Annotated in this window: 309 protein-coding genes, 3 tRNA genes, 1 other RNA gene, 2 pseudogenes and 1 riboswitch; of the genes and pseudogenes, 168 read left to right on the top strand and 147 right to left on the bottom strand. The window is 61.0% G+C overall.

What is annotated here, in order from left to right; genetic code table 11:
- Positions 1 to 845: 845 nt before the first annotated feature.
- From IP85_RS09885 to IP85_RS09865, 5 genes are all read right to left on the bottom strand, one after another.
- Entirely contained in the window at positions 846 to 2,483 is a 1,638-nt protein-coding gene (locus tag IP85_RS09885) for a CRTAC1 family protein (RefSeq protein ID WP_054149488.1), read from the bottom strand.
- Positions 2,480 to 3,793: a vanadium-dependent haloperoxidase gene (locus tag IP85_RS09880; protein WP_054149487.1), complete on the bottom strand. Its 1,314-nt coding sequence runs from the start codon at positions 3,791 to 3,793 to the stop codon at positions 2,480 to 2,482. The genes IP85_RS09885 and IP85_RS09880 overlap by 4 nt, the downstream gene beginning before the upstream one ends.
- Before the next feature lie 98 nt (positions 3,794 to 3,891).
- Positions 3,892 to 4,485, bottom strand: coding sequence for a hypothetical protein (locus tag IP85_RS09875; RefSeq protein ID WP_054149486.1), 594 nt, complete (start codon positions 4,483 to 4,485; stop codon positions 3,892 to 3,894).
- A gap of 104 nt (positions 4,486 to 4,589) precedes the next feature.
- Positions 4,590 to 5,294: a type 1 glutamine amidotransferase gene (locus IP85_RS09870; RefSeq protein ID WP_054149485.1), complete on the bottom strand. Its 705-nt coding sequence runs from the start codon at positions 5,292 to 5,294 to the stop codon at positions 4,590 to 4,592.
- Positions 5,295 to 5,392: 98 nt separating this feature from the next.
- Positions 5,393 to 5,833: a DoxX family protein gene (locus IP85_RS09865; protein WP_054149484.1), complete on the bottom strand. Its 441-nt coding sequence runs from the start codon at positions 5,831 to 5,833 to the stop codon at positions 5,393 to 5,395.
- Positions 5,834 to 5,957: 124 nt separating this feature from the next.
- Here IP85_RS09865 and IP85_RS09860 point away from each other — a divergent pair, with 124 nt between their 5' ends.
- On the top strand, positions 5,958 to 6,260 hold the full coding sequence (locus IP85_RS09860; RefSeq protein WP_054149483.1) for a SelT/SelW/SelH family protein: 303 nt from the start codon (positions 5,958 to 5,960) through the stop codon (positions 6,258 to 6,260).
- A 47-nt stretch (positions 6,261 to 6,307) separates the two neighbouring features.
- Here IP85_RS09860 and IP85_RS09855 read toward each other — a convergent pair whose 3' ends face one another.
- Positions 6,308 to 6,772 carry a BA14K family protein gene (locus IP85_RS09855; protein ID WP_054149482.1) on the bottom strand — a complete coding sequence of 155 codons (465 nt, stop codon included), beginning with the start codon at positions 6,770 to 6,772 and terminating at the stop codon, positions 6,308 to 6,310.
- A gap of 242 nt (positions 6,773 to 7,014) precedes the next feature.
- On the opposite strand from IP85_RS09855, the gene IP85_RS09850 reads away from it, so the two are divergent.
- Positions 7,015 to 7,101: transfer RNA gene (locus IP85_RS09850), tRNA-Leu, on the top strand.
- A 171-nt stretch (positions 7,102 to 7,272) separates the two neighbouring features.
- Positions 7,273 to 7,494 (top strand): hypothetical protein, encoded by a 222-nt coding sequence (locus IP85_RS09845; protein WP_054149481.1) that lies wholly within the window; start codon positions 7,273 to 7,275, stop codon positions 7,492 to 7,494.
- A gap of 69 nt (positions 7,495 to 7,563) precedes the next feature.
- On the opposite strand, the gene IP85_RS09840 is transcribed toward IP85_RS09845, so the two are convergent.
- The 5 genes from IP85_RS09840 to IP85_RS09820 all read right to left on the bottom strand — a co-directional run bounded on the left by IP85_RS09840 (position 7,564) and on the right by IP85_RS09820 (position 12,137).
- On the bottom strand, positions 7,564 to 8,790 hold the full coding sequence (locus IP85_RS09840) for a TadE/TadG family type IV pilus assembly protein (RefSeq protein ID WP_054149480.1): 1,227 nt from the start codon (positions 8,788 to 8,790) through the stop codon (positions 7,564 to 7,566).
- A gap of 193 nt (positions 8,791 to 8,983) precedes the next feature.
- Positions 8,984 to 9,364 (bottom strand): hypothetical protein, encoded by a 381-nt coding sequence (locus IP85_RS09835; RefSeq protein WP_054149479.1) that lies wholly within the window; start codon positions 9,362 to 9,364, stop codon positions 8,984 to 8,986.
- Positions 9,365 to 9,435: 71 nt separating this feature from the next.
- Positions 9,436 to 10,290 (bottom strand): NlpC/P60 family protein, encoded by an 855-nt coding sequence (locus tag IP85_RS09830; protein ID WP_054149478.1) that lies wholly within the window; start codon positions 10,288 to 10,290, stop codon positions 9,436 to 9,438.
- Between the two features lie 13 nt (positions 10,291 to 10,303).
- Positions 10,304 to 10,651, bottom strand: coding sequence for a MarR family transcriptional regulator (locus tag IP85_RS09825; RefSeq protein WP_054149477.1), 348 nt, complete (start codon positions 10,649 to 10,651; stop codon positions 10,304 to 10,306).
- Positions 10,652 to 10,745: 94 nt separating this feature from the next.
- A complete protein-coding gene (locus IP85_RS09820) occupies positions 10,746 to 12,137 on the bottom strand; it encodes a M17 family metallopeptidase (RefSeq protein ID WP_054149476.1) in 1,392 nt (463 codons plus the stop codon).
- Between the two features lie 195 nt (positions 12,138 to 12,332).
- Here IP85_RS09820 and IP85_RS09815 point away from each other — a divergent pair, with 195 nt between their 5' ends.
- Complete coding sequence (locus IP85_RS09815; protein ID WP_236759373.1) at positions 12,333 to 13,106, top strand: tetratricopeptide repeat protein; 774 nt, start codon at positions 12,333 to 12,335, stop codon at positions 13,104 to 13,106.
- Positions 13,107 to 13,110: 4 nt separating this feature from the next.
- On the opposite strand, the gene IP85_RS09810 is transcribed toward IP85_RS09815, so the two are convergent.
- On the bottom strand, positions 13,111 to 13,698 hold the full coding sequence (locus IP85_RS09810; protein ID WP_054149475.1) for a YigZ family protein: 588 nt from the start codon (positions 13,696 to 13,698) through the stop codon (positions 13,111 to 13,113).
- A gap of 11 nt (positions 13,699 to 13,709) precedes the next feature.
- On the bottom strand, positions 13,710 to 14,102 hold the full coding sequence (locus IP85_RS09805; RefSeq protein ID WP_054149474.1) for a hypothetical protein: 393 nt from the start codon (positions 14,100 to 14,102) through the stop codon (positions 13,710 to 13,712).
- A 254-nt stretch (positions 14,103 to 14,356) separates the two neighbouring features.
- On the opposite strand from IP85_RS09805, the gene IP85_RS09800 reads away from it, so the two are divergent.
- Together IP85_RS09800 and IP85_RS09795 are read left to right on the top strand one after the other, a co-directional pair.
- Positions 14,357 to 17,428, top strand: a complete 3,072-nt coding sequence (locus IP85_RS09800; RefSeq protein ID WP_054149473.1) for a DNA translocase FtsK — start codon at positions 14,357 to 14,359, stop codon at positions 17,426 to 17,428.
- A 161-nt stretch (positions 17,429 to 17,589) separates the two neighbouring features.
- On the top strand, positions 17,590 to 18,099 hold the full coding sequence (locus tag IP85_RS09795; protein ID WP_054149472.1) for a ferritin-like domain-containing protein: 510 nt from the start codon (positions 17,590 to 17,592) through the stop codon (positions 18,097 to 18,099).
- Between the two features lie 85 nt (positions 18,100 to 18,184).
- Here the strand turns inward: IP85_RS09795 and IP85_RS09790 are convergent, their stop codons facing one another.
- Entirely contained in the window at positions 18,185 to 18,640 is a 456-nt protein-coding gene (locus IP85_RS09790; RefSeq protein WP_054149471.1) for a hypothetical protein, read from the bottom strand.
- Positions 18,641 to 18,770: 130 nt separating this feature from the next.
- On the opposite strand from IP85_RS09790, the gene IP85_RS09785 reads away from it, so the two are divergent.
- Positions 18,771 to 19,763: a YihY/virulence factor BrkB family protein gene (locus IP85_RS09785; RefSeq protein ID WP_054149521.1), complete on the top strand. Its 993-nt coding sequence runs from the start codon at positions 18,771 to 18,773 to the stop codon at positions 19,761 to 19,763.
- A gap of 80 nt (positions 19,764 to 19,843) precedes the next feature.
- On the opposite strand, the gene ngg is transcribed toward IP85_RS09785, so the two are convergent.
- Positions 19,844 to 21,649: an N-acetylglutaminylglutamine synthetase gene (ngg, locus tag IP85_RS09780; protein ID WP_054149470.1), complete on the bottom strand. Its 1,806-nt coding sequence runs from the start codon at positions 21,647 to 21,649 to the stop codon at positions 19,844 to 19,846.
- Between the two features lies 1 nt (position 21,650).
- Positions 21,651 to 23,426: an N-acetylglutaminylglutamine amidotransferase gene (locus IP85_RS09775; RefSeq protein WP_054149469.1), complete on the bottom strand. Its 1,776-nt coding sequence runs from the start codon at positions 23,424 to 23,426 to the stop codon at positions 21,651 to 21,653.
- On the opposite strand from IP85_RS09775, the gene IP85_RS22390 reads away from it, so the two are divergent.
- A complete protein-coding gene (locus IP85_RS22390; protein ID WP_194842845.1) occupies positions 23,359 to 23,559 on the top strand; it encodes a hypothetical protein in 201 nt (66 codons plus the stop codon). The two genes, IP85_RS09775 and IP85_RS22390, sit on opposite strands and share 68 nt — an antisense overlap.
- Before the next feature lie 41 nt (positions 23,560 to 23,600).
- Here the strand turns inward: IP85_RS22390 and IP85_RS09770 are convergent, their stop codons facing one another.
- The 6 genes from IP85_RS09770 to IP85_RS09745 all read right to left on the bottom strand — a co-directional run bounded on the left by IP85_RS09770 (position 23,601) and on the right by IP85_RS09745 (position 29,459).
- A complete protein-coding gene (locus tag IP85_RS09770; RefSeq protein ID WP_054149468.1) occupies positions 23,601 to 25,013 on the bottom strand; it encodes a PepSY domain-containing protein in 1,413 nt (470 codons plus the stop codon).
- Between the two features lie 28 nt (positions 25,014 to 25,041).
- Positions 25,042 to 25,722 (bottom strand): helix-turn-helix domain-containing protein, encoded by a 681-nt coding sequence (locus IP85_RS09765; protein ID WP_197278000.1) that lies wholly within the window; start codon positions 25,720 to 25,722, stop codon positions 25,042 to 25,044.
- A 97-nt stretch (positions 25,723 to 25,819) separates the two neighbouring features.
- Positions 25,820 to 26,212 (bottom strand): hypothetical protein, encoded by a 393-nt coding sequence (locus IP85_RS09760; protein ID WP_054149466.1) that lies wholly within the window; start codon positions 26,210 to 26,212, stop codon positions 25,820 to 25,822.
- 136 nt (positions 26,213 to 26,348) lie between these two features.
- Complete coding sequence (locus IP85_RS09755) at positions 26,349 to 27,335, bottom strand: GlxA family transcriptional regulator (protein ID WP_054149465.1); 987 nt, start codon at positions 27,333 to 27,335, stop codon at positions 26,349 to 26,351.
- A gap of 171 nt (positions 27,336 to 27,506) precedes the next feature.
- Entirely contained in the window at positions 27,507 to 28,664 is a 1,158-nt protein-coding gene (locus IP85_RS09750) for an osmoprotectant NAGGN system M42 family peptidase (protein WP_054149464.1), read from the bottom strand.
- 96 nt (positions 28,665 to 28,760) lie between these two features.
- On the bottom strand, positions 28,761 to 29,459 hold the full coding sequence (locus tag IP85_RS09745; RefSeq protein ID WP_054149463.1) for an FCD domain-containing protein: 699 nt from the start codon (positions 29,457 to 29,459) through the stop codon (positions 28,761 to 28,763).
- 154 nt (positions 29,460 to 29,613) lie between these two features.
- On the opposite strand from IP85_RS09745, the gene IP85_RS09740 reads away from it, so the two are divergent.
- From IP85_RS09740 to hydA, 5 genes are all read left to right on the top strand, one after another.
- On the top strand, positions 29,614 to 30,408 hold the full coding sequence (locus IP85_RS09740) for an ABC transporter substrate-binding protein (RefSeq protein WP_054149462.1): 795 nt from the start codon (positions 29,614 to 29,616) through the stop codon (positions 30,406 to 30,408).
- A 63-nt stretch (positions 30,409 to 30,471) separates the two neighbouring features.
- The gene (locus IP85_RS09735; protein WP_054149461.1) at positions 30,472 to 31,143 is read left to right on the top strand and encodes an amino acid ABC transporter permease; all 672 of its coding nucleotides are present in this window, start codon (positions 30,472 to 30,474) and stop codon (positions 31,141 to 31,143) included.
- Positions 31,143 to 31,892, top strand: coding sequence for an amino acid ABC transporter ATP-binding protein (locus tag IP85_RS09730; RefSeq protein ID WP_054149460.1), 750 nt, complete (start codon positions 31,143 to 31,145; stop codon positions 31,890 to 31,892). The genes IP85_RS09735 and IP85_RS09730 overlap by 1 nt, the downstream gene beginning before the upstream one ends.
- Positions 31,893 to 31,920: 28 nt before the next feature.
- Positions 31,921 to 33,192 (top strand): cysteine desulfurase-like protein, encoded by a 1,272-nt coding sequence (locus IP85_RS09725; RefSeq protein ID WP_054149459.1) that lies wholly within the window; start codon positions 31,921 to 31,923, stop codon positions 33,190 to 33,192.
- A 25-nt stretch (positions 33,193 to 33,217) separates the two neighbouring features.
- Positions 33,218 to 34,627, top strand: a complete 1,410-nt coding sequence (gene hydA / locus IP85_RS09720; protein WP_054149458.1) for a dihydropyrimidinase — start codon at positions 33,218 to 33,220, stop codon at positions 34,625 to 34,627.
- Positions 34,628 to 34,646: 19 nt separating this feature from the next.
- Here the strand turns inward: hydA and IP85_RS09715 are convergent, their stop codons facing one another.
- The 4 genes from IP85_RS09715 to dctP all read right to left on the bottom strand — a co-directional run bounded on the left by IP85_RS09715 (position 34,647) and on the right by dctP (position 38,559).
- Positions 34,647 to 35,576, bottom strand: a complete 930-nt coding sequence (locus tag IP85_RS09715; protein ID WP_054149457.1) for a dihydrodipicolinate synthase family protein — start codon at positions 35,574 to 35,576, stop codon at positions 34,647 to 34,649.
- Between the two features lie 32 nt (positions 35,577 to 35,608).
- Positions 35,609 to 36,904, bottom strand: a complete 1,296-nt coding sequence (locus IP85_RS09710; protein ID WP_054149456.1) for a TRAP transporter large permease — start codon at positions 36,902 to 36,904, stop codon at positions 35,609 to 35,611.
- Entirely contained in the window at positions 36,901 to 37,464 is a 564-nt protein-coding gene (locus IP85_RS09705; RefSeq protein ID WP_054149455.1) for a TRAP transporter small permease subunit, read from the bottom strand. Before IP85_RS09705 ends, IP85_RS09710 begins: the two co-directional genes overlap by 4 nt.
- 78 nt (positions 37,465 to 37,542) lie before the next feature.
- Positions 37,543 to 38,559: a TRAP transporter substrate-binding protein DctP gene (gene dctP / locus IP85_RS09700; protein WP_054149454.1), complete on the bottom strand. Its 1,017-nt coding sequence runs from the start codon at positions 38,557 to 38,559 to the stop codon at positions 37,543 to 37,545.
- A gap of 205 nt (positions 38,560 to 38,764) precedes the next feature.
- Between dctP and IP85_RS09695 the strand changes: the two genes are divergently transcribed.
- On the top strand, positions 38,765 to 39,442 hold the full coding sequence (locus IP85_RS09695) for a GntR family transcriptional regulator (protein WP_054149453.1): 678 nt from the start codon (positions 38,765 to 38,767) through the stop codon (positions 39,440 to 39,442).
- 35 nt (positions 39,443 to 39,477) lie between these two features.
- On the opposite strand, the gene IP85_RS09690 is transcribed toward IP85_RS09695, so the two are convergent.
- Both IP85_RS09690 and IP85_RS09685 read right to left on the bottom strand, forming a co-directional pair.
- Entirely contained in the window at positions 39,478 to 41,367 is a 1,890-nt protein-coding gene (locus IP85_RS09690; protein WP_054149452.1) for a sugar phosphate isomerase/epimerase and 4-hydroxyphenylpyruvate domain-containing protein, read from the bottom strand.
- Between the two features lie 213 nt (positions 41,368 to 41,580).
- The gene (locus tag IP85_RS09685; RefSeq protein ID WP_054149451.1) at positions 41,581 to 42,468 is read right to left on the bottom strand and encodes a shikimate dehydrogenase; all 888 of its coding nucleotides are present in this window, start codon (positions 42,466 to 42,468) and stop codon (positions 41,581 to 41,583) included.
- Between the two features lie 185 nt (positions 42,469 to 42,653).
- On the opposite strand from IP85_RS09685, the gene IP85_RS09680 reads away from it, so the two are divergent.
- Together IP85_RS09680 and ppsA are read left to right on the top strand one after the other, a co-directional pair.
- On the top strand, positions 42,654 to 43,301 hold the full coding sequence (locus tag IP85_RS09680; RefSeq protein WP_054149450.1) for a TetR family transcriptional regulator: 648 nt from the start codon (positions 42,654 to 42,656) through the stop codon (positions 43,299 to 43,301).
- Between the two features lie 193 nt (positions 43,302 to 43,494).
- Positions 43,495 to 45,897, top strand: coding sequence for a phosphoenolpyruvate synthase (gene ppsA / locus IP85_RS09675; protein WP_054149449.1), 2,403 nt, complete (start codon positions 43,495 to 43,497; stop codon positions 45,895 to 45,897).
- Between the two features lie 41 nt (positions 45,898 to 45,938).
- On the opposite strand, the gene IP85_RS09670 is transcribed toward ppsA, so the two are convergent.
- Positions 45,939 to 46,028: transfer RNA gene (locus tag IP85_RS09670), tRNA-Ser, on the bottom strand.
- A gap of 171 nt (positions 46,029 to 46,199) precedes the next feature.
- Here IP85_RS09670 and IP85_RS09665 point away from each other — a divergent pair.
- From IP85_RS09665 to deoA, 10 genes are all read left to right on the top strand, one after another.
- Positions 46,200 to 46,520, top strand: a complete 321-nt coding sequence (locus tag IP85_RS09665; protein WP_054149448.1) for a hypothetical protein — start codon at positions 46,200 to 46,202, stop codon at positions 46,518 to 46,520.
- A 175-nt stretch (positions 46,521 to 46,695) separates the two neighbouring features.
- Positions 46,696 to 47,355, top strand: a complete 660-nt coding sequence (gene msrA, locus IP85_RS09660) for a peptide-methionine (S)-S-oxide reductase MsrA (protein WP_054149447.1) — start codon at positions 46,696 to 46,698, stop codon at positions 47,353 to 47,355.
- Between the two features lie 255 nt (positions 47,356 to 47,610).
- The gene (locus tag IP85_RS09655; protein ID WP_054149446.1) at positions 47,611 to 48,603 is read left to right on the top strand and encodes a BMP family ABC transporter substrate-binding protein; all 993 of its coding nucleotides are present in this window, start codon (positions 47,611 to 47,613) and stop codon (positions 48,601 to 48,603) included.
- Positions 48,604 to 48,671: 68 nt separating this feature from the next.
- Positions 48,672 to 50,192: an ABC transporter ATP-binding protein gene (locus tag IP85_RS09650; protein ID WP_054149445.1), complete on the top strand. Its 1,521-nt coding sequence runs from the start codon at positions 48,672 to 48,674 to the stop codon at positions 50,190 to 50,192.
- Between the two features lie 7 nt (positions 50,193 to 50,199).
- Positions 50,200 to 51,303: an ABC transporter permease gene (locus tag IP85_RS09645; protein WP_054149444.1), complete on the top strand. Its 1,104-nt coding sequence runs from the start codon at positions 50,200 to 50,202 to the stop codon at positions 51,301 to 51,303.
- A gap of 10 nt (positions 51,304 to 51,313) precedes the next feature.
- Complete coding sequence (locus IP85_RS09640; RefSeq protein ID WP_054149443.1) at positions 51,314 to 52,285, top strand: ABC transporter permease; 972 nt, start codon at positions 51,314 to 51,316, stop codon at positions 52,283 to 52,285.
- 2 nt (positions 52,286 to 52,287) lie between these two features.
- A complete protein-coding gene (locus IP85_RS09635; RefSeq protein ID WP_054149442.1) occupies positions 52,288 to 52,680 on the top strand; it encodes a cytidine deaminase in 393 nt (130 codons plus the stop codon).
- Positions 52,677 to 53,483, top strand: coding sequence for a purine-nucleoside phosphorylase (locus tag IP85_RS09630; RefSeq protein WP_054149441.1), 807 nt, complete (start codon positions 52,677 to 52,679; stop codon positions 53,481 to 53,483). The genes IP85_RS09635 and IP85_RS09630 overlap by 4 nt, the downstream gene beginning before the upstream one ends.
- A complete protein-coding gene (gene deoC / locus IP85_RS09625) occupies positions 53,476 to 54,246 on the top strand; it encodes a deoxyribose-phosphate aldolase (RefSeq protein ID WP_054149440.1) in 771 nt (256 codons plus the stop codon). The genes IP85_RS09630 and deoC overlap by 8 nt, the downstream gene beginning before the upstream one ends.
- A gap of 3 nt (positions 54,247 to 54,249) precedes the next feature.
- On the top strand, positions 54,250 to 55,566 hold the full coding sequence (deoA, locus tag IP85_RS09620) for a thymidine phosphorylase (RefSeq protein WP_054149439.1): 1,317 nt from the start codon (positions 54,250 to 54,252) through the stop codon (positions 55,564 to 55,566).
- A gap of 12 nt (positions 55,567 to 55,578) precedes the next feature.
- On the opposite strand, the gene IP85_RS09615 is transcribed toward deoA, so the two are convergent.
- The 7 genes from IP85_RS09615 to IP85_RS09585 all read right to left on the bottom strand — a co-directional run bounded on the left by IP85_RS09615 (position 55,579) and on the right by IP85_RS09585 (position 60,975).
- On the bottom strand, positions 55,579 to 56,100 hold the full coding sequence (locus IP85_RS09615; RefSeq protein ID WP_054149438.1) for a TIGR02281 family clan AA aspartic protease: 522 nt from the start codon (positions 56,098 to 56,100) through the stop codon (positions 55,579 to 55,581).
- A gap of 123 nt (positions 56,101 to 56,223) precedes the next feature.
- Positions 56,224 to 56,853 carry a uracil phosphoribosyltransferase gene (gene upp, locus IP85_RS09610; RefSeq protein ID WP_006725188.1) on the bottom strand — a complete coding sequence of 210 codons (630 nt, stop codon included), beginning with the start codon at positions 56,851 to 56,853 and terminating at the stop codon, positions 56,224 to 56,226.
- 106 nt (positions 56,854 to 56,959) lie between these two features.
- On the bottom strand, positions 56,960 to 57,928 hold the full coding sequence (locus IP85_RS09605) for an adenosine deaminase (protein WP_054149437.1): 969 nt from the start codon (positions 57,926 to 57,928) through the stop codon (positions 56,960 to 56,962).
- Positions 57,925 to 59,145, bottom strand: a complete 1,221-nt coding sequence (locus tag IP85_RS09600) for a phosphopentomutase (protein WP_054149436.1) — start codon at positions 59,143 to 59,145, stop codon at positions 57,925 to 57,927. Before IP85_RS09600 ends, IP85_RS09605 begins: the two co-directional genes overlap by 4 nt.
- Positions 59,146 to 59,235: 90 nt before the next feature.
- Positions 59,236 to 59,859: a TadE/TadG family type IV pilus assembly protein gene (locus IP85_RS09595; RefSeq protein WP_245280843.1), complete on the bottom strand. Its 624-nt coding sequence runs from the start codon at positions 59,857 to 59,859 to the stop codon at positions 59,236 to 59,238.
- On the bottom strand, positions 59,856 to 60,494 hold the full coding sequence (locus IP85_RS09590; RefSeq protein WP_054149435.1) for a TadE/TadG family type IV pilus assembly protein: 639 nt from the start codon (positions 60,492 to 60,494) through the stop codon (positions 59,856 to 59,858). Before IP85_RS09590 ends, IP85_RS09595 begins: the two co-directional genes overlap by 4 nt.
- Positions 60,495 to 60,603: 109 nt before the next feature.
- A complete protein-coding gene (locus tag IP85_RS09585) occupies positions 60,604 to 60,975 on the bottom strand; it encodes a pilus assembly protein N-terminal domain-containing protein (RefSeq protein WP_245280847.1) in 372 nt (123 codons plus the stop codon).
- A 502-nt stretch (positions 60,976 to 61,477) separates the two neighbouring features.
- Here IP85_RS09585 and IP85_RS09575 point away from each other — a divergent pair.
- The 9 genes from IP85_RS09575 (at position 61,478) to IP85_RS09535 (ending at position 70,434) form a co-directional block, all read left to right on the top strand.
- Entirely contained in the window at positions 61,478 to 61,675 is a 198-nt protein-coding gene (locus IP85_RS09575) for a Flp family type IVb pilin (RefSeq protein WP_054149432.1), read from the top strand.
- Positions 61,676 to 61,829: 154 nt separating this feature from the next.
- Positions 61,830 to 62,342, top strand: coding sequence for a prepilin peptidase (locus tag IP85_RS09570; RefSeq protein ID WP_054149431.1), 513 nt, complete (start codon positions 61,830 to 61,832; stop codon positions 62,340 to 62,342).
- A gap of 116 nt (positions 62,343 to 62,458) precedes the next feature.
- Positions 62,459 to 63,271, top strand: a complete 813-nt coding sequence (gene cpaB / locus IP85_RS09565; protein WP_054149430.1) for a Flp pilus assembly protein CpaB — start codon at positions 62,459 to 62,461, stop codon at positions 63,269 to 63,271.
- Positions 63,272 to 63,341: 70 nt separating this feature from the next.
- Complete coding sequence (locus IP85_RS09560; protein WP_054149519.1) at positions 63,342 to 64,844, top strand: type II and III secretion system protein family protein; 1,503 nt, start codon at positions 63,342 to 63,344, stop codon at positions 64,842 to 64,844.
- Positions 64,845 to 64,903: 59 nt separating this feature from the next.
- Positions 64,904 to 65,581 carry a CpaD family pilus assembly protein gene (locus IP85_RS09555; RefSeq protein WP_054149429.1) on the top strand — a complete coding sequence of 226 codons (678 nt, stop codon included), beginning with the start codon at positions 64,904 to 64,906 and terminating at the stop codon, positions 65,579 to 65,581.
- A 33-nt stretch (positions 65,582 to 65,614) separates the two neighbouring features.
- On the top strand, positions 65,615 to 66,904 hold the full coding sequence (locus IP85_RS09550) for a CpaE family protein (protein WP_054149428.1): 1,290 nt from the start codon (positions 65,615 to 65,617) through the stop codon (positions 66,902 to 66,904).
- Between the two features lie 26 nt (positions 66,905 to 66,930).
- Positions 66,931 to 68,415, top strand: a complete 1,485-nt coding sequence (locus tag IP85_RS09545; protein ID WP_054149427.1) for a CpaF family protein — start codon at positions 66,931 to 66,933, stop codon at positions 68,413 to 68,415.
- A 5-nt stretch (positions 68,416 to 68,420) separates the two neighbouring features.
- The gene (locus IP85_RS09540) at positions 68,421 to 69,437 is read left to right on the top strand and encodes a type II secretion system F family protein (RefSeq protein WP_054149426.1); all 1,017 of its coding nucleotides are present in this window, start codon (positions 68,421 to 68,423) and stop codon (positions 69,435 to 69,437) included.
- Positions 69,438 to 69,447: 10 nt separating this feature from the next.
- Complete coding sequence (locus IP85_RS09535) at positions 69,448 to 70,434, top strand: type II secretion system F family protein (RefSeq protein WP_054149425.1); 987 nt, start codon at positions 69,448 to 69,450, stop codon at positions 70,432 to 70,434.
- Positions 70,435 to 70,452: 18 nt separating this feature from the next.
- Here IP85_RS09535 and IP85_RS22385 read toward each other — a convergent pair whose 3' ends face one another.
- From IP85_RS22385 to IP85_RS09485, 11 genes are all read right to left on the bottom strand, one after another.
- Positions 70,453 to 70,608, bottom strand: coding sequence for a hypothetical protein (locus IP85_RS22385; protein WP_167494934.1), 156 nt, complete (start codon positions 70,606 to 70,608; stop codon positions 70,453 to 70,455).
- Between the two features lie 92 nt (positions 70,609 to 70,700).
- Complete coding sequence (locus tag IP85_RS09530; RefSeq protein WP_054149424.1) at positions 70,701 to 71,162, bottom strand: carbon monoxide dehydrogenase subunit G; 462 nt, start codon at positions 71,160 to 71,162, stop codon at positions 70,701 to 70,703.
- Positions 71,163 to 71,265: 103 nt separating this feature from the next.
- Entirely contained in the window at positions 71,266 to 72,570 is a 1,305-nt protein-coding gene (gene pncB / locus IP85_RS09525) for a nicotinate phosphoribosyltransferase (RefSeq protein WP_054149518.1), read from the bottom strand.
- Between the two features lie 139 nt (positions 72,571 to 72,709).
- Positions 72,710 to 73,006, bottom strand: coding sequence for a hypothetical protein (locus IP85_RS09520; protein WP_054149423.1), 297 nt, complete (start codon positions 73,004 to 73,006; stop codon positions 72,710 to 72,712).
- Positions 73,007 to 73,098: 92 nt separating this feature from the next.
- The gene (locus IP85_RS09515; RefSeq protein ID WP_054149422.1) at positions 73,099 to 74,061 is read right to left on the bottom strand and encodes a glyoxylate/hydroxypyruvate reductase A; all 963 of its coding nucleotides are present in this window, start codon (positions 74,059 to 74,061) and stop codon (positions 73,099 to 73,101) included.
- 12 nt (positions 74,062 to 74,073) lie between these two features.
- On the bottom strand, positions 74,074 to 75,702 hold the full coding sequence (locus IP85_RS09510) for an ABC transporter ATP-binding protein (RefSeq protein WP_054149421.1): 1,629 nt from the start codon (positions 75,700 to 75,702) through the stop codon (positions 74,074 to 74,076).
- Positions 75,699 to 76,178: a PIN domain-containing protein gene (locus IP85_RS09505; RefSeq protein WP_054149420.1), complete on the bottom strand. Its 480-nt coding sequence runs from the start codon at positions 76,176 to 76,178 to the stop codon at positions 75,699 to 75,701. Before IP85_RS09505 ends, IP85_RS09510 begins: the two co-directional genes overlap by 4 nt.
- Positions 76,178 to 76,426, bottom strand: a complete 249-nt coding sequence (locus tag IP85_RS09500) for a hypothetical protein (protein WP_054149419.1) — start codon at positions 76,424 to 76,426, stop codon at positions 76,178 to 76,180. The genes IP85_RS09505 and IP85_RS09500 overlap by 1 nt, the downstream gene beginning before the upstream one ends.
- 67 nt (positions 76,427 to 76,493) lie before the next feature.
- A complete protein-coding gene (locus IP85_RS09495) occupies positions 76,494 to 77,630 on the bottom strand; it encodes an ABC transporter permease (protein ID WP_054149418.1) in 1,137 nt (378 codons plus the stop codon).
- Positions 77,630 to 78,724: a microcin C ABC transporter permease YejB gene (locus IP85_RS09490; protein ID WP_054149417.1), complete on the bottom strand. Its 1,095-nt coding sequence runs from the start codon at positions 78,722 to 78,724 to the stop codon at positions 77,630 to 77,632. Before IP85_RS09490 ends, IP85_RS09495 begins: the two co-directional genes overlap by 1 nt.
- Positions 78,725 to 78,866: 142 nt before the next feature.
- Positions 78,867 to 80,666: an extracellular solute-binding protein gene (locus tag IP85_RS09485; protein WP_054149517.1), complete on the bottom strand. Its 1,800-nt coding sequence runs from the start codon at positions 80,664 to 80,666 to the stop codon at positions 78,867 to 78,869.
- Between the two features lie 268 nt (positions 80,667 to 80,934).
- Between IP85_RS09485 and mepA the strand changes: the two genes are divergently transcribed.
- From mepA to IP85_RS09455, 6 genes are all read left to right on the top strand, one after another.
- Positions 80,935 to 81,966, top strand: a complete 1,032-nt coding sequence (mepA, locus tag IP85_RS09480) for a penicillin-insensitive murein endopeptidase (RefSeq protein ID WP_082347640.1) — start codon at positions 80,935 to 80,937, stop codon at positions 81,964 to 81,966.
- A gap of 88 nt (positions 81,967 to 82,054) precedes the next feature.
- Positions 82,055 to 82,435, top strand: a complete 381-nt coding sequence (locus IP85_RS09475; RefSeq protein ID WP_054149416.1) for a methylglyoxal synthase — start codon at positions 82,055 to 82,057, stop codon at positions 82,433 to 82,435.
- 27 nt (positions 82,436 to 82,462) lie between these two features.
- Positions 82,463 to 83,503, top strand: a complete 1,041-nt coding sequence (locus IP85_RS09470; RefSeq protein ID WP_054149415.1) for a glucokinase — start codon at positions 82,463 to 82,465, stop codon at positions 83,501 to 83,503.
- A gap of 95 nt (positions 83,504 to 83,598) precedes the next feature.
- Positions 83,599 to 85,398 carry an ABC transporter ATP-binding protein gene (locus IP85_RS09465; protein WP_054149414.1) on the top strand — a complete coding sequence of 600 codons (1,800 nt, stop codon included), beginning with the start codon at positions 83,599 to 83,601 and terminating at the stop codon, positions 85,396 to 85,398.
- Between the two features lie 6 nt (positions 85,399 to 85,404).
- Positions 85,405 to 86,229 carry a 4-hydroxy-tetrahydrodipicolinate reductase gene (dapB, locus tag IP85_RS09460; protein WP_156322807.1) on the top strand — a complete coding sequence of 275 codons (825 nt, stop codon included), beginning with the start codon at positions 85,405 to 85,407 and terminating at the stop codon, positions 86,227 to 86,229.
- A 21-nt stretch (positions 86,230 to 86,250) separates the two neighbouring features.
- Positions 86,251 to 86,886, top strand: coding sequence for a 2,3-bisphosphoglycerate-dependent phosphoglycerate mutase (locus IP85_RS09455; protein WP_054149413.1), 636 nt, complete (start codon positions 86,251 to 86,253; stop codon positions 86,884 to 86,886).
- A 70-nt stretch (positions 86,887 to 86,956) separates the two neighbouring features.
- Here IP85_RS09455 and pcaD read toward each other — a convergent pair whose 3' ends face one another.
- Together pcaD and polA are read right to left on the bottom strand one after the other, a co-directional pair.
- Positions 86,957 to 87,751, bottom strand: a complete 795-nt coding sequence (gene pcaD, locus IP85_RS09450) for a 3-oxoadipate enol-lactonase (RefSeq protein WP_054149412.1) — start codon at positions 87,749 to 87,751, stop codon at positions 86,957 to 86,959.
- A gap of 62 nt (positions 87,752 to 87,813) precedes the next feature.
- Entirely contained in the window at positions 87,814 to 90,798 is a 2,985-nt protein-coding gene (polA, locus tag IP85_RS09445) for a DNA polymerase I (protein WP_054149411.1), read from the bottom strand.
- Between the two features lie 440 nt (positions 90,799 to 91,238).
- Between polA and IP85_RS09440 the strand changes: the two genes are divergently transcribed.
- The 7 genes from IP85_RS09440 (at position 91,239) to dnaJ (ending at position 100,199) form a co-directional block, all read left to right on the top strand.
- On the top strand, positions 91,239 to 91,685 hold the full coding sequence (locus tag IP85_RS09440; RefSeq protein ID WP_054149410.1) for a MarR family winged helix-turn-helix transcriptional regulator: 447 nt from the start codon (positions 91,239 to 91,241) through the stop codon (positions 91,683 to 91,685).
- Between the two features lie 106 nt (positions 91,686 to 91,791).
- Positions 91,792 to 93,180, top strand: a complete 1,389-nt coding sequence (locus IP85_RS09435; protein WP_054149514.1) for a dipeptidase — start codon at positions 91,792 to 91,794, stop codon at positions 93,178 to 93,180.
- Positions 93,181 to 93,496: 316 nt separating this feature from the next.
- Complete coding sequence (locus tag IP85_RS09430) at positions 93,497 to 93,955, top strand: YbaK/EbsC family protein (protein ID WP_054149409.1); 459 nt, start codon at positions 93,497 to 93,499, stop codon at positions 93,953 to 93,955.
- A gap of 185 nt (positions 93,956 to 94,140) precedes the next feature.
- Positions 94,141 to 96,366 (top strand): transglycosylase domain-containing protein, encoded by a 2,226-nt coding sequence (locus IP85_RS09425; RefSeq protein ID WP_054149408.1) that lies wholly within the window; start codon positions 94,141 to 94,143, stop codon positions 96,364 to 96,366.
- A gap of 290 nt (positions 96,367 to 96,656) precedes the next feature.
- Positions 96,657 to 98,570, top strand: a complete 1,914-nt coding sequence (dnaK, locus tag IP85_RS09420; protein WP_054149407.1) for a molecular chaperone DnaK — start codon at positions 96,657 to 96,659, stop codon at positions 98,568 to 98,570.
- The gene (locus IP85_RS09415; RefSeq protein WP_054149406.1) at positions 98,570 to 99,040 is read left to right on the top strand and encodes a hypothetical protein; all 471 of its coding nucleotides are present in this window, start codon (positions 98,570 to 98,572) and stop codon (positions 99,038 to 99,040) included. Before dnaK ends, IP85_RS09415 begins: the two co-directional genes overlap by 1 nt.
- 4 nt (positions 99,041 to 99,044) lie before the next feature.
- A complete protein-coding gene (dnaJ, locus tag IP85_RS09410; RefSeq protein ID WP_054149405.1) occupies positions 99,045 to 100,199 on the top strand; it encodes a molecular chaperone DnaJ in 1,155 nt (384 codons plus the stop codon).
- A gap of 68 nt (positions 100,200 to 100,267) precedes the next feature.
- On the opposite strand, the gene IP85_RS09405 is transcribed toward dnaJ, so the two are convergent.
- Positions 100,268 to 100,519 carry a hypothetical protein gene (locus tag IP85_RS09405; protein WP_245280842.1) on the bottom strand — a complete coding sequence of 84 codons (252 nt, stop codon included), beginning with the start codon at positions 100,517 to 100,519 and terminating at the stop codon, positions 100,268 to 100,270.
- Positions 100,520 to 100,617: 98 nt separating this feature from the next.
- On the opposite strand from IP85_RS09405, the gene IP85_RS09400 reads away from it, so the two are divergent.
- Positions 100,618 to 101,232 carry a TetR/AcrR family transcriptional regulator gene (locus IP85_RS09400; protein WP_054149403.1) on the top strand — a complete coding sequence of 205 codons (615 nt, stop codon included), beginning with the start codon at positions 100,618 to 100,620 and terminating at the stop codon, positions 101,230 to 101,232.
- Here the strand turns inward: IP85_RS09400 and IP85_RS09395 are convergent.
- The gene (locus tag IP85_RS09395) at positions 101,226 to 101,435 is read right to left on the bottom strand and encodes a SlyX family protein (protein ID WP_054149513.1); all 210 of its coding nucleotides are present in this window, start codon (positions 101,433 to 101,435) and stop codon (positions 101,226 to 101,228) included. The two genes, IP85_RS09400 and IP85_RS09395, sit on opposite strands and share 7 nt — an antisense overlap.
- A gap of 79 nt (positions 101,436 to 101,514) precedes the next feature.
- Entirely contained in the window at positions 101,515 to 101,802 is a 288-nt protein-coding gene (locus IP85_RS09390; protein ID WP_054149402.1) for a hypothetical protein, read from the bottom strand.
- A 161-nt stretch (positions 101,803 to 101,963) separates the two neighbouring features.
- On the opposite strand from IP85_RS09390, the gene recF reads away from it, so the two are divergent.
- From recF to IP85_RS09375, 3 genes are read left to right on the top strand one after another with little or no spacing between them, the layout of a single operon-like run.
- On the top strand, positions 101,964 to 103,091 hold the full coding sequence (gene recF / locus IP85_RS09385) for a DNA replication/repair protein RecF (protein WP_054149401.1): 1,128 nt from the start codon (positions 101,964 to 101,966) through the stop codon (positions 103,089 to 103,091).
- 42 nt (positions 103,092 to 103,133) lie between these two features.
- Positions 103,134 to 103,892, top strand: coding sequence for a molybdopterin-synthase adenylyltransferase MoeB (locus IP85_RS09380; protein WP_054149400.1), 759 nt, complete (start codon positions 103,134 to 103,136; stop codon positions 103,890 to 103,892).
- Positions 103,889 to 104,365: a GNAT family N-acetyltransferase gene (locus IP85_RS09375; protein ID WP_054149399.1), complete on the top strand. Its 477-nt coding sequence runs from the start codon at positions 103,889 to 103,891 to the stop codon at positions 104,363 to 104,365. Before IP85_RS09380 ends, IP85_RS09375 begins: the two co-directional genes overlap by 4 nt.
- A gap of 6 nt (positions 104,366 to 104,371) precedes the next feature.
- Here IP85_RS09375 and IP85_RS09370 read toward each other — a convergent pair whose 3' ends face one another.
- Positions 104,372 to 105,376, bottom strand: coding sequence for a D-glycerate dehydrogenase (locus IP85_RS09370; RefSeq protein ID WP_054149512.1), 1,005 nt, complete (start codon positions 105,374 to 105,376; stop codon positions 104,372 to 104,374).
- 200 nt (positions 105,377 to 105,576) lie between these two features.
- Between IP85_RS09370 and IP85_RS09365 the strand changes: the two genes are divergently transcribed.
- Positions 105,577 to 106,119 (top strand): SH3 domain-containing protein, encoded by a 543-nt coding sequence (locus tag IP85_RS09365; protein WP_150127470.1) that lies wholly within the window; start codon positions 105,577 to 105,579, stop codon positions 106,117 to 106,119.
- On the opposite strand, the gene IP85_RS09360 is transcribed toward IP85_RS09365, so the two are convergent.
- A complete protein-coding gene (locus IP85_RS09360; RefSeq protein ID WP_054149397.1) occupies positions 106,112 to 107,104 on the bottom strand; it encodes an adenosine kinase in 993 nt (330 codons plus the stop codon). The two genes, IP85_RS09365 and IP85_RS09360, sit on opposite strands and share 8 nt — an antisense overlap.
- Before the next feature lie 321 nt (positions 107,105 to 107,425).
- Here IP85_RS09360 and IP85_RS09355 point away from each other — a divergent pair, with 321 nt between their 5' ends.
- On the top strand, positions 107,426 to 108,370 hold the full coding sequence (locus IP85_RS09355; RefSeq protein WP_054149396.1) for an AEC family transporter: 945 nt from the start codon (positions 107,426 to 107,428) through the stop codon (positions 108,368 to 108,370).
- Positions 108,371 to 108,447: 77 nt separating this feature from the next.
- Here the strand turns inward: IP85_RS09355 and IP85_RS09350 are convergent, their stop codons facing one another.
- Positions 108,448 to 109,173: a cytochrome c family protein gene (locus IP85_RS09350; protein ID WP_054149395.1), complete on the bottom strand. Its 726-nt coding sequence runs from the start codon at positions 109,171 to 109,173 to the stop codon at positions 108,448 to 108,450.
- Between the two features lie 155 nt (positions 109,174 to 109,328).
- On the opposite strand from IP85_RS09350, the gene IP85_RS09345 reads away from it, so the two are divergent.
- Together IP85_RS09345 and IP85_RS09340 are read left to right on the top strand one after the other, a co-directional pair.
- Positions 109,329 to 110,096, top strand: a complete 768-nt coding sequence (locus tag IP85_RS09345; RefSeq protein WP_054149511.1) for a 3-deoxy-manno-octulosonate cytidylyltransferase — start codon at positions 109,329 to 109,331, stop codon at positions 110,094 to 110,096.
- 4 nt (positions 110,097 to 110,100) lie between these two features.
- A complete protein-coding gene (locus tag IP85_RS09340) occupies positions 110,101 to 110,952 on the top strand; it encodes a prephenate dehydratase (protein ID WP_082347635.1) in 852 nt (283 codons plus the stop codon).
- 112 nt (positions 110,953 to 111,064) lie between these two features.
- Here the strand turns inward: IP85_RS09340 and nudC are convergent, their stop codons facing one another.
- Complete coding sequence (gene nudC / locus IP85_RS09335) at positions 111,065 to 112,024, bottom strand: NAD(+) diphosphatase (protein ID WP_054149394.1); 960 nt, start codon at positions 112,022 to 112,024, stop codon at positions 111,065 to 111,067.
- Positions 112,021 to 112,428, bottom strand: coding sequence for an HIT family protein (locus IP85_RS09330; RefSeq protein WP_054149509.1), 408 nt, complete (start codon positions 112,426 to 112,428; stop codon positions 112,021 to 112,023). The genes nudC and IP85_RS09330 overlap by 4 nt, the downstream gene beginning before the upstream one ends.
- A gap of 170 nt (positions 112,429 to 112,598) precedes the next feature.
- Between IP85_RS09330 and ffs the strand changes: the two genes are divergently transcribed.
- The 3 genes from ffs to IP85_RS09320 all read left to right on the top strand — a co-directional run bounded on the left by ffs (position 112,599) and on the right by IP85_RS09320 (position 115,028).
- Positions 112,599 to 112,695, top strand: an RNA gene (gene ffs, locus IP85_RS21925) — signal recognition particle sRNA small type.
- A gap of 80 nt (positions 112,696 to 112,775) precedes the next feature.
- Positions 112,776 to 114,656 (top strand): DNA polymerase III subunit gamma/tau, encoded by a 1,881-nt coding sequence (locus tag IP85_RS09325; protein WP_054149393.1) that lies wholly within the window; start codon positions 112,776 to 112,778, stop codon positions 114,654 to 114,656.
- A gap of 48 nt (positions 114,657 to 114,704) precedes the next feature.
- A complete protein-coding gene (locus tag IP85_RS09320; RefSeq protein ID WP_054149392.1) occupies positions 114,705 to 115,028 on the top strand; it encodes a YbaB/EbfC family nucleoid-associated protein in 324 nt (107 codons plus the stop codon).
- Between the two features lie 40 nt (positions 115,029 to 115,068).
- Here the strand turns inward: IP85_RS09320 and IP85_RS09315 are convergent, their stop codons facing one another.
- The gene (locus IP85_RS09315) at positions 115,069 to 115,959 is read right to left on the bottom strand and encodes an alpha/beta fold hydrolase (protein WP_054149391.1); all 891 of its coding nucleotides are present in this window, start codon (positions 115,957 to 115,959) and stop codon (positions 115,069 to 115,071) included.
- Positions 115,960 to 116,039: 80 nt separating this feature from the next.
- Complete coding sequence (locus IP85_RS09310; RefSeq protein WP_054149390.1) at positions 116,040 to 116,660, bottom strand: MOSC domain-containing protein; 621 nt, start codon at positions 116,658 to 116,660, stop codon at positions 116,040 to 116,042.
- 56 nt (positions 116,661 to 116,716) lie between these two features.
- Between IP85_RS09310 and recR the strand changes: the two genes are divergently transcribed.
- Both recR and IP85_RS09300 read left to right on the top strand, forming a co-directional pair.
- Complete coding sequence (gene recR / locus IP85_RS09305) at positions 116,717 to 117,322, top strand: recombination mediator RecR (protein ID WP_054149389.1); 606 nt, start codon at positions 116,717 to 116,719, stop codon at positions 117,320 to 117,322.
- Positions 117,323 to 117,374: 52 nt separating this feature from the next.
- Positions 117,375 to 118,607: a lytic murein transglycosylase gene (locus IP85_RS09300; RefSeq protein ID WP_054149508.1), complete on the top strand. Its 1,233-nt coding sequence runs from the start codon at positions 117,375 to 117,377 to the stop codon at positions 118,605 to 118,607.
- Positions 118,608 to 118,616: 9 nt separating this feature from the next.
- On the opposite strand, the gene IP85_RS09295 is transcribed toward IP85_RS09300, so the two are convergent.
- Complete coding sequence (locus tag IP85_RS09295) at positions 118,617 to 120,251, bottom strand: MFS transporter (RefSeq protein WP_156322805.1); 1,635 nt, start codon at positions 120,249 to 120,251, stop codon at positions 118,617 to 118,619.
- A 242-nt stretch (positions 120,252 to 120,493) separates the two neighbouring features.
- On the opposite strand from IP85_RS09295, the gene rimP reads away from it, so the two are divergent.
- The 11 genes from rimP to IP85_RS09240 all read left to right on the top strand — a co-directional run bounded on the left by rimP (position 120,494) and on the right by IP85_RS09240 (position 133,340).
- On the top strand, positions 120,494 to 121,090 hold the full coding sequence (gene rimP / locus IP85_RS09290) for a ribosome maturation factor RimP (RefSeq protein WP_054149506.1): 597 nt from the start codon (positions 120,494 to 120,496) through the stop codon (positions 121,088 to 121,090).
- 56 nt (positions 121,091 to 121,146) lie between these two features.
- Positions 121,147 to 122,760 (top strand): transcription termination factor NusA, encoded by a 1,614-nt coding sequence (gene nusA, locus IP85_RS09285; protein WP_054149388.1) that lies wholly within the window; start codon positions 121,147 to 121,149, stop codon positions 122,758 to 122,760.
- Positions 122,760 to 123,440 carry an RNA-binding protein gene (locus IP85_RS09280; protein ID WP_054149387.1) on the top strand — a complete coding sequence of 227 codons (681 nt, stop codon included), beginning with the start codon at positions 122,760 to 122,762 and terminating at the stop codon, positions 123,438 to 123,440. The genes nusA and IP85_RS09280 overlap by 1 nt, the downstream gene beginning before the upstream one ends.
- A gap of 101 nt (positions 123,441 to 123,541) precedes the next feature.
- Positions 123,542 to 126,253, top strand: a complete 2,712-nt coding sequence (gene infB, locus IP85_RS09275) for a translation initiation factor IF-2 (RefSeq protein ID WP_054149386.1) — start codon at positions 123,542 to 123,544, stop codon at positions 126,251 to 126,253.
- Between the two features lie 155 nt (positions 126,254 to 126,408).
- Positions 126,409 to 126,813, top strand: coding sequence for a 30S ribosome-binding factor RbfA (rbfA, locus tag IP85_RS09270; protein ID WP_054149385.1), 405 nt, complete (start codon positions 126,409 to 126,411; stop codon positions 126,811 to 126,813).
- A gap of 12 nt (positions 126,814 to 126,825) precedes the next feature.
- A complete protein-coding gene (gene truB, locus IP85_RS09265; protein ID WP_006725259.1) occupies positions 126,826 to 127,755 on the top strand; it encodes a tRNA pseudouridine(55) synthase TruB in 930 nt (309 codons plus the stop codon).
- A gap of 150 nt (positions 127,756 to 127,905) precedes the next feature.
- The gene (gene rpsO / locus IP85_RS09260) at positions 127,906 to 128,175 is read left to right on the top strand and encodes a 30S ribosomal protein S15 (RefSeq protein WP_006725260.1); all 270 of its coding nucleotides are present in this window, start codon (positions 127,906 to 127,908) and stop codon (positions 128,173 to 128,175) included.
- 316 nt (positions 128,176 to 128,491) lie between these two features.
- Positions 128,492 to 130,636 (top strand): polyribonucleotide nucleotidyltransferase, encoded by a 2,145-nt coding sequence (gene pnp, locus IP85_RS09255; RefSeq protein ID WP_054149384.1) that lies wholly within the window; start codon positions 128,492 to 128,494, stop codon positions 130,634 to 130,636.
- 76 nt (positions 130,637 to 130,712) lie between these two features.
- Positions 130,713 to 131,729: a class I SAM-dependent methyltransferase gene (locus IP85_RS09250; protein WP_054149505.1), complete on the top strand. Its 1,017-nt coding sequence runs from the start codon at positions 130,713 to 130,715 to the stop codon at positions 131,727 to 131,729.
- Positions 131,730 to 131,845: 116 nt separating this feature from the next.
- Positions 131,846 to 132,868, top strand: coding sequence for an AraC family transcriptional regulator (locus IP85_RS09245; RefSeq protein ID WP_054149383.1), 1,023 nt, complete (start codon positions 131,846 to 131,848; stop codon positions 132,866 to 132,868).
- A gap of 208 nt (positions 132,869 to 133,076) precedes the next feature.
- The gene (locus tag IP85_RS09240; RefSeq protein WP_054149382.1) at positions 133,077 to 133,340 is read left to right on the top strand and encodes a LuxR C-terminal-related transcriptional regulator; all 264 of its coding nucleotides are present in this window, start codon (positions 133,077 to 133,079) and stop codon (positions 133,338 to 133,340) included.
- An 87-nt stretch (positions 133,341 to 133,427) separates the two neighbouring features.
- Here IP85_RS09240 and fabB read toward each other — a convergent pair whose 3' ends face one another.
- Together fabB and fabA are read right to left on the bottom strand one after the other, a co-directional pair.
- Complete coding sequence (gene fabB, locus IP85_RS09235; RefSeq protein ID WP_054149381.1) at positions 133,428 to 134,651, bottom strand: beta-ketoacyl-ACP synthase I; 1,224 nt, start codon at positions 134,649 to 134,651, stop codon at positions 133,428 to 133,430.
- 44 nt (positions 134,652 to 134,695) lie between these two features.
- Positions 134,696 to 135,211, bottom strand: a complete 516-nt coding sequence (gene fabA / locus IP85_RS09230; protein ID WP_054149380.1) for a 3-hydroxyacyl-[acyl-carrier-protein] dehydratase FabA — start codon at positions 135,209 to 135,211, stop codon at positions 134,696 to 134,698.
- Positions 135,212 to 135,515: 304 nt separating this feature from the next.
- Here fabA and irrA point away from each other — a divergent pair, with 304 nt between their 5' ends.
- Positions 135,516 to 135,932 (top strand): iron response transcriptional regulator IrrA, encoded by a 417-nt coding sequence (gene irrA, locus IP85_RS09225; RefSeq protein ID WP_006725267.1) that lies wholly within the window; start codon positions 135,516 to 135,518, stop codon positions 135,930 to 135,932.
- Between the two features lie 13 nt (positions 135,933 to 135,945).
- Here irrA and IP85_RS09220 read toward each other — a convergent pair whose 3' ends face one another.
- A complete protein-coding gene (locus IP85_RS09220) occupies positions 135,946 to 136,581 on the bottom strand; it encodes a trimeric intracellular cation channel family protein (protein ID WP_054149379.1) in 636 nt (211 codons plus the stop codon).
- A 167-nt stretch (positions 136,582 to 136,748) separates the two neighbouring features.
- On the opposite strand from IP85_RS09220, the gene IP85_RS09215 reads away from it, so the two are divergent.
- Positions 136,749 to 137,180, top strand: a complete 432-nt coding sequence (locus IP85_RS09215) for a hypothetical protein (protein WP_236759377.1) — start codon at positions 136,749 to 136,751, stop codon at positions 137,178 to 137,180.
- Positions 137,181 to 137,183: 3 nt separating this feature from the next.
- Here the strand turns inward: IP85_RS09215 and IP85_RS09210 are convergent, their stop codons facing one another.
- Positions 137,184 to 137,975: a YdcF family protein gene (locus IP85_RS09210; protein ID WP_054149377.1), complete on the bottom strand. Its 792-nt coding sequence runs from the start codon at positions 137,973 to 137,975 to the stop codon at positions 137,184 to 137,186.
- Positions 137,976 to 138,115: 140 nt separating this feature from the next.
- Between IP85_RS09210 and IP85_RS09205 the strand changes: the two genes are divergently transcribed.
- On the top strand, positions 138,116 to 138,313 hold the full coding sequence (locus IP85_RS09205) for a hypothetical protein (protein ID WP_054149376.1): 198 nt from the start codon (positions 138,116 to 138,118) through the stop codon (positions 138,311 to 138,313).
- Between the two features lie 100 nt (positions 138,314 to 138,413).
- On the opposite strand, the gene IP85_RS09200 is transcribed toward IP85_RS09205, so the two are convergent.
- A tRNA-Ala gene (locus IP85_RS09200) sits at positions 138,414 to 138,489 on the bottom strand.
- Between the two features lie 155 nt (positions 138,490 to 138,644).
- A complete protein-coding gene (locus IP85_RS09195) occupies positions 138,645 to 139,031 on the bottom strand; it encodes a TIGR02300 family protein (RefSeq protein WP_054149375.1) in 387 nt (128 codons plus the stop codon).
- Between the two features lie 220 nt (positions 139,032 to 139,251).
- Between IP85_RS09195 and cmk the strand changes: the two genes are divergently transcribed.
- Complete coding sequence (gene cmk / locus IP85_RS09190) at positions 139,252 to 139,878, top strand: (d)CMP kinase (protein ID WP_156322803.1); 627 nt, start codon at positions 139,252 to 139,254, stop codon at positions 139,876 to 139,878.
- Positions 139,879 to 140,030: 152 nt separating this feature from the next.
- Positions 140,031 to 141,734 carry a 30S ribosomal protein S1 gene (gene rpsA, locus IP85_RS09185; RefSeq protein ID WP_054149374.1) on the top strand — a complete coding sequence of 568 codons (1,704 nt, stop codon included), beginning with the start codon at positions 140,031 to 140,033 and terminating at the stop codon, positions 141,732 to 141,734.
- A 71-nt stretch (positions 141,735 to 141,805) separates the two neighbouring features.
- Here rpsA and IP85_RS09180 read toward each other — a convergent pair whose 3' ends face one another.
- Entirely contained in the window at positions 141,806 to 143,335 is a 1,530-nt protein-coding gene (locus IP85_RS09180) for a hypothetical protein (RefSeq protein WP_156322801.1), read from the bottom strand.
- Positions 143,336 to 143,357: 22 nt separating this feature from the next.
- On the opposite strand from IP85_RS09180, the gene IP85_RS22640 reads away from it, so the two are divergent.
- The gene (locus tag IP85_RS22640) at positions 143,358 to 143,489 is read left to right on the top strand and encodes a hypothetical protein (RefSeq protein ID WP_280949603.1); all 132 of its coding nucleotides are present in this window, start codon (positions 143,358 to 143,360) and stop codon (positions 143,487 to 143,489) included.
- A gap of 245 nt (positions 143,490 to 143,734) precedes the next feature.
- Entirely contained in the window at positions 143,735 to 145,132 is a 1,398-nt protein-coding gene (locus tag IP85_RS09175; RefSeq protein ID WP_054149372.1) for a nicotinate phosphoribosyltransferase, read from the top strand.
- 1 nt (position 145,133) lies between these two features.
- On the opposite strand, the gene IP85_RS22175 is transcribed toward IP85_RS09175, so the two are convergent.
- The gene (locus IP85_RS22175) at positions 145,134 to 145,385 is read right to left on the bottom strand and encodes a hypothetical protein (protein WP_156322798.1); all 252 of its coding nucleotides are present in this window, start codon (positions 145,383 to 145,385) and stop codon (positions 145,134 to 145,136) included.
- 154 nt (positions 145,386 to 145,539) lie between these two features.
- Between IP85_RS22175 and IP85_RS09170 the strand changes: the two genes are divergently transcribed.
- A complete protein-coding gene (locus IP85_RS09170; RefSeq protein ID WP_054149371.1) occupies positions 145,540 to 145,863 on the top strand; it encodes a DUF6665 family protein in 324 nt (107 codons plus the stop codon).
- Positions 145,864 to 145,877: 14 nt separating this feature from the next.
- Here IP85_RS09170 and IP85_RS09165 read toward each other — a convergent pair whose 3' ends face one another.
- Together IP85_RS09165 and IP85_RS22380 are read right to left on the bottom strand one after the other, a co-directional pair.
- Entirely contained in the window at positions 145,878 to 146,501 is a 624-nt protein-coding gene (locus IP85_RS09165) for a ribonuclease D (RefSeq protein ID WP_054149370.1), read from the bottom strand.
- A 175-nt stretch (positions 146,502 to 146,676) separates the two neighbouring features.
- On the bottom strand, positions 146,677 to 146,847 hold the full coding sequence (locus IP85_RS22380) for a hypothetical protein (RefSeq protein WP_171901535.1): 171 nt from the start codon (positions 146,845 to 146,847) through the stop codon (positions 146,677 to 146,679).
- 226 nt (positions 146,848 to 147,073) lie between these two features.
- Here IP85_RS22380 and IP85_RS09155 point away from each other — a divergent pair, with 226 nt between their 5' ends.
- Together IP85_RS09155 and IP85_RS09150 are read left to right on the top strand one after the other, a co-directional pair.
- Positions 147,074 to 148,498, top strand: a complete 1,425-nt coding sequence (locus tag IP85_RS09155; protein ID WP_054149368.1) for a phosphomannomutase — start codon at positions 147,074 to 147,076, stop codon at positions 148,496 to 148,498.
- A gap of 52 nt (positions 148,499 to 148,550) precedes the next feature.
- Entirely contained in the window at positions 148,551 to 149,306 is a 756-nt protein-coding gene (locus IP85_RS09150) for an SDR family NAD(P)-dependent oxidoreductase (RefSeq protein WP_054149367.1), read from the top strand.
- A gap of 36 nt (positions 149,307 to 149,342) precedes the next feature.
- Here IP85_RS09150 and IP85_RS09145 read toward each other — a convergent pair whose 3' ends face one another.
- Genes IP85_RS09145 through IP85_RS09135 form a run of 3 tightly spaced genes read right to left on the bottom strand, consistent with a single transcriptional unit; the run spans position 149,343 to position 152,694 of the window.
- The gene (locus tag IP85_RS09145) at positions 149,343 to 150,560 is read right to left on the bottom strand and encodes a cyclopropane-fatty-acyl-phospholipid synthase family protein (RefSeq protein WP_054149366.1); all 1,218 of its coding nucleotides are present in this window, start codon (positions 150,558 to 150,560) and stop codon (positions 149,343 to 149,345) included.
- Positions 150,557 to 151,351, bottom strand: coding sequence for a DUF1365 domain-containing protein (locus IP85_RS09140; protein ID WP_054149365.1), 795 nt, complete (start codon positions 151,349 to 151,351; stop codon positions 150,557 to 150,559). The genes IP85_RS09145 and IP85_RS09140 overlap by 4 nt, the downstream gene beginning before the upstream one ends.
- A complete protein-coding gene (locus IP85_RS09135) occupies positions 151,348 to 152,694 on the bottom strand; it encodes an FAD-dependent oxidoreductase (protein ID WP_054149364.1) in 1,347 nt (448 codons plus the stop codon). Before IP85_RS09135 ends, IP85_RS09140 begins: the two co-directional genes overlap by 4 nt.
- A 253-nt stretch (positions 152,695 to 152,947) precedes the next feature.
- Between IP85_RS09135 and IP85_RS09130 the strand changes: the two genes are divergently transcribed.
- The 5 genes from IP85_RS09130 to IP85_RS09110 are packed head-to-tail and all read left to right on the top strand — an operon-like array spanning position 152,948 to position 157,303.
- Entirely contained in the window at positions 152,948 to 153,517 is a 570-nt protein-coding gene (locus IP85_RS09130) for a sigma-70 family RNA polymerase sigma factor (protein WP_006725285.1), read from the top strand.
- On the top strand, positions 153,514 to 154,191 hold the full coding sequence (locus IP85_RS09125; protein ID WP_054149363.1) for a ChrR family anti-sigma-E factor: 678 nt from the start codon (positions 153,514 to 153,516) through the stop codon (positions 154,189 to 154,191). The genes IP85_RS09130 and IP85_RS09125 overlap by 4 nt, the downstream gene beginning before the upstream one ends.
- A gap of 39 nt (positions 154,192 to 154,230) precedes the next feature.
- Positions 154,231 to 154,632, top strand: a complete 402-nt coding sequence (locus tag IP85_RS09120) for a DUF2177 family protein (RefSeq protein ID WP_054149362.1) — start codon at positions 154,231 to 154,233, stop codon at positions 154,630 to 154,632.
- A gap of 39 nt (positions 154,633 to 154,671) precedes the next feature.
- Entirely contained in the window at positions 154,672 to 155,685 is a 1,014-nt protein-coding gene (locus IP85_RS09115; protein WP_082347633.1) for a ligase-associated DNA damage response exonuclease, read from the top strand.
- 1 nt (position 155,686) lies between these two features.
- Positions 155,687 to 157,303, top strand: coding sequence for a cisplatin damage response ATP-dependent DNA ligase (locus IP85_RS09110; RefSeq protein WP_054149361.1), 1,617 nt, complete (start codon positions 155,687 to 155,689; stop codon positions 157,301 to 157,303).
- Between the two features lie 4 nt (positions 157,304 to 157,307).
- On the opposite strand, the gene glpK is transcribed toward IP85_RS09110, so the two are convergent.
- The 13 genes from glpK to IP85_RS09045 form a co-directional block, all read right to left on the bottom strand.
- A complete protein-coding gene (glpK, locus tag IP85_RS09105; protein WP_054149360.1) occupies positions 157,308 to 158,801 on the bottom strand; it encodes a glycerol kinase GlpK in 1,494 nt (497 codons plus the stop codon).
- An 81-nt stretch (positions 158,802 to 158,882) separates the two neighbouring features.
- Positions 158,883 to 160,601, bottom strand: a complete 1,719-nt coding sequence (locus IP85_RS09100) for an ABC transporter substrate-binding protein (RefSeq protein WP_054149359.1) — start codon at positions 160,599 to 160,601, stop codon at positions 158,883 to 158,885.
- Between the two features lie 83 nt (positions 160,602 to 160,684).
- Positions 160,685 to 160,966: a DUF2160 domain-containing protein gene (locus IP85_RS09095; RefSeq protein WP_054149358.1), complete on the bottom strand. Its 282-nt coding sequence runs from the start codon at positions 160,964 to 160,966 to the stop codon at positions 160,685 to 160,687.
- Positions 160,967 to 160,976: 10 nt separating this feature from the next.
- A complete protein-coding gene (locus IP85_RS09090) occupies positions 160,977 to 161,795 on the bottom strand; it encodes a carbohydrate ABC transporter permease (protein WP_054149357.1) in 819 nt (272 codons plus the stop codon).
- A gap of 11 nt (positions 161,796 to 161,806) precedes the next feature.
- Positions 161,807 to 162,673 carry a sugar ABC transporter permease gene (locus IP85_RS09085; RefSeq protein WP_054149356.1) on the bottom strand — a complete coding sequence of 289 codons (867 nt, stop codon included), beginning with the start codon at positions 162,671 to 162,673 and terminating at the stop codon, positions 161,807 to 161,809.
- A gap of 3 nt (positions 162,674 to 162,676) precedes the next feature.
- Entirely contained in the window at positions 162,677 to 163,747 is a 1,071-nt protein-coding gene (locus IP85_RS09080) for an ABC transporter ATP-binding protein (RefSeq protein ID WP_054149355.1), read from the bottom strand.
- An 11-nt stretch (positions 163,748 to 163,758) separates the two neighbouring features.
- Complete coding sequence (locus IP85_RS09075) at positions 163,759 to 164,838, bottom strand: ABC transporter ATP-binding protein (RefSeq protein WP_054149354.1); 1,080 nt, start codon at positions 164,836 to 164,838, stop codon at positions 163,759 to 163,761.
- Between the two features lie 51 nt (positions 164,839 to 164,889).
- Positions 164,890 to 166,401: a glycerol-3-phosphate dehydrogenase gene (gene glpD / locus IP85_RS09070; protein WP_054149353.1), complete on the bottom strand. Its 1,512-nt coding sequence runs from the start codon at positions 166,399 to 166,401 to the stop codon at positions 164,890 to 164,892.
- Between the two features lie 91 nt (positions 166,402 to 166,492).
- Complete coding sequence (locus IP85_RS09065; RefSeq protein ID WP_054149352.1) at positions 166,493 to 167,281, bottom strand: DeoR/GlpR family DNA-binding transcription regulator; 789 nt, start codon at positions 167,279 to 167,281, stop codon at positions 166,493 to 166,495.
- Positions 167,282 to 167,355: 74 nt separating this feature from the next.
- Positions 167,356 to 168,339: an iron ABC transporter permease gene (locus IP85_RS09060; protein ID WP_245280841.1), complete on the bottom strand. Its 984-nt coding sequence runs from the start codon at positions 168,337 to 168,339 to the stop codon at positions 167,356 to 167,358.
- Positions 168,340 to 168,419: 80 nt separating this feature from the next.
- Entirely contained in the window at positions 168,420 to 169,376 is a 957-nt protein-coding gene (locus IP85_RS09055; RefSeq protein WP_054149350.1) for an ABC transporter substrate-binding protein, read from the bottom strand.
- 20 nt (positions 169,377 to 169,396) lie between these two features.
- Complete coding sequence (locus tag IP85_RS09050) at positions 169,397 to 170,191, bottom strand: ABC transporter ATP-binding protein (RefSeq protein WP_054149349.1); 795 nt, start codon at positions 170,189 to 170,191, stop codon at positions 169,397 to 169,399.
- Positions 170,192 to 170,392: 201 nt separating this feature from the next.
- A riboswitch (cobalamin riboswitch) is annotated at positions 170,393 to 170,624 on the bottom strand.
- 122 nt (positions 170,625 to 170,746) lie between these two features.
- Positions 170,747 to 172,030, bottom strand: a complete 1,284-nt coding sequence (locus IP85_RS09045; RefSeq protein WP_054149348.1) for an NAD(P)/FAD-dependent oxidoreductase — start codon at positions 172,028 to 172,030, stop codon at positions 170,747 to 170,749.
- A 121-nt stretch (positions 172,031 to 172,151) separates the two neighbouring features.
- On the opposite strand from IP85_RS09045, the gene IP85_RS09040 reads away from it, so the two are divergent.
- Positions 172,152 to 172,355 carry a hypothetical protein gene (locus IP85_RS09040; RefSeq protein WP_054149347.1) on the top strand — a complete coding sequence of 68 codons (204 nt, stop codon included), beginning with the start codon at positions 172,152 to 172,154 and terminating at the stop codon, positions 172,353 to 172,355.
- Between the two features lie 81 nt (positions 172,356 to 172,436).
- Positions 172,437 to 173,261, top strand: a complete 825-nt coding sequence (locus IP85_RS09035; protein WP_054149346.1) for a manganese catalase family protein — start codon at positions 172,437 to 172,439, stop codon at positions 173,259 to 173,261.
- A gap of 435 nt (positions 173,262 to 173,696) precedes the next feature.
- Here IP85_RS09035 and IP85_RS09030 read toward each other — a convergent pair whose 3' ends face one another.
- Both IP85_RS09030 and IP85_RS09025 read right to left on the bottom strand, forming a co-directional pair.
- Positions 173,697 to 173,876, bottom strand: a complete 180-nt coding sequence (locus IP85_RS09030) for a hypothetical protein (RefSeq protein ID WP_054149345.1) — start codon at positions 173,874 to 173,876, stop codon at positions 173,697 to 173,699.
- A gap of 13 nt (positions 173,877 to 173,889) precedes the next feature.
- Positions 173,890 to 174,435 carry a DUF4142 domain-containing protein gene (locus IP85_RS09025; protein WP_054149344.1) on the bottom strand — a complete coding sequence of 182 codons (546 nt, stop codon included), beginning with the start codon at positions 174,433 to 174,435 and terminating at the stop codon, positions 173,890 to 173,892.
- 141 nt (positions 174,436 to 174,576) lie between these two features.
- On the opposite strand from IP85_RS09025, the gene IP85_RS09020 reads away from it, so the two are divergent.
- The 17 genes from IP85_RS09020 to hutC all read left to right on the top strand — a co-directional run bounded on the left by IP85_RS09020 (position 174,577) and on the right by hutC (position 194,240).
- Positions 174,577 to 175,530: a sugar-binding transcriptional regulator gene (locus IP85_RS09020; protein WP_054149343.1), complete on the top strand. Its 954-nt coding sequence runs from the start codon at positions 174,577 to 174,579 to the stop codon at positions 175,528 to 175,530.
- Between the two features lie 147 nt (positions 175,531 to 175,677).
- Positions 175,678 to 176,991 (top strand): sugar ABC transporter substrate-binding protein, encoded by a 1,314-nt coding sequence (locus tag IP85_RS09015; protein ID WP_054149342.1) that lies wholly within the window; start codon positions 175,678 to 175,680, stop codon positions 176,989 to 176,991.
- A gap of 144 nt (positions 176,992 to 177,135) precedes the next feature.
- Positions 177,136 to 178,008, top strand: a complete 873-nt coding sequence (locus IP85_RS09010; protein WP_054149502.1) for a sugar ABC transporter permease — start codon at positions 177,136 to 177,138, stop codon at positions 178,006 to 178,008.
- Positions 178,009 to 178,018: 10 nt separating this feature from the next.
- Complete coding sequence (locus IP85_RS09005; protein WP_054149341.1) at positions 178,019 to 178,843, top strand: carbohydrate ABC transporter permease; 825 nt, start codon at positions 178,019 to 178,021, stop codon at positions 178,841 to 178,843.
- A gap of 12 nt (positions 178,844 to 178,855) precedes the next feature.
- Positions 178,856 to 179,854, top strand: a complete 999-nt coding sequence (locus tag IP85_RS09000) for an ABC transporter ATP-binding protein (RefSeq protein WP_054149340.1) — start codon at positions 178,856 to 178,858, stop codon at positions 179,852 to 179,854.
- Positions 179,851 to 180,630, top strand: coding sequence for an L-iditol 2-dehydrogenase (locus IP85_RS08995; protein ID WP_054149339.1), 780 nt, complete (start codon positions 179,851 to 179,853; stop codon positions 180,628 to 180,630). Before IP85_RS09000 ends, IP85_RS08995 begins: the two co-directional genes overlap by 4 nt.
- Before the next feature lie 34 nt (positions 180,631 to 180,664).
- A complete protein-coding gene (locus IP85_RS08990; RefSeq protein WP_054149338.1) occupies positions 180,665 to 182,149 on the top strand; it encodes a mannitol dehydrogenase family protein in 1,485 nt (494 codons plus the stop codon).
- Positions 182,150 to 182,155: 6 nt separating this feature from the next.
- Positions 182,156 to 182,863 (top strand): HAD family hydrolase, encoded by a 708-nt coding sequence (locus tag IP85_RS08985; protein WP_054149337.1) that lies wholly within the window; start codon positions 182,156 to 182,158, stop codon positions 182,861 to 182,863.
- Positions 182,856 to 184,481 carry an FGGY family pentulose kinase gene (locus IP85_RS08980; RefSeq protein ID WP_054149336.1) on the top strand — a complete coding sequence of 542 codons (1,626 nt, stop codon included), beginning with the start codon at positions 182,856 to 182,858 and terminating at the stop codon, positions 184,479 to 184,481. Before IP85_RS08985 ends, IP85_RS08980 begins: the two co-directional genes overlap by 8 nt.
- A 136-nt stretch (positions 184,482 to 184,617) precedes the next feature.
- Positions 184,618 to 185,991, top strand: coding sequence for a formimidoylglutamate deiminase (gene hutF, locus IP85_RS08975; protein ID WP_054149335.1), 1,374 nt, complete (start codon positions 184,618 to 184,620; stop codon positions 185,989 to 185,991).
- A 43-nt stretch (positions 185,992 to 186,034) separates the two neighbouring features.
- A complete protein-coding gene (gene hutH / locus IP85_RS08970) occupies positions 186,035 to 187,543 on the top strand; it encodes a histidine ammonia-lyase (RefSeq protein WP_054149501.1) in 1,509 nt (502 codons plus the stop codon).
- Positions 187,540 to 188,760 carry an imidazolonepropionase gene (hutI, locus tag IP85_RS08965; RefSeq protein ID WP_054149334.1) on the top strand — a complete coding sequence of 407 codons (1,221 nt, stop codon included), beginning with the start codon at positions 187,540 to 187,542 and terminating at the stop codon, positions 188,758 to 188,760. The genes hutH (IP85_RS08970) and hutI overlap by 4 nt, the downstream gene beginning before the upstream one ends.
- The gene (hutH, locus tag IP85_RS08960) at positions 188,757 to 190,292 is read left to right on the top strand and encodes a histidine ammonia-lyase (RefSeq protein ID WP_054149333.1); all 1,536 of its coding nucleotides are present in this window, start codon (positions 188,757 to 188,759) and stop codon (positions 190,290 to 190,292) included. The genes hutI and hutH (IP85_RS08960) overlap by 4 nt, the downstream gene beginning before the upstream one ends.
- 1 nt (position 190,293) lies before the next feature.
- Positions 190,294 to 191,094, top strand: a complete 801-nt coding sequence (gene hutG, locus IP85_RS08955) for an N-formylglutamate deformylase (RefSeq protein ID WP_054149332.1) — start codon at positions 190,294 to 190,296, stop codon at positions 191,092 to 191,094.
- A gap of 12 nt (positions 191,095 to 191,106) precedes the next feature.
- Positions 191,107 to 192,780, top strand: coding sequence for a urocanate hydratase (gene hutU, locus IP85_RS08950; RefSeq protein ID WP_054149331.1), 1,674 nt, complete (start codon positions 191,107 to 191,109; stop codon positions 192,778 to 192,780).
- A gap of 17 nt (positions 192,781 to 192,797) precedes the next feature.
- Positions 192,798 to 193,415 carry a HutD family protein gene (locus IP85_RS08945; RefSeq protein WP_054149330.1) on the top strand — a complete coding sequence of 206 codons (618 nt, stop codon included), beginning with the start codon at positions 192,798 to 192,800 and terminating at the stop codon, positions 193,413 to 193,415.
- An 87-nt stretch (positions 193,416 to 193,502) separates the two neighbouring features.
- Positions 193,503 to 194,240 carry a histidine utilization repressor gene (gene hutC, locus IP85_RS08940; RefSeq protein WP_054149329.1) on the top strand — a complete coding sequence of 246 codons (738 nt, stop codon included), beginning with the start codon at positions 193,503 to 193,505 and terminating at the stop codon, positions 194,238 to 194,240.
- Between the two features lie 58 nt (positions 194,241 to 194,298).
- Here hutC and IP85_RS08935 read toward each other — a convergent pair whose 3' ends face one another.
- Genes IP85_RS08935 through IP85_RS08925 form a run of 3 tightly spaced genes read right to left on the bottom strand, consistent with a single transcriptional unit; the run spans position 194,299 to position 199,555 of the window.
- Entirely contained in the window at positions 194,299 to 197,352 is a 3,054-nt protein-coding gene (locus IP85_RS08935; protein WP_054149328.1) for an efflux RND transporter permease subunit, read from the bottom strand.
- Positions 197,349 to 198,431: an efflux RND transporter periplasmic adaptor subunit gene (locus IP85_RS08930; protein WP_054149327.1), complete on the bottom strand. Its 1,083-nt coding sequence runs from the start codon at positions 198,429 to 198,431 to the stop codon at positions 197,349 to 197,351. The genes IP85_RS08935 and IP85_RS08930 overlap by 4 nt, the downstream gene beginning before the upstream one ends.
- The gene (locus tag IP85_RS08925) at positions 198,428 to 199,555 is read right to left on the bottom strand and encodes an efflux RND transporter periplasmic adaptor subunit (RefSeq protein ID WP_197277999.1); all 1,128 of its coding nucleotides are present in this window, start codon (positions 199,553 to 199,555) and stop codon (positions 198,428 to 198,430) included. Before IP85_RS08925 ends, IP85_RS08930 begins: the two co-directional genes overlap by 4 nt.
- Before the next feature lie 58 nt (positions 199,556 to 199,613).
- On the opposite strand from IP85_RS08925, the gene IP85_RS08920 reads away from it, so the two are divergent.
- Positions 199,614 to 200,354 carry a TetR/AcrR family transcriptional regulator gene (locus IP85_RS08920; protein ID WP_082347638.1) on the top strand — a complete coding sequence of 247 codons (741 nt, stop codon included), beginning with the start codon at positions 199,614 to 199,616 and terminating at the stop codon, positions 200,352 to 200,354.
- A 21-nt stretch (positions 200,355 to 200,375) separates the two neighbouring features.
- On the opposite strand, the gene IP85_RS08915 is transcribed toward IP85_RS08920, so the two are convergent.
- The 5 genes from IP85_RS08915 to cyoA are packed head-to-tail and all read right to left on the bottom strand — an operon-like array spanning position 200,376 to position 205,340.
- On the bottom strand, positions 200,376 to 201,080 hold the full coding sequence (locus tag IP85_RS08915; protein WP_054149324.1) for an SURF1 family protein: 705 nt from the start codon (positions 201,078 to 201,080) through the stop codon (positions 200,376 to 200,378).
- Between the two features lie 14 nt (positions 201,081 to 201,094).
- On the bottom strand, positions 201,095 to 201,493 hold the full coding sequence (gene cyoD / locus IP85_RS08910) for a cytochrome o ubiquinol oxidase subunit IV (RefSeq protein WP_054149323.1): 399 nt from the start codon (positions 201,491 to 201,493) through the stop codon (positions 201,095 to 201,097).
- Entirely contained in the window at positions 201,493 to 202,113 is a 621-nt protein-coding gene (gene cyoC, locus IP85_RS08905; RefSeq protein ID WP_054149322.1) for a cytochrome o ubiquinol oxidase subunit III, read from the bottom strand. Before cyoC ends, cyoD begins: the two co-directional genes overlap by 1 nt.
- On the bottom strand, positions 202,110 to 204,122 hold the full coding sequence (cyoB, locus tag IP85_RS08900; RefSeq protein WP_054149321.1) for a cytochrome o ubiquinol oxidase subunit I: 2,013 nt from the start codon (positions 204,120 to 204,122) through the stop codon (positions 202,110 to 202,112). Before cyoB ends, cyoC begins: the two co-directional genes overlap by 4 nt.
- Before the next feature lie 12 nt (positions 204,123 to 204,134).
- Complete coding sequence (gene cyoA / locus IP85_RS08895; protein WP_054149320.1) at positions 204,135 to 205,340, bottom strand: ubiquinol oxidase subunit II; 1,206 nt, start codon at positions 205,338 to 205,340, stop codon at positions 204,135 to 204,137.
- 237 nt (positions 205,341 to 205,577) lie between these two features.
- Between cyoA and IP85_RS08890 the strand changes: the two genes are divergently transcribed.
- Positions 205,578 to 206,912, top strand: a complete 1,335-nt coding sequence (locus IP85_RS08890) for an MFS transporter (protein WP_054149319.1) — start codon at positions 205,578 to 205,580, stop codon at positions 206,910 to 206,912.
- Positions 206,913 to 207,160: 248 nt separating this feature from the next.
- Positions 207,161 to 207,334: pseudogene (locus tag IP85_RS22540) on the top strand (two-component system response regulator); the annotation flags it as partial.
- 420 nt (positions 207,335 to 207,754) lie between these two features.
- Here IP85_RS22540 and IP85_RS08880 read toward each other — a convergent pair.
- On the bottom strand, positions 207,755 to 208,150 hold the full coding sequence (locus tag IP85_RS08880) for a nuclear transport factor 2 family protein (protein WP_054149500.1): 396 nt from the start codon (positions 208,148 to 208,150) through the stop codon (positions 207,755 to 207,757).
- Between the two features lie 30 nt (positions 208,151 to 208,180).
- Complete coding sequence (locus tag IP85_RS08875; RefSeq protein ID WP_054149317.1) at positions 208,181 to 208,807, bottom strand: TetR/AcrR family transcriptional regulator; 627 nt, start codon at positions 208,805 to 208,807, stop codon at positions 208,181 to 208,183.
- Between the two features lie 142 nt (positions 208,808 to 208,949).
- Between IP85_RS08875 and IP85_RS08870 the strand changes: the two genes are divergently transcribed.
- The 6 genes from IP85_RS08870 to IP85_RS08845 all read left to right on the top strand — a co-directional run bounded on the left by IP85_RS08870 (position 208,950) and on the right by IP85_RS08845 (position 215,184).
- Positions 208,950 to 210,023, top strand: coding sequence for a spermidine/putrescine ABC transporter substrate-binding protein (locus tag IP85_RS08870; RefSeq protein WP_054149316.1), 1,074 nt, complete (start codon positions 208,950 to 208,952; stop codon positions 210,021 to 210,023).
- Between the two features lie 229 nt (positions 210,024 to 210,252).
- The gene (locus IP85_RS08865; RefSeq protein ID WP_054149315.1) at positions 210,253 to 211,116 is read left to right on the top strand and encodes an ABC transporter permease; all 864 of its coding nucleotides are present in this window, start codon (positions 210,253 to 210,255) and stop codon (positions 211,114 to 211,116) included.
- Between the two features lie 2 nt (positions 211,117 to 211,118).
- Entirely contained in the window at positions 211,119 to 211,907 is a 789-nt protein-coding gene (locus tag IP85_RS08860; protein WP_054149314.1) for an ABC transporter permease, read from the top strand.
- Entirely contained in the window at positions 211,904 to 212,989 is a 1,086-nt protein-coding gene (locus IP85_RS22670; RefSeq protein ID WP_054149313.1) for an ABC transporter ATP-binding protein, read from the top strand. Before IP85_RS08860 ends, IP85_RS22670 begins: the two co-directional genes overlap by 4 nt.
- Before the next feature lie 10 nt (positions 212,990 to 212,999).
- Positions 213,000 to 213,737 carry an MBL fold metallo-hydrolase gene (locus tag IP85_RS08850; protein ID WP_054149312.1) on the top strand — a complete coding sequence of 246 codons (738 nt, stop codon included), beginning with the start codon at positions 213,000 to 213,002 and terminating at the stop codon, positions 213,735 to 213,737.
- 13 nt (positions 213,738 to 213,750) lie between these two features.
- Positions 213,751 to 215,184, top strand: coding sequence for an aldehyde dehydrogenase family protein (locus tag IP85_RS08845; RefSeq protein WP_054149311.1), 1,434 nt, complete (start codon positions 213,751 to 213,753; stop codon positions 215,182 to 215,184).
- A 64-nt stretch (positions 215,185 to 215,248) separates the two neighbouring features.
- Here IP85_RS08845 and IP85_RS08840 read toward each other — a convergent pair whose 3' ends face one another.
- The 6 genes from IP85_RS08840 to IP85_RS08815 all read right to left on the bottom strand — a co-directional run bounded on the left by IP85_RS08840 (position 215,249) and on the right by IP85_RS08815 (position 222,100).
- The gene (locus tag IP85_RS08840; RefSeq protein WP_054149310.1) at positions 215,249 to 216,142 is read right to left on the bottom strand and encodes a dihydrodipicolinate synthase family protein; all 894 of its coding nucleotides are present in this window, start codon (positions 216,140 to 216,142) and stop codon (positions 215,249 to 215,251) included.
- A gap of 26 nt (positions 216,143 to 216,168) precedes the next feature.
- A complete protein-coding gene (locus IP85_RS08835) occupies positions 216,169 to 217,788 on the bottom strand; it encodes an ABC transporter ATP-binding protein (RefSeq protein ID WP_054149309.1) in 1,620 nt (539 codons plus the stop codon).
- Positions 217,781 to 218,698 carry an ABC transporter permease gene (locus IP85_RS08830; protein ID WP_054149308.1) on the bottom strand — a complete coding sequence of 306 codons (918 nt, stop codon included), beginning with the start codon at positions 218,696 to 218,698 and terminating at the stop codon, positions 217,781 to 217,783. Before IP85_RS08830 ends, IP85_RS08835 begins: the two co-directional genes overlap by 8 nt.
- Positions 218,699 to 218,707: 9 nt before the next feature.
- The gene (locus IP85_RS08825; protein ID WP_054149307.1) at positions 218,708 to 219,622 is read right to left on the bottom strand and encodes an ABC transporter permease; all 915 of its coding nucleotides are present in this window, start codon (positions 219,620 to 219,622) and stop codon (positions 218,708 to 218,710) included.
- 79 nt (positions 219,623 to 219,701) lie between these two features.
- Entirely contained in the window at positions 219,702 to 221,201 is a 1,500-nt protein-coding gene (locus IP85_RS08820) for an ABC transporter substrate-binding protein (protein ID WP_054149306.1), read from the bottom strand.
- Between the two features lie 23 nt (positions 221,202 to 221,224).
- A complete protein-coding gene (locus IP85_RS08815) occupies positions 221,225 to 222,100 on the bottom strand; it encodes a DMT family transporter (protein ID WP_054149305.1) in 876 nt (291 codons plus the stop codon).
- A gap of 232 nt (positions 222,101 to 222,332) precedes the next feature.
- Between IP85_RS08815 and IP85_RS08810 the strand changes: the two genes are divergently transcribed.
- Genes IP85_RS08810 through IP85_RS08800 form a run of 3 tightly spaced genes read left to right on the top strand, consistent with a single transcriptional unit; the run spans position 222,333 to position 225,599 of the window.
- Positions 222,333 to 223,523 carry an exo-alpha-sialidase gene (locus IP85_RS08810; protein ID WP_054149499.1) on the top strand — a complete coding sequence of 397 codons (1,191 nt, stop codon included), beginning with the start codon at positions 222,333 to 222,335 and terminating at the stop codon, positions 223,521 to 223,523.
- A gap of 1 nt (position 223,524) precedes the next feature.
- Complete coding sequence (gene pdxA, locus IP85_RS08805; RefSeq protein WP_054149304.1) at positions 223,525 to 224,481, top strand: 4-hydroxythreonine-4-phosphate dehydrogenase PdxA; 957 nt, start codon at positions 223,525 to 223,527, stop codon at positions 224,479 to 224,481.
- Positions 224,478 to 225,599 (top strand): iron-containing alcohol dehydrogenase, encoded by a 1,122-nt coding sequence (locus tag IP85_RS08800; protein WP_054149303.1) that lies wholly within the window; start codon positions 224,478 to 224,480, stop codon positions 225,597 to 225,599. Before pdxA ends, IP85_RS08800 begins: the two co-directional genes overlap by 4 nt.
- Before the next feature lie 76 nt (positions 225,600 to 225,675).
- Here the strand turns inward: IP85_RS08800 and IP85_RS08795 are convergent, their stop codons facing one another.
- On the bottom strand, positions 225,676 to 226,401 hold the full coding sequence (locus IP85_RS08795) for a FadR/GntR family transcriptional regulator (protein ID WP_054149302.1): 726 nt from the start codon (positions 226,399 to 226,401) through the stop codon (positions 225,676 to 225,678).
- Positions 226,402 to 226,403: 2 nt separating this feature from the next.
- Positions 226,404 to 227,432 carry a four-carbon acid sugar kinase family protein gene (locus IP85_RS08790; protein ID WP_054149498.1) on the bottom strand — a complete coding sequence of 343 codons (1,029 nt, stop codon included), beginning with the start codon at positions 227,430 to 227,432 and terminating at the stop codon, positions 226,404 to 226,406.
- A gap of 321 nt (positions 227,433 to 227,753) precedes the next feature.
- On the opposite strand from IP85_RS08790, the gene IP85_RS08785 reads away from it, so the two are divergent.
- The 7 genes from IP85_RS08785 to IP85_RS08755 all read left to right on the top strand — a co-directional run bounded on the left by IP85_RS08785 (position 227,754) and on the right by IP85_RS08755 (position 235,280).
- A complete protein-coding gene (locus IP85_RS08785; protein WP_054149301.1) occupies positions 227,754 to 228,467 on the top strand; it encodes a FadR/GntR family transcriptional regulator in 714 nt (237 codons plus the stop codon).
- A gap of 58 nt (positions 228,468 to 228,525) precedes the next feature.
- On the top strand, positions 228,526 to 229,500 hold the full coding sequence (locus tag IP85_RS08780; protein ID WP_054149300.1) for a sialic acid TRAP transporter substrate-binding protein SiaP: 975 nt from the start codon (positions 228,526 to 228,528) through the stop codon (positions 229,498 to 229,500).
- A 68-nt stretch (positions 229,501 to 229,568) separates the two neighbouring features.
- Positions 229,569 to 230,144, top strand: a complete 576-nt coding sequence (locus IP85_RS08775; RefSeq protein ID WP_054149299.1) for a TRAP transporter small permease — start codon at positions 229,569 to 229,571, stop codon at positions 230,142 to 230,144.
- Positions 230,145 to 230,147: 3 nt separating this feature from the next.
- Positions 230,148 to 231,554 (top strand): TRAP transporter large permease, encoded by a 1,407-nt coding sequence (locus IP85_RS08770; RefSeq protein ID WP_054149298.1) that lies wholly within the window; start codon positions 230,148 to 230,150, stop codon positions 231,552 to 231,554.
- A 56-nt stretch (positions 231,555 to 231,610) separates the two neighbouring features.
- Entirely contained in the window at positions 231,611 to 232,681 is a 1,071-nt protein-coding gene (locus IP85_RS08765) for an L-idonate 5-dehydrogenase (protein WP_054149297.1), read from the top strand.
- The gene (uxuA, locus tag IP85_RS08760) at positions 232,678 to 233,877 is read left to right on the top strand and encodes a mannonate dehydratase (protein WP_054149296.1); all 1,200 of its coding nucleotides are present in this window, start codon (positions 232,678 to 232,680) and stop codon (positions 233,875 to 233,877) included. Before IP85_RS08765 ends, uxuA begins: the two co-directional genes overlap by 4 nt.
- Positions 233,878 to 233,879: 2 nt before the next feature.
- A complete protein-coding gene (locus tag IP85_RS08755; RefSeq protein WP_236759256.1) occupies positions 233,880 to 235,280 on the top strand; it encodes a mannitol dehydrogenase family protein in 1,401 nt (466 codons plus the stop codon).
- Positions 235,281 to 235,367: 87 nt separating this feature from the next.
- Here IP85_RS08755 and otnC read toward each other — a convergent pair whose 3' ends face one another.
- From otnC to IP85_RS08740, 3 genes are read right to left on the bottom strand one after another with little or no spacing between them, the layout of a single operon-like run.
- Positions 235,368 to 236,009 carry a 3-oxo-tetronate 4-phosphate decarboxylase gene (otnC, locus tag IP85_RS08750; protein ID WP_054149294.1) on the bottom strand — a complete coding sequence of 214 codons (642 nt, stop codon included), beginning with the start codon at positions 236,007 to 236,009 and terminating at the stop codon, positions 235,368 to 235,370.
- On the bottom strand, positions 236,006 to 237,271 hold the full coding sequence (otnK, locus tag IP85_RS08745) for a 3-oxo-tetronate kinase (RefSeq protein ID WP_054149293.1): 1,266 nt from the start codon (positions 237,269 to 237,271) through the stop codon (positions 236,006 to 236,008). Before otnK ends, otnC begins: the two co-directional genes overlap by 4 nt.
- A gap of 27 nt (positions 237,272 to 237,298) precedes the next feature.
- Positions 237,299 to 238,300 (bottom strand): LacI family DNA-binding transcriptional regulator, encoded by a 1,002-nt coding sequence (locus IP85_RS08740; protein ID WP_054149292.1) that lies wholly within the window; start codon positions 238,298 to 238,300, stop codon positions 237,299 to 237,301.
- A gap of 198 nt (positions 238,301 to 238,498) precedes the next feature.
- On the opposite strand from IP85_RS08740, the gene IP85_RS08735 reads away from it, so the two are divergent.
- From IP85_RS08735 to IP85_RS08705, 7 genes are all read left to right on the top strand, one after another.
- A complete protein-coding gene (locus IP85_RS08735; protein WP_054149291.1) occupies positions 238,499 to 239,617 on the top strand; it encodes a sugar ABC transporter substrate-binding protein in 1,119 nt (372 codons plus the stop codon).
- A gap of 71 nt (positions 239,618 to 239,688) precedes the next feature.
- On the top strand, positions 239,689 to 241,209 hold the full coding sequence (locus IP85_RS08730) for a sugar ABC transporter ATP-binding protein (protein WP_054149290.1): 1,521 nt from the start codon (positions 239,689 to 239,691) through the stop codon (positions 241,207 to 241,209).
- The gene (locus IP85_RS08725; RefSeq protein ID WP_054149289.1) at positions 241,206 to 242,174 is read left to right on the top strand and encodes an ABC transporter permease; all 969 of its coding nucleotides are present in this window, start codon (positions 241,206 to 241,208) and stop codon (positions 242,172 to 242,174) included. Before IP85_RS08730 ends, IP85_RS08725 begins: the two co-directional genes overlap by 4 nt.
- Entirely contained in the window at positions 242,171 to 243,145 is a 975-nt protein-coding gene (locus IP85_RS08720) for an ABC transporter permease (RefSeq protein WP_054149288.1), read from the top strand. Before IP85_RS08725 ends, IP85_RS08720 begins: the two co-directional genes overlap by 4 nt.
- A complete protein-coding gene (gene ltnD, locus IP85_RS08715) occupies positions 243,145 to 244,059 on the top strand; it encodes an L-threonate dehydrogenase (RefSeq protein ID WP_054149287.1) in 915 nt (304 codons plus the stop codon). The genes IP85_RS08720 and ltnD overlap by 1 nt, the downstream gene beginning before the upstream one ends.
- A 1-nt stretch (position 244,060) precedes the next feature.
- A complete protein-coding gene (gene otnI, locus IP85_RS08710) occupies positions 244,061 to 244,828 on the top strand; it encodes a 2-oxo-tetronate isomerase (RefSeq protein WP_054149286.1) in 768 nt (255 codons plus the stop codon).
- A gap of 85 nt (positions 244,829 to 244,913) precedes the next feature.
- Entirely contained in the window at positions 244,914 to 245,738 is an 825-nt protein-coding gene (locus IP85_RS08705; protein ID WP_245280840.1) for an SMP-30/gluconolactonase/LRE family protein, read from the top strand.
- Between the two features lie 342 nt (positions 245,739 to 246,080).
- Here IP85_RS08705 and IP85_RS08700 read toward each other — a convergent pair whose 3' ends face one another.
- From IP85_RS08700 to IP85_RS08670, 7 genes are read right to left on the bottom strand one after another with little or no spacing between them, the layout of a single operon-like run.
- Positions 246,081 to 246,992 carry an FAD:protein FMN transferase gene (locus IP85_RS08700; protein ID WP_054149284.1) on the bottom strand — a complete coding sequence of 304 codons (912 nt, stop codon included), beginning with the start codon at positions 246,990 to 246,992 and terminating at the stop codon, positions 246,081 to 246,083.
- Between the two features lie 3 nt (positions 246,993 to 246,995).
- The gene (locus tag IP85_RS08695; protein ID WP_197277998.1) at positions 246,996 to 247,595 is read right to left on the bottom strand and encodes a nitrous oxide reductase accessory protein NosL; all 600 of its coding nucleotides are present in this window, start codon (positions 247,593 to 247,595) and stop codon (positions 246,996 to 246,998) included.
- Entirely contained in the window at positions 247,592 to 248,413 is an 822-nt protein-coding gene (locus tag IP85_RS08690) for an ABC transporter permease subunit (RefSeq protein WP_054149282.1), read from the bottom strand. Before IP85_RS08690 ends, IP85_RS08695 begins: the two co-directional genes overlap by 4 nt.
- Positions 248,410 to 249,309 (bottom strand): ABC transporter ATP-binding protein, encoded by a 900-nt coding sequence (locus IP85_RS08685; RefSeq protein WP_054149281.1) that lies wholly within the window; start codon positions 249,307 to 249,309, stop codon positions 248,410 to 248,412. Before IP85_RS08685 ends, IP85_RS08690 begins: the two co-directional genes overlap by 4 nt.
- Positions 249,275 to 250,603, bottom strand: coding sequence for a nitrous oxide reductase family maturation protein NosD (locus tag IP85_RS08680; RefSeq protein ID WP_054149280.1), 1,329 nt, complete (start codon positions 250,601 to 250,603; stop codon positions 249,275 to 249,277). Before IP85_RS08680 ends, IP85_RS08685 begins: the two co-directional genes overlap by 35 nt.
- Positions 250,604 to 250,606: 3 nt before the next feature.
- Positions 250,607 to 252,535, bottom strand: a complete 1,929-nt coding sequence (gene nosZ / locus IP85_RS08675) for a TAT-dependent nitrous-oxide reductase (protein WP_054149279.1) — start codon at positions 252,533 to 252,535, stop codon at positions 250,607 to 250,609.
- A gap of 19 nt (positions 252,536 to 252,554) precedes the next feature.
- Positions 252,555 to 254,726: a NosR/NirI family protein gene (locus IP85_RS08670; protein ID WP_054149278.1), complete on the bottom strand. Its 2,172-nt coding sequence runs from the start codon at positions 254,724 to 254,726 to the stop codon at positions 252,555 to 252,557.
- A 265-nt stretch (positions 254,727 to 254,991) separates the two neighbouring features.
- On the opposite strand from IP85_RS08670, the gene IP85_RS08665 reads away from it, so the two are divergent.
- On the top strand, positions 254,992 to 255,915 hold the full coding sequence (locus tag IP85_RS08665) for a DMT family transporter (protein WP_054149277.1): 924 nt from the start codon (positions 254,992 to 254,994) through the stop codon (positions 255,913 to 255,915).
- On the opposite strand, the gene IP85_RS08660 is transcribed toward IP85_RS08665, so the two are convergent.
- The 5 genes and pseudogenes from IP85_RS08660 to IP85_RS08635 form a co-directional block, all read right to left on the bottom strand.
- Entirely contained in the window at positions 255,905 to 256,693 is a 789-nt protein-coding gene (locus IP85_RS08660) for an ABC transporter ATP-binding protein (RefSeq protein WP_054149276.1), read from the bottom strand. The genes IP85_RS08665 and IP85_RS08660 overlap by 11 nt on opposite strands.
- Positions 256,690 to 257,608: pseudogene (locus tag IP85_RS08655) on the bottom strand (iron ABC transporter permease). Before IP85_RS08655 ends, IP85_RS08660 begins: the two are co-directional and overlap by 4 nt.
- Before the next feature lie 137 nt (positions 257,609 to 257,745).
- Positions 257,746 to 258,846, bottom strand: coding sequence for an ABC transporter substrate-binding protein (locus IP85_RS08650; protein WP_054149275.1), 1,101 nt, complete (start codon positions 258,844 to 258,846; stop codon positions 257,746 to 257,748).
- Between the two features lie 78 nt (positions 258,847 to 258,924).
- Positions 258,925 to 259,593 (bottom strand): Crp/Fnr family transcriptional regulator, encoded by a 669-nt coding sequence (locus tag IP85_RS21915; protein WP_197277996.1) that lies wholly within the window; start codon positions 259,591 to 259,593, stop codon positions 258,925 to 258,927.
- Between the two features lie 95 nt (positions 259,594 to 259,688).
- On the bottom strand, positions 259,689 to 259,973 hold the full coding sequence (locus IP85_RS08635) for a hypothetical protein (protein ID WP_141402161.1): 285 nt from the start codon (positions 259,971 to 259,973) through the stop codon (positions 259,689 to 259,691).
- Between the two features lie 709 nt (positions 259,974 to 260,682).
- Between IP85_RS08635 and IP85_RS08630 the strand changes: the two genes are divergently transcribed.
- The 10 genes from IP85_RS08630 to IP85_RS08590 all read left to right on the top strand — a co-directional run bounded on the left by IP85_RS08630 (position 260,683) and on the right by IP85_RS08590 (position 268,648).
- The gene (locus IP85_RS08630; RefSeq protein ID WP_245280845.1) at positions 260,683 to 262,059 is read left to right on the top strand and encodes a PAS domain S-box protein; all 1,377 of its coding nucleotides are present in this window, start codon (positions 260,683 to 260,685) and stop codon (positions 262,057 to 262,059) included.
- Positions 262,049 to 262,660 (top strand): response regulator FixJ, encoded by a 612-nt coding sequence (gene fixJ, locus IP85_RS08625; RefSeq protein WP_054149271.1) that lies wholly within the window; start codon positions 262,049 to 262,051, stop codon positions 262,658 to 262,660. Before IP85_RS08630 ends, fixJ begins: the two co-directional genes overlap by 11 nt.
- A gap of 112 nt (positions 262,661 to 262,772) precedes the next feature.
- The gene (locus IP85_RS08620) at positions 262,773 to 263,120 is read left to right on the top strand and encodes a hypothetical protein (protein WP_156322794.1); all 348 of its coding nucleotides are present in this window, start codon (positions 262,773 to 262,775) and stop codon (positions 263,118 to 263,120) included.
- 67 nt (positions 263,121 to 263,187) lie between these two features.
- Complete coding sequence (locus tag IP85_RS08615; protein ID WP_082347637.1) at positions 263,188 to 263,823, top strand: helix-turn-helix domain-containing protein; 636 nt, start codon at positions 263,188 to 263,190, stop codon at positions 263,821 to 263,823.
- A gap of 242 nt (positions 263,824 to 264,065) precedes the next feature.
- Positions 264,066 to 264,209, top strand: a complete 144-nt coding sequence (gene napE / locus IP85_RS08610; RefSeq protein WP_054149496.1) for a periplasmic nitrate reductase, NapE protein — start codon at positions 264,066 to 264,068, stop codon at positions 264,207 to 264,209.
- Positions 264,210 to 264,220: 11 nt separating this feature from the next.
- On the top strand, positions 264,221 to 264,721 hold the full coding sequence (locus IP85_RS21910) for a ferredoxin-type protein NapF (RefSeq protein ID WP_082347629.1): 501 nt from the start codon (positions 264,221 to 264,223) through the stop codon (positions 264,719 to 264,721).
- Entirely contained in the window at positions 264,702 to 264,995 is a 294-nt protein-coding gene (locus IP85_RS08605; protein ID WP_054149268.1) for a chaperone NapD, read from the top strand. Before IP85_RS21910 ends, IP85_RS08605 begins: the two co-directional genes overlap by 20 nt.
- A complete protein-coding gene (gene napA, locus IP85_RS08600) occupies positions 264,970 to 267,474 on the top strand; it encodes a periplasmic nitrate reductase subunit alpha (RefSeq protein WP_054149267.1) in 2,505 nt (834 codons plus the stop codon). Before IP85_RS08605 ends, napA begins: the two co-directional genes overlap by 26 nt.
- Positions 267,444 to 267,935 carry a nitrate reductase cytochrome c-type subunit gene (locus IP85_RS08595; RefSeq protein WP_054149266.1) on the top strand — a complete coding sequence of 164 codons (492 nt, stop codon included), beginning with the start codon at positions 267,444 to 267,446 and terminating at the stop codon, positions 267,933 to 267,935. Before napA ends, IP85_RS08595 begins: the two co-directional genes overlap by 31 nt.
- Before the next feature lie 2 nt (positions 267,936 to 267,937).
- Positions 267,938 to 268,648 carry a NapC/NirT family cytochrome c gene (locus IP85_RS08590; protein WP_054149265.1) on the top strand — a complete coding sequence of 237 codons (711 nt, stop codon included), beginning with the start codon at positions 267,938 to 267,940 and terminating at the stop codon, positions 268,646 to 268,648.
- 101 nt (positions 268,649 to 268,749) lie between these two features.
- Here the strand turns inward: IP85_RS08590 and IP85_RS08585 are convergent, their stop codons facing one another.
- From IP85_RS08585 to nirK, 4 genes are all read right to left on the bottom strand, one after another.
- Entirely contained in the window at positions 268,750 to 269,196 is a 447-nt protein-coding gene (locus IP85_RS08585) for a pseudoazurin (RefSeq protein WP_054149495.1), read from the bottom strand.
- A 98-nt stretch (positions 269,197 to 269,294) separates the two neighbouring features.
- Positions 269,295 to 269,996, bottom strand: a complete 702-nt coding sequence (locus IP85_RS08580) for a Crp/Fnr family transcriptional regulator (protein ID WP_054149264.1) — start codon at positions 269,994 to 269,996, stop codon at positions 269,295 to 269,297.
- Positions 269,997 to 270,093: 97 nt separating this feature from the next.
- Positions 270,094 to 270,990, bottom strand: a complete 897-nt coding sequence (locus IP85_RS08575) for an SUMF1/EgtB/PvdO family nonheme iron enzyme (RefSeq protein WP_054149494.1) — start codon at positions 270,988 to 270,990, stop codon at positions 270,094 to 270,096.
- Between the two features lie 69 nt (positions 270,991 to 271,059).
- Positions 271,060 to 272,199, bottom strand: a complete 1,140-nt coding sequence (nirK, locus tag IP85_RS08570) for a copper-containing nitrite reductase (RefSeq protein ID WP_054149263.1) — start codon at positions 272,197 to 272,199, stop codon at positions 271,060 to 271,062.
- A 229-nt stretch (positions 272,200 to 272,428) separates the two neighbouring features.
- Between nirK and IP85_RS08565 the strand changes: the two genes are divergently transcribed.
- On the top strand, positions 272,429 to 273,673 hold the full coding sequence (locus IP85_RS08565) for an NnrS family protein (protein ID WP_054149262.1): 1,245 nt from the start codon (positions 272,429 to 272,431) through the stop codon (positions 273,671 to 273,673).
- On the opposite strand, the gene IP85_RS08560 is transcribed toward IP85_RS08565, so the two are convergent.
- Positions 273,637 to 274,161: a DUF2249 domain-containing protein gene (locus tag IP85_RS08560; RefSeq protein ID WP_054149261.1), complete on the bottom strand. Its 525-nt coding sequence runs from the start codon at positions 274,159 to 274,161 to the stop codon at positions 273,637 to 273,639. The genes IP85_RS08565 and IP85_RS08560 overlap by 37 nt on opposite strands.
- 86 nt (positions 274,162 to 274,247) lie before the next feature.
- Positions 274,248 to 274,601, bottom strand: coding sequence for a DUF2249 domain-containing protein (locus IP85_RS08555; RefSeq protein WP_348625556.1), 354 nt, complete (start codon positions 274,599 to 274,601; stop codon positions 274,248 to 274,250).
- 123 nt (positions 274,602 to 274,724) lie between these two features.
- On the opposite strand from IP85_RS08555, the gene hemN reads away from it, so the two are divergent.
- Complete coding sequence (gene hemN / locus IP85_RS08550; protein WP_054149259.1) at positions 274,725 to 276,077, top strand: oxygen-independent coproporphyrinogen III oxidase; 1,353 nt, start codon at positions 274,725 to 274,727, stop codon at positions 276,075 to 276,077.
- A 73-nt stretch (positions 276,078 to 276,150) separates the two neighbouring features.
- Here the strand turns inward: hemN and IP85_RS08545 are convergent, their stop codons facing one another.
- The 6 genes from IP85_RS08545 to IP85_RS08520 form a co-directional block, all read right to left on the bottom strand.
- Positions 276,151 to 278,049 (bottom strand): VWA domain-containing protein, encoded by a 1,899-nt coding sequence (locus tag IP85_RS08545; protein ID WP_054149258.1) that lies wholly within the window; start codon positions 278,047 to 278,049, stop codon positions 276,151 to 276,153.
- Between the two features lie 9 nt (positions 278,050 to 278,058).
- On the bottom strand, positions 278,059 to 278,862 hold the full coding sequence (locus IP85_RS08540; protein ID WP_054149257.1) for a CbbQ/NirQ/NorQ/GpvN family protein: 804 nt from the start codon (positions 278,860 to 278,862) through the stop codon (positions 278,059 to 278,061).
- A 61-nt stretch (positions 278,863 to 278,923) separates the two neighbouring features.
- Positions 278,924 to 280,270 carry a nitric-oxide reductase large subunit gene (locus tag IP85_RS08535; protein ID WP_054149256.1) on the bottom strand — a complete coding sequence of 449 codons (1,347 nt, stop codon included), beginning with the start codon at positions 280,268 to 280,270 and terminating at the stop codon, positions 278,924 to 278,926.
- A 27-nt stretch (positions 280,271 to 280,297) separates the two neighbouring features.
- Positions 280,298 to 280,750: a cytochrome c gene (locus IP85_RS08530; RefSeq protein WP_054149255.1), complete on the bottom strand. Its 453-nt coding sequence runs from the start codon at positions 280,748 to 280,750 to the stop codon at positions 280,298 to 280,300.
- Positions 280,751 to 280,905: 155 nt separating this feature from the next.
- Positions 280,906 to 281,181, bottom strand: coding sequence for a cytochrome C oxidase subunit IV family protein (locus tag IP85_RS08525; RefSeq protein ID WP_054149254.1), 276 nt, complete (start codon positions 281,179 to 281,181; stop codon positions 280,906 to 280,908).
- Between the two features lie 8 nt (positions 281,182 to 281,189).
- Positions 281,190 to 281,735, bottom strand: a complete 546-nt coding sequence (locus tag IP85_RS08520; RefSeq protein WP_054149253.1) for a cytochrome c oxidase subunit 3 — start codon at positions 281,733 to 281,735, stop codon at positions 281,190 to 281,192.
- Between the two features lie 124 nt (positions 281,736 to 281,859).
- Between IP85_RS08520 and IP85_RS22375 the strand changes: the two genes are divergently transcribed.
- The 8 genes from IP85_RS22375 (at position 281,860) to IP85_RS08485 (ending at position 288,296) form a co-directional block, all read left to right on the top strand.
- Positions 281,860 to 282,015, top strand: coding sequence for a hypothetical protein (locus tag IP85_RS22375; protein ID WP_165222442.1), 156 nt, complete (start codon positions 281,860 to 281,862; stop codon positions 282,013 to 282,015).
- Positions 282,016 to 282,025: 10 nt separating this feature from the next.
- A complete protein-coding gene (locus IP85_RS08515) occupies positions 282,026 to 282,502 on the top strand; it encodes a hemerythrin domain-containing protein (RefSeq protein WP_054149252.1) in 477 nt (158 codons plus the stop codon).
- Positions 282,499 to 283,182: an NnrU family protein gene (locus tag IP85_RS08510; protein ID WP_054149251.1), complete on the top strand. Its 684-nt coding sequence runs from the start codon at positions 282,499 to 282,501 to the stop codon at positions 283,180 to 283,182. The genes IP85_RS08515 and IP85_RS08510 overlap by 4 nt, the downstream gene beginning before the upstream one ends.
- A 103-nt stretch (positions 283,183 to 283,285) precedes the next feature.
- Positions 283,286 to 284,323 (top strand): ABC transporter substrate-binding protein, encoded by a 1,038-nt coding sequence (locus tag IP85_RS08505; protein WP_082347628.1) that lies wholly within the window; start codon positions 283,286 to 283,288, stop codon positions 284,321 to 284,323.
- An 11-nt stretch (positions 284,324 to 284,334) separates the two neighbouring features.
- On the top strand, positions 284,335 to 285,141 hold the full coding sequence (locus IP85_RS08500) for an ABC transporter permease subunit (RefSeq protein WP_054149250.1): 807 nt from the start codon (positions 284,335 to 284,337) through the stop codon (positions 285,139 to 285,141).
- Positions 285,138 to 285,887 (top strand): ATP-binding cassette domain-containing protein, encoded by a 750-nt coding sequence (locus tag IP85_RS08495; RefSeq protein ID WP_054149249.1) that lies wholly within the window; start codon positions 285,138 to 285,140, stop codon positions 285,885 to 285,887. The genes IP85_RS08500 and IP85_RS08495 overlap by 4 nt, the downstream gene beginning before the upstream one ends.
- Complete coding sequence (locus IP85_RS08490) at positions 285,884 to 287,104, top strand: NnrS family protein (RefSeq protein ID WP_054149248.1); 1,221 nt, start codon at positions 285,884 to 285,886, stop codon at positions 287,102 to 287,104. Before IP85_RS08495 ends, IP85_RS08490 begins: the two co-directional genes overlap by 4 nt.
- 1 nt (position 287,105) lies before the next feature.
- Entirely contained in the window at positions 287,106 to 288,296 is a 1,191-nt protein-coding gene (locus tag IP85_RS08485; RefSeq protein ID WP_054149247.1) for an NnrS family protein, read from the top strand.
- A 19-nt stretch (positions 288,297 to 288,315) separates the two neighbouring features.
- Here IP85_RS08485 and IP85_RS08480 read toward each other — a convergent pair whose 3' ends face one another.
- Together IP85_RS08480 and IP85_RS08475 are read right to left on the bottom strand one after the other, a co-directional pair.
- Complete coding sequence (locus IP85_RS08480) at positions 288,316 to 288,885, bottom strand: UbiX family flavin prenyltransferase (RefSeq protein WP_156322792.1); 570 nt, start codon at positions 288,883 to 288,885, stop codon at positions 288,316 to 288,318.
- Complete coding sequence (locus tag IP85_RS08475; RefSeq protein ID WP_054149491.1) at positions 288,882 to 290,405, bottom strand: UbiD family decarboxylase; 1,524 nt, start codon at positions 290,403 to 290,405, stop codon at positions 288,882 to 288,884. The genes IP85_RS08480 and IP85_RS08475 overlap by 4 nt, the downstream gene beginning before the upstream one ends.
- Before the next feature lie 108 nt (positions 290,406 to 290,513).
- Between IP85_RS08475 and IP85_RS08470 the strand changes: the two genes are divergently transcribed.
- The 5 genes from IP85_RS08470 (at position 290,514) to IP85_RS22370 (ending at position 296,379) form a co-directional block, all read left to right on the top strand.
- Positions 290,514 to 291,017, top strand: coding sequence for an SCP2 sterol-binding domain-containing protein (locus IP85_RS08470; protein WP_054149246.1), 504 nt, complete (start codon positions 290,514 to 290,516; stop codon positions 291,015 to 291,017).
- Entirely contained in the window at positions 291,017 to 291,994 is a 978-nt protein-coding gene (locus IP85_RS08465) for a peptidase U32 family protein (RefSeq protein ID WP_054149245.1), read from the top strand. The genes IP85_RS08470 and IP85_RS08465 overlap by 1 nt, the downstream gene beginning before the upstream one ends.
- A complete protein-coding gene (locus tag IP85_RS08460; protein ID WP_054149244.1) occupies positions 291,991 to 292,914 on the top strand; it encodes a U32 family peptidase in 924 nt (307 codons plus the stop codon). The genes IP85_RS08465 and IP85_RS08460 overlap by 4 nt, the downstream gene beginning before the upstream one ends.
- Positions 292,915 to 293,031: 117 nt before the next feature.
- Positions 293,032 to 293,694, top strand: a complete 663-nt coding sequence (gene ric, locus IP85_RS08455; RefSeq protein WP_054149243.1) for an iron-sulfur cluster repair di-iron protein — start codon at positions 293,032 to 293,034, stop codon at positions 293,692 to 293,694.
- Positions 293,695 to 294,186: 492 nt separating this feature from the next.
- Positions 294,187 to 296,379 (top strand): methyl-accepting chemotaxis protein, encoded by a 2,193-nt coding sequence (locus IP85_RS22370; RefSeq protein WP_054149242.1) that lies wholly within the window; start codon positions 294,187 to 294,189, stop codon positions 296,377 to 296,379.
- Between the two features lie 107 nt (positions 296,380 to 296,486).
- On the opposite strand, the gene IP85_RS08445 is transcribed toward IP85_RS22370, so the two are convergent.
- The 7 genes from IP85_RS08445 to IP85_RS08415 all read right to left on the bottom strand — a co-directional run bounded on the left by IP85_RS08445 (position 296,487) and on the right by IP85_RS08415 (position 304,850).
- On the bottom strand, positions 296,487 to 297,665 hold the full coding sequence (locus IP85_RS08445; protein WP_245280839.1) for an HPP family protein: 1,179 nt from the start codon (positions 297,663 to 297,665) through the stop codon (positions 296,487 to 296,489).
- A 325-nt stretch (positions 297,666 to 297,990) separates the two neighbouring features.
- The gene (locus IP85_RS08440) at positions 297,991 to 298,704 is read right to left on the bottom strand and encodes an ATP-binding cassette domain-containing protein (RefSeq protein ID WP_054149241.1); all 714 of its coding nucleotides are present in this window, start codon (positions 298,702 to 298,704) and stop codon (positions 297,991 to 297,993) included.
- Positions 298,705 to 298,713: 9 nt separating this feature from the next.
- Positions 298,714 to 299,886: an FtsX-like permease family protein gene (locus tag IP85_RS08435; RefSeq protein ID WP_054149240.1), complete on the bottom strand. Its 1,173-nt coding sequence runs from the start codon at positions 299,884 to 299,886 to the stop codon at positions 298,714 to 298,716.
- Complete coding sequence (locus IP85_RS08430; protein WP_054149239.1) at positions 299,883 to 301,097, bottom strand: HlyD family efflux transporter periplasmic adaptor subunit; 1,215 nt, start codon at positions 301,095 to 301,097, stop codon at positions 299,883 to 299,885. The genes IP85_RS08435 and IP85_RS08430 overlap by 4 nt, the downstream gene beginning before the upstream one ends.
- A gap of 701 nt (positions 301,098 to 301,798) precedes the next feature.
- Positions 301,799 to 302,347 (bottom strand): class I SAM-dependent methyltransferase, encoded by a 549-nt coding sequence (locus tag IP85_RS08425; protein WP_348625555.1) that lies wholly within the window; start codon positions 302,345 to 302,347, stop codon positions 301,799 to 301,801.
- A gap of 516 nt (positions 302,348 to 302,863) precedes the next feature.
- On the bottom strand, positions 302,864 to 304,084 hold the full coding sequence (locus IP85_RS08420) for an ATP-binding protein (RefSeq protein ID WP_156322790.1): 1,221 nt from the start codon (positions 304,082 to 304,084) through the stop codon (positions 302,864 to 302,866).
- Between the two features lie 58 nt (positions 304,085 to 304,142).
- Complete coding sequence (locus IP85_RS08415; RefSeq protein ID WP_054149237.1) at positions 304,143 to 304,850, bottom strand: response regulator; 708 nt, start codon at positions 304,848 to 304,850, stop codon at positions 304,143 to 304,145.
- Positions 304,851 to 305,035: 185 nt separating this feature from the next.
- Between IP85_RS08415 and IP85_RS08410 the strand changes: the two genes are divergently transcribed.
- The 6 genes from IP85_RS08410 (at position 305,036) to IP85_RS08385 (ending at position 311,171) form a co-directional block, all read left to right on the top strand.
- Positions 305,036 to 305,713, top strand: a complete 678-nt coding sequence (locus IP85_RS08410; protein WP_054149236.1) for an SH3 domain-containing protein — start codon at positions 305,036 to 305,038, stop codon at positions 305,711 to 305,713.
- Positions 305,714 to 305,873: 160 nt separating this feature from the next.
- Positions 305,874 to 306,188, top strand: a complete 315-nt coding sequence (locus IP85_RS08405) for an EF-hand domain-containing protein (protein WP_197277995.1) — start codon at positions 305,874 to 305,876, stop codon at positions 306,186 to 306,188.
- Positions 306,185 to 307,444, top strand: a complete 1,260-nt coding sequence (locus IP85_RS08400; RefSeq protein WP_054149234.1) for an efflux RND transporter periplasmic adaptor subunit — start codon at positions 306,185 to 306,187, stop codon at positions 307,442 to 307,444. The genes IP85_RS08405 and IP85_RS08400 overlap by 4 nt, the downstream gene beginning before the upstream one ends.
- Entirely contained in the window at positions 307,441 to 308,619 is a 1,179-nt protein-coding gene (locus tag IP85_RS08395) for an FtsX-like permease family protein (protein ID WP_054149233.1), read from the top strand. The genes IP85_RS08400 and IP85_RS08395 overlap by 4 nt, the downstream gene beginning before the upstream one ends.
- Before the next feature lie 6 nt (positions 308,620 to 308,625).
- On the top strand, positions 308,626 to 309,324 hold the full coding sequence (locus IP85_RS08390; RefSeq protein ID WP_054149232.1) for an ATP-binding cassette domain-containing protein: 699 nt from the start codon (positions 308,626 to 308,628) through the stop codon (positions 309,322 to 309,324).
- Positions 309,325 to 309,662: 338 nt separating this feature from the next.
- Positions 309,663 to 311,171 (top strand): bifunctional diguanylate cyclase/phosphodiesterase, encoded by a 1,509-nt coding sequence (locus IP85_RS08385; RefSeq protein WP_054149231.1) that lies wholly within the window; start codon positions 309,663 to 309,665, stop codon positions 311,169 to 311,171.
- Positions 311,172 to 311,194: 23 nt separating this feature from the next.
- On the opposite strand, the gene IP85_RS08380 is transcribed toward IP85_RS08385, so the two are convergent.
- The 5 genes from IP85_RS08380 to IP85_RS08355 all read right to left on the bottom strand — a co-directional run bounded on the left by IP85_RS08380 (position 311,195) and on the right by IP85_RS08355 (position 317,749).
- Positions 311,195 to 311,521: a hypothetical protein gene (locus IP85_RS08380; RefSeq protein WP_054149230.1), complete on the bottom strand. Its 327-nt coding sequence runs from the start codon at positions 311,519 to 311,521 to the stop codon at positions 311,195 to 311,197.
- A gap of 456 nt (positions 311,522 to 311,977) precedes the next feature.
- The gene (locus IP85_RS08375) at positions 311,978 to 312,724 is read right to left on the bottom strand and encodes an ATP-dependent Zn protease (protein ID WP_054149229.1); all 747 of its coding nucleotides are present in this window, start codon (positions 312,722 to 312,724) and stop codon (positions 311,978 to 311,980) included.
- A complete protein-coding gene (locus IP85_RS08370; protein ID WP_245280838.1) occupies positions 312,721 to 314,853 on the bottom strand; it encodes an ATP-binding protein in 2,133 nt (710 codons plus the stop codon). The genes IP85_RS08375 and IP85_RS08370 overlap by 4 nt, the downstream gene beginning before the upstream one ends.
- 396 nt (positions 314,854 to 315,249) lie before the next feature.
- Positions 315,250 to 316,365, bottom strand: a complete 1,116-nt coding sequence (locus IP85_RS08360; protein ID WP_054149226.1) for a hypothetical protein — start codon at positions 316,363 to 316,365, stop codon at positions 315,250 to 315,252.
- A gap of 334 nt (positions 316,366 to 316,699) precedes the next feature.
- A complete protein-coding gene (locus IP85_RS08355; protein WP_054149225.1) occupies positions 316,700 to 317,749 on the bottom strand; it encodes a hypothetical protein in 1,050 nt (349 codons plus the stop codon).
- A 730-nt stretch (positions 317,750 to 318,479) separates the two neighbouring features.
- On the opposite strand from IP85_RS08355, the gene IP85_RS08345 reads away from it, so the two are divergent.
- The 4 genes from IP85_RS08345 to IP85_RS08330 all read left to right on the top strand — a co-directional run bounded on the left by IP85_RS08345 (position 318,480) and on the right by IP85_RS08330 (position 323,023).
- Positions 318,480 to 319,304, top strand: a complete 825-nt coding sequence (locus IP85_RS08345; protein ID WP_054149223.1) for a hypothetical protein — start codon at positions 318,480 to 318,482, stop codon at positions 319,302 to 319,304.
- A 335-nt stretch (positions 319,305 to 319,639) separates the two neighbouring features.
- Entirely contained in the window at positions 319,640 to 319,975 is a 336-nt protein-coding gene (locus IP85_RS08340; RefSeq protein ID WP_054149222.1) for a hypothetical protein, read from the top strand.
- A 593-nt stretch (positions 319,976 to 320,568) separates the two neighbouring features.
- A complete protein-coding gene (locus IP85_RS08335; RefSeq protein ID WP_054149221.1) occupies positions 320,569 to 321,060 on the top strand; it encodes a hypothetical protein in 492 nt (163 codons plus the stop codon).
- A 112-nt stretch (positions 321,061 to 321,172) separates the two neighbouring features.
- Positions 321,173 to 323,023: a recombinase family protein gene (locus IP85_RS08330; protein WP_054149220.1), complete on the top strand. Its 1,851-nt coding sequence runs from the start codon at positions 321,173 to 321,175 to the stop codon at positions 323,021 to 323,023.
- The last annotated feature ends 20 nt before the right edge of the window (positions 323,024 to 323,043 follow it).

Genomic DNA, 323,043 nt, shown 5'->3' with positions numbered 1-323,043 from the left:
CCCGTCCCGCCCTCGGATACACCTGACGATGCGATGTCAGGCGAGGCGGGGCCGGCGCCGGGGTGGAGCACTGTCGCAGGTGTGAGTTCCCGGCCCGCTGCAACGGTCTCCCTCCGGACGAGGGGCTGGTAACGAAGGTGACGAGGTCGGATGCTCTCGTCACCGGATACCCCGATCGGAAGGACGTGCCTCAGAGGCACACAGACAAGGCGCTCACGCCGTCGCGAACATCCAGACAGCGGGGCGAATAAAACGGCGGGGATGAGCGCCGGGCCGCGAATGGCCGGACGATCATCCCCCGGGCGAGGGTCCCGGTCGGAATGGTGCACCATCCGGCGGGAACCTCCCGGGCCACCGGCCAGGCTCTGGCAGACATTCCCTTGGGAGGGCTCTGTCAAAGCCGGACCCTACGCCCGGTCATCCTCGGGCCTGACCCGAGGACCGTCGCCGGCCTTGCCAGAGAGACGCATGCAGCGGGAATAGACGCCGAACGGGGCGCCGGAAGGAGCCACATAAAACTACTTAGACAGGTTGCTTCTGGCGCCTCGTCCGAGACAGATTTCAGGCGACCCGGAGGGAGCAATCCCGACCGGTGGCGAAGCTTGGGGTTTTTGACATTGATAGATCACCCTCACCCTGAGGTGCCAGGCTTGCCCGGCCTCGAAGGGCGAGGCCACCCCGCCACCCCTCATGCTGAGGTGGCACCGAAGCGACCCTCGAAGCACGAGGCCACCAGAGCGGGATGCTTCGAGGCCCTCGCCTTGCGAGGGCACCTCAGCATGAGGGCCTAGCGGAATGCGCGGAGCCCATCTCCCCCGCAAGGGGGGAGATGGGGTCGTGCCCCTTCACATCCCCTCGCCCGGATTCCACAGCCTTGGCCCCGTGCCACGCCCAACGAGGTAAAACCCATCAGCCGCCACCGTCTGCCACTCCCCAACCTCGCCATCCGGCCAAAGCACGCGGATCTCGGTTTCTGCCTGTTCCCCCAGACCAAAATGATGCCAGCCGGTCTTGCCGCTGACATGGCCGCCGCCGATGGTGAGTTCGCGGCGCTGCACGACATCGCCGGTTTTCACCTCGATCCAGGCGCCGACCGCATCGCGGTTCGGACCGTCCTGGCGCAGCGCCAGTTGCAGGAAGTGGCCAGCGCCTTCCGTCGTATTGCGCCAGATCTCCACCGGAGACCCCTGGTTGACGACGAGGAGGTCGATCTTTCCATCGAGATTGAAGTCTGCCAGCGCCCCGCCCCGGCCCTTGGCCATAGAGGCGATGCCGGCCTTGTCGCCCATTTCGACGAATTTGCCGTCCTCGCCCTGCACGAGCAGGTTGTTGGGGTCCTTTTCGGCGAAATCGGGCATCTCGGCAACATTGCCCTTGGCGACGAAAAGGTCGGTGCGGCCGTCATTGTTGACGTCCTCGATTTCCGTATGCCAGGCGGTCGAAGGGCGGATCTCGCCGCCGGTATAGGGCCGGTGAGCGGTCGCACCCTTGGCAAACGCAACATCGGCATAGGAGGGTTTCGGCTTGCCGTCGGCGGGGATTTCGGCGAGCCTCTGCAGCTTGTTATCGGCCATGCTGGTGAGGAAATATTCCGGATAGCCGTCGAAATCGAGGTCATAAGAGGCGATGCCCATGCCCCAGATGCGCAGGTATTTCCAGCCTTCCTCCTGGGTGTAGAGCCGCGGGGCCTTGCCCGGCTCAACATGCCACATCTGCTCCTGGCCGCCCTTGTAATATTCGCGGTCGTTGGAGACGCGCAGCGAGGGCGTGCCGGAGCGGTTCCAGTCGGTGAAGAGGATCGACAGCGGGCAATAGGAGGGATTGAGCGCGAGCGGCGGGGCGAAGCGACGCTCGGCAGCGGACAACGGGCGATGCAGCCAGTTGTCGGTGCAGGAGCCCCAGGGCTCGAAGTCCTCGAAGCGGTCGATGTAATTGCCTACGGCAAGCGTCGGCCAGGAGTTGCCGCGCTCCCAGGTGGCGGAAAAGGCCGTCGACCAGGCGTCGCCGCCGTCGAAGCCCCAAGCCTCGTTGGCGCGTTCGAAGCGGCATTCGCCCAAGCCGCGCATCACGACATTCTCGCCGGAGCGCAAGAGCACGACATCCTGCAGCCCGTCGCCATCGACATCCAGCGGATAGGCGCCGATCACCTTGTCGAGTTCGAGGCCGGACACCTGTTCGTCGAACTTGAGAGCGCCGCCATCCTCGCTGCGGTTGAGGTAGAATTTCGCCTTGTCCTCGCCGCCCGCAAGGACGAGATCGGGGAAGCCATCGGTATTGCAGTCGAAACTACCGGCACCGCCGCCGACCATATATTCCCAATCGCCGCGATAGGTGCTGACGATACCGCTGGAGGCGGTTTCGTCGGTGAAGCGGGGCACGAGGGGGCCGCCATTGGCAAGCGCTGTGCCGGCCTGGAGCGCGGCGAACAGGGCGGCCGCAAGGGCGGTTCGGCGATGGTGCGAGGCGATGGCTTCGGCCGTCATCCGCGGGTCCTCAAGGCGACCGCCTTTTCGCCAATGCAACGCCCCTGGTCGAGGCCACGATCGATCGCGGCGCGGAAATGAATGCCGCCATAGAGACGCGAGATGCCGGCTTCTTCAGCCGCATCCCAGAAGCTCTTGAAGCTGCGGTTCGGCAGCTTGTCCTTTTCATGGGTGTTGTCGGTGAAGGCGAAGTTTTCGCCGAAAAAGGCCGTCAGCACCGTGGCTGCCGCACCCGACTGGGTGGAATGGCCGGAAGGATATTCCGGGAAGGGCGGCGTGATCAGGATCGGCTCCCATTTGGGATCGATGACCCGCTTGATATAGGTGACCGGGCGAAGCAGGTCGTATTCGAATTTCGAATGCCAGCAGCCGATGAAGGCATCGGCGAGCGAAATCCCGAGCCGGGCGAGCAGATCGGCATGTTCGGCAGCACCGGCCTCCTGCTCGTCGAGGACCTTCAGGGCAATCACGATCCAGTGGCCGGGCGGGGTCGGCGAGAGCATAGGATCATCCGACCAGAAGCGGGCGATGGCGCGCTGCTCATCGGTCACGCTGTTCACCGCCTCATAGACCTCCATCGCTTCCTTGTAGAAGTCGGAATCCTTGTCCTCGCTGTAGACAGGCGGCGCCGGCAGCGGGCAGGCATTGCCGGTCTGCAGGGCGAAGGGACGGTTCTCGCCCCACTGGGGAAGAAGGGGCATTTGCTGCTGATTGATCAGACTGGTCGGCACCCAGCTGTCCTTGTTGCTCCCCAGCGCGAATTCCAGGGGGAAGCCCATGTTTTCGACCTTGGCGCCGCCGTCGTCCAGCGACCAGGCAAGGATATGTGCCGTTATGCTCTCGCCATAGGCCTGGCTGCGGGCGACGAGATCGGGGGCAAGTCCGACGGACACTTCGGACGAGAGCTTTTCGGTCATGCGCTTCAGGGCGCGCTGACCGGTCGGGCCGGTATTGCCGAAGAATTCGCGCGCGGCTGATGACAGGGCGGCCTGCATGACGACGGCCTCGTCATAGGCGAGGCCCGCTTCACGCCGAGGTACTGGGGTGAGGCCGTTCAACTGACCGGCAAGCGAGGTCATGGTCGTGTCGCCGGCCGCCAGCGCCTCATAGGCGGTGACCCCGAGATAGGCGAAGGCGCGGCTTGCCACGGGGGGCGAATAGGTCGGCGTATGACGGACAAGTTCGAGAATGAGGCGATACCAGTCGCGCATGACCGTGTCGGCGCCCACAGGGGATGCCTGGGCCGGCTGGAAGGCCAGCCCGATGATGATGAAGCAGAGCGCAACCAAGCGCTTACCCACTGCCTTCATGTCCCCCTCCCACAGGTTTCTGAAGCGATCTCAATCGATTGAAGTTCGATTAAGCACGGGGGCGGATGGCTCGCAAGAGGGAGGTCGGGGACACCAGATCAAATCCAGCCGATGGCGCGGCCGGCAAGACTCAAGGCAAAGACCGCGAGGCAGCTTGCGGCGACCCGCCCGAACAGCAAGGGGTTGGTGGTTGCCAGCCGCCGGAGGATGGCGGCACCGGCGCTCAGCCAGCAGGTGGCGACGATGACGACAAGCAGCGAAAACACGGCGAGATAGGAGAGCGGCCGGAGCAGTGCTTCCAGCGAACCCGTTCCGGCGGCGGGAATGAGGGCAAGCCCGATGATCAGGGCCTTGGGGTTGAGCACCGTGGTGGCGTAGACGGCAACCACCGTCGTTCCGGCCTGCGCATTGGCCGAAGGCGGCCGGATCCAGAGCCGGGCGGCGAGCAGCAAGACCCAGAGGGTCGAGGCGAGCTTGATGCCAAGCGCTGCAGCCGGCTGGTCGATGAGCAGTGGCGCTGCCAAAAAGACAAGCGGGACGATGGCCGTGAGATAGCCGGCGCATTCGGCCCCGATCAGCGGCAGCGAGGCCTTGAGGCCGCGGGTGGCGCCTGAAACGGCAAGCAAGGTGTTCGTCGGCCCCGGTGTCAGCAGGAGGAGCAGGACGGCAAAGGCAAAGGCGGACAGGGACAAGGCAGAACTCCGATCAGTGAGGTCGGAGATAACAGGTCGGGTGCTGCGGCGGCTTGATGTCGGTCAAACCCGGCGAAGGGATCCGGTTGACGCGGGAGATGCGCTCAAGACGGGCGGATCTGCCGGACCCAGGCACGAGCCAGCGCCAGCCCGGCTTCATCGGAAAGCTGCCCGTCGGTCGGTTCGATCTCAGGATGGCGGTTGAGCCAGCCGGGTTCCTTGCGCTCGATAATCTCTGGGAAATGCGTCATCCAGTTGCGCACAACCTCGCGGTTGGCCTCGAAATGGAACTGGAAGCCATAGGCGGCGCGGCCGATGCGGAAGGCCTGGTGGCGAGCCGCTTCGTTTTCCGCGAGGTGAGCAGAACCTTGCGGCAGCGTGAAGGTGTCGTCGTGCCACTGGAAGGAGAGGAATCGGTCGGGCATGGCCGAGAGCACCGGATCCCGTCTGCCGGCTTCGGTGCGGCCAATGCTGCGCCAGCCGAATTCGGGGGCGGCACCGATCAGGTTTTCGCTGCCATAGGCGCGGGCAAGAAGCTGGCTACCGAGACAGATGCCGAGCACGGCTTTCGCGCTGTCGCCGAAGCGACGCATCAGGCTTGCGAGTTCCGGGAGATAGGGATGCTTCTCGTCGTCGCGGGCATTCTGCTCACCACCGAACACCACCAGAGCGTCGAAGGCATCGAGGTCCGGCAGTGGTTCGCCGGCATAGGCTCGGATGGTGGCAGTTTTCGCGCCCGCCTCGGCCAGAGCAATGCCAACCTGACCGACTTCGGTGACGCGGGTGTTTTCGACGATGGCAACACGCATGGGGAATCGGATCTCGTGGATGGTTGCCCCCAGAGAAAGCATGCGGATGCGAATGTCGCAAGACGGAGGGGCGCCGCAAGCAGCGCCCTTCCGGGACCTCAGAAGGTTTTCTTCAGACGGGCGTCGACAGAGTGGCGGTTGCCGCCACGGATGACGAAATAGAACGTCATTGCCGCCCACAGCAGCGATTTTTCCGCGCCGGAGAAGCCCTGATCCAGCTGGATCCAGTGGAAATAGACCGTGACCAGCAGGACGATCGTGGCTGCAAAGGCCGCCGGCCGAGTGAGGAGACCGATCGCGAGCAAGATGCCACCGAAGAATTCGGTGATCGCCAGAAGCGGCGACCAGAAGACGCCGGGATAGAAGCCGAGGCCCTCGACCATCTGGACGGCGCCGAAGGGATCAACGATCTTGCTGGCGCCATGGATGACGAGGAAGCCACCGGCCACCAGACGCAGCAGGGTTTCGACCCCGTCGTGACCGGAGCGATAGACGGGGGCAAGGGCCGGAACAAAAAGACGGTTCGGTTCAATGGACATGAACAAACTCCAAAAAAGACAATAACCTGCGCGTCATGGCCGAAGCTTAGCTGCGTGGCAATTGGACGCACGCAGAAAAGTTGATTAATTGGGTTAACTTATCCGTGAAGTGAGGAATACCCCGATGGAAAAACCCCGGATTTCGATCACCTACTGCACCCAATGCAACTGGCTTCTGCGGTCAGGCTGGATGGCGCAGGAACTGCTGCACACCTTTGCTGACGATCTGGGCGAAGTGGCACTTATCCCTGGTACGGGCGGGATTTTCGAGATCAAGCTGAACGACGACCTGATCTGGGAACGCAAGCGTGATGGCGGCTTTCCAGGCCCGAAGGAGCTGAAGCAGAAGGTGCGTGATGCCATCGATCCCGAGCGCGATCTCGGCCATGTGGACAGTGTGAGCCGCAATGAAGGGCTCGACAGCTGAAACAGGGGCGAAGGCGGCCGCAGAACCGCCTTCGAAGATCGCTCGTCTCAATAGAAGGGCGATTGGCAGACCTTGTAGTAGCCGCTCGTCGAGAGGAACTGGTTGGTGCGGGGATTGTAGGACCGGTAGCGGTTCAGGCACCAGTCGACATGCCGCTCCCAGGACCGACGTGGCGGACGATAACCCGGATCCTCGTAAACTGGCGGGCGCGGCCGTGGACGGTAGCCGGGTTCGACATAGACGGGCGGACGCGGCCGTGGGCGATAGACCGGCGGCTCGTCATAGACGGACGGCGGATAATATTCCGGTGGCAGGGGGCGTGGACGGCGCGGCGGCGGGCGGTCCCAGGTCTCGTAGCAACCGGAGAAGTCGCAGACGATATCGATCTCTTCGACATCGGAGCCCGGCTGCGAAATCAATGGCATCGGTTTCGTCATCGCAGCATCCGCCACGGAGGTGAAAAGCTGGGCGCCGGCGAGCGCCACGGCCACAAAAGCGGATCGAATCGTCATATAGTCATCCCGTCGTTCATCCCGGCGGCGGGCAAACCGCCTCGCCGACGGCAAGATAGAGCGTTTCGATCACGGCTTTTTCACGGCCGCGTTATCCGTGGCAGACTGTGCAAAAGGCCTGTGTCCCAACGCATCTGCGAATCCGCTTCCGGCATTCAGGCAGACGCCTTCATCGCGCCGACATGAAAACTTCAAAAAGCCGGTTGACAGGTCGGAGCAGTCCCTTTACACGGCTCCTCGTCGCCCAGATGGCGGAATTGGTAGACGCGCCAGCTTCAGGTGCTGGTACTCGAAAGGGTGTGGAGGTTCGAGTCCTCTTCTGGGCACCAAATTCCGATTTGAGATCAGCAGTTTATGCGATCCTCAAACACTTTAAAAAGCCCGGCTTGCCGGGCTTTTTTCTTGTCTGAAAATTGAGTTTCCGGTGCTGTCGCACTGTCGTTTTCAGTGCGATTTTTCACGCATTCCCGAGCACCCCAAGACCGCCACAAGGACAGACCATGGACGAGACCGTCGCCATCGAAAGCCGCAGCGAATTTGCCCTCTGGGCTATCGAACGTGCCAAGGAAATCGTTGCCCAAGAGGGCACGGCGCTGGCGCTTGCGGCGCGCGATATGGACGAGGAAGGTTTGCGCGAGGCAGGCCACAAGCTCGGCGGCGCGATCAGCGAAGCGCTGATCGAAGTGTTCGACGGTTTGCTCGGCCAGGACGATCAGGCTTGAGAAAAGGGCACTTAACGGACGCCCCTTCCAAGATCTGAATTCCTTCGACCAGCATCAGCGCAGCCAGCATCAGCGCAGAATGCGAGGATTGGCGAGACCGCTCGTCGGCGTCGAACCGCCACCCGACAGGGGCTCGATCTTCCAGTTGGCCGAATTCATGATGATGGTATTCACCACCAGCGTGATGTTGTTCGTCTGGTTCGTGGTCGAATTGTAGGTCACGTCGCGATTGGGCAGGTGGATGATCCCCTTGAGGATCTCGCCCTTGCTGCCGTTGAAGACATATTGCTGCGGGTTGCGGTTGTTGCTGGCGTCGCTGGTTTTCTCGAACATCAGGATGTCCTTGTAGGTCCCTGATGTCGGCGCCGTCGCCGTGAAGGTCAGGCCGCCATTGGCGCGGATCTCGCTGTTGACGTCGGGGAAGTAGAAGGTGACACCTTCCGCCTTCACCGTTGCGCCGGAATTGATGATCATCCGGCCGGAAATGATGTGCAGACCCGGTTTGAACGTGACGGTGGGCGAACCGTTGAACGTGGTTCCGCAGTGCTTGCCCGGCTGCAGCGTGATGGACTGACCGTCCATCGTGCCTGATGTGGTGCAGTTTGCAGGGACCTTAGGCTCCGGCATCTTGCCGGCGAAGGGATCCGCTTCCGCCGCGCATTTCGTCTGAAGATTGCTGAGCGTGCCGCCGTTCTTGATATAGTTCGCGCCCTTGACGCAGAATTTCGCCGTATCGATCGTTGCCCCGGCATTCATGATGAAGGCGGGATTGCTGGTCGAATGGACGTGGACCTCGCATTTCGTCGATTTGACATTGGCACCGGAGTTGATGAGCACGGCCTGGCTCTTGTTGCCGAGGGCATAGATGCAGCCATTGCCGCCAGCCGCCTCTTCCGCCCCGGCAGCGACGGTGGTGCTGACGCCAAGGGTGAAGCTGCTCAGGCCGACAATACCGAGAAACCTGTTGTCGACATCCTGCTCGTAGCCGCCGGTGAGCGAACCGTCGGCATTGACCGTCAGCGTGAAGCCGGCGCTTTCATTCAATTCGTCCTGCTCGGCGTCGAGACCTAGAAAATTACCGGCTTCAAGCTCCTGGGCGCTTTTGCCACTCTTGCGGGCAGCGGCGAGCATGGCGGCGTCGAGCTCAGGCTGCATCTCGATGCGCGTATTGTAGGCCGAAGCGACGTCCAGGGCACCACCTGCGGACACGAGAACGATCGGTGCGAGCAATGCGGAAATGATCCCGAAGTTGCCCGACCGATCCTGCCAACAGTGACTGATCTTCTCCAGAAGCATGATGTGTCCTCATTGTTTGAAACGACAATGGATCCGGACCACGCTGGATGGACGGATGCCGTCTATTGAGGACAACCTAAGAACGAAATACTACTTTCGCGTTTTCATCTTACGTAAAATCTTGCAAAGCCCGACAAAGGCCAGTTGATCGCGTAACTTCCTGCCTCGAACGACTGAACCGAGACCGACGAGATCAGTCGATAACCCTTGGGTTGACGCCGGGATACCACATGCGGCCGGACCGCGGCGGCTCGGTGCCTTCATAGACGATGCCGTTCTTTTCGCAGCGATAGACCGTGTAGGGCAGGCTGTCGCGCAGATCACGGCGACCGAAGTGATGGCGGTTGGGGACAACCGTCCGCGTTTCACAGCTGACGTTTTCACCGAACTGGTTGACAGGATCCTGCGGCTTGACGCCAGGCAGGTCCTTGAAACTCTCCTGTCCGGCTGCGCCCCAGGCGATGCCTTCTGAGGCTGAGGCGGGGGCGACAGCTGCGAAGACGGCCAGCGACGCCAGCACCAGAGCAGTGCTGATCTTCGTGGACGTGTTGTTCTTTCGGCAGGCCGGCAGCATGGGCAATCTTCTCGTCAGCTCTCATGGTGCCGATATAGGCACTCGACGCGGCGGCACCAAGACCGGAATCATCACGTTTCGGCGACGGGGCGGCGGTAGCCGGTCGGGGTGCCGTAGAGCCAGCCGATGCGTTCGATGGCGACCTCAAGCGTCTCGCGGGCCACGGACATGGTGTTGCCGTTGGCGTGGATCATGGTCGTTTCGTCTTCCATGATCGCCACATGGCCCTTCCAGAAGACAAGATCGCCGCGCCTGAGCTCGGCACGCTCCACGGGTACGCCGAGGCCTGATGCCTGCATGTCGCTGTCGCGCGGGGCCTTCTGGCCTGCCATGCGCATGACCAGCTGCACAAGGCCCGAGCAATCAATGCCGAAGCCAGACTTGCCGCCCCAAAGATAGGGCGTTTCGAGGAACAGCGCTGCAACGGCGACGTAATCCGGTGCAGGAGGTTCGGCGATCGGGCGAATGTGGCGGGAAACAAGGGCTCCGCCGTCCGGCATCAGCAGATAGCGGGTGCCGCGGGTTTCCGCCTCCCCCTCGATCGTTAGCCGGCTTCCCATCGACAAGGCCATCCGCGTCGGGAAGCGCAGATCGGGGCCCGAATAGACGAAGGTGCGCGGCACAGTGACGAGATGGGTTGCTACGGCAACAGCGCCGAGCGTTTCTTCCAGCAGGTAGCCGACATAACCATCGTCCACCGCCTGCACCCACGCCCAGCCATTCTTGCGCTCGAAAACACGGACTTCTTCACCCATCAGGAGTTCGGTATCGATTCCCATGGAAAGATCGGGTTTCGGGCGAAGCGGCACGACCGGCTGGGTGATCATCGCCGGTTCCGGGGTGACAAACCTGTCCGCTTCGACTTGCCCCTTCAGGGCGATATCGGCGAGATCGGGCCGGAAGGCGTTGAGGCGCCGGTCGAGCATAATCAAGTCTCCGTCAGCCAAGCGAGCGGCCCCGGGCGATGATGTTATCGCCGAATTTTTCGAGAAAGAGCGCACCGCCGACGGTGCGCTTGACGATGACGCTGCGGCGGTCGAGCTCGTCCCTGATACGGTCAACGAGGCCCAGCTCCCCGAGCGTATCCAGGGCGCGGGTGATGACCGGCTTTGTGACATTGAGGGTTGCGGCAAGGCCGCGCACCGTATGGGGCGGCGGCACAAGATAAATCTCGAGAAGCACGGCGAGCTGACGCATGGTGAGGTCGTGGCCGTCTTTCTGGACCTGATCCAGGGTCACCCTGTGCCACAGGCAAAGCGCCTGGGTCGCCGTCATTTCGAGGCCCATGGCCCCTCCCCCTCGTTCTGATCCGGGCCAGCAGCCCCTCGCGAGTATCATTCCGGTAAAGGAACGATCTGGCAAGGGGCTGGTGGATTCAGGCTCAGTCGGCGCCGGACTGCAGGTAGCGGTAAAGCGCGCGGATCGCCTGAGCCTCGCCGCCGACAGGCGAATGGGCCCGCTCCGTCGGCGACCAGCCGAAAATGTCGAAATGCGCCCAGCGGCGGCCCGGCGAGACGAAGCGCTTGAGGAAGAGGGCGGCCGTGATGGCGCCCGCCATACCGCCCGAGGGGGCATTCGTCACGTCGGCGATCTGGGCCTTCAGCATGCGCTCGTATCCCTTGTAGAGCGGCATGCGCCAGAGCGGATCGTCGACCGCGAGGCTCGCATCGGCGATGCCATGGGCAAGGTCTTCGTCATCGGTGAAGAAGGGCGGCAGATCCGGGCCGAGCGCGACACGGGCGGCCCCCGTCAGGGTGGCCATGTCGATCAGCAGATCCGGTTCCTCGGCGTCGGCATAGGCCAGAGCATCGGCAAGGATCAGGCGTCCTTCGGCATCGGTGTTGTCGATCTGGACGGTCAGACCCTTGCGGCTCTTGTAGACGTCACCGGGGCGGAAGGCATTGCCGGCGATGGCGTTCTCGACGGCGGGAATGACGACGTGCAGGTCGACCTTGAGCTTGGCGTCCATGATCATCAGCGCGAGGCCGAGAACATTGGCGGCGCCACCCATGTCCTTCTTCATCAGGAGCATCGAGGAGGCCGGCTTGATGTCGAGGCCGCCGGTGTCGAAGCTCACGCCCTTGCCGACAAGGGTGACCTTGCGATGGCCCTTCTTGCCCCAGCGCATTTCGATCAAGCGCGGGGCCACCGTCGAGGCGCGGCCGACGGCGTGGACGAGCGGGAAGTTCTTCTCGACGAGTTCGTCGCCGGTGATGACGGAGACTTCGGCCTTGTAGTGTTCGGCCAAGCGACGGACAGCGGCTTCGATATCGGCCGGGCTCATGTCGTTGGCCGGGGTGTTGATCAGGTCACGGGCGAGATAGACGCCCGCCAACTGGCGCTTGATGTCGGCGGCATCGGCATCCTGCGGGATCAGCAGGCGCGGTTCCGTGACCCGCTCGGAGCGATAACGGTCGAAGCTGTAGGCGCCGAGGCCATAGCCGAGCAGCAGGCGGTTGGCGGTGAGCGGGGCGGTTTCGATGTGCCATTCGCCGGCCGGCAGCGCACGGGCGAGCTTGCCAGTCAGATAGGGATTTTCGGAAGGGTTGGCGCCGAGCCCGAACAGCGCGCCACCCACATGGCCGTCGGCGGTGGGGATCAGCAGCACCGAGCCGGCCTCGGCCTTGAAGCCGGCCTTCTTGGCCCAGTCGAGGGCGAGTGGTTCCAGCGTGCCGGTCTCGACATGGGCCGGGGTGACGGCGAAGACCGGGAGCGTCTTGCCGCCCTTGGTGCTGAAGGGGGACGGTCTTTCGATATACTGGAACGGGGCCATGGCGAGACGCTTTCTGGAGATTCGGCTGAAGAATCGTTGGGGGCTCGATTAACACTCCGTTAGGGTTAACAGATTATTGCTTGAGTGGAGGTTGCGCCGCCCGGACGAGGCGCGGCGGCGGGGACTAGCTAACTCGGGACGATCACCATGCGCATGCGAATTCCAGGCTCGGCAAACCATCTGCGGATCGTGGCCATGACAGGTCTGGTGATGGCGGCGATGACGCTCACCGGCTGCGGCTCGGCGAAGAAGGAGCTGACGACGGGCTCGATCCCCAAGGCAAGCCAGCAACTCGATTCGCTCAGCGGTCCGCAACTGAGCCGCGCCGTGGAAGGCATCGGCCAGGCCTATGACCGCAACCCGAAGGACCGGAATATCGGCCTCTCCTATGCCAATGGACTGATGATGACAGGCCGCAACACGCAGGCGCTTGCTGTCATGCAGCAGGTGGCGATTGCCCATCCGAACGATCGCGAGGTGCTCTCCTCACTCGGCAAGGCGCAGGCTGCGGCGGGGCAGCTGGAAAAGGCACTCGGCACCATTCAGCGGGCGCAGACACCGGACCGACCCGACTGGCGACTTTATTCGGCGGAAGGGGCCGTGCTCGACCAGCTCGGCCGTTCCAGCGAGGCGCGCTCGCGCTATCGCATGGCGCTGCAGATGCAGCCGAACGATCCAAGCGTGTTGTCGAACATGGGCATGTCCTTCGTGCTTTCGGGCGACCTGAAGACGGCCGAGGACTATCTGCGCCAGGCGTCGCAGCAACCCCGTGCCGACAGCCGGGTCCGTCAGAACCTCGCGCTGGTGGTCGGCCTGCAGGGCCGGTTCCAGGAGGCAGAACAGCTGGCGGCCCAGGAGCTCGATCCGCAGCAGGCGGCGGCCAATCTGCAATATCTGCGCGGCATGCTTGCCCAGCAGAATTCCTGGAAGCAGCTTTCCAGCCAGGACATGCCGAAAAAGAAGAGCTGAGCGCTCAGTCCGGAAAGACGAGGCTTGACCGGCCGCTGGTGAGATCGCGCACCAGCCGGATCGCCTGATCCTCATCGCCCTGCCTCAGCGTGACCGCGAGATCGACACCCTCTGCCGTGAAGCTTTCGACGAAGGTGAGATGCGGGATTGCGGCGAGCCGCGACTTCACGAGGGCGAGGTCCGAGAAGCTGACCGATGATTCGCCCGTTACCATCGGGATGATCTCCCGCTTGTCGGCCGATCGGAGCATCTGGGCAGCCGTTCCGCCATAGGCACGCATCAAACCGCCACTGCCGAGCAGGATGCCGCCAAAGAAGCGGGTCACGACCACGACGATACCGTCGAGTTCCTGGCCATCGATCGCCTGGAGGATCGGCTTGCCAGCCGTGCCCGAGGGCTCGCCGTCGTCGGAGAAACGGTAGGCCTGACCGATGCGCCAGGCCCAGCAATTGTGATTGGCGGCGGGATCGGAGACCGAGGCGAGGAAGGCCTTGGCTTCCTCTTCGCTGGCAATCGGTGCCGCTTGCGCGATGAAGCGGCTTTTCTTGATGTCCTGAACGAACTCAACCGGCGCGACGAGGGTGAACGGCATAGTGTGCTGCCTCAGCCGTCTGCTTCGTGTGCGAGAAGCCACTCGGCAAGTGCCGCGATCACGGAGAGGCGCAAGGCCGCTTTCATGGCGAGCGCGCGGGTGAGCGAGGCGTCGCGGCTGGAGAAGCCGAGTTCGGCCATGACACCGGAGGGCGAGAGTTTTCGAGCGCGCATGACCGCTTCGACCCGCTCGATCGTCGATGGCAGCAGATACCGGCCATTGGCGATGAGGGCCGCGGCGTCGTCTGGAATCGGTTCGGCACCGGACAGATCGGGGGCGGCCGATGCGCGGGCCCGCACTTCTGCCGAGACCAGATCCAGAAAGGCCTGGCGATCCTCGGGCCCCGCTGATGTCCAGGCCTTCAGGAGCTTTTTCAGGGGACTGGGCTTCTCTTTCTTCGACATGACCGGCTTTCTGTTCGTCACCGTCCATAGCCCGAGCGGAGACACGGTGCGAGAAAAAAACTTGGGGGCCAGCATCTTCCAGCGAGGGGCGAAATTCGGCTTTGGCAACAGCGATATCGGGGACGAAAGGGCCCGATTCAGACCCTTCGTGCATTAGAAATTTCTGCCGGACAGAAAGCGGTCGTTAACCTTTATTTTCTACTCAGATAGCTCAGTTTTCGCGTTCTTGTATCCCGCCAGCGTTCAGGTTTCCGATGCACCCTCCCCGTTCAAATTCCGCGTATCAGGTCAATCATTTAGGGGACAACAAGGGTGAAGGCGCCGATCAGTCGGCAGCCGACCAGATCGAGGGGCGTGAGGAAACGCCCGTCTGGCAGAAGGCCTTCGTGTTAGGTCCCAATGTGCGTTTCACCCGCACGCCCGACCGCGTGCCGGGCAAGGCCGAGCCAACGCCTGCGCCTGTCGCCCAGCCGAGCGCACCGCCTGCACGGACGGTCGCACAACAGCCGGCGATGCCTCAGGCGCCCACACGACAAGCCTATCAGCCGACAGCTCAGCCGGTGGCGCCTGCCCCGGCAAGGCCTGCCTCGTCAGCGGCGAGTAGCGTACCCTATGCCGGATTGCCGCGCACAGGCGCACCCGCGCCGGCACCGAAAGCCGAAGTGCCGCGCATGCCTGCTTCCGTGACCTTGCCGCAGCCGCCGGATGCCGTGGGCGCGCGCGCGCTCACCTACAAGCTTCGCCGGGAACTCGCCCGCCAGCAGGCCGAACAGGCCGCCTGGGAAGCATCGATGGCAGATGGCGCATCGCCGCAGGAGATCGGCCCTGCCCCACAGCCCGTTCAACCGGCACCCCTGGTTCAGGGCATGCGCAGCGTGCTTGCCAGCACCCGGGCCGCGACCGTCGGGGCAAATGTTCGACCGACGACCGAGGCTCATGTGCCGCCGCACTTGCAGCGGTCGCTCGCCCAGCAGGCAGAAGCCTTGCGGCTTGCTGCCCAGCAGGCGGCCCCCGCAGCGCGTGCGCCGATGGTGCGCAATGCGTTTCTGCGGACACCGCCTGCAGCGGCTGCGCCTGAGCCGGTTGCGGCTCCTGTGTTTGCTCGGCCATCCGTCCAGCCTATTGTCACGGCTCCGGCCGTCACGGCATCTGTTACATCAGGCTTTGCCGCGTGGACGCAGATGACCAATCCGTCACCGACGCAGCCCGAGGCAGTGACTGCGGTCGCGCACGAAGCGCAGGTTGAGCGTCTGCCGATCGCAGCGCTGCTGTCGGACCACATCTTCTTCGAGGCGATGATCGCGCCGGTGGATGCTCCATTGGAGATCGAAATGGCGCGGACCCCGATTGCGCAACCTGTTTCACAGGCTTGCCAGCCGGCGGCTCCGCAAAGGGCTCAGCACACCGCACCGCAGCCGGTTCGCAGCATTCCAGCACCTGCACCTCAGGCTGTTTCAACGGTGCGCGCCGAAGTCGTGCGCTATCGCCCAGAAGGGGTTTCGGCCACCGCACATCCGGTGACCGTTGCGGCGCGCAAGCCCGTGTTCGACGCAACCCCGGGCTCGGTCGTCGCGCTGTATCGGGAAGTCGCATATCGGGAGGTGTCAGCGGCGTCCTACGCGTTACAGCAGGCGCAGGCAGCGGCGACCGAGACGGTTGCCCCCCTTGAGGCCGTTGTTCCGGCGCCGCTCCAGGCGAACCATTCGTCGATTGCTCCGATGTCTGCCGCCCTGCCACGGCAGCCGCTGTTCAAAGCGCAGGAAGCGCTGGGCGAAGGCGAATACGAGCTTCCCTACCTCGATTTCCTGCAGATGCCGCCGGTTCAGACCGGCGTGACGATGACGGCAGAGGCGCTCGAGCAGAGCGCCGGGCTTCTGGAAAGCGTGCTCGAAGATTTCGGCATCAAGGGCGAAGTGATCGACGTGCGCCCGGGCCCCGTCGTGACGCTCTACGAATTCGAACCGGCACCGGGAGTCAAGTCCTCGCGCGTCATCGGCCTCTCCGACGATATCGCCCGGTCAATGTCGGCGCTGTCTGCCCGTGTCGCCGTGGTGCCCGGCCGCAATGTGATCGGCATCGAACTGCCGAACCCGGTGCGCGAGACGGTCTATCTGCGCGAGCTGATCGAGACGCCCGATTATGCCGAGACGCGCTACAAGCTTCCGGTCTGCCTCGGCAAGACCATCGGTGGCGAGCCCGTGATCGCGGAACTCGCAAAGATGCCGCATCTGCTCGTTGCCGGTACCACCGGTTCGGGCAAGTCGGTCGCAATCAACACGATGATCCTGTCGCTGCTTTACCGGTTCCGGCCGGACGAATGCCGGTTGATCATGGTCGATCCGAAGATGCTGGAGCTTTCCGTCTATGACGGCATCCCGCATCTCTTGACCCCTGTCGTTACCGATCCGAAGAAGGCCGTGATGGCGCTGAAGTGGGCGGTCCGCGAGATGGAGGATCGCTATCGCAAGATGAGCCGCCTCGGCGTTCGCAATATCGACGGCTACAATGCCCGCGCGGCCCAGGCGCGCGAGAAGGGCGAGACGATCACCGTGAGCGTGCAGACCGGCTTCGACCGGCAGAGCGGCGAGATTGTCTACGAGGAGCAGGAGCTCGATCTCTCGCCGATGCCTTACATCGTCGTCGTGGTCGACGAGATGGCCGACCTGATGATGGTTGCCGGCAAGGAAATCGAAGGTGCGATCCAGCGACTGGCGCAGATGGCGCGTGCCGCCGGCATCCACCTGATCATGGCGACGCAGCGCCCGTCCGTCGATGTCATCACCGGCACGATCAAGGCAAATTTCCCGACGCGCGTCTCCTTCCAGGTGACGTCGAAGATCGACAGCCGCACCATTCTGGGTGAGCCGGGTGCCGAACATCTGCTCGGCCAGGGCGACATGCTGCACATGGTCGGTGGCGGACGCATAGCCCGCGTGCACGGTCCCTTCGTTTCCGACGAGGAAGTCGAGAAGGTGGTCGCGCATCTGAAGATGCAGGGCCGTCCGGACTATCTGGGCACCGTGACCGAGGATGCGGACGAAGCCGAAGAAGAGCCGGAAGAGGACGTGGCCGTTTTCGACAAGAGCGCGATGGCGGAAGAGGACGGCAACGACCTCTACGACAAGGCGGTCAAGGTTGTGCTGCGCGACAAGAAGTGCTCGACCTCCTACATCCAGCGCCGGCTATCCATCGGCTACAACAAGGCGGCTTCGCTTGTGGAGCGGATGGAGCAGGAAGGCATCGTCGGTGCTGCCAACCATGTCGGCAAACGAGCGATCATCGTCGGCGGGCGCGAGGTGAATGCCGAGGGCGACTTCGAAGGCTGATCCGGATCGCCGAAAGGTCCAGCGCGGGCAACAGACCAGTCTTCAATAAGGCACGCCAGGCTGCGGCGTGCCTTTTCCATGATCCACCCGGCATCTTGGCCACTGGGAACCCTTCAGGGGACTCGCGGTTCGGAGACGGTCAGATCAAGGAGACAGAGACAATGGCAGAAGACAGACGTTCGCTTTTCGTTACCGGCCTGCGCAATGCGCATGCGATGGAAAACCAGGCAATCTCGATCATCAAGCCACAGCTTTCCCGAATCGAAAATTATCCTCAGGTGGCACGGCGACTGGAACAGCATCTGCAGGAGACCGAAGTGCAGTTGAAGCGGCTCGAGGACATCCTCGCGAGCCTCGACGAGGATCACTCGACCATCAAGGACTGGATGCTCTCGGCAGGCGGCAGCATGGCTGCAATCAGCCACGCCATGGCGGGTGACGAGATCCTGAAGAACTCATTCGCCAACCAGGCTTTCGAGAATTACGAGATCGCCGCCTATAACTCGCTGATGGTCATGGCGGAAATGGGTGGGTTCCAAGGCGCGGCCAGCGGCCTGCAGCAGAACCTCGCGGAAGAAGAGAACATGGCCCAATGGCTGAAGGACAATCTACGTGAGGTGACGATGGAATTCGTTTCACGGCAAGAGGCTGGGGAAAGCGCCAAGGTCTGAGGCCCGAGCTACTTCGAAAACGGCAAAAGCGGAAGCGGGTGTGGCCCGCTTCCCTCAGTCCGGCATCATGACAGCCACGCTTCGATCAGATCTGGACGGGTCTGATCGTGTCTACGCCGATCTCGCCTTCGATGAGGCCGCGGGTGAGACCCTGCCTGTCACGCGCGATCTCGGTGACCGTGTAGAGTTTCTCCGAGCGGAAGGCACTTGCCATTCCGGTCGTCACGTCCTCGGCAGGTTTGGCGTCGATTTCCATATAGTCCAGCTCCTGCGAGGCCGCGACGAGGCGGGCATCGCCCGTAGAGCGGGCGGCTACCGTCACCACACCATGGCCAGGGGCATTGTCCCAACGCGGATCGTCCGGCGCGGCTATGGGCTCCAGCCGGTAGATGCTGAGCAGTTCATCGCCCCTCGACATGCCATGTTCCACGGCGGCTGCATCCGACCGGCGCGCGGCGGCTTCTAAGGGCTGCGCCAGATGCGGATCGACCTCCTCCCGCTGATGGCCGGTCGATAGTTGGTGCTTGGTATTGTCGGACATGGTCTTCTCCCTGTGAAGCATTTGGGAGCCCAACCGACCTCGGCCGGCTACGGTTCCGCCCGGCTTCTCTCGTCTCGGCAGGGAACATGGCGGCATGTGGACCAGTTTCCCTGACAACAAGGAGCCCGACATGCCGCCAGTGACACCTTCATCCACGCCCCTCACTGCCTCCCAAGTCCGCGATGAACGAGGGCGAGACGCGTGCAGCCCCAGCGACATTCCGGTGCGTGGCCTGTGGGACGTTTCGCTCAGGGTCCTGTCGCGGCTGACATCCGACCGGGTCACGCTCGCTGCAGCAGGCGTGTCCTTCTACGTGATGCTGTCGCTGTTTCCCGGTCTTGCAGCGCTGGTGTCGCTTTATGGCCTGATTGCCGATCCGACCACGATCGCCGGACGGCTGGATTTCCTCTCCGAACTGCTGCCTGCCGATGGGGTCACGATGATCCTGGGGCAACTGCAGGCGCTGGCCGACGAAAACAACAGCACCTTGAGCACGGGTTTTCTGGTCGGTCTTGGCGTGTCGCTGTTCAGTGCCCGCAACGGGATGCTGGCGCTCTTCGAGGCCATGAACATTGCCTATGAGGAACAGGAGAAACGCGGCTTCGTCCATACTACGCTTCTGGCCGTCGCATTTACACTTGGCGCCATGGCCGTTCTCGCCGTCGTCGTCACGGCACTCGCAATTCTGCCGCTGATCATGTCGGTCGTCTTCATTTCCGCGCGGGCCGAAATGATCGTCGGGTTTATCCGCTGGCCGATCCTGATCGGCGTGATCTGGCTGGGGTCCGCGATGATCTATCGTTATGGGCCGAGCCGCGAGAACGCCCAACTGCGATGGCTGACCTGGGGCACTTTGCTGAGTTCGCTCGTCTGGATGATCATGTCGCTCGGCTTCTCCTTCTATCTGGAGAATTTCGCCGACTACAACGCGACCTATGGCGCGCTCGGCACATTTATCGCCTTCATGTTCTGGACCTGGCTGTCGGTGGTGATCCTGATTGTCGGGGCCATGCTGAATGCGGAGCTCGAACATCAGACGGCAGTGGACACGACGACTGGACCGGCAGAGCCGATGGGACGTCGGGGCGCGCATATGGCGGACACGATCGGAGAGTCGCAATAGCCATGATGAGGGCTCCAAAGAAGAAAGGCGGCACCGGAATGCCGCCCTTCTTCTTCGGGTCTTTTCGATCACGCCTGTCGTCAGGCGTTGCGGCGCTCGCGGGCGCGGCTGCCTGGAAACAGCAGCTGGATGAAACATTCGGCCGTTGGCTGCGGCTCGTGATTGGCAAGCCCGGGCCGCTCATTGGCTTCAATGAAGATATAGTCCGGTTTTGCCGGGTCATGGACCATGAAATCGATACCGACAACCGGGATCTTGATGGCCTTGGCGATCCGGCAGGCGGCATCGACGAGGTCAGGATGGACAGTCGCGGTGACGTCGTGGATCGTGCCGCCGGTGTGGAGATTGGCAGCCTTGCGGACCGTGATTTCGCGGCCCTCTTCGAGCACGCTGTCGAGATCGAGGTCCTGCTCGGCGAGGCATCGCTTCGTCTCGGCATCAACAGGAATCCGGCTTTCGCCACCGGTTGCGGCAGCGCGACGACGGGACTGCTGTTCGATCAGCCTGCGGATCGGCGAGCGGCCATCACCAATCACGCGGGGCGGGCGACGCACGGCGGCGGCGACGAGCTTGTAGTCGATGACGACGAGGCGGAGGTCTTCCCCTTCGAAACAGGCTTCCAGAAGCACACGGTCGCAGACCTGGCGGGCCTGGCGGATGGCGGCCTGCAGGGCGTCCATCGAGGAAATGCCGACCGAAATGCCCCGGCCCTGTTCGCCGCGGGCGGGCTTCACCACCAGCTTGCCGTGTTTTTCGAGGAAGGCCTGCTTTTCGTCCTCGGGGGCGTCTGCGGAGAGCTGTTCGGGGACTCTGAGACCCGCCGTCTGGGCAAAGCGGCGGGTGACTGCCTTGTCGTCGCAGATCGACATCGCGACCGATGAGGTGAGGTCCGAGAGGCTTTCGCGGCAGTGGATGCTGCGCCCGCCATGGCTCAGACGGAAGAAGCCGCCTTCGGGATCGGTCACCTCGACATGGATGCCGCGGCGGAGCGCCTCGTCAACGATCAGACGGGCATAGGGGTTGAGCGCCTCGTAGCCCTCGACCGGCTGGGCGAAGAACTTCTCGTTGATGGCATTCTTGCGCTTGACGGCAAAGAGCGGCACCCGGCGGAAGCCGAGCTTCTCGTAGAGGCCGATCGCCTTATCGTTGTCATGCAGGACGGAGAGATCGAGATAGGCGAGGCCCCGCGCCTGGAAATGTTCGGCGAGGATACGCACCAGGCCCTCGCCGATGCCCGGCTGGCGGGCTTGCGGGTGGACGGCGAGGCACCAGAGCGAGGCGCCGCGCTCCGGGTCGTCGAACATGCGGTGATGGTCGATGCCGGTGACGGTTCCGACGATCTCGCCGGTCAGATCGTCCTGCGCGACGAAATAGGTGACCGGCCTGTTGTCACGCTCGCCGGTGAAGAAGTCCTCGCGCACCTGGACCATGCCGCAGCTGGCATAGACCGCATTGATACCCGCCGCATCGCTTTCCGAGGAGAAACGCCTGATAGTGACGCCCTTGGGGCGGCGGCCTCCGGCGCGATAGGTGGAGAGATCGAGCCTAAAGGTGTGGGACGGATCGAGGAAGATCTCCTGCGGTGCCTGGGCGAGCAGGACATGGGGATCGCCGACGTGAAAGGCGATGTCGCGCGTGTCGGGGGCTTCTTCGCGGAGCGCTTCGAGGAGGTCGGTATAGGCCTCGAAGGTCGGTGTGAAAAGAAGCCGACCCCAGCCGCAATCGAGGGCGACGTTGCGGTTGCGTGCATCCGGTTCACAAGTACGGCTGGCTGCCCCCTGGCCACTGCCGCCAGGGGTTCTGAGGCGCGTCAGCCGATGCGATAGCGCGTTGCCGCGACGCGCCTTGCGCGGCTGGGTGGCGGGCTTCTTCTCTGCCTTGCTCACGTCAGTTCTCCTGAGCCTGCAACCACATTTCGAGAAGGCCGATCTGCCAGAGTTCGGAGCCCTGCAGCGGCGTGATATGCGCGGCGGGATCGGCCACCAGACGATCGATGTAATCCTGGCGGAAGAGGCCGCGCTCGCGTGCAGCCTGTGACGACAGGGCGTCGCGGAGCATGTCGAGATAGGGACCGGCGATGTATTTCAGCTGGGGTACCGGGAAGTAGCCCTTCTTGCGGTCGATGACCTCGGAGGGGATGACCTTGCGGGCGACATCCTTGAGGATGCCTTTGCCGCCGTCGCGGAGCTTTTCCTCCGGGGGAATGCGGGCGGCGAGTTCGACCAGTTCGTGATCGAGGAAGGGCACGCGCGCTTCCAGGCCCCAGGCCATGGTCATGTTGTCGACGCGCTTGACCGGGTCGTCGACGAGCATGACATTGCTGTCGAGGCGGAGTGCCTGATCGACCGGGCTGTCTGCACCGGCGCGCAGGAGATGTTCGCGGAGCAGGTCGCCGCTGACATCGCGCTCAGTGATCCAGCGGTCCCGGAGCTGGGTTGTCAGCGTTTCATGCGAGCGATCGCGGAAGGCGCGGCCGTAGTCGCCGACGACATCGGTGGAGCCGACCAGCGGCGGATACCAGTGATAGCCGCCGAAGACCTCGTCGGCGCCCTGGCCTGACTGCACGACCTTGATGTGTTTCGAGACTTCCTTCGACAGAAGGTAGAAACCGACATTGTCATAGGAGACCATGGGCTCGGACATGGCAGCGATGGTGCCGGGAAGCGCGCCCATCAGATCGGCCGAGGGCACGAAGATCTTGTGGTGGTCGGTGCCGAAGTGCTTGGCGATCAGGTCGGAATAGACGAATTCATCGCCCTTTTCGCCATTGGCTTCCTCGAAGCCGACGGAGAAGCTCATCAGGCCCGTCTGACCTGCTTCCGCGAGCAGACCGACGATCAGGCTGGAATCGACGCCGCCTGACAGAAGGACGCCAACGGGGACATCGGCAATCATCCGGCGCTTGACGGCGAGACGAAGCGCATCGAGCAATTGCTCCTGCCAGTCCTCGCGGCTCATGCCTGCGTCTTCGGCCCGGCGCGTATAGGCGGGGTCCCAATAGCGTTTGTCCTTGAAGCTGCCATCAGGCTGGTAGACCCTGATCGTTGCCGGGGGAAGCTTGCGCACGCCCTTGTAGATCGTGCGGGGCGGCGGCACGACGGCGTGGAAGGTCATGTAGTGATGAAGCGCCGTGACATCGATCGCGGTGTCGACGCCACCCGCCTTGACGATGGCGGGAAGCGAGGAGGCGAAGCGCAGACCACCGGAGACTTCGGCCAGATAGAGCGGCTTGATGCCGAAGCGGTCGCGCGCCATGGCCACGCGACCGGTGTCGCGCTCATGGATGACGAAGGCGAACATGCCGTGGAAGCGCGATACGCAGTCCGTGCCCCAGGCATGCCAGGCCTTCAGGATGACTTCGGTGTCGCCATCGGAGAAGAAGCGGTAGCCCTTGGCTTCCAGTTCGCTGCGCAGCTCACGGAAGTTGTAGATACAACCGTTGAAGACGAGCGAAAGGCCGAGATCGGGATCGACCATCGGCTGCTGCGATTTGTCGGAAAGATCGAGGATGCGCAATCGTCGATGGCCGAGCCCGACATTGCCCCTGACCATCACGCCGGCCGAATCCGGCCCTCGTGGGGCCAAGACGTCCGCCATGATCGAAACTGCTGCTACCGACGGCGATGCGCCATCGAATCTCACTTCTCCGCAAATGCCACACATGAACCGGGCTGAAACCTCCGTTGAAAGACCAAACGAAAAGGTGCCGGCAAACCGTTCCTCGGTTTACCGGACACATGATTTGCAAATGGCCGAGAGGTTCCATTGTTCCATTCTTTTTTCAGAAGATGGATGACGGCGACTCGGCGCGCCGCTTTTGGGGGCGCCGATATTCAATCAGCTCAAGGCCTTTTTCAGCGGCCTGATGTGGCGAAGGACGAGGAGGTCAAGGAGAAGCACCGCCAGGAGGACGGCGCCTGAGAGCGGGAAGAGCAAAGCCGTTCCCAGCATCACCAGTGCTCCGGTCTTCCAGAGGGGGCCGGGCTCGCCAACGTTGGGGGCCATAAGACGACCGGCACCTTTGGGGCGGCGCTTCCACCACATGACGAAACCGCTGACCGAGAGGAAGATGATCGACAGACAGACGATATTGACCAGCACCAGGTTCCAGAGACCCATATCGCCCTCGTGGAAGGCGATACCGGCGGCCATGGCCTTGCCGGCTGGACCGTAATCACTGAAGCCGACATCGGCGAGGATGCGGCCGGTATACTGGTCGACATGAACGGTGCGATCCATCAAGGGATTGGCACTGTCATTACTCATGGTATCGCGCGAGATGGTCCAGACGGCCGTCTCGTCACCCGGGAACGCCAGCTGGAAGCGCTGCTCGAAGCCGAGCGTGCGGGCGAGCATGACGATGGCATCGAGCGAAACGGGCTCACCTGCCGGTGTGCCGGTGACACCGGCATCCGAGCCGGAAGCGGGCATCGGGGTCTGTTGCAGCGTCCACGGCACCTCCTTGACGCCGCCATGGTTCATGCTGGCATGGGTCTTGTCCGACAGGGGCACATTGTCCCATTTTTCGGCCGGGAATGTGCTCCAGGCCTGGGTGAACTTCTCGCCCCAGATCCCCGCCCAGGTCAGGCCGGACAGCAGGAAGACGACGAGGAAGAGCGAGGCATAGAAACCGATCGTCAGATGCAACGACTTCCAGAACTGACGCCCCCTGGCGGAAAGCTGCGGAAGCAGCACCGAGCCGAAACCGCGGCCATCGCGTGGCCACCAGAGATAGAGGCCGGTGATCACCAGAACGATCCCGAAGCCGGCGGCGATCTCGATCAGACGGTCTCCGAGAGTGCCGATCAGCAGCGTGCCATGGATGTTGTCGGCGAGATCGTAGAGCCCGGTACGCCGATCCCAGTGGCCGAGGACTTCGGCACGGTAAGGATCGACCGCCACCATATAGGAGGCGTCACCCTGGTTGATGCGAAAGAGGGCGGCCTGTTCGGGCGTGCGCGGGGCGATGTACTGGAGGATCTGGCCGGGGATTTCGAGGGTCGCGGCTCCTGCCTGATCCGAGACGGAGGAAACCGCAGCCTGCGGCTCGACCGTATAGGTCTTCTCGCCATCGCGGCCGAACAAGGTCGCCGTCCACAGCATCATCAGGCCGGTGACGGCGAGCATGATCATGAAGGGCGCGACATAGAGGCCGGCATAGAAATGCCAGCGCCACGCGGTGATGTAGAAGCGGCGTGACAGATCCTTGCCTGTCGCCTGGGCGGGGGTGAGGTCGGAAACGATGGTCATCCTAATTCTCTGTTGGTTATGGGAAAATTTAATTGGCGAGCGCACGAGCGCCGGCAGCAACGCCTGAGAGCTGTTCCGGATCGAGCACGGTGACGAGATCTCCGTGCTTGATCTCGATGAGCCCTGCCTTCTTCAGACGGGTGAGGCAGCGGCTGACGGTCTCGATGGTGAGGCCGAGCCAGTCGGCGAGATCGCCGCGTGTCGGGTAAAGATGGAAGGTGACGGACCTCCGCTTCCTGTCACGCGCGGCGCGGCCAAATTGCTCCGCAAGATCGATGAGGGCGGAGGCGACACGCTCCGGTGCGGTCTTGCGACCGAGCAACATGACCAGGCTTTGCGAGCGGGCCAGCATTTCGCTCAGCGCCAGATCACGCTCGCCCTGGGCCAGGCTTTCAGACACGGCCTCCAGCCGGGTGAAACCCAGCGTTTCCGCGGAATAGCGGTTCTGATCGCCAAAACCGAGGCCGATCAGGCGTCCGGGGCCGACGAGATCGATGATCTGGCGCCGACCATCGACCAATGTCTGGGCGGTGGCGACACAGCCATCGACGACGCGGTATTGCGGGGAGCGGGCCAGACCTTCGAGAAAGACGACGGTGCGCGGTGGCAGAAGCGGACCGGCGAGCGACATCGCACGTTGCGGCGACAAGGTTGAAGAAACAGGCGGGAACGCAGGCGGCGCCCCGCAATCGGCAAACATTTGCAGCATGACAGACATCCGATTTCGACCGGAGCTGCGACTGCTAGCTCACCGGCCTGACGACACGGACAGCCGGGCGCAGACATGCGCCGGCCATGGCTTTCGATCAGACGGTGATAGGGGGCGCGCGGGGATGGCTGTCGGGCGGGAAAAGCTGGCGATAGTGAGCCTCTGCCGGCTGCGGCAAGGTCACTGCTGCGATGAGCGGCATGCGGAAGCCGACCGAATCGGCCGGGGCAGGCAACAGGGCTGATGCCGCGATGCGGCAAGCTTCACAATCGGACGAGACGGCGTGGCCCTTGGCCTTGCCGTTCTCTGTGGGCAGGCAGAGCTCAGGCAGGCTGCCATCCGGCAGGGTAAGGGCTGCGATTTCCTGCGGGGAAAGCTGCGGTGTGGGTGGAACGGCAGGGCGATGCGCGAGGCCGAGCAGCACAAGCGCGACAACGCAGATCATGCGTATCGCCCGGTCAAAGCTCAAATCAACGCCCCGTTCGGCCATTCTATCCCCCGACAGATGTCCGCTGGATAGCACCGGCCGAGTCGGCTCACAAGCGGGCGGCCGGGGCCTTTGCGTCGCAGGCAACAGACCTAAAAAAGGCACTCCTAACGCAGCTGATGCGCGAGCCCGATCGCGGTCAAACCGTCGGATGGCTGCGCATCTGGCCTGGTGTCCGGCCATAGGTGCCCTTGAAGACGCGGGTGAAATGCGAGGTGTTCTGGAAGCCGACCTGAAGGGCGATATCGATCAGCGAAGCATTGGTTTGGGTGACCAGCATCTTGGCGCGTTCCATCCTGAGCTTCGTATAGATGCGGGCGGGCGAGACATCGATCTTCTGGGCGAACAGGCGTTCGAGCTGGCGGCGCGAAAGGCCGACCGAGCGGGCAAGCTGATCGATGGTCAATTCGTTTTCGAGGCTCTGCTCCATCAGGATCAGAACCGCTTTCACCCGGGGATCGTCGCATTCGATGGTGAGCGGGCGACGGACCTGGATGTCCCTGTTGGTGCGGGCCTTCTCGATCTGCAGGACTTCCAGCGCGTTTCGCTCGGCATCGTGGCCGAGATACTGTCGGACGATGAAGGCAGCGAGGTCGGCGGAGCTGCTGCCGCCGGCACAGGAGCCGCGGCGGCGATCGAGATTGAACAGACGGTCGGAGCGGACCTCATGATCGGGAAAACGGTCCCGGAACTGCTGGTAGTGGAGCCAACTGACGCAGGTCTGGTGGTTCTTCATCAGACCCGCGTCCGCGAGGATAAAGGTTCCCGTGCAAAGGCCGATCAGCGGCACCTTCTGGGCATCGGCCCTTTTCAGGAAGGCGATGGTCTGATCGTCCACGGCGGCCTGGCGCCCGAGAAGGCCGCCGACCACGACGATGTAATCAAAGCGGCTCGGATCGACGAAGTCGCTGGTCGGTGCGACCTGCACACCGCAGCTCGAACTGATCAGGTGGCGCGTGCTGCCGAGCACCTGCCAATCGGCGAGCACGCGGCCCGAGCGATCATATTCGTCGCTGGCAAGCCGGATTGTATCAATGAAGAGGGCAAAGGCGGACAGAGTGAAGGAGCGCGACAGCACGAAGCCGATCTTCAGCCGCGGCCTTTTCGTTGCCTCGTCGCCCGACATTGTCTCACTCTCCGCAGGTTCGGCGCATCCGCCATTCCGAACGCTAGCAGGGGGAAACAACCGCCGCAATCGGATGTCAAGCCATGCGCGAAACTTCGCAGCAATCGCGCCTCAAAAGCGGCTTCAACTGTGGCGATCCGCGACGTGGGCGGATGGTTCGAAGTGCCAGAATTATGGTTCGTCGGGTTCGTTTGCTCGAAGCACCTGCTCGGCTGGCGCCACCTTCTGACGGGTGAAGCCGCGCAGACCGGAAACCTCCTCGGAATCGCGTTCGATCCGGACTTCGCTGGCGGCGTAATGGACCACCAGCTTGGCGACCGAGATCAGTGCATGGAGATGGATGCGCTCATAGCCATGCGAGGCATCGACGCCGAAGGCCAAAAGTGCGGTGCGCACGTCATGACCGGCCTCGACCGCCGAAGCGGCATCGGAGCGATAGTAGCGAAAGACATCCTTCTGAACGCGGATGCCATGTTCGCCGCACAGTTCGAAGAGCTTCTTGGACAGGTGATAGTCGAAGGGCCCGGTCTGGTCGGCCATGGCAAGCGTTACGCCGAATTCGTCGGAAGCCTGACCGGGTGCTGTGGTGCCATTGTCGATGGCGACCAGGGAGGCGATTTCCGGCACGAGCGCGGCTGAGGCGCCGACGCCGACTTCTTCGCCGATGGTGAACAGCCAATAGGTATCGACCGGTGTTTCGATTTCTTGCCGCTGCATCGCCTCGAGCGCGGCCAGCATGATCGCGACGCCGGCCTTGTCGTCGAGATGACGCGAGACGATGAAGCCGTTTTCGAGAAACTCCGGCTGCGGATCGATCGCAACGATGTCGCCGATATCGATGCCCAGCTGCACGATGTCCTTGCGGTCGCGCGCCAGAGCGTCGATGCGCATTTCAATGTGCCGCCAGCCGGTCGGCTGTGTGTCGACCTCGTCGTTGAAAGTATGCCCGGATGCCTTCAATGGCAGGATGGAGCCGCGGTAGATGCCCTTGGTCGAAAAGATCGAGGCACGAGCGCCCTCGGCAAAGCGCGCCGACCAATGGCCGATCGAGACCAGCTCCAGGCGTCCATTGTCTTTCAGCGCCTTCACCTGGGCGCCGAGGGTGTCGAGGTGGGAGACGATGCCCCGGGCGGGTCTGTCGGCGGCTCCCGGTCGACGGGCGCGGATCGCACCCCTGCGGGTCAGCTTGACCTCGAGTCCGAGACGCTCGAGTTCGCGAGCGGTGTGCCGGACGGCTTCGTCTGTGAAGCCTGTAGGGCTCGGAATGGCGAGCAATGCCTTCAGCCGAGACCTGAGATAATCCGGGTCGATATCGATCGGTGTATGCATGCGTGCCTTGTCGCAGTCATTGGCCAGTGGGTCAACACCGGTACGGACTTGCCGATCCAGGGCCGGGCCGCCTCTGCATGGGAGGAGGTCTGTCGCTTACGGCTCGAGGCCGGCGCAACGCGCGGTGTTGCGGATATGGGTTTCCATCTCGAGCTTGGCGCCTGCGCCGTCATTGGAGCGCAGGGCGAGAATGATCCTGCGGTGTTCGGCGATGGATTCCCGCATGCGTTCTGGATCGGTGATCGGGATCGGCTGGCGCTGCGTTTCCGTCACAAGATCGCGGACGGTCTGGTAAAGGGCCTTCAGCATGGCATTCGAGCAGGCCGAGACAATCAGCCCGTGAAACTCGAGGTCTGCCTCGACATTGGCGAGGAGATCCTGATTGGCCCAGCACTCTTCCATTGTTCGCGTCGCCTGCTCCATCTTGTCGAGCTGCAGCTGCGTCAGGCGGCCAGCCGCCAACCGGGCAATCTCGCCTTCAAGCAGGATGCGGGTCTGGAAGACATCGAAGACCGAATGGCTGTCGGAATAGCGCCAGGGGGCCATGTGACCGGTGGCAGCAGAGGCCGGCGTGGCAGGACTTGCGACGAAGGTGCCCCTGCCCGCCTCCGTCTTCAACAGACCGAGTGTTTCCAGCGTCAGCAGCGCTTCGCGCAGGGAGGCGCGGCTGATACCGAACTTCTGGGAAAACTCCCGCTGCGAAGGGATCTTTTCACCGGGCTTCAGCTGCCCGGACTGGATCATGCCCTGGATCTCGCGTGCCACCGATTGTGGCACGAGCGTCTTGTTGAACATGCGGTCCCTTCCCCGGCGGCGTGCTTCGGCACCTAATCTATTTTTTTCGGCATCCCCTTGCCAAGCGGAAAGCCGCATGCTTGTTTGGCCTGACTGGTCTGACCAGTTAGACCAATGTAGATTGAGTCATGTTCAAAAAACAAGGGGAACTCTCATGACACGTTCAACCACATTTAAAGCTTCCATCTTCGCGGGCCTGCTTGCCGCATTCGGCACGTCCGCCCATGCAGCAGATCTGACCGTCGGCGCCAATATTGGCAACGTACCCTGGGAATTCGAAGACGCCAGCGGCAAGGTTACCGGCTTCGAGGTCGATCTCGTCAACGAGATCGCCAAGCGCCTCGGGAAAACGGTAGAATTCGTCAACACGCCGTTCAACGGCCTCTTCCCGGCCGTGCAATCGGGCCGTATCAACATGGCGATCTCCTCAATCACGATCACCGAAAAGCGCCTGGAATCGGTGTCCTTCGCGCAGCCCTATTACGACAGCGACCAGTCGCTGACCGTGACTGCCGCCTCCGGCATCATGGGTCTGAAGGACATGGGCGAGAAGGTCGTCGGCGTCGACACCGGCTCGACCGGCGACATGTGGTCCGAGGCCAACAAGGGCGAATACAAACTCGGCGAAATCCGCCGCTTTGAAGGCCTGCAGCCCGCGATGCTCGACCTGGTTGCCGGTCGCATCGATGGCTATATCTCCGACATCCCGGCGCTTCTCTATTACGCGAAGGACAAGCCGGAACTGAAGGTGGTCGAGCGCATCCCGACCGGCGAGAAGTATTCGATCATGTTCAACAAGGACGATCCGCTCGCAACGGAGGTCAATGCCGTGATCACCACGCTCAAGCAGGAAGGCTTCATTGCCCAGCTGCATGAGACCTGGTTCGGCGCAAAGGCCGAAGACACGACTTCGACGGTCACCGTACTCGACATGCCGAAAGGCATGTAACGCTCAAAACGCGATCGGCGGGACGCTCTTGTCCCGCCGACGTGCCAAGGGAGCCGATGCGGCATGACACTCCTCAATACCTTCTTCAATCTGCAGGTCCTGGCTGACAGCATGCCGGCCCTCCTATGGGGTCTGGTGGTGACCTTGCAGATCGGCGTGACCAGCATTCTGGTCGGTCTTGCCGGCGGACTTTTTCTGGCCGTCGCCCGCCTTTACGCGCCGACTTTCTTCAAGCTTTTGATCCGCGTCTACATCGACATCTTCCGCTCCATCCCGCTTCTGGTCCTGCTGATCGTCGTCTACTACGCGCTGCCATTCGTCGGCATACGGCTATCGCCATTTCTGTCTGCGGTCACGGCGCTCTCCCTGGTGTCCGCAGCCTACACCGCCGAGATCTTCCGCGCCGGTATCGAGGCGATCCCGCATGGCCAGTTCGAGGCATCGGCTGCACTCGGTCTTTCCAATCGCCACACCATGATCGACGTGATCCTGCCGCAGGCGATCCGCATCGTCATTCCGCCGCTGACCAACAACTGCATCAACGTGATGAAGGATACGGCACTCGCCTCCGTCGTCGCCATGCCAGATCTTCTGAAACAGGCGACCCAAGCGCAGGCGCTCGCTGCCAATCCGTCACCGCTGATCGGGGCGGCTTTGATCTATATCGCCCTGCTCTGGCCGATGGTTGCCATCGTCTCGCGTCTCGAGAAACATTTCAGCCGGGGGAAACGCTGATGACCGGAACCACAGCCCCGCTCATTTCGATCCGCGGGCTCACCAAGGCCTATGGCACCTTCACCGTGTTGCACGACATTGACCTCGATATTGCCGAAGGCGAAGTCGTCTGCGTCATCGGACCCTCGGGTTCGGGCAAGTCGACGCTGATCCGCTGCATCAATCATCTTGAAGCCTTTGCGCCGGAAAGCCGGATCACCGTCGACGGCATCCGCGTCGAGCCGGGCCCGGCGCTTGCCAAGGTGCGCGCCGAGGTCGGCATGGTCTTCCAGTCCTTCAATCTCTTCCCGCACATGACCGTGCTCAAGAATGTCATGCTCGCACCGATGCGGGTGCGCGGCACCTCGGTGGCGGAAGCAGAACGCAAGGCGCGCGAACTGCTCGCCCGCGTCGGGATCTCGGAGCAGGCGGAGAAATTTCCCGGGCAACTGTCGGGCGGCCAGCAGCAGCGCGTGGCGATTGCCAGAGCGCTCGCCATGGAACCCAGGGTGCTGCTCTTCGACGAGCCGACATCGGCGCTCGATCCGGAAATGGTCGGCGAGGTGCTCGACGTGATGCGCAAGCTTGCAGGCTCCGGCGTCACCATGATCGTGGTGACACACGAGATGGGCTTTGCCCGCCAGGTGGCCGATCGGGTGATCTTCATGGATGGCGGTCGCCTCGTGGAAAGCGGTGCGCCCGAGGATATCTTCGACACGCCCAAACACGAACGGACGCGTGGTTTCCTGCGCGCCGTCCTCAACCACTGAACAAAAAAAGACCGGAGGACACCCTGCCATGGCAACCCCAACCCCAAAGGCGCTCGATCTCGATTATGTGCGGAGCCAGTTTCCGGGCCTCGCCCGCGGTTGGACCTTCTTCGACAATGCGGGCGGCTCGCAGATCCTCAAAGGCGCTGTCGAGCGCATCAACACCTTCCTTCTTGAGAAGAACGTTCAAATCGGCGGCTCCTACGAGGTCTCGCAGGCTGCAGCCGCGGCACTCTTCGAGGCGCGCACTGCGGCCATGCATCTGGTCAATGCCGGCCGGCCGGAAGAGATTGTCTTCGGCAACTCGACGACCGCGCTGTTGCAGAACCTCGCACGGGCCATGCACAGCCAACTAGCGGCAGGCGACGAGATCATCATCACGATTGCTGACCACGAATCCAATATCGGACCCTGGGACCGGCTGCAGGAGCGCGGCGTGGTGTTGAAGATCTGGCCGCTGAACAAGGACACGATGACGCTCGACCTTGCCGATCTCGCACCGCTGATGACAGAGCGGACGAAGCTCGTCTGCGTCACCCATTGCTCGAACCTGCTCGGCTCGATCAACCCGATCCGCGAGATCGCCGACTTCGTGCATGCCCGTGGCGCCAAGATATGCGTCGATGCCGTTGCCTATGCCCCGCATCGCGCGGTCGACGTGCAAGCCTTCGACGTCGATTATTATGTCTTCAGCCTCTACAAGACCTATGGTCCGCATTACGCGCTGATGTATGGCAAATACGACCTGCTTCTCGAGCTCGACCCGATCTACCACTACTTTTACGGCAAGGATAAAGTGCCGGGCAAACTGGAGCCGGGCAATCCCAACTACGAGCTCGCCTATTCCACATGCGGTATCGTCGACTATCTGGTGAGCCTTGGCGAACAGGCGGGCGAACCCGGCAGCGTGCGCCAGAAGATCGAGGCCGCCTATGCGGCGATCACGGCGCAGGAGGACGCGCTGACCGAGCGTCTGCTCACCTATCTGCGCTCGCGCAACGACTGCATGATCGTCGGGCAGTCAGCCAATCACGAGAGCCGCCGGGTGCCGACCATCGCCTTTCGTTTCGACGGTCGCGAGGCCGGCGAGATGTGCAGGGCGATGGACGCAGAAAAGATCGCGATGCGCTTCGGCGACTTTCACTCGCGCCGGCTCGCCGAATATCTCGGCCTGACGGATCATGGCGGTATGCTGCGCGTCTCGATGGTGCATTACAACACCCTGGAGGAAGTGGACCGTTTCACGGCAGCGCTTGACCGGATCCTGGCCGGACAGGCCGGGCTCGCCAAGGCGAGCTGAACCGCAACAGAGAAGGACGAGCCCCATGCATTTCGACACGGTGATCCGCAACGGAACGGTGGTGACCGCAAGCGACAGCTTCGTCAGCGATGTCGGCATCAAGGATGGCCGGATCGTGGCGCTGGCAACCGATCTGAGGGATGCCGACGAGGTCATCGATGCAACGGGGCTCTTCGTCCTGCCGGGCGGGATCGACAGCCACGTGCATCTCGACCAGCCCTCCGGCGAGGGCATCGTCATGGCCGACGATTTCGACAGCGGCACGCGCTCGGCTGCGATCGGCGGCAACAGCAGCGTGCTCGCATTCTGCATGCAGGAAAAGGGTCAGTCACTGCGCGAGGCGCTCAAGGTCTATCACGGCAAGGCCGAGGGGAAATGTCATATCGACGTGTCCTTCCACCTCGTCGTGACTGACCCGACGGCCGAAGTTCTCGGCCAGGAACTGCCGGCACTTGTCGAAGATGGCTACACCTCGATCAAGGTCTTCATGACCTATGAGGGCCTGCGTCTGCGTGACGACGAGATTCTGGCCACGCTGGATACGGCAAGGCGCACCGGTGCGCTGGTCATGGTCCACTGCGAGAATGAGGATGCGATCCGCTACCTGATCGGCCGGCATGAAGAAGAGGGCAAGTTCGCCCCGAAATACCATGCAACAACCCGCCCGGTGGCGGCCGAGCGCGAAGCGACCCACAGAGCGCTGTCGCTCGCCGAAATAGTCGACGTACCGATCGTGATTGTGCATGTCTCCAACCGCGAGGCGATGGAGGAAATCCGCCGCGCCCGCCAGCGCGGACAGAAGATCGCCGGCGAGACCTGCCCGCAGTATCTGATGCTGACGGCGGATAATCTCGATCTCGAAGGCCTGGACGGCGCAAAATTCGTCTGCTCGCCACCACCGCGCGACAAGGCGAGCCAGGACGCCTGCTGGGAAGGTCTCGAACAGGGTGTCTTCGACCTCTTCTCGTCCGATCACTGCCCGTTTCGTTTTGACGATCCGGAGGGCAAGCTGAACGAGAAAGGCAAGCGGCATTTCCGCTGGATCCCGAACGGGATACCGGGCGTGGCAACGCGCCTTCCCATCCTGTTTTCCGAAGGGGTGATGAAGGGGCGGATCGATATCAACCGCTTCGTTGCGGTGACGTCGACCAACCACGCCAAGCTCTACGGCATGTATCCGCAGAAGGGCACGATCGCGATCGGCTCAGATGCCGACATCGCGCTGTGGGACCCGAAGAAGCAGCTCACCCTGACCAATGAGATGCTCCAGCACGGGGCAGATTACACACCCTATGAAGGGCTTGCGGTGACGGGGTGGCCGGTGCGCCTGCTGGTCCGCGGCAAGACTGTGATGGATCAGGGATCCATCGTTCGTGCGGCAGAGGGACGTTACCTCAGTCGCAAACGATCGGCCTTGAGCACCGCACCGGCCTAAGTTGGGCGAAAGCCTTGGCTCAGGCTCTCGCGATTTTCGAGCGGAAACGGTCCGCACCCGTCACGATATGATCCAGAATGGTCTCCACGGCCCAGTGGCGTTCCGCTATGTCATGCGGCACGGCGCGGCTGTGAACATTTGCGAATGTGCCGATGCGGCGATGGAAATGCTTTGCAAGCTTCGGATAGCCGTAGCTCTCCGACATGGCCGACAGTACGAGGAAGGTGTCGAGTTCGGCGGCAAGTTCAGGATGGGCTTTGCCGTGATCGTAAAGCCAGCGATAGAGATCCGGGTGGAAGTTGTTCATGACACCGGAAAAACCGTGGCCACCGGCCTCAAGGAAAGACCAGGCGATCGCTGCATTGGCATTGTTGATCGCAAGCGGCGTGTTTTCGACCAGAGCAAGCCGGCGGCGGATGTGGTCGAGATCGCAGGAGACATCCTTCAGGAAGGCGAAGCGACCGCTCTCGGCGCACCAGCGGACCTCATCATCGGTCAGCAATCTGCGATAGGGTGCGGGGCATTCGTAGAGCCCGAGCGTCATGTCTGCCGGGATCGCGCCGAGCAGGTCCTGCATGCGCGAGCGGAAGACGGTGGCATCTTCGTCGGCAGCCGCCAGGCGGTTTGTCACCAGCACGACGGCATCGACGCCCGTCTCAGCCATGGCCCGAAGTTCTGCCTTCTGGTCGTCCATGCTCTGAGAGATATGCCCGGAAGCGACGACCGGGACGCGGCCCTTGACTTGGCGGACCGTGAATGAGGCGAGCGCGGTGCGCTCCTCGAGCGTCAGAAACAGCATTTCCGAGGACTGGCACACGGCGAACAGGCCATGGGAGCCATTGTCGATGTACCATTCGATCAGCCTGGCATAGCCGTCCCAGTCGATCCCGTTGTTGTCGGTAAAGGGCGTGATCATCACCGGGACGATCCCGTGGAAGTTATGCGTCATGGAAGCGGTCCTCGAAACAGGGGCAGTTGCGGTCAGCCGGCATAACCGAGGGCACGCGGCAGCATCAGGGTGATGTCAGGAATGAGGATCAGCAGCAGCAGGGCAACCATCAGGGCCGCCAGGAAGAGCCAGATCTCTCGGATGATTTCCGCGAGCGGTATGCGCGTCACGGCATTGATGACGAAGAGCAGAATGCCATAGGGCGGCGTGATCAGGCCGATCATGCAGTTGACCACGGCCACCACACCGAAATGCACGAGGTCGATGCCGAGCGCACGGCATGTCGGAATGAACAAGGGAATGATGACCAGGATGATCGTCGAGGCATCGAGGAAGCAGCCGAGCACGAGCAACAGAAGGTTGACGGCGAGCAGGAAGACCAGCGGGTGCACATCGAGGTCGACCAGGGCGTTGGCGACGACGGTCGGAATGTTCTCCGAGGCGACGATGTAGTTCAGGATCAGCGCGCCGCCAATGATCAGGCCGACGGCAGCGGAGGAACGTGCGCTGGTGACCAGGATCTCGTAGAAATGCTTGAAGCTGAGCGACCTGTAGAAGATCGTCGCCAGGATCAGCGCATAGAAGGCCGCCACAGCCGCCGCCTCGGTCGGCGTCGTGACGCCGCCATAGATGCCGTAGAGCAGGATCGCCGGCATCATCAATGCAGGGCCGGCATTGATCGTCAGGGCCGGGAATTCCCGCAGCGGCACGGGCTCATGCTTGGCAAAGCCACGCCTGTGCGAAATCCAGGCATTCATGGCCATCAACATGGCACCCATCATCAGGCCGGGGACGATACCGCCGAGGAAGAGGAAGCCGATGGAGGTGTTGGAAACGAGGGCATAGAGCACCATCGGGATCGACGGCGGGATGATCGGGCCGATGGTGGCGGAAGCGGCCGTGATCGCGGCGGCGTAGCCGCGCGTGTAGTGGCCGGACTTCACCATCATGTCGATAATCATCTTGCCGATGCCGGCGGCATCGGCAATCGCCGAGCCGGACATGCCGGAGAACACCAAAGAAGACAGGATGTTGACATGGCCGAGGCCGCCGCGGAAGCGGCCAACCAGGGCGACGCAGAACTGCAGCAGCCGGTCGGAGACCGAGCCGGCATTCATGATGTTGGCCGCGATGATGAACAGCGGCACGGCGAGCAAAATGAAGCTCTGGTAAAGGCCATCAAGCAGGATCTTGCCGCTGATGCCAATGCTCTGGCCGCTGGCGGCGAGATAGGCGAATGAGGCGACGAGGATCGCATAGGCGATGGGCGTACCCATCACGGCGAGGCCAAGCAAAATGACGATGCAAAGGAGGAAGGCGATGCTCATGCCTGGCCTCCCGTCTGTCCGGTATCACCAGAGCCGCTGAGGCTCTCGCGCAACGCCTGCCAGACCTGCCACAGATAGCGGCCGGCGACAGCGACGAGGAAGACGATATAGATCATGTAGACATCCCGCATGCGGATCCAGTCGCCGAAGAGATCACCGAGAGTGGCCGTCTTTTTCAGGCGAAGAATGGCGAGGCGATCCCAGGTGGGCGCTACCGACAAGAGAAGCGCGATGGCGACCGCAAGGCCGGTGACGATGGTGAAGATCCGCCGGACACGCGGGGAGACGGAAACATAGAGGACGTCGAAGGTAACGTGATCCTCGACCCTGACGACGAAACTGTTGCCCCAGAAAATCAGCCAGACCCAGATGGCGAGACAGAATTCCAGCGTCCAGCCAAAGTTGGTCGGCAGGAGAAAGGGCATGTTCTCGGCGACCCAGGGCAGACGCGCCGTGTAGCGAACGAGGACCTGCAGAATGAAGGTCGCAAACATGGCGGCCATCAGCGCGGCAGCCACGGCCTCCGCCGAAGTCCGAAACAGTCTGATTAGAGAAGACACACCATCACCTTCGACAGGACATCATGTTCGACGAGGGGCCGGAGATCACTCTCCGGCCCGGTTCAGGTCAGATCGGGATCAGTCGGCGAGCGCATTGACCTTTTCGAGAACACCTTCCGGCCAGGCCTTGGCGAAGTCGGAGCCGACATACTGTGCCTGGACATGGGTACGGAACGCGTTCAGATCGGGCTCATAAACATCGAGGCCCTGTTCCTTGAGGAAGGCGACGAGTTCGTCTTCCTTCTTCAGCTGGCCTTCCCGGCCCGATTGCGCCGCGTCTTCGGCGGCCTTCTGGACCGTTGCCTGCTGCTCAGGCGTCAGCTTGTCCCAAACAGCCTTGGAGAAGGCGATGTAGTTCAGGTCGACGAGGTGGGCGGTCAGGCTCACCTGCTTGGTGACTTCGTAGAACTTCGCATCGACAACCGTCGGCAGCGGATTGTCCTGACCATCGACCGAGCCGGTCTGCAGGCCGGTGTAGATTTCGGTGAAGGCCACCGGTGTCGGGTTTGCGCCGAGCGCGCGGCCGAGGAACTGCCAGGCGTCGCTGCCCGGCATGCGCAGGTTGACGCCGGCCAGGTCGGCGGGAGTCATGACGTTCTTTTCGGAACGCGGGAAGCGCAGGTTCACATGGCGCTTGCCGAGATACATGACGGCAAGCAGCTTCACGCCGAGTTCGCTTTCGACCATGTCCTTGAACGGCTGCATCAGCGGGTCGTTGAAGACGTTGACCTGATGCTGGGCGCTGCGATGAACATAACCGGTGGCGAAGATCGAGAATTCCGGCAGGAAGTTTGCCAGTTCCTGGGCCGAGGTGATCGACATTTCCAGATCGCCGGCTGCAATGGCCTCGAGTTCCGAGCCCTGCGGCACGAGGGAGGCATTGTAATGCGGCTGGTAGGTGGCGAACTCGCCGATCGCCGGGCCGAAGACGGTTGCCAGCGCAACGGATCGCTGATCGGTCTCGGAGGCCGGTGTGGACATGCGGATCACCGGCTTGTCCTGAGCGACGACGGTTGCGAGCGGGCCGCTCGCGGCGAGTGCCGTGAAGGTGATGGCGGACGCCATCAGGAAGCGGCGGGTCAGTGTGAGTTTCATTGCGTAGTCTCCTCCCGTTTGACTATGAACTTCTGGTTGTTTTTCCGCCCCAGCACGCTTCCGGTCCTCCAAACCTGTGAAAACGCGCTGCTGGCAGAGATCCTGCCTTACTGATATCGAACTAACATGTTAGTGTGCTGTTATCAATCCCGAACAACGACAGTGTGACCCCATGAGAGACAAACCGAGCGCCCGGCAGGCAGTTATGTCGACGACAGGTGAAAGCTCCCTCAGGCAGCTCGCCTATAGTCGAATTGAAGAACTTCTGAATTGGGGCCGGCTGAAGCCGGGCCAGGTCATCTCCCAGCGCGCGCTGGTCGAGACGACGGGTCTGACGCTCAGCGCCATCCGCGAAGCCATCCCGCGGCTCGAGGCTGAAGGCCTTTTGCAGACGCTGCCGCAACGCGGGCTGATGGTGCCGAGCCTCGACGTGACCTTCGTGCGGGAAGCGTATCAGATGCGCCGCATCATCGAACTCAGCGCCATTCCGGACATGATTCAGCGCCTCGACCGCGCCGTGATCGCGAACTGGCTCGACTGGCATATCCAGGCGCGCGAGCGGCTCGGCGGCGACGACATCACCGACCTTCCGGCCTTCCTGCGCGAATTGCAGGTCTATGACTGGCAGATGCATGCCGACATGGTCGATGCCATGGAGAACAGCCTGATCGCCAATGTCTACCGTGTCACGGCGATCAAGATCCGGATGACGGCGCAAACCAGAGTGCGCGTGACCCGCGACAATGCCAAACGGGTTATCTCCGAGCATCTGGCCTTCCTCAACCCGCTGCTGGAGGGGTCTTCGGAGCTGGCTGCCGCAGCTCTGTCGCGTCACATCGACCAGTCGCTGACGATTGCACTCGGCGGCACGGTGGCGAACTGAACGGCTGAGACCGGCTGCGTGGATAATCCGGGCGCTCATTTCGGCATTCCCTTCGGACGCAGATGGCGCTTGAGGGCAGCGATGCGGAAGATCGCATTCGGCGCTCCATAGCCACGATAGCCCCGACGCTCGACGATTTCGAAGAAGAAACCCTCGCCATAGGTTGGCGAGTAAAGCTGGAAATACTCCCCCGCTTCATCCTGATCATAGAGGATGTTCGCCGATTTCATCCGCTCGACGAGATCGGGATCGAGACCGAATCGGGCTTCGATGTCGTCATAATAATTGGGCGAGATCACGAGGGATCGGAAACCCTTGGCGGCAAGTGCCTCGGCCGTGGCGAAGATATCGTCGGTCTCGAAGGCGATGTGCTGGATACCCGAGCCGAAGGTTTCGGCGATGAAGCGGCCGGCCAGCGTGTTGCGGTTTTCAGCGCCGTTCAGGGTGATTCGCAGGCGCCCGTCCGGGGTCTCGACCACCTGGCTTCTGACGAGGCCGGCCGGATCGATGATGTCGACCATCGGCGTCTTCCGGGCATCGAGCTGCGATGTGTAGAAGAGCAGCCAGGTGAGCATTTCCTCATAGCGCGTTGTCTGGGCGATGTGGTCGACCCGGGTCAGGCCGATGTCGACGCTGCTCTCCGGCGTTTCATCGAGAGGCGTGAACTCGACGTCGAATATCCGCGCGAGTTCACTCTTTTGGTCGAGGAAGTAGACGAGCCCTCCGCCGACGCCGCGGATCGCCGGGACCTGCAGCTCGCCTGGACCGACGGACTGGCGGAAATCCTCGGCACCGAGCTGAAGCGCGCGCCTGTGGGCCTCTGCCGCGTCATCGACCATGAGCCCGAAGGCATAGGCATTGGCCCCATGGACGAGATAGGAGGCGTTGGCGAAACCCTTCTCTTCCCTGTTGATGACGAGGTTGATGTCGCCCTGGCGATAGAGGGTCACGGCCTTGGAGCGATGCCGGGCAGTGGGCACGAAGCCGAGAAGCGTGAAGAGGGCTTCGAGTTCGCGCTCCTCGTCCTCGCCGGCGGCAAATTCGATGAAGGCGATGCCGGATACTTTGGCGGGATCGGGCATGGCCGGCACCGGTATGCGGATCTTCGGTTCAGCCCGGGCCACCTGATCCATGAGGTTGACCAGCGAGCGACGCCCGTCCCGCGAGATCGCATCGGGTGAGCCGCCACGAAACTGGTCGTTGAAGATTTCCAGCGACAGATAGCCGTTGTACCCGGTGGCCGCGACGGCCTGCATGAAGGCGGTGACGGCCAAGTCACCTTCGCCCGGCATGTTGCGGAAATGGCGCGACCAATAGAGGAGATCCATCTCGATCAGCGGCGCATCCGCGAGCTGGACAATGAAGATGCGATCGCCTGGGATCGACCGGATCGAATTCAGCTCGATCTTGCGAGACAAGGTGTGGAAGCTGTCGAGGATCAGGCCAATGCTGGGGTGGTCGGCGCGGCGCACGATCTCCCAGGCGTCGCGGTGGTCGTTGATATGCCGACCCCAGGCGAGCGCCTCGTAACCTACCCGCAAGCCGCGGCGCGCGGCACGTTCGCCAAGCGCATGGAAATCCTCGGCGGCGCGATCGATCCCGCCCAGCGCGACCGGTGAGGCGTTCGAGCAGATCAGCATCAGATCCGTGCCGAGCTCGGCCATCAGATCGAATTTGCGCTCGGCGCGATCGAAATTGCGAGACCGGAACGGCTCGGGCATGCCTTCGAAGTCGCGAAACGGCTGAAAAAGCGATACGGCAAGCCCGTGATCACGAACCATCTGTCCGACCTCTGCCGGCGAACGGTCAAAGGCGAGGAAGTCGTTCTCGAAGATCTCGACGGCATCGAAGCCGGCGCGCGCGATGGCGGCGAGCTTTTCCTCGAACTCACCGCTGATGGAGACTGTCGCAATCGAGGTCTTCATGCGAGCCTCCTCGCACAAGCGGGAACTGCCAGCACAGCGGATCGTATGCCAGGAGTTGGACCATGGGACAGCGACAGGTGGCGCACAGCCCGGGAGTACAGGATGTCGATGATGCCGGACATGTCTTCCTCCTCCCTGCCCTTTCGGGCCACCAGTTTCAATCCAGACAGGCTGCCAGCGCCTGACGCCCGCACTCCAAATGCACTCTCCGCCTCAAGCCGTCTGAGGCTGGCGCGTGACACCACCCTCCGTCAGCACTTCAAAATGGCGAAGCACGCGACCGACCTCCGGCTGGAGGCCCGTGAACAACGAGAATGCGCCGACGGCCTGGAAGACGGCCATGCCGCCTCCGTTGGCCACACGACATCCGCGCTGGCGGGCGGCCTGCAGTAGCGCCGTCTCCAAGGGGAAGTAGACCACCTCGGCGACCCAGAGGCCCGGGTGCAACAGTTCTGCGGGCACGGGCATGCCGGGATGCTTGTCCATTCCGATCGGCGTGGCATGGACGAGCCCGGTTGCGCCGCCAATGGCAGCCTGCAGATCGGAGGCCACGCTGACCGACGCTTCCGGGAAATGTCTCGCCATGAGGGACGCGAGTTCCGATGCCTTGTCCTGATCGATATCGAAGACTGCAAGTGACCGCGCGCCCATTTCGAGCACGGCATAGGCCGTCGCCGCGCCGGCACCGCCAGCACCGATCTGAACCACAGACGACAAGTCTGCGTCAGGCAGCTGCCGGCTAAGCCCTTGGGCAAACCCCCACCAGTCGGTGTTGTGGCCGATGCGCTTTCCGTTTCGCAAGATCACGGTATTGACCGCGCCGAGCTTGCGCGCGTCCTCGGAGATGTCGGTCAGCAAGGGCAGGATCTTTTGCTTGCAGGGATAGGTGATGTTGAGGCCGCAGAAGCCGCGTTGCTCAGCCTCGGCGACAAGCGCATCGAGGTCATCGGGGCCGAGCTTACGCTCATTGAGGTCGATGAGTTCGTACTGATAATCGACGCCATGGGCCGCGCCTTCGCGCATGTGCATGGCAGGGGTCAGCGAGCGCTGAATGCCGAACCCGATCAGTCCGGCGCGCAAGATATCGCGCTTTTGCGTCATAGCCGCCTCCCAATGTCGAAGCCCGGATCTTGTCCACGCTTCCGGCCTCCCAACCTGACAGGAACGATAATGTACTAACTAGTTAGTGTCAACACTGGCCGGCTTGAAGCGTGAGGCCGAGATCACTATGAACTGAAGGCGCGCTGCGTCGGCAACGGCCGCAATCGCGATCGGGGATGGAAACTATGGCGAAAACGGCGAGGGAAACGCGCAGGAACGACCCTGAGCGGACGCGGGAAGACATCCTGGATGTCGCAACGGAGGAGTTCGCCGAATTCGGCCTGTCGGGCGCGCGGGTGGATCAGATCGCCGAGAAGACGCGCACCTCCAAGCGGATGATCTACTACTACTACGGCAGCAAGGAAGGGCTTTACCTCGCGGTGCTGGAAAAGGCCTATCGCAAGATCCGATCGCTCGAAGCGGATCTGCAGCTGTCGGAACTGGAGCCCGACGAAGCTCTGCGCCGGTTGATCAGCACGACCTTCGACCATGACGAACACAATCCCGATTTCGTGCGGCTCGTCAGTATCGAAAACATTCATCACGCGATGCACATGAAGCGATCGAGTGAAATCGCTGATCTCAACATCTCCGTCATTCGCACGCTGCAGGACATCATCGACCGTGGCCTGAAGAGCGGCCTGTTCCAGCGAAGGGTCGACGCGATCGATCTGCACATGCTGATCAGCGCCTTCTGCTTCTTTCGCGTCTCGAACCGCTACACCTTCGGCACGATCTTCAAGCGTGACCTTTCCGAACCTGACCTCTACGACCGTCACAAGTCGATGATCGCCGACGCCGTGCTCGGATATCTGCGCAGCACCGACCCTTAAGCGTCCAGCATTCAGCGGCATGTTGCAACAGACCGGACAGCCAAGTGCTGACCGCCTCGGAGTTGCATGACGAAAACCGGAGGATCCGGGCCGAGGCGAACTCTCCTTGATGTGTATCAACCGCAAGTCGGCGATTTGCCGATAGCCTTCTCTCGGGTTCGCTTGAAACAACCCGTCCTTGGAGGAGGTAGGCATGCATCAGGTAACCGCTCATGTTGTTTGGTTTGATGACCTCAAACGCTCGGATGTCGCCAAGGTCGGGGGCAAGAATTCCTCGCTCGGAGAAATGATCCAGGAGCTGGGTCTCCAGGGCGTCGATGTTCCGCCGGGCTTTGCGACCACGTCTGATGCCTACTGGCATTTCGTCGACGAAAACCAGATCCGCGAATCGATCGGCAAATCGATCGCCGACTGGACAGCCGGCAAGGCAAGCCTTTCCGAGACGGGGGCAGCCATCCGCCAGCTGTTCCTCAGGGCTGACTGGCCGGCCGCCACGGCCGCTGCCATCGTCGAGGCCTATCGCGGCCTGGCAGACAGAGCCGGTCAACCTGAGGTCAGCGTCGCCGTCCGCTCCAGCGCCACGGCCGAGGACCTTCCGGATGCGAGCTTTGCCGGACAGCAGGAGACCTTCCTCAATATCGTCGGGGAGACGGAACTCTTGCAGGCCTGCAAGCGCTGCTTTGCCTCGCTGTTTACCGACCGGGCGATCTCCTATCGCCAGACGAAAGGCTTCGACCATATGAAGGTCGCGCTGTCTGTCGGGATCCAGCAAATGGTGCGTTCCGACATTGGCGGGTCCGGCGTCATGTTCTCGATCGACACGGAAACGGGTTTCGACAAGGTCGTCCTGATCGATGCCGCCTGGGGGCTCGGCGAAAATGTCGTTCAGGGCGCCGTCGACCCGGACGAATATCAGGTCTTCAAACCGCTCCTGGACGATCCGACGCTCAGCCCGATCATTTCAAAGAAGTGCGGCAGCAAGACCATCAAGATGATCTATGGCTCTGCCGAGCCGACGCGCAACGTGCCGACATCGAAAGCGGAGCGCGCCGCCTTCGTGCTTTCAGACGCCGAGATCCTGACACTTTCGCGCTGGGCCACGACCATCGAACGCCATTACGGCTGCGCCATGGATATGGAATGGGCCCGGGACGGGCATTCCGGGCGCCTCTACATCGTCCAGGCCCGACCAGAAACGGTCCAGTCGAACCGCGAAACCGCAGTGTTCAGCTCCTACGAGATCAAGAGCAAGGGCAAGACACTGCTCAAGGGCCTGTCGATCGGCGACGCCGTCGTCTCCGGCCAGGTCTGCCTGATCGAGAACGCCCGCGATATCGGGCAATTCGTCGACGGATCGATCCTGGTCACGTCCACGACCGACCCCGACTGGGTTCCGATCATGAAGCGGGCAGTTGCGATCGTGACCGACCATGGCGGCCGCACCTCGCATGCTGCCATTGTCAGCCGGGAACTGGGGCTGCCCGCCATTGTCGGGACAGGGACAGCCACCCAGGTCCTGCATTCCGGCCAGGAAATTACCGTGTCCTGCGCCGAAGGCGACGAGGCGTCGATCTATGAGGGCCGCGCCGACTACGAGGTCCAGACACTGGACATGGAGGATATTCCGGCGACAAAGACCAAGGTGATGCTGAACCTCGCCAATCCGGGTGCCGCATTCCGCTGGTGGCGACTGCCGGCGGACGGCGTTGGCCTGGCGCGCATGGAATTCGTCATCAGCAACGCCATTCGTATCCATCCCATGGCACTGGTGAATTTCGACAGCCTGACCGATCAGAGTGCCAAGGCCGAAATCGCCGAACTGACGGCGGGCTATGCCGACAAGTCCGCCTATTTCGTCGACAAGCTCGCCGAAGGGCTGGCGAGGATCGCAGCAGCCTTCTACCCGCAGCCTGTCATAGTGCGGATGAGCGATTTCAAGACCAATGAATATGCGGGGCTTCTTGGTGGTGCCGCGTTCGAGCCGACCGAGGAAAACCCGATGATCGGTTTTCGCGGCGCCTCGCGATACTATTCGTCGCGATACCGGGACGGATTTGCTCTCGAATGCAGGGCAATTCGAAAGCTGCGCAACGAACTCGGCTTCAAGAATGTCGTGGTGATGATCCCCTTCTGCCGTTCCGTTGCGGAGGCTGAAAAGGTACTTGGCGTGATGGCCGAAAACGGACTGAAGCGCGGGGAGAGCGACCTGCAGGTCTTCGTCATGTGCGAGATCCCCTCGAACGTCATCCTTGCCAAGCAGTTCGCCCAGCATTTCGATGGGTTCTCCATCGGATCAAACGACCTGACCCAACTGACACTCGGGGTCGACCGCGATTCCGGCGAGCTGGCCGATCTCTTCGACGAGCAGGACGATGCAGTCAAATGGATGATCCGCAGCGTGATCAGCGAAGCCAAGGCTGCAGGGGCCAAGATCGGCATTTGCGGCCAGGCACCGAGCGACCATCCGGAATTTGCGAAGTTCCTCGTGGAGTGCGGCATCGACAGCATCTCGGTCACGCCGGACAGCTTTATCGCGGTCAAGCAGAGCGTTTCGGAAGCCGAGAATGCAGGGGGAACCGCCAACACTGTGCCATAGGGGTGAATGGCATCATCTAGCCGAACGGAGATGGGGAAGAATGGCGGACAGGGTGGGATTCGAACCCACGGTACGCTTTCACGCACACACGCGTTCCAGGCGTGCGCCTTAAACCACTCGGCCACCTGTCCAGGGGGAACGCGGGGAAAACCACCGCGGTTGGTCGGGCGGGATATATACCGAGGAATTTCGGCGGATCAACCGAAATCTATCAGAATTTTGACATCGGCCGACAATTCCCTATCTATATGCTCAGTGCGGCAGGCCCTAAAGGCCGTGCCGGGCTTCAGCCGGAGACATTGGTGGTGCGCTTCCTGTTCAGGGTCTTGAGTTTGCTTGCGCTTTGCGTCGGCGTCGTATTCGGCGTGATCGATGCAATTGCCTCGGTGTCTGCATCGCAGGTCATCATGACCCCGATTTCGGAAGCCTGGATCGAGACGCATCCGGGCTCTCTGATGACACTCGAGGAGCTTGTCGTCGGGCGCCTCGGCGACGGCGCCTGGCTCGCGCTTCGCGATGTTGTCCTGCCGCAGCCGGCATTTGCCGCCATGCTGGTGCTGTCGCTCGCCTTCTGGATGATCGGCTACAAGAGGCCTTCGCTGGCCGGACGATTTGCGGCTTGAACCAGGCCTTCGGCGCGCCAAAGGCTGGATAGTGCCCGGCAGATTGCAAGTTTCGGTGAGTGCCGACGACCAACGAAACAAGATCGCAGCCGGTTGATGCGGCGGGCGGTGATCTGCCGCAGAGGCAGAACAAAGTGGAAAAACAGGCCGAGAAACGGCCTCAGGAGGTTTCAAGATGTTCCTGATCGACATGTTCAACAAGAAAACCGTCATGCCGACGGCAGAAAACGCCCTGCCCGGCCGATCCGAGCCGATCCCGACCGCATCGACGCATTTCATCTCCGGCCTGCCGCTGAAGGGCCCAGTGCCCGAGGGCATGAAGACCATCTATCTCGGCATGGGCTGCTTCTGGGGCGCCGAGCGTCTGCTCTGGCAAACGCCGGGCGTTCATCTCACCGTCTCCGGCTACCAGGGTGGCATCACGCCCAATCCGACCTATCAGGAGACCGTCACGGGTCTCACAGGGCATACCGAAGTGGTGAAGGTCGTCTACGACCCCGCGAAAATCTCGCTGGAAGGGCTGCTTAAGATCTTCTTCGAGGCGCATGATCCGACCCAGGGCATGCGCCAGGGCAATGATATCGGCACCACCTATCGCTCCGCGATCTATGTCGAGGATGACGAGGACATGGCGCTTGCCATCGCTGTTCGCGATCGCTTCCAGGAGGCGCTGGTGAAGGCTGGACGCAGCAGCCGGGTGACGACGGAGATCGCCCATGCCGGACCGTTCTACTTTGCCGAGGAGTATCACCAGCAGTATCTGGCGAAGAATCCGAATGGTTACTGCGGCCTGCGCGGTACGGGCGTTTCCTGCCCGATCTCGCCCGCAGCCTGAGGGCGAATGCTCAAAGACGCAGCATAAATCCTATTGATCTGACTGATTTTTCAGCGTCCTGCGCTGAAAAATCAGCAGGCTTGTGAATCTTTACCAGATGAAAAAAATCTGGTGAATTTTGAAGCGAGCCATGCAAGGATGAAAGCCAGCCAGGACCTCCGGAAAAGGGGGCGGCGGTTCCGCAGACATGTCTTTCTCATGAGGAAGGCTTGCGGGAGGACCCAACAAGATCAATAGCAACAACAGGGCTGCACCATGAAGAAAACCCTCCTCAGTCTCTTTGCCTTGGCCGCGATGTCGGCGACCGCGCTTGCGGCCGATATCAAGCCGGCGCTGGTCTACGGCACGGGCGGCAAGTTCGACAAATCCTTCAACGAAGCCGCTTACGGTGGCGCCGAGAAGTTCAAGGCCGAAACCGGCATCGACTACCGCGACTTCGAGCCGACCAGCGACACGCAGGGCGAACAGGCAATCCGCAACTTCGCTTCGCGCGGCTTCAACCCGGTTGTCGCCGTTTCCTTCGCCTGGACCTCGGCCATCGAAAAGGTTGCCGCTGAATTCCCGGATACCCAGTTCGTGATCGTCGATTCCGTCGTCGACAAGCCGAATGTCCGTTCGGTCGTCTACAAGGAAGAGGAAGGCTCTTACCTCGTTGGCCTGCTCGCCGGCATGGCTTCCACCACCGGCAAGGTCGGCTTCGTCGGCGGCATGGACATTCCGCTGATCCGCAAGTTCGCCTGCGGCTACGAGCAGGGCGCACGCGCTGCCAAGGCCGACATCCAGGTCTTCCAGAACATGACCGGCACCACGGGCGCTGCCTGGAACGACCCGGTTCGCGGCGGTGAGCTCACCAAGAACCAGATCGACCAGGGTGCGGATGTCGTTTACGCGGCAGCCGGTGCAACCGGTCTCGGCGTTCTGCAGACCGCTGCCGACAACGGCAAGCTGTCGATCGGCGTCGACTCCAACCAGAACCACCTGCATCCGGGTTCGGTTCTGACCTCGATGGTCAAACGCGTCGACCTCGCCGTCTACAACGCTTACGCAGATTCGAAGAACGACAAGTTCACGCCCGGTCTGCAGGTTCTCGGCGTCGCACAGGAAGGTGTCGCCTACGCTCTGGACGACAACAACGCCAAGCTGATCACCGATGAGATGAAGGCTGCCGTCGAGAAGGCCAAGGCCGACATCGCCGCCGGCACCATCAAGGTCCACGACTACATGTCGGACAATTCCTGCCCGAAGTGATCTAGAATCCGGGCGCAGGACGGCGACATCGTCGTTCTGCGCCCTTTTTGTATGTCTGGGGGACCGGAATGAACGCAACGAACCAGGCACCCGCGATCGAATTGATCGGCATCGACAAGAAGTTCGGTGCGGTGCATGCCAACAAGAATATCAATCTGACGGTCGCCAAGGGCTCCATCCACGGCATCATCGGTGAAAACGGCGCCGGCAAGTCAACGCTGATGTCGATCCTCTACGGCTTCTATCAGGCCGATCAGGGTTCCATTCAGATCGACGGAAAGCCGATCACGATCAAGGACAGTCAGGCCGCCATCAGTTCCGGAATCGGAATGGTGCACCAGCACTTCATGCTGGTCGAGAATTTCTCAGTGCTCGAGAACCTGATGCTCGGTGCCGAAGGCGGCGCCTTGCTCGGCAAGGGCACGGATGCCGCACGCGCGGCGCTCAAGAAGCTGGAAGAAGACTACGAGCTGGACGTGGATCCCGACGCGATCGTCGAGGAACTGCCTGTTGGTCTGCAGCAGCGCGTCGAAATTCTGAAAGCGCTCTATCGCGGTGCCGAGATCCTGATCCTCGACGAGCCGACGGGCGTGCTGACACCGGCTGAAGCCGACCATTTGTTCAAGATCCTCGGCGTGCTGCGCGACCAGGGCAAGACGGTCATCCTGATCACCCACAAGCTGCGCGAGATCATGGCGATTACCGATACCGTGTCCGTCATGCGCCGCGGCGAAATGGTTGCGACCCGCAAGACGGCCGAAACCACGGTCGAAGAACTCGCCGAGCTAATGGTCGGCCGCCGGGTGCTGCTGCATGTGGAGAAGAAGCCGGCCAATGCCGGCGAGATTTTCCTCTCGGTGCGCAATCTGACCGTCAAGGACAACAGGGGCGTCGTCATGGTCGACAACGTCTCCTTCGACGTGCGCTCCGGCGAGATCGTCGGTATTGCCGGCGTCGCCGGCAATGGTCAGAGCGAGCTTCTCGAAGCCATCACCGGGATTCGCAAGCCGACCTCGGGCGAAATCTGGATCAACGGACAGAACGTTGCCGGCCTCGACCCGGCCGAACTGCGCGGCATTGGCGTGGCGCATATCCCCGAAGACCGCCACCATATGGGCCTCGTGCTTCCCTTCGAGGAAAGCCAGAATGCCATTCTCGGCTACCATCGCGACGAACGCTATGGAAAGGGTCCGTTCCTCAATCCAGACCTGATGCGCAAGGCGGCGGTCGAGGAAATCGAGAAATACGATATCCGTCCGCCGAACCCCAGACTGAAGACCGCCAATTTCTCGGGCGGCAACCAGCAGAAGATCGTCGTTGCCCGCGAAATCGAGCGTGATCCAAAGCTGTTGATCGTTGGCCAGCCGACGCGCGGCGTCGACATCGGCGCGATCGAGTTCATTCACAAGCGGATCGTCGAGACGCGCGACGCTGGCAAGGCCGTGTTGCTCGTCTCCGTCGAGCTCGACGAGATCCGCTCGCTCTCCGACCGCATTCTGGTGATGTTCGCCGGCAAGGTCGTCGGCGAAAAGACGCCTGATACAGGCGAACAGACACTCGGCCTGATGATGGCCGGCATTGCCGCTTGAGGATTTGATGAGCACTGCATCCGTACCCCTGCCGAACTGGATCAATTATGCGCTGCTGCCGCTGATCAACCTCACGCTTGCCTTTCTCGTGTCCGGCCTCGTGGTGTGGATCATCGGGGAGAACCCGTGGGAGGCGCTGAAGCTGATGCTGGAAGGCGCGCTTGGCAGCGGCGAAGGCATCGGCTTCACGCTGTTTTATGCGACGAACTTCATCTTCACCGGGCTCTCCGTCGCGGTCGCCTATCACGCCGGCTTGTTCAACATCGGCTCGGAAGGCCAGGCCTATCTCGGTGGACTGGGTGCCGCACTCGCAGCGCTTGCGCTCGACCATTACGTACCGTGGTATGTCACCATGCCGTTTGCGATCATGGCGGCCGCCCTTTTCGGCGCGGCCTGGGCCTTCATCCCGGCCTGGCTGCAGGCCAAGCGTGGCAGCCATATCGTCATCACGACGATCATGTTCAACTTCATCGGCGCAGCGCTGATGGTCTATCTGCTGGTCAACGTGCTGATCGTGCCGGGCAAAATGGCGCCGGAAACCCGCACCTTCCTCGAAGGCGGCCAGCTGCCCAAGCTCGACTGGCTGATCGCGATGTTCGGCGGCACGCTCGGACCTGCCCCGTTCAACGTCTCCTTCCTGATCGCGCTCGTCATGTGCGTGCTGGTCTGGATCTTGATCTGGCGCACCAAGCTCGGCTTCGAGATGCGCACGCTCGGCATCAGCCGTTCGGCCGCCGCCTATGCTGGCATTCCCTATGTGAAGATCGTCATGATCACGATGCTGATCTCCGGCGGCCTTGCCGGCATGATGGCGCTCAACCCGGTGCTCGGCGCGTCTGCCCGTCTGCAGGTGGAATTCGTCGCAGGCGCGGGCTTTGTCGGGATCGCGGTGTCGCTGATGGGGCGCAACCATCCGCTCGGCATCGTGCTTGCCGCCATCCTGTTCGGCATTCTCTATCAGGGTGGAGCCTGGCTCTCCTTCGACATGCCGAACATCACCCGCGAGATGATCGTGGTCATTCAGGGTCTTGTGATCCTGTTTGCCGGCGCGCTGGAATTCATGTGCCGCCCGATGATCGTGCGGATCTACCAGACAATGACAAAGGCCTGAGGACGCGACCATGGAATCCTTTGACATGCTCATCAGCATCCTCGGCTCGACGATCCGACTGTCGATCCCGCTGATCCTGGCAGCCCTTGCCGGCCTCTATTCCGAACGGGCCGGCGTCTTCGACATCGGGCTTGAAGGCAAGATGCTGGCAGCGGCCTTTGCCGCGGCCTGTGTCGCCTATCTCACCGGTTCGGCCTGGCTCGGGCTCTTCTCCGGCATCGCCGTCTCGCTGGTGTTCTCGCTGATCCACGGCTTTGCCTCGATCACCAATCGGGGCAATCAGATCGTTTCGGGCGTGGCGCTGAACTTCGTCGCGGCTGGCCTCACCGTGGTGCTCGGCCAGGCATGGTTCGGCCAGGGCGGCCGTACGCCGCAGGTCTCCGGCGACGGTCGTTTCTCCCCCATCATCCTGCCGGGTGCCGACATGATGCGCGACGTGCCCTTCATCGGGCCGATCTATTCGAACGTGATCTCCGGCAACAACATGCTCACCTATATCGCGTTCCTCGCCGTTCCGATCTCCTGGTGGGTGCTCTATCGCACGCGCTTCGGCCTTCGCCTGCGCGCCGTGGGCGAGAACCCGGGTGCGGTCGATACCGCCGGCATTTCGGTCACCTTCCTGCGCTACCGCGCGGTGCTGATGGCCGGTCTGCTCTGCGGCATCGCCGGCACCTACCTCGCAATCGCCCAGTCGGCTGCCTTCATCAAGGACATGTCGGCCGGCAAGGGCTTCATCGCGCTTGCAGCGCTGATTTTCGCCAAGTGGAAGCCGGTGCCGGTCATGTTCGCCTGCCTGCTCTTCGGTTTCCTCGATGCCCTCGCCAACTTCATGCAGGGCAAGGAGATACCGCTCATCGGGGAAGTGCCGGTGCAGCTCTTCCAGGCCCTGCCCTATATCCTCACCTGCATTCTGCTTGCGGGCTTCATCGGCTCTGCCAACCCGCCGAAGGCCGGTGGCGTCGCATACTCCAAGGAGCGTTGATCATGGCGCATGATCTTTTCGAAGCCGCGCGGGACGCGATGAAATTCGCGCATGCGCCCTATTCGAAGTTCCCCGTGGGGGCTGCGATCCGGGCCGACGACGGTCGCATCTATACCGGCGCCAATATCGAGAACCTCTCTTTCCCTCAAGGGTGGTGTGCCGAGCCGACGGCGATCGGCTGCATGATCATGGGTGGCGGCAAGAAGATCGTCGAGATGGCCGTGATTGCCGAGAAGCTGGCGCTCTGCCCGCCCTGCGGCGGCTGCCGCCAGAAGATCTCGGAATTCGCGTCTGCCGATACCAAGATCTATCTCTGTGACGAAGTGGGTGTGCAGAAGATCATGACGATGGACGAGCTTCTGCCGCTCAGCTTCAAAACGGACATCCTCGGATGAAGGCGGCCGTGGATCTGCTTGTCGAGCGCCTGAACGGCCTCATGCCGCGCTTCGGCATCGTTCTCGGATCGGGCTTGGGATCGCTGGTCAACGAGGTTCGTGATGCCGTCCGCATCCCCTACTCCGATCTGCCCGGTTTTCCCTTAAGCGGTGTGTCCGGCCATGCCGGCGAGATCGTTGCGGGCTATCTCGGGCGCACGCCGGTCATCATGCTGGCCGGCCGCATGCATTATTACGAACACGGCGATGCGAATGCGATGCGCAAGCCGATCGAGGTTCTCATGGGGCTCGGCGTGAAGTCGCTGATCCTCACCAACGCAGCGGGATCGCTGCGCGAGGACATGCCGCCTGGTTCTGTCATGCAGATCACCGATCACATCAACTTCTCCGGCAAGAACCCGCTGATCGGCGAGCCGAGCGACGGGCGCTTCGTCGGCATGACCTCGGCTTATGATGCCGAGCTGCAGGCCGCGATGCGGGCAGCTGCTGAAGCAGAAGATGTGCCGCTCGCGCAGGGTGTCTATATGTGGTTCTCGGGCCCGAGCTTCGAGACGCCGGCGGAGATCCGCATGGCGCGTATTCTGGGTGCAGATGCCGTGGGCATGTCGACCGTGCCGGAAGTCATTCTAGCCCGTTTCTATGGCCTGAGGGTTGCAGCCGCCTCGGTGATCACCAATTATGGGGCAGGCATGACCGGTGGCGAACTCAGCCACGAAGAAACCAAGGACATGGCGCCGATCGGCGGCAAACGTCTGGCCACCATCCTGAAACGGATGGTCGGCGGAGGAAATGACATTGGATAATCAAGAACTGCGCGCTGTCGCATCGCGGGCGCTTTCGCTGCTCGACCTCACCAACCTGAAAGACGACTGCACGCCCGACCAGATCGTGACGCTGTGCGGTCGCGCCCAGAGCGCCTTTGGTCCGACGGCTGCGATCTGCATCTGGCCGCGCTTCGTCATGCAGGCACGCACGCTGCTCGGCCCCGACAGCCCGATCCGCATCGCAACGGTGGTCAACTTCCCTTCGGGCGAGATGAAGGCGGAAGACGTGCTGGCCGAGACGCGCGATGCGGTTGCTGATGGCGCCGACGACATTGACCTCGTCATCCCCTACCGGGCGCTGGCGGCCGGTGACGACAAGGCCGTGACGAACATGGTTTCGGCGGTCAAAGACGCCTGTGGCCCAGCGATCCTGAAGACGATCCTGGAAACGGGTGAGCTCAAGGACATTTCCCTGATCCGACGTGCATCGGATCTTTCGATCGCCGCCGGGGCAGACTTCATCAAGACCTCGACCGGCAAGGTTGGCGTCAATGCGACGCTCGAAGCGGCCGACATCATGCTGCAGGCAATCCGCGATAGCCGCAAGAAGGTCGGCTTCAAGCCGGCCGGCGGCATTGCGACGGTAATGGACGCTGGCCATTATCTAAAGCTCGCCGACACCATCATGGGCGAGGACTGGGTGATGCCATCGACCTTCCGCTTCGGCGCTTCCGGCCTGCTCGACGATATCATCGCTGTACTCTCGGGCGAGCGCTCGACGGCGGCGGCATCGGGGTATTGAGACATGCTTCCCCAGGAGATCATTCGACGCAAGCGTGATGGCGGGACCTTGAGCGCGCAGGAGATCGCCGGCTTTATCGAGGGCCTGTCGAAGGAAACGATCTCCGAGGGGCAGGTAGCGGCCTTTGCCATGGCCGTCTTCTTCAAGGGCATGACGCCGGATGAAATCGTGGCGCTCACGCTTGCCATGCGGGATTCCGGCGACGTGCTTTCCTGGGCAGGCGTCGGCAAGCCCGTGGCCGACAAACATTCGACGGGTGGCGTCGGCGACAATGTCTCGCTGATGCTGGCTCCGATCGTGGCGGCCTGCGGACTGGCCGTGCCGATGATATCAGGACGCGGGCTTGGCCATACCGGGGGCACGCTCGACAAGCTGCAGTCGATCCCCGGCTATGATGTGATGCCGGATAATCTAACCTTCCGACGGACGGTGGACCGTGCGGGCTGCGCGATCATCGGCCAGACAGGTGATCTGGCCCCGGCCGACAAGCGGCTCTATGCGATCCGCGACGTGACGGCGACGGTCGAATCCATTCCGCTGATCACGGCCTCCATTCTGTCGAAGAAACTCGCGGCCGGGCTGGAAAGCCTGGTTCTCGACGTCAAGGTCGGCAATGGCGCCTTCATGGCGAAAGCTGAGGATGCGGAGGCCTTGGCGCGCTCGCTGGTGCGTGTCGCCAATGGCGCCGGCGTGAAGACCACGGCGCTTTTGACCGACATGAACGAGCCACTTGCCGACTGCGCCGGCAATGCGATCGAAGTGCTGAACGCCGTCGATTTTCTGAAGGGCTTGAAGAGCGGTACGCGACTCGAAGAGGTGACGCTGGCGCTCGGTGCCGAGATGCTGGTCAATGCCGGTGTCGAGAGCGATCAGGCGGCCGCGCTTGCCCGCTGCGCAAAGGTGCTCGCTTCCGGCAAGGCAGCAGAGATCTTCGGGCAGATGGTCAGCGAACTCGGCGGTCCCGCCGATTTCATGGAGAAGGCAGAAACGTATCTCCCACGGGCCAAGGTTGAGGTCGCCGTTCTTGCCGAGCAAGACGGTTATCTAAGCAGTTGCGACACGCGTGGCCTTGGGCTTGCCGTTGTCGCGCTTGGTGGTGGTCGCCAGCGTCCTAGCGACAAGATCGATCACGGCGTGGGCATCTCCGGCTTCAAGCCGCTGGGCACAAAGGTCGAAAAAGGCGAGCCGATCGCCTTTGTTCAGGCGAATGACGAGGCTACTGCCACTCAAGCCGCCAGGACGGTGGCGGAATGCTATCGCATTTCGGGAACGAAGCCGACGGCAGCACCGGTCATCGGGCTCAGGATCGCTGCCGAGTAACGGGCGCAAACCTCACTGGATCATCCGCAGCGTGCGCTTCTCCGCCGTATAGGACCTGAGTTTTGTCATGAAGCTCATGCCGACAAGCGTGGAAGAGAGCGCCTCGTCACCCAGAACGACAGCTTCGACGTTACGCACCCGGATACTGCCGATCTCGACCCGGTCAAGCGTCACGTGTGCGGCCTTGGTGACGCCGTTTGCGGTTCGCACCTGGTAACGGAAATCGAGCGCTGCCGGGCTGAAACCGAGGCGGCGCGCGGTCGAGACATTGATCGCCACCCTGGAGGCTCCGGTATCGACCATGGCGTCAACGGGCTTGCCGTTCATCTTGAACGTTCCCGAATAGTGGCCATGGCGACCCATCGTGAGAACCGTCTGGCCGGATGGAACCGCTGCGGCAGGCTTTGCCACGACGGCAGCGGGTTCGGTCGTCTCGCGCTCGTCCAGCATGGCCTGAACCTTCTCCGCGATCGTCGGCCATTGGCTGGCGGACAAGGCGAGCATCATGACTGTGAACAGCGTGCGAGCGAACATCTGTTATCCCCGTGAGCGACGCCGGATCGTAGCAGCGGATCCGAAGAAGTTGGATAACGCAGGACGCAAAACGGCCCGAAACCGGGGTTTCGGGCCGTCAAAGCTTGCGATCTGGTTAAGAAATCACTTCGTTCCGTACATCCGGTCGCCAGCATCGCCGAGGCCGGGCATGATGTAGCCCTTCTCGTTCAGATGGCTGTCGATCGATGCGGTGAAGATCGGCACGTCAGGATGGGCTGCGTGGAAATTCTTGATGCCTTCGGGGGCAGCCAAGAGGCAGAGGAAGCGAATGTTCTTCGCGCCGCGCTCCTTGAGCTTTTCGATCGCGGCGATCGACGAGTTGCCCGTGGCGAGCATGGGGTCGACGACGATGATCAGTCGTTCCGACAGGGCGTCGGGTGCCTTGAAGTAGTATTCGACGGCTTGCAGCGTCTCGTGGTCGCGGTAAACGCCGACATGGGCGACGCGGGCGGCGGGCACAAGTTCCAGCATGCCTTCGAGCAAACCATTGCCGGCACGCAGGATCGAGGCGAAGACCAGCTTCTTGCCTTCGAGGATCGGCGACTGCATCTCGGTGAGCGGCGTCTCGATCGTCTCCATGGTCAATTCGAGATCGCGGGTCACTTCATAGCAGAGGAGAGTCGAGATTTCGCGCAGCAGCCGACGGAAGCTCGAGGTCGACGTTTCCTTGCGGCGCATGATCGTCAGCTTGTGCTGCACGAGGGGGTGATCGATGACTGTTACGCCGTCCATGGTCGAGCCTTCTTTTCTTGTTTTCTGAGGTGCTTCTATTTTCACGTTCTCTTGGACGCCCGCAAGAGCGATGCCGGAATTTAGCCGGTCTTCAACAGGCGTAGCATCAAAGACGGGCGAGAAGCCGCGCTCGCGTCTCCTCGTCGACGAAAGCGGCCTCGATGGCTGTGCGCGTCATGCCGTCGATCTCGGCATCGGTAAAGCCGAATTCGCTCGACGCCCAGTCGTATTCCTGGGCAAGTGATGTACCGAAGAAGGGTGGATCGTCGGAACTAATGCAGACCTTCACACCGGCCTCGTGGAACTTCTTGAGCGGATGGCTGGCGAAATCGGGGAAGACCTTGAGCGCAATGTTGGAGCCCGGGCAGACTTCCAGCACGGTGCCGAGATCAACGAGGCGGCGGACGAGTTCCGGATCCTCGATGGCGCGGACGCCGTGGCCGATACGAGCGGGTTTGACGAGGTCGAGGGCATCGGTGACGCTGAAGGCGCCGCAGACCTCACCGGCATGGATGGTGAGGCCGAGGCCAGCCTCGCGGGCGATGTCGAAGGCGCGGGCGTAATCCGCCACGCGGCCCATGCGCTCCTCGCCGGCCATGTTGAAACCCGTGACCAGCGGATTGTCGCTGCGGGCGGCATATTCGGCAGCGGCAATGACGCTTTCCGGGCCGAAATGGCGCTCGCCGGTGACGATGATGCGGGCCTCGATGCCAGTCGCAGCCTTGGCGGCCTCAATGCCGGCGGTGATGCCGGAGAGATAGGTGTCGGCGCCGAGACCGATGCGATCGCCATGGTCAGGCGAGACGATGATCTCGCTGTAGATCGTATCGACGGCTGCAAGCTCGCGCAGATAGGTCTCGGTCAGGAGGGCATAGTCCTCTTCCGTACGGAAGAGAGCCGCCACACGGTCATAGGCCTTGATGAACTCGGCGAAATCGCTCCAGGCATAGGTGCCGTCGCGCATGAAGGTCGTGGGATCAACGCCGTATTTCTCGGCCTGGGCAAGCGCCAGCGCCGGCGGCGCCGCACCCTCGATATGACAGTGCAGTTCAGCCTTCTTCATTCGTTTCGTCACAGGAAGCTCCGTCCGTGGCGGCCGGGGGCGATCCCCAGATGCGCCGCGATGGTTTCGCCGATATCGGCATAGGTATTGCGCACACCGATGTTGCGCGAGCGCACGCCGGGGCCGAAGCACATGATCGGTACGCGCTCGCGGGTGTGGTCGGTGCCGCGCCAGGTGGGATCGCAGCCGTGGTCCGCGGTCATGAGAACCATGTCTCCCGGCTTCAGCTTGCGATGGACCTCCGGCAGGCGGCGGTCGAATGCTTCGAGCGCTGCGGCGTAACCCGGCACGTCGCGCCGATGGCCGAAGAGCATGTCGAAATCGACGAAATTGGTGAAGACGAGATCGCCGTCTTCGGCCTCGTCCATGACCTTCAGCGTCGCGTCCATCAGCGCCATGTTGCCATTGGCTTTGATGATGCGGGACACACCCTGGTGGGCGAAGATATCGCCGATCTTGCCGACGGCATGCACCTTGCGACCGGCCTCGACGAGGCGGTCGAGCAGGGTCGGCTCCGGCGGAAGTACGGAATAGTCGCGGCGATTGCCGGTGCGTTCGAAGGTCTGAACCGTTTCGCCGATGAAGGGCCGCGCGATGACGCGGCCGATGTTCAAGGGATCAAGAAGCTTTCGCACGATCTGGCAGAGTTCGAGCAGGCGTTCGAGACCGAAATGGGTTTCATGGGCGGCGATCTGGAAGACGGAATCGCTTGAGGTGTAGCAGATCGGCTGGCCGGTGCGGATATGCTCCTCGCCAAAGCGGGCGATGACCTCGGTGCCAGATGCATGGCAATTGCCGAGGATGCCCGGCAGGTTCGCTTCGCGGCAGATCGCTTCCACCAGATCTGCCGGGAAGGCTTCCTCGCCGTCCGGAAAATAGCCCCAGTCGAACATCACGGGCGTGCCGGCGATTTCCCAGTGACCAGAGGGCGTGTCCTTGCCGTGCGAGACTTCGCTTGCCGCACCATGCAGGCCGAAGACCCGCTCGGGGACGGCCATGCCGTCGGGCGCCTTGCCGGTGGCGAGCCTGGCGGCCTCGATGAGGCCGAGTGCCGACATGTTCGGCACGACCAGCGGCCCATGCCGCAGCCCCTTGCGATTGCCGGCGCCGGCAGCACAGAACTCGGCGATATGGCCGAGTGTATCGGAGCCATGATCACCATAGGCGGGCGCATCGGGCGCGCCACCGATGCCAAAGGAATCGAGAACGAAAAGGAAAGCACGTGCCATGTGAACACCACGGCCGGGTCTGGTTTGTTGTTCTGCCGGCCTTCGATCGCATCCTTAACGCCTGCGCGAAGGCTTGGCAAACGCCTCAGATCAGCAGCCTTGGCATTTGATTTCGGTGCCGAGGCGCTGGCGGAAGTAGTATTCCCGCGCAATGGTCAAGTTCTTGGCTTCGCTGCCTGACAGGCCCGGCAGATACATCATCAGTTCGTGGCTGACGCTGAGTTCGCTGCGGACCAGAAATGTATCGGCAACGAGCATGTCAGCGGGCACGGGTGCATCCGTGCCGGCGGCATAGGGGGCGACGCCTGTGGTCGACCAGGACCACAAGACTTTCGCCGCTTTCGACGAATCGATCTTTATCGCGCTGACGTTGATCAGCAGATCTTTCGACGGATAGGGCACGAAGATCGCGCCGGAGACATCCGCCATGCCCGCAAGGAATGTCTTGTCGACTGCCTCTTCGCGCGAAACGAGGTCTGCAATCGTGCTGCTTGCCATCGACGCCTTCTTGGCAACGCTCAAGCCCATGGTGAGCTCGAATGCCATCAGATAGAGCACGATCAGCATCGGCGCGACGAGTGCAAACTCGACCCCACCGACGCCCTGCCTATCGCCCATCAGGCGCTTCAAATTGCAGACAACGCCGAAGCAACCCTGGCGAAGGCTGGCGATGCTTCGTTTCAGCGCGGACATATCTCTGCCGTTCGCGGTCATGGATATTTCTCGTTCTGGAAGGCGGTGGTGGCGACGATGAGGAAGTCTGACGGCAGGGACCCATCTGCGGGTCTGATGGTCGTGATGTAGGGGCGGACGAGATCGGTGATCACCTGCCAGCGATAATAGGCACGCAGCATGTTGACCGTGTCGGGCCCTCCGGGCGTGAACTTGAAGCTCGTCGGGTCGATGTCGGCGAAATTGGCCGTCGAGACACGCGGGATGGTTTGCGGAATGTCTGCAAACTTGGGGAAGGTTCGGGCGTCGATATAGAGTTTGCTCGGCGTGGCGATTTCCGCCTCCGAGCACTGAATCATGATGTCTATCTCGTCACAAAACGCCTCCCGGAATTTGGTGACATCCATGTCCGTGGCAGGGCGGTTCATCTGATAGGTGATCTGTCCGGTGCGTATCTGCCGGCCCAGCGTGTTGACCGCATTGGTCACCAGCTGCTCGGCAGCGAAAGCGACGAAGGTTTCGATGATCGCGAAGATGATGAGGAAATAGGGTACAGCGAGAATCGCGAATTCTATCGCTGCGGCGCCGTCTTTCGATCGCGCAAGCTTGCGCCACAGCCGGAAGCGTGGTCTGCGGCGCTCAATGTGATGATCTCGATCGATATCCTGGCTGGTCATAGCCTTCTTCATCCTCAAAGCTCAGGAGAAGCTACGAGCCAAATATTGATTTTCCGTTTCCCGAATATTTACACTTTGCCACGCCGTCTGAAAGCGAAACTCAAGAGTATTACGGCGTAGCGCCGGTCTTTGCGTGTTCTTCGCAGTTCGGCGTGCAGGAGAGAACGGTGCGCGCGGTGGACTTAAACACCCGCACGGTGCTGGCCTCGTCGATGGATACTAGGATGCGTTCGTCCACGATGGCATTGCCGTCGGCATCCAGCAGGACAAGGTTCGTCGTGCCGTATGAACGGCCGGTCAGGACAATCGTGCGTGCGTCGGCGACGGTTGCATCGGCAACCTCGGCATTGCCGACGATCACCTTGCTCACCGGGCGATCCAGCTTCAGCACCCGTGCGCTGTTCATATAGACGCGCAGGATGCCCTCATCTTGCGCATGCACAACGGTTGCTGACGAAAGCGTGGCCAGGACCATGGCCATGGCGGCGGCTGCAGCAAGAAGACGATCGGACATGAACGTGCCTTTGAATACGCGCGTGGGGATGTTGCGGGAAGCATGCCGGCTTTTGGTGAACGAAGGGTTAAATGCATTTTTGCAGCGCCAGACAGAGCACTCGATCGGCTCGGCTATCAATTTTCGCCTGCGGCTCGAGAGACGGATTGGTCGAATGTGTGCCATTCGGGCGCAGCCGGGCGAGGAGATGCGTTAACATTTGCTCTCAAGGGGAAAGACCTTGGAACGCCGCACCCGTCATGAGGATGGAAAAGCCCCCGACAATGCGCCGTTTTGGCTGAGATCTGCGGCATCTTATCGGTCGATGCCAACATTCATTTACCACGCCGGAGGCTTGCGCCGTTTCACGATCTGGTAACCGTTTTTCTTAAGCCGATGGCAATAGGCCGCCGCTTAGGTTGGCGACATCCGAGCAACGGCAAACAGTTGCCGGCAGTGCTGATCAACCTCGCGGAGTAGGAGAAATAACATGACCAAGCTTTTCGCACGTTTCGTCAAGGACGAGTCCGGCGCAACCGCAATCGAATACGGCCTTATCGCCGCCCTCATCTCGGTCGCCCTGATCACCGGCGCCACGACCCTCGGCGGCGCCCTGAACAACACCTTCCAGAGCATTGGCAGCGAAATGAACGCCGCCAAGACCGCAGCTGGTGCCGCCGGCAACTAATGTCCTGATGCAAGCGGCGCCAAAATCGCCGCACTGAAAGGCCGCCTTCAAAGGCGGCCTTTCTGCTTTACACCACCCTCACGAGCCGAGATCAAAGCTCGTTTGCGAAATCTCAATAGAAGTTGGGTAGGCATGCTGACGAGGAGTAGCGGCCATGTATTCAGCGATCGTCTTTATCGTGCTTCCAGCCTGTCTGGTTATGGCAGCGCTCACCGATTTCCTGGAGATGACGATCCCGAACTGGATCTCGCTCCTGCTCATCGGCGCCTTCGTCCTCATTGCCCCCTTCAGCGGATTATCCGCCATCGAACTCGGCTGGCATCTGGCGGCGGGTCTGCTGGTATTCATTGGATGTTTCAGCCTTTTTGCGCTCAATGTCATGGGCGGCGGCGATGCGAAGCTGCTGACGGCTGCGGCGCTCTGGTTCGGTTTCAACACCTCTCTCTTCGAGTTCCTCGTCTATACGGGATATCTCGGCGGTGTGCTGACCATCTTGGTCATGCTCCTGCGTGCCAACTGGGACAAGCTCGCGACTGTCGGCGTCCGACTTCCACAAACCTTGATGGTCGCCAACAAGATCCCTTACGCCATTGCCATTGGCGCAGCAGGTCTACTGGCCTATCCGAGTTCACCGCTTGTAGTCTCAGCCATTCAGAAAGCGCTCTGACGAGGACTGAAGAAACCTTCCGTTAACTACAAATGTAAGCGGGTCATTAACCATAAGTACACCAATTCCTGATCAACCTTGCCGGTAGAACCTATTGCGTCGCCCGAGGATCGATCATGAAACCCGCCCGCCTCATCATACTCGCCGTCGCCGTCGTGGCTGCCGGTATGGCCGGTCTGCTTGCCATGCGGCTAAGCGGCAACCAGACCGTGATCGTGCAGGATGCCGTCATCGAGAAGGAGCCGACCGTAGAGGTGCTCGTCTCAGCGGCGAACCTTCCGGTCGGTGCCCGCCTCGATGAAAACTCCATGCGCTGGATGGCCTGGCCGGAAGGCAGCGTGGTGGATGGCTTCATAACATCATCGACGCGGCCGGATGCCATCGCCGAGCTCTCCGGCGTCGTCGTTCGCCTGCCCGTCTTCGAAGGCGAGCCGCTGCGGCGTGAGAAGATTGCCGATTCCTCTTCCCGTATCCTCTCGGCGCTCTTGCCATCCGGCAAGCGGGCCGTCTCGACCGAGATTTCGGTGGCCACCGGCGCCGGCGGTTTCATCCTGCCGAACGACCGCGTCGACGTGATCATGGTCCGCAAAGGTGAGGAAGACAATTTCCTGACGGAGACCATTCTTTCCAATGTTCGTGTGCTGGCGATCGACCAGCAGATCGCGGAAGCCCCTGATGGCTCCAAATCCGTCATCGGCACGACGGCAACCCTCGAACTGACGCCGGACCAGACCAAGGTCATCGCTGTTGCGCAGCAGATGGCAGATCGTCTCTCGCTCGCACTGCGTTCGGTCGCCGACGCGCAGGAAGAAGACACGTCGGCTGCCGACCATCTGCTCAGCGGTGGAGACGGCCAGCCGATCATCCAGGTCATCAAGTCTGGCGAGGTGGTCAAGTCGACCTCATCGACCGCCAATTCCATGCAATGAGTGGAGACCCATCGTGGCCAGTCTGACACACAAACTCAAGGTATCGCTGACCGCAAGCATCGCCTTTGCCATGGCGATCACTGGCGCTCCGAGCTCCTTTCTTGACCACGGAACTATTGTACCTGCAGCAGAGGCTGCTCAGCAGACGGTCTTGCGCATCACCAATTCCGGTCCGGGCGCTCGCCGGTCTTTGAAGCTTGGCCTGAACAAAGCGCTGGTTGTCGACCTGCCCGCAGATGCTCACGACATTCTGGTGGCAGATCCGGTCATGGCCGATGCCGTGACGCGCTCGTCGCGCCGCATCTATCTGTTCGGCAAGATGGTCGGCCAGACCAACATCTTCATCTTCGGCGCCAATGGCGAGGAGATCGTCAGCCTGGACATCCAGATCGAGCGCGATATCTCGGGTCTTGAAACCAATCTGCGCCGCTTCATTCCTGAATCCGACATCAAGGTCGAAATCGTCTCCGACAACATCGTCCTGACAGGCAGCGTGCGTACCCCGCAGGACGCCGCCCGTGCAGCCAGCCTTGCGGAGGCTTTCCTCAAGGGCGGTGAAGCAACGACGCGCAATACGACTGCCACCAGCGAGAGCAGCGGCGACGGCGCTGTGGCGATCTATGCCGAGCAGAGACAGACGTCGCAGATCGTCAATCTCCTGACCATCGAGGGCGAGGACCAGGTGACGCTGAAGGTCACTGTGGCAGAAGTCAGCCGGCAGGTGCTGAAGCAGCTCGGTTTCTCGGGCAGTATCTCCGACGGATCGACCGGCATCAGCTATGCCAATCCGTCGAACCTCGGCAATGCCATCGATCCGACAGGGACGGCTGTGATTTCTGCTGGTATCGGCGGCCTCGGGCTCAATACCTACATCAATGCCATGGAGCAGGCCGGCGTGATGCGCACGCTGGCCGAACCGAGCCTGACCGCAATCTCGGGCGAGCCCGCGAAGTTCTATGTCGGCGGCGAATTCCGACTTGCCGGACCGCAGGAAGTGTCGAGCGACGAAGAAGACGGCATTTCCATCGAACGCACGACGCAGAGCATCGACTACGGCATCGAGTTGAACTTCCGCCCGGTCGTTCTCGCACCTGGTCGTATCAGCCTGCAGATCGAGACCAATGTCTCCGAGCCGACCTGGGAATCCTCGCAGGTCACGGGTAACGTTCTCAACCAGGTCCCGGGCTCGACCTTCCTGTCGATCCGCAAGCGCGAGGCCTCGACCACCGTCGAATTGCCGTCCGGTGGCTCGATCGTGATTGCAGGTCTCGTTCAGGACAATATTCGCCAGGCGATGTCCGGTCTGCCGGGTCTCTCCAAGGTGCCTGTGCTCGGCACGCTGTTCCGCAGCAAGGACTTCCAGCGCAACGAGACAGAACTCGTGATCATCGCGACACCCTATCTGGTGCGCCCCGTTGCACGCGGCGCCCTGTCGCGACCGGATGACAATTTCAACCCGGAAAACGACGGCGCGACCTTCTTCCTGAACAAGGTGAACAAGGTCTATGGCCGCCGCGAGAACAACCAACCGACCGGCCAGTACCATGGCGCTGTCGGCTTCATCTACAAGTGAACGGCGTGAGGATCGAAATGAAACATTCGGCACGTCAAGTCAGGGAAAGTCGGCCAGCCATGGCATCAGTGGGTCATTCATTCCAGCGTATCCTCCTCGCCGGCCTCGTTCTCGGAACAGCCGTCGCACTTTCGGGTTGCGGCAGCACGAAGGACCGGATGACGACGTCCGCCATCCCCGACGACTACCGCACGCGACATCCCATCATGCTAAGCGAAGTGGAACATACACTCGATGTTCCGATCGCATCCGGCGACCGCAGACTGACGGTTGGCGTGCAGGATTCGATCGCCGGTTTTGCCGCAGACTATCTGTCGGCGTCGACGGGCACGATCCAGGTCATGGTGCCGCACGGCTCGCCGAACTCTGGCGCGGCGTCGGCCATGCGCAAGCAGATCCGCCAGGTTCTGACCACCCGGGGCGTTGCGGCCAACAAGATCATCGAAACGTCTTACCAGGCAGAAGCCAACAGCAATGCGGCCCCTGTCAGGATCAGCTATGTCGCGATCACCGCGATGACAAATCCCTGCGGCGAATGGCCGGAGGACCTGCAGAACAACACCTTCAGCAACAAGAACTATCACAATTTCGGCTGCGCGACGCAGAGCAACCTCGCCGCACAAATCGCCAATCCGATGGATCTCGTCACCCCCCGCGACATGGCTCCGATCGACGCCACCAGGCGCTCGACCGTGATCGGACTTTATCGCCGGGGCGCCGACACCTCCACGAATTGATGCGACTGCGGTCCAAGAGGACAGGATGAGAGCATGAACGCGATCGACTATGACATCGGCGAATCCACTGAGGGATATCGGAGCGCTTCCGAGAGCGTGATCGCAGGCGACGTCGAGAACCTGCGTCCGCTGCCGCGCATCTCGATCCATGCCTTCTGCATCAGCGAAGGCGTGCATCGGACGATGGAGCAATGCGCCGGCGACCGACGCATGGCGCGTGTCAGCATGCGCATCACGCATGGCAATATCGCCGCTGCCGCGAACATGTTCTCCTCGACGCCGACGCCGAACCTCATCATTCTGGAAACCGACGCCGGACCGCGCGACCTGATGACGGAGCTGGCACCGCTGGCCGAAGTCTGCGATCCGAGCTCGCGGGTGATCCTCGTCGGCCGGCACAACGATATCGCGCTCTACCGCGAACTGATCCGCAGCGGCATTTCCGAATACATCGTGGCGCCCTTCACCATGGCCGACATGATGAGTTCCATCGCCTCGATCTTCGTCGACCCGGAGGCCGAGCCGCTCGGCCGCAGCATCGCATTCATCGGCGCCAAGGGCGGCGTGGGTTCCTCGACCATCGCGCATAACTGCGCCTTCGGCATTTCGTCGCTGTTTTCGACGGAGACCGTGCTTGCCGACCTCGATCTGCCTTTCGGGACCGCGAATATCGACTTCGACCAGGATCCGGCCCAGGGCATGGCAGAAGCCGTATTTTCGCCGGAGCGTCTCGACGAGGTCTTTCTCGACCGACTGCTGACGAAATGCGGCCAGAACCTCTCCCTGCTCGCAGCCCCGTCGATGCTCGACCGCGGTTACGACTACGAGCGCGGCGCCTTCCAGCCGATCCTCGACGTTTTGCAGCGGAGCGCTCCCGTGACGGTGCTCGACCTGCCGCATACCTGGGCCGACTGGACCCGTGCTGTGCTCTCCGACGTCGACGAGATCGTCATCACCTGCGCACCGGACCTCGCCAATTTGCGCAACATGAAGAACATGATCGACGCCTTGAAGAAGCTGAGGCCGCAGGACAAGCCGCCGCATCTGATCCTCAATCAGGTGGGCATGCCGAAGCGGCCGGAAATCGCGCCATCCGACTTCTTCGAACCGCTCGAGCTCGATCCGGTCGCAATCATCCCGTTCGACGCCCAGCTTTTCGGCACCGCTGCCAATAGCGGCCGGATGATCAGCGAGATGGACGGGAAATCTCCGACGGCGGAGACATTCTCGCAGCTCGCACATCTCGTGACGGGCCGGGCCACGATCAAGAAACCCAAGAAGGCGGGTCTCGGCTCGTTCATCGAAAAGCTGCGCAAGAAGTAGACCGCTAACAGGAACAGGTAGAGCTCATGTTTGGCAAACGCGGAAACGACGGTTTCGGCAAGGGCGGGGCGGGCGTCGGCACGATCCCGACACAGCCGGCTGCTGCTGCGCCCGCGGCACGCTCCAGCACGCTCATCGAACCCGGCAGCCCGGAGGTCAGCACGCGTCAGCAGGTGACGCCGCCGTCGATGCAGACGCCCGGCCGCAAGAAACCGCCGCGGACAGAAGACTATTACGACACCAAGAGCCAGGTGTTCTCCGCGCTCATCGACACTATCGATCTGTCGCAGCTCGCCAAGCTCGACGGCGAAAGCGCGCGTGAAGAAATCCGCGACATCGTCAACGACATCATCACGATCAAGAATTTCGCGATGTCGATCTCCGAGCAGGAAGAGCTGCTCGAGGATATCTGCAACGACGTTCTGGGTTACGGCCCGCTCGAGCCGCTGCTGGCCCGCGACGACATCGCCGACATCATGGTCAACGGTGCCGGGCAGACCTTCATCGAAGTCGGCGGCAAGACGATCGAATCGGAAATCCGCTTCCGCGACAATTCGCAGCTCCTCTCGATCTGCCAGCGCATCGTCAGCCAGGTCGGTCGTCGCGTGGACGAATCGAGCCCGATCTGCGACGCCCGTCTGCCCGACGGCAGCCGTGTCAACGTCATCGCCCCGCCGCTGGCCATCGACGGTCCGGCGCTTACCATTCGTAAGTTCAAGAAGGACAAGCTGAACCTCGCCCAGCTGGTCAAGTTCGGCGCGATCACGCCGGAAGGCGCAGAAGTGTTGCAGATCATCGGCCGCGTCCGCTGCAACGTGGTCATATCGGGCGGTACCGGCTCGGGTAAGACGACGCTTCTGAACTGCCTGACGGGCTTCATCGACACCGACGAGCGTATCATCACCTGCGAAGACACGGCCGAACTGCAGCTGCAGCAGCCGCATGTCGTACGTCTGGAAACGCGCCCGCCGAACATTGAAGGCGAAGGCGAAATCACCATGCGTGACCTCGTCAAGAACTGCCTGCGTATGCGCCCAGAACGCATCATCGTCGGTGAAGTGCGCGGACCTGAGGTTTTCGACCTTCTTCAGGCGATGAACACAGGTCACGACGGATCAATGGGCACCATCCACGCCAACACACCGCGCGAATGCCTCAGCCGTATGGAATCGATGATTGCCATGGGCGGCTTCTCGCTGCCAGCCAAAACCGTGCGCGAAATCATCTCCGGCTCTATCGACGTCATCATCCAGGCAGCACGTCTGCGTGATGGTTCGCGCCGCATCACCCACATCACCGAGGTAATCGGGATGGAAGGCGACGTGATCATCACCCAGGACCTGATGCGCTACGAGATGGACGGCGAGGACGCCAACGGCAAGATCATCGGCCGGCACATGTCGACCGGTATCGGCAAGCCGCATTTCTGGGATCGTGCGCGTTATTACAACGAAGATCGTCGCCTGGCGGCAGCACTCGACGCGATGGAACAGAAGTCCAAGGGGATCTGACCAGCATGTTCGGCATCGATCCTACCATTCTGGCCATTGTCCTCCTCGCGGCCGTCTCGACAGGCGCGATCGCCTATGGTGTGCTCTATTCGAAGATCGAGACCGAGAAAAAGACGGCAACCCGCATCAACCGCGTGCGGTCTGCCGAAACCGACACCAACCAGATGAAGGCTGCCCGCGACCGCGTGCAGGAGATTTCCAAGCGACGCAAATCGGTGCAGGACTCGCTCAAGGAACTCGAGAAGAAACAACAGCAGGACAAGACCAAGAAGGCCAATGCCGCCAGCCTGAAGGCGAAGCTGGTGCAATCGGGCCTGGCGATTTCCCTGTCCCAGTTCTATATGGTGAGCGTCCTGATAGGACTGGTCGTACTGGCGGTGACGTTCCTTGCGGGCATGGGACCGCTGGTGATCGCAGGTGCTACATTCGTCGCCGCTTTCGGCCTACCCCGCTGGTTCGTCGGGTTTCTCGTTGGCCGTCGCCAGAAGAAGTTTCTCGAAGAATTCCCCAATTCGCTCGACGTCATGACACGTTCCATCCGCTCGGGCCTTCCGCTCAATGACGCAATCCGGATGATTGCGTCGGATGGTCAGGACCCGGTCAAAACGGAGTTTCGGCGCATCGTCGAGTCCCAGCAACTCGGCCTGAGCGTGCCCGATTCCGTGGCCCGCATGCATCAGACCATGCCGCTGAGCGAAGTCAGCTTCTTTGCCATCGTCGTCGCGATCCAGGGCCAGGCGGGCGGCAACCTCTCCGAAGCGCTCTCCAACCTCTCGCGCGTGTTGCGCGACCGCAAGAAGATGAAGGCCAAGGTCAACGCTCTGTCGATGGAAGCGAAGGCATCGGCCGCAATCATTGGCGCACTGCCCTTTATCGTGGCCCTGCTCGTCTACCTGACGTCGCCGGACTACATCATGATCCTGTTCACGGATTCCCGCGGACACCTGATCCTCGGCGTCTCGGCTGTCTGGATGAGCATCGGCCTTCTGGTCATGCGCAACATGATCAACTTCGAGATCTGAGGAGCGGGCGATGACGGAAGACTGGGCCGCACAACTGACAGATCCGACGCTGCTGATCGCCGTTCTCGTGGGGCTCGCGGTGTTCGGCACGTTCTACACCTTCGCCATGCCCTATCTGGAACGTGGCGATCTGAACAAGCGCATGCGTGCTGTCTCGACCGAGCGCGACCTGATCCGCGCACGGGAGCGGGCAAAACTTAACGCCGAAGTTGCCCAGAGCCGGGCATCACTCAGAGCGACGAACAACAAGTCGGTGCGGCATATCGTTGAACGGTTCAACCTGCGCAAGGCGCTGGTGGACGACAACACGGTCGACAAGCTGAAGGCTGCAGGCCTGAGATCACAAAACGCGTTGAACATGTTCCTCGTGGCGCGTTTCCTATTGCCGTTCGGAACACTCGCTCTTACGGCTTTCTGGATCTTCGTGCTCGGCAATCTGGCCGAAAAGGCGCTGCCGATTCGACTCTTCGTCACCATTCTTGGCGGCTATCTCGGCTTCTACCTGCCGAACATCTACGTTTCGAACCGCATCACAAAACGCCAGCAGTCAATCAAGCGCGCCTGGCCGGATGCGCTGGATCTCATGCTGATCTGCGTGGAATCGGGTATCTCGCTGGAGGCTGCAATGCGGCGCGTATCGGACGAGATCGGTGAGCAGTCGCCCGAACTCGCCGAGGAAATGGTGCTGACCACGGCCGAACTTTCATTTCTTCCCGACCGCCGCCAGGCGCTCGAAAATCTTGGCACACGCACGCAGCTCGACGGCGTCAAGAACGTGGTTCAGGCGCTCATTCAGGCCGACCGATACGGTACACCTGTCGCGCAAGCTCTGCGCGTGCTTGCGCAAGAGGGACGCGACGAACGCATGAACGAAGCGGAGAAAAAGGCAGCAGCCCTTCCGCCGAAGCTCACCGTTCCGATGATCCTGTTCTTTCTGCCGGTGCTGATCGCCGTCATTCTGGGCCCCGCAGGGATCCAGGTCTCCGACAGGTTCTGATCGACCGACTGGTCTCTATCAGTGGACGGTCGCGAGTTCTTCCTCGAGGAGCTTCAGCGCATCCTGCAGCGCTTCAACCAGGATGTCCGTCAGTTCGTCGGATTTGTTCTCGAGAAGCATCAGCTTGACCGCCATGTCCTGCTGCTCGAAATACTGGTCAGGTCCTTCGTTCATCATCATGTCCCCTTAAGGCCGAATCATCTCGGCTGGTTCCACGATGCCGCCGCTTCCTTGTGCCGGGCTTTCACCCGATCCTGCGTCATCCGTCAAGCGTCAGTCTCGACCCCACCGGTCACTGCGGAATTGAAGTTCGAGAAAAACTCGCCGGCTAGCTTCTTCGAGGTCGATTCGATCAGACGGCTACCCAGCTGGGCGATCTTGCCGCCGACCTCGGCCTTTACCGTGTATGTGAGCAAGGTCGCTCCGTCCTCTTCCTCTGTCAGGGTCACATCTGCACCACCCTTGGCAAAACCGGCAAGGCCACCCTTGCCTTCGCCTGAAATCGTGTAGGAATGCGGCGGATTGAGATTGTGCAGCTCGACGGCCCCTTCGAACTTCGCCTTGATCGGCCCGATCTTCAGAACAACCTTGGCGGCCATCTGACTGTCAGAGGTCTTTTCCAGGCTTTCGCAGCCTGGAATGGACTGCTTGAGGATTTCGGGATCGTTCAGCGCACGCCAGACGGTTTCCACCGGCGCCTCGATGCGCTCGCTGCCTTGCATGTCCATCCGGTCGTCCTCCCTTGCAGATCGCGGGCTCCCTCCCGCAGTCCCAGACTGCATGGCGAAGGCGGCGGATGCAAGACTGCTAAAGCATCAGTGCAACCGACCGTCAGACGAGAACAGCCTGCTCGACGCGGTCCTGAGAGCCGAAGAAGCGGAGGTAACGCTCGACTTCCTGCGGATCCCCGGTCGCCTTGCGCGGGTTGTCGGAAAGCTTGACCGCCGGGCGACCGTTGGCTTCCGAGACCTTGCAGACAATGGAAATCGGCTTTAGGCCAGCGATCTCCACCGGCGCGCAGCCGGCGAAATCATTGGTGAGATTGGTACCCCAGCCGAAGGACATGCGAACGCGGCCGGCGAAATGGCGGTAGGTGTCGATGATCGCGTCGACGTCCAGACCGTCCGAGAAGATCAGGAGCTTCTTGCGCGGATCGCGGCCCATCTTCTTCCACCATTCGATGATCTTCTCGCCGCCTTCGATCGGGGGCGCGCTATCCGGTCGGAAACCGGTCCAGTCGGCGACCCATTCCGGTGCATGCTGGAGAAAGGACGTGGTGCCGTAAGCATCAGGCAAAACAATCAGCAGATTGCCGCCGTAGAGGCGATTCCAGTCTTTCAACACCTGATAAGGGGCTGCGGCCAGTTGCTCATCGGTCTTTGCCAGTGCTGCAACGACCATCGGCAATTCATGCGCATTGGTACCGACGGCTTCGAGATCGGAATCCATGGCAAGCAGCACATTGCTCGTGCCGGTGAAGGCCGGGCCGATACCTTCCTTCAAGGCTTCCACGCACCAGCGCTGCCAGAGGAAGCTGTGCCGGCGGCGGGTGCCGAAGTCGGAAATGCGCAGACCCGGCAATTCGCCTAGGCGCTCGACCTTCGACCACATCTTGGCCTTGGCACGCGCATAGAGCACGTCGAGAGTGAAATAGCCGAGCGAGCGCATGGCGGCCCGCGAGCGCAGCTCGTTTATGATGGCAAGCGCCGGAATTTCCCACAGCGTGGTTTCCATCCAGGAACCGTGGAAGGTCAATTCGTATTGGCCATCGCGCTTGGAAAGTTCGTATTCAGGGAGCTGGAGATTGCCGAGCCAGGCGAGGAATTCAGGCTCGAAGATCTGAGCGCGACCGTAAAACGTGTTACCGGCCAGCCAGATCATTTCCTTTTTTGTCAACCGCAGCGAACGAACATGATCGAGCTGGTCGCGCAACTCCTGCTCGTCGATCTCGTCGGCGAGCCTGACCGAGGTCGTGCGATTGATGAGCGTGAAGGTCGCGTTCACCTGCGGATAGAGCTTCCAGATCATCTGGAGCATCAGCAGTTTGTAGAAGTCCGTATCGATCAGGCTGCGGATGATGGGATCGAGCTTCCAGGCATGATTGTAAACCCTGGTCGCGATATCTGTCTTGGTCATGATCGATTGCCTTGCCATCCGCAGGGGGACTGCGGGGGACGGCCGAAACGCTTCGGCCGTTTCCGCTGCAGTTATCGGCAATCACCGGAGGAATGTCCAGAGAGCGCCATTACGCCGCTCTCCGCAAGATTTAACCGTATTACTGGCTGGGTGTCGGGCTGGACTCCGGCACGATCTGACCCTGGCCGTTGTTCTCGCTCGGCGACGGGGCCGTCTGCTCGACCGGCTGATTTGCTGGCTCACTCGGTGCAATCGAATTGCCCCACCATTCGGCCGGGATCCAGACGAGCATGGCGAGGATCAGCCCGCCGAGCAGCACGATGAGGACCGGTTTGCCTTTAGAGCCCTGACGCGCATCCGTCGGCGTCATCGGTTCCGGCTTCAGGCCCCGCGTTCGGCGGTCGGTCGTGTCTGGAAGATCGGTTCGGCTGCTCATGTCGTTGCTCCCTGTGTCCTGAGGCGCGCAAAGCGCGAATTCTCAGGGGAAACGGGAGCTCCAGCGGGTTTGTTCCCGCAATTCTCGGGCGGCTAGTAACCAGCTGTCCGGTCGACAACGAATTCAAGGGGCTTGCCAGCCTCGAACAGGCCGATCTGCGCTTCGACATGGCAGAAGAGCGCACGAACATCGGAGGCGGCTGCGGCGTGGGGCGTCACGATCACGTTCGGCATCGACCAAAGCGGGCTGTCGGAATCGAGCGGCTCCTTTTCGAACACATCGAGGGACGCCGCCTTCAGCGTGCCGTCCTTGAGGCATTCGACCAGCTCTGCTTCCTTCTGGCTCCCGCCGCGACCGGCATTGAGAAAGATTGGACCGCCCAGGGGGCCGGAGCGACGCAGCCTGGAAAACAGAGCGCGGTCGTAGATGCCGCGTGTATCGTCCGTCAGCGGCAGCAGGCCGACCAGGATATCGGTGCGGCCGAGGAAGGCGTCGAGCCCGTTTGCATCGAAGGTTTCGACGCCATCGATCTCTTTTTCGCGACGAGACCAGCCTATGACATTAAAGCCGATGATCTTGAGCTTGTGAACGGCATCTGCGCCCAAGACCCCGAGGCCCATCACGCCGACCGTGACATCCCGGGCTTCCGGTTGATCGGCAATCTCATGCCAGACGCGATGCTGCTGCTGGCCAGCATAGGCAATACCGTTGCGCAGATGATGGAGGCATTGCCAGACGACCCATTCGCTCATGCGGTCCGTCAGGCTGCGATCGACGAAGCGAACAATGGGGAGGTCCGGTAGCTCGTAGGCCGAGAGGATGTGATCGACACCGGCACCGCCGGAGAAGATGGCCTTGAGCCCGGTCGCACGACGAAAGAGGGCCGGATCCGGTTTCCAGACCACGGCGAATTCGGCATCCGATAGGTCTCGGTCCGCATGCGCCGGGTCACCCATGTCGATAACCGGACGATCGGGGAAGGCCGAGTGAAGAGCATTGACGACGCTTTCGCGCGCAAAGCGGAGATCGACGACGACGGGGCGTTTTTCGGACATTGCAGACTCACATTATTGGCGGATGCCGCCGGCTTCGACGGCTTCGAGATTGAAGGCGGCGGCCATCAGGGCGCGGGTGTAGTCGGCCTTGGGGGCGGCGAAGACCTCTGCGGCCGGACCTGTCTCCACCACCTTGCCGCCGCGCATGACGATCAGCTCATTGGCCAGCGCCTTCACGACCTTCAGGTCATGACTGATGAAGAGATAGGCGAGGTCGTGTTTGGCCTGAAGATCACGAAGGAGATCGACCACCTGGGCCTGGACGGTCATGTCGAGGGCGGAGGTGGGTTCATCGAGCATGACGAAACGGGGTTTCAGCACCATGGCGCGGGCGATCGCGATGCGTTGGCGTTGGCCGCCGGAGAATTCATGTGGGTAGCGCCAGCGGGTGGCGGGGTCGAGGCCGACTTCCTCCAGCGCCCATGCAACGCGGCTGTCGCGCTCTTCTGCCGTCAGCTGCCTTTCGTGAACCTTCAGACCTTCCGCGATGATCTCGCCGACGGACATGCGCGGGCTGAGCGAACCGAAGGGGTCCTGAAAGACGATCTGCAGGCGATCGCGCAGCGGCCGCATCTCGCTGTAGGAGAAGGCATCGATGTCCTTGCCGATGAAGCTGATGCGCCCCTTCGAGGAGATGAGGCGTGAAAGGGCAAGACCGAGCGTCGTCTTGCCGGAGCCGGATTCGCCGACCACGCCGAGCGTCTGGCCGGCGCGGAGCGTGAGATCCACGCCATCGACGGCCTTCACGTGATCGACTGTGCGGCGCAGGAAGCCGGCCTTGATCGGGAACCAGACACGGATGTCTTCGCCCTGCATGACAACAGGCTTTGTCTCGTCCAGGACCGGCGGTTCGCCGCGCGGCTCCGAGGCGAGCAGTTTCTTCGTATAGGCATGCTGGGGCCGCTCGAAGATATCCTCGACGGGACCTGCCTCGACGATCTTGCCCTTGGTCATGACGCAGACGCGATCGGCGAACTTGCGGACGATGCCGAGATCATGGGTAATGAACAGCATCGACATGCCGTGCTCGGACTTGAGGCGGCCCAAGAGTTCGAGGATCTGGGCCTGGACTGTGACGTCGAGGGCTGTGGTCGGCTCATCGGCGATGAGAAGCTTCGGCCTGTTGGCAAGTGCCATGGCGATCATCACGCGCTGGCGCTGGCCGCCCGAGAGTTCATGCGGGAAGGCGGTCAGCCGCTTCTCCGGCTCGCGGATGCCAACCTGGTGCAGAAGTTCGAGCACGCGGGCGCGGGCGGATGCGCCTTGCAATCCCTGGTGAAGTGCGAGGATTTCGCTGATCTGCCGCTCGATCGAGTGAAGCGGATTGAGCGAGGTCATCGGCTCCTGGAAGATCATGGTGATGTCGTTGCCGCGCACTGCGCGGAGCTCGGGCTCGCTGGCGGTCATCAGATCGCGTCCGTCGAACAGGATCTGACCGGATGGGTGGCTCGCTGCCGGATAGGGCAGGAGCTTCAGCACCGAGGCGGCGGAGACCGATTTGCCGGAGCCGGATTCGCCAACCAAAGCAACGATCTCGCCGCGCTGGATGTCGAACGAGACACGGTCGACCGCCAGGCTCTCGCGGCCACCCTGGTGGAAGGCGACGGAAAGATCGCGCACGGAGAGCAAGGGTTCGGTCATGCGGTGAGGCTTTCGATCAGGGAGGTTAGAGAGCGGGCGTCCAAGCGGCAAACTTCAAACAAGTCAGGCTCTTTTGAGGACGAATTTGTCACAGAGTTGGAGATGCCTTGATCATCGGTCAAGAAATGCGTGGTGGCGACAGCGAGAGCTGATGCGACATGGATGGCATCTGGCAGTTTCAGGCTGTTCCGGCGCGCCCGCAATTGTGCGGCGGTATCCAGAATGCTGCTCGCTACGGGAACGATCTGCAGACCCGAGCCCCAAGCCCTGTAGACTTCAACGAGCCTCATATCGCCATCGCGCAATGGCTTCACCAGCAGTTCCGAGATGGTCAACGCACTCGTAGACAAGATCGTGCTCGGTCGAGATGATGCCTTGCTGGTCAAGTTTCGCATCAAGTCACGTAGAGGGCCATCACCCTCAACGAGCAAGATCGCAGCATTCGTGTCGAGGTGGATTTGGTGCCGTTGCGGCATCAGTCGTCCCATTCGTCGCGAAGTTCCCGAATACGCGCCACAGCTTCAGCGGCCGTAACGCGGCGGTCGTCCTGGCGACGGTAGGCCTCTACTTTTTTCATGAACTCTTCAAAGCTCGTTTTGGCCGGGCTCGGGGCGTTGCCTTGCATCTCCAGCACGACGCGCACTGTGCCGCCCGCTTCCAACCCCTCCCTCAGGTCGGCAGGCAGATTCTCAACCGGATAATGCTCTCTGACGATCTTGTTCATCGCATCACGCTCCTGATCAGGCCTGCGCCCATCATGCCACAGATGCTGTCTTTTGACGAACCCGCGCTCATCGGAAGGTTTTCCTGGGATCAAACGCATCGCGGACGGCTTCGCCGACGAAAATCAGGAGCGAGAGCATGATCGACATGGTGAAGAAGGCGGTGAGGCCGAGCCAGGGGGCCTGGAGGTTGCGTTTGCCTTGCGCGATCAGTTCACCGAGCGATGGCGAGCCGGGCGGCATGCCGAAGCCGAGGAAGTCGAGCGAGGTGAGCGTGGTGATCGAACCCGAAAGGATGAAAGGCAGGAAGGTGAGCGTTGCGACCATGGCGTTCGGCAGGAGATGGCGGAACATGATCGTCCAATTGCCAACGCCGAGCGCCCGGGCCGCATTCACATACTCGAAATTTCGCGCGCGCAGGAATTCGGCGCGCACGATGCCGACGAAGCCGACCCAGGAGAAAAGCAGCATGATGCCGAGCAGGACGAAGAAGCCGGGCGGCAGGATGGCCGCGATGATCAGCAGGATGTAGAGAACCGGCATGGACGACCAGATCTCGATGAAGCGCTGCATCAGGAGATCGGTCCAGCCGCCGAAATAGCCCTGCACGGCACCAGCCGTGACGCCGATCGCAGCGGAGGCAAGCGTAAGCACTAGGCCAAAGAGGATCGAGATGCGGAAGCCGTAGATCATGCGCGCCATGACGTCGCGGGCCTGATCATCCGTGCCGAGCCAGTTCATGTTGCCGAGCACGCAGTTCGGATCCTCGGCCTTCAGCGGATAGGCGGCGCAGCGGGTCTCCTTGTCCATCAGCCAGAAGGGCGCTGTTGGTGCCGAATGCGGGACCTCGGAATTGACCGTGCGGTAGGAATAGCGGATCGGCGGCCAGACCATCCAGCCATTGGCGTTGATCTCGTCGGATATGAAGGGCGAGCGATAATCGGTGACGGCAAGGAAGCCGCCGAACTTCTCTTCCGGGTAGTCGACGATGACGGGGAAGAGGATTTCGCCCTTGTAGGAGGCGATAACAGGTTTGTCGTTGGCGATGAACTCGGCAAACAGGCTGAGCACGAACAGAACCATGAAGATCCAGAAGGACCAGAAGCCACGGCGGTTCGCCTTGAAGTTCTCGAGCCTTCGGCGGTTCGTTGGATTCAGCCAGCCCTTCTTCGGCGGGGCAATGATGGTGGTTTCGACGGCGGACATCAGACATCCCTCCGGTCGAAATCGATGCGCGGATCGATCCAGGTGTAGATCAGGTCGGAAATCAGGCCTATCACGAGGCCCATCAACGAGAAGATGTAGAGCGTGGCAAAGACGATCGGATAGTCGCGGTTGACGATCGCGAGATAGCCGAGGCGGCCGAGGCCATCGAGCGAGAAGATGTTTTCGATCAGCAGCGAGCCGGTGAAGAAGGCGGAGATGAAGGCACCCGGCAGGCCGGCGATGACGATCAGCATGGCGTTGCGAAAGACATGGCCATAGAGCACCTGGCGCTCGCCAAGGCCCTTTGCCCGGGCCGTGACGACATATTGCTTCTTGATCTCGTCGATGAAGGAGTTCTTCGTCAGCAGCGTGGTCGTAGCAAAGGCCGAGAGCAGGAGTGCTGTGAGCGGCAGAGCGAGATGCCAGAAGTAGTCGAGGATCTTCTGCCACCAGGAGAGTTGGTCGAAATTGTCGGAGGTGAGGCCGCGGAGCGGGAACCAGTCGAAGAAGGATCCGCCGGCGAAAAGCACGATCAGAAGGATGCCGAAGAGGAAGCCGGGAACGGCGTAGCCGACGACGATGATGCCTGATGTCCAGACATCGAAGCGGGAGCCGTCGGCGACCGCCTTGCGGATGCCGAGCGGGATCGAAATCGCGTAGGAGATCAGGAGCACCCAGAGGCCAAGCGAAATGGACACCGGCAGCTTTTCGATGATCAGGTCAATAACCGAGGTGTTGCGGAAGAAGCTCTCGCCGAAATCGAAGCGGATATAGTTCCACATCATCTCGAGAAAACGCTCGAGCGGCGGCTTGTCGAAACCGAATTGCTTTTCGAGCTTGGCGATCAGTTCCGGATCGAGGCCCTGGGCGCCGCGATAGCGGGAGCCCCCCTCCTCTGCACCGGCGGACTGGCCCAGCATGTCCCCACCGCCTGACAGGCGCGCATCCGCGCCATCAGCCTGGCCGCTGAGCTGTGCAATGACCTGCTCGACGGGGCCGCCAGGGGCGAACTGGATAACGATGAAGGAGATGCCCATGATACCGATCATTGTGGGTATCATCAGCAGCAGACGCCGGAGAATATAAGCGGTCATGCGCGGCGCCCCCGTTCAGGATCACATCTGCCCACGATGTCCAGGCTCGTTTGGTCAGACAATATCAGCCGCTCCGTTTTCCAGCGATTCGTTCCCTCCATTCCTAGAGTCTCACACAAGAGGCGCAAGCCCCGAGCCGGAATCACGGAGCCTTGGCCCACCAGATAGAGGGGAAGCCGGTGCTGTAAGTCGGGAGCTCGGCGGGGTGCTCGAACTTGTCCCAGAAGGCGTAGCGTGCCGTACCGCCGTAATAGAGCGGAATGACGTAGTCATGGGCTAGCAGAACACGGTCCATGGCCTTGGTTGCGGCGACCTGCTCCGCGCGGTCGGCCGGGAAGATGATCTTCTCGATCAGGGCGTCCACAGCCGGATCGGCAATGCCGGCATAATTCTGCGAGCCTTCACGATTGACGGATGTCGACCCCCAGTAGTCGCGCTGCTCGTTGCCGGGGTTGAGCGTCTGAGCCCATACGGTCCAGGTCATGTCGTAATCGAAGCTTCGAGTTCGATTGGTATATTGCGAGGGATCGACCGTGCGGACCGACATTTCCACCCCAATCTTGCGCAATTGCTGTTGGTAGGGGACCGCGACCACCTCAAGCTGGGGGCTGGACAACAGGAGCTCGAAGCGGAAGGGCTGGCCGGTCTGCGCGTTGACCATGGCATTGCCACGAAGTTCATAGCCTGCCTGTTTGAAGAGCTCGACGGCCTTGCGCAAATTGTCGCGAGACGCCTGCGGTGAACCGCCGACGGGGTTCGTGTAGGGCGTATCGAAGACCGAAGCGGGAACCTTCTCCTTAAGAGCGGTCAGCAGTTCGAGTTCCTGGCCTTGAGGCAGCCCGCTGGAAGCAAGTTCGGTTCCGTTGAAAAAGCTGCTGACGCGGAAATAGGCATTGTAAAAGACGGTGCGGTTCAATTCCTCGAAGTCGAGCGCGTAGTTGAGCGCCTTGCGGACCCGCTGGTCCTTGAACATCTCGCGCCGCATGTTCGGCACCAGCGCCTGCATCACGCCCGTCGCACGGAAGGGATTTTCATATTCCTCCTTCTTGACGCGGCCATCCTGTGCGGCCGGAAAATCGAAGCCAGTCGCCCAGCGCGCGGCCCGCGTCTCCTGCCAGAAGTCTGTGTTGCCGGAACGGAAGGCCTCGAACTCGACGTCTCGATCGCCGAACATCGTGTAGGTGATGTTCTTGAAGTTGTTGTAGCCCAGATTGACGTTGAGATCCTTGCCCCAGTAGTCGTCCCGCAATTCGTAGCGGATGGTCGAGCCAGCCGTGAACTCGGCGATCTTGTAGGGCCCCGACCCCATCACCGGCTCCAGCGTGGTCCGTCCAATATCCCGAGACTGTCCATCAGCCCCGCTTGCCTCCCACCAGTGCTTCGGGACAACCGGGAACTGGCCAAGGATCATCGGCAGTTCCCGGTTGTTCTTCTGGTCGAAGCGGAATGTGACGTCACGATCGCCCGTCTTCTCAGCTGCAACCACATGGCTGTAATAGCTCATGTAGAGCGGGTTCAATTCCTTGAGCTTCTCAAAGCTGAAAATGACGTCTTCCGGCTTGACGGGCTCACCGTCAGCGAAGCGGGCCTCGGCGCGGAGACGGAAGGTTGCGCTCGATATGTCTTTGGGGAATGAGACGCCTTCTGCGAGCAACCCGTAGCCGGTGGAAATCTCGTCACTCGTGTCTTTCAGAAGCGTATCGAAGACGTTGATCAGGCCGGGTGCTGCTTCGCCCCTGTCGAGCACCGGGTTGAAGCTGTCGAAGGTTCCGGTCGACGACATGCGCAAGGTGCCGCCCTTCGGCGCTTGCGGATTGACGTAATCGAAATGGGCAAAGCCGGGCGCATATTTGAGCTCGCCCAGAAGCGAGACGCCATGGCGGAACGGCTCTGCGTTTTCCTGCGCCATCGCATGAGACGGCGCAAACGCCAAGACTGCCATAAAGCCCCAGATTGCGAAGCTCGACTTGTTGCGATCCATCCGCCTATTTCCCCGTATCTGCTTTTGTTGCGAAGCAGGATAGGGCAAAACCAGGCAAAAAACAGGGGACTGACAGAGATGTGAGCGCCGGGCCTTCCGCAGATTCACCCCAATTCCGTTTCAGGCTAGAGTGACCTGTGATTCACCCGGCCATCCGGCGGGGAGCGAATCCGGACCGACCGGGGACATGCACACGATGAACAAAACCAGGGGCGCACGCCCGCTCGCCATGGCACTGACGTTTGCCTGCGCATTCGCGACCGTCGTCAGCGATACGGCATCCGCCGAAGGACGTCCGGCCAAGGAGCTCTTCGGCGGCATGGCGCTGCCGGCCAAGGCTGCCCCCTCCCCTTATGGCTCCTATGCCAAGGGGTGCATTGCCGGCGCCGTCGCCATTCCAACCGATGGACCAACCTGGCAGGCGATGCGCCTGTCGCGCAATCGTCGCTGGGGTCATCCCGAGATGATCACGCTCCTCGAGCGTTTCTCAAAAGATGCAGTGCAGCTCGGCTGGGGCTCGGGCATCCTGATCGGCGACATCTCGCAACCGCGCGGCGGGCCGATGCTTTCAGGCCATGCCTCGCATCAGATAGGGCTTGATGCCGATATCTGGTTCACGCCGAAGCCCGCCAATGCGCTTTCCCCGCAGCAGCGCGAGGATCTGCCGTTCACCTCCATGCTGGAGAAGGACAAGTTCCTGACCGTCGACAAGCGGCTCTGGACCAATACCCACGCACGCCTCGTCGTGCAGGCCGCGAGCTATCCGCAGGTCGAGCGCATCTTCGTCAATCCGGCGATCAAGAAGAAGCTCTGCGACACCTGGACGGGTGACCGCGCCGTTCTCGGCAAGATCCGGCCGATCTATGGCCATGACGCGCATTTTCATATCCGCATGCGCTGCCCCGATGGGGCAAGTGGCTGCAAGCCGCAGGCGGCCGTGCCGCCCGGCGACGGCTGCGACAAGTCGCTGGCCTGGTGGTTCACCAAGGAGCCTTGGGCAGCACCGAAGAAAGACCCCAACGCAAAGCCAGCGCCGAAGCCCCGAGCCATGCAGGTCGCCGATCTCCCCAAGGCCTGCGCCCTGGTTCTCGACGCGCGTGGACCGTCGAGCGAGTACGAGGTGACCTATCAGGCAGCGGGTGGGTCGATGCCCGGCAGCGCTGCGTCGGCGTTCGCGGCACCGCCGGTCGCGACGATGGCTGAGCCTTTCGAATTGCCCACCATCGTTCCGGTTCCCCCCGCTCGGCCGGCCGGTTGGTGAAGGCGAGGTTCCGCAGGGTGCTTTTCAAGTGATCCTGGCTGCGCTAGATGGGTCTATCAAATCGATTTAAATCAGCTGGGGTCCCCTTGTGAGCCGCACCCGTTGCATCGCCCTGATCGCGCATGACCAGAAGAAGGACGACATGGCGGATTTCGCCCGGCGTCACCAGGCAAAGCTCATGGGATGGCGGATCGTGGCGACCGGCACGACGGGCGGACGGATCAAGGATGCTGTACCGGAGCTCGATGTGACGCGGCTGAAAAGCGGTCCGCTCGGCGGAGACCAGCAGATCGGCGCATTGATCTCGACAGGTGAAGTGGACATGCTCGTCTTCTTCGTCGACCCCTTGACTCCCATGCCCCATGATGTGGATGTCAAAGCGCTAATGCGGCTGGCGACCGTCTATGACATTCCGATGGCGCTGAACCTCGCAACCGCCGACATCCTGATGCAGACCCTGACTGCCTGAGCAGCAGGGCCCAAGACCGGACAGACCATGGCCCAGACACATCGCAACGACACCCTCCCCTTTCCGATCCTGATCGGTGACATCGGCGGCACCAATGCGCGCTTCTGGATCCTGCTTGACGAAAGCGGCGAGAAGATCAGCTTCCCCAATGTGGTGAACAAGGATTTCGCCACAATCGACGATGCTATCCGCTCGAGTGTTCTGGAGACGACCAGCCACAAGCCTCGGTCGCTGATCCTGGCGCTGGCTGGCCCGATCAAGGGCGACGAAGTGCCGCTCACCAACTGCCCCTGGGTGGTGCGCCCCAAGGTGCTGATGGCTGATCTCGGCTTCGCCGAAGTGCTGCTGCTCAATGATTTCGAGGCTCAGGCGCTGGCTGCGGCGACCCTCGGCGTCGACGACCGGCAGCATCTCGGTTCGCTCAGCGAGGCCCCGCTCGGCTCACGCGTCGTGCTCGGCCCCGGCACAGGGCTCGGCGTTGCCGGTCTGGTCCGGGCGCGCGACATGTGGTTTCCGGTTCCAGGCGAAGGCGGGCATGTCGATGTCGGCCCGCGCACCCTCCGCGATCATCAGATCTGGCCGCATCTCACTCCTGTGCGCGACCCCAACGCATCGCTTGGCCGCATCTCGGCGGAAGAACTGCTCTCCGGGCGCGGCCTGATGAATGTCTACCGTGCGCTTTGCAAGGCGGAGGGGAACCTGACGCCGCGTTACGAGGATCCGGCACAGGTTTCGTCTGCCGGTATTGCCGGGGCAGATGCGCTGGCGGGCGAGGCGCTCAGCCTGTTTGCAACCTATCTCGGTCGGGTTGCCGGCGATCTAGCCCTGATCTTCATGGCCAAGGGCGGCGTGTTCCTCGCCGGCGGCATATCGCCGAAAATCCTGCCGGCGCTGCAGAGCGGCGAATTCCGCGCCGCCTTCGAGGACAAGGCGCCGCATCAGGCTCTGCTGCACAGCATTCCGACCTTTGTCGTGACCCATCCGCAGGCGGCCCTGCATGGCCTTGCCGCCTTTGCGACGGCACCTTCGGATTTCGGGCTTGCGACCGAGGGGCGCCACTGGCGCTGAGCGGACCTGCCCCGCTATGGTCAAAGGCGCTGCGACTGGCTATAGAGCGGCGGCGCCTGCCGAGGCGTGACAGGTAATAGGACAGGACACTCTTTTTGGACGCTCACGATAGCCAGACCCGCCAGCCAGACATGGACAGCGTCTCCGCCGTCCTGAAGCGCGTCATCGCCGAGAACGGGCGGCAGCATGTGGGCGGTTATGCCTTTGCCATCGTCTGCCTGCTCACGGTTGCCCTGACGACCGCATTTACCGCCTGGATCATGGAAGCCGTGATCAACGAGGCCTTTGCCAACCGGCGCGCCGATCTCGTCTGGATCATCTGCGGCTCGATCTTTGCGGCTTTCGTGCTTCGCGGCTTTGCCGGATACGGTCAGGCCGTGACGCTCTCCAGGATCGGCAACAACATCGTGGCGCGCTACCAGCTGCGCCTGTTTTCACATCTGATGTCGCTCTCCATCGGCTATTTCAGTGAAGCCCGGTCCGCACGGCTCGCAGCGCAGATCAACGAGAACATCAACGGGATCCGTGACGTCCTCAACATGACGATCACGTCGCTCGCCCGCGACCTCGTGACACTGATCGCGCTGCTGGGCGTGATGTTCTATCAGGACATTGTCCTGTCATTGATCGTGTTCACCGTAGCGCCGCCGCTTTTCCTCGGCCTTCGCTACATTTCCCGTCGCCTGCGCAGCGCGACGAAGGAATCGGTGATTCTGAATTCGCATGTGCTGGGGGCCATCCAGGAAGCGGTGCAGGGGATTGCGATCGTCAAGGCCTTCACGATGGAAAGCCAGCTGGAGAACAAGATCCAGTCGACGATCGATGCCGCAGAAGGACGCGCCAACAGGATTGCCCGCCTCAGCGAACGCAACGGACCGCTGACCGAAAGCCTGGCGGGCCTATCGATTGCCGGTGTCATGGCCTATGCCGCCTATCAATCGATCTATGGCGGCGTGCTGCCAGGGGCCTTCTTCTCCTTCGTCACGGCCCTGCTGCTCGCCTACGAGCCCGCCAAGCGTCTGGCGCGCCTGCAGGTGTTCATGGAACGCGCCGCCGTCAATGCGCGGATGATCTACGAGATCCTCGACACGGAGCCGAACCAGCGGGACAAGGACGGCGCCAAGCAGATTTCGGTGTCCGAGGCGAAGATCGAGTTCCGCGACGTGACCTTTGCCTATGGCTCGAACGAGCCTGTCTTGCGCAAACTCAATTTCACCGCACAGGGCGGCAAGACAACCGCGCTTGTGGGTCCGTCAGGCGCCGGCAAGTCCACGGTTATCACACTTGTTCCGCGCTTCTATGACCCGGCCGAAGGCGAAATCCTGATCGACGGGCAGAATATTGCCGACATCACGAAATCGTCGCTGCGCCGGCAGCTCGCCTATGTGTCGCAGCAACCCTACCTCTTCGAAGGCACGATTCGCGACAACATCCGCTACGGACGCCCGGAGGCGACCGATGCCGAGATCGAGGATGCGGCACGGCTTGCAAACGCCCATGACTTCATCCTCGCCCAAGCGCAGGGATACGACACACCCGTCGGCGAAAACGGCATCACGCTTTCCGGTGGCCAGCGGCAGCGGCTCTCGATCGCCCGCGCGCTGGTGCGCAACGCACCGATCCTGCTCCTCGATGAGGCAACATCCTCGCTGGACACGGAATCGGAAGCGGCCGTGCAACAGGCACTCGATGCGGCCATGGCCGGTCGCACCGTGATCGTCATCGCGCACCGCCTCTCGACTGTCGTCAATGCCGACAAGATCATTGTCATGCAGGACGGCGAGGTGGTGGAAGAAGGCACGCATGAGAGCCTTGCACAGCGACAGGGCGGTCTTTACGCTCGCCTCAACAATCTGCAGGCCGCTCCGAACGGCCAGTTCATCAGCCAGGAATAGACCCGCATGAATACGCCCATGAAGCTCGTCGTCGTCGGTGCCGCCGGTCGCATGGGCAAGACGCTGATCAAGCTGATCAGCGAGACAGAGGGCCTTGTGCTGCATGCGGCGGTCGAACGGGCCGGCTCGGCCGTGCTGGGCCAAGATGCAGGCGAACTGGCAGGCGTGCCGAAGCTCGGCGTTGCCGTGACCGACGATCCGCTGGCAGCCTTCCTGCATGCCGATGGCGTTATCGATTTCACCACGCCGGCTTCGACCGTCGAATTCGCGGCGCTGGCGGCCCAGGCGCGCATCGTGCATGTGATCGGCACCACCGGCTGCCTGCCGGAGCACGAAGAGAAGATCGATGCGGCCGCACGGCATGCGCGGGTCGTGAAGTCGGGCAATATGAGCCTCGGCGTCAATCTGCTCTCGGTTCTGATCAAGCAGGCGGCCCAGGCGCTCGACGCAGCCGGCTGGGATATTGAGGTGCTCGAGATGCACCACAAGCACAAGGTTGACGCGCCTTCCGGCACGGCGCTTTTGCTCGGCGAGGCAGCGGCCGAGGGCCGTGGCATTTCGCTTGCTGATCATTCCGTTCGGGTGCGCGACGGCCATACCGGACCGCGCGAAGAGGGTTCGATCGGCTTTGCCACGCTGCGCGGCGGCTCCGTCATCGGCGAACACTCCGTGCTGTTTGCCAGCGAAGGCGAGATGGTCACGCTGTCTCACAGTGCGACCGACCGTTCGCTGTTTGCTCGTGGTGCGCTAAAGGCCGCCATCTGGGCCCGGGACAAGAAGCCCGGCCGCTATACCATGCTCGACGTGCTCGGGCTCAACTCCACCCCCTGATCGTCAAGAGAGGAATTGTCGATGACCGGTACCCTCGTGCTCGTGCGCCATGGCCAGAGCGACTGGAACCTGAAGAACCTGTTTACCGGCTGGCGTGATCCGGACCTGACTGAACTCGGTGTGCAGGAAGCCAATGCCGGCGGCAAGGCGCTGGCCGACTACGGCATTAAGTTCGATATCGCGTTCACGTCCGTCCTGACGCGCGCGCAGAAAACCTGCGACATCATCCTCGAAAACGTCGGCCAGACCGGTCTTGAGACGATCAAGGACGAGGCGCTGAACGAGCGCGACTACGGTGATCTCTCCGGCCTCAACAAGGATGATGCGCGCGCCAAGTGGGGCGAGGAGCAGGTGCACATCTGGCGCCGTTCCTACGACATCCCGCCGCCGGGTGGCGAAAGCCTACGCGACACTGGTGCCCGCGTGTGGCCTTATTACATGACCGAAATCCTGCCGCGCGTGCTGCGGGGCGAGAAGGTGCTGGTCGCAGCCCACGGCAATTCGCTGCGCTCGCTGGTGATGGTGCTCGACAAGCTGACCAAGGAGCAGATCCTCGGCGTCAATCTCGCGACGGGCGTTCCCATGGTCTACAAGCTGAACGCGGATTCGACGGTGGCTTCCAAGGAAGTGCTGGGCGACATGTCCGCCGCGCATTGAGCGTCACCACCCTCCCCGAAATGAAAGAAGCCGCCCATGAGGCGGCTTCTCTCATTTTCAGTGACTATTCTCAGTTCGCCTGCTTGCGCATGAAGCCCTGGATCAGCTCGGCGAGCGCTTCCGGCTGCTCGACCGAGGGGATATGGGCGCAATCGTCGATCACCTCGAAACGCGCGTCAGGCACCAGCTGGGAGCCGGCCTCGACAGTGGCGGGCGGCGTCGAGCCGTCCTGGTCGCCGACGACGAAGAGCGTGGGAACCGTGATGGTCGGCAGGACGTCGGAGAAATCCGTGTCGCGCAGGGCGGCACAGGTCGAGAGATAGCCGGCCTTTGACTGGCGGGTCATCATCAGGCGGTAACCGGCCAGTTCGTCGGCACGGTCGTCATGGAAGGCCGGCGTGAACCAGCGCGCCATGGCGCTGTCGGCAGCACTTTCGATCCCGTCTTTCTCGATGCCTGCGATGCGCTCGGCCCAGATCTCGGCAGAACCGATGCGGGGGGCGGTGTCGCAGAGGATGAGCTTGCGGAACAGATCCGGCCGTTCCTGCCAGAGACCCTGGCAGACGAGACCGCCGACGGAGAGGCCACAGAAGGTGGCCTTGCGGATGCCGAGTTCGTCGCAGAGGGTCGCGAGATCCGAGACCAGATCGGCCATGCCGAAGGGCTTGTCGGCACCGCCGGACAGGCCGTGACCGCGGCTGTCGTAAAACAGGACCGAGACGTCATCGCCGAGTTCATCGAAGAGCGGCAGCCAGATGCGGAAGTCGGTGCCGAGCCCGTTGGAGAAAACGATCAGGTTCTTGGCTTTCGCCTCTCCGATCAGTTCGTAATGGACGACATTGCCGTTGATGGTGGTGAAGGCCAAGGTTCATACTCCTGTGGGTCGAAACGACCCCTTGTTTCAATGCCGGCCGAAGCCGGGAATTCTCAGTGCGCCTCGTCCCAATTGTGGGCGGCGCGGGCGTCGACCTTGAGCGGCACGCGCATGGAGACGGCGGGCATTGCCGCATTCTCCATGATGTCGACGATGACAAGCATGGCGGTATCGACCGCCTCGTCCTCGACCTCGAAGATCAGTTCGTCATGCACCTGCAGCAGCATGCGGCAGCGTTCGGCAAGACCGGCAGCCACGAGTGCGGGTTCGATCTGGATCATGGCGCGGCGGATCACGTCGGCGGCCGAGCCCTGGATCGGGGCATTGATGGCGGCGCGTTCGTTGAAGGCGCGCATCGAGGGGTTGGACGACTTGATCTCCGGGTAATGGGCGCGGCGGCCGAAGATGGTTTCCACATAGCCGTGCTCGCGGGCGAAGGCTTTGGTGCTCTCCATGTAGTCCTTGATGCCGGGGAAGCGCTCGAAATACTTCTTGATGTAATCGCCGGCTTCCGAGCGCTCGATGCTCAGCTGATTGGCGAGGCCGAAGGCGGAGATGCCGTAAATGATGCCGAAGTTGATCGCCTTGGCGCGGCGGCGGACTTCCGACGGCATGCCCTCGACCGGCACGCCGAACATTTCCGACGCGGTCATGGCATGGATATCGATGCCGTCGGCGAAGGCCTGACGCAGCTGCGGGATCTCGGCGACGTGGGCGAGCACGCGCAATTCGATCTGGCTGTAGTCGGCCGAGAGCAGCTTGTGGCCCGGCGTCGAGATGAAGGCGGTGCGGATCTTGCGGCCTTCGGCGGTGCGAACCGGGATGTTCTGCAGATTCGGTTCCGACGATGACAGGCGGCCCGTCGTCGTCGAGGCGAGCGAATAGCCCGTGTGGACGCGCTTGGTCTGCGGATGGATATAGCCGGGAAGCGCGTCGGTATAGGTGGACTTCAGCTTGGTGAGCTGGCGCCAGTCGACGATCTTGCGCGGCAGCGGCGCGCCCTCGGCGGCGAGATCTTCCAGCACCTGGGCTGAGGTGGACCACTGGCCGGTCTTGGTCTTGGAGCCGCCGGGCAGGCCCATGCGGCCAAACAGGATATCGCCGAGCTGTTTCGGCGAGCCGATGTTGAAGCGCTCGCCGGCGAGTTCGTAAACCTCGTCCTCGGTGGCGGCGGCCTTCTGGGCAAGCTCGCCCGACAGGCGGGAGAGGATCTGGCGATCGACGGTGATGCCGCGCTCTTCCATATGGGCGAGCACCGGCACCAACGGGCGCTCCAGACGCTCGTAGATACGGGTGAGGCCTTCGGCTGCCAGACGGGGTTTCAACACCAGCCAGAGACGTAGCGTCACGTCGGCATCTTCGGCCGCATAGGCGGTGGCGCGATCGATGTCGACGAGATCAAAGGTGACGGAGGATTTGCCGGAACCGGCGACGTCCTTGTAGGGGATCGGGGTATGGCCGAGCCACTTCTCCGACAGGCCGTCCATGCCGTGATTGCCCTTGCCGGCGTCGAGCACGTAGGACATCAGCATGGTGTCGTCGAAGGACTGGAGCGTAACGCCGTGGCGCTTCATCACCAGGTAGTCGTATTTGAGGTTCTGCGCGACCTTCAGGACCGACGGATCTTCGAGCAGGCCCTTCAATGCGGCAAGCGCATCCTTCATCGGGATCTGGCCTTCGGCATGACCGCCGCCGAGGAGATCGCCGACACCGGTTTTGTGGGTGAGCGGAATGTAGGCCGCGCGGATGTCCGGCGAGCCGGGTGACAGGACGTTGTCCTGGATGGCGAGCGAGACGCCGACGAGTTCGGCCTGCATGGGATCGAGCGAGGTGGTCTCGGTGTCGAAGGCGACGAGGCCGGTTTCCCGGGCAGCAGCAATCCAGAGCTCGAGGGTCTCGATATCGCGGATCATCACGTATGCGCTTCTGTCGATCGGCTTGCCGGCGAATGCATTGGCGCGGCTTGCGGCGAGATCGGCGGGTGTCTTGCCGTCGGGGCTTGCTGCCGGAGCCGAAGACGATGCGGCTGACAGCGCCGAGGTCGGCGTCCCGGACGAGGCGGGAACGTCGCCGGCGTCGAGATCGGGACCGCGGGCGGCGTCACCCCATTCGACCGAAACAACAGCGGCGTCGATGGCACCCGCATCACAATCGCAGACCTCCGCGACGCGCCGGGTCAGGGTGGTGAATTCCATCGCCTTGAGGAAGCCGATCAGCTTTGGTCCGTCCTGCGGCTCCAGCACCAGGTCTTCGAGCTTCATGTCGATCGGCACGTCGGTGCGCAGTTCGACCAACTGGCGGGAGACCCGGGCGAGCTCGGCATTGGCGATGATGTTTTCGCGGCGCTTGACCTGCTTGATTTCGCCGGCCCGGGACAGCAGAGTTTCGAGATCGCCGAACTCTTCGAGAAGCTGGGCGGCGGTCTTCGGACCGATGCCGGGGATGCCAGGCACGTTGTCGGTCGAATCGCCGGTCATCGCCTGCAGGTCGATCATCTTTTCCGGCGGCACGCCCCATTTCTCGATGACGTCGGGAATGCCGATCTGCTTGTCCTTCATCGCGTCGTACATGTGCACGTTCGCGGTCAGGAGCTGCATCAGGTCCTTGTCGGAGGAGACGATGGTGACATCGGCGCCGACGGCCTCGGCCTGGCGGGCATAGGTGGCGATGATGTCATCGGCCTCGAAGCCTTCGGTCTCGATGCAGGGCAGGTTGAAGGCGCGCGTCGCATGACGGATCAGGCCGAATTGCGGGATCAGATCTTCCGGCGGGGCCGAGCGATTTGCCTTGTAGAGTGGATAGATTTCCTTGCGGAATGTCGTCGAGGAGTAGTCGAAGATAACAGCGAGATGGGTCGGCGTGACCCCGACATCTGTATTGCGCGCATCGCGCAGCAGCTTCCACAGCATGTTGCAGAAGCCGGAAACCGCATTGACGGGCAGGCCGTCCGATTTGCGGTTGAGGGCCGGGATGGCGTGGAAGGCGCGGAAGATGAAACCCGAGCCGTCGACGAGGAAGAGATGATCGCCTTTTTTCATGTCGGCATGGATAGCGCGGGGCGGCTGAAACGTCCATGACGGTTTGGGTCGAATGCGGCGAAATCGCTCGCCTTAGCAGGCAGCCCTTTATCGTTGGATCACCGACGGATCACGGGTAAACCATCACGAAAAGCTTACCGATTTGTAATCCCGTCTTCCCTTGAAAAACCACATTCCAGATCACAAATCCTAGTCATCGGCGCCTGATCACGCCGTAGTCTGAAAGAGGCTCGTCCCCCGCCGCTTCAGACTCGGGCAAAGGCCTTATCCCCCTCTCCGGGCCTTTGTCCCCATATTCCGGAGCCGTCGTGGCAGTCCCCCCGCCTAACGCCACGGCGGCTTCCGTTCCCCTCGCATGAAAATCCAAAATTAGTCAGCCTCGGAAATGGATCGCATGCGATCATTCCCTAACGACGAACCACGACGACGTGTCGAGCGCCATGGCCAATGACCGTACGATCCCCGACCGCTCCGAGTCCGCCACTTGGCTGGCGAGCCAGCTTGCGCGCGGGTTCACACGGGCGCTGCAGGCACGGGCGGCCAAGCTCGGCTTCTCCCCGGGACAATTCCCGATTCTGCTCGAGCTCTGGGAAGAAGAAGGGTTGACGCAGCGGCAGCTGCTCGACCGGGTCGATGTCGAACAGGCGACGATCGCCAATACGCTCGCCCGGATGGAGCGCGACGGGCTGATCGAGCGACGCGTTCACCCCAAGGACAGACGCGCGCAGCAGATCTTCCTGACCGACAAGGCGCGGGACATGCGCGAGGAAGCAATGGCTGCCGCCGAAGCGGCGGAGCAGGCTATCTTCCAGGGTTTCCGGCGTTTCGAGAAGGAATTGCTGAAGGAATACATCCGCTGGGCGATCGCGAATGCCCGCAAGCTGTGAGCAGATATTGATGCGCAGTTGAGAAAAATTCGCGGTCAGAACGCCTCGAAACATCAGGAGCTTTGGTCTATCGTCCGCCGCACTTTCAAATTTGCAGGACATGACCATGACCGATCTCTCCCCCATCCTCGCCAAGGCCGACGAGGCCCTGCCGCAGAGCCTCGAACGGCTGTTCGATCTCGTGCGCATTCCCTCGATTTCGACGGATCCGGCCTACAAGGCCGATTGCCGCAAGGCCGGCGAGTGGCTGGTATCCGTGCTCACCGAGCTCGGCTTCGATGCCTCGCTGCGTGATACGCCCGGCCATCCGATGGTGGTCGCCCATCACGCAGCTGAAACGGCCGACGCGCCGCATGTGCTGTTTTACGGTCATTACGATGTACAGCCGGTCGATCCGCTCGACCTCTGGGAAGACGATCCCTTTGCGCCGGCGATCAAGGAGAAGGATGGCCGCAAGGTCATCACCGGTCGCGGCACATCCGACGACAAGGGTCAGCTTTTGACGTTTGTTGAAGCCTGCCGCGCCTATAAGGCGGTGAAGGGTTCGCTGCCGGTCAAGATCACCATCCTATTTGAGGGCGAAGAAGAATCCGGCTCGCCGTCGCTCAAGCCCTTCCTCGCTGCGAATGCCGATGAGCTGAAGGCCGACTTCGCGCTGGTCTGCGATACCAGCATGTGGGATCGCGAGACGCCGGCGATTGCTGCGGCCCTGCGTGGCCTCGTCGGCGAAGAAGTCACCATCATCGCCGCCGACCGCGACCTGCATTCGGGTCTCTTCGGCGGTGCAGCGGCCAACCCCGTTCATATCCTGACGAAGATCCTTGCCGATCTGCATGACGAAACCGGCAAGGTCACCCTTCCGGGCTTCTACGAAGGTGTCGAGGAGACCCCCGCCAACATCAAGGCATCCTGGGAGAGCCTGGGGCGGACGGCGGAAAGCTTCCTCGGCGAGGTGGGCCTGTCTGTCCCGGCGGGTGAAAAGGGCCGTTCCGTGCTGGAGCTCACCTGGGCGCGGCCGACGGCGGAAGTGAACGGCATCATCGGCGGCTATACCGGCGAAGGCTTCAAGACCGTGATTGCTGCCAAGGCCTCTGCGAAGATTTCCTTCCGCCTCGTCGGCACCCAGGATCCGGCCAAAGTGCGCGAAAGCTTCCGCGCCTTTGTACAGGCCCGCATTCCCGCCGACTGCAAGGTCGAGTTCCACGAGCATGGCGGCTCGCCGGCCATCCAGCTCTCCTATGATTCGCCTGAACTGACCAAGGCGAAGAACGCACTGTCGGATGAATGGCCGAAGCCGGCCGTGATCATCGGCATGGGCGGCTCGATCCCGATCGTCGGCGATTTCCAGAAGATGCTGGGCATGGATTCGCTGCTGGTCGGTTTCGGCCTGACCGACGACCGCATCCACTCTCCAAACGAGAAGTATGACCTCAACTCGTTCCACAAGGGCATCCGCTCGTGGATCCGTATTCTTGACGCGCTCGCAAACGGCTGAGGCCAGAAAAGCAAAAAGGCCGGTCAAAAACCGGCCTTTCCTTTACGCTTCTACGCTTGCCTGCCAGTACATCCGTGGTCAGGGACGGAAACGTGCCATTCGATGTCTCGGATGTTGGCCCACCTTCGTGAACCGCATCCCGGATCTAGATGATCGCTCTGGATGCTTAACAACCGGTTAAGCGTTTTGAAGTTCCTGAAACAGGATCTCCGCAAACGCTCCATCGCATGGTGATCCAGAGATGGGGATGCTCGATCCGGCTTTCAAGATGCAAGGGCGCTTGAAAAGCGGATGTGGCTGCGGATAGAGTTTCATCATGAGCCTCGAATCCGTCCGACAGTTCTTCCGGGAAAACGGACCCGACATCTCCGTCATCGTCACCGAAGCAAGCTCCGCCACCGTGGCGCTTGCGGCCGAAGCGCATGGCGTCGAGCCGGACCAGATCGCCAAGACGATATGCTTGAGGATCGGCGAAGACGTGGTGCTCGTGGTCACCGCGGGCACGAAGCGTCTGGACAATCGCAAGTTCAAGGATCGTTTCGGCGTGAAGCCGCGCATGCTCGATGCCGAAGCCGTGGTCGAGGCGACGAGCCATCCTGTCGGCGGAGTATGCCCCTTCGGCCTGCCCTCGCCTCTCAAGGTCTATTGTGATCTCTCGCTCCGGGCCTTCGACGAGGTGGTTCCGGCCGCAGGTGCGACGAATGCTGCGGTGAAGATTGCGCCGGAGCGCATGAGGTCACTGGTCGATGGCGTCTGGGCAGATCTCTGCCAGTAGCTTCACGCCTCGTTCAGAGCTTGTTTACCGGACTTTAACCACCCCTTAAATCGCCGCAATTACTGTGCAATTGCGCGATCATCGGCTCGACGAGAGTAGATGATCGTCCGAGATTTCTTGAAGCCATTTCCGCGCCTGTCTTCCTTAGGCAGCGCATAACGAGCATCTGGAGCAAGATCACCGCAATGGTGAGCAGAGGCAAATCCCGCGACCGTATTGAACCGAGCTTCGGCGACGAGCGCGAGGACGAGGATTTCCGTCTGGATGCAGATGATCGTGTCATCGGTGGCCGGCCGGTACGCGCCGGTGGCAAGAAGACGGCGGGTTCGGCGAAGCGCGGCAAGTCCGGCAACCAGAAGAGCCGGAAAGCGAAAAACAGTGGCGGCGGATTTGGGCTTGGAAAGCTGATCTACTGGGGTTTCGTGCTGTCTATCTGGTGTGGCATCGGTGTGGTGGGTCTGGTCGCCTACTATGGCTCGCAGATGCCGAGCGCCAGCAGCTGGTCGATCCCCGAGCGTCCGCCGAACATGAAGATCGTGTCCGTCGAAGGCACCGTGATTGCAAACCGCGGCGCGACCGGCGGCGAAGCGCTGCCGCTTGAGGAAATGTCGCCCTTCATTCCGCAGGCGGTGATGGCGATCGAAGATCGGCGCTTCTATTCGCACTTCGGCGTGGATCCTCTCGGCCTCGCCCGCGCGATCGTCACCAATGTGACGAATGGGCGGGCGGTGCAAGGTGGCTCGACGCTGACGCAGCAGCTGGCCAAGAACCTTTTCCTGTCTCCGGAGCGCACCATCGAGCGCAAGGTGCAGGAAGTGCTGCTCGCCTTCTGGCTGGAGCAGAAATACACCAAGGACCAGATCATGGCGATGTATCTGAACCGGGTGTTTTTCGGCTCGAACGCCTATGGCGTCGAAGCGGCATCGCGGCGTTATTTCAACAAGTCGGCCCGCGACGTGAACCTCGGCGAGGCCGCACTCCTGGCAGGGTTGCTGAAGGCACCGTCCCGGCTCTCGCCGGCGCGCGACCCGGAGGCGGCCGAAGCGCGTGCCCAGGTCGTTCTCCAGGCAATGCTCGAAGAGGGTTATATTACGGCCGACGAAATCAAGACGGCGATGTCGCAACCGCCGACCAAGGCGAAGCGCTACTGGAGCGGTGCAGGCCAGTATGTCGCCGATCTGGTGCGCGACGAGGTGACATTGCTGATCGGCAAGGTGACCGAAGACATCGTGGTCGAGACGACGATCGACATGACGCTGGAGAAGAAGGCCGAGGCCGCACTGACGGAATCGCTTGAGGCTGAGGGCGATAAGGTCAATGCCTCGCAGGCAGCCCTCGTTTCCATCGACGGGACCGGTGCTATCCGGGCCCTTGTCGGCGGGCGGGACTATGCCGAAAGCCAGTTCAACCGGGCGGTCAAGGCAAAGCGCCAGCCCGGTTCGGCGTTCAAACCCTTTGTCTATGCCGCTGCGGTGGAGAATGGCTTGCGTCCGACTTCGGTGCGCAACGATGCACCGATCCGCATCGGCTCCTGGACGCCTGAGAATTATGACCAGAAGTATCGGGGACAAGTGACCGCGACTCAGGCACTTGCCGAATCGCTGAACACGATAGCCGCCCAGTTGGTCATGGAAGTCGGACCCGATCAGGTGATCAAGGTCGCGCACCGGATGGGTATTGAATCGGAGTTGCAAAAGAATGCTTCCATCGCGCTCGGCACCTCGGAAGTCTCGCTCCTCGAACTGACGGCCGCCTATGCGCCCTTCATGAATGGCGGCTACAAAGCGACGCCGCATATCGTACGGCGGATCTCCAAGGCCGATGGCACACTGCTCTACGAGAACAATTATCTCGAGCCGCCGAAGGTGCTCAACGACGGAGTGGTCGCTGCGATGAATGCGATGATGCGCGATGTCATCGATCATGGCACGGGAAAGAATGCACGGCTAGCCGGATGGGAAGCGGCGGGCAAGACGGGCACGACGCAGTCCTTCCGCGACGCGCTGTTCGTTGGCTATACGAGCAATCTGACCACGGGCATCTGGTTCGGCAATGACGATGGACAGTCGATGAAGAAGGTGACCGGCGGAGGGCTTCCTGCCAAGGCCTGGCATGATTTCATGACAGCGGCGCATCAGGGGCTTGCGCCGGCCCCGCTGCCGGGTGGTGACTTCATCGAGCCGGCGCCGGCGGAAGATCCGATGACAATCGGCACGATCATATCAGACGTCTTCCAGGGTGGCGGTGAAGAGCGGTATTCCGGCGATCCCGTCTATGCCGAAGACTATCCCGCAGGTGCTGCTCCCTCGCAGGATGTGACTGGTTCGGCAGGCCCCATACCGCCGGCCGAGGTCGGCGGAGGGCAAGGCACGCGCAGAACCACTCTGCTCGACTTGATCCTGGGACAATAAGGGCCACATGAGGACGGCGAGATGCCGTCGGCCTGACGCAAGGCCGCGACTCTAGTATAGCCGGTCTGTCAAGGACCGAGGGGTGCGGCAAAGCCCATGAAAACGCTGCACCAATCTGTTCTTTTTTACGGGTTTCCAGCGGATTTCCAGCCTTGCAGTCAGAAATTCCGCTTCTTATATACGCGACATAACCGCAGCGGCGCTGCAGTGTATCCCAGACCATCCACGTCGAGGGGCTGTCAGGAATGCCTGATTGGGGTTCCGACGGCCTGCTTCAAGGAGAATATGACATGGCAAAAGTAATCGGTATCGACCTTGGAACGACCAATTCCTGCGTCGCCGTCATGGACGGCAAAGATGCAAAGGTCATCGAGAATTCGGAAGGCGCACGCACCACGCCGTCCATGGTGGCGTTTTCGGACGATGGCGAACGCCTCGTCGGCCAGCCGGCCAAGCGCCAGGCGGTCACCAACCCGACCAACACCCTGTTCGCCGTCAAGCGTCTGATCGGTCGTCGCTACGAAGATCCGACCGTCGAGAAGGACAAGGGCCTCGTGCCGTTCCAGATCGTCAAGGGTGACAATGGCGACGCCTGGGTCGAAGCACAGGGCAAGGGTTATTCCCCGTCGCAGATCTCTGCCATGATCCTGCAGAAGATGAAGGAAACGGCAGAAGCCTATCTCGGCGAAAAGGTCGAAAAGGCCGTCATCACCGTTCCCGCATACTTCAACGACGCGCAGCGCCAGGCCACCAAGGATGCCGGCCGCATTGCCGGCCTTGAAGTTCTGCGCATCATCAACGAGCCGACGGCTGCAGCACTTGCCTATGGCCTCGACAAGACGGAAGGCAAGACCATCGCCGTCTACGACCTCGGTGGGGGTACCTTCGATATCTCGGTTCTAGAAATCGGCGACGGCGTCTTCGAAGTGAAGTCGACCAATGGCGACACCTTCCTCGGCGGTGAAGACTTCGACATGCGCCTCGTCGAATATCTCGCAGCCGAGTTCAAGAAGGACCAGGGCATCGACCTGAAGGGCGACAAGCTGGCCCTGCAGCGCCTGAAGGAAGCCGCCGAAAAGGCCAAGATCGAGCTGTCGTCCTCGCAGCAGACCGAAATCAACCTGCCCTTCATCACCGCAGACGCTTCCGGTCCTAAGCACCTGACGATGAAGCTGACCCGCGCCAAGTTCGAAAGCCTGGTCGACGACCTCGTCCAGCGTACGATTGCACCGTGCAAGGCAGCCCTCAAGGATGCCGGCGTCTCTGCAGCCGATATCGACGAAGTCGTTCTCGTCGGCGGCATGAGCCGCATGCCAAAGGTCCAGGAAGTCGTGAAGCAGCTGTTCGGCAAGGAGCCGCACAAGGGCGTCAACCCGGATGAAGTGGTTGCTCTTGGCGCCGCCATCCAGGCCGGCGTTCTGCAGGGCGACGTCAAGGACGTGCTGCTGCTCGACGTAACCCCGCTGTCGCTCGGCATCGAAACGCTCGGTGGCGTCTTCACCCGTCTGATCGATCGCAACACGACGATCCCGACGAAGAAGAGCCAGACCTTCTCGACCGCCGAAGACAACCAGCAGGCCGTCACCATCCGCGTATCGCAGGGCGAGCGCGAAATGGCGCAGGACAACAAGCTGCTGGGCCAGTTCGACCTGGTCGGCCTGCCGCCGTCGCCGCGTGGCGTTCCGCAGATCGAAGTCACCTTCGATATCGACGCCAACGGCATCGTCCAGGTTTCGGCCAAGGACAAGGGCACCGGCAAGGAACAGCAGATCCGCATCCAGGCCTCCGGTGGTCTCTCCGACGCCGACATCGAGAAGATGGTGAAGGACGCCGAAGCCAATGCCGAGGCCGACAAGAAGCGTCGCGCCGTCGTCGAAGCCAAGAACCAGGCTGAAAGCCTCATTCACTCCACCGAAAAGTCGGTCAGCGAGTATGGCGACAAGGTTTCGGAAACGGATCGCAAGGCGATCGAGGATGCGATTGCGGCCCTCAAGGGCGCCATCGAAGCCTCCGAGCCTGATGCAGACGACATCCAGGCCAAGACCCAGACCCTCATGGAAGTTTCCATGAAGCTAGGCCAGGCCATCTACGAGTCCCAGCAGGCCGATGGCGGTGCAGGCGACGCAGATGGTGGCAAGGACGACAACGTCGTTGACGCCGACTACGAAGAAGTGAAGGACGAAGACGCGAAGAAGTCGGCTTGATGCAGGGCCACTTCGGACGCCGTTCCAAGACTTGGCTGGCCTTCGGGCCAGCCGCATTTTCGTTGATTCTGGCGACTGGTGCCGTGGCACAGGACAGGGGACAGGTCAGCGCCGTTCACCGCCAGGTGAGCGCCGCCGAGGCCAAGGTGGCCAAGGCGATTTCCGCGAAGGACAGCAATTCCCTTTCCCGCATCGGCAACGATCTCGGCAAGATCATCGAATCGGCGCTTCAAAGGCGTGAGAACGGTGGCGAAGTCTCGTCCTGCGACATGGCTGCGCATTCGCTGGCCTTTGCGGCGGTGACGTCCGCAGACGGACTGATTAGCAATGGCGAAGCACGCACGCTTCTGATGCAGGATGCGATCTTGGCTGCGTCCGACTTCCAGAAAGACATGCAGGCCTGTGACAAGCAGGCCGGCAAGGCGACGGGCAGCCACACGAGCGTTGGGAAAGCTTTGAGAGCTTTGTAAAACCATGGCAAAAGCAGATTTCTACGAGACCCTCGGGGTTGGCCGGACGGCGGACGAGAAGGAGCTGAAGGGCGCCTTCCGCAAGCTGGCCATGAAATACCACCCGGACAAGAACCCGGGTGACGATGAGGCGGAAAAGAAGTTCAAGGAACTCAACGAGGCCTATGAAACTCTGAAGGATCCGCAGAAGCGTGCGGCCTATGACCGCTTCGGCCACGCCGCCTTCGAACAGGGCGGCATGGGCGGTGGCGGCTTTGGCGGCGGCGGCGGCGGATTTGCCGGTGGCGGCTTCTCCGACATATTCGAGGACATCTTCGGCGAGATGATGGGTGGCGGCCGCGGCGGGCGTGCCCGATCGACCGGCGGTCGCGAACGTGGTGCAGACCTGCGCTACAACATGGAAATCAGTCTCGAAGAGGCCTTTACCGGCAAGACTGCGCAGATCCGGGTTCCGACCTCTATCACCTGCGATGTCTGCACGGGTTCGGGCGCCAAGCCCGGAACGCAGCCGAAGACCTGCACGACCTGTCAGGGCTCTGGTCGCGTACGTGCGGCCCAGGGCTTCTTCTCGATCGAGCGCACCTGCCCGACCTGTCACGGTCGTGGCCAGACGATCTCAGACCCCTGCGGCAAGTGCCACGGCCAGGGCCGCATCACCGAAGAGCGTTCGCTTTCGGTCAGCATTCCCTCTGGTATCGAGGACGGCACGCGCATCCGCCTGCAGGGCGAAGGCGAAGCCGGACTTCGCGGTGGCCCTTCGGGCGATCTCTACATCTTCCTGTCGGTGAAACCGCACGAGTTCTTCCAGCGTGACGGGGCGGATCTCTATTGCTCCGTGCCGATCTCGATGACGACGGCGGCACTGGGCGGAACCTTCGACGTGGTGACGCTGGATGGGACGAAGTCGCGTGTGACGGTTCCGGAGGGCACCCAGCCCGGCAGGCAGTTCCGCCTCAAGGGCAAGGGCATGCCGGTTCTGCGCTCGACGCAGGTCGGTGATCTCTACATTCAGATCCAGATCGAGACGCCGCAGAAGCTGACCAAGCGTCAGCGCGAGTTGCTGCAGGAGTTCGAACAGCTGTCGTCGAAGGAAAACAACCCGGAATCGACGGGCTTCTTTGCCCGGATGAAGGATTTCTTCGATACGCTCAGCGACTGAGCGAGCGATCGTCAGAGACAAGATTTGCAAGGGGCGGTCCGAAAGGGGGCCGCCCCTTTTGCATGAGGTCAGGCCAGGAGACGCGGCTGGCGCAAGATGAACCAGGCAAAGTGCCTGTGGATCGCCGGAGCGATACCATAGACGATCGACAGCACCATGATCGGCGCCAGAAGTGCCGTGCGAGCCCAGATCGGCCAACCTTCGGTCAAGGGCATCAGGACGTAGAGAATGGCGGTGACGAAGGGATAGATGACGAGCAGCATCAGCAGGGCAAGGCGATGCTTGGACGGTGTTGGGCGGGATGCTGTTGGGTTGGACATGGGAGGCTCCATAAGAACGGTACGTTCCGTTTATATTGAAACGGGCCGTTTCGTTCAATAGATTTTTCTGCTAGGGGAATAGCAGAGGAGTACAGACTGTGACGACAACTGCACCTGACATCACAAAGCGTACATCGATCGGTGCACAGCGGAACCCGGCCAGCGAGGACGCCATCCTGACGGCAGCGGCCGAGATCCTGCGCGAGGGCGGGTTGTCAGCCTTCTCGATCGAAGCAGTGGCACGACGGGCCAAGGCCGGAAAGCCGACGATCTATCGCTGGTGGCCTTCGAAGGCAGCGCTGCTTCTCGATGTGTACCACCGGCAGAAGGGCGAGACCTTCTATCCTGATACCGGAAACGCACGCGGCGACCTGATCGCCTTTCTCGAGACGTTGCTCGGCTTCTGGCAGAGGAGTGGCGGCGAGGTCTTCCGCTCGATCATCGCCGAGGCACAGAGCGATCCGGCGGCTCTGGAGGCGCTGCGCGACTACGCATTGACGCGCTGCCGGGCAAGCGGCGTGATCCTGGAGAGGGGCGTGGCGCGAGGTGATATCCGCGCCGGCCTCGACATCCCACTCGTCATGGAACTGTTCTCGAGCTTCTGCTGGCAGCGGCTGCTGACCGGTCGGCTCGACCCGTCACCCGATCAGATCGCGCACATCGTCGATGCCGTGCTGACCGGCTTTGCGACGACGGGTCGTGACGCTCAGTAATGCGGCGGGCGGGTGATGGCCGGGGCTTCCAGGCCCTGCTCTTCCAGTGACAGGAAGCGCTCCGTGAGCCGATCCAGCTTGGCCCGGGTCTGTTCGACCACCTTCCATTGCTCGGTCAGCTGGTCCGACAGTTCCTCGATGACCCGCGTCTGATGGGCGACGGTCTCTTCCAGACGCGTGATGCGCTCGTCCTGCGTGTCCATGATCTTCTCCATCGTCTCTCAAGCGGCCTAGATGCCGCAAGACGGACGCCCCGTCAAACGTGGCGCTGAAGGGATCGGATCAGCGCTGCTTCTTCTTGCGATACGGCATGGTCATGACGGCAGAGGCGGTCACGGCCGCGGCAAAGATCAGCGCCAGCGGCACGGCCATCATGACCGTCGGAAGCACGGGGTGGCTGGAGCGCGAGAGCGAGGTGCCAAGGCCGCCGAGGTCAAGCCAGACGATGGCAAAAGCGACCAGGAAACCGATTGCTGCACCGAGCGATGCGTTGAGGGCAAGAAAGCTGAGCATCTCCCAGTGGTCGCGTCGGGCTTCTTCGGGCGTGAGATCATCGGAATGCAGAGACATGGCCTGGCTCCAGAGCGGCGGCAATAACGTAAAACTAACGCGTCTGAAAAAGAGTTCCAGGTCGCCAAGCGCCGCACACCTCGGCAAGTTCCAGAAAGCGCGCTTGCGCCTTGCCTTCACGACACATTCGGCCTAGCTCAAGGCGACAGCGAATCCGACCGATGACCCAGAAGACACAGATCCAGCGGCTCAAACTCACAGACTTCCGCAACTATGCGCAGGCAGGCCTTGCGCTGGACGGACGGCATGTGGTGCTGGTCGGCGACAACGGGGCCGGCAAAACCAACTTCATGGAAGCGATCTCCTTCCTCTCGCCCGGGCGTGGCCTGCGCCGTGCGGTGCTCTCTGACATTCCGCGTATTGGGGCCTCCGGAAGCTTCACCGTCTTTGCCGCCATTGACGGCATGGCTGGCGAGGCCGATATCGGCACCGGCACAGAGACCACGGAGGAAGGCAACCTCGTCCGGCGTCTCCGGATCAATGGCGGCCCGGCAAAGTCGGTCGACGAACTCACCGACCACCTGCGCATCCTCTGGCTGACGCCGGCCATGGACGGGTTGTTCACCGGCTCCTCTTCCGATAGACGCCGTTTCCTCGATCGGTTGGTCCTCTCCCTCGACCCAGCGCATGGACGACGAGCCAGCGATTTCGAGCGCGCCATGCGCAGTCGCAACAAGCTGCTCTCGGAAGGGCGCTTCGATCCGACCTGGCTGTCCGGCATCGAGCAGCAGATGGCAGCGCTGGGCGTTGCCATGGCGGCCGCACGGCGCGAGATGCTGGGATTGCTCTCCGGCCTGATCGAGGCGGACAGGGAAACCTCCGCCTTTCCATCTGCCTCCCTCGCCCTGACCGGCTTTCTCGATGATCTGGCCGATCTACCGGCGTTCGAATTCGAAGAGCGCTATATCGAGATCCTCGCACAATCCCGCCATCGGGATGCGGCAGCCGGCCGGACATTGGATGGACCGCACCGGGCAGATCTCATGGTGCGACACATCGAGAAAGACATGGACGCCGAGCGCTGCTCAACGGGAGAGCAGAAGGCCCTCCTGATCGGGCTGGTGCTTGCCCATGCCCGGCTGGTGGCGACCATGACGGGCTTTGCGCCGATCCTGCTGCTCGACGAGATCGCCGCGCATCTTGACGAGGGCCGGCGAGCATCGCTCTTTGCCCGCATCGATGCACTCGGCGGCCAGGCTTTCATGACGGGCACGGACAAGGCAATGTTTTCTGCACTGGGCGACCGGGCGCAGTTCGTGACGGTGACAGACGGTGAGATCGATGCGTGAGCGCGCTTTTCATCTTCATGTTCGGGTGGCAAGGTAGCGCCCATGGACCCGCTCTCGCCCGAAGAACTCTCCCGCTATCATCGCCATATACTGCTGCCAGAAGTCGGCGGCCATGGACAGCAACTGCTGAAAGCCGCACGCGTGCTGGTGATCGGCGCTGGCGGGCTCGGCTCGCCAGTGCTGCAATATCTGGCAGCGGCCGGCGTCGGCACGCTCGGAATCGTTGATGACGACGGGGTGTCGCTCTCCAATCTCCAGCGGCAGGTGATCCACGACACGGGAACGCTTTCGGAGAAGAAGTCGGAGAGCGCGGCGCGGGCCATCGCACGGCTCAATCCGCATTGCCGCACGGTTTGCTACGAAGAGCGATTCGACGCCGCATTCGCCCGGGATCATCTCTCCCGCTTCACGCTGCTGATCGACGGCTCCGACAATTTCTCGACGCGCTATGCGGCAGCGGATGCTGCGGAACTTGCGAAGGTGCCGCTGGTAACGGGGGCCGTCGGGCGCTTCGACGGAACTGTGACAGTGTTGAAACCCTATGAGAGCGGGCCGGACGGGGTAGCGTATCCGCGCTATACCGATCTCTTCCCCGAACCGCCGCCAGAGGGTTTGATCCCAGCCTGTGCAGAAGCCGGTGTCATCGGCGCGCTAACGGGTGTCATCGGCACCCTGATGGCCATGGAGGCGATCAAGGTGATCACCGGGATCGGCGAGCCATTGGTCGGACGGCTGTTGATGTATGATGGGCTTGCGGCCCGTTTCGATACCATCCGCTACAAACGCCGGGCAGGAACATGAGCATCGTCATCCGTCAGATCGATCCGAGCTATTCGCAGTACGAGGAACTGCTGGCGCTGATCATGGCGTCCTTCGCCTATATGGACGGCGTCATCGACCCTCCCTCCTCCGCGCATCGCCTGACCATCGCCTCCCTCACGGACAAGGCTCGTGACGAAATCGCACTGATCGCAGAGATGGACGCAACCCTCGTGGGCTGCGCCTTTCTGCGTCCCGAACCGGATTTTCTCTATCTCGGCAAACTCGCGGTTGCCGCAGAGGCGCAAGGCCAGGGGATCGGCGGACGTCTGCTGGCGGAGGGCGAGGCGATCGCGCAACAGCTCGGCAAACAGGCGCTGCGGCTAGAGACCCGGATCGAACTGACCGGCAACCATGACCGGTTCGGCGCCTGGGGGTTTGTCAGAACCGCCGAGAGAAGCCATGCCGGCTATGACCGCCCGACCTATATCGAGATGCAGAAGCGACTTACCTGACGCGGCTCAGTTGCGGTTCGGCAGCACCCTGTTCGGCGGGCGGTGGCCGTCGAAATAGGTTCTGATATTGATGATGACCTTGTCGCCCATATCGATGCGGCCTTCGATCGTCGCCGAACCGGTATGCGGCAGGAGCACCACCTTGCCCTCGTTGGCGAGCTTCACCAGCTTCGGGTTGACTGCTGGCTCGTTCTCGAACACGTCGAGACCCGCACCGGCGATCTTGCCGGCACGTAATGCCTGGACCAGCGCGTCCTCGTCGATGATGTCACCACGGGCGGTGTTGACGACGTAGCTTGTCGGCTGCAGCAGGGCGAGGCGACGGGCCGAGAGCAGGTGAAAGGTTGCCGGCGTCGAAGGGCAGTTGACCGAAACGATGTCGACGCGGGCGAGCATCTGGTCGAGGCTGTCCCAATAAGTCGCTTCGAGTTCGTCTTCGGTCGCCGGACTGACCCGCTTGCGGTTGTGATAATGGATCGACAGGCCGAAGGCCTTGGCACGGCGGGCCACGGCAGTGCCGATGCGGCCCATGCCGATGATGCCGATGCGCTTGCCCCAGATTCGGCGTCCGAGCATCCAGGTGGGCGACCAGCCCTCCCATTCGCCAGGCTTGTCCATCAGCACGCGCGCGCCTTGAACGAGACGGCGCGGCACGGCGAGAATGAGCGCCATGGTCATGTCGGCCGTGTCTTCGGTCAGAACGTTCGGCGTGTTGGTGACGGTGATGCCCTTTTTCGCGGCGGCATCGATGTCGATATGATCCGTACCGTTCGAGAAGCTGGCGATGAGCTTCAGTTGCGGGCCGGCTTCGGCAATCAAGGTTGCATCGATTCGGTCGGTCACGGTCGGCACAAGCACGTCTGCCGATTTGACGGCGGCGATCAATTCTTCGCGCGTGCGAGGTTTGTCATCGACATTCAATTCCGCATCGAAGAGCTCGCGCATGCGCGTTTCCACGGCATCGGGCAGTTTCCGCGTGATATAGACCTGGGGTCTTTTCCTGTTCGTCATGGGCCGCATCGATGCCTTCTTCAGAACTCGTTAACCAAGTCGCGGGATACTTCGCTTCTCAGGAAGGCAATTTCTACCAAACCCGTCGGCGAAGACAAACAAAACTCGTCGGATGACGGCGGATTTGTCCCTGATACGCGCGACGCGTCTCGGGGTGGTCAGAAAGCCCTTCATTTCCACAGCTTAAGCCCGGAATGACCATGTTTCATAATCTGTGCCGCGTCAGCATTGCATTCAGCGTTCTTGCGCTGTCTCTCGTGGCCGGCCCGATCGCCGGTCATGCCCAATCCACGACCAAGGGTTCGAGCGGGCTGCCGCTGCCGCGGTTCGTCAGCCTGAAGGCCGAAAGGGTGAACCTGCGTATCGGTCCGAGCACCGACTACGCCGTCTCCTGGCGCTACATGAAGTCGGGACTGCCGGTCGAAATCATCCGCGAATACGAAAACTGGCGGCAGATCCGCGATGCTGACGGGACCGAGGGCTGGGTGAACCAGACCCTACTCACCGGGGAGCGCACGGCGGTTGCCGCCCCGTGGATGCGCGGCAACGGCGACGCTGTCTACGTCATGATGCGACGCGATTCCAACTCGTCCGCAGCCATCATTGCCAAGCTCGAGCCCGGCGTCGTGCTCAGGCTCAAGGAGTGCAACGGCAATTGGTGTCAGGCCGAGGCCGGCGGCGTCAACGGCTGGATCTCGCAGAATGAGATCTGGGGCGCCTACCCGGGCGAGGCCTTCAAATAAGGCCGATCGCCGAAGCGCCCTTCGCAAGCGACATCATCGGTCGGGGGCCGATCTGCTGGATGACGATGCCAGCCGCATAGCAGCCAAGATGGCCGCAATCCTCGAAGCTTCGACCATTGGTGTAGCCATAGAGGAAGCCGGAGGCGAAGAGATCGCCGGCACCTGTCGTATCGACCACCGTCTCGACCTTGGTGGCAGGGACACGGATGCGCTGCTCCCCCTTCACGATGACGGCACCCTGATCGCCCATGGTAACGGCGGCCAGCTTGCAATCCTTCGAGATCAGATCAAGCGCGTGAGCGAAATCGTCCGTTTCGTAGAGAGACAGGGCTTCCTGCTCGTTGGCGAAGACGATGTCGACCGTGCCGGAGCGCATCAGGTCAAGGAATTCGGCGCGGTAGCGACCGACGCAGAAGCTGTCGGAGAGCGTCATCGACATTTCCCGGCCCGCCTCGTGGGCAATGCGGGCGCAGTCGAGGATCGCCTGCTTGGCGCGCGGCGGATCCCAGAGATAACCCTCAAAATAGGTGACCTTGGATTTGGCGACGACGTCGGGCTCGACATCCTCGGGGCCGAACTCGACGCAGGCGCCGAGATAAGTGTTCATCGACCGCTCGCCGTCTTCGGTGACGAAGATCATGCTGCGGGCCGTCGGTGGCTGGCTGCCCAGGGGACGGGTCTGGAAATGGACGCCCTGGGCGCGGATGTCATGGGTGAAGATCTCACCGAGCTGATCCTCTGCCACCTTGCCGAAATAGGCAGCCTTGCCGCCGAAATTGGCGATACCGGCCGCCGTGTTGCCGGCGCTGCCGCCGGAGGCTTCCACAGCCGGCCCCATCATGCCGTAGAGCCGTTCGGCACGCTCGGCGTCGATCAGGTTCATTGCGCTTTTGGTAATGGCATTGTCGATCAGAAACTGGTCGTCGCAGCGAGAAATAATGTCGACGATGGCGTTGCCGATCGTCAGGACATCGAACTGGCTCATGAGGTCCGGGGCTCCGTTTGCTTGGCCTGACGGTCATAGCCGTTTTTCCGCCGATGGGAAGGGAAAAGCAGGCCGACGTCATCTGGTCGTTACATCGGGCGGGTACCAAATTCGCCGTGGATGACCATCTCCCCTGGAGTCCACCGGGACATGAACGGTTCCGTACGGGAAAGCCGACCACGGATGTACTGGCGGCAGATCCCACCCCGGTGTGACCGGGCGTCGAAGCAGGCTCCCGCCTGCTTTTGTCGTTTCTGATGGATTGGCCGGGCGCGGCAAGAAGCCTAAGAAGGGCTTTCTTGCCATGACGAGTCGATTTTCATGACCACCGTTGCCCAGGACGTCCTTCCCATCTTCATTCTCATTCTCTTTGGCTGGGCGCTCGTCCGGTTGAAGATCCTGACCGCGGAGATCGGTGACGGGTTGGGCGACTTCGTGTTCAAGGTCGCGGTGCCGCTCCTTCTGCTTCGGACGATCGCCAATGCCGACTTCCACGGCGCCTCTCCGTTTCGGCTGTGGATCGCCTACTTCTCCGGGGTTCTGATCACCTGGATCATTGGCCATCTTCTGGCAACGCGCATCTTCGGACGTGACCAAAAGGTCGGCGTGCTCGCTGGCGTTTCCGCAGCCTTTGCCAACAATGTCTTCATCGGCCTGCCGCTTGTCGAACGCACCGTCGGACCGGAAGGGATCGTCGCCATGTCGATCCTGCTCGCCGTGCACCTGCCGCTGATGATGATCGCCGGCGTTCTGGCCATGGAACGGGCAGAGCAGAGAAGCGGAGGACGCAATGCCACAGGCATTCTCGCTGTTTCCAAACAGGTGGGCGGCAATCTTGTGCGCAATCCGCTGATCATTGGCCTCGCCGGCGGGGTCCTTCTGCAGCTTGTAGGCACCCCTGTTCCGGCGCTGATCGACGGCATCGTCGCTCAGGTAGCCGGCATGGCAGCACCGGCAGCACTGATCTCGCTCGGCATGACGCTGAACAAATACGGGATGGCGGGAAACATAAAAATTGCTGGCAGCATTTCGCTGCTGAAGCTCGGCTTGATGCCAGCCGTGGTCTGGCTCGCATCCACGCTGCTTGGGCTCTCACCGCAATGGACGGCAGCACTCGTTCTGACCTCTTCCGTTCCGACGGGTATCAATGCCTGGCTGATTGCAAACCGCTTCGGTGTGGGCCAGGGACTGGCAGCCTCGGTCATTACCCTCTCGACTGCTGCCGGCGTGGCAACCGTTTCACTTTGGGCGCTGTTCCTGCTCTGACGCTGACAAAACAAACGCCCGACCACAAGGGGCCGGGCGCGTGTCTCAGTAGCGTCAATGCCAGCAGGCTATGACGATCAGGGCGTTGCAGGCTGTGCAGGAGCAGGCTCTGCCGGGGCAGCTGGCGCGGGCTCAGCTGGAGCCGCAGGCGCCGCGTCGGCCGGGGCGGCTTCCGCCGGAGCCTCTGCAGGTGCGGCAGCGGCATCTGCCGGAGCGGCGTCAGCAGGCGCAGCAGCATCTTCAGCCGGTGCAGCAGCTTCAGGCGACGGCAGCGGAACCGGGCTGTCGGCCATGGTGTGCAGATACACGATCACGTTGGCGCGTTCGTCGTCCTTCTTGAGGCCTGCGAAACCCATCGACGTGCCGGGGATATGCTGCTTCGGAGCGAGGAGGAATTCGTTCAGGTGGTCCCAGGTCCAGAGCTCGCTGCCGCCCTGCGAAAATTCCTTGATGGCAGCCGAATAGCTGAAGCCTTCATGCGAGGCGATCGGACGGTCGACAAGGCCATAGAGGTTCGGGCCAACCTTGTTGGCGCCACCCTTGTCGACGGTGTGACAGCTCGCGCACTTCTTGAACGACGCTTCGCCCGCGGCTGCATCGGCACTGGCAAGCAGGACTGCGATGGGAGTGGCGGCGACTTCCGGTGCTGCGTCAGTCGGAGCAGCCTCTTCCGCCACGATGGCGAAGCCTTCCTGCTCAGGCGCTTCAGAATGGAATATCCCTTCCGAAGCGATGGACACAGACATCAGGACGAAGACGGTGCCGAGAAAGGCACCCACGCCCATGTTGGTATAAGAGTTCATCTGCAAAGCTCCCCGTGCAGCCGGCCGATGAGCAACCGGACGATCTTGAAATCGCGCGGAACCTATGTCTTTTGCATAACACTTGCAACACGATTATGGTCCCGCGGCTGGGACTATTTGACACTTCTGTATGGTGATTTGAAGGGGTTATGGACATGAATGAAGGCAGAGCTGCCAAAACCTTGATCCTGATCCCGGCACGCATGGCGTCGACCCGTCTTCCGGACAAGCCGCTGGCCGACATCGCAGGTCTGCCGATGATCGTGCAGGTCGCAAAACGGGCTCAGGAGGCAGAGGTCGGGCGAATCATCGTCGCCGTCGACGACCAGAGGGTCTTCGACGCCGTTGAGGCCGCAGGTTTCGAAGTGGTCATGACCCGTGGGGATCACCAGTCCGGTTCCGACCGCATTTTCGAGGCGCTGACGAAGGTAGACCCCGATGGCGTGGCCGAGATCGTCATCAACGTTCAAGGCGATCTGCCGACGATCGATGCGCAGACCATCCGCGCGGCACTTGAACCACTGGAAGATCCTGCAGTCGACATCGCCACGCTCACCGTCGAAATCGAGGACGAGCAGGAGAAGACGAACCCGAACGTGGTAAAGGTAATCGGCTCGCCGCTTTCCGAGGACAGGTTGCGTGCACTCTATTTCACGCGTGCCACCGCGCCCTACGGTGCCGGCCCGCTCTACCACCATATCGGGCTCTACGCCTATCGGCGCGCCGCGCTCGAACGCTTCGTTACTCTGCGCCCGTCCACGCTCGAAAGGCGGGAATCGCTCGAACAGCTCAGGGCGCTGGAAGCGGGCATGCGGATCGATGCCCAGATCGTGAAAACCGTGCCGCTCGGCGTCGACACGCCCGCAGATCTTGAAAAAGCACGCCGCATCCTTTCCGCATCCTCCTCAAACGCAGGACACTGATCCCTTGGCACCGACGAACAAGATTTCCTTCCAGGGCGACTACGGCGCCAATTCCGACATGGCCTGCCGCGACATGTTCCCCAACATGGAGCCCCTGCCCTGCCCGACCTTCGAGGATGCCTTCGTGGCGCTGGAGACGGGAGAAGTGGATCTGGCGATGATCCCGATCGAGAACACACTCGCCGGTCGCGTCGCCGACATCCACTACCTGCTGCCGCTGTCGCGCCTGCATATCGTCGGCGAGTATTTCATGCCGATCCGCTTCCAGCTGATGGTGCTGCCGGGCGTCAAGCTGGATGAGATCCGCACTGTCCACAGCCATATCCATGCGCTCGGCCAGTGCCGCAAGATCATCCGCAGCCATGGCTGGAAGGCCGTGGTTGCCGGCGATACGGCGGGGGCTGCCAAGCTCGTTTCGGAGAAGGGCGACCGCACGATGGCAGCCCTTGCGCCGCGGCTTGCGGCACCGCTCTACGGGCTCGACATCATCGCTGAGAATGTCGAGGATTCGGAAAACAACGTCACCCGCTTCGTCGTGCTATCCCGCGACGAGGACGAGCCGAAGCGCGTGAGCGATGACGAGCACTTCATCACGACGTTCGTGTTCAACGTGCGCAACATTCCGGCAGCCCTCTACAAGGCAATGGGAGGGTTTGCGACGAACGGGGTCAACATGACCAAGCTCGAAAGCTATCAGATCGGCGGCAAGTTCATCGCCACACAGTTCTATGCCGATATCGAGGGGCACCCGGACGATACGTCGGTCAAGCGGGCATTGGAAGAACTGCGCTTCTTCTCCGAGAAGGTGCGCATCCTCGGCGTCTACAAAGCGCATGAGATGCGCGGCAAGCTCTGATCACTACGGTGGCGGCATAGAGCGTTCCGGCGAAAAGAAGCGCCGGAACGCTCTATTTTTGTTTTCGCGCAATTCCGGCCGCAGAACCGCTACGCACTTCGGCCGGAATTGCTCAGTGCCGCCACTCGTACCAATCCTCGATCAGACGACGGGCGATCGTGCCGTGGATCGGCAGGGTCCTGCCATCGGCTGAACCCTCCGACAGCATCCGGCCAATCTCGTCGCGGGTGAACCAGCGGCAGTCTTCGAGTTCGGCAGTATCGAAGGTGATGTCGAAATTCATCGCCTCGCCGTAACAGCCGATCATCAGCTGGTGCGGCATCGGCCAAGGCTGTGAGGCGTGATAGCGGACGCGGCCGACTGTGATACCGGATTCCTCGCGTGTTTCGCGGCGGACGGCGTTTTCGATCGTCTCGCCCGGCTCGACGAAACCGGCAAGCGAGGAATACATGCTTGCCGGAAAGCGCGGGCTCCGCCCCATCAGGCAGCGATCCTTCTTTTCATCGACGACCAGCATGATGGCGACCGGATCGGTGCGCGGGAAGATTTCGTGGCTGCAGGCGGTGCATTTGCGCTTGTAGCCACCGATGAGCATGTCCATCGTGCCGCCACAGCGACCGCAAAACTTGTTGTCGGCGTTCCAGCGCAGGAGGCTGAGTGCCTGGGCGACTTCGCCGAGCAGTTCGTCACCGATCAGGGCATCGCGGAAAAGCGCACGGGGGTCGGCGGGCTTGTATTGGGCGGCGAGCGCTTCCGGGGGAACATTGACGGGGACTGCAAGACGCGGCTCCCCGGAGGCCTGGTGGCCGAGCAGAATGGCGTCATCGAAGTTCGGCTGGAGATCCGCGAGCTCGTAAGGGGCAAAGAGCGGATCGAGAACCTGGCCATCATGCTTCAGTACCAGCTGAGTGCCGGAGAAGGCGAGGATGTGCATGCCCTCGACCTTGAGTGCCTGCTCAAGCGAGGTCTCGTCGCGATGTTCGCTGTCACGGTCGAGCTTGTTGCCGGAAAAGGCCGTAAGTTCGCTGGGTTCAAGATGGGGGGCACGGTTGAGGAAAATCGAGTTCTTCATTGGAATGCTTCAAGTATCCTGTGCTTCATCGCCTCGAAGGCCTTTTCCTCATAGGGGACAGACTGGCCAAAGCCCCAGATGGGGCCGGGCCAATTGGGATCATTCTCGCTGCGTGCGACGACATGGACGTGAAGCTGGCGCACGATATTGCCGATGGCGGCGATGTTGATCTTGTCGGCACCGCTCACCTTCTTCAAAGCCGTCCCCACGGTCACCTGCTCGAACGCCAGCATTGCCTGATCAAGTGGGGTCAGGTCGAAGATCTCCGAGACATCCGGGCGCTGGGGGACGAGAATCAGCCAAGGCCAGCGGCTATCCCGGGCAAGCCGCAGGTCACAAAGGCCGAGTTTCAGGATCGACTCGCTGTCTCTGCCAAGACGCTCATCCAAGGTGAATGGCTGCACGGTGTTTCTCTCCGCTTTGTTTTTTTTGATGCCAGGCAATGCTGTCTGGCGATCTTTCTTTGTCGCAGGTTCTGATCGGAAAACCGCAGGACATTTTTCCGGAACCTGCTTAGCAGTTTTTTTGGCGCTTGGCTTGCATTTGGCGACGTTATTGCCGATATGTCTCCTTGGGAGGTTGGTGGTGGACGAGCCACTCGCCAACCGGGTCAGGTCCGGAAGGAAGCAGCCCTAACGAGCGCGGCACGGGTCATCGTGCCAGCCTCCCACCTCATCTTCATTTCCGGCCTTTGTTTCCAACACGGGCCGTGCCATGCCCGGAGCCGGGCGACGGGGAAGCTGGCAACGCGATGAGCGATTTCGAGCCGACTGCAGAGGCCAAGCCCGCCCCCGGCGGCTACCGCGTTCTCGCCCGCAAATATCGCCCCAAGGATTTCACGGACCTGATGGTCGGCCAGGAGCCGATGGTGCGGACGCTGACCAATGCGTTCGAAACCGGCCGCATCGCCCAGGCCTATATGCTGACCGGCGTGCGCGGGGTGGGCAAGACGACCACGGCCCGTATTCTGGCGCGTGCACTGAATTACAAGACCGCTGAGATCGACAAGCCGACGATCGACCTTCGCATCCCCGGCGAGCATTGCCAGGCGATCATGGAAGGCCGGCATGTCGACGTGATCGAGATGGATGCGGCATCGCATACCGGTATCGACGATATCAGAGAGATCATCGAGCAGGTGCGCTACCGCCCGGTTTCGGCGCGCTACAAGGTCTACATCATCGACGAAGTGCACATGCTGTCGACGGCGGCCTTCAACGGGCTGCTGAAGACGCTCGAAGAGCCGCCGGAGCATGTGAAGTTCATTTTCGCGACGACCGAAATCCGCAAGGTCCCGATCACCGTGCTCTCCCGCTGCCAGCGCTTCGACCTGCGCCGCATCAGTGCGGGGGATCTTGTCGGGCTGTTTTCGACCATTGCGTCGAAGGAAGGCATCGAGGCGGACGAAGACGCGCTGGCGATGATTGCGCGTGCTGCAGAAGGCTCGGCACGTGACGGGCTCTCGCTGCTCGACCAGGCGATCGCCCACGGCAGCGGCGTGGTGCATGCCGATGCCGTGCGTTCCATGCTGGGTCTTGCAGACCGGGCCCGTATCGTCGACCTTTTCGACCATATCGTGCGCGGTGATGTGGCAGCAGCCCTTTCCGAATTCGGCAGCCAGTATGAGGCGGGTGCCAACCCGACCGTGGTGCTGACCGATCTTGCCGATTTCACCCATCTGGTGACCCGGCTCAAATACATTCCCTCAGCCGCACAGGATCCCTCGCTTTCCGAAGTCGAGCGCGTGCGCGGCGCCGACCTCGCAGAGAACGTGGCAGTGACGACGCTGTCGCGCATGTGGCAGATGCTGCTCAAGGGCATCCCGGAAGCGGAGGCCTCGTCGCGACCGGCAGGTGCTGCCGAGATGGTGCTGATCCGGCTTGCGCATGCCGCCCATCTGCCCTCGCCCGAAGATGCTGCGCGACGCCTGCTCGAATTGTCGAATGGTGAAGGTGGCGGAGATCGCGCGCCTTCTGCGCCGCGGCCGAATGGCGGCGGCGGTGGGGCCTCGATGGCGATGCGCGTGCAGGCCGTGGGCCAACCCTCGCAGGTTAGCGCCCCGCGCCCGGCAATGAGCCAACCGGTTGCGCATCTGCAGAGCGTGCCGGCTGGTGATGCGCTGCCGCAAGCGATGGAGCGGCGGGAAGCCAAGGCCGAGGAAGCGCCGGTCCCGGGCGTTCGCGTTGAGACACTCGACGATATCGCTGATCTCTGCACCAAGAACCGGGCGCCCGTGTTGCGGGCTCAGCTTCGTCAGTTCGTGCATCTTGTGAAGATCGAGCCGGGCCGGCTGGAGATTCGCCTCGAATCGCAATGCCCGCCTGGTATCGTCAACGAGCTGAAGATGAAGCTCAGCGAGTGGACCGGCATCACCTGGTGGGTGACGCTGTCCAACGAGGCGGGCGCGCCGACGCTGGTCGAAGTCGAAAAGACGACGCGCGAAGCGCGGCTAGTCGATGCGCGGCAGGACCCGGATGTCGCGGCGATCCTCGCACGCTTTCCCGGCGCCAAGGTGACCGACGTGCGGATCAAGGCAGCTGCGATCGAGGACGACGACATCGTGGCGGCACCGCCGGCAGCAGCCGAATCCGCCGAGGGCGACATCCTGCCGGGCGACGACATCGAATTCTAGGGCTGACGCCCTTCCCGCAGAACACGACAACAATCCAAGGAGACGGTAATGCGCGACATCATGGGCATGATGGGCAAGGTCAAGGAAATGCAGTCCAAGATGGAGAAGATGCAGGAAGAGATTGCTGCACTCGAAATCGAAGGCAAGTCTGGTGGCGGCATGGTGACCGTTGTCCTGAGCGGCAAAGGCGAGATGCGCAGCATCAAGATCGATCCGTCACTGTTCAAGGAAGACGATGTCGAGATCCTCGAAGACCTGATCGTTGCCGCCCACAAGGATGCCAAGGACAAGGGCGAAGCCCAGGCGCAGGAAAAGATGGCGGCACTGACCGCCGGCATTCCGCTGCCGCCGGGCATGAAGTTCCCGTTCTGATCAAGCAGTTCATTCTGGTCGAAAAAGGTGATCGGGTCTGTCAGCGATAGACCCGATCACCCCAAGGATTATCCCCTTCGCGTAGAAACACCAGGCTCTCACTCCAGAAGCCACCCTCATGGCGGGCGTGGAAGAGATCGAAGTGACCGATACGGTCAAAACCGAGGTCTTGTGGTGCGAGCAGCACCTTGGTCACCGCCGCGCGGCGATAGTAACGCATCGCACGAGCTATTGCCTTCGGCGTCGCGATCTCGTCATCCGACATGGCGACACTGAGGATCGGGCAGGCTGCGGTGGCGAACCGGTCGCGCATGACTTCGGCCGCCTCTCGCGACAGGCCCTGTTCCGCCCGGCCCTGCTGCAGCCCCCAGCCATAGGCGACCCCTTTCGGCAAATCCTCCAGCCAACCCAGGCGCTTGCCGGGAAAATGGCCGAGTGCAAGGGTGATGGCCGGCATCGCGACATGCCATTTCAAAAAGAGCGGCAGGCGTCGTGCTGGCAGATAGTCCCCCCAGTAGCCATACTGGCCGCCGACCGAAAGCATGGCCGAGACGCGCCCGACTGCCGGCGAATAGCCCGGCAGGAAGCCGCCGATGCTGTGGCCAACGACGAGGACGCGTCCCGTCTTGTCCTTCTGCAGCGCTTGGCGCAGCGCGGCATCGAAATCCTGCTCGCCCCATTGGCGCCAGGTGAAGGTCGATCCTTTAAGGCTTTCGGGACGGGAGAGCCCTATACCGCGATAATCATAGGTGAGGACGGAAAAGCCGTTTGCCGCGAGGTAGGCGGCATAGCGATGGTAATAGCGGGCCTGGACGCCAGTTGCCGGATTGACGATGACGGTCCCGACAGGCGCTCCGTCAGCGGATCGCCACCAATGACCGGTCAGCCGCACGCCATCGGCTGCGGTCAGCTCTGTTCTCCTCGGGTCCATCGCTCCTCCAAGCGGGCGGCATGATGGCGAGAAGCATGGGGCGGGTAAAGCCGGGCGGCTTTACGACCTTTGGCGGAGGCTCACATCTCGCCGGCGCGGATCGCGTCCCTGACCTTGTAGTGGACGGGTGCGGCGAGATAACGGGCGCGATCGGCGTCGCTCAGCCTGCGGCCGAAGGTCGCCATCATCTCGCGCATCGTCACGCGGTCGCCGCTCCAGGGAGTGAATTCGACGGCCTGGCCGGCTTCGACCATGCCACCCAGAAGGACGCGTGCATAGGCGCCCGGGCGGGCTGCGCGGGTGTAGCGCTTGACGATGGTCGGATCGCCCATCTTGGCGGCAAAGGTGGCGCAGGGGATACGGGCGGAAGTGACTTCCAGGAGCACCTCGCCGATGGCCAGCCTGTCGCCGGCCGCCAGCATGGCGCTTTCCAGGCCTTCGATCACCACGTTCTCGCCGAATGTACCATAAGGCAGATCACGCCCAAGTTCGGTCCGCCACCAGTCGAGATCGATGGAACCCTCGATATAGACGGCCTGATCGACGCCCCCATGATGCTTGCGGTTGAGGATCGCGTCGCCGACGAGCCCTTCGGCATCGACCATAACAGGCCCCTGGATGGCGAGCTTGTTGATGCCGGTCTTGTATTTCTTCCCCGGCAGGATCTCGGGTCGACCAAGGCAGACGGCGAGGATTTTCATCTGGGGCGCTCCTTCGGCGATTCCGTTTGGCGTCTATATGGGCTAGAAACGCCGCCATGGCAAAACGAGTCACCGGCCCCGAAATCGAGAAACTCATCCAGCTTCTGGCGAAAGTGCCGGGGCTTGGACCACGCTCGGCACGGCGTGCGGCGCTGCATCTGATCAAGAAGAAGGACCAGCTTCTCGGACCCTTGGGCCACGCCATGGGCGAGGCCTATGACAAGGTGAAGATCTGTTCCTGCTGCGGCAATGTCGACACGATGGATCCCTGCACCGTCTGTACCGATGTGCAGCGCGACCAATCCGTGATCATCGTCGTCGAGGATGTCTCCGACCTCTGGGCGCTGGAGCGCGCAGCCGCAATGAATGCCGCCTATCATGTGCTGGGCGGCACTTTATCGCCGCTCGACGGGATCGGGCCCGATGATCTCAACATCAAGGGGCTGATCGACCGGGTGGCCAAGGGCGGGATCCGCGAGATCATCATCGCGGTCAATGCGACCGTCGAGGGACAGACCACAGCACACTATATAACCGACCACCTGACGGGGCTCGACGTGAAGATCACAAGGCTTGCCCATGGCGTGCCCGTAGGCGGCGAACTCGACTATCTCGACGAGGGCACATTGTCGGCGGCAATCAGAGCCCGCACTGCGATCTGACGGCATTCCGGGAGGAACATCGATGGCACGACCCCGCACGCGGCTCCCATGGCTGATGGCCACCGTATCACTAATGTTGGCCGGGAGTTTCGCCGCGCCGGCTGCTGCCGCTTCGCGCAGCGCCGTCGAAGCGCAGTTCCGGCAATGGATCGCCAGCGATCTATGGCGCGCCGCCCAGGAAGGCGGGATCAGCAAACAAATCTTCGACCAGACGCTTCAGGGCGTGCAGCTCAACTGGGATCTGCCTGATCTCGTGCCGCCGGGCACGGAGCCGCCGAAGGAACGGACGCAGAGCCAGGCGGAATTCAGCTCGCCGGCCTCCTATTTCAACGAGAAGCGCTTGCAGGGACTGGCCGCGACCGGTCGGACCCTGGCAAGTCAGCATGCGGCGACACTGCGCAAGGTCGAGGCGACCTATGGCGTTCCGGGTTCTGTCATCGTTGCGATCTGGGGACGCGAGTCCGGCTATGGACGGGCGAAGCTCCCGCATTCGGCGATCGACGTGCTGGCGACCAAGGCCTTCATGTCGACGCGCAAGCCGATGTTTCAGCAGGAGCTGATTTCGGCGCTGCATATCGTCGAGAGCGGGGACGTGAGCGCCGACAGGCTGATGGGCTCCTGGGCCGGCGCGCTCGGACAGCCACAATTCATGCCGGGAAGCTACCTGAAATACGCCGTCGATTTCGACGGCGACGGCAAGCGCGACATCTGGAATTCGGTGCCGGACACATTGGCATCCATAGCCAACTATCTGGTGAAGAGCGGCTGGCAGAGGGGTCGCGACTGGGGTTACGAGATCACCATTCCCGACGGCGTTTCCTGTGCGCAGGAGGGGCCAGACAGAGCAAAGGCTGTCTCAGCCTGGACAAGCGGCGGACTGACCCGGATTTCTGGCCGGGCATTCCCTTCGTCGGAGGCGTCTCAGCCGGCGATGATGCTGGTGCCGGCCGGCACCTATGGTCCGGAATTCCTGGTGACGCCGAATTTCTACGTGCTCAAGGAATACAACAATTCCGACCTCTATGCGCTGTTCATCGGCAATCTTGCTGACCGGATCGCGAGCGGCGGCGGCGCCTTCAAGGCATCCTGGGGCGATGTCGGCAAGATGCTGCGCTCTGACGTGCTTGCCATGCAGCAGGCGCTGGTGGCGCAAGGTTACGATGTCGGCAAGGTCGATGGTCTGCCCGGCTTCAAGACGCGGCGGTCGCTCGGCGAATGGCAGGCAAAGAACGGGATGAAACCCACCTGCTATCCGAGTGCAGACCTCAAGGCCAAGCTGCGCTGATACCTGCCATCAGTGGTGATCGATATGCGACTGGTGGAAGACGTCGTCGGCCGGTGGGATTGCCTGACGCTCGATCATGCGGTGGACCTTGGGCGGCCTGTCGCCGCGATGCAGTTCGATCAGGCGGTCGGTGATCTCGGCATCGGCCTTGGTGCGGCGCTGGTTGTGACGGACATAGTCGACCCATGTCGGCACGTGATAGGTTTCCGTCCAGATGTCAGGGTTTTCCAGATCGCGCATCAGCGTCCAGTTTCGCGCGCCGTCACGCAGGCGGATGCGGCGGCGCTCGACCATGATCCTTAGGAATTCTGGAACGTCTCCGTCGGCGATCTCGAAATCGACATGAATGACGATCGGGCCGCTGCGCGGGCGGATGTCGAGCTTGAGGGCCGGCTCGTTGAAACGGTTCAGCGGATCGAGATCAAGGGTGGCGAAAGCGGGCATGGGAAGAAAGAAGCCGATGAAGACGCCGACCATCATCAAAAGGCTGGATGCCACCAGCGCATGGTCGGACCCGTAGCTTTCGGCGACGCTGCCCCAGAGCCAGCTGCCCGTTGCCATCCCGCCGAAGGTCGCGGTCTGATAGAGCGAGAGGGCCCGACCGACGACCCAACGGGGTGCCGAAAGCTGGACGACGGTGTTGAACAGCGAGAGCGCCAGAACCCAGCAGGCGCCAGCGACCATCAGCGCAATCGCCGTGATCCAGACCGAGGTGCTGATGCCCGTGACGCCGGCGGCAACGGCAAAGCCGGCGAAGGCCGCGCGGACGATGTCTTCACTCGACAGCAGTTCCCGGGCGCGCTGGTTGGCGAGTGCGCCGAAGATGGCGCCGAGGCCGAAGGCACCGAGCAGGCCACCAAAGGTGAGCGGACCGCCCAAGAGCTGGTCGCGAGCAACAATCGGCAGAAGCGAAAGAATGGCGGTCGCGGTGAGACCGAAGACGAAGCCGCGGAAGAGCACCTTGCCAAGATTGGGTGACATCGCGACGTAGCGCAGGCCGGCGCCGATTGCCGAGCCGAGCTGCTCGCGTGGCAGCGGGTTCTTCGGAATGTTCGGCTGCCAGCGGAAGAGGGCATAGGTAATGGCGAAGTAGGACAGCGTGTTGACCGCAAAGGCGGCTGCCGCACCTGCGGCGGCGACGATTGCACCGCCAATCGCCGGGCCAACGCTGCGGGTGATGTTGAAGCCCATGCTGTTGAGCGATACGGCGGCAGGCAGATCCGCCCTCGGGACGATATCGCCGACAGAGGCCTGCCAGGACGGGTTGTTGAGCGCGGTGCCGCAGCCGATGAGGAAGGTGAAGGCGAGGAGCGCCCAGGGCGTGATGAGATCAAGCAGGGCAAACAGCGTCAGAAGCGCCGAGACCACGATCATGAAGAGCTGGGCGGCGATCATGACGCGGCGTCGATCGAAGCTGTCGGCGATGGCTCCGGCGATCAGGGACAAGAGCATGATCGGGCCGGTGTTCGAGGCCTGAACCAGCGCCACCATGTTTTCGGAGGTCGAGATCGAGGCCATCATCCAGGCGGCACCAACGCCCTGGATCAGACCGCCGAGATTGGACGAGATGCTGGCAAGCCAGATCCGGCGATAGGCTTCGTTGCGCAGCGGCAGGAGCGGGGAACGGCTTTCGTGTGTGGACATGTCTTGAACTTCTCTGGCCACAACCATGTTTGGAAACAGCTGCGGCGGGTCAAACCTTGCCTTGCGCAACGCATGGATGGCAAGTTTGTTTTCACGCTTCGGCTAAAAGCTTGCAAAAGCCGGGGCGGTCGGCTATATGAGCTTCAAATTCTTGATCGACAGATGAAGGGTGGGCCCGAAAGGACCCGCTCTTTTTTATTGGCGATCACAGCCAATCGGGAGTAAAACGATTGTCCGAAGATATGCCGAAGCCGGAACTCGGCGAAGCACGGATCATCATCGAGACGGGCCTTGACCGTCGTATCGCAGAGATTATCGAGCCCGTGCTCGTCGCGATGGATTTCAAGCTGGTTCGCGTGCGTATGATGAACCAGAACGGAATGACACTGCAGATCATGGCAGAACGCACCGACGGCACGATGACCGTCGAAGATTGCGAAGCCGTATCGATGGCAGTTTCCCCGGTTCTCGACGTCGAGGATCCGGTCGACAAGGCGTATCATCTGGAAGTGTCGTCGCCGGGCATCGACCGCCCGATGGTTCGCAAGTCGGATTTCAGCCGCTGGCAGGGCCATATCGTGAAGTGCGAGACGTCGATCCTGGTCGACAACCGCAAGCGCTTCCGCGGCAAGATTGCCGACGTGAACCAGGACGGCTTTACCCTGGAACGCGATCAGGTGGCCTATGGCGAAGAGCCGAAGGTGGTTATCCCCTTCAATACCCTCGCTGAAGCCAAACTCATTCTGACGGACGATCTGATCCGTGACGCGCTCCGAGCCGATAAGCTCGCCAAGGCGCAGGCCGCGAACCAGAACGACGAAGACGACAGCGAAGAATAACGTTTGACCTATAGCCCGAGGCCGATGCCCGGGCGTGAAGACGGAGACCTAAGACAATGGCAGTCAGTGCTAACAGGCTCGAGCTCTTGCAGATCGCAGATGCCGTCGCCCGTGAAAAGGTGATCGACCGCGAAATCGTGCTCGCCGCCATGGCCGACGCGATTCAGAAGGCTGCCCGGTCGCGCTACGGCAGCGAAACCAACATCCGCGCCGACATCAACTCCAAGACCGGCGAGATCCGTCTGCAGCGCCTTCTGGAAGTGGTCGAGAAGGTCGAGGACTACGCGACCCAGATCGCACTTGAGCTGGCCCGTGACCGCAATGTCGATGCCAAGCTCGGCGACTTCATCGCCGATCCGCTGCCGCCGATGGACTTCGGTCGTATCGCCGCCCAGTCGGCCAAGCAGGTCATCGTGCAGAAGGTTCGCGAAGCCGAGCGTGACCGCCAGTTCGACGAGTTCAAGGATCGCGTCGGCGAAATCGTCAACGGCACCGTCAAGCGCGTCGAATACGGCAACGTAATCGTCGATCTCGGCCGTGGCGAAGGCATCATCCGTCGTGACGAGATGATCCCGCGCGAAGCTTTCCGCTACGGCGACCGCGTCCGCGCCTATGTTTACGATGTTCGCCGCGAGCAGCGTGGCCCGCAGATTTTCCTGTCGCGTACCCATCCGCAGTTCATGGTGAAGCTGTTCACCATGGAAGTTCCTGAGATCTACGACGGCATCATCCAGATCAAGTCGGTTGCCCGTGACCCGGGCTCGCGCGCCAAGATCGCCGTGATTTCGAACGATAGCTCGATCGATCCGGTCGGCGCCTGCGTCGGTATGCGCGGTTCGCGCGTTCAGGCCGTTGTCGGCGAACTGCAGGGTGAAAAGATCGACATCATTCCGTGGAGCCAGGATCCTGCCTCCTTCATCGTCAACGCCTTGCAGCCGGCTGAAGTCGCCAAGGTCGTTCTCGACGAAGATGCAGAGCGCATCGAAGTCGTGGTTCCGGACGAGCAGCTGTCGCTGGCCATCGGCCGTCGCGGTCAGAACGTTCGTCTGGCATCGCAGCTGACCGGCTGGGATATCGACATCATGACGGAAGCGGAAGAATCCGAGCGTCGTCAGAAGGAATTCAACGAGCGTACGAACCTGTTCATGGATGCGCTCGACGTCGATGAAATGGTCGGCCAGGTTCTGGCGTCGGAAGGTTTTGCTGCGGTTGAAGAAGTTGCCTATGTCGAGCTCGACGAAATTGCGTCAATCGATGGCTTCGACGAAGACACCGCGCAGGAAATCCAGACCCGCGCCCGTGAGTACCTAGAGAAGATCGAGGCAGAGATGGATGCGAAGCGCCGCGAACTCGGCGTTGCGGACGAACTGCGCCAGATCGACGGCATGACCTCGCAGATGATGGTCGCGCTCGGCGAAGACGGCATCAAGACGGTCGAGGACTTCGCCGGCTGCGCTGCCGACGACCTGGTCGGCTGGAGCGAACGCAAGGACGGCGAGACCAAGAAGTTCGAGGGCCTGTTCTCGAAATTCGACATCTCGCGCGCCGAAGCTGAAGCCATGATCGTGCAGGCCCGCCTCGCAGCCGGCTGGATCACCGAGGAAGACCTCGCGGCCGAAGTCGAAGCTGAAGGCGTACTCGAAGGCGAAGAAGCCGAGCAGGCAACGTGATGGGCGCGCAGACGCCCGACGCGACAGAGGCCGAAGACGACTTCGACCTCTCCGACGTGAACGGACGCATGTGCATCGTCACCCGCGAAAGCGGATCGCCCGAGACGCTTCTGCGTTTCGTGGCGGCACCCGACGGGACCGTGGTCCCTGATCTGAAGCGGGCGCTTCCGGGCCGGGGCTGCTCGGTCAGCCCCAGCCGCGAGGCCGTCGACAAGGCCGTGGCGAAGAAGCTCTTCGCCCGGGCACTGAAACGGGATGTGAAGGCGGATCCGGAACTCGGGTCCGTGGTCGAGCGGCTTCTGGTCACGCAGCTGATCGGGATGATGAATATGGCCCGCAAAGCCGGCCAGTTCATCACCGGGGCGGCGAAGGTCGAGGCGGCGGTGCGCAGCGGAGAAGCCATCGCGGTCTTCCATTCGCAGGATGCCGCGCCAGATGGCGTGAGAAAGATCGACCAGGCCCGAAAGGCCTGGCACCTCGGAACAGGGGCAGAGGCGGAAGTTCCCGCCTTTCACCTGCTCACCGGGGCGGAATTGGACGAGCAGATGGGCCAGAATGCGTTTATCCATGCTTGCGTGCTTGCAGGGCAGGCAGGTGAAGGTGTAGTGAAGCGCGCAACTCTGCTCGAAACCTACCGCGGCACGCCGCGGGTATCGGGCGCTGGCCCGAAATCACAATGACGCGGTCACCGGCACAGGTCGGCCTCCGTGGTTTAGGACAGTATGTGAACGGCGAGGCCTGATGCTCGGCATCCGGCCCCGCTCGAAGGAACGGGAACGGAATGACCGACAACAAAGACGACAAGACTATCGGCGTGAAGAAGACTCTCACCCTGAAACCATCGGGGATGAGCCAGGGTACCGTGCGCCAGGACATGGGGCGCGGCCGTACGAAGTCGGTCGTCGTCGAAACGGTGAAGCGCCGGACGACCAGGCCGCTCGACGAAAAGCCACCGATTACGCCGATCACCCCTGTTCGTGCGGAACCGGCCGCGGCAGCTCCGACGCCGGCGCCGACACAGGCACCTTCGCCGGTTGCGGCACCCGTTGCAGCTGCGCGCCCGGCACCGGCACCGGCACAGCAGCATCGCCCGCAGCAGCCGCAGCGCCCCCAACAGCCGCAACGCCAGCAGCCCTCGCAGCCGCAGCGCCAACCGGAACGTCCGCGTGGTGCCGTTCTGCACGACCTGTCGGCCGGCGAGATGGAAGCGCGTCGCCGCGCCCTTGCCGAAGCCCAGATTCGTGAAGTTGAGGAAGCCAAGCAGCGCGTGATCGACGAGGCTCGCCGCAAGGCCGAAGCCGAGGAAGCCGCACGCCTGGCCGCCGAAGAGGCAGCACGCCGCGCCGCCGAGCCGCAGCCCGAGACACAGCCGGAAGCTGAAGTTGCCGCTGAGCCCGCTGTGGCGCCGGTGGCTGATGCGCCCGTCGTCGTGAACCGTACGGCCATTCCGGCACCCGGCGCACCTGGGTTCGTGCGTGGACGCAAGACCAATGACGAAGACGAGGGCCGTGCATCCCCGCGGACGATCCCCGGTCGGGGCAAGGTCGCCATGCCCGTGGCCCCCAAGGTCCCTGCCCGTCCGAAGGTCGAAGAGGACCGTCGTCGTGGCAAGCTGACCGTCACCACGGCCAATGTCGAGGATGACGGCACCGCCCGTGGCCGCTCGCTCTCTGCCATGCGCCGCCGTCAGGAGAAGTTCCGCCGCAGCCAGATGCAGGAGACCCGTGAAAAGGTCATGCGCGAGGTTATTCTGCCTGAGACCATCACCATTCAGGAACTGTCGCAGCGCATGTCCGAGCGCGCCGTCGACGTAATCAAGTACCTGATGAAGGAAGGTCAGATGATGAAGCCGGGCGACATCATCGATGCCGACCTTGCAGAACTCATCGCCACCGAATTCGGTCACACCGTGAAGCGCGTATCGGAATCCGACGTTGAAGAAGGCATCTTCAACGTCAAGGACGACGAAGGCGAGCTGGTATCGCGTCCGCCCGTGGTCACGATCATGGGTCACGTCGACCACGGCAAGACCTCGCTGCTCGACGCCATCCGCAAGACCTCGGTCGTATCGGGCGAAGCCGGTGGCATTACCCAGCATATCGGTGCTTACCAGGTCGAGCAGAACGGCCAGAAGATCACCTTCATCGACACCCCCGGCCACGCAGCGTTTACCGCAATGCGTGCCCGTGGCGCCCAGGCGACCGACATTGCGATCCTCGTGGTTGCAGCAGACGATAGCGTGATGCCGCAGACGATCGAATCCATCAGCCATGCGAAGGCTGCCGGCGTTCCGATCATCGTGGCGATCAACAAGATCGACAAGCATGAGGCTAACCCGGACAAGGTTCGCCAGCAGCTTCTTCAGCACGAAGTCTTCGTTGAATCGATGGGCGGTGAAGTGCTCGACGTCGAAGTCTCGGCGAAGAACAAGCTGAACCTCGACAAGCTGCTCGAAGCCGTGCTTCTGCAGGCCGAAATCCTCGACCTGAAGGCCGACCCGACGCGAACTGCCGAAGGTACCGTTATCGAAGCACAACTCGACCGCGGTCGTGGTGCCGTTGCGACGGTTCTCGTCCAGAAGGGCACCTTGAAGCCCGGCCAGATCATCGTTGCCGGCGACCAGTGGGGCCGCGTTCGCGCCCTCGTCAACGACAAGGGTGAGCACGTCAAGGAAGCGGGTCCTGCCATGCCGGTCGAGATCCTCGGCCTGTCGGGCACGCCTGCTGCCGGTGACAAGTTTGCCGTCGTCGAAAACGAGAGCCGCGCTCGCGAGATCTCCGAGTATCGTCAGCGTCTGGCCCGCGACAAGGCTGTCGCCCGCCAGTCGGGTCAGCGCGGTTCGCTGGAACAGATGATGAGCCAGCTGCAGAACACCGGCTTCAAGGAGTTCCCGCTGGTCATCAAGGGCGATGTTCAGGGCTCTGTGGAAGCGATCGTCGCGGCACTCGACAAGCTTGGCACCGACGAAGTGCGTGCCCGTATCGTCCATTCGGGCGCCGGCGCCATCACGGAATCGGATATCTCGCTCGCCGAGGCATCCAATGCCGCGATCATCGGCTTCAACGTCCGTGCGAACGCCCAGGCTCGTACCGCTTCCGAGCGTGCCGGCATCGAGATCCGCTACTACAACATCATCTACGATCTGGTGGATGACGTGAAGGCAGCGATGTCGGGCCTGCTCTCTCCGGAGCGTCGCGAAACCTTCCTCGGCAATGCCGAGATCCTGGAGGTGTTCAACATCACCAAGACCGGCAAGGTCGCAGGTTGCCGTGTTATCGAGGGCAAGGTCGAACGTGGTGCGGGCGTTCGCCTGCTGCGCGACAATGTCGTCATCCACGAAGGCAAGCTCAAGACGCTCAAGCGCTTCAAGGACGAAGTGTCCGACGTGCCGATGGGTCAGGAATGCGGTATGGCCTTCGAGAACTACGAAGACATCCGCGCCGGCGACACGATCGAGTGCTTCCGCGTCGAACACATCACGCGTACGCTCTGATCTCAGGCGTTTCGAACAACGATCCTTTCGGGCGCCGGATATTCCGGCGCTCGCTGTTTATGGGATCGTGACATCCGGCATTGGCCGGATGAACCACAATTACGGCATGACGCAGCAGGCAAGCGCGCCCGATGTCATGCGAAAGGCTTTGAACCATGACAAAACCAACCTCTTCTGCACCTTCGCAGCGCATGCTGCGCGTCGGCGAGCAGGTGCGTGCCGCCATCACCCAGGTCCTGCAGCGCGGCGAAGTCCGCGACGAGGTGATCGAAAAAACCGTCATCTCCATCTCCGAAGTCCGCATGTCGCCGGACCTCAAGATGGCCACCGCTTATGTCACGCCGCTCGGCGTCAAGGACCATGATACGGTCATTGCGGCCCTCAACAAGCACGCCAAATACATTCGCGGCCGGCTGGGCAACCAGCTCCGGCAGCTGAAATACATGCCGGAAGTCCGTTTCCGCGACGACACCAGCTTCGACAACTACCAGAAGATCGATGCCCTGCTGCGTTCGCCGGAGGTCCAGCGCGACCTCGGCTCCGACGAAGATCAAGACTGAGAAAAGACCTAGATGTCCAAACCCCGCAAGCCCAAGGGCCGCCCGATTTCGGGCTGGCTCATTCTCGACAAGCCGGTGGATTTCGGCTCGACCGAGGCCGTCGGCAAGATCAAGTGGCTGTTCAACGCCCAGAAGGCCGGTCATGCCGGCACGCTCGATCCGCTCGCATCAGGCATGCTGCCGATTGCACTCGGCGATGCGACGAAGACCGTCCCTTACGTCATGGACGGCCGCAAGATCTACGAATTCACGGTGACCTGGGGCGAGGAGCGCTCGACGGACGATCTCGAGGGCGAGGTGACGCAGAGCTCCGACAAGCGCCCTGCAAAGAGCGACATCGAGGCGTTGCTGCCCAACTACACCGGCACCATCAGCCAGATCCCGCCGCAGTTCTCGGCGATCAAGATTGCCGGCGAGCGGGCCTATGATCTCGCCCGCGATGGCGAGACAGTCGAGATCCCCTCTCGCGAGGTCGAGGTTCACCGCCTGACGCTGCTGAACTGCGAAGGCGACAAGGCACATTTCGAGGTTGAATGCGGCAAAGGCACTTACGTGCGCTCGCTGGCCCGCGACTTTGGTCGCGATCTCGGCTGCTACGGCCATATCTCCTCGCTCCGCCGCACCTTCGTGGCCCCGTTTGCCGAGGAGATGATGGTGCCGCTCGCGGAGCTCGTGGCGCTCGAAGCCATCGAGGACCGGGATGAGCGGCTGGCAGCTCTCGATGCATTCCTCGGCGATACGGCAGAAGCGCTTTCCGCCCTGCCGCAGCTCAGGATCACCGATGACCAGGCGCATCGGCTGCGCATGGGCAACCCGATCATCCTGCGCGGCCGCGATGCACCCGTTGCAGAGCCTGAGGCCGTGGCGCTTGCCGGCGGCAAGTTGATCGCCATCGGCGAGATCGCGGGCGGCGAGTTTCACCCGCGGCGCGTCTTCGCCTGACGCCTTCCCGCCGCCTGCTCTTTCCTTTCTTGAGGGAATGGAGTATAGGCGGCGGCAGCTGGCCCTTCGGGTGCCTGCATTCACGGCCAATGCTGGACGACATCCCGGCGTTTGGCGACCTGTTTCTCCTTATTCTAGAAAGGATTCACGATGTCGATCACTGCAGAGCGCAAGGCCGCCCTCATCAAGGAATACGCAATCAAGGAAGGCGACACCGGTTCTCCGGAAGTTCAGGTCGCAATCCTGACCGAGCGTATCACCAACCTGACGGAACACTTCAAGGGTCACAAGAAGGACAACCACTCGCGTCGTGGCCTTCTGACCATGGTTTCGACCCGCCGTTCGCTTCTCGACTATGTCAAGAAGCAGGATGAGGCTCGCTACACGACCCTGATCACGCGCCTCGGCATCCGCCGCTAACGACTTCCCGGCGGACCTTCTTCACGAAGGTCCGCCGGTTGCCTTTCCGGGTCAGGCTACAAGACCCGCGACTGGTTCCGCGCGAAGACCGCCCGGAACGAACGACAGGCCGGATGGGCCGGATCTGTCGACGACAACCGATGACCTGTCATGGGGCAGGATTGTTGGATGCTTCCGCACCCTGTCGGGTGCTCGAACCGGCCAATGCCGAAACCGAAGCCTCCCACTGTCTTGCCCGTGATTGCGTCAGCACATTGCAGACCAACCGCCCCCTGCCCATTCGGCAGGACGAAGGTCCGCATATGAAGGACAAGATATGTTTGATGTTCACAGCGTTGAGATCGAGTGGGCAGGCCGCCCGCTGAAGCTTGAGACCGGCAAGATCGCCCGCCAGGCTGACGGTGCCGTTCTCGCCACCTATGGCGAAACCGTCGTTCTCGCCACCGTCGTTTCGGCCAAGTCGCCGAAGCCGGGCCAGGATTTCTTCCCGCTCACCGTCAATTACCAGGAAAAGACCTACGCCGCCGGCAAGATCCCGGGTGGCTACTTCAAGCGCGAAGGTCGTCCGTCGGAAAAGGAAACGCTGGTTTCCCGCCTGATCGACCGTCCGATCCGCCCGCTCTTCCCGGAAGGCTACAAGAACGACACCCAGGTCGTCGTCACCGTCGTCCAGCATGACCTCGAAAACGATCCGGACGTATTGTCGATGGTTGCCGCTTCGGCAGCACTCACCCTCTCCGGCGTGCCCTTCATGGGCCCGGTCGGCGGCGCTCGCGTCGGCTACATCAACGGCGAATACGTCCTGAACCCGCATCTCGACGAGATGGACGAGTCGGTTCTGGATCTGGTCGTCGCCGGCACCCAGGACGCCGTCCTGATGGTCGAGTCGGAAGCCAAGGAACTCAACGAAGACATCATGCTCGGCGCCGTCATGTTCGGCCACAAGGGCTTCCAGCCGGTCATCGACGCGATCATCAAGCTCGCTGAAGTGGCTGCCAAGGAGCCGCGCGAGTTCGAACCGGAAGATCATTCCGCTCTCGAAGCCGAAATGCTCTCGATCGCCGAAACCGAACTGCGCGCTGCCTACAAGATCACCCAGAAGGCTGATCGTTACGCCGCCGTCGACGCCGTCAAGGCCAAGGTGAAGGCACACTTCTTCCCGGAAGGCGAAGAGCCGAAGTACACCAATGAAGTCATCGGTGCCGTCTTCAAGCACCTGCAGGCGAAGATCGTTCGCTGGAACATCCTCGACACGAAGAGCCGCATCGACGGCCGTGACCTGTCGACCGTTCGTGCGATCGTGTCGGAAGTCGGTATCCTGCCGCGCACGCATGGTTCGGCCCTCTTCACCCGCGGCGAGACGCAGGCAATCGTTGTTGCCACGCTCGGCACCGGCGAAGACGAACAGTATGTCGACTCGCTCACCGGCATGTACAAGGAACGCTTCCTTCTGCATTACAACTTCCCGCCCTACTCCGTCGGTGAAACCGGCCGCATGGGTTCGCCGGGTCGTCGCGAAATCGGTCACGGCAAGCTCGCATGGCGCGCTATCCGCCCGATGCTGCCGTCGGCTGAGCAGTTCCCCTACACGCTGCGCGTCGTCTCCGAGATCACCGAGTCGAACGGCTCGTCCTCGATGGCAACCGTCTGCGGCACCTCGCTCGCACTGATGGACGCTGGCGTTCCGCTGGCCAAGCCGGTTGCCGGTATCGCCATGGGTCTGATCCTCGAAGGCGAGCGCTTTGCGGTTCTCTCCGACATCCTCGGTGACGAAGACCATCTCGGCGACATGGACTTCAAGGTAGCGGGTACTGCCGACGGCATCACCTCGCTGCAGATGGACATCAAGATCGCCGGCATCACCGAAGAGATCATGAAGGTTGCACTCGGCCAGGCTCAGGGTGGCCGCAAGCACATCCTCAACGAAATGGCGAACGCCCTTTCGGAAAGCCGTGGCCAGCTCGGCGAATTCGCACCGCGCATCGAAGTGATGAACATCCCGGTCGACAAGATCCGTGAAGTCATCGGTTCGGGCGGCAAGGTCATCCGCGAAATCGTCGAAAAGACGGGTGCCAAGATCAACATCGAAGACGACGGCACCGTGAAGATCGCCTCTGCTTCGGGTAAGGAAATCGAAGCGGCCCGCAAGTGGATCCATTCGATCGTGGCCGAGCCGGAAGTCGGCGTGGTCTACGAAGGCACTGTTGTGAAGACCGCCGACTTCGGCGCCTTCGTCAACTTCTTCGGTTCGCGTGACGGCCTCGTGCACATCTCGCAGCTGGCTTCCGAGCGTGTCGCGAAGACCTCTGACGTCGTCAAGGAAGGCGACAAGGTTTGGGTCAAGCTCATGGGCTTCGACGAGCGCGGCAAGGTCCGCCTGTCGATGAAGGTCGTCGATCAGGCAACCGGCCAGGAAATCGCTGCCGAGAAGAAGAAGGAAGACGGCGAAGCAGCTGAGTAAGCTGACGTCGTTCCCGATCCGAGGCGCGGGAGAATTTCCCGCGCCTTTTTTGTTCGCCGAGAAAGAAGACCGAGCCATGAGCCGCGAAACGCTGAAGACCCTGTTCCACCCCTTCGTCACCGAAACCGTCGCTCTTCCCGAAGCTGGAAGTCGCTACCTGTTTCTCGGCGCTGAAGCGGGATTTGCCAAGCCCGAGGGCTTTGCCGCCGAACTGACCGTGGTTCAGGATTTCCGCCCGGAATTCCGGCGCCTCGAAGCCAGCCATCTCCAGCCCGTCCCGATCGTCGATGGCGAGGGCTACGACGGTGCCCTCATCCTCTGCGGCAAGCACAAGGGCGTCAACGAGGACCGCGTTGCCGAAGCGCTGCGGCGGGTGAAAGCCGGCGGGATGATCCTGGTTGCAGGCGCCAAGGAAGACGGCATTCTGCCGCTGCGCAAGCAGCTGGACCGGCTCGGCCTCGCACCGGAATCCATGCCGAAATACCACGGCGTCGTCGTCTGGTTCAGCACGCCCGAGGATTCCTCGGCAATCGTTTCGACGCTTTCCGCCAAGCCGGTCACGGTGGATGGACGTTTCGAGACGCGCTCCGGTCTCTTCTCCCATGCACATGCCGACGAAGGCTCCGAACTGCTCGCGAGCCGCCTGCCGACGGCCTTCGACGGCAATGCGGCCGATTTCGGCGCTGGCTGGGGATATCTCTCGGTCATGCTGGCTGACGCTTCGCCCCGTACCAATCGCATCGATCTTTTCGAAGCGAGCCACGAGGCACTCGAGCATGCCAAGCGCAATCTGGCGCGCAACTGCCCTGATCTGACGACACGGTTTTTCTGGCAGGATCTCGGCAACGAGCCGCCGAAGGAAAAATACGACCTCGTCATCATGAACCCGCCCTTCCATGAGGGTCATGCCGCCGAGCCGTCTATCGGCGCTGCGATGATAAAAGCCGCAGCGGATTCGCTGCGCGGCGGCGGCGATCTTCTGATGGTGGCGAACCGGGGCCTGCCCTATGAGCCTGTCCTGGCTCAGCATTTCAAGCAGCATGGCGAAGTCTGCCGAAATGCTCGCTTTAAGGTCCTCTGGGCAAAGCGCTGATGCCAAAGCGATCGTGATCGGGAGCGGGCGGCCTTAGACTACGCGCCCCTCGACTCCGGATCGCACCTACCTTAGCATCTGGCGCCATAAGCTTCACTTCTGGCGCCAGCGGTCTCATGCCTTCTCGGAATCTCACCGATGAATTGACCACCGTGGCCGGCCTCGCCTCAGCGGTGGTCGAGCATGCCCAGTCCTATGGCATCGACATAAAGCCCATTTGCAAGGCGCTGGAGATCGATCCGGAGATTTTCCAGAGCCTGACTGCGCGCATCAGCCTCGACCGCCTGTGCAGGCTCCTGGAGACCTGCGCGCTCCTGTCCGACGATGAGGCATTCGCGCTTACAAGCATCACGCGATATGAGGCAGGCTCGACCGGTCCGTTCGGATATGGATTGATGGCCGCGCCGACAGGGCTGGATTTCGTCCAGTTTCTCGACGACCACATCCAGTATGCCACCCAGACCAGCTATTCCAAGCTTACGCTTGGCGACCGAGGCGCGTATATGGCCTGGACCTTCGCTCCCATCATCGTAAAGCGCGACCAGTATGTCGATATGTCGGTCGGGCTGGTGATGCAACGAGCCCAGGCGTTTGCCACCAGCGACAGTATCGAGGTACAACTGGAAAGACCGGCTCCCCGCAATCACAAGCCCTTTCGACAATTGCTGTCGCGACGCGTCAGTTTCGGGGCGCGCGTGAACTGCGTGCATTTCCCGCCAAGCTTCCTTCAAGCCCAGAATCCCACGGGCGACCGCAGGCTTTTTGAACTGATGGATCTGCAGTGTCGGAGCCTGAGGCCACCGACGCCGGAGAAAAGCGCTGATTTCCTCGACCAGGTCCGTCGCTACCTGCTGCTGCACGTGTCGGATGACGATTATCCGCTCGCCGAGATCGCACCCTATTTCGGCTTGTCGGAGAGAACGTTCCAGCGCCGTCTGGCGGGTCACGGGACGAGCCTCAACGAGCTGCGGGATCAGATCCGCAAGGAAGTCAGCTTCAATCTGCTGACCGAAAGTGAACTGCCAATTTCGGAAATCTGCTACCGGCTCGGCTATTCCGCGCCGAGCGCTTTCACGCGCTCGGTCACGCGATGGTTCGGCACCACACCAACGGAAGTGCGGGAGCGGAAGTCGGCATGAGAGCTTCAGAAACTTGACAAGTGCAGAGTGATCCGGCGTAATCAGGCTATCAAAGCGCTTGGAGCGCTAAATTTCTCTTCTTTTAGCGTGTTCGGATAAGTGGTTGGCGTGCGATGTCAACGACGCAGGTCCGGCAGAATGCTATGAGCGCCGCCTGACGACCTGATGGATATCAAGTCGACCTTTCTCCAGTGCGGCAACAAAAATCATGAAAACCGATACCAAACGGGCGATCGGAAGATCGCCTGCTGTTTCGATCCTTTCGGATCGGGAAATCCTCTGCCTGCAGCTCGTTGCCGAAGGCATGCGGTCGGACGAGGCGGCGAATGCGCTCGTGCTGTCACGGGAAGAGGTGAACCAGGCTCTGGTCAGCGCTCAAGATAAGCTTGAAGCGAGCAATCTGATGCATGCGGTGAGCCTCGCCATGCTGATCGGCGTCATTGACCATACCGATCCTCATCAACCGAAGTAAGCCGTACTCCCACGGCTGGCGGACCACTTCGGATGAACGCCTGGCGCGGCAACGCGCCAGGCTTTTTTTATTCTGAGGTCTCGACGATCAGCCTTGATGGCGCTGGAAGACCAGCGTGGCGTTGGTACCGCCGAAGCCGAAGGAATTCGACAGCACGGTATCGATCTTTGCGTTGTCGATGCGCTTGCGAACAACCGGCACACCTTCGAACTCGGGATCGAGTTCGGTGATGTGCGCGCTTTCGCCGATGAAGCCGGCCTGCATCATCAGGAGACCATAGATCGATTCCTGCACGCCGGCAGCACCGAGTGAGTGACCGGTCAGCGACTTGGTCGACTGGATATGCGGGATCTTGTCGCCGAAGACTTCGCGGATTGCGCCGATTTCCTTGCTATCACCCACCGGCGTCGAAGTGCCATGGGTGTTGATGTAATCGACATCGCCCTTCACGGTGGACAGGGCCTGGCGCATGCAGCGGATCGCGCCTTCGCCCGAGGGAGCGACCATGTCGTAGCCGTCGGAGGTGGCACCATAGCCGACGACCTCGGCATAGATCTTGGCGCCGCGGGCCTTGGCATGCTCGAGCTCTTCGAGGACCAGAACGCCAGCGCCGCCGGCGATGACGAAGCCGTCACGAGAGACGTCATAGGCACGAGACGCGGTCGAAGGTGTGTCGTTGTACTTCGACGACATGGCGCCCATAGCATCGAACAGGCTGGACATCGTCCAGTCGAGATCTTCGTGGCCGCCAGCAAAGACCATGTCCTGCTTGCCCCACTGGATCATCTCATAGGCGTTGCCGATGCAGTGCGCCGAGGTCGAGCAGGCGGACGAGATCGAGTAGTTGACGCCGTGCAGCTTGAACCAGGTGGCAAGCGTGGCGGATGCCGTCGACGACATCGCCTTCGGAACGGCAAAGGGGCCGATGCGTTTCGGGCTGTTGTTCTGGCGGACGATATCGGCAGCTTCGACGATCTGCTTGGTCGACGGACCACCGGAGCCCATGATGATGCCGACGCGCTCATTCTGCTGATAATCGGCCTCTTCGAGACCGGCATCGGCGATCGCCTGCTTCATGGCAACATGGTTCCAGGCGCCGCCCTGGGACAGGAAACGCATGGCACGACGGTCAACCAGATCGGTCGGGTCCAGACCGGGCTTACCCCAGACCTGGCACTTGAAGCCGTGTTCGGCGAAATCGGGAGAAAAGGTGATGCCCGACTTGGCGTCGCGCAGCGATGCCGTGACTTCGGCGGCATCGGCACCGATGGAGGACACGATGCCAAGACCTGTTACTACAACCCGTCTCATCTCTCAGACCTTCTTTATAAACTTCAGGTGCGGACCGGGCCGGTTCAGGCCGCCTTGTCCTTCGACAGACCGACGCGCAGGTCGGATGCCTGGTAGATAGTTTCGCCATCGGCCTTTAACCAGCCATCGGCCGTGCCGAGCACCAGGCGACCGCGCATGACGCGCTTGAAGTCGATGCCGTATTCGAGAAGTTTCGTCTCGGGGCGCACCATGCCCTTGAACTTCACTTCGCCCGTTGACAGCGCCATGCCGCGGCCGGGTTCTCCCAGCCAGCCGAGGAAGAAGCCGGTCAGCTGCCACATGCCGTCGAGGCCAAGGCAGCCCGGCATGATGGGGTTGCCCTGGAAATGGCAGGGGAAATACCAATCATCGGGACGGACATCGTATTCGGCACGAATATAGCCCTTGTCGAAGGCACCGCCGGTTTCGGAAATGTCTGTGATCCGGTGCACCATCAGCATGGGCGGCAGGGGGAGCTGCGCGTTGCCCTCGCCGAAGAGTTCACCGCGGCCGCAGGCGAGGATTTCGTCGTAGTTATAGCTGGACTGTCTCGTAACCATTGTTCTTCTTCTTCCCCCCTCTGCTTCAGATATCCGGGACCCATTAGAGCAAGACGGTGGCAAATTGAAGCCCCGCAGCCGCTCCGCCTGTTTCCTAGAGGCCTTGCCGGCCTCATCCTCATATCATCGTCGCATACAGTAAGGAAAAGGGCATCACCAGACCCGAAACATCAAAAACCGCCCGACAGCAGGCGTCACAAGGCTTCTCGTTACCGTATCTATTGAAAGAGCCTGATTTTGCAGCTATATCCACACGTGTGGAAGCTCATGCATGCCACGCAACGACTGGAGTGCGTCTTTGACGATGGCAACCTGCCAAACGGGTATCGAATTGAAACTGCGCCGCTCGGGCCTTCGCCCGACGAAGCAGCGTATTGCGCTGGCCGGCCTGCTGTTCGCAAAGGGTGACCGCCACCTGACCGTCGAAGAACTGCACGAAGAGGCGATCTCCGCCGATTTTCCCGTCTCGCTTGCGACCGTCTACAACACGCTGCACCAGTTCACCGAAGCAGGGCTGATCCGCGTTCTCGCGGTTGAAAGCTCCAAGACCTATTTCGACACGAACGTGTCCGACCATCACCATTTCTTCGTCGAAGGCGAGAACAAGGTGCTGGACATCCCGGTCAACAACATCAGCATCGACAATCTGCCGCCACCGCCGGAAGGCATGGAAATCGCGCATGTCGACGTTGTGATCCGGCTGCGCCCCAAGCAGGGCTGATCTCTCTCTCGCATCACATCACCTCATCCGGATGCCGGCCCGGCTTGTGTTTGTAGGTCGGAAACGTCCATCCGAAGTACAGCGCGCCGCCTCTGAGCGCAAAGGCTGCCAGGGCTCCGATCGCGGAGGCTGCATAAAGTGGCATGCCGAACTCGTTCGCCGCCGTGAAGACCGCCGCACCGACCAGAGCTGCGGTGATGTAGATCTCCGGCCGCAGAAGCACCGAGGGCTCATTGGCTAAGAGATCGCGCAACACACCGCCGAGGCTTGCCGTCAGGGTTCCCGTCACGATCGCAATTGTCGGGGAACCGGTTGCAGCGAGCCCCTTGGCCGCGCCCATGACGCAATAGGCCGAGAGCCCGATGGCATCGAGCCAGATCAACAGGCGATAACGCGATTCGACGAGATGGGCGGTGAAGAATACGACGACGCCGATCGCGCAGCAGATCAGGATGTAATCCGGATTCAGGACCCAGAACACCGGCACACGACCCAGCACGATGTCGCGCACCGTCCCGCCGCCGAGCCCGGTCACCACCGCGAAGAACAGAAAGCCGATCATATCGAGCTGCTTGCGCGACGCCGCAAGGGCGCCGGTGGCAGCAAACAGGGCAATGCCCGCATAATCGAGATAAGACAGGAGCGACATGGCTTCTTTCCTCGCTGGAGCCTCCGGTCCGGGCGAGATTTGCCGCACGCCGTTAAGGGTGAGGCAAGACGCAGCCGCTAGACTTCCCCCTCGTTCAGCACAGATTGCGATCCGGAGTCCAGACCGTGCCATTCCTATTCCGCCTCCTCCTCGTCGTCGCGACCGGCATTTTTGCCGCGCCCGCCTTCGCGCAGCAGGAATTGCTGACCGATCCCGAGATCTACGAGAAGAACCACTACGCCAAGCGCTGTGATGCCGTGCAGTTTGGCGGTCGCTTCATCGACCGAATCGACATCAACAACGACGGCATCACCGACGTCGTCACCAATAGCAGCGAAATCGTCTGCGACGGCGTGCGCGGACCCGATTGCACAGCCGAAGGATGCCCCTTCAACTTCTATCTTCAGGTGAAGGAAGGTGGCTACTTCATGATCGCCACGGCGCAGATGTACTCCTACGACTTCATCCAGCGCTTCGGCAACATGGTCTTCATCCTGAAGATGCATCCGCGCTATTGCGAGCGGGAAGAGGGCCAGGAGCCTTGCGCGATGACGGTTCGCGTGCGTGGCACCAAATTCCTCACGATCTCGAAAAAGTGACGTTTACGGCGCGGGAAAGACGTCGTCGATCCTGCCGAGAATTCGATAGGCGGCAAGCCCCACCCACTCGCGGACGGCTGTCGACATCTGCTGCGCGTTCAGGGTCGGCTGCGTGAAGTCGAGCGCGAAGGACAAATTGCCGGCGGTGCGATAATCGACCGGCCAGGGCGCCACATCCACACCTGCCTTTCGAAACAGCCCGACGGAGCGCGGCATGTGGAAGGCAGACGTGATCAGCAGGCATTGACCCAGATCGCGCTCGGACAGAAGTTCGCGACTGTTCTTTGCGTTTTCATCGGTGTTTCTGGATGTCGTTTCAGCAATGAGCCGGTCGCGTGATACCCCGAAAGCCTCGAAGAAACGGATCGAGGCCGCGGCGTCGCCCTCATAGACGCCACTCAGGGATCCGTCGCCGCCAGACACGAGAATGCTTGCCTCGGGATATCGTATTGCCAGGCGCAGCGCTTCGACGAAGCGGTCGGCCGCCTGATTGAGATCCACGCCGCCACGGGCTGTCGTGACTTCGGTCTCGAAGGCACCACCCAGCACGATCATGCAGGATACGTCTGAGGGATCCACCACCGGCCGGGGAAATCGAGCCTCGAGGCTTTGCAGCAGCACGGAGCCAAGGGTCGTATAGAGGGTGAGGAACAGAATCAGAAGCGAGAGCGACAGGGCGGCCACGGCCGACCGGAGCCAGCGGAACCAGATCAAGGCCAGCGCAAGCAGCCCAAGCAGGAAAACGAGCGAGAGCGGCTGGACGGCATTCCAGAACAGCTTGGAAATGACAAACACCGCGCGCGCTCCTCACAAACATCTCAGGCCGTTGCGCGAGTTCCCCGCCCTTAGGGGAGGAAAGCTTCGCTCAAGCAGGCGTTACTAAACCCTCGTCCCACTGTCACCCATTTCGATTCTAAATTTTCCGGGAGGAAACCATGCGATTTGCCATCGACACCGTGGACGACTCCGGCAATGACCGCCTCTACATCGGTACGCCCGTGCATGTCAGCGGCGACAAGCTGCACCTGAAGCTGCGCGACGGCGAGGTGAAGCTCGATATCCGCAAGATCATCGACTGGTTCCAGATCGATCTCTCGGAGAGCGGCGAGCGGGTGGAGCTGTTTCGGCGGTGAGGCATTTGCCTGCCTTGCCTGCCGCAGGCATGGATTGTCTTCGAACGGCGACGGAGCGTAGCTCTTTGCCAAACATGCTTAATCAATCGAAGGAATGGATTGGTGGAGCTAAGCGGGATCGAACCGCTGACCTCTTGCATGCCATGCAAGCGCTCTCCCAGCTGAGCTATAGCCCCATCAGGGTACCGGGTTTATTCCGGCTCCGGGAACCCGTTTGAAAGCACCGCTTCCGTCGGGGTGGCGGCTTGATACTTCCGGTAATCGGAGATGGCAAGCCGAAAAATGAAAGCCCGGGCATTTTTTTAGGCCCGGGCTCGAAATGCTTGAAATATCAGACTTCGTCGTCGTCGCCGGTGACGCCGATCAGGCCGGTCATGTCATCGTCGTCGTCGTCTTCGTCAGCTTCCAGGAAGGTGTCGTCATCGTCGCCGTCGATCTCGACGTCGTCGTCGCCCATATCAGGGATGTCGTCGCCGCTGGCCGTTTCGTCAGCGTCCTCGAGCGAGACGAGCTCGACATCGGTGTTTTCGGTATCGACTTCCGCGACGTCCTCTTCCTCAGCCTTTTCCATGATGGCTGCGACCGAGGTTTCCTCGAAATAGGAAAGCGGCCAGGACTTGTTCGTGTACGGCGACACGATCGGGTCCTTGTTCAGGTCGTAGAATTTCTTGCCGGTGTCGGGGCAAGTCCGTTTCGTTCCAAGTTCTGCCTTCGCCACTGTCAAAGCCTCATGAAGTCGTGAAGAATAAGGGCATGCGCCAAGCGCCCGGCGCGAGGCCGGCCAAACTGTAGTCGGTCCCCTTAATCGCTGATGCCCGTCCTGTCAAAGGCTATCTGCGCAGGTATTTTGGCAACCGGGGGTTCACATGCTTCGCTTGGCAAGGGCTGCCAAGATTTGTATCAGCGATGGCATCAACGATAGAGACAATGAGGACCGGATGATCATCGCAATCGACGGACCGGCCGCCGCCGGCAAGGGGACGCTGTCGCGCCGGATCGCGGAGACCTACGGGTTCCACCATCTCGACACCGGGCTCACCTATCGCGCGACGGCAAAGGCGCTGCTCGACGCCGGGTTACCCCTCGATGATGAGGCGGTGGCGGAGCGCATGGCGCTTGCCGTGGAACTCGCCGGGTTGGACCGCGACGTTCTCTCGGCGCACGAGATCGGCGAAGCGGCGTCGAAGATCGCGGTCATGCCGGCCGTTCGCCGGGCGCTGGTCGAGGCACAGCGTGCCTTTTCGAAGCGCGCGCCCGGCACCGTGCTCGACGGCCGCGATATCGGCACCGTCGTTTGCCCGGACGCCCCGGTCAAACTTTACGTGACGGCGTCACCCGAGGTTCGTGCCAGACGCCGTTATGACGAGATCCTGTCGAAGGGCGGCAGCGCGGATTTCGACGCGATCTTCGCCGATGTGACGAAACGCGACGAGCGGGACATGGGACGGGCCGACAGCCCTTTGAAACCAGCTGAAGACGCGCACTTGCTAGATACTTCCGAAATGAGTATAGAGGCCGCATTCTCGGCGGCGAAGGTTATCATCGACGCTGCCCTGACGAAATGAAGTGACCAGGTTTCGGACAAGCCGGAGCCTGAGGGCCGACATCCAGTCCCCGCGCCGGAATTGCTCTTCTAAAAGAGCGGATCGGTTGTTGGCCAAGATCAACACTAGCCCCCGGCGCTCACGCATCCAGATGGATGCGACCAGGAGATTTCATGTCTGTTTCTACCCCGTCGCGTGAGGACTTCGCAGCCCTCCTCGAAGAATCCTTTGCCAAGACCGATCTGGCAGAAGGCTATGTTGCCAAGGGCATCATCACGGCCATCGAGAAGGACGTCGCAATCGTTGACGTCGGCCTCAAGGTCGAAGGCCGTATCGCACTGAAGGAATTCGGTGCACGCGCCAAGGACGGCACGCTGAAGGTCGGCGACGAAGTCGAAGTTTACGTCGAGCGCATCGAAAACGCTCTCGGCGAAGCTGTTCTGTCGCGCGAGAAGGCTCGTCGCGAAGAAAGCTGGATCAAGCTCGAAGCCAAGTTCGAAGCTGGCGAGCGCGTTGAAGGCGTTATCTTCAACCAGGTCAAGGGCGGCTTCACGGTTGACCTCGACGGCGCTGTTGCCTTCCTTCCGCGTTCGCAGGTCGACATCCGTCCGATCCGCGACGTGACCCCGCTGATGCACAACCCGCAGCCCTTCGAAATCCTCAAGATGGACAAGCGTCGCGGCAACATCGTTGTATCGCGTCGTACGGTTCTCGAAGAGAGCCGCGCCGAGCAGCGTTCGGAAATCGTGCAGAACCTCGAAGAAGGCCAGGTTGTTGACGGCGTCGTAAAGAACATCACCGATTACGGTGCGTTCGTTGACCTCGGCGGCATCGACGGCCTGCTGCACGTCACCGACATGGCATGGCGCCGCGTCAACCATCCTTCGGAAATCCTGTCCATCGGCCAGTCGGTCAAGGTTCAGATCATCCGTATCAACCAGGAAACCCACCGCATCTCGCTCGGCATGAAGCAGCTCGAGTCGGATCCGTGGGATGGCATCGCTGCCAAGTACCCGGTTGGCAAGAAGATCTCCGGTACCGTCACTAATATCACCGACTACGGTGCATTCGTCGAGCTGGAGCCGGGCATCGAAGGCCTGATCCACATCTCGGAAATGTCCTGGACGAAGAAGAACGTTCATCCCGGCAAGATCCTTTCGACCACGCAGGACGTCGACGTCGTCGTTCTCGAAGTCGATCCGTCCAAGCGCCGTATCTCGCTCGGTCTCAAGCAGACCCTCGAGAACCCGTGGCAGGCATTTGCCTTCAGCCATCCGGCCGGCACTGAAGTCGAAGGCGAAGTCAAGAACAAGACCGAGTTCGGCCTGTTCATCGGCCTCGAAGGCGACGTGGACGGCATGGTTCACCTGTCGGATCTCGACTGGAACCGTCCGGGCGAGCAGGTCATCGAAGAGTTCAACAAGGGTGACGTGGTCAAGGCCGTCGTTCTCGATGTTGACGTCGAGAAGGAACGCATCTCGCTCGGCATCAAGCAGCTCGGCCGCGACGCTGTCGGCGAAGCCGCAACTTCGGGCGAACTGCGCAAGAACGCTGTCGTTTCGTGCGAAGTCATCGGCATCAATGATGGTGGCGTCGAAGTGAAGCTCGTCAGCCACGAAGACATCACGTCCTTCATCCGCCGCAACGACCTGGCCCGCGATCGTGACGATCAGCGTCCGGAGCGTTTCTCGGTTGGTCAGGTTTTTGACGCTCGCGTCACCAACTTCTCCAAGAAGGACCGCAAGGTCATGCTGTCGATCAAGGCTCTCGAGATCGCAGAAGAGAAGGAAGCCGTTGCTCAGTTCGGTTCGTCCGACTCTGGCGCTTCGCTCGGCGACATCCTGGGTGCAGCCCTGAAGAACCGCAACAACGACTAATCCTCGCTGTTCGCTGAATGCAAAGAACCCGCCGGGAGCGATCCCGGCGGGTTTTTCTTTGGTCTTGAGTATCAGTTGAGACCGGCCATCCGCAGGTAGAGCTCGTGAGCGGGCTCGGGCGGGAGCGGCAAAGCCGTCTCTGCAGGCGCCGGGAGGGCGGACCGCTCAGCCACCATGCTCTCCTGCATATACGTCTCCGCTGGTTCACCGGCCGGGCGCTCGTCTTCGGGCATCACGACGTCTGCGGCATCCTCGTCACCATCGACAGCTTCGTCCCTGTCATCGTCCTCGGCATCCGTCTCCCCATCCCGGTTGCCGGAATCCTCTTCTTCCTTTTCCTCGACGCGTTCCACGTCGAATTCGTCTTCCACTTGGTAGGGAATGAAGGGTAAAGGCATGCCTTCCCGCGCAATCGGAAACCTCGCCAGTGCCTGCTCCGACAACGGGATTGCGCCGGGCGCTGGGCGCTCCTCTGTCGTTTCCGTCAGGGCTGCATCCTGCATGCGCGCTAGCTGCTCGGTTGAATCGCGCGTTTCGTCGGATGAAACCGGCCGCGCGGCAGGTGTAGCCGCCGGTTGCGTTTCCATGCCGGGAGAGATGCCCGGCCGGGCTGTGGCTTGCGGCTCGGTCGAAAGGCTCTTCAGTTGCAGGAGTGTCCGAATGAAATCCGATTCGAGCAGTTCGGCGAGCCAGCCCGCCGGCATCGGTGGTGTGGGCCTCGCCTGCCCCGGCACGGCGATCACCGGCATGGCTGTGGGAGATGCAGCGGAGGGCGACGTCTGGCGATCAGGGGTGCCGATCCCACCAGGAGCCCGTTCTTCCGGCTGTCTGGCGGCCTGGCTTGCTGGCATGAGCAGTCTTTGGCCGCTTTCGGCTTGCGTGGCTGGGCTGCCGGTGGGCGATTGCGGCAGGCCTGCGAACGGTGCCGCTCGGCTCGTCTGCGGTTCCGTCCCGGCCTTCTGCAGCGGCTGGCTTGCGCCTGTCGCCACCGGCAAACTTTCGGGTCGACCGGACGCAGTACCGAGGCCCGGCAGGGAGCCGGATGGCGTTGCCGTTGTGGCTCGGGCGGAGCGCGTCACATCCATGTCTGGACGCTGCGGCGGACCAGCATTCGCGGCGCGCACTTCGGCATTGCCTTTGGCTTCGGCGGCGGCTGGCGTGTTCAGAGGTCTGTTTTGCCCGGCTGCCGTCTGTGCGGTGCGTTGAGGGTCGTTCGGCGCACGTCCGACATCGTTTGCGGCCAAGGGACGGCTGACGCTCTGAGCCGTCGGGCGCGCTTCGCCGGCCGCCTCCCGATAGGACGAGATGACCGAGCGCGCCGCTCCGTCCCTGTCCGTTTGACGATAGAGTTCGAGATAGAGTGCCAGGGTTGCCCGTTCCGGGCCCGAGGGGGTGGCCATGGCCGCCAGCAGTGTGCGCAACTGCAGTCCGGCAAACGACTGGGTCAGAAGCTTCTGCAGCTTCAGGCGATCGGCGGCCGGCAGTGCCGCGATGCCTTCGATCAAGCGACCCATGTAGTCGCCAGGCGTCTCGGCGGCCCGCCGCTCGATCTTCAGGGCGGCGCCGAGGACGTCTGCCAGAACAGAAAGATTCTGAGACATGCGCTCAGGACCCGATAGGAGCATGATGTTCAACTGGCCGGCGATTGCAGCGCTCTGGTTGATGGCCGTTGGCATTGGCGGTGAGGCAAGCGCTGTTGCGCGAGAGCCGGCCGGTTGTTCCGGTCGCGGCTTTGCCTCGGTCGCAGACGTGTAGGGCACAGGGGACGCAAGGACTGGAGGAAGCATGGCAACCTCTCCGGTTCTGGTGCCTCGGGACAAGAGTTTCGGGCGATGTCTTAAGCCGTACCACGGCTGCCCGATCCTCAATCCTTGCCTGATTTGGTTAATGAAGCACTAAGACGCAATCTCAACGGGCGACACCAGCCTCGCGCATTGATTGGCGTGCACGATGGACGAGGCGGCGCACTGTCGCCGATTCGATCCAACACGGACGCAGGCATGACACGCAATCTTCTCCTGAACACCGACAGCTACAAGCTTGGCGTCTTTCTGCAGTATCCGAAAGATACGCGGGCCGTCAGCGCCTTCGTCACCACGCGGGGCAACTCCTTCCGTCCCGAGGTGATGTTCTTTGGTCTGCAGATGTTCCTGAAAGACTACCTGTCGAAGCCGATCAGCCGTGGTGACATCGAGGAAGCCGAAGAGATTGCACGCCACCACGGACAGCCTTTCGATCGCAAGGGGTGGGAGCATATTCTGAATGCGCATGGCGGACTGTTGCCGCTGCGCATCGAGGCACTGCCCGAAGGCGCCGCAATCCGCCGCGGGGTGCCCGTCATGCAGGTGGTCAACACCGATCCTCTCGTGCCGTGGCTCACCTCCTATATGGAGACCGCGCTGCTTCGCGCCGTCTGGTATCCGTCGACTGTCGCGACGACGGCCTGGCGCATCCGGATGGCGATACAGCCCTTCCTGGACCGGACAACGGACGATCCAGGCGGGCTGCAACCGAGCCGGATCAGCGACTACGGTTGCCGCAGCACATCCAGCGTCGAACAGGCGGCGATCGGCGGGGCAGCGCATCTCGTGCACTTCCACAGCTCTGATTCGCTTCCCGCCATTCTGCAGGCCCGTCGCTTCTACAAGGCCTCGATGCCGGCCCAGTCGATCCCGGCTGCCGAACATGGAACGATCATTGCCTGGGGCCAGCCGCACGAGACGGAAGCCTATTCCCACATGATCGACAATTTCGCGAGTTTCGGCGGCTATTCCGTTGTCTCCGATAGCTTCGACCTCCACAACGCCGTTTCAGAGATCTGGGGCAAGAAACTGCAGACCAAGGTGCGCGCTGCCGGTGGCGTTCTCGTGGTGCGGCCGGATAGTGGCGATCCGATCGAGACACCGGTCCAGGTCGTGGCCCAACTCGCCTACGCCTTTGGCACACGGCTGAACGGCAGGGGTTTCAAGGTGCTCGACGGCAATGTCCGGGTGATCCAGTCGGACGGCGTTTCGATCCAGGATATTCAGATGATCCTGGGCCGGCTCGAAGGCATGGGCTTCTCCTCCGAAAACATCTCCTTCGGCATGGGATCGGGCCTGCTGCACAAGATCAACAGGGACACGATGTCCTTCACCATGCGCACGAGCGCCGTTCAGGACGATAAAGGCCAGTGGCGTCCGGTTGTGCGCCGCCCGTCCAATCCGCAGCAGAAGGTGTCAATGGCAGGCCGTGTGGCCGCGATCGCCGATGGCTATGACATCATGCCGATCCAGCTGGAAGATCTCGGGAACCGCCCCAACCTCTTGCAGCCGGTCTGGCAGGACGGGGAGCTTCTGGTGGACTGGAGCCTGGACGAAATCCGGGCGAGGGCAACGATCGCCAGCCTGCCGCGCTAGCTTAATCGACGAGACGCATGAACCGCGGATAGAGGCCAGCCTCATCCGAGGGGACCGGAACGCGCTCGCCAAAAGCCTCGTCCGAGCGGCTGCGCTCATCGACGATAAATGCGTCCAGCCAGTTGGCTGGCGCATATTGCGGGCCCTGGTCTTCAATGTCAGCTTGTTCCACAGGCGCTTCGATCAGATCGAGATCATAGCTGGATGAACTACGCGATACCGAGTCTAAGAGGATAGTAGCTGCTTCCGTCATGGTCGCCTGATCAACGCCTTATGTGCAACGAGCAACTTGAAAGGCTCGCCGCGTCACCAATTTCCATGCGGGGATCATGCGAAGTCTCGGTTAATGAAACCTTGGCGAAATGGGCAAAGCTCCCCTCAAATCTCACCCATGAGAAGATCTAACCATGAGCTTCAAAACTCCAGCCTCTCTGCTTTCTCCGGCGCTTCACGACAGCGTCACGCCCCTCGACCTGGAACTGGCCGGTGAAAAGGCCGATGCCTTGGCACGGGCGGGCCGGAAGGCTGAGGAGGCTCTTGAGACGCTGGCTGGCGCGCGCGGTGTGGACGGCACCCCAATTGAGGCCCTGCGCCATGCAGCAGCCGACGCGGTGTTTTGCTTGATGATCCAGCGGGAGCTTTGTGGTTTGCGAAACCAGGGCGATATGATCCGACGGTATGCCATCCCGGCCGATGTCATGTCCAGGGTCGGCATTGTCAGGCGCGACTGAGGCCGCCAGGCAGGTCAGCTATGCGCGAAGATGTCGGTTTCTTCCCAGCCGAGAAGATCGAGCTTGGACCGCGTGGGAAGGAATTCGAAGCAAGCCTTTGCATGTTCCATCCGGTCGTCGCGCAAAAGGCGCTGGGTGAGCTTGTCGCGGAGAGCATGCAGATGCAGCACGTCCGAGGCCGCATATTCGAGCTGCGCCTGGCTCAGGGTCTCGGCAGCCCAGTCAGACGATTGCTGCGCCTTGGAGATATCGACCTCGAGCATTTCCTTGAGATTGTCCTTGAGACCGTGCCGATCGGTGTAGGTTCGGGTCAAGCGGGATGCAATCTTGGTGCAGAACACGTTGGTCGTGGTCACGCCGAAGGTTTGAAACAGGACCGCAATATCGAAGCGACCATAATGGAAGATCTTCTGACGGGCCGGGTCCGCGAGCATCGCCACGAGGTTGGGCGCATCCTTTTGATTTTTGGCGATCCGGATTACGTCGGCGGTTCCGTTACCGGGAGACAGTTGGACGACGCAGAGACGATCGCGGCGAGGGACGAGGCCGAGGGTCTCCGTATCGATCGCAATGGCGTCGATATAGCGACCGGCGGCATCGGACGAGATGTCCCCCTCGTGATAGCGGATCGTCGTCATCGGTTACTCCAGAAGTCAGATGTTGTCCCTGCCCGCTATAGACCAAAGCACACCCTTGCACCATCCCGCGCCTGCCCGGACCACTCAAGGCGGTCACAGCCTTGTGATAGGTGCATGAGAAACTGCTAAGCAGGATAGAGATTTGCTCAATTGCTACGCAAACGCGCTTTTGTTTTCAGAGAAACGCGCCGATGCGAAAGATACGAAAGCGTGTCGCTGCAAAAATCGTAGCAGCGCGTTCCTGCCCGGACATCAAGCCATGCATTTTACGCACTGCTGCGTTGCAACAAGCGCGCTTGGCAGAATCGAGCGCCGTGGATATAACCAAAGCATCGAAGCGGCGCACTCCTCCTCCCAGTGCCGCTCGGTAGGATCGGCAATACTCCTCCTCCTCCCAATTGCCGATCAAGTTTAAGAGCCTGGCGCATCCTCCTCCCGCGCCAGGCTCTTTTCGTTTCTGGATCCCCCCACAGATTTGGACTTGCCTGACGGCCAAGCGATACTTCCGCTTGATGCCTTGGGTCACAGGCCCATATAACGCCATCTGTTCGCGAGACCCTCAGGAGGCATGCATGACAGTAAAGTTCGGTACGAGCGGCTTGAGAGGGCTTTCGACAGATCTCGTTGGCTCGGTCTCAGCACTTTATTCAACCGCCTTCGCAAGACACATGCTGGAAAGCGGCGCACTGCAGCCGGGATCGCCTGTCGTGGTCGGAAGCGACTTTCGTCCGTCGAGCCCGGAAATCTCATCCACGATCATGGCCGCGATGAAGCGCCTTGGCCTTGTTCCGATCGACTGCGGCACCATCCCAACCCCGGCGCTGGCGCTCTACGGCGCCTCGATCGGGGCGGCCGGGATCATGGTCACCGGCTCCCATATTCCCGCCGACCGCAACGGCATCAAATTCTACCGGCCCGATGGAGAGGTCAACAAGAGCGACGAGGAGGCGATCACGCGTCTCGCAGCCGCATTGAAAGACGATGCAGACGCCAACAAGGTCGAGGCCGGCTCCGGAACGGCTGGCGAGGCAGAGGCAACGCAGCTCTTCATCGACCGCAATCTCGGCATCCTTGCGCCCGATGCGCTGAAGGGAAAGCGGATCGGCATCTACCAACACAGTTCGGTCGCCCGCGACATGCTGGTCACGGTGTTTGAGCGTTGCGGAGCAACCGTGTTTCAGCTGGGGCGCTCGGAGCAGTTCATCCCTGTCGATACCGAAGCGGTATCGGCGGACACGGTCACGCAACTTGCGCATTGGAGCGACGAACTCGCCCTCGACGCGATCATCTCGACGGATGGCGACGGGGACCGGCCGCTGGTGGCCGACGAGCATGGCAGGCCGCTGCGCGGCGATCTGCTCGGACTGATCGTTTCCCGCTTCCTCAAGGCGAAGGTTGTAGCAACGCCTGTCACATCGAATTCCGGCCTCGAGCAGGACGGCGGCTTTGCCGTGCGCCGCACGCGCGTCGGCTCGCCTTTTGTCATTGCTGCCATGGAGGACGCGCTCTCGGCTGGAGAATCCGGCGTGCTCGGCTTTGAGGCGAATGGCGGCCTGATGCTGGGATCGGATTTCACCATCGGTGAAAAGACCATCGCGGCTCTGCCGACCCGGGACAGCTTCCTACCGGCGCTGGCCGTGCTCGGAACCGCGGCAGAACGCGGCCTTTCGCTTTCAGAACTGGTTGACGATTTCAATCTCCCGGTGGCGCTCAGCGACCGCCTGGAGAACTACGCAAGTGAACGCAGCGCCTCGCTCATGGCGCATCTCAGGGCATCGGGAGATCACTTGTCGGCTTTCCTCAGCCCAATCGGTGCCGTCGAAAGCGTCAGCGACATCGATGGATTGCGGGCAACGCTGGCCGATGGCCGGGTGATCCACTTTCGGCCCTCTGGCAATGCGCCGGAAATGCGCTGTTATGTCGAGGCCGCCAACAACGAAGACGCAGAGGATCTGCTGAAGCAGGGGCTTTCGCTGCTCTCCAGCTGGACGGCCTGAACCGAGCTCGCCCCCGGGGCGTATTGTTCAGGAGATCAAGCAAGAGGATATCATGAACAAGATTGCCTGGATTACGGGTTCCAGCACCGGCATAGGCCGCGCGCTCGCCGAACGCCTCCTTCGAGACGGATACCGGATCGCCGTCAGCGCCCGCAGTGTCGATGCGCTCGCTTCGCTCTCCGCCAGTCATCCCGGCAAGGTCGGCGTCTACCCGCTCGACGTCACCGACCCCGCAGCCGTCAAGCAGGCATTTGTGGCGATCGAGAGCGAAATGGGCCCGGTCGATCTCGCCGTCTTTGCGGCCGGTTCCTACACCCGCGATTATGCCGAGGACTTTGACAGCGCGCGGACCCGCCAGATGTTCGAACTCAACGTGCTCGGCACCGCCTCGTGTCTGGAAACCGTGATGCCGGCGATGATCGCGCGGCGCCGCGGACATATCGCAGTCGTTGCCTCCGTATCGGGCTATGTGGGGCTGCCGGGTGCTGCGACCTATGGTGCGACGAAAGCCGCGCTCAACGTGATGTGCGAAGCGCTCTACCCAGAGCTCGAGCGTCATGGCGTGAAGATGACCATCATCAACCCGGGTTTCGTCGACACACCGCTGACCAAGAAGAACGACTTCCCGATGCCCTTCCTGGTCTCCTCGGAAGAGGCTGCCGACACGATCGCCAAGGGGCTGGCCAAGGGCAAGTTCGAGATCATCTTCCCCTGGAAGATGGCACTCGCGATCCGTTTCCTGCACGCCCTGCCCCACGCGCTACGCTTTGCGTTGACGCGCAAGATGCTCCGGCCGAAGGGCTCTTGACCGGAGGAAAAACTGCAAATCTGGAAAACCTGACGTTCAGGCTGGCTTGTCCAGCCTGAACTGGACGACGTCGATGCGACCGAAGCGGAAGCCAACCGCGCAATAATGCAGGTAGAGACGCCACATGCGGTAGAAGCGGCGATCGAAGCCGAGGGGCTCGATCTTCTGCCAGTTGGCCGTGAAGGCATGGTCCCAGGCGATGAGCGTGCGATCGTAATCGCGGCCGAAGCGGAAGCGATCGCCGACCTTAAGGCCTGCAGCCTCAGCGTCCCGCTCGAAAACGGTCACCGAGGGCAGCATGCCGCCGGGGAAGATGTAGGTCTGGATGAAATCGGCGCTGCGGCGGTAGTAGTCGAAGCGGCTCTCATCGATGGTGATGGTCTGGATCAGCGCCTGCCCGCCTTCGACCAGCAGGTTCTGCACGGCCTTGAAATAAACAGGCCAGTTTTCTTCACCCACCGCCTCGAACATCTCGATCGAAACGATCTTGTCGTATTGCCCGCGACAATCGCGGTAATCCTCGAGCCTAATGTCGACCCTGTCGGCGAAACCGGCCTTATCGAGCCGCTCGCGGGCGAATTTCGCCTGTTCGGTCGATAGCGTCAGCCCGGTGACCCTGCAGCCGGTCTTGCGGATCGCATGTTCGGCAAAGCCGCCCCAACCACAGCCGATTTCCAGGACATGATCCTCGGGACCGATCTTCAGCTCGTCGACGATGCGGGCGTATTTCGCCTCCTGCGCATCGGCAAGGCTCATGCTGGGTGCGCTGTAAAGCGCGGAGGAATAGGTCATGGTGCGGTCCAGCCAGAGGCCGTAGAACGCATTGCCGAGATCGTAGTGATAAGCGATATTTCGCCGGCTACCCTTCTTCGAATTGCGGCGCAGCTTGTGACGCAAGCGGGCGAGCGTCATGAAGATGGACGAGGAGGACAGAACTCGCCCGAGCTGCGCTTCGTTGGCCAGCGCCAGTTCGAGCACCGCGCCAATATCAGGAGAATCCAGATCTCCGTCCATATAGGCCTGGGCAAATCCAAGGGTCCCGCTGGTCAGGAGGCGAAAGACCGGGCTCGCATTGCGGACACACAATACAGCATTCGGGCCCGGGTTTGCACCGATCGCGACATGTTCACCATAGCCTTCGAACTGAAGTGTCAGGCGGCCCACGGCGATCCGGTCGGCCCAGCGGCACATCATGCGCTGCCAGAATGTGAGAGAGCTAACCACAGGGTGCATTTCCTGCTCAGCGTGACTCATGACTTGTTCATCCCATTCTGCACGACGATCGTAGACGCTATTCTGGCTGCTGCTGGCTTATGTCGGTAGATGGGTACGCCCTTCCACCAAAGCTTCAGCGCCTCCCAATGAATGCCCCCCATCACTTTAAGGGTCATCAAAGGATACTTCAGCAACATGTGCAACAAACCTTTGTCCGACAAAGGACGGCGCCGGCCGGAAAAAGTTGCAAACAAAAGTGGCCCTTCCGGATCACTCTCGCCGATGTTGATGGCCACATCATCATCCGGCGGGCTGATACGGAAATTGTATTCGCAGTTCATGGGCATGAATGGCGAGACATACATCTCCTTTGCGCAACGATGGCGCAGGATGCCGTTCTCTTCAGCCTCGACCGGGATCACATAGGTGTGGCGCTCGTTGAAGGTGTTGCAGACCTCGTAGAGGACTGCGGCAAGCTCACCTTCGGCGCGATAGCAGAAAAACACCGTGATCGGATTGAAGACATAGCCGAAGATCCGGGGATAGCAGAGCATGTGGATCTTTATGCCATCGACCTCCACGCCGGCCGCGGCCAGGCGCTCTTCAACCCAGGCTCTCAGTTCGCCGGTGCGACCATTGCCATGGTCCGCGTCATGCACCGAATAGAGCGCCGCCCTGTTGTAGCCGAATAGGCGCAGGCCTTCGTTCAACTGGTTGATCTCATCGAGGTCGACCAGGAGCGAAAACACGCTATAGCGCAGGCTGTGCTTCTTGGGCCGGCTGCGGGCATGCAGCACATGCCCGGCATAGATTGCGGAGTTCAACTTCATTCCGCCGCCTCGAGCTGGCGACCGATGACGATGCGACCCGATTCGTTTTCGACCGACCATGGACGACGGACACCGCCGAGAGCTTCGGCGACGGCAAGCCCCGCCTGCAGGCCATCCTCATGGAACCCGCTACCGAAATATGCACCGCAGAACCATGTGTTGCGGCGGCCCTGAAGCTGCCAGATACGGCGCTGGGCGCGAATTGCGGCGACATCGAAGAGCGGGTGTTCATAGTTGAAAGTCTTGATGATCTTGGACGGATCGATCGGGCGGCAGGGATTGAGGGTGACGAAGAGAGGCGTTGCCTTATCCAGCGACTGCAGCTTGTTCATCCAGTAGGTGACGCAAAGGGTTTCGCTCGAGTCTGCCTGTTTCTCCGCCACATAGTTCCAGCTGGACCAGACCGACTTTCGCTTCGGCATCAAAGTCTCGTCCGAATGCAGCACGGCGAGATTGGGCGTATACTGGAATGACTCGAGGATCTCGATCTCTTCGCTGTCCGCGTCTTCCAGGAGATCGATGCTCTGGTTTGCGTGGGTGGCGAGAACGACGTCATCAAAGACCTCTACGCCACCATGTACATCGGTCACCTGAACGCCGGCAATACCACGGCGGACACCCGTCACGGCCGCTCCCAGGCGCACTTCCCCGCGGAAGTCGGCCAGGATACGGGCCACATATTCGCGGCTGCCGCCCTTGACCGTGCGCCATTGCGGCCGATCCTTGAGAACCAGCAATCCATGGTTTGCGAAGAAGCGGATGAAGGCATGCAGCGGATAAAGCCGCATCTCCGACGCCGTGGTCGACCAGATCGCAGCGCCCATCGGCAAGAGATGATCCTCGATGAAGGAAGGCGAATAATCGGCGGATGCGAGGTAGTCGCCGAGCGACACGCCTTCGAGTTCACGGCGCTCAAGAAGGCCGGGGGCTTCCTTGTAGAAGCGAAGAACGTCCTTCACCATGCGCCAGAAGCGCGGACGCAGAATGTTCGACTTCTGCCCCAAGAGCCCCGAGAGCCCCGAACCCGAATATTCGAAGGCGCCACCGCCGAGAGAGGCGGCAAAAGACATGTTCGACGGCAGGGTTGGCACATCGAGATGCTCGAAAAGCTTCACGAGATTGGGGTAGTTCCGGTCGTTGTAAACGATAAAACCGGTGTCGACGGGTATGTCTTTCTGGGCGCCGGGGGCGATCACCGTATTCGAATGGCCGCCCGGGCGGCTCTCGGTTTCGTAAAGAACGACATCGGCGCTCTTTGACAGCAGCCAGGCGGATGAGAGGCCCGAAATCCCCGATCCGATGACCGCGATCCTGCGTTTACCGCCGGATGCGGCCTTCGTCATACCAGTGTCCATTTCCCGCCCTTTGCCACATCTTCAATTCAATCTGTTTGTCGCTGATTACGCAAAGCAAATCTCAATGGATTGATCGCAGCGAATAAATTCACAGGCAGTGATCCGAGCCGAGAACCGCGGCGTAGACCGCTGCATGATGAACGCGATACACATCTCGGCAGATGCGTGCCACAATGACCCCGGGCGAATTGCACGGCAAAAGGTCGTTGCGCCGCTCAAACGAGGGAAAAAAAGCGTTTCGATGACCGAGTCGGTGGAAGAACTGGACCAGCGTAACTTCTCGCAGCTTTTGGCCGCCGTCGGCCGCGATAGAGACATCGAAGCCTTCGAGACGATTTTCAAGTTTTACGGTCCGAAGGTGCGTGCCTATATGGCGAAGCTTGCCCGTGACGGACAGGCGGCCGAAGAGCTGATGCAAGAGACGATGCTTGCGGTCTGGAACAAGGCCGAGCAGTTCGACCCAACAAGGGGAAATGTCTCAAGCTGGATCTTCACCATCGCCCGTAACCAACGCATCGACGCATTCCGTCGCGAGAGGCGTCCGACCTTTGACCCGTCTGATCCGGCCTTCGTGCCGGACGACGTACCACCGGCCGATGTCGAATTCGAAGGCAAGCAGGAGGCTGATCGCCTTCGGCGCGCCATGGAAACCCTACCACCCGAACAGCTCGAACTCCTCAAAATGTCATTCTACAGAGAAGCATCCCACAGCACGATCGCAGCCGAACTCGGACTGCCGATGGGGACCGTGAAATCACGTATCCGCCTCGCTTTCGCGAAGCTGCGCGCAGCATTGGAGGAGCGGGCATGACCCTCCACGTCCAACACCACATCAGCGACGAGCTTCTGCTCGATTATGCGACCGGAAATCTGGCCGAGGGCTGGAGCATTGCGGTTGCGACACATCTGGCGCTTTGCCCGTCCTGCCGCAACAGGCTCTCCTTCATGGAGCATACCGGCGGTCAATTGCTCGAGGCGACCGAGGTGACCGCCGAAGAGACGCCAGCGTCAGACAGCTGGTCGTCAATGAAGGCAAAGCTCAAGTCGCAGGGCACGTCGCGGCTCGCCGCGTCAAAGCCGGTTGCCACTCCGACCGATCTTCCGGTTTTGCCTGAGCCGCTGCGCTCCTATCTTGGCGGCGACGTCGAGGCCTTGAAATGGAAGGCACTCGGCCGCGGCGCCTATCATATCCCGATCAAGACGAGAGATACTGAGAGCCAGGTTCGCCTCTTGAAGATTCCGGCCGGCAAGCCGGTTCCGGAGCACTCGCATGGCGGCCGCGAATTGACGCTGGTGCTCAAAGGCGCGTTCACCGACGGTGCGACCGTATTCAAACGCGGGGACATCGAGGAAGCCGACGAGACGCTGACGCATCAGCCGGTGGCGACACCGGACGAGGATTGCATCTGTCTCGCCGTGACCGACGCACCGCTGAAGTTCAAGAGCCTTCTGGTCCGCCTGGTTCAGCCGGTTCTTGGAATTTGATGGGAGGCCGGGCAGGCGCCCGGTCGAGAGGGAAGACAAATGCCTTACGTGATCGCCTACATCTCCACGGCCGTTGTTTTCTTCGCCATCGACTATCTCTGGCTGACGCGGATTGCGATAGGTTTTTACCGCGAGCATATCGGCAGCCTGCTGCTGGCGACCCCCAACTTTGCTGCCGCCGGGATTTTCTATCTCTTCTACGTGGTCGGACTTGTCTATTTTGCGGTCATGCCGGCCGTGTCCGCCGGAAGCATCGTCACCGCATTGTTCAACGGGGCGCTCCTTGGACTTCTGGCCTACGGCACCTACGACATGACCAATCTCGCCACGCTGAAGGGCTGGTCGCTGCAGGTCAGCCTCGTTGATATGGCGTGGGGTGCATTTCTCTCGGCAACCGCTTGCGCTGCAGGTTATCTCGCCGTTTCGCGCTTTACGCAGTGAGTGCTGGAAGGGCGTCTTCGGGCGCCCTATGTTCACGGCATGATCAAGCCGGACCTTCTCCTTCACCCAACGCCGGGCGGGCTTTACTGCCCGCTCGGCGACTTTTATGTCGACCCGGTCCGGCCAGTTGACCGGGCGCTGATCACTCATGGACATTCGGATCATGCCCGTTCGGGGCACGCCCATGTGCTCGCCACGCGCCAGACACTCGACATCATGGCGATCCGCTACGGCGAGGACTTTTGCAGCACCTCACAGAGTGCGACCTTCGGAGAGACGATATCGGTCAACGGCGTTACCGTCCGCTTTCATCCGGCAGGCCATGTGCTCGGCTCCGCACAAATCGAGATCGAAGCGCAGGGGACCAGGATCGTCGTTTCCGGCGACTACAAGCGTGGCGCCGATCCGACTTGCGCCAGCTTCGAGCCGGTGCCCTGCGACGTGTTCATTACCGAAGCAACCTTCGGTCTGCCGGTGTTCCACCACCCCGATCCGCGGCTAGAGATCCAGAAACTGCTAACCTCTCTGCAGCAATTTCCGGAACGCAGCCACTTGATCGGCGCCTATGCGCTGGGAAAGGCACAGCGGGTGATCTCGCTCATTCGGCGGGGTGGCTATGAAAAGCCGATCTACATTCATGGTTCGATGGCGCGGCTCTGCGACTATTACACCGAACAGGGCGTGGAGCTCGGCGAGCTTCGCCCGGCGACGACCGAGGACAAGAAGTCTGGCGCCTTCAAGGGCGCCGTGGTGATCGGTCCGCCCTCCGCCTTCAACGACCGCTGGGCGCGGCGCTTCGAGGATCCCCTCGCGATCTTTGCGTCCGGCTGGATGATGGTGCGCCAGAGAGCCAAGCAGCGCGGCGTGGAACTGCCGCTCGTCATCTCCGACCACTGCGACTGGCCGGAACTTCTGGACACGATCCGCGAGGTGGGGCCGCAGGAGGTCTGGGTCACCCATGGGCGCGAGGAAGCGCTGGTGCGTTGGTGCGAACTTGAGGGTATCAAGGCTCGGCCACTGCACCTCGTCGGCTACGAAGACGAGGGAGACTGACATGAAGGCCTTTGCTCGCCTCCTCGATCGCCTCGTGCTGACCCCCAGCCGCAACGGCAAGCTGACGCTACTCATCGACTATTTCCGGCAGACGCCTGATCCGGATCGCGGCTATGCGCTGGCCGCGCTCACTGATGGGCTCGACATCAAGGGCGTGAAGCCGGCGCTGCTGAAAGAATTGGTCCTGGAGCGGATGGACCCGATCCTGTTTCAATATTCCTATGACTATGTCGGCGATCTGGCAGAAACCATTTCGCTAGTCTGGGAGCTGCAGACGCTTGAGGCCGAAGGCGGGGAAGATCTCGAAAGCCTGTCAAAGATCGTCGAACGGCTTCAGCGGCTCGGGCGCAACGAAACGCGCTCCGTCATGCGCGACCTCTTTGACCGGCTCGATACGTCGGAGCGGTTCGCGCTGATCAAGCTCGTCACCGGGGGGCTTCGAATCGGTGTCTCCGCTAGGCTCACCAAGCAGGCACTGGCGCTCTATGGCGACAAGGATGTCGTCGACATCGAGAGCCTCTGGCATGGGCTAAAGCCGCCTTATACCGAACTCTTCGCCTGGCTGGAGAACCGGGTCGAAAAGCCAGTTCTGTCGACGCCGGCGATCTTCCATTCGGTGATGCTGTCGACGCCGATCGAAGACAGGAATCTCCCCAATCTCGATCCGAAGGATTTCGCCGCGGAATGGAAGTGGGATGGTATCCGCGTGCAGCTTTCCTGCTCCGGCGGGAGAAGCCGGCTCTATTCGCGCTCCGGCGACGATATTTCCGGTGCCTTCCCCGATATCGTCGACGCAGCGCGGTTCGAGGGCGTGATCGACGGCGAACTGCTCGTCGGCGGGACGTCGCGGACCAATGCGCCGACGCGAACCTTTTCGGATCTCCAGCAGAGACTCAATCGCAAGACGGTGACGGCCAAGATGCTGGAAGAGTATCCGGTCTTCATCCGCGCTTACGACATCCTGTTCGATGGTGAGGCAGACGTTCGGTCCGAGGCTTTCCTCACACGCCGTGAACGCTTAAGCGCGCTCGTCGAGCGGCAGGAGCCACGGCGGTTCGATCTGTCGCCGCTCGTTTCCTTCTCGACCTGGGAGGAACTGGAGCAGTTGCGCGCTGACCCACCTGATCCTGTGATCGAAGGGGTGATGCTCAAGCGGCTGGGCAGCAGCTATCAGGCCGGGCGGGCCAAGGGGCCCTGGTTCAAGTGGAAACGAGACCCGATGAATGCCGATGCCGTGCTGATGTATGCGCAGCGCGGGCACGGCAAACGGTCCAGCTACTATTCGGACTTCACATTCGGGGTCTGGACGGCGATCCCCGGCGAAGGGGATGTGCTGGTGCCGGTCGGCAAGGCTTACTTTGGCTTCACCGACGAGGAGCTTGAGGTGCTCGACCGGTTCGTGCGCAACAATACGGTGGAGCGCTTCGGCCCGGTTCGCAGCCTGAGGGCAGAACCCGAGCATGGCTTTGTCGTCGAGGTGGCCTTCGAGGGGCTTGCTCGCTCGACGCGGCACAAGTCGGGAGTCGCGATGCGGTTTCCTCGCATCGCGCGTCTCCGTCAGGACAAGCTTCCGAAGGACGCCGACCGGTTGGAGACCCTGGTCGCGCTGATCGCCTAGTCGGTTAGCGCGTGGTCAGGCAACGGGACACGCTGTCCTGCCAGCCGGCAATAGCTGCTTCCCGTTCGGTCACATTCATGCCCGGTTCGAAACGGCGGTCGCGCTTCCAGGTCGCGGCGAAGCCCTTCTGGTCGGGCCAGAGGCCGGCGCGGGATCCTGCGAGCCAGGCGGCGCCGAGGACCGTGGTTTCCAGCACGACGGGACGATCGACGGGGGCGGCCAGGATGTCGGCCAGCCGCTGCATCGTCCAGTCGGAGGCGACCATGCCACCATCGACGCGGAGCACCGTCTTCGATGCGCTGCCGTTCCAATCCTTCTTCATGGCTTCCAGGAGATCATGGGTCTGGTAGGCGACGCTTTCGAGTACGGCGCGAGCGAATTCCGCCGGGCCCGTTCCACGGGTCAATCCGAAGATCGCGCCACGGGCATCGGCATCCCAATGGGGTGCGCCAAGCCCGGTGAAGGCCGGCACAAGATAGACGCGCTGATGCGGGTCGGCCTTGCTGGCCAGCGCATCCGTCTCCGAGGCGACCTTCACAAAGCCCATCTGGTCGCGAAGCCACTGGACCGCGGCACCGGCGATGAAGATCGAGCCCTCAAGGGCGTAAGTGGTTTCGCCATTCATGCGATAGGCGATGGTGGTGAGCAACCGGTTCGAGGAAGCAACGCGATCGCGGCCGGTGTTCAGGAGTGCGAAGCAGCCCGTGCCATAGGTCGATTTCATCATACCGGGCTCGAAACAGGCATTGCCGATGACGGCGGCCTGCTGGTCGCCGGCGACGCCGAGGATCGGGATTTCGGCGCCGAGCACGGACGCATCGGTGATGCCGAAATCGTCGGCGCAATCCTTGACCTCCGGCAGCATGGCGCGCGGGATTTCGAGGATCGAAAGGAGTTCGTCGTCAAAGCGGTTTTCGCCGATGTCATAGATCAGCGTGCGCGAGGCATTTGTCGCGTCGGTCGCATGAACCTTGCCGCCGGTCAGCTTGTAGATGAGCCAGCTATCGACCGTGCCGAAGCAGATCTCGCCATTTTCGGCGCGGGCCTTCAGGCCGTCGGCATTCTTCAAGAGCCAAGAGAGCTTGGTGCCTGAGAAATAGGGATCGAGCAGCAGGCCGGTCTTCTCGGTGAAGAGCGGTTCCAGGCCCTTATGTTTCAGTTCGTCGCAGAAACGGGCCGTGCGGCGGTCCTGCCAGACAATGGCACGGTGGACCGGCTGGCCGGTCTCGCGGTCCCAGACAACGACGGTTTCGCGCTGGTTGGTGATGCCGATCGCGGTAACATCGCCGATCTTGATCTTGGCAGCAGAGAGTGCCTTCTCGATGGTCGCCAGCACGCTCTGCCAGATCTCGTCCGCATCATGCTCGACCCAGCCGGAATCCGGGAAATGCTGGGTGAACTCCTGCTGGGCGACGCCGACAATATGCATCTCGTGATCGAAGATCATCGAGCGGGTCGAGGTCGTTCCCTGGTCGATGGCCAGAATGTAACCGCTCATCAGGCTGAAACTCCTTAAGTGAAGAAGCCGGGGCGTAGTTTGCGCCCCGGCGATTGTCAATTCAGCGGCGATCGCCGGTCGTTACTGCCAGCTCTTGACGAGCTCGTCGTAGTTGACCGTCATCGGCTGTTCTTTTTCGTTCTCGATCTTCAGCTGCGGCGCGATATTGCCCTTGGCAACGGCATCGGCGTTCCACTCTTCGAGGGTCTTTTCCTCGGCGAGCTTCGGACCGATATCGCCCTGGACGCCAGCGCGTTCGAGACGCTCAAGGACCTTTTCCTGCTCGGCGCAGAGCGAGTCCATGGCTTCCTGCGCAGTCTTTGCACCGGAAGAAGCATCACCGATTGCCTGCCACCAGAGCTGAGCCAGCTTCGGATAGTCAGGAACGTTGGTGCCAGTCGGCGACCACTGCAGGCGAGCCGGCGAGCGGTAGAATTCGACCAGACCACCAAGCTTCGGAGCGCGCTCGGTGAAGGACGGATGGTCGAGCGTCGACTGACGGATGAAGGTCAGGCCGACATGGCTCTTCTTCACGTCGACGGTCTTCGAGGTGACGAACTGGGCATAAAGCCAGGCCGCCTGAGCGCGATCGACCGGGGTCGAGGTCATCAGGGTCCAGGAACCGGCATCCTGATAGCCGAGCTTCATGCCGTCCTTCCAGTAGACGCCATGCGGGCTCGGAGCAAAGCGCCACTTCGGCGTGCCGTCCGCGTTGACGACCGGCAGGCCTTCCTTGACGAAGTCGGCGGTGAAGGCGGTGTAGGTGAACATCTGCTGGGCGATTTCACCCTGCGACGGCACCGGACCGGATTCAGAGAAGGTCATGCCCTGGGCGGCCGGAGGGGCGTACTTCTTCATCCACTCGAGATACTTCTCGATGGCGTAGACGGAGGCTGGGCCGTTGGTATCGCCACCACGTGCGACGCAGGAGCCGACCGGACGCGAGTTTTCGTCGACCTTGATGCCCCATTCGTCGACGGGAAGACCGTTCGGGATGCCCTTGTCGCCGTTGCCGGCCATGGAGAGCCAGGCGTCGGTAAAGCGCCAGCCGAGCGACGGGTCCTTCTTGCCGTAGTCCATGTGGCCGAAGACCTTCTTGCCGTCGATTTCGCGACCGGTGAAGAATTCAGCGATGTCCTCATAAGCCGACCAGTTGACCGGAACGCCGAGGTCGTAGCCGTACTTTGCCTTGAAGTCGGCCTTGTTCTTCTCGTCGTTGAACCAGTCGTAGCGGAAGAAGTAGAGGTTGGCGAACTGCTGGGTCGGCAGCTGATAGAGCTTGCCGTCAGGAGCGGTCGTGAAGGACTTGCCGATGAAGTCGTCGATGTCGAGGGTCGGGCTGGTGACGTCCTTGCCTTCGTTCGCCATCCAGTCGGTCAGGTTGCGAACCTGCTGATAGCGCCAATGGGTGCCGATCAGGTCGGAGTCGTTGATGTAGGCGTCATAGATGTTCTCGCCCGACTGCATCTGCGTCTGCAGCTTTTCAACGACGTCGCCTTCGCCGATCAGGTCATGGGTGACCTTGATGCCGGTGATGGCGGTGAAGGCCGGAGCGAGGACCTTCGATTCATATTCGTGCGTGGTGATGGTTTCGGAGACGACCTTGATCTCCATGCCGGCGAAAGGCTTCGCGGCATCGATGAACCACTGCATCTCGGCTTCCTGTGTGGCACGATCGAGTGCCGACATGTCGCCGACTTCGGCGTCCAGGAACTTCTTCGCCGCTTCCATATCGGCGAATGCGACACCCGTCATGGCAAGAAGCATGGCGGCCGTCGTCGTCAAAAGGTGCTTTCGCATTATGTCCTCCCTAAGGTTGCGATTGCATTCGGTTTGCAGTCTCGAGAATGGCGACCTCCCGCCGCCATCCCGTCTTTTCTGCTCTAGACGTAGCGGAAAACGCCGATGGCGTAGACCACGGACAGAGCAAGAGCCCACCACAGGTTCGGTCCAACGAGACCGAGCCAAGCGAGATTGATGAAAGCCGACCCGAGCAGCGACACGAAAAGGCGGTCACCGCGGGTCGTCTCGAAGCGTAGAATGCCGGTTCGCGGATTGCCGCCCGGGGACAGATATTCCCAGACCGCCATCGACAGGATCAGGCACAGAATCACGATGAAGAAGATCGCGGTCGGCGTGGTCCATGCCATCCAAGTGAAATCCATCGAACCCTCCTCAGACCCGGCCCAGGGCAAAGCCCTTGGCGATGTAATTGCGAACGAAATAAATGACGAGCGCCCCGGGTATGATCGTCAGTACCCCGGCTGCTGCGAGCACACCCCAGTCCATGCCCGAGGCCGAGACCGTGCGCGTCATGATAGCTGCGATCGGCTTGGCATCCGTCGTCGTCAGCGTGCGAGCGATCAGGAGCTCCACCCAGGAGAACATGAAGCAGAAGAAGGCGGCGACACCGATGCCGGATGCGATTAGCGGCATGAAGATCTTCACGAAGAACTTCGGGAAGGAATATCCGTCGATATAGGCCGTCTCGTCGATTTCCTTCGGCACGCCCGACATGAAGCCTTCCAGGATCCACACGGCGAGCGGCACGTTGAAAAGGCAGTGTGCAATGGCGACGGCGATATGCGTGTCGATCAGGCCGAAGGCGGAATAGAGCTGAAAGAAGGGCAGCGCGAAGACAGCCGGCGGTGCCATGCGGTTTGTCAGCAGCCAGAAGAACAGATGCTTGTCACCGAGGAACCTGTAGCGCGAGAAAGCATAGGCTGCCGGCAGCGCGACGGCAACCGCGATCACGGTGTTCAGGCACACATAGATGATCGAGTTGATGTAGCCCTTGTACCACGACGGATCGGTGAAGATCACCGCGTAGTTGGCAAGTGTCGGATTGACGGGCCAGAGCGAGAAGGCGCCCGTGATCTCCGCATTCGTCTTGAAGCTCATGTTGACGAGCCAGTAGATCGGCAGCAGCAGGAAGATGATGTAGATCGTCGGAACCAGGAAGCCGAGACCGGTGCGGTTATCAGTGCTTTTCATCGGTATCTCCCTCAGCCCTTCGCGTCACTGTTGGTCATGACGGTGTAGAAAACCCAGGACAGAGCCAGGATGATCAGGAAGTAGATGATCGACATGGCAGCCGCCGGGCCGAGGTCGAACTGGCCGACCGCCATCTTGACGAGGTCGATCGACAGGAAGGTGGTCGAATTGCCGGGGCCGCCGCCGGTCAGGACGAAGGGCTCGGTGTAGATCATGAAGCTATCCATGAAGCGCAACAGCACGGCGATCAGAAGCACCCGCTTCATCTTCGGCAGCTGAATGAAGCGGAAGACGGACCAGCGCGATGCGCCGTCGATCTTGGCTGCCTGGTAATAGGCATCCGGGATCGAGACGAGACCGGCATAGCAGAGCAGCACGACAAGGCTCGTCCAGTGCCAGACATCCATCACGATGATGGTGACCCAGGCGTGGATCGGGTTCTGCGTGTAATTATAGTCGAATCCGATGGCGTTCAGCGAATAGCCGAGAAGACCGATGTCGACGCGACCGAAGACCTGCCAGATGGTGCCGACGACATTCCACGGAATAAGCAGCGGCAGCGCCATCAGCACGAGGCAGACCGGAACGCCTAGTCCGGTTTTCGGCATGTTGAGCGCGATGAAGATGCCAAGCGGCACCTGGATCGCAAGAATGATCATGGAGAAGATCAGGTTGCGTCCAAGCGCATCCCAGAAACGGTCCGACGACAGGATGTCGGAAAACCAGTCGGTACCGGCCCAGAAGAACTGGTTGTTGCCGAATGTATCCTGGACGGAATAGTTGACGACGGTCATCAGCGGGATGACGGCCGAGAAGGCCACCAGCACCAGGACCGGGACGACCATGAACCAGGCCTTGTTGTTCCAGGTTTTTTCCATGGGTCAGCCCTCCATGCCTACGCGCCAGGAATCGGCGAAGATGCCGAGACCTTCGGGGACGAATGTGATGCGGGGATCGGCGGGAATGTCTGCATCTTCGGGCACGACAACGGACAGCGACTGGTCGGCAAAGCGGGCGCGCACGATCTTCTGTCGACCGATGTCCTCGACCTTGTCGATGGAGATCGGCATGCCTTCCCGTCCGAGGCGGATGAATTCAGGCCGGACACCGAGCTCGATCTTGCTCTGACCGGAGAGCTTCGGTGCGCCCGGCAGGTTGATCGCCTGATCACCAATCATGGCGGTTGCGCCGCTCACCTTTGCCGGCATGACATTCATACCAGGAGAACCGATGAAATAGCCGACGAAGGTGTGGCTCGGCCGCTCGAAGAGTTCGGCGGGCGTCCCGATCTGCACAATCTGACCGTCATACATGACGACGACCTTGTCGGCGAAGGTGAGCGCCTCGGTCTGGTCATGGGTGACGTAAACCATGGTGAAACCCGACTGGCGGTGCAGGCGCTTCAACTGAGAGCGCAGGACCCACTTCATGTGCGGATCGATGACCGTCAGCGGCTCGTCGAAGAGGATCGCGTTAACGTCGGAGCGGACGAGGCCACGGCCGAGGGAGATCTTCTGCTTCTGGTCTGCCGTCAGGCCTTGCGCCTGCTTGCGGGCCATGGGCTGCAGGTCGATCATGTCGAGGATCTCGTTGACCCGCTTGTTGACCTGATCTTCGGGGACATGGCGGTTGCGCAGCGGAAAGGCCAGATTGTCGTAAACCGTCATGGTGTCGTAGACGACCGGGAACTGGAAGACCTGGGCGATGTTGCGAGCGGCCGTTGGCAGGTTGGTGACATCAACGCCATCGAATTCGATGCGGCCGTCGGACGGATGCAACAGGCCGGAGATGATGTTGAGCAGGGTGGTCTTGCCGCAGCCCGAGGGCCCAAGCAGCGCATAGGCGCCGCCATCGTCCCATTCGTGATGGACTTCCTTCAAAGCGTAGTCTCCGGCCGCACGGGCTGCGGGAGAGTAGGCGTGGCGGATGTGGTCGAGGTTGATGCGTGCCATGACGTTGCTCCTCACGCGGCCATTTCGGCCGGCGCGCCGAGCGCCCTGCCGTCGGCGCCGAACGCCATCAGGTGACGGGTATCGATGAAGACATCGATCTCGCGATCGGGATCGATGTCGTGGATGCCATGGGCCAGGCACACCCAGCGGGCGGTGCCGTATTCGACATGGATGAAGCTCTCCGAGCCTGCGATTTCGGAAACCAGCGTCCGCGAGCGCATCGGCAGGGCGCCCGGCAGGGCGGCAAGCAACAGGTGATGCGGGTGGAAGGCGACCGTGACGGGGCCGTCCGCGATCGATGCCAGATGGCCAGGCACCGCCAGAACTGGCTGGCCGTTCAGTTCGAAGCTTGCGCCCCGCTTGACCAGCGCGATGGTGTTGAGCGGCGGATCGGCGAAAGTTTTGGCGGCCAGGAGGTCCAATGGGCGGCGATAGACGTCGATCGTCTGACCGAACTGGGTGATCCGACCTTCTGACAGCGTGGCGGTGTTGCCGCCGAGCAGCAAAGCTTCAGATGGTTCGGTTGTCGCATAGACGAAAATCGCACCGGATTCGGCGAAGATCTTCGGAAGCTCTTCGCGCAGTTCCTCGCGCAGCTTGTAGTCGAGGTTGGCGAGCGGTTCATCCAGCAGCACTAGGGTGGCGTTCTTGACGATGGCACGGGCCAGCGCCGTACGTTGCTGCTGTCCACCGGACAGGTTCAGCGGTGTGCGATCGAGATAGGGCGTCAGACGCAAGAGATCGGCAGCCTTGCGAACCTCGCGATCGATTGTGGCCGCATCCTTGCCGGCAACCCGCATCGGCGAGGCGATATTTTCGTAGACCGTCAAAGCCGGATAATTGATGAACTGCTGGTAGACCATCGCGACATTGCGCTTCTGGACCGGCATGCTCGTGACATCCCGACCGTCGAAATGGACGGCTCCGGAAGTCGGCTTGTCGAGGCCTGCCATCAGGCGCATCAGGGATGTCTTGCCCGAAAGGGTGGGCCCGAGCAGGACATTGAGCGTACCCCGCTGCAATGTCAGATCGGTCGGGTGAATGTGATATTCACCTCCCGCCATTTTCGAGACTTTACGCAGTTCCAACATATGTCCTCGGGCCTCCTCCAAACCGTCGGTCTTTATCCGTGAGATGGGCGATCAGGCCGCCGCCAGCATCCCCAGATAGGCATCCAGCCCCTTCGCCTCCTCCGGCGTCAGGAATAGACCCTGTTTCGTTCGGCGCCACAGCACGTCTTCGGCCGTAACCGCCCATTCCATTTCCACCAGCCAGCGAACCTCCGCCTCGTATAGCGTGCCGCCGAAATGGCGTCCGAGATCGGCCGCGCTCTTCGCCTTGCCGAGGATCGCTCTTGAATCTGTGCCGTAGCAGCGAATCAGGCGCTCGGCATGGATGCGATCCAGGAAGGGATAGGCTTTGATTAGTCCGTCGACCGCCGGCTCGAAGGCCGTGGCCGAGAAGTCACCACCCGGCAGACGGCTACCCGCCGTCCAAGAGGTGCCTTTTTCGCCGATCGCTTCACCGATCTTTTCCAGCGCATGTTCGGCCAGACGACGATAGGTGGTGAGCTTGCCGCCGAAGACATTGAGCAAGGGGGCGTCGCCGCTGTTGCCCTCGACCTTCAGCACGTAATCGCGCGTCGCCTCCTGAGCCTTCGAGGCGCCGTCATCGAAAAGAGGACGCACGGCCGAATAGCTCCAGACGATATCGTCTGGGCGCACCGGTTCCTGGAAATATTCGCTTGCCGCATCGCAGAGATAGTTCACCTCTTCGGGGCTGATGCGAACGTCCTTCGGGTCTTCGGTGAAATCACGGTCCGTCGTGCCGATCAGGGTGAATTCACCCTCATAGGGGATGGCGAATATGATGCGGTTGTCGGGGTTCTGGAAGAAGTAGGCGCGTGGATCGGTGAACTTCTTGCGAACAACGATATGGCTGCCCTGTACGAGGCGAACATTGTGCACATTGTTGCGGCCGAAGGCACCGGCCAAAACCTGATCGACCCAAGGGCCGGCCGCGTTGACCAGCATGCGGGCCTTGTGAGTGACGACGGAGCCGTCGCGCTGCGACTTTGTCGTGACGACCCAGTGGCCGTCTTCGCGATGGGCCGAGACAACACGGTTACGGCTCAGGATCGTTGCGCCGCGGATCTGTGCATCACGGGCATTGAGAACGACCATGCGCGCGTCATCGACCCAGCCGTCCGAATATTCGAACGCCTTCGAGAAGACCGGCTTCAGAGGCTTTCCGGCCGGATCGCGGCGCAGATCGAGCGTCTTGGTCGGCGGAAGCAGCTTTCGGCCACCGAGATTATCGTACAGGAAAAGGCCCAGGCGAATGAGCCAGGCGGGGCGAATGCCGCCCTTCTGGAAGGGCAAAACGAACCGCAAAGGCCAGATCACATGCGGCGCCATGGCCCAGAGGACTTCGCGCTCCATGAGCGCTTCGCGCACCAGGCGAAACTCGTAGTGCTCGAGATACCGAAGACCACCATGGATGAGCTTCGTTGCGCCCGAGGAGGTGCCGGAGGCGAAATCGTTCATTTCAGCCAAGGCAACGGAGTAACCACGGCCGGCCGCGTCGCGCGCGATCCCGCATCCGTTGATCCCGCCGCCGATCACAAAGAGATCGTAAATTGGCTGCCCCGACATCGTTCCTCCGCATGTTCGCACCTGCAGCATTTACTGCTATTGCGAAAGTCCAGCTATCTTTTTCGAAATTTAAACGAATGTCAAACGAAAGTTATTCCGCCGCCAGATCGCGGTCGACCGGCGCGGTTTCGATGATCCTGACATCGCGCTCGGCGCAAATGTCCCGGATGCTGCTGGACGGACAATGATCGGTGATAAAGGTTTGAACTTGCGAAATATGCCCGATGCGGACCGGCGCGGTGCGCTCGAATTTTGATGAGTCGGAGACCAGAATGACATGCCGCGCGTTGGCGATGATGGCCTGGGCGACTTTCACTTCGCGGAAATCGAAATCGAGCAGTGCACCATCTTCGTCGATCGCAGAGACGCCGATAACTGCGAAATCCACCTTGAACTGACGGATGAAATCCACGGCCGCCTCGCCGACGATACCGCCGTCCGAACCACGAACCACACCGCCGGCGATCACCACCTCGATCGAGGGATAGACACGCAAGCGATTGGCAACATTGATATTGTTGGTGATGACCATCAATTCCCTGTGGTCAACAAGCGCTTCGCCCACGGCTTCCGTCGTGGTGCCGATGTTGATGAAGAGGGAGGAATTATCCGGGATCAGGTTGGCGGCGGCACGGCCGATCGCCTGCTTCTCCCCGGCCGCCATCGAACGGCGCGCCTCGTATTTAACGTTTTCGTTTCCGCTCGGAAAGACGGCGCCACCGTGGATACGGTTGAGTGCGCGTGCGTCGCAAAGGTCGTTCAGATCCTTGCGAATGGTTTGTGGCGTGACCGCGAAGCGCGCAGCGAGCTCGTCCACCAGAACGCGGCCCTGCTCCTTGGCCAGCGTCATGATCTCGGCCTGTCTCGCGGAGAACATCATGCCGCCCCCTCCCCCTATTTCGTTTTTTCTTCAGTCTAGGCAAAAACGAAACAGGAGCAATAGGCAGGCTCCAACTATCGCCGTCGCAGGAGAAGAATGAAAGCGAGCCCGCCTGCCAGACCGGTAATCACCCCGATCGGGACATCCTCGGGCGCCATGATCGTGCGCGAAACGATATCGGCCAGAATGAGGATAACGGCACCGGCCAACGCCGAAAGGGGAATGACCCTGATATTGTCGCTGCCGGCGGTCAGGCGGACAAAATGCGGAACCAGCAGGCCCACAAAGCCGATGGCACCCGAAAAGGCGACCATCACACCAGTCAGAAGCGCGGTGATCACAAAAAGCTCCGCGCGGAACCGGGCGACGGGAATGCCGAGCGTCGCTGCCGTCTCATCACCCATGGCCATGGCGTTGATTTCCCGGGCGCGAACGACAAGGAAGACGAGGCAAACTGAAAGCACCGCCACTGGATAGAGAAGATGCGACCATTGGGCGAGGCCGAGCCCTCCCAACATCCAGAAGACCACCGTGTGAGCGGCGCGCGGATCGCCGAGGAAGATCGCAAGATTTCCGAGCGAGGTCGCCACGAAAGCGATGGCCACACCGGTCAATACGAGACGATCGGCGCCCGCGCCGGTGAAGCGCGTCACGGTGACGACCGCGAGCGTTGCAGCCAAGGAACCGCCGAAGGCAAAGAGCGGTACGGTGACCAGGCCGAAGACAAGGCCGGTGTGGAGAAGGGCGATAATCGCACCCAGGGCACCGCCGGATGAGACGCCGAGCAGATGCGGATCGGCCAGTGGATTGCGGGTTACCGCCTGCAGGACAGCCCCTACCGTCGCGAGGCCGGCCCCCACGAGGCCAGCCAGGATGACGCGCGGAAAGCGAACGTCCCAGACGATGCTCTCGCGACCGGGCGACCATGTCACTTCAAATGTACCGGGTGCGAGTTTGTTGGCCACGATCGACCAGACAGTGCTGACCGGAATGGGAGCCGAACCCAGGGACACGCCAGCGGTCAGGCAGAGGGCCAGCAGCACGATAGCCAGACCCATCCAGAGAAACATCCGACCGTGCATCATTCTGCCTTGAATTTCGTGCTGGGCGGGACCGGTTCGCGGTCCCGCCTTGAGGGTTACATGTTGCGCGGATGGAAGGTGTTCGCGAGCCGCTCGATCGCCTGGACATTGCGCGGCCCAGGCGTTGCCTCAACATATTCCAGGACCACAAAGCGATCCTGCTTGACGGCATCGAGGTTCTTGAAGGCCGGGTTTTCCTTCATGAACGAGATCTTCTGTTCGGCCGTGACATCGCCATAGTTGACGATGACGACGACTTCCGGATTGCGCTCGATGACCGGCTCCCAGGACACCTCCGTCCAGCTCTTTTCGACGTCTTCCATGATATTCACGCCGCCTGCGGCTTCGATCATCGCGGTCGGAATGCCGAAGCGACCCGAGGTGAACGGCTTTTCGGTGCCGGAATCATAGACGAATACGCGGACCGGCTTTTCGATGCCGCCGATGCGGGTGGTGATTTCGTCCAGTTGCTTGCGGTAGCCAGCCACCAGGGCCTCGGCGCGGTCCTCGACGTCGAAGATCTTCCCGAGGTTCAGCAGGTCGATGAACATGTCGTCCATGGTCGGCTTGTTCTTCGCCATGATATGGATGCAGGATTCGGTGAGTTCATAGACCTTGATCTTGAAGGGCTCGAGCGTTTCGGGCGTCACCTCGCCGCCGACCTTCATCCCGTAGTTCCAGCCGGCAAAATAGAAATCGGCATCGGCGTTCAGCAGCACTTCCTTGGTCGGGTATTTCGGCGAAAGCTCGGGCAACTCCTTCACGCCGTCCCGCAGCCCCTCATCCAGCGTCTTCCAGCCGGAGATCCCGGTATAGCCGACCATGCGGTCCTGCAGTTTCAAGGCCAGCATCATCTCGGTCAGGTTTACGTCATTCGAGATCGCGCGCGCCGGAGGTGCGTCGAACGTGACGTCGCGATCGCAGCTCTTGACCGTCACAGGATAGGCAAATGCCGATGAGGCGGCGAAGACCGAAGCAAAGAGCGTGGCAGACAATAGAAGACGGGAAGCCATAGTGGCGGATCCTTTCAAAATCAGGTCAAGGCAAGGGAAAAGGAAAAACGATGGGACCGAGCGCCCTCCGCCTGTTGACGGGCGGCGAGGACACCGAAGGTTCCGGACAGGGCCTGTTCGGTCAGAACAGCTTCCGGTGGGCCGAACGCATTCATCCGGCCGCCATGCATCAGGGCAATATGCGTTGCAAACTCGGCGGCGAGGTTAATGTCGTGCAGCGTCGTGATGATCGTCAGGTTCAAAGCGCCGAGCAGATCGAGGATCTCGAGCTGGTGACGGATATCCAGATGGTTGGTCGGCTCGTCGAGTATGAGGATTTCAGGCTTCTGCGCCAGCGCACGCGCCACCAGGACACGCTGCTTCTCACCTCCCGACAAGGTCGAGAACTGCCGGTTCGCCAGCCGCAGCAGATCGAGATGGTCGAGCGCGTGCTCTGCTTCGGCCCGGTCTTCTTCGCTCCAGCCCGCAAGGCCTTCGCGCCAGGGAACGCGCCCCATCATCACCACGTCGCGGACGGTGAACGGGAAGTCGCCCGGCATTTCCTGCAGAACGACCGCCACCCGGCGGGCAAGTTGGCGGGCACTCATCTGCCAGATATCCTGACCGCCGACCTCGACGCGCCCCTCTAGCGGACTGACACCGCGATAGAGGCAGCGCAGAAGCGTGGTCTTGCCAGCCCCGTTCGGCCCGACGATTGCCAGCCGGTCGCCTGCATCGAGGGAGAAGGAAACGCCTCGGACCAAAAACTGGGATGACTTCGGCCCCCAACCGATATCGGTGACCCGGATCGGGCAGCCCTTGCTGGTACAGCTCATGGGCGGGCCTCATCGAACGACGAAACGTCGAGCGTTACGCCATGGCCAAGGCCGATCGCCCGTCCCTGCGCTTCATGATCTGGAAGGAAATGCATGCCAGTCCTCCGCAGGATTTCTCCGGAGGCAAAATGGCATGTGGTCGGCGCGCCAGACGGCGCAGCGCAAAAGCCAGTTCGTATCCATCGGAACACCCCGTCCGCTTCGTTTTCTTCACTTGACGGCAGGTCTCCTGGCTCGCGGATATGCGCTTTCCATTTGCCTTCCCACGGTGACCCGCAGTGGCCCGGCGCTTTCACGCCGCGAGAATGGACAGCAATCCGCTTACAGTTGCGGGGGCAGCCACGGTCTTGGTCCCTATTGGGTCGTCCTCACCGTGTTCCCTATTAATCCCCTCGGAGTCATCCGGCGGGGAACCGTCACTGCTTGCATAGGACCTGCAGCCCCTGGCGGTCAAGCCTGGATCTTTTCGTTATGTAATATCGTTACGTCTATAGATCCGAATCCGGGTTGTCCACCTTCAAAGCGCATCCGCCCTCAGATTCTCAACGGAGGTCATTACCTCTCAGGGGCAACGAAGTTCTCATCGATCAGACGCGCGCCTCTCTGCCGGGTGGTGTAGCGCCAGATCCACTGAACACTGACAAGCAGGCGTTTCTCGAAATTGACCAGCAGATAGACATGGACGATGGCCCAGAGCAGCCAGGCGAGACGGCCCTTGAGCTGCCAGGAGCCGAAATCGAAGATGGCTGCGTTTCTTCCGATGACCGCCGTGTTGCCGCGATTACGGAAACGGAAGTCTGGCACAGCCGCTCCTTTCAGGAGGTTGGCCTTGAGCGCTTTGCCGAGGAACGTCCCCTGCTGTTTGGCCACCTGTGCGAGCGCGGGCAATGCTTCGCCATTTTCTCCCAAAGCCAGCGCGGTATCGCCGATGGCGTAGACCCCGTCCATGCCATCAACCGAGAGGTCGCACGCAACCGGCAAGCGCCCGCCCGGGCCCGGCGAAAGGCCAAGCCATTCCGCGGCCGGCGATGCTTTGACCCCGGCTCCCCAGACGATGCAGCTCGCCGGCAGGAAAGCATCCTTGACCTTAACGCCCTCGGCAGTCACGTCTTCGACAGGCGTGTTCAGCCTGATATCCACGCCGATGTCGCGCAGATAGTCGGCCGCATAGGTCGAGAGATTTTCGGGGAAGGTTGCCAGAATACGCGGACCGGCCTCGACGAGGACGACGTGAAGTTGCTCTGGTCGCAGGCTACGGAAATCACGATCAATCATGAATCGACCGAGTTCTGAAATGGCGCCGGCCATTTCGACGCCGGTCGGGCCGCCACCGATGACGACGCTGGTCAACAGGCGGCGCATCTCTGCCTCATCCTGGCTTCGCTCGGCCTGCTCGAAGGCGAGCAGGAGGCGGTGACGAATCTGGCGGGCTTCGTGAATCGATTTCAGCCCCGGTGCATGTTTCTGCCAGTCCTGATGGCCGAAATAATTGTACTGCGAGCCGGTCGCGAGAACGAGGCGGTCGTAGGAGATCGCTGCGCCATCGGCGAGAGAGACTGCGCGGGCGTCCGTATCGATCGACACCACCTCTCCCATCAGCACGTGGATGTTGTCCGATCGTCCCAATGTACGGCGGATCGGCTCGGAGATATCCGCAGGCGAAAGCGCTGCCGTCGCGACCTGATAGAGCAATGGCTGAAACAGATTGTGATTGCGCCGGTCGATCACGGTCACGTCGACTTCTGCGTCTGCCAGAGCCTTTGCGCAGGCAAGGCCTCCAAAACCTGCGCCGACGATCACGATGCGCGGCCGGCTCCCGATACTGGATCGTTCTTCCATCATCACCTCACTGTCTGCGCGAATTGTTCCGGGACAACCTGAAGGTGTCCGGAATGTTCCTGGGGAACTGTTCGCAGTCGGGACGGTTGGTCACGGAGAGCTCAAGAAGAGGAGACCCAAGATGGGCATGAACGCACCGAAAGATGGCGAGCCGGGAACAACGGATCAGTCGCCCCGCTGGGAAGGACCGCAGGAGAATCGACCGACGGGATATCTGCCGGCCAAGGACAATCCTAAGGTCGACCGGGATGCCGTGGGCGAAAATTTGCAGGACCCGGAAAAGCGAAATCTCGGCGATTCGCTGAAGACCCGCGACGACCAATAACCCCACTCCTGATGGTCAGAAAATCAGGAACAAGCCGGTAGGGTCCTTTTTAGGCAACCGTCAAACACGAGGAAAGATGCGATGTTCTATACCGACAACAAGTTGCAATATCCCGTCCGAGTTGAGACCCCGGACCCTCTGTTTGCCCGCGCCCTACAGCAGGCGATCGGAGGCGTGGAAGGAGAAATCCGCGTTGCCATGCAGTATTTCTTCCAGGCCTGCGGCGCCCGGGGCAACCCGAAGTTTCGCGACCTGCTGATGAACACAGCAGCGGAGGAACTGGGGCATATCGAGATGCTCGCAACGGCAGTTGCCATGAACCTGGAAGGCGCGCCCCTGTCACTCAAGGAAGAGATCGCGGCCGATCCAGTCGGTGGCGGGGTTCTTGGCGGCATCAACCTCAAGAACCTTCTCTCGGCGGGGCTCTCTGCCATGCCGGTGGATTCGGACGGTGTGCCCTTCGACATGTCGCACATCTATGCGAGCGGCAATATCGCCGCCGACATGACCGCCAATGTTGCTGCGGAATCGACCGGACGCGTCCTTGCTACACGCCTTTACACCATGACGAACGATCCGGGCATGAAGGACATGCTGTCCTATCTCATCGCCCGGGACACCATGCACCAGAACCAGTGGATGGCGGCACTGGAGGAGTTGGGCGGGCCGACAGGCGTGTTCCCGATTCCGAACAGTTTCCCGCAGGAACAGGAAAAGCAGGAGTTCAGCTATGCATATCTCGGATTTCAGCAGGACGGCAGCGCAGCTGCAGCCGGGCGTTGGTCCGAGGGACAGTCGGTCGATGGCAAGGGACAGTTCGTGTCCCAGCCGATGCAATCTCTCGGCCCCAAGCCGGATCTGGGACGAGCGAAACCCAACAGCGGCGCTCAGACCGAGCAGCTCTGATCTCGCGAGTCATAGGCCGAAAATTCTTTGTTCCATAAATGGAACAAAGCTTCTCATTACCGGTTCATAGAGGAGATCATTGGTCCTCCCCCCGCCCCCCGGCCGCCCCAAGGGCGCCTACCTGAACCCCGCTTCGGCGGGGTTTTTTTTGGGGATTTGCATCAGATGGATCCCCTCGACGCGCTACCGCGAGACTGGCTGGAATCAGCCTCGGAGGGAGCGGCTGCCGAAGGCCTATTGCTGAACACTGTGGGGGGGATAATCCTTGTTGTCCTCATTGTCCTGGATGCCCCCGCCGCCCAGTGCGTAAACGCTGGCAGCGAGGATCACGAGGAGGACGACAAGAGCCAGAAGGCGTGGGGGGGACATAGCTTTTGCTCCTTATGGGAGTTGTTTGGGTGGGGCGCGACTTCCCTCTGCGTTACCCGTTTGGCGTTATGGTGTGCTGATGTCTCCGGTTGCGCTGGGCGGCACGTCCGGCACGGGCGCGTGACGCGTGGGGGCGTCAGTGGGAGCGGTCTCGGTCACCTCCTGCTGAAATTCGGCCATCAGTAGCATCACGATAGCGACGAGGATTGCGCCCAAGAGGGCGGCGAGTTGCCATGTTCTACTCATCTACAGCCTTCAATCACGGATTGGTTTGGGATTGCGCTCTGACCTTGTGCATTCGGACCAGCGGGTAGTTGGCAATCGCATAGGTCTTCAGACTTCCGGCTGATCCATGATCGGCATAGGCGCCCAGCAGCCTGATGGCCTGATCATGCGCCTTCATCTGGGAGGACATATAGGCGGGGTCGAACTGGCTCTCCTCTGCCTGTTCCAGCGCGGTGAGCGTTTGCTTCTGCTCCATCGACAGTTCGAGAACCATCGCGATCGAATCGGCCTTGGCGGCTTCGGTCAACTGCTCCTGCGCACGCTTGTGGTCGTCCAGCAGGGTGCTGGCGAAAGCCCTTACCTGCTCGTCCTGGCTTCGCTTCAGAGCGAGTTCCGCAGACAGTATTTGGAACTCGTTGGTAGCGGCGGCCCGTTGCGCGAAGCCTTTGGGGGCCAATGCTTCAGTCTCCGCAGAAGCCTGGGGGGTCGGCAGCTGCTGGATTGGTGCCGTCTGCTGGGCCGTTGCCGTGGAGACAAGGCAAAGTGCCGTTGCGGCTGCGAGCGAAATGGAACGTGTCATGATCGTTCTCCTTGAACAATGGGGTCAAAGGTTCAACCCGTCAGCCTTCAAACCGTTCCAACACATGCACGAGCGCGGAGCCCGGATTTGACAGGAGAGGGCAAAATTGGCAGCAGTGTTTCCACACGGAGAGGAGACCGCATGGCACGGCGTGGCGAGGGGCAGACAAGACTGGACGATGCAGCACGGGCCGGATGGCTCTACTATGTCGCCGGCAAAACCCAGGACGAGATCGCGGCTGCCATGGGCATATCCCGACAAAGCGCCCAGCGCCTCGTATCCCTTTCGATTGCGGAAAAGCTGATCAAGGTCCGGCTCGATCATCCCATCGCGGCATGCCTGGAACTTGCCGAAGCCGTGAAGCGCAAGTTCGGCCTGAAGGCGGTGGAAATCGTTCCTACCGATCCCGGATCCGAGTCCGCGACAGTGGGAGTGGCAGAAGCGGGCGCGGCACAGCTGGAGCGCTGGCTGAAACAGCCCGAGCCACTGGTCATCGCGATGGGAACGGGTCGAACACTCCGGTCGATGATCGATCAGCTGTCTCCGATGGAATGTCCGCAGCACAAGATCGTCTCGCTCACAGGCAATATCAGCCCTGACGGTTCGGCTGCCTATTTCAACGTCATCTTCTCCATGGCCGATGCGGTGAAGGCACCGCATTTTCCGATGCCGCTGCCGGTCATCGTCTCCTCTCCCGCCGAGCGGCAGTTGCTGCATGACCAGCCTCTGGTCGCGCCGACAATCGCGCTCGCGCGCCGATCGGACGTCACCTTTGTCGGCATCGGCGAGATGAACATGCGTGCTCCGCTTCTCGTCGATGGCTTCCTGAAAGCCGACGAGATGGAAGATCTCCTGCAGGCCGGCGCGGTTGGAGAGATCTGCGGCTGGATCTTCGGGGACAACGGCGAGTTGCTGACCCATCCGGTCAATGAGCGGGTTGCGAGCTTGCAAATTCCCGCCCGGGAAACCTCGACCGTGATCGGTCTCGCACGGGGTCGGCGCAAGCATCCGGCCATCCTGGCGGCCGTCCGGGGTGGACACATCAATGGGCTGATCACGGACGAGGACGCTGCGCGTCACCTTCTGGCGAGCTAGGCTTCTATAAAATTTTAATTCCAGAACAGTTGGTTAGCTATTCCATGCGGCAGCGCAGCATGAAATGCGGATTGACATTTTGTGCTCTACGATTGAGTAATTGCCCATGAGCAAAGCGAATGCTCATTTTTCTTCTGGGAGGAAGACATGACATTGAAGACGATTTTGCTGGGCGCGTGCTCGGCGCTGGCGCTTGCCGGCATGGCCTCGGCCGAAACCCTCACGATCGCGACCGTCAACAACGGCGACATGATCCGCATGCAGGGCCTGACCTCGGAATTCACCTCGGCCAATCCCGACATCCAGGTCGAGTGGGTCACACTCGAAGAAAACGTTCTGCGCGAACGTGTGACGACGGACATCGCCACGAAGGGCGGACAGTACGACATCATGACGATCGGCACTTACGAAGTTCCGATCTGGTCCAAACAAGGCTGGCTGCTGCCGCTCGAAAATCTCGGCGCAGACTACGATGTCGATGATCTGCTTCCGGCCATTCGCTCAGGCCTGACCGGCGAAGACGGCAAGCTCTATGCGGCTCCGTTCTACGGCGAATCCTCGTTCATCATGTACCGCAAGGACCTGATGGAGAAGGCCGGGCTCACCATGCCCGATGCTCCGACCTGGGAGTTTGTTGCCGACGCCGCTCGCAAGATGACGGACCGCGCCAACGACATCAACGGCATCTGCCTGCGCGGCAAGGCCGGCTGGGGCGAAAACATGGCCTTCCTGACGGCCACCTCGAACGCCTTTGGCGCCCGCTGGTTCGACGAGAACTGGAAGCCGCAATTCGATCAGCCGGAATGGAAGAATACGCTCGACTTCTACGTCAAGCTGATGAACGACGCGGGCCCGCAGGGTGCGTCCTCGAACGGCTTCAACGAAAACCTCGCGCTCTTCCAGCAGGGCAAGTGCGGCATGTGGATCGACGCCACCGTCGCCGCTTCCTTCGTGACCAACCCGAAGGACTCGACCGTCGCCGACAAGGTGGGCTTTGCGCTCGCTCCCGACACCGGTCTCGGCAAGCGCGGCAACTGGCTCTGGGCCTGGAACCTCGCCATCCCGGCAGGCACCCAGAAGGCAGAAGCTGCCGAGAAGTTTGTCTCCTGGGCGACCAGCAAGGCCTATGCGGAGCTCGTCGCTTCCAAGGAAGGCTGGGCCAATGTTCCTCCGGGGACGCGGACCTCTCTCTACGAGAACCCGGAATACCAGAAGGCGGCGCCGTTCGCGAAGATGACGCTCGACTCGATCAATGCCGCTGACCCGAAGAACCCGACCGTCAAGCCGGTGCCCTATGTCGGCGTGCAGTTCGTCGCCATCCCCGAGTTCCAGAGCCTCGGCACCTCCGTCGGCCAGCTCTTCTCGGCCGCACTTGCGGGCCAGATGTCGGTCGATGATGCGCTTGCCCAGGCCCAGAGTCTGACGACACGCGAAATGACCCGCGGCGGCTACATCAAGTAATCCACCCTCCCGAACCACCTGCCCGGATTGCGATCCGGGCAGGAAAGGCTTCGACCGTTTGCGGCCAATGCCGGTCGTCGTCACCTAGCCTCCAACGGGCCTGCGGACCTCGTCTCCGACATGGCCATCAGGGCGAGCTTCATCATGGCTACTCAAAACACAAGCACCCTGGCCCGTCTGATGATGGCGCCGTCCGTCGGGCTCCTGTTGATCTGGATGATCGTGCCACTGTCGATGACGCTGTGGTTCTCGTTCCAGAACTACAATCTGCTCAACCCTGCCAATGTCAGCTTCGCTGGCCTGTTCAACTACCGCTATTTCTATACGGATCCGGCCTTCTTCCAGTCGATCTGGAACACCATGCTGATCGTCGGCGGCGTGCTGTTCATCACCATCTTCGGCGGCACGCTGCTGGCGCTGCTGCTCGACCAGCCGATTTTCGGCCAGGGGATCGTGCGTATCCTCGTCATCTCGCCCTTCTTCGTCATGCCGCCGGTCGCTGCATTGGTCTGGAAAAACATGATCATGCACCCGGGCTATGGCGTGCTGGCCGACATCAACCGGGCGCTCGGCTTGAGCCCCGTCGACTGGTTCGCGCAATATCCGCTTCTGTCGATCGTCATCATCGTTGCCTGGCAATGGCTGCCGTTTGCAACGCTCATCCTGCTCACCGCGCTTCAGTCACTCGATGGCGAGCAGCAGGAAGCGGCCGAGATGGATGGTGCGCGCTTCATCGACAAGTTCATCTATCTGACGCTTCCGCATCTCGCCCGCGCAATTACCGTGGTCATCCTGATCCAGACCATCTTCCTGCTCGGGGTCTACGCGGAAATCCTGGTCACCACCAATGGCGGCCCGGGCTATGCCTCGACCAATCTCGTCTTCCTGATCTACCGAACGGCCCTTCTGGGTTACGACGTCGGCGGCGCTTCGGCGGGCGGCATCATCGCAATCATTCTCGCCAATATCGTCGCCATCTTCCTGATGCGCGCCGTCGGCAAGAACCTCGACCGGTAAGGACAAGGCCATGGCTCGCAACGTCACAACCCGGCGCAAGATCATCTTTACAGCGATTGCCTGGACGATCGCCTTCGTGATCTTCTTCCCGATCCTTTACACGCTGATCACCAGTGTGAAGACGGAAAGCGAAGCGATCCAGGGCTTCGACCTGATCCCGACCTTTACCTTCGAAAATTACGTGACGGTCCAGACACAGCGCGACTACATCAAGCCGTTCATGAACTCGGTCATCCTGTCTGTGGGCTCGACGATCCTGGCACTTTTCGTCGGCATCCCGGCCGCCTGGGCCATGGCGTTTTCGCCGACCAAGCGGACCAAGGACATCCTGATGTGGATGCTCTCGACCAAGATGATGCCTGCAGTCGCCGTGCTCGTTCCGATCTACCTGCTGTTCCGCGACTTCGGTCTGCTCGATACCCGGATTGGTCTGACGATCATGCTGACGCTGATCAACCTGCCGATCGTCATCTGGATGCTCTACACCTATTTCCGCGAGATTCCGGGCGAAATCCTCGAAGCCGCGCGAATGGACGGTGCCTCGCTTTTCAACGAGATCGTCTATGTGCTCGCGCCCATGGCCCTGCCAGGCATTGCCTCGACGCTTCTCCTCAACATCATTCTCGCCTGGAACGAAGCCTTCTGGACGATCCGTCTCACCACCACCAATGCGGCGCCGCTAACCGCCTTCATCGCCTCCTTCTCCAGTCCGCAAGGGTTGTTCTGGGCGAAACTGTCGGCCGCCTCGACGATGGCGATTGCGCCGATAGTGATCCTCGGCTGGTTCAGCCAGAAGCAACTCGTGCGCGGCCTGACCTTTGGCGCCGTCAAGTAAGGAAACCCGACCATGGGCAGCATCAAACTCGAACAGCTCTCCAAGTCCTTCGGCGAGCATGCGGTCATCCCGGGGATCGACCTTGAAATCAATGACGGTGAATTTGTCGTCTTCGTCGGGCCGTCCGGCTGCGGCAAGTCCACGTTGCTGCGCCTGATCGCCGGCCTCGAAGACGCGACCGGCGGACGCATTGTGATCGACGGCAAGGATCAAACGCATACACCGCCGGCGCAGCGCGGCCTGGCAATGGTGTTCCAGTCCTATGCACTTTATCCGCATATGAGCGTGCGCTCGAACATCGGCTTTCCGCTGAAGATGGCGAAGGTCGACCCGGCCGAGATCAACCGCAAGGTCGAGGAGGCAGCGCGCATATTGAACCTCACCGATTACCTGGAGCGCCGGCCCGGGCAACTCTCCGGCGGTCAACGACAGCGCGTCGCTATCGGCCGTGCCATTGTCCGCAATCCCCGTTGCTTCCTGTTCGACGAGCCGCTTTCCAACCTCGATGCGGCGCTTCGCGTCGCCATGCGTCTCGAGATCACCGAACTGCATCAGAAGCTCAAGGCAACCTCGATTTACGTGACCCACGACCAGGTGGAGGCCATGACCATGGCTGACAAGATCGTGGTTCTCAACAAGGGCCGCATCGAGCAGGTGGGATCGCCGCTCGACCTCTATCGCAGCCCGGCCAATCTCTTCGTCGCCGGCTTCATCGGTTCGCCGAAGATGAACCTGATCTCTGGCCAGGCCGCCTCCGCCCATGGCGCCCACACGATCGGCATTCGGCCGGAGCATGTCACGCTCTCGCTCGACAGCGGCATGTGGCGTGGTCTTGTGACAGTCGCCGAACATCTTGGCTCCGACACGTTCCTGCATGTCGAGGTGGATGGTGTCGGCACGATCACCACGCGGACAGGAGGGGAATTCCCGGTCCGTCATGGCGACACTGTTTATGTGACACCGGATCTCAATCGACTGCACAAATTCAATGACAAGGGACTGGCAGCATGACCGGCAGATTGAGCGGAAAATCGGCAATTATCACAGGCTCAGCCCGCGGCATCGGCCGGGCCTTTGCGGAGGTCTATATTCGCGAAGGTGCAACGGCGGTTGCGATCGCCGATATCGATTTCGACCGCGCATCGGCAACGGCATCGGAGATCGGCCCTGCGGCCTATGCCGTCCGGATCGACGTCTCCGATCAGGCATCGATCGACGCAGCGATTGCTGCCTGTGTCGAACGCGCCGGCGGCATCGATATTCTGGTCAACAATGCCGCAATCTTCGATCTCGCTCCGATCATCGAGATTTCCCGCAAGAGCTATCAACGCGTTTTCGACATCAATGTCGGAGGAACGCTGTTTACGATGCAGGCCGTGGCCAAGCAGATGATGGCGCAAGGGCGTGGTGGCAAGATCATCAACATGGCGAGCCAGGCCGGACGACGCGGCGAACCGCTGGTCGGCGTCTACTGCGCCTCGAAGGCTGCCGTCATTTCGCTCACCCAATCGGCTGGCCTCGACCTCATCAAGCACGGGATCAACGTCAACGGGATTGCGCCTGGCGTGGTCGGCAGCGAGATGTGGGACGAGGTCGACGCGCTCTTCGCAAAGTACGAAAACCGTCCGCTTGGCGAAAAGAAGAAACTTGTCGGCGAGGCGGTCCCCTTCGGCCGTATGGGCCGGGCGGAGGATCTGACCGGCATGGCAGTCTTCCTCGCATCGGCGGAAGCCGACTACATCGTCGCCCAGACCTACAATGTCGACGGCGGAAACTGGATGAGCTGACGGCTCGTGCGGCCCCCAGCCAAGGAATGCACTCATGACGATCAAACTCTCGCTTGCAACTCTGGCAGATATCGGTGACCGGGCGTCCCTGCCCTCCTACCGCCGCGAGGACATCCGTCCCGGGATCCTGCATTTCGGCGTCGGCAATTTCCACCGCGCCCATATGGCGATCTACCTGCACGAACTCTTCAACAGCGGTCGCGATCTCGATTGGGGCATTATCGGCGCTGGTGTCATGGCCTCCGACCAGCGGATGCGTGACACGCTGAAAGCCCAGGATTTCCTCACGACCGTGGTCGAGCAGGATATCGATCGCTCGGCCGCGACCATCACCGGGCCGATGCTGGATGTCATCACGGCACCGGATTTCGATCGGATCATCGCGACGCTCTCCTCCCCCGATATCCGGATCGTTTCGATGACGATCACGGAGGGTGGGTATTTCATCGATGCGGCCACCGGCAAGTTCGATCCTGATCATCCGGCGATCGTCGCCGACGCGAAGAACCCTGGCGAGCCGAAGACGGTCTTCGGACTGATCATCGCCGGCCTCAAGGCGCGCCGCGCTGCGGGCGTTCCACCCTTCACCGTCATGTGCTGCGACAATATCCCCGGCAATGGCGAAGTCACGGAAGCGACCGTCTGCGGGTTGGCGCGACTGTCTGATCCTGATATCGCCGACTGGATCCATCACAACGTTGCCTTTCCGAATTCCATGGTGGACCGCATCACGCCTGCAACCGGACAGCGTGAAATCGACATCACGCGGGAAAGTTACGGGATCGAAGATGGCTGGCCCGTATTCTGCGAGGGCTTCAAGCAGTGGGTGCTTGAAGACAAGTTCCCGCTGGGACGCCCTGCTCTGGAAGACGTGGGCGTGACCTTTGTGCCCGATGTGGCACCCTACGAGTTGATGAAGCTCAGGATCCTGAATGGTGGCCATGCGGCAATCGCCTATCCGGCGGCGCTGATGGACATTCATTTCGTGCATGAATCCATGGAGAACCCGCTGATCCGGGCCTTCCTGGCGAAGCTCGAAAACGACGAGATCATCCCGGTCGTGCCGCCTGTGCCTAACACCAGCTTGCAGGACTATTTCGCGCTCATCGAGAACCGCTTCGCCAATCCGAAGATTGGCGACACCATCCCGCGCCTGGCGCAGGATGGCTCGAACCGTCAGCCCAAGTTCATTCTACCCTCGACAGCAGATCGTCTGGCCCAGGATCTGGACGTGCAAGGCCTTGCTCTCGTCTCGGCCCTCTGGTGTCGCTACTTCGAAGGCACGAGCGACGGCGGAAAGCCGATCGCCTTCAACGATCCAAGCGCGGAGCGGCTGCACGCGGCTGCACTCACCTCTCGGAATGATCCCATGGCTTTCATCGGGATTACCGACATCTTTGGATCCGTCGGAGCCAATCCGCAGTTCCAGAAGCGATTCGGTGAAGCGATCGCAAGCTTGCGGAGCCAAGGCGCCGCCGCTACGCTCCAGCGCTATCTCGACGGAACCCTTGCAAGCTGAGTGACCATGGACCCGCAGCCGATCCGCCTGGTGATCTTCGACTGTGACGGGGTTCTCGTCGACAGCGAAGGCATCGCGCTCGAGGTTCTGGTCGAAGCGCTGGCCGAAACGGGAATTGGATTGACGACCAACGAGGCGGCGGAGCGCTTTCTCGGGCGAAGCCTTGGTTCGCTGACAGAGGTGGTTCGATCCGAATTCGGTGTCGAAATCGATCCCGCTTTCCTGGCCGGCATGCGGGATAGGCTTTACGCGCGGTTTCGTGCGGAATTGGCAGCCCTTCCAGGGGTCGCATCCGCCATCGATTCGCTCAAGGCCATGCAGGTCTCCTGCTGTGTGGCCTCGTCCAGTCAGCGGGAACGGATCGAGCTCTCCCTGTCCGTGACCGGACTTCTTCCCCGTCTCAGCCCACATATCTTCAGCGCGACCATGGTCGAACGCGGCAAACCCGCACCCGATCTCTTCCTGCATGCTGCCGCCCAGATGGGTGTCGCGCCGTCGCAGTGTCTCGTGATCGAGGACAGTCCCGCCGGTATCCGTGCGGCGCAAGCCGCCGGCATGAAGGTCATCGCCTTTACCGGCGGATCCCATACCGGGAATGCCAGCTACCGGGAGGCGCTCACGCATCTGAAGCCGGATGGGCAGTTTGACGCGATGGAGAATTTGCTCCACTTTGTGCGCGGAGCGAGGAGACCGGAAGATCTGACTGATGCGTGAGCACCTCTTGGCCGTGGATGTTGGCACGGGCAGTGCACGGGCCGGGGTGTTCGATCTCAGCGGTCGGCAACTTGCCCGCTGTGTCGTCCCGATCAGCGTTCACCAGCCTCTGCCCAAGCATATGGAGCAGGACAGCGAAGAGATCTGGGCGGCAGTCTGCAGCGCGGTTAAGTCTGCCCTTGCCGAGAGCGGAATTTCTGCTGCTCAAGTCCTGGCCCTCGGGTTCGATGCCACATGTTCGCTTGTCGTGCGTGACCGCGATGGACGCCCGCTTTCGGTCTCAGAAACACGCTCGCCGAACCTCGACACCATCTTGTGGATGGACCATCGGGCGCTCGAGGAAACCGAATACTGCAACGCGACCGCCGATCCGCTGCTCGAACGCTTTGGCGGACGGCTTTCGGTCGAGATGCAGATCCCGAAACTGCTCTGGCTCAAAAGGCACAGAGCGGATCTCTGGGCCGAAAGCGCACAAATCTTCGATCTCTGCGACTTCCTGACCTGGCGCGCGACCGGCTCCGAGAAACGCAGTCATTCAGCGCTCGCCTCGAAATGGGGCTATATGCCGGAGGCGCCCGGTGGGCCACCGATCGACTACTACCGGAAAGTTGGACTCGGCGATGTCATGGAGCGAGCGGGGCTGCCGCCCCTTTCGGAACAGCCGGGTCAGGCGATCGGCTGCCTCTCCCGAACCAGCGCCGCGGAACTTGGTCTCGACGAGCAGTGCCTTGTCGCCCCGGGGCTGATCGATGCTTACGCGGGAACTGTAGGCCTCTTCGCCGCGGGGGAACGGCCGAACGTCACGCTCGATGCCGAAGCCGTGCTGATTGCAGGCACTTCGAGCTGCATCGTGCGGCTTTCGAGCGAGCCTGTGTCCGGCACCGGCTGCTGGGGCGCCTTTCGGGATGCCGCGATCGCCGGCCTCTGGTTGACCGAGGCCGGGCAATCCGCCTCGGGTGCCTTCCTGGACCACATTGTAACGCAACATCCGGCTGGCGGGATTCCCATGAAGGCACGCCACCGGGCAATCCTCGACGGGATCGCCGAGTGTCTGGCGAGCGAGGGACCAGATTTCGGTCTGCCGATCAGCGTCCTGCCGGACCTGCACGGTACACGCTCACCCGTGTCCGATCCGATGCTCACCGGGACAATCGCGGGGCTCGATCTCGATCGCAGTGAGCGCTCCCTTCTCAGGCTCTACTGGAGAAGCTGCGTGGCGCTTGCCTGCAGCATCCGCCATATCATCGACCATCAGCCGCGCCGTGCGGGAGCGCCGCGACAGCTTCTGTTGGCCGGCGGCCTGGCCGACCATCCGCTTCTGGCGCAACTCTATGCCGATGCGACCGGCTGCGATGTCTTCGTGCCGATCGACTGCGACGCCGTTCTGCTCGGCTGCGCACTGCATGCGGCTGTTGCCGCTGGCGCCTTTTCGACTTCTGCCGAAGCGGGGAGCCGGATGCGGTATGCCATGAAGCACTTTCCTCCATCGCCGAAGCGGCAACAGGCTCTCGCGCGAGATCACGCGCTGCTCTTGGCCATGATGCGGCATCGCGAAGAACTCGCGACGCTTGCGAGCCCTCAAGGCAGAACGTCGGACGCCGTTTCCCTGGCCATCTGATCCCACGCGGCCTCAAGAGTCGAGGTCTCGGCCGCGTGCAGTCAACAGAACACCGGATCCGACGGCGCATCGGTGCCCTCTTGCGCCGAAGCTTGGAACCTGCCATGTTGCCTATACAACTTGCAAAGGTTTCGAGATGAGAGCTTCTCAAAGTCTGTTCTGTGAGCGCGTGCTTCTGCCCGGGGGCTGGGCAAGCGATGTGACAATCGGGATCGATCAGAGCGGCTCGATAGTCACGATCGAACGCGGCACGGTGCATGGGCCAGATTCAACCATGCTGGCCGGACCCGTGGTTCCAGCACTGCAGAACCTGCATTCTCACGGGTTTCAGCGGGCAATGGCCGGTCTCGCCGAGATCGCCGGCTCAACCGATGACAGCTTCTGGACATGGCGTGACACCATGTATCGGCTGGTCGGACGCATGTCGCCCGACGATGTCGAGGCTGTTACAACGAAGTTGTATAGTGAACTTTTGAAAGGTGGTTTCGGTCATGTCGCTGAATTTCACTATTTCCACCATGCTCTGCCTGAGGTCGGCACGTCCGACGGCTTCGAGATGTCCAGCCGTATCCTGCGTTCGGCCGAGACGGCCGGGATAGGCCTGACGCACCTGCCGGTCTTCTATGCCCATGCCGGCTTCGGAGGGATCGAGCCCAATGCAGGACAGCGTCCGTTCATTCATAGCGTCGACAGTTTCCTGGCTCTTCTCGATCGGCTGGCGCCTGCTTGCACGACTGCCGATGTGCGCCTTGGTCTGGCCATCCATTCGCTGCGGGCGGCGACGCCGGACGAGATGCGCGCGGTCCTCTCGGCGGAGCAAACTGGCGGGCCCATCCATATTCATGTGGCCGAACAGGAACGGGAGGTGGAGGACTGCCTTGCCTGGAGCGGCCGCCGGCCGGTCAGCTATCTGCTCGACGAGTTTGCGCTCGACGAGCGCTGGTGTGCCATCCATGCGACGCACATGACGGCGGAGGAAACGGCACGGCTGGCGAAGTCAGGTGCGGTCGCGGGTCTCTGCCCGGCCACCGAAGCCAATCTCGGCGACGGGATCTATCCCGCAACGGAATTCACGGCCCTGGGCGGGCGCTTCGGGATCGGCACGGACAGCCATGTCGCAACCTCGGTGGCGGAAGAATTGCGCGTGCTGGAATATGGGCAGCGGCTGCGCGATCGACGCCGCAACCGGCTTGTATCCGGTCCTGGCGCCTCGGTCGGCCGCACGCTGATCGACGCCAGCCTCTCCGGCGGGGCCCAGGCTGCGGGTCTCAAGACGAGCGGTCTCCGCGTCGGCGCGCGCGCCGATCTTGTCGTACTCGACGGCGCTAACCCCTTCATCGCTGCTGCCAAGGACGACCAAATCCTTGACCGCTGGATCTTTGCACTTGGCAGTGAGGCCGTGCGCGACGTGATGGTTCGCGGAGACTTCGTGGTTCGGGACGGTCGCCACCGTGCCGAAGAGCGCATCGACGGCGACTTTGCCCGCGCGCTGAAGAGGATCCTGCAATGAGTTTCATTAGCCGGCGAATTCTTTTCAGCAGATGGAGCGCCTGATGGTGCAGACGATCACTCTCGAGACCGTTCTGACATCAGATGCGATCGCTGCCATTGCGGACGGCGCCAGACTGGCCTTGAGCGAGACGGCACGGCAGCGGATCCTCAAAGCCCGCGCAATCGTTGAAGCCCTGGTCGACCAGGGTATCCGCGGTTATGGGATCAATACCGGCGTCGGCGCACTCTGTGACGTGGTCATCGATCGCGAGGAGCAGGAAACGCTTTCCCGCAATCTGCTGTTCAGCCATTCCTGTGGTGTCGGTGAACCGCTCGGGCTGCTGGAGACCCGCGCGATCATGGCAGCCCAGATCGCCAACTTCGCCCATGGTTATTCAGGCATCCGGCTTGAGGTCGTCGAGACACTCATCGCCCTCCTGAACAAGGATATGCTTCCGGTCATCCCATCCAGGGGCTCCGTTGGCTACCTGACGCATGGCGCGGCGATCGGGCTCGTCGTCGTCGGCGCTGGCGAATGCCGACACGAAGGCAAGCTGATCTCGGGTGCCGAGGCGCTGGCATCACTGGGTCTCAAGCCGCTCGTGCTCCAGGCGAAGGAAGGTCTGAGCCTGATCAACGGTACACCCTGCGCCACCGGCCTTGCTTCGCTTGCCGTCACCAGGCTCGCGCATCTCGTCGACTGGGCAGATGCAGCAGCGGCGATGACCTATGAGAACCTCGGCGCGCAAAGCGATCCATTTGCGGAGATGCCGCTTTCCCTGCGGAAGTCCGATGGGCTGCAGCAGGTCGGGCAGAACTTGCGGACATTGCTGGCCGGAAGCGCGCTTCTGGCGGAATCTGCGGGCAAGCGGACGCAGGATCCGCTCAGCCTTCGGGCTGTGCCGCATGTGCATGGCGCGGTGCGCGATGCGCTCGATGACGCGCGTGCGGTGGTGGATCGGGAGCTTGCGAGCGTGACCGACAATCCCGCTGTCAGCGGCTCGCCCGAGGACCCGAAAGTGCATTCGCAGGCGCATGCCGTGGGTGCCGCCCTTGGGCTCGCCATGGATCATCTGGCGACGGCAGCAGCCGAACTCGCCGCCATTTCCGAGCGGCGGATCGACCGGCTGGTCAACCCGCTGGTGAGCGGCCTGCCGGCCTTTCTCGCATCGGGCAGCGGCGTCGAATCCGGCTTCATGATCATTCAGTATACAGCGGCAGCGCTGGTCGCGGAAAACCGCCGGCTCGCGATGCCGGCAAGCCTCGATGGTGGCATCACTTCAGGCCTTCAGGAAGACATCCTGACCCATGCGACGCCTGCTGCGGCCAAGGCGCTCGCGATCCTCGACAATCTCGAGACGGTGCTTGCCATCGAACTGACCGCCGCCGCGCAGGCCCATGACCTGCAGTCTTCCAAGGCGGCCAAGGCTCCGATGACGCAAGGGATCTACGAGCGGCTCCGCCGTGTGGTGCCCTTCTACCGGGACGATCGGCCCATGAACGGTGACATCCAGCAGATCCGGACACTCCTGAAGACGACGGCCGCCTGGTCGGAGAGCGAGGGCGCATGACGACTATCCTCACCAACGCCCGACTGGCGACCATGGCGCCCGACCGGCCCGGGCTGGGCGTGGTCGAGAATGGCAGATTGGTGATCGAGGGCGGGCGGATCGTGGCCGTCGGCGCGGCGAACGAAATCGCGATCCCCAGCGGTGCCGACGTCATCGACTGCGAGGGTCGCTGCGTGACCCCGGGCCTGATCGATTGCCACACCCATCTGGTGCATGCCGGCAATCGCGCCAAGGAATTCGAGATGCGCCTTGCCGGCGCATCCTACGAGGAAATCGCTCGCGCCGGCGGTGGCATCGTCTCGTCGGTGCGTCAGGTGCGCGAGGCGAGCGAGGCGGATCTTGTCTCGCAAACGCTTCCCCGACTTGACGCGTTGATTGCCGAGGGCGTGACAACCGTCGAGGTCAAGTCCGGCTACGGGCTGACCGTCGAAGACGAACTCAAGATGCTGCGTGCCGCACGGCAACTGGCCGAGAAGCGTCAGGTTGCCATCACCACAACCTATCTCGGCGCCCATGCAACGCCCGCTGACTACAAGGGACGCAATCGCGATTTCATCGAAGAGGTCGTCCTGCCGGGATTGAAGGCCGCCCAGGCGCAGGGGCTGGTCGATGCGGTGGATGGTTTCTGCGAAGGCATCGCCTTTTCTCCTGATGAGATGCGGCTTGTCTTCGATGCGGCAAGGTCACTTGGCCTCTCGGTGAAGCTGCATGCGGATCAGCTGTCGAACCTGCATGGGGCAGCGCTTGCGGCCGAGTATCAGGGGCTGTCGGCCGACCATCTCGAATACACCGACGAGAACGGCGCCGCTGCGATGACCAAAGCCGGAACCGTCGCCGTGTTGCTGCCCGGCGCCTACTACTTCATCCGCGAGACGAAGAAGCCGCCGGTCGAGATTTTCCGCAAGCACGGGACCGTCATGGCGCTTGCCACCGACTGCAATCCCGGCACCTCGCCCCTCACCTCCCTGCTGCTCACCATGAACATGGCCGCAACGCTGTTTCACATGACGGTCGAGGAATGTCTTCTCGGCGTCACCCGCAATGCCGCCCGCGCGCTCGGACGTCTCGATTCGGTCGGGACCATCGAGGTCGGCAAGCAGGCCGACCTTGCCATCTGGTCGGTCGAGAGCCCGGCGGAACTCGTCTACCGCATCGGTTTCAACCCGCTCTACCTGCGCCTCTGGAACGGCCACATCACCAAAGGAATTCTGTCGTGACCATTACGCTTCACCCCGGCCGCGTCTCTCTCGCCGAACTCGCGCAGATCTACTGGAGCGGCGAAAGTGCTGCGCTCGACCGCAGCTTCGATGCCGGCATCGAGAAGGCCGCCGCGCGGATCGCGGAAATCGCCGCAGGCAACGCGCCGGTCTACGGCATCAACACCGGCTTCGGCAAACTTGCCTCGATCAAAATCGATGCGGCCGATACGGAGACGCTGCAGCGCAATCTGATCCTGTCGCATTGCTGCGGCGTGGGCCAACCGCTGGCGAACAACATCGTGCGCCTGATCATGGCGCTGAAGCTGATCTCGCTCGGTCGCGGCGCCTCCGGCGTTCGCCTCGAACTGGTGCGGCTGATCGAGGGCATGCTGGAAAAGGGCGTCACTCCGCTCATTCCGGAAAAGGGCTCCGTCGGCGCCTCCGGTGATCTGGCACCGCTTGCCCATATGGCAGCGGTGATGATGGGCGAGGCGGAGGCCTTCTATCAGGGCGAACGGCTTTCCGGCGCCGAGGCGTTGAAGCGCGCGGGGCTGACACCCGTCGTGCTCGCGGCCAAGGAAGGTCTGGCGCTGATCAACGGCACGCAGGCCTCGACCGCGCTGGCGCTGGCCGGCCTTTTCCGTGCCCATCGGGCCGCACAGGCCGCATTGATTACCGGTGCGCTCTCGACTGACGCAGCCATGGGTTCGTCGGCGCCGTTTACCGCTGACATCCACACGCTGCGCGGCCACAAGGGGCAAATCGACACGGCAGCCGCTTTGCGTGGACTGCTCGCCGGCTCCGTGATCCGGGAAAGCCATCTGGATGGCGACGAGCGAGTGCAGGACCCCTATTGCATCCGCTGCCAGCCGCAGGTCGATGGCGCCTGCCTGGATCTCCTGCGCATGACGGGGCGCACGCTCGAAATCGAGGCGAATGCTGTTACCGATAATCCGCTCGTGCTTTCCGACATGAGCGTCGTCTCGGGCGGCAACTTCCATGCAGAGCCCGTCGCTTTCGCCGCCGACCAGATCGCGATCGCTGTCTGCGAAATCGGCGCGATCGCACAACGCCGCATCGCGCTGCTGGTCGATCCGGCCCTGTCCTACGGGCTGCCGGCCTTCCTCGCCAAGAAGCCGGGACTGAATTCCGGTCTGATGATTGCCGAGGTCACGTCGGCTGCCCTGATGAGCGAAAACAAGCAGATGGCGCATCCGGCCTCTGTCGATTCGACGCCGACGTCCGCCAACCAGGAAGACCATGTATCGATGGCATGCCATGGCGCACGGCGCCTGCTGCAGATGACCGACAACCTCTTCTCGATCATCGGCATCGAGGCTTTGACGGCCGCCCAGGGCGTCGAATTCCGCGAGCCCCTGACGACGAGCCCGGAACTGCAACGCGTGATCTCCACCTTGCGGGCCTATGTCGCCACGCTGGAGGAGGACCGCTACATGGCGCCCGATCTCGAGGCTGCCGGTCGCCTGGTGGCGGATGGGACCTTGGTTTCGGCCGTCTCCGCCGGATTGCTGCCGGGTCTGGAGGGCTGACATGGCCGTCTTCGAAGTCAAGCAAGGCACCTCCCCCGTCATTCTTGCCTTTCCGCATACGGGCACGGACTTGCCGCCCGCAGTCTGGGATCGCCTCAATGATAACGGCAAGCTGCTTGCCGATACCGACTGGCATATCCATGACCTCTATGCCGGTCTTCTGCCGGATGCGACGACGGTCAGGGCGACCTTCCATCGCTACGTGATCGATGCGAACCGCGACCCTGATGGCGTGAGCCTCTATCCGGGGCAGAACACCACCGGTCTCGTTCCGGAAACGGATTTCGACGGGGTCGCCATCTGGAAAAGCGGCGAGGAGCCAACGAGCGAGGACATTGCGGATCGGCTGGCAGGCTTCCATGCGCCCTATCATGCGGGGCTCAGGGCTGAGATCGAACGCGTGAAGGCGATGCATGGCGTGGCGGTGCTTTATGACTGCCACTCGATCCGCTCGCTCATCTCCTTCCTGTTTCAAGGGCCTCTGCCGGACTTCAACATCGGCACGGATATGGGCCGCACCTGCGATCCCAGCATCGAGGCGGCTGCCGCCGAGATCGCCGGTCGTGCTGAAGGTTACACGTCTGTGGTCAACGGCCGCTTCAAGGGCGGCTGGACGACACGGCATTATGGCCAGCCCAACACCGGCGTGCACGCCATCCAGATGGAACTGGCGCAGGTCACGCATCTCGCCACCGAAGTACCACCCTTCGCCTATGACGCCGGGAAGGCAGAGGCGCTGCGACGCCATCTCAAGGACATTCTGACAACTATCGAAGCCATCGCGCTCGATCTGAAACGCTGAGGAGCGAGGACCATGACCAATCCCAGACACAATATCCGCGACGTCCGCGCCGCCACCGGAACCGAACTCTCGGCCAAGAGCTGGATGACGGAAGCGCCGCTCCGGATGCTGATGAACAATCTCGACCCCGATGTCGCCGAGCGGCCGCATGAGCTCGTCGTCTATGGCGGCATCGGCCGGGCTGCCCGCACCTGGGAGGATTTCGACCGAATCGTCGAAACGCTGAAGACGCTTACAGAGGAAGAGACGCTGATCGTGCAGTCGGGCAAGCCGGTCGGCGTGTTCCGTACCCACAAGGACGCACCGCGCGTGCTGATCGCCAATTCCAACCTCGTGCCGCACTGGGCGACATGGGATCACTTCAACGAGCTGGATAAGAAGGGTCTGGCCATGTACGGCCAGATGACCGCCGGCTCGTGGATCTATATCGGCACCCAGGGCATCGTGCAGGGCACCTACGAGACCTTCGTGGAGGCCGGGCGCCAGCACTATAACGGCAATCTCAAGGGCAAATGGATCCTAACGGGTGGCCTCGGCGGCATGGGTGGCGCTCAGCCGCTGGCGGCCGTCATGGCCGGCGCCTGCTGCCTTGCCGTCGAATGCGACGAGACCCGCATCGATTTCCGCCTGCGCACCCGTTACGTCGATGCCAAGGCGCATACACTGGACGAGGCGCTGGCCCTCATCGACCAATGGACCAAGGCGGGCGAAGCAAAATCCGTCGGCCTGGTCGGCAATGCCGCCGAGATCTTCCCGGAACTCGTGCGTCGCGGCGTGCGCCCCGACATCGTCACCGACCAGACTTCGGCCCATGATCCCATCCATGGCTATCTGCCGCTCGGCTGGACGGTTGCCGAATGGCGGGCAAAACAGGAGAGCGATCCGAAGGCGGTGGAAATTGCTGCCCGTGCCTCGATGAAAACCCATGTGCAGGCCATGGTCGACTTCTGGAACAGAGGCATTCCGACACTCGACTACGGTAACAACATTCGCCAGGTCGCCAAGGAAGAGGGTTTCGAAAACGCCTTCGCCTTCCCCGGCTTCGTCCCGGCCTATATCCGGCCGCTCTTCTGCCGCGGCATCGGCCCGTTCCGCTGGGCGGCGCTGTCCGGCGATCCGGAGGATATCTACAAGACCGATGCAAAGGTGAAGGAGCTGCTGCCCGACAACACGCATCTGCACAACTGGCTGGACATGGCACGCGAGCGCATCGCCTTCCAGGGTCTGCCCGCCCGCATCTGCTGGGTCGGCCTCGGCGATCGCCACAAGCTCGGCCTCGCCTTCAACGAGATGGTGCGTAATGGCGAGCTCAAGGCACCCGTCGTCATCGGTCGCGATCATCTCGATTCCGGTTCTGTCGCCTCGCCCAACCGCGAGACGGAAGCTATGAAGGACGGCTCGGACGCCGTGTCCGACTGGCCGCTTCTGAACGCGCTGCTCAACTGCGCCTCGGGTGCGACCTGGGTCTCGCTGCATCATGGCGGCGGCGTCGGCATGGGCTTTTCACAGCATTCCGGCATGGTCATCTGCGCCGATGGCACGGACGATGCTGCACGCCGGCTGGAGCGGGTGCTGTGGAACGATCCGGCGACCGGCGTGATGCGCCATGCCGATGCGGGCTATGACATCGCGCTCGACTGCGCCAAGGAAAAAGGCCTTCGTCTGCCCGGCATTCTCGGCAATTGAGGGGACGCGAAACGCCCATGTCCATCCGCATCCAGCGCTTCGACGAGCACCTTAAGATGCCCTGGAAAAACGGGCTGGGGATCACCCGCGAGGTGATCTCCAGGCCTGCTTCGGATGGAGCCGGCGGGTTCGACTGGCGAATCAGTCTTGCGACCGTCGGGACCTCCGGTCCGTTCTCGGTCTTTGCCGGGATCGACAGGACGATTGCCGTTCTGGAAGGCGACGGCATGCAATTGACGGTAGATGGGAGACAGCAGCAGCCGCTTCTCGTAGGCTCGCCTCCCTTCGCCTTTTCCGGCGATGCGGAAGTGCAGGCGGATTGTCTTGGCGGCGAAACGCTCGATCTCAATGTCATGAGCCGTCGCGGGTTTTTCGTTCATCGCATGACGAAGATCGACGTCTCAGCCGCACAGACGCTTTCGGTGTCGGGGGACACCGTCGCAATCGTGTTTCGGGGTGATGCCCTTGTTGCGATCGATAGCATGGGATCGGAAGTCGGGCTCGGCGATATCATGATCTCGGAGCAGGTACCGTTTGAGTTCACCGTCGAGCCTCGCGCGGCTGATTGCACGCTCTACAGCATCGAAGTAACTGCCGCTCTGGATAGGGCTTCTGAAGCCGAACCGGTTGCCTAGACAAGGCCTGTGCCGATAAGGGAATGCCCGAAGTGCTGCGGCGAGAAACCGGCAAGATCGCTTCGCCACCATCAGGATCGACCCACCATGTCCGACGACCAGCCAGGCTTTGCACTTCCCGAGGAACGGCAGGATACGCCGCTCTACGAGCAGATGAAGGCCGAGATCAAGGCGCGAATCGAGCGCGGCGAATGGCCGATCAATTTCCGCATTCCCTCCGAGAACGAGCTGGTCGAGATGCTGGGGGTCAGCCGGATGACGGCGCATCGGGCGCTCAGGGAACTCGCCAGCGAAGGCATCATCATCCGTGTCCAGGGGCGCGGCTCCTTCGTTGCGCCGAAGAAGCGCCGGGCCAATGTCAGCGATGTTCGCAACATCGCCGAGGAGATTGCCGAGCGCGGCGGACAGCATTCCGTCGAGATCGTGCTGATGCAGGCGGAAGTTTGCGATCACGATCTGGCGGACAGGCTGGAAGTGGAGGCCGGCACATCAGCCTTTCACTCGGTCATCGTGCACAAGGAAGACGACCTGCCGATCCAGCTCGAGGATCGCTTCGTCCATGCAGAGCTTGCGCCCGCCTATCTCGACCAGGATTTCCGGACGATGACGCCGAATGCCTATCTGAGCGGTATCGCGCCGATTTCGCGCGCCGAGCAATTCGTCGAGGCAGTGTTACCCCAGCCGTGGGAATGCCGGCTGCTGGCGATCGCCAGGTCCGAACCCTGTCTTCTCGTGCGGCGTCGAACCTGGTCCGGCGACCGGCTGGTGACATCCGTTCGGCTTCTTTATCCAGGCAGCCGCTACAGTCTCGAAAGTTCGTATTGAGCCGAGAAGAAAACCGGCCGCAAGCTTTGTCGCGGCCGGTCAAAGTTGGCTCAGTCGGTCAGGCTGTCACCGAAGGCTCCTTGATCCGGAACCAGATCAGATAAAGCGCCGGCAGGAAAAGCAGCGTCAGCACAGTACCGACGATGATGCCGCCCATCATCGCGAAAGCCATTGGCCCCCAGAAGATCTCCGACGCGATGGGGATGAGCGCGAGACTGGCCGCGGCAGCCGTCAGCATGATTGGCCGCATGCGGTGCTCGGTGGCCTCGCGGACCGCGTCCCAGGCATGCCGGCCGTTGCGTTGCAGCGTATCGATCTCGACCACGAGGATGACCGAGTTTCGGATGAGGATACCGATCAGGGCCAAGACGCCGAGAATGGCGACGAAGCCGAGAGGCGCACCGCTGGGCAGGAGGGCTGCGACAACACCGATCAGTCCGAGAGGGGCTACAATCACCACCATGAACAGGCGCTGGAAGCTCTGCAGCTGGAACATGAGGATCGTCGTCATGGTCAGAAGCATCAGCGGCACGACGGCCGCAATCGGTGCCTGGCTTTTGGCGCTGCTTTCAACCGAGCCGCCGACCGCGACATGATAACCCGCAGGAAGATCGGCGGCATAGGTTTCGACCTTGCCCTTCAAAGCCGCATCAATGGTGGCCGGCTGCGTGGCATCGGTAATGGCAGCTTTCAGCGTGATCGTCGGACTGCGATCACGACGCCAGATCACGGGCTGCTCCATACCATAGGAGAAGGTGGCGATGGAGGCGAGCGGTACGGACTGGCCATCACCGCCGGGTAGCTGCAGATTGCGGAGTGTTTCAACAGACTGACGCTCGTCGCCCGGCGCACGGCCAACAACGTTGATCAGATAGATACTGTCACGCAGCTGGGTCATGGTGGAGCCGCCGGCCATATTGTTGAGCGCCGTCGCGATATCGCTCGAGCTCACGCCGAGAAGACGGGCCTTGTCCTGAAGCACATCGACCTTGACGGTGCGAGCCGGCTCCATCCAGTCGAAGACGATACGACCGAGACGTGGCTCCGTGCCGATGACGGCTGCAAGTCCGGCTGCGTATTCGCGCACCTTTTCCGGATCCGGGCCGCTGACTCGGTACTGGATCGGCCGACCGACCGGCGGCCCGAGCTCCATTTCCTTGACCAGAATGTCTGTACCCGGATAGCCATCCGCGGCAACCGCCTTCAGCTTTTCCTTGAGAGTCTCACGGGCCTCGATACTCTTGGTGACGATGACCATCTGGCCGAAATACGGGGCCGACGGCTGCACGTCGAATGAGAGAACGAAACGCTTGGCGCCTTGCCCGACATAGGACGTCCAGTGGTCGATACTGTCGTCATTGGCGAGGTAGGCGGCCTCGAATTCATCCATGTCGGCCTTGGTCTGTGCCAGCGTGGAGTTCTGCCGCCCGGTCCAATCGACGATCAGTTCCGGGCGATCCGATGCCGGGAAGAACTGCTGCTGGACGAAGCCCATGCCATAGACGGAGAGGAGGAAGACGCCGAATGTGGCGGCGACCGTCATCTTCGGCCGATGCATGCAAGCCGCCAGAATGCGCGAGAACATCTGGGCAACCCTGCCCTTCTGCTCATGATGCCGCTCCATCTTTGCCGGAAGGATCAGCACCCCCAGAACCGGCGCGAAGAGAACGGCGACAATCCAGGAAACGATCAGGGCAACGGCAATGACGACGAAGAGCGAAAAGGTGAACTCACCAGCAGCACTGTCGTTCAGACCGACGGGAATGAAACTCGCGACGGTGACCAGGGTGCCGGTCAGCATCGGAAACGCCGTCGAGGTCCAAACCGCTATCGCTGCCTTGGACAGGGGTTCGCCCTGTTCGAGCTTGGACACCATCATCTCGATGGCGATCATGGCATCGTCGACCAGGAGGCCGAGCGCGATGATCAATGCACCCAGCGAAATGCGCTGGAGGGAGATGCCCAGATACTCCATGGCAACAAAGGTGATGGCGAGGACCAGCGGGATCGACAGAGCGACCACGAGCCCGGCTCTGGCGCCCAGACTTATGAAGCTGACGACGAGAACGATGGCGATCGCCTCGAAGAGGGCCTTGGTGAAACCGCCGACCGCCTCGTCGACGACGACGGCCTGATCGGCCACATGGTGAATGCCAATGCCGATGGGCAGGCTGGCGGTCACCTTTTCCATCTTCTCGGACAGGGCCTCGCCGAATTCGAGCAGGTTGGAGCCCGGCTTCATGCCGATCGCAAGACCGATCGCCGGCTCGCCATTGACCCGGAACAGCGCCTGCTGCGGGTCGACATAGCCGCGCGTAATCGTCGCGACATCGCTCAGTCGAAAGAAGCGGTCGTTGACGCGAAGGTTGACCTTTCTCAGATCGTCTTCGGTGGAGAACTGACCTGAGACGCGCATGCTGATGCTCTCGGACGCGGTGCGCAGAGTGCCTGATGCGACAACGGCGTTCTGATTCTGCAGTGTCTCGACGATCTGTTGCTGGGTGATGCCGAGCGCGGCCATACGCCGGGTGGAGAATTCCAGATAGATCACCTCGTCCTGAGCGCCGATGAGATCGACCTTACCGACATTGGGAACGGCAAGGATCTCGGTTCTTGCCGCTTCCAGATAGTCCCGGAGCTGTCGCGGTGTCAGTCCGTCCGCCGTGAAGGCATAGATATTGCCATAGACATCACCGAAGCTGTCGATGAAAAAGGGACCGACCACACCCTGAGGAAGGTTGGGAACGATGTCATTGATCATGTTCCGGACCTTGACCCAGGTCTGGCTGACGTCCGCCGCCTTCGTGTTCTCGAGAAGATTGACGTAGATCGTCGCCTGTCCCGGCGCATTGATGCTCTTGGTGTAGTCGAGGGATTCGAGTTCCTGCAGTTTCTTCTCGATCCGATCGGTGACCTGACTGGTCATTTCGTCGACCGATGCTCCCGGCCACTGGGCCTGGATCAGCATCGTCTTGATCGTGAATTCGGGATCTTCTTCCCGTCCGAGATTGAAATAGGCCATGATCCCCGCAACCGTGGAGAGGATCATGAAATACCAGACGAGCGACTTGTGCCGCAGTGCCCATTCGGAAAGATTGAATTTGCTGTTCATCGGGCGATCTCGTCGGTGAAGGAAACGATCTGATTTTCGGTGAGGGAGTTCACGCCGGCGCTGACCACGCGCTCTCCGGCCTGCAATCCCGAAACAATGTCATAGCCGCCATCGGCTTTTTCGGCTTCGACAGGCCGACGCGCCACGGCACCGCTGGCCGGGTCGATGACCCAGACAAATGCGCCGCCTGACTGATCGGCACCCATGGCCGTTTCAGGCAGCCAGATGGCGGTGGCGACGGCTGCGATTGGTCTCGCGACCACGGTGCTGCCGAGGCGAAACGCCTTGTCCGGGGCAGAAAGCGCAAGCTTGGTTCGCCGCGTCCGGGTTGCGCCATCAGCCTCGGGTGCGACCTCCCGCACGCGACCTTGTGCCTTGATTTGCGGGTTCGACAGGAGGGTGACCTCGTATTCCGTGTCGGGCAGTTGAAGCGCCTTCAGCGTGTCGGGGACATCGATGACAGCATCGAGGGCCTCCAGCCGGGCGATCGTCACGGCCGATTGACCGGCTGCAACGACCTGTCCGACTTCCGCGCTCACGGCCGAAACGACACCATCGGTTTGTGCGACGACAGTGGCATAGGTTGTCTGCTCACGCGCTTTCGTCAGATCGGCTTCCTTTTGCCGGACAGTCGCCTCGGCGGCTTCCGCGGTCTGCTCGGCTTCTTCCAGTCGCTCACGCGTGGTCGCCTGGGTTCTCAGAAGTGTCGCCTGACGGCTGGCATTGACCTGCGCCAGATCGAGTTTGGCATTTGCGGATGCAAGATCTGCTTCGGCCTGGCGGACAGCGAGCTGAAGGCTGGTCGTGTCGAGCGTCATCAGAACCTCGCCGGCACGAACGACATCGCCGACATCGACCATGCGCGCGGTGACCCGACCGAGCAGGCGAAAGCCGATATCGACATTCAGCTTGGCCTCGACGGTCCCGGTGAAGGTCGATCCAGGCTCACTCGCGCGCGGCCCGGCGATGACCGAGAGAGCCGGACGCACCTGCGGCGCGGCCTGTTCTTCGGCCTCGCTGCAGGAACTCAGCGCAACGACCGCAAGGCACAGAAATGCAATTGCTTTCACTTGCTTCATTGCGCGTCTCCCTGAACCGTACGAACCTTTTGTTTCGGATAGAGAAACTGCGTTCCCTCGACGACGAACTGATCACCGGGTTCAAGCCCGTTGGCGACGATGATCCGGTCGGCGTCGTAGCGCAGCACCTCGATTTGACGGGTCTCGACTGTCTCCGTGGCCGGATCGACGACGAAGACTGCGGGCTTTCCGTTGGCACTGGTCAAAGACTGGGACGGAATGGATATTCGCCCCACTTCCGAGAGCTTCGCATAGGCCACAATTGCCGAACCCAGCGTGATCTCCGGTGGCGGATCGGTGATCGACAGCTTCAGTCGTACTGTGCCGAGCTTGCGATCCACCGAGGGGCTGATCTCCTGAATGTGCGCGACTGCGCGAGTATCCGGCCGATCGACAAGGGCGACTTCCACCGATTCAGGCGGCGTGTCCCTGGTCAAGGCACTTTCATCCACGTTGAAGACAGCATCGAGCTCGCCATCATGGGCGAGCTTGAATGCGGCCGATGATGGCTGCACGACTTCTCCCGGCTCGATGCTCACAGCCGTGATGAGGCCATCGGCATCGGCTTTCAGCTCGGTCTGAGCCAGGCTTTCCTGCACGCTGGCGAGATTTGCCTGTGCTGCATCGAGATCATTGACTGCCGAATCATATTGCTGGATCGCCTCGTCCAGTTGCTGCTGTGGCAGCGCACCTGTCTGTGTCAGGGTGCGACGGCGGTTGAGATAGGATTCGGCGGTGCGCAAGGTGGCTTGGCGGGCGCGGATGGCCGCTTCTGCCGCCGCCAGATCCGCCTTCTGTTCCGTCGGGTCGATGCGGGCAAGCACCTGACCGACCTTCACCCGATCGCCGACCCCGACATCACGGGCGATGACGCGGCCGCTGACCTTGAAGGACAGGACGCTTTCGACCCTCGGCTTCACCTCCCCGGTACCGGAGACCGTGACGGCATCGGACACGGTGGCTGCGGTTGCGACCCTGACCGTCGGCACATAGCCTGTCTTTTCCGACGCCTCGTCGCTGCAGGAGGCGAGAAGGAGGGGCAGAACTGCCGCCAGCAGCCATGGGAATTTTCTTGACGTCGGGGGCAACCGACCCATCTGGCGCGTTACCAACGGGGTGGGCATCGCAGGCTCCTGAAAACGAGGGAGGATTTTATTCATCGTCTGTTGAATATATGCCGGAATGCGGCTAGGCTTGTCAAGCGAACGAATTGAGGGTGGTGTGAAACAGGTTAAGAACGTGCCAGAGCGGAAACGGGGTCGGCCTCGCCGGGGCGCAGAACAGAATGCCGAAGGCCTTCTGGAGGCTGCCATGGAGACCTTTGCGGCAAATGGTTTCGAGCAGACATCACTGCGCGCGATCGCAGCGACCGCAGGTGTCGACGTCGCGCTCATATCCTACCGCTACGGATCAAAAATGGGCCTTTGGCAGGCGATCGTGACCGAAGTGGCGCGCGAAACCGTGGAATTGCTCGAGGCAGCGATTGCCCGGGCCCAAGACCGCCCGCAAGCAGAGCGTGTCGATTTCATCAGTTCCGAAGTCGTGGACGTGATCTGGCGGCGAACACATTTTTCGAGAATTATGTTTTCGGAAATCATTCAAAGCCGGGACGAGGAACGAAAGGATTTCATCGAGGAGGCCTTGGCGAAGCCATTTCTCGAAGTCGTCTATCCTTTCGTGCAGTCAAGCCTTGAGGCGGCGGGGCAGAAGCGTCCGTTCGATATCAAACTGGGCATGATGGCGTCGATCGCGCTTGCGGGACTCTTGAGTTCAACGCGCGAGTTCACCGGCCGCTTCGTGGAGGTGGCGAGACAGGATGAAATGCTGCAATACCAGGTGAAGCAGATCATCAAGAGCATGTGGACCGGCCCCGCTAACAACGCGGTGCCCACCCCTCAAGCAGCTGGAACGAAGGGATCCTGACCAACCGTTGCAAGGGCTCTATCAGCGGTGTGGTTCGCCGGGTCCCGTTGCACGGTAAAGCAGATAGGCAAAGACGGCAGCCAGACCGAACCATGTCATGGCATAGCCGAAATGCTTGTTCGGGAAGGAGACGACGGTCAGCCCGCCAATCGGGAGTGCGTCGCCGCGTGCGTCAGAATCGATGAAATAGGGCGCCACGTCACCTAGCCCGAGCGTACCGGCCATCGCAAAGGTGTCACGCGAGAACCAGCGGCCATTGGCCGGATCATTGTCCCGCAAAAAGGCGCCGCCGGGTTGGGTGAGCCGCAAAAGCCCCGTCACCTCGGGCTCGCCAGCAGGTCGCTGACGATCTGCCGGCGACGTGCGATCATCAGGTACGAAGCCTCTGTTGACGAAGAGCCGCCACCCTTCGAGCGTTTCGAAAGGCGACATGACCCAGAAACCGGACCCGCGGGCCGTAACGGCCTTGACGAGGATATCGTCGCCCGGAAGATAGCGGCCTTGTACCTCGACGCGGCGATATTCCGCGGTGTCGAAGGAGACGGCAGCCCAGTCATTAGGACCGGGCGCAGAGACCGGCGGGGCAAGAAGCCCCGCTTCGACCCGTTCTATGAGTGCCGTTTTCCACTGAAGACGCTGGAGCTGCCAGACGCCCAGCCCGAGGAGCAGGGCGATGGCGAGCGTGCCGAGCCCGATGATCCACCATGGTCGGCCCGCTCGCGTCATGTCACCTCGCTGTCTCAGGAGCCGAAGCCCTGGAAGCTCTCGTGATCCATTGATGGCATCATGTTGGTGTTGAGGTTGTACATGACCCAGACGGAGCCAGCGATCATGATCACCACGACGATGACAGTGAAGATCATCGACAGCATGGTCCAGCCTTCGTCCGACCGGGTGTTCATGTGGAGGAAGTAGACCATGTGGACGAGAACCTGGACGACAGCGAAGGCGATCACGGTCACCGCGGTCAAGACGCGGCTTTCGAAGCCACCGCTCATGACAATTGCAAAGGGAATGATCGTCAGGATCGCGGCTAGCACGAAGCCGGTCAGGTATGACCGGTAGCTGCCATGATCATGACCGGTGCTGTCGTGACCATGGTCGTTGTGGCCATGGGGCTTGATGGAGTGTTGCGACATCAGATCATCCCCAGAAGATAAACGAAGGTGAAGACCCCGATCCAGATGACATCGAGGAAGTGCCAGAACATGCTCAAGCATTCCATGCGTCGGGTGTTGGCAGGGATCAGGCCTTTCTGATTGACCTGGATCATCAGCGTGACAAGCCAGATGCAGCCGAACAGCACGTGCAGGCCGTGCGTGCCGACCAGCGCGAAGAAGGCCGACAGGAAGGCCGAGCGCTGCGGACCAGCGCCGAGCTCGATCAGGTGATGAAACTCGTAGATCTCGAGCGCCAGGAAGGCGAGGCCGAGCAGGAGAGTGATGGCAAGCCAGATCTGCATGCGGGCCTGCCTGCCCTCATACATGGCGAGCATGGCGAAGCCGAAAGTGATCGAGGAGACCAGCAGGAAGCCAGTGTTGATCGCAATCAGGTTCAGCTCGAAGAGTGCCTTGGGGCCGGGACCGGCCGCATAGCTCTGGCCGACCACGGCGAAGACCGCGAAGAGGACTGCAAACATCAGGCAGTCGCTCATCAGGTAAATCCAGAAGCCGAGCCGCGTCGACGCGCCTTCCGGATGGTGATGCGGCTCGGTTTCCCAATAGACGGCAGGCGTATCGGTTTGGGTGACGGTGCTCACGATTGTTGCGCTCCTACGCTTGCCAGTTCGCGCTCACGCGCCTTTTCGACACGCTCGACCTCGTCGACGGGGACGTAATAGTCCCGATCGTAGTTGAAGGTATGGGCGATCGACACGGCGATGATCGCGAGGAAGGACACGGCCGCCAGCCACCAGATGTACCAGACCAGCGCGAAGCCGCAGAGCGTGGCAAGCGCGGAGATCATGACGCCTGAGCCGGTGTAACGCGGCATGTGGATCGGCAGATAGGGTGCCTTCGGGCGTGTCTGGCCAACCTGCTTCATGTCGTGCCAGGCGTCGAGATCGTGGACGACAGGCGTGAAGGCGAAGTTATATGCCGGCGGCGGGGAGGACGTCGCCCATTCGAGCGTGCGACCATCCCATGGGTCGCCGGTGACATCCATGTTGTCCTTCCGGTTCCAGATCGAGACTGCGATCTGGATGAAGAAGGCGGCGATGCCGACAGCGATCAGCACGGCGCCCAGCGCTGCCAGAATGAACCATATCCTGAGATCCGGATCATCAAAGACGCGCATGCGGCGGGTGACCCCCATCAGGCCGAGCACGTAGAGCGGCATGAAGGCGAGCCAGAAGCCGCTGACCCAGCTCCAGAAGGAGACCTTGCCCCAGAAGACATTAAGCTGGAAGCCGAAAGCCTTGGGCCACCAATAGGCGATCGCCGCAAAGCAGCCGAACAACACACCGCCGATGATGACGTTGTGGAAGTGCGCCACCAGGAAGAGCGAGTTGTGCAGGACGAAGTCCGCCGGCGGGACGGCAAGGAGAACGCCGGTCATGCCACCGATGGTGAAGGTCAGCATGAAGGCGACCGTCCACATCATCGGCAGGTCGAAGCGCACCCTGCCCTTATACATGGTGAAGAGCCAGTTGAAGATCTTGGCCCCCGTGGGTACCGAGATGATCATGGTGGTGATGCCGAAGAAGGCGTTCACCGAGGCACCCGAACCCATTGTGAAGAAGTGGTGCAGCCAGACGACATAGCTCAGGATCGTGATGCAGACGGTGGCATAGACCATCGAGCTGTAGCCGAAGAGCCGCTTGCCGGAGAAGGTCGAGGTGATCTCCGAGAAAACTCCGAAGAGCGGCAGGATGAGGATGTAAACTTCCGGGTGACCCCAGATCCAGATGAGGTTGATATACATCATCGGATTGCCGCCGAGATCATTCGTGAAGAAGTTCGTTCCCACGTAGCGATCAAGCGTCAGGAGGATCAGCGTCATCGTCAAAACCGGGAAGGAGGCGACGATGAGGATGTTGGTGCAGAGTGCCGTCCAGGTGAAGACCGGCATGCGCATCAGGGTCATGCCCGGGGCACGCATCTTGACGATGGTGACGAGCAGGTTGATGCCGGACAGCGTCGTTCCAACGCCGGCGATCTGGAGGCCCCAGATATAGTAATCGACCCCGACCCACGGACTGTAGCCGATGCCCGACAGTGGCGGGAAGGCAAGCCAGCCGGTCTGCGCGAACTCACCGACGAAGAGTGAGGCCATGACAAGTACGGCACCGCCGACGGTCATCCAGAAGGAGAAGTTGTTGAGGAAGGGGAACGAGACGTCTCGCGCGCCGATCTGCAGCGGCACGACGTAGTTCATCAGTCCCGTGACGAAGGGCATCGCCACGAAGAAGATCATGATCACGCCGTGAGCGGTGAAGATCTGGTCATAGTGATGGGCGTTAAGATAGCCCTCCGAGCCATTGAAGGCGAGCACCTGCTGAAGGCGCATCATGATGGCGTCGGCGAAGCCTCGCACCAGCATGACCAACGCCAGAATTATATACATGATGCCGATCTTCTTGTGATCGACAGAGGTCAGCCATTCCCGCCAGAGATAGCCCCAAAGGCGGTAATAGGTCAGCGCGCCCACCGTTGCAGCGCCACCGACCGCAACCACAACGAAGGTTGCAAGCACGATCGGGTCCGTCGGGATCGCACTCCAATTGAGGCGACCGAGAAGAAGCGTGGTGGAATGGTCTATCGTAGCCATGCCAAATTCCTGTCAGAGTTGCGGCGCATTGCCGGATGCCTGCCGGACGAGCGTGAGAAAACGTTCGGCCTCACCGCCGAAAGGCGATACCGGCTGCGGCATGTTGTGTCCCATCAGTGGACCCGAAACGACGGGCTGGTCGTTGTAGGAAGCAGGCTTTGCGGCCAGCATCTGCTCCAGCTCTTCCGCCGAGCAGAAGCCGAGAACCTTGAAGGGTTCCCAGCCGAAGACCGGCTCGCGCGTGCCGCGACGTTCATGCTTGTCGTAGATCAGGGCGCTCATGTTGACCGTTCCGGCGAGACCCGTTCCGCCTTGGGCGTCGAGCGCCATCATTTCGGCCATGCAGATCTTGCCGTCTTCGACGCACATGTTGACCACGCGCGGAAATAGCTGCGGATCGACACTGGCAAACGTGATCGGCGTGACGTTCTCGGTGGGACGCTCGAGCTCGAGATACTTCGCCCGGTCCAGCTTGTCGCTGCCCGCGCGCGCTTCCTCGACCCAGGCCTCGAAGGCGGCAGCGTCGGTTGCGTTTGCCTTGAAGCGCATGCCCGAGAAGCCGGCACCCGAGTAATGCGAGGCGAGCCCTTGGAAGGTACCTTCCTTATTGAAAACACCGTGCAGCGTCGTCTGCATGCCGGGCATGGCGTAGATCATACCGGCCATGTGCGGGATGTAGAATGCATTCATCACCGAAGAGGAGGTCAGCGAGAATCGGATCGGCCGATCGACCGGGACCGGAAGTTCGTTCACCGTGGCGACGCCGTATTGCGGGTAGATGAAGAGCCATTTCCAGTCGAGTGCCACGACCTGAACCTCAAGCGGCTCCTGCTGCGGATCGAGCGGCTGCTCCGCAGACACGCGGGCCAGTGGCCTGTAGGGATCGAGAAGATGGGTGCCGACCCATGTCAGCGCTCCAAGGCAGATGATGATCATCAGGGGGATCGCCCAAATGATCAGCTCGAGCTTGGTCGAGTGGGACCAATTCGGCCTGTAGATCGCCTCACTGTTGGATGCGCGGTAGTGCCAGGCGAACCAGCAGGTGAGCGCCATCACCGGAATAATGATGATCAGCATCAGAAGCGTGGAGATGACCAGAAGGTCACGCTGCTGGGCGGCGACGTCGCCGGTGGGAGCAAGGACTTCAGCCTTGCAGGCGGACAGGAAAAGGACCGCCACCACGGCGGCCAATATTTTCGGGAGGCGAAGCTCTTGCATCTCTTACCCTGATACGCTGACGGGTCACAGAGCAGGGGTCCCCCCGAACACCACTCGACGACCATTGACATTCGCCAAGCTAGTTAGTTGGGTTTTGCGGTGCAGCACATACGACAATTTGTCACCTGTCAATTTGGCCGCACCTGCGGCATTTCATTTCAGCATGTTAGACTAAGGCGAAGGCTGTATCCTCCGGTGCGCGCCCGCCCAGTACAATCGAGAAAGTGATCCCGCGACATGGCGAGCATGACCGGTTCTGCACCCCCGGCCGCACAGAACGGCCGCACAACTTCAGACGATGACCATCACGTTTCACCGTCCGATATCGCTGTCGGCGTCATCATCGGGCGCACGTCGGAGTTCTTCGACTTCTTCGTGTTCGCGATCGCGTCCGTCATCGTCTTTCCGGCGCGCATCTTTCCGTTCCTCGATCCGCTGACCGGGACGCTCTGGTCATTCGTGCTGGTGGCTCTCGCCTTCGTGGCACGACCGCTCGGCACTGTGATTTTCACAGCCCTCGACCGCAGACATGGCCGCGTGACCAAGCTGACGGTGGCGCTTTTCCTGCTGGGAACTTCCACTGTCGCCATGGGGCTGGTGCCGTCCTATGAAACCGCCGGATGGTGGGCAATCGCCATGCTGGCGCTCTTGCGCATCGGCCAGGGTCTGGCGCTTGGCGGCACCTGGGATGGCCTTGCACCGCTGCTGGCCATCACTGCGTCGAAGGACAAGCGTGGTTTCTATGCCATGATCCCGCAGCTTGGCGCTGTGGTTGGTCTTGCCGTCGCCGCCGTGCTGTTCGCCTACCTCGTCATGACGCTGTCGGCCGCCGACTTCCTCGACTGGGGCTGGCGTTATCCATTCTTTGTCGCCTTCGCGATCAATGTAGTCGCGCTCTTTGCGCGTCTGCGCATCGTCGACACGCCCGAGTTCAAGGAACTCTTCGAGACGAACGAGCTAACCCCGACGGGATTGCGCGCCACCCTGTCGCAGGACGGACGCACGGTTCTGCTTGGCGTTTTCGTGCCGCTGGCGAGCTTTGCCATGTTCCACATGGTCACGGTCTTCCCGCTTTCGTGGATTTTCCTCTACACGGACGAGGCGCCGGGCACCTTCCTCCTGATCGAAGCGGCCGGTGCTGCCGTCGGCATCCTTGCCATGCTGTTCTCCGGCTGGCTTTCGGACCGTATCGGCCGTGACAGGATCCTCGTGTGGGGGGCCTGGGCCATCGGTGCCTTCGCGCTGACGGCGCCTCTGCTGCTGAACGGCGGCCAGGCCGGTGTCGTCGCCTACATGATGGTTGGTTTCGTAATTCTCGGCTTCAATTTCGCCCAGTCCTCCGGAACCATCGCCTCGCTGTTTGACCGTCGAAATCGCTACACGGCCTCCGCGATGGTCTCGGCACTCTCCTGGATGTTCGGGGCAGGGTTTGCACCTTTGGCAGCACTGTTGCTGTCTACCTGGTTCGGTCTGTTTGCAGCCGGCCTCTACCTTCTGTCGGGGGCCGTCTGCACGCTGATCTCGCTCGCGCTGGCACGGCAGATATCGCTGCAGCCCAAGGGGCATGACTGAGCGAGAACGAATATCGGCCTAGCCTGCGCTTCACCGCCAGCCCCCCGGAATAGACCACTCCGGGGGTTTGTTTTTTGGCCTCGCTGTTCAGTCAAGCCGCCGATCTGCTCTAAAACCAGTTAGCATGGCCGCAGGCTCAAAACTTAGGCCGCAAGCTTGCCAACCTTGCAGCATTGCGTCCTCAATCGCTTAAGAACCACCTCGACCTCACTATCCTTGTGATCCATGACAACGCTGTTCGCGCAGCGATGAGCGAGCACGGTTTGCTGCGCAAGGCAGGTCGTTAGCACGTCACAGCTGCTCTCGAGGGGCAGGGAACTGCCAAGACGGAGCAGACACTGCCGCCAGACGTCATCATCATCGACATCGACAATCCGAACCGTGACATGATGGAGCCTCTCTTTCAGCTCACCCGCTCGGTGAGAGGCCCATGGCCAAGCTGCCGCCGCCATCTTTCGACCTTCAGGGCAAAAGGGGGCTCGTGGCCGGCGGATCAACTCACAGATGGCCGAAGGTTCCGGTGCGCTCGGTCTCGGATCCGTGATTGCGAAGCCATTGCCCATGTCGAGACAACTGAGTGCATCGAGAGCGAGGACGTCCAGAACCTGGTCATCGCGGCGGTGGATCAGTTCGTCTTGCTCAAGGTCTCCTGGATCACAAAGCCTGAGCAGAACCGGCGAGTGACCCGCCCCCAGCCAGGCCGCAATGGGCAATCTGGCTTTTCTTTCGTGTCTCACATTGTAGGAGCGGTACATCACATAAAGAATTCAGATGCAGACCATGCGTTGGCAGCCGATGGCGTCTAGCCAATGAACCGCAAGTAGCCCAGTCACAAACAACAACTACATTGGGAGCGGGGAAAGATGCTCATGAATGGCGAGCCATCGACCGTCCGGCTGGTGGGCAAAGACGATCGTCTCACGCTCGTGGTTCGTCATCGCTTCGCCGCCGATCACGAGATCGGTCTCCACCGCATGGGTGAAGATGGCGACATCGCCGACGATGTGTACGCTGCGGTTCGTTGAGCTGCAGGCCTTGACGCTAAAGCCGTCGCGGGTTTCCCACAGCGCCCATTCCGCCTCATAGGCCGCGCGATCCGCGAGAGTGCGATCGAGATTGTAGAAGATGAAAGTCGCCGACGGCGCGAAGGCATCGAAATAGGCCTTGGTGTCGTGGCGACCGAAGGCTGCCACCAGGGCATCGGCTGCGGAAAGCACTGCGGTCGTATGATCTGTCATCTCTGTCATTTCTTCGGGATTTCGGTGGCGTCAGACGCGCTTGACGCTGCTGATCAACTCGGCGATCGGGCGGTTCTGCTCGGCGACACGGGCCTTGAGCTCTTCAAGCGGCATGCTCTCGTACTTGCAAAACTCGATGAACATCATGTTGAGATTGTTGAAGAAGACCTCTCCGAGCGCCCGCGCGTCGACGCCGGCGATGACTACGCCACGCCGCTGGAGCGTCTCGATCAGCTGAACGACCTGGGCACAGAGGCGCCCGTCAAGTTCCGTATAGCGCTTTGAGAGCGGCGTCTCAGGCTGCTGGATCGCAGATGCCATGGCGGTGCGCCACATCTCCTTGCTGAGATAGACGAGCGAGTGATCGTAATACTGGTTGATCAGGGCACCGAGCGCCTCGATGACGCTGAGTGGCGGGTTCGCGACAATGCGTTCGCCGGCCTCGAGCACTTCGGTCACTTCCATCGAAACCGTGGCGACGAGAACATCGCCCTTGTTCTGATAGTAGTTGTAAAGTGTGCCGACCGAGACCTCTGCCATCTCGGCGATGTCCTCGATGCGCGCACTGTCGTAACCCTGTTCGCGGAACAGGGTGGTGGCCGCTTCCAGGATGCGACGGTTCCTGTCGGCCTTCTGTCGGGCGCGCAATCCGGTCATGGCTAACTCCGTTGGAATCTCCTCAAATTTGAGATTGACTTAAAAAATGAATTCACTCAATCTTTTTCTCAAGGCGCCGAAACGAGCGCTATTCTGATCAACGCGAGGGTCCGCTCGGGGCCTTCGACAAGAGGGTGAACTTATGGAAAAGACCGTACTGGGCGGGCTCTCCCGCCGCCTGCTTCTTGCGACCGTTGCCATCTCCGCCTTGTCCGGCGGGGCTCATGCCCAGGAGGAGCTGAACGCCCTCGTCTGGTGCGACCACACCGACCCGGCACTGATCGAGCCTTTCGAAAAGGCGAACAACGTCAAGGTGAATCTCAAGGAATACGAGGGAACCGGCGCCGGTCTCTCGATCGTCGAGCAGTCGCGCCCGGGCGACTGGGACGTCTTCGTGATCGATGGTGTCGACGTGCCGCGCGCCGTCGAAATGGATCTTCTCGCCGAAATTCCGGCCGACAAGCTGCCGATGGCCGACATTTTTCCGGAAGTCCGCATGGAGGCCAACAACACCAAGGACGGCAAGATCTACGCCGTGACGGAAAAGTTCGGCTACAACACGATTTCCTACGACAAGAGCAAGGTCGATCCGAAGGACATGGAAGACCTGTCGATCTTCTGGTCCGAGAAATACAAGGGCCGCATCGCTCTCTATGACTACTACCTGCCGATGATCGGTCTGACGGGCCTTGCCATAGGCAAGAACACCGCCGACCTGACGGAAGCCGATCTCCCGGCGATCAAGGAAAAACTTTTCGAGATGAAGAAGGTCTCGCGCCAGGTGAGCGATGTCGTGGCCTCGCAGACGGCGCTCGTCAGCGGCGAAGTCGACATCATCCTCGGCGGCGGCGAATGGGTGACCGCAGGTCTCACCGCCGAGAAGCCGGACCTCGACTGGACCGTCCCGAAGCAGGGCGCCCTGCGCTGGGCGCAGTCGATCGGCGTGTTCAAGGATTCAACCAAGCAGGATCTGGCCATCAAGTTCGTGCAGTACATCCTGAGCCCCGAAGGCCAGGCCCGTCTTGCCACCTCGTCCTGCTACTGGGGCATGCCGGCAAACGCGAAGGCCGGCGAGCAGCTCACCGACCAGCAGAAGACGGCGCTCCGTTGGGACAAGCAGCCCGAATACCTGAAGAACACCCAGCTATATCCGATGGCCAATGCCGATCTCGACGCGGCCATGCAGGACGTCTGGACCGAAATGCTGCAGCAGTAGGCGCTGCCCATAAAGGGCGCGGGAGGTGTCTTCCGTCCGCGCCCCAAGCCTTCCCTCACGTTGTTATTTCTTGACGAGCATCGCGGCCCGGGCGGGTCACATGCTCGGGTGAAGAACTGCGCGCATTCGGCAGAATTGAGCCCTGAAGTTTGTCGCTGCCTTTGAGATCGGCCATCATGAAAACCCGCCAGCCGAGGCGATTGCCCTGAAAGAACGGAGTGTCCCGTCGATGACCGCCACCGCGCTCGAGCGCAGAGAACGCCGCAAGGCCTGGGGATTCGCGCTGCCGGCAGTCCTCTGGACCGTGGCCTTCTTTCTCGTGCCCTTCCTCTACATGGCGGCAATCAGCTTCTGGAAGCGCGAGGGCCGCGAGATCGTCGCCGTCTGGGCGCTCGACAATTACGCGGCCTTCTTTGGCAAGCCGCATCTTCTCAAAGCGCTGTTCAATTCGCTCGAAGTGACGCTCACCGTCACGGTCATTTCGATCCTGCTTGCCTATCCGCTGGCCTGGATCATCGCCGAACGCGTGCCACGCCGCTGGCAGCGCTTTGCGCTGATCATGGCGATCCTGCCGTTTTGGACCTCCTATGTGGTGCGCTCCTATTCCTGGCTGTTGGTGCTGTCCAAGGGCGGTGTCGTCAACCAGGCCCTGATGTGGACCGGCCTGATCGCCGAGCCGCTCGAACTGTCAGCAACGCGGACCGGCACGGTGATTGGATTCGTGCATTTCTTCGTCATGCTGCTGACGCTAACGATCTATGCCAATCTCGTTCAGCTCTCGCCGAACTACCGCCGTGCAGCAGCCGATCTCGGCGCAAACGGCTTTCAGACCTTCTGGCACGTGATCCTGCCACTGACGCTTCCCGGCATCATGGTCGGTGCCTTCCTCACCTTCGTGCTGTGCATCGGCGACTACATCACCCCGCAGATCCTCGGCGGCAACAATGAGCTCGTATTGCCGCAGGTGATCATGCTGCAGCTCGGCCGCCGCGCGGATTTCCCCATGGCAGCCGCCCTGTCGCTGGTGTTGATGGTGGTCGTGACGATCGCCTATCTCGCCTGCGCCCGCTGGCTGAAGATGGAGAGGACGTGACCATGCGACATCTCAACATGGCACTTGCGATCCTTTATGCCGGCGGGCTCTATCTCTTCATCTTCCTGCCGGTCGCCGTTCTCGTGATCTTCTCCTTCCAGGACGGCACGCTACCCGTGCCACCCCTGCATGGCCTGACCTGGAAGTGGTATGGCGAGATCTTCGCCGATAAAAAGCTGATGGCAGCGCTCTTTAACTCGCTCGTCGTTGCCATCGTATCGTCTGCAATCTCCTGCCTGCTCGGTTTCCTCGCAGCCTATGCCTTTGCCCGCTACAAGCTTCCCGCATCCGGCCTGCAGCGCGCCCTGATCGTCGCGCCGATGACGGTCAGCACACTGATCATCGGGCTCGGCCTGCTGTCGATGCTGTCCAGGCTCAATGTTTCGCTGTCGCTATGGACCGTCGGCATCGGTCATGTCGTGATCAACCTGCCGCTGTGCTTTGCGATCATCTACGCCTCCATGGGCGGCCACCAGGTCAACATCGAACGCGCCGCTCGCGATCTTGGGGCCCGGGACTGGCAAGTCATGACGCTCGTCACGGCGCCGATGCTGATGCCGTCCATCCTTGCCGCCTTCTTCCTGTCGGTCACCTTCAGCTGGGACGAATTCATCATCTCTTTCCTGCTGTCGCGCTTCGACGTCACGCTGCCGGTCGAGATCTGGAGCATGCTGCGCTCCGGCCTTGACCCCAAGACCAATGCCATCGGCAGCGTCGTCTTCCTCATCTCCGTCGCGTTCCTCATCGTGATGGAACTCGCCGTTTTCAGAAAATCCGGAAAATCCCAATGACTGCAGACGTCTCGATCCGAAACGCCACGAAAGTCTTCGGTGCCTTCCGCGCGCTCGACGATGTCTCGCTGGAAATTGCCGCCGGCGAGTTCATCGTGCTTCTCGGCCCCTCTGGCTGCGGCAAGACGACCCTGCTCTCGATCCTAGGTGGCTTTATCGAGCCGAGCGCTGGCACGATCGCCATCGGCGGTAAGGACATGACGCATGTTGAGCCGGCAAAACGACCAACCACGACCATGTTCCAGGACTACGCGCTGTTTCCGCACATGAAGCTCATCGACAATGTCGGCTTCGGTTTGCGCATGCGCGGTATGGGAAAGGCCGAGCGCAGTGAAAAGGCGCTCGCCATGCTAGATCTCGTGGGGCTCAAGGCCTCCGCATCGAAGAAGCCGCACGAGCTTTCCGGCGGCCAGCGTCAGCGTGTGGCGCTTGCCCGCGCACTTGCCGTCGATCCTGATGTGCTGCTGCTCGACGAACCGCTCGGGGCACTGGATCTGAAGCTTCGTCGTCAGATGCAGGACGAGTTGAAAGCCATACAGAAGCGTATCGGCACCACCTTCATCCATGTCACCCACGATCAGGAAGAGGCCATGGCGATTGCCGACCGGATCGTGGTGATGAACCACGGCCGGATCGAGGATGTCGGCAGACCCTCGGAAATCTACATGCGGCCGCGCTCGCTGTTTGCCGCAGGCTTCATGGGCGAGGCGAACTTCCTGCCCGGTCGGGTGATCTCGATTACGGAAGGCGAAGCGCAGGTGGAAACGGCGCTCGGCTCAGCCATCATTCCCATCACGGCTTTCACCGGGGGCACGCCTTCGCCAGAGCAAAAGATCACCTTGTGCATTCGCCCCGAACATTTCCGGTCCGCCGGCGAGGAGGGCGCAATGGTTGCGCTCGGCCATGCGCGGATCACCGACAGCGCATTCTTCGGAGCGCACCACCGATGCCACCTTCAGCCCCAAGGCCATTCCGAGATCGTGATAACCGCCCATCTGCCGCAAACCGCACACCCGCAGCCGGGCGATGAACTCGAGTTGACGGTGAAGGCAGATACCATCGTTGCTCTGGTCGAAGCGTAGGAGACACGTGATGAAACCGCGCATCCGCCCCGAGGACTGGTACAGCGTCCGCCGTCTCGACGACGATGTGAGCTATATCTGCGAGCCGCATATCCAGGAATTCTATCGCTGCAACATCTGGCATGTGCGCGGGCGCGATCGCGACATGCTTGTTGACAGTGGCATGGGCGTTGTTTCGCTTCGCGAATGGGTACCGCTTGTCACGGAGCGTGAGCTGATCGCGGTGGCAAGCCACACCCATTTCGATCACATCGGCTGCCACCACGAGTTCGAATGCCGTGCGGTCCATTCGGCAGAGGCAGATCTGCTCGCTGATCCGACACGCGAGAACACGCTGGCCGACCCCTATGTTACCGACGACATTTTCGACGCCCTGCCGCCCGAGCCCTATTGCTCGAAGTGTTATGCGGTGAAGCGGGCGCCGGCGACGCGCCTACTGGAGGACGGCGACATGGTCGACCTCGGCGATCGGCAATTCGAGATCATTCACACTCCCGGCCATTCCCCCGGGGGCATCGCGCTCTACGAGAAGGCGACGGAAATCCTGTTTTCCGGCGACATTCTCTACGACGGTCCGCTGATCGAGGACACCTACCACTCGAACGCCAATGACTATCACGCTTCGATGGAGCGCCTGCTGCGGCTGAAGGTGCGTCTGGTGCATGGCGGCCATTTTCCAAGCTTCAGCGGCGAACGATATCGGGAGCTGATCACCGGTTGGCTCGACGCAAAACACAAGACAATCTGACGGGGAGGCTAGCATGCTCGACAAGCGCAAGTTCTACATCAACGGCGAGTGGGTCGACCCGATCGCGCCTCACGACCTTGAGGTCATCAATCCCGCGACCGAAAAGCCGATCGCCGTGATCTCGATGGGGACGACCGCCGATATCGACCGCGCGGTTGCCGCTGCCAAGACCGCATTTCAGAGCTACAGCCGCACCAGCCTCGATGAACGCATTGCACTTCTCGAAAAGCTGCTTGAGATCTACACCCGCCGCTACGACGAGATGGCACGGACGATCACGCTCGAACTCGGCGCCCCGATCACCATGAGCACCGACCAGCAGGCGCATGTCGGCGTCGGCCATCTCGAAGGTTTCATCGAGGCCCTGAAGCGCATCAAATTGCGCGAAGAACTGCCGAACGGCGACATCGTGCTGCGCGAACCGATCGGCGTCTGTGGCCTCATCACCCCCTGGAACTGGCCGATCAACCAGATCGCCCTGAAGGTCGTTCCGGCACTGGCGACAGGCTCGACCTGCGTTCTGAAACCCTCCGAGTTCACGCCTCTCAACGCCCTGCTCTACGCCGAGATGGTACACGAAGCGGGCTTCCCGGCCGGGACGTTCAACCTTGTGAATGGCGATGGCGCCAATGTCGGTGCAGCGCTCTCGAAACACCGGGATATCGATATGATGTCCTTTACTGGCTCGACCCGCGCCGGCACAGCCGTCAGCAAGGATGCCGCCGATACCGTGAAGCGCGTAACCCTGGAGCTCGGCGGCAAGTCGCCCAACATCGTCTTCGAGGATGCGGATCTCGAAGAGCGCATTACCGGCAGCGTGCTCGAATGCTTCAACAATTCGGGCCAGTCCTGCGATGCTCCGACGCGCCTGCTGATCCAGCGTTCCGTTTACGATCAGGCGGTAGAAATCGCCCAGCGCGTGGGAAGCGAGGTCAGCGTCGGCAATCCGGAAGAAGCCGGCGAACATATCGGCCCGCTGGTCAGCGACATCCAGTATGGCCGCGTCCAGACCCTGATCGAGGCAGGCATCGCTGAAGGCGCCGAGCTTCTCGTCGGAGGCCCGGGCAAGCCCGAAGGTTTCGAGACAGGCTACTACGTCAAGCCAACCATCTTTGCCGGCGTCAACAACCAGATGCGCATCGCCCGCGATGAGGTCTTCGGTCCGGTGCTGGCGATCATTCCCTTCGACACTGAGGAGGAAGCGATCGAGATTGCCAACGACACCAATTACGGTCTGGCCGCCTATATCCAGTCCGGTGATCTCGACCGCGCCGAACGTGTTGCAGCGCGCCTTCGCGCCGGCATGGTGCATATCAATGGCGCGCCACATCGCTATGGCAGCCCGTTCGGCGGCTACAAGCAGTCGGGCAATGGCCGTGAGGGTGGTATGTTCGGTCTTGAAGACTTCCTCGAGATTAAGACCGTGCATCGGCCTAGCGCGGCCTGAGGATCAAATCCTTACCGACCGCGGATACCATCAAGGCCGCGGTCGCCAAGGTACCTAACGTGCTCTAGTGGGACTGGACCGAGAGACCAAATCGCCGAAGAATATCCGCGATCTTTCCGTCCTGCTCCGGATCCGGCAAGAGTGCCGGTTGGCGGCTGGCGCCGACCGAACTGTCCTGGAGGAAGAGCGCCCGCTTGACCATGGCAGGCGCAAAGCCCAGCGCATAGAGATCGGTGCGGAAGGCCGTGAAGACGGCCTGCTGCCGCTCGGCTTCCGCGATGTCGCCGATGTTGTAGCCCTTGAGGATACCGGCGAGCACATCCGGCAGCGCATTGCCGAGACCGGAAATGCAGCCGGCAGCGCCATTCTGCAACGCCCAGAGCACGAGATGGTCAGGCCCGGAATAGACATCGAAGCCAGGCATGTCGCGGGACACCGCAAGATAGGCTTCCAGCGTCTCCTTGGCGCCGCCCGAATCCTTGATGCCAGCGATGTTGCCGTGGGTTGCGAGCTTGCGCGCGGTCTCCGGTTCAATGTGGTTCTGGGTGCGGGCCGGGATATCGTAGAGATAGGTCGGCGTCTTCACCGCATCCGCAACCGTCGAGAAGTGCCGGATGAGACCGTCCTGAGTGCAGGCGATGAAGAAGGGGGTGATGACGGCAATTGCCGTTACGCCGATCCGGTCGAATTCCTTCGCCAGCTTGATCGTCTCGAAGGTCGCCGGCATTCCGGCATTAACGATCACGTCGACCTTACCGCCGACTTCATCGACCACGGCTTCGGCGAGCTTTACCTTTTCCTCGAAGGTGAGTGCGGTGAAATCGCCATTAGTGCCGGCGCACATGATGTTGTTGCCCGCAGCCACCTGGCGGCGCACCTGAGCTCGGGTGGCTTCGTAATTGATCGTCTCGTCCTCGTTGAAGCAGGTGACGAGCGCGACGAAGGCCTTTTTCGACATGACGATGTTCTCCGGAATTTTCTAACTTACGAGGCGCGGCTTAGACGTGCGGCACGGTTCTGTGCCTGCACGTCGGGATCGGGATCAAGCCCGGCGGCGAGCAGCGCCCGGGTATAGGCTTCCTTGGGCGTCTCGAAGATCTCTCTGACCGTGCCGAGTTCCACGACCTCACCTTTCTGCATGACCATCACATGGTCGGCGAAATCTCGCACGACCGGCAGGTCATGGGCGATGAAGATGAAGGCGATGCCCATCTGCTTTCTCAACCCGTCGAGAAGCGCGATGACCTGGGCCTGGACCGAGACATCGAGCGCCGATACGGCCTCGTCGCAGATGATCAATTGCGGTTCGAGCGCGAGAGCGCGGGCGATCGCGATGCGTTGGCGCTGGCCGCCGGAAAACTGGTGCGGATAGCGACCCATATGCTCGGGTCCGAGCCCGACCTGGGTCAACAGTTCGGCCACCCGCTCCCGCCACTTCGCTTTGGGCAGGATATCGGGATGGATGACCCAGGCTTCCGAGATCAGCTGGTAAACGGTCATGCGCGGATTGAGCGACTGTGTCGGATCCTGGAAGACCATCTGCAGATCGCGACGCAGCTTGTAGAGTTCGGCGGGCGACAGCTGGAAAAGGTCCCTGCCCTTCCACAGCGCCGACCCGGAATCCGGCTCGTCGAGCCGCAACAGGATGCGGGCGAGCGTCGATTTTCCCGAACCGCTTTCGCCGACAACTGCCAGCGTCTCACCGGCCAGCAGGTCGAAGGAGACGCCCTTCAAGGCAGCAAATGCGCCATAGTTCTTGCGCACGTCTCGCACGCTCAGCACGGGTTCGGCACCCTTCAGCGGCTGATGCATTTCGCCTTTGCCCGGCGCTGCCGCGATCAGCTTCTTCGTATAGGGATGCTGCGGATTCTTGTAGACCTCGCGCACCGTGCCAGCCTCGACCAACACGCCCTTTTCCATCACCACCACCCGATCCGCAATCTCGGCCACGACGCCGAGATCATGCGTGATGATGAGAACGGCCATACCGGTCTCGCGCTGCAACTCCTTGAGAAGCGCCAACACCTCGGCCTGCACGGTGACATCAAGCGCGGTCGTCGGCTCGTCCGCGATCAGGAGATCGGGACGTAAGGCCAGCGCCATGGCGATCATCACACGCTGGCGCTGACCGCCGGAAAACTCGTGCGGATATTTGTCGAGGGCGTGTTCGGGATCGGGAATGCCGACACGACCGAGAAGGCGAAGGGCCTCTGCCTGGGCTTTCGTGCTGTCCGTGCCATGCGTGGTGAGCGCCTCGCGGATCTGCCAGCCGACGGTATAGACCGGATTGAGATGGCTGAGCGGATCCTGGAAGATCATCGCGATCTTGCGACCGTTGATTTCGCGTCGCTGCGACAGCGGCATCGTCAGGAGATCGACACCGTCGAGCAGGATTTCACCCGAGGAGATGCGACCAGGCGGCATGTCGATCAGGTTCATGATCGCCGAAGACGACACCGACTTGCCCGACCCGCTTTCGCCGAGGATCGCGAGCGTCTCGCCACGGTCGAGATGGTAGGACATGTCGCGCACGGCTTTCACGACGCCGACTGCCGTGTGGAACTCGACCGAGAGGTTGCGGACTTCGAGAAGATGGTCAGCCATTCTTGGCTCCTTTCATTTCCAGACGCCAGCGCTGCACCGGATCAAGCGCGATCCGTAGCCAGTTGGAGAGCAGGTTGAGCGACATCGTCGTCAGGATGATCGCGAGCCCTGGCCAGAAGGAGAGCCACCAGGCATTGGTGAGGTATTGTCGCCCCTGGCTGATCATCAGGCCCCAGGTGATCTCCGGCGGCTGAATGCCGATGCCGAGGAACGACAGCGCGCTTTCGGCCAGCATGACATAGGCAAAGTCGAGGGTGGCGAGCGTGGTTAAAGTGGGCAAGACCACCGGCAGGATATGCCGGAACAGGATGCGCTTGCTCGACGCGCCCATGACCCGCGCCGCCTGCACGAACATGCGTTCGCGGATCTCGAGCACTTCGGCCCGCGTGGTGCGCAGATAGACCGGGATGCGGGTGATCGCGAGCACCATCATCAGGTTCAGGATCGAGGACCCGAGAATGTAAAGCACGATGACCGCAATCAGCAGCGATGGAAAGGACATGATAACATCCGCGAGCCGCATGATGACCTGGCTGGCGCGCGGTGAGGAAAAGCCGGCGATGAGGCCAAGAACCGTTCCAATGACAGCCGAGATCAGCACGGCACCGGCCGCGACCATCACGGTGTTCTGGGTAGCGACAATGATGCGAGCCAGCAGCGGCCGGCCGAGCGCATCCGCGCCCATCCACCAGACCCATGCTCTCTCGAAATCAAAGGGCGCTGCATTGCGACCGCGCAGGTTTTGCTTGGTGGCGAGGTCGCCCAGCCAGCTTGGGCCGATTATGGCCATCAGGAGAATGATGAGCAGAAAGATCGCGGCGCAAAGCGCAAACTTGTCAGCCAGCAGCATGCGGAACATGCGCTTGAGGAACGGCGGTTCGTCGATGATGGCGGTTGCTTCGATGGACATGCCTTCTCCTCAATTCCGGATGCGGGGATCGAGAAGCGCATAGGCAAGATCGATCAGCAGGTTCATGAGGAAGATGGCGAGCGCCGTGACGAGGATCGCGGCCAGCACGACATTGAAGTCGCGCTGCAAGATGGAATCGATCATCAACTTGCCCACGCCCGGAAAGCCGAAGATGGTTTCGATGATGACGGCACCGTTGAGCAGGCTCGCAGCCTGATCGCCGATCACGGTGATGACCGGCAACATGGCGTTGCGCAGCGCGTGGATGAAGATGATCGGGGTCGACTTCACACCCTTGGCCCGCGCGGTTTTGACATAGGCCGATGAGAGCGCCGATATCATCGAGCCCCGCACGACCTGCACGATGATGCCGAAAGGCCGGACGAAGAGCACGCCGATTGGCAGGATCCAATGCCAGACTGACCCAGTCCCCGACGTCGGCAGCCAGGAGAGGTTCACCGCAAAGATGACGATCGCGACGATGGCCAGCCAGAAATCCGGGACGGAGGCTCCCACCAGCGAGACGATGGACGAGAAACGGTCGAAAAAGCCGCCGGCCCGGAAGGCGGCGAGTGAGCCGACAACGATGGCGGCAGCGGTCACCAAGCTCATGGTGATGACGGCGAGCCATAGCGTCCAGACGAAAGCTTCGAGGACCACGTCGAGCGCCGGCCGCGCCTTGCGCAGGGATTCGCCGAGATCACCCGTCACGACATCGCCGACATAGCGGCCAAACTGGACCAGCAAGGGATCGTTGAGGCCATGCAATTCCCGGAACTGATTCTTCATCTCCTCGGAGGCTTCGACCGGCAGGAACAGGGCTGCCGGATCACCTGTCAGGCGAGAAAGGAAGAAGACCATGACCACAAGTCCGACCAACGAGATCAAACTGGCCACGGCGCGTTTTCGGATGAAGCTCAGCATGGCGTCCTCTAAGAAAACGGTGCGGCGGGATCATCCCGCCGCATGTCTTGCATTGGTACGGGCGGCGCCCGCCAGACGGTTACTTGATCTTGATCTCGGAGAGCTGGAGCATGGAATTCGTCGCCATTGTCGGCTTGAAGTCCAGACGCTCGGAGACACGCGAGAAACCGACCATGTGGAAGAGAAGCACATCGGCGACCACTTCGTCATGCAGATAGGCGATCGCTTCCGACCAGAGCTTTGCACGATCATCGCCGACAGCAGCCGATGCACGCTGGATCAGGTCGTCGACCTTCGGATCGGAGAAGCCGGACTGCGTACCTTCCGTTGCATATTTGAAGAACATCGAGAAGGACGGATCCCCCTTCGAGTTGTCGTGCATGGCAGCGACCAGCTGCGGACCACGGCCCTCTGCGAACGGCTTCGAGTAATACTGCTCGTGTTCGGCGACCTCAACAAACTTCAGCTCGATCTTGAGGCCGACTTCCTGCATCTGCTGCTGGATCGCCTCCATGATCTCGGTGACGTTCGGGAAGTTGGCCGAACGGGCAATGATGGTGATCGGTGTATCGACCTTCACGCCATCCGCCTTTGCCTCTTCGATCAGCTTCTTGGCTGCCTCTGGATCATAGGACGGCACCTTGACGTCTGGATTCCAGCCGAGTGTCGGTGGCGGCACGATTGCGGTGGCGAGCAGTGCGCTCTCCGGCAGCAGCGTGCCGAGGAAGGCCTCGCGATCGACTGCAAGGTTCAGCGCCCGGCGAATGCGGACATCGTTCAGCGGCTCGATGTTGTGATCGACACGCAGATAGACGGTTTCGCTGTCCAGATAGGAGAAGTCGGTCGCCGGGTTGGTGGCTTCGACCAGGGAAATGGACGGAGAGAGATCGGCTTCACCTGCCTGAACCATGGCCGCACGGACCGCTGGGTCAGCGCGGAACAGATAGGTTGCTTCCGTCACCTCGGGCTTCGCACCCCAGTAGTCGTCGCGACCCGTCAGAACGATCTGCTGGCCAGGGGTCCAGTTGGTGAGCTTGTAGGGACCTGTCCCGACCGGCTCGCGAACAAATTCCAGCGGTGTTTCTTCCGGAACGATCGTGACCAGAGTGAGGAGCAGCGGCAGAATCGGCTGGACCGGGTCGGCCTTGAAATCAACCGTGTAGTCGTCGACGACGGTCGGCGTGACCGTCATGCCGCCGAAGTAACGACGGGATTCGCAGGTGTTCTTGTCGCTCATGATGCGGTCAAAGCTATGCTTGACGTCCTTGGCATCGAAGGCGGTGCCGTCGGAGAACTTGACCCCCTGACGCAGATGGAAGCGCCAGCTGCCGTCGGTATTCTGCTCCCACTTCTCGGCGAGGCGCGGCTGAACACCAGCACCGCCGCGCACATCGAGTTCGGTCAGCGTTTCGCTGACATTCTCCATGATAATACGACCGATATTCGAGCGCGTCGCCATGCAGGGTTCGAGAAGATCAGCCTCTTCGGCCAGCACGACCTTGATCGGGCCGGAACCGGCATAGGCTGGTGACAGGGACGTGCCCATGGCGAGGGCACAAAGCAATGCAGTCTTTCTCATTTTCATTCTCCTCCCAGATGAATTCAGTTTGAAGCTTTCACGCCTCGCGAGCGCGCAGCCATGAGAGCCGCGAGGCAGATCAGAACAGCGCCGACCACGGTGGTCAGGCCGATGGTTTCGTTGAACAGGGCAAAACCGCCGACGGCCACGAGGGGCAACCGCAGGAAATCGACCGGCGCGACAACGCTTGCGGGGGCAAGCGACATGGCATGCGTCATCAACCCCATGCAGCTGGTGCCAACAACGCCCTGAAGGGCCAGCAGCGCCAGCTCCCGGTTTCCCGGCATGGCGAAGAAGGGTACGGCGAGCGCGAGCGAAATCGGCACGGTCAAAAGAAGGTTCCAGACCACCAGGGTCGAGGTCGTGTCACCGCGCGACATCGATTTCAGGATCAGCTGGATTGCGGCTTGCAGAAACGCACCCGCCAAAGCGAGCCCGACTGCGAGCGTGAAGCCCGAAGGTGATGGCCCGACGATGACCATGGCGCCGGAAAAGCCGACCACGACGGCAAAGAGCATCGAAAGGCCGGGTAGCTCCCCCAGAAGGACTGTTGCGCCAAGCACGACGAAGATCGGGGACATGAAGGCAATGGCCGTGACGTCCGCAAGCGGCCCCATGCTGAAGGCAGCAAAGAAGGCGACCATTGCCAAAAGCTTGAAAAGCGCCCTGATGGCGTGCTGCCCGAGCGTATGCGTTGATTGCAGCACCTTTGGCCGCAGAACGACGAAAGGCAGGAGCACGGCGGCACCGAACAAGGCGCGGAAAAAGGCAATCACGAAGGGATGCACGGCACCATCCAGAGCACGCACGATGACGGCATCGGATGCAGCCAAGACCGCCGCTCCGACTGCAAAGAGCACTGCAGCGGGAACCCGCTCGCCTTTCCCTTCTGCACGCATACCGTCCTCCCGAACCGACCTCCACGTCGGCATGCTCAAAACATCCAACTTCCGGCCATCTTTGTCAAATGATTTCCCGATGTAAAATTCACCGGCTCCAAATCTCAGAATTTATGTCAACGATTACAATGCTATAATGGACGTACGAAACCTGTATCCGCCATTTTACAACATAAACAAACTTGACAACTTTGGAAAAATGATCGACTTCGGAGGACAAGAGGAGCATTCCATGACACCTGATGACATTGCCCGGCGCATGACCGGCATACTCACCACGTCGGATTCCGATCGGACCGAGGCCTATCTTCCGTCGCCGATGGTGCAGAACCACGCATCCTTCCTGCACAGACAGGCAGACGGCAGTCTGATTTGCGCTTGGTTTGGCGGATCGCTGGAAGGAAAGTCGGACATTTCCATCTACGCTTCCGTCCTTGCAGCGGGTGCGTCTGCCTGGGGTCCGCCGCGGCAGCTGAGCTCCGACCCCGATCATTCCGAGCAAAACCCCGTTTTGTTTCAGGCACCCGATGGGCGCCTGCTTCTGTTTCATACCTCGCAGCCCTCAGGCAACCAGGACGAATGCCGGATCCGCATGACCGAAATCACCACCGACGCGTCGGACCCGACGGTCTTGATGGCGTCCGACGGCCGCTATCTAGACCTGCCCCGAGGCAGTTTCGTGCGCGCACCGGTCGCGATCAGCGCTGATGGGACCTGGCTCCTGCCGATCTTCAGATGCATCCCACGCCACGGCCAGAAGTGGAACGGCAGTCATGACACCGCCGCCGTTGGCATCAGTGAAGACGGCGGAGCAACCTGGCGACTGGAAGAACTCAGCCAATCGATCGGCTGCGTGCACATGTCCCCGGTCGCTTTGAGTGACACGACGATGGCCGCATTTTTCCGGCGTCGCCAGGCGGATTTCGTCTACCGGACGGAGAGCCATGACGCCGGCCGGACCTGGAGCACGCCCGCACCGACTGATCTGCCCAACAACAACTCCTCGCTCGCGGCCATCGCTTTGGACGACGGGCGTGTTGCAGTCATCTGCAATCCCATCAACGCCGCGGCCTCCCCGGACCGTCGCACCTCCCTCTACGACGAACTCGGCGAGGAAGACGACAGGCCGGAGGCGGACCCGACCGGGGGCTGCGCCCCCATCTGGGGAGTGCCGCGAGCGCCTGTCACAGTCTGCATTTCGAGCGATGGCGGATTGACATTCCCGCAGCGGATCCAGATCGAGGATGGCCCGGGAACCTGCCTGTCCAACGATTCCACCGATGGACGAAACAAGGAAATGTCCTATCCCTGGCTGCTGGCAGATCAGGATGGATCGCTCCATATCGCCTACACCTATCACCGACGCGCGATCAAATATGTCCGGCTCGCCCCCGGCTGGGATCGTCCCGAAAACGGAGAATGACATGAGCGGCATTATCGGCATCACCATGGGCGATCCCTGCGGCGTCGGCCCCGAAATCTCGGTCCGCGCCCTGGCCGAGATGTCGGCAGAAGACCGCGCGGCCACGCGTATCTACGGCAATCTCGCGACCTTGAACGCCGCACGCGATGCACTGGGCCTGTCCATTGATCTCGTGCCCAATGTCGTCGACGTCGAGGTGGAAGGCGCTCCGCTTCCCTGGGGCACCTTGAGCCCCGTCGCGGGCGACGCCGCCTTCCGCTTTATCGAAAAGGCAGTCCGCGATGCAGAAGCCGGAACGATCGGCTGCATCGTCACAGCCCCGATCAACAAGGAAGCCCTGAACCTTGCCGGCCACCATTATGACGGCCATACCGGCATGCTGCGCAGCCTCACCGGCTCGAAGGCGGCCTACATGCTGCTCGCCTCGGAACGCCTGAAGGTCATCCATGTCTCGACCCATGTTTCGCTGCAGGAAGCGATCCGCCGGGCGACCACCGAACGGGTGCTGGCGACCATCAAGGCCGGCAACGACCACCTCAAGCGCATCGGCTACGACAAGCCGCGCATCGCGGTTGCCGGCATCAATCCCCATTGCGGCGAAAACGGCCTCTTTGGCACCGAAGACGACGACCAGATTGCACCCGCCGTTGCCGCAGCGCGCGCCGAGGGCATCGACGTCCAGGGGCCGATTTCGGCCGATACGGTCTTCTACCGCGCCTATTCCGGCGCCTTCGATCTCGTGGTCGCGCAGTATCACGACCAGGGCCATATCCCGATCAAGCTCGTCGCCTTCGACACGGCGGTCAATGTATCCGTCGAATTGCCGATCGATCGCACCTCCGTGGACCACGGCACGGCCTTCGACATCGCCGGCAAGGGCATCGCCAATCACGGCAACATGAATTCCGCCATCGCCTATGCCCGCAAGCTGGTCGCCGGCCGGACTCAGCAAGGATGACCCTGATGACCGCATCCATCACCCTTCACCAGCCGCGCCGCCTGATCGTCGGCGCCGGCGCGATCAGCCAGGTCGGCGGCCTTGTGGACGATGCAACGTCCGTTCTCGTCATCGCTACCCCGATCACGGCAGGCTTCATCGATCGGCTCATGTTGCCCGGCAAGATCGAGGTCTTCGACGCGATCCCCGGCGAACCTGACATAGCGACGTTGGATGCGGCCCTTGCGGTTGCGCGCAGGGTGAGGCCCCAGGTCGTTGTCGGGCTTGGCGGGGGTTCTGTCCTCGACGTGGCCAAGCTCGTTGCCGCTTTGTGGGACAGCGAGCAGACACTCGTCGACGTTGCAGGCCCCAACAGGGTGGCTGGCCGCAACACCCGCCTCGTGCAGGTCGCGACAACCGCCGGAACGGGTTCCGAGGCCGGCATCCGTTCGCTGATTACCGATCCGGTGAAGGGCGCCAAGATCGCGGTCGAAAGCCCGCACATGATCGCCGATATTGCTGTCCTCGATCCGGAACTGACCTTCTCCGTACCGCCGGCCGTCACCGCCTCAACAGGCGTCGATGCCATGGCCCATTGCGTCGAGGCCTTTACCAACAAGCGCGCGCATCCGATGATCGACGGCTTTGCCCGCATGGGTTTCCGCCTCGTGGGCAAATATCTCGCCCGCGCCGTCAAGGACGGGTCTGACACCGAAGCGCGCGAAGGCATGATGCTTGCTTCCTATTATGGCGGCATCTGCCTCGGGCCGGTGAACACCGCGGCCGGACATGCTATCGCCTATCCGCTCGGTACGCGTCTCGGTCTGCCGCATGGCCTCGCCAACGCGATCGTCTTTCCCCATGTGCTCGCCTTCAACCAGCCCGTCGTCCGCGACAAGACGGCGGAGGTGGCCGAAGCTCTCGGGTTCAGTGCGAGCGCGCCCGGCGCCCTGCTGGAAAATGCCTGCCGCTTCTGCACGGATCTCGATATCGAAATGCAGCTCTCTTGCCACGGTGCCAAAGAAGATGCGCTCGCCGGCTATGCAGCAGAAGCCCATGGCAACCGTCGTCTGATGGACAACAATCCGGCCGACATGGCGGTCGAGGACGTGCTCGCAATCTACAGAGCGGCGTACTGACGGACCATTTTCATCTGCACAAAATGAAGGGGGCCCAATCGGCCCCTTCTTTGATTCTGCGCTGAGCATTCTCCGCTCATCCCTCGGAAACCGCCGCCAGCGAAGCACTGGACTGGAACAGGCGGGCACGCGATCCGGTCAGATGTGTGTGCATCAACTCCCTGGCACGGGCGCCCTCGCCTGCTGCGATTGCCTCGGCGATCGCCTCGTGTTCGGCAAAGACCCGAGAAAGGCCGGCATTGTCCCGTTTGACCGAGACGCCATGGAAGCGCATGCCAACGGCGATGTGATCCTTCAGCGCCTCCATGGCGGTCGAAAAATACGTATTGTTGGCAGCGCGTGCGATCGCGAGATGGAACTGGAAGTCGGCATCTTCGCGGTGCGCCTGCCTGTTGGTCGCATCCCGCATCAGTTCAAGCGCCTCGCGGATCGCGGCGAGCATGCCGGGGGTGTGCCGCAGGGCTGCGGCTTCTGCCGCCGCCGGCTCGAGGTTCAGGCGGAATTCGTAGCAGTTCAGAAGATCGGCAACGTTTTCCAGCTGACCGAAGCCGAGCGGCTGCTTCATCCCGACAGAGCGCACGAAACTGCCCGCGCCGCGGCGAGAATAGATGAAGCCCTGCTCGCGCAAGCGCCTGAGCGCTTCACGAATGATCGGACGGGATACCTCGAACTCGATCGCCAGATCGTGTTCGGTCGGCAATCGCTCATCCGGTTGGTAAGACCCCGATTTGATCGCCCGATGCATCCGCTCGAATACCAGATCCGCCAGGCTCTTACGTGCCGTTCCGCTTTGCAGTCCCATTGTCAGCCCCTGCCCCCATGCAGCTTTTCGGCGAGCATCACCAATGTTTCCGGCACTCCGAATCCGCCTGATTTGGCGATGATACATTGCCCACCGGCATAGGCCAGCCCGAGCCCTGGCAGACATTCACCCTGCAAACGAAAACACTTGATCCCCATGCGAGCCATAACGGCTTCTGCGGTCGCCCCCCCGCAAAGGAGCAGAGTGCGAGCACCCACAGTCAACTCGGGGTGCACTGAGGACGCAAGGTTTCGAGCGACCTCCTCCGAGCCTATCTCTGTGTCGCCGGAGACCGCCTGCACAAGTATTGGGAACATATGCGGTTGGGCGACAATCTCCAGCAAGCCGTTGGGTGCCGGATGGTGGCTCACAGCCTCCATCTCGCGCAAGCGATCGACCTGCTCCACGGTGATGCGATCATACGACCCGATGACAAAGAGTGCGGGGCCGATGGGAGGCTCAACCAGCTCGGACATCGGCTGGCCGGTCATCTCGACAGCCAATGCCTCGGCAAGCCCTCTTGCGCCGATGAAGAGATCGATGCCCTCGGCGTGGGCGCCCGCCAGAGCATCACGCATGTCCTGATCTGTCGCTGCATCGACGATGCTGCATCGCGCTGCATGGTGACCCAAGGCGTTCGCCACGGAAATGGGCGTCGGCACTCCAAATCCCTCGACATGTCCGTCGCGGACGACGCGGCCAAAGGCAGGAATAGCGGGCGCGACAAGTGCGCGCTTGAATGGAATGGCATCAAGCTCGACTGCGATATGCCCCTTGAGGCGCGAGTCGACCTTTTTGAACAGCGTGACATTGGGCGGCAGTGCTTCCATCACCTGACGCATGGCTTGTAACGCATCTTCTGCAGACCGCTCCCGGGAGGCCAGATTGATCGACAGGACAGCTGGCAACTGTGAAAGCCCTGACGGGACCGCATTCGGCGTCAAGGCGACTTCGGTATGCAGCCCGCGCGCGGCAAAGGGGGCAGCTGTGTCCAATGCTCCGGTCAGATCATCGGCAATGATGACAAGCATCATCATGCTCCATGTTGTTATCTTCTTGATCGAAATATGATCGCATTTCCAGAAGGATGCAACAGCAAGATAACAAATCATAGCCTGAGAACGCCAGCTTGGCGAGCACCGATCCGCCTGCTTCTCCAGACATGCTAACCTGCTCGGTGCCCGTTCGAGCGCAGCCCTTCCTCCAGCGCAACTGAGCACCCTCCGACGAACCGCCACACTCGGCCCTGTTGCAAACCCGCTTGACAGGATCGATTAAAAAATCATACTCAAAATTGGTCAGACAATCTGACCGCCTGCGTATCAGGGGAGTGATACGCTCGGAGGATTTTCATGTTCGTGGCTTTGGAGCCGCGCCGGCTTTATCGCCAGGTCGCGGAGCAGATCCGTGCGCTCATCGAAACGGGTGAATTGAAGCCGGGCTCACGGCTTCCGCCCGAGCGGGAGCTCGCAGACCGTTTTTCGGTCTCAAGACCGACTGTCCGTGAAGCGCTGATCGTGCTCGAGGTCGAGGGGCACATTCAGATCCGCATGGGCTCTGGTGTCTACATCAGCAGCCGGCCCGGGCCGACCCTGGATGCGATCGACCATGATGACAGCGAAGGACCGCTGGAAATCCTGCAGGCGCGCTGCCTGATCGAAAGCGGCATCGCGGAAGAGGCCGCAAGGCTTGCGACGGCGGAAAGTCTCATGCGTATCGACGCCATCCTGGACCGCATGGAGGGCGCACTGGACGATGGCGCGGTGGCGCTGGCGTGCGACCGCGATTTCCATACGGCGATCGCCGACATCATCGGCAATTCGGCGCTCAAGCACTTTACTGGCCTGATCTACGATTCGCGCATGTCGCCGTATTTCAAGAAGCTGGCCAGCTATTTCGAGGGGCCACATACCTGGAAGCTGGCGCTCGAAGAGCACCGCATCATTCGCAACGCGATCGCAGCCCGGGACCCGGACGGTGCCCGAGAGGCCATGCGGCGCCATCTGACGCTGGCGCAGAGGAGATTCTCGGAAAGCTTTGAGGAGGAGCCGACCAGAGAAGACTGACCGTTCAGGCCTTGCGCCGACGGTTTTCCAAAGAGTTCTGTTTCAATGGGAGGAATACATGAAACTGACACTTAAGACGCTTCTTGGAGCAGCGGCAGTGATTGTCGCGTCCACGGTCTCGGCCCATGCCGAGACCGTTCTGAAATGGGCCCATGTTTATGAAACCTCGGAGCCCTTCCACACGGATTCCGTCTGGGCGGCAGAGGAGATCGCCAAGCGAACCGAAGGCCGGTACAAGATCGACGTCTTTCCGGCTTCGCAACTCGGCAAGGAAGCCGACATCAACCAGGGTCTCAAGCTCGGCACCGTCGACATCATCATCTCAGGTTCGAGCTTTGCCGCACGCGACCACAATCCGATCGGCGTCACCTACTATCCCTATATCTTCCGCGACCCGAGCCATCTCCTGGCCTACACGAAGAGCGACGTCTTCAAGAAACTGACCGCCGGCTATGAAGAAAAGACCGGCAACCATATCGTCGCCGTCAGCTACTACGGAACGCGGCATACGACCTCAAACCGCCCGATCGGCAAATGCGCCGACATGGAGGGCTTGAAGATCCGCGTGCCGGATGTGCCGGCCTATCTGGCAATGCCGCGGGCCTGCGGCGCTAACACAACACCGATCGCTTTTGCGGAAGTTTATCTCGCTCTGCAGAATGGCACGGTCGAAGCCCAGGAAAATCCGCTGACGACGATCGAGGCCAAGAAGTTCTACGAAGTCCAAAAGAACATCGTGCTCACCGGCCACATCGTTGACCACCTGAATACGGTGGTTTCCAAGACCCGTTGGGCAAGTCTGTCGGATGAAGACAAGGCGATCTTCACCGAAGTGATGCTGGAAGCAGCAGCCCGCACGACAAAGACCATCGAAGCCCGTGAAATGGCGCTCGTTGACGAGTTCAAGGCGAAGGGCATCACAGTTACCGAAGTCGACAAGGCTGACTTCGAAGCGAATGTCATCGCCAAGGCGAAGTTCGAGGACTTCGGCTACGACAAGGCTGATTGGGAAGCCATCCGCGCCATCAAGTAATGGCGCCGTCCCGGCGCCTGTGCGGCGCCGGGACCCATTTTCAAATCATAGAGAATTGGAGCCGACCCATGACGGAGCACCCGCACGCGCCGATCAGTGTGGAGGAGATGGCGCATGCTTTCGAGGAGGAAGCCACGCCAATTGATCTATCGCATCACGCCATCGAAGACTGGGTAACGCTGGCCGTCTTCTGGGGCATGGGCCTAGCCGTATTTCTGCAGTTCTTTACACGCTACGTTTTGAACAACAGCTTTTCCTGGACCGAGGAAATCGCAGCCAACTGCCTCGTCGTCGTCGTCTTCATGGGGTCAGTCATGTGCGTGCGGACCATGCGGCATATCCAGGTGGACCTGCTCTACCGCTTTCTGCCAACGCGGGCGGTCAGGGTGCTCGAAACGGTCGTCGATGCCATCGGCATCGCCTTCTTCGCCTACATGACCTGGCTGATGTGGCGCTATCTGGAGATTGTCGGCGGGGAGCGCATGGTCACCGTGGACCTGCCACGTGGCATCGTCTTCTATACCGTCTTTGCAGCCTTTGCGCTGATGTCTGTCCGCTCCATCCATAACCTCGTCAAGGATCTGACGGGGACGAAAACCGCGCGCCAGAGGGCGCAGGAAGACATTCACGCAGGGGGGATCTAGACTATGCTGCTTCTCATCGGTTCCTTTCTGTTTCTATTGATCCTCGGCACGCCGGTTGCGGTCTCCATGGCCGTCGCATCACTCGCCTATCTCGTGATCTATGGCGTTGCCCCTGACATCATCGCGGCCCAACGCATGATCGCCGGTGTCGAGAGCTTCCCTCTGATTGCGGTGCCCTTCTTCATTCTGGCCGGCAATCTCATGAACATTGCCGGGGTGACGGGCCGCATCTACAAGTTCGCCCTGTCTCTCGTCGGCTGGATGAAGGGTGGCTTGGCGCAGGTCAACATCATCGGCTCCGTGGTTTTCTCCGGCATGTCCGGAACGGCGCTTGCCGATGCCGCCGGCATTGGGACCATCGAAATCAAGGCCATGAAGGACCATGGCTATCCGGTGGAGGCCGCCGTTGGGGTTACCGCGGCCTCGGCCACTCTGGGTCCCATCTTCCCGCCATCTCTGCCCTTCGTCATTTACGGCATGATGGCCAATGCCTCCATCGGGGCGCTGTTCATGGCTGGCATCATTCCAGGGGTCGTCATGACGGTCCTGATGATGCTGACGGTTTACATCTTCGCCAAGCGCAAGGGCTGGGGCTCTGATACCCCATTCGAACTGAAGCAATTGCTGGCTGCCTCGCTGGAAGTGGTGATCGTCCTCGCCTTCCCTGGCGCCATCTACCTGATGATCCTGGCGGGAATGTCGGTCAATATCGCGGTGCTGATCGGACTTGCGGTTCTCGTGGCGCTCGACTGGTATTTCGACTTTTCCGCGGTCATGGCGCTGATGACACCCGTGCTGCTGATCGGCGGCATGACGATGGGCTGGTTCACGCCGACAGAGGCGGCCGTCGCGGCCGTTCTGTGGTCGTTGTTTCTCGGGCTCGTCCGCTACCGGACAATGACGCTGAGGACGCTGGCTAAGGCCTCGTTCGACACCATCGAGACCACGGCCTCGGTGCTGTTCATCGTCACCGCCGCGTCGATATTCGCCTGGCTGTTGACGGTGAGCCAGGCAGCGCAGCTGTTCGCAGACTTCATGTTCAACCTGACTGACAACTGGTGGATGTTCCTGATCATCGTCAACGTCCTTTTGTTGGTCGTCGGCGCCTTTCTCGATACGATTGCCGCCATCAGCATCCTCGTGCCGATCCTGATGCCGATTGCGGCCCGCTACGGCATTGATCCGGTACATCTCGGCGTGATCATCACGCTCAACCTCATGATCGGGCTTCTGACCCCACCCGTCGGCATGGTACTTTTCGTGCTGTCGCGCATCTCCAAGCTGTCGGTGGAAAAGACGACGCTGGCCATCCTGCCCTGGATGATCCCGCTCTTCCTGGCGCTCGGACTCATCACCTTCATCCCAGCCATCACCATGTGGCTGCCGACGCAACTCGGTCTGATCCGTTGATCTGCCGGTCCGCACTGGCGGGCTGATTTCGGTCTTGAACGAAAGGTCTCTGTGCGATGCAAACTCGCGTTGCCCGCCTTCATGCTGAGCGCGACCTGCGCGTTGAGCATCTCGACTATTCGACATGTCGAGCTGGAGAGGTTCGGCTTGCCATGGCGGCAGGCGGCATCTGCGGCTCGGACCTGCACTATTACCAGGATGGCGGCTTTGGCCCGGTCCGTGTCCGCGAACCGATCATCGCCGGTCACGAAGCCTCCGGCTTTGTGGAGGAAATTGGCGACGGTGTTTCAGGTCTTGAACTTGGGCAACTTGTGGCGGTCAATCCGTCCCAACCCTGCGGCCAGTGCCAGTATTGCCGGATCGGGCAACCCATTCACTGCCTGGACATGCGCTTCATGGGCTCGGCCATGCGCTTGCCGCATGAAGACGGCATGTTTCGCGAGCACTTGGTCGTGCCCGCCATTCAATGCCATCCGGTGGGTGGGGGCGTCACACCGGGAGAAGCGGCCTGCGCAGAGCCGCTGGCGGTCTGCCTCCATGCAATCGCTCAGGCCGGCGATCTCAACAGCAAGGCCGTTCTTGTCACGGGCGCGGGGCCGATCGGTCTCTTGACCGTGGCCGCCGCGCATCATGCAGGTGCCGGCCAGATCGTGGTCACGGATCTGGCCGACTCCGCCTTGTCGCGTGCGCTCTCGATGGGCGCCACGCAAGCCATCAATGTAAAAAGCGAGCCGGACGGTCTTCTGCCCTTCACGGAACACAAGGGCTATTTCGACGTGGTCTTCGACTGCTCAGCGGCTGGAACTGCCCTGCGCTCCGCGTTTACTGCGATCAAGCCGCGGGGCATTCTGGTCCAGGTCGGCGTGACTGGCGACGTCACCATTCCCCTCAACGCACTGGTCGGCAAGGAAATCGTCTGGCGCGGCTCGCAGCGGTTCCATGAGGAATTCTCTGAGGCCGTCGCCTTGATCTCGACGCGCCAGATCGATGTGCGTCCGATCATCTCCCACAGTTTCCCACTCGATGCGGTAGTGGAGGCGTTTGAACAGGCCGGTGACCGCTCGAAGGCCTGCAAGGTGCAGATCACATTTCAACAGACGGATAAAAGCCTAAAGGACGAGAGATGAGACATACCTGGCGCTGGTTCGGCCCCATCGACAAAGTCAGTGTGAGAGATGCGGCGCAGGCCGGCGCCGAGGGCATCGTGTCGGCATTGCATCACATCGCAACCGGAGACCTCTGGCCAGAAGACGAGATTGCCAGACGGCATGACGCGATCCGCGCAGGGGGCCTCGTTTGGGATGTGGTCGAGAGCATTCCGGTGTCCGAGGACATCAAGACACAGACCGGCGACTGGAAGCGCCACATCGCCAACTGGCAGGAAACGCTCAGACGCCTGTCGGCCTCGGGTATACGAACAGTCTGCTATAACTTCATGCCGATCCTCGACTGGACGCGGACGGATTTGCGGTGGGAGACGGGTCACGGCGCCAAAGCCATGCGCTTTGATCTCGTCGATTTCGCAGCTTTCGACATCCATATCCTGAACCGCCCCGAGGCTGCCGCAGACTATCCGGACTGGCTGACCGACGAGGCAGCACGGCGTTTCTCCGGCATGGAGGATGCCAAGATCGCGGCCCTCGGCAAGAATATCGGTGCTGGCCTGCCGGGCTCGGCCGATGGCTACACGCTCGAGCAGTTGCTTGAGAAGCTCCGCTCCTATCAAGGCGTCAACCGCGAACGGCTGCAGCAAAACCTCGTCGATTTCCTGAGCGAAGTCGCGCCGGTCGCCCAGCAGGTCGGCATCAATATCTGCGCACACGGCGATGATCCACCCTGGTCGCTGCTCGGTCTGCCGCGCATACTTTCAACAGAGGCCGACTATGCGCATATGCTGGATGCCGTCGATATTCGCGCCAACGGTGTGACGCTCTGCACCGGATCACTCGGCGCGCGCCCTGACAATGATCTGCCTTTTCTTGCCAAGCGCTTTGCCGACCGCATCCACTTCGTCCACCTCCGCAACGTGACCCGCGACACCGACACAGTCCCCTGCTCCTTTTTTGAGGACGAACATCTGGAAGGCGGGACCGACATGGTGGCTGTCATCGCAGCCTTGATCACGGAGGAGGCAAAACGGCGCAAGGAAGGGCGTGAAGATCACCAAATTCCCATGCGCCCCGACCATGGACAGGAAATCCTCGATGACCTGACGCGTGGGGCACAGCCGGGCTACCCCGCCATCGGCAGGCTCAAGGGCCTGGCAGAGCTTCGCGGCATCGAGCGCACGCTGTCGCATGCCCAATACGGGCTGGGAGGCTGATGATGCAAAGGCTCTCCAGCACGACAGGTCTTCCGGATAGGGTTCGTCAACCGCAATTTGACCGGACGAAACTGAAACCCGGCATCGTACATATCGGGATCGGCGCCTTCCACAGGGCGCATCAGGCAGTGTTCACGCAGCATGCTCTGGAAGCCGAATTCGGACCCTGGGGCATCATTGCCGTAAACCTGCGCTCGTCCGAGCCGGTCGAAGCGCTCGCAGCACAGGATGGCCTCTATTCCATCACTACGCGGAGCGAGGCGGGCGATCAGTCCGAAGTCATCGGCGCGACTGTCGACTGGATCTGTGCCGCTAATGATGGCGCCCGGGTGCTTTCAGCCCTGGCCGATCCGGCGATCCGTGTTGTGACGCTTACCGTGTCGGAGAAGGCCTATGGTCTTGATCCGGCAACGGGCGGGTTGGACCACGCTCATCAAGCCATTGCCGCGGACCTTAAGTGGCCAGATGCGCCCGTTGGTGTGCTGGGCTTTCTCGTTGAGGGGCTTGCCCTGCGGCGCGCTGCAGGGCTTGCACCCTACACGGTTCTCTGTTGCGACAATCTACCATCCAACGGCAATGTCGTGCGTCGCCTGGTTCTGGAGATGGCCCAACTGCGCGATCCCGCGCTGGCCGATTGGATCGCCGATAAGGGTCGGTTTCCCTGCTCCATGGTCGACCGGATCGTGCCCGCCGCCACCGACACCACCCGGATTCGTGGCGAAAGGCTGCTCGGAGCCCTGGACGCACTGGCAATCGATACGGAGCCATTTTTGCAATGGGTCATCGAGGATGACTTCGTTTCCGGTCGCCCCGCCTGGGAGGCCGGCGGCGCAATCTTCGCCGGGAATGTCGAGCCCTATGAGAAGATGAAGCTACGATTGCTCAACGGTACGCATACGCTGCTCGCCCATCTCGGGATCCTTGGAAATCTCGACTATATTCGCGACGTGATGGCCGTACCGCATCTGGCGGCAAAAGCGCGCCTGCATATGGAAGAGGTCGCCTCGACGCTCGATCCGGTGCACGGCATCGACCTTGCCGCTTACATCGACGATCTTCTGGCGCGCTTTTCCAATCCGACAATCGACCATCGCAATATCCAGATCGCGCTCGATACCACGCAAAAATTACCGCAGCGGCTTTTGGCGCCCACCGTCGACATGTTGGCGAAAGGTCAGACAGCGGGCGCGACGGCCTATGCAGTGGGGGTCTGGATGGCATCGGTGAAGAAGCGAGGTGATTGCGGTGATCCCCGTCGCAGCGAGGTGATTGCGGCGGCGGCAAGCATGGGCGCCACCGACCCCTCCGCACCGTTTTTCGCAATAGCTGGTCTATTCCCGCAGGAACTGATCGATGCACGCGACTGGCGCGACAGGATAAACGCAGCGATCCTGTCGTTCTAGCTGATCAGGGCGAAGACATGGAGAAGCGGGAAGAACAGACTTGCAGCTAAAGGTCATCGAGGCCTGCCCGCGCAGCAGACGATTGGGCTAGGTCGAGCGCAAAGCGTCGACCTGCGCGGAGGTCAGCAGCCTTAAGCGTTCGCCTCGCAGCATCAGGAAGAGCTTGGCGGTCTCTTCCAGCTCCTCCATCGCATACTGTGCTTCTTTCAACGTCTTGCCCGCAACGACGGGGCCGTGGTTGGCCAGAAGGACCGCATGGCTATGCTCAGCCCTTTCGCGCACGGCTTCGGCGAGCGCTGCATCCCCTGGCGGATAATAGGGGGCCATCGGCAGGCGCCCGACCCTCATCACGTAATAGGCCGTCAGTGGCGGCAGAACATCGTTGGGATCAAGACCGTCGAGAATGCTGACGGCGACCGCATGGGTGGAATGCAGATGCACGACGGCGCCCGAGCTTTCCCGCGCGCAATACATGCATTGGTGCAGAAAGGCTTCCTTGGTCGGCTTGTCGCCGCTGACATGCACGCCCTCGGCGGTGAATTTCGACAGTCGTCCGGGATCGAGCGCCCCCATGGAGGCATTGGTCGGCGTCATCAGCATCTCGCCGGTCGAGAGCCGCGCGCTGATATTGCCGGTCGAGCCGAAGGTGAAGCAGCGATCGAAGAGGGATTTGCCGACCTCGGCGATCTCGTCGCGCAGGCGGGTTTCCTCGGAAAGAATTGACGTCATGGCAGGATCTCCCAGGCCTTGAGGAAGAAATCGGGCGCACCAAAATTCCCGGACTTCAGCGCCAGTGCCATCGGCTCCGTCTGTCCGAGTGTCAGCGTCCAGGGTACGCCAGGATCTATCTCGGGACCGATAAAGAGCGCGTCGGGTGCAAGCGCCCCGACCACGGCACCCGAGGTCTCGCCACCGGCAACGATCAGGCGACGGACACCGGCGGCCTCGAGCCCGCGCGCGGTCTCGGCGAGGAAATGCTCGATGAGCGATCCGGCCCTCTCGCGACCGAGGGCAGCCTGGGCTGCCTTTACCTCGTCCGGTTCGGCACTCGAATAGATCAGTGGTGCCCGTGCCGACTGGCCGAGTGCCCAGGAAAGAGCCTGCTCAACCCGGAAACGTCCCTCGGCGATCTCGATAGGATCAAGCTTGAGCGCGGGCACGCCCGCCTCGATCGCCGTGCGGATCTGGCTGCGGGTCGCATCCGAACAAGACCCGGCAAGGATCATCGACCGTCCCGCCGGCGCGGAAAAGGCGAGCGCGTCTCCAGAAGAGCGCAAGCGGCCGGCGCGACGGAAATTTTCAGGCAGACCGAGCGCTATACCGGAGCCGCCGGTGATCAGGGTCAGTCCGGCAGCGGCCTCACCGATCACCCGGAGATCGGCATCGGTCAACGCATCGACGACCAGCGCCTGTTCGCCCTTGTCACGCGCAGCTTCGAAGGCTTGCGCGACGGCTGAAGCTCCCTGCCCGACCGTTTCACGGGTCACCAGCCCCACCTTCAGCTGCGACTGGCCGGCCATCAGGCGAACCAGCGAGCCGTCGGTCATCGGGGTCAGCGGATGATTGCGCATCGGGCTATCGGACAGCAGCTGGTCGCCGACAAACAGATGGCCCTTGTAAATGGTTCGGCCATTGGCCGGGAAAGCCGGGCAGACAATCGTCAGATCCGTGCCGAGCGCCTGCATCAGCGCCTCGGTGACGGGACCGATATTGCCTTCCGGACTGGAATCAAAGGTCGAGCAATATTTGAACAGGAACTGCGTCGCACCCGCCGTTTGCAGGAAGGAGAGGGCTTCGAGCGACATGGCGACAGCTTCAGCTGCAGGATTGGTGCGCGACTTCAGCGCAACCACCACCGCGTCGACGCCCGAAAGATCAAGGCCGGCCTTGGGAACGCCGATCGTCTGGATGGTTCGCATGCCCTCCCGTGACAGCATCAGGGCAAGGTCGGTGGCTCCGGTCAGGTCGTCGGCAATGGCGCCCAAAAGCATGGTAGTCTCCGGTGAAGTGGCGCGCGGTCAGGCCGTTGCGCCGTCGATGATGGCGAATCCGGTATCGATGATCTGAGCTTCGCCCGGCCGTTCGGCCTGAGCGAGCAGCGCTTCGACCGCTGTCTTGCCGATGTTGAAGCGGTTCGAGCGGACCGTCGACAGAGGCTTCGGCAACGCCTGGCCGATCTCCAGTCCGTTGAAGCCGAAAAGGGCGAGCCGCTCCGGCACCGGGATACCGGCGCCCAGACAATGCATGAAGCCACCGACCGCCATGTCGTCGTTCGAGAAGACGACGGCATCGGCCACAGCGCCATCGGCGAGCAGACCGGCCAGCGTGTCGCGGCCGGCAATCGTCGAGCTCGGACCGTCATGGCGCTTCTCGACGGAGAGCGACAGGCCGGCTTCAGCCAGCGCTTCGCAGAGGCCGTCATAGCGGGCGCGGGCGCGGCGGTCGGCTGTCCAATCGTGACCGACATAACCGATACGGCTATAGCCGCGCCGCACCAAATGCTCGGCTGTCGCGCGACCGGCCCGGCGATGGGACAGGCCAACCGCGAGATCGATCGGCGTATCGTCGATGTCCATAAGTTCGGCAATGCGAATGCGGCTGTTCTCCAGCATGCGGCGCGCAGCGTCTGTGTGTTCGAAGCCTGTGGTGATCAGGGCTGTCGGCTGCCAGGCGAGCAGCGAGGAGACGAGTTGCTGCTCCTTGCCGAGGTCATAATCGGTGACGCCGATCATCGGCTGATAAGGCGTGTCGGCGAGACCGGCATGGATGCCGCGCAGCACCTCGGGGAAAACGATGTTGGAGAGCGACGGCAGGATCACGCCAATGATCAGCGAGGCCGAGGAGGCGAGCGAGCCGGCCGCGCGATTGGGCACGTAGCCGAGCGTGTCGATGGCGTCGAGAACGCGCTTGCGGGTTTCCTCCGCAATCGAGCCCTTGTTGCGGATGACCCGCGACACGGTGTTCTCGCTGACATTCGCCAGGCGAGCCACATGAGTGAGCGTCGGCGTCTCCGGCTGCATTTATTTCGTCTCCTCCCCTGCCGCATTGCCCGATTGGCCAAGACGGCGACACGCGATCTGCTCTTCAGGACCGTGCCATGAACTTTATCTCAGCGCTAACATATTTCGCTTGATCGTGGCTAGAGGATGTGCTTAAAAAATTATGTTAGCGCTGAGATTAGCGCTTTCTGGGAGATTACACTTCGGGAGGAGTTCACCGTGAGAACCTTTAACAAGGCCGCGCTTGCCGCGTCGGCCGCGATGCTCTGCGTCTTCAGTTTCAGTTCGGCCGTCCGCGCCGAAGACACCCATCGTCCGGAGTGCTTCTCTGCAGCACCCGACAATGCCAAGGTCATCAAGTACGAGAAGCGGGATGGCCCCTACAAGGTTGCGTTCGTCAACGGCTTCGCCGGCAATGACTGGCGCGTGACCGCCATCCAGGGCGCGAAGGCCTGGGCGGCGCGCGAAGAAAACAAGGCAAAGCTGTCCGAATTCACCGTCGTCTCGGTTGGCAATGACAGTGCCGCCCAGATCGCTGCGATCGACAACTTCATCGCCGCCGGCTACGACGCGATCACCTTCATCGCCGTCAACCCGACCGCCTTCTCCTCCGTCATCAAGCGCGCCGAACAGGCCGGCACGGTGCTTGTACCCTTCGACAACGTGCTCGACACCGATGCCATCGTGCAGGTGAACGAAAACCAGTTCGAGCTCGGCGCGATGAAGGCGGAAGCCGTCGTGCGTGAGATCGAGAAGGCGAAGGGCAAGGTCGAGGGCAGCGTTCTCGAAGTCTCCGGCCTGCCGGGCAATGCGACGGACCGTGACAACCATCTCGGCATGCGCTCCGTTTTGGACAAGCATCCGGGCCTCAAGGTCGTTCAGGTGGTGGGCAACTGGGATGCCGGCACCGTCCAGAAGGTCACCGCCGACGCGATCGCCACCAATGGCAACTTTGACGGCGTCATGGTCCAGGAAGGCACGATCGGCGCACTGAATGCGATGAAGAATGCCGGTCACCCGGTCGTTCCGATCGGTGGCGATGCCGGCAACGGCGCCCGCAAGCTGATCGCTGAAGGGAAATATCCGGGCCTCACCGCAGCCCAGGCGCCTGTCATGTCGGCCGTCGCACTCGAAGCCGCTGTCTCGCTGCTTGAAGGCAATGCCTTGCCGCAGAAGGTGTTCCTGCCGATCCCGAACAAGGACAATGCAGAGCTGAAGGAAGGCACCGACTACTTCCCGAACCTGCCGGACACCTTCTACACCGCGACAGGCTATCCGAACTGCTTCCCGGTCTTTACCCCGGAAGAGCTGCTCGGCCAGACCCCCGACAATACCTGATCCTCCCGGCTGGGCGGCGGGGCCTGACCTCTGAAGGTGCCGCCGTCCGACCCATCCCAGGACATGCCAGAATGACGACAGCTCCGCTCATCGAGCTTTCGGGGATTTCGAAGTCCTATGGGCCGATCCAGGCCCTGAAGACGATCGATTTCTCCGCCCGACCGGGCTCCGTGCACGCCATCCTCGGCGAAAACGGCGCCGGCAAGTCGACACTGATGAAACTGCTTTCCGGGGCCATCCAGCCGACGACCGGCGAGATGCGCCTCGATGGCCGGCCCATCCGGTTTTCCGGAACGCGACAGGCGTCTGCCGCCGGCATCGTCTGCATGTTCCAGGAACTCTCGCTCCTGCCGACACTCTCCGTTGGCGACAACATCACGCTTGCCCGCCCGCAAACACGCTTCGGCTTCATGCTCGCCAAAGCCTATGACGCAGCCCGTGCAGCCCTCGACCTGATCGGTGCCGAGAGCATTTCTCTCGACACGCCCGTGGAGGAACTCTCTCTCGCAGACCGGCAGCGGGTGGAAATCGCCAAGGCGCTCTACCAGAAACCGCGTCTTCTCATCCTCGATGAGGCCACCTCCGCACTCGGCGCCTCCGCCGTCGAGAAAGTGTTCACCGTCATCCGCAAACTGCGCGACGAAGGTTGCTGCATACTGTTCATTTCCCATCGTTTCCACGAGGTCGAGGCCCTCGCCGACACGATTTCTGTGTTTCGCGCCGGACAGCATGTCCACACCTTCCCGGCAGGCACGATCGACAACCAGAGCATCGTGTCGCTGATGATCGGCGAGACAATGGACCGGCTTTTCCCGCCACCGCGTCCGGCCATGCCCGCAAATGTTGCGCCGCTTCTTTCCATCAAGGACTTGTCCTTCGCCGGTGAGCTCTTCGACGTCGGCTTCACGGTACGCCCCGGCGAGATCTATGGTCTCGGTGGCCTCGAAGGCCAGGGCCAGCAGCGCGTGCTCGAAGCGATCTTTGGCACACTCTCGGGCGTCAGCGGGTCGATCGAGCTCTCCGGCAAAATCTATGAGCGCCGCTCGCCGCATCGGTCGAAGTCACCGGAGATCGGCATCGCTCTGGTTCCCGAGGACCGCAAGACCGAGGGCATGATCCAGCCGCTGTCGATATCAGACAACATGCGGCTTGCCGGCATCGGACTTCACGGCGACAGCGAAGCGCTCGACGCCCGCTGCCTCGCCCTTCTCGAACGCCTCGAACTGACCTATGGCCAGCTCACCGACCCCGTCATGTCGCTGTCGGGTGGCAACCAACAAAAGGTGCTGCTTGCCAAATGGCTGGCGCTTGGACCACGCTGCCTGCTGCTGCTCGATCCCACCCGCGGCATCGACGTGAAGACCAAGGCGCAGATCTACCGCCTGCTCACCGACCTTGCCGGACAGGGCATCGCCATCGTCATGCAATCGACGGATTACGAAGAGCTCGTGCATCTCTGCGATCGGGTCGCAGTCTTCTATCGTGGCCGCATCGCGCGGGAACTCAACGGCGACACACTGACGCCTGAAAACCTGATTTCAGCCGCCATGGGCCTCAGCACTGCCCCATCAGCGCCGGAGACCGTGCAATGACCGCGCTCTACATCCGACGCAACCTGCGCGTCATCATCCCGACCATCGCTTTTGTCGCCCTCTTCGTGCTCTACATCGCCACGCATCCGCGGGGGCTCTCCACCTATGTGCTGACGATCTGGTCCAACCAGTCGGCGCTCCTGGTGTTTGCTGCCTTCGCCCAGTTCTTTGTCGTTCTGGTGCGCGGGATCGACCTTTCGGTCGGTGCGGTCGTGGCGCTGACCAATGTCACGGCTTCCTTCGTACTCGCCGGCGATGGCGGCTCGCTTGTCTTCGGCATGGCTGCCGTCCTGCTGGTCGGCATGGCCTGCGGGTTGTTCACGGGTCTTTTCGTTTGCTTTGGCAATGTGCCGCCGATCGTGGCGACCTTGGCCACCGGTGCCATCTATTCCGGTATCGCCCTTTATCTGAGGCCCACACCGGGCGGCGGTGTAAACTCCGAGCTCTCGGATGCCTTCACCTATGCCATCGGTCCTATCCCCACCTCGCTCGTTCTGATCATTGCCACCGTGCTCGTGATCACCATCGTGCTGCGCAAGACGAGTTTCGGCATGGCGCTGAAGGCGCTCGGAGCAAACGAGCACTCCGCTCAGCTCACCGGCATCAACACGACGTCGATGCGCATCTCAGCCCATGTGCTCGGAGGACTGATGGCCGGCATGGCGGGCCTGTACGTCTCCATGGTTACGATGACCGGCGATGCGGGAATCGGCCCGACCTACACCTTGAACTCAATTGCCGCGATCGTGCTGGGCGGCGTCTCGCTTGCCGGTGGTATCGGCACGGCAGTGGGCGTCGCCGTCGGCGCCATGCTGTTGAAGACCGTCGCCTCGCTGATGTTCTTCTCCGGCCTTCCTCCCCTCGCCCAGCCCTTCTTCGAGGGGCTGATCCTGGCGCTGGCGATTGCCTTCGGCTCCGTCGGCGTGCTGCGTGTCCGCAACAAACTGAAGTTGTTCGCCCAATGACCGACCGCGCGATATCAGGGCCATCAAGGCCAAGCCTTCCCGTCGATCCCGCCGTTCTCGTTGTTGTCATCGGCTGCGGCCTGCTGCTGGCCGCCGGCGGAACCATTCTGCCGACATTTCTGACGGCGGGCTATATCCTGCAGCAACTGCAGATCGCCTCTTTCCTCGGGATCATTGCGGCCGGCGCCACACTGGTTATCCTGCTTGGCCATATCGATCTTTCGGTGCCGGCCGCAATCACGGCAATTGCCATCGTCACTACGACGGTAGCGGGCTCGCAGGATCCGACATTGGCTGCTCTTGCTATTCCGATCGGGCTACTCACCGGCGCCCTGATCGGCCTGATCAACGGCATTGGCGTGGCCTTCCTGCGCCTGCCGTCGATGGTCTGGACGCTGGCGATGAACTCAATGCTGATCGGCTCTGTTGTCTTTTTTACCGGCGGCTTCAAGCCGCGCGGCATGGCTCCACCAATCTCGATCACGCTGTCACTCGAGCGCAGTTTCGGCATCCCCAATGCCTTCCTGTTCTGGCTGGTGTTGATGGCGGCCATGTTTTACCTGCTTCACCGGACCGTCTACGGCAAATATCTGATCGCCATGGGCAATTCGGAAAAGGCCGTCTACCTTTCTGGCATTCGCGTGCGGCTCGTTACCACCCTCACCTTCGTGGTTGCTGGCGTCTTTACGGCCATCGGCGCCATCCTGCTCGCCGGCTATGCCAACCAGGCCTATCAGGGCATGGGCGATCCCTATATGCTGCCTGTTATCACCGCTGTGGTGATCGGGGGCACGTCGATCATGGGGGGCCAGGGTGGATATGGCGGCACGATCGTCGGCGCCATCTTCATCACCCTCCTGTCCTCTATCCTCTCCGTGCTGCAGATGCCGGAAGCCTTCAGGCAAATTGTCTTCGGTGTCATCATTCTGGCCATGCTTTTGATCCGTGGCTACAAAAGGAGCTTTCGCTGATGTCTCACCTTCCGTCCGTCGCCGTCGTCGGCCTCGGCTCCATGGGCCTCGGCATGGCTCGCTCGCTGGTGCGGGCCGGTCTTGCGGTGCGTGGCTTTGATATCAGTGCCGATGCCCTGACAGCGCTTGAAGCCGCTGGCGCCGCCGCTACCAAAAGTCCCGCCGATGCGGCAACCGGCGCCGACATTGCCGTCGTCGTCGTGGTCAATGCGGCACAGACCGAGACCGTGCTGTTTGCCGAAAACGGTGTCTTATCTGCCATGAAGCCCGGCGGAGTGGTGATCGCCTGCGCCACCATCTCGCCGTCAGAGGCCAAGCGCTTTGCCGCCCGCGTCGAGGAAGCTGGCCTTCTTTATGTCGATGGTCCGATCAGCGGCGGCTCGAAAAAGGCCGAAGCTGGTCAGCTGACCTTTATGGCCTCCGGCTCGGAGGCAGCCTTTGCTGCAGCACGACCGGCGCTCGATGCGATGGCGGGAACAGTCTACGAACTCGGTGACCAGCCCGGCATCGGCTCCTCGTTCAAGATCGTCAACCAGCTGCTGGCAGGGGTACACATCGCTGCTGCCTGCGAGGCGATTACCTTCGCCAAGAGCCTCGACCTCGACATTTCACGCGTCTTCGACGTGATTACCAAGTCGGCCGGCAACAGCTGGATGTTCGAAAACCGAATCCCGCATGTGCTGGAAGGCGATTACACGCCGCACAGCGCGGTTGCGATCTTCACCAAGGATCTCGGGATCGTATCCGATATTGGTCGCCAGACGAAGTTCCCTCTGCCGATCGCAAGTGCTGCGCTTCAGCTCTTCATCATGACCGAGGCCGCCGGCATGGGCCGGGACGACGACAGCTCGGTGGCGCGCCTGCTCGCGAAGGTTTCCGGCCTCAAGCTGCCCGGCATGGAAGACGAGGACTGACATGCCCAAGTTTGCTGCCAATCTGTCGATGATGTTCAACGAGGTGCTCTTCCTCGACCGTTTCGCGGCCGCAGCCGACTGCGGCTTCACAGCGGTGGAATATCTCTTCCCTTACGACCATCCGGCCGAACTCGTCGCCGAGAGGCTGCAGGCTGCGGGCCTTGCCCAGGCGCTGTTCAACATGCCGCCCGGCGACTGGGTGGCTGGCGAGCGCGGCATGGCCGCACTGCCCGGACGCGAGGCGGATTTCGCAGCAGCCCTGGATATGGCCATCGCCTATGCCAAGGTCATCGGCACGCCGCTTCTGCACATGATGGCGGGAATTGCACCGGCCACCGATCCGGCCGCGATCGTCACCTATCGCAACAACCTGAAGCGCGCGACCGACCGCACTGGCGAGGCTGGCATCGGTCTCGTCATAGAGCCCATCAACGGTCGCGACATGCCGGGCTATTTCCTCAACGACTTCAACCGCGCAATCGACTTCATCGCCGAAATGGATGCGGCCCATGTGAAGCTCCAGTTCGACGTCTATCACCGGCAAATACTGCACGGGGACGTGATCATGGCGCTTCGGCAGATGGCACCGGTCATCGGCCATATCCAGATCGCCTCTGTGCCCAATCGTCACGAACCCATGAGTGGCGAACTCGACGACCGCAGGATCTTCGCTGAGATCGATGCGATCGGCTACCAGGGCTATGTCGGCTGCGAATATCGTCCGGCTGCCGGCACCCGTGAGGGGCTTGGCTGGATGAACAAACTCTAATCTTGTCGGGAGCTTGGGTGGAATGCGTTACACGGATTGATTCGAGATCGTTGACCCGGCGTTCAAATCGCTGATCCTGCCGAATGTGCATGTCGACCAACTCTACACCGGCGGACGCTGGCTGGAGGGGCCAGTCTACGTGCCGGCGGCACGCCATCTGCTCTTCTCGGACATCCCGAACAATCGTGTCCTGCGATACGACGAGGTAAACGAGACGGTCGCGATTTTCGAAGCTCCGTCCAACTTTGCCAACGGCCATACTCTCGATCGTGAAGGACGGGTAATTTCCTGCGAGCACTTTACTCGGCGCGTCACTCGCCGAGAGCATGATGGTAGCCTGACAACTCTCGCCGAGAGTTTCGGTGGCAAACGGCTGAATTCGCCAAACGACGTGATTGCGGACAGCAAAGGCAATATCTGGTTCACCGATCCAAGCTATGGCATCTCGACCCCTTATGAGGGGTCACTCGCGGAAAGCGAAATCGGAAGCCAGAACGTCTATCGGCTCACGCGTGAAGGCCAGCTTGAAGCAGTCATCACCAATTTGCAGCAGCCGAACGGACTCACCTTGTCGCGTGACGAACAGACCTTGTACGTGGTCGACAGCGGTGTTCAGCCGGCTGAGCTCATGGCCTATGCTTTGGATACATCGGCGAAGCCAGCCTCCGGTCGTGTGTTTTCCGAGTGCCCTAACGGCATGTATGATGGCGTTCGCATTGATCAATCAGGACATGTATGGACGAGTGCGGGCGATGGCGTCCATTGCCTCGGGCCTGATGGGACGCTCATCGGCAAGATCCTGATGCCCGAGACAGTGAGCAATGTTTGCTTTGGAGGGCGGGAGAAAAACCGCCTCTACATCACTGCCACGCGCTCCTTGTTCGCTGTGTACCTCAATGCGAGAGGCTAGCTTGAGGAGTTGACGGAGCTTACGAAACGCCAAAAGCTCCTCGGGTTTGGCTTCATCCTCGCGTCTATGGAGTTGTTTCAGGACAGGGCGGCTTTGAGCGTGAACGGCACGCAAACGCGTTCGCCCGCCGTGTTAGGGCGGGTTGTTTCAGTGATCGAGCAGAGAAGCTGGTGTATTTGAACCGGTTGCGGGCCGTTGTGGCTGAGCGGGAGGCTTTACGGCGTCGGTTATGAGTATTTTGGTTGCGGGGGCCTGATTGCACAGAGACTTGCATAAAAGCCGTTCCAACAGTGCCCAACCGGATTCTTGCGCGACATCTAAATTATGGGACAACGAAGGCTATCATGCTACGAATTCCAATCGACAATCCGGGAAACTTTTTACAAGAAGCTTCATTTGAGTAACTTCGTTCAAAAGGCAAGCGGTCGTTGAGAGCGCATCTGCAATTGCCGCAGTGGGTGCTGAGATCGACACAGCGCGCCAAATCGCCGGTGCCGGTGTTCCGCTGACGGGATCGAGAATGTGGCCCTGCCGTCCGGCACCATCGAATGTTGTACCAAGAGGAGAAGATGTGGCGAGAGCGCGTTGTCGTAAGCCGACAAACTCACCGCCTTCTAGACGAACCGGCCAGTCGCCACCAATAGGCCTGCCGCCAAGGGCGCGCAATTCGCCAGTGTCGATCAGAATGTCCGATAGCCCTTCGGCTTCCAGCAACGAAGCCACACGGTCGGCGACGTAGCCTTGGCCAATACCGTTTAAGGTTAGTGCCATTCCCGGTCGAAGACTGATCCTTGCTGAATCCATTTCGACCTTCTCCCAGCCGACAAACCCTTTCGCGGCAGCGATCGCTCCCGCGTCCGGTTGCGTGCCCCGAGCCGCTGCTTCGGCCCAGACTACCCAAAGCGGCTGCACAGTCGGATCAAACCTTCTGCCGCTGGCACGGTTCACGGCGCTGGCAAGCGACAGGCATTCAAGAAGTTCGAAGGGCGGATTGTCGAGATGGCCCAGCCTGTTCAGCCGAGCTAGCGCACTATTTGCACGATAAAGGCTGAGAATGTCCTCCAGCCGATCGATTTCGGCCATGACGCGAGCGGCAATCGCTTCCCCGTCTGGATGGTCGATCCGGAGCGATGCGCGGGCGCCAAGCGCTTGTCCGGTCCAAAGTTTCGAATTGTGCTGTCTTGCACGTGCGGCGGTCGGCAAAAGCGCAAGCGCGGCGGAAATCGCAATTAGTCGGCGACGTGTTGTCAGCATAGCTCAGCCTCCAGCATTGTTGGGCAGGGCACGCAAGCGGTTCTGGAATTCGGCATCACCGTCCCCCGAGTTCGAATTGGGTTCGATGTCGACTGGGGTCAGCACCATGTCGTCGGTAATCTCGTCAAAGGAGAGTACTTTGCCGCCTTCGGCACGGGCAAACAGCAAGGCCTTCTCGCGGCTCGAAAACGGCACGGCCTCCGGCGCTCCCATGCCGCCTTGCCGGACCGAACCGATCACATAGACGGCCTTCTCGACGGCGATCCAGTTGCCGTCACCTGGATTATTCCAGGTCGCGCCTGTGGCTCCCATATCGTTGACGTAGACGGCAACGATTGGCGCCATCTGCTCTGGCCCCCGCATATAGGCGATGGCATCACGCACCTGGCTGAAGAATAAGGGGGCAGGCATGCCCTCAAGAAACACCTGGCCCTTTGGGCCGGGATGCTCCAGCAGATTCATCTGGCAGTAATGACCTAGAGTCTCGACGGTCATATCCTGCGGTGTCGTATCCTGAGCAGTTTTTTCCTGACAGGCCACCAGCAGCGAGAGCGAGCCAAGGATAATGATGGAACGTAGCAAAGATCGCATGCGCAAACTCATGGCGTCACCTTTCTGAAAGCGGCAAGCGCCAGTGTGATAGCCAGCAGTGGCCAGACAAATAGTGAAGCTGCGGATTGCCAGAGTGGGATAGCCCCTGCAGCGCCGCCTATACCGCCTGCAACCGCGACCGCCTGCCCAGCCGACAGGTTGAAGACGCGAAAGGCATCCGCCGGATTGGCAAGCAGAGCAACTGGCAAAGCCCGCGTGGTAAAGACGCCACCGCCATCGGTGACAATCAGAGCCAAAAGCGCGAGATCATAAAGCACAACGGCGACCAGCCAGAGTGCGACCGCAAGACCCGCTGCCCCAGAGGGGCGCTGTGCTAGGGCAGACAGCGCATACCCCGCGCCAAGGAAGGTCGCGCCCAGCAAAACCGAAGACCAGATCAGTCGGACCATGGAGCCGATGCCCTGAATCGCACCCGGATCGGACCAGACCGCCATCACCAGCGCTGCGCCATAGCCGAGCGTTACCGCGAGCGCGAGGATCGCCAGGTGCGCCAAAAGTTTGCCAAGCAGGATCTGAAGGCGCGAGACCGGATAGGTGAGCAGCAGTGGCAAAGTACCGCGCTCCACCTCGCCAGCCACCGCATCGAAGCTCATTAGCAGCGCCAGAAGCGGAACAAGGTAGACGGCAAGCGAAGTCAGCGAGGCGACCGTCACCGAGAGCCGGTCAACGTCGACATCACCCGTGGGCGCTGACCCCGCAGCCGCCAGTACGAGCGCGAAAAGCACCATCATGCCGGTCGCGATCAGCACCCAACGATTGCGAAACGCGATGCGGAACTCGCTTGCCGCGGTGGCGAGGATACAGCTCATTGCCCGTCCCTCCGGCTGAAATGGCTATAAATGTCCTCAAGGCTGGGTGGGATCACATCAAGGTCCGCAACTTCCGGGCCGAGCGCGGTGATGCTGGCGAGAAGCGGCAGCTTGTCCGCCTGCGGGCAGGAGAAGCGCAGCATGCCGTCTGAGCCGATGGTGGCTTCCGGAAATACCGCAGCGAGCGAAATGGCACGCCCTTCCGCCGGACGAACGAGGAGCGTGATCGGCAGGGCAGCCTGTGCACGCAAATCGGCAAGCGTACCTTCCGCCACCAATTGCCCTCCCGACAGGATGAGAATGCTGTCGGTGCGCGCCTCGACCTCGGTCAAGACATGCGAGGAGAGCAGGATCGCCGTGCCATCGGCCGAGAGGCCATCGAGCAGGTCGTAGAAATCCCGCCGCGAGACCGGATCAAGGCCCGAGGTCGGCTCATCGAGCACCAGAAGACGCGGGCGGCCGATCAGGGACTGGGCGAGTCCCACGCGCTGGCGCATGCCCTTGGAATAGGTGCCGATCCGCCGGCGCGCCGCATGGGCGAGGCCGACTCGGGCCAGAAGCTGCGGCGCGATACGCGGATTTTCGCCGCGCAGCGAAAGATAGTGGCTAATCTGCTCCTCGCCCGTGAGCGCCGGATGGAATGCGACATTTTCCGGCAGATAGGCAACCTGCATGCGGGCTGCGGCCGACCCCGGCGCTTCGCCACAAACAGAGACCTCGCCGCTGTCGAACGGGATCAGCCCGAGGATGATCTTCATGATCGTCGACTTGCCGGCTCCGTTGTGGCCGAGCAACGCGGCGCGTTTTCCCGGCTGAAGAGCCAGCGAGACCTGCTTCAGTGCCTCGACAGACTGGAAGCACTTAGTGAGCCGAGAGATTGTCAGGGTCGGTGTCATCATAATGTCCTGTCGCCCAGCGGCCGGCGGCCTCGGCTTCGTAAACGAGAATTTCGGGGGGCACGGTGATTATCAGCGGGCGCATCAACGGGGCGCTGTCGCGCACGCCGCCCGGCAGCGTGGCAGGGAAATCTCGCTGGCTCCAGCGCACAAGTTGCACAGCGGGCGAGCCGATCAAAAGGCTGGCGGCGGGCTGCGACCAGAGGATCTGGTCCATCACGTCGTTCGGTCGGAAAAACCCGTCGGCGATGCCGTCGCCATTGAGGTCGAAGGCCGGATGGTCGGACCAGAAATTGCCCCGCCCCTCATGGCTCCATTCCATGTTGCGGGTGCCGACATATTTCACCTGCTCGCGATTGGCGATGAAGGCGTTGCCGGTCAGCGCGTTCTTTTCCGAACCAGCGGTGAAGTGAATGCCGATACCGCAGCCCTCAAATCGGTTATCCCAGATCAGGTTCTTGTGGGCATTGTAGATGAACAGGCACTTCTTCGTGCCGCCACGCACCAGATTGCCGGTGACATCGGCATTGTTGGCATAGTTCAGCATCAGCCCATGGTCACGGTCGCCGAGGCTGATATTGCTCAGTATCTTTGCCTGGTTTGAGAACATGATGGCAAAGCCGAGATGGTTGCCAATCGAAATATTGCCGGAAACCTCGGTGTTGCGAGTGTACATGAAATGTACGGCAAAACGCAGGTCGCGCATAACATTGCCGCGATAGATGCTGTTGGAACTGGCATTTGAGAAGATGCCGTCGCGGCCAAAGCGTATGAAATTGTTCTCGAGGAGTGTGCCGGGGCTGTTCCAGACATAGATGCCATTGCCCCTCTCGTTCATGCGCGGACTGTCGGTGCCGATGATCTCGTTGCCGGTCACCACCGTGTCGCGGCCGCCATGCACGTCGATGCCATGCATGTTGCCGGTGACGAGCAGTTTTTCGACACGGGCGCGGTCCGCGCCTTTTTCGATCTTCACGCCGGCGTCGAGGTCCTGGTTGACCCGTCCCGAACCCGTCACCGTGAACCCGGCCAAGCGGACATCGGGCGCAGTTATCTCAATCACGCTACCTGAACCTTGGCCATCAACAACCGCGCCGCGCGGGCCTACGATGGCAAGGGACCGATCGATCACGACGGGGCCAAGGTAGGTCCCGTCGGTCAGTGTCAAAACATCACCTGGTGCTGCCTCGGCGATGGCTGTCGCTAGACTGCCCGCGCCCGGCGCGACCGAGCGCTCCCCGGCCGCAAGCGGCGAGACGAGAACAAGACCGAGCAGGAGAACGAGCAGCCTCATGGCTCAAGCGCCCTTTGGCTCGACGAACATGCGTCCGCGCATTTCCATATGCAGAGCATGGCAGAACCACTGGCAATAGTACCAGTAGACGCCGGCATTGGCCGCAACGAACGTGACCGAACTCGTCTGCTGAGGGCCGATCTCGATCGCCACGCCATGATTGCCCATGGTGAACCCATGTGTCAGATCGTCAATGTCGTCGAGATTGGTAACGATGACAGTCACCTCGTCCCCCTCCTTGACCGTGAAGCTCTCCTGGCTGAAAGCTGGCGCGACCGAGGTCATGTAGACGCGCACCTTATTGCCATCACGGATAACGGCATCGGTCCACTCGTCGATGTTGACGCCATCAGCTTCGGCCTGCTTGCGGGTTTCGGCCCACATCAGGTCGTTGCGGTCCCATGTCGAGCGGATGTTGGGCAGGATCGACGGTGCGACCGCGATCGCGTCGTGCGGCTCGGCGAATGTCGGGCCATCATGCACGAGCTTCATCTTGTCGCCGGAAATGTCGATCAACTGATCGTTCTCGGGCTTCAACGGCCCGACGTTCAGGAAACGGTCCTTGGAGAACTTGCACAGGCAAACCATCCAGTCATTTGAAGCGTCGAGCGTTTCACCCATGACCGTCTTCAAGTGACCCGGCTGGTACTGGACGTCGATTTTGTCCTTGATCGGATTGATCTTCTCGCCGGCATAGGCCTTGATGGCGTCCTCGATGTTCCACTTGGCCACCTGGCTGTCGAGGAATAGTGAAGTGTAGGCATTACCGCGACCATCGAAGGCGGTGTGCAAGGGCCCAAGGCCCAGTTCCGGTTCGGCGACGACGGCGCTACGCGGCTCGGCGTTGTCATAGAACAGCGCGTCGAACTTGGTCACGTCAAGCACAGTGACGGTGGGCGAAAGCTTGCCGCCGATGCACAGGTGCTTCTTGTCCGGCGCCATGTTGCAGCCATGTGGATTGTTGGCGATCGGGATGTATCGCGTGAAGAGCGACTTGGCTTCCTTGCGGCCGTCGACAACTTTAACGCCGTTGACTTCCTCATACTGACCAGCGGCGATCGCCTTTTCGATTTCGGCCAGGTTAAAGACAACAACATGGTCCATCTCGGACTTGGTCATCTCCTCCAGGTTCATGCCCATTTCGGAATTGTAGCTGGTCGAGAAGGCCCATTTGCCTTCGTAGTCGGCATCGCAATTGTCGAGATTGCCCGACACCTTGACCTGCCAGGCGACATCCCACTTTTCGGCATCGACTGCGGTAAAGATGTTCACATAGGTCGAAACATCCGTCATGGTCGAGCCGTCGTTGTTGAGCGGCGCTTCGTCTTCGCCGTTGCAGAAGACGTAGTTTGTCTTCGGCCACTTCTGCGGGCGCATGCCGTGGATACCCTTGGCATTCGGGATTTCCAGAATGGCGTCGGTCTTCATCACGTCGCAGCGAACGCGGGCAACGCGCGTATTGGCCTTGTCGTTCATGAACAGGAAGCGACCGTCATACTTGCCTTCAGTGAAGGACATGTGGACGTGATGCAGATCGCCATTGTCATGGATCTTCTTGCCGTTGGCGGCGAGCTGCTTCTTTGTCTTCTCGGACATGGTCCGCTGATGGATGCGGATCGATTCATTGGTCTGCCCCCAGCCAGTGGCCGAGCAGCGGTTGAACACCGGGACACGCATCAGTTCGCGCATTGAAGGGATGCCGAGAATGCGCATTTCGCCCGTTTGCCCTGAGGACCAGAAGCCGTAATAGTCGTCGAGCTTGCCAGGCGAGACGGAGCCATCGCCTTCGGCAGCAGCGAGCGCCGGTGTTGACAGAACAGCGGCGCTTAAGCCCAGTGCGCCTGCTCCCATGCTTCCCGCCAGAACGGCAGTGCCGGCCGTCGCGCTGAACAGCTCTCGCCGGCTCAGGCCTTTGGTTTCTTTCGTTTCCATCGTCGATGTCCTTCTTCAGTTAGATTTGGCTTCGGTTAGACTTTGCTGCGGATTGGCTGATCGGCGCACCGCCCGGACTTGCCGCAAGCTTTGCCCGTGACTTCATTTTTTTAATCACGACGGGGCAGACGGTTTCTGACTGGTAGAGCACCTGACAGTGGAGGCAGTTGATGCACTCGTTCGGATTGATTTCGCCGGTCTTGTGAATGGCCTGTACCGGACACTGGTTGGAGCAGGTCTGACAGGGGTTGCCGCATTCGTGGTAGCGCTTCAACCAGTCGAACATGCGCATGCGCGCCGGGATCGCGAGTGCGGCACCAAGCGGGCAGAGATAGCGGCAGTAGAAGCGCTCGACGAACAGGCCGGCGACCAGAAGCGCTACCGCATAGGCGACGAATGGCCAGGCCCGGATGAACTTGAGGATGATCGCCGTCTTGAAGGGCTCGATCTCGGCCAGGTGCTCGGCCTGCTCGACGCTCATCAGAGAGACCCCGAACAGGCCGAGGAAAATCATGTATTTCAGCGGCCACAGCCGCTCATGCAGTCCCCAGGGCAGCGTCCATTGGGGGATGTGCAATTTTCGGGCGATCTGGTTCGTCAGCTCCTGCAGAGCGCCAAACGGGCAAAGCCACCCGCAATACGCACCGCGGCCCCAGAACAGCAGCGCAGCCGCCACCGAGAACCAGAGGATAAAGGTCAACGGATCGAGCAGGAAAGCCTGCCAGGAAAAGCCGGTGACCAGGCTGCCAAACAGGGCCATCAGGTTGACCACCGAGAGCTGTGCATTGGCATACCAGCCGAGGAAAACCAATGTCACCATGAGGAAGGCGATACGGAAGATGGAAAAGGCTCTCGCATTCCTCACGGCATAGGTCTGGAAGAAGAACACTCCCGTCAGCACGAACAGCATGGCGCCGAGAACGGTGATCTCCAGCGTTTTGTCGCGCCAGATGCGCTTCCACAGGTCCGCTTGGGCAGAGCCCTCGTCACGATCCGCGACGCTAGCGACCTCGACCGCCGGCTGGGCGACGGCCTTCAGGTATTTCTGCGGCAGTTGGTAGCCGAGGTCGAAGGTATGGAAAACCTTTTCGATCGGTCCGACCTCGCGATGCGCCAGAAGCTGGATGCGGAAAGGCTTGGTCGGATCGAAGCCGACATTGGCGGGAATCCGAAAGACGTCCATCTCAGTGAATTCGGGCGTACCGGAAAGCGCAATCCCTCCCAGTCGACGGTGATCACGATCGCGAAAGCGAACCGATACGTCGTCCTGGATCAGAACGATGCGGTCGAAAATTCCGCCGCGCACATAACCCGATCCTTTGAAGGAGTAGAGCCCCCTGCCGGCGATGGCGATGGCGTTTTCGCCCTCCTTCAGCCAAGTCCCCAGATTGGCCTGCTCGGCTTGCCCGAGCAGGGCCTTGCCGATCGATGGCACTGAGACCAGCGCCACATGCATGTCGATAAATGCGGTTTCCGGCGGCTCAGTCAGGGCCCGCTCGCGCGCCCGCGCATCTGCATGCTCGGCGAAGGCTGCATTGACCTGCGCCACATCGAGGGACAATCGGCGGATGGTGCCGTCACCCTCGGCCTCGATCCAGTCGGACGGTGAGGCGGCATCAAGATCAACGGTGAGGCGCGGGCCGGACTGTTCGCTTTCCGGTGCCAGACCTCCAAGCCCAAGCGCGCGCGCCACCTTCAAGCCAGACCGGACGATGGAATCGTCGATCACCATCACGGTAACGGTGGCGCCGGAGATGATGTCCACATCATGTGCGGTACCGCCGGATTTCGCCTCCGCGACGAGGTCCAGTCCAGTATATGCGGAAACCAGTGCCTTGACCTTGGCCTCGGGAATACCGATCAGAACGATGGGTTCGGAATGCTTGACCAGTTGCACGCCGATGATCTTGGCGTCGAGACCAACTGCTACCAGCGTGTGGATCGGCTTGCCAGAATAGCCAGTCGTACCGACGAAATCAGAGGTGGCAAACACCCAGCCTACAGTCTCGCCGCCCTTCAACACGGGCGCGGCCGCCAGGTCCGCGCGGATGGGACCGAAACCGTCTGCGTCCGGCACGAGATCAGAGACCTTGGCCGCAGGCAGATACTGTTGCAGCACCGATGTCGCGCTGGCTGAGTAAGCCAGGCATAGGGAGGCGCAGAGCAGCATGACCAGACGGAAGAGTTTCATTCCAGATTTCCCGCAAATCGTTGCAGGAGCATTGGCGTCTTCCGGGCGCAGGATCGTTGCGCTAGATCAAGCATCCAGGCAATTCGCGAATGATTGCATGCGACTGACAAACGTCGGTCAAGTGCGCAACGAGACAGCGGCAGACTGCTACTGCCGGACCGCCGCTCAACCTCTCGGCTTCCCCGGCGAACAGTGACATTGCACGCTTTGGCGACGACCAGAGCCGGGTCCCATACAGCGTTTAGACAGTCAGTGGTGGTGGCACATGAAGAATGAGAGCAGCGTGAACCAAGAGCAGTTAGACCGCCCTGCCGTCGGCATCATTCTGCGCATTCTCTCAGGTGCGCTGTTTGCGGCCATGGCTGTATTTGTCAAAGCGGTGTCTGCCGATGTCCCGGTAGGACAGATCGTGTTCTTTCGGTCAGCGTTTGCGCTCATTCCGCTCGTCGTTTTCCTCTGGATGAGAGGGGAGTTTCCTGGCGGGCTAGCGACAAGGCGGCCGCTCGATCACCTGCTGCGATCGGCACTCGGCGCAGCGGCCATGTTTGCATCCTTCGCCTCGATTGCCCGCCTGCCACTCGCGGAGGCAACCTTGCTTGGGTACCTCTCTCCGATTTTCACAGCGATTGCGGGCGTAGTCATCCTTTCAGAACGGGCCACGGCCTGGCGGGCAGCAGGGGTGATACTGGGAACTCTTGGCGTGGTGGCACTTGTATGGCCCGAACTTGGTCAATCAACGGCGCACGAAACCCGCCTGATCGGTTTCGGCTTTGGTCTCCTAATGGGTCTGCTCACCGCATTCGCCTTGATCATGGTTCGCAGCCTAAGTCGGACAGAAAGTCCAGGCGCCATCGCATTCTATTTTGTCGTGGCCTCCATGATCGGCGGCATCGCGACGCTGCCATTCGGCTGGGCGGCGCCGAGCCTATCTCAATTTCTCTACCTGGTAGGTGCCGGAATTTTCGGGGGCTTTGCACATATCTGCATGACGCTGGCCTTTCGCTATACTGAAGCCTCGCGTCTTGCCCCTTTCGAGTATCTGGCAATCCTGTGGCCGATTCTGGCCGATCTCATCCTGTTTGGTGAGCCACTGACACATCCCTTTCTCCTTGCCCTGCCACTGGTTCTGGCAGGTGCCGTCGTTGCGGCGCTCGAGGCAAGTCGGCGCGCCTCGAGCCTCAAGGACTAAGCCGAATTGGAGCCACTGACCCTTCGCGCACCCGCGCCAGCGGGACGATGACCGAGCCGGTCCTGCAGGAGGTTAGCACCTCCGCTTCGACACCGTAGACTGAACGAAGCACTTGGGGCGTTACCACGTCATCAAATCGGCCTGAGCCAGCCAGTCCGCCATTGCGCAGCAACATGATGCCATCGGCGTGACGGGCAGCCAGGTTGAGATCATGAATTGCAATCATCACCAGAGCACCCGTGCGCTCGACATAGGCTCTGAGTATTTCGAAGACCCGCAATTGATGCGCCAGATCAAGCGCACTCGTCGCTTCGTCTAGCAACAGCAATCTCGGCGCACGCAGCAGTCGTTGCGCCAGTAGCACCAGTTGCTGCTGTCCACCCGAAAGCGCGTGGATAGGACGCGATGCCAGATCCTCGATACCAAAGGAGCCGAGAATACCATAAGCCGCCTCCAGCACATCGGCGCTCACTCTCCATCCGAGCTGCTCATGCCGCCCGAGCAACACAACCTCAAGCACCGAAAGGCTGGCGCGGATCTGGCTGTGTTGCGGCATGTAACCAAGATTTTGAGCATCGACACCACGGCCGTTGAAAGTAATCTCGCCGCGATGAGACAATAGTCCCGCGACCGCACCGAGCAGGCTGGATTTGCCACAGCCATTGGGTCCAACAAGACCGATGATCTGACCGGGAGCAAACTGGGCTTCAACATCGCTCAAGACGATGCGGCTTCCGAACTGGACACCGACCCGATCAAAGATAAGACCTTCACTCACTTGACACCTCCCTCAGCGCCGCGAGACAGGATCACGGCAAACAGCATAGGAATGCCTGCGATCGCAGTGACGATACCGACCGGGATGACCGCGGCAGGTGAAATGAATTTTCCAAACACGGATGCACCCACGAGGATCACTGCACCGATAACTGCAGACAATGGCAGGGCAAAACGATGATCTTCACCGGCGATGAGTCGGCAGACATGCGGCGCAATCAGACCGACGAATCCGATGGTGCCAACAAAGGAAACAGCCGCTGCAGTGAGCAACGCCACGAGAAGAAAGGTTTTCCGCCTCACTTTTTCGACAGATAGGCCAAGACTGCGAGCATTGCCGTCGCCAAGTTTCAGCACGGTCAGTGCCCAGCAGTTGCGGGCGACAAACGGCAGGCAGAACAGCAGGATTGCACCACTGACCGACACGCTCGTCCATGTCGCCTTCAGCAGGCTGCCAAAAAGCCAGAAGACGATCTGCTGCAGCACCTCCGGCGAGGCGAGAAACTGCAACAGCGACTGGATCGATTGAAAGAAAGGCAATCCCGCCCAGCACAAGGATTTCAGGAGATGCGCCGCGCAAGGTAGCAATGAGGTAAACCAAGCCGCAGGCCACAAGCGTCATGGCAAAGGCTGAGATTGGAACGACGAAATAGTCCGGAATGGCGAGAGCCCCGCCGAACATGATGGCAAGTGCGGCACCAAACCCTGCTGCGGCCGAAAAGCCGAGCGTGAACGGGCTAGCCAACGGATTGTCGAGGATTGTCTGCATCTGAAGGCCGGCAAGCCCCAGACATGCTCCAACCACGAGCCCCATCACCGTCTGCGGCATTCTCAACTGCCATAGAATGGTTGCTGTCATCCTATCCTCACCGGCTGGCCCTGCAATAAGGCCCTTCAGCACATCGTTGAGAGGCATCCCGGATGGACCCGTCGTCAAATCTAGCAGCATCAGAGCGATCAAAGCCAAGACGGACAGGGCCAGGCCCAACTGACGATGCCGGGAGGCGCGGCGATAGTCGCCGCGCACGAAGTCAACCTTGCTGAGAGCAATGGTCATTGGCCGACAGCCTGATACGGCAAGACGAATGTGCCATCAGCTTCGATAGGCAGCCAGGCTTTGTAGTAGTCCTTGAGGTTCTGCTCCGGATTGACATCCTTGAAGGCGTCGGGGTGCAACTGCTTAGCGATGTATTGCGCAAAGACATAGTCGGACAAGGTGCGCGCGCCACCATGATAGATGGCATGAACGTCACCATTTTTCACCGCAGGAAGCTCTGCCCAGCCGGGGCGTCCCAGATAGGCTTTCATCCGTTCGCGGGCGAGTTCGTTGGACGCGCCAAAACCGACTGACACCGACTGTGGCTTGTTCAACCACTCCGAACCGGCCAGAAAGATGAGATCCGGCTTCTGCGCGAGAACATATTCGGGGCTCAGCGGACCCCAATTGCCGATCTGGCCCTTGGCGATGTTGTCGCCACCAAGCTTGTCGACCAGCGCTCCCCACATGGTATCACCATAGGAGTTTCCAACCTCCGAAGGCCCCTTTTGAGCGAGTTCCACATAGACCTTCTTGTTTGACGGGCCCGCAGCCTCGACGCGGGCTGCGATATCCGCCATGGCATCCTGGTAATTATCCGCCAGTTCCTGCGCCCTGTCCTGTGTGCCCATCAGCGTGCCGAGCGCCAGCGTCGACGCAACATGCTTCTCCACGGACTGGGCATTGTAGTCGAGGGTCACAACCGGGATCCCGGCGTCGTCGAACTGTTTGACGCTTTCGCCGAGCGCGTCGTAGGACCAAGCAGCGAGGATGACGAGATCGGGCCGCGCCGCGATCACCTTTTCAATCGAGAAGGTATTGTCTTCCGTGTTTCCAACATCGGGAATGGAGGCGAGTTTCGGAAGTGCCTTTTCATAAGCAGCAAATTGGCTCGGCCTCCAATCCTTCCAGGTCGACAGCGACAAGGCCACCACCTTGTCGATTGCGTTCGGACCGACGATGGCCAGATAGTCTTCATAATAGAAGCCAAGGACGACTCGATCGGGTGTCTTGGGAACCGTGACGCTCCGCCCCTTCACGTCGGTTACGGTGATATCGGCCATGGCCTGCCCCGCAAGAGCGATCAGGGCGCATGTGCAAAGCAACAGGTTTTTCATAAGACTTTCCTTTTGGTTATAACGGGTCGACCTTATTGACCCGCAGGGGGATGGAAAAACGGGGTGACGACGTCCCGCTCAGGCAGATGCGGCGCCGTCTGCAATCGCTTGGAGTGCCGGAGTATTCAGGAGGGTGACGATTTCGGGCTCATCGAAATCGATCAGCCCAGCGCGTTTGAACCGGGTAAAGCAGCGGCTTACCGTCTCAAGTGACAAGCCCAACCAATCAGCCAGATCACCTCGCCCGAGATAGAGGTTGAAGACACGGCTCTCGAAATGCGGGCGCTGCGGTCGTGAAAAACGTTCTGAAAGATCGAGGATCGCGCTCGCCACTCGTTCAGGCGCTGTCTTCCGCCCCAGGAGCACGGTGTGCGCTTCGATCCGCTTCATGGCCTCGCAAATCGCGCTGTAGGTTTTATCGACATCGTCGCCATGTTGTCGCTCGATGTGACAATAACTCAGCGTTTCAGCGGTCATCCGGTTCTTGTCGCCGAGAACAATGCCAACCAACGCGCCGGGTCCGACGATGTCGACGATCTGGCGACGTCCGTTTGCAAGGGTCTGGGAAAGAGCGATACAACCTTCAGACAGTCGAAACTGGGGAACTGTCGGATGACCCTGTTGGAACAGGACGGTGCCAGGGGGTACAAAGTCACGTTCCTTGAAGAAACTGGCTTTTGATGAACAGGGGACGGGAATGCTGGAATGCGAACTTAGTGAAGTGCTGACAGGGACAACGTGCAACATGACGGTACCGGGAGTTGGCCGATCACGATGCAACGACATCCATCGGCGCCAAAACGAGATCGGTCCGGACGGTTGACGTCAATTTCGGACCGGATTCAGACGGAATCCGGTACCGGGGGCGCCCGCGGCGCAGTGTTCGCGGAAAAAAGACGCCGATAGCCTTTGTCGCTTAGCGAAGGCACCGTCATGTCGAGCGCAATGACAATGCGGCGACCGACAACATCGACCGGAGTCGGGAGCATCGCCGATGATGCAATCAAGCAGGCTTCACAGATGGTAGCTGCACCGTAGTGGGGGACCTCACCATCGTCGGTCGTAACGCACAATTCGGGCAACGTGCCATCAGGCAGTACATACGCGGCCACGTCGAGCGTCACCATATCACCAACGCCAAGCGGGGGCTGGTGTGACAGCCCGACTATGACGAGCAGAAATGCGAGGATGATCCTGACTGTTCTATACACGACGCCAGTGGCCCGGTTTGCGTTAAACTCTGGTGAACTAACTAGCATGGCAAAAGCTGGTCGTGATTGATATGGAACAAGCTGGTACCGCGATGTGAAACTGAGATCTCGGGTAGAGGCATTCCGTTCATCGAGCCCAGAGACAAATCTGCGCGAGCAGAGCATCGGGGACGGAATGAAAGCGTAAACAAACCTAAATCTATGGCGTTCGGGAAACCACGGAACCGATTTATCCGACCCAAGCCCCGCAGTCTGCAGTCGACAAAAGTCGTGCTAACGGCGTGTTACCCAATAGCGCTGGAATTCGGTAGCTACGATGTTTCAGGACGGCCATCTTGCAGCCCAAGGCAACCTGTTGCCTTGAGGTCGTGGAGAATACTTGTGATGGCCACTATTTGACTTCTATCAACCGGAAGCAACGGCTACGTTCCCGACCATGAAGCCGAATCGATTGGAATTGGTGCGGATGGCTGCACCACATAAATCGCTTGGGTAGAGTAAGTTCAAAATCATGGTCGAAATGGTGAGCTCGCAAAGAAAGAAAAGCCGATCGTTCCCCAACGCCAAAGGGTATGTCGTCGCGGTTTTCGGAACGGTCGCAGCTATTGGTGGTGGGCTATTTGCTATGCGCGACGCCGCGTCAGAAACGCTATCCCTACTCGTACCGATTTTGGTCGTCGCCTCAGCTTTGATCGGGGGAGCGGGCCCGGCCTTGCTGGCAGCCGTTTTCGGCTTGGCCCTTTGGCTTCTTTCAGGTCATTTTCTTCTATTTGAAACAGCTAGCGTGCAAACACTCGCGCTTGCCGTCTTGTCAGCGCTGATTGTTTGGTTTGCAAGGCGAGCAGACAAAAATCGAGAGATGTTGGCGGAACTCAGGGAAGCGCTTGACGACCGCGAGGCCCGAATGGGGTCTATCCTCGACACGGTCCTTGATGCCACCATCGTCAGCGACGAGAACGGGATCATAATCTCGTTCAACTCCGCGGCCGTCCGCCAGTTCGGCTACTCGGAAGCTGAAGCGCTTGGGCAAAACCTGAAGCTGCTCATGCCTCAGCCTTACAAGGTCGAACACGACGGATACATGCGCCGCTACATGGAAACGGGCGAAAAGAGGATCATCGGCGTCGACCGCGTCGTGGTCGGCCGGCGTAAGGATGGCTCTACTTTTCCGATGAAGCTCGCGGTCGGCGAGATCAAACGTGGCGGAAAGCGGTTCTTCACTGGGTTCGTTCGCGACCTCACGGAGCGAGAGGAATCCGCCGCCCGCCTGCAGGAGATCCAGACCGAGCTCGCAAGGCTCGGCCGATTAAACGAAATGGGAGAGATGGCGTCGACGCTGGCGCACGAGTTGAACCAGCCATTGTCGGCCATCGCCAACTACGTGCATGGCTGCGCGCGCCTGCTACAGCACGCGGTTGGGGATCGCGACATCCAGGTTCGTGACGCATTGCTGGAAGCGGGCGAACAGAGCATTCGCGCCGGGCAGATCATTCGACACCTGCGCGAGTTCGTCACCAAAGGCGAGACGGAAAAGCGGACGGAGAGCCTGCGTCAACTCGTCGAAGAGGCCGGAGCACTCGCCCTCGTCGGCTCGCGTGAAAAAGGCGTACGCACCGTGTTCGATTTTACCTCGGACAACGATCAGGTATTCGTCGATCGGATTCAGATTCAGCAGGTGCTGACCAACCTGATGCGCAATGCGATCGAGGCGATGAAGCAAACCGAGAAAAAGGAAATCCGCGTCAGTGTCTGTTCCGACAAGATGGGACTTTTGACGGTGACGGTCGAGGATTCCGGTCCCGGGATTTCTCCGGAAGTCGCCCAGGATATCTTCAAGCCGTTTACCACGACAAAGGCAGGGGGCATGGGGATCGGGTTGTCGATCTCCAGGCGCATCATCGAGGCCCATGGCGGAGACATGACCGTCTCCAAAAGTGAACTCGGCGGCGCCTCCTTCAGTTTTACCTTGATCCAGTACGACGAGGACCAGAATGCAGCCTGATGACTTCACCGTCCATATCGTTGACGACGAGGAGGCACTTCGCAAATCGCTGGGGTTCATGCTCACCGTGAACGGTTTCGCCGTGCGGCTTCATCCATCCGCAACAACCTTTTCAGAAATTGCCTCAAGCCTTCGCAATGCGATCCTGATCACGGACATGCGAATGCCTGACATGAGTGGGCTTGACCTGGTACGCAAGATCTCAAGCATTTCGCCCCCCATACCATCGATAATCGTGACTGGGCATGGCGACATTCCCATGGCCGTTGAAGCGATGAAAGCTGGTGCTGTAGATTTCATCGAGAAGCCGTTTGAAGAGTCGGTTATCATCGAGGCGGTGCGGCGGGCGGCCGAGAAACTGGCAGATTCATCCGCGGGTACGCTGAGCGTGGATGACATCCGCTCGCGCATCGGCAGCCTGAGTGAACGGGAGCGGCAAATCCTGTCGGCCGTTGTAGCCGGCCAACCGAACAAGGCTATCGCGTTCAATCTTGATATCAGCCCGCGAACGGTCGAAGTCCATCGCGCCAATGTCATGACGAAGATGAGAGCACGCAGCCTTCCCGAACTGGTGCGCATGTCCCTGACAGTCAGCATCTAGCCCAATCCCCGCGCAATCCGACAATTCGCTTGATCCATGACAAGGTGAGGCGTCAGCCAGGATGCGATCTGAAAGCTTGGTGAAAGATCACGACCTAGCTTCTGGAATCCCATTGTCCACGCTGTCTGCCATTGTTGCTGTTGTCAAAGACCCAGCCTTGCTGCGGTCGATCAGCTTTGCGCTTAAAACGCATGGACAGGCGGTAGAACAGTTCAATGACTGGACCATGGCAAGCGAGGCGATCAGCCGAGCGGAATGCGTCATCCTCGACACCTGTCTGCCGCCTGCCGATCTGACGGCCGGCCTCAGTCTTGCCAGCCGGGGCATAAAGCTCGTTGTTCTGGCGGAGGACGACAGAGATTACGGCCGGGGGAACAGGCAGGACATTTGCGTACTGTCCAAACCGCTTAACGGGCCTGATATTGCCAACGCGGTGTCAGCCCTACGTAGAAATCCGTAGTGGAAGAACTCAATAGCGGCTAGGCTCCCAATCTAACATGATCCCTTCAACCAAAGGGGACATGCCGATGCAAACCGCAGCTTCCATCACACAAAATTCGCATCTCTCGCCCCCGCCGCGTGCACGCAGCCAGACGCACATCAGGCCGGTGACCTTTCACGCGCCGGACTGCGTGATCTATGCCCAGGGCGAGCGCTCGCGATCACTTTACCAGATCGAATACGGGGCTGTGCGGATCTATCGCCTCCTGGCCGACGGCCGCAGGCAGATCGTCGCCTTTCATCTTGTCGGCGAAACCTTTGGCTTCGAGATCAATGAGACCCACAGCTTCTATGCCGAGGCCATGGTGAACACAGGCCTGACCAGTGTCGAACGCGCAGCCGGCGGCCAGCTCAACGACCGCCTGGTTGGCGTCGCATTGAAGGCGATGGTTCGAGCTCAGGAGCACCTGCTTGTCGTCGGCCGCCAAAGTTCACTGGAAAAGATAGCCGTTTTCCTGGTCGATCTGGCTGATCGCCAAGGTGGCACTGACTTAATCGACCTGCCCATGAGCCGTATCGACATAGGCGATTATCTCGGCCTCACCATCGAAACAGTCTCGCGCACGATTTCGAAACTGCGCGACATGAGCATCGTCAAGCTTCACAATGCGCGCAGCATAGAAATCATCAAGCCTGAAAAGCTTCGCATACTCAGCAACTAGTCCACCTGCGCGGCTTGGGAAAATGTCAACATAGAGCTGGGTTTCCCGATATTTTGATCGCATGGCTGCCGACACCCGCGCCGCAGCGACCGGACCCCCAACACAACCATCGCGATATCACGAATCATCACTTTCCTTGACAGAAGAGTGAACACTCCGCACACTTGCGGCGAGGAGTAGGAGGAGACCGCGTGCATCACAGCATCGAGAATTCGACCCCGCTACCTGCCTCGGACCGTCGTATGCGGCGCCGATCAGAGCTTGTGACGTTTTTTATCCTCGCCTTTGGCATCTGGCCGATCCTTGCGGTAGCGGCCGTTGGAGGCTTCGGCTTCATGGTCTGGATGTACCAGATCATCGCCGGTCCACCCGGTCCTCCAGCTTAAGCGAGGAGGCCATGGTGACCTCACTTTCGCGGCGAGCCCTCCTTCGCGGACAGATCAGGCAAGAGCTCCGCATCCTGCCACCAGGTCTCTTACGTCCGGTGGAAGAGATCTGCGATCAATGCAGCGCATGCGTTGATCACTGTCCGCAGTCGATCATCTCGATGCAGTCCGGCATACCGGCACTGGATTTCTCATCCGGCGGATGCGATTTTTGCGGCCAATGTCGAGAAAACTGTCCGCACGCGGATGTCTTTTTCGGCGCCGAACTCTCCATTCCCCACAAGGCACAGGTGCAACCGCATTGCCTGGCGCTCAACAGCGTCGACTGTCAGGCATGCCGCGACCATTGTCCGACTGACGCAATCCGGTTTCGTCCACGCGCTGGCGGACCATGGCATCCTTCAGTTGTAGAGGATGACTGCACCGGCTGCGGCCTCTGCATAGGCCACTGTCCGACAAACGCAATTTCCATATCGGCAAGGAATGGCTCGCATGTCGCAGCGCAACCCTGAACGCTTCCATGTTTCCAGTGCCGTCGTTCTGACCTCTCCGGCCGCCGCTGATCGTCTTGTCGAAACACTGGCAGAGATGCCGAACGTTGAAGTTCATGCTGCCGAACATGGCAAGATCGTCATCGTGATCGAGGGCATTTCCAGCGGCGAAATGGGCGCGACCCTCGCGGCTATCTCGAGCCTTCCGGACGTTATGGCCGCCAACATGGTTTTTGAGCATGCAGAGAATTTGGAGGAGGGTTTAATCAATGGACACAGACCTGACGCGGCGTAGTCTGCTCAAGGCCCATGCTGCAGCGATTGCGGCAGCCACCGCCGGCATTAGCTTGCCGGCCCATGCTCAGACCGTTCCTGGTGGCGTGGAAGCGCTCGAGATCAAATGGTCAAAGGCGCCCTGTCGGTTCTGTGGCACCGGCTGTGGCGTCATGGTCGGCGTCAAGGAAGGGCAGGTCGTCGCCACACACGGCGACATGCAAGCCGAGGTGAACCGCGGGCTCAACTGCATAAAGGGCTATTTCCTCTCAAAGATCATGTATGGCGAGGATCGCCTGAGCACACCGCTCCTGCGCAAGCGTGGCGGACAATATGACAAGGACGGCGAATTCGAATCGGTAAGCTGGGACGAAGCGTTCGACATAATGGCCGAGCGATGCAAGAAGGTTCTGCGCGAAAAGGGACCAACAGCGATCGGCATGTTCGGCTCCGGCCAGTGGACGATTTTCGAAGGCTATGCCGCGACCAAGCTGATGCGGGCAGGCTTCCGTTCCAACAACCTCGACCCCAATGCCCGCCATTGCATGGCATCCGCCGCATATGCCTTCATGCGCACCTTTGGTATGGATGAACCCATGGGCTGCTATGACGATTTCGAGCACGCCGATGCCTTCGTGCTCTGGGGCTCCAACATGGCGGAGATGCACCCGATCCTGTGGACACGCCTTGCAGACCGGCGCCTGGGTCACGAACATGTAAAAGTCGCAGTGCTCTCGACCTTCACTCACCGCAGCATGGATCTGGCCGACGTTCCAATCATCTTCAAGCCGAGCACGGATCTGGCGATCATGAACTATATCGCTAACCACATCATCTCGACCGATCGAGTGGACGAGGACTTTGTCCGCGCACACACGACCTTCATGAAGGGCGTGGACGATATAGGATATGGTCTTCGACCGGATGATCCGCTCGAGATGAAGGCAAAGAACGCCGGCGACCCGACCAAGATGGAGCCGATCGACTTCGAAAGTTTCAAGGCCTTTGTCGCAGATTACACTTTAGAAAAAGTCGCCGAGCTGACTGGGTCCGATCCGGGCTTTCTGGAGCAACTGGCTGAGCTCTATGCCAATCCCGACACCAAGGTCATGTCTCTTTGGACCATGGGTTTCAACCAGCACACGCGCGGTGTCTGGGCAAACCACATGATCTATAATCTGCATCTGCTGACGGGGAAGATCTCTGAACCGGGCAACGGCCCCTTCTCACTGACAGGCCAACCATCGGCCTGTGGAACGGCGCGCGAAGTCGGCACATTCGCGCATCGCCTGCCGGCAGACATGGTGGTGACCAATCCGGAGCACCGACATCACGCAGAGGAGATCTGGAAACTCCCGGAAGGTCTTCTTCCCGACAAACCAGGATACCATGCCGTAGAACAGGACAGGATGCTGAAGGACGGCAAGCTGAACTTCTATTGGGTTCAGGTCAACAACAACGTCCAGGCGGCCCCCAATACCAGCAACGAGACCTATCTCGGCTACAGGAACCCGGACAACTTCATTGTCGTCTCCGATGCCTATCCCACGATCACCGCCATGTCTGCCGACCTCATTCTTCCGGCCGCCATGTGGGTCGAGAAGGAAGGAGCCTATGGCAATGCAGAGCGCCGGACACATGTCTGGCATCAACTGGTCAATGCGCCAGGAGATGCGCGCTCGGACCTATGGCAATTGGTGGAGTTTTCCAAACGGTTCACGACGGATGAAGTCTGGACCGAGGAGATCTTGGTGCAGAACCCGGACTACCGCGGCAAAACACTTTTCGAGGTGCTGTTCGCAAATGGCAAAGTGGACCGATACCCCCTCTCAGAGGTGGACGCCGATTATGCCAATCGCGAAGCCGAAGCATTTGGCTTTTATCTCCAGAAGGGCCTCTTCGAGGAATATGCGGAGTTTGGGCGCGGACATGGGCATGACCTGGCACCTTACGACGTCTACCATCAGGAACGGGGCCTTCGTTGGCCGGTTGTCGACGGCAAGGAGACCAAATGGCGCTACCGGGAGGGTTATGACCCATATGTCAAACCCGGCGAAGGGGTGCGCTTTTACGGCAAACCCGATGGACGTGCGGTCATCCTGGCTGTGCCCTATGAACCGCCGGCCGAATCGCCGGATGAAGAATACGACTTCTGGCTGGTAACAGGCCGGGTGCTGGAGCACTGGCATTCCGGTTCGATGACAATGAGGGTGCCAGAACTCTACAAGGCCTTCCCCGGCGCCCGCTGCTTCATGAACGCCGACGACGCGCGAAAACGCGGGATCAACCAGGGGGCAGAGATCACCATCGTTTCGCGTCGCGGCGAGATGCGGACACGCGTCGAGACCCGTGGCCGCAACCGCATGCCACCTGGCGTGATCTTCGTTCCATGGTTCGATGCCAGCCAGTTGATCAACAAGGTGACGCTTGACGCCACCGATCCGATCTCCAAACAAACGGATTTCAAAAAATGCGCAGTCAAGATCGTTCCTGTGGCCTGACAAGCGGCCAACTTGGTGCCGCTGCCCTGTTGGCAACCTGTCTCATCGGTGGTGGCGTGGTCGCTCAATCGGTTCCGCAGTTGTCCGGCCCGCCCCAACAGATGGAAAGCGTTCCGGCAAAGCCCCTGCCGAAATGGAATGTGGATGACGTGCGCAAGATGCGCGCCTATCCGGACCAGCCTCCCATCATTCCACACTCGATCGAAGGCTACCAACTGTCGGTCAATACCAACCGATGTCTCTCCTGCCACAAGCGCGAGTTCACGGAAGGGTCCGGTGCGCCCATGATCAGCGTGACCCATTACATCACGCGGGAGGGACAAATGTTGGCAGATGTTTCGCCGAGACGATATTTCTGCACAGCCTGTCACGTCCCCCAGGCGCAGACCAACCCCTTGGTCGGCAACACCTTCCGCGACATGAGCGACATGGGGGTCAAGCTGATGGGCGAGGAGCATTAGAAATGCAGAGGCTCCGCAACCTGCTCTCATGGACATGGCGCGTTCTGACGACGCCAGCGGCGACGCTCAGCCTCGCCTTCCTGACGCTCGGCGGCTTTGTCGGCGGCGTCATGTTCTGGGGTGCGTTCAACACAGCACTTGAACTGACGAATACAGAGGAGTTCTGCGTCAGTTGTCACGAAATGAAGACCAATGTGTATGAGGAGATGACGAGGACCGTCCACTTCTCCAACCGCTCCGGTGTCAGGGCATCCTGTCCGGATTGTCATGTGCCCCACGAATGGACGGACAAGATTGCCCGAAAGATGCAGGCCTCGAAGGAAGTCTGGGGCAAGATCTTCGGAACGATCAATACACGTCAGAAATTCCTCGATCAGAGATTGCGGCTGGCGCAGCACGAATGGGCGAGACTGAAAGCTAATGACAGTCTCGAGTGCAGAAACTGCCACTCCTCGGTTGCTATGGACCTGTCGAAACAGACGGAGCGCGCAGCAGAGATCCACACGCGTTATCTCCTGAACGGCAAGGCGACGTGTATAGACTGCCACAAGGGCATCGCCCACGAACTACCAAACATGCAAGGCATCGACCCCGGCTGGAAGGTGCCGGAAGAGCTGGAAGGCAAAGAGCTGCCCACCGCATCTCCGGTCGACGAGCTACGAGACGCGATTCACCGAGCGCATAGCGGCCTTCTTGCTGACGGCGGGATCTGATGCTTGCATCGATCGCATATCAATACGGTCCAGAAATGCCGATGCCGCCGGGGATCACACCCCGGCGGCGTCGATCAAGCAACATCAGCTAGCACACGTCTTTACTGGGCCGCAGCGACGGCTGCATCAATCCGCTCACGGGCCTTTTTCGGTAGCTTGGCAGCATTGAAGGCGTCGAGATTGGTGGCTGGAGCATCACCAACAAGGATCGCGGCGACCATACCCATGCCGACATGTGGTGCGCATTTTACGCCGTAAAGCCCCGGCACGTCGAACGTCACCTTGATTTCTTCGTTCATTTTGCCTTTGAACTCTGCGGCACCGTCCGGGATCATGCCCTTGATTATTTCGGCATTGTGGCCCTTGTCGGTCGGGATGAAGGTAACGGTGTCGCCGGGGGCAATCTTCAAGCCGGCAGGCTCGAACACCATGGCACCCTCTGCACCTTTGTTCAGCATCTTGACTTCGAAATCGGCAGCGATTGAGAGCGCCGGGGCCGAAAGCAAGAGAACGGCTGCCATGGTTACACTACGCAGTTTCATTTTCATCTCCTTGGACAGGAACACCTCGTTCCGTTGGAGAAGTGATAGGCCAGGATGAACAGGCCTTCTTTGCGCAATATCAAGTACGGGGACGCTTCACCTGATTATCGACGCTCCGGAAGAGAATCCGCCAGCGACGCAAGTTCAACCATATCGCGCACCAGGAGTTTTTGCCGACCACCTTCGATCAGCCCCCTGCTCTCCCATGCACTAAAAATGCGCGAGACCGTATGAATTGTCGTGCCAGTCATCTCGGCAATGTCCTGCCTCGAGATCGGGAAATCGATCCGTATTCCCGCCGCCTCCGAACGACCAGCCTTTTGCGCCAACCTCAAGACGGTATGCGCAACTCTCTTCTCTACTTCTTGCGTGGACATTTCGCGAATGCGGACATGGGCTTCTTCGAGCCTTTGACCGATCGTCTCCATCGCGCTGACGGCGAGTCTTGGATTTCTTTCCACGAATTTCGGCCATAACTCTGTTGGCCACGACAGAACTAAGCTTTCGGCAGCGGCAAGCGCAGTGCCTGGATAGTCTTGTCGTTGAAGCGCCTTGGCGAACCCGAACAGGTCACCAGGATGCACGACACGCACGATAATCTGTTGACCGGAACTCGTCACCTGGGTGACCTTGAGTCGACCATGCAAAAGTAGAAAGAAGTATGAGGCGGGCTGACCTTGTTCAAACACGGACTCGCCGATGGGCAGTCGCCTTGTCTGCGCAGGAACGAGCAGTGCGTCCAATTCGTCATCGGTCATTTTGTCGAATAATGACAATGACTTGATGATCGTCCGATCAAGCTTCAAAATATATCCCTCTCTCGCCAACAACGCGCACGCTTAAGGGCTCAGAAAGCCCATAGTGGGTGTCATGGCGAGTGTCCAAATCGAGGGATAACCTACCTCACAAGGCACCGATCGAAAAGAGCAAAGGCGCGTACCAGCGACGATCTTCGACCAGCCGGAAGCCGACATGATCAGGGGGAACTCCGACAGAGCAGCCTCCGCTTTTCGGGTCGCGTATAAACGAGCTTAACGGCGATCTGTGTTTTCCGGCGGCGATGTAGACACCGCAGGCTTCGGTTGTGACTTGCTGTCCTTGCTTGACGAGGTCTACACGTCGATTGCAGGTCGTGGTCCACTCCCAGACATTGCCGCCAAAGTCGGCAAGGCCATGCTCACTTTCTCCGAAGCTGCCATACGGAAGTGGTTCCGGTTGCCTCGATCTCTTGCGGGCGGCTTCACGCTCATAGTCGGCTAGCCAACGCAAGGCTGGATTCGGATTGTCCGGATCTATGCCGAGAGCGTCGTCAGGAAACTTTGTGCCAGCGGTAAAGGCCAATTCTGCATCACTTGGTAGGCGCCAGACTCCACCGCTCTTTTCCGAGAACCACCGGGCATAGACTGTTGCGTCATCGTGACTGACACCAGTGGCGGGCATGTCAGACCGAGATGGGGTTACCGATTCCCGGGCCGGGCAAGCTCCGTCAGCCACGCAGGCATCGTAGTCCTGAGTGCTGACCTGATACTTCATGATCGTGACAGGAGCCGTCATCACGTATTCGGCCTTCGGCCCATCGACGGCATATCCAGCGCGGTAAAATTCGCCGGGCTGACGATAGACGAAACTGCCCGGCGCCACCGAGATGGTTTGAGGCGGCGGCAGATCGGCGCCACCATTCAGCCGGACGATGCCGGATTGAAATACGACAGCAGTGGACAAAGCACTGATGAGCAAAAGTGGCAGCAGCACCGAGCCGATAGAGTTGGGCTGCCTGGGAGTGAGAACGACGCCGGACATGGCGATTACCAACGAGTTAGAGAGGAAGTCCACGGGGTGCTCATCAAGCACCCCGTGCATTCACAAGGGTCAGCTTTCCGGCTTGACAACGGCGGTCATCAGATCGTCATTCCAGTCGCCGGTGACCTTGAAGTGGGCGGCCGCCCCCTTCTCGAAGGCTTCGATCAGGTTGTGGTTGACATAGGCGTAGATGCCCGGCTGCTGGAAGGTGTAGTAGGCAGCGCCCGCAGCACCACCAGGGATGAACCAGGTTTCCTGGTCGAGCTCCGGCGGGTTGGCAAACTTGCCCGTCGCCCAGACATAATCACCATGGCCACCGATCAGGTGCGGACGGGTGTCACGATTGGCCTGCGAATGCAGGATCAAGACCCGGTCACCGACTTCAGCCGTCATCGCATTGTCGCCTGTCAGAGCTCCGACAGCACCATTGAAGACGATGTGGCTCGGGGTCAGCGTGTTCATCACTTCGAGCACGTCCGAATAGGCATCGCCGGCACTCTCATACTTCTTGTAGTTGCCGTCAGCATCCTTGGGGACATAAAAGTCCTGCTCGCCGACATAGTATACCTTGTCATAAGGCAGTTCATTGCCCTTGTGGTCTTTCAGGCCTTCACGCGGCAGGACCATGATCGCGCCGTTCATGCCCGAGGTGACGTGCCACGGCACCATGCCGGGAGGTGCACAATGGTAGACGAAGACGCCGGCCTTTGTGGCCTTGAAGCGCAGTACCGCCGTTTCGCCCGGATTGACCAGTGTCAGCGCGCCGCCGCCAAGTGCACCGGTTGCCGAATGGAAATCGATGTTGTGCTGCAGGCTGTTGGTGTCAGGGTTGATCAGCGTAAGCTCAACATAGTCGCCTTCATGAACGACCATCATCGGGCCGGGGACCGAGCCATTGAAAGTCATGGCATGGACTTCGGTGCCAGCGTCATCGATGACGATCTTCTTTTCCTCGATGGTGAGCGTGAACTCGACGACCTTGGGCCCGCCTTCGGCCTTCTGAGCATGCGCATGGACGAAAGGAGGCGCGATAAGATCGACCTTCACCCGCTCCAGCTTAGCGATGTCAGCCGCTACGGCTGCGGCATTGGTCTTGATGTCGCCGCCTTCGGCGCGTGCCACTGTTCCTGTCAAAATGGGCACAAGCGCGCTTGCAAACACTGCTCCCGCGAGCATTGTTCTTCTGGTCAGATTGAGGCACTGGGTCATGATCTTTTCTCCTTGTCGTGCAGTAAGCGTTTCGCTCGAACTGTTGACATTGTTTTACTTCATCACGTGCCTTTCTATTTGACTTGGAACAATGAGCCGCTGAAGAAGCAGTGCGTCATTCAGCCGCCGACCAAATAATATTTTGGCTGGGGCTCTTTGATCGAGATCAATTACTTTACCTCGAAATCTCAGAGTCAGCGTCGAACGAGTATTTTTGAAAGCGATTTCCATGAAGGAAAAGGAACGAATAACCAGTGGCGGGATCCCGCGGGGCCTGGGGCGCGACGGCCTCGTCCTGCTGTCTTATGGGTTCCGGCCATTTTATCTCGGTGCGCCTTTGTGGGCCATCACGACGATCGCAATCTGGATTTGCGCGGTGAACGGCTGGCTTGAGGTGGCGAAAGTCTACGGCCCATCCGCCTGGCATGCGCATGAACTGCTGTTCGGCTTCATGCCGGCCGTTCTGGTCGGATACCTAATGACAACAGTTCCAAACTGGACTGGTCGCTTTCCGCTTTCAGGCAAGCCGCTTGGCATTCTCGTGCTCATCTGGATTACCGGGCGCATCTCCATGCTGATGGTCGGAGAAACAACGGCCCTCACCACCCTCCTGATCGACTGGATCTTCCTCCCGCTCTTCGCCTACTTCTGCTTGAGGGAGGTATGGGTTGCGCGAAGGATCGCAGATGCGAAGCCGATCCTTTCTGTTATGTCGCTTGCCTTGATCAATGGCGGGTTTCACATGGCGGCGATGAACGGAGGAGACGTGGATGCTTGGGCACGGGCAGGTCTTTCGGTCTATATCCTGCTGATCACTGCGACCGCGAGCAAGCTCATCCCTAGCTTCACCAACAACTGGCTTGCCCAGGCGGGCAGATCACGCCTCGCCCCCGCAAATCACTTCATCGATCGTTTCGTGCTTGTTGCCACTCTCCTTGCCGCAACGGCTTGGACCTTTGAACCGTCCGGCCCACTCGCGGCAATCGTGGCACTAGTGGCAGCCGGTTCGCATTTTGCCCGCGCAATAAGATGGTTCAGGCCAATCATCCTGAAATCGTCCATGATCGCAGCGATGCAGGTTTCGTACGCCTTCATCCCCCTGGGCCTGTTGGGAATTACAGCAACCGCGCTCGATACACTCGGCCTGCTCACTGCAATGCATCTTCTTGCTATTGGAGCCGTCACAGGAATGATGATTGCGATCATGAATCGTTCGATCCGCCTTCACACCGGTCGGAACGAGCAGTTTTCCTTGCGCCAGCGCCTGTCCGTCCCTTGCGTACTGCTCGCAGCAAGCGGCCGCATCGCAGCCGACATCGTTCCAGGATACTATGGGGCTCTTATCGCAACGTCTGGCTTTTTCTGGATTGCCGCCTTTGTCTTCTTTCTAAGCGACAATGCGGGTCTCCTATGTCACGTTCAGCGGCAACCCGGTCGTCAACCTTCACCGCCCACTCGGATCAACATGCGATAGGCACGCTTTGAAGCATCGAGATTGCCGACCCATTGGTGACCGCGCTTTTCCAGCTCCGCACCGAGAAAGCGCGATTCTTCTGAAAACACCGCGAAAAGTACTTCGCCTGGCTCCATGAGCTCAATCAGCGAGAGAACTTTCTCCATGGGCGCCGGTGGCTGCTGCTCGGTGAGGTCGACCCTCCACAACGGGTCCGGCCAGGCCGCCGCTTCCTCTGCACCGATTGAGTGGAGAACTTCTGCAGAAGTGTCTGGGGTTGGGATGAACAGAACCTCCCACTCGCCGCCATCCAACTCCTTGAGCTCGGCCGAATAGCCGCGGCGCGCCATGACGCTCAAGAGTGGCACAGGGCGAAAGGTAGCAAGCAAACGCAAACCTTCTCCTGGCTTCAACGACTGAACCGCATCCATGATTGCGGGAAATGGCTCGCCTCCGTCACGAAGGATGGGCCTCACATCGAGTTCTTTGAAACTGGCTGTCGTCGACACTTGACCTCCCAATTTTCGACTTCACGTGTCCGATCACGACGAACGTGCGTGGAGCGACCGCCTTTAACCGGTCGCTCGCATGCAGTTCAATGACCACCACCGCAGTTGCAGTTGCAGCCTTCGTGCTTCTTCCGGCGAATGCGGACTTCCCATATCTCCGGCCCACGGGAAAGATATTCCCACCCGAACATCCCATCATAATGCATCTCGAGATGGTAGTAGAGCGGAACCGGATCATGATCGACGGTCAGGATCAACTGATAATCCGGAAGCAGTGAATTCAACATTCCGAATATACGGGGATGCCTTTCCACGCGCGGAATTTCGCGCACGTCGAGCTTGAGAATATGATCTTCAACAACAGTCATTCGCTGGCTTTCTTCAATGCGGGTTGCGGGAGTCGCATGCAGCGTAAGCTGCACCGCAGGATACTGAAGCACGGGCGCCTAGGCTTCGTTGTGCTGTAACAAGCAAAACCAGGAAAGCAGTGTTCCTGTTTGCCTTTCGACAACGAAGCGATGGCACCTGGCACTATCGTTAGGGCACCGAACCGGAGCGATACAATGAACACAGAGATTATCCGCCGTTATGGCGAAAGCCGCCTGCCCCGTTACACAAGTTATCCGACGGCGCCCCGCTTCTCGCCCAGTATTGGAGCCGGCACCTATCGTGATTGGCTGGCTAACATCCCCAAAAGCGAACCGGTGTCGCTTTATCTTCACGTGCCCTTCTGTCGATCCATGTGCTGGTATTGCGGCTGCCACACTACGATCACCCAGAAGGACGCACCGATCCTTGACTATCTGACCGTGCTGAAACAGGAAATCAGGCTGGTAGCAAAAGCCATCGGGCGGCGACAGGATGTCAGCGATATTCACTTCGGCGGCGGCACACCCACGATCATGACCCCGGAGGAGTTCCTCGATCTGACTGCCACGCTCACAGCGGCCTTTGGTATTTGCGGCGCGACCGAACTGGCGGTGGAAATCGATCCGAGAACGCTTACCCTCGAAATGTCAGAAGCACTCGGAGAGTCGGGAATGACCCGTGCGAGCCTAGGCGTGCAGAGTTTCGACCCCAAGGTGCAGAAAGCGATCAATCGCATTCAGTCGGCAGAGCAGACGGCAACGGCCCTGTCGAACCTGCGCAGGGCTGGAGCCAGAAGCGTCAACTTCGACCTGATCTATGGCTTGCCCCATCAAACCGTCAACTCTGCAATTGAAACTGCGCGTATGGCTGCTGCCATGCGCCCTGAACGCTTCGCCGTCTTCGGTTACGCCCATGTCCCGGCCTTCAAGAAGCACCAGCGCCTGATCGACACGGCAGCGCTCGGCGACGCACATGATCGACACGCCCAGGCGGAAGCCATCGCGGCGACGCTGTGCGAAGCCGGGTACCGACGGATCGGTCTCGACCATTTTGCGCTTCCTGGGGATCAGCTTTCGATCGCCGCCAATCGTAAGGCGCTGCACCGCAACTTCCAGGGTTATACGACCGACACTGCCTCAACACTGATCGGGTTCGGCTCGTCGGCGATCGGACGTCTTGCCGAAGGCTATGCGCAGAACGATGTCGCCATCGGCCGATATGCCAGCCTCATTTCTTCCGGGAACTTTGCCACATCGAAAGGCTACCGCCTCACACAGGAGGACCGCGTCCGCGCCTGGATCATCGAGCGGTTGATGTGTGACTTCCAAGTGGATTTCACAGCCAAGCCGGATGGCTTTGAACTTCCGGAGGAGAGCTTTGGAAAAGCCAATCTGCTGCTCAAGACCTTGTTGGACGAAGGGATTGTGACCTTGCGTGGCGATGTGCTGAGCGTGGACACGGAACACAGATTCCTCGTTCGAACGGTGGCGTCGTGCTTTGATGCCTATCTCGGCGAAACGGGCAGAACACACGCCACCGCGGCCTGAGACAAAACGGCGAAAAACGAGAAAGCCCGGTCCGATCTCTCGGTCCGGGCTTTCCCCTTTGCGCGTTCGCGGATCAGCGGACGAGCGCGCGGTAGATCTGTGGCAAGGTCGCCGGAAGGCGGCGAATGTCGGGAACGACGGCATAGCCATGGTGGCCAAAGACAGCCGGCACATAGGTTTTGGCATCCTGATCGACCGTGACGCCGAAGACATGGATGCCACGCCGCCTTGCTTCGCTCACGGCCCGACGTGTGTCTTCAAGCGCAAAACGTCCCTCATAGTGATCGACATCATTCGGTTTTCCATCGGTCAGGACAAGAAGCAAGTGCTTGCGATTGGGACGCTCGGCAAGTTTGGCCGTCGCGTGGCGTAGGGCTGCTCCCATGCGGGTATAGTAACCGGGCTTCAGCGCGGCGATGCGATGGCGCACCAAGGCACCCATCGGCTCGTCAAAGTCCTTGATCGTCTCGACGCGCACCCAGTCCCGCCGTCTCGACGTGAAGCTCAAGATAGAATGCATGTCGCCGCAGGCTGCCAGCCCTTCGGCCAGAACCAGAAGCGCCTCCTTCTCGACATCGAGTACCCGGCGGTCGTTGAACCAGGCGTCGGTCGACAGCGAGACGTCGACCAGCAGGGTCACCGCAAGATCATGGGCCTGCGGCCGGCTTGCCAGGTGGATGCGGTCGGAGCATTCACCGCTCGCAGCAAGCTCGGTGCGGCTACGCACGACCGCATCGAGATCGAGATCGGCACCGTCGACCTGTGCACGCAGCAGCTCATGGCGCGGACGCATCGCTTCGAACTGCCGCCGCACCCGGCGAATCATCGCCTTCATCTCGGATGACTGGACCGGCGCCTTGTCCTGTTCGCAGGCCGGACCGGCAAAGACCCGGCAGTGGTCCTTCAGATAGACCCCGTGTCTGTAGTCCCATTCCGGATAGGTCAGTTCCGCTTCGATCGCGGAATGGATGAGCGCCTCGGGCGGCAGATCCAGGTCGAACCGAAATTTCGCGGCTGGCCGGCCCTTGCGTTCTCCAAGCACCATCTCATCGAGTTCGTCAGCGGCAGACGCATCGTGATCGTCACTGTCGTCGGCGGGACGGTCGACATTGACCATCTCGGCCATGGCGAGGATCTTCTCGAAGCGATTCAGGATGAAGGGGCTGCGCTCGCCCTTGGCGGCGGAATCCTTCTCGCGAATTGCCACATGGCGTCCGGCCGCCTGCGCATCCGCCTCGCTGGAGCCAACTGGCTGATCGATTTCCTGGCGGCCGACCCATTCTTCTCTAACGACCGCCTGCGGCCAAAGTGGCACGGGCAACATCGGCAGATAGCCCGCAGGTGCCTGCGTCGGCATATCATTACCTGCAGAGAACGGGGCAAGCCCCGCGCCACGGCGCAGGAGATCAATGATGCAGTCCTCCAGCAGCCCCTCAACCCGAGGCAGCGAGCCGCGGCGGCGCTCCGACAGAAGGGCGCGGCAAAGCCGACTATAACGATCGACCAGACCGGGGAAGGTCTCCAGGACCTGCGCTTCAAGTGCCGACGCCGCGTCCAAAAGTGCAAGATCTGCCTTGAGGGGATCAGTCTCGGTCATCGGTTGAAGCGGCATCACGGCCATGGCGGCGGCCAGCCAGACATAAAGGTCAAGATTGAGTGACTGCTCCGGCATGAGATCCAAGACTGGGGGCAACATCACGCTAGCTTCGTCCCGCGCCGGATGAATGAGCTTTTCTTCGCCCAGCCCCGTGCGTTGCCGGAACTTCAGCCGGTGTTGCGAGGTCCTGCCCCGCGCCGGTACCAGTTGAACCGTCCGTTCACCGCCGAAGCCACGAAAGCAGACAGAGAGTACCGGAAGCACGTCCTCCAGCAGGACAGCCGCTTCGGGGTAACGCGGCCAGGTGCGGGTATCCCCTGCCAGCCTGTGCCAGGCGCGCCCGACCGTCTCCTCAAGCTCCAGAAAGTCCAGCATGACATTCTCCTAGCGGATGACCGCCTGTGCCAGTTCGAGGAGTGCGGTACGCACGTCAGGTTCGTCGGTCAGCGGCTCGATCATGGAGGCACGAACGGCGTCCCGTGGCGCAAGACCGGCATCGATGAGGCTCGCGCAGTAAACCAGCAGACGCGTCGAGACGCCCTCCTCCAGGTCATGACCTTTCAATGCCCGCAGCCGCCGCGCCAGTTCGACCAATGGCTCTACAGCCGTGGCAGGCAGTCCACTTTCTGCCGAGACAACCTCGATCTCCCTCGCCTTGGGCAGGAAGTCGAACTCGATGGCGACAAAACGCTGGCGAGTCGAGGGCTTCAACGCTTTGAGGAGGCTTTGATAGCCAGGATTGTAGGAGACAACGAGCATGAAGGCCGGCGGCGCTTCAAGCTCTTCGCCTGTCCGCTCCAATGGCAGGATGCGCCGGTCGTCGGTGAGCGGGTGGAGCACGACGGCGACATCCTTGCGCGCCTCGACCACCTCGTCGAGATAGCACACACCGCCCTCACGGACTGCCCGGGTCAGCGGTCCGTCGACCCAGACCGTCTCACCTCCCTTCAAAAGAAAACGGCCGGTGAGATCGGCGGCCGCCAGATCGTCGTGGCAGGAGACGGTGGTCAGCGGCAAGCCAAGCCTTTGCGCCATATGACTGACGAACCGGGTCTTTCCGCAGCCTGTCGGTCCTTTGAGGAGAAGCGGCAACTGCCGCGTCCAGGCTGTCTCGAAGAGAGTGCATTCGTTGCCGGCTGGAGAGTAGGCCGGGATATCCGGCTGAATGTTGCGGGCGATGATATTCATGTTGCTGATCCTCAAAATTGGGGAGAGCCCCGCCGCTTTTTGAAACAGCGGGGCCGCTGTTTCACTCTGCAGGCTCGACATAGCCGCCAAAGGCAGGCTCTTTCTCCTTGCCCGGCATCAACACGGCCCAGACGAACATCAGGGCGGACACAAGCACGACGGCACCGGAGCCGAGACGGACCCAGTAGAACAGGGCCAACTGGTCCTGGACGGCCATGTAGCTTTCGCCGAGCACGCGCTGCAGATGCACCTGTAGGACACCGGCAAAGGTGAGCGCGAAGGTCATCACTGACATCGCCGTGCACATCATCCAGAAGCTCGCGATCGACAGCCACTGGTTATAGGGCTGGCGGCCGCGCATTTCCGGAATGGCATAGGCCATGATCGCAAGATTGAGCATGACATAGGCGCCGAAGAACGCGAGGTGTCCGTGGGCTGCCGTCACCTGCGTGCCATGGGTGTAGTAGTTGATCGAGGACAGTGTGTGCAGGAAGCCCCAGACGCCGGCACCGAAGAAGGCCATGACAGAGCAGCCGATCGACCACAGAAGAGCTGCCTTGTTCGGATGCTTGCGACCGGCCTTCCAAGTCATCACGAAGGTGAAGATGACCATGGTGAAGAAGGGCGCGACTTCAAGCGTCGAGAACAGCGACCCAATCCACTGCCAGTAGCCGGGCGCGCCGATCCAATAGTAGTGATGGCCCGTGCCGAGAATGCCGGAGAACAGCGCCAGCCCGATTATGACATAGAGCCACTTCTCGACCACTTCGCGGTCGATGCCGTTGAGCTTGATCATCAGGAAGGCGAGCACCGAGGCCATGATCAGCTCCCATACGCCTTCGACCCAGAGGTGGACGACATACCACCAGTACATCTTGTCGAGTGCCAGGTTCGTTGGGTTGTAGAAGGCAAAGAGGAAGAAGATCGCCACACCCCACAGACCGAAGATCAGGATGTTGGTGACGACAGTCTTGCGACCCTTCAGCGATGTCATGGTGACGTTGAACAGCAGCATCAATGCGACAATGACAATGCCGATCTTGATGATGAAGGGCTGCTCGAGAAACTCGCGCCCCTCATGAATGCCGAAGAGATAACCGACGACCGCGGCGGCAGCGGCAATGAGGAAGATCCAGAACTGCGCAACAGCAAGCTTCGGGCTGTAAAGCTCGGTTTCCGCTTCTTCCGGCAGCAGATAATAGGTCGCGCCCATGAAGCCCATCAACAACCAAACGATCAGGGCGTTGGTGTGGATCATACGGACGATGTTAAAAGGGAGGAGCTCGGAGAGCGTATTGGGCAGAACGTAGATCGTACCCGCGACGACCCCGAACAGGACCTGGGCGATAAAGAGGCCGAGCGCACCGTAAAAATACAGCATCGCGACCTTCTGGCTTTGATATTTCATTTTGTGTCTCCTTGGGTCACGAAGGGCTCAGCCAGCCTCGTTCGGCGGCCAGTTCTGCGTCTTGATTTTGCTGGTCCATTCGAGGAAGTCTGCGAGATCGTTGATCTCTTCGTCGGTCAGATTGAATTGCGGCATCTGGCGGCGACCTTCGACACCAGAGGGCTGTGCCGCCATCCAAGAACGAAGCGTCTCGCGTGCACCGTCGCGATCGTCCTGGCCACCCCAGCGGGTCCAGACATTGCCGAGTTCGGGCGCGAAGTAGGCGCCTTCACCCAAGATCGAGTGGCAGTTGATACAGGCGTTCTTTTCCCAGATATGCTTGCCGCGCGCGACGCTGTCGGTCAGCGTCGATTCATCTGTTGAAGTAGTGCGGATGTAGTAATGGCTGTGGGCGGTGAGCCCCACGAAGATCGCAAAAAAGAAAATGGAGCCGCCATAGAAGACGTTGCGCGCTCCGGTCTTGGTCAGGCGCTCTGCCATGCCCTTGTCCTTCCGTCTGCCAGGCTTGAAAGGCCCGACCTGGTTTCCCCGCCTCGAAGGCTTCGGCGATCCCCTCGCCGGCTCTGCGGGATGTTCTTTTCATAGAGAGTGATCGGAGTTGTTCTTTGCGCTTTGGCAAGCAACGGCGCGAATGTTCAGCCCAAAAGAAGGACCACCAGCGACCGAGACAGGGCGGCGATCAGAATGATGCTCAACCAGCATATGAGCGCAATCCGCATGGGATGATGTCCACCCCTGAGTTCGAGGAAGTCGAGCACCACAAGCCGTCCCTTGGCAAAGGCAATCGCAAGAACGGCGGCAATCGGTACGATCGTTGGACCGGCGAGCGCCGTAACAATCGCGCCACCAATTGCAAAGGTCATCAGCATGGCGAGCACACCCACCAAATCCTCGTGCTGTCTGCGGGTCATGAGAAGCCTCACGCAAGATAGAGAATGGGAAAGATGACCAACCAGACGAGGTCAATCACATGCCAGAGTGTGGCGATCAGAACCAGGTTTTCCCGTGCCGGGCGCCAGGCGACAAGAAGAAGAGCAATAGCGCCGAAAAAGACATGCAGCAGATGGAAGCCGGTGATGATGAAATAGAGCTCGAAGAAGGTGTCGAGCGTTGCATCCTGAGCGTAGCGAACCTCACCCCAGTATTCGAAGAGCTTGACCGCCACGAAGCAGAAGCCGAGCAGGGCTGCAATCGTCAACGGCCGTTTCACCGCCTCGAGATCAAGCCGACTTCGCATCGCCACGGCGACAAAGTAACCGCTGACCAGCAGGATAAGCGTGTTCGCGCCGGCGATCCCCGGCCTTAAATGCAGACGCGCCAGTTCGAAGGCCTGAGCATCAAAGGTCGACACGACGAGGAAGCCAAGGATCAGGATGCCGAAAGCGATCAGCTCGCTCCACACCAGGATCCAGAGCAGCATGTGGTCGTCCTTTGCCTCGTCCTGGAGGCTCGTTTGCATAGCCATGGTCAGATCTCCCGTTGGTCGGGATCGGTTCTAAAGGAAAATCCGAAGCGCTCTTTGTGGGAGCGCAAAGAAGACTGACGAAAGACAAGGCAGAGTGCTTCCACAACAGAAGGGAATGACTGAAATGACGGATGCACAAATCGGCCTTGTCGTTGCGACACCTGTCATCATGGGCTTTGCCCTGATGCTGAAACGCATGGGGGTACTCCAGGGCGGAGGCACTCTAGCCGCCGTTCTGACTTCGCTTGCCATCGGCGTCATCCTGTTCATCGGCCAATAAGGGAAAAACCATGGAAACGACTGCATCCAGCCTGACGGCCTCCGAGGTCAGGGCGCTTGAGGACAAGCACCGCGATCTTCTCATTCTCTGCTTGAAGCTGGAGGAGTTGGCCGCGGACTTTGACACGGGTGAGATTCCCCGTGGTATCCAGAAGGTTGCCAAGCACATCGAACCATTGGTCGCAGCCGCCCACACTCTGGAAGAGCAGAAGTTCTACCCCGACCTCGAGCTGCATGCCGGCTCCTGCTTCGGCTCTCTTCTTCTCGATCAGGTCAAGTCCGAACATCGCGTCGACCGTCGCGCGGCCCGTGAGCTATCTCTCACTTTGGCCGCTGTCGCTCGCAAACGATGCAGACTGAGCCTGGAAACGGTGGCCCATATGGTTCGCGGTTTTCAGGAAGCTGTCCGGCGCCATATCACTGCGGAGCAGATGCTGCTGCAGCAGCTTCTAAACGTGGAACCCGAAACCCAGGTGTTCCCAACATGACCCAGATCGTTCTTGCGCTTGCAGCATTCTTGTTGTTGCATTCGGTGCCTGCCTTACCAGCCATCCGCGGAAGGCTAACCGCAGCGCTTGGATTACGGCTCTACCTTCTAGCCTATTCGACAACATCCGTAGCACTACTGATATGGGTCCTGCATGCCGCCTGGAACACCGAGTATGTAGAGATCTGGCGGCCGGATTCCCGGAGCATCCTCGCCAATCTCGTGTTGTCGCCACTCGGGCTCTTTCTGGTCACGGCAGGCCTAATCAGTCCCAATCCCGCATCTATCAGCTTCATGACAGGCACTACACCTGGCGCGATTACAACTCTCACCCGCCATCCGGTCTTGTGGGGATTTTTCCTCTGGTCTCTCGGCCACCTCGCAGCAAACGGTGACACCAGATCGCTCCTTGTCTTCGGTGGCCTCGGTCTGTTTTCTGCTGTCGGTATCCTTGTCGCGGAAAAGCGCGCGAGACGCAGGATGGGAGAAAACTGGTTACCAGTCGAGAGATCAACATCCATATTTCCGTTGATCGCCCTGCTCTCCGGACGCGCCAAGCTGCGTCTGGATGGACATCTGGTAGCCGGGCTCGCCGTGACGCTGCTTGTCACACTTTGGCTGCTCGCGGGAGGCCATGCCGCCCTGTTTGGCGCAGACCCGATTCTCGCGCTCGACATCTGAGAACAATTCCAGCCGGTAATTCCACACGCTACTTGCTCTACGTCAAACATCCGCGCGCGGACGGCTATAACATGAGTAAATAAATCAATTTTCGGAGAGCGGGATGCCCAACACCCTGAAACACGTCAGCAAGGCGAATATCATTGAGGCAGACGCGGCAGGCTATGCAACAACCCGTCGCACTTTATGCGCTGGCATCGCAGCGACCCTTGCCCTTCCCTTCCTCAACACACGGGCACGCGCTTCCTCCCTCGACCAACTCGTCCTCTTCGGCCCCCCCGCCGGACCATCGATCACGCTGGCCTATGCGGTTGGTAAAGGCCTGCTGCGCAACGTCGCAGATAAGGTGGAGTTTAGGGTCTGGCGCACGCCCGATGAAATGCGGGCGGGCCTGTCGTCCGGATCCATGAGCGCCGTAGTCATGCCGACAACGGCGGCGGCAAATCTCCATACGCGCGGTCTTGGCCTGAAACTGGCCAGCGTAATGACCAATGGCCTTCTCTATATGGTATCGCGCAACGATAACATCGCGGCTTTCGCCGATCTCGAAGGTCAAAGCGTAACCGTGCCATTTCCCAATGACACGCCGGAACTTGTCTTCGATGCGGCGCTTGCCCACCATCGAATGACCGGCAAGGTCAAGGTAGAGCGGGCCGGCACGCCAATCGAAGCCGTTCAGATGCTGCTCGCAGGGCGTATCGACACGGCGCTACTACCCGAACCGGCAGTCTCTGTCGCCATCTTCAAGGCCAGTACAGGTGGTCAGGCGCTTCACCGCGTCATCGACATGCAGAAGGAATGGGGTACCGTCACCGCTACGGCGCCGGTCATGCCCCAGGCAGGTCTCGCCCTGAGCCAGAGCTTTCTAGACGATCGTCCGGAACAGGCGACCGCGCTTCTTGCGGGACTTGCACGGGCGGCAGTCGAGGTGAACGCCGATCCGGCAGCGGCTGCAGGCCAGGCCGCATCAGCACTTGAACTGCCCTGGCCTGTGCTGGAGGCGTCGATCCCCTATTCGAACCTCGTCGCCATTGCCGCTCGGGACGCTCGCGGACCGATCGAGACACTGCTTAAAGCCGTGGCGCAGAGCCATCCCGAAATGGTGGGCGGTCGCATGCCGGACGCGTCACTCTATCTGTAAGGCGGCATCATATGGGCCTGGCTTATCGTGCGGGAAGGGTGGCGCGCTTTCTCTGGTCCGGCTGGGCGGGTCTCGGCGGCCTTGCTGTCTTTGCCGCCGTTTGGCAGCTTGGAGCCGAAGCCTATGGCAGCTTCGTGTTGCCTGCACCGGCCGAGACGATCCAGACCCTGTTCAAGCTGGCGGCAGATCCCGACAACCGTATGTTGGTGCTGTCAACGAGCCTGAGGGCGCTCGCCGGCTTTTCACTCGCCGCCGTGTTTGGAACGATGGCAGGCGTGGTGGCCGGATATCATCCGGCGATCATGCGTCTTGCGCGTCCGCAGGTGACCTTGCTGATCGGCGTCCCGCCGATCGCATGGATCGTCCTTCTGATGATCTGGTTCGGCATGGGGGCAGGAACGGTTATTGCCACCGCAGCTATCGCCGCCTTGCCGCTTGTCTTTGTGGGGGCAGCCGAGGGCATCCAGACACGCGACCGGTCGTTGGAAGACATGGCTCGCATGGCCGGCCTGTCGCCGCTCGTCCGTCTGTTCAAGATATCGCTGCGCCAAATGCTGCACTCCCTATTCCCTTCTTTGGTCATGGCCCTCGGCACGGCCTTCAAGGCAGCCGTCATGGCCGAGCTTCTGGCCAATGCCGGCGGCATAGGAGGCGCGCTCGCCAATGCCCGATCCGCACTCGACGTGGAAGCAGCCCTCGCCTGGATCCTGCTGTCGGTCATCGCTCTTCTCACGGTCGAATATGGAATTGTCCAACCTTTGCGCGCTGAAGCCGAGGCATGGCGGGAAGCGGGCCAACCCTGGGGTGTGCGCCGATGAGCCTTCTCCAGCTCAAGGCCGTGGGCCATGTCTTTCTCGGCCGCGCCGTCCTCGAACAGGTCAGCTTTCATGTCGTACAAGGGGAAATGGTCGCGCTGGTCGGACCATCCGGTTGCGGCAAGAGCACGCTTGCCCAGATCGCCGCCGGGCTGATTATCCCCCGCCACGGCGAAGTCGCGCGAGGTTATTCACGCTGCGCTTTCGTCTTTCAGGAACCGCGCCTCCTCCCATGGGCGACGGTCGTGGCCAACGTGGCGCTCGGCCTATCCGGCCTGCCATTCGCGCGGTCCGAGCGAAGGGCGAGAATTGCAGCGGCCTGTCATCGGGTAGCCCTGGAGGAAAGCGATTGGCACAAGTTTCCATCGCAGTTGTCGGGCGGCATGCGCCAGCGCACGGCGCTTGCCCGCGCGCTCGTCGGTGAACCCGATTTCCTCTATTTCGACGAGCCCTTCACTGCGCTCGACGCCGCCTTGCGACGACGAATGCAAGATCTCGTTGTCGCCACGGTCCTAGATAACGGCAAGGGCGGGCTCTTCATTACCCATGACATCCATGAAGCGCTGCGGATCTGCCACCGGATCGCGGTTCTGGATCGTCACGGCCAAGGAATACTTGACTGCGTCACCGTTCCCGAGAGGCCCGGAAACCGCAGCGAAAAGATGATCTACGAGACGGCGCGACGGCTCATCTCAGATCATCCGCTGTTTGCTGTCGTGGACGAACATGACGAGCGGAGGCTGGCATGAGTGTGCTTCCAGTCATACGGATACTTTTCTCGGCCGATCTCGCGAGGGCCATGTCCCCCGAAGGTCTGAGGTTGATGTTTCCCCTTGCCGCCTTGCATGCGGCGCTGTGGCCCTTTCTTTGGGTCGTGGTTTGGTCTCTCGATCTACCTTTTGCCGTTTCCTCCCTTCCCCGCCACTGGCACGCCCAGGAAATGCTGGTCGGCTCCTTCGGAGGCGCGCTTTTTGGCTTCCTGACCTCTGCCCTACCGGAATGGACGGACACGCAACGCCTCAGTGGACGCCCCCTGTTCTTGGCTGCAGGTCTTTGGGCCGGTGCCCGCTTGCTGGGCTTCTTCGCCGTCGAGAACGGATGGCTGCTTGGCCTCGTGTTCGATCAGGCGTGGATGCTGTTCTTGCTAACCTATGCGCTACGCCTGTCCTGGATCAAGAAAAGCACCGGTCTCCTGGGTTTCATCCTGTTCGTCACCACCTTTGCGGCGGCTGCGGCTCTACTGCGGATCGCGATTGCCTTGGAAGCCTACGACCTGTCGGACCGCGCAATCAGAATTCTTGGGCTCTCGCTTCTAGGCCTGCTGGGTCTCGCCCTTGCCCGCATCACCGTCCCAGTGACCAATCTGATCCTTGATCCGACGGAAAAGACCTCGCCCTACAGACCGCATCCGGGCCGGATCCATCTCTCAGCGGGGTTGACCATGCTGGTGATCGTGGCAGAGGCGGCCACGCTCTCGGACGCCGTGCGCGGCTATTTGATGTTGGCTGCCGGTGCAGCCTTCCTCGATCGGGTCGCCGAGGGGTTTGTGGGGCGCGAAGGCTTTTCCTTCGAACTTGGCGGTCTTTGGCTGTCGAGTGCGCTGGCTGGCACCGGCCTTCTTGTCTGCGGACTTTCCCTGATTGGCCTGGACCTGCCGTGGCTGGGCGGACTGCATCTGGCATTAATGGGGGGCTTGGGTCTCGGCGTCCTGCAGGTTCTCTCGATTGCAGGCCTGCTGCATACCGGTCAACCGCTGCTTTTTTCGAAGACAACCCGGATGGCGATCCTGCTTCTGGTCCTGTCGGTTCTTTTGCGGATCCTCTCGGAGTTCGCGCCGTCGCTCACCCTGCCCTTCAGCGCTTACGGTTTCTCCTCTGCGCTGTTTTCGCTTTCCTTCCTCCTCTGGGCCAAGGCCTATATTCCTCTGCTCTGGTCGCCGGCAACGGTGGATCAGGAAAGGTGCTGACATGACCACAATTCCCGGCCCCTCCATCCCGCAGCGTCTTCTGTCTGGCGGGTTCCGTCTCTTCTTCCCGGGCAGCGCGCTTTTGGCCGCCGTCTCAATCGCTATCTGGGTCCCGTGGTTCCTCGGCTTCATGCATGTTCCGACCCTCTTGCCCCCGGTTGCCTGGCACCAGCACGAGCTTCTCTTCGGCTTTGTCCCGGCCGTGATAGCAGGGTTTCTTCTCACCGCCGTGCCGAACTGGACCGGCAGGCCCGGTTTGAAGGGCATGCCACTTCTGGCACTGTTTCTTCTCTGGATCGCCGGGCGGCTTGCCATCAGTCTCTCTGAATGGACGGGCATGCTCGGCGCGACACTCGTTGCGCTGGCCTTCCTGCCAGTGCTCGCCATCTTTGTTCTGAAAGAACTTGTTGCTGCCTCGAACCGACGCAACTACAAGATAGTCGCCGTTCTCGCGCTCCTGAGCGCCGCTCAGATGTTTTTCCATCATGAGCTCGATCGCTACGGTCGCGTCGAAATGGCCGACCGTCTGGCTCTGTCTGCGATCCTCATCCTCATCTCTCTGGTTGCGGGGCGCATTATTCCGGCATTTACCGGCAACTGGCTGAAGGCGAACAATCCAGGGCGGCTGCCGCAGAATTTCGCCCGTTTCGATCTCGCCGTCATGATCCTTGGGAGCCTTTCACTGGCGATGTGGATCGCTGTCGGCGGCGGTCTTGAAAGCCTCCAGTTTCCCACGGGGCTGCTGATGCTTGTCGCCAGCCTTGCTCATCTCGTGCGACAGGCAAGATGGTGCCCCGAGCGCACGCTTGGGGAGCCCCTCGTGACGATCCTGCATGTCGGCTATCTCTTCATTCCCGTAGGCTTTTTGCTGACCGGCCTGTCGATGCTGTTGGACCACTCCGGCTTCGCCTCGGCAGGCATCCATGCCTGGACGACAGGTGGGGTCGGGGTCGTGACGTTGGCGGTGATGACCCGCGCCACGAGAGGCCATACGGGCCAGGCTTTGACGTCCCCGCACTCGACAACCTGGCTCATCTATGCACCAATCATCCTCTCGGCACTGCTGAGGATTTCGGTCGCAATTTGGCCGCAGCATACCATGCTGTTATTGCCGATCGCAGGCATCGCGTGGATCGTGGCATTCTTGGGTTACGTGGTCTTTTACATGCCGTTGATAGCGCGAAAGGGATAGGAGGGAGCCGTGAGCGCCCTCACCCTCTCCACTCCGGTATCAAGGGTGCGTCCGTCAACCCGAGCAGATCCACGGCACGAGCCGCAATATGAGCGACGAGATCCTCTACGCTCGCTGGATTGCGGTAGAATGAGGGGACCGGCGGCATCACCACGGCCCCCATCTCGGTCACCGCCGCCATGTTGCGCAGGTGCCCGAGGTGAAGCGGCGTTTCGCGGGCAAGGAGAACCAGCCTGCGACGCTCCTTGAGCTGCACATCGGCGGCGCGAGTGAGAAGATTGTCTGTGATCCCCGTCGAGATCGCTGCAAGAGACCGCATCGAACAAGGGGCGACGATCATACCGGCCGTGCGGAACGATCCGCTGGCAATCGATGCACCGATATCGCTTTCCGAATGGAAATGAGCGGCGAGCCCGATTAGCCGGCCCAGCGCCTCGTTGCCCGCCTCATGTGCGATTGTCCGGCGCGCTGCTGACGTGACGACGAGATGCAGTTCAACATCATCCATGGCCGCCAGGAGCCGGCCGACCTGAAGACCGATCGCCGCCCCCGAAGCACCGGACATGCCGAGAATGACACGCCTCATCATGGCTCACCTTCCCTTGTCTTGAGGGATCCAAGTCCAAGTTCGCGCCAGATCGCATCGACGCGCGCCGAGACCTCCGGCGTCATTTGCAGCACGCGGCCCCATTCCCGATCGGTTTCTGCGCCAAGCTTGTTGGTGGCATCGAGACCGAGCTTTCCACCGAGCCCAGGCTTAGGAGAGGCAAAATCGAGGTAGTCGATGGGTGTGTTATCCACCACCACCAGATCGCGGGAGGCGTCGAACCGCGTGGAAAGCGCCCAGATGACATCGCTCCAGTTTCTGACGTCAACATCGGCATCGACTACGATGATGAGCTTGGTGTAGCTGAACTGCGGCAGCATCGACCAAAGCCCGAGCATGATCCGGCGGGCTTGCCCCGGATAGCGCTTGTCGAGCGAGACGACGATCGCCCGGTAGGAACACGCTTCTGGAGGCAGATAGAGATCGACAATCTCTGGAAATTGGCGCTTCACGAGGGGAAGGAAGAGAGCATTCATTGCCTCTCCGAGCACAGAAGGTTCATCCGGGGGGCGGCCGGTGAAGGTCGAGAGGTAAACCGGATTCTGCCGCATCGTCATCGCACTCAAGTTCATGATGGGAAACGGCTCGACAGAATTGTAGTAGCCCGTGTGGTCGCCATAAGGCCCCTCGAGCGCAGTCTCCGCGATAGAAACAGTCCCTTCCAGCACGATTTCCGCAGTGGCCGGAATATCTAGGGGTTGGGTGAGCGCCCGCACCACGCGGCTGCGCTTTCCTCGAAGCACACCGGCGAATGACAGCTCGCTCATGGTCTCTGGCAGCGGCATAACGGCTGCGAGGATTGTCTGAGGATCAGCGCCGATCACGACCGCAATGGGCATATGCCGTCCCACGGCCTGCCACTGCCGGAAGTGTTTCGCAGCACCACGATGGGCAAGCCAGCGCGTGATCAGTCGCCTGCGATCCAGCGCTTGCAGCCGGTAGACGCCGACATTGACATCCCTAGGGTCGGAGGGCGATGCGGTGACGACAAGCCCCCAGGTGATCAGCGGTGCCGGTTCGCCGGGCCAGCACCACTGGATCGGCAGTCGGTTGAGATCAACGCCCTCGCCTTCGAACACGATATCCTGGCATTCGGCGTGAGACACCCTCCGGCATCCCAGCGCCATGGCGGAGCGAAGCACAGGCAGCTTCTTCAGGGCATCCCGGAGCGACGCCGGCGGCCTCGGTTCGCGCAATTCGGCCAGAAGGTCCGCGAGATCGCCAATCTTGCCGCCAGGGATGCCATAGCCAAGTTCGATCCGCTCGCGCGTGCCGAACAGATTGGCAAGCAGCGGTATCTCTGACACTGCACCGTCCGACCGGACCGGGCGCTCAAAGAGCAAGGCCGGGCCTCCCTCTGCCAGGACGCGCCTGTGGATTTCGGTTACCTCATGAACAAGGCTCACCGGCTGCGCGACGCGGAGAAGCCGTCCCTGCCTTTCCAGTTCCGTCATGAAAGCTTGAAGACCGTCGTAGCGACGAGGCGGTGCGTTCTGTGTCATGCGGACCGCTATGACCTGTGAATTCGGTTGCGTCTTTGCGCTGGAGCAATCTGGATTGTCGGCCGTTCCCATAGGCTTGCGACGGTTCAAACCATCAAAATTGGCGCAATGCAGATAACATCCATTCTGGCTCTCCCGCTGAAAGCCGTGCCGCTCATGCCGCTCGTATCAATTGAGCTCGTGGCAAGTCGCCTCTTCAAGCTCCTGCTCCTAGCTCATGGCGATATGTTCGAGCGCCTTGGCACATACAAAAGCTGCCGCTTTTCGTTTGCCCCGACTGATCTGCCCTTAGTCTTCCTGATCGAGCCCGACCTGCCTCGTCTCAAGGTGGTGCGCAAAGACGAGACCTTCACGGCGGATGCAGGTGTCGAGGCCCCGCTGGTCATGCTGCTGGCGCTCCTTGAGGGGCGCTGCGATGCCGATGCGCTGTTCTTTTCCCGCGACCTGAAGGTGATCGGGGACATGGAGGCCATGCTTGCGATGAGAAACGCACTCGATGACTGCGATATCGACCTTCCGCGTGATCTCGCGCGCATCGGGGGACCGGCCGCCCCCATCGTTCACAGGCTGGCCGTGGAAATCCGAAGCCGGTCGCTGAGGGAGATCCAGTGATGGAACTGATCTGTCCGGCGGGAACGCCAGCCGCCTTTCGTGAAGCCGTCGATGCAGGCGCTGATGCGGTCTATTGCGGCTTCCGCGACGAGACCAATGCCCGCAATTTTCCCGGCCTCAATTTCAGCCGGGACGAACTGCACGACGCAATTATCTATGCCCGCAAGAAAGGCTGCATGACATTTGTCGCCCTCAACACCTTCATGCGGGCTGGCGACGAAGAGATCTGGTATAGTGCGGCGGCCGACGCGGTAAGGCTCGGTGCCGATGCGCTGATCCTGGCCGATTTCGGCCTCATGGCCCATGTCAGGGAACACTATCCAGAGCAGCGCTTGCATGTTTCGGTCCAGGCGTCTGCTTCCAATCCCGAAGCCATCAATTTTCTCGTCGAAGCCTTCGACGCAAAACGGGTCGTCTTGCCGAGAACGCTGACGATCGGCGACATTGCCCGCATTGGTCGCAAGGTCAAATGCGAGATCGAGGTCTTTGTTTTCGGCGGGCTTTGCGTCATGGCCGAGGGACGCTGCTCGCTCTCCTCCTACGCCACCGGCAAATCACCCAATATGAACGGCGTGTGCTCCCCGGCGAGCCATGTGCGGTACCGACAGGACGGCTCCGACATGGTGTCGGAGCTCGGCACTTATACGATCAACCGGTTCAGCCATGGGGAGGCCGCCGGCTATCCCACACTGTGCAAGGGACGCTTCGACATCGGCGATGCCCGTGGCTACGCCTTCGAAGACCCCGTGTCCCTCGACGTCATGGGCGAAATCGAAGCCTTGAAGGATGCCGGCGTCTCCGCCTTGAAAATCGAAGGACGCCAGCGCGGCAAAGCCTATGTGGCCGAAGTCGTATCGACGCTGCGCCAGGTACTCGCAACCGCCCCCTCGGGGCGTGGCCCCTTGTTGGCCCGGCTGAGAGCGCTGAGCGAAGGGCAGAAGACAACGGTCGGCGCCTATGAGAAGCGCTGGAGATGAGCATGACCGAACTGACACTGGGCCCCGTCTACTATCTCTGGGACGGCCCGAAATGGCGGGATTTCTATTATCAGATCGCAGACGAAGCGCCCGTGGATCACATTATCCTCGGCGAGACTGTCTGCTCCAAACGGCAGCATTTCATCGAGCCATACTTGGCAGACGTGGTGGAACGCCTGGAACGGGCGGGAAAGTCGGTGGCCTTTTCCTCACTGGCGCTCGTCACCTTGGAGCGAGAAAGTCGGATCGTGAAAGAGCTGATCGAGACGTCGGACTACCCCATCGAGGTAAACGACCTCTCCGCCATCGGCCTGATCAAGGGCCGCCGGCACCTCGTCGGACCCTTGGTCAATGTCTATAATGGCCCAACCGCGCGCTTGCTGGCACAACGCGGGGCAGACCGTATCTGTCTTCCGCCGGAACTTCCCTTTAGCTCGATCGCCAGGATCGCCGCCGACGCGCCGGATGTGGCTCTCGAAGTGATGGTATTCGGTCGCATGCCGCTTGCCATATCGGCTCGCTGCGCCCATGCCCGTTCCAAGGGCAGGATCAAGGACAATTGCCAGTTCGTCTGTGGCGACGAGCCGGACGGCCTGTCAATCAGGACACTCGATCGCCAGTCATTCCTGGTGCTCAATGGCGTGCAGACAATGTCGCATACGTGCCAACTCCTGGTCAGCGAACTGAAGGACTTGCAAGAGGCCGGGGTAAATGCCTTCCGTCTCTCACCACAGGACTGCGACATGGCACGCATCGCCGCCATCTTCCAGGAAACGCTGTCAGGCAGCATGGAACCCCGAGAGGCCGTCGAACTGATCGGGCATACTTATCCCAAAGCCAAGTTCTCCAATGGCTTTCATCACGGGCAAGAGGGAGCGGCCTGGGTATCGCGGGCGAAAAACAATGCCCATACGCCATAGCGCGCGGGGGAGTACGAGCACATCTTGTTTGCGAAAGCGCAACGACCGGATCGGCATTCCTCACCATAGTCGGCACCACAGCGATAACGCATTGAAGCGCAAAGCAAGGTGAACTCGATGGAACTTGACGCAAGCCAGACGGTCGGAAAGATCGCGACCTCCCTGCCCGGTGCAGCCGCACTTTTCCGTCGTCACGGCATCAGCTTCTGCTGCGGTGGCTCTGATAGCATCGAGGCCGCGGCCGAAGCTGCCGGACTCTCGACGGAAACCCTGGTGGGCGAATTGCAGGGCCTTGTTGACGCCGCGTCGACAGAAGCACCGGATGGAACTGTTGATCTGATCAATCATATCAGGACACGCTACCACGACACCCACCGCGCGGAACTCATCTCGCTGATCCCTCTCGCGGCCAAGGTCGAACGGGTGCATGGCGATCACCCCGATGCACCAATCGGCCTGGCAAACCTCCTCGAGCGTATCCAAAGCGACCTCCACAGCCACATGCATCGCGAGGAGCTAATGCTCTTCCCGCTCATGGAACGCGGCGACCATCAAGCTCTGACGAGACCCATTGAGCAGATGCGCCACGAACATGAGGTCGAGGCAGACCATCTGACAGAACTCGAGCACGTCACGGGTGGATTTCATCTGCCGGACGGTGCCTGCAATTCATGGCGCGCACTCTACACAGGCGCAAAGAAGTTTGCCGACGACCTGGTCCAGCACATGCATCTGGAAAATGAAGTGCTCTTTGTACGGTTTACCGGCGGGCCCCTCTAAAGCAAACCTATCGAGGATGAGGGATTATGCTGAACAACCAGAAGCCGGATCGAGGCATGAAGCACGGCAGGCTCGCTCCTCCGGTCGTTTCGAGATCGCGGCGGGAACAAGCCTGTGACACCATCTGTGACATGCATGAATGCGTGATCAGTGGCTGTGCCGGAGCCGATAATGTCGGCTACCTTATGGACAGGATGCTATCGCTTGAACCACGACACGGCGACAGGCGATGATCCGCCCATCAATATCGACCAACGTCCTTGCATCTGGAGTTTGCGCGTAAGACGTGCAGTTTTTGACTGAAGCCTTGTCCAGATACGCGGTGGATTGACGCAAGCTGAGGTTTATTTGCTCGAAGCTTGGCATTCGTCAAACGGCGCCGGATCCATTAGATAAGTGTTTACTGAATCACATAAATAATCACTAAAATTCACATCGTATCATGATGTTACGATACTCGGCATGATGCCTCAACTCAGGACATACTGAAAGATGCGCATCACCGACTTTTCGATCAGCAAACGCCTCTGGCTTGCGATCATGATCCCCCTGGTTGCAGCACTCACCCTTGCCTCGATGGAGTTTCTGAACTCGTGGCGCTCCTACCAGCAGATGCAAATCGTCGTCGAAGTGAGCGAGAACATTTCGGCGATGGGCGAGATGATCCACGTGCTTCAGGGAGAGCGGGGGCAGAGCGCTGGATATATCGGATCAAAGGGCAGCACGGACAAGCAACCGCTGGTCACTGCGCGCCAATTGACGGATGAAGCTCTGGCAAAATTGCCAGATCTCGCTGATGCCTTGGCGGGCGTCGACAACGCGGAGCTTAACCGTCGCTGGAGCTCCGCACAGGACACATTGAAAAGCCTCGCCGGCACCAGGCGATCCATCGACAACCTTTCCTTCACCGGAAAACAGTCCTTCGACTTCTACAGCGGCCTGATTGGCGAGCTTTCGGGCATCGCCTCGGAACTGTCCCTCCAGGGTGTCGGCTCGAGGATCGCCGCCGAAATGATTGCCTATAACCTGCTCATGCAGGCAAAGGAGATTGCGGGCCAGGAACGCGCTACCGGCAACGGTTTCATCACGTCAGGCGACATTGACCCCGAGCGCATCGCTCCCTTTGCCCGCATGGCTGGTGCGCAGAACACTCTGATCGACAATTTCCTCGCCCTGCAACAGAAGGAACGGCAGTCCGTCTACGCTTCCCAGCTATCCATACCCGCATTGAAAGAGATCGAAACCACGCGATCGACCTTGATCGGGGCTGGTTCAACAGCGGCCAGCGACTTGAGTGCCGACCGCTGGTTTGCAGCCGCCAGTCAGCGCATTGACGCAATGAAGGCTCTGGAAAGGGCAAGCCTCGAACGTCTCGGCAACGAGGCACGCGCTATCGCCGCAGCCGCATTCACTCGGCTCGGGACGGTTCTGATCCTTTGTATCGTCGGGGCCATTCTGGTCATCGCCTTGTCGGTGTTTCTGGCAGGAACCATCAGCCGTCCGCTGAAGGCACTCGTCAATTCGATGCGCAGATTGGCGGAGGGTTACCTTGAACCCACCGGGCAATCTGCCGACCGTAAGGACGAAGTCGGAGACATGATCAAAGCGGTAGAAGTCTTCCGCCTTTCTGCGATCCGAAATCGCGAACTGGAACTGGAGGCAGAGCGTGCGCGCGACCAGGCCGAACGCGACCGAGTTAACATGCAAATCGCAGCGGAGGCTGAGGCCGAAGCACGCATGAGCAAGGCAACCGGCACACTGGCCCAGGCCTTGAGAAAGCTTGCTTCCGGCGACCTTCTTTGCGAGGTGACCGAGGCCTTTGCACCGCAGTTCGAAGAACTTCGCCATGACTTCAATCGCTCGGTGGTGCAGTTGCGGCAAGCACTGGTCGGCGTTGGCCAATCGGTGGCGACTGTCACCGGCGGAGCATCCGAGGTCTCTTCGGCATCGGATGACCTGTCGAGGCGCACCGAGCAGCAGGCCGCCTCGCTTGAAGAGACGGCCGCTGCACTGGAACAGATCACAGCCAATGTTACGGCCACTTCAAAACGCTCGGATTTGGCCCGAAGCGTAACGAAGAGCGCACGCGAAAGAGCAAGTCGATCCGGTGAAGTGGTACGAAACGCCGTGGCGGCGATGGACAAGATCGAGCAGGCATCGAGCCAGATCAGTCAAATAATCGGTGTGATCGACCAGATTGCCTTCCAGACAAACCTGCTCGCTCTCAATGCGGGCGTCGAGGCAGCCCGCGCAGGCGAGGCCGGCAAGGGGTTTGCTGTGGTTGCCCAGGAAGTCCGCGAGCTGGCCCAGCGTTCGGCGCAGGCAGCCCGGGAAATCTCGGGGCTCATCGGCAATTCTGAGTTGGCTGTTCGCCAAGGCGTCGACCTGGTCTCCGAGACCGGCACCGGACTGGCCGAAATTGGTGAGCTCGTGCAGGAAGCCGCAAGCCATGTGGACGCCATCGCGATCGCAGCGCAGGAACAGGCAGTCGGCCTTTCGCAGGTCAATGTCGCGGTGAACCATCTGGATCAATCGACACAACAGAACGCGGCCATGGTGGAAGAGATGAACGCTGCCGGCGCAGCCTTGGCCAGCGAAAGCGCCACCCTTCAGAGCCTGCTTCTTGGCTTCCGCTTGACCTCACCTGCCGATGGCAACATGGTCCCAGAAAGGATGAGGGCCTGAAACGACTTAGATCAGATATCCTCAAGCACGACGGACGACACAGCGATCCGTAGCCGGTGCTCATGCCGTTCGTAGTTCGGAGCGTTGAGCCCTTCTAACTGACGCCATCAAACGTCTGCTCGAGCGATTCCTCGGGCCATCGCGGCGATCAAGTCGGTTCTCGTGACGATACCGATGAGCTTCCCATATTCCAGGATGGGAACCGCATCGACATCTGTATCACCCAACAAAGGCAACAACGCCCCGAGTGGCGTTGTTGCAATAGCGCGAGGGACCGTGACGCTCATGATGTCGATTGCTCGTATTGGCTTGTCCCTTTCCGGGTCGATCAGTCTGCGCAGAGCGGGCATAAGGCCTCGATCAAGGCGAAGTGCATCTTCCCTTGCTCGGCTTATGAGATGCACCTGGAAGATGATGCCTTGGAACCGCTGCCTCTCGTCGACGACGGGTAGCGATGTAAAACGATGGCGCCGGAAGAGATCCGCGACTGTGCCCAAATCGGTGTTTGCCTTCACCGTGATCAGGTTCGAGGACATGATGGCGGCCGCAGTTGGAGTGCCGGTCTGGTGTGCTGCCGCCTGGAGCTCCGCTGCACCGATTAGACGTGCCAGATCTTCAACGCCGAGATTGAATGACTGTCGATACCGTTGAAGGATGTCGCTTAGCTCAGCTTCGGAAAGGCCCAGCCGTTCAACAGCGATCCTGTCAGATGTCCCATGCCTGTTCTGCTGGTCGAATTGACGAAATGGATAGCGACGCCCTGTCACCCTGGCATAGGCGATCGCAATCAGGACAAGGCTGGCCGTGCCCGTGGCAATTGGCGCAAGCGCGAACCAGAAGCCAAGATGCTCCACAGCTTCCGGGCTCATGGCAGCCGTCATGGCGACGGCTCCCGCCGGCGGATGTACCGCTCGCAGCATGAACGTCACGATGATCGCAAGAGCGACAGCAACGGCGATCCGTAACGCTGGCTCGTAGATGAACATCGAGATTGCCACGCCGACAAGAGCTGCGACAGTATTGCCGATGACTGCAGACCATGGCTGAGCAAGCGGGCTGTTGGGAACGGCAAACAGGAGGACGGCACTCGCGCCAAGCGGTGCGACAAGGTAGAGGCCATATTCGAGATCGACGCCGGGAGACAGCAAGAAATAGCCGGTCAGCCAAAGCCCGATGAAAGCTCCAAGGCCCGCGCGCAGGGCCTCCGTTGGAGCCGTGCCAGTCACCGCCGGCCCAAATGAACGTAAGAACTGCAATTGAATATTCCCGACCGATTGAAAGCACAAACTTTCAGCAAATGATCAAAATTTCAATCGTCAGCCAGTGTGCCGAGGGACATCATTCAACAAGATGCGAGCGGATCGACACTAAGAATCGCATTTTCAATGGTATTTTCACATCTCGGAAGCACTGTAGACCCAGTCGTCGCAAGTGCAACTAGGTGGACACCTGGTGTCCGTAGTGCCCGATCCTGACGCACTGGAGCGATCCAACCCGCTAGCCCTCCAAATCATTCATCCAGGTCACTGAAAGACGGTACTGCTGAATCAGGCGGACTTGTGGAACCACAGGACCTAACTTCATGATTTGTCGGCTCGTATGGCGCATACATTAATAGCTAGGTTGATTATGCGTTCTGTCCTCTGTTTTGACGATGCGACCATCCTCTAGCGTAAGGATGCGGTCAGCACGGTCGAGGATACGGTTGTCGTGGGTTACGAGCAATGTCGTCGTGCCTCGCACTTCACCCATGCGCTTCAGAAGATCGACGACATCCGCCGCGCTGTCTTTATCCAAGGCGGCTGTGGGCTCGTCGGCTAGCACGAGCGCTGGGCTTGAGACCAGAGCGCGGGCCACGGCCACGCGCTGCTTTTGCCCGCCTGACAAGTTCGCGGGCCGATATGTGGTGCGGTCGCTCAAGCCGACCAGGCCAAGCGCATGCTCAGCCGCGCTATGCGCCACGCTATCGGCCACTTCGCCATGCACCTGCACGCCCATCATCACGTTCTGCAGCGCTGTCAGGCTTTCATGCAGATTGTGAGCCTGGAATATGAAGCCCAGACGGCGGCGCAGGCTAACAAGCTGTGACTGCGACGCGCCGTTCAACTCACTTTTCAGAAGTCGCACTGATCCCTCCTGCACGGCTCTGAGACAGCCGACAAGCGTAAGGACCGTTGTCTTGCCAGACCCGGAAGGACCCATCAGCACGGTGAAGCTGCCGCGCTTCAGCGTCAGGTTCACATCAAACAACGCCTGTTTGCGAACGTCGCCACTGCCGAACCAATGGTTCAATCCACGCACCTCAACGATCGCCTCGTTGTTCATCGCAGCCTCCTAAAAAAGATCGGCGGGGTCGGCAGCGTCAAGCCGGCGGGTCGCAATGGCGCCTGAGAGCGCGGAAAAGACAATGGTGCCGAGAAAGACGGTCATTGCCATCGAAGGTGTCATTCCCAGAGGTAGGGTCGTTATCTTCCCCATGAGCGTCAGGATGGTCGTCCCGATAACAAGTCCTGGAATAAAGCCCATGATCCCCAGCACCAGCGCCTCTTCGAAGACGATGCCGAGGAAGAAACGCGGGCCGTAGCCCATGGCCTTGAAGGTTGCGTATTCGCGCAGGTGGTCGGCCACGTCGGTGGACAACACCTGATAGACGATGACGATGCCGACGAGAACGCCGATCAGCACGCCGAACCCGAAGATGATGCCCGTCGGCCGCTTGGTCTGCTGATAGCGCAGATCCTCCTGCGCTGCATCCTGATAGCTGCGGATGCGAAGGGACGGATCGGAGATCAGGGTTTTCAGGCGCGCGATTACAGTGTCTGTCTCAGCGCCGGGGCGCAGGCTCAGAAGAATATGATCGGGTGCAGAGGAACTGCGCGTCGGGAATAGCGACAAGAATGTCTGGTCCGAAACCAGAATATAGCCATCGCCACCGAAGCCCCCTCCGCCGGAGAACGTGGCATAGGCGGTGATTGTGCGGCCTTGCGTTTCAAAGGACAGAGGCGTTTGCGGACGGATTGAAGCTGCTTCGTCCTTGGCCAGCCCTCGGGCCAGCCGATCGAGTATTGCTGCGTCTCGCACCTGCAGGAGATTGAGATCGCCTCCGATCTCCGTGGACAGAAACTCGGTCTTGATCGGATCCACGCCGAAGGTCGTCAGACTGATGTCCTCCTCGCCACGGTCCCAGGGAACATTGGCGATGAAAAGACCCATTCCAGCGGCTACATCCGGATCTCCCAGCGCCTGCAGCAACCATTGCCGAGCCACATTGCCACCATCGGTCAAGGTACTCGCATCGCCGGCCGAGATCATGATGTCCGCCTGGAAGAAATCATAGGGGCGCAATGTTGCTGCCCCCATCGAATTCATGATCCCAAGCTGGACGAAAACCAGCACATTGGCAAAGGCCACCCCGGCAAGTGCCGCCGCAAAGCGGGTCCGGTTGTGGGTCAATTGCAGCCAGCCGATGGGCAGCCGCCCGAACAGGCGTTGCAGCAAGTAGCTCATGGATTGGCCCGTACCGTGGTGTCAATGCGGGCAATGACCTCGAGATTTGTAAAGCGTGCAGCGACATCCGAGGAGGCTTCGTCCAGCACCACCAAGACCTGGATGACGCGCGCGTCCTTGTTTTCCGCCGCATCGTCTGAAATCAGGCCCTGCCGTCCCACGGTCAATCCGATCCTGTCCACCCGGCCTTGCAACGTCACGCCGAGAGCCGGGGTTACCAGCTCCACCGGCTGGCCGACCACGACGTCGCTGATGCGGTCCTGCCAGATCTCAACCTCGGCCATCATCTGATCCGTGTCTCCCATATCCATGATCCCGTCGGTGGGAGGTCGCTGTCCGGGCGTAACATGGATGTCGAGGATCGTACCGGTAATGGGCGCCACGACTTCGGCGCGTGCAAGGTCGAGCCGAGCACGGGCCAGCTCGGATCTGGCGGCATCGACATTGCGGCGGGCGACGATCACATCGGGCTGTTCGTCCAGCGTGACTGCGGCATAGCGCGTCAACGTCGCCTCGGCGCGCACCACTGAAAGTTGGGCGCCCTCTGCCGCGGCGCGGGCTGCATCGAGTGAGGCCTGCGTGCTGACAGCGTTCGACGCGAGCGCCTCCGTTCTCACCAGCGCCGATGCAGCTTCTGCAGCCGTGGACAGTGCTTGATCGAGTGCGGCTTTTGCTTCGTTGCGGCTAGCCTCGACCGCCGCCCGGGTCTGGATGAGGTTGGCCTCGCGCACGGCGAGATTTGCCTCCGCAGTCAGAACGGCACCAGCGAGAGCTGCATGATTGTCGAGCCGCGCCAGCAAGGAACCTTTTTCCACCCGGTCGCCGACGGAAACCAGGATGTCCGCGATGCGTGCATCGCCAGCCCCATAGGGCGCCGCCACGACGGAAACGTCGCCACGCGGCATCACCCGCGCCAATCCCACCACGTCAGATGGCAGCATGGTTTCCACCATCTGAGGTGGAAGCTCGATGTCAGGTGGTAACGCAATGGGTGAGTCAGAGCCGCCGCCGGGTTGAAGCCCGGTCAGCGCATAAAACTTCTGCAAGCCCGTCGGCTGAAAATACATTCCCAGCACAGCGCCCGAGAACATGAAGACTGGGACCAGCAGCACCAGCAGGTACCGCTTGCGAAACCAGCGGCGCTGGCGAGTCGATTTTGGCTCGGACAGGTTCAGATTGATCGGGAGGCTTTTTTCATCAGTGGCTGACATTGCAGGTCACTCGTTCCTGTCGATCTTGAATGGGATGTTGACTTCAATACCCTCGTCCCGGCCTTGCCAACCGGCAAGGATGCCTCGGCGATCAGCCTGCAACGAAACATATCACAGAACATATATTTTTAGTGTTTGATATTGCGCATTTGCGAGCCTGGCTAGACATCCAAGCGGAGGTCTGGCCAGGAAAGATGCGACAAAACTGCGCAAGCCTAGCTTCTATCGGCCGAAATCAGCCGTGGTCACGACGCGGTCTGTGTAGCGGTCCAGAATAGCCATGCTTTACAAGCTTCGGCAGATCGAAACGGAAAACCGCGTAGTTCAACGGCTTCTCGCTTTTGGACCCTTGAACCTCCTGCAGTCAAAATGATATGCCGACCATTGCCTCAAGACGGAGCATCATCCGCTTGTCGCTTGGTCAACGATCAATCGGTATCGTCACCATCGAGCAAGCTTCGGCTCAAATCCGTCAAATGGCGGAACGCAACGCCCCAACCGCCACGGTCGGATGTCCAAGGACGAGCAAGCCGAATGACGGTTTTCAGGGAGCACCAGTCTGAAGCATGAACACCCGAATTCGAGGCAATGGGACCGCCAGAGGGGCGCGCTCCGATCTTAGGCGCCTTCTGCCGATGGTCGAAATTCGCCTTCTCGCAATGTTGTCCGAGTTCGGCCCATAGCAGAGTGTCGTTGTGGGATCAAAGCTGATGGCGAGACGCTTGGCCTCCGACCTTCTCGAAAGTGCTGAACTGGAATTTCTGCACCGTCCCCCATGGGGTTGTGTGTTCATGCCGCCGCGTCGTAACCAGCCTAAACTGTTCGCCGAGAACAGATTGCAGGCTCTCCGGATCGTAACGGACAACGGGCAAGCCGCTGCATTTCTCTGGCCCATCCATTGCGAAGGTGCCAATCACGGCCTTGCCACCGACTTTGAGAGCCCGTGCCAGCACGCGAACATAGGCTTGCTGCTCGGCGGCTGTTGTCAGGAAATGGAAGGCGGCCCGATCATGCCAGAGATCGTACTCGCGGTCAGGCGTCCATACGGTCACATCCGATACAACCCATTGCACATGAGCCGTGTCTGCCAGTCGGGACTTGGCTGCCTCGAGTGCCGCGCTAGAAAGATCAAGGACGCTAACGTGGGCCTGACCGGCGTCCACTAGCGCATCTACCAACCGCGACGCTCCACCACCAATGTCGATTGCTGACATTCCTAGTATCAGTCCTGCTTCATGCAGCAGCGTCATCGATAGGTCCGGGGTCTCTTCATACCAACTGACCTCGGTATCAGACTTGGTAGTGTATACCCTTTGCCAATGCGTCTCTCGGTCTTGTCTTGCCATAAAATCATCCCTGTTCGGCATGCGAATCTACCAGATATCGGTCCATCCAGTAGTGAAGCTTTTACGAAGCCGCCGTTCCCTAGGGAAAATGGTCCGGCTTCTTTTGGCGCTTTGCAGACTAGGCGAGCGGACCGGCAGGTTCGTGCTAACGACAGAATGAGCCCAAAGGCCGATATGAGGGCGCAAAGCAGTGCTCGACTACGTTCGCCTCCATCTCCGCCTAGGGCCAAATGATTTCCGCTTCGCGCCTCCATTTCGGACGTAGAGGCCTCCACATTTTATGTTCGGAAGCGGACATAGGTTTCGAGCCGCACTTGAAAGCGTTACCTCCAGATCTACCCTTCTCGTCAGACATGCATCCTGAAACGTTAAGCTCCGTCCTTCCGGAATGATGCGCGCGAGAAACAAGCCATAGTCCGCTCAGGCTTGCCTCGATTGAGGGAGACGCAGACGGGCCGTGAAGACTTCGGCGGCTTGTTCGAATTCGAGGGCTCCGCCATGAGCCCTTGCCACCTGGTCGACGATCGCCAATCCGAGGCCTGTGCCTTCTCCACCGCGGGCAACATCGCCTCGCGCAAACGGGCGCATCAGGTCCCTTGCTTCTCCGGGTGAAATGCCAGGCCCCGAATCCCGCACCTCGATCAGCAGATATTCCCCATCAGTGCGTGCGCTTAGGCTGATCGGGGCTTTTCCGTAGCGGATCGCATTGGTCAGAAGGTTCTCAACAGCTCTGAGAAGGGCTGCTTCCCGAACCCAGGCCACGTCATTGGTCGGCGCGTCGAGTGCTATGGTGTCTGGTCGATCGCTCGCCTCGATTGCCTGCTGAAGTAGCGGTCGCAATGGAACAGCCCGCGTCTCTTCCACCTCGAACCCACGGGCGAAGTCAAGGAATTGGCGCAGCATAGTTTCAATCCGGATCACGTTGCGCTCCGCACCAGCAACGAGATCGGGATCGGCATTCTTCATCATGGCAAGAGACAGGCGCAGCTTGGTCAGCGGAGTCCGCAAATCGTGACTGACCCCCGCCAGCATCAGCGCCCGGTCAGCCTCTGCCGTTTGTAACCGTTCCGACATATCTTTGAGTGCGCCGGAGACCGCAGCAATCTCCCGCGGACTACGGATGTCGTTTTCGTAGATATACGACGGGCTGGACATAACACCGACCGCGTCCTCCAGATGCTTCAGCGGTCGAGCGATCTTTCGTTGCAGTGTGATCCCGCCGGCGAGAGAGCCAAGCAATGCGACTGCGGATGCCAAGAGCACACTAACCACTGGATCGGTCGTCGGCAATGTCCTGACGGTCAACCAATAGGGTTGATCCGCTGTGACGATCCGAACCCAAACCCGTCCCCCGCGATCTATAAGGACATCGGGGCCTGTGATCCCGTACCGCTCAGACAGAATTCGCAGGAAGTATTCCGTGAACCAACTGCGTGGTTCGCCTGCCTCGTCAGGCGCAGCTTCGGCCAGAATCATGCCGGGCTCGTCGTCCGCGCGCAGCGCCTCGGTGAAGAGGATCTGCTGGAACGGGTCCATCTGTGTCAAAGAAAGCTGGAGATTTCGCATCGTCTGAGCTGTATCGGCTGCCGAGCGTTCGATCTGGGGCCGTATCACGTATCCGGCGATCAGAAGGAGCGACACAAGAAGTGCGCCGACGATGGCTGCGGCAAGAACCGCGATGTTCTGCTTCAGAAGAGAGTCAAGCACCGTCGGACACCAACACGTAGCCCACACCCCAAACCGTCTTGATCAATTTGGGCGCGTCGGCCCGGTCGCCGATCGCGCGCCGTAGCCGTGCGACGTGAACATCGACCGCGCGGTCCGTGACCTCCGCATTGCGTCCAAGCGCACGTTCGATCAGTTGAGCCCGGCTCAGCGGGCGTCCGCGACTTTGCAACAGGGCCTCCAGCAGGGTGAATTCACGGGTGGAAAGCTTCAACGACGCGCCTTCGCGTTTCACCGTTCGGGTCGAGAGATTGATCTCGAGAGAACCGACCGTCACGATATCGTCCAAGGACACCGGCCGGAAACCGCGCGTGCGTCGGAGGACAGCCGACAGACGGGCTACCAGTTCGCGGGGTTCAAAGGGTTTGGGCAGGTAGTCGTCCGCGCCGGTTTCGAGGCCGACAATGCGGTCGATCGGGTCACCGCGCGCGGTGAGCATCACGATCGGCGTGAGATCGCCCGCTGCACGAAGCCGCCTGCAGACGGAAAGCCCGTCTTCGCCAGGCATCATGAGGTCGAGAACGATGACATCCGCCGGGTTTCGCGACAGCTCCCTGTCAAGCGCGCTACCGCCGTCCACGGCGCGGGTCTCGAATCCATGCTCCGTCAGGAACCGGCGTAGCAGCGCCCGGAGTTCAGTGTCGTCGTCCACGACGATCACTCTGTCTGATTTACCGTTCATGGCGCTGATCGTGTCACGTATGCGAGACGCAACGCAAGATCGAGTTATGTCAAAACATGACAGACAAGCTCCTTTGAAACACCTTGTCACATCTCGCTCGAAATCCGTAACACCCCTGAAATTCAGCTCCTGCAAATCGCTGCTCATGAGACGAAAAAGTTGCATCGTCCGAGATGGAGCAAATTATGCTGAAGAAGATTTTTGTACTATTGGCCCTCGTGATGGGCGGGGCAACGGTCGCCTCGGCTTCAACCGTTGCTATATCGACGGCAAACGTCAACCTGCGCGCCGGACCGGCAACAAGCTATCCGGTGGTGACAGTATTGCCCCAGGGCGCGCGCATCGTCACCCATGGCTGTGTTGCTGATTATGCATGGTGCGATGTTGCATTTGGCCAATACCGGGGCTGGGTATCTGCCAGCTACATTCAGGTGGTCTATAACGGCGGCCCGGTCGTCTTGTCCGCCGCGGTCGCTCCCACCGTCGGCGTGACCGTGGTGACCTATGACCGCGCTTACTGGAACACCCATTACGTGGCCCAGCCTTGGTACAGGTCCTGGACGTCCTATTATCGCCCCTATGCCCCGGTCGCACCACGGGTTGAGACCTACGGTCGAAGCGCGACATGCGTTGATGGCAACTGCGCGGGGACACGCACGGCGACGGGAATTTATGGTGGAACGACGAGCCAGACCCGCAATTGCGCCGGTGGTGAATGCAGCGCGACCCGCGAGACCACCGGACGTTTCGGTAATTCCGCTTCACGCGTCCGCAACTGCAGCGCCAATGACCGCAGTTGCAACATGACGCGCACTGGCCCGGCCGGTGGTACTGCGACCGGAACCCGCACCTTCAGCCGCTAAGGCGTCAGTCGCCTCCATCGCCGGGGCACCTGCGGGACAGCCCGTCGGCGGAGTAAGAACACCTTGGTCGCAACGACGGTCATGGCCCTCACTCTGTCCGTTGGAATGGGCGCGCCAGACACTGCAAACCGCAATTCATCTGATGAGGAGAAATAGGGACATGAAACCTAATGTATTGGCACGGCTGGTTTGTGCCGCTTGCGTTGCCCTGCCGCTGTCCGGCGTTCAGGCACAGACGATCTCTGATGCCGACAGACAGAAACTGGCTGAGAACTATGTCCAGGCGGATGCCGATGGCGACAAGGCTCTGACGCGCTCGGAGTTTCACTCTCTTCTTTCGCTCAATGCACAAGACAACCTGGGTAGGGCTGGCCAGATCGTGAAGTTTGGTCGCCAGGACATGGCCTTCAACCGAATCGACGCCGATGGGGACGGCATGGTGACGCAGCAAGAATTGCAAGCGCTGGCGCGATGAGTTCCGGCAATCACCCCTCGGAAGACGTGATCGGATCCGGCACCTTGCCACTGCTCGACAATGGCAAGGATCGGTCCTCGTCGAAGATCAACCAGCGGAAGAAGTCGAGTTGGGCGCTGAACGGGCTGATCGCCGCATCGCTTCTCCTGATCGGTGGCGTCATTGGTCTCTACTTTCAGGGGCCTGCGATACGCGCTGTCTTCGATTGGACGAAGCTCGAGCCTGGTGCCGGTGCTCGGCAGCCCATCGCCTTGCCCGTCGAACGTGTGCCGTCGCCCGAACGCGTCGCGGCGATGGCGACCGGTGACGTTGTCTCTCTCGGTCGTCTTCAGCCGGCCGGAGGCATTGTCTCTGTGGCACTTCCGCAAGGCGCCGGCGACGCGCGCATCGATCGTATCCTGGTCGACGACGGCGATGTCGTTGCCAAAGGCGATGTATTGGCCGTGCTCGACAGTCTCGTACTTTTTGAATCGGCTCTGACCAGCGCAGAAAGCACGCTCGCAATCCGGCGTGCAGCACTTTCCCAGGTAAAGGTTCAGGTCGCAGCGGCCGAAGCCGAGCTTCGTGCGCAGATTAGGGGAGCAGAGGCATCGCTTGCGAGGAGCGAGCGCGAACTCTCCCGCGTGACCTCCCTGCTGGGCACTGGTGTCTCGACCCAGGCGGCCCTCGAGGAGGCAGAACGGGCCGCTGACACAGCCCGTGCCGATCTCGACCGACTGCGGGCGTCGATGACCCGTTATGAGTCCGGACCGGACGACCAGCAGGTCGACATCGCTGTGGCGACTGCGGATCTCGCGGCAGCAGAAGCCGCCGTCGAACAGGCGCGCCGTGACCTCGACAGGGCCCGGGTGCTGGCGCCGCAGGATGGGGCCATTATCGAGGTGTCGGCGCGCGCCGGAGAACGGCCGCCTGCAGACGGGCTTTTGCGGATGGGCGACACGGCGCGAATGGAGGCTGAACTCGAAGTGTTCCAGACCATGGTTCCCAGGGTCGCGGTCGGTCAGACCGTTTCGCTCGTCTCCGGTGTGCTTGGCGACGAACAATTGACAGGAACGGTCTCGCGCATCGGCACGCTGGTCGGGCGGCAGAGCGTAACAGCGGACGATCCGGCGGCGAATACCGATGCCCGCGTGCTTCTGGTCACGGTCTCTCTCGACGAGGCTTCAAGTCTCCGTGCCGCGTCTTACGTCAACCTTGAGGTCGTTGGCCGGATTGCTGTCGCGTCGGCCACGCCTGACGAGGGAAGCGGACAATGACCGGCTTGCTCTCAAGTCTTCTTGGTCGGCTCCCCATCGGGTATCTTCAGCTCATGCATCACCCGGGCCGGCTGATGGCAGCGCTGGCCGGCGTGGCTTTCGCCAATGTGCTTGTCTTCGTCCAGCTCGGTCTGGCCGGATCCATGGCGGAATCAGTGGCCATCCCCTACAGACTCTTCAAGCCCGATCTTCTGATCATGTCACCTGTCGAATCCGAGACACTGTCCGATGCAGCCACACTGGCGCGACAAAGACTTTTCCAGGCGCAAGTGCACCCGGATGTAACAGGCGGTACGCCTGTCTACATGGGGCGCTCGACCTGGATCTCGGGTCATGACGCGTCATCCTCGATCCAGTTCATCGGGCTCTCGCCGGACGCCGGATCCTTCGTAGACGACGCGCTGGTCGATCCCCTGATCAGCCTGTCCCTGTCCGACACGGCGCTTGTCGATAGGCTGACCCGCTTTGTCGATATGCGTAGCTTTTCCGGGGCAAGTCCGGAGGCACCGGTGTCATTCGAGATGCAAAATCGTCAGATCGGCGCGATCGGAACCGTGTCGATCGGTGGCGGGTTCGGCGGCGACGGCGTCTTCCTTGTCTCCGATCAGACCTTCTTCCATCTGTTCCCACAGCGGAGCTCCGCCACGCCGAGCCATATTCTGCTGACGCTTGCTCCCGGCGCAGATCCCGGACGGGTTGCAGCCGAGTTGATGCAGCTCTACCCGCTCGACACCGTTCGGATACGCTCTGTAACGGAAGCTATGGAACACGAGATCCGCTACCAGATGACCGAGCGTCCGACCGGTCTGATCTTCGCCTTTGGCGTGGCCATCGGCGTCGTCGTCGGCATAGTGATTGCCTATCAAGTGCTGTCCTCAGATGTTGCCGATCACATCCGCGAATACGCGACCTTCAAGGCCATGGGCTTCCGCCAGGGCTTCTTCGTCGGGATCATCCTGGAAGAGGCGATCATCCTTGCGGCCATCGGCTTCTGGCCCGGCCTGGCGTTTTCTCACCTGTTTTATGAGGCGTTGGCTTATCTCACGAATATCCCAATCTTCATGACGCCGGAGCGCGCCGTCGCGGTCTTCATCGGGACGATCATGGCCTGCACACTGTCCGGCCTTCTCGCCATGCGCAAACTCGCCGCCGCCCAGCCGGCCGACCTGTTCTGAGGCCCCATGACAGACGCAGCCATTTCAGTCAGAGGTCTCGACCACTTCTTTGGCGAGGGCGAGGCCCGCAAACAGGCCCTGTTCGATATCAACCTTGAGATCCGGCGCGGATCGCTGACGATCCTTATGGGGCCGTCGGGGTCGGGCAAGACCACGCTGCTGACCATCATGGGATGCCTGCGCGAGGTATATGCTGGTAGCATCCGACTTCTGGACCAGGAGTTGTTTGCATCGAACGAGATCACCCGCATTGACATGCGAAGGCGCCTTGGCTTCGTCTTCCAGGCTCACAACCTGCATGACAGCCTGACGGCACGGCAGAACGTGATGATGGGCCTACAGGTCCATGGCCGGGGCGATGCGAAGAGGCACGCCAATGCGGCGGATCATCTTCTGGGTCTCCTTGGGCTTGGCGAGCGGTTGGACTACCGTCCGGCGAACCTGTCTGGCGGGCAGAAACAGCGGGTGGCCATTGCGCGTGCGCTCGTTTCGAACCCTGACATCATCTTCGCCGACGAGCCGACCGCAGCGCTCGACAAGGTCAGCGGAATGGCGGCAGTGCGTCTGTTCAAGGATCTCGGCCGCGCCCGCGGTACCACGACCGTCATGGTCACCCATGATTCCCGCATCCTCGATCTCGCGGATCGCATCATCACGCTGGAGGACGGCAGGATCGTTGAAGACCGCGTAGGATCTTGCGCCTAGGGTTTCGTCGCTGCGCGAAACGCCTCCTGTCTTGGTAAAGCACCCGGCCTTGGCAAGCCTCGTTTCTGTCCTCATGCCGCGCGCGCTGTCAGGAATGTCAGAACAAGATTTCCACTGTGCTAAGTGGAAAGTTGTGAGCCACAAGTTGGCTACTGCTGACCGAATGGCGGCGAAAACAACGGCTACGACTCCAGAATTGACGCTCAGAACTGCTGCGTAAATTCACTCATTTTCAGGACTTCTTATTTAACGTCATGTCCGGAAATCTTGGTTTCGAGATGCCAACACGATGAGACGGCTCTGACCCGAGCCGATGGCTAAATGCGAGGTATAAATCTTTGTCAAACCTGGCATCTTCTGTTTCCAGTATCGCGCTTGGTCTGCTTGTCGTGGTGATCGTGTCCAGCGCTACCATGTTCGGACTGGTTGAAGGCGCAGGGCACTTCGCCTGGCTGCTTGGAGCGACTTTCGCTGCTGGTTTCTTTGCGTCGCGCTTGTTTTCGACCGGCTCCACAGCGTTGTCGGTGAAGGCGAGAGATGCTGAGCAACTCATCGACCTGGATGATCTCACCGGCGCTCTTTCGAGAGGTGCATTTCTTGATCGTCTCGAGTTGCAACTGAGAAGGATCAGGGACGCCGAAAGCAGAAATCAAGCGCCGCCGGAACTGACCCTGCTGTTGATTGACGTCGATCGTTTCAAACAGCTCAACGATGGCTTCGGTCATTCGACTGGTGATGATGTTTTGGTCGAACTCGTGAAGCAAGCACAGACGCGGCCCGGGTGGCAAATCGGTAGGCTTGGAGGAGATGAGTTCGCGGTCTTGGTTGAAGGACACGAACACCGAGAGCTCGGTAACGACGTTGCTGCGTACTGTGCAGGCCTCCGGGATGCCCTACACAGAAGAAAGGCAATTCTTGCTTATTCTGGTGTGACGATCGGTGCCGCGTCGGCGCCCATGAATGCCAGTTTTGCCGATGAACTTCTGAAACTTGCTGACTTGGCTCTCTACCAAGGAAAGAAGGAAAACCGAGGAGGCCTCACCTTCTTCAATCCTGAGATGCGCAAGGAGCATGGTCGCGCTCGACAGGTGGCCAGAGATCTGAAGGCTGCTGTCCTATTGAACGAGTTTCAACTGCACTATCAGCCGATAGTTTCGCGTGATGGAGAGTTAGCGTCGTTTGAGGCGCTCCTGAGGTGGAAACACCCGTTGAACGGCATGATCCCGCCAGATCAGTTCATTCCGATCGCAGAGCAGTCGGGTATCATAGATCGTTTGGGTGCCTGGGTTCTAAGACGCGCTTGCGAGGACTTGAAGTCCGGCCTGATCGAGACTGTCGCCGTCAATATCTCAGGAGCACAGTTTCGCCACGGTGAGTTGCCCAATCAGATTCAGAAAATTCTTCGGGAAGAGGGCGTCAAAGCCGACAAGCTCATCTTGGAGATAACCGAGACGGCCGTGATTTCCGCAACGCCCTTCGTGCTTGAGCAGATCAAAGCTCTCCGACAACTTGGTTTCCGGATTGCTCTGGATGACTTCGGGACGGGCAACAACTCTTTCAATATGTTCCGCTCCATACCGGTCGATATCGTCAAAATCGACAAGAGCTATTCACAAGGCATGGCGACAGATCCAATCGCTCAGGTTTTTGTCACGGCAGTTTGCCAAGTCTGCAAAACGCTTGGAATTTGCGTGGTGATGGAGGGTGTCGAGACCGAAGAACATCATAGCCTCGCACTTCTGGCTGGCGCAGATCGTATTCAAGGTTATCTGATAGGGAAGCCAGCAGCGTTGAGAGATGTGCCGAGCCGTCATCGCTCGTTGGGAAAGCTGAACTCTCGGATCTGAAGCGGTGTGTCGCGCTAATGGCCCTATGAGTTGTTCGTTTTCGTAGCTTCTGCGTCGTCGAGTGCAGCAACGATCTTGATGATATCGTGTTTTATTGCCTTGAGGCTGGGCGCTTCGTCGTATGCGTCATCCTCTTCGTCATAGGCAGCGTCCGGGTCAACTGGATCGAGGCGATGCTTGATCGCCAAGGCGTATATGGTGTCAAGGATATTTCTATCCGTAATATCGTCATCGGTCAGCGCGAGCAGAGCGGACCTTACCAATTTCTTGCTCGTGACCTTCGGGCAGCGTTCTCTGATGTAAGAGAACAACTGATCCCCGGACAACCCCTCGGTCGCCCCATCGACCATTGCTTCGTAAACGCGCTTTCGCTTCTCGCCCACTCTATAAAACTCCCTGTTGACGCAGCAGGAATGCCATCAAGACATTCGGTGTCAACAAGTTAACGCGAGCCTTGCTTATCTTCAACAATTGCTAAGCAATGAGAGTGACGCGCTGGCGTGTCTCTGTGCTGAAGTCTCCGCTCGTGGGCAAACGGAAAGTTTTGACCAAGCCATTCAACCCGGCCGCCTGTTCCTCCAACTTACGAGGTCCGCCGAACGCGGCTTGTCTGCTTATCTTGGTTCGCCCAATTGAATCGGACCGACAGCTTCCGGCCCCATTCCAGCCGCCAACCTTGAAACAGTTCATATCTCCTATCAGAGCTTTGCAGACAGGGCGAGCGGACCGGCAGGTTCCGGGCAAACGCCAGAATATGCCAAAGGCCAATATGAGGGCGCCAAACTGCCTTCCCGCCCGTCATTGCCTCACCCCTCATTGAGGATTTCGAGCACCACATCCCCATCAAGCACTTGCTGCTCGAACAAGGCCGCCGTCAGCCGATCAAGCCGCTTCCGGTTTCCATTGAGCACATCCATCGACTTCGCCAACGCTTTCTCAAGCCTGGCATGGACGCGAGCGGCCAGATCCGGATGCGCATCGAGGACTGGCGTCGGGTCCTTGTCGTCCCGGTATAGGAGCGGCTGCACCGCCCCAAAGCCAAGACTGCGCTCAAGGGCAAGCGCAAGCCCGGTCGCACGCGCGAGATCACTGTCGTCTGATCCGGCAGAACCAACTGAGACCGAACAGAAGACAATCTGCTCTGCCGCCCGCCCGGCCAGCAGCATCACCAGCAAGTCCTCCCGGTAGCTCAGCATGTCACTTCCGGACCTCTGGAAGGCGAGAAGGCTATACCCGCCATCGGGCATATCAATCGTAATCCCCTGGATCGGACCGAGCTTGAGGACGTGATGGACGATCGCATGGCCCGCTTCGTGTACGGCAAAGCGCCAACGCAGATCATGGGGCAACTGAGGTCGATGCATCCGAATGCCATCCTCAAGGTCCTGATAGCGCATTAAACGCTTCTGACGGCGGGCGACCTGACGGGCCTCGCGGACGATGCGCTCGACATCAGCACCCGTAAGCCCCATGGCACGCGTCCCCAGCCGCTTAAGAGCCGTTTGAACGTCGCTCTCACTTGATCCGGTATTAGTCATGTCTTGCTCGGTCATTGGCTGCCTCCGTTCAGCGCTGCTTTTTGACTCAGGTGATCGTCCGCATCCTGGGACGGCTCGCTGCTCTCGGATTTTTCCTTGGTTGGCACCTGCCCCTCGGCGACCAGCACTTTCAGATCCTCGCCGAGATGATGCCGGAAGATCTCGGCCAGTGTCGCGGTGTCAGGCCTGGGGATTTCGATCTGGGTTTCCAGCCGCCCGGAACGTTTTAGGGCCTCGTCGATCTGCTCCGGCCTGTTGGTGGCGCCGACGACGATGAGGCCTTCGCCCTTCACCGCTCCATCCAGCAGTTCAAGCGCCTTGTTGACGACACCGTTCCAGTAGTCGGCGTACTCCCGCTCTGCCGGCTGGCGTTTTCCGATGCCGTCGATTTCGTCGATGAAGAGGATGGCAGGTGCAACCGCACGCGCCTCGGCAAAAGTCCGGGTCATACGATTGAGCACGTCGCTTAGATGCGCACCCTGCAACCAGGTCGAGACCGAACTGACGACCAGCGGTACCTGCAAGCTATTGCAGAGAGCCCGGGCGAATGTCGTCTTGCCGGTCCCGGGCGGTCCAGAAAGAAGCAGCTTCGTGCTCATGTCAGACCATGGAAGGATCGAGGCGCGGTAGTCATCAAGATCTGCCTTCAGATTGAGTGCCCAGGTCTTTGCCTTGCCGTAGCCAGGAAGCGTCTCGACCGCGAGGCTCGGCGGGCTCCCGTCTTCGCCCCAAGGCTCCGGCTGGATCACCTCGGCACCAGACGGCTTGTCGCGTTTCCACCCGCCACTGCTGCTGTCTTGCCCCGAAGCAGGCGCGTCATGGCTCGCCTTGCCCGGCTTTTGCTTCGACGTCTTGGAGCCACTTGAGGATCCGTCGCTCTCATCCTCGTCATTCTCCCCGTCGCGCGCCGCAATGCGATTGCGCTCGGTGAGCGACGCAAGGATCGCAACGACTTCGGCGGCACTGCGCCCCGGTCGGAATGCGAGCACCACGTCATCGATCGTGAGGTAATGAACATCATACGCGTTGGTCCACCGATCGAGCGCTGACCTTCCGTTTGAGCCGTAGATGGCTTCGAGCATTAGGACCAGGAATGGATAGTCCAATCTCCCGCCGATCAGATTGATATCGGCTGCGATGGCAATCTCCTCCGGAGCACCTTTTGCATCTTCGCAAATTGCAACGACGGGATAGTCACGGCGCAGCGCATTGAGAAGCCGACGCTGCAGATTGCCGCCGGCAACGCGACGCAAGAGGTGGCCAAGCAGCAGAACGTAGGTTCGTCCAGGGCCTTCGTCGCCGGCGATGGTCATGTCGTCATAAACATACTCACCATCGAGACCTTTAAGATCGCCACCGGGTACAAAGCCCGGGACTTCGATCAGCCGTCGGATGGCGGGTTCGAAGCCGATGATTGGCGCATGCATGGCGATCACCGGAGCCGGCATGGCGGCCGCGCGTGTCACGGCAGCCAGGGTCACACTGGCTCTCTCGATCGTCCTCGCAAGGACGATGGCAGCGATGATGTTGGTGACGAGGGGTCCTTTGCCCGCTTGGCCAATGAGGCTTAGGGCATAGGCGCGGTTTGCATGATCAGCGTCAGACAGGCGCTCACCCTTGGAACCAGACTTCCTCCGGGACGCCGACTGTGGCCCCAAGGCTGCGGGTGTAGCTTCGACCTTGATGCCGTCAAATGGCTGAGGTGACGGCTGCAGATAGCCGCCAAAGTGCCTCCGTACCCAGGCGAGATCATTCTCGCGGTCCCCGGTTAGGGACGAGGTGTCGAACACGGGTGTGTAGCGCCGGACCAAGCAGCCACCGATTTCGATGGCTTTCACCTCCAGCAATCCATTGAGTAGCGCATTGCGCCTCGCCTCGCGTCGAGCGAGGTGGTCGAGCCGGCGAACAAACAAACGAGCAATCTTACTCATCACTTTTGCCCTCTGCGGTTTCGGCAATAATTGCCAAGTCGGCTCGGTTAAGGTCTCGCGTCCGAGATGCGCGTTTCCTGAGACTGCCCGGTTCCGGCCGGGGACGCTCTCGAACCTTGCGACGCTGGCACTGCATTGCGACGTTGCGGCTGCGCTTGGCGAGCCAGTCCATAACCACTTCGCAGGCTGGATCGCCCCGCTCGACGTGTACAAGCAGGTTCGCGATGATGCGTGGCGGCACGGTGCCGGTCAGGCCCCCTTTTGTTTGGACGTGTCCGAGAGCAAGACCGATGACGGCCGCAGGATCATCGGTGAACGATTGATCGGTGGGGGCACTCCGGGTGCGGAGAAAGGCGTCATGAGCACGGTGGCAGTCGAGTGTCGTCGGCCGGTTGGTCGAGGTGACCGCTTCGCAACGCAAGTGCGGCAGCCCCTCCGAATGGATGTCAGAAGACATGAGATCTCCTTCGCCGGACCGTAGCCGGGCCCAGCGCAAACGTGGAATGGGGAATGGTGAGGAAAGCCGCGGGCGCAAAGCCATTGCGGCCAACGCCTGCAGCCCGACGGCAAGCGTCTGGCTACAGCGTTCAGATCATCGAGCGGTTTGGGTCAGTGCGTCCCACGGCGTCTGGCATAGCCGATGCGGAAGAAGACCGGACGCGGCTCGTCGTCGTCTATTGTATCGACCGGATCGAAGCGATCATCATCCCAAGGGTCGCGATCCAAATCTTCGTCAAACGATCGGGCCGCCATCTCTTCCTCAAATGTTCGGCTCGGACCGTTGAGGTTGATCCGAGGTGGCTTCGGCGCAATCAGCGGCGCCACGGCATCGCCCGCGGTCCCGACGAACCTCTCGCTAATCCCGATTGCCTTGCGCGCTTCGACCTCGAGAAGCTGCTGCACCCGAATGCCGAAGCGGCGGCGCAGTTCGGCCATGCATGCTGCGGCACCATCGATCTCCAGCAGGTCGTCGATTTCGGAGAGAGCCCAGATGCCGGTGGCGTGATCACTCGGACGGCTGGCTCCATCGACGATCGCCACCTCGACCGTATCGACCATCATGCGTTTTTGGTTCTTATAGAGCCAGTCCGGCAACACCAGAGCCGAAGCCATCATCTTGGTCTTGAGTTCCTCGAGACGGCTCGTGTCGCCATAGGACGCGAGCGAGCGCTTGAGGTCGAGGATGTATGCCGTGTGTCGCGCGCGGTTCACCACAATCAAGTCCGGCGTGTAGCTGCCCTTTGCCGGGGACTCGCAATCGAGCTTGATGCCGTCGAGGCTCGACCAATCATTGCCTGAGACGGCTTCAAGTGCGGCTTTGACCAATGGCAGTTTGAGCGACTGGGTCAGCACCAAGACGTTTGGATTCGCCCGCGCCACTCGTTCAAACGCATATTCAAGCAGCTTGCCCTCCCGGAACGACACCGCACGCACCAGCGAGGCGATGTGAACGTAGTGCCCCAGGATCTCGTCTTCCGCCGGTTCGCCATCGGTGATCGCAGTGATGGCGCGATCGATGAGCACATCGAGATCGGCTTCGACGTCCTCGAAGCGGACGAGGTGCGGATGGCGGCGCAACACGGCGGGCTCACGGATCGGCGCGGCAGCCACGTTGCGGCCAAAACCAAACGGGCGCGGGCGGGAGCCTGACATGGCCGATGCGTTCGCGTTGACGAGTGAGTTGAGAACTTCCCCATAGGGAACAGAAGCGGTATTCGTGCTCATAGCCCGATTCCTTCTAACCAAGGTTGACGGTCAGGCCCTTGTCGATGTTGGCGCATCGGCTTGGGCCGCTTGTTCCGGTCATCCGGAACGCGCTTACCCTGGCAGGACCCGGGATCGGGCTCAAGGACCCTAACTAACAAAATGAGAACGAAGCCGGTACAAGGTTAACGCCGGGCTCACGACCTACCGCGAGACGCCCCTAGCCGTCCCCGAATGTGGGTGGCTCAGTTCGCTTTAAGCCGGTCAGGTACCCAAACAAAAAAAAGGGCCGACAAGCGGCCCCAGGGGGGTTTGGGGGAAGGCAATGTTGCCGCCTTCCCAATCTCGATGCCGGTCACATCGACATCACAGGCGAGACCACCTCGTCGAGATCTTCGTCTTCGACGTCAGCTTCGTCCTCAAAGTCGACCTCGACCATCTCGGAGGCGTCGAGCGGCGGAACCGCCTCAAGCCTCTGACGACCTTCGACATCGCCATCGCTTTCGACAGCGTCCACCACGTCGGGGCCGGTCAGCTTTGCTTTCCGATCCTTCGAGATCGCCCAGGACAGGACCGGCACGGCTTCGGTCTCAAGCCACTTGCGCAGGTCGACCATTTTTGGCCAACGATCCTTGTCGGATAGCCGCGTCAGCACGGCATCGACCCGCGCCCATTGGCTTCCATTCGGGAACATCACCAGGCTCATGTGCTCGGTCCTCGCCTCAGACGAGCCGACAAACTGCGTCAGATTGCGAAGCTCGTTTCGAGCGGTACCTGCCGACAGCATGAGTGCATCCTGCAGCTTCTCTTTATAGAGCCGCTTGCCCTTCAAAGCCGCATCCATGATCCCGACGATTGCCTGAAGCCGGGCGAGGAACAGCTTCTGCCCCTCACGGGATTTGAGAGCAATCAGCGCCTGAAGTCCGCTCACGCCGCCGATGTCATAAGGATTGACGCGGGGTTTCTCCTGGCCATCAGACACGATGGCCCTGGCATCCGAGACCCGGACCTGACCGTGCTCCTCGGCATGCTTCAGAACATCGCGGATTTTGTCCGGCTCCGCATGGGCGATCGTGAACAGGACGGTCGAACTGACGTTAAGATCGATCATCTCGTCGCGGAACGGCTCGAGGTTGCGCGAGACGGCAATGAAGCCGGTCGCCGTGCGCGGGGCAATCCCGCAACGGCTGCTTACCCATTTGGCGAACGTTGGGCCCTCCAGTACATCAGCGACTTCGTTGAGAATGTCGCCGATCAGGAAGGTCTGCTCCGTCGAGCGGCGACCGAGCTCGAAGATGCGCTCGGCCTTGTTCTCGAGAAGGCCCTGAAGCTCAGGATCGATCTTCAGCTTTTCATATGTGTGGGCGGGGGTGGTGGGGGCCTTGGGCTTGGTCTTGGTGTTCATCTGGTACTCCAGTTACGCGTTACAATCATCCGACACACGAAGGCATCAGATAAAGCTATTATCGCCCAGATAATCACAGTATGCAAATCGTACCAAAATGCACTATAAGCAAAATTCATGTAAACACACCCACACTCGCACCCAAATCCTCCATAAATACTATTACCTAAACATGACGTTAACCATACTAATCGACGGCTCAGACATTCATGATTCTATTTTTGGCGTAATTACATAAATCACCAAACAGGTGCAGGTACATTTTCGCAGCCACGCCTGCGTCCTGCTCGCTCGACGGCCGCCTCCTGTGGGTAGTCAAAGAGCATTTTTTCCACCCAGCGGCTGCTCGAAGTATTTTCTAGATTACCTAAGGTAAAGCCGCCGAGGGTCGCGGCGACGGCTGGGACGGCTCGCGTCCACCCTCATAAGTCATCGCGCGTCTGCTCAACGTGCACGCACGTCAAGACAAATCGCGCATCAGCGATTCCGACCTCTGGACATCCGATTCAGAACGCTGGAACGGCGTTTCGGCAAACGCCGTTTGCGATGATGCGGTCATCGCAGCGTGCCTTGCCTCGCCGACCAGTTCAGCCACACGTGTCGAAGTGATCGAATTGTGGACACCAACAGAATTGGCCACCGGACGCTTGCGTCATTCATCAGCGCTTAAACTCTCGCCGATACCGGTGGCGACTGACGCATTCGTTCCGCTTGGGGATCAGGAGTTCCGATGAGTAAAAGAAGCCACATTGCCGCCGACCGGGCCGAGGCCTTGGAATCCGCGCTCAGAACCATCGAGACGATCGACCAAACCGCTCCAATGGCGCTCATCGACATCGGGATTGCGCTTTCGGAAGTTTTTGACAAGAAGCCATCATCGAAGGTGGTGTCGTCTATCGTAGAGCGAACCGGTATCAAACGGTCCGTTATAGAGCGGGCTTTGTACGCCGAGTTCGTCCTTACTCCTCATCGCCCGAACCTGGAACGCATGGGCGTGTCCGCGGAAGTGGTCGCCGCTCTGGCTGACGGAGAGGAGCAAGACGTTGACCGCGGCGCGCAGGCGCTTCAAACCTATGACGGTATCTCTCTGGCCGACCTGCAGATCCTGATGAACTCGAGCGTCGCACCACGCGCCTATCAAGCGCCACACCATGCAATCCTCCGCTTCGATATGACGAGCATGGAGGAGCTAGCAGTCATGAAGACACGCAGCGGGTTTCGTATCTTCCGGGAGATGCTGAGCCGCACCATTCAGATGATCAACCGCCTCGAAGCGGTCGGCTTTGACCACGACGAATCCGAAGCCATCCGGAGGCAATTGCATATCGCCCACGAGCACCTGGATACAATGATCGACAACCTGATCCTGCTGCCGCATCCGCTCGCCTCGAGCCCTAGCCACATGTTCCCGGCCTGGCCGCCCCAGTCGTCTCCGTGGAACCAGCTTCTTGATAGTCTAGGGGAGCTCCATGATGTCAGTGAGAGCTCTATGCCTGACGTCCTCAAAGTTCGCGCGATGATGCAACAGCTTCTGGGGTCGCAGCAGCAGCCTTAATCCTGCCGGTGGCGCAAGAGCGCGCAAGCCGTCTCAATTTGCAGACAAATCATCCTGCCGCCGTCTCACATCGAGACAAATTGCGCATCAACGATTCCGAACTCTGGAGATCCGATTCAGAACAGTGGAACGGCGTTTTCACAAACGCCGTTTGCATGGATCAAGTCATCTCGACCTGCCGCACAGTGCCCGCAACCTGCCTCAAGTTGCGCATTCCTGATTCAGAGTTAAGGATTTCCGATTCATCAACCGGGATTTTCGATTCAGCCGCGAGCGAGGTTGCTGCACTCATGCCGGTCTGGCATGCAGGCCACATGTTGGATTGAGGGGACTGCATGGCACGCAAATCGGAGGAGATCCGCAATCGGGAACAGCGCGAGCGTCAGCAGCGACTGCGCGATGCCGATCGCAAGGCAAGGCGGCCAAACCGCGACGATGTCGCCCGCACCGCCCTCTTCATGATCGTTTCTGCGATGGCGGAACGTCGGGCGGAAGCGGAACTCGACGAGCTGCAGGATCGCGTCGTCGCTCTTCTGGTAAAACAGGGCTTCGATGAGAGAGCATCGGATGCCGTATTCGATGAGCTTGCCGCCAAGTACCGCACGGGCGAGTGGCCGTTTCGTCGGAAGCTTCACCTGGGCGAGGCAGACGGTGCCGAACGCGAGGATTGATCAGGTTTCTCGCCTGCCTTCAGTCGGTGCCTGCTGGATGCGCTATCGCGCATCGCCTTTCACAAACCCCGTTTGCAAGATCTGACACGTTCCCCCCGTTACTTCACCAAACGGCGTTTGATTCTGAATCGGATTTCTAGAGGGTTTCGGCCAATCCCCGGCGACCGTCATATTGTTGCGCGCACGCAACACTGCCCCATCTAAGTCAACGATTACCATGTGGTTAACAACCATAAGCTGCCGGTAAAGTGCTCAAACTTTTCAGGCAAAGGCGTTGTCCCATTTTGGGAATCGGCCGGATTTTGCTCAAGCTTCATCCATCTCGCAAACAATTACAGGCACTTGCGTGACCTCAACTCCTGTGTTCTCTGGCTGGCAGCAGTGTTCAACCCAGGCCAGTCCAAGGAACGGAAAGGAGGCGCCCATGTTCGATTACGGCCATGTCACTGGCGCCGTTATGCCGCCGTCAGGAGACCCAGAGTGCCAGACCACGCCCGAGTTCGGGGTCTGCACCGGCCGCATGCCCGAGAAGGCTCTCGGCGCAGATCGCCGTCGAATACGACGGCGAAGATCTGTGCACGAAAGGAGCCACTATGCTGCATGCACCCCAATCACCGAGCGGGACGTTCAGGTTCATCTATTCCGAGGATGACAACCGGCGGATCGAGGACTACCACCGGCAAAACGAGTCTGCGGTAGACCGTTTGCTTGAGTTGATCGAGCAAACACCCGGCATTGTGCGGGACGGCTACCACGTATTCCGGAAGCCGATCTGGGTAACCGTGACCGATCAAGGTTTCACGGCATCGCCCAAGCCGCCACGGCGCAAGGACCTGGTCGGTCCCGGAACGTTTGTTCAGTTCGAGATCTGCGAGCGCCGTCTGGGTGAGCGCTCGGCAGAAGCCCTGACCGTCGCCCACATTGTCGGATGCATGCGCATTAGCGATCTGCTGTCGGTGAACAAGCGCTTGGCAAAGATCGACCAGGAGGCTGCCCGTGGGCTGTTGATGCAATTCGTGTCCACTGTCCAGCATCAGGTCTACTCGGCCGCGCACCACATGACGAAGCTGTTCCCCCAACCGTAAGCAAACGCGAAGCGCCAGGTCATGACGACCTGGCTCTGGCCGGGGCTCCCAAGCTGTCCCGGCCAGGCTAAGCATGTCTCTCACGCGCAATCTGTTTACGAATGAGCACCCAATGCCCAAGAAAGTTTTGTTCTACGCCCGCTATTCCACCGACCGTCAGAACGAGGTCTCGATCGAGACCCAGACGGAACTCGGCAAAAAGTTCGTCGCCGACAGGGACTGGAGGCTGGTCGCGACTTACTCCGACTCCGCAATCAGCGGAACCTCGTTCACCTCTCGCCCCGGCATCCAGCAGCTCTTGGCGCACGTGAAGCGGGAACAGATCGATGTGGTGCTCTGCGTCAACGTCGACCGCCTGTCGCGCGATGTCGAGCACACGTCGAAGATCCTGAAGGATCTCAATTTCCACGACTGCGCCATCTGGACCGTCGAAGCCGGCCGGGCCGTCACCGATATGGAACTGCACATGCGCTCCACCATGAGCCATGAACTCGTCGAGCAGGGCCGGACACGCACCCGCGAGGGTATGAAGACGGCCGTTCGCAAGGGAAAGGCAACCACATGCCTCTCCTACGGCTATAGGCTTTCTCAGCAGCGCGACCCAAATGGTGACCGCCTCAAGGGGTTGAGGGAGATCGATCCGGTCAAGGCCGAGATCGTGCGGGGTATCTTCAAGGACTACGTCAACGGGGTCTCACCGGCCGCGATTGCACAAAAGCTGAACGACCTGGGGATCCCGGGTGCACGTACCAAATACTGGCGCGACACCACCATCCGGGGCAGTGTCACTGACGGGACCGGCATCCTCAATAACGCCCTCTATGTCGGGAAAGTCGTCTGGAACAAACAGAAGTTCCGCAAGGACCCGACGACAGAACGGCGAACCTCTCGTCCAAACGACAGAGACGAATGGGAGTTCAGGGACGAGCCAAAGCTTCGCATTATTTCGGATGAGCTGTGGGAACGTGCAAAGCAACGTCAGGCCGAAAGCCGCGAAGAGTTTGACCGGCACTCGACAAACCGTCTCAACGCGACGCACCGTCCGGAGTATCTCCTCAGCCGGATGCTCCAATGCGCCGAGTGCGGCGGGCCCTACGCGATCAGCGGAAAGGATCGCTATAGCTGCACCAACCGGAAGAAGCGCCTGCCGATTGATGAGCTTGACGGGGAATGCTGCACCAACAGCAAGACGATCACCCGCCATGAACTGGAAGAGCGCGTCCTCAACTGCCTTCCGGTCGCCTTCTACTCGGTCGATATCTTCGACCGGATTTCGAAGAAGATGATCGCCCACGAGGTGAGCAAACTGAAGAGCGCCCCTTCCCGCAAGGCGCAAGTGGAGGCTGAACTCGCAAAGATCAAAGCAACACAGACGAGCCTGATGCAGCAGATCCAGGATCGGCATGCCGAAGGCCGGCCGCGGCTTGCTATCCTCGACGATCAGCTCGACGAACTCGAGGTCAAGCGCGAACAGCTCGCCCGGGAACTCGCGACAGTCGAGGAGCCGGCAGTGGATTTTCAGGGGAAGATCGAGAAGCTGAAGGCGCAGTTCAACCCGGCAAACATCGAGATTGGGATCCGCAAACTCATCTTCCTGGCGCGCAACAACGCCGACGAAGCGGTCAAACAGCGGCTGATGCCGATCGTACGTGACCTCATCCAGACCGTCGTCATCGGCAAGACGCCTGGCCACCAGCCGGCAAGCCTGCAGGTGCATGGCGACATCGCCCACATCATGGCTTCCATGGACGCGATCGATGTCCTGCAGCAGCAGTTCTTCGCTGCCGCCCAGAACGACCTGATGGCGCGCCTGGCATCCGGCGAGATCGACACGGAGGCCAAAAAGAACAAGCTCATCGAGGCTTATATCGATGAACTGTCTCGCAAATTGCCGGAGTGGGAGAATTTGCAAGTCTCAGTGGTTGCGGGGGCAGGATTTGAACCTGCGGCCTTCAGGTTATGAGCCTGACGAGCTACCGGGCT

The organism is Rhizobium sp. AAP116, from assembly GCF_001295785.1.
Taxonomy (GTDB): Bacteria; Pseudomonadota; Alphaproteobacteria; order Rhizobiales; family Rhizobiaceae; genus Allorhizobium.
Note: the sequence above shows the minus strand (reverse complement) of the source record. Positions and strands in the feature narration are given on the sequence as shown.

Coding starts and splice junctions, on each gene's coding strand:
- IP85_RS09885 (WP_054149488.1), bottom strand. CDS start 2,483: ATGACGGCCGAAGCCATCGCCTCGCACCATCGCCGAACCGCCCTTGCG.
- IP85_RS09880 (WP_054149487.1), bottom strand. CDS start 3,793: ATGAAGGCAGTGGGTAAGCGCTTGGTTGCGCTCTGCTTCATCATCATC.
- IP85_RS09870 (WP_054149485.1), bottom strand. CDS start 5,294: ATGCGTGTTGCCATCGTCGAAAACACCCGCGTCACCGAAGTCGGTCAG.
- IP85_RS09865 (WP_054149484.1), bottom strand. CDS start 5,833: ATGTCCATTGAACCGAACCGTCTTTTTGTTCCGGCCCTTGCCCCCGTC.
- IP85_RS09860 (WP_054149483.1), top strand. CDS start 5,958: ATGGAAAAACCCCGGATTTCGATCACCTACTGCACCCAATGCAACTGG.
- IP85_RS09855 (WP_054149482.1), bottom strand. CDS start 6,772: ATGACGATTCGATCCGCTTTTGTGGCCGTGGCGCTCGCCGGCGCCCAG.
- IP85_RS09845 (WP_054149481.1), top strand. CDS start 7,273: ATGGACGAGACCGTCGCCATCGAAAGCCGCAGCGAATTTGCCCTCTGG.
- IP85_RS09840 (WP_054149480.1), bottom strand. CDS start 8,790: ATGCTTCTGGAGAAGATCAGTCACTGTTGGCAGGATCGGTCGGGCAAC.
- IP85_RS09835 (WP_054149479.1), bottom strand. CDS start 9,364: ATGCTGCCGGCCTGCCGAAAGAACAACACGTCCACGAAGATCAGCACT.
- IP85_RS09830 (WP_054149478.1), bottom strand. CDS start 10,290: ATGCTCGACCGGCGCCTCAACGCCTTCCGGCCCGATCTCGCCGATATC.
- IP85_RS09825 (WP_054149477.1), bottom strand. CDS start 10,651: ATGGGCCTCGAAATGACGGCGACCCAGGCGCTTTGCCTGTGGCACAGG.
- IP85_RS09820 (WP_054149476.1), bottom strand. CDS start 12,137: ATGGCCCCGTTCCAGTATATCGAAAGACCGTCCCCCTTCAGCACCAAG.
- IP85_RS09815 (WP_236759373.1), top strand. CDS start 12,333: ATGACAGGTCTGGTGATGGCGGCGATGACGCTCACCGGCTGCGGCTCG.
- IP85_RS09810 (WP_054149475.1), bottom strand. CDS start 13,698: ATGCCGTTCACCCTCGTCGCGCCGGTTGAGTTCGTTCAGGACATCAAG.
- IP85_RS09805 (WP_054149474.1), bottom strand. CDS start 14,102: ATGTCGAAGAAAGAGAAGCCCAGTCCCCTGAAAAAGCTCCTGAAGGCC.
- IP85_RS09800 (WP_054149473.1), top strand. CDS start 14,357: ATGCACCCTCCCCGTTCAAATTCCGCGTATCAGGTCAATCATTTAGGG.
- IP85_RS09795 (WP_054149472.1), top strand. CDS start 17,590: ATGGCAGAAGACAGACGTTCGCTTTTCGTTACCGGCCTGCGCAATGCG.
- IP85_RS09790 (WP_054149471.1), bottom strand. CDS start 18,640: ATGTCCGACAATACCAAGCACCAACTATCGACCGGCCATCAGCGGGAG.
- IP85_RS09785 (WP_054149521.1), top strand. CDS start 18,771: ATGCCGCCAGTGACACCTTCATCCACGCCCCTCACTGCCTCCCAAGTC.
- IP85_RS22390 (WP_194842845.1), top strand. CDS start 23,359: ATGATCGAAACTGCTGCTACCGACGGCGATGCGCCATCGAATCTCACT.
- IP85_RS09775 (WP_054149469.1), bottom strand. CDS start 23,426: ATGTGTGGCATTTGCGGAGAAGTGAGATTCGATGGCGCATCGCCGTCG.
- IP85_RS09770 (WP_054149468.1), bottom strand. CDS start 25,013: ATGACCATCGTTTCCGACCTCACCCCCGCCCAGGCGACAGGCAAGGAT.
- IP85_RS09765 (WP_197278000.1), bottom strand. CDS start 25,722: ATGCTGCAAATGTTTGCCGATTGCGGGGCGCCGCCTGCGTTCCCGCCT.
- IP85_RS09760 (WP_054149466.1), bottom strand. CDS start 26,212: ATGGCCGAACGGGGCGTTGATTTGAGCTTTGACCGGGCGATACGCATG.
- IP85_RS09755 (WP_054149465.1), bottom strand. CDS start 27,335: ATGTCGGGCGACGAGGCAACGAAAAGGCCGCGGCTGAAGATCGGCTTC.
- IP85_RS09750 (WP_054149464.1), bottom strand. CDS start 28,664: ATGCATACACCGATCGATATCGACCCGGATTATCTCAGGTCTCGGCTG.
- IP85_RS09745 (WP_054149463.1), bottom strand. CDS start 29,459: ATGTTCAACAAGACGCTCGTGCCACAATCGGTGGCACGCGAGATCCAG.
- IP85_RS09740 (WP_054149462.1), top strand. CDS start 29,614: ATGACACGTTCAACCACATTTAAAGCTTCCATCTTCGCGGGCCTGCTT.
- IP85_RS09735 (WP_054149461.1), top strand. CDS start 30,472: ATGACACTCCTCAATACCTTCTTCAATCTGCAGGTCCTGGCTGACAGC.
- IP85_RS09730 (WP_054149460.1), top strand. CDS start 31,143: ATGACCGGAACCACAGCCCCGCTCATTTCGATCCGCGGGCTCACCAAG.
- IP85_RS09725 (WP_054149459.1), top strand. CDS start 31,921: ATGGCAACCCCAACCCCAAAGGCGCTCGATCTCGATTATGTGCGGAGC.
- hydA (WP_054149458.1), top strand. CDS start 33,218: ATGCATTTCGACACGGTGATCCGCAACGGAACGGTGGTGACCGCAAGC.
- IP85_RS09715 (WP_054149457.1), bottom strand. CDS start 35,576: ATGACGCATAACTTCCACGGGATCGTCCCGGTGATGATCACGCCCTTT.
- IP85_RS09710 (WP_054149456.1), bottom strand. CDS start 36,904: ATGAGCATCGCCTTCCTCCTTTGCATCGTCATTTTGCTTGGCCTCGCC.
- dctP (WP_054149454.1), bottom strand. CDS start 38,559: ATGAAACTCACACTGACCCGCCGCTTCCTGATGGCGTCCGCCATCACC.
- IP85_RS09695 (WP_054149453.1), top strand. CDS start 38,765: ATGTCGACGACAGGTGAAAGCTCCCTCAGGCAGCTCGCCTATAGTCGA.
- IP85_RS09690 (WP_054149452.1), bottom strand. CDS start 41,367: ATGAAGACCTCGATTGCGACAGTCTCCATCAGCGGTGAGTTCGAGGAA.
- IP85_RS09685 (WP_054149451.1), bottom strand. CDS start 42,468: ATGACGCAAAAGCGCGATATCTTGCGCGCCGGACTGATCGGGTTCGGC.
- IP85_RS09680 (WP_054149450.1), top strand. CDS start 42,654: ATGGCGAAAACGGCGAGGGAAACGCGCAGGAACGACCCTGAGCGGACG.
- ppsA (WP_054149449.1), top strand. CDS start 43,495: ATGCATCAGGTAACCGCTCATGTTGTTTGGTTTGATGACCTCAAACGC.
- msrA (WP_054149447.1), top strand. CDS start 46,696: ATGTTCCTGATCGACATGTTCAACAAGAAAACCGTCATGCCGACGGCA.
- IP85_RS09655 (WP_054149446.1), top strand. CDS start 47,611: ATGAAGAAAACCCTCCTCAGTCTCTTTGCCTTGGCCGCGATGTCGGCG.
- IP85_RS09650 (WP_054149445.1), top strand. CDS start 48,672: ATGAACGCAACGAACCAGGCACCCGCGATCGAATTGATCGGCATCGAC.
- IP85_RS09645 (WP_054149444.1), top strand. CDS start 50,200: ATGAGCACTGCATCCGTACCCCTGCCGAACTGGATCAATTATGCGCTG.
- IP85_RS09640 (WP_054149443.1), top strand. CDS start 51,314: ATGGAATCCTTTGACATGCTCATCAGCATCCTCGGCTCGACGATCCGA.
- IP85_RS09635 (WP_054149442.1), top strand. CDS start 52,288: ATGGCGCATGATCTTTTCGAAGCCGCGCGGGACGCGATGAAATTCGCG.
- IP85_RS09630 (WP_054149441.1), top strand. CDS start 52,677: ATGAAGGCGGCCGTGGATCTGCTTGTCGAGCGCCTGAACGGCCTCATG.
- deoA (WP_054149439.1), top strand. CDS start 54,250: ATGCTTCCCCAGGAGATCATTCGACGCAAGCGTGATGGCGGGACCTTG.
- IP85_RS09615 (WP_054149438.1), bottom strand. CDS start 56,100: ATGTTCGCTCGCACGCTGTTCACAGTCATGATGCTCGCCTTGTCCGCC.
- upp (WP_006725188.1), bottom strand. CDS start 56,853: ATGGACGGCGTAACAGTCATCGATCACCCCCTCGTGCAGCACAAGCTG.
- IP85_RS09600 (WP_054149436.1), bottom strand. CDS start 59,145: ATGGCACGTGCTTTCCTTTTCGTTCTCGATTCCTTTGGCATCGGTGGC.
- IP85_RS09595 (WP_245280843.1), bottom strand. CDS start 59,859: ATGACCGCGAACGGCAGAGATATGTCCGCGCTGAAACGAAGCATCGCC.
- IP85_RS09590 (WP_054149435.1), bottom strand. CDS start 60,494: ATGACCAGCCAGGATATCGATCGAGATCATCACATTGAGCGCCGCAGA.
- IP85_RS09585 (WP_245280847.1), bottom strand. CDS start 60,975: ATGGCCATGGTCCTGGCCACGCTTTCGTCAGCAACCGTTGTGCATGCG.
- IP85_RS09575 (WP_054149432.1), top strand. CDS start 61,478: ATGACCAAGCTTTTCGCACGTTTCGTCAAGGACGAGTCCGGCGCAACC.
- IP85_RS09570 (WP_054149431.1), top strand. CDS start 61,830: ATGTATTCAGCGATCGTCTTTATCGTGCTTCCAGCCTGTCTGGTTATG.
- cpaB (WP_054149430.1), top strand. CDS start 62,459: ATGAAACCCGCCCGCCTCATCATACTCGCCGTCGCCGTCGTGGCTGCC.
- IP85_RS09560 (WP_054149519.1), top strand. CDS start 63,342: ATGGCGATCACTGGCGCTCCGAGCTCCTTTCTTGACCACGGAACTATT.
- IP85_RS09555 (WP_054149429.1), top strand. CDS start 64,904: ATGGCATCAGTGGGTCATTCATTCCAGCGTATCCTCCTCGCCGGCCTC.
- IP85_RS09550 (WP_054149428.1), top strand. CDS start 65,615: ATGAACGCGATCGACTATGACATCGGCGAATCCACTGAGGGATATCGG.
- IP85_RS09545 (WP_054149427.1), top strand. CDS start 66,931: ATGTTTGGCAAACGCGGAAACGACGGTTTCGGCAAGGGCGGGGCGGGC.
- IP85_RS09540 (WP_054149426.1), top strand. CDS start 68,421: ATGTTCGGCATCGATCCTACCATTCTGGCCATTGTCCTCCTCGCGGCC.
- IP85_RS09535 (WP_054149425.1), top strand. CDS start 69,448: ATGACGGAAGACTGGGCCGCACAACTGACAGATCCGACGCTGCTGATC.
- IP85_RS22385 (WP_167494934.1), bottom strand. CDS start 70,608: ATGAACGAAGGACCTGACCAGTATTTCGAGCAGCAGGACATGGCGGTC.
- IP85_RS09530 (WP_054149424.1), bottom strand. CDS start 71,162: ATGGACATGCAAGGCAGCGAGCGCATCGAGGCGCCGGTGGAAACCGTC.
- pncB (WP_054149518.1), bottom strand. CDS start 72,570: ATGACCAAGACAGATATCGCGACCAGGGTTTACAATCATGCCTGGAAG.
- IP85_RS09520 (WP_054149423.1), bottom strand. CDS start 73,006: ATGAGCAGCCGAACCGATCTTCCAGACACGACCGACCGCCGAACGCGG.
- IP85_RS09515 (WP_054149422.1), bottom strand. CDS start 74,061: ATGTCCGAAAAACGCCCCGTCGTCGTCGATCTCCGCTTTGCGCGCGAA.
- IP85_RS09510 (WP_054149421.1), bottom strand. CDS start 75,702: ATGACCGAACCCTTGCTCTCCGTGCGCGATCTTTCCGTCGCCTTCCAC.
- IP85_RS09505 (WP_054149420.1), bottom strand. CDS start 76,178: ATGCCGCAACGGCACCAAATCCACCTCGACACGAATGCTGCGATCTTG.
- IP85_RS09500 (WP_054149419.1), bottom strand. CDS start 76,426: ATGAACAAGATCGTCAGAGAGCATTATCCGGTTGAGAATCTGCCTGCC.
- IP85_RS09495 (WP_054149418.1), bottom strand. CDS start 77,630: ATGTCCGCCGTCGAAACCACCATCATTGCCCCGCCGAAGAAGGGCTGG.
- IP85_RS09490 (WP_054149417.1), bottom strand. CDS start 78,724: ATGACCGCTTATATTCTCCGGCGTCTGCTGCTGATGATACCCACAATG.
- IP85_RS09485 (WP_054149517.1), bottom strand. CDS start 80,666: ATGGCAGTCTTGGCGTTTGCGCCGTCTCATGCGATGGCGCAGGAAAAC.
- mepA (WP_082347640.1), top strand. CDS start 80,935: ATGGCACTGACGTTTGCCTGCGCATTCGCGACCGTCGTCAGCGATACG.
- IP85_RS09470 (WP_054149415.1), top strand. CDS start 82,463: ATGGCCCAGACACATCGCAACGACACCCTCCCCTTTCCGATCCTGATC.
- dapB (WP_156322807.1), top strand. CDS start 85,405: ATGAATACGCCCATGAAGCTCGTCGTCGTCGGTGCCGCCGGTCGCATG.
- IP85_RS09455 (WP_054149413.1), top strand. CDS start 86,251: ATGACCGGTACCCTCGTGCTCGTGCGCCATGGCCAGAGCGACTGGAAC.
- polA (WP_054149411.1), bottom strand. CDS start 90,798: ATGAAAAAAGGCGATCATCTCTTCCTCGTCGACGGCTCGGGTTTCATC.
- IP85_RS09440 (WP_054149410.1), top strand. CDS start 91,239: ATGGCCAATGACCGTACGATCCCCGACCGCTCCGAGTCCGCCACTTGG.
- IP85_RS09435 (WP_054149514.1), top strand. CDS start 91,792: ATGACCGATCTCTCCCCCATCCTCGCCAAGGCCGACGAGGCCCTGCCG.
- IP85_RS09430 (WP_054149409.1), top strand. CDS start 93,497: ATGAGCCTCGAATCCGTCCGACAGTTCTTCCGGGAAAACGGACCCGAC.
- IP85_RS09425 (WP_054149408.1), top strand. CDS start 94,141: ATGGTGAGCAGAGGCAAATCCCGCGACCGTATTGAACCGAGCTTCGGC.
- dnaK (WP_054149407.1), top strand. CDS start 96,657: ATGGCAAAAGTAATCGGTATCGACCTTGGAACGACCAATTCCTGCGTC.
- IP85_RS09415 (WP_054149406.1), top strand. CDS start 98,570: ATGCAGGGCCACTTCGGACGCCGTTCCAAGACTTGGCTGGCCTTCGGG.
- dnaJ (WP_054149405.1), top strand. CDS start 99,045: ATGGCAAAAGCAGATTTCTACGAGACCCTCGGGGTTGGCCGGACGGCG.
- IP85_RS09405 (WP_245280842.1), bottom strand. CDS start 100,519: ATGTCCAACCCAACAGCATCCCGCCCAACACCGTCCAAGCATCGCCTT.
- IP85_RS09395 (WP_054149513.1), bottom strand. CDS start 101,435: ATGGACACGCAGGACGAGCGCATCACGCGTCTGGAAGAGACCGTCGCC.
- IP85_RS09390 (WP_054149402.1), bottom strand. CDS start 101,802: ATGTCTCTGCATTCCGATGATCTCACGCCCGAAGAAGCCCGACGCGAC.
- recF (WP_054149401.1), top strand. CDS start 101,964: ATGACCCAGAAGACACAGATCCAGCGGCTCAAACTCACAGACTTCCGC.
- IP85_RS09380 (WP_054149400.1), top strand. CDS start 103,134: ATGGACCCGCTCTCGCCCGAAGAACTCTCCCGCTATCATCGCCATATA.
- IP85_RS09375 (WP_054149399.1), top strand. CDS start 103,889: ATGAGCATCGTCATCCGTCAGATCGATCCGAGCTATTCGCAGTACGAG.
- IP85_RS09370 (WP_054149512.1), bottom strand. CDS start 105,376: ATGACGAACAGGAAAAGACCCCAGGTCTATATCACGCGGAAACTGCCC.
- IP85_RS09365 (WP_150127470.1), top strand. CDS start 105,577: ATGTTTCATAATCTGTGCCGCGTCAGCATTGCATTCAGCGTTCTTGCG.
- IP85_RS09360 (WP_054149397.1), bottom strand. CDS start 107,104: ATGAGCCAGTTCGATGTCCTGACGATCGGCAACGCCATCGTCGACATT.
- IP85_RS09355 (WP_054149396.1), top strand. CDS start 107,426: ATGACCACCGTTGCCCAGGACGTCCTTCCCATCTTCATTCTCATTCTC.
- IP85_RS09350 (WP_054149395.1), bottom strand. CDS start 109,173: ATGAACTCTTATACCAACATGGGCGTGGGTGCCTTTCTCGGCACCGTC.
- IP85_RS09345 (WP_054149511.1), top strand. CDS start 109,329: ATGAATGAAGGCAGAGCTGCCAAAACCTTGATCCTGATCCCGGCACGC.
- nudC (WP_054149394.1), bottom strand. CDS start 112,024: ATGAAGAACTCGATTTTCCTCAACCGTGCCCCCCATCTTGAACCCAGC.
- IP85_RS09325 (WP_054149393.1), top strand. CDS start 112,776: ATGAGCGATTTCGAGCCGACTGCAGAGGCCAAGCCCGCCCCCGGCGGC.
- IP85_RS09320 (WP_054149392.1), top strand. CDS start 114,705: ATGCGCGACATCATGGGCATGATGGGCAAGGTCAAGGAAATGCAGTCC.
- IP85_RS09315 (WP_054149391.1), bottom strand. CDS start 115,959: ATGGACCCGAGGAGAACAGAGCTGACCGCAGCCGATGGCGTGCGGCTG.
- IP85_RS09310 (WP_054149390.1), bottom strand. CDS start 116,660: ATGAAAATCCTCGCCGTCTGCCTTGGTCGACCCGAGATCCTGCCGGGG.
- recR (WP_054149389.1), top strand. CDS start 116,717: ATGGCAAAACGAGTCACCGGCCCCGAAATCGAGAAACTCATCCAGCTT.
- IP85_RS09295 (WP_156322805.1), bottom strand. CDS start 120,251: ATGTCCACACACGAAAGCCGTTCCCCGCTCCTGCCGCTGCGCAACGAA.
- rimP (WP_054149506.1), top strand. CDS start 120,494: ATGCCGAAGCCGGAACTCGGCGAAGCACGGATCATCATCGAGACGGGC.
- nusA (WP_054149388.1), top strand. CDS start 121,147: ATGGCAGTCAGTGCTAACAGGCTCGAGCTCTTGCAGATCGCAGATGCC.
- IP85_RS09280 (WP_054149387.1), top strand. CDS start 122,760: ATGGGCGCGCAGACGCCCGACGCGACAGAGGCCGAAGACGACTTCGAC.
- infB (WP_054149386.1), top strand. CDS start 123,542: ATGACCGACAACAAAGACGACAAGACTATCGGCGTGAAGAAGACTCTC.
- rbfA (WP_054149385.1), top strand. CDS start 126,409: ATGACAAAACCAACCTCTTCTGCACCTTCGCAGCGCATGCTGCGCGTC.
- truB (WP_006725259.1), top strand. CDS start 126,826: ATGTCCAAACCCCGCAAGCCCAAGGGCCGCCCGATTTCGGGCTGGCTC.
- rpsO (WP_006725260.1), top strand. CDS start 127,906: ATGTCGATCACTGCAGAGCGCAAGGCCGCCCTCATCAAGGAATACGCA.
- pnp (WP_054149384.1), top strand. CDS start 128,492: ATGTTTGATGTTCACAGCGTTGAGATCGAGTGGGCAGGCCGCCCGCTG.
- IP85_RS09250 (WP_054149505.1), top strand. CDS start 130,713: ATGAGCCGCGAAACGCTGAAGACCCTGTTCCACCCCTTCGTCACCGAA.
- IP85_RS09245 (WP_054149383.1), top strand. CDS start 131,846: ATGCCTTCTCGGAATCTCACCGATGAATTGACCACCGTGGCCGGCCTC.
- IP85_RS09240 (WP_054149382.1), top strand. CDS start 133,077: ATGAAAACCGATACCAAACGGGCGATCGGAAGATCGCCTGCTGTTTCG.
- fabB (WP_054149381.1), bottom strand. CDS start 134,651: ATGAGACGGGTTGTAGTAACAGGTCTTGGCATCGTGTCCTCCATCGGT.
- fabA (WP_054149380.1), bottom strand. CDS start 135,211: ATGGTTACGAGACAGTCCAGCTATAACTACGACGAAATCCTCGCCTGC.
- irrA (WP_006725267.1), top strand. CDS start 135,516: ATGGCAACCTGCCAAACGGGTATCGAATTGAAACTGCGCCGCTCGGGC.
- IP85_RS09220 (WP_054149379.1), bottom strand. CDS start 136,581: ATGTCGCTCCTGTCTTATCTCGATTATGCGGGCATTGCCCTGTTTGCT.
- IP85_RS09205 (WP_054149376.1), top strand. CDS start 138,116: ATGCGATTTGCCATCGACACCGTGGACGACTCCGGCAATGACCGCCTC.
- cmk (WP_156322803.1), top strand. CDS start 139,252: ATGATCATCGCAATCGACGGACCGGCCGCCGCCGGCAAGGGGACGCTG.
- rpsA (WP_054149374.1), top strand. CDS start 140,031: ATGTCTGTTTCTACCCCGTCGCGTGAGGACTTCGCAGCCCTCCTCGAA.
- IP85_RS09180 (WP_156322801.1), bottom strand. CDS start 143,335: ATGTCTCAGAATCTTTCTGTTCTGGCAGACGTCCTCGGCGCCGCCCTG.
- IP85_RS22640 (WP_280949603.1), top strand. CDS start 143,358: ATGATGTTCAACTGGCCGGCGATTGCAGCGCTCTGGTTGATGGCCGTT.
- IP85_RS09175 (WP_054149372.1), top strand. CDS start 143,735: ATGACACGCAATCTTCTCCTGAACACCGACAGCTACAAGCTTGGCGTC.
- IP85_RS22175 (WP_156322798.1), bottom strand. CDS start 145,385: ATGACGGAAGCAGCTACTATCCTCTTAGACTCGGTATCGCGTAGTTCA.
- IP85_RS09170 (WP_054149371.1), top strand. CDS start 145,540: ATGAGCTTCAAAACTCCAGCCTCTCTGCTTTCTCCGGCGCTTCACGAC.
- IP85_RS09165 (WP_054149370.1), bottom strand. CDS start 146,501: ATGACGACGATCCGCTATCACGAGGGGGACATCTCGTCCGATGCCGCC.
- IP85_RS09155 (WP_054149368.1), top strand. CDS start 147,074: ATGACAGTAAAGTTCGGTACGAGCGGCTTGAGAGGGCTTTCGACAGAT.
- IP85_RS09150 (WP_054149367.1), top strand. CDS start 148,551: ATGAACAAGATTGCCTGGATTACGGGTTCCAGCACCGGCATAGGCCGC.
- IP85_RS09145 (WP_054149366.1), bottom strand. CDS start 150,560: ATGAGTCACGCTGAGCAGGAAATGCACCCTGTGGTTAGCTCTCTCACA.
- IP85_RS09140 (WP_054149365.1), bottom strand. CDS start 151,351: ATGAAGTTGAACTCCGCAATCTATGCCGGGCATGTGCTGCATGCCCGC.
- IP85_RS09135 (WP_054149364.1), bottom strand. CDS start 152,694: ATGACGAAGGCCGCATCCGGCGGTAAACGCAGGATCGCGGTCATCGGA.
- IP85_RS09130 (WP_006725285.1), top strand. CDS start 152,948: ATGACCGAGTCGGTGGAAGAACTGGACCAGCGTAACTTCTCGCAGCTT.
- IP85_RS09125 (WP_054149363.1), top strand. CDS start 153,514: ATGACCCTCCACGTCCAACACCACATCAGCGACGAGCTTCTGCTCGAT.
- IP85_RS09120 (WP_054149362.1), top strand. CDS start 154,231: ATGCCTTACGTGATCGCCTACATCTCCACGGCCGTTGTTTTCTTCGCC.
- IP85_RS09115 (WP_082347633.1), top strand. CDS start 154,672: ATGATCAAGCCGGACCTTCTCCTTCACCCAACGCCGGGCGGGCTTTAC.
- IP85_RS09110 (WP_054149361.1), top strand. CDS start 155,687: ATGAAGGCCTTTGCTCGCCTCCTCGATCGCCTCGTGCTGACCCCCAGC.
- glpK (WP_054149360.1), bottom strand. CDS start 158,801: ATGAGCGGTTACATTCTGGCCATCGACCAGGGAACGACCTCGACCCGC.
- IP85_RS09100 (WP_054149359.1), bottom strand. CDS start 160,601: ATGCGAAAGCACCTTTTGACGACGACGGCCGCCATGCTTCTTGCCATG.
- IP85_RS09095 (WP_054149358.1), bottom strand. CDS start 160,966: ATGGATTTCACTTGGATGGCATGGACCACGCCGACCGCGATCTTCTTC.
- IP85_RS09090 (WP_054149357.1), bottom strand. CDS start 161,795: ATGAAAAGCACTGATAACCGCACCGGTCTCGGCTTCCTGGTTCCGACG.
- IP85_RS09085 (WP_054149356.1), bottom strand. CDS start 162,673: ATGGAAAAAACCTGGAACAACAAGGCCTGGTTCATGGTCGTCCCGGTC.
- IP85_RS09080 (WP_054149355.1), bottom strand. CDS start 163,747: ATGGCACGCATCAACCTCGACCACATCCGCCACGCCTACTCTCCCGCA.
- IP85_RS09075 (WP_054149354.1), bottom strand. CDS start 164,838: ATGTTGGAACTGCGTAAAGTCTCGAAAATGGCGGGAGGTGAATATCAC.
- glpD (WP_054149353.1), bottom strand. CDS start 166,401: ATGTCGGGGCAGCCAATTTACGATCTCTTTGTGATCGGCGGCGGGATC.
- IP85_RS09065 (WP_054149352.1), bottom strand. CDS start 167,281: ATGATGTTCTCCGCGAGACAGGCCGAGATCATGACGCTGGCCAAGGAG.
- IP85_RS09060 (WP_245280841.1), bottom strand. CDS start 168,339: ATGGGTCTGGCTATCGTGCTGCTGGCCCTCTGCCTGACCGCTGGCGTG.
- IP85_RS09055 (WP_054149350.1), bottom strand. CDS start 169,376: ATGGCTTCCCGTCTTCTATTGTCTGCCACGCTCTTTGCTTCGGTCTTC.
- IP85_RS09050 (WP_054149349.1), bottom strand. CDS start 170,191: ATGAGCTGTACCAGCAAGGGCTGCCCGATCCGGGTCACCGATATCGGT.
- IP85_RS09045 (WP_054149348.1), bottom strand. CDS start 172,030: ATGGAAGAACGATCCAGTATCGGGAGCCGGCCGCGCATCGTGATCGTC.
- IP85_RS09040 (WP_054149347.1), top strand. CDS start 172,152: ATGGGCATGAACGCACCGAAAGATGGCGAGCCGGGAACAACGGATCAG.
- IP85_RS09035 (WP_054149346.1), top strand. CDS start 172,437: ATGTTCTATACCGACAACAAGTTGCAATATCCCGTCCGAGTTGAGACC.
- IP85_RS09030 (WP_054149345.1), bottom strand. CDS start 173,876: ATGAGTAGAACATGGCAACTCGCCGCCCTCTTGGGCGCAATCCTCGTC.
- IP85_RS09025 (WP_054149344.1), bottom strand. CDS start 174,435: ATGACACGTTCCATTTCGCTCGCAGCCGCAACGGCACTTTGCCTTGTC.
- IP85_RS09020 (WP_054149343.1), top strand. CDS start 174,577: ATGGCACGGCGTGGCGAGGGGCAGACAAGACTGGACGATGCAGCACGG.
- IP85_RS09015 (WP_054149342.1), top strand. CDS start 175,678: ATGACATTGAAGACGATTTTGCTGGGCGCGTGCTCGGCGCTGGCGCTT.
- IP85_RS09010 (WP_054149502.1), top strand. CDS start 177,136: ATGGCTACTCAAAACACAAGCACCCTGGCCCGTCTGATGATGGCGCCG.
- IP85_RS09005 (WP_054149341.1), top strand. CDS start 178,019: ATGGCTCGCAACGTCACAACCCGGCGCAAGATCATCTTTACAGCGATT.
- IP85_RS09000 (WP_054149340.1), top strand. CDS start 178,856: ATGGGCAGCATCAAACTCGAACAGCTCTCCAAGTCCTTCGGCGAGCAT.
- IP85_RS08995 (WP_054149339.1), top strand. CDS start 179,851: ATGACCGGCAGATTGAGCGGAAAATCGGCAATTATCACAGGCTCAGCC.
- IP85_RS08990 (WP_054149338.1), top strand. CDS start 180,665: ATGACGATCAAACTCTCGCTTGCAACTCTGGCAGATATCGGTGACCGG.
- IP85_RS08985 (WP_054149337.1), top strand. CDS start 182,156: ATGGACCCGCAGCCGATCCGCCTGGTGATCTTCGACTGTGACGGGGTT.
- IP85_RS08980 (WP_054149336.1), top strand. CDS start 182,856: ATGCGTGAGCACCTCTTGGCCGTGGATGTTGGCACGGGCAGTGCACGG.
- hutF (WP_054149335.1), top strand. CDS start 184,618: ATGAGAGCTTCTCAAAGTCTGTTCTGTGAGCGCGTGCTTCTGCCCGGG.
- hutH (WP_054149501.1), top strand. CDS start 186,035: ATGGTGCAGACGATCACTCTCGAGACCGTTCTGACATCAGATGCGATC.
- hutI (WP_054149334.1), top strand. CDS start 187,540: ATGACGACTATCCTCACCAACGCCCGACTGGCGACCATGGCGCCCGAC.
- hutG (WP_054149332.1), top strand. CDS start 190,294: ATGGCCGTCTTCGAAGTCAAGCAAGGCACCTCCCCCGTCATTCTTGCC.
- hutU (WP_054149331.1), top strand. CDS start 191,107: ATGACCAATCCCAGACACAATATCCGCGACGTCCGCGCCGCCACCGGA.
- IP85_RS08945 (WP_054149330.1), top strand. CDS start 192,798: ATGTCCATCCGCATCCAGCGCTTCGACGAGCACCTTAAGATGCCCTGG.
- hutC (WP_054149329.1), top strand. CDS start 193,503: ATGTCCGACGACCAGCCAGGCTTTGCACTTCCCGAGGAACGGCAGGAT.
- IP85_RS08935 (WP_054149328.1), bottom strand. CDS start 197,352: ATGAACAGCAAATTCAATCTTTCCGAATGGGCACTGCGGCACAAGTCG.
- IP85_RS08930 (WP_054149327.1), bottom strand. CDS start 198,431: ATGAAGCAAGTGAAAGCAATTGCATTTCTGTGCCTTGCGGTCGTTGCG.
- IP85_RS08925 (WP_197277999.1), bottom strand. CDS start 199,555: ATGCCCACCCCGTTGGTAACGCGCCAGATGGGTCGGTTGCCCCCGACG.
- IP85_RS08920 (WP_082347638.1), top strand. CDS start 199,614: ATGCGGCTAGGCTTGTCAAGCGAACGAATTGAGGGTGGTGTGAAACAG.
- IP85_RS08915 (WP_054149324.1), bottom strand. CDS start 201,080: ATGACGCGAGCGGGCCGACCATGGTGGATCATCGGGCTCGGCACGCTC.
- cyoD (WP_054149323.1), bottom strand. CDS start 201,493: ATGTCGCAACACTCCATCAAGCCCCATGGCCACAACGACCATGGTCAC.
- cyoB (WP_054149321.1), bottom strand. CDS start 204,122: ATGGCTACGATAGACCATTCCACCACGCTTCTTCTCGGTCGCCTCAAT.
- cyoA (WP_054149320.1), bottom strand. CDS start 205,340: ATGCAAGAGCTTCGCCTCCCGAAAATATTGGCCGCCGTGGTGGCGGTC.
- IP85_RS08890 (WP_054149319.1), top strand. CDS start 205,578: ATGGCGAGCATGACCGGTTCTGCACCCCCGGCCGCACAGAACGGCCGC.
- IP85_RS08880 (WP_054149500.1), bottom strand. CDS start 208,150: ATGACAGATCATACGACCGCAGTGCTTTCCGCAGCCGATGCCCTGGTG.
- IP85_RS08875 (WP_054149317.1), bottom strand. CDS start 208,807: ATGACCGGATTGCGCGCCCGACAGAAGGCCGACAGGAACCGTCGCATC.
- IP85_RS08870 (WP_054149316.1), top strand. CDS start 208,950: ATGGAAAAGACCGTACTGGGCGGGCTCTCCCGCCGCCTGCTTCTTGCG.
- IP85_RS08865 (WP_054149315.1), top strand. CDS start 210,253: ATGACCGCCACCGCGCTCGAGCGCAGAGAACGCCGCAAGGCCTGGGGA.
- IP85_RS08860 (WP_054149314.1), top strand. CDS start 211,119: ATGCGACATCTCAACATGGCACTTGCGATCCTTTATGCCGGCGGGCTC.
- IP85_RS22670 (WP_054149313.1), top strand. CDS start 211,904: ATGACTGCAGACGTCTCGATCCGAAACGCCACGAAAGTCTTCGGTGCC.
- IP85_RS08850 (WP_054149312.1), top strand. CDS start 213,000: ATGAAACCGCGCATCCGCCCCGAGGACTGGTACAGCGTCCGCCGTCTC.
- IP85_RS08845 (WP_054149311.1), top strand. CDS start 213,751: ATGCTCGACAAGCGCAAGTTCTACATCAACGGCGAGTGGGTCGACCCG.
- IP85_RS08840 (WP_054149310.1), bottom strand. CDS start 216,142: ATGTCGAAAAAGGCCTTCGTCGCGCTCGTCACCTGCTTCAACGAGGAC.
- IP85_RS08835 (WP_054149309.1), bottom strand. CDS start 217,788: ATGGCTGACCATCTTCTCGAAGTCCGCAACCTCTCGGTCGAGTTCCAC.
- IP85_RS08830 (WP_054149308.1), bottom strand. CDS start 218,698: ATGTCCATCGAAGCAACCGCCATCATCGACGAACCGCCGTTCCTCAAG.
- IP85_RS08825 (WP_054149307.1), bottom strand. CDS start 219,622: ATGCTGAGCTTCATCCGAAAACGCGCCGTGGCCAGTTTGATCTCGTTG.
- IP85_RS08820 (WP_054149306.1), bottom strand. CDS start 221,201: ATGAGAAAGACTGCATTGCTTTGTGCCCTCGCCATGGGCACGTCCCTG.
- IP85_RS08815 (WP_054149305.1), bottom strand. CDS start 222,100: ATGCGTGCAGAAGGGAAAGGCGAGCGGGTTCCCGCTGCAGTGCTCTTT.
- IP85_RS08810 (WP_054149499.1), top strand. CDS start 222,333: ATGACACCTGATGACATTGCCCGGCGCATGACCGGCATACTCACCACG.
- pdxA (WP_054149304.1), top strand. CDS start 223,525: ATGAGCGGCATTATCGGCATCACCATGGGCGATCCCTGCGGCGTCGGC.
- IP85_RS08800 (WP_054149303.1), top strand. CDS start 224,478: ATGACCCTGATGACCGCATCCATCACCCTTCACCAGCCGCGCCGCCTG.
- IP85_RS08795 (WP_054149302.1), bottom strand. CDS start 226,401: ATGGGACTGCAAAGCGGAACGGCACGTAAGAGCCTGGCGGATCTGGTA.
- IP85_RS08790 (WP_054149498.1), bottom strand. CDS start 227,432: ATGCTTGTCATCATTGCCGATGATCTGACCGGAGCATTGGACACAGCT.
- IP85_RS08785 (WP_054149301.1), top strand. CDS start 227,754: ATGTTCGTGGCTTTGGAGCCGCGCCGGCTTTATCGCCAGGTCGCGGAG.
- IP85_RS08780 (WP_054149300.1), top strand. CDS start 228,526: ATGAAACTGACACTTAAGACGCTTCTTGGAGCAGCGGCAGTGATTGTC.
- IP85_RS08775 (WP_054149299.1), top strand. CDS start 229,569: ATGACGGAGCACCCGCACGCGCCGATCAGTGTGGAGGAGATGGCGCAT.
- IP85_RS08770 (WP_054149298.1), top strand. CDS start 230,148: ATGCTGCTTCTCATCGGTTCCTTTCTGTTTCTATTGATCCTCGGCACG.
- IP85_RS08765 (WP_054149297.1), top strand. CDS start 231,611: ATGCAAACTCGCGTTGCCCGCCTTCATGCTGAGCGCGACCTGCGCGTT.
- uxuA (WP_054149296.1), top strand. CDS start 232,678: ATGAGACATACCTGGCGCTGGTTCGGCCCCATCGACAAAGTCAGTGTG.
- IP85_RS08755 (WP_236759256.1), top strand. CDS start 233,880: ATGCAAAGGCTCTCCAGCACGACAGGTCTTCCGGATAGGGTTCGTCAA.
- otnC (WP_054149294.1), bottom strand. CDS start 236,009: ATGACGTCAATTCTTTCCGAGGAAACCCGCCTGCGCGACGAGATCGCC.
- otnK (WP_054149293.1), bottom strand. CDS start 237,271: ATGCTTTTGGGCGCCATTGCCGACGACCTGACCGGAGCCACCGACCTT.
- IP85_RS08740 (WP_054149292.1), bottom strand. CDS start 238,300: ATGCAGCCGGAGACGCCGACGCTCACTCATGTGGCTCGCCTGGCGAAT.
- IP85_RS08730 (WP_054149290.1), top strand. CDS start 239,689: ATGACGACAGCTCCGCTCATCGAGCTTTCGGGGATTTCGAAGTCCTAT.
- IP85_RS08725 (WP_054149289.1), top strand. CDS start 241,206: ATGACCGCGCTCTACATCCGACGCAACCTGCGCGTCATCATCCCGACC.
- IP85_RS08720 (WP_054149288.1), top strand. CDS start 242,171: ATGACCGACCGCGCGATATCAGGGCCATCAAGGCCAAGCCTTCCCGTC.
- ltnD (WP_054149287.1), top strand. CDS start 243,145: ATGTCTCACCTTCCGTCCGTCGCCGTCGTCGGCCTCGGCTCCATGGGC.
- otnI (WP_054149286.1), top strand. CDS start 244,061: ATGCCCAAGTTTGCTGCCAATCTGTCGATGATGTTCAACGAGGTGCTC.
- IP85_RS08700 (WP_054149284.1), bottom strand. CDS start 246,992: ATGCTGACAACACGTCGCCGACTAATTGCGATTTCCGCCGCGCTTGCG.
- IP85_RS08695 (WP_197277998.1), bottom strand. CDS start 247,595: ATGAGTTTGCGCATGCGATCTTTGCTACGTTCCATCATTATCCTTGGC.
- IP85_RS08690 (WP_054149282.1), bottom strand. CDS start 248,413: ATGAGCTGTATCCTCGCCACCGCGGCAAGCGAGTTCCGCATCGCGTTT.
- IP85_RS08685 (WP_054149281.1), bottom strand. CDS start 249,309: ATGACACCGACCCTGACAATCTCTCGGCTCACTAAGTGCTTCCAGTCT.
- IP85_RS08680 (WP_054149280.1), bottom strand. CDS start 250,603: ATGAGGCTGCTCGTTCTCCTGCTCGGTCTTGTTCTCGTCTCGCCGCTT.
- nosZ (WP_054149279.1), bottom strand. CDS start 252,535: ATGGAAACGAAAGAAACCAAAGGCCTGAGCCGGCGAGAGCTGTTCAGC.
- IP85_RS08670 (WP_054149278.1), bottom strand. CDS start 254,726: ATGAAACTCTTCCGTCTGGTCATGCTGCTCTGCGCCTCCCTATGCCTG.
- IP85_RS08665 (WP_054149277.1), top strand. CDS start 254,992: ATGAAGAATGAGAGCAGCGTGAACCAAGAGCAGTTAGACCGCCCTGCC.
- IP85_RS08650 (WP_054149275.1), bottom strand. CDS start 258,846: ATGAAAAACCTGTTGCTTTGCACATGCGCCCTGATCGCTCTTGCGGGG.
- IP85_RS21915 (WP_197277996.1), bottom strand. CDS start 259,593: ATGTTGCACGTTGTCCCTGTCAGCACTTCACTAAGTTCGCATTCCAGC.
- IP85_RS08635 (WP_141402161.1), bottom strand. CDS start 259,973: ATGGTGACGCTCGACGTGGCCGCGTATGTACTGCCTGATGGCACGTTG.
- IP85_RS08630 (WP_245280845.1), top strand. CDS start 260,683: ATGCGCGACGCCGCGTCAGAAACGCTATCCCTACTCGTACCGATTTTG.
- fixJ (WP_054149271.1), top strand. CDS start 262,049: ATGCAGCCTGATGACTTCACCGTCCATATCGTTGACGACGAGGAGGCA.
- IP85_RS08615 (WP_082347637.1), top strand. CDS start 263,188: ATGCAAACCGCAGCTTCCATCACACAAAATTCGCATCTCTCGCCCCCG.
- napE (WP_054149496.1), top strand. CDS start 264,066: ATGCGGCGCCGATCAGAGCTTGTGACGTTTTTTATCCTCGCCTTTGGC.
- IP85_RS21910 (WP_082347629.1), top strand. CDS start 264,221: ATGGTGACCTCACTTTCGCGGCGAGCCCTCCTTCGCGGACAGATCAGG.
- IP85_RS08605 (WP_054149268.1), top strand. CDS start 264,702: ATGTCGCAGCGCAACCCTGAACGCTTCCATGTTTCCAGTGCCGTCGTT.
- napA (WP_054149267.1), top strand. CDS start 264,970: ATGGACACAGACCTGACGCGGCGTAGTCTGCTCAAGGCCCATGCTGCA.
- IP85_RS08595 (WP_054149266.1), top strand. CDS start 267,444: ATGCGCAGTCAAGATCGTTCCTGTGGCCTGACAAGCGGCCAACTTGGT.
- IP85_RS08590 (WP_054149265.1), top strand. CDS start 267,938: ATGCAGAGGCTCCGCAACCTGCTCTCATGGACATGGCGCGTTCTGACG.
- IP85_RS08585 (WP_054149495.1), bottom strand. CDS start 269,196: ATGAAAATGAAACTGCGTAGTGTAACCATGGCAGCCGTTCTCTTGCTT.
- IP85_RS08575 (WP_054149494.1), bottom strand. CDS start 270,990: ATGTCCGGCGTCGTTCTCACTCCCAGGCAGCCCAACTCTATCGGCTCG.
- nirK (WP_054149263.1), bottom strand. CDS start 272,199: ATGACCCAGTGCCTCAATCTGACCAGAAGAACAATGCTCGCGGGAGCA.
- IP85_RS08565 (WP_054149262.1), top strand. CDS start 272,429: ATGAAGGAAAAGGAACGAATAACCAGTGGCGGGATCCCGCGGGGCCTG.
- hemN (WP_054149259.1), top strand. CDS start 274,725: ATGAACACAGAGATTATCCGCCGTTATGGCGAAAGCCGCCTGCCCCGT.
- IP85_RS08545 (WP_054149258.1), bottom strand. CDS start 278,049: ATGCTGGACTTTCTGGAGCTTGAGGAGACGGTCGGGCGCGCCTGGCAC.
- IP85_RS08540 (WP_054149257.1), bottom strand. CDS start 278,862: ATGAATATCATCGCCCGCAACATTCAGCCGGATATCCCGGCCTACTCT.
- IP85_RS08535 (WP_054149256.1), bottom strand. CDS start 280,270: ATGAAATATCAAAGCCAGAAGGTCGCGATGCTGTATTTTTACGGTGCG.
- IP85_RS08530 (WP_054149255.1), bottom strand. CDS start 280,750: ATGGCAGAGCGCCTGACCAAGACCGGAGCGCGCAACGTCTTCTATGGC.
- IP85_RS08525 (WP_054149254.1), bottom strand. CDS start 281,181: ATGACCCGCAGACAGCACGAGGATTTGGTGGGTGTGCTCGCCATGCTG.
- IP85_RS08520 (WP_054149253.1), bottom strand. CDS start 281,735: ATGGCTATGCAAACGAGCCTCCAGGACGAGGCAAAGGACGACCACATG.
- IP85_RS22375 (WP_165222442.1), top strand. CDS start 281,860: ATGACGGATGCACAAATCGGCCTTGTCGTTGCGACACCTGTCATCATG.
- IP85_RS08515 (WP_054149252.1), top strand. CDS start 282,026: ATGGAAACGACTGCATCCAGCCTGACGGCCTCCGAGGTCAGGGCGCTT.
- IP85_RS08510 (WP_054149251.1), top strand. CDS start 282,499: ATGACCCAGATCGTTCTTGCGCTTGCAGCATTCTTGTTGTTGCATTCG.
- IP85_RS08505 (WP_082347628.1), top strand. CDS start 283,286: ATGCCCAACACCCTGAAACACGTCAGCAAGGCGAATATCATTGAGGCA.
- IP85_RS08500 (WP_054149250.1), top strand. CDS start 284,335: ATGGGCCTGGCTTATCGTGCGGGAAGGGTGGCGCGCTTTCTCTGGTCC.
- IP85_RS08495 (WP_054149249.1), top strand. CDS start 285,138: ATGAGCCTTCTCCAGCTCAAGGCCGTGGGCCATGTCTTTCTCGGCCGC.
- IP85_RS08490 (WP_054149248.1), top strand. CDS start 285,884: ATGAGTGTGCTTCCAGTCATACGGATACTTTTCTCGGCCGATCTCGCG.
- IP85_RS08485 (WP_054149247.1), top strand. CDS start 287,106: ATGACCACAATTCCCGGCCCCTCCATCCCGCAGCGTCTTCTGTCTGGC.
- IP85_RS08480 (WP_156322792.1), bottom strand. CDS start 288,885: ATGATGAGGCGTGTCATTCTCGGCATGTCCGGTGCTTCGGGGGCGGCG.
- IP85_RS08475 (WP_054149491.1), bottom strand. CDS start 290,405: ATGACACAGAACGCACCGCCTCGTCGCTACGACGGTCTTCAAGCTTTC.
- IP85_RS08470 (WP_054149246.1), top strand. CDS start 290,514: ATGCAGATAACATCCATTCTGGCTCTCCCGCTGAAAGCCGTGCCGCTC.
- IP85_RS08465 (WP_054149245.1), top strand. CDS start 291,017: ATGGAACTGATCTGTCCGGCGGGAACGCCAGCCGCCTTTCGTGAAGCC.
- IP85_RS08460 (WP_054149244.1), top strand. CDS start 291,991: ATGAGCATGACCGAACTGACACTGGGCCCCGTCTACTATCTCTGGGAC.
- ric (WP_054149243.1), top strand. CDS start 293,032: ATGGAACTTGACGCAAGCCAGACGGTCGGAAAGATCGCGACCTCCCTG.
- IP85_RS22370 (WP_054149242.1), top strand. CDS start 294,187: ATGCGCATCACCGACTTTTCGATCAGCAAACGCCTCTGGCTTGCGATC.
- IP85_RS08440 (WP_054149241.1), bottom strand. CDS start 298,704: ATGAACAACGAGGCGATCGTTGAGGTGCGTGGATTGAACCATTGGTTC.
- IP85_RS08435 (WP_054149240.1), bottom strand. CDS start 299,886: ATGAGCTACTTGCTGCAACGCCTGTTCGGGCGGCTGCCCATCGGCTGG.
- IP85_RS08430 (WP_054149239.1), bottom strand. CDS start 301,097: ATGTCAGCCACTGATGAAAAAAGCCTCCCGATCAATCTGAACCTGTCC.
- IP85_RS08425 (WP_348625555.1), bottom strand. CDS start 302,347: ATGACGCTGCTGCATGAAGCAGGACTGATACTAGGAATGTCAGCAATC.
- IP85_RS08415 (WP_054149237.1), bottom strand. CDS start 304,850: ATGAACGGTAAATCAGACAGAGTGATCGTCGTGGACGACGACACTGAA.
- IP85_RS08410 (WP_054149236.1), top strand. CDS start 305,036: ATGCTGAAGAAGATTTTTGTACTATTGGCCCTCGTGATGGGCGGGGCA.
- IP85_RS08405 (WP_197277995.1), top strand. CDS start 305,874: ATGAAACCTAATGTATTGGCACGGCTGGTTTGTGCCGCTTGCGTTGCC.
- IP85_RS08400 (WP_054149234.1), top strand. CDS start 306,185: ATGAGTTCCGGCAATCACCCCTCGGAAGACGTGATCGGATCCGGCACC.
- IP85_RS08395 (WP_054149233.1), top strand. CDS start 307,441: ATGACCGGCTTGCTCTCAAGTCTTCTTGGTCGGCTCCCCATCGGGTAT.
- IP85_RS08390 (WP_054149232.1), top strand. CDS start 308,626: ATGACAGACGCAGCCATTTCAGTCAGAGGTCTCGACCACTTCTTTGGC.
- IP85_RS08380 (WP_054149230.1), bottom strand. CDS start 311,521: ATGGTCGATGGGGCGACCGAGGGGTTGTCCGGGGATCAGTTGTTCTCT.
- IP85_RS08375 (WP_054149229.1), bottom strand. CDS start 312,724: ATGACCGAGCAAGACATGACTAATACCGGATCAAGTGAGAGCGACGTT.
- IP85_RS08360 (WP_054149226.1), bottom strand. CDS start 316,365: ATGAGCACGAATACCGCTTCTGTTCCCTATGGGGAAGTTCTCAACTCA.
- IP85_RS08355 (WP_054149225.1), bottom strand. CDS start 317,749: ATGAACACCAAGACCAAGCCCAAGGCCCCCACCACCCCCGCCCACACA.
- IP85_RS08345 (WP_054149223.1), top strand. CDS start 318,480: ATGAGTAAAAGAAGCCACATTGCCGCCGACCGGGCCGAGGCCTTGGAA.
- IP85_RS08340 (WP_054149222.1), top strand. CDS start 319,640: ATGGCACGCAAATCGGAGGAGATCCGCAATCGGGAACAGCGCGAGCGT.
- IP85_RS08335 (WP_054149221.1), top strand. CDS start 320,569: ATGCTGCATGCACCCCAATCACCGAGCGGGACGTTCAGGTTCATCTAT.
- IP85_RS08330 (WP_054149220.1), top strand. CDS start 321,173: ATGCCCAAGAAAGTTTTGTTCTACGCCCGCTATTCCACCGACCGTCAG.